This is a genomic window from Rhodococcus sp. WY5, assembly GCF_018588185.1.
Classification (GTDB): domain Bacteria; phylum Actinomycetota; class Actinomycetes; order Mycobacteriales; family Mycobacteriaceae; genus Rhodococcus_F; species Rhodococcus_F qingshengii.
In genome coordinates, this window is record NZ_JAAMPR010000001.1 from 2681040 (window position 1) to 3142412 (window position 461373).

Below are 461373 nucleotides of genomic sequence, written 5' to 3' on the forward strand. Positions count from 1 at the left end.
ATCGCGCCGAAGCGATACGGCCGCACATGGATCAGTTGCGCGACGGGCAGAATCCCGACTCCCTTTTCCTTACCTGCGCAGATTCGCGAGTGGTGCCGAACATCATCACGAGCAGTGGCCCCGGCGACCTGTTCACCGTGCGCAATGTCGGAAACCTGGTTCCTGCCGGCGGCCGCGATACGTCGGTGGAAGCGGCACTGGCCTTCGGGATCGACGAGTTGGGTGTCAGCTCGGTGGTCGTGTGCGGACATTCGGGCTGCGGCGCGATGCAAGCACTCCTGACGAACGGTTCGTCGGAATCGGGAGTCGTCGGGGAATGGCTGCGGCATGCGGAGACGAGCTTGCAGGCCTATACGAGTGGCCATCCGGTCGCGCGTGCTGCGGCCGAGGCAGGTTTCTCGGAGGTCGATCAGCTCGGAATGGTCAATGTCGCAGTCCAATTGCAGACTCTCGAACGCCATCCTCTCGTCGGTCAGGCCCGTGTGGATGGTCGCCTGCGTATCGCCGGACTGTTCTTCGACATCGGCTCGGCTCGGGTCATCGAAGTGACAGCGTCAGGGATCGGCCAGTTGATCGAGACCTGAAGGGGCTATTCGGGTCCGGGCTGATCCCTGAGTTCGACCAGCAGGCGAGCCCCGCCGAGTGGACTGTCGTGAAATGTCGTCCGTCCGCCGTGCAGGGCCGCCTGCTGCGCCACCAGCGCCAGGCCCAAACCGGAGCCTGTCTTGCCTGCCGTCGATCCGCGAGTGAAGCGCTCGAACAAGCTCGAGCGTTCCTCGGCCGGTATTCCGCAACCGTTGTCGTCGATCGTGATCGTGACGGTGTCCGGTGAATCTGCCGGGCGAGCGAGGGTGATGCGCACCGCGCTCGCGCCGCCGTGGCGGACTGCATTGGTGACCGCGTTGTCGAGGATCAACCGGATTCCGCCGGGAAGGGCCCGGATGCAATAGGGGAGTGGGGAATCCACCGTGACGACGCCGACGTCGAGCCCAGGATGATGTCGGCGTGCGTCGTCGGCAGCGATGTCGCAGACCTCGGTCAAATCGGTGTCCTTGAAATCCTCGGCCGTCGAGAGTTCACCCTTCGCCAGGCGCTCGAGGTCTCTCAGAGTTGACTCGACGCGGCCCTGCGCGCGGGCCAGATCTGTGAGGATCTCGCGTCTTTGTTCGTGATCGAGGTCGTGAATGGACAACACTTCGATGTCGGTTCGCATTGCTGTCAACGGAGTTCGGAGTTCGTGAGCCGAGGCGGACGCAAAATCTCGGGCGGCGGCAAGGGCGGAGTTGGTTGCGGCTTGCGCTCGAGCGACGTCGCTGAGCATCGATTCTGCTGCTGCGGCAAGCTCGTCCGCTTCACGGATTCCGGAAACCTCGGTGGCGAGATCGGGATCGCGCCTGGCGATCCGGCGGGTCAACTCCACGAGGGGGCGCACCGCCGGGCCACCGAACAACCATCCCAACGCAGCTGCGGCCGCTACGGCCCCGACGCCGAAGAACGCAACCTGTCGCTGTTGGTCGACTGTGATGTCTCGCGCTTCGGCATAGGGAACCGCCAGCGAGACAAGGGCATTGATCCCGTCGGCCTCGGCGGTATATGCCCGGTACTTCGTACCGTCCACGTCGACGGTCGCCGAGCCGACCGGTAGTTCGGGCAGTCGCGTCGGAGTACTGGATTTGACGGTTCCGTCGGTATCGGAGCGGATGGTCACGGAAAAGGCGCCGCCGTCTCCGAACGCGCCGAGAAAAGGTCCCGCTGTTGCAGCATTGGCCACGATGACCGTCGATGCCGTCTCGAGTCGGCGGTCCAATTGCGCTAGATTATTTCGTGCGATAGCCAGTGCAACGACCACACCGAGTGCGATGACGATGAACGTCGCCCCCAGTGCCGCGGCCGCGGCAACGCGAGTTCGTAGTGAGAAGCGGCGACGCTTCACGGGTTCTCCCGAAGCACGAACCCGACGCCGCGAACGGTATGCAGCAGACGAGGTGAACCACCGGATTCGAACTTTCGACGCAGATAGCCGATGAAGACGTCCACGACGTTCGTGTCGGCGACGAAGTCGTAGCCCCACACCAGTTCGAGGAGACGTTCGCGAGTGAGCACGATGCCGGAATTGTGTGCGAGCACTTCGAGTAGCTCGAATTCGCGTTTGGTGAGTGGTACTTCCTTGCCGTCGACACGAACCCGGCGACCGGAGAGATCGATGTCGAGGTTTCCGACCCGCAGGGTATTCGTACCCTCGGAGTGATCGCCGGCCGGAGTGTTGCTGCGACGGAGCATTGCGCGGATCCGGGCAACCAGTTCGGCAAGAACAAACGGTTTGACCATGTAGTCGTCTGCACCGGATTCGAGCCCGGCGATGCGATCGTCGACCGAGTTGCGCGCACTGAGCACGCAGATCGGGATTTCGTTGCCGGCGGCACGAAGCGCCGTCACCACACCGGTGCCGTCGAGCACCGGCATGTTGATGTCGAGGACTACCGCGTCCGGTCGCTTGTCGGAGATCACTCGGAGCGCGTCGGCGCCGTCCACCGCCGTCAGTACGGTGAATCCCGAGAGCCGCAATCCGCGTTCGAGTGAGGTCAGGACGTCTGCGTCGTCGTCGACTACGAGGATTTTCGGTATCTCGGTCACAGCCCCATTGTGCCTTGCCTGGTACGTCGGGTTTCGCCGATCAGACCGGCAAGTCGGTACCGTCCGGACGCAGGCCGGCCATGAACACCGCGACCAACCGCGGGACCAGGTTCGGCATGGCCTCGTCGGACAACTCGATTTGCGGGCGCGTCAGTTTGGCCAGAGCCATGACGAATTCGAGCGGTTGCAGATCGGCGCGAACCAGTCCGGCGCTCTGAGCGGCGCCGATCGTCGCGGTCATCTTCGTTTTCGTCACCTCACGCACCGCCAGAACTTCGGGCGCCAGCTCGGTGAAACTGCGTTCCACCAGTGCAGGAATGAGCGCACCCAGGCGCAGTTCCACGAGGCGGTCCACCAGCGTGTGCCACGCGTTTGTCGGATCGGTGGACATTGCCGTGAGTGCGATGTCGGCAGCCTCGCGGACATCGGTCAGTGTTGCGACGGCGACGGCGGTCACGAGGTCCTCGCGCGTCGGAAAGTTTCGATACAGCGTGGCGATGCCCACTTTCGCGAGTTCTGCGACTGCATCGAGCGGCGCGTCGTGCCCGCGTTCGGTGAACACCGCTCGTGCGGCGTCGACTATTGCGTTTCTGCGTTCACGTGCATCGGCTCGCACATCCACCTCCGGTATTGACAGTTCATCATAACCGGAGGAATATCTTCCACAAATAGTGGAGGAAAAACTTCCACTTAGGGAGGGTAGTTATGAACGCCGAAGTCGAAGCACGGGACCGCAAGAAGTTGGTGGCTGTGGTGTTGGGCTTGTCCGCCGTGATCGGGCTGATGCTGCTTGCCTTCGTGCTGCCCTCGGTCAACAGTGGCCCGCACGAACTGAAGTTGGGCATCACCGGTCCAGCTGCGGCAACCGAACAGATCAGCACCTCGCTCGAGGCGAGTAAGCAAGGCGCCTTCGATACTCGAGAATTCGCCGACGCCGACGCCCTGCGTGACGCGATTCGGAATCGCGACGTGGTCGGCGGAATCGCCGTTGATGCCAACGGTCCTCACGTGTTGATCGCGACTGCAGGCGGAACCCCGATCGCCCAGACCCTGACCGGGGTGGCCAACGGCCTCCCGGAGGCCTCGGGGGCAAAGGTGCCCGTCGAAGACGTTGTGCCGCTGACTGCGGACGACCCGACCGGTGCTGGGCTCACGGCATTGGCCTTGCCCTTGGTGTTCGGCGGAATCATGCCCGCTGTTGTTCTCGTGCAACTGTTTCCGCGTAGCATCGTCAAGCGAGTGTTGGGCGCTGCCGGCGTCGCGGTGGTCGCGGGTTTTGCACTGACTGCCATTCTGCAGTTCGGCACCAACAGTCTTGACGGAAACTACCTGCTCACCGCGCTCGCACTCACCATGGGCATGTCGGCCATCTCGCTTCCCATTTTGGGGCTCGAATCCCTGCTCGGGATGAAGGGGTTCGCGTTGGGCGCCGTCACGATGATGTTCATCGGAAACCCACTCTCGGGGATGGCGACAACTGCCGCGTGGTTGCCCGCAGGCTGGGGCGCATTGGGGCAGCTGCTCCCACCTGGCGCCGCAGGAGCATCCGTCCGTTCGATGGCGTTCTTCGACGGCCATGGCGCCACCACGCCACTTCTGGTGCTGGTGTGCTGGATTGCCGTCGGGATCGCGCTGTGCGTGGCTGCCGGCCGGAAGAAGGCGTCTGCGCCGGTTATCGAACCGGAGGCTGCGCTGGTCTAGCCGGCGCAGCTTGCGTACGGGGTCAGGTCGGGAATCGGCCAGACCCCGTCAACGCGTTCCACGGCCAGTTCGGCGACCACGGTGTCCTCGTCCATCGGTAGAGGTCGGAGGATTCGGGGCTTTTCCGCCTCCCATTCGACGTCGATGCCCGCGGAGGTCAGGGCGTCCTGATCGATGACGGCGACGACCAGCGGCAATGTGAGGTCGCCGAACACCAGATCGAGCACCGAAGCGAGTGCGTCCGGGGTCGTTGCGCGAATGAATCCTGCCTCGTCGTAACTGATTCCGCGCGTCGAGACCTCGTACTCACCGAAACGCTTGCATGCTTCCCAGTCGTCGGCGATGGCGACGTGGACGAGTCGTTGTCCGGTCATGCAGTGCTCCTGTAGTATTCGAATTAATGAAACGTCAACGTAGCATTAATTCACCGGCACGGTAACAGGGGACTTGATGGAGCAACCGCGCAGACGTGGGAGAACCAGTGACGCCGAGCGCGCCGAACGACGCAACGAGATTCTCGACGTCGCTGTCGACTCGTTTCGAGATGTCGGGTTCGCCCGAACTACCATCGAGGGCATTGCCACGGTGGCCGGCGTCGCCAAGCGCACCGTGTACAGCTACTTCGGCGACAAGTCTGCGGTCTTTGCAGCTGCGGTTGCGCGTCAGCACGCGTACGTCGACAATGCCGGCGAGGGTCAGTCCGACCTGCTCGCCGCTGCAGTGGACATCGTCATCGCCCTGCACAGCGACAACTCGATTGCGCTGCACCGCATGATGATCGGCGAGGCAGTGCAGTTCCCTGAATTGGCCGCAGCGTTCTACGAATCCGGCCCGGCCAAGTCGATTGCCTTTCTGGAGAAGATATTGATCGATCAGCACGGCCAGAAGGCTGCGCTGTGCGCGGATCAGTTGTACACCTTGCTGCTCGGGGAGGAGCACCGGCGGCGACTGCTCGGGCTCACCTCCGAACCGACAGCCGAAAGAGCGGCGCAACTGGCGGCCCGCGCGGTGGGATGCGTTCTGAGATCTGATCGGTAGGCTCGACTGGGTGAGTAACTCTGTGATCTGGTTTCGACGCGATCTGAGGGTCGGTGATCTTCCGACTCTGACTGCAGCGGCGGATGCCGGCGGACAGACGTTGGGTTTGTTCGTCCTCGACGAGAAGTTGCTCGGACCGGCAGGCTCACCCCGCCAGAATCAACTGTTCGCCAACTTGTCGGCACTCGACAACCAGCTCGACGGACGATTGATGGTTGTTCGAGGTGATCCGGCAGACGTGGTGCCCCGCGTGGCGGAATCCGTTGGCGCCGAAGAAGTTCACATCAGTGCCGACTACGGGCCCTACGGCCGACGGCGCGACGCGGCCGTGGCCGAGAAGGTGGAGTTGATCGCCACCGGGTCACCATATGCCGTGGCGCCCGGACGCGTCACCAAGGCGGACGGTGATCCGTACAAGGTGTTCACGCCGTACTTCCGTCAGTGGATGGAACATGGTTGGCGGGGCCCCGCGTCGACCGATGCGGGGACGGTCCGTTGGTTCGATCCGAGCGAGAAGGACGGTGGCCCGCGCCGGGTGAGTATCCCCGCGCCGTCCGGCACCGTCAGCGATGTCGTCGGTGAGGCCGGTGCGCTCGAACAGTGGAAAGAATACTGCGAGAACGATCTTGACCGGTACGACGACGAACGAGATCGACCCGACCTCGACACCACGAGTCGGATGTCGATCCCGCTCAAGTACGGCACGATTCATCCGAGAATCATGTTGGCAGATCTCTCCAAGCGACTCGGAGACGGCGCTCAGGCGTACCGTCGCCAGCTTGCTTGGCGAGACTTCTACGCAGACATCCTGTTTCAGCGCCCCGACAGCGCGCGGAAGAATTACGACGACAAGTTCGACCGTTTACGTCACGACGGGGGAGTCGACGCAGACGCCGCCTTCACGGCCTGGTGTGAAGGCAAGACCGGCTTCCCGATCGTGGATGCCGGCATGCGGCAACTCGCCGCAGAGAACTGGATGCACAATCGGGTCCGAATGATCGTCGCGTCATTCCTGGTGAAGGACCTGCACATTCCGTGGTGGCGCGGCGCACGCTACTTCATGTCGCAACTGGTGGACGGTGACTTGGCCTCCAATCAGCACGGGTGGCAGTGGACTGCCGGGTCGGGTACGGATGCTTCGCCTTTCTTCCGCGTCTTCAACCCGATCACGCAAGGGGAGAAGTTCGATCCCGACGGCACATACGTCCGTCGGTGGGTCCCCGAACTTCGCGATGTTCCCGGGAAGGCCGTCCACTCGTTGAAGGCGATGCGCCCGGTCGACTACCCGGACCCGATCGTCGATCACGCGCACGAGCGTGAGGAAGCCTTGCGCCGGTACGGCGAGATCAAAGGCTGAGTGCTCAGTGATCTGCGGGCGCTACGCGGACGCGGTTTCCGTCCAGATCTGAAATGACGAACGTCAGACCGAAGACATCTTCGTTGGGTTCTTCGACGACCTCGACTCCCTTGGCCACCCACTCGTCGTGGATCGCCCGAATTTCGTTGCTCCCACCGTCGACCAAGATGCCGACTTCGAAATTGCGCGGTGTCGCGGGATCGAGGTCGCGGGACTTGCCGCTCCACAGTGCAAGGACCACACCGCCGCCGAGGTCGAAGGTCATGTACCGAGGGCTGAGGACCTCAGGCTTCGCGTCGAACAATTCGCCGTAGAACGCTGCTGCGGAGGCGGCATCGCTGACGTAGATCAGAAACTGGTTGGGTAGTCGCACTGTGGTTTTCCCTCTCCCGTTGATTTTCGGGCCACCGGCAGCGGGGCGTGTGCCTGGTCGTGCGGGGCTGCGTTCAACAATCCCCGCGCGCCGGACGAATGTCCAAGAACAAGTGCGTCTGAGTGGCAGATGGATTACTTATGACGACTGCTGCAGTCACACCACACTGAGGTGGTACCCGACGCTCAGGTTCGGGTAGTAGCCGTCGATGTAGCTCGAGATGAAGTAGTGATCAGGGTCGGTGGTGCGAGTTCCGTCGGTGTCGAACTGCGGATAGTCGTTGGCCATGAAGACTGCTTGTCCGCCGTCGGGAGTGGAATAGACGACGTCGACCGTCAGGCCGCGCGGGTCCTGGTTGTATGCCGTGACGATCTCGGTCTCGTGAGGCGCGAGCGACTGGCGTGGGCTCTGCATCCACTGTCCGTAGGGGTTGTCGGCGCCTTCGAGATGAATTGTCTGTTCGGTGTCGTTGCTGATCGTCATCGTGATGCTGTTGCCGGTTGTGGGAAGGGTTCCGGCACTGGCGATTCCGCTCAATCCCAAAGTGAGGGCGCCGGCGGCCAGAGCTGTGATTGCGGCAACTACGTAGCGTGGGTTCGTCATCGTCGGTGTCCTTTGTCCGGGTGAGCGTTCGGTTGGCTCTCTCGAAGACAACTATGTCGGAGCAGATCGATGTCGTATGTCCACTCCCCGGACCCTGTGCAGGCGGAACGGTGTGTCCACCGATCGGGGGACACCTACTCCGACACCGAGACGGCTTCGACCTTTCGCTCGCCGGTGACCAGCAGTCCGATCAGTGCGGCCGCCGCGAGCACCATGACGAGTGCGCCGTAGCCACGCGTCGTATCCACCAATCCGACCTTGCCGACCAGGTAGCCGGCCAGCAAGGCGGGAAGACTGTTGGCCAGATATGCGATGACGTAGACGGTGGACAACAAACCCGCGCGTTCGTGGTTCTCGGCCAGCGGCATGACGGTGAGGATAGTTCCTTGGAATCCTGCTCCGAAGCCGATACCTGCAACAGCCGTACCGACCAGAATCAATACGGCAGAGGATGTTTCAGCACCGATGAGTGTGACGGCCACCCCGAGCACCAAGGCGGTGGTTCCGATCAGCATCACGGTCCGGCCGCCGAGTTTGCGGAAGGTGAGTACTGCTGCCGCTCCGAATCCTGTCAGTGTTGCGACCATGATGGCACCGATGAGGGAGCTGTGAACGTCAAGTGCGTTGCGCGCCAATGCAGGTCCGAGTGAGAGGTAGAAACCTCCCAGTGCCCAGACCGCGATCAGGCACGGTGCGGTCAGGGCAATCATCGTGCGCGCCTGACGAGGAACGGCCAGTGTGGGGCGCAGGGACTGCCAGGCTCCGGGGCGTCCGCCCGAAGTCTCGGGAGCGGCCCATACTCCGAAGATCTCGAGAATGACAAGCACGAGAAGGACCAGGTAGACAGTGCTGGTGGGCCGGGGCAGGTGCTCGCTGATGAGGCTCGAACCCACTGCTCCGACTGCAAGCCCCATCGTCGGAGCGACGCTGTTGATGATCGATCCTCGACCCGGAGTGCGTTCGAGGTCGATCAATGCCGAACCCAGAGCACTGATTGCAGCGCCGGTGGCAACACCCTGTACGACCCGGGCGATGAGCAGGATGGTCAACCCGTCGGCCGAGGCGAACAGCGCGAGCGAGACTGCCTCGAGCGCGAGTGCTCCGAGCAGGACCGGGCGCCTGCCGATGTGATCGGACAGGGATCCGGCGGTCAGGAGCGTGGCGAGCAATGCGAGAGCGTAGATGCCGAACACGAGCGTCGACGCGAGCGAGGAGAATCCCCACAACTGTTGATAGTGCTCGTACAACGGTGTCGGGGTCGCGGATGCGCCCAGGAACGTGGCGATGATGACGGCGATGAGTGTGAAAGCGACGCCTCGCCCAAGGCGTGGGCGTGAAGTGCTCTCGGTCTGTGGTGAAACGGTCGTTGTCATTGTCGTAGCGCTTCCCGTGCGGGTGGTGAAGACTTCAAACGCAAATACTTTGCGTTTGGGACGCTACGCCTGGCCGTAGCCTAATGCAACATCTTTGCGTTAGTATTGGATTTATGAGTCCGTCCGCAGGTCCGCGCCCCGGTGGCCGTAGTGCGCGCATCCAACAGGCCGTGCATGCGTCGGCGCGCAAGTTGTTGGAACAGCGTGATCGAGCCGAGATCACGGTGCCGATGATCGCGACCGATGCGGGAGTGACCCCGTCGACCATCTATCGGCGGTGGGGTGACATCAACGAAGTCTTTGCCGACGTCTCGATCGAGAGATTGCGCCCGGACGCCGACCCGCGTGAAACGGGCTCGCTCCGAGGGGATCTGACGATTTGGGCGCAGGAGTACCTCGAGGAGATGTCTGCACCTGTCGGTCGTGCTTCGTTGCGTGACGTGTTGATGAGCGACGATCAGACGCATGCACCGGACGGTACGAAGAAGTTCAAGTGTGCCTTCTTCTGTCGGACGCAGATCGACCTGATCCTCGCGCGTTGGCCGGAAGCTGCCGGCGTGGATGGTGATTCGGTGGTCGACCATGTAGTGGCGCCGATCATCTACCGAATTCTGTTCGACCTCGAACCGGTCGTGCCGCAGCGAGTTGCGGAATTGGTGGATCAGACGCTTGCCCTCGCGGCGCGAGTCGTTGCCGAAGGCTGATCGCTACGTAGTCGGGCGTGGACGTGCATGTCGTGCCAGCCGTCGGCGTGCCTGGCGGAGCTTCGTCGAACACCTTCTTCGCTGAACCCTGCTTTGGTGGCGACTCGGCACGATCGTGGGTTGTGGATCGAGTGCTCGAGTTCCAGTCGATGAAACCCCGCTTCGCGGAATGCCCACTCGGACAGTGCGGTTACAGCCTGGGTGCACAGTCCGCGGCCGCGCGCCGCTGGGGTCACCCAATACGCGAGCTCGGCAGTGCCGTCCCACAAATTCACCCCCTTTGCTGCGATTCGACCGAGGAGTTCATTTGTCTCGGGAGCGGCGATCGCCCAATGGCATTCGGATTCGCTTGCCCACCCGTCTCTCCACTGGGTGAGCCAACCCCGTGCTTCGTCGATCGAGTCGGCGCGGCGGATGTGCCAACGCTGAATCGACGGATCGCGAAAGGCTTCCATGACGGCCGGTGCGTCGTCGCGGGTCCAGGGTCGGAGAATCGCGAAAGTCCCGACGTGGATCGAGGGTTGGTCCATTCCCCGGAGATATCCAGCGGCGATAGCGGGCGTGGTCAACTTGGGCACGTGAAGCATCATCGCCTACCCGCCTGATGGCGGGCGATGGCGTGAGCTTTCCGGTCATTATCCCTGCCACTCTGCGTTCAGTCGGCGCGCAGATTCCAGAGTTGCGATGGCCTCTTCGGTGTCAACTCGTGCGAGTACCAATGCACTTACCGTGCAGGAGAGAAGGATTCGAGTGCGATCTGAGAGCGTGGCGTCTGTCTCGGTTGGAAACGCGGCGTGTAATCCACTGTTGATCGCGTCGGCGAGTTCTCGGCGGTACGCGCGGATCACTGCGGCCGCCGCATCGTCGTGCGCGCCGAGTCCGGCAGCCGTATTGAGAAGTAGGCAACCGCGCCGAGGCGAGTCGGCGGTCATGGTGCCGATTGCTTGCGCAAGCGAGGAAAGGTAGTCGTCGACTGCGTCTGCCCCGGGATTTGTCGTGAGGCTGCGCAGACGTGGCCGGATGACATGGTCGAGGTACATCTGCACGGCGGCGTCGAACAATCCGCGCTTGTTGGTAAACGAGTTGTAGAGACTTGACCGACTCAGCCCCGTCGCGGATTCGAGGTCGCCGAGTGAGGCACCTTCGTATCCGCGTGCCCAGAAAACGTCCAAAGCGGCAGCGACCACGGCTGTTGTGTCGAATTCTTGTGATCTGCCCATCAAAGCCTCGCTCTTTCTGTATCGTTCGGTCCAGTATATATTGGACCGAACGATACAGAATTCACACGAAGCAACAGGAGCTTACCGATGAACGTCGCCGGCTACATCTTCGCGGGACTGGCCGCAGCAGTGCACGTGTACATTTTTGTCCTCGAATCGATTCTCTGGACGGCCCCGAAGACCCGCGCCACGTTCGGCGTGAAGTCCGAGGAAGAGGCGATCGCCACGCAGCCGCTCGCCTTCAACCAGGGCTTTTACAACCTTTTCTTGGCGATCGTGTCGGCGGTCGGCATCGTGATTGCGGCGACCGGCTCCGCGTCGGTCGGAATTGCCCTCGTACTGGCAGGCACAGGATCGATGGTTGCCGCGGGATTGGTGCTGATTCTCTCGTCTCCCGACAAAGCCCGCGCAGCCGTCGTACAGATGCTTTTCCCAGCTATTGCCGTTGTTCTGCTGGTAATCCACCTGCTTTGAGTGGTCTCTATCCGCCGCCGAGCACCAGTGATTCGATCAACGCAAAAGCCCCGTTGAGTGCTCCGCAATCGAAGGCTTCGGCCAGGGCGTAACCGATGACAAGTTCGTCGTTGCTCGGCGTACTCGACCAGACTGCGTCGGTCTGTCTGGGATCGGATTCCTCGTTCTTGGAGAAGTGCCCGATCCGCAATCCGTCGCGGGTGAATGCACTGTTCGCGTCGTCGACTGGGGCGAAGTTCAAACTCACGCCGTCGACGAGTGCCGAGACAGAGTACGAGCGACGGGACAGAAACCCTTTGCCGACAGTGAGTTCGACTTCGTCGCCACCGACAGTGAAGAACAAGTCGGCGGCGGCGCGCGTTCCGATGGGTGTGCCTTCACGGCGCGGGGCATCGACTCGACGCGTCAACAGAGCGTGTGAGTTGCCGTTTCGGACGTCGACGACCCCCGTGTCGACATCGAACGAGATCTCGACTTTTCCGTGAATCGGGTCCATTACGGCGTATTTGACCGTCACTGTGCCTACCCCCTGTAAGTGTGAACTCGGGTCCATAATACGTGGTGGGAGCGTTGCCCAGTATGCCCGAATCCAAAAAAAATAGTGCCGAATGACGCGCGTTTGCGGCCAAATGCTTCTACGCTGGGTCTTGGGTTTGTTGCGCATCCCACAACGGTTTTTCCCACACCAGACGAGGAGCGCCTATGAGGTTGTCGACTACTTGTTCTGTTGCTACGAAGGCTTGATCAAGCCGGAATTGCCTCTGCCGGATGGTGCTCGAGACCCATCCGGCAGAGGCAATTCTGCATCAGTTCGGGCCTTCAGTCGCCGGCGAATTTTTCCGAGGTGCCGAGATCGATCGGCAACGCGATGCCGGTGATCCCGCGCCCGGCCGGCCCCACCAGATAGAACACCGCATCCGCAATCACTTCGGGGTCGACCCACGGGTGGGGCAGCAGATTCAGCTTCGACATGATCGGAGCGGTATCGGCGAGGACAGGATTCTCCAAGTCTGGACGGAACGCACGAACCATCGGTTCGTTGTCGATCATCGTCGTTCGCACATTGCCCGGGTGTACGGAGTTGACTCGGATGTCCGCCCAGCCGAGTTCGTTGGCCAGAGACTTCGCCAACCCCCGAACGGCGTGCTTGGACGCGGAGTAATGTGCAATCCCCGGCACGCCTCGAAGCCCGGCCATCGAGCTGATCAACACAATGGATCCACCTCGATTGCCGTTCATGATGTGCGGAATCGACACCTTGGTCGTCAACCAGACGCCGGTGACGTTGATGTCCATCAGCTCGCGGAACTCTTCGGCGCTCAGGTCCCAGGACAATTTCGCCGACGCCGCGATTCCCGCGTTGGCGATCACGATGTCCAGTCGGCCGAGTTTCTCGACTCCGGCGTCGACCGCTGATTTCAGGGCATCGAGGTCGCGAGTGTCCGCGACGGATGCGACGATACGCCGGCCCTGAGCTTCGACCAGGGCGACGGTCTGGGCGAGGTCGGCTTCGGTGGCCATGTCGTACCCCGCCGTTGCGACCGGCGCGCAGAGATCCACCGCGATGATGTCCGCGCCCTCGGACGCGAGCTTGACGGCATGCGCGCGCCCTTGACCACGCGCCGCTCCGGTGATGAATGCGACCTGACCGTCCAAATTGCCCATCGAACTTCCCCTGCCCGTGTGAATCGCCGAAACTGGAACGTGTTCATACTGCTACGTCCGGAGGCAGACAGACAGGGGAATTCGCTGAATCCTTATCCGCGAAGGAGTTTGGACAACTCGTCCAATACGCTCGCGTCCTCGATGGTCGACGGGACCGTGTACTCCTCGTTGTCGGCGATCTGCCGCATGGTCTTGCGGAGGATCTTGCCGGAACGAGTCTTCGGTAGTGCGGCGACGACGGTGACGTCCCGGAACGTGGCGACGGCACCGATCTGGTCTCGCACCCGCGCGACCAGTTCTTGTCGGAGTGTTTCGGGATCGATGTCGACGCCGGACTTGAGCACGACATAACCGCTCGGCCGTTGCCCCTTGAGTTCGTCGTGAATGCCGATGACCGCGCATTCGGCGACAGCCGGGTGGCCGGCGACGACGGCCTCCATGCTTCCGGTCGAAAGGCGATGTCCGGCAACGTTGATCACGTCGTCACTTCGTCCGAGCACGAAGACGTAGTTGTCCTCGTCGATGTACCCGGAGTCGCCGGTGAGGTAATAGCCTTCGAAAGTCGACAGGTAGGACTTCACGTACCGGTCCTCGTCACGCCACAGTCCGGCGAGTGTTCCGGGAGGAAGCGGCAGGCCGATCACGATGTTGCCCTCGGTGCCCGGACCCACGAGTTCGCCCTTGCCGTCGACGATTTCGACGCGGTATCCGGGGCAGGCGACGGTGGGTGAGCCCGCTTTGATCTCCATGGGTTCGAGGCCGCGCAGATTCGCGCAGATGGCCCAACCGGTTTCTGTCTGCCACCAGTGATCGACCACCGGGCGATCGAGAATCCGAGTAGCCCACTCGTAGGTGTCGGGATCCAAGCGCTCGCCGGCCGCGAACAGTGTGTCGAGCGACGAGATGTCGTACTTGGCAAGCTCTTTTGCGTCCGGGTCGGCCTTGCGGACCGCGCGGATCGCTGTCGGAGCGGTGAAGAGTGCCGACACGTTGTATTCGGAAATGATGCGCCAGAACGCACCGGCGTCGGGGGTGCCGACGGGCTTGCCTTCGTACATGACCGTCGTGGCTCCGGCGAGCAACGGTCCGTAGACGATGTAGGAGTGGCCGACCACCCAGCCGACGTCGGAGGCGGTCCACCACACCTGTCCTGGGCTGATGTCGTACAGATTCTTCATGGTCCACGTCAGCGCAACGGCATGGCCACCGTTGTCCCGGACGACGCCCTTGGGCTTACCGGTCGTTCCCGAGGTGTAGAGGATGTAGAGCGGATCCGTCGCGGCGACCGACACCGGGTCGGCCGGGGTGGCGTCGGCGATCAGCTCGTCCCAGTCGAACCAGGCTGCGGCACTTGACTTGTAGTCGGAAGCTGCACCGGGAATCTGCTCGCGATTCTTCACGATCACGGTGTGCGCGGGAGTGGCGGACAGTTGCAGAGCCTTCTCGACCATCGGCAGGTACTCGATTGTTCGTCCGGGTTCGAGGCCGCCGGACGCCGTCACGAGCACCACTGGACCGGCGTCGTCGATACGGGTTGCGAGCTCCTTGGCCGCAAAGCCGCCGAACACCACCGAATGCACCGCGCCGATTCGCGCACACGCGAGCATCGCGATCGCAGCCTCGGGGATCATCGGCATGTAGATGATCACGCGGTCGCCCGCCACCACACCCTGATCTTTCAAGACGCCGGCGAAGAGTGAGACCTGCTCGAGCAATTCGGCGTAGGTGTACGTGGCCTTGGTGGGGACCATCGCGGAGTCGAAGATCAACGCGGTCTGATCGCCGCGGCCGTCGCGGACGTGCCGATCGAGGGCATTGAAGCTGGTGTTGAGCGAAGCATCCGGGAACCAGCGATAGATCGGCGCGGCAGAGTCGTCGAGAGCCTTGGTGGGCGCGACATCCCAGTCGACGGCCCGCGCAGCGTCGAGCCAGAACTTCTCCGGCTGATCCATGCTCTCGCGATATGCGTCGGCATACGTGGTGTGGGACGCCTGCTCGGAAGAGCTCATCGACGTGTGTCCTCTCGTGAACTTCGTTTACCGGTGACCTGAAACACCTTAGGTCACCGTCAGTGCGGTGCGCCTCAGTAGCGGTGGGGGTACCGTCCCTTTGCGCCGGGCGGGCCTGTCCCGTCGGCCAGTGGCGCGCAGGGGTGGGATAGGGCAGGGACTGAAAGGGGGGGATCGATGTGACAGGTGCAGCGCAACGCGCAGGCTTCTGGGGAGTCCTCGCTCTGCGTGACTTCCGACTTCTGTGGACCGGCGACGCAGTCAGCGGTATCGGAAACGGTGTCACGACCGTCGTACTGCCGCTGATCGCGCTTCGCGAACTGGACGCGAGTAGCTTCCAGATCGGTGTGCTGGCATCAGCAGTGTGGTTGCCGTGGTTGATCGTCGGACTACCAGCCGGTGCCTGGATCGACCGGCTGCCTCGGCGCCCGATCATGATGATCGCGAACGCTGCGTGCGCGCTGTTCTTCGCGAGCCTCGCGATCGCCGGCTTCCTGGAGGCGATGACATACGGCCACCTGCTCCTGGTCGCGCTGCTCACCGGTACAGCCACCGTCTTCTTCCAGGCGGCCTATCACTCGTATCTCCCCACGGTGCTCGCCGAAGCGGATCTTGTCGAAGGGAACTCGAAGATTCAGGGCGCTGAGGCCGCAACTCGGGTGATCGGCCCAAGCGTCGGTGGGCTGGTGGTTGCAACTGTCGGGCTCGCGGCCGGTCTGGTTGTCGACGCGTTCACGTTCGCCTTCTGCTTTGTATGCATCTGGCTGATTCGTGTGCAGGAGACCGTCCATCGCGGACAGAATCAGCGAGAACCGTTGCGACGCCAGATTGCGCTCGGACTGCGATTCGTCGCCGGTGATCCGTATCTGCGGTCGATCGTCGTCTACGGCACTCTGCTCAATTTCGGTCTCACCGGGTACTCCACGATCCAGATCGTGTTCCTGGAAAAGACGCTTGGCGTGGGGGAGTTCGGACTCGGGCTTCTCTTGGCGATTGCCGGGGTGGGCGGAATTGTCGGATCGATGATCGCGCGCCCGCTCGGCCGCAGATTCGGCACTGCCCGAAGCGTTCTCATCTGTCAGTTGGTGACGGGACCGTTCATCCTGTTAGCACCTCTGACGACGTACGGTGCCGGCCTGTTCTGGTTCTGCATCGGCGGCATGGTGATGGTTGTGGGCGTCGTGTCGTGCAACGTGGTGCTCGGCAGTTTCCGTCAAAGTTACTGTCCGCCGGACCGCCTCGGACGAGTGGTGGCAACGAGTATGTTCCTGCTGCACAGCAGCATTCCGCTCGGTGCGCTGACGGCAGGCTACCTCGGCGACGCAGTGGGACCGCGCGGGACGATGTGGATCATGGCCTGCCTGATCGCGCCGTGCGGATTGGTCCTGCTCTTCAGCCCGCTCCGCGGGATCCGCGATCTACCGAGTCGGCCTGCGGTCCCACTGCGGTAGAGGATTACTGCGGTAGAGCTGCGGCGGACTCTTCGCTACGAATCGCGATGCGAAGAGTCGCGAGCATGAACAGCGACACTGCGAAACCGAAAAGCGCGCCGAACTGGTCCTGCGTGAACAGATAAACCTGCGTCACCAGGAGACTCACGATGAGGGATGCACGCAGGAGCCTTAATGCTCGCAGGTACGGACCGCGGAAGAGGAACCACACTCCCAGAACCACAAGAACTCCGGTTGCGACGGTGGAGATCTGGACCACCAGGTCGGAGACGTCGTCGGCCTCGACGACGTTCTCGGAAACCAACGCGTAGATCACCTGGACAATCGCCAGAAGAGCCTGCAGTACGAACAGGGTCAGTACCAGTCGGCGGACGACCCGGTGCCGGAGCAGTTCCTCGGCACGGTGGAAGAACGCGTTGCGGCCACGAGTGATCTTCGATTCGATACCGCCGGTCGGCGGAGTCTGTGAATGCAGGCCGGCTTTGATCGAATCGACGAGGTCGGTGAGGCTGCGGTCTTCGACGCCGTCGAGTACGCGGAGGGCGTGGTTGTACTGAATCTCGTCGAGCTGACCGAGAGCGAGGTCCGAGAGCGCTCGCGCCCCGATGGCGAGCCGATGACGATCATTCATTCCGCGCCGAATCACCACCTCGCGCGCGGCAAGATAGAAGAGAACGAAGACGACGTACATGATCGCGATGGCAGGCTGGTAGAAGTAATCGACGTCGGCGGTGACGAATTTTCCGACCTCGTCAATGAAGAGACCGAACCCGATTCCGCCGACGAGCGTGGCCAGGTCACGCGTGCGAGAGCCTTCGGTGATGGCGGTCGCCACGATGGCTACGGCCATCAGCAATCCGCCCCAGAGAACGTGTGCGATGTGGAGGGCGCCGCCCCCGATCTGGGGATAGCCCGTTGCCGCCAGATAAGCGCGGGTGATCAGCACGGTGGCGATGCCCGCGAACAGGAACAATTCGAAACGAGCGAGTGCCGCGCGGTCGTAACTGTGCGGCAGCGTCAGCGCATTCCGGTCCTTCGTCGTCATTGCGGAACTCCCAGGTTTCGATAGCGCGCGATACGGGAGGACTGGCGATCGGTGTCCGACTCTTCGGCAAGCACGAAGAGTTCGTGCGCTATCGCAGCCCCTACCCTCTTGGAGAATTCCACGGGTTCGTCGGCCGCGTCAGGCGTTTCGGGAATGATCGCGTCGATCACGCCGTCTCGAAGCAGATCCAACGAACGAATGCCCTGCGCTGCCGCCATCTCCGGTGCGTGACTGATGTCGCGATGGACGATCGCGCTTGCGCCTTCCGGCGGCAGGGGAGCGAGCCACCCGTTCTGTGCCGCGAGTACCCGATCGGCGGGCAGCAGCGCGAGCGCCCCGCCGCCTGTTCCCTGGCCGAGCAACACCGACACTGTCGGGGTCTTCAGCGTCACGAGGTCGGCGATGCAACGGGCGATCTCAGGGGCCAGTCCACGTTCTTCAGCTTCTTTGGACAGCGACGCGCCCAAAGTGTCGATCACGAGGACAAGCGGGAGTTGTAGTTCTTCGGCAAGTTTCATGCCCCGTCGCGCTTCCCTGAGCGCGGCCGGTCCCATCGTGGTGAGCGCGGATTGGCCACTGCGGTCTTGGCCGAGCAGGATGCACGGAAAGCCTCGGAAGCGGGCGAGCGAGAGCAAGATCGTCTTGTCGGTTTCACCCTGCCCGGTGCCGCTGAGCGGTACCTGTTCAGTTGCGGCATGGCGGAGCAACTGCCGGATGCCGGGTCGATCGGCCCGGCGCGAGAGCATCACCGACTGCCAGGCGGGAACATCGGGAATCTCGGGTGAGGGAATCGGGTCCGTGGCCGCCGGGGCCGGGGGATCGGTGAGCACGCACAACGCTCGGTTGACCAGCAGACGGAGGCGGTCGACGGGGACGACGCCGTCGATCACGCCGTTGCGATACAAGTTTTCGGACGTCTGGATACCGTCGGGAAACTTTTCGCCGTACAGCGATTCGTAGACACGGGGTCCGAGGAATCCCACCAGAGCACCGGGTTCCGCGACGGTGATGTGGCCGAGGGATCCCCACGAGGCAAAGACCCCGCCGGTGGTGGGATTGCGCAGGTAAACCAGGTAGGGCAGGTGTGCCGCTTTGTGAACAGCCACTGCCGCAGCGATCTTCACCATCTGAACGAAGGCGACGGTGCCCTCCTGCATCCGCGTTCCGCCGGAGGTGGGCGAGGCGAGCAGCGGGAGTTGTTCTGCCGTAGCACGTTCGACGGCGGTCACGATCCGCTCGGCCGCGGCGACTCCGATGGAACCGGCGAGAAAGCTGAATTCACAGGCAATTACCGCGACCCGACGGCCCCGAACCGTACCCACACCGGTGACGACGGACTCGTCAACTCCGCTCTTCTCGCGGGCCTTCGCCAGGTCTTCCGCGTATTTCGCGCCAGGTCCGACGTCGACGGGCGGGGAGTCCCAGGAGACGAAGCTCTCGGGATCGAGTACCGCAGTGAGTAGTTCTTCGGCCGAGATTCGCACAACGTCCTCCAAGTAAGCAGCACCCCGTCCAGGATGAACCTACCTGGACGGGGTGCTGCCGGGATCGTGTGGCGTCAGTTGTGTGCCGGATAAATCAGCGTCCGAACGCCTCTTTCCACGAAACGACCTTGCCGATGCGAAGGATGGAGCGCTGGTAGATCTTTGCCGCGATCATCGACAGCGCAGCGGTCACCACCAGCATCAGCAGAATCGTTCCCACGATCTGGAACGGAGAAGCAACACCGGCGGAAATGCGCAGGGGCATGAGGATTGCCGAGAACGGCGGAATCCAACTCAACACGTTGCTCAGGGTTCCTTCTGGATTGCTCACCGAAACGAAAGCCACGCTGACCATTGCCATGACGAGCAGCGCGAGAGGCATCGCGGTGGCGTTGACGTCCTCCTGTCGCGAGACCATGGACCCGGCGGCGGCGTACAGCACGGCGAAGAAGAGGAAGCCGAGAATGAACCACCCGAGAGTGCCGAACAGAACGCCGATTGCGGTGCCCGTCACGGTCAGGACGCCCGTCGCCAGTCCGGTGGCGACGCCCGCGACGGCATAGGCAGCCATCTGCATCAGGCCGACAGCACCGATTCCGAGAACCTTGCCCCACAACAACTGCAGTGGACGGAGAGTGGAGAGCAGCAACTCGACGACACGGCTGGACTTCTCCTCGACGACGCCCATCGCCACGTACGTTCCGAACAACAGGATCTGCATGTACAGGAGCACCACAGCAGCGATCGACATCGCTATACGTTGGCCCTGTTCGGGATCCGGGGGATCGATGGCATCGATGGTGACCACTGCGGTGGACGTGGCTTCGGCGAGCTGAGCCGGGTCGATCCCCGCAGCGGACAGCGCATTCGATTGTGCCTGCTGTGCAACGGAACTCTCGATGACGGCCCGCAGATTCGTGGCTACTTCCTTCTTGGTCACGACAGTGACGCCGCCGCCCGATCCAGCGATCACGGCCACGTCGAGGTCGCCGTCCTTGACTTGATCACGCGCGGTGCCGTCGTCGGAAACCTCCGTTACCGTCACGGGATTTCCGAGGGTGTCGCCGATGGACACCATCGTGGCACTGAGTGATTGGTTGCCGACCAAGCCGATCTTCGACTTGTCCTCGTCGCCGCCGGAGAAGAGCGAGAAGGCGATGATGCCGCCGATGATCGCGACCAGAATGATGACGTTGCTGATCACAAAACTCTTCTTCGAGATCTGCGTCATGAATTCGCGTCGGGCGACCAACCCGATGGCTCGACCTCCGCTCAACTGGTTGCTCATGCGGCTACTACCTCTCGGAACAGATCGGTCAGTGACGGACGTCGTAGCGTGAACTCGTGCACCGGTCCGGTTTTCAACGCTGCATGCAGGATCTGCTGATCGTCGGCGGTTCCGTCGACGCTCAGGAGCGTTCGGCCGTCGAGGTGGCTCAGTGTGGTGACACCGATCAGATGGTGTGCCCAACCGACCGGCGCGTCAGGGGCGAAGACTTCGATTCGGCCGTCGCCCTTGCCTCGTAGTTCGTCGACGGTTCCGATCTCCCGCATGCTGCCGCGGCTGATGATGCCCACGCGATCGCACAAGCGCTCCACCAGATCCAGCTGATGGCTGGAGAAGATTACGGGAACACCGGTGCGAGCCTTCTCGACCAACACGTCACTCATGACATCGACCGCTACGGGGTCAAGGCCCGAAAACGGTTCGTCCAGAACGAGTACCGATGGGTCGTGAACCAGCGCCGCCGCGAGCTGCACACGTTGCTGATTACCGAGGGACAGGGAATCGACGGTGTCCTTGACGCGTTCGGCGATGCCCAGACGTTCGGTCCACCGCTCGGTGGCCGCGTGCGCGTCGGCCTTCGAGAGTCCGTGTAGCTCGGCCAGATAGGAAAGTTGCGCTCCCACCTTCATCTTGGGGTAGAGGCCGCGTTCCTCCGGCATGTATCCGATAGTGCGACGCACGTCGAGGTCGACGGGTTTGCCGCCGAGGCGAACTTCTCCCGAATCTGCTCCGAGCACACCCAGCGCAATGCGCATCGTGGTCGTCTTGCCGGCGCCGTTGCTGCCGACGAATCCGAAGATCTCGCCTGGGCGCACTTCGAAACTCAGGTTGTCGAGTGCGACGACGTCGCCGTAGCGTTTCGAGATGCCGTCGATCGTGAGGGTGGCTGACATGGGTCCTTCCCATCGGTCGAGTGGTGCGCTTCGGTAATACGGGTCAGAGATCGAACTCTTCCGAATCAATCGGATCCGGGTCTGGATTGGTCCACGAGAGAATCATCGCGGGCGTGCACGCGCCGATCAGCATTGCAGTCAGTGCCAATAAACCTCCCGTGTAAGGCAGCCTCTCTACATTCCACTGCACCGACGAGGTGAAAATGAGGAAAATGGCGACAATGAAGACCAACGTTTGGGTCACGCTGAGCCCGACGGAGCGAGCGTCGTTGCGTTGCTGGATCTCCCATTCGTCCAACGCCTGCCGCGGAGCATCCCCTTGCCGGCCCGACACGATTTGAAGTGAGGACCACGTCGGCAGGAACAGCAGGGTGAGGACCGGCCATGCCACGGCGAAGAGCGGATTGAACAGGCATGCTGTGCTGACGGCAACCATCGTGGTGAACAGGACCGCCAGGGCGACGACGAGTACGCGCCGACGTCGACGGGTTCGCCAATTCGGGAGCCAATGTCGGAACGTCTCCTCGTTCTGCAGGAACCGCCGAGTGCGGTGGGCCTGGTAGCGGTCGATCAGATTTGATTCAGGCACTTGGCTTTTCACTCCCCTCGGTAGTGCGGTCAGATCGGTAGACCTCCGTCGACGGTGCATTCCGGTAGACCTCCGTCGACGGTGCATTCCGGTAGACCTCCGTCGACAGCGGCCCGAACTCCGTCCGGGAGAACACCGCCTCCACCGGGAGGTCGAACACCCAGCAGATTCGGAATGCAAGATCCAGGCTGGGGTAGTGGTCACCGCGTTCGAGTGCCCCCACCGTCTGCGGATTCACGTCGACGAGTTGCGCAAGCTGTGCCCGGCTCATCTTCCGCTCGGCGCGAAGCACTCCGATGCGATTGAAGATGGGGAGCGCGTCTCCCCGCCGGACTGGGCTCATGCATCAAAGTGTTGTAAAAACCCAACAGTTTGTCAACACGAACCGCGATTGTTCCGCTTCTGGGGCGTGCCGGCGGATAAGGTTCGGGCAACGGAAGGGGCTTGGCATGGTGGTCGAACAGTTGGTGCTCGAAGAGTCCGGCCTGGTCGTGCAGGTGCGCGAGGATGGTAGCTACTGCGTGGGACCGCAAGGGCGCGAAGCGGTCTGGCGCGATCCGATGGAGAAGGGTGCAGTCATCGGTATCGGGCAGCACACTCCGGGGGATGTGGAAGGCGAATCGTGGTGGGTCGTGTACGGCCAGTCGGACATCGGGGCGGACGTCACCGTTCGACTCGAGGACGGGTCGCACGTGCCGGTTTCGCGCCTCGGTGAGATCTTCGCCAGTGAATGGGTGAGTACCCCGCAGCAGGCGTTGCTGTACCGGTCCGATCGCCCGGTGGAGTCGCAGCCCACTAAACTGTCTGTGCTGTTCGCCAGGCCGAAGTTCATGCCCAAGGCGGCGTTTCCGGAGAATGATCGCTTGTAGTTGCAGCGAGCTGCCGTCGGGAGGCTGGCAGCCATCTTCTCGAAACATTACGGTACGTACTGTACTGTTTTGAAATGACAACTTGGCCGAACGACCTCGCAGTAGTGCAAGTGCGCGTAGCGCGACCCACCGACAGGCTCGACGACGTGATTGCGTTCTATCGCGACTGTCTGGGATTGCCAGAGCTCTACCGGTTCTCCGGTCATGCCGGGTACGACGGAATCATGCTGGGTCTGCCGGATTCGAACTATCACCTCGAATTCACGACCCACGAAGACGGAAGCCCGTGCCCGGCGCCGACGCAGGACAACCTGTTGGTGCTCTACTTCGCCGGCGAGTCGGCGATGTACGAGGTAGTTCAGAGGTTGGGGGAAGCAGGGCACGAACCCGTCGGCGCCGAGAATCCGTACTGGGAGGAGAATGCGGGGATGACTTTCGAAGATCCCGACGGCTGGCGTCTGGTGCTCATGCCGCGGCCGGTGCTGTAGATGGTGCGCGCCCGCGACGAGCGGATCGACGACGCCGTTCTGGCGGCAACCCTGGAGTTGTTGGGGGAGAATGGATATGCGGAGCTGTCGATCGGTTCGGTGGCGACGAGAGCGGGCGTGCATCGACCCGCCATCTACCGGAGATGGCCGTCGAAGCGGCATCTGGTGGTCGACGTTGTCGTGGCGCACATCGGTACTGATCCAACGCCGGACACCGGCGATCTCAGGGCAGACCTGATCGCCGGCATCACGACATTGGTTGTGGGACTGAGTGAAACGGTAGTCGGTCGGATCCTGCCCGCGTTGGTCGCGGATCTGGCGGCGGACCCGGAATTGGCGCGGGATTTCCAGTCGGCATTCTTTCAGCCTCGACGCGATTCCACTGCGGCAGTGCTGGAATCGGCGCGGCTACGCGGCGACATTCGGAGCGACTTCGACCTGGACTTCGTCCTGGACGCGCTGGCGTCGCCGATCTATTACCGAGCGTTGTTCCGTCACTTACCGCTGGACGCGCTCCTGGCCGAGCAGTCCGTCGATTCTGTGCTGCTGACGTTGACTCCCCACGAAAATTCTTGAAGCCGTTTCGATTCAGTTCAATTCGACTGGATCGGGTCCGACACGGCTGTCGGTGTTCAGCGCTGCGATGGCCGCTGACTCGTCGGTATCGAGTGCGAAGTCGAAGATTGCGGCGTTGTCGCGCATACGGGCAGGCGTGACCGACTTCGACAGAACGGTGTGGCCCTGTTCGAGATGCCAACGCAGAATGATCTGTGCAGGGCTCTTGCCGTGTGCTGCAGCAATTTTCCCGATGGCCGGGTCGTCGAGGATAGTTCCCTGTCCCAATGGGCTCCAAGCCTCGATTTCGATGCTGCGACTCTGGGCGTACTCCCGAGAAGTGTGCTGTTGCAGTCTGGGGTGCAATTCGATCTGGTTGACGGCCGGGGTGGTCGCGCTGTGCTGGGCCAGCAGTTCGAGGTGCTCGGGCAGGAAGTTGGACACGCCGATCGCACGGGTGCGGCCGGAGGCGAGAATTTGCTCGAATGCCGCCCAGGTCTCGACGAACAGGCCCTTTGCCGGCGCGGGCCAGTGAATCAGATAGAGGTCGACGTAGTCGAGTCCGAGCTTGTCGAGGCTGGTGTCGAAAGCGGCGAGTGTTCGGTCGTGGCCCTGATCGTCATTCCACAGCTTGGTGGTGACGAACAGCTCTGACCTAGGGATATCCGAACCTGCGATGGCGCGGCCGACTCCGGCTTCATTTCCGTAGATCGCGGCCGTGTCGATGTGGCGGTAGCCGATCTCCAGAGCGGTGGCAGTGACCTCTTCGGTCTGCGCGTCCGGTACCTGGAAAACGCCGTACCCGAGTTGCGGGATGGTGATCGGCTCGCCGGTGGTTCCGTGAGTCAGTGTGCGGTCGGGGATCGACAACATTGAAGAGTGCCTTTCGGGACTGGGATGTGGCAGCTCGACGGGGAATCATGTCATCCGCGGGCCACCTATGCCGCGCATGCAACTATTGCGTGCGCCTGATAAATAGTTGCACACGCGGGTTGTCTGCGCAAGCAGAGTCGATCGGCTACTCCTCGAAGAGCTGTCCGTTCTCCATTCGCCACCGGCGCGTGCTTCGGGTGGACTGCAGCATGCGTCGATCGTGAGTGACCAGAAGGAGGGTTCCCTCGAACGACTCCATTGCCTGCTCGAGCTGTTCGATCGCCGGAAGGTCGAGATGGTTCGTCGGCTCGTCCAGTACCAGTAGGTTCACGCCGCGAGCCTGGAGCAAAGCAAGTGCAGCCCTTGTTCTCTCGCCGGGGGACAGGGAAGCGGCAGATCTGAGTACGTGGTGTCCGCGCAGGCCGAACTTGGCGAGGAGAGTGCGGACATCGGCATCGGGCCAGTCCGGAACCTGCGCACCGAAGGCCTCCACGACTGGTTGATCACCTTCGAACAATCCACGCGCCTGATCGATCTCACCGATCGCGACACCGGAACCCAGCGACGCGATGCCCTCGTCCGGGACGAGTTTGCCGAGCAGGACGTTGAGGAGGGTGGTCTTGCCTGCCCCGTTCGCGCCCGTGACGAGAATTCGATCGCCCCAGTCGATCTGCGTCGTGACCGGACCGAACGTGAACTGACCGCGAGTTACCTTGGCGCCGTTCGTGGTTGCGACAACGGAACCGGACCGCGGCGCCGCCGCGATCTCCATGCGAAGTTCCCACTCCTTGCGCGGTTCCTCGACGACTTCGAGTCGCTCGATGCGGCGTTGAGTCTGGCGGGCCTTCGCGGCTTGCTTCTCCGTCGACTCGGTCCGCAATCCGCGTCCGATCTTGTCGTTGTCCTTGGCTTTACGACGCGCGTTGCGGACGCCGTGTTCCATCCAGTTGCGCTGCATCTGTGCGCGATCTTCGAGATCGGAGCGGGTGCCTGCGTATTCCTCGAACGCCTCGCGTGCGTGCTGGCGGGCGATCTCGCGTTCGGCGAGGTACGACTCGTAGCCGCCGTCGTACACGGCGATGTCCTGTTGTGCCAGATCGAGTTCCACGATTCCGGTGACGGTGCGCGAGAGGAACTCGCGATCGTGGCTCACGACAACCAGTGCTGCGCGCGTCTCGGCGACAAATCGCTCCAACTGCTCGAGACCGCGTAGGTCGAGATCGTTGGTGGGCTCGTCCAACAAGAGAATGTCGTAGCGCGAAAGCAACAGTGACGCGAGGCCGGCGCGCGCGGCCTGACCGCCGGACAATGCCGTCATATGTGCATCGAGTGGAACTCCGAGACCGAGTTCTTCGACCACCTTCTCGGCGCGCTCGAGCAGGTCGGCGCCGCCGAGAGCGAGCCAGCGTTCCAGTGCCGGGGAGTACAGATCCTCTTCGGCTTCGGCCAGGGTTTCGGCTGCGGCGTTCATGACTTCCTCGGCGTGGGCGACGCCGGTGCGGCGGCCGAGGAACTCGAGGACGGTCTCACCCTCGATGCGATCGGGTTCCTGCGCGAGGTAACCGACCGCAGCATCCGGCGGGCTGAGGATGATCGAACCCTCGACGTCGGCGGTTCCGATTCCGGCCAGTGCGGTGAGAAGCGTCGACTTGCCGGCGCCGTTCGCGCCGACGAGGCCGATGACGTCGCCGGGGGCAACGGTGAGGTCGAGGTCGGAGAACAGGGTGCGTTCTCCCCGGGAAGCAGAGAGGCCGCTGATGCGCAGTGTTGCAGTCACCTGAGAAGTATCCCCGGTGCTGTGCGCCTTTATTAACCGCGGGCGGTTAATAAAGGCGCACAGCAGTCAGCCACGGACCAGGTGATACCAGCACGGATGTGCCGCACGGACCGGAAGTGGCGATTCACTCACGTCCGCGGCCATGCTCGAGGCCATCGACCAACCGTCGAATGCTCGCATGACGTCCTCCTCCGAGATGCCGTGTGGCATCGGCCAACGGTGCCCCGGTCCGAATGCGAACATCACCATGGACGCCCCGGGTGCGGTGATCGCGTTTACGGATCTCCCGTAGTCCCGTCGTTGATGATCGGTGAGCCCGTGAAAACAGCCGATGTCGAGCACCAGCATGTGCCCGCCGTCGACAGCAATGTGCAGGTCTGCCGCGTCCTCGTGGAGGAACCGGACGTCGACGTGTGCTTCACGCGCGTGTATGCGCGCTTTGTCCAGCGGTTCCTGTTCGGCGTCGACGCCGGTGACGTGCCACCCGCGTTGCGCCAGCTCGATGGAATGGCGTCCGGTGCCGCAACCGATATCGAGTGCACGGCCACCTTCCGGGACGGAAATCGCATCCAGAAGGCCGGACAGTTGAGCGTCGAACCCGTGCCCGGTGTGCTCCCACGGAGTGACACCGACCTTGTAGGCGAGACGATATGAAAGATTCATCGCTCTCTCTTTTCTCGAGGCGATTCCAATACTTGTCTTCCAAGGTAGACCGGCATTTCGGGCGGTACAAGGGCACTGCCCGGAGGTTCGGCGGGGAATGCCTCCCGGCCCTCGCGCGTTGGATCCATATATGACCGAGACCAACGATGTGACCTCTGTACCGACCATTGTTCTGAACGACGGTAAGACGATCCCCGCACTCGGATTCGGTGTGTTCCAGGTTCCGGACGACGAGACGCAGGAGGCCGTCTCCACAGCCCTGAAGACCGGCTACCGCAGTATCGACACCGCCAAGATCTACGGCAACGAGGTGGGCGTCGGCCGCGCGATCGCCGAATCCGGCATCGCCCGCGAAGACCTCTACATCACGACAAAACTGTGGAACGACGACCAAGGCTACGACTCGACGCTTGCGGCATTCGACGCCAGCCTCGACAAGTTGGGTCTCGAGTACCTCGACCTGTACCTGATCCACTGGCCGGTTCCGTCCAAGGACCTGTACGTCGAGACGTTCAAGGCATTCCAGAAGCTCAAGGCCGACGGACGGGTTCGATCCATCGGTGTCTCCAACTTCACCATCGAGAACCTCGAGCGTGTCATCGGTGAAACCGGTGAGGTGCCGGTCCTCAACCAGATCGAGCTTCACCCCAAGTTCAACCAAGCCGAACTGCGCGCCTTCCACACCGGCAAGGGAATCGCGACGGAAGCGTGGAGCCCGCTCGGACAGGGAACCGTTCTCGGCGACCCCGTCATCACCGCTATCGCCGACGCTCATGGCGTCACCGCGGCTCAGGTGATTATTCGCTGGCACCTGCAGATCGGAAACGTGGTGATTCCGAAGTCGGTGACCCCCGAACGTATCGCCGCCAACTTCGATGTCTTCGGATTCGAACTGACACCGGAACAGATCAACGCGATCGGTGCTCTCGACGACCCGGCCGGCCGCATCGGCCCCGACCCGGTCACGCTCGGCAGCTAGTACTTCCGGCAGACCCACAAACGGCACTCCCACAATTGCGGGAGTGCCGTTTTGTCGTGCGAGGTCAGTTCAGGTGTGTGCGATGTTCTGCGGTGAATGCGATGTGCTCGTCCGCGCGTCCGGTGCGGAGCTTCTCGACCCACTCGGGATCGGCGAGCAGCGCGCGCCCGATGGCAACCATGTCGAATTCACCCCTCTCGTACTGAGCTTCGAGACGCTCCAGTCCGGTGACAGCAGATGCAGCTTCGCCGGTGAATGCCGTCGTGAACACGGAATCGAGTCCGACCGAACCGACGGTGATGGTCGGCAACCCGGTCAGCTTCTTCGTCCAACCGGCGAGGCCGAGTGTGCCGTCTTCACCGTCGAGTTCAGCGAATGCCGGTTCCCAATGACGCCTCGTGGACGGATGCAGAACGTCGACGCCGGCGTCGACCAGGGGAGTGAGGATGCGGCCGAGTTCTGCCGGGCTCTGGGCGATACGAGCGTCGTAATGGCCGGACTTCCACTGCGAGAATCGGTAGACGATCGCAAACTCGTCCCCGACGGCCTCTCGGATTGCGGCGACGACCTCGGCCGGGAAACGGGTGCGGGCCTCGAGTGATCCGCCGTATCCGTCGGTTCGGACATTGGTTCCCGCCCAGAGAAATTCGTCGAGCAGGTAGCCATGTGCTCCGTGCAACTCGAGACCGTCGAAGCCGGTGTTCTTCGCGTTGAGTGCGGCGTCGACCCACGACTGCTTCAAGTCGTCGAGGTCAGAGGTGGTGAATTCTCGTCCCAGGCGGGTGCCGTCCAGTGCCAGGCCGGAGGGGCTGACGGTTTCGACCTCGGGGTTCAGGCGCGAGTTCTCGCCGCGTTCGACTCCGAGGTGCCACAGCTGAGGAATGATCGATCCGCCTTCGGCGTGGACGGCGTCGACAACCGACTTCCAGCCACCCAGGCTCGAATCGCCGTAGATGCGCGGTACGCGGGTGTGCGGGCCGGCTGCCGGGTCCGGGATGTACGTGCCTTCGGTGATGATCAAGCCGACACCACCTGCTGCGCGACGACGGTAGTACTCGGCTACGTCGGCGCCGGGGATTCCGTCCGGCGAGAAGGCGCGCGTCATCGGGGCCATGGCGAAACGGTTACGCAACGAGAGTGATTTGACCTCGAAAGGCTCGAAGAGGCCGCGCAACGCGGAGGCCTCGGGTGCTGTCGATGTGTCGGGAAGAGTCACGGGTTTGTTCAACGCGGCGGACCCTCGACCTATTCCGCCGCCTGACTTTATCTCACCGAAATCTGCAAAAGGTTGCGTACGTTCGGTTTTCGATAGATGCTCACGTCGACCACACTTAGTTTGTGCATTAACTATTAACATGCGATATGGTCGTGCGGAAAGTTCTTGAGGCGGTATCGAGCACGAAAGAGGACGCGCGAGCATGACGACAACGGTGCCGGACGAGCGGACCGGAGAGTTGGAGCCGATTCCGGAGCGGCCGTACCCGAAGCGCCGTGATCCCAAGGGGTCGTGGATGTTCGACATGATCAAGACCACCGATCACAAGAAGATCGGGATCATGTACATGATCACGGCTTTCGTGTTCTTCCTGATCGGCGGCCTGATGGCCCTGTTCATGCGTGCGGAACTGGCTGTCCCCGGGATGCAGTTCCTCTCGAACGAGCAGTTCAACCAGTTGTTCACCATGCACGGCACGATCATGTTGCTGCTGTATGCGACGCCCGTCGTTTTCGGCTTCGCGAACTACATACTTCCGCTGCAGATCGGTGCCCCGGACGTGGCGTTCCCGCGTCTGAACGCATTCGGTTTCTGGCTCTTCACTTTTGGTGGTCTCATCGTTCTCGGCGGATTCCTCACGCCGGGCGGCGCTGCCGACTTCGGTTGGACCGCGTACACCCCGTTGTCGGGCGCGGTGCACAGTCCCGGCGTCGGCGCCGACCTGTGGGTCTTCGGTCTGACGGTCGGTGGCCTCGGCACCATTCTCGGTGCGGTCAACATGATCACCACCGTGATCTGCCTGCGCGCACCAGGTATGACGATGTTTCGGATGTCCATCTTCACGTGGAACATCTTCATCACCAGCATTCTGATCTTGATGGCGTTCCCGCTCTTGACCGCTGCGTTCATGGGTCTGTTCGTCGACCGTCATCTCGGTGGGCACATCTTCGACCCGGCGTCGGGTGGAGTTCTGTTGTGGCAGCACCTGTTCTGGTTCTTCGGTCACCCCGAGGTGTACATCATCGCGCTGCCGTTCTTCGGCATCGTCTCGGAGATCTTCCCGGTCTTCAGCCGTAAGCCGATCTTCGGGTACACCGGATTGGTCTATGCGACACTGGCGATTTCAGCTCTGTCGATCGCGGTGTGGGCTCACCACATGTACGCGACGGGTGCTGTTCTCCTGCCGTACTTCTCGTTCATGACGTTCCTGATCGCCGTGCCGACAGGTGTGAAGATCTTCAACTGGATCGGCACGATGTGGAAGGGGCAGTTGACCTTCGAGTCGCCGATGCTGTTCTCGGTCGGCTTCTTGATCACCTTCCTCTTCGGTGGTCTGTCGGGTGTCATTCTCGCGAGCCCGCCGATCGACTTCCATGTCACCGACACGTATTTTGTCGTCGCCCACTTCCATTACGTGGTCTTCGGTACGGTCGTGTTCGCCACGTACGCCGGTATCTACTTCTGGTTCCCGAAGATGACCGGTCGCATGATGGACGAGCGTCTCGGCAAGTGGCACTTCTGGACCACGTTCGTCGGTTTCCACGGCACGTTCCTCGTTCAGCACTGGCTCGGCGGCGAGGGGATGCCGCGTCGCTATGCCGACTACCTGCCCTCGGACGGGTTCACGGTGCTGAACTCGGTGTCCACGATCTTTGCCTTCGTGCTCGGTGCCTCGACGCTTCCGTTCATCTGGAACGTTTTCAAGAGCTACCGCTACGGCGAAGTTGTCACCGTCGACGATCCGTGGGGTTACGGAAACTCGCTGGAGTGGGCAACCACCTGCCCGCCGCCGCGTCACAACTTCACCGAGTTGCCGCGCATCCGCAGTGAGCGTCCGGCGTTCGAGCTGCACTACCCGCACATGGTGGAGCGAATGAGGGCGGAAGCGCACGTGGGTCTCACCGGGCAACCCACGTCGACGTTGGAGAAGAGTGACGATCATCGCCAGATTGATTAGTGCAATAATAGTTGCTGCACTAATTAATCTGATAACATCGGATTCATGACGACGAAGGCTCCGCAGACGCAGATGGATGATCCGCTGGCTCTCGACCGGCAGGTGTGCTTTGCACTTGCGGTCGCGAACCGGGCGGTGCTGTCCGTCTACCGGCCACTGCTCGAGCCGATGGGCCTCACGCATCCCCAGTACCTGGTGATGCTGGCACTGTGGGGAAAGTCGCCGATGGCGGTCAAGGAAATCGGGCAGGCACTGCAACTCGATTCGCCGACGCTGTCGCCGCTCCTCAAGCGACTCGAGGCGTCCGGGCTGATCACGCGAACCCGTAGCCGCGCCGACGAACGGCAACTGGACGTGGACCTCACCGAAGCCGGTGTGGCACTGCGCGCGGAGGCGGAGAAGATCCCGCCGGCGGTTGTCGCGAAGCTCGGCGTCAGCCTCGCCGAACTCGAAGAACTCCACAACGTTCTGACGCGGGTCAACGAGGCCGCGCTCCGCGCCGGAGCCTTGGACCAATGAGAGAAATGTGATGACTGCATCCGAAAGAAACGTGATGACTGCGTCAGTACCGTCGATGCGTACCGAACAGGTGACTTCCGTGACTTCCAAAAAGCAACGTACGAGCCCGAATCCTCTTCAGTGGTTGGGTTATTCAGTGGGGCGCAAGCTGCCCGATTCGATGCAGGACTGGGTACGAAACGACCTGATCGGTGACTGGGCCGTGCCGCGTCACCTGATCCGAAGCATGGTGCCGTTCATTCCAGTGTTCGCGGCTTTCATGCTCTTCCCCGGACCGTGGGCCCTGCGGGCATCGATGGTGCTGCTCGGAGTGCTTCTGGCACTGTTCTATTCGGTCTCCTACATGGCTCAGAACAGGTCGCGTCGCCTCGAGCGTCACGGTTTGCCTTCCGACCTCGAGAACCCGAAGAAGATCTCGCGCCACGACGCCGAGAAGGCCGCCTACGAGAAGTTGCACGGCGGCCCCGCGACGTAGACACCTCGGTCACAAGCCGTGGAGGGCGCTGCCGCCGTTCAACTCGCAGACGCGTTGCTCCACGGTCGCCGAGAAGCCCCCTTCCGGCTCGGTCGAACGAAGAGCCGATTCGACATCTTGCTCGACCAGATATCCGTTGATCGCGATTGCCGCGGTCGAACCTGCCGCCGCAGCATTGATTACCTGGGCGCGAGGGTCGACGACGTTGCCGGCGCCCCAGATACCAGGAACACTGGTGGCGCCGGAACGATCGACAGCCACGAATCCCGTGGGGCTGGTTTTGCAGCCGAGTCGCGTCAGATGTGCGTCGTTCGGAACGAAACGCGGCGCAACGAACAGTGCTGAGCGCGCAACAAGTTGGCCGTTGTCGAGTTCGACGGCTTTCAGTTTGCTTTTCTCGCAGACCAATCCAGATACCGATCCGTCGGCAACCGTCACTCCTCGGGCAGCCAGTCGCGCGCGTTCGTCGGGGGTGAGTGAGATCTTGTCGGGGAAGAACGTCACATCCGACGACCACTGTCGGAGTAGAAACGCCTGGTGAAGTGACATCTCGCGAGCGTCGCCGCCGAGAACGCCGATCGGTTGGTCGCTGATCTCGTACGCATGGCAGTACGGGCAATGGAGCACGCTTTGTCCCCAAAGCTCCTGGATGCCTGGTATTTCCGGGAGTGAATCCCGTAGACCGGTGGCAACCAGCACAGTACGAGTTTCGAGCGTCGTGCCTCCTGAAAGTTCGACGACAAAGCCGGGTTCGATACCGCGCCAGGAGATGTCGACTACGTCATCTTGTGTCAATTCCACTCCGTACGTCTGCAATTCGCTGCGTACGACGGCGAGCAACTCACGTGGCGCCATGCCGTCGCGCGAGAGGAAGCCGTGCATGTGTGCTGCCGGTGCGTTGCGCGGTTTGCCGGAATCGATGACGGCGACCGAGCGCCGAGCACGACCCAACACCAGGGCTGCGCTGAGTCCGGCGGCGCCACCGCCGACGATCACGGCGTCGAGGATCTCAGTTTCAGTGTGTGTTCGCATGAGCACAGATTGCTCGCGGAGGAGGTTCATCAGCAACTAATGTTGCCATTTCTGGGAATCGCCGTCAGACTCGGCACCATGAATGTCAACGGTCCGCACATCGATGCCGCCATCTCGCAGATCGGCGCGCGCCTCAAACGCATTCGTACACAGAGGAACGTCACACTCACAGCGCTGTCCGAGTCCACCGGTATTTCGAAGAGCACCCTGTCGAGGCTCGAAGCGGGGGAGCGTCGCCCGAGCTTGGAGTTGCTGCTTCCGATCGCGCTTGCCCACCAAGTGCCGTTGGACCAACTGGTGGCGGCACCGCAGGTCGCCGATCCACGCATCCAGAGTGCGCCTCGAAGCGTCAGTGGGCGAACGGTATTGCCGCTGACTCGGCAACCGGGTGGGTTGCAGGCATTCAAGATGACCATCCCGGCAAGCCAGACGGAACCGGATCCCCAAGTGCACGACGGCTACGAATGGCTGTACGTGCTGTCGGGGAGGTTGCGGTTGGTGTTGGCCGATCACGACATCGTGATGGGTACGGGTGAAGCTGCTGAATTCGACACCCGAAACCCGCATTGGTTCGGCAGTGACGGGCGCGGCCCGGTCGAGGTACTGAGTCTGTTCGGCCCCCAAGGAGAACGCATCCACGTTCGGGCCAGGCCTTCGGCGAAGTGAAGGACAGTCATACTTTCATTCGGTACTGCCGGAAGCGAAGAGGACAGTGAGGATCTGTGCGAATCGAAATTGACGACCTGAGTCGGGATGCGGTCCGTGCTCTACTCACCGAACATCTCGCCGACATGCACGCGACCTCGCCCGCGGACAGCGTTCACGCGCTGGACGTCACGGGGCTGATGGATAGCTCTGTGACCATGTGGACGCTGTGGAGCGAAGGTGACGAGTTACTCGGTTGCGTCGCACTCAAGGAACGGTCGTCGGCCGGCGGCGAGATCAAGTCGATGCGAACGTCATCGGCAGCAAGGGGGCGTGGCGTGGGAACGCGACTTCTTCAACACGTCGTGGACGAGTCGAGACAACGAGGTTACCGGCAACTCGAATTGGAGACCGGTACGCAAGAGTTCTTCGATCCAGCTCGCCGGTTGTACGCGAAATTCGGGTTCGTGCCTTGTCCACCGTTCGGGAACTACCGCGAAGACCCGAACAGCGCATTCTTCGTTCTCACCTTGTGAGCAGCTCGCACGCTACAGCATCTTTGCTGTGATGCGTCGTACTGCACTGTCGGAGTCCATGATTGCGGTGTCGAGCACCAGCCGTTCCGTAGTCCACGGCTCGTAGTCTCGATCCAGAATTTCCTGCCACGTCGGTAGTACGAGATCCGGGATGTCGACGACTCGCCGTTCAGCGCGTCTGCGATGCTCGTCGGGATCCGAACAGATGACCTCGACACCGAGCAGGCGCGCCGAATTATGTTGTGCGGTAGCGGACCAGGCGTCTCGTGTCGCCTCGACGGGGTTGACGCATTCGACCACGACCGAAAGTCCCAGTCGCAATTGTTCGGCGGCGAGCGCGTACCCGGTGATGTATCCGGCGGTCCCGGACGCGTCAGCGATACCGCTGCGTATCAGCGCCTGTTCGATGGTATCGATCCCGCACGAAGGGGATTTGGTGACGCTGCGCAAGCGCCCGCGCGATCGTCGACTTGCCGGTGGCCGGCAAACCACCGATCACGACGAGCGTTGCGCGGGTCGATGGCTGGGGGTTGTGTCCGGCATCCACCATCCCCGAAATGTACGGGGCGTTGTCGATTTACGTGAACTCGCCCCGTACTCTGCTCAGTTCGAGATCGCGAACTCTCGTGCTTCGAACGCCAGATCGTCGGCGGCGGATTCCATTCGTGCCGTCGCGCGGTTGGGTGCTGTCAGCACTGCGACAATCGGAACTGCCAACGCCAGCAGGCCGAGAACGAAGACAGGGAAGAGGAATGAGAACACTTCGAGTCCCTGTGGCGCCGGGGCTGCCGCGTCGTGAACAACCTCGACAGCGGCCATTCCGGTGTAGTGCATACCGACGACAGCGATGCCCATGATGATTCCGGCGACAAAACGCAGAATCGTGGACTCGAGCACCATGGTGAACCACAGTGCAGCGGTTCCGGCGACGACTGCGATGAGAACCGACAGTGCAACGAAGAGCAGGTCGTAGTGGATCTCGCCCTGAAAGCGCAAGGCGCGCATACCCGTGTAATGCATGATGTTCACGGCGAGACCGGTTACCACGCCCCCGATCAGAAGCCGCGTCCAGCGAAATTCGGTCCCGATGATCAGCAGGCCGACAAACACGGCCCCTACTGAGATGATCGCGGAGATCACGGTCCATCCGAGGTTGTATCGAATGGGACTGCCGGGGACCGCGAAGCCGAGCATGGCGATGAAATGCATGAGCCAGATGGCGACGCCACCGATCGACAAGGCAGCCATGGCGAGCCATCGCATGCGTGTGGCGGTTGTCGTCGCCGACGCTGAATGCCTGGTGCACGCCAGGCCGACTACCGACCCGACCACGGACACGACGTAGGCGAGTCCGAGCAGCCAGATTCCCATCGAGAAATGGTGCATTTCATCCGACATGCCAGTTCCTTTCGGCGACGATTCGCATCTGGTGATTCATCTAGACGACTGCTTCAGCTGCAAGTCGTTCGAGGGAGTATTCGGTGACGGCGATCAGCGCGCGTTTGGCTGATTCGCGGTTTCGGGCGTCGATCTCGATCATGGGAACCCGGTTGGGTAGAGCCAACGCCTGGCGGAGATCGCTCGCCGAATGGATTGGTGCGCCGTCGAAACGGTTGACCGCCACGATGAACGGGAGGCCTCGCGCCTCGAAGAAGTCGACTGCGGCGAAGCTGTCTTCCAGGCGACGCGTGTCGACCAGAATGACCGCACCGATCGCACCGGTGATCAGGTCGTCCCACATGAACCAGAAGCGGCGCTGTCCCGGGGTTCCGAACAGATAGAGGACCAGGTCGTCGGCGAGAGTGATGCGCCCGAAGTCCATCGCGACCGTCGTGGTGCTCTTGTCGGGAGTGGATCCGAGATTGTCGATACCGTCGCTGGCGTCGGTGACCATGGCCTCCGTGCGAAGGGGGACGATTTCGGAGACGGTCCCCACAAGTGTTGTCTTACCAACACCGAAACCCCCGGCGATCACGATTTTTGTCGATTTCACGCGAGACGATGAGTCAGAGTGCCCGAAGTCCACTGAGGGTCCTTTCGATCAGTTCGCGTCGCTCGACTCGAGATGCGTCGCTTCGCAGAGTGGCATGTATTTCCAGTGATCCGGCTACTACGAGGTCGGCGACCAGTACCCGCACGACTCCGATCGGAACACCCAGGTGGGCAGCGATCTCGGCAACCGAGATCCGCTGCTCGCAGAGTGCGACGATCGATGCACGAATATCCTGCGGTGCAAGATTGTTCGAGACCGCGTCTTCGATCGTCGCGATGATCGCTTCGAGTGGGAGGTCGATGGACGGCAGGGTCCGACCTTCGGTGAGCGCGTACGGCCGGACCAAGCTCGGTTCGGCGTCGTCGTACTCGGATTGATGGTGAGGCATCGAACTCAAATACCCTGCGATGTTCTCGGGGCAATGTCCATGGTGGTGCCGACGCGATCGACGAGAGTCGCCATTTCGTAACCGATCTGGCCGATGTCGCATCCGGCGACAGCGAGAGCGGCAAGGTAAGCGCCACTACCGACGCCCATGAGAAGCAGGTAGCCGTTCTCCATCTCGACGACGGACTGCATGACGGCTCCACCGTCGAAGAGGCGTGACGCCCCCGCGGACAGGCTGGCGAGTCCGGAAGTGACAGCGGCTAATTGATCGGCCCGATCGAGCGGAAGATGTGTGCTCGAGGCCGTCAACAACCCGTCGGCTGAGACGATGATCGCGTGACTCACACCCGGCACGTCTCGGGCAAAAGCCGATACCAGCCAGTCGAGTGCGCGGGGAGTCTCTTGGGCTCCGACAGTGTTCACTGTTCTCCTTCATCGTTGTGCAACATCGTGGACGATTCGAAAGACTGTCCGCCATCGGGCTGATGGTCGGCAGCGCGCCGACGCCCTCGTTGTACTCCGGATTGGTAACTGCTCCAACCACGTTGGACGTCCGCCGGATTGGATGCATGGCGCTGTGTCGTTCCACCTCTCCCGACTGCGCCGGGAACCAGGCGGGCTCCGCGGTCTCGAATGGGAAGTCCGGAATCGGCGATCTTGGTGACCGGCATCTCGAACGAGGTCCGAGCGGCCAGCCAGCCTTGATCCGCGTCGGTGGTCCACGCACTGCCGGTGGAAGCAGCTGACGTCTCCGCCGTCGGGTCCACGAGCCACTCGGACACCATCCGGGCGAAAATCGGCATCGTGGTCGGGGCAGCGAGTACGCCGTTCGAGTTGCCGTCTCCCGCGCCGTCAGCGCGCGCCGATGCGCGAGCAGAGAGCCCGTCACGGGTGCGCGAGGAGAAGAACGCCGCAGTGTTTGTCGGCGTCGGGGCTGAGAGCCGGTGCCGTGGCGGCGGGGTTGTCGACGGGTGTGGACCCACCGGGATCTCGGGACCCTGTGCCGGCGAGGTGAATTCCGGCGAAGGAGTACGCACGGGAAGGGACGTCGATGCGCTTGTGCCTTCGGGATCGGGCAGAGGAGCGAAGGACGACACGGAGGTGGCGGGTGCAGCAGTGGTCGGAGTCGAGGTACTGACCGCCGGTACTCCACTTGTGCCCGGAGTGCGACGTGGCAACCCCGAAGGCGCTGTTGTCGTGGGAATGGATTGCGGTGTGATCGGGGCGAACGTCTCAGTCCGGTCGGTGCTGTTGCTGGGCGTTCGACGCGGGAGATCTGCGAAACTTCTGGTCGCAGGCTGCGGGGGTGCCAATTCGGTCGGGACGGGCTGTGACCAGGACGGTTCAGACGGTGCGGGCGGCGGAGTCCGATCGAGCGTGGGCACGGGTCCGGTTCGCGGCGTGCGGATCTCGGGTCCCCGAGAAGAATCGAGTATCGACGTCGGTAGGAGCACCGTTGCGGTGATGCCGCTGTGCGTCGACGACGTTGCCGTCGGGCGCAGGCGCACAGAGATGTTGTAGCGACGACTGATTCGGCTCACGACGAACAAACCCATGCGACGCGCTGTATCCGCGCTCATCTCGCCGCCGGCGGCGAGGCGCTCGTTGGCATCGAGGATATCGGCAGGCGACATGCCGATACCGAGATCTGCGATCTCGACGATCATGGAGCCGTCGATGGTGCGGGCAGCGTTGATGGAGACGGTGGTCTCCGGCGGGGAGTACCGCAGAGAATTGTCGAGCAGTTCAGCGATGAGGTGAACGACGTCCGGGGCAGCATGACCGGTGACGACTCCGGGCGGTATCTGCCCGAGTTCGACGCGTCGATATTCCTCGACGCCTGATACCGCCGCACGAAGGATATCGCCGAGAGCGACGGGGGCGGTTCTGGCGCGGCGTACATCGGTTCCGGCGAGAACCAACAAGTTGTCGCCGTTTCTACGCATTCTCGCGGCGATGTGGTCGAGCCGGAACAGATTCTCGAGGCGACGAGGGTCGTCTTCGTCCTGCTCCAACTGTTCGATCAAACCGAGTTGCTGGTCGACGAGGGACTTGTTACGCCTCGACAGCGTTTCGAACATGTCGTTGACCTGGCGCCGCAGGGTGGCCTGCTCGCCGGCCAGCGTGATGGCCTGACCGTGCATGTCGTCCACCGCGCGTGCAAGCTCGCCGATTTCCTCGTGGGTGCGGATCGGTACACGGGCGAAGTCGACGTCGTCGATACTGGCACCTGCGCGAATTCGTTCGATCGCGTCGGGGAGTCCGCGTCGTGCTGCTTGCAATGCGGCAAATCGCAGCCGACGGATCGGATCGATGAGCGATCGGCTGATGACGAGGGCGATGGCCAGTGCCAGCAGGACCGCGCCGAGCACGATTGCAGTGTCACGAAGTGCTGCGGTTCGTGCTGCATTGGATTCAGCGGTGACGGTATCGCCGAACTCGGTGACGGTGGTGTCGGTCAGGCTGTTGTACTGGTCGTTTCCGGATTTCAGATCGGTACCGACGCGGCTCCCCAGAGGAGAGGTCGACGGGGTTGATCCGAGTGCGTTGATCCGGTTCTGAGCGGAGTTGCTGAGGGTCCGGACGGTGTCGTTGCTCCCGTCGATGGCGAGAATGTTGTTCAGAGCGACCAGTTCGGCACCGGCGGCACTGACCATCGAGGTACGAGCCTGCTGGTCCGGATCACCTGAGCCGAAGAGGATTCGTTGTTCGGCCAGTGCTCGTCGCGCATCCCAGAGTGCTGAGAGTCGGCCACCCTCTTCGCGCAGCGCCGGACGCTGAGAATGCTCGACGACGCTGGTGAAGGTGCTCGAGAGTGCGCGAGAGACTTCGCCGACCCGCGAAACCAAGCGTGCGGGAGCCACCGCGCCGGCGGCGACCTCCTCCATGATGGAACGGCTCTCTGCGAGCGCCGAAGTCACTTGGTCGTTGAGGTCGTCGTCGGACTGGAACGCGCGCGCGGCGTCGACCAGTTGATCCATTGCGTCCGAAACCGCTTGTGTGGCGGGGCCGGTGTCAGTGCGTGCCGATGCGGCTTCGGCGAGCTCGTACAGCGCGGATTCGAGATTGATCGCGGCGGGCACAGCGAGGGCGCGCTCGGACGAGGAACTCAGCTGTGCGGCTTCTTCGAGTTCCGTCTGAACGCGAAGGGCTCCGAGGACGACGGCGACGATCATCGGCAATGCGAGAACGGCGATGACCTTCCATCCCAGGCGCCATTCGCCGATCGACCACCAAGAGGTTGTCGTGTGTGAATCGTGTTTCATGCGGAACATGGCCCCTTCACGTCAACCCCCCGTGGGTCATTGCCCGAACCCCTTCGATCCGGTTTGACCAGAAGGGGTAGTTAGCTGAACGGTAACAGACTGTTCGCTGGCTCGCTACATCCCAGTTGGCTTCTTGGATCGCCGATGACTATATCCGGATTGTAAGGCCAGGTGAAAGGGTAAACGGACAAGTGCGGCGAATGGGATAGCCGGAAAGTCAAATTTGGTAGCTCGGCGAGCGGTGTTGCCCGGGAATTCGTGGAACTCACGGCAAGCATCTGGCTCGTGTCCCGACATCGAGGACACGTCCGAACGAGGCGCACACGCATGTCAGAATGTGGAAACCGCACCGATGACCGAATTGAACTTGGAGCCATAGTGAGTGGAACTGCTCGCGACGCGTTGCGCGCGATCGCCGAACTGCTCGCCCCTGACAGCGCTGTTGTCATCGATCGTGTGACTCTCGCGATCGACCAACCGGAACGGTATGTCGAAGTGCAGAACGAGTTGTACTCACAGACGCTCGAGAAGCCACACCCGGAAATGGCGTGGTTTGCTCTCGTCGACGCATTGCACGAACAAGAACGCCTGGTCTGGGTGGACTGGAACGAGGATGCTGCCGAGGTTCTGGGTCAGCTGCGAGTGCTCACGTCGGCGCCGGCGGGATCGTGGGAGTGGGCGGACAGTCTTGTCGTGGCCTTCGATCGAGCTGCTGGACTCGAATCGCTTCTCGCCCGTATCGGCGACAACATCACCGATACGGGCGTTTCACTTGCCTGGCTCGACAGTGACAGCGATACGTTTCTCCTCGCGCTCGTCCCGAGTGTTCACGGTGCAACGCTCGTCGAACTCGCGCTGGCAACCGGGCACTGCGTGCGCGTGTTCTAGAGTCTCAGCGTTTGCCGAGCAGGCGGCGCAATCCTTCGATTCGATCGCTCAGTCTGGGCGGCGTGCGCTCGGGATCCATCAGTGCATTTTCAGCGAGCACGTGGTCTTCGCCGTCGACTGTGTTCCGGTCGAATTCGCGCAGACTGCGAGCGTCGGAGGTCGCGAGAGCGCGAACCGTCGACAACAGTGACTGCTCGCCCAACGCGTCGTCGACTTCTTCCTCGGTGACGTCGAGGTGCTCGCTGAGTAGCCGGCGCCTCAATCCGATGATCGAGGCGCGCAACTCGACATCTGCGTCGTCGTCGGATTCGACGGCGATGTCGCACTCGGTGTCGAAGCCCATCGAACGGTTGTTGAGATTCGACGACCCGATTCGCAGGAGCCGATCGTCCATCACGAGAACCTTGGCGTGTACGTAAATAGGTGCGCCAGAAGAGGTCACGGGATAAAACGCACCGAAACGGTCGTGGGTATCGGCCGACCACAGCAAATGCAGCAGGTCGTGGCGTGCCCCGTCCATCGCCTTTTGTTCGAGCCATCCATCGGCATTGCGGGGAATGACCAGAACGATTTCCGGCCCGTCGGCCTCACGTAGACGCGCGGCAATCGCCTCGGCCAGCGTGCGTGATGCGAGGTACTGGCTTTCGATGTACAGCGTGTGTTCGGCGCCGGCGATGGCCGCGAGATACAGCGCCTCGATCTCACGAACCTCCGCGCGCTCGCCGAGTTCCGGCAATGTTCTGGCGACGGCTACGTCGACCACCCGCAAGGTGGGAGCCAAATTGACGGGCCACGGAGTCGCAGTGCTCTTGACCGGTGTCAGATCCTCGCCGGTTGCGGATTTCCAGCGTGCCCGCGCCAATTCGCCGATGGCCGCAGCCGCATTGCCGTCGACCGCCGTGGTTGCGTCATGCCAAGGGCCGTAACGCCTTCCGCTCGGCGTGATTCGATAATCGTTTCGGTCGACGTGATCCGAGGTGTCCCAGCGGTCCACAGTCATGTCGATGCCGCCGCAGAACGCCAGAGCGTCGTCGATGACGATGATTTTCTGATGGTGCGCCGCACCAACCGGGTGGGCGCCGTCGATCTCGAACCGTAGGCGCTCGTCGGTCAGCCAGTTGGACACGAAGACGGGAGTCATGCCGCGGCCGATTGCGGTGAACGCGCCGATGTTCCATTTGAGTACGAGGATTTCGAGGTCGGGTTTCTCGCGGACGAGCCAGCGGAGGAACATTCCCAACCGGTTGGGGCCGTCGAGAGTCTGCTCGCCTGGTTCGAGTTTGATGCGCGTGTCGAAGTCCCAGCCGATCAACATGATTCGCTTTTCAGCTTGCAGCATTGCGGACTTCGCATGATGAAAGTAGTCAGCGGCGTCGACGATGCAGGCAAGATTGTCCGCCGGTTCGATGCGCCAGCAGGTTTCGCCCGGAACAAGGATTCTGTTCATTCGCCGATTCCCAGGTACGCGGTCAGTTCGCGCGCTGCCGCTTGGCCGGCGCGGTTGGCTCCGATCGTCGACGACGACGGTCCGTATCCCACCAGGTGCACGCGAGGATCGGCTTCGACCTGCGTGGCGAGGCGCCCGGTCATCGGAATTCCGCCACCCGGTCCGCGCAGGTGCAACGGCGCCAGGTGATCGAGTGAGCTACGAAAACCGGTGCACCACAAGATGACATCGGCGTCGGCGACGGTACCGTCGGCCCACTTCACGCCGTTCGGAAGAATTTCGGAGAACATCGGCAGTCGATTCATCACACCACGCTCTCGCGCTGCCCGGATGGCAGACGTTACCGGGAGGCCGGTCACCGAGACAACGGATCCCGGTGGCAGGCCGCGTCGTACACGATCTTCGACCATGGCAACCGCAGCGCGGCCGATGTCCGGCGTGAACGGCTCGTCGCGGAACTCGGGTTCGCGCCGCGTCACCCAGGTAGTGGTCGTGACGCGTGAGATCTCGTCGAGCAGTTGGACAGCCGAGATCCCGCCGCCGACCACGACGACATGTTTGCCTTCGAACTCGGCAGCGGTTCGATAGTCCTTCGTGTGCAGTTGTCGGCCACGGAACGACTCGGCCCCGCGATAGTGGGGGATGAAGGGCCGCTCCCAGGTCCCCGTCGCGTTGATCAAGCCTCGCGCCGCGAATACTCCCCGGTCGGTCTCGATCCGCAGGCGCTCTTCCCTCGGACACACCACTCGCGTGTGTACCGGGCGGTGGACGGGAAGTTCGAATTGCTTTTCGTACAGTTCGAAGTAGTGGGGGACCGCCACCGATGCAGGCACCTGTTCGGCGTCTGTACCGGTGGTTTCCGCGAAGGACATTCCCGGGAGGTCATGGACGCCGTTGACGGTGCTCAGTGTCAGGCTCGGCCAACGGAACTGCCACGCCCCGCCCGGCCCCGACGCATGATCGAGCACCACGAACCCCGATTCGGGCTCGATTCCGAACTTGCGCAGGTAGTACGCGGCGGAGAGTCCGGCCTGTCCGGCGCCGATCACCACCACGTCAACCGGGTGTGGTTGCTGTGCGGCAAGGTCGTCTGTACTCATCGGTAATCTAACCTCCTGATGTACAGAACTTAGCTGCAGAGAAGTATGCGGACGGTATCGGCGCCTCGGAACATCCCTGTGTCGAGCCTTCCAGAAACGAAAGTGAGCGGACATGATCGGGTTCTCCCGTGACGGCAACGTCGTGACCATCGAGTTGCAGCGTCACGAGCGTCGTAATGCGCTCAGCGCGGAACTCTGCATCGCAATACGGGACGCGATGAACGCGGCGGTAGCCGAGCACGCGCACGTCGTCGTCATCACCGGTGAGGGATCGGCGTTCTGTGCAGGCGCGGACCTTTCCGGCGACGTCTACATGGAGGGCTTCACCGATCGCCTGTTCGAGATGCTTCGCTCTATCGACACGGCGCCCATCCCGGTCATCGCTGCCGTCAACGGTCCGGCCATCGGCGCGGGCACGCAACTGGCCATCGCGTCGGACCTTCGCGTCGTAGCGCCGAGCGCTCGCTTCGGAATCCCGGCCGCCACCCTCGGTGTCTCGGTGGACAAGTGGACGATGCGTCGGCTCGCGTCCCTGGTCGGCGGCGGTCCCGCGCGCACCATTTTGCTCGGCATCGAACAGATCGGCGCCGAAGAAGCCTTCACTCGCGGCCTCGCCAACAAAATCGGAACCCTCGACGACGCTCAGGAATGGGCACACCGCATCGCGAATCTCGCACCGCTGTCGTTGCGGCACATGAAGATGGTTCTCAACGACGACGGCACCATGGAGGAGCAGTCTCCCGAGCAGCTCGACGCGCTTCACGCCGCCTGGCTCAGCGAGGACGTCCAGGAAGCCCGCGCTGCCCGCATCGAGAACCGCCCTCCCGTATTCAAGGGTAAGTAAAGCTGGTTGCAGGGAAAACAGGCGCCGGGCACGCAGGGCAGATAGTGGCTACGCTCGTCTGAATGAAGAAGACGACGGTTCTCGGAGTTGCTGCTGTTGCCGCGGCGACGGGGTGGGTGGCGCGAGCCGCATGGGGCATCCCGACGCAGATCGGGGCCTCGCGAAGCACGGTGCAACCGTATGCGGCGATGTCCCCGCGATACCGGGACCGCCAGTTCCACAACTCGGAGCCCAGCAGCACACTGGTTCCGGGCACCGATGTCGGAATGTTCAAGTCGATGGCTACGAGAGGGTCGACGGGTCGGCCGCGTCAGCCGATTCCGTTGGCCACTCCGCTGGCACCGGCGGCAGCCGGCGACGCGGCGGTGACGTGGTACGGCCATTCGAGCGTTCTCGTCGAGGTCGACGGCTACCGCGTTCTCGCCGATCCGGTGTGGAGTGAACGCGTATCACCCTCGGCCACAGTAGGTCCCGCACGCATGCACCCCACTCCGGTGGCTTTGACCGAACTGCCTGCAGTGGATGCGATAGTCATCTCTCACGATCACTACGACCATCTCGACATGGCTACGGTCAAGACCCTGACTCGTACACAGACCGGCCCGTTCGTCGTGCCGATCGGTATCGGGGCTCACCTGCGGCACTGGAAGGTGCCCGAGAACCGGATCGTGGAACTGGACTGGGACGAGTCGACCAAGATCGGCGACCTGGTCCTCACGTGCACGGAGGCTCGTCACTTCTCCGGTCGTGGCCTTGTCCGGAACACGACCCAGTGGGCGTCGTGGGTATTCGCCGGGCCGAAGCACCGGGTCTTCTTCGGTGGTGACAGCGGATACACATCACGTTTCGAACAGCTGGGTGAAACCTATGGGCCTTTCGATCTGACGCTTCTCCCCGTCGGTGCGTACGACGTGCGCTGGCCGGACATCCACATGAATCCGGAAGAGGCAGTGCAGACGCACATCGACCTCAACAAGGGCGACGGGTCGCGCGGTGTCTTCGTCCCGATTCACTGGGCGACGTTCAACCTCGCGTTTCACTCGTGGTCGGAGCCGATCATTCGCCTCGACGAGTCGGCCGCAGAGGCGGGCACAACAGTGTCGGTCCCGATGCCGGGCGGCAGGATCGACGCGTTGTCACCGACACCGCCGTCGAAGTGGTGGATACCGCTGGGCTGAGCGGCGAAGTGTCGCGGACGTGGTTGCCTGTCGAGTCGCACCCTGATTAGTTGCTCCGGGTGCGTAATCTTTGACCATGGCTCACGAGCACACCAGTTCAGAAGAGACAGCAGTGGCGGTAGCGCCTGAGCGATTGCCGGACGACGTCGACGTCGCCCGCGGTCTGACCGCCGATCAGGTTGCAGCAAGGATCGCGTCGGGACAAACCAACGATGTACCGGATCGGGCGTCTCGCTCGGTCAAGGACATCATTCGCGGCAACGTCTTCACTCGCATCAACGCGATCCTGACCGTGTTGTTGGTGATCGTGCTCGCGACGGGTTCGATCATCGACGGCATGTTCGGACTGCTGATCATCGCGAACAGCGGTATCGGCATCATCCAGGAGATCCGCGCCAAGCGCACGCTCGACGCTCTGGCCATCGTGAGTCAGGCCAAGCCCATGGTCAGGCGTGACGGCGTCGCCGTGGCGATGGCGCCCAAAGATGTTGTGCTCGACGATATTATCGAACTCGGATCCGGTGACCAGATAGTCGTCGACGGTGAGGTGGTCAGTTCGGCTGCACTCGAGGTCGACGAATCGCTGCTCACCGGTGAGGCCGATCCGGTTCACAAGGCGAGCGGCCAGCAAGTGTTGTCGGGCAGTTTTGTTGCCGCGGGCAGTGGTGCATATCGCGCCACCAAGGTCGGCGGCGATGCATACGCGGCCAAGCTGGCCGAAGAGGCGAGCAAGTTCACCCTCGTGCATTCCGAACTGCGCAGCGGCATCGACAAGATCCTGAAGTTCATCACCTACCTGATGATTCCGGCGGGTGCGCTGATCATCTTCAATCAGCTCTTCACGATCGGCCTGCCGATCCGACCGGCACTCAACGGCATGGTGGCAGCTCTGGTTCCGATGGTTCCCGAAGGCCTTGTGCTCATGACGTCCATTGCATTTGCGGTCGGTGTGATCCGGTTGGGCAAGCGCCAGTGCCTCGTTCAGGAGTTGCCGGCGATCGAGGGTCTGGCTCGTGTCGACGTGGTGTGCGCGGACAAGACCGGAACGCTGACCGAGAACGGTATGCGGCTGTCCGAGGTCGACGTCGCACCGGGTGGATCGGGGGAGACTGCGGTCAAGTCCGCGTTGAGCGCGATGGCCGCGTCCGACCCTCGCCCCAACGCGAGTGTCCTGGCGATTCGCGAGTCTCTCTCCGACGACTCCGGGTGGGGCGAAGCGACAGCGGTGGCGCCGTTCTCCTCGGCGAAGAAGTGGAGCGGCCAGTCGTACGGCAGTCACGGCAACTGGGTACTCGGTGCCCCGGACGTGCTGCTCGATCCCGACTCGGAAATGGCCCGCAAGGCCGAGGAAGTGGGTTCGAGCGGACTTCGTGTCCTCATGCTCGGCAGCAGCGACCTCCCCGTCGACGACGCCGACGCCCCTGGCACCGTCACCCCCGAAGCTCTGGTCGTGCTCGAGCAGAAAGTGCGCCCGGACGCCCAGGAGACGTTGGAGTACTTCGCCAGCCAGAAGGTCGCGGTCAAGGTCATTTCCGGCGACAACGCGGTTTCCGTCGGCGCCGTTGCCGGATCCCTCGGACTCGAAGGCGGCGACCGCCCCATCGACGCGCGAGAGCTGCCCAGCGATCAGGAAAAGCTGGCGGACACTCTCGACGGAGCAACGACGTTCGGTCGAGTGCGACCGGATCAGAAGCGGGAAATGGTCGCGGCCTTGCAGTCTCGCGGACATACCGTCGCGATGACCGGTGACGGCGTCAACGACGTGCTCGCTCTCAAGGACGCCGACATCGGAGTCTCGATGGGGTCGGGCAGCCCGGCTACCCGAGCCGTGGCCCAGATCGTGCTGCTGGACAACAAGTTCGCGACGCTCCCGTACGTCGTCGCGGAAGGCCGCCGAGTGATCGGCAACATCGAGCGTGTGTCGAATCTGTTCCTGACCAAGACCGTCTACTCGGTGGTGCTTGCGTTCCTGATCGGCATCACCGGCGTCCTGTCCCAGGTCTTCGACTTCGAACCGCTGCCGTACCCGTTCCTGCCCCGCCACGTCACGATCGCAGCGTGGTTCACGATCGGTATCCCGGCCTTCATCTTGTCTCTGGCACCCAACAACGAGCGCGCGCGAACCGGTTTCGTCTCGCGCGTGATGCGTCTGGCGTTGCCGTCGGGCCTGATCATCGGCATCACCACGTTCATCTCCTACGTATTGGCTTACCAAGGCCCGGACCAGACGGAAACCCAGAAGATCCAGGCCGGAACCAGTGCGCTCATCACGTTGATCATGATCGCCGTGTGGGTTCTGGCCGTCGTGGCTCGGCCGTACGTCTGGTGGAAGCTCGTTCTGATCGGCGGGTCGGTGGCCGGATACCTCATCCTGTTCGCGCTGCCGTTCACCCGCGAGTTCTTCAAACTGGATCCGAGCAACGTCGCTGCGACGACGCTCGCGATCACCCTCGGCGCGATCGGCGTTGTACTCGTGGAACTCTCGTGGTGGATCAGCGCACGCCTGCACGGGGAGAAACGAAAGATGTTCGCGACACCCGACGACCTGCCCGGCGAGCATCACCATGCCCACAGTGAGTGAGTAGTTTCAGCGCCTGAACATCTGCACCCAGGCAATGCGATCGCCGCCGCGCTTCTTGGCTCGGTACATCGCATTGTCTGCGTGCTCGATCAGTTCGTTGACAGCTCGATCCGGTAAGTCCGTCTCGGGACTCAGATAGACGCTGACGCCGGTACTGGCGGACACAGGATAGGGATCGGAGTCGGACGAGACCGCCGAATGTATCTCGGTGGCGACCTGCTCGATATCTCCTCGATCGACTCCGCGCAGGACGACGAACTCGTCTCCACCGATTCGAGCCACCACCGCATCGGGTCCGGCGGCAGCGATGAGGCGGTCGGCGACAGCGGTCAACGCGTCGTCGCCCGCGACGTGGCCGTGTGTGTCGTTGAGGTTTTTGAACGAGTCGACGTCGATGAGTAGTGCGATCAGAGCCTGCGTTCGATCACTGCGCAGCAGATGCTGTGCCTCGTCCCGGAGTCCGCGGCGATTGAGTGTCGCGGTGAGGTAGTCCCGGTGGGCGTTGCGTGCGTCGTCGGTCAGGCGCAGCCAGACGATCTGCAGAATCCACGCGGTGGAGAAAACCACACCGGCAACCATCAGATAGAGATTCACGACCACCCAGTCGTCGTTGACCGGCTCGGACATCGCCATGGCAGCGAGCGTCGTGCAGACAGCAAGAGCCCAACCGATGTGGCTGATGGCAACGCGAGGGCTGTGAACTATCGCCGCATAGAAGCCGATCATGATGAACAGGATGCAGCCGATGGTTCCGACGAAAGCGGTGCGTACGGCGAAGAAGAGAGTGACGGCGAGCCACAGGTCGGCCCAGACGACAAAGGCCACGGATTGTCGCCAAGTTGGCCACGATTCATTACGCGCCCAGCGGTAGCCCGCATAGGCGCCACTGATAGTTCCGAGGGCGAAGATCGACCGCGCCAGGGCGGTGTCGGAACCGAAGCGGCTCAACTGCATGGTCGCCGCGATCAGGGCGAAGAGAAAACACCACACCGCGACTAATTTGCGTCCGGGAACGGTCAGCCCGCGAGTGTCGAGGAATCGGGGGAGCCAGGTGTAATCGGTGCGATCCGACCACCACCGGGACAGCAGTTCACGCGTGGGGTAGGGGTCGCTCCCCGTCCCGCGCAGTCCTGCATTCAAACCGGGCACCTGTCGATGTCGATGGGTGGTCAATCAGCTATTGGCGGGTTAACGCTACCTCGAGTTGCGCACGGCTCGAACGCACGGACCTGCTTTCTGGCGCAGAGGCCGTCGACCTGTGAGAATCGAAGGGCGCGGAGGAACGATTCCGCCGAAGGATGTGCGTCAGCACCGGGAGAGGACACGGACATGGGTTTCTTGGACAACGTCAAGGGATTGGTCGAAAAGGGCCAGGAGCTCGCAGCGGAGAACTCCGACAAGGTTCACGACGCTATCGACAAGGTCGCCGACATCGCCGACGACAAGACCGGCAACAAGTACGGCGATCAGATCGACAAGGCAGCTGAGGCCGCCAAGAAGGCTGTTCCCGAAAAGCAGTAATACCGGATTCGGCATACCGTTTTTCGGTAGCACCGTTGCTCAGGGGCCCGTCACCGAAAAGGTTGCGGGCTTCTGTGCGTCCGCTGGGTGAACTCCTAGGGTCGGCGGGCAGAATGAACGCGTGAACTTCACCTGGATTCTGCTGGTCGTCATTGCCGCCATCGCAGTCACCGGGCTGTCCAATCGACGAAACCTGCAGGCCCCGCTGGTTTTGGTGACGGTAGGTTCGGTCGCATCCTTCATACCCGGTATGCCGCGGCCGGAACTCGATCCCCACGTCATTCTCGGTGTGGTCCTGCCGCCGCTTCTCTACTCGGCCGCTCTGAAATTCTCGGTGGCGACCTTCAAACGCAACTTGGCCCCGATCTTGCGCCTCGGCGTCGGAATGGTGTTGGTGACGGCGTTCGTGGTTGCCTTCTTCGCCGAATGGATGGTGCCCGAGTTCACGATCGGCGCCGCCCTGGTGCTCGGGGCCGTGATCGCGCCGACCGACGCCGTCAGCGCGGTGGCGGTCGGTCAGAAGCTCGGGCTCCCGAAACGGGTGATCGCCATCCTGACGGGCGAGGGGCTCGTCAACGACGCCACCGCGCTCACGCTCTTCACCGTCGCCGTCGCAGCAGTGACCGGAACGCGAATTGCCACCGATTCGCCCCTGTTGTTCTTCGCGTACGAAGTGATCGGCGGCGTTGTCGTCGGCTTGGTGCTCGCGTTTGTCGTCAAGTTCGTTCGTGCCCGCATGTACGACTCTCCACTGGAAACCGGCTTGGGGTTGGTGCTTCCGTTCGCTGCCTACCTGGCCGCCGAAGAACTACACGCGTCCGGTGTTCTGGCCGTTGTGGTCGCTGGTCTGGTGATCGGGCACTATTCGACGGACGCGTCGATCATGACGCGATTGCAGGAGCGCTCGGTGTGGTCGAGCCTGGACACTCTTCTCGAGATGTTCGTCTTCGCGTACATGGGGCTCCAGCTGAGCTTCGTGATCGACGATGTTGTCGCCGACGGACTTCCGGTGCTTCACGTGTTCGCGTACGGTCTCGCAGTCCTGGCCGTTGTCATCGTGATTCGGCCGGTGTGGCTGTTCCTGAGCTACTCGCGTGTGCGATTCGGTGTAACCCTGCGCCGTGATCGCGAGAATCAACTGACGTGGAAACAGAATCTGGTGGTCTCGTGGGCGGGAATGCGCGGCGTCGTCACTCTTGCTGCGGCCGGCGGTATCCCGTTTGCACTCTCGTCCGGCGAGCCGTTCCCCGGACGCGGCGTCATCCAGGCGATCGCGTTCATCGTCGCGGTCGGGACATTGCTCATCCAGGGATCTACCTTGCCGTTCATGATCCGTCGCCTCGACGTCGCGGATCCTTACGAGCAGTTGCGCACGCAGGAACAGATGGAGTTGGCCCGCAACATTTCTCGCAAGGCGGGAGAGAAGGCGTTGGCAGACGCGGCCGCGCACCCTCCGCCGGGGATCGACGGGAAGGAACTGCAGGCGATCGTCGAACGCGTACGACGCTCGATGCAGGCGAGGCTTCAACTCCAGGAGGTCGACGAGGACGCCGATCGCGAGGCCGCCTTGTGGAATGCGGGAGCTCTGTTCGACAAGTTCCGGCATCAGTCACTGCGCTCGCAACGAGTTGCGCTGATCGCCGCACGTGACGACGGAGATCTCGACGACGAGGTATTGCGTACCGTATTGGAAGGACTCGACATCGAAGAGGCCGCAGCAGAGGAACGTGTCAGGCGTCGCCGAGCAGGTAGCGGTGCGGGCAAATAGAGGGGAACACTGCGTATGACTGTTCGGAGTTCGAGGGTTCGCGCAGTCTGGGGAGTCGTGGTGGCGAGCGCACTTCTCGTGAGCGTCGGCTGCGGATCGGATGCCTCGCCGGATGTCTCCGTCACCGACACCTCGACCACGACAACCCCGTCGGTCGAGAGCAGCGCGCGACGCGGCGTCGTGTTCGACAGTGAACCCTTCACCAGCACAGCCGAAGTGGCGGCGTCCGGAGCAAGCGCGGTGAAAATCCTGTACGGCTCCACCTCCGGTATCGACGGCCGAGAGACTCAGGTGTCGGGAACGGTGTTCACGCCGCCTGGAACTCCGCCGGAGGGCGGTTGGCCGATCGTCTCCATCGGCCATGGCACGACGGGTATTTCGGACGACTGCGCGCCGTCGGCCTCGCCGACCCTGTTCGGCACGATCGGCCTGGTCGCGCCGTTCCTCGACTCGGGATACGTGGTCGCTGTCTCCGACTTCGAGGGCCTCGGCACTCCGGACCCGCATCCTTACCTGCAACCGGACACCGCGGCGTTCAACGTCATCGACGCGGTTCGAGCGGCGCGCAACGTCGTTCCGGACACCTCGACTCGTTGGGCAACTCTGGGGCTGTCCCAAGGCGGGCAGGCATCCTGGGCGGCAGCCGAGGAAGCCGACACCTACGGCGACGGACTCGAATTCGTCGGTGCAGCAAACCTGTCCCCGGCAGCGGACATCTCGCCGATCATCTCGAGTGATTCCGAGGTGAATCTGTCACTGCCTCAGCAACTGCTGCTGCCCTATGTACTCGAAGGGCTGTCCCTCACCCATCCGGACCTCGAACGAACCGACTACGTGCGCGGCGCATTCGAGCAGAACTACGACCTGCTCACCTCGTGCCTGACCTCTCGGGCGACGGAGAAGTTGGGTCTGGTCGGAAAGGTGACGCCCGCCGACACGCGGCCGGCTACCGCCGAGGATGCGGACCGAATTCACGCGTGGCTCAGCGATGTTGCTCTTCCCCGTCAACGCGCGAGCGGTCCGATGTACGTAGTCGTCGGTACCAATGACAACCTGATCCGTCCGGAATGGACCGAGGCGGCAGTCGAACGCGCCTGCGCCGACGGTGACGTCATCGAATTCCAGGCGCGACCGGGCGAAGGTCATGCGGACGGCGCCGCTGTGCCGGGAGCTGTCGCGTGGGTGAAGGATCGATTTGCAGGTGTTCCGGCACCGAATACCTGCGGGTCGTGAATCGATGACGCCGTTGGAGCGAATCCGCGCTCTTGCACTGGCATTGCCGGAGGCGACCGAGCGGGTCAGCCACGGTGAAGCGTCGTGGTTCGTGCGCAAGGCGCCGCAGTTCGTCACCATGGCAGATCACCACCACGACGATCGCGTCGCGATCTGGGCCGCGGCCCCACCTGGGGCGCAGGCAGATTGGGTCAGTCGTGACCCGTCGAGGTTCTTCGTCCCTCCGTACGTGGGTGGCCGGGGATGGATCGGCGTGTACCTCGACGTTCCGAGTGCCAACGAGACCGAGGACGAGAAATTCTGGAACGACGTAGCCGACGTCGTCGAAGATGCGTACCGCACGGTGGCTCCGAAAACACTGATACGGAAACTGGACGAGGACTCGCCTTGAGTCCGGCCGTGGTCGCGCTTCTCAGCGTGCTGATTCTCGCAGTGGCCGGGGCGCTGACGGCTGTGTGGATGCGCACCAGACGTGAGGTGACCACCCCCACCGAACGTGCAGTCCATGCCGCTCTCCACACGGCTTCGCTTGCCGCGCGGCCACTTCGGCGTGGACTCGACGAGAATTCGGCCGCCGAGGCGGCGCCTCACCTACGCGAGCTGACCGGCGGCTCCGGTCTGGGCCTGGCAGACGCGTCGGGAAACCTGTTGGCGTGGGACGGCCGTCACGAAGCGTTGTCCGAACAATTCCATGACGCCGCCATTCGTGCGATCGAAGGCGAACGCCGGGTACTCGTCACGCACTCGGACCTGGTGCGCGGACCGAGCGATCACCATGTGCGAGCGCTGATCGCTCAGCCCCTGCTGATCGAGGACATCGGCGTGGTCGGCGTACTGGGAATCGTCACCAGCGAGGACCCGTGGCCGGGAATGCTCGGAGCGGTCACCGAGGTGGCACGATATGCCTGCAGTCAGATCGAACTCGCCGACCTCGACGCGTCCAGAGCCCTGTTGGATCGAGCCGAAGTGCGTGCCCTGCGCGCACAGATCAGTCCTCATTTCATCTACAACGCGCTCAACACGGTCGCATCGTTTGTTCGAACCGATCCGGCGCGGGCCAGAGAACTGATCCTCGAGTTCGCGGACTTCACGCGGTACTCGTTCCGATCTGCGGGTGAGTTCACCCTGCTTGCCGACGAGCTGCGCAACATCGATCGTTACCTGACCCTCGAACGCGCGCGATTCGGGGAGGCTCTGAACGTCCGCCTTCAGATAGCACCCGAAGTGCTCAACGTGGTTCTTCCTTTCCTTGCCCTCCAGCCGCTGGTCGAGAACGCGGTTCGTCACGGCATTTCGAGTAAGCCGGAGGGCGGGACCGTGAGCATCGTGGCTGCGGACGAGGGACCGGACTGCATCATCAGCGTCGAGGACGACGGTGTGGGGATGGACCCCGAACTACTGCGCTCCGGTTCGCTCGACGCCATCGAGTCGGGATCGGGGCGACCCAGCGCACGAGAAGCTGCTCACGTCGGTTTGGCCAACGTCGACGACAGACTTCGTGCCGCGTTCGGCAACGACTACGGACTCGTGGTGGAGACAGCGCCGGGTGCCGGTACGAAGGTCAGCATGCGTGTTCCCAAGTTCAAGCAGGGTATTCACGTCTGATTCTCGCCTTCGATGATCAGGCTGAAACCGTCGTGGGAACATGGACCTGTTGTGAACGAGACTGACACTGATGCCCAGCTGACCGTCCTTGCCGTCGACGACGAGAAACCAGCCCTCGACGAGCTGGCCTTCTTGCTGCGCGCCGAGGACTCGGTGGCGCACGTTCACACGGCATCGGATGCGACGACAGCGTTGCGGATACTGCGCGGTGGAAGCATCGACGCGGTGTTTCTCGACATCAACATGCCCGGACTCGACGGTCTCGAACTGGCAGGCATCCTCTCCAATTTCGCGACGCCACCGCCCGTGGTGTTCGTGACAGCGCACGACGATCGAGCGGTTGACGCATTCGATCTCGGCGCCGTCGACTACCTGCTCAAACCGCTCCGGGAGGAGCGTCTCGCTCAGGCCGTTCAGCGGATCGTGGGGCTCGCCGGGCGCACCAAGAGTGAGAGCAAACCCGAAGCTGCGCCCACGGACGAGGTGATCCCGGTGGAACTGGGCGGTGTCACGACGCTCGTTCAGCGTTCCTCGGTGGAGTGGGTGGAAGCCGACGGGGACTACGCGCGTTTGCACACCGCTGGAAAATCGCACCTGGTGCGCATCCCGATCTCGACGCTCGAATCACGCTGGGCCGACGCGGGCTTCTTGCGTGTGCACCGCTCCTACCTGGTATCTCTGGCGCTGGTCACCGGCATCCGAACAGTAGGCAGTGGATTGGTGGTCTGTCTGCGCCCGCACGGCGACAAGCCTCCCGTCGAGCTTCCGGTCAGTCGCAGACACACCCGTGAACTCAAGGATCGACTGGTTCGTGCGCCCAAGCAGAGTTGGTTGTCGCGGTGACGTCGCAGTCCGATCCTCCGCAGCGTGAGCGCGTTGTGTTGGCGCAACGTAGTGGCGCACGGATCGTGCGAACACGGGTGGAGGTGCAGGAACAGACCGAAGTCGGTGACGCCATGATCCGCGGTCTCGTTCGCGCGCAGTTGGGACTGGCGATTCGCCTTGCCGTCGTCGCAGCCGGGCTCCTGTGTGCGGTGCCGCTGCTGACGCATCTCTTCCCGACGCTGTCGGAGGTCGCGGTCCTTGGCATCCGGTTGCCGTGGCTCGTGATGGGCGGCGCCGTGTATCCCTTGCTGTTGACGACCGGTTGGGTGTTCGTGCGTCGTGCGGAGCGAAACGAGCAGGACTTCAACGACATCGTGGACGACTGAGCGCGGCACTGTGGGAGGACAACCTATCCCGGTGTTGACGGTGCTCGGCATCGTGGCAGCAGCTGTCGCGACGGTGGCTATCGGAATCTACGGCGTTCGGCTCGCTCGTACCACCTCGGACTTTCTCGTCGCGTCCAGAACCGTCAGTGCGCGGTGGAATGCGACGGCCATCTCCGGCGAGTACCTCTCTGCTGCTTCGTTTCTCGGTGTTGCGGGGCTGGTCGCCAAGTACGGCGCCGACGCACTCTGGTATCCCATCGGCTTCACCGCCGGATACCTCGCCCTGCTGCTGTTCGTCGCAGCGCCGCTTCGGCGTTCCGGTGCGTATACCGTCCCCGATTTCGCCGAGTTCCGTCTCGGCTCACCGCGATTGCGCAAGCTCGCGATGCTCGTGGTCGCGATGGTGTGCATCCTGTATTTGATTCCACAGTTCCAAGGCGCGGGACTGACGCTCAATATCTTGCTCGGGGTTCCCAGTTGGATCGGCGGCGTAGCGGTCGGGGTCATCGTCATCGCCAACGTCGTCGGCGGCGGGATGCGCTCGATCACCTTCGTTCAGGCCTTCCAGTACTGGCTGAAACTGACTGCCGTCGCGATTCCCGCTGTGGCACTGACCTTCTACTGCTTCGGCGATCACCACGACGTCGGCGCGTCGATGCCGCCGACGGTCACCACTGCGACGACCGTCGACATCACCACCGACGTCGTCGTCCAGGTGTCCGAGCCGGTGACGGTCAGCGGCGGCACAGTCGACGGGCGAGCGGTCGAAGGCACGATGACCCTGGGGCCGGGGGAGCACACTCTCGGTGAAGGCATGTCCATGGTCCTCGACGCGGGAGCCGCTGTCCCTGTCGTCGCCGGAGCGCCCGCGCAGAACTCTGACTGGATCACCCCGGGTTGGGGTTTCGGTGGGCCGCACCCGATGTACCAGGTGTACTCGCTGATGCTCGCGACCTTCCTCGGAACGCTCGGCCTTCCTCATGTTCTCGTCCGGTTCTACACCAACCCCGACGGCCGGGCAGCCCGTCTGACGTCGCTCGCCGTTGTCGGTCTGGTCAGCGTGTTCTACCTGTTTCCGACACTCCTCGGCGTCTTCGCTCGTCTGTACGTCCCGCAACTTCTGATCACCGGCACCTCTGACGCGGCGGTGCTGCTGTTGCCGGGCTCGGTGTTCTCGGGGTGGGGCGGACAACTGCTGGCAGCCCTCGTGGCGTCCGGTGCCATCGCCGCTTTCCTGTCGACGTCGTCCGGATTGCTCGTCAGCATCGCCGGCGTCGTCAGTACCGATGTCCTCCGTGGTCGAGTTCGAGACTTCCGTATTGCAGCGCTACTGGCCGGGGTCGTTCCTCTCGTGCTGTCGCTGGCGGTGGTGTCGGTCGACCTCTCGAGAACCGTCGGTTTGGTGTTCGCAGTCGCTGCGTCGACGCTCTGCCCACTGCTCGTATTGGGTATCTGGTGGCGCGGTCTGACCGCCGTCGGCGCGGGGGCGGGGATGGTTGTCGGTGGATGTGTTGCGGGCACTGCCGCTACTGTCGCCGTCCTGGGTGGTTTGTCGGAGGACGTCCTCGGTGGCTGGCCGGCAGCCATTTTCGCGTTCCCGGCCGCGGTGAGCGTGCCGCTGGCGTTCCTCACGATGATCGTCGTGAGCAAGGTGTCGTCGAAGCAGATACCGGCAGATATTGCGCGAATCTTCACGCGGATGCACGCCCCGGAACGTCTCGGAATGGGCTCCGATCGCGAAGACGATCTCCGCCAACCCTGACTTTCACCGCCCGAACCCTCTGCCGTTGGTCGCGCCTGCCTGACCGTTCGGCGCAGCGCGCGACTGCTCACCGTGTGACTGGCGCCACAGCGTCTTCATGTGACTCCGATCTCACTAACGTCTGTGCGTAGTTCACTTCACACGCGAGGCGAGGAGCCGGCAGTGTCCACAGCAGAAATCAGTGAGGGGTCGCCGCAAGAGCGACGCACCCCGGATGCCCAGGCATTCATAGACATGCAAGCGAGTCCCGAATTCCAGGAACTCCGAACGCGTCTGCGCAAGTTCGTTTTCCCCATCACTGCATTCTTCCTGCTCTGGTATGCGGTGTACGTCGTCCTGGCTACCTATGCCCACGACTTCATGGCCACCAAGGTCCTCGGCAACATCAATCTCGGCATCATCCTCGGCCTCGGGCAATTCGTCACGACCTTCGCCATCACCGCGTGGTACGTGAAGTTCGCCGGTCGTGAGCTCGATCCCCGCTCCGCCGCCATCCGTGAAGAACTGGAAGGTCCCGCACAGTGATCACCACACTCGCCGCGTCCGGAACGGACGTAGGAAACCCAGCCTTCAACATCGCGATCTTCCTCGCGTTCGTCGTCGTGACCATGACGCTGGTGATCCGCGCCAGCCGGACCACCAAGAAGGCGTCCGACTTCTACACCGGTGGTGGGCAGTTCACCGGCCCGCAGAACGGGTTCGCCATCGCCGGTGACTACCTCTCGGCGGCATCGTTCCTCGGTATCGCAGGTGCGATCGCCGTGTACGGCTACGACGGCTTCCTGTACTCCATCGGCTTCCTTGTCGCCTGGTTGGTTGCACTGCTCCTGGTCGCCGAATTGCTCAGGAACACGGGCAGATTCACGATGGCCGACGTGCTGAGCTTCCGACTCAAGCAGCGTCCGGTGCGCATGGCGGCGGCCCTGTCCACTCTGGCCGTTTCCCTCTTCTATCTTCTTGCCCAGATGGCCGGCGCCGGTGGACTTGTCGCGCTGCTGCTCAACATCGACGGCAAGGTGGGACAGTCGATCGTCGTCGCGATCGTGGGTGTGCTGATGATCGTGTACGTCTTGGTCGGCGGCATGAAGGGCACCACCTACGTACAGATGGTCAAGGCAGTTCTGCTGGTTGCCGGAGCCGGAATCATGTTCGTACTCGTTCTGTGGGCAGTGCGCGGCAACTTCTCTCAGTTGCTCGCCAATGCGCAGGACATGGTCAACAGTTCCACCACCAAGGGTGTGCAGGGACGCGACATCCTCGGGCCCGGTGCCAAGTACGGTCTTTCCGGAATGACGAAGCTCGACTTCATCTCTCTCGGAATCGCTTTGGTGCTCGGCACGGCGGGCCTGCCGCACGTGCTGATGCGCTTCTACACGGTGCCCACTGCCAAGGAAGCTCGCCGCTCGGTGACCTGGGCGATCGCGCTGATCGGTGCCTTCTACCTGTTCACACTGGTTCTCGGCTACGGCGCGGCCAGCATGGTCGGACCGGACAAGATCTTGGCAGCGCCTGGTAAGGAGAACGCGGCCGCTCCGCTTCTCGCCTTCGAGCTCGGTGGCACCATCTTCCTCGGCATCATCTCCGCGGTGGCGTTCGCGACCATCCTCGCCGTCGTTGCCGGTCTCGCGATCACTGCTTCGGCGTCGTTCGCTCACGACATCTACGCCAGTGTCATCAAGCGCGGCAACGCAACCGAGGAGCAGCAGGTTCGAGTTTCTCGAATCACCGTCGTGGTCATCGGACTCGTCTCCATCGTTCTCGGCATCATGGCGATGGGGCAGAACATCGCCTTCCTGGTGGCCCTCGCCTTCGCAGTGGCGGCCTCGGCGAACCTGCCCACCCTGCTCTACTCGTTGTTCTGGAAGAAGTTCAACACCACCGGTGCGCTCTTCAGCATCTACGGCGGTTTGATCAGCTGCTTGACGCTGATCGTGTTCTCCCCGGCGGTGTCGGGTAAGCCGTCGTCGATGTTCCCGAACTCCGACTTCGCCTGGTTCCCGCTCTCGAACCCCGGCATCGTCTCGATTCCGCTGGCATTCGTCCTCGGCATCGTCGGTACGTACATCGGACGTAACAAGATCGAAGATCCGGCAAAGCAGGCGGAGATGGAAGTTCGCTCCCTCACCGGTGTCGGCGTCGAAAAGGCTGTCAGCCACTAAGAGGGGCAAAGCCCCGTGCGTCTTTCTGGTACCTCTGGTTACGGAAAAGGCGCACGGGGCTTATTGTTCTGCCATGGCAAAGCTCACAGTGAAAATCGACGTTCCGCTTCCTCCTCAGGAAGTGTGGGACAAGGCGTCCGATCTCAGTGGATACGAAAACTGGCTCGTGGTTCACGACGGATGGCGCAGTGAACTTCCCGAACAACTGGGTGTCGGCACCGAGATCAGCTCGGTCGTGACTGTGAAGGGCCTGCGCAACCGCGTTCGGTGGACCATCAAGAAGTACGACGTCCCGAAGGCGATCTCGCTCAAGGGAGACGGCAAGGGCGGGGTCAAGCTCGGTCTCGAACTCGACGTCAAGGCAAAGGGCGACGGGTCGGAACTCGCGCTGACAGTCGAGTTGGGCGGCGCGCCGTTGTTCGGCCCGATCGGTTCGAGTGTGGCGCGGGCGCTCAAAGGCGATGTGGAGAAGTCGCTGGCCCAGTTTGTCCAGATCTACACCTAGTTGTGGAGATTTCCACATCGAGCTACTTCACCGCTAACATGAGATAGGATTCTTTTCAGCGGGATAAACCGGGCATCGGTTGGTTATTGATGCGGGTCCCGCCGGAAAGGATTCGATCAATGTCGTCTCGTCATGGGTACGGCGCACCACCTGCGTCCATGCCTCGATCCGTGCAGGTTCTGATCGGACTCTTGGCAGTAGTCGCAGTCGGTGGCACCGCAGCATTCGCCGTGACGTTCAAAAGCGTCAGCGACAAGGGAGAACTCGGTGCGAGTGCTGTCACAGCGGCGACGGCAACCAGCTGTGAGAACCCGGAGACCGTGACCGTGGCGGCCGATCCGTCGATCGCCTCGGGACTCGAAGCTGTCGCCGCTGCCATCCCCGCTACGGAACTCGGGTGCAGCTCGCTCAGCGTGACGCCGCAAGATCCCGTGCTCACCGTCGCGGCGATCGCCGACGGTTCGGCGCCCGCACTGTGGATCCCTGATTCGAGCGAATGGTTGGACAAGGTTTCGGCTAGCGGGCAGGAGATTCGCCGGATCAGCAACTCGGTCGCGTCCACCCCTGTTGTCACTGTCTCGGCGCCGGGTAGCGAGGCACCCGCCGCTTGGACGGATGTCCTCGGCGCTCCAGCACTGCACATCGGCGATCCCCTCACCAGTGCCGTCTCCAGCGCACCGATCGTGGCAGCCTTTGCCGAGGCCCAGTCGCGGGGCGGGGACCTCACGTCCATTTCGGCAGCCCTGGTCCCGGTGGCGCAAGCGCAGTACGGAAATCTGAAGGAAACCGGTTCGACCGGACGCATCCAAACCGTGGACGCGGACGGCGGGACCGCGGTGACGACCGAGCAGACCTTCGAGGCTTATCTCGCCGCACATGCGGACAGTCGACTCACCGCGTCGGTACCGTCGTCCGGTTCGGTCTTCATGGACTACCCGATGGCAAGTGTGGGTGCAGACTCGTCGGCGGCGGTCGACGCCGGCAAACTGCTGGCGGCAGCGCTGACATCGGACACCGGGCGCTCCGTACTTGCCGGCCTCGGGTTCCGCGGCGCGGATCAGGCCCCGCCGGTCGCCGGTGGAGTGGGAAAAGTTGGCTCGCTGGTGCCGTCCGATCCGACTGTGGTCGCCAAAGCGCTTGCGCGGTACGAGATTCTGTCCAGGCCTTCCCGTGCACTGGCAGTTGTCGACGTCTCGGGGTCCATGGACTACATGCAGGACGGGGTCACTCGAATGGCCGCGACTGCACAGGCCGGTGACATTGCGATCCGAATGTTTCCCGCCAACGCACAATTGGGTCTCTGGGCATTCTCCGTAGACCTCGGCGAGGGCACGGACTACCGCGAACTCGAACCTGTCGCCCGTATGGATGCAACTGAAGGCGACACGGATCATCGGAGCAAACTGCTGTCTCGGATCGACAGCCTCTCTTCGATCGTCGGCGGCGGAACAGGTTTGTACGACAGCGTTCTCGCCGCGTATCGGTCCATGCAACAGACCTACGATCCGGCCTCGATCAATTCGGTGATTCTACTGACCGACGGTGCGAACGATGATCCGTCGAGTATCTCGCTGCAGGAACTTCTCGACACCCTGACTCGCGAGCAGGACCCGACGCGGCCGGTACCGATCATCACCATCGGTGTCACCGATGACGCCGATACCGATGTGCTCGAGCAGATTTCGGCTCTCACCGGCGGCAACAGCCACTTCGCTCCGACACCGGCAGACATCCCGAAGGTCTTCGTCGGCGCGATCAGTGGGCGCGCCGGCTGAACTACTCGAGGACTGGCGCGTCGGCGCTGTCCGTGATCCATTCGGTTGCGAGTCTCTCGAGGGTGCCGTCGGCGTAGAGCGCATCCACGGCGGCAGAGACGCACGCCGTCAGAGGACTGTTCTTCTCGAGCACGAACCCGAAGAATTCGGTGACCGCGTTGGGCCGCGGAAACTGACCCACGATGACCGACCCGGGCAGTTCGTTCTCGGTGATGTGAAATCCGGTCGGGATGTCGACGACCAGTGCGTCGATCTCGCCTGCGGCCAGCGCAGCTTTCGCGTCGTCCGTGGTCGCGAACTCGCGTGGCGCAGTGGTCGGAACAATCGTGTCGGTGATCGCCGCGAGGCTGGTGGAACCGGTCTGAGCGCCCAAACGGTAGCCGGCCAGATCCGCAAGATTCTTTGCCTCAGCGGCTTTGCTCCCGCGCGAGGCGATCACCGACTGCGCCACTGCGTAATACGGCGAGCTGAAGTCGACGTTCTCGCGGCGATCCCCGGAAACCGTGAACTGATTGACGTCGAAGTCGAAATCCTTGGGGCCTGGTTTCAGTGCGTCGTTGAAGGCGACCGTGGTGAAGCGAACCTGATCGGCGTTGTACCCGAGTTTGTCGACGACGGCCCGGGTCACCGCCCCCTCGAAGCCCTTGCCGTTGGACGGAGTGTTGTCGACGAACCACGGCGCGTACGCCGGCGAATCGGTGGCGATGGTCAAGACACCGTCTTCGAGGGTGGTCCCGCTCTGGGGTCCGCACTTGTCCACGGCGGTGGTCGAGGGCAGTTTGGTGAATGCCTCGGGAACCGTGGTCGTGGTGTCCGCTGCCGCAGGTGCCTCCGGCTGCGACGAACACGAGCCCAACAAGATCGAGCAAGCGAAGATCGCGGTCACGGCAACAGCGCGTCGTGTCATAGGCACAAGGCCATCTTGCCTGTTTGTCCGGTACGGACGTGACGGGGGTCTCGTGTGAGCGGAGTTCACGCAGCTGAGCGTCGTAGTGCAAGGCGCTCCGACGGTGTCGTCCCACCCCATACTCCGTGTGGTTCAGCGGTGTCGAGTGCAAAGGTCAGGCAGTCCCGAATGACCGGGCAGCGGAAGCACACCTGCTTCGCGGAACTCTCCCGTGCAGCCCGATTGCGTCCGCGCTCTTCACCCGGCGAATAGAACACCGCCGGGTCCACTGTTTTACAGGTGGCGAACATCCGCCAGTTGTTGTCCACCAACGGCTCCACGGAACTGCGAACTGTCATCGTGGTCTCCTCTCCCATCGAGAATCCAGTCTTGCCCGTGGCCTGGCACAGCGGCAGGTTTCCGATCCATCAGATTTCTACTGCCAGACGCAGCGCTATCCAGACACAGTGCTATCCAGCACAATGAGGAGATGGCAACGACGGATCGGGGTCAGATCACGCTCGATGGCACAACGGTGTCCGTGACCAATCTGGGCAAGATTCTCTACCCCGAGAGCGGCACCACGAAGGCCGAAGTCATCGACTACTACACCCGTATCGCCGCAGTCATGCTTCCGCATGTCGTCGGTAGACCGGGTACTCGAAAGCGTTGGCCCAATGGCGTGGACGGTCAGTCCTTCTTCGAGAAGAACCTGGCGTCGTCTGCCCCGCAGTGGCTCACGCGTGCGTCGCTGCAACATTCTGATCGTGTCGTCACTTACCCGGTCTTCGATTCCGTTGCATCCCTGGCGTGGCTGGGGCAGCAGGCCGCACTCGAATTGCACGTTCCCCAATGGCGATTCGACGGTTCCGAGCGTGGTCCGGCGACACGACTGGTATTCGATCTCGACCCGGGCGAAGGCGTCGGGTTGACCGAGTGCGCCGAGGTGGCGAGGTCGATTCGAGATCTGGTCGCAACTCTGGGGTGGACTGCCTATCCGGTAACCAGTGGTAGCAAGGGAATTCACCTCTACGTTCCACTGGATCGAGCCTTGGACGGCAGCGGTGCGTCGACTGTCGCCAAGCAGATCGCCACCGGACTCGAGAAGCTTCACCCGGATCTCGTCACCGCGACGATGGCTCGAAATGTGCGGGCAGGCAAGATTTTCGTGGACTGGAGTCAGAACAACGCAGCCAAGACAACCATTGCGCCGTACTCGATGCGCGGTCGCGATCAGCCCTATGTTGCCGCGCCGCGCAGTTGGGACGAACTCGACGATCCGAAACTACGGCATCTGTTGTTCGACGAGGTTCTGGAGCGCGTCGAATCCGATGGTGATCTGTTGGGCGATCTGGATCCGCCGGTCTCGGCGGCTGTAGCCGACACGTTGACGCACTATCGCAACAAGCGGTCGGCCGACCGGACGCCGGAGCCGATCCCTGCTGCGGTGACCAAGGAGACAGCGGGCAATACCTTTGTGATTCAGGAACATCACGCCAGACGATTGCATTACGACGTTCGCCTGGAGCGGGATGGTGTGCTCGTGTCCTGGGCTGTTCCGAAGGGCGTGCCGACCAGTGCCGGAGAGAATCGGTTGGCCGTGCACACCGAGGATCACCCGCTCGAGTACGCCACGTTCTCGGGCACGATTCCGAAGGGGGAGTACGGCGGCGGTTCGATGACGATTTGGGATTCCGGGACGTACGAGACCGAGAAGTGGCGTGAAGACGAGGTGATCGTGCGCCTCAGTGGGAAACGGGTGCAGGGACGCTTCGCGCTGATCCGGACGAAGGGTGACCAGTGGTTGATGCATCTGATGAAGGATCAGAACGCGAGTTTCGGAACGGAGTTTCCCAAGAATCTCGAGCCGATGCTTGCCACCGCTGGAACGCTCGAAGGTCTCGACTCGCAGGAGTGGGCTTTCGAAGGTAAGTGGGACGGGATCCGAGTGATTCTCGAATATCATTCGGGCACAATGTCACTTCGCAGTCGCGCGGGTAACGACAAGACCGGGGACTATCCCGCCCTTGCCGGGTTGGCCGAGGTGCTGGACGGTCATGACGTGGTTCTCGACGGTGAAGTGGTGGCGTACAACGACGCGGGGGTCACCGATTTCGGTCTTCTCCAGCGAGGTGGGGAGCCGGTGTTCCTGGCCTTCGATCTTCTGTACCTCGACGGAGTGTCTTTGCTGCGGAAATCCTACTCGGACCGGCGCACCGTGTTGAATGCGTTGGCGGGCAAGGTCGGTGAGCTCGAGGTACCTCCACAGATCGAGGGCACGGCGGAGAACGCGTTGGAGGTGAGTACCGATGCCGGATGGGAAGGGATTGTCGCCAAACGTCGTGCATCGGTCTACCTTCCGGGGCGGCGTGGGTCGAGTTGGATCAAGGTGAAGAACTGGCGCACTCAAGAGGTGGTGATCGGAGGGTGGCGCACCGGGCAGGGCAATCGAGCACAGGGGATCGGGGCGCTGCTCATGGGAATTCCGGGTGAGGATGGATTGACCTACGTGGGGCGCGTCGGTACCGGCTTCAGTGATCGCGACTTGGAGTCTTTACTTGCGACACTGGAACCGCTGCGTCAGAAGGAAAGTCCGTTCGGGGAGGAACTTCCAGCAGATGACCGCAAGGGTGCGGTGTGGGTGAGGCCGGAACTCGTCGGTGAGGTGCGTTTCATGGATTGGACGAAGACCGAGCGTCTGCGTCATCCGAGTTGGCGAGGTCTGCGGGAGGACAAGAAACCGGGCGACGTGGTGCGGGAAACAGTGCAATGACGGCCAACGCACCGACGAACGCGACTGCGGCACAGATTTGGATTCCGGTACTCATCGCCGAGGTGTAAGCCTGGTTCGCTGCGTCGGTCAAGGCACTCGCGGGGGGAGCGCCGGCATGGATCTGCGCCGGATCGGCTGTGGAAGTGTCGACTCCGGGTTCGAAGCGGGACCGGAAATCGGTGGCTACGACCGTCCCGATGACGGCGACGCCCAGAACTCCACCCAACTCTCGCACGACGCTGTTGATCGAACTGGCCATCGAAGCCTGCTGGGGCGCAACCGAAGCCATCGACGTGGTTGTGGCCGGAGCCATGACCAACCCCATCCCCGCGCCGACCAGTGCCATGATCGCAGCCAGGATTCCGAACGGTGCGTACCTATCTGCTGCGATCGACAGGACCAACAGTCCCGCGGACATGACTGCGAGACCGCTCGCGATCGAACTGCGCACGCCGAATCGGCCGACCATACGATCGCTGCTGGAGGCGACAGCCGCCATCACTATCGCAAACGGAACTGCACCGACGCCGGCGACCAATGGACCGTAACCACGAACTAATTGGAGGTATTGCGTGTACGTGAAGAGAACTCCGAAAAGGGCGAAGAACGTTACGGCCAAGATGGCATTGGAGATGCTGAACACTCGACTGGTGAAGATGCGCACGTCGGTCATCGGCGCCGAGGCCCGCAGCTCCCACCAGACGAATCCGGCGAGAAGTGCTGTTGCGCTGACGATCTCCAGCACCGTGACGGGCGACGACCATCCGCGAAGGCTTGCCTGGGTGAGGGCATCCACGATCAAAGCCAGTCCGCCGGCGGACAGCAGGAGTCCGGGGACGTCGAACGAACCCTTCGTGATCCCTCTTGCCGGGGGCACAAGAAAAACCGTCGCGGCGATCACACCGGCGACCAGTGGGACGTTTATCCAGAAGACGCTTCCCCAACTGAAATGTTCGAGTAGTACGCCACCGGCTACGGGGCCGATCGCGATTCCCAGTCCGGCGGTTGCAGACCAGATTCCTATCGCCCGGCCTCTCTCGTGCGGGGCGAACATCGAGACGACAAGTGACAGCGTCGCCGGCATGACCAGTGCGGCGGCTGCCCCCATCACTGTTCTCCATCCGATCAGCTGCAACGACGTGTGAGAGAGGGCAGCGAAGGCTGACCCGAGGGCGAACAAGGTGAGGCCGGTCAGAAGTATCCGACGGTGACCGAATCTCGCGCCGAGTCCACCTGCCGTGATGAGCAAGGCGGCGAACGCCAATGTGTATGCGTTGGTGATCCATTGCAGGTCGACGGTGGTCGCCCGCAGTTCGCGGGCAAGGGTCGGGATAGCGGTGTTGAGGATGGTGTTGTCGATCGTGACTACGACGAGGGATGTGCAGAGGGCGCCCAGTGCTGCCCATCGTCGCCGGTCAGTGGGTTCGAGGGAATTCATCATGTCCTTACGAATGTAACCTTACGAATGTTTAGTGATGAGAACGTACCCCTTCGCCTTACATGTGTAAAGTTTGTCGGGTGAGCGATGTTTCCGAAGATGCCGATGAAACTGGGACGAGTGGTTCTCGGAGTACTCGCGCCCGAAATCCGAGAGGAAGCGGCGCACGGCTCCGCGGAGAGATCGTCGCCGCAGCGGCGACGCTCATCGCCCGCACCGGATCGGATCAGGCGGTGACGCTCCGATCGGTCGCTCGCGAAGTCGGGATATCCGCACCATCTATCTACGGACACTTTTCCGATCGCGATGCCATTGTCGAAGCGGTGGTCTCCGAATCGCTGGAGCAGTTGCATCTCGCCGTGGCCGACGCCGTTTCCGCACACCCCGACCCGGTCGAGGGTCTGTATGCCGGGTGCTCGGCATACGTCGAGTTCGGCATTTCCGAGCCCGCTCGGTATCGGGTCTTGTTCGGGTGGTCCAGGCCGAAAGGTCAGTCACCACAATCGGATACGCGAGGACTGGCCGCCTTCAACACGTTGGTGACCAACCTCGACGCGTGCGTCGCCGCTGGGAGGTCGGCCAGCACAGACACTTTTGTCGATGCGGTATCGATCTGGACTTCGCTGCACGGACAGGTGATGTTGCGGGCCGATCTTCCGGAATTCCCGTGGCCGTCGACCGACACCGTCGGTGAGATGGTGAGGAGCCTTGCGCGGCTTGTGAACTGACGCCTCAACCGTTTGCTGATCGGCAACCAGGCGAGGTCTGATCCAGCATCGTGAGATAGGCATCGAGCTGAGCCGCGCCGGCGAGAAGGTTGCGACTGCGTGTGGTCAGCCGGTCCTGCCAGGATTCGAGGAACGCTGACAATGCGTCTGCTCCGCCGGCCTCGCGCAGCGAATCGAGAAACTGGGCGACTTGCGACAGCCGATAGCCACCGCGCCGCAGCTGCCGTGCGATCTCGGCGTCGCGCACACACTCCGAACCGTATTCGCGATAACCCGTTGCCTGTTCGCGCTCGGGGCGCAGGATGCCATGCTCTTCCCACGTGCGCAGTGTCGCCGGGTGAACGCCGAGACGGCGCGCCAGCTCACCCACCGTCAGCGCTGGACCGTGCACCAGTGCCGGTGCCATGGTGGACAGAGTCCCCAGCGCTGTGGCTACCTCGGTGCGAGTTCCTCGCTCGGCGAGCAGCGTCACGTGCGCACTGTCGATCAGGCGGTAGGCGGACTCGGTGTCGCCCAGTTGGTCGCCCGCATGATTTCCGTGGCCCGCTGGTGCCCGTGACCGCCGCGCAATGCGAGGAAAGTGCGCAGGGCTTGCGCGTGCACTGGGGTGTATCGCCGGTAGCCGTAAGTGCTGCGCTCGGTCGGAGGGAGGATGCCGGCATCGTCGTAGTTGCGGATCGCCTGTGCGGACAACCCGTGTTCACGGGCAAGGTCTATGGGCCGCACTGATCACCTCCGATTGAGGCTTTTCACGTTATACCCCAGGTAATTGCCAGTAAAAGTTTAACCCGAATCTTCAACGATACTGTCGAAGGCAGTCCACCTTCGAAAGGGATGATCATGTCCACTGCCCCAGCGCTGAGTGAGTTCGGCCGCCAACTCGAAGACGCGGCAAGTCTTGGTCGTGCCGTCGACGAACTGCTCGCAGCGCGAACCGAGGTGCCGGCTCTGCTCGCTCTCGGCGAGCCGACTCATGGGATCAAGGCTTTTCCGTTGCTGCGCAACGAACTTCTCGGCCAACTGGTCGAACGAGGATATCGGTCGATCGTGCTCGAAACAGATGTCTTTGCGGCTTTGCTTGTCGACGACTACGTGAACGGGGGAGAGGCGGACATCGAGAAGGTGCTCGCCACAGGCTTCAGCCACGGATTCGGTGCGGTACCGGGTAACCGCGAACTCGTCGAATGGCTACGCGAGTACAACCACGGCCGCGCTCCGGCCGACCGAGTTCGCTTCTACGGCTTCGACGCTCCGGTGGAGTATTCCGGCGCACCGAGCCCACGTGGCGCGCTGTCTGCAGCAGGTGACTTCCTGCCCGCTGCGATGCGGCCGCACTCGTTCGACGACATCGACCTTCTGCTCGGGCAGGACACCGACTGGACCAACCCGGCGGCGATGTTCGAACCGGCTGCGTCCGTCGGCAACTCCGATCAGGCTCGTGCCCTGCGCATCATTGCGGACGACCTCGCCAGCGTCCTGCGGCGCGCCGCACCTGTGCTGCGGCCCGCCGACCCGGCCGGGTACGACCTGGCCCTTGCACATTCACGCACCGCTCTGGGGCTCTTGCGCTATCACTCCGCGATGGCGAGTTCCGCTCCTGATCGCATCGGCACTCTGCTCAGTCTGCGTGCCGAGATGATGGCCGAGAACCTGTTGGCGGTCGTCGCCCAGGAGCAGCGACGCGGGCCGATCCTGCTCTTCGCACACAATGCCCATCTCCTGCGAGTGCCGTCCGACATGCCCGTCAACGGCGACGTGGTCAGCTGGGGGAGCGCCGGCTCACTTGTCGGACTTGTCCTCGGGGAGCGCTACGTATTCGTGGCAACCGACGCCAACCCCGACAGTGATCCGGGCACTCTGCAGGGAGCGTTGGCCGATGCGACCGGTCGGCGTGCCCTGTTTCTGGCGCCCGCACTTCGCGCAGCACTTGACCCGTCCGTCACCGCGGGAGAGGCGATCCTGCCCGGCCACCTGCCGCTGAAACCTTCGGAGTTGGACGGCGCCGACGCGGTCATTTTCGTCGCGGACACTGATGGAAAACGTTATCAATACTGGTAACAGCGTCAGGGGCAGAGTGCGTGCGAGAGTATCGCGACGGTGTCCGGCTGGTCCTTCGGCGTCGACGTCAGCGTCACAGTGAACGCGCGGTCCGGCGTCGCGCCGGACAGTGTGTAGTACCCGTAGATCCCGCCACTGTGGCCGGTATAGGTGACGCCGCAGGGAAGTTCGGTGGCGCCGACGCCCATCCCGTACCCGAGTCCCTCGGCTTCGGTGGCGGCGACCTGAGGGGTGGTCATCTCGGCAAGCTGCTCGGCCGGCACCACCTGCCCGTCGAGTAGTGCACGCCAGAAGGTGTTCAGGTCTGTGCCCGTCGAGACCATCGCTCCGGCAGACCAGGGGATCGACGGTTCCGTGCGGGAAACGTCGGTCAGGCCACCGTCGAGATCCTGATAGCCCGTCAGGTGATCGCCCCTGATGTCGAGCTCACCGGCCGGCGGGAGGTACGTGTCTTCCAAGTCCAGCGGATCGAGTATCCGAGACCGGAGTTCATCGGCGTAGCTGCGGCCGCTCACGGATTCGACGAGCATTCCGAGAACGATGTAGTTGGTGTTGGTGTAGACGAACGACGTTCCGGGGACGAATTGCGCCGGTTTGCCGAGGGCGATGGCGACCGCGGCGGACGGCGTCAGCGTTCGGTTCTCGTTTGCTGCAATCCATTCGTCGGCGCCGGGTTCTCCGGCGAACTCGGGAAGGCCGCTGCGATGTTGCAGCAGTTGCCGCACGGTGATCGCGCTACCGTCGATGCCACTGCCGTCCATGTCACTGCTGTGCAGTAGGCCCGGGAGATACTGCTCGATCGGTGCGTCGAGGTCAACCTTGCCCTCGGCGACCAACTGCAGAACGAGCGAAGCTGTGAATGTCTTTGTCACACTTCCGATCCGGACGCGATCATTCTTGCCGATCGAATCGCCGTTGGTCCGGTTGGGCACGCCGCTGGTCATGACAGCCGTCGTGGTGCCGTCGTCGAGTGTTGCGATCGACCCGACGACACCCGACCTGGTGAGTCCGTCGAGATCTGATTGAATCTCCACTGCGCGCTGGAGCGTCGAGCAACCGACGAGTGCCGTGGTGGCTCCGATGATGACCGCGGCGACGAGCAGGTATGGGCGCATGAGTCGAATCTATGGACCTTGTCGTGCCGCGGGATCCAGGAAATCCCCCATCATTCCCTGATCTTCTGCCAGCCCGGGACGTAAGGCCCGTTTGTTCAAAACCGACAAATCGGATCAATCATTCCTGTCCGAACACAACGTCTACGCCGTTAACATCCGAACGAAGTGTTTGTTTTCACGTGTCTTACCAGTTCACGGCTATCGAGGTGCGCTGCCGCGCGCCGAAACGACTCCCACGAAGGACGGATGCATGAAGAAGTCGACACTCCGCACGGGAACGGTCGCTGCTCTGCTGACCGGAAGTGTCCTGTTGCTCTCCGCTGCCCCCGCCTCGGCCGATCCGGGAAGCCTCGGCAGCGGCGGCAGTAGCGGGAGCTCCGGCAGCCTGGGAAGCGCAGGAAGCATCAGCAGTGGATCAGCCGCCCTCCCCATCCCGAGTCCGGCAGGCCTGATCGCGCTGGCAGCGGCGAGCACTCAGACCGGAAAGCCCTACCAGTGGGGCGGCGTCGGGCCGAACTCGTGGGACTGCTCCGGGCTGGTGCAATGGGCGTTTCGGCAGGCCGGAGTGAATCTGCCACGGACCAGCCAACAGCAGGCCAACGTCGGACAGCCGGTTCCCCGGTGGGCCCTCGCTCCCGGCGACGTCATCACCTTCTACCCCGGTGCGACGCACGTCGGCATCTACGCTGGGTTCGGAATGGTGTTCAACGCCTACGGAGTTGGTGTTCCGACCGGACTGACGCCCCTGGCGGATCTGCCGATCAACAACATCCGCAGGTTCTAGAACCTGCACAGAACCTTCACAAGTCCTCCCAGGTTCATCCACGAGGGCCGAATACAGTCAGTTCCATGAGTCAGCGAAGAGTGCTCGTGGTCGACGACGAGGTCAGCATCTGCGAGTCCATCGCGGCGAGGCTGCGTGCCGAGGGCTACGACGTCGAGCTGGCGTTCGACGGTCCCAGCGCGGTGGCCCGCTGCGAGCAGATGGACGCAGACCTGGTGGTACTCGACGTGATGATGCCGGGATTCGACGGACTCGAAGTCTGCCGCCGCATCCAGGCCGTGCGCCCGGTGCCTGTGCTGATGCTGACCGCTCGCGCCGATGAAACGGACATGCTGATCGGTCTCGGCGTCGGGGCCGACGACTATCTGAGCAAGCCGTTCAGCATGCGTGTGCTCGTCGCCCGGGTGCAGGCTCTGCTTCGGCGTGCGGATCGCGCGGAGCACGCTGCTCGCCCGGTGGCCGACCTCCTCGAGTTCGGTGACGTCGTGATCGACCTGACCGAACGTCGAGTGCGCCGTGATGCGCAAGAAGTTCACCTGACTCGCACCGAATTCGATCTCATCGCCTATCTGGCGGAGCGGCCGCGAGCCGCGATCCCGCGGGAGTCGCTGCTCGAGGAGATCTGGGGCTGGGGTGAGGGAGCGGGCAGTCGGACCGTCGACAGCCACGTCAAGGCGCTGCGACGCAAGCTCGGACCTTCCGTGATCCGGACCGTTCACGGCGTCGGGTACGCCTGGGACGTGCCGCGATGAGCGTCGTCGACCGTCTTTTTGCACGGTGGCCGCGGCCGCTGGACCCGATGCGGTCCTTCAAGGTGAAGGTCGGCCTCCTGGTTGTCGCAGCACTGGTGTTCGCCGCCGGTGGTTTCTGGCTGACGTCGCAACAACCGTTTCGTTTTGCTCTACTGACGGCGTTGGTTGTCGCTCTCGGCGTTACGCAGGTGCTCGCACACGGGATGACGTCACCGCTTCGCGAGATGACGGCCGCGGCGAAGGCGATGGCGCGCGGCGACTATTCGCGGCGAGTACGAGCGACTTCCAGAGACGAAGTAGGCGAACTCGCCCATGCGTTCAATCGGATGGCCGAGGACCTCGGGGCCGACGACCGGTACCGCCGCGAGTTGATCGGCAACGTCTCCCATGAACTGCGCACGCCCATCACCGCTTTGCAAGCCATGCTCGAGAACGTCGTCGACGGTGTCGAAGAACCGGATCCGGCGATGATGAAATCGGCGCTGCGGCAGACGGAACGACTGGGCGCGCTGGTAGCCGACCTTCTCGATCTCTCGAAACTCGAGGGTGGCGCAATGCCGTTGAAACGCCGCCGTTTCGAGGTCGAGCCGTTCCTACGTGAGCTGTCGAGTGTGAGTGCGGGCGACATCGAGATAGACGTCAAGCCTCCGCAATTGTCCGTGGTCGCCGATCCGGATCGCCTCCATCAGGTGGTGACCAACCTGGTGGACAACGCGGTTCAGCACGGGAACGTCGACACCAAAGTTGTGATCCGAGTACGTACCGGCAGCGCGGGGGAGTTGGTGCTCGACGTCCACGACGACGGCCCCGGCATCGAACCACAGGCCCGTGAGCGAGTGTTCGACCGCTTCATCCGCGGCGGCTCGACCGACGGGGGCACCGGACTCGGCCTCGCGATCGCGAAGTGGGCGGTCGAATTACATGACGGCAGGATTGCCGTCGTCGATGCCCCGTCGGGTTGTTGCATTCGAGTAGTGCTGCCGCAGAACTGAATCAAAGTCCCTGACGAGATCGAGAGATCTCGCGATGGCGCATGTCTTCATCGGCATTCGTCTGTACTTCCGACCCTGAAAAATTGAACCAGACACATAGGAGATCACATGAGCGCTCCGATAGTAATTCCACCGAAACCGCCGATGCCGGCCGTAAAACCCAAGCGTTCCAGCCGGTTCTGGCGTCCCGATCGCACTTCGATGGCCACCCGCTCGATGCTCCTCGGCGCGGCCGCAGTAGGGGTGCTTGCGGCCCTGATCCTCGACCCAGGGTTCGCGAGTATCGCGTACGTGATCGTGGGTGCCGGTGTGGTGATCGTCTTCGGGATTCTGACGCCGCCGCGGATGACCGTGACGCAGTGGGTCGCCGCCATCGGGATGCTCGCACTGCTGGGTGTTGCCGCCGTTCGCGGTGCGGAGTGGTTGGTGTTCCTCTGCGTCGTAGCTGCGTGGGTTCTGTTCACGTGGACTCTGATCGGCGGGCGGACGTGGACCGGAATACTTCTGGGAACGGTCGCTCCCTGGCGGGCACCGCACCGGACGGTCAACTTCGTTCGTCGTCGAAAACTTGCTACCCGCTCTGCTCCGCGGGTGCCGGCGGCGCGAGTTGTCGTCGTAAGCGCAGTATCGATTCTTCTCCTGCTGATTTTCGGATCTTTGTTCGTGAGTGCGGATCCGGAGTTCGCGAAGATCTTCGACGGCTTCGCTCCGGCCATCTCGGTGTCGAACCCGGGAGCACGGATCTTTGCCGGCGTCGTGATGGCGTTCGGCACGCTGGTTGCGGTGTACCTGCGCCGCAGAACGCCGACGGTGGACGCGTTTGCACCTGCGCCGGCGACGCCGTTGCCGATGTGGGAGTGGGCGGTCCCGCTCGGAGTACTCAACGTGCTGTTCCTCGGTTTTGTTGCAGTACAGACGAAGACGCTGTTCGGGGGAGACGAGCACGTACAGGTGACCGATGGACTGACCTATGCGGACTACGCGCGTGAGGGTTTCTGGCAGCTCATGGCGGTTACCGTGCTGACGCTGCTCGTCATCGCCGTCGCAGTGCGGTACATCGACCGCCGCGACGCTGGATCGAGGCGTCTTGCCCGCGGACTGCTGGGTGCCCTGTGTGTTTTCAGCCTGGTGATCGTGGCGTCCGCTGTGCACCGGATGTGGTTGTACGAGAATCAGTACGGTTTCACGGTGCTCCGGGTCAGCGTCTTCGCGACCGAGCTGCTTCTTGGCTTCGTGTTCGTGTTGTTGCTCGTCGCAGGTATTCGGATGTCCGGGAAGTGGCTGCCCACAGCTGTTCTCGCCACTTCGGCCGTCGCGCTGCTGGCCTTCGCGGTGTTCAACCCCGACGCGTACATCGCGCAAAAGAACGTGGAACGGTTCGAGGGCGGCAAGAGCATCGACGTTTCCTACTTACGCGGGCTCTCCGTCGACGCGGTACCTGCCTTGGATCGTCTACCGGAACCGCAGCGTTCATGTGCCTTGAGCAGATATCGATTCGGAGTGCCGGGCACCACTGCGCCCTGGGAGTTCAACGCAGCACGTGAGAAGGCCCGCGACATCCTGGAAGCTCGCCCGGTGGGGCCGTGCCTGCAGATGTACACGGTCGGATAGACGCAGGGCGATTGTGCAGCCGCGCGGCAGATGGCCTGCGCGGCTGCATAATCGGCGAGCGCCGCCTGGTCGATCAGTGCACGGCGAGTGAGATTTTCTCCCGTTCCTCTGCGGACACCACGTCTCGGGTGGATCGTAAGTCGACGGTCACGCTGTGGAGTTTGCCGCCGTAGCGGAACGTGCCCTTCTCCGCGAACTCTTCCGCGACCGGGCTTCCCCGGTTGATGCCGACGTCGAGCTGTTCGTTCATGCTGAAGATCGCCCGAGTGGTCTTCTCGATCCGGCCTTCGGAGACCACCTCGTCGTCGACGCTCAGGGTTGCGGTTCCACCCTTGCCGATTCCGCCGCCGTCGTACTCGAAGTGGACGGACACCTCGCGTGCATTGGGTGCCAGCGGGTTGCGCCCACGCACGAAGGTCCGACCACCGCCGCTGAAGTTGTAGCAGTAGACGGGGACGGAATCGAGTATGTACAAAGCGAATCCGCCGAACCGGCCACCGAGGCTGACCAGCATGCCGTCGGCGACGCTACCCAGACTTGCGGTCAGCGTGTACGAGCGGTTGAAGAACGTCGGCGCGGCTTTCTCGACCAGACCGTTCATGTGTGGGTACAGAGTGAGGGTCTTGCGGCCCATCATCGGATGCGGGGGTCGTGATTCCGCGGTGGCGTGGCGACCGACCGTTCTGTCGTCCAGCGGCAGCACCTGATATTTGGCCGCCTCGACGAGGAACTTTTCCTTGAGCCGGGCCAGGATCTCGGGATGCTCGTCTGCGAGATCGCGGGCCTGCGACCAGTCGACCGAGGTGTCGTACAGCTCCCAACGGTCCTCGCTCATCGGTGTGAGCTCGAGGCCGTGAGTGGCCATCAGCCAGGGTGCGCGGTGGGCCGTGACTGCGGTCCAACCGTAATCGTAGATTCCGCGGTTGCCGAAGATCTCGAAATACTGTGTGGTGTGGCGCTCTTCGGCGTCGGGCTCGGCGAAGGTGTAGTTCATCGCCACGCCTTCCATCGGTTTCTGGGTCACCCCGTCGACGCTGGACGGTGCCGGAATACCGGCAGCTTCCAGGATCGTCGGCGTGATGTCGACGCAGTGATGCCATTGCTCCCTGATGCCTGGCTTGTCGATCCCCTTGGGCCAGTGGGCGATCAGGCCGTTCCGGGTACCGCCGTAATGGGACGCAACCTGCTTGGCCCACTGGTACGGGGTGTCGAGAGCCAGAGCCCAAGACGCCGGATAGTGCGGGTAGCTGGTTTCGGTCCCCAATTCGTCGTAGCGCGCCAGTACGTCGGATGTCGCACTCTTGTAACCGTTGAGGCCGGCGAGGTAGTTGAACGAGCCCTCCATTCCGCCTTCAGCGGAAGCGCCGTTGTCACCCATCATGTAGAGCACCAGAGTGTTGTCGAGTACACCCATGTCCTGCAACCGGTCGACGAGCCTGCCTACCTCGTCGTCGGTGTGCTCGAGAAATGCCGCGTACAACTCCATCAGACGGGCCGAGACCTTCTTCTGGTCGTCGTCGAGTTCGTCCCAGTGTGGGAGCCCCGGAGCCCACGGGGCCAATTCGGTGTCAGGAGCGACGACGCCCAGTTCCTTCTGCTTTTGGAGGGTGATCTGGCGTTGGCGATCCCACCCGTGATCGAATTCGCCGACGTACTTGTCCAGGTAGCGGTCCGGGACCTGGAGTGGAGCGTGGCACGCGCCGAAGGGGAGGTAGCAGAACCACGGCTTGTCGGGGTCCATCGTGTTGACGCCCTCGACCCATTCTATCGCGTGGTCGACGAGATCTTCGGACAGGTGGTAACCCTCCTGTGGTGTCTTGGGTAAGTCGACCATCGTGAAGTCCTCGTAGAGAACCGGGGTGAACTGGTCGGACTCGGCACCGAGGAAACCGTAGAACTTGTCGAAACCCTCACGGACCGGCCAACGATCGAACGGCCCGGCAGCGGTGGTCTCCCACGTCGGGGTCTGGTGCATCTTGCCGAAAGCACCTGTCGCATAGCCGTTTCCCTGTAGGACGCGTGCGACCGTGGCGGCAGAGGCGGGGCGGGTCCCGTTGTATCCCGGTGCCGCGTTGGCCATTTCGGAGATGACACCCATACCGACACTGTGGTGGTTGCGCCCGGTCAGTGTGGCGGCACGCGTCGGCGAGCACAGAGCCGTGGTGTGGAATCGGCTGTATTTCACGCCGGTTTCGGCCAAACGCTCGGCGGTGGGGGTGCGGCACGGGCCACCGAACGCGGAGGGTGCGCCGAATCCGACGTCGTCGATCATGATCAGCAGCACGTTCGGGGCCCCGGCCGGCGGGCGAAGCGGTTCCGGGCGGGTGTACGGGGGATTCTGATCGGGGTAGTACACGGCGGCCGCGACGTTCGGCGTCTCGGGAATTATCGGAATGGAATGGCGATTCACCAGCAGGCTCCTTGGCGTGTGCAAAACCGGGCGGATTAAGCAGTCGTCTTAATCTGGAGCGTATCGATCGGAATTCAGTTGGCGGCGTATGTCTCGTTGACTGGGACAACTACCCCCGTGAGTGGTTAAGGAGTCCCTGCACTCCCTAACCGCGCACAGGGGATGGGGCTTGCGGAATTAAGACAGTGACTTATATGGTCGGTGTATGCCCGCCTCGTTGGATGCCAAGAACGCCATGATCGCCGTCGCCGAGCGGATGTTCGCCGAGCAAGGTATTCACGAAGTGTCCATGCGGGACGTGGCGACTGCGGCCGGGCAGCGCAACAACTCTGCAGTTCAGTATCACTTCGGTGGGCGAGACGGTCTGGTGCTGGCCGTATTCCGGCATCGGATGGATCAGATCAACGCAGCGCGACTGACGTATCTCGACGACATCGACGCCAGTGGGCGGACCGACTTGGTCCGTGCTTTGGTCGAAGCCTTTCTGTACCCGCTGGCAGATTTTCTGGCGACGGTCGACGGTTCCAACTATGCGAGGTTCATTGCCCGAATCTCACCGTCGGTGGATACGCAGAGTGCTGAGTTCCGCGAGGTCAGCGAGGGGATCAACGAAGTTGTCGTCAGGTTGACGCGGGCGTTGCCGCATCTATCTCGCCGCGTCGCGGTCGAACGGATCGATCTGACGTTCAACATGAGCGTCTCCGCTCTGGCAATCTTCGAGCAGCGCCGCGAAGACGAAAACCCGGTTGTGCAGGCAGATTTCGATACGACAGTGGATCATCTGGTCGATCTCGCGGTAGGAGCACTGACCGCGCCCCAAAGCGCACACAAACGTACACGAGCAAAGCGGGTGCACGCGTCGACTGACGTGTGACCCCGCGACACGACACGACAGGACGGAGTCATTCGATGGCTACCCTTACATCCTCACGAACAGTCCAAATCGGCAATCACACAATCGAATTCGGACCACGCGGAATGAGGCGAAACCCGGAAGGCGTTGAATCGAGGCCGTACGAGCGGTTCACTCTGACACCCGTCACACCGTTCATCGGTGCCGAGATCAGCGACATCGACCTGCATGATCCGTCGGAGGAGCAGATCGAGGACGTGCGTCGGGCCCTCCTCGAATGGAAGGTCGTGTTCTTTCGGGACCAGCCGATTTCGAGCGTGAATCATCGTGACTTCGCGGCCCATTGGGGTGAACTCGAGGTTCATCCACTTCTCCCGCAGGGAGAGGTCCCGGCAGTCGTCAGATTCGAACGCGGAGAGGACAGTCCAGGAACGGAGAACATCTGGCACGTCGACGTCACCTGGACGAAGACGCCGCCGCTCGGTTCAGTACTTCGGGCGATCGACGTACCGCCTGCCGGTGGTGACACGCTCTGGGCTGATATGGGTAACGCCTTCGACTGCCTCCCCGACGAGATCAAGGACTTGATCGACGGCAAGGACGCCATCCACGATTTTGTGCCGTCCTTCGGACGCGGCATGAGCCCGGAGAAGTTGGAACAGATGAAGGAGCAGTACCCGCCGGTCCTGCACCCGATGGTGCGTAAGCATCCGGAGACCGGGCGTAAGACTCTGTTCGTCAACAGCCTTTTCACCACCCACATTCCGGACATGGATCCTGTCGAAGGCAACGATCTGCTCAACCTGCTGTTCGCGCAGGTCAAGGTCCCGGACTTTCAGTGCCGCTTCAAGTGGGCGCCGAATTCCATTGCCTTCTGGGACAACCGGGCTACCCAGCACTACGCAGCGAGTGATTACTTCCCTCATCGCCGCGTGATGGAGCGGGTGGCAATCCTCGGAGACGTGCCCTTCTGATTTACGTCTGCGGAATGCGGATGATGCACCGGAAGCCGACGTGGCAGGTCGAGGACTCCTCGGATTCGCCCTGCCGCGCGGCAGGGCGGTAGCGCAGGCAGTAGTTCGGTGCACACAGATGTGAGCCGCCCTTGATCACCCGTCGTGCGTAGGGTTCGCTCGCCAACGCCTCCGTGGCGAACTCCGCTCGGGGATTACGAGGAATGCAGCACGACGAGGCCGGCGCGACGTTCTTGGAACTGTGGGCGTGGTCGGACGTGTAGTGATCGGCCGTCCATTCCCACACGTTCCCGGCCATGTCGAACAGTCCGTAGCCGTTGGGCCGGAACTTTCCGACCGGAGCGGTGCGCTCGTAACCGTCCTCGAGCAGATTCTCCCAGGGGAACTGGCCCTGCCACACGTTGCCACCGGGCCGCCCGCCCGGAGAGTCGTGATCGCCCCACACGTACGCCTGGCGATCGAGTCCACCGCGGGCGGCAAACTCCCACTCGGCCTCGGTCGGGAGTTCCTTGCCGGCCCACGCGGCATAGGCCTGGGCGTCGAAGTACGACACGTGGGTGACGGGGTGCCGTTCACGTCCCCCGATGTTGCTGTCGGCGCCCTCGGGATGGCGCCAATCGGCGCCGGGAGTGAACGACCACCACTGGGTGTAGTCGTCAAGTGAAACCGGGCCGGGTGTCGAATTGAAGACCAACGATCCCGGGACGAGGAGGGCTGGATCGGCGTCGGGATAGTCGGCGGCATCCGGGGCGATTTCAGCAGTGGTGACGTGGCCGGTTGCCTTCACGAAGCGTCGGAACTCGGCGACCGTCACCGCCGTCGTGTCCATCCAGAATCCGTCGACTGTGACCTGGTGAACTGGGCGTTCTTCCGGATAGAAGTCTTCGGAGCCCATCCAGTACGTCCCACCCGGGATCAAAGACATGTTCTTCGGGGGAGTTGCCGTGGAGTGAGGCGTCGTCATGAATTCAAGAATGGCACGTTGGTCACGCCGATGTGGGGAGAGTCCCACCTGGTGCCCTCGGCAGGATTCGAACCTGCGACCCTTCCTTTAGGAGAGGAATGCTCTATCCCCTGAGCTACGAGGGCGGGGAGCGTACCGACAAGCGCTGAAAACCCTGTGCTGCCGGGGTTTTCGCTTCTCGATACTGCTGTTGCGTCCGCTCGACCTGTCGGCACGAAGCCTCGGGCGTCACAGCTGCGCTAGTCAGTGTAGCGGCCCGCCGACGAGGTCGCGAAGTCGACGGTATCGCCGGGTGCAAGCAGGAGCCGTACCGATCGCACTGATCGCAATGGTGTTCACCGCGGAGCAGGCACGGCATCGTGCGGGAATGACCCGCAGAATCCGCTTCAACGCCTTTGCCATGAACTGCGTCGCCCACCAATCGCCAGGTCTGTGGCGCCACCCGGAGGACCAGTCGTCCAGGTACACGGATCTGACGTACTGGACGGAGTTGGCGAAGCTCCTCGAGCGTGGACGATTCGACGGGCTGTTCCTGGCCGACGTGTTGGGAACGTACGACGTGTACGGCGGCAATCACGACGCAGCGCTGCGGCAGGGCGCGCAGGTGCCGGTCTCGGACCCGCTACTGCTGGCGTCGGCGATGGCTGCCGTGACCGAGCACTTGGGCTTCGGGATCACCGCGGGTACAGCTTTCGAGCATCCTTACCCGTTCGCTCGGCGATTGAGCACCCTCGACCACCTGACGAACGGGCGAATCGGGTGGAACGTGGTCACCGGATACCTCCCCTCGGCCGCACGGAACATGGGCGAGGACGACCAACTCCAGCACGACGATCGCTACGACCACGCGGACGAGTACCTCGAAGTTCTCTACAAGTTGTGGGAAACGTCGTGGGAAGACGACGCGGTGGTGCGTGACAGAACCACCGGGGTCTACACGGACCCCGCCAAGGTTCATCCGATCGAGCACGAAGGCAAGCACTTCACGGTTCCGGGCATCCACATCTCCGAACCTTCTCCGCAGCGGACGCCGGTCATCTTCCAGGCCGGCGCGTCGCCTCGTGGGGTGCGGTTCGCCGCCGAGAATGCCGAAGCAATTTTTGTCGGTGCACCGACAAAGGCGATTCTCAAAGACACCGTTGCCCGAATCCGAAACGAACTGACGAAGGTCGGGCGAGATCCGTACTCGGCCCGCATCTACACACTGTTGACGATCATCACCGACCGAACCCCTGAGTTGGCCCAGGCGAAGCTCGAGGACTACCGCAGCTACGCGAGTAGTGAAGGCGCGCTCGTTTTCACCTCGGGGTGGATGGGAATCGACCTCTCCGGATACCGAGCGGACGAATCGATCGGGAACGTCGAGAGCAATGCCATTCAATCCGCGGTCGCATCGTTTCGTCAGGCCGACGAGAAAGGTGGCGAATGGACGGTGGGGGACATCGCGGAGTGGGCGGGCATCGGCGGGCTCGGCCCGATCGTTGTCGGTTCCGGCGCGGAGGTCGCCGACGAATTGCAGGAGTGGGTGTCCGAGACCGACGTCGACGGTTTCAATCTCGCGTACGCGGTGACTCCCGGAACCTTCGAAGACATTGTGGAGCATGTGATTCCGGAGCTGGCCAAACGAGGTGCCTACCAGAGCGACTACGACGAGGGAACGCTGCGCAACAAACTGTTCGGGCGAGGGGACAGGCTGCCGCTCGAACACCGAGGCCGGAGCTTCGACCGGATCCGCACTGCCGGCTGAGCGGGGACCTCAGGACCAGCCGGACCCGGGTACGTGAACCGAGGTGGTGAGGTCGACGGCCTCGATGTCCGAAGACCTCGGTTCGTTTCCGAAGGTGCTGTGCCGTAGTGGTGGTAGCGGTGCGGTTTATTGGGCGCACACCGCTTCTCCCGCGATTACATGGTGATGAGGACGGGCCAGATTGACTGCCCTTTGCAAGTGACCGAGTACTCGTGTCTCGGTGGGTTCTGTTCATATTCACGAGGCTCGCGCATTTCCGTCGGCCGTCAGGATTGCCAACCGTGCGGACAACACGGAGTTGGAGATTTCCCCCGCGCCAGCCAGACGTTGTAGCGCCGCGACCCTAACTAGGCGAACGGGCGTGGACACCGTTGTGGCCGTGCCTTCATCCACTGATTCGGATCCTGCCGGCAAAGTGACCATGGAACTTCTTGCCGAGATGGCATGACGAATCCCCGGGGAACTTACTCTCAGGTAAGTTCGTCGGGGATATGTCGAATCGGAGGAGTTGCCGTGAGTGATCGTGTTCGTGTCGAGGTAGTGCAGTCGGTGGCGTACGTGACGCTGAACCGACCGGAGAAACTCAACGGTCTCGATCTGGACATGCTCGACGCGCTGGTGAATGCCGCTCGAACGATCGAAACCGATCGTTCGATCCGGGGCGTGATTCTTCAAGGCGCGGGTGACGCGTTCTCGGCCGGGTTGGACTTCGCCTCTGCGGGTAAGCAACCGAGGCGCATGGCGAAGGCCTTCGCGAAATTTCCCGGTCAGAAGACCAACCTCTTCCAACGCGCGTGCTGGGTGTGGCGCGAATTGCCCGTGCCGGTCATCGCGGTCGTTCACGGGCACTGCTTCGGCGGGGGACTGCAATTGGCGCTCGCCGCAGACTTTCGATTCACCACCCCCGATTGCACGTTCTCGGTGATGGAGGCGAAGTGGGGATTGATCCCCGACATGACCGGAACGGTCACGATGCGCGAACTCGCGGCAATGGACGTCGTGAAACGCCTCGCCATCACTGCTGAACTGTTCGACGGAAATCAGGCTCTCGAGTGGGGGTTCGTGAGCGGAGTCAGCGACAATCCGATCAAGCCGGCACAGGAACTGCTGTCGCAGATCGCGGTTCGCTCGCCGGACGCCGTCGCAGCGACGAAGACGTTGCTGCACAAGACCTGGAACCGCTCGCCTCGCGGCGCGTTCTGGATCGAATCGCGGATCCAACTGGCGCTGATGCGAGGCAAGAACCACAAGATCGTGCGTACAGCGAATGCTGCGAAGAAGTTGCCGGAGTTCGCCTTTCGAAAGTTCGGCTGACAAACTCCGGCATCGCGACGCCGTTGGGCGTCCACATTCAGGTCGATCACACCATCAGGTCTCGTCCTGATCGATCCTTGATGAGCATCGTGGCGACGAACGAGACCGCCGCCAGCAGGGCGAGGTAGATCGAGATGGCAAGGGTGCCACCGGTCTTGCCGAGGAGCCACTGTGCGACGGTGGGAGCAAAGGCGCCGCCGAAGATGGTGCCTACCGCGTAGGAGATCGACGCACCGCTGTAACGGATCGAAGCCGGGAACAGTTCGGCGAACAACGCGGGTTGAGGTCCGTACGACAGCCCGAGTCCGACCGAGAACAGGATCATCGCCACGTAGATCCAGCCGAGATTCCCGGTGTCGACGAGGAGGAAGAACGGCACCGCGAAGAGGACCATTGCGAGGTTGCCCACGTTCATCACCGTGGTGCGGCCGCGTCGATCCGACCAGTAGGCGCCGATCATGGTGAAAACGCCCCACGTGACGGCACTTGCGAGCGTGGCAATCAGTAGTTCGGTCTTACCCAGGCCATAGGTCTTGGTTGCGTACGCGACGATGAATCCGCCGATCACCATGTAGCCGTTGCCGTTTGTGCCGATGAAGGACAGCGCCGCGAGTACGACCTGCTTCGGGTGTTTCTTGAACAGAGTTCGGATAGGCGTGTTGCTCTCGGTGCGGCGTTCCTTGAGTTCGGCGAATACGGGTGACTCGCTGACCTTGCTTCGAATGTAGAAGCCGACGCCGATCAACACGACGCTGAGCAGGAACGGCACTCGCCATCCCCAGGTGGTGAACTGTTCGTCCGTGAGGGTGAATGTGCACAGTGCCAAAACGCCGGTGGCGAGCAACATTCCGAGCGGTACTCCCATCTGTACGAACGCTCCGAAGAACCCTCGACGCTTGGTGGGTGCGTGTTCGACGGCAAGAAGAGCGGCCCCGCCCCATTCGCCGCCCGTCGAGAATCCTTGGACGACGCGAAGCAGGATCAACAGGATCGGTGCCCAGATTCCGATCGAGGCATACGTCGGCAGCACGCCGATGAGAACCGTCGCGGCACCCATCATCGCCAACGTCGCGACCAGGACACGTTTGCGGCCGAGCCTGTCGCCGAGATAGCCGGCCACGATGGCACCGAGAGGACGGAAGACAAAGCTGATGCCGACCGTGACGTAGGAGACGATCTGGCCGGCCGAGCCCATCGGCTTGAAGAACAGGTCGGCAAAGATCAGGGCTGCAGCTTGGGCGTAGATGAAGAAGTCGTACCACTCGACGGTGGTGCCGACCATCGACGCCATCGCGGCGCGGTCGTATTCCTTCGCGGCGGGCTTGGTGCCAGTTCTGGTTGTGGTCATCGAGCTACTTTCTGCCAGTCACGTGGTTCACCGACACGGTGAAACTGCGAAGTCGGAACAGGGGAGAAACGCTGTTCGATCTGCGACGTTGCCGGTGTGCTCGGTGCATGCTTTTGGCTGACTCGGAGCGTTCCTGCGCGATCTCATCGTCGATATCGGCAACCGAATGATCGGTAGGTAATGAATTATGCAGAAGTGTGAGCGTCAACACAAGCGATGCCGGAAAAGTCTGATTGTTTGATGCGGAGCGTGCGAGAAGTCAGCGACTCACGTGTGGAGTGACGCCGCGATCCGCAGATCGATTTCCCTGGCGCTGAGCAGATGGTCGAGGACGAGAACCGCACAACCGAGGATGCCGGATTGTGCGCCGTGGCTGACCGAAGCGATCTGAAGCTTTCGGGTGGCAAGCGCCGTTGCGTTGCCGTAGACGGACTCCCGAAGCCCGGCGAGGAAGAGTTCGTCCGCCTCGGCCATGTCGCCGCCGATTATCAGGACCTCGGGATTGAGGAGATTGACCGCGCCGGAAATGACGTCGCCGATCAGTCGGCCGCTGCTTCTGATGAGCCGGCGGGCTTCGCTGTCGCCGTCCAGGGCGAGGCGGACGACATCACGCACGTGACCGACGCTTCGGCCCTGATCTCGGAGGGCGTGCACGAGAGCCCAACCGCTGGCGACAGTTTCGACGCAGCCGACGTCGCCGCAGCGACACTTCATGCCCCGCGCTGCAGCGGTTTTGGTATGCCCGATCTCGCCGGACGCTCCGAGTGAACCGCGTTGGAGGACTCCGCCCATGACGATTCCTGCGCCGAGGCCGGTTGACGCCTTGATCATCAGGAGGTTGGGCGCACTCTCGCGTCGCTCGCTCAATTCGGCCAGAGCCATCACGTTGGCATCGTTGTCCGCGAACAGCGGAGCCGTGGTCACCGATGCCAGATAGGGGGCAAGCGCGACTCCGTCCCACCCCGCCATCATCGGAGAGTCGAGGCTTGCTCCCGCGGCGACGTCGACCGTTCCGGGAATGCTCAGTCCGATTCCGATGACCTCGGTAGACGCGCGGTGGACCTGGGCCAGTAGTGACGAAAGATGCTCGGCAATTTCGGGCATCAGTTCGTCGGGGCCGACCCCGACCGACTTGTCGATGTCTTCTGCCGCGAGGATCGTGCCCGCCAGGTCGGTGACGGCAAGTTGTGCCCGCGATCGACCGATTGCCACGACGAGAACCACGCCGGACGAGTTCGCGAACGTGAGAGTGGACGGCGGCCGGCCGCCCGTCGACGGGCCCTCGTCGTCATCGGCGATCAAACCAAGCGATTGAAGTGCTGCAACCCTGGCCGATACCGCCGTCCTGGACAGGCCGGTGAGCTTCCCGATCTCGCTGCGCGTGGTCGCGGAACCGCTGCGTATCAGCGTGAATACCTCTCCCGCGGTGGCCGGAGTCGTGGACGGTCGGGTCATTGTCCTATTCAAGCATTCCTCGTCGGTAACTTCAGCGTGCGAAAGTTCGCATACTTTGTCCATAAAAAGACGTAAGTAGGTCTTGTGAAAAAGCAGAAGTAGGCATAGTCTGTGTCTTGACTCACTGCCACGGGCGTCCGAGGAGACGAGTCGCAGTTTCTGTGAAGCAGGGCGCACAAACAGGGGAGAACCTGATGAGCCGCACCGATACACAAGAGATCGTCGAGTTCGCACGTAAGTGGCAGCAGTTCGACGGTGGACCTGACGAAGAGATCTTTGTAACCTTCGGCCTCGCCCCGGACGAGTATTTCCGCAGGCTGCAGGCAATTCTCGACGACGGCGTCGTAGCGCTGACTCCGCCGGTCACCGGCGAACTCGCAACGGTCTGTGCACATCGACTCGGCCAATCGGCCAGGCGTCGATAACTCCGACCCGGCGTAAGCCCCGAGTCACCCGAATCCGTGTCACCCGAGTAAGGAATTGAGGTCGCCATCATGCACAAGCACCTTCCGATGCCGTACCCGACCGCCGAAGTGTGGGACTGGCAGCTGCAGGGAGCGTGCCGCGGGCACGATTCCGCGGTGTACTTCCATCCGGACGGCGAGCGTGGACACGCCCGCGAGAACCGTGAACGCAACGCCAAGAAGGTCTGCGCGACGTGCCCTGTACTCCAGCAGTGCCGCGAACACGCACTCTCCGTCCACGAGCCGTACGGCATCTGGGGTGGAATGACGGAGACCGAGCGCGCAGAATATGTGCGATCGCTGCGTAAGCGCAGCAACCGGATGCCCGCGGTCGCCAACGCGAGCTGACGGTCCTTCGGAAAGGACGCCAGTGTGGCCCTCGTAGCCGGTATCGATTCGTCTACCCAGTCGTGCAAAGTCATTGTCCGTGATGCCGATTCGGGAGAGCTGGTACGAGAAGGGCGGGCGGCGCATCCCGTCGGTACCGAGATAGATCCGGCATGCTGGCTCGAGGCGATGGACAGTGCAATCGCCGCAGCGGGTGGGCTCGGCGACGTCGCAGCCGTATCGGTCGGAGCTCAACAGCACGGCATGGTGTGTCTGGACAGTGGCGGCGAGGTCGTCAGACCGGCGTTGCTGTGGAACGACACTCGCTCGGCGAAGGCTGCGACCGATCTGGTCGAAGAGCTCGGCGGACCCAAGGCGTGGGCCGACGCAGTTGGTGTAGTTCCGGTCGCCGCGGTCACGGCAAGCAAGCTTCGATGGCTGGCAGATCACGAACCCGGCAATGCCGATCGCACTGCCGCGGTGTGTCTTCCGCATGACTGGTTGTCCTGGAAGTTGGGTGGGTCCGGCTCGATCGAGGAGCTTGTTACCGACGCGGGCGACGCCAGTGGAACCGGCTATTATGCTGCCTCGACGCGCGAATATCGTAAAGATTTGCTGGCGTTGGCATTTCGCGGTCGAACCCCGCATGTTCCCCGAGTTGCATCGCCGAACGAAAAGATCGGAAGTACACGTTCCGGAGGTATTGTCGGGCCTGGCACCGGTGACAATGCCGCAGCCGCACTGGGTTTGGGGGCAGTTCCCGGTGACGTGATCATCTCGATCGGAACATCCGGCGTCGTCTCGGCTGTATCGGCCACCCCCACGCATGATCCCGGCGGGAACGTGGCAGGATTCGCGGACGCAACCGGCCTGCACTTGCCGCTGGTGTGCACTCTCAACGGCGCGCGCATTCTTGATGCGACGGCGTCCATTCTCGGTGTCGATCACGCCGAACTGTCGCGGTTGGCGTCGACGGCGCCCCTCGGAAACGACGGGCTGGTCATGATTCCGTACTTCGAGGGTGAACGGACGCCCAACCGCCCTGACGCCACGGGGGCCATGCACGGATTCCGGCTGCAGAACTCGACGCCTGCGCACTTTGCACGAGCCGCAATCGAAGGGCTCCTGTGCGGCTTGGCCGACGGCGTCGACGACCTGGTTCGTCAAGGCGTCGAGGTGAAGCGAGTTCTCCTCGTGGGAGGCGGAGCGAAGTCGCGCGCTCTCTGTGAGATCGCGCCGGCAATTCTCGGAGTGCCGGTCGTGATCCCTGCTCCGGGTGAGTACGTCGCCGAAGGGGCATGCAGGCAAGCAGCATGGGCACTGTCCGGGGACACGCAGCCGCCGGTGTGGCCGAAACCGGAAGAGCGACGATTCGACGCCGAACCAGCTCCCCACGTGCGCGAGCGCTACGCGTCGTTGCGCGAACTCACCGAAGGTGTCTGAGCGCTCCCTACAGAAGCCCGAACTTCCGCACTGCGTCGAGTAGCGCGTGCGGGCGTTCGGTCGTCGGCAGGGGATCGACGAGTGCGAACTGGCAACCGACGTCACGAGCAGCGCCGTCGGCGATGTCGCTGTCACCGACCATCAGAGTCTGCGCCGCATCCACATCGAGTTGTGCGAGGGCGTACTCGAAGATCGCCGGTTCGGGCTTGACTGCACCCACCTCGAACGAGAGAACGAACTCGTCGACCCAGACGTCCCAGCCGCGGTCGGCGAACGCCGGACGGATGTCGAAGGCGATGTTGCTCAAGACGGCAGTGCGTATGCCCCTCTCCGACAGTGACTTCAGGACCTCGCCGGTATCCGGGTACGGCGACCACTGATCCGGATCGACCAGCAGGGCGTAGAAAGCTTCGGCCCGAACCGGATCGGGCACCCCGGACTTACTCAACACGTCGAGGTAAGCCTGACGATGCAACTTCGGATCCCGGTCGCGGTTCTCCCACGCGTAGATCCCCGCTTCGTCCATCTCCACGGTTCTGCCCACCGGCGCGGTCATCCGACGCATCAGCTCGGCTTGAGCGTGCACGTCGAGCGGATCGCCTTGGTGATCGACGAGGTGCTCGGTCCAATCGTCGCTCTCCTCCAAACGGAAGAGGGTTCCGGAGAAATCGAACAGCGTCGCGGCGATATGTCCGTCTTGATGGGCCGTGCTGTCAGTGTTCACCTCGACAGGTTATCGGCGTCCGCTTTCCGATGCGTGATGTGAGCCAGTGCACGCGTACTTTGAGAGAGCACATTTTCCGAGGTTCCCCCGACGGGCACGATTTCGATGCCCCGGATGAACCGTATGACGAGGGGGATCCTCCGTGTCCGACCACGCGAATACACCAGACCTGACGAAGCCGTCCGGCGAAGACCCCCACCTCTCACGTCAGCTGTCCAACCGGCATATCCAGCTGATCGCCATCGGTGGTGCCATCGGCACCGGACTGTTCATGGGATCGGGCAAGACGATCTCGCTCGCCGGGCCCTCCGTGATCTTCGTGTACATGATCATCGGATTCATGCTCTTCTTCGTCATGCGGGCGATGGGGGAGCTGCTGCTCTCGAACATGGCGTACAAGTCGTTCTCCGACTTCGCCGCGGATCTGCTGGGCCCCTGGGCGGGATTCTTCACCGGCTGGACCTACTGGTTCTGCTGGATCGTCACCGGCATCGCGGACGTCATCGCGATTTCCGGGTACTTCAAGTACTGGTGGCCAGGGCTCGCGGCGTGGATTCCTGCTTTGCTGACGATCGCGGCGCTGCTGCTCCTCAATCTCCCGACCGTTCGCGCCTTCGGTGAAACCGAGTTCTGGTTCGCGCTGATCAAGATCATCGCCATCGTCAGCCTGATCGTCGTCGGCATCGTCATGGTCGTCTCCGGGTTCACGGCGCCGAACGGTGCCACCTCCGGTATCGACAACCTCTGGAACGACGGCGGGATGTTCCCGACCGGATTCATGGGCTTCGTCGCCGGCTTCCAGATCGCCGTGTTCGCCTTCGTGGGTATCGAGCTCGTCGGTACGACGGCAGCCGAGGCGAAGGACCCGGAGAAGAACCTGCCGAAGGCCATCAACTCCATCCCCATTCGTGTCCTGCTGTTCTACGTCGTTGCACTGACCGTGATCATCGCGGTGACTCCGTGGCGTGAAATCAGCGCAGACAAGAGTCCGTTCGTCGCCATGTTCACACTCGCCGGCCTCGGCATCGCTGCTTCTGTCATCAACTTCGTCGTGCTGACCTCCGCTGCATCTTCGGCCAACTCGGGTATCTACTCCACCTCGCGCATGGTGTTCGGCCTTGCGCAGGAGGGCGACGCACCGAGGGCCCTCGGCAAGCTGAACTCACGCAAGGTCCCCGCGAACGCCCTGATGTTCTCGTGCATCTTCCTGCTGGCGTCGTTGATCCTGCTGTTCTCGGGCGATTCCGTGATCGAGGCCTTCACCGTCGTCACGACCATTTCGGCGCTGCTGTTCATGTTCGTGTGGACGATCATCCTGGCGAGCTACATGGTGTACCGGAAGCGTCGTCCGCACCTGCACGAGGCGTCGAAGTTCAAGATGCCCGGCGGCATCGTGATGTGCTGGGTCGTGCTCGCGTTCTTCGTCTTCATTCTCTGGGCACTGACAACCAAGGACGACACCCTGCAGGCACTTCTCGTCACGCCGATCTGGTTCGTGGTTCTGGGCATCGCGTGGGCGATCATCCGGCGTCGACCCGCTCACCGGGCACGATACGACGCATTCAAGTCAGAACTGGACGCCAGCCGACAGAACGGCGAGAAATAGTTTTGGTCAAGATCGGGTAACGGTGGCGGCCGCCTTGATCAAACTGTTACATTCTTCGGCAGACAGAGGAGCGGGCTTCATCAGAAGGACGCTGCACGCCGACGACTGACGGAGTACACACTGTGGGAAACCACCACCGCACGGGCAATGACGATGTTGTCTTCGAGATCGATCCCGAGGCAGCAAGCGGCCGCCACCGCACCCCGTCGGCTGGCCCTGGTGCCGGTGTCAAGGCAGGTGTCGTAGCTGCGGCTACCGGTGCACTCCTCGTCGGTGCAGGCCAGATGGGCGCAGGAACCGCTGCTGCGGCGCCGGCAACACAGACCATCGCCGGCATCGAAATCCCGCAGGGTCTGCTCCCCGAGGGCGTTGTCGTTCCGGCTGAATTGGCGGCACTTCCGGCTCTCGACATCCCCGAGCTTCCCGATTTTGCTGCCGACCTCAACACGCAGGCACAGCAGTTCCTCGCTGGGATCAACCCCGGCACCTCAGCTCGTACCGTGCAGCCGGTGTCCGGAACGCTTACCTCAACCTTCGGTTCGCGCTGGGGAGCACACCACGGTGGCCTCGACATCGCGGCTCCGATCGGTACGCCGATTCTGGCTGCAGCCGACGGCCAGGTCATCGACGCCGGCCCGGCGTCAGGTTTCGGCCTCTGGGTCCGCGTCCAGCACGACGACGGCACGGTCACCACGTACGGCCACGTCAACGACTACCAGGTCAACGTCGGCCAGCGCGTCAACGCCGGCCAGCAGATCGCCACCGTGGGTAACCGTGGCCAGTCCACCGGCCCGCACCTGCACTTCGAGGTTGCCGAGAACGGCGCAAAGGTCGATCCCGCAGCGTGGCTGCAGGCTCGCGGCGTAGCTGTCACCTGGGTCGACAACTCGTAGAAGAAACTTTCGGAGAACTGCGGTGGCGTCGGGAAATTCTTCCCGGTGCCACCGCAGTTCTCGTTTGTCGGTGACACCGGACGGATAGCCTTCAGTGACGTTGATCGTCGAAGGGGGAATGCGCAATGGGTGCAGAGGTCACGGCGCGAGAATTCACCAGAGCCGACCGTAGGCTCTTTCGTAAGAAGGTGCGCTCGTGCGTCGACGCCATGAAGCAGATGCTCGACGGTGGTGACTTCCGAGACGCCGTCGACAAGCCCGCTCCGCTGTTGGGCATGGAGATCGAGTTCAACCTCGTGACCGGCGACATGACGCCCGCGATGTCCAACCGTGAAGTACTCGAATCCATCGACGACTCTGCGGTTTTCCAAACCGAGCTCGGACAGTTCAACGTCGAGATGAACGTCGAGCCCGGCCCACTCACCGGTGATGCGACTTTCGAATTGGAGAAGAAACTGCGGGCGTCCCTCGACGTCGCAGACGCGCGAATCCACGCGCACGACGCCGAGATGGTGATGATCGGGATGCTGCCGACACTGCAGCTCGAGCATCTCGATCGTGAGTGGATCACCGCCAACCCGCGCTACGAATTGCTCAACGAGCAAATTTTTGCCGCGCGAGGAGAGGACATCGAACTCGACGTCGAAGGTGTCGCGCTACCCGGTGGCGACGTGGAAATCCTTCGGGCCGACACCAATTCGGTGGTGCCGGAGGCGGCTTGTACGTCCATGCAGTTGCACCTGCGCGTCGCGCCGGAAGAATTCGCAGCGCACTGGAATGCCGCGCAGTGTCTGGCCGGAGTACAGGTGGCGCTTGCGGCCAATTCTCCTTTCCTGGCAGGGAAGGCGCTTTGGCACGAATCACGCATTCCGATCTTCGAACAGGCAACGGACACCCGAACTTTCGAGCTCAAGAACCAAGGTGTGCGACCGCGAGTGTGGTTCGGTGAGCGGTGGATCCATTCGGTTCTCGACCTGTTCGAGGAGAATTCACGGTACTTCCCGGCGCTGCTCCCTGATGTCTCGGACACCGATCCGCTGGAAGTGCTCGCGGCGGGCGGGGTTCCGGAGTTGAGCGAGCTTCAGATGCACAACGGCACGGTCTATCGCTGGAATCGGCCTGTCTACGACTGCTCGGATGGCAAGCCGCACTTGCGTATCGAGAATCGGGTGCTGCCGGCCGGGCCGACCGTCGTCGACATCATGGCCAATGCGGCCTTCTACTACGGAACCGTTCGCGCATTGGTGAACGCGGAGCGGCCACTGTGGTCGCACATGTCGTTCCATGCGGCAGAAGAGAACCTGCACATCGGCGCCAAGTACGGACTCGACGCCACCCTGTACTGGCCGGAGATCGGTTGGGTCGGTGCCGACGAGTTGGTCCTGCGAAGGCTGCTGCCGTTGGCGGACGAGGGTTTGGCCGACTTCGGATTGTCCGCCGCGGCCCGCGATCGGTACCTCGGCGTGATCGAAGGGCGGTGCATGAATCGGCAGACCGGTGCCGCCTGGCAACGCGAGCAAGTGGCGCACGCGGAGGCCTCGGGCGCGGACCGCTCGACTGCGCTCACCGGAATGCTCCGCGGTTACGTGGAGAACATGCGGACGGGAGATCCTGTTCACACCTGGTCCTGATTGCTCTGCTAATTCTCCTATCCGTCAACAGTTTCGGGGACCTAAGTCCCCGAAATGAAGAGGGGGCGACCCCAAAAAAGCCGGACAAGTGGGATGGTTAGAGTGAAAGTGGCTCGGTTACTTCTTTAGGAAGGTGGGCACATGAGTTCACGCGAACATAACAGTGTTGTTGTCGGAGTCGAGGGTTCGGACACTGCGTCCACAGCGCTCCGCGAGGCCGCGAAAATCGCCGCCCAGCGCGAATTGCGACTCGACATCATCCACGCTCTCGACTTCGCGCCTTACGGTTTCGGCGGACCGTACGTCGACGCGGGTGGGGTGTACGAATGGGTCGAAGAGGCCGGAAAAGCGATCTTGGCGGAGGCGGAACAGTTCGCCCGTGAGATCGATCCGAAACTCGAAGTTCACACCGAAATCGCCATCGGCAGCGCAACTCAGTGGCTGATCGAGAGTTCGGCACAAGCCAGGCGGGTAGTCGTCGGAGCGTCGGCCTCAGGCAAGGCGGCGACAGCAGTCCTCGGCAATACCGCGGTCGGTGTGGCCAGTCACGGCAAGTGTCCGGTCATCGTCGTTCGGGACCGCGATGGTGCGGTGCCCTCGGAAGGACCCGTAGTGGTCGGCGTCGACGGCAGCGCGTTGAGCGCCCAGGCCGTCGGTGCGGCTTTCGAGGAAGCGTCGTTCCGCGGAGTCGAGTTGGTGGCGTTGCACGTGTGGAGTGACCTCGGCAGTGCGGCATTCGAAGACCCGAGGGCCGCTGCGCTTGCCCCGCAGTCTCTCGAAGAGGAAGAGCACGCGGTACTCAGCGAGAGCTTGGCCGGATGGTCCGAGCAATACCCGGACGTGAAGGTCCGGCGCGAGGTATACCTCGACAACCCACGCGGACGGCTGTTGGACTGGTCGGCAAAAGCGCAGCTCGTCGTAGTCGGAAGCCGTGGTCGCGGTGGATTCCGCGGCATGTTGCTCGGCTCGACCAGCAACACCCTGATCGCTTCGGCCAAGTGCCCCGTCATGGTGGTTCGCCCCGAAGAATCCTGACCTTCGACAGGCTCTCCCACTACCCCGTTCATTTCGGTCATCGAATATGAACGGGGTAGTCACATGAATGCGGACTCAGGTTCCGTAGTGTTCGATGTGAGTAAGTGTTCGATGGGAGTACCACTGCTCGTGTGCGCGTCGCACACGGCAGCAATCGTCAGGATTGGGGTTACAACGTGCGTATCGGTATGGGTTTGAACTACAGCGGCGGGTTCGCCGAAACCGTCGAAGAGGTCGGTGACCTGGAGAAGGCGGGCCTCGACATCGCCTTCGTCCCGGAGGCGTATTCCTTCGACGCCGTCAGCCAGCTCGGTTACCTGGCGGCCAAGACGTCGACCATCGAACTCGCTTCGGGAATCTTTCAGATCTACACCCGTACCCCTTCGTTGACCGCCATGACGGCGGCGGGCCTGGACTTCGTCTCCAACGGTCGCTTCGTGATGGGACTGGGCGCTTCCGGACCGCAGGTGATCGAGGGGTTCCACGGCGTCAAGTACGACGCTCCGCTGGGACGCACACGTGAGGTCGTCGAGATCTGCCGTCAGGTATGGCGCCGCGAGAAGGTCGAGTACCAGGGCAAGTACTACCAGGTTCCCCTCCCCGCCGAGAAGGGCACCGGACTCGGAAAGCCGCTCAAGCTGATCAATCATCCTGTGCGTGAGCGCATCCCGATCCTGATCGCTTCGCTCGGACCCAAGAACGTCGAGCTGACGGCGGAAATCGCCGAAGGCTGGGAACCTATTTTCTTCCATCCGGAGAAGGCAGCAAGCGTGTGGGGTGAGCCGATCGCCAAGGGCAAGGCCAAGCGCGATCCGAGCCTCGGTGAGCTTCAGGTGTACGCGTCGCCGGCACTGGCCATCGGTGACGACGTCGACCACATGCTCGACTGGGTACGCCCGAGCCTTGCGCTCTACATCGGTGGCATGGGCGCCAAGGGCAAGAACTTCTACAACGATCTCGCGGTGCGCTACGGCTACGAAGAGGCCGCCGAGAAGATCCAGGATCTCTACCTCGCGGGCAAGAAGGACGAAGCCGCCGCAGCAGTGCCGGACGAACTGGTTCGCGCCGTGTCGTTGATCGGTCCCGAGAGCTACGTCAAGGAACGCGTCGCAGCCTTCGCCGAAGCCGGTGTCACGACGCTCAACGTCACGCCGTTGGCGGCCGACCGCAACGGCCGAGTGCAGCTGATCGAGAAGTTCCGCAAGATTTGTGACTGACCCTGCTGTGCGCCTTTATTAACCGCCGGCGGTTAACAAAGGCGCACAGCAGAGCGGGTGGTTCAGGATCTCCTGCGTACGAAACCCGATTTTGGGCGCTTGTTGACAGGACTTTTTTCACTTCTGACCGGTCGGGTTCTTCACCTAACGTGGATCGAGTAGCCAGGGTTTGCGTGCGAATCCGGCACCGGTGGCCTCGTTGACGCCCGAAAGGGATGTTGGCGGGGCCGTTGCCGCAGTCCACCCGAACACCCAATGTCCGATTCGGGACTCGCGTCGGCTGATGAATCCTTTTTGCCGTCATTGGGCAATAGTGTGAGGGCGAAGAGATTCTGTGGTCGATTGTGGAGGGACGAACATGAGTGCAACCAAACCCGTCGTCGTAGCGGTAGACGGTTCGGAATCGGCGTCGTCGGCTGTCGTCTGGGCGGCGAGGACCGCGGTGGCGCTCGGTCGACCGCTCCACATCGCGACGGTGGTGCACATCCCAGCCTTCTACTACTCCGAGCCTTACCTCGCCGAGAGCTTCAAGGACGAACTGCGGCGCACTGCCACCGCTCGTCTGGACAGCGCACAGATTCTCGCGCGGCAAAGCATCGACGACGACCTCGAGATCGTCACCGAACTACTCGACGGCAGCGTCTCCGATCGCCTGATCGAATTGTCCAAGGGCGCGTACATCATTGCGCTCGGCCCTCGCGGGCACGGCGAATTCACCGGATTGGTCGTCGGTTCTGCGACGGTCTCGGTTGTCTCGCACGGCGAATCTCCGGTTGCAGTTGTCCGAGGACGGACGCTCGACGGTCGGCCGCCGACCGAGGGCCCCGTCGTCGTCGGTGTCGATGGATCCGAAAGCAGCATCGAGGCAGTCGAGCACGCTTTCGAGCAGGCCTCCGCGCGGGGCGCCACCTTGATTGCCGTCAACGTGTGGAGCGACGTGAGTGTGCAGCCCTCGTTGGGCGCCACCCCCGACGACCCACTGTGGAGCAGCATCCAGACGGGTGAGGAAGTTGTCCTCGCCGAGCAATTGGCCGGATTCACCGAGCGTTACCCGGACGTCGTCGTCGAAAGAGTCGTCGCGCGTGACCGGCCGGTCCGAGTCCTGAGCGAATACGCGGAGACGGCGCAGTTGATAGTCGTCGGCAGTCGCGGGCGCGGCGGATTCGCAGGAATGCTCCTCGGATCGACCAGTCGGGCGCTCCTGCACACCGCGGATTGCCCGGTTCTCATCGTCCGGCACGTCAACAAGTGAAGAGAATGCATTCCATGAGTTCTGAGTCCACCGTCTCCGGTACCGTTCGACGTGAGATGTCTTTTGGAGGGGTTCGATGACAACGCGGATATTCCTGGTCGACGATCACGAGATCGTCAGACGCGGATTGTTCGACCTACTCGGTGGGGTCGAGGACTTCGTGGTGGTGGGCGAGGCGGCGTCCGTGGGGGAAGCGCTGGCTGCGGTACCGCAGAGCAACGCCGACGTCGCTGTTCTGGACGTACGCCTGCCTGACGGCAACGGCGTCGAACTGTGCCGAGAACTCCGCTCGATGCTTCCCGACCTCCGCTGCCTGATGCTCACGTCGTACGCCGACGACGAGGCGTTGCTCGACGCGATCATGGCGGGCGCCTCGGGATTCGTCCTCAAGCAGATTCTCGGAACCGATCTGGTCGCTGCAGTCCGCACAGTCGGGCGCGGCGGTTCACTGCTCGACAGTCGTGCAACCGAGGCGCTGATGCAGCGGATCCGCAGCGACCGTACAGCTGATCCGTTGGCCGAACTTTCCGATCAGGAGCGAGCAGTCTTCGACCTCATCGGAGAGGGGCTCACCAACCGGGAGATCGGCGCGCGATTGTTCCTCGCGGAGAAGACGGTCAAGAACTACGTGACGCGTCTGCTCTCGAAGCTGGGCATGCAGCGTCGTACTCAGGCTGCGGTGCTGGCGACCGAAATCCGTAGCGGCAGTCGCTAGGATCTAACGACCGGATTTCGGTCGATTCGAGTTGGTGCGACCGAGCGGTACTCGCCAGAGCAGGCGTGCACCGCTCGGATCGTGATTGACGATCGTGCACGTACCGCCGCAATGTTCGGCGCGGCGCTCCAGATTGTGCAGTCCACTCTTGTGGAAGTCGGAGGGGAGTCCGACGCCGTCGTCCTCGATCGTGATCGCAAATTCGACGTCCGCGGTGACAGCGATGGTGATGTGGCGTGCGTGTGCATGCCGAAGGACGTTGCTCAACCCCTCACGCAGCACGGCTTCGGCGTGCTGGTGGATCCCGGGATTCACCAGAGTGTCGATGGCGCCGGAGAATTGGACGCTCGGGGTCACCGCGGACTGTGCGGTGGCGTCGCCGATGACATCGAGGAGGCGTCGGCGCAGGCTCGACGAATCGGTGGCCGTCGGAGTCTGCAGATCGAAGATGGTTGTCCGGATCTCGCGGACTGTCTTGTCGAGCTGTTCGAGAGATCGTTTGACAATCGCGCGCGCCGACTCCGGGAGGGTCTCGTCCGGAAGCGTGCTCTGCAGGCTCATTCCGCTCGCGAACAGTCGCTGGATGACGTTGTCGTGCAGGTCTCGTGCGATGCGGTCGCGGTCGGCGAGAACGGACAACAGGCGTTGCGCCTTTTGTTTCTCGTCGAACTCGATTGCAACGGAGCCGAGTTCGGCCATCGACTCGATCCGGGTCAGTTCGTCGTGATCCCAGTGTGTGTTGGTGGAATTCGACGCCACGATGACCGCGCCGACTACACCCGAGGCGACGCACATCGGTGCCACGACCGCACTCCCAGCCGACGGCACCAGTTCGGTGAGTGCGCCTAAAGTGGTGAGTACCTGTAGCTTTCGAGTGCTCCGCACCACGTCGAACGGATAAGTGGTCGCCGGGATTCTGACTCCACGTGACGTGGTCCGAGCGCTGGCCGCGGCGTGAACCTGTGCGTAGCCGTTCTCGCAGATCACCACGATCACGTCGTCGACGCCGGTCAGGTCCCGAACGCGACTGGCAAGAAGTTGCAGGCCGTCCTCGAGCGAGTCACCGGCCAGCAACCGCGAGCGGATGGCAGATGTTGCGGTGAGCCATCTTTCACGAGTTCGTGACTGCTCGAACAGTCGGGCGTTTTCCACAGCGATGCCGGCTGCGATGGCGAGGGCTTCGAGAATGACCTCGTCTTCCTGGGTGAACTCGGCCTGTCCCCGTTTCTCGGTCAGGTAGATGCTTCCGAACACCTTTCCCCGCATCATGATCGGCGCTCCGAGGAAGCTCTCCATCGGTGGATGATTTGCGGGGAATCCCACCGATTCGGGATGGTCGCCGAGATGGGCCACACGCAAAGTCTGCGGGTGATTCATCAGAACACCCAGCACGCCATGACCTTCGGGGAAATGTCCCATGGTCGCGCGTTGGGACCCGGAGATTCCCTCGTACACGAATTCCGAGAGCCCGCCCCCCGGCGCCGCGACCCCCAGGGCGCCGTAGCGGCAATCCAGAACCGTTGTCGCAGAGGTGATGATCCGTTGAAGCGTCAGGTCGAGGTCCAGGCCGGAGCCGACCACCAGGACCGCCTCGAGCAGGCGGTGGAGTGTCGGTATGTCGGCATTGGAATCGCCCAGGCGGTCGAGCAACTCGCCGAACGTACGTGCCGGACTGTGACCCGAAGCTTCGACCATGGTCGAAGCATATCGCCTCACCGAACGTCAGCTCTCCTGGCGGCGACCTTCCCACCACGACGACCAGTGATGCTTGATCTCGTCGAACTCGTCATCGCTCAGGTCGTAGGTGGTCAGCAGGATGGACATGCCTCCGTCGGGCCGCTGCGCCGTCACCGACTGGGTGGCGACAGACAGCAGGCCAGGGCCGAGATCCTCGACTGTCAGCCCGAATTGGTGGTCGGTGACGTAGTCGACGACGCCTTCGAAATAGTCGCCGGGAGCGATTGTCACCGCGTACCGACTTCCCGCTTCCAATTCGATTTCGGTGAGCCCGAGGACGCTTGCCACGTTCTCACCGGGGAGCAGAAGGCCGTCGAGATAAATGGTTTTACGCTCGGCCAGTCCGTGGTGCTCCACTGCGAATCTGAGCAGCTGGAGGAATGTCGTCCAGCCCTCGGTGATGTCGTCGTACCAGTCGTCGTCGGCAGATTTGGCCGGCCGATCGATGCGGACGACCGTCTTGCCGTCCTGTTCGCGAAGTGAGAAACGGTCACCGTTTCCGAGTTTCAGCGTCAACGCTTCGGGGTCGGCCTCAGCGGTGGAGTAGATCTGGTTGATTTCGTCGTCGAGTCCGTCGTACTCCCAGCCGAACCAACGTCGAATCAGCGACGGGTCGCGCAGCGCGGGCCAGAGTACGGACGGGGCTGCGACGACGGACACTTCGATCACGGTTTCGCTCACGCGGAAGACGCTACCGATTTCAGCCCTTCATGGCGACGGTCAGTAGAAATGCAACGTCTTCGAGCGCTTCGACGCTGTGCCGGTCGGCCGGGACGGTCAGGAAATCACCCGTGGATCCTTTCCACTGGTCGCTCCCACACACAAGATTCAGCTTCCCGCTCAGGACCAACAACGTGGCTTCGCCCGGACTGTCGTGTTCGGCGAGGCTCTTGCCGGCGCTCAGCGCGATCACCGTCTGTCGCAGGCTGCGCTGGTGGCCACCGTAGACGGTTTGTGAACTGCGACCGCTGGTCGCCGAGCCCGCCAGTTTCAACTGTTGGCGAGCGAGAGCGGTCAGTGACTTCTTGTCCATCGAAGACCTCTCGGAAGCGGTGAATGTCCTTCTTGGAGTATGACCGACTCACTCGCGAGGTGCCTCGTTATCGGCGGAAGTCGGTCAGCGCGTGTACTCCAACCAGCGGAAGCGCAGGCCGCTCTTCTCCGAGGTCTGCCAGGGCTCGTCGGATTTCAGGTTCCATTCGGGGCCGATCTCGGGAGCAAAAGCATCACCGGCGATGTCGAGGTCGATCTCGGTCACCAGTAGATGCGTTGCGAATGGCAGTGCAGCCGAATAAATTTGCCCGCCGCCGACGACGAAGACGTCACCGTCCGGCAACGCCAGGGCGTCGTCCAGCCTGTGGACTACCTCGGCGCCTTCGGCGTGCCATTGCGGATCGCGTGTGACGACGATGTTCCGACGCCCGCTGAACGGACGGAACTTCGATGGAATGGAGTCCCAGGTGCGCCGCCCCATGATTACCGGATGGCCCATGGTGACGCGCTTGAAGTAAGCCATGTCCTCGGACACGCGCCACGGGATCGAGTTGTCGGCGCCGATGACGCCGCCGTGGGCCTGCGCCCAGATGAGGGTGACTGTGCGATCGGTCATCGTCAGACCGCTACCGGGGCTTTGATCGCGGGGTGGTGCTGGTAGTCGACGATCTCCACGTCCTCGAAGGTGTAGTCGAAGATGGAGTCGCGCTTGTTCAGCTTCAGGGTCGGCAACGGCAGCGGTTCGCGGCCGAGCTGCTCGGTCACCTGGTCGACGTGATTGTCGTAGATGTGGCAGTCGCCGCCGGTCCAGACGAACTCGCCGACGTCGAGTCCGGCCTGCTGGGCCATCATGTGGGTGAGCAGCGCGTAGCTGGCGATGTTGAACGGAACGCCGAGGAACATGTCGGCGCTGCGCTGGTACAGCTGGCAGGAGAGCTTGCCGTCGGCGACGTAGAACTGGAAGAAAGCGTGGCACGGCGCCAGGGCCATCTGCGGAATGTCGGCGACGTTCCACGCCGAAACGATGATCCGCCGCGAATCGGGGTTGGAGCGCAGAGTCTCGACGGTCTGCGCGATCTGGTCGATGTGCTCGCCCGAAGGGGTGGGCCAGCTACGCCACTGGACGCCGTAGACGGGGCCGAGTTCACCGTTCTCGTCGGCCCACTCGTCCCAGATGGAGACGCCGTGCTCGTGCAGCCACGCCACGTTGGAGTCGCCGCGCAGGAACCACAGGAGTTCGTTGACTATCGACTTGAGGTGGACCTTCTTGGTGGTGACGAGCGGAAAGCCGTCGGCAAGATCGAAACGCATCTGGTGACCGAAGATGCTGCGGGTGCCGGTTCCGGTTCGATCGGATTTGGCGGTACCCGTCTCCATGACGAGCCGGAGGAGGTCTTCGTAAGCAGTGGAGACAGTCACGGGAATCAGTCTAGGGCCTGCCTTGCCGTGCGCCTTTATTAACCTCCGGCGGTTAATAAAGGCGCACGGCAATATAGCCTCGGCACATGCGCGAACTCTTGGTGATCGGTATCGGTGCTGGTGATCCCGACCAGGTGACGGTTCAGGCGATCAAGGCTATGAACAGGGCCGATACCTTCTTCATCATCGGAAAGGGTGACGAGAAGCAGGCCCTGGTCGACTTGCGCACCGGCATTCTCGACGAGCACGTTCACCTCGACTACAAGGTGGTCGAGATCACGGACCCGCCGCGGGACCGAACCCCGACCGACTACGAGGGCGTCGTCGAGGACTGGCACGAGCGTCGGGCCGCGAAATTCGAAGCGGAATTCGCGGCCGAACCTGGCGTCGGCGCGATTCTCGTCTGGGGTGACCCTTCCCTCTACGACAGCACTCTGCGGATCGTCGAGCGCGTGCTCGCTCGCGGGAGAGTTTCGTTCGACTACTCCGTCATCCCGGGAATCACCAGCGTGCAGTCGCTGGCTGCACAACACCGGATCGTCCTGAACCGAATCGGCGAACCCATCCACATCACGACCGGCCGCAAACTGGCCGAGGGATTGCCCGACGGCGTGGACAATGCCATCGTGATGCTCGACGCGCATTGCACCTTCACTCAGGTAAGCGAAAACGACGCCGAGATCTGGTGGGGCGCGTACCTCGGGACCCCGGACGAGGAGTTGATTTCCGGCAAACTGCGTGACGTCGAAGATCAGATCGTCGCTCGCCGGGCGGAGTTGCGTGAGAAGCACGGTTGGATCATGGATACGTACCTCGTTCGGCGCTGACAACCGACCCTGAATTTGCCGCCTCGATCCTGCACTCTTGATCCCGAACGACGGTCTGCGCACCTATGATCTGCGCATGACATCGTTCGGGCAGGACCGACTGCAGTCGATTCTGCCCGCGCCGCGTGGCCGTGAAAAATCAGCTGTGAAGTCGGCTTTCGACCTTCTGGTTCAGTGGTATCGGCGTCCTGATCAATTCGACAGTTTCAATCGATACCTCGCCACGAAGGGCCTGGAGCTAGCTGTCCGATTGCTGGTCATCGGCTCGCTGACGACGGTCATCATTGCGATGATTCTGCTGCGCTTCAGCGACGCGGGCGTGCACAACCACGTCACCAGCGTCGTCAACGCCGTTATCATCGCCGTCACGATTGCGGTGATCGTGCTCTTCTGCCTTCTGCCCGAAATCACGCGTCGGTGGTCGTACTTCTTTGTCGCCTACTGCGAGGTCGGCGTATTCGTCGGTGTGTTCTTGAACAACGACCCCTTCATCGGGTTGATCCAGTGTGTGCTCTTCGTACTGATCGGTGGTTACATCGCGTACTTTCACAACGCGAGACTCCAGGCGGTTCACATCGCGCTGTCCATCGTGGTTCTGGCAGTGGTCGGCCGAAAGGTCGCGGTCTACGCGGATCCTGCGTTGGCCACCGCACTGTGTCTGATCATCGCTACCGGGATCGTGGTCATCCCGTTCGCCTGCCAGTTCGTCCTCTCACTTCTCGGCTCCGACGCGGACAGTTCGGATGTGGATCCGTTGACAGGGCTTCTGAATCGGCGCGGGCTGCAGCGAGCTGTTGTCGAAATGGGGGCGACGGGGCATGCGTCGAGCAAGTCGTCGTATGTCGTCACGATTGTCGATGTCGATTCGTTCAAGAGCGTCAACGACTCACAGGGGCACGAAGAAGGCGATCTCGTACTTCGCCAGATTGCTGATCGACTGCGGTGGTGCGGCGGTGAGAAGGCGCTCTTCGCCAGATTCGGTGGGGACGAGTTCGTGTTGGTAGACACGATAGACGTCGGCGCAGCGCCTGCGTTCGAAGACAATCTGCGAAGGCACTTGCGAATCGACAATCGTGATCCGGTAGTGACCACCAGCGTCGGAGTCGCGATCACCTCTGCCGAATGGTCGTCGATTATTTCCGACGAGGAGTTGACGGAACTGTTTCGAGTAGCCGATGCCTCGATGTACCGCGCGAAGGCCGCCGGCGGCGATCAGGTTGTGATGTGGGACGGCAAACAGTGAAAATTGTCTGATTGCGGGGAGTTGACTGGATTACCCTGACCCTATGGAATCTGCCGAGAGTGTTGAGCGTTCGGACGCCGTGGCGTCTCGACGACCGCTCTCGGGTCCCGCGTTCCGGCTGATCTCTTCTCAACTTGTCGATTGGTATCGGCGTCCGGACCAATTCGACACCTTCAATCGCTATCTCGCGGACAAAGGGTTGACCGTCGCCTCGCGGTTTCTCGTCGTCTGCTCGTTGGTGCTGGTCACCGTGATCATGTTCCTCACTCGCTTCAGTCCACAGGGACCGACCACTTCGCACGCGCGCACCGCGAACGCAGTCATCATGGTCATAACCGTGATGATGGCCGTCGCCCTCTCGACGAGGCGCAATCTCTCCCGTTCCTGGTCTTACGCCTTTGTGCTCTACTCGGAATTGGGAATAGCGGCCGCAATGCTGCTGTACTCCAATCCACTTGCAGCACTGGCACACGCCGTGATGTTTTCGGTGATCGGCGGATACATCGCGTTCTTCCACAATGCTCGAATGCAGAGCCTTCACATGTTGTGGGTATTCGTCGTGGTCATCGGCATCGTGACACGTACGGCCGTGGTCGAAAACGATGTGGATGTTCCGGTTCTGGTCGCGTTGGTAGTACTGGTCGGCGCGGCAATCTACGTGATTCCCTTTGCCTGTCAGTTCATTTTCTCGATCCTCGGCACCGACGCGTTGAACTCGCAATTGGACCCACTGACGGGACTGCTCAACAGGAGGGGACTGGCCGACGAAGTACGACTGTTGCTGGAGCGGTCGTACACGCACTCGGCGCTCTTGGTAGTCGCCGCCGTCGACATCAATCGATTCAAGGCCATCAACGACGAGTACGGACATACCGTCGGTGACGCTGTGATCGAAAAAGTCGGATCGAGGCTGGTCGAATGCGCCGGCCCGGCGGCCTTGATCGCACGGATAGGCGGCGACGAGTTCGTCATCGTCGATTCGGTCGATCAACACTCGTTCCATCGACTCGAACATGAGCTACTCCGTTCGACGATCACCTCGCCCGATCATCCCGAGGTGGCGATGAGCGTCGGAATCGCGAAGATTGCAGGGCCTTTCGAATCAGCGGATGATGCGCTGGTCGCATACCCGACTCTGCTGCGGCGAGCGGATCGGGCGATGTACTCCGCGAAGGCACGCGGTGGGCATTCGGTGGTGCTGCAGACGGAAACGGACTGAGCGCGCTGTGAGTGTCCGTGGTCGGCGTTAGTCTGTTGCCATGCCTGAACTACCCGAGGTGGAAGCGCTGGCAGGGTTCCTTCGTCAGCACGCGGTCGGCGCAGTGGTGGGACGCGTCGACATCGCTGCATTGAGTGTGCTCAAGACCTTCGATCCGCCGATCACTGCTCTGCAGGGGCGTGACGTCACGGGCGCCGCCCGCTTCGGGAAGCATCTGGCTCTGGATTGCGACGGGTTGTGGTTGGTCACGCATCTCTCCCGTGCCGGCTGGATGCGCTGGCTGGACAATCCATCGGCGACGCCGCCGAAGCCGGGGAAGGGGCCGTTGGCGCTGCGCGTTCATTTCTTCACACCCGAAGGGTTGACGCCGGCATTCGATCTCACCGAAGCCGGCACCAAGAAACGCCTCGCCGTCTGGGTCGTGAACGATCCGCAGGAGGTTCCGGGCATCGCCCGGTTGGGGCCGGACGCGATGGCTGTGACCGAAGCCGAGTTCGCACAGATTCTGGGCGGAACGTCGGCGCGGATCAAGAACTCGATAGTCGAGCAGTCGTTGATCGCCGGTATCGGGAACGCCTACTCGGACGAGATCCTCCACACCGCGAAACTCTCGCCTTTCGCGACCTCGTCGCGGCTGACGCCGGATCAGATTTCGACGTTGTATGCCGTGATGCGATCTACGCTGGCCGACGCGATCGAGCGTTCGGAAGGTCAGGACGCGGCCCGGCTCAAAGGTGAGAAACGCTCGGGGATGCGAGTGCATGCCCGTACCGGACTTCCGTGCCCGGTGTGCGGTGACGTCGTACGCGAAGTGTCGTTCGCGGAGCGCTCTTTTCAATACTGCGCGACGTGCCAGACCGGCGGTAAACCGTTGGCGGACAGGCGAATGTCGAAACTGCTCAAGTAGCGAACTGCGCTGCGAGTAGTTCGACGAACTCGCGGGCGAGCGCCGACGAATGGGTGGGTTCGGTGATTGCGTGGACGATCCGATGCGGCGCATCGGTGATCGGAATACAGACCAATTCGGGGTGCAGGGCGCTCATGGACTGGGGGAGCAAACCTACGCCCAGGCCGTTGGCGGTCAGTGAACAGATCAGGTCTACCGAGTTGGCTTCAAGTGTTTTTCCCCGAGGGACCTGTGATTCGGCGAAGGCTTGGTCGGTTTGGACACGGGCCTCGCTGCCGGAGGCGAAGTCCACGAGAGTGTGATCGCGTAGGTCTTCGAGCCTGATCGACGAAGCCTGGGCAAAGGGATGGTCGGGAGCAACGAACGCTGCGGTGGGTTCACTCCACAGCGGTGCGGCGGCAAAGCTCTTGGGTAGGCGACCTGCGGCCAATCCGACAATGCCGACGTCGATTGCACCGGACCGGACTCCCTCGATAACTACTTCACTGCCGTACGGTCGCGCGGTGATGTTGATTGCAGGGTGGCGCCGTGTCAGATCTGCCAGCGCGCGTCCGACGTCGACGCGCCCCGCCGAGGTGATGGTGCCGACCGTCAACCGCACTTGCTCGTTGCTCCGTGCCGAGACATCACTGACGAGTCTCGACACGGCGCCGAGTACCTCGCGGGAGCGGGCGACAAAAACCTCGCCTGCAGCAGTCAGGCCGACGTTTCGGCTGTTCCGGTTGAACAATTCGACTCCCAGTTCCTTTTCGAGGTCTCTGATCTGGGCACTCAAGGCGGACTGGGAAACGTGCAACCGCGACGCTGCTCGGCTGAAGTGTCTGTCTTCCGCGACTGCCAGGGCGTAGCGGATGTGACGTAGTTCCATTGCACCAATCTATCGTTTCTGGAGATAGATCATGCATATCTATCTATTGGACGCGCGTCGGTGTAGGCGGTCATGCTTGACGACATGATTTCAAGCGACGCGCGTCCGAGGCTCGGACTACCGATAGTGCTGCTGATGGCTGCGGCGACGGGCCTGTGCGCGGGCGGTAACTATTTCAACCAGCCACTCCTCGATTCCATCGCAGATCACCTGAATGTGTCGGCCTCCGCAGCGGCCGCGACGGTGACCATCGCGCAGGTCGCGTATGCACTCGGATTGATACTTCTGGTTCCGGTGGGCGACATGGTGGACCGACGCAAGCTGACGGTAGGGCTCATGCTGCTGGCGGCGACCGGTCAAGCGGTCAGCGGATTTGCGCCCAACTTTGCCACGCTGGCAGTGGGAATCGCTGTCGCTGGAGTCTTTTCGGTCGCCGCCCAGGTGCTCATTCCGTTTGCCGCCTCGCTGGCCGAACCTGAGAGGTCCGGTCAGGTGGTCGGCACGATCATGAGCGGACTGCTGATCGGAATCCTGCTGGCGCGCAGCGTTGCCGGCGTCCTCTCCGGACTGGGAGGTTGGTCGACGGTATACAAGGTTGCGGCGGTGCTGATGGTGGTGATGGCCGTGGCATTGTGGCGATCTCTGCCTTCCGATTCCGCAGATCGCCCGAAGGCAAGCTACCGCGCAACGCTCGCTTCGGTAGGGAAGTTGGCTGCGACCTTGCCGCGCCTGAGAACCCGATCGGCCATGGGCGGACTGGCTTTTGCTGCTGTCAGCACCGTCTTCACGACGATGGCCTTTCTTCTGTCCGGCGAATTCGGCTACAGCGACACTCAAATCGGCTTGGTCGGACTACTCGGTGTGGCGGGAGCTTTGATGGCGACGGTGGCGGGCAGACTGGCCGATCGGGGATTGGGTCAGCTGGCGACCGGCGGCGCCATCGCGATTCTCTTGGTGTCGTGGCTTCCCTTTGTCGCCGGTGCCACCCACGTGGTGTGGTTTCTCGTTGCCATCGTCCTTGCCGACCTCGCGCTGCAGGGAGTGCACGTCAGCAACCAGAACGTGATCTACGCCCTTGTCCCCGAAGCACGTTCGCGTGTGAATTCCGTGTACATGACCACCTACTTCGTCGGTGCTGCCGTGGGCTCGGCGGTGGGGTCAGTGGTGTGGAAGTCGTACGGCTGGAACGGAGTATGCATCGCCGGGTTGGTCTTCTCCGTTGCAACGGCGATGGTGTGGGTGCATGATCGCCGACTGGAGACGGCTGAACTGCGAATCCCGGAATCCCCTGTTGCAGTGGGGTAGGCACCCACACCTTCTCGGCTCCAGCACCTTTCAGATTTCGGCACCGTCCACCAGGATCTTGCCGACGCGTTCGGGATAGAACGACACGTGGTCGTCGATCCCGGACGCTTCGGCGGTAGTGAACGGATAGAACCACGCCAGATCCTCGATCGGAGCGAGTTCGGTTGTGCCGGTGAACGACAGATACGACGCAGTGCCCTTGTAGGGGCAGGCCGTGGTGGTCGGGGACGGCGCAAAGTACTCGCTGCGAACGTCGATTCTCGGAATGTAGTACCGCGTGGGCAGTCCGGTTTCGAAGAGCAGTCTGGGTCGTCTCGTCTCGGCGACCAGTACGTCGCCGACAAAGACCTGGACGTGGCGGGACGAGGGGAGTGCGTCGATACGTACGTATGGATCGCGGGCGTGGACAAAGACCTGTTGATCCTCCTCGTACCAGGCGTCCATGCGATCCCAATAGAATGCGACGTACTCACTCAGATCCAGGGAACCGTCGAACTGTTCAGGGTAGGTCCAGACGGCGTCCTCGGCCCGGCGATCCCCGATCTCGATCGTCCAGTAGGTGGCGTCACCTTTCCATGGGCAATGGGTGGTCGTCGACGTCGGGACGAGGAATTCGGTACGAACGTCCGCGAGGGGGATGTAGTACATCGGCAGGCGGCCGCGTTCGAAAAGGTATACCGAACGAGTGGTGTCTGCGACGGCGTGACCAGCGAAGAAGGCTCGAATTCGGCGGGGGTTCGGCTCCAGTGCGATCCGCCCGTTGGAAGCTGTGATCTGTGTGTCTTCTGCGTGAGTCAGTGCTGTGGACATTCGCGAATGCTCCTGAGATCGGCAGGGTGGTCCTTCCCATCCTGCGCCCGGCAGCAGTTATTTGACAGGTTGGAGTCGAAATACGCGGATCTGGCGCCCGAATGCTCGATCGGCGTAGGTTTCGTACGGCGGCCACGTGGTGGTCGCGAGCTCCCACAGCTTCTTACGCGTGGCGCCCTCCGCCAGACTCGCACCGACCGGTATTTCGACGCCCTTCACTGTCACGATTGCGGTGGGGTTTGCCATCAAATTGAGTGTCCATGCTGGATGCGTATCCTGCCCCCAGTTCGAACCGACGACGACAAACGCATCGCCGTCAGGTGCGTACAGGAGTGGCGTGGTGCGAGAACGGCCGGTCTTACGGCCCGTCGTGGTGAGCAGTAGCTGAGTCACGGTGTTCTCTCCGACCAGCGAGAGCTTGCCTCCCGACACTCTCTGCACTGCTCGATCGAGCGGAACCAGATCCTTGCCGAGATCCGAGAACCATTGTGTATGGCCGACATTGCGCATCAATGACCGGTAGATATTGCGCATCGGACCCCTCGCATTCTCGGCACTGTTTCGAGGCTGGTGCACCTCGACTCGAAAGAGTCTGCCACGTCTGGTCACAGATACCTGAGTCCCAAGGTCCCGAAAGGAATGAAGCGGTCAGCCGAATTCGGTTTTGGTGGAGTAGAATTGGGGCATACCGCCGAAACCGTTCGTTTGTGCGCGTTGGACGGTCGTTGGAAGATCAACCCTCCGAGGTCAAGACATCAGGCTCTAGCCACTCGACGCCGAGCAGTTCGGACAGCGACCGCAGACCGGATCGATCACCACCTTTCAGACCTGTGACCGAATTGAGATTGCGCAACATGACCGTGGCGACGTCCTCTTCCTTGGTGCCCACGCCGAAGGGTATGACCCACGGGCACGTCTGGTAGTCGCGATGCGACCGACCGAACGTCTGTTCTGCCGCGATCCCTGAGTATCGCGGTTGATGAAAGATTCCCGTCCGTGGCAACGGGGACGCGTGAGTGCCGTCCGGGAGTGCTTCGTTGGCATGGAGCGAGATCGAGGTCGTGACATTGAAGACGATGACCGGTGCGTCCCCGCGTTGAAACCGCAGACGTTGACCCTCCTTGTCCGGCACCGCACCGAACAGTTTTGCCACCGAGATCCCGGCGCCTTCGATCATCTCGACCAGTGGATCACCTGCCGTGGAGACGAATTCGACGGCCACCAACACCTGCTTGCCTGCCTTGACCTGCGCCTGCGCCCACTGGGCCGTCGACTCGGCGCGGATCATGCCCGCTTTCTGTCGGTAGCGCAGAACCAGCGCACGGCCGCGCGCGATGTTGCGACTCTTGCGGGCCAATCCCATTTCGTAGGCGTACTCGGCCCACTCCGTCTCGTACTCGGCGCGCTGGGCATGGGTGAGGTCGATCGGCATACCGTCGAGCGGAACAGGTCCCCACGGAGTCGGTCGATGAATCATCAAGGGCGGTTTGCTGTTCGACATCCACCCACGCACGGTCTCGAGCGCTCGAGATTGCAGCGTAGGTGATTCCTTCGCCTCTGCGCTCCACGTCCACTTCCCGTAGGACTTGTCCAGCGGAAGGCCGGACTCGACCAGCCTGGCGCCCAGGTCGGACCAGTACTCCGAAGGTTCTGAATGCAGCTGCGCGAAAAGCGGTGCCAGGTAACGCTGGTCGGCCGGCGTGTGTCCCGGTGTTGCCGTCACGGACAGGACGAACGGCGCTTGCTCGTGAGCATTCGAAAAGCGCGCGACCTTCTCGAATGCCGCCGTGCGCTGTGTGTCGTTGCTGTACAGCTGGGCCTCGTCGGCAATCACCACACCGAACGTGTACTTGGGGCGGCCGTTTCGCGCGATCAGCTTCTTCAATTGGTCAGGCGACATGATCAACCAGCGGAATCCACCGTCGCCCACCGAGGCGATGGAATAGCGCCAATGCGGAATGGTGATCTGTGCGGGTCGATCGACGAGGACGAGGATGTTGGTTTCGCCGCGCTCCTCGGCAATCGTCTTGGCAGACATCACTGCGATCAGCGTCTTACCCAGGCCTGCATTGTCTGCCAACAGAAATCCGCGTTTGCCGGCGCGAGCGGCATCGACGACGGCTGCAGCCCCCGAAACCTGCTCGGGCCGAGGAATTTTGGGTGCAGCAACGGGACGTTCACCGGTGCTGTCATTGATGTCGTCCTCTACCCACTGCTGATAAGAGAAGGGGAGTGCCTTGAATGGAGCGAGTTCTACGGGCAACTCCGTACCGACCCACGCGTAGCTCTTCCATTTCTTGACGAACTGCGCACCAGGCGCCGGCGTCCGAAAGGGAACGTCGAGGAGCCAGACTCTCTCACCAGGGCCGGCAGTCGGCACATCCGGCATCGTCGCGCGTGAGCTCTTCTTTGCGACAGTCTTCTTCGGGGCGGTCTTTCTGGTCGTGTTCCTCTTGGGTGCAGCCTTCTTCGGTGCAGCCTTCTTTGCGGCAGCCTTGCGTGCCGTGGTTGCTTTGCGTGGTGGCATCAGGCGGTGTCTGCTGTGAGGAATTCACGCAGCGTGAGCGCAGGCCGGCCGACACGGTCCTCCACGGTGCCCGTGATCAGCGCCAATTCACCCTGCGCGATTGCGGTGTACGTCGACACCCATGCGTCGAGTTCCCAAGCGGGTGCGTTGTACGACGCCCGCGATTCGTAAGCTTCCTCGAGCGTTTCCTCGACGTACGTGGTTCGCTTGCCGGTGACTTCGGTGATGATGCTCGCGGCCTCGGAGAGCGTCAGTGCCTCCCGTCCGGTCAGGTTGTACGTCTGTCCGACATGAGAATCCAGATCCTGCAGAACCGACACAGCGACGGCAGCAATGTCGGAGCGCGCTACCGCGCCGACGAGACCGTCCCCTGCGGGTCCGCGGATCACACCGTCTTCACCGGCGAGAGCGGGTAGGAAATCGAGGTAGAAGCTGTCGCGCAGGAAGGTGAATGCGAGCCCGGAAGCGCGGATATGTTCTTCGGTGACCCAGTGATCGCGAGCGAGCGTGAACGTCGCGTCCGGAGCAGCGCCGAGGAAAGACGTGTACACGATGTGCCTGACCCCGGCCTCCGCTGCGGCGTCGATGAAGGTGCGGTGCTGATCCAGACGATCTGCGCTTTCGGCCGCCGAGACCATGAAGAGGGTGTCGATTCCGGCCAGAGCCGCGAGAGCGCGCTTCTGATCCCCGTACGTGGTCTCGGCCGAATCGGCACCGGGGAGCTGCGGTAATCGGTTGACCGACCGTGCGATCAGCCGCTGTGGGACACCGGCGTCGGCCAACGACCGGGCCACCAGTCCGCCGATATGACCGGTCGCGCCGGTGACGGCGATCCTCGCAGACCGTGAATCTACGGACATGGTGCCCCTCCTTCGGTCGGTGTGCATCCCATCTTGCCGGAACCCACTCCCACGTCAGGTCACGACGCGACGATTACACCGCGAGCCACCGACAGAGCGTCGGACAAAGCTGTCCTGGTGTTGTCGTCGAGGGACAGCAGGGGCCGGCGGGGAAGGCCGGCGTCGATGCCGAGAGATTCCAACCCGGCTTTGACCGTCGACGGCAGTCCGCGACTGACGAGGACCTTCAGTAGCGGCTCGATCTGTTCGAACACAGCGGCGGCACCCGACCGATCACCGGATTCGAGTAGACGCCAGAAGTGCACCACCTGTTCGGGGGCCAGACACGGGGCTGCCGTGCACCATCCGCTTGCACCGGCAGAGAAAGATTGCAGTGCAAGAGGATTGCTGCCGTTGAAGAAGGGGATCGTGCCACCGCTCAGTTCGTTGATGCGGTTCATCCGGGTGATGTCGCCGGTGGATTCCTTGATCATCGTGACGCCGTCGACGGTGGAGACGAGATCGACGAGAAATTCCGGCGACATGTCGATCCCGGTGGTGGCCGGATTGTTGTAGATCATCGTGGGAATGTCGACGGAATCGGCCACCGCGGTGACGTGTTCACGAATCTCCTGCTCACCCAGATGCCAGTACGACGTGGGGAGGATCATCATTGCGTCGGCTCCGGCGTCTGCCGCGATCGATGCTCGGCGGAGTGCTCCCGCCGTCGTCAGATCCGACACTCCGACGACGGTGGGGACTCGGCGGTCGACGTAGTCGACAGTCTCCCGAGCGACCGTCTCCCACTCTGCATCGTCGAGATAGGCGCTCTCGCCGGTACTGCCGAGTGGGGCTATCGCGTCGACACCACTGCTGATCATGCTGTCGAGGAGCGTGTGTAGCGGCTTGGGGTCGAATGCTCCGGTGTCCCGGTCGAACGGGGTGATGGGATAGGCGACGATTCCCTTGATGGTGCTGCTCATGAGGCTCTCAGTTCTGTTGGTGGGAAACAAAAGTCAGTTGGTCAGTGTGTCGGGATGATTGCGGAGAGCGCGACGGGCGTAGTAAGCGAAGTTCGCCTCGCTGCGCCGAGGAGTCAGTGTCCAATCGTGTGCCTCCTTCGCCAGGCGAGGCGGTAGCGGCTTGATGTCTCCGGCAGCCATCGCCAGCAACTGCAGTCTGGCCGCTCGCTCGATCAGATGCCCGAGAGAGCATGCCTCTTCGACCGTGTTGCCGACGACGAGTTGGCCGTGGTGGGCGAGCAGAATTGCCCGCTTGTCGCCGAGTGCAGCCGAAATGATCTCGCCCTCCTCGTTTCCCACGGGAACCCCGGGCCAGTCGGCGAGAAATGCGCAGTCGTCGTAGAGCGGCGCGATGTCCATTTGGGAGACGACGAGGGGAATCTCGAGCATCGACAGCGCCGTCGCATGTAGTGGGTGTGTGTGGACGATGCAGTTGACGTCGGGTCGTGCGCGGTAGATCCAACTGTGGAACCTGTTGGCGGGGTTCGGCATGCCCTCCCCGTCGAGGACTTCGAGATCCTCGTTGACGAGCAGGAGGTTGTCCTCGGTGATCTCGTCGAACCCGAGGCCGAGTCGCTGTGTGACAAACGTTCCTGGCTGCCCACCGCGGGCGGAGATCTGTCCGGCAAGGCCGGAGTCGTGGCCGGCGTCCGACAGTGCCCGGCAGGTCAGTGCGATCTTCTGTCGAAGAGTCCAACTACCTGTCGTTACTTCGGTGAGCATCTTCGTCTCGGCGGTGGCCATGAGTTCCTGCTTGCTCGCATGCATCGTGTCGGTCATGGGGTGTGCCTTTCTCGGGACCCGGAAATCAATGACATTCAGTCACCTATAAGACACAAAGTGTCATATAGGACGGAAATGCGCAACCCTCGATTCCTGCATCGCTGATCGCCGCAGGTCAATGTATTGGTAGGGTGATGACACAAAGTCTCGTGAGGGGAACCGAATGGCAGCGTTTTTGCGAACACATCGGCGTCGCGCCGGTCTGACGCTCGAGGGCCTGGCCGAGCAGACCGGTCTGACGAAGAGCTATCTCTCCAAGGTCGAGCGGGGTATCAGTACCCCGTCGATCGCGGTGGCACTCAAGATTGCGCGTGTGCTCGACGCCGATGTGGGGCAACTGTTCTCGGACAGTATGGAGGGAAATGCCATGACGATCGTGCGCGCGAAGGACCGCGTGATCGACCCGGCCAACTCCGTGCAGTCTTCCGTCTACGATCCGATCGCGCCCTCACTGGTCGGAAAGGCCATGCAGCCGTTCGTGGTTCATCCGGCCTCGGTGATGGGTCCCAAGTTCATGGACCACACGGGAGAGGAGTTCGTGTTCGTGCATTCCGGATCCGTAGAATTCGAAATCCCCGGGCAGACGATGCACCTCGACGCCGGCGACAGCTTGTACTTCGACGCGAATACGCCGCACCGGATGCGGTCGGTGTCGGCGGATCGTGCGGTGGTGCTGGTTGTCGTCTACGACAAGCCTTCGGCTGGATCACCCAGCGGTGACTCGCTGGAAACGCACTGCGGGGTGGGCAGATGACGCTGGGGATCGACACGACACTGACGCTTCTCGCGGCCGGTCTGATCTTCCTTCTCTCCCTGTGCCTGGGAATCTGGAAATACCGACAGATGGCCACTTCGGACAATCACCTCGCCCATCCGTATGTCGACATCGCACACCGCGCTGCCCTGATGTACTCGTTTGCGACGCTGCTGATCGCGGTGTTCGTCGAACTCAGTGCGTGGCCGACGTGGATCAACCTGACCAGTGCCGCAGTGGTCGTGTTCTTCTTTCTCGCAGCGATATTCAGCTACATCGCTCACGGTGCGATGAAGGACACCGGCAATCAGTTCGAGTCCGCCGGTCCGCCCCTGCACCTCGGGATGTTTCTGCTGATCCTCGGTGAGGTGGGCGGATTTGCCGTCCTACTCGCAGGTTTCGTGAAAGGTCAGTTCTTCTGATCGGGCTTCAGCGCCTGTGCTCGTAGCCGATCCAAGCCCGTCGACGCTCACCCATCGGGTCGTTCTCCACTCGGGACGTCTCGTCGAAGATCATTGTTTGCCGCTCCGGTACGGAGTAGGCGGGCCAATCCCGGTCCGGCACTCCGTGGCGGGCGAAATGGATCCAGTGGCGCTGCATGGTGGAGGTCACCGCAGTCAGTCCGCGGCGCCCACCGACCGCGGTCAAGGCCGCGGTGAGTGCATCCGAACGCCCGAAGACCGCAAGCAATTCGGTGGCGTGGGTAGCGCCCATGCCGACGAGTCTGAGCAGGCGAGGCGCAAAATCGTAGCGGTAACTGTAGGTAGGAGCTACCTGGCAATGACCCTGTGCGCAGAGTATCGCGGGCTCCCAGAACGTGATGTCGCCGCCGAGATCTGCGGCAGCAAACCGGTGCGGATACGTGGGATACGCCGCGAGCGCACGTGCTTTCACTTCAGGGGTGGTGTGGGAGAACATCTTCTCGATCCGAACCGGGTCGGTAGGCAAGATGTCGAGAACGCGCGGGAAGATTCTTCCCTCGTGGAGATTCGAACCGACGAGCAGCGGAACGGGGTGGGCGCGTCCGGCGGCGAACACGTCGAGCGGGTGTTCGGGAAGGACGTCGTCACCCACCACGGGGGCAAATGCCCGCGTTCCGGGTTCTTCGTCCGCGCCGCGGCGCGCAAGTTCTTCGCCGGCAGCGACCAGGTCCTTCACCGAAGCGGAGCGCAGCCACGATCCCGGATCGGTATCTGGAGCCTGTGCGATCTCGAGGAACTCGCGTGCCCAACGGTGCGCTCGCTCTTTTCCGTATGCCGAAGCAGCCGGCGGACTTTGAGCGATGGCCCGGGCGAACAGCCCTCGTGCCGCCGGCGTTGCCATCAGAGTGGTGACCGCGTTGGCGCCGGACGATTCACCGAAGACGGTGACGGCGTTCGGGTCGCCGCCGAAAGCGGCGATGTTGCGTTGGACCCACGTCATCGCGGCGATCTGATCGCGCAATCCGAGGTTCGTCTCGAATGATCTTTCCGCAGTGGAATATTCACTGAAATCGAGGTAGCCCAACGCGCCGAGACGATATTGGATCGAGACGTAGACGATGTCGCCACGTTCGACCAGGCTCGTTCCGCGGTACATGGGCGTCGACGGATTCCCGCCGTTGTACGCGCCGCCGTGAATGAAAACCATGACCGGTCGCAACGAATCCGACGGTACCTGCGGGGCCACGACATTGACGAAGAGTGAGTTCTCGTCGAAATTGCTCTTGCGCTGCGGAGACGGAGAGCCGAATGCTTCCGCCGGGCGGACACCATTCCAAGCCTCGACCGGCTGCGGTGCGCGAAATCTCCGAGGACCGGTCGGGGCCGTTGCGTAGGGGATTGCTCGCCAGGTGCGCAGTCCTCGATCGAGGCGCCCGCGTACGACCCCGGAATCGAGAGTGATCTCGAGGGGGCTCGTCACGGTAGGGAGATGTCGGTGCCGTGGCTACGGTAACCGCTGTATCCCGCCCAGGCCAAGCGTTGTTCACGTCTGGGATCGTTCTCGACGCGGACGATCTCGTCGAAGATCATGGTCCGACGCTCCTGCCCCTCGTAGCGCGGCCACGATCCGCGCGGCGAGCCGTGCTCGGCGAAGTGAAGCCAGTGTCCCTGAACAGATTCGGTGACTGCGCGCAGTCCGCGTCGACCGCCGGGAAGGGTGAGGCCGCGCCCGACAAGGGTGTCACGGATGCCGAAGACTGCAAACATCTCGAATCCGTGTGTGGCGTCGAGGCCGAGCCAGCGCATCATCGTCGGCGCGAAGTCGAATCGGTAGGCGTACGTCGGCGCCGATTGTGCGTGCGCTTGCATCAACTCCACGGACGGGTGCCAGAACGTGACGTCTCCGCCGACGTCGATCGCGGACTGCTCGTCCGGGTAGCCGGGATAGGTCGCGAGGATGCGTTTCCCGGCCTCGGGATCGGTGAGGGCAAACATGGTGTCGATGCGCGACGGGTTGGTCGGAAGTGCGTCGAGCACCTTCGGGAACAGCGTCCCCTCCCGTCTGTTGGTGCCGATGATCATCGGCACCTGGTGTGCCGATCCTTCTTTGAATGCGTCCAAGGGGGAGCGCGGCAGGAAGTCGCCGTCGACGACCGGTCCGAAGGGATGTAGTCCAGGTGTGTTCGCGAGTACCTCGGCGCCCAGTCTGCTTCCGGCTCTGCCCAATTCGACGGCTGTCGCCGAGGTCAGGGCCTTCGCGGGTGGTAGGCCGGAATTGAGGATCTCGACGAAACGCGCGCCCCAGGCATGCGATCGCTGCGTGCTCGAGACCAGATCCGGAGCCGAACTCTCGGCGATAGCGCCGGCAAAGAGTCCCTTGGCGGCCGGAGTCGCCATCAGGGTGGTGACGGCGGTGGCTCCGGCGGATTCACCGAAAATCGTGACTTTTTCAGGATCCCCACCGAAGGCGGCGATGTTGCGTTGCACCCACTGCAGGGCCGCGACCTGATCGCGCAGTCCGAGGTTGGAGTCGAATACGCGCTCGGATGTGGAGAACGGGGTGAAATCGAGGTAGCCCAGAGCGCCGAGCCGGTAGTTGATCGAGACGTAGACGACGTCGCCGCGTTCGACGAGGGACACGCCCGAGTACAAGCCGGTGGCCGAGGTCCCGATGGTGTTTGCCCCACCGTGGATGAAAACCATGACGGGACGCGGAGTATTGCCGGTGTTCGCGGGGGCGAGCACGTTGAGCGTCAGGCAGTCCTCGCTGCTCGGCTGGTACTTCCCGGGCGCGAGCAACAGCCCCTTCTTGTGTTGGACAGACGCGTCGCCGAACCTGGTCGCGTCGCGTTCTCCGGTCCACGGCGTGACCGGCTGGGGTCGCGTCAGACGCAGTGTTCCGACCGGCGGCCGGGCGTAGGGAATTCCGCGCCAGGCACGAAGTTTTCCCACCCGGCGGCCGCGCAGGGTGCCGTCGGCCGTGGTCACAAGTATGTCGGACGCCATGTCGCGACTATACGTACTTCGGGAGCGCGTCAGCGGCGAGCCTCCAGCAATCGAAGCCAGACTTCACTGACCGTCGGATACGAGGGCACCGCATGCCAGAGAGTTTCCAGTGGTACGGCGCCGACGACCGCGATTGTCGCCGCATGCACCAGCTCGGATACTTCGGGCCCGGCGAAGGTAGCGCCGAGGATCACGTCGGTGGCCTTGTCGATCACCAACTTCGCGCGCCCCGAGTAGTCGTCGCGCAGCAGCGAAGATCCCGCGACGGCGAGTTCGATCTCCACGACTTCGACGTCGTAGCCGTCGTCGCGAGCTTTCTTCTCGGTGCGTCCCACCCAGGCGATTTCGGGTGAGGTGAACACCACCTGGGGGACCTGTCCGTTGTCCGCCGACGCCGTGTACCGAGGTCCACTGAGCCCGCGACTCTCGGCCCGCGCGGCGATGACGTCTCCGCAGACTCTCGCCTGATACTTGCCCATGTGGGTGAGGGGAGAACGACCGTTGATGTCGCCGACTGCGTAGAGCCATTCACCTTGGGCGCAGAGGTGATCGTCGGTCGTGACGTACTTGCCGTCCTCGAGGCCGATGACGGACAAGCCGAGATCGGCTGATGTCGGGCCGCGGCCCGCCGCGACGATGACCTCGTCGACTTCGATCACGCCGGACGATGTCTCGATGCTGACGGGTCCACCGTGGATGTGACCTTCGCCGGTGTCCTTGGCATCGGGGCGTGACACCGAATTGACGGCAGAGCTCAGTCGAACGTCCACACCGCGGGCGCCGAGTGCTTCGGCCACCATCGTTCCGGCAAACGGTTCTGCTGATTTCAACAGAGCATCGCCCCTCACGAGCAACGTCACGTGAGCGCCGAACGACGACAACCACGTTGCGCACTCCGTTGCGACCACTCCGCCGCCGATGACCGCCACTCGCGACGGAACCTCGTGCATGTTGGTGGCGTCGCGCGAGGTCCACGGGAGTGCCTCGCGCAATCCCGGTGTCTTCGGGACGGTGGCGGTCGTTCCCGTGGCGAGTACGACGGCCTGGCGGGCACGGAGCTTACGGGTCCCGTCGACGGTCACTGCTCGCTCGCCGTCGATGACCCCGTGGCCTTTGATCACGGTGATGCCCGCGGAAGTTGCCCAGTCGACCTGGGACGAGTCGTCGTGGTTGTGGGTGAACGAGTCGCGCCGTTTCAGAACGGCATCGACGTCCAGCGGTCCGGCCGGGATCCCGGGCAAGGCGTCGGCCGCCTCGAGGACCTGCCCCGGGCGCAGTAGTGCCTTGCTGGGCATACAGGCCCAATACGAGCATTCACCGCCGACCAGTTCGTGTTCCACGATTGCGGCGGTGCGATTACTTCCGGCGATGGCGTATGCGGCGGCGTTCTCGCCGGCGGGTCCACCGCCGATCACGATGACATCGAATTCGTCGGTCATTGCTCCACGGTATGCCGGATCGGTCCGAGTTCGCTCGGTTACCGCCGGGTACGAGAACTCGATGATGGTTACAGTTGCACCCATGACGCGGCAGAAGATTTTGATCACCGGTGCCAGTTCGGGTCTGGGTGAGGAGATGGCCAGGAGATTCGCCGCGGCCGGTCGCGACCTCGCGTTGTGTGCCCGGCGGACGGATCGTCTCGACACGCTGCGTGGGGAGCTGGTGGCGCAGTACCCGTCGATCAGCGTCGCAGTGCGCGAACTCGATGTGACCGAACACGATTCCGTCGTCCGGGTTTTCGGTGAGCTACGCGACGAGCTGGGTGGTCTGGATCGGGTGATCGTCAACGCCGGGCTCGGCAAGGGCGCGAAGATCGGTACCGGAAAAGCGCACGCGAATCTCGCAACAGCGCAGACGAATTTTGTCGGTGCGCTGTCGCAGTGTGAAGCTGCGCTCGAGATCTTTCGCGCGCAGGACGCCGGACACCTGGTTCTCGTGTCTTCGATCAGCGCGGATCGGGGGCTACCCGGGCCAAAAGCGGCCTATTCGGCGAGCAAGGCGGGAGTAGCGGCGCTGGGTGAGGCGCTCAGTATCGAGTTGGCGCGCACACCTATTCGGGTCACCACCCTGCTGCCGGGCTTCATCAAGACCGACATGTCCGCCGGCGCCGGCGACGACGCAGCGCTCATGGCCAGTCTGGACGAAGGCGTCAGTGCCATGGTCGACGCCATCGAGAAGGAAACCACCCGAGCGGCGCTACCCGGCCTCAAGTGGCAAGGGATAGATGCGGCCCTACGATTCCTGCCCAACTCCGTGACAGCGAGGTTTGTCTGATGAGCATCCACATCTCGAACGGTAAGCCCCGGGTAGTGATCGTCGGTGGCGGCTTCGGTGGACTGTATGCAGCGAGACGACTCAAGAAGGCTGACGTCGAGGTAGTGCTGATCGACCGGGGAACGAGCCACGTCTTCCAGCCGCTGCTCTACCAGTGCGCCACGGGTCTGCTCTCCGAAGGGCAGATCGCAAGTCCGCTGCGACATCTGCTCGAGGACAACAAGAACACGAACGTCGTTCTGGGCGAGGCCAAGTCGGTGGACGCGGAGGCCGGGATACTGACTGCCAGTCGCTTCGACGGGTCGACCTTCGAACTGCCGTACGACTACCTGGTCGTGGCGGCCGGAATGCGGCAGTCGTACCACGGCCAGGACGAGTTCATCAAATGGGCGCCTGGCATGAAAACCCTCGACGACGCTTTGGCGATCAGGCGCAGTCTCATTGCTGCGTTCGAGATGGCCGAATCGCTCCCGACGGCGGAAGAACGTCGACCGTGGCTGACATTCGCCGTGGCGGGCGGTGGACCCACCGGCGTCGAATTAGCCGGGCAGATCCGCGAATTGGCGATGCACGCGCTGACCAACGAGTTCCGGTCCATAGACCCGGACGAGGCAAGGGTGCTGCTCTTCCACGGCGACGATCGGGTGCTCCCTTCGTTCAGTCGCAAGCTCTCGGCCGCCGCCAAACGTACTCTCGACGGGATCGGCGTCGAGACTCACCTCGGCGTGCACGTCACCGACGTGTGCGAGACCAGCATCGAGACGACGGACAAGAAGACAAAAGAGAAGCGGCAGTACGAGACCCGCACGATTCTGTGGACCGCGGGCGTCGAAGCAGTGCCGTTCGCCGAGGCACTGGCCACGGCGCTGGGTGTGAAGCAGGTCGGCGGTGGCCGCATCGAGGTGGAAGCCGATCTGACCGTTCCCGGCCACCCGAACGTCTACGTGGTGGGCGACCTCATGTCGCGGGACAAACTTGCCGGGGTGGCCGAGGTCGCGATGCAGGGTGGTCGGCACGCCGGTGCCCGGATCGCTGCAACCGTGGAAAACGGAGTGCCCAGCCGAAAACCGTTCAAGTACCGCGATCTTGGAACCGCGGCCTACATTTCGCGACGCCACGCGTTGCTTCAGGCAGGGCCGGTCCAGTTGTCCGGGTTCATCGGATGGGTGTCATGGGGAATCATCCACATCGCATTCCTCGCCGGTTTCCGCAATCGCGCCAGCACGGTGCTGAACTGGGGCGCAACCCTGGCGTCGAAAACGCGTCGGGAACGGGCAATCACGTACGGCGACCCCGAAACCGCTCGGCAGCCGTACAACTGAGGGTTACTCAGTCTTGAACACGGGGTTTCCGGCGGCGTCGATCATCCACCACAGGCTGCCGACGCTCTGTCCGAGCATGTCTCCGGGAACCTTGTCGTCGAGGTACCGATAGACGGGCTTGCCGTTGACGGTGATCTGGAAAGATCCTTCAGGCCCGTCGACAGTGTCGATGACGGCGTCGATTCCTTCGACGATCGGCGAATCCGTGACCGAGGTGACCGCCGGCCAGTAACGCAGGCACGCTTCGTCGCACGACCCGGCTTGTGAGTTCTCCTCGTCCGGGTTGTAGACGTAGACGGTCATGCCTTCGCCGTCGACGGCGATCGTCCCGAGTGGGGAGTCGGCGGTCTTCAGCAGGGGTGCATCAGCGGCGGCGGGTGGCGACAGCGACGTCGCAATGGCAGTGACGTTGTCTGCGCTGTCCCCGGAATCGAGGGCGTCGGGCGAGCAACCGGTGAGGATCAGGGCGGTACTCGCAACCGTCGCGAACAACCACTGTCTGCGCATGACGTCTCCGTTCTGGGCGGGAGTGCTCGGGACAAGCAATCGGGGATACCCGTTGCGGACGAGCTGAAAACGCCGGGCGTCCGGATTCCTCGACAATAGCTCTGTTACAGAGCTATTGTGAGGTTGTGGATGGAAGCGGAGCAGATCTTGCGGATGACGTCCTGGAGACGCTCGGACAATTGCGCCGGGGCACGAGGAAGGCATCGGGGCGGCCGTTTGCGGAACGACCGCTCGCCGGCGCCCAGATCGAACTCGTCAGGCTGCTACGACGCAACCCGGGTCTGTCGGTGGCCGAGGCCGCCGGGCGATTGGGTGTCGCGGCAAACACGGTGTCCACCTTGGTGCGGCAGCTCGTCGACGATGGAGTGATCGAACGCGTTGCCGACGAGGCCGACCGCCGCGTCGCGCGATTGGTACTCGCGGACGAGGCGCGCGCCCGCGTCGAGGTGTGGCGTGATCGCCGGAGTGTGATTGTCGGTCAGGCATTGTCGAGTCTGACCGGAGAAGACAGAGCGAGGATCGAGGCTGCGCTACCAGCCCTGTCGCGATTGGCGAGCGCTCTGGCAGCAGCCGGATCAGAAGGTGAGGGGTAGTGAGATGCTGACACAGTGGTGGAAGAGCCGAGCGGCAGGTTCACCCGACCCCGGCGCACACGCGGTCGAGATCGACTCGGTTACATACAAGTTCGGCGACCACCGCGCGGTGGACAACCTGAGTCTGGTCATCAATGCGGGGGAGTGTTTCGGCCTGCTCGGTCCCAACGGCGCAGGAAAGACTACGACGATCAGGTTGCTCAACACGTTACTTCCTCTGCAAGACGGTGACATTCGGATTCTCGGTCGCTCAGTTCGTACCGAGGCGATGACCATTCGGCGCTACCTCGGGTACGTGCCACAACAGCTCTCGATCGAAAGCGCATTGACCGCACGCGAGAACGTGACCTGGTTCGCGCGACTGTACGACGTTCCGCGGTCCGAACGACGCGAGCGCGTCGACCAGGCGCTCGAGATGGTGGACCTACTCGATTCAGGTGATCGTCTGGCGTCGGGTTTCTCCGGCGGTATGGTGCGACGTCTCGAACTTGCGCAGGCGCTGGTGAACTGACCGTCGTTGCTGGTGCTCGACGAACCGACGGTGGGGTTGGATCCCATTGCCCGCGAATCCGTCTGGAAGCGAGTGGCGGAGATGCAGAAGCGATACGGCATGACCGTCCTGCTCACGACGCACTACATGGAAGAAGCCGAGGAGTTGTGTGATCGTGTTGCGTTGATGCATCACGGTGAACTTCGTGCAGTGGGCGAGCCGAGCGCGTTGGCCGCCGAACTGGGGCCGGAGGCCACTCTCGAAGACGTGTTCCGTCACTACACCGGCGACGACCTCACCGGCGGCAAGTCAGGAGGTCTCCACGATGTCCGCAGTGCCCGTCGCACAGCGCGCCGCTTGGGCTGATCCCACTACCAACAGTCTTGCTCGATTGCTCTCGAGAATTTACACATTCTGCCTCGTGGAAGTTCAGAAGTTGCGGCACGACCGATCTGAATTGGTCACGCGCGCAATCCAGCCGATCCTCTGGTTGGTGATCTTCGGTCAGACGTTCAGTCATATCCGAGCGATCCCGACTGGCGACGTACCGTATCTCGACTTTCTCGCGCCGGGCATCATTGCGCAGTCCGCGCTTTTTGTTGCGATCTTCTACGGAATCCAGATCATCTGGGAGCGTGACGCGGGAGTCCTCACCAAACTCATGGTGACGCCGACGCCACGAGCCGCGCTGGTCACCGGAAAGGCATTTGCAGCCGGTATCCGTGCGGTCGCCCAGGCCGTGGTCGTAGTCGTTGTAGCGGCGCTGCTGGGCGTGAGCATGACGTGGAACCCGATCAAGCTGCTCGGCGTCGTGGCTGTCGTTGTCCTCGGCTCGGCGTTCTTCGCCTGTCTGTCGGTTGCGATCGCGGGGATCGTGCTCAAACGAGATCGATTGATGGGCATCGGCCAGGCGATCACCATGCCGTTGTTCTTCGCGTCCAACGCTCTGTACCCGGTCGAACTCATGCCGACGTGGGTTCAGTGGCTCAGTCGCATCAATCCGCTGAGTTACGAGGTGTCAGCGCTGCGCGGTCTGCTGATCGGAATGCCGACCGACTACCTCGTCGACTTCGGCGTGCTGATCGGGGCCGCGCTGCTCGGAATCATCACAGCTTCGGCACTATTGGGCCGCTTGACTCGCTGATCTGACTCGCTGATCTTCGCTGCGGACTAGTCGCGAGTGAACGGTGGGGTGTAGGTGCTGCAATCCGGAGGGACGGCCGGGAGTCCTTCGGACGAGCGAAGTTTCTCCGCAATCGATGAGAGCAAGTCCTGCGATTCAGGGGAGAGATCGACCGCTTTTATGGCCAGAGAACGTAATTCGCTGTCGTGGAACTCCTCGACAACCGAACGGTCTTCTTCCGGAATCAGTTCGGGATCTTGGCGAGGTGTCGGGCCGAAGAAGTACTCTGCTGCTACGCCGAAGTAATCGGCCAATGCCAAAACGACTTGCTCCGATGGATTCGTGCGCACACCGCTCCGGAGTTGCGAGAGGTACGGTGTCGAAATCTTGCATCCACGTTGCGAAAGGGCTTCCACAACTTGTGCGTTGGTGAGTCTCGGTGCTGTGGCCGGGTACAAGGCGTTCAAACGGTCCTTGAATGAATCGGTCACAATTCCTCCCTCGAGCGTGACCCGGCGTCACAGCTACTTCGCAGTTTTCACATAGTAGACGACACGGTTATTCTGGACTCTGGTCGAAAGTCCTTTCACCTGCGGATATTTGGCGCAGAAAAATTCCAAAGACTTTGTAAAGTATGTGATTTTCGCCGCGTACTGACCGTTCGTTTTGCCAAGGTGTACGGCGGTAGCGTATAAGCCGAACGGTGGTGGTTACGCCATTGTGCTGCAGGTTCTTTCAGCCGGTCCTATCCATTTTGTGTCGATGCATTCCTGCTCGGTCTGTAACGTGCGAAGCGCTGCCGCCGGGCACCGGGCGTCGTCGTGCCGGCGGTTGGCGCGCCGCGTGTTCGGGACTTCTTCTCGGTGCTCTGCTCGACGCTCGCGCTCAGTGGTGGGCCCGTATTTTGCTGCACTCGAGAGTGAGCGCTCAGGTGTGTCCACCTGCGAAAGTGACGCGCATTGAAAGCGGCCGATTGGTATGTCATCGACGTTGGAACACAGTGCTTCTCGTCGGTCCCCATTTTTCATGCGGTGACATAAGGTTCATGCGGTGACATCAGCGCCGCCCGGGCGTGTTGCTGCGGCGGACCGGGCTCGAAGCGCAGCCGGCCGGCCGGACATGTCGAGCGTCGACTCTGCGTCTTTCGGATCGGAATTGCCCGCTGCGCCAGTAGTAGTCGACGTCGTCGCAGTCAGGTGCATGTCAGAACCATGTGGAGGATTACACGTCTTGCACACGGAGGGCGACAGTCCGGGCGGCAATTCTGTCGCACAGATCTACCATCCAGTCCCGCCGTGCGCTGCTTCAACCTGCGGCATGTGTGCCTCGGCCTCGGAAGCGCTTTATGGCACGGGGGTTGCTGACCGGCGCATACTGGTTACAACACAGTGTGTTCGAAGGGCAGGACTGACATGGTCAGTGTCGAGAAGTGGGCGATGTGGGATTCCGCCGTGGAGGTGGACGTCACCGAGGGCGCTGCGCTGCCTACTGCGCACGCGTTGATCGCAGCTGCCATCGACGAAACCGAAGCGGTCTGCGACCTTCGCCGGGGAGACGCCGAGATTCACGCCGTCAACCTCGCTCAGGGAACTCCGGTCAAAGTGACACGACGTATGTCGGCTCTGCTGCGGTCGGCGCTGTGGGCTGCCCGTATGACCGGCGGTGCAGTCAATCCGCTTGCCGACAACTACTCCGAGGACGAATCCATCCCTCCGGTGCACCCGACCCCGACGTTCGAGGACGTACAGCTCGACGGAGACGTGGTGTATGCGCCCTGGGGTGCGTCGTTCGACATCACCGGAGTTGCCAAGGCCGACACCGTCGATCGCGCCGCGCAGATCGTCGCCGCCGAATTACAATGCGGCGTTGCTGTGCGGATCGGCGACGTGATCGCCACGGCCGGCCATGCACCGGCTGGTGGCTGGCAGATTCCGGTGCCGGACAGCGAAGAAGTCGAACTGATCAACGGAACCGCGATGGCGACGGCGCGGGCGCTGGAGCTGCCCTCCTGGGAGCCGAACCAGGAGCGGCCCTCCACGGAATGGGCACAGGTCTCGGTGATTGCTGACGACGCGGTGTGGGCGTACGCCGCGAGCGAAGCTGCGTTGATCCGGGGGATAAGCGCCATCAAATGGGTTGAACAGCAAGAGCTTCGGGCTCGGCTCGTCGACCGATCCGGACGCGTGTACACCACGGAAAGTTGGTTCGGCCCGGCGGCCGCGTGAGTCAGGCCCGTCCGCGCTCTCTGCGGTACCACTGCACCAGAGCATCTGTGGATGTGTCGCCGAGGTCGCCGGGTGCTGCTTCGGAAGAGAGCGCAGGCCCCAGTTCCATGGCTTGTGTCTTGCCGAGTTCGACGCCCCACTGATCGAACGGATTGACACCCCAGACAGCACCTTCGACAAATACCTGGTGCTCGTAAAGTGCGATCAGCTGACCGACGACCGAGGGCGTCAGCTCCTTCGCCAAGATAGTGCTCGACGGTCGGTTGCCTGGCATCACCTTGTGTGGCACCAGCTCCGGAGCAGTGCCCTCTGACGCGATTTCTTCGGCAGTCTTCCCGAACGCGAGAACCTTTGTCTGAGCGAAGAAGTTACTCATGAGCAGATCGTGCATTGATCCCGTGCCGTCCGCAGTAGGCAGATCGTCGGTGGATTCCGCGAACCCGATGAAATCGGCAGGCACCAGCCAGGTGCCCTGATGCAGGAGTTGGTAGAAGGCGTGTTGGCCGTTGGTTCCGGGCTCGCCCCAGAAGATCTCACCGGTGGACGTGGTCACCGGTGAGCCGTCGGCGCGAACCGATTTGCCGTTGGATTCCATGGTCAGCTGCTGCAGGTAGGCGGGAAAGCGCAGCAAGTCGTTGGAGTAGGGCAGCACTGCGCGGGACTGTGCGCCGAAGAAGTTGGAATACCAGAGCCCGATGAGGCCGAGGAGGACCGGCGCGTTCTGCTCGAGCGGTTGGTTTCGGAAGTGCGTGTCGATCTGGTGGAAACCGTCGAGGAACTCCGCAAAGCGAACGGGTCCGACGGCACACATGACCGACAAGCCGATCGCCGAGTCGACGGAGTAGCGCCCGCCGACCCAATCCCAGAACCCGAACATGTTCGCGGTGTCGATGCCGAACTCCGCCACACGGTCACCGTGGGTGGAGACTGCGACGAAATGCTTGGCTACGGCCGAGACGTCTTCGCTGCCCAGACCGGCGAACAGCCAACGCTTTGCCGCTGTCGCGTTGGTGAGGGTCTCGAGGGTGGAGAACGTCTTGGATGCGACGATGAAGAGCGTCGTCTCCGGATCGAGGTCGTCGAGCTGCCCGACCAGGTCGACAGGGTCGATGTTGGAGACGAACCGGACGCTGATTCCGGCGTCGGCGTAATGCCGTAGTGCGCGGTAGACCATCACCGGCCCGAGGTCGGAACCGCCGATGCCGATGTTGACGATGGTGCGGATGCGCTTGCCGGTAGCTCCGGTCCACTCGCCGCTGCGCACACGATCGGCAAAAGCGCCCATCGCGTCCAGAACTTCGTGAACGTCCGCGACGACGTCTTGACCGTCGACGGTCAGAGCAGAATCCTTGGGCAGACGCAGCGCTGTGTGCAGTACGGCGCGGTCTTCGGAAGTGTTGATGTGATCGCCCGCGAACATCGCGTCGCGTCGTGCCTCGACGCCGGCTTCGCGGGCCAGGTCGACGAGCAGCGCGAGAGTCTCGCGGCTGACGCGATGCTTGCTGTAGTCGATGTGAAGATCACCGGCGTCGATCGTCAGCTCTCGCCCGCGGGCTGGATCGTCCTGGAAGAGTTCTCGCAGGTGAACGCCTTCGATGTCGGCGTAATGAGCGCGCAGTTTCTGCCAGGCTGAGGTTCCGGTGATGTCAGTGCTCACGATCATCGACTTTAGTGGCACAAGCTGGAAACTTCCGCGTGAGTCTCGCTCGCGGGCAGACGGACGCGGCTCCGACGAGCATCATGGAACCCATGGACACATTCGAATTCATTCGATCAGTTCCCACCCAGTTGTTCGTCGGCGGTCGGTTCGTGCCCGCGGAGAACAACGCGACCTTCCCGGTGGCGGATCCGGCGACCGGGAAATCGTTGACCGATGTCGCCGATGCGAGCCCCGCGGACGCGCTGCGCGCTCTCGACGAAGCCGTGGCCGTCTCGTCGAAGTGGGCGAGCACACCTGCGCGCGAGCGTGGTGAAATCCTGCGAGCCGTCTTCGAGAAGATCACCGAGCGAGCGGAGGACGTGGCGCTGCTGATGACCCTCGAAATGGGCAAGGCACTCGCCGAAAGTCGCGCCGAGGTGAAGTACGGGGCTGAGTTCTTCCGGTGGTTCAGCGAGGAGGCCGTTCGCATCGGCGGGCGCTACACGCCGGCCCCGGCGGGCAACGGCCGGATCCTTGTCACCAAAGCGCCGGTCGGACCGTGTCTGGCCATCACTCCCTGGAATTTCCCGTTGGCGATGGGTACCCGCAAGATCGGCCCGGCGTTGGCCGCCGGCTGCACGATCATCGTCAAGCCCGCCTCGGAGACCCCGTTGACGATGTTGTTGCTTGCTCAGCTCATGGCCGAAGCCGGGTTGCCCGACGGAGTCCTCTCGGTGTTGCCGACGTCGAAATCCGGTGAAGTGACCGGCCCTCTCATCGACGACCCTCGACTGCGCAAGCTCACCTTCACCGGGTCCACCGGCGTCGGCAAGATGCTGGTGGAGAAGTCCGCGAAGCGATTGCTCCGCACGTCGATGGAATTGGGTGGCAACGCACCCTTCGTGGTGTTCGACGACGCGGACGTCGACAAGGCAGTCGAGGGCGCGGTACTGGCGAAGCTTCGCAACGGAGGCGAAGCATGCACCGCCGCCAACCGGTTCCACGTCGCCAACGCCGTGCGTGAAGAGTTCACGACCAAGCTGACCGAGAAGATGGCGACTTTCACGATGGGACCCGGTACCGACCCGGAGACGAAGCTCGGCCCGCTGATCAACCAGAACCAACTCGACACGGTCGCGGAGTTGGTTGCAGATGCGGTGGATGCCGGGGCGAAGGTGCGACTGGGCGGCGAAGCGCCGGGTGGTGAAGGGTACTTCTATCCAGCCACGGTGTTGGCAGACGTTCCGGCCAGCGCGCGGATTCTGAAAGAAGAGGTGTTCGGACCCGTCGCCGCGATCACCGGCTTCGACACCGAAGCCGAGGGAATCGCAGCCGCCAACGACACCGAGTTCGGACTGGCCGCGTACATCTTCACGAGGGATCTCGACCGTGCGCTTCGGGTTTCCGACGCACTGGAATCAGGAATGATCGGCGTCAACCGCGGAGTGATCTCGGACGCGGCAGCGCCGTTCGGTGGCGTGAAGGAATCCGGATTCGGCCGCGAGGGCGGGACCGAGGGGATCGAGGAATACCTGAACACGAAGTACATCGCGCTCGAGAGCTGATACACACGCGAACGGCCACATCGGGACTGCCAGAGGCATCCGATGTGGCCGTTCGCAAGTGAACAGGTCGTGCGCTAGTGGCCCAGGCGTCCGCGGCCCAGGCGCAGGAGCAGCATCGCGAGGGTGTGGCCTTCCTGGCCCAGCTCGTTGAATCGTTCGAGGACCTTCATCTCGCGGCTGTGCACCAGACGCGGACCACCCGATGCCATCCGGGTACGGCCGATGATCTGGGAGACCTCGGAGCGGCGTTTGATGGCCGCGAGGATCTCGGCGTCGAGACGGTCGATTTCTTTCCGTAGTTCGTCGATCTCCGCCTCACTCTGGGGGATCTCGACGTCTGTCGGAGCAGTTTTTACAGTATCGACAGTATTTCCATGGGGGGCTGCAGCCTGGGTGCTCATTGCTATTCGTCTCCTCTTCCTACTGCGTGGATCGTGGTCTCGGCTCGGGTCGTTACCGATCCAGGCACACTGACGAAAATGCCCCGGATCCGATTCGGACCAGGGGCGGGTGAGCTGTTCAGATCACGTGCACCGAGGTCCGGGGCACGTAAAGTAACGCCACAGCGGGCCGACGGGGTCGGCCGTGTTGTCGCGAACGGAAATGCTGAACATAGCGTCCAGTTTGCCATGCTCGACACAGGTAATCCAAGTGCCTCTACCAGCAGGTGGACGCACTGACGACCGTGTCGGTGGACGCCGGTAGCGTGGACAGGCGATGAACACGTACCCAGCACTCGGTGAGCACGACGGACATTCCCAGCACGACGGGGGCGGCGCGCGGGGACACGACGCGGGTTCGGACGCCCTCCTCGAGGGTCTCAACCCGCAACAGCGCGAGGCCGTGGTCCATGCCGGTTCGCCGTTGCTGATAGTCGCGGGAGCCGGCTCGGGCAAGACTGCAGTGCTGACGCGTCGCATCGCCTATCTGTTGGCCGAACGGGGTGTCACCCCCGGTCAGATCCTGGCCATCACGTTCACCAACAAGGCTGCGGCCGAGATGCGCGAGCGTGTGGCAGCTCTTGTCGGACCGCGTGCCAACGCCATGTGGGTATCGACGTTCCACTCCAGTTGCGTGCGGATCCTGCGAGCACAGGCGGCGCTCCTGCCCGGTTTGAACTCGAATTTCTCGATCTACGATTCCGACGATTCGCGTCGACTGCTGACGATGATCTCGAAGGACCTCGAGCTCGACACCAAACGATTCTCCGCGCGGCTTCTCGCCACTCACATCTCCAACCTGAAGAACGAACTCGTCGGACCGGAAGAGGCGGTTGTCGCAGCCGATCAGGATCCGGCCGAACTTCCGCGACTGATCGCCAAGGTCTACGGCCACTACCAACAGCGGCTGCGTGCGGCGAACGCACTCGACTTCGACGATCTCATCGGTGAGACCGTCGCGCTTCTTCAGGCGTTTCCACAGATCGCCGAGTACTACCGCCGCCGCTTCCGTCACGTGCTCGTCGACGAGTACCAGGACACCAACCACGCGCAATACATGCTTGTGCGTGAACTGGTCGGTGGAGCCGGCGAGTCCGACCACGCCGTTGCCCCGGCCGAACTGTGCGTCGTCGGTGACGCCGATCAGTCGATCTACGCGTTCCGCGGAGCCACTATCCGCAACATCGAAGAGTTCGAACGCGACTACCCGGATGCTCGGACCATCCTTCTCGAACAGAACTACCGTTCGACGCAGAACATTCTGTCTGCGGCCAACTCCGTGATTTCCAAGAACACCGGCCGACGAGAAAAGCGTCTGTGGACCGATTCGGGTGAAGGCGAACTGATCGTCGGCTACGTTGCAGACAACGAGCACGACGAAGCATCGTTTGTCGCCTCGGAGATCGATCGGCTGGTGGACCAGGGCGAGACCAAGTTCGCCGACATCGCGGTGTTCTACCGGACCAACAACTCCTCGCGCGCGCTCGAGGAGATCTTCATTCGACTCGGAGTGCCGTACAAGGTGGTCGGCGGCGTTCGCTTCTACGAGCGCAAGGAAGTTCGGGACATCGTCGCGTATCTGCGCGTCCTCGCCAACGAGGACGACACCGTGAGCCTGCGACGCATTCTCAACACGCCCCGACGCGGTATCGGTGATCGAGCCGAAGCCTGCGTCGCCGTGCACTCCGAGCATCGCAACATCAGCTTCGCCGCCGCTCTCCGTGACGGCGCGGAAGGCAAAGTGGCGCTGCTCAATACGCGGTCACAGAAGGCCATCGCGTCGTTCCTCGAGATGATGGACGGGCTGCGGGCCCTGCTACCGACAGCGGCCGCCGACGAGGACGAACCGTTCGAGCTCGGTGACATCGGTGAGGTTGCCGAGGCGGTGCTCGAGCGCACCGGCTACCGCGCCGAGCTTGCGGCGAGCAGCGATCCGCAGGATGGCGCGCGACTCGACAACTTGAACGAACTCGTCAGCGTGGCAAGGGAATTCAGTTCCGACGCGCGAAACGCGGCCGGGCTGATCGATCCGGACGACGAGGAAACCGCAGCAATGCGTGAAGGTGAACCCGATCCGGGTTCGCTTGCCGCCTTCCTCGAACGGGTATCGCTTGTCGCCGACGCCGATCAACTGCCGGACTCCGACGACGGCGTCGTGACCATGATGACGCTTCACACCGCCAAGGGCCTCGAGTTCCCGGTCGTCTTCGTCACCGGTTGGGAGGACGGGCAGTTCCCGCACATGCGCGCCCTCGGCGATCCGGCGGAGCTGTCAGAAGAGCGTCGACTTGCTTACGTCGGCATCACCCGTGCCAGGCAGCGCCTGTACCTGACGCGCGCGATCATGCGTTCGGCGTGGGGGCAACCGATCCAGAACCCGGCGTCGCGGTTCATCCAGGAGATCCCGGAGGACCTGATCAACTGGCGCCGTGAGGATCCGGGCACCGGTGGCGGATTCGGAAGCGGCAGGCCGGGTTACGGCAGCGGAAGCCGCTACGGCAGCCAGGGCGGCCAGGGATACGGCGGCGGGCAGAACTACGGGGGAGGGTCCGGCAAGGCCGCGTCGACTCCCAGTTTCGGTGCCGCGCGTGGCCGCAACAACGTTCTGGTCCTCGCCACGGGTGACCGCGTCAGTCACGACAAGTACGGTCTGGGCACCGTGTTGGAAACCAAGGGCACTGGCCCCACCGCGACGGTCACCATCGACTTCGGTAGCGCGGGCAAGGTGCGGTTGATGCTCATCGGCGGTGTGCCGATGGTCAAGCTGTAGAAGACAGGCAAAAACTTCCGGCCCGTACCTGGAAAGGTGCGGGCCGGAAGTTTTTCATCAGAAGCGTTGGGCTTGCGATCAGTCCTGCTCGACGCCGAGGCTGATGCCGCGTGAGGCGAGCCAGGGGAGGGGATCGATCTTGTTCTCGCCGGCGAGATGAACCTCGAAGTGAAGGTGAGGGCCGGTGGAGAAGCCGCGGTTGCCGACAGTGGCGATCTGGTCTCCGGCCATGACCTGCTGACCGACCGTGACGGTGGACGTGTCGATGTGGCCGTAGACGGTGATCGTTCCGTCTGCGTGCTGTAGGCGTACCCACATGCCGAACCCGGAAGCCGGACCTGAATCGATGACCTTGCCGTCGGCGACGGCGACGATGGGCGTCCCGATCGGGGCGGCGATGTCGACGCCGGCGTGCAGGGTGCCCCAGCGGGTGCCGAAGTTGGACGTGAACGTGCCCACTGCCGGCAGGACGAACAGCGGGCGACGGGCAGCGGCTTCGCGTGCTGCGCGCTCGTCACTGAAACGCTGGCCCTTGGCAAGCAGGTTGCTGAACTGGGAGAGGTCGGTCGGCGCTGCGACGTTGAGGACCTGCGGAGCGTCGGCCTCGGTGGTGGCTGCCGTGGAGGTGGCCGGAGCGAACTGAGCGGCCTGCGGTTCTGCGGTGGTACCGATCGCGGAGGACTCGTTGGCGAGTGCAACTTCCGAGTGGTCGGCGGCAGAAGAGGAACCGTCGTTGACAACTGCCTGGCCCGCGGCGACAACCGCGCCGGCTGCAACTGCCAGAACGGCGGCGCGGCCCTTGAGAGCGGAGGGAGGGGTGGGGAGTCGGTGAGCACCGCTGCGGCGAACCGGAGATTCGACATCGACTGTCGGTGCGGAGGTGGCGTAAGTGGGGGTGCTGATCACGTCGGACTCGACGAACTCGTGAGAGTCGGAATCTGACGACGTGGAGGATGAATTTCGAGTGAACATATCGGTAGAGATCTCAGAACTTTTGGTCTCGGTGTAACGCCTGGCCGAGTGCGTTGGATAAGTGGTCGTGACCTCGTCTGGAGCTGAGTTCGAGAACCTACTAGCGGTGAACTGGCTGCGGTGATGCATATGCCGGTTCTCTCCTCGAGTTCGTGATCAGCCCGTGACTTAGACCGACTGACGGTAACGAAATGATTGCGATGGGCGCAAGCCGTAGCGGAAACCTGTCCGATTATGTGACGTGCCTCACAGCTTGACCTGGGAATATGCCGATCCGGGCAAAACGGACGAATCATCTCGTTTCGTGATCACGCGTGTCACAACCGGATCACCGGTCCATTCAGGCACTACCGTCGATCGAGTGTCCACAACACCTGGAACTACGTCGCAGGCGCGTATCGACGACCCCGGAGTGAAGTCCGGGGCGCCACTCGCGGCGGTAATCGGACTGCTCGGTGCCGTCGGAGTGGCAGCCAGTCCCGTCGTCGGAGTCGGGAGTGGCCGCGGGGTCGACACGACGGGGGCTCTTGCTTCTGCCGCTCTCTTCGCTGCCGTCTGCACGATCGTCGTGCCGCTGGTTGCGGTGCTCACCTCGGGGCGCAGGCCCGCCTTCGCAGGTGGACTCCTGGCAGGTATCGGCGCGGTGTCCCTCGGCGCGGCGATCCTCGACGTTCAGTTGTTCGTCGACGCAATCGATGCAAACCGCTTGGACCTTTTCCGTCCGATTTCGGCGGGTTCGATCGATGCGGGTCCGGGCGCTTATCTCGCGCTCGCGGGCCACGGACTTCTTGTGGTGTCCGGTGTCCTCGGCTTCATGGTCGTCCATCGTGAATCGGAGCGGGACGGATACGGCAGCGCTCGCGCCGCGGAATTCGACGGGCGATCGGTTGGCGGGCGGATCGGCGGATGGCCGACTGCGCTGCTGATTCTGGCCGCGGTGGTGTTCGTGCTCTCCCTGTTCGGTCCTTCCTTCAGTTCGCAGGATCCGATCTTTCTGGTCAAACCGCTCGTCGACTCGGCGGCGGCCACCGCCGTCGGTACGGGATTGGTCGGCGTCGCGGTACTCGTTGCGGTCGCGGCGGCATTGACGTCCATCTCGCTACCGGTGGGCTGCGGCGCCCTGATCGGTGTCGGTCTCGGCGCACTCGCAGTCAGTGGAACCAGGGTGATGGCTGGGTTCGCGGCCGGCGATCGGATCGGCGTCGGTTCGGGATCGGTGGTCGGGGCACTGGCCGCTGTGGTCATCGCCGTGATCGGAGTTTCAGCTCCCTACCTCGCTTCCAGGCGTGAAACAGATGCGATTCCCGCTGAAAGTGTGGTTCGCGCACCCGCGAAGACGACAAAGGGTGCGCTGAAAGCGGCGATGGTGGCTCAGTCCCGGGCGGCGAAAGCGCGGGTGAACAGACTTCACCGCGTTGCCGGTATCGGCGCAGTTGTCACCGCAGCAGTGGCAGCCCTGGGGGTGGCACTTCCGGTCCTGTCGTTGCCGGAGAACATCCCCGAACCGTCCATGCTTTCGTCTCGAGTTGTCTTGCTCGCGGCTGCTGTACTGCTGGTCGCCGGTCTGGGCCTGTTCGCCCCGGGCCGCGCCGCGGTGGTGCGGCCGGCCGTCGGCGTGTTGTGGACCACGGTCGTGATGGGAGTCGCCGCTGTCATGCAGTCGGCTGTCATCGCCACGGACGTACCGGGCGTCGGGTTGGGGGCCGGTGCCTTCGTGCTCTGCGGCGCGGCTTTCCTCGCTGCGGCGACGGGACTGCTCGTCTGGCTGGCGGGAAGCGCCGAGCGTGAGGATGTCGACACGTCGGTAGGTGGCGGTTCGAGAGGGCTGGTGCTTCTCGTCGGTGGGATCGGCGCCGTCGCTGTCCTGATCGGAACCGCGCTTCCCCTCTATCAGGGCGACGCCTATACGGCGGCCTCAGTTCTGGAGTGGCCGTGGGGAATTGACGTCTGGGGTCAGCTGCTCGTCGGCGTCACCGTCGTGATCGCCGCTGTGATCGCAGCGTCCGCGCGGCCGTCGCGGGGCGCGGCATTGCTGATCGGATCTGCCGTGGCAGCTCTGGTGTATGTGGGTGAGTGGCCACTCACGTCATCGCGCATATCGGACGCAACCGTGGGGGTGGGTGCGATCACAGCGGCCACGGGCATAGTGTTGCTTCTCGTTGCAGCGTTCTCGAGCGCAAGAATCAGTGAGACTGATGCTTGACAAATTCGGTGTGGCCACCTTGCCGAATCGGTGAGGCGTGCCTCATCGGGCAATTGCGCGTGACTTGGGCCACATAGCATCAATGCGGGCGCAAACCGAACGCGGCAACTGGTTAAAGTCCAGAACAGACCCGCTCCTACCCCTCGAGCGGGTGACAACGCAGACGAGACGGTGAGCAGATGGATCTCTTCGAATACCAGGCGAAGGAACTCTTCGCCAAGCACGGAGTGCCGACTTCGGCTGGACGTGTTACAGACACAGTCGCCGGCGCACGCGAGATTGCCGAAGAAATCGGTAAGCCCGTGATGGTGAAGGCACAGGTCAAGGTAGGCGGCCGCGGCAAGGCCGGTGGCGTCAAGTACTCGCCCGACGTGGATGCCGCAGTGGCAAACGCCGAGGCAATCCTGGGCCTGGACATCAAGGGCCATGTCGTCAAGAAGCTGCTGGTCGCAGAGGCAAGTGACATTGCCGAGGAGTACTACATCTCCTTCCTGCTCGACCGCACCAACCGCACCTACCTGGCCATGTGCTCGGTAGAGGGTGGCGTCGAGATCGAGGTCACCGCCGAGGAGAACCCCGACGCTCTCGCCAAGATCCCCGTCGACGCAGTCAAGGGCGTCGACCTCGCGTTCGCGCGCAGCATCGCCGAGGCAGGAAAGCTGCCCGCAGAGGTGCTCGACGCAGCGGCCGTGACGATCCAGAAGCTGTGGGAGGTCTTCATCGGCGAAGACGCACTCCTCGTCGAGGTCAACCCCCTCGTTCGTACGCCTGACGATCAGATCCTCGCCCTCGACGGCAAGGTCACCCTCGACGAGAACGCAGCGTTCCGTCAGCCCGGCCACGAGGCATTCGAGGATCGCGACGCTACCGATCCCCTCGAGCTCAAGGCCAAGGAAAACGACCTCAACTACGTCAAGCTCGACGGTGAGGTCGGAATCATCGGCAACGGCGCAGGCCTGGTCATGTCCACCCTGGACGTCGTCGCATACGCCGGCGAGAACCACGGTGGCGTCAAGCCCGCCAACTTCCTCGACATCGGCGGCGGAGCTTCCGCTGCAGTCATGGCTGCCGGCCTGGATGTCATCCTCAACGATGCACAGGTCAAGAGCGTGTTCGTCAACGTCTTCGGCGGCATCACCGCGTGTGACGCAGTTGCCAACGGCATCGTCGGCGCACTGAAGACCCTGGGTGACGAGGCCAACAAGCCGCTCGTCGTTCGCCTGGACGGAAACAACGTCGAAGAGGGTCGTCGCATCCTCGCCGAGGCCAACCACCCGCTGGTCACGGTCGTCGCAACCATGGACGAGGCCGCCGACAAGGCCGCCGAACTCGCTCACGCAGCGAAGTAAGGGACTCACAGAACAATGGCAATCTTCCTCACCAAGGATTCAAAGGTCATCGTCCAGGGCATCACCGGCGGCGAGGGCACCAAGCACACCGCTCTGATGCTCAAGGCCGGCACCCAGGTCGTCGGCGGCGTCAACGCTCGCAAGGCCGGCACCACGGTCTCGCACGTTGCTGCTGACGGTTCCCCTGTCGAGCTCCCCGTCTTCGCGACGGTCGAAGAGGCAATCAAGGAGACCGGCGCAGACGTCTCCATCGCATTCGTTCCCCCGGCCTTCTCGAAGGACGCCATCGTCGAGGCCATCGACGCGGAGATCCCGCTCCTCGTGGTCATCACCGAGGGCATCCCGGTTCAGGACTCCGCTTACGCTTGGGCGTACAACGAGTCCAAGGGCAAGAAGACGCGCATCATCGGACCGAACTGCCCCGGCATCATCACCCCGGGTGAGGCCCTCGTCGGCATCACGCCCGCCAACATTGCAGGCACCGGCCCCATCGGCCTGGTCTCCAAGTCGGGCACCCTGACCTACCAGATGATGTACGAACTCCGTGACTTCGGCTTCTCCACCGCCATCGGCATCGGCGGCGACCCGGTCATCGGAACCACCCACATCGACGCCATCGAGGCGTTCGAGAAGGATCCCGAGACCAAGGTCATCGTGATGATCGGTGAAATCGGTGGCGACGCGGAAGAGCGTGCAGCCGATTACATCAAGGCCAACGTCACCAAGCCGGTCGTCGGCTACGTGGCAGGCTTCACCGCTCCCGAAGGCAAGACCATGGGCCACGCCGGCGCCATCGTCTCCGGTTCCTCGGGTACGGCTCAGGCCAAGCAGGAAGCTCTCGAAGCTGCAGGCGTGAAGGTCGGCAAGACGCCGTCCGCCACCGCTGCTCTCGCTCGCGAGATTCTTCAGTCCCTGTAAGGGGCTTCGCCCCCGTGCGTGGTTAGGGAGTCTCCGGACTCCTTAACCACGCACAGTGGTATCGACCCACATCGACCCGGCAGGTTCCAACTGCCCGGCACCGGATGTGATGGATGCGACGATCGAATCGAGATCGTCGGCGTCACCGGCGGCGAGCGTCATCACCGCCTTCGATCCATACGTAGTTCCGAGCACCGAGACGCCCCGCGCTCTCAGCTCCGCTTCCACCCGACCGGCCTCTGAGTGCCGGATCGCCAAAGTGCGCAGGACCTTTCTCTCCCTGGCCACAAGCTCGGCCGAATCGAGAGCCACCGAGACCGCTCCCGAATACGCGCGGACCAATCCACCGGCGCCGAGCTTGATTCCGCCGAAATAGCGCGTGACGACAACAATCACATCGACCAGATCTCGAGACTTGAGAACCTGAAGCATCGGTACCCCGGCAGTGCCGCCCGGTTCACCGTCGTCGTGTGCACGTTCGACGCGTGAGTTCGCCTCGTATCCGATCACGAAAGCCGAACAATGATGGCGCGCATCGGGATACAGCGATTTCTGCTCCGCGACGAACTCCGTGGCGGCTTCGGCGTCGTCTACTCGGTGAAGCGCGGCGATGAATCGTGAGTGCTTCACCTCGGTTTCGACGACGTGGTCGGCGCCGGGCGCGAGGGTGAAGGGCATCTGCCCATTGTCTCCTGTCGGTGTTAGCGTGCGAAGTCGAGACACATACGCTGGTAACCATCGAAGACCGTCTACGAGGAGAAGTCATGACGTTCACGCCGCAAGGGCCCAGCTTCGGGCCACCGAATCAGCCGGCAGCGGGCGGTGGAACCAAGAATCTCGGATTCATCCTGCTCATCGCCGTCGCGGCACTCGGCCTGATCAATTTCCTGCTCGGTTTTGCGCCCTTCACGTCGATCAGTGGAAGCAGCAGCGGCATCGGTAGCGGCCTGGATACCAGTTCGAGTTTCTTCGAATCGAGCATCTACGGCCTCGGATTCGTTTTCGCCGGCGGTGTGGTCGCAGGCGTCTCGTTGCTCCCGAAGCAGTCGTATGCAGGCATTGCCGCAGCGCTCACCCTCACGGGTTTCTTCGCTTTGGTGTTCGCCGCGTTCTCCGTCGGTACCAGCGACTACGTCGACATCAGCCTCGGTTGGGGCCTGATCATCGTGCTGATCCTCTCGTTCGTGCAGACCGTCGTCGCAGTCGCCGCGTTGTTGTTCGAGATCGGAATCCTGAAGGCGCCCGCGCCCCGACCGGTAGCTCAGCAGTACGGTCAGCAGCAGCCTTACGGCCAGGCGCCGGGGCAGGCGCCAGGTCAGCCACAGGGATACGGACAGGCTCAGTACGGCCAGCCTCAGCAGGCTCAGCAGCCGGGCCAGTACCAGCAGAATCCGCAGTACGGGCAGGCGCAGCAGCAGGGATACGGGGGAGCGCACGCCGCCCCCACAGACCCGACCGCTTCGCAGCCGCCTTACGGCCAGACTGCGTCTCCCTACGGGCAGAACCCGGTGCAAAATCCCGGACAGACCGACTCGTCGGCCGCGACGACGTCGTCTTACTATCCGCTGACCTCTCAGCCCGGTGGCCAGCCGAACCCGAGTTACTCGTCGGATCAGTTCACCGCTCCACGCGGTTACGGCCAGCCGTACAACCAGCAGCAGACTGGCTCGACCGAGCAGCCGACGGGCTTCGAGCCGCCCACTTTCGAAGCGCCGACGCCGTCTGCGGAACCTGACCAGGGCAGCAGCGATTCCGCGGCCGAGACCAAGGTCTTCGGCTCGCAGAACCCCGACGAGCGTCAGCAGTAGTACTTCTTCGTTTCACGAACATGAATGTGGCCTCCGACCCGCTGCGGGTGGAGGCCACATTCCGTGAGCCCGACGGCGCGCCTGAGTGCGCGGCGCACTGTCGAGTGAAACCCTCGAGGGGATGAGTTCTTTGATTGATGGCACCCGGTCCCGTCCCACGTCCTCACGACCCGGACGTGGTCGTACTGGCAGCGGCCGCGTCGGCGGCGGTCGCCCGGGACCGAACCCGGACCTGGCGCGCAAGCTGCTGACCGTCGCCTTCCGACCGTCGGGCCTGACGATGCTGCTGATCGCGGCTGTCGTCGTGGTCACTTTGGTATCGGCGAGCAGCGACCTGACCGGAACCTTCGGCGCCATTGCCACCACCTGGTTGGTCATCCACCAGGTGCCGGCGACTATCAGCGGCGTCCAACTCGGTGTACTGCCACTGCTTCCAACGGCGGTCATGATGTGGGTGGTCGCACGCCGATGCGCGTCGACTGCGGTGCACACCGACTCCCGTGACGACACCCTCCGCCTGGTGGGGGCGGCAGTAGCCGGGCCGTTGACTATCACGGCAATCGCTCTCGCCGTTGTCGCCGACGCCTCCGCGGCAATTCCGCTGTCGAGCCCCAACACGTTGGCCGCTTTCGGCTGGGTCGCCGGGATTCACCTGATCGCCGCGTCCGTCGGTGTTGCTGCTGCGCACTGGGATCGCGTCGTCGCCGAGATTCCGCCGTGGGCATCTGCCGCTGTTCGTCCGGCCGCGGCCGCGTCGGCAGCGCTGCTGGCTGCGGGCGCCGTGGCCGTCGTGGTGTCACTACTCGTGTCGTGGTCGACGGTCGGTGACCTACTCGCACGCGGCAACGGGTTTGTCGGCGTACTGGGATTGACGGTGTTGTCGCTGCTCTACCTGCCGAACCTCGTGGTCGGTGCAGCCGCGGTGATGACGGGATCGACGGCCGATTTCGGAAACGTCTCCATCAGCGTGTTCGGCAACATCGGTGGAGATCTGCCACCCTTGCCCCTTCTCGGAGCGGTTCCGGAAGGCGTCGCCGGCGGAATCTGGCCGGTGCTGTTGATCGTTCCGGCTGCGGTGGGTGTGATGCTCGGCCGCGATTGCGCTCGACGCATCGCCGGGCAGGACAGTGTGCTCGCAGTGCTGACGGCAGCTGCCGGTGCCGGCGTCGTCATGGCTCTGCTTGCCCTTGCTGCGGGGGGAGACCTCGGGCAGTTCGGCACCGTCGAGGTCCTGTGGTGGGGCTTCGGTCTTCTGACTTTTGCGTGGCTGGGATTGTTCGGAACCGTCTCGGCGCTGTTCGCGATGTGGTTCTCACACCGCGGACACATGAAGGACGAGGTTGCGCCGCCGACGGCTGAACCGGCTCGAGCATCCGAGCCCGAACTTGCGATCACGGCCGCGGCCACAACGGATGGCGAGGACGACGAAAACGCCGACGAAGTGCTCGCCCAGGAATCTGCGGTGGTAGTGACCAAGGTCGTCGAAGCCGAAATTGTCGAAGAATCAGGCGAACCCGTGCAGGTAGTGACAGAGGAAACCGTCGAGATCGAAGTAGTCGACGCGGAGGTTGTCGCGGCACCCGAGGCGGACCCCACAGCCGGGGCCGAGCCGGAGACCGACCTGCCCTCGAAGCCGCAGGAGTCCAGCGACTAGGCTGTCATGCGGCCGATACTCCGGCCGCATCATCTTCCAGTTCTCAGGAGTAGTGCGCTGACTGCCTCGGCCGACAATCCGCAGCCGACAATGCCCGACAGGGTCCAATTTCGCGACTCGGTCGCGCGGGTAGTCGTACTCGCTTCCGGCGCTGGAACCCTGCTGACTTCGCTGATCGACGCTTCGCATGCCGAGGGATACCCCGCCGAGATCGTTGCCGTGGGTGTAGATCGTGACTGCCTCGCCGCCGAGCACGCTGTGGATTCGAAGATCCCGTCCTTCAAGGTCTCGATCAAGACCTACGAAAATCGTGCCGCCTGGGACGAGGCGCTGACAGCAGCAGTGGCCGAGTACGAACCCGATCTCGTGGTCAGCGCAGGCTTCATGAAAATCCTCGGCCCCAGCTTTCTCGAGCGTTTCGGCGGCCGAATCATCAACACTCATCCCGCGTTGCTGCCTGCCTTTCCCGGCGCGCACGCGGTTCCCGACGCTCTGGCGTACGGCGTGAAGGTCACCGGTTCCACGGTGCATCTCGTCGACGGCGGAGTTGATACCGGGCCGATCTTGGCGCAGGAAGCTGTGCCGGTGCATGACGACGACACCGAGTCTTCGTTGCATGAACGCATCAAAATTGTGGAGCGACGGTTGTTGGCGGACGTCATCGCCGCTGTTGCTACGCGCGGAGTGGTTTCCGATGGACGAAAGGCCGTGATCCCCAGTGAGTGAACGCAAGGCTGTGCGCCGTGCACTTGTCAGCGTCTACGACAAGAGTGGTCTGATCGAGCTGGCCACGGGCCTGCACGAGGCCGGTGTCGAGTTGGTCTCGACCGGTTCGACCGCGTCGAAGATCGCCGACGCCGGAATCCCCGTGACGCCGGTCGAGGCTCTGACCGGATTCCCGGAATGCCTCGAAGGCCGTGTGAAGACGCTGCATCCGCGCGTCCACGCCGGCGTTCTCGCCGATACCCGCAAGCCGGATCACCTCGCTCAGCTCGAGGAACTCGGCATCGCGACCTTCGAATTGGTGGTCGTGAACCTGTACCCCTTCACCGAGACGGTTGCCTCGGGCGCTAGCCCGGACGAGTGTGTCGAGCAGATCGACATCGGCGGCCCGTCGATGGTGCGTGCTGCAGCCAAGAACCATCCGTCGGTTGCCGTCGTGGTCGATCCGGCTCGTTACGCCGACGTCCTGACTGCCGTTGCCGGTGGCGGATTCACCTTGCGTGAGCGCACTGTGCTTGCAGCGCAGGCTTTCCAGCACACTGCGTCGTACGACGTCGCTGTTGCGAGCTGGATGACGAGCACGATCGCCGCTGACGAGGACGGTTCGCTGTTCCCGGCCTGGGTCGGTGCGACCTGGAACCGCAGCGCTGTTCTTCGCTACGGCGAGAACCCGCACCAGGACGCTGCGCTGTACGAAAACCCGGCTGCGCCTGCAGGTTTGGCTCAGGCGGAGCAGTTGCACGGCAAGGAGATGTCGTACAACAACTACACGGACTCCGACGCAGCGTGGCGCGCAGCGTACGACTTCACTGATCCGGCCGTCGCAATCATCAAGCACGCCAACCCGTGTGGCATCGCCATCGGCACCGACATCGCCGACGCCCACCGCAAGGCGCATGCATGCGATCCGGTCAGTGCTTTCGGTGGTGTGATCGCTGCCAACCGCGAGGTCACCGTCGAACTGGCCGAGCAGATCGCCGACATCTTCACCGAGGTCGTCATCGCGCCCTCGTACGAAGACGGAGCTGTCGAGGTTCTGCAGCGTAAGAAGAACATTCGTGTTCTGAAGGCAGCCGCTCCGACCGCTACCGGAATCGAACTGCGTCCGATCTCCGGCGGTACCTTGCTCCAGCAGCGCGACGTCCTGGACGCCGACGGCGACAACCCGGCCAACTGGACCCTCGCCAACGGTGAGGCTGCCGATGCCGAGACTCTCGCTGACCTCGAATTTGCTTGGCGCGCCAGCCGTTCGGTGAAGTCCAACGCGATCCTGCTGGCCTCCGGCGGTGCCTCTGTCGGCGTCGGCATGGGCCAGGTCAACCGCGTCGACGCAGCGCATCTGGCTGTTCAGCGAGCCGGTGACCGCGTCGTAGGTTCGGTTGCAGCTTCGGACGCGTTCTTCCCGTTCCCTGACGGTCTGCAGGTGCTGCTCAACGCCGGCGTCAAGGCTGTTGTGCAGCCGGGTGGTTCGGTTCGCGACAACGAAGTGATTGCCGCAGCCAAGGAAGCCGGTGTCACTCTCTATCTGACCGGTGCGCGCCACTTCGCGCACTGACTCCTACGTCGGTAGCGGGCCTCGACTCCTCAACGGGAGTTCGGGGCCCGTTCTGCATTCAGGCCGCCCGGGTCTTTCAGGCGGCGCTGCTGTGGGTGCCCTGGAGTTCGCGCGGTGAGCCGGTGATGACGACGCGTGAGGCTCCGCGACTGCGGATCTCGCTGATCAATGCGCCGAGGGTAGCTTCGTGGGCCGCATCGGAGTGTGAAAGATCCAGGGTGACGGCGTATCCGGTGAGGTCACCGGGCAGATCGACATACGGCGGCGCGATGGACAGTTGGTTGACTCGAAGTTTCATGTGGTGCTCCTGCGTGTGAAAGGTAAAAGAAAAGGCACCCGAGGCGTTTGCCCTGGGTGCCCGAGAACGAATCCGGTGAAACTGGGGATCATTCTCGGGGTACACCGCGCTTGTTGCCCATGTGCTTGGCCGACATTGCGGCCGAAAAAATGTGCTTGTCTGCGGTGCAGCTGCGCCACGAAGGTACGGATACGACGTGCGGGTGTAGCGACATGATGTCCGTTCCCTTCTGTGTGGCGTTGCTGGTTAATGGATGACCGTACAGCACGGATCGAGGGTTCGCACCAATAAAGAGCGCCGCGAACGTAAACTCCGGGTGACTTCTGTCCCCGGGCTCGCTGGATTGAAAGAGTCTGCGTTGCAGGTCAGGCGTAGAAAGCAGAATTCCCTCCGCGATGGTTCGCGGAGGGAACTTTCTACCTGAAAAAGAGGACGTTCGGTCTGTACGTGATCAGGAGAACGAACGGACCCACGCTGTGAAGGGCTCCGAGAACTCTGCCGAGTACGGAAGCGGCGCGACGTAGTCGGCACCGGTGGACTGTTCGTCGCCGATGTCCTTGAGTACGAAGTTGGCGTTGCGCATCCGCACGGAAGTCAGCGCTGTATGTGAGAGCGCGGCGTCGAGTGCCGCGACATCGGCGGGAATGACTTGGATGTCCTTGTCCGAGCAGCTCGTGAGAACGGGCATGCCCGCCGGTAGCGCCGCCACGAGCGCAACCGGGTCCAATGCGTCTTCCTCGGCGAGTGCCTTGGCATTGGCGTGTACGAGTCCCGCATTCTGCAGCGGCTCGGGCAGGTCATCCGGAACAGTGCCCTCGGATCGCAGCGACTCGACGGCATCGGCGAGCGCGACGCGCAGTTCGTCAGCCAGTTCGACCGGCAACTGACCGGCGCCGACGACGGCGTCGAGCTGGCGGTGAATCTGCGTCGTGAGTAGATCGAGAAGTCTGACGCTCAGTGGCTCGAGCAGTGCGAGGGCGCTGACTCTCGTGCCCTCTTTCGCGGTGGCGAGAGCCAGTGCGACTACGGCGCCGTCGCTGTGTCCCACCACGAACAAGCGCTCGGGATCGACGCCGGGTTGCCCGGCGAGGTAGTCCAGTCCGTCGGAGGCGGCGTCGACAAAAGTGTTGAAGCCGAGATCGGCGATGTCCTCGATGTCGTAGTCACCGAGGGCGGTTTCGCCACTGCCGAGCTTGTCGTAACGCAGGCTTGAAATCCCTTGTTTTTCAAGAAGATCCGCGATGAACCGCAGAGTTCCGATGTCGCCTTCGAGGAGGGCGCTGTCGCCGTTGCGATCGGTGGGGCCGCTGCCGGCCAGAATCAGCGCGGCCGGGGCAGGGGCGTCGGGTGAGGCGGCCAGGCGAAGACTCCCGTACAGGGTGACGTCGCCGGATTGGAACGAGATCTCGGTGTCGGACATGACGACTTGTCTACCAGGTCGGTGCGGTCAGGCGGTGCGCAGACTCCGGACACGACGCCAGCCACGCCAGCTGAACCACAAGAGCGCGGCGAGCAGGGGAATGATCAGGAGCGGCAAGATCATCGCGATCAAGGAAGTGAAGAAAGTCAGCACATCCTCGATGACGGAAACGACGGGATTTGCCAGCCCACCGGTAGTGGCCGTACTGACCGCGCGAGTGCCGGTCTGCGCGGCGCTGAACGTCAACGCCGTCGGCGCTCCGACGATGATGCCCGCCAACGCGGCCATCGCAGGGTCGAGATGACTGAATGCCGCCCAGGCGGCGATCACTCCGGCAATCGGTCCGGTGACGTTCCCGATCACCGAGAGTGCGTTGTCCACGAACGGAATGAGGTCGGCACCCAGTTCGACCACCGCGGCGATTGCCAATGCGACCAGCGCGCCGGTCGATCCGATCCACCGCATCGACTCGCCGACGGTGATCCCGAACAGTTCGAAGTGGACGGCAGCGCTGAGCATCAGCAGCGGCAGGAAGGTTCGCATTCCGGACGCTGCGGCGAGTCCGAGGCCGAGCATGGCCGGCAACACCCAGGTATCCATGGGTGGAGTTTAGGTCTACTGTGCGCCTTTATTAACCGCCGGCGGTTAATAAAGGCGCACAGCAAAGTCTCGGAAAGGACCTTTCATGGCGACAAACCCGCAGCCGATGTTCTTCCTCAACCTGCCCGTCAAGGACCTCGGCAAGGCCACCACCTTCTACGAGGGCCTCGGATACTCCAAGAACACGCAGTTCTCCGACGAGAATGCGTCGTCGATGGTCATCAGTGACACCATCGTCGTGATGCTGTTGGCCGAGCCCTTCTTCAAGACCTTCACCACCAAGGGCATCGCCGACACCTCGACGTCGACGGAAGCGCTGCTCGGTCTCTCGGCCGAGACCCGTGAGGCCGTCGACGCCCTCGTCGACAAGGCGCTCGCGACCGGCGGTTCCGAAGGAAACGCGACGCAGGATCACGGCTTCATGTACAGCCGCAGCTTCCAGGATCCCGACGGCCACATCTGGGAAATCATCTGGATGAATCCCGAGAACATCGAGGGCTGAGCGACCGAACTTCCTCGGCGAGAGGCGAAACCCCGAAAACACTCGTAGCGTGGAGTGGTGACTGTCGCAAAAACCCTCGGAGAGCTACGCGCCTCCGGACACGTACAGCGAAGTGTCAAGGAAGAACTACGAGAGAATCTTCTCGCCGCGTTGCGGGACGGCCGTGACCCCTGGCCCGGGATAGTCGGGTTCGAGGACACGGTCGCCCCGCAACTCGAGCGGGCGCTGATCGCCGGCCACGACGTGGTTCTGCTCGGCGAACGAGGTCAGGGAAAGACGAGGTTGCTTCGCACTCTCGGGCTCCTGCTCGACGAGTGGACGCCCGTCATCGAAGGCTCGGAACTGGGGGAGCACCCGTACGAGCCGATCACACCGGCTTCGATACGTCGAGCCAAGGAACTGGGTAACGACCTCCCGATCGCCTGGCGACACCGCAGCGAGCGGTACTCCGAGAAACTGGCAACGCCGGACACCTCGGTCGCCGACCTGATCGGAGATGTCGACCCGGTCAAGGTGGCCGAAGGTAGAAGCCTCGGTGATCCGGAGACCATTCACTTCGGTCTCGTGCCCCGCGCGCATCGCGGAATCGTGGCCATCAACGAGCTTCCCGACCTCGCCGAGCGCATCCAGGTCTCCTTGCTCAACGTGATGGAAGAGCGGGACATCCAGGTCCGCGGGTACACGCTTCGGCTTCCGTTGGACGTTCTTCTGGTCGCGAGCGCCAACCCCGAGGACTACACCAACCGCGGGCGCATCATCACACCGCTCAAGGACCGCTTCGGCGCAGAAATCCGCACTCACTACCCCGTCGAGTTGGCGGGCGAGATCGCGGTGATCGAGCAGGAGGCGCACCTGGCCGCGGAGGTGCCTGACTACCTTCTCGAAATTCTTGCCAGGTTCACGCGCTTGCTACGCGAATCCACCTCGGTGGACCAGCGATCGGGTGTGTCGGCACGCTTTGCCGTCGCCGGCGCGGAAACCGTCAGTGCCGCCGCGGTACGACGGGCAGCGGTGCTCGGCGAAGCCGATCCTGTTGCACGGCCCGTCGATCTCGAGTCCGTGGTCGAGGTTCTTCGCGGCAAGGTCGAGTTCGAATCCGGTGAAGAGGGACGAGAACTGGAGGTGCTCGAGCACCTGCTGCGTCGCGCGACGGCCGATACGGTTCGGGTACGTCTCGGCGGGATCGACCTGGGGATGCTGGTTGCTGCGGTGGAGATGGGCAACACGATCGTCACCGGTGAATCTGTCACGGCCAAGGCATTTCTCGACGAGCTTCCGGACCTCGAGGTCCTGGACGAAGTAGCCGAACGCCTCGGCGCGCAATCCGACGGCGAGCGTGCCGCCGGTGCCGAACTTGCCCTCGAAGGGCTTTACCTCGCGCGCCGGATCTCCAAAGATCAAGGCCCGGGCGGCCGCTCGGTGTATTCGTAAGGGGCAGTGATGATCCACAATCCGCGGTACGGGCCTTACGACGGTGGTCCCGATCCGCTGGCGCCTCCCGTGGATCTGCGCGAGGCCCTGGCAGCAATCGGCGACGACGTGTTGTCGGGCACGTCGCCGCGCCATGCCCTCCGAGAGCTCCTGCGCCGAGGCAACCGGGACATGCGCGGGCTCGACGACCTTGCCGCCCAGGCGAACCGGCGTCGACGCGAGTTGCTGCGCCGCAACAATCTCGACGGAACTCTCGACGAGGTTCGTAAGCTTCTCGACAAGGCGGTGCTCGAAGAGCGCAAAGAATTGGCACGTGCTCTCGACGACGACGCACGATTCAACGAAATGCGGATCGAGGAGTTACCGCCGTCGACAGCTCAGGCCGTGCAAGATCTGGCCGACTACAACTGGCGCAGCGAACAGGCGCGCGCGGATTACGAGAAGATTCGTGATCTGCTCGGACGTGAGGTCCTCGATCAACGCTTCTCGGGAATGAAGCAGGCACTCGAGGGCGCTACCGACGAGGATCGTGAGCAGATTCGCCAGATGCTGGCAGATCTGAATCAACTGCTCGATGCGCACTCTCGGGGTGTCGACACTCCGGAGCAGTTTGCGGAATTCATGGACAAGCACGGGCAGTATTTCCCGGACAACCCGCGCAACGTCGACGAACTTCTGGATTCGTTGGCGCAGCGCGCGGCGGCCGCACAACGATTGCGTAACTCGCTCTCGCAGGAGCAGCGTGACGAGTTGGATGCGTTGGCGCAGCAGGCGTTCGGCGATCCGAGCCTGATGAGTGAGCTGAGTCAACTCGACCAGTTTCTTCAGGCGGCTCGGCCAGGTGAGGACTGGGAAGGTTCGCAACAGTTCCGCGGCGACAACGGAATGGGGTTGGGTGAGGGAACCGGTGCCCTGCAGGACATCGCCGAGCTGGAATCGCTGGCAGATCAACTGTCGCAGCAGTATGCAGGCGCAGCGCTCGACGACATCGACCCCGAGCTACTCGCGCGGCAACTCGGCGACGAAGCCGCCGCTGATGCTCGCACCCTGGCCGATCTCGAAAAGGCTTTACAGGAACAGGGTTTCTTCGATCGCGCACCAGACGGTCAATGGCGCTTGTCGCCCAAAGCCATGCGACAGCTCGGGCAGACTGCTCTGCGCGATGTCGCCGGGCAACTGTCGTCGCGAACCGGCCAACGCGATACGCGTCGGGCCGGTGCGATGGGTGAACCGACCGGAGCGTCCCGCGAATGGGAATTCGGGGACACGGAACCGTGGGACGTCACGAGAACCATCACCAACGCCGTCCTGCGTGACCCGGGCCGAATGCCGGTGCGGCTGAGCGTCGTCGACGTCGAGGTGGCCGAAACCGAACAGCGCAGTCAGGCTGCGGTTGCTCTCCTGGTGGACACGTCGTTCTCGATGGTGATGGAAGATCGCTGGGTGCCGATGAAGCGCACCGCTCTGGCACTCAATCATCTGGTGAGTACGCGATTTCGCAGCGACGAACTCCAGTTGATCGCCTTCGGACGCCACGCGCACGTGCTGAGCCCGTCGGAGCTCGCTGGTTTGGACGGCGCGTGGGACCAGGGAACCAACCTGCACCACGCACTGTTGTTGGCGGCCAGGCATCTTCGACGCCACTCCAACGCACAGCCGGTGGTACTGATCGTCACCGACGGTGAGCCGACGGCTCATCTCGAAGCGGACGGAGAAGCCAGGTTCGACTACCCGCCGAGTGCGCGAACCCTCGGTTTGACGGTTCGAGCACTCGACGCAGTGGCCAGGCTGGGCGCCAAGGTCACGTTCTTCCGCCTCGGTGAGGATCCAGGTCTGGCCAGGGTGGTCGACCGGATGGCGCACCGGGTGGGTGGACGCGTCATCGCACCGGACCTGGACGGCCTCGGCGCAGCCGTCGTGAGTGACTACATGCGAGGTCGCCGTTAATTCTGCCGCCGTCAGTCTTGTTCAGCGGGCTGGTGCTGGGTGATGCAGTGGATGCCGCCGCCACGTTCGAACAACGGTCTGGCGTCGACGGTGACGACAGTGCGTCCGGGGTAAGCGGCTGACAGGATCCGGGCCGCTTCGGCGTCGGCCGGATCGTCGAAGCTGCAGGCGATCACTCCACGATTGACCACGAGGTGGTTGATGTAGCTGTAGTCGACGAATCCCGCGTCGTCGCGCAGGATTTCGGGAGCGGGTACCCGAATGACCTTCCACGGCCGGCCGCCGACGTCCGTCGAGCTTTCGAACAACTCGATGATCGTCTTGCTGACGGCGTAGTCGGGGTGCACCGGATTGCGTTGGTCATGGACGAGTACCACTCCGGGGGAAGAGATGGCAGCGACGATGTCGACGTGTCCGCGCGTTCCGTAGGTCTCCTGATCGCGGGTCAACCCGCGGGGAAGCCAGATCACGTGCTTGGCGCCGATGGTGCGGGCGAGTTCGGCCTCGATGTCGGCCTTCGTCAGGTCGGGGTTTCGTCCCGGATCGAGTTGGACGGTTTCGGTGACCAAGACGGTGCCGAGACCGTCGACTTGAATACCGCCGCCCTCGTTGACGATTGGTGAGTCGATCAACTGGGCACCGGATTGTTCGACGACAAATGCGCCGATCTTCGAGTCCTTGTCCCACTGCGCCCAATCCTGTGCACCCCAGCCGTTGAACACCCAGTTGACTCCGCCGAGACGGCCTTCGTCGGACAGGACGAACGTCGGCCCGATGTCGCGCATCCACGCGTCGTCGAGAGGTGCCTCGACGATGTCGACCTTCTCGGACAGGTACTTTCGTGCTTCTTCGACTTCGGCGGGATCGACGACGACGGTGACCGGCTCGAATTCGGCGACAGCGTGGGCGACGGCCGCCCACGTCGAGCGCGCTTCGTGCTGCTCTTCCGCAGTGTCCCCGAGAGAGTATCCGGCGCTCGGGTACGCCATCCAGGTACGTTCGTGCGGCTCACTTTCCGCGGGCATGCGCCAGGTCATCGGTTGGCTCCTGCAGTGTTCACCGGTGCGGTCAGGGCCGAGTAGGTGTCGGGTCGGCGAGTGGCCAGGAACGGGAACAGGGCAAGCCAGTCTTCACGGTGCTGCAGGTCGAGATCTGCGACCAGGACGGCTGATTCGTCGCGCGGAGCCTGAACGAGGATGCGTCCGTACGGGTCCGAGATGAACGACGAACCGTAGAAGGTGATGAGACCTTCACTGCCGTGGCGATTGGGGACAACCATGAAAGTGCCGTTGGCGATACCGTTTCCGACGATCACTTGCTGCCACAGCGGTTGGGTGTCGAAGTTCGGGTGATCGGGTTCCGAGCCGATCGCCGTCGGGTACACCAGGACCTGGGCACCGGCGAGGGAGTATGCACGTGCGACCTCGGGGAACCACTCGTCCCAGCATGTCGGGAGACCGAACTTGGCGCCGAGTGCCTCGTGAACGGGGTATGCGGCCTCGGACGGACCGCCGCGAAAGTACGTGTCCTCGTAGTACCCGGCCGTCACCGGAATGTGGAGCTTGCGGGTACGACCGAGAAGTTCACCCCCGGGCGAGACCAGGATCGCGGTGTTGAAGCCCAGGCCGTCCTCGGCGTCGCTGCGCTCGTACAACGACGCGTGAACGAGAACCTGGTTCTCCGCGGCGGCCTTGGTGGCGAAGGCGAAAGTGGGTCCGGTGAGCAGGTCTTCCGCCGCGCGTCCGGGATTGTCGCCGGCCGGGGTGGAGGCGGGGTAGCGGCTGAGCGTCAGCTCCGGAAGAAAGACCACGGAAGCGCCCAGCTTCGCTGCGGACGCAATGCCTTCGCTCAATTCAGCGTGGAGGTCGTCTTGGTCCTCGTGCCAGCGATGTTGGACGAGACCTACACGCAGAGGGGTGGACGTGGACGGCGAAGTCGCGGCCGGTGACTCGGGTGGGGTGAGGGCGGTGATCGTCAGCATGGGGTTTCCTCGGTGCTCGGGTATTCGACGTTCAACGTAAAACGAATGTGATTCGTTAAGTATGGTGGGTGAGCGCTGATTGATCAAGGACTTTCGAGGAATTGTTTTTTGCAGCGCCCCGGACGGTGTGGATCACTACAGGAGGACATATGCCGCGGCCATCGCAACGACTGCTCTCACCGGCGATCATCACCGAGGCAGCGATCGAGTCGGTGGACGAATCCGGCGACTTCACCATGCCGGGACTCGCCGCAAGACTGAAGGTTCGACCGTCCTCGCTCTACAACCACGTTTCCGGACGAGCCGAGATCGTCGAACTGATGAGGGCTCAGCTGATGGCAGGAATCGACGTCGAGTCGGCCTCGGGGACCTGGAGTGAGACCGTCGCGGCGCTGGCAGCCGAGTACCGGCGAAGCTACGCCGCGCATCCTCGTCTGATTCCGCTCTTCACTGCCCAGACGGTGCAGGCCGGTGTGGCGTTCACCCTCTACAACGCATTGGCGCAGGCATTTGCCGATGGTGGCTTCGACCCGACCGAAACACTGCACGCGATCACGACCGTCGACAGTTTTGTTCTCGGTTCGGCCTTGGACCTGGCGGCGCCGGACGTCCAGTGGGCGTCTGGACCCGAAGCCAACGACGCGATGAAGGCGGCGTTGGCAACATCCGGGAAAAATCCCGAACGTGCCGACGCCGCCTTCGAATTCGGCTTGCGCGTGTTGATGGCGGGCCTGATCGCGCAGGCCCCCGAAGCTAGTGACTCCTAGGACACGCTGAGGTCGTTCTCGTCGCGCAGAGCCTCCGTGTCGCGATTGAGGGTCTTGCCCTCGAAGAACTCGGGATTGCGCACTCGCATGACCATCATCAGGACCGCGCCGAGGATGAGGATTCCGAACCCGAGGAAGAAGACCAGGCCGATCCCGCCGATGGATGCTCCGCTGGCGTTGTCCGGATTCATACTCTCCTGGACCGAAATGACGAATACCGCAAGCAGCATGAGACCACCGATGAGTGGGAACGCGAACCGGAAGACGAAGTTTCGTACGCTCTCGAAAAGCGTCTTGCGGAAGTACCACACGCACGCGAATGCGGTGATGCCGTAGTACCAGCAGATCATGATGCCGAGTGCGGCGATCGTGTCGAGCAGTGCACTTTCGGACAGGAACGTGACAACGCTGTAGAACACTGCGGTCACCGCGCCGGCCACGACCGTGGCGTAGGACGGCACCAGGAAGCGAGGGGAGACCTCGGCGAGCTTCTTGGGGAAGGCTCCGTACGCGCCCATGGCGAGCATGGTTCGTGCGGCGGGCAGAAACGTGGTCTGCAGGCTGGCGACGGAGGAGACGAAGACCGCGAGGAACAGAAGCATTCCGCCCCAGTTGCCCAGGACCGGGTCGGCCAGAGCGCCGAAGACGTTCTCGGAGTTGTCGGGGTTGCCGAGGCCGAGGCCTTCCTCGCCGACGCCGGCGTACATCATCGCGGCAACAGCGACCAGCAGGTAGGTCAGGAGAATGGTTGCGACACAGAGCAAACCGGCGCGGCCCGGGGTCTTCTTGGGGTTCTTCGACTCCTCGCCCAGCGTGAGACAGGTATCCCAGCCCCAGAACGCGAAGATCGATCCGGTGAGTCCGATGACAAACGCACCGATGGCGAGTCCGCTGAACGGGTTGAACCAACTCAGGTCGAAGGACAATCCGGCCGGGGCATCGCCGGCGCCGACGTGAACCAGTGCAACGACGGCGAAGACGACCAGCAGCACCATCTGGAAGCCTACGAGCGCGAACTGTACGCGCTCGCTGGTCGTGATTCCCCGACTGGCAATCCAGGTGGCCAACGCGATGAACACCAGTGTGGTGCCGACGTTGACGAATTTATTGCCCGGCAGATCGGCGATGGAGGGATTGTCGGCCACCCGCGCGATGAACAGATAGAAGAAGTCGACGGCAATCGCAGCGAGATTCGAGAGCACGATGATGGTGGCGATCACCATGCCCCAGCCGCACATCCAGCCGACGTACGGTCCGAATGCCTTGGTGGACCACGTGAATGACGCTCCGCAGTCAGGAGTGTCGGAGTTCAGTTCGCGGTACGCGTACGCGGTGAGGAACATCGGGATGAAGCCGGCGATGAAGATGGCGGGCATCTTGAGACCGACCGCAGCGACGATCAATCCGATGCTGGCCGTCAGGGTGTAACCCGGTGCCACGGAGGAGATTCCGAGCACCGCGCCGGAGATCATGCCGATCTTGCCGGTGGCGAGGCCTTTGGAACTCAGTTCGGTGCTGGTCATGACAGTGCCTCCGGCTGGGTGAATTCGTGCTTGGGCACTACGACCATGGGTACGGGCAGTACGCGCAGCATCTTGGCGGCGGTCGAGCCCAGGAACAGTTTGCGGGGCTGTGCGAGTCGACTTGAACCGACCATCACGAGGTCGCCGTCCTGCCAGTCCAGTTGACGCACTGCCGATTCCACGGTAGATCCGTCGGCAATGATGACCTCGATGGGGAACTCCGCGGGGAGCGCGGCTCTTGCGACGTCGAGTGTGTCCTGAGCGTGATTTCGTGCACGCTCCCTGGCCGACTCGGCGGTGTCGCGATGATCGCGCAGATCGTTCTGGGGGTCGAGCGCTACCAGTGAGACCAGTCGCAACGGAACCTGCATCAGTTCGCTGGCGCGCACGGCGGTGTTCAAGACGATGTCGGCGCCGACACGGGTGCCGAGTGCACAGGTGACCTCTCGTATCGTAGTGGCCGCCGAGTGCCGCGTTCCGCGAGGCGCCAGTGCTACCGGGACGTGGGCGGAGTGAAGCAGTTCGGTCGAGACCGAACCTATCGCGTGACGGCCGAGCAGACCGTCGCCGGAAGCTCCCACCACGATCGCGAGCGCATTCAGTCGGTCCACTTCGTCGAGCAGGCCCTGAGCAAACGACTCGTGGAAGCTCAGGTGTACTGCCACCTGGATGCTCTCGGGCACCGACGCTTTCGCCTCGGCGAGCCAGTCGTGTGCACGCGCGGCGAGGATGTCGTCGTAGCCGGCTTCCGAGGGAACCTTGGCGGGCAGTGTCCGATCCGGTGGGAGGACCATGCAGATGTCGAGTTGCGCGCCGAGACTGCGCGCGAGCTGGGCCCCGAGGACCAGCCCGTCTTTACCGCTGGGTGTGGCGAGGTATCCGACGATAAGGCGCATGGTGGCTCTTTTCCGGATTGGAGGAATCTGCTGTGCGCCTTTATTAACCGCGGGGGGTTGATAAAGGCGCACAGCAGGAGGGGCGGCGACTCAGTCGTGCGAACTCATGACGTGCTTGAGACGGGTGTAGTCCTCGACTCCGTAGGCCGAGAGATCCTTGCCGTAACCGGAATACTTGAAGCCGCCGTGCGGCATTTCGGCGACGAGCGGGATGTGGCAGTTGATCCACACCGCACCGAAGTCGAGAGCAGCGGAGACGCGTTGCGTGACACCGTGATCCTTGGTCCAGATGCTCGAGGCCAGGCCGAACCGAACGTCGTTGGCAAGCGTGATCGCCTCCTTCTCGTCGGAGAAGCTCTGGACTGTGAGGATAGGACCGAAAGTCTCTTCCTGCACGATGTCGTCCGATTGCGCGACGCCGGTGATGACGGTCGGCTCGAAGAAGAATCCGGTTTCGCCCGAACGCTTTCCGCCGGTAACGATCTTGGCCGACGCCGGCAGGTTCGCGATCTTGTCGCTCACGGCGTTGAAGTGATTGATGTTGTTGAGCGGGCCGTAGAAGGCATCAGGATCGGAAGGCGCTCCGGGGCGCAGCTTCTCGGCGTTCCGGACGAGGGCTTCGACGAGCTGATCGTGGATGGACTCGTGAACGATCACGCGAGTGGCCGCGGTGCAATCCTGGCCGCCGTTGAAGAACGCTGCCTCGGCGATGCCGGTGGCGGTCTTCTCGATGTCGACGTCGCCGAAGACGATCGCCGGCGCTTTGCCGCCCAGTTCGAGGTGCGCGCGCTTGAGTTGCTGTGCTGCGGACACGGCGACAGCGATGCCCGCCCGCACCGAACCGGTGATCGAGACGAGACCGAGGGCCGGGTTCTCCACCAACGTCGCTCCGGTTCCGCCGTTGCCGAGCACGACGTTGAACACACCGTCCGGCAGGATGCCCTTCGAGAGCTTCGCCAGGACCAGCGTGCTGCCCGGTGTGGTGTCGCTGGGCTTGAGGACGATCGTGTTGCCGGCCGCGAGGGCGGGCCCGATCTTCCACAGCGCCATCATGAACGGGTAGTTCCAGGGCGTGACCTGACCGACGACGCCGATCGGCTCACGACGGACGTAGGAGGTGAAACCCTCCATGTACTCTCCGGCCGCCTTGCCCTCGAGAAGTCGTGCGGCTCCGGCGAAGAACCGCATCTGATCGGCTCCGACCTTGACCTCTTCGTCGGCGATCATCTGGTGAGCCTGGCCGGTGTTGGCGCTTTCGGCTGCGACGATTTCGTCGCTGTGCGCTTCGATGGCGTCGGCGAGCTTGAGGAGTGCAGCCTGCCGCACGCTTGGTGTCGTCTTACCCCAGGTCTCGAATGCGCGCCGTGCTGCTTCGACGGCGGCGTCGACGTCTTCCTTCGTGGAGACCGGCGTACGCCCGACCACACTCTCGTCCACGGGGTTGATCAGGTCGAGTGTTTCCGTCGCGGCTGAGGCGACGAATTCACCGTTGATGTAGTTCTCGAGTACGACGATCGACATCGGTACCGGTTCCTCTCGAGGTCGAACGAGTTCCGGCCGAGGTGATCAGCACGGAACTCGCACTTTGTGGGGCGTGTGTGAGCAAGTGTGCGCTGACTCACAAGTAAAGGCAGCTGCCAAAAAGGTGAAATCTTTGATCGCCGACGCGCCGAGTTGTACAGTCCAGCCCATGACGATCGCTGTGCGGTGGATGTTGGCGCAGCCGGACCTCGCGCTGGAACTCAAAGGTGGGGCGCGGGGTGTCGGTCGCGAAATCACATTTGCGCACGCCACGGAGTTGCTCGACCCTTTCCGGTGGTTGACCGGCGGCGAATTCATCCTCACCACCGGCATCCGATTGCCGTCCACTCAGCAAAAGCGCGGCCGCTATCTCCGAATGCTCGACGCGGCAGGTGTGGCGGCGGTGGGATTCGGAACCGGGCTCTCGTACCCCGAGGTCCCGGCCGATCTGGTGGCCGTCGCCGACGAGATCGGACTCCCGCTGATCGAGGTGCCGCTGCCGACGCCTTTTGCTGCCGTCGTCAAGCGCGTAATGAGCCGGTTGGCAGAGCAGGAATATGAAGCTGTCCTCCGGGCGTCGCGGGCGCAACCGCGGATGACGCGTGCCGTCATTTCCGGCGGAACTGCCGCAACCGTGCGTGAACTGGCGATCGCAACCTCGGCGACGGTGCTTCTTCTCGACGTCGCCGGAAGAGTTCTCGAGAGCTCACCTCAACTGCCGACGGACGACGTGATCGACGAACTGCGAGCAACTCTCGGGGGCGGTGCCTCCAGTAGCGTGACGCTCGCAAGGTCTGGAGCGTCGATCGCGGTGCAGCAGATCAGCGTCGGGCGAACGCCGTACGGATACCTGGCGGTGATCAGTGCTTCGGCGCTCAGCTACGTCGATCAGATACTGCTCGGTCACGCGAACTCGTTGTTGGCGTTGGACTTCGAGAAACCTGCGCGTCTGCGTGCTACTCAGGATCAGTTGAATTCGCACGCCCTCGGGCTGCTGCTCACCGAGGATCGCGACCCGGCGCCGGCGTGGCAACAGATCAGGCAGGCCGCCGACGGCGAGGGAATGATCCGAGGATTGACAGTTCTTGCCGACACGTCCGACGTAGCGGGACGCGTCGGAGCCGAGATTGCCGAGTTCATGAACAAGGCAGGGCGCCAGTTGTTCTCGCGGATCAACGACACTCGCGTCACGGTGCTGCTGCGTGGAACCGACGACGTCGAGTTCGCCCGAGAGTTGCTCGGCGGGGTATCGCGGTCGGATCTTCGCGCGCTTCGTGTCGGCTTGAGCGCGCGACGGGTGGTCGCTGCGCTGGCGGTCGCCGTCGAACAGTCCCAGTTGTGTGCGTCGGCGGCGGAAATCGGTGGCGAGCCTTTGGAATTCGCAGCTCTGACCGGAAGTGTGCTGCTGTCTTTCGATTCGACGCGTGAAGTGCTCAACACGCTGGCGGAAACGATGATCACACCGATCGAGGACTACGACCGTGACAACGGCACCGAACTGCTGGCGTCGCTGCGGGCATTTCTCGAGGCCAACGGACACTGGGAAGCGGCCGCCATCACGATGGGCGTTCACCGGCACACACTGCGGAGCCGAATGGCGAAGGTGGAGAGCCTGATCGACTGTCGGCTGGAAGTGGCCAGGGTTCGGGCCGAACTACTGCTCTCGATCATTGCCCGGCAATCGTGACTGCCGGGCAATGATCGAGACTTGGCAAAGCGGCCGTCAGGCCTTGCTGCGAGCGATGATGTCGGCTGCGGTTCGCTGACCCATCCGAACGGCACCGTCGACGTGCTGGTACCCCTCGGCCGCAATGTCGGAGCACGAGAAGTGAATCGGGCCGACGGGCGTGCGGGAATCCGCGCCGTAGCGGTGCAGGCCTCCGAGGTCGAAGCTCGCTGCGTACGCACCGCGGGTCCATTCCTCCGAGCCCCAGTCGGATTCGTAGTACACAACCGGCTCTTCGGCCTTCGGGCCGAGATAGCGGGCAAGTGAGGCCAGAATCGTGGCCTTACGCTCCTCGACGGAAAGCTCGAACATCGCGTCGGCCTTCTCGTCGGAGACGAAAGCGACCAGGGTGCCGCGATCGTCCTCGTGGTTGGTGTTGTCGTACACCTCCTGCACTACCTCGGACGCGCCGAAGCCGGTGCCGGAGAGGCCGTCTTCGCGCCAGAAAGGCGTCTCGTACACCGCGTGAACCTTGATGACGAGGCCGAGGGACTGGTGCTGGTGCATCTGGTGCTGACGACGCGGCAGCGGGGGATCGTACGAGATCCGGGAGTAGAGGTTGGGCGGTACGGCCAGGATCACTCGGCTTGCCTCGACGCGAACATCGCCGTCCGCCAACACCGTTGCACCGGATTCGTTCCACTGCACCGTACGCACGGGTGCGTTGAGGAAGACGTCGTCGCCGAGGGCCTCTGCCATGCGGATCGATACCTGCTGCATTCCGCCGATCACTCGCTTGTCGAGGATGAAGTCCTCGTCGACGAGATGGGAGAACGAGCCTGCGGAAGCGGCCATGAGTACGGCCTGCAGGGCAGAGAACGAGTGGGCGGGCTTGGTGAGCATGCCACCGGCGATGAAGAGACCGATGTTGTCACGTGCCTCGGCGTCGTCGGACTGATTGATCAGCCACTGCTTGAAGGAGACTGTGTCGAGATCGCGGGCGAGGGGATGTGCCCACGGTTCCTCGGCGCCGATCTGCGCTGCGAGATCGTCCATCTCGTCGATGAGACGGTCCATCTCCTTCTTCGTGGTGTCGTTCGTGGGGAAGGAATCACCCGTGTATCGCGTCCGCTCGCCCGCTGACGAGATGTAGACGGACTCGCCCTCGCGGTAGCGCTCGAAAGTTTTCAGGCCGAGTTCGTCGAGCAAGGCGATCAGGGCGGTCTGGTCGGGGGAGACCCACTGGCCGCCGATTTCCAGAACTGCTCCGTCGATGGTGTCGGTCCACGTGCGGCCGCCGACGCGGTCGCGCGCTTCGATTACAGCGACGGTCAAACCGGCCTTGCGCAGCGCGGTTGCAGCTGCCAGGCCAGAGGGGCCGGCGCCGACGATTGCAACGTCTCTCTGGAGAGTAGGCACTTGCGAGCTCCTTCATGTTGAGCACCGCTCGAGTCGAAAGCTGCCGACGAGCGAGTGAACGGGTGTCGGTTTTCAGTCTGTCCCGAGGAGACGCACACCACACCTGACGAAACGGCGTGTTCGATCGTCGAACTTGTGCCGTTTAGGCGCGCAGCTAGCCGTTGATGACGTGACGATCGCCGAGCGGTCGGCTCAGCGGGACATCCAAGCTGCCGAACACGGCAACCAGAATGCACATCTTGTCCGCGGCCTCGGGCAGTGCCCCGGTTCGGAGCGTGACGATCACCGTCGTATCGGTCTCTTCGACGGTTGCGTACGCGCCGTAGCACTCCGGAGTGCCGGTCACGAAGTGGACGGCCACCGTGTGATCGTCGACCTCGGACCACGATTCGAACATCGTGGCCGTCGCACCCACGATGTCGGTGCGGCTGTCGAACTCCGTGCCCATCTCGCTGTCGTCGACCTCGTCGGGAACGGGGGTTCCGAGCGACCAGTCGGCGGGACTTGCTTCGTTGGCCGCCATCGGATTCGGTGCGGCAACCGGCCCCGTGGTCTGGGCCCCGACGGAGCATCCGGCCACAGCAAGGCAGGCCAGAACGGCGAGGGTTAGTACACGCATGAATCCACCGTAACCCTGCTCAAGCGAGTAGCGCTGTGACCAGCGCAATTGCCGGAATTGACGCCAAAGTGGTGACAAAGGCACTGTCTCGGGCGAGGACCATTCCGCGCCGATAGCGGCTTGCGTAGATGAAGACGTTCTGCGCCGTCGGCAACGTCGAGACGACCACGATGGCGAACAACTGATGACCGTCGATGCCGAGGAGGAAATGCGCCATCAGATAGGCCAGCACAGGTTGGACCACGATCTTGAGCGTCGACGCCAGCGCGACGTCGCGGCGTGGACTCGAGCCCTTCTCCAGCACCCGCACGCCGTAGAGCGAGAGCCCGAATGCCAACAGCGCACCGGGTACCGACGTCGCGCCGATCAATTCGAAAGGCTGCATCAGCGGCCGGGGCGGTACCCAACCGATCAATGCGACGATCAACCCCGCAGCGCCCGCGAGCACGATCGGATTCTTGAACGGGGCGGTGACGGTGTCGATCAACGAGAGCTTCTCGGCATCCGCGCCGCGAAGGGCCGTCAGATCGAGGATCGTCAAGGCGATCGGGGAGTACACGACGATCTGGAAGAGCAGGAGCGGCGCGACGAACGTGGCATCGCCGAGCACGAACACCGCGATCGGGATTCCGAGGTTGGCTGAATTCACGTACGAAGCCGACAGCGCGCCGATGGTCAGTTCGGGTAGCGGCCGGTTGAGCCAGATCTTTGCGACGACGACGTACAGAGCGCCGACGGCAAAGGCAGTAGCCGACGCAACGGCGAGCGTCGGCGAGAAGATCACCGAAAGATCGGACGACGCGAGGGTGGTGAACAGCAGGGCAGGCGTCGCGACGAAGAAGACGAGTCGACCGAGAACGAACTGTCCTTGGCTACCGAGGGTGCCGAGACGGCCGAGGAGATACCCAACCGCGATGACAACAAAAATTACGGTGAAACCCGCAACAACTCCCGACACGCTGCGGGCACCTCTCGACTGGAATGAACGACTTCGGGAAATCTTAGTCCGGGCAACAAAAAGGCCGCGCAGTCGAGTGACTGCGCGACCTCTTCGGTACTTCTACGTGTGACTACCGAGCACGTATGACTACCGGGCGGCGGTGAAGGGGAGCAACGCCATTTCGCGTGCGTTCTTCACTGCAACGGCGACCTGACGCTGCTGCTGCGGGGTCAGGCCCGTGACGCGACGGCTGCGGATCTTGCCGCGGTCCGAGATGAACGTGCGAAGCAAGTTGATGTCCTTGTAATCGACATGCGTGATCTTCGCTGCGAACAACGGGTTCTTCTTGGGCTTACGACCCTCTACGGGGCGTGGCTTCTTCGACGGTGAACGCTTGACTGCCATCCGACTTCCTTACCAGCTCGACTTGTGTACGCCAGGCAGTTCCCCACGGTGCGCCATTTCTCGCACGCGAATCCGGGAGAGCCCGAACTTCCGCAGGTGGCCGCGCGGACGTCCATCCGCAGCGTCTCGATTGCGCAATCGTACCGGACTGGCGTCGCGTGGTAGACGTTGCAGGGTCGCTTGGGCCTTCGCGCGCTCCTCTGCCGAGCTTTTCGGGGAGCGGATCGTCTCCTTGAGAGCGGACCGCTGCTCCGCGTACCGCTCGACGACGACCCGTCGCTGGTTGTTCTTCGCGATCTTCGACTTCTTGGCCATGCCTACTTCTCTTCTCGGAAATCGACGTGCTTTCGCAGCACCGGGTCGTACTTCTTCAGTACGAGTCGATCGGGGTCGTTACGACGGTTCTTGCGGGTCACGTACGTGTACCCGGTGCCCGCGGGGGACTTGAGTTTCACGATCGGGCGGATCTCGTTGCGTGCCATCTGCTCAGACCTACTCGCCGCGCGCGCGGATCCGGGCGACGACGGATTCGATGCCGTCGCGGTCGATCGTCTTGATGCCCTTGGTCGAGAGCGTGAGTGTGATGCGACGCCCCTCGCTGGGCAGGAGGTAGGTCTTGCGCTGGATGTTCGGGTTCCAGCGACGGTTCGAACGCTTGTGAGAGTGCGAGACGGATTTTCCGAACCCCGGCACACGTCCGGTCACTTGGCAGTGAGCCGACATGGGTGTTCCTTTCAACTTGCAGATGACAATCATTTTCGACAATGCGGTGAGATCAATGTACCGTTCAACCTCGGTAATGACAATCATTCCCAGAAAGGCCCGCTGTGAACACGATCTTGGACGGCAGGACTCCGCTGGTCCTGGTCGCCGGCATGAGCGAATCCACCCCACACACCGCACGAGCGTTGCTGCGAACCGGAACTGTTCTGGTCCACCACGACCTGAGCCACGTCCGTGAAGGGGTGGTCCGGCGGACGGTCACCTCGATGACCGGGAGTGCCGGGTCTGCCGGCACTGTGTCCGAGCGCGAGACGATCCTCGAGCTCGCGCACGGCTGCGTCTCCTGCACCCTGCGCGAAGACTTGCTGCCGCTCCTGCGCCGGCTTCACTCGCACAGTTCGGTGCAGCGGATCGTGTTGCTGTTGGACCGGCAACTCGAGCCCGAGGCGCTGTGCTGGGCGATCGAGCACGTCGTCGTGACCGGCGTCGTCGGCCAACTGGACGGACCGGCGCAGCGGGACGTCCGCGTCGATGCCGTCGTGACGTGCATCGACGCGGCGACCTGGCTGGCAGACGCCACCGGCGACGAAGCTCTCGACGACGACCGCACCCTGGCTCAGGTCGTCGTCGGGCAGGTCGACTTCGCCGACGCGCTCGTCCTACGCGGGTCCGATGCGCTCGACGGCTGGCAGCGGTCCCGCTTGAACGCGGTTCTCGCGCGCATCGCTCCACGGGTACCCGTCTTCGATGAGGGAGACGACATCGAGGCACTGCTCCTCGAGATGCCTGCGGATGCGCGACGCGGTGAACTGGCCGACGCTCACTCACCGCTGTTGCGTCGCCAGCCGCCGCTCGACGACGACGGCGGAGTGATGCTCGTCGAGTTCACCGCGAACCGGCCGTTCCACCCCGGACGTCTGCACGAGGCGATCGACGTCCTGCTCGAAGGCGTCGTGTACTCCCGAGGGCGAGTCTGGGTGGCAACCCAACCGGGTGAAGCGCTCTGGCTCGAATCGGCGGGCGGTGGCCTGCGAGTTGCCAGCGCTGACACCTGGCTTGCCGCGATGACGCCGGAGGAACGAGACCGCGTTCCAGCTGAACGCCGTGCACTCGCGGCCCTGAAATGGGACGAGCGTTTCGGTGATCGCGACACCTCGATGGTCGTTCTGACGTGCGGTGCGAACCCGCTCGAGATCGACCGAACACTGCAGCACGCCTTGGTCACCGACGACGAATTGGCGGACGAAGCGTCGTGGGCAACGTGGGAAGACCCGTTCGGCGAGTTTCACGAAGACCCGTGTGACGAATCCGAATCACCTTATGCCGAAACCGAATCAACGCGAGAGGGAAACGAATGAAGAAGCAGATGCACCCCGACTACCACCCGGTGGTCTTCCAGGACGCCAGCACCGGCAAGAGCTTCCTGACCCGATCGACCGTGACGAGTGAGCGCACCGTCGAATGGGAAGATGGTGGCACGTACCCGCTGCTGGTCGTCGACGTCACGAGCGACTCTCACCCGTTCTGGACCGGAGCGCAACGTGTGATGGACACCGCCGGACGCGTCGAGAAGTTCGAGCGGCGCTACGGAAAGCGCAAGGCACTCTGATGGCCGTTCCCAAGCGGAAGATGTCCCGTTCCAACACGCGCAGCCGTCGTGCCCAGTGGAAGGCGACGGCGCCCGATCTGGTCGAGGTCACAGCCTTCGGCCAGACCCACCGAGTCCCTCGGCGACTGGTCAAAGCAGTTCGACTCGGGGTGATCGACCCGAGCCGCATCTGACCGTGCGATCCTTGGCCGGTGCTGCTGAGGATCCTCGAACTGGTGGGCATCGTGGCGTTCGCGGCCTCGGGTGCCCTGGTGGGCGTCACCAAGCGACTCGACATCTTCGGGGTGTGCTCGGTGGGTGTGTTCACCGGCATCGGCGGCGGTATCGTCCGCGACGTTCTCCTCGGCGTCCATCCGCCCAGCTCTCTGAGCAGTTGGCCGTACTTCGGAACGGCCGCCGCCACCTCACTCGCCGTGTTCTACCTCCACGAGCCGCTCAATCGACTGCGTCGTGAAATCCTGGCGCTCGACGCACTGGGGATGGGCTTGTTCGCGAGCACCGGCGCCGTCATCGCGCTGGACAACAACGCCAGTTCGCTGGCGGCGACGTTGATCGGTGCGACCGCGGCGATCGGCGGCGGCGTGATCCGCGACGTTCTCGTCAACGAGGTGCCACTGCTCCTGCACAAGGACCTGTACGCGGTTCCCGCACTGCTCGGCGCTGCGTTGGTGGTCACAGTCTCGCAAGCCGGACTGTCCACCAACGCCGCGCTGGTGTGCGGCACAGCGTTCGCCGCGGTGTTCAGACTGCTTGCGTTATGGCGTCATTGGAGCCTGCCCGGGCCGAGGCGAACCCGGGACTGACCGCGACACGCCGGAGGCCGGAATCGGACCCTCTCAGCCGCATCTCAGCACTTCAGTCCAAACTGTCGGTATGCGTATTTTGGTGGTCGACGACGACCGGGCGGTTCGCGAGTCGCTTCGGCGGTCGCTCAGCTTCAACGGCTACACGGTCGAGCTCGCGGTCGACGGACTCGACGCACTCGAGAAGATCCTCGCCAACCGGCCCGACGCCGTCGTGCTCGACGTCATGATGCCGCGACTCGACGGACTCGAAGTGTGCCGTCGTCTTCGCAGTGCCGGCGACGACCTGCCCATCCTCGTGCTCACCGCCCGCGATTCGGTCAGCGAGCGAGTGGCCGGTCTCGATGCCGGAGCGGACGACTACCTGCCCAAGCCCTTCGCTTTGGAAGAGTTGCTTGCCAGGTTGCGTGCACTACTTCGCCGCACCGCGCCCGATCTGGACGCCGATTCCGAAATGATGGCGTTCGAGGACCTCACCCTCGACCCGGTCACCCGTGAGGTCAAGCGCGGAGAGCGATCGATCAGCCTGACGCGCACCGAGTTCTCCCTCCTCGAAATGCTCATGGCCAACCCACGCCGCGTGCTGACCCGTGGACGCATTCTCGAAGAAGTGTGGGGATACGACTTCCCGACGTCCGGCAATGCCCTCGAGGTGTATGTCGGCTACCTGCGTCGCAAGACGGAAGCCGACGGCGAACCGAGGTTGATCCACACCGTCCGCGGAGTCGGATACGTCCTGCGGGAGACGCCTCCGTGATCACCGCTCCGTTCGGCAAGAACGCCGAACCGAAGAAATCCTCCACCACCCAAGCGTCCGTCGAAATGCGCCCGCCGATGCCACTGACCCGTTCGGTGTCATTGCGTTGGCGTGTGACGCTGCTCGCCGCGTCGGTGGTGGCCATTGCCGTCGCAGTCATGGCGATCGCTGCCTACGCGGTGGTTTCGCGTGCGCTCTACGCGGACGTCGATCACCAGTTGCGTACCAGGGCAGCGGTGCTGATCGACAGCAATGTCGTGCGATTCGATCCTCGCTACATCTCCGGTGCGACGCTGTACACCACCGACATCAGTGTGGCCCTGATCTTCTCGGACCTGAGCACGTACCAGCCGCCCGGTTCCGACGTGCCGATCGGTGAAGCCGAAGACGCCGTAGCGCGTGGCGAATCGGATTCCTCGCTGCGAACGGTCGACGGTCAGCGAGTGCTGGCTCAACGAACCCATGACGGAAGCACTTTGGTGATCGGTCAGCGGCTCGCGCCGACCGTTGCGGTACTGGACCGTCTGGCCTGGGTGCTCTTCGTGGTCGGCGGGTGTGGCGTCATACTTGCGGCGGTGGCGGGTACTACCGTGGGCCGCACCGGTTTACGACCTATTGCCAGGCTGACTGCTGCCACCGAACGAGTCGCTCGGACCGACGATCTGACGCAGATCCCCGTTACCGGCAGCGACGAATTGGCGCGCCTGACAGAGAGTTTCAACACGATGCTGCGGGCGCTCGCCGAGTCCCGTGAGCGTCAGTCGCGCCTCGTCGCGGACGCCGGACACGAGTTGCGGACGCCGTTGACTTCGTTGCGCACCAACATGGAATTGCTGATCGCGTCCAGTCGCCCCGGTGCGCCGCAGATTCCCGACGAGGACATGGCAGAACTTCGTGCCGATGTCGTTGCGCAGATCGAGGAACTGTCGACTCTGGTCGGTGACCTCGTCGATCTGGCCCGCGAAGACGCACCCGAAACCGTGTACGAGCGCGTCGACGTCAGCGACGTCGTCGAGCGTGCGCTCGAACGAGCGCGGCGCAGGCGCAACGAAATCGAGTTCGAGGCGGTCACCACTCCGTGGTACGTCTACGGAGATCAAGCGGGCCTGTCGCGTGCCGTGCTGAACGTCCTCGACAACGCTGCGAAGTGGAGTCCTAAGGGCGAACAGGTACGCGTCGAAATGCGTCCGGTGGGTCAAGGATTGTTGGAATTGACCGTAAGTGATGCGGGACCTGGAATTCCGGAGGAGGATCGGGAGTTGGTGTTCGATCGTTTCTACCGGTCGACCGCGGCACGTTCGATGCCGGGATCGGGTCTGGGACTTGCGATTGTGCGTCAGGTCGTCGTCAAGCACGGCGGCACCATCGCGATCGACGAATCCGATCGTGGGGGAGCGCTTGTTCGTATCGTGCTTCCCGGTGAACCGGGGCCGAGTGCCGAGTAGCGTGTTCTGTAGACCGTTGGTCCCGCGCTTCGGTGACTGACGTCACGGCTTAATGCGTTCGGCCCGAAAGTCTTTCGGGCCGAACCGACAACACCGGTTTTTCACGTCGAACTCTGGGTAAAGTGACAGGCACGTCTCAGCGCCTTCTCAGCAGCGCAAGGCAGCATTGTCGGCAGAACAGTTGTGACTGCCCGTCCGGTGGTCACCGTAGACGAAAGCGAGCCGATGACCGAGGACCGTAACGTCGGGCCGACCCGGCCCGAGCAGCCCAACAGCGAACCCACCACCCAGGCGCAGCCGACGGCACCTCAGGCACAGCCTCCCGTGCCGCCGCAGCAGCCTCAGGGGCAGGCGCCTCAGCAGCCGTACCAGCCGACCGAATCCTTTGCCCGACCCGCCGAAGCCCGACCCACTGAAGGCCGGCCCACCGAAGCCTTCGGGCAGGCGCAGCAGCAGCCCACGCAGGCCTTCGGCCACCCGCACGGTGCCCATGAGGCCGCGTACCCGCAGAGCGCCCCGTACGGCGCACCCAACCCTGGTGGCCCCGGCGGTCCGAACGGCCCGGGCGGCGGCCACAACCAGATCCCCGCACCGCTGCAGGGGCCGAACTCCGGTTCGACCACCACCAAGCCGAAGTCGGGACGCATGGCGCTGGTTGCCGGCGCTCTCGCCCTGGTCCTGGTCAGTGGTGGTGTCGGTGGCGTGGTCGGCGCCGTCGTCGCGGACCGCAACGGTGGAACCGCGACGGTCACCAACTCTCTGAACGCTCCGAAGCCCATTGCGACCAACACGTCCAACGCTCCCGCCGGCTCGGTTCAGGCCGTTGCCTCGAAGGTCGTGCCGAGCGTCGTGCAGATCGAGGTAGCCACCGCGCAGGGACAGGGCGGTGAGGGCTCCGGTGTCATCCTGTCCTCCGACGGTCTGATCCTGACCAACAACCACGTTGCCGGCGCACAGGGAGCGCAACTTCGCGTTGCGTTCTCCGACGGAACCAAGGCCTCGGCCACCCTTGTCGGTGCCGATCCCGTCTCCGACATCGCCGTCATCAAGGTCGACGGTCGCAACGACCTCACCCCCATCGATCTCGGCAACTCCGGCGACGTCCAGGTCGGACAGCAGGTGGTTGCCGTCGGGTCCCCACTCGGCCTGGCCGGCACGGTCACCGAAGGCATCATCTCCGCACTCGATCGCCCGGTGTCCACGAGCGGCGAGTCCGGCAACCAGAACACCGTCATCGACGCTCTGCAGACCGACGCAGCGATCAACCCCGGCAACTCCGGTGGCGCCCTCGTCAACATGGACGGCCAGCTGATCGGCATCAACACGGCGATCGCCTCGCTCGGAGCGTCGTCGGGTACCCAAGGCGGTTCGATCGGCCTCGGTTTCGCCATCCCGATCGATCAGGCACGCCGCGTCGCCGACGAACTGATCAAGACCGGCAAGGCGACTCAGGCCATGATCGGCGTGACCGTGCCGTCGCAGGACAACGCCGACGGCGCAACCGTCATGGATGTCACTGCTGACGGGCCGGCCGCCAAGGCCGGTATTCCGAAGGGTGCAGTCATCACCAAGGTCGACGATCGTGTTGTCGCAGATGGTGATTCGCTGATCGCGGCAGTGCGTTCACATGCTCCCGGCGACAAGGTCTCGATCACGTACAGCGACGGCGGGCAGACCAAGACCGTCGACGTCACGTTGGGAACCGCGGCAGCGCAGGGCGGCCGATGATGTTCGGCGATCAGCAGACGATCGACCCGATCTTCGGCCAGATCGCAACGGCGTCGGGATCGGACACTACGGTAGGAGTCATGGAACTCGAAGCCACATCGGCCGGCCGCGCTCTGGTCGTCATCGTCGACGATCGCACAGCCCACGGCGACAACACCGACTCCATCGGTCCACTGGTCACGGAACTGCTGAACGAAGCGGGTTTTCTCGTCGATGCGACGGTCGCCGTCGCCGCCGACGAAGTGGAGATCCGCAACGCTCTCAACACCGCAGTCATCGGTGGCGTCGACCTCGTCATCTCGGTCGGCGGTACCGGGGTATCCCCGCGTGACGTCACTCCTGACGTGACCGCTGAGGTTCTCGATCGCGAGATCCCGGGAATTGCCGAAGCACTTCGTGCTTCCGGTCTTTCGGCCGGATCGCTCGAAGCAGGCTTGTCCCGCGGCCTCGTCGGAGTTTCGGGAAGCACCGTGGTCGCCAATCTGGCGTCGACCAGGCCGGCAATTCGCGACGGCATGGCAACCCTGACGGCTTTGGCGAGTCACGTGATCGCCGAGCTCTCCAGCCTCGAGGGCTGAGACAGCTTGTCGGAGCAACGAGATACCCCGAAGAAGCCGTCAGTCGACAAGAAGCGCCTGGCGCGCATCTTCGGGGACGTCTTTCCCGAGACGACGTCGGACGAGCGGGGTCCCGAGGGATCCTCGCGGTCCTCGGACGACGACTGGCTGCGCAGTCAGCGGCCCCCGCACCACGGGGGTTGAGAAGTAAATCAGGCCCCCGGACAATTGTCCGAGGGCCTGATTTGATCTGTGGGCACTGCCTATTCGAGAGTCTTGGCGTGCGCTCCCGTGTCGGCGCCACCGGCATTGGCCGAGAGGATGTCGCGGATCTGGATGAGCAGATCGGTTTCGCTGGCTTCCTTGTCCTCGGGCTCGGAGACGAACTTCTTCTTCGCCGCATTCGCAGGGACGATCAGCACGAAGTAGACGACCGCTGCGATGATGATGAAGTTGATGATCGCGGTGACGACCGCACCGAAGTTCAGGAACGTCTCAGCGGAGTCACCCGTCAGCTGAATGCCCCACCCGTATTCGTTGGCTCCGCCAATCGAAGCGACAAGTGGGTTGATGATATTGCTGGTGAAGGCAGTCACGATGGCGGTGAAGGCCGCGCCGATGACCACTGCGACGGCCAGGTCGAGCACGTTTCCGCGAAGCAGGAAGTCCTTGAATCCCTTGAGCATGTCGGTGTCCCCTCGAGTCTCCGATGGCAAGTGCCAGATGGTCCGTTGATACCGAACCGACTGGAAAAATCCTAGAGGAGCTTCGGACGCTTTGTGCGGTCAGCGGAATGTCACGGTGATCGCATTGGACAGAGATGCCGCGGCTACGACGTTGGCTGCTGGTGTCGGCAGGGCCAGCAAAATCACCTGTTCCTGCTGGTTACGTGTACTTTCCGACGTGGTGACCAACGCGACTACCGCTCCTGCCGCAAGAATTTGTGGGGCCTTGTCTGCAACTGATTCGTTGGGTGTGTCGGGGTGGGGTGTGTCTGGGCGGGATGTGTCAGGGCCGACGGTCAGGACGTCGACGACGTCCCCGCTGCGCAACATGTCCGCGACGGCCGCATCGGCCAATCGGACGGGGACGATGCGGGCGTCGTCGGTTCCTACCGACAACCCGGCCAGCCGTGGGCTGAGAACGCGCACGTCGGTGACGGTTTCTCCGGAGCGAATCGGGCCGGCAACGGTTCTCCCGACTACCAGGTCGGTGTCGGAGACAACTCCTTCGGGAAGTTGTTTCGAGTCGATCTCGCGGACCTCGACGTCCGAATCCGCAATCACCTGCCCCGGAGTGAGATCGCGGCTCGAGACAACTACGGCGACGGTGTCAGTCGCGGGATCGCCTCGAAAGAAGAGAACAACGCCGAGTGTGGCCAGGACGACCGCTGCGATCTTGCGGACGGTCGCTGAGCGAAACCGTGTGCCGCGTGTCAGTTCGACGACGCGATAGAAGGTGTTCGGCGTGAGATCGAGCTGGGCGCGCAATGGATGGGAGCGCCTCGGCGAACGAGAACGTACTGACGGCATTCATGCACGTTAGGGCCGGAAGCGGTGCTTCCGGCCCTAACAATGTGAACCTGTGGACAACCCGGAGGTTGTGGAAATCAGCTTGCGGCAGCCTTTGCGGGCGCCGGCGTGCTGGTCGACGAACTCGATGTCGAAGAGGAGTCCGACTTGGACTCGGACTTCGCAGCGGGTGCCGAATCGCTCTTGGCCGGCTCGCTCGCAGTCCCGGAGCCGCCGCGGCTGTCGGTGCGGTAGAAGCCGCTGCCCTTGAACACGATGCCAACAGAGTTGAACAGCTTGCGGAGCTTGCCTGAGCAAGCTGGGCAGACCGTCAGCGAATCTTCGCTGAAGGACTGGACGATGTCGAAACGGTTGTCACATTCCGTACATGCGTATGAGTAGGTGGGCACCGGGCTTCCTCCGCACTGTGATGTTCGAGCAGCCGCGTATTTACACCGCAGCCTTTAGCACTCTACAAGTGACAGTGCCAACAGCGCTAATCAGGGATCTATTCCCGCAGATCAATCGCCTTTGAGTTGCGTGAGGCCGCCGCGCGGCGTCAATGCCCAGCCCATGGGAATGTCGTGGTCGTCGGCAGGCAAGGCCTCGACGAGTTCGGAGTCTCTGACAATTGCCACGAGCCGAGTCTGTGGTCCGACCGACCCGAGCGTCCGGTCGTAGAAGCCTGCGCCACGGCCGAGGCGTGTTCCGCGAAGATCCACCGCGAGAGCAGGGACAAGCATGCATTCCACGTCGGACAGGGCTTCCGGTGGCAAGACGGGTCCGACAGGCTCCCGAATGCCGTACTTCGCGGGGCGCAAACCGTCCGCGCCGCTGTACTCGACCCAGGACAACGGTCCCGGCTCCCCGGTGATCGGAAGTAGTACACGCTGAGCGATCTCGGCAACGGCGTCGAGCAAATCGGTGGATCCTGGTTCGGTGCGGGTGGGGACGTACGCACAGACGACCGAGCCGTCGACAATCACTGAACGTATGTGCGTGATCAACGCCGCAGTTTCCGTGTTTCGAGTGTGCTCGGAGACTGCATCACGTGCTGCGAGTGTGATTTGTCGCCATTGTGCTTTTGTCTGAGGTGTCACCCCGCAACGATATTCGTCGTGCTGACCGAGCGGTAACAAGCGGCGGCTAAGGTGTTGGCATGACAGACGTTGTCGCTAGCAGCACGAGGGCCTTCCGTACGGCCGTGGTTCCCGCAGCCGGACTTGGTACGCGTTTCCTGCCTGCCACCAAGACGGTTCCGAAAGAATTGCTGCCGGTCGTGGACACACCGGGTATCGAACTGGTGGCAGGTGAAGCTGCGGACTCGGGAGCCGAGCGGCTCGTCATCGTGACGTCCCCGGGCAAAGACGGCGTGGTTGCCCACTTCGTCGAGGATCTCGTGCTCGAAAGCAAGCTGGAAGCAAGCGGAAAACTCGCTGCCCTGGCGAAGGTGCGCAAAGCGCCGGGTTTGCTCGAAGTCGACTCCGTGATTCAGGAGCAGCCCCTCGGCCTCGGGCATGCAGTCGGTTGCGTCGAGTCGGTTCTCGACGACGACGAAGACGCCATCGCGGTCCTTCTGCCCGATGATCTCGTACTACCGCGTGGCGTCCTGGAGATCATGGCGCGAGTTCGGGCCAAGCGCGGCGGGTCCGTTCTCTGTGCAATCGACGTCCCGAAAGACGCAGTCAGCGCTTACGGCGTCTTCGACGTCGAGATCGTTCCCGACGCGGTCAATCCCGACGTCCTCAAGGTCGTCGGCATGGTCGAGAAGCCGGCTGTGGAAGACGCGCCGTCGACCTTTGCCGCTGCAGGTCGCTATCTGCTCGATCGTGCGATCTTCGACGCACTTCGTCGCATCGAGCCGGGAGCCGGCGGTGAGTTGCAACTCACCGACGCCATCGCTCTCCTGATTTCCGAGGGCCATCCGGTTCACGTGGTGGTGCACCGCGGAACGCGTCATGACCTGGGCAACCCCGGCGGGTACCTCCGCGCTTCGGTGGACCTGGCGCTCGACAGTGACGATTACGGCCCGTCCTTGCGTAAGTGGCTCGCGGATCGGCTCGACCGCTGAGCGTGTCGCCACGGTGGTTGATCGCCCGATAACGCAGTATCAATGTGCTTGTCCCTTTTCGGCGGCAAGGCATCATGAGCTGACGGATATCACCGAATTTCCAGACACAGGAGGACGCGGACCAGATGCGGTCGGTTGAGGAGCAGCAGACCAGGGTTACCGCTGCTGCAGTGGCACCCCGTCCGGTTCGGGTCGCCATCTCGGAGGCGCAGGGACTGCTGTGTGCCGAGGAAGTGGTGACCGAACGCCCATTGCCGGGATTCGATCAAGCTGCCATCGACGGTTACGCGGTTCGCAGTGTCGATGTCGCCGGCGCCGGAGCCGACCTCCGAGGCGAGGACGGCGAGCCTACCGACCTCAGCTTGCCGGTGGTCGGTGAGGTGACGGCGGGCTCACGCCAACCGATCCGCTTGCAACCTCGCCAGGCCGTCCGAGTCGACACCGGCGCGCCTTTGCCCACGCTGGCCGACGCAGTTCTTCCGCTCGAGAACACCGACGGTGGTCGCGCTCGCGTTCGGATCTTCGAGCCGGTGCGTTCGGGCGATTACGTTCGCCGTGCAGGCGACGACGTCCAGCCGGGCGACGTGGCCGTTCGGGCAGGCACCATCATCGGAGCCGCACAGGTCGGGTTGCTTGCCGCGGTCGGCCGCGACAAAGTACTCGTCCATCCGCGTCCGCGCCTCTCCGTCATCAGCGTCGGTGGAGAACTCGTCGACGTGGATCGCACGCCGGGGCCTGGTCAGGTTTACGACGTCAATTCGTATGCCCTCGCCGCCGCAGCGCGCGATGCCGGCGCCGACGTCAATCGTGTGGGAATCGCAGGCAACGACTCTCGTCGTCTTCGCGAAGTAGTCGAGGGACAGCTGATTCGCTCGGAAATCGTTGTCATCGCCGGTGCCGTGGGCGGCGGAGCGTCCGACGAGGTTCGTGAGGCGCTTGCCGACCTGGGGACACTCGAGGTGGAGCGCGTTGCCATGCATCCGGGATCGGTGCAAGGCTTCGGAAAGCTGGGAAGGGACGAGGTTCCGACCTTTCTCCTACCGTCCAACCCGGTCAGCGCACTGGTGGTATTCGAAGTCATGGTTCGCCCGCTGATCAGAATCGCGCTCGGACGCCGCCAGCCGATGCGGCGAGTAGTGAAGGCGCGGACAGTGGGAACGATCACGTCGATTGCCGATCGCAAGGGTTTTCTGCGTGGTCAGCTGATGCGTGACGAAGCGACAGGGGAGTACCTGGTGCAGGCCCTCGGGGGTGCGCCCGGTGCGTCCTCACATCTCCTCGCGACCTTGGCGGAAGCCAATTGCTTGGTTCTGGTCGATCGAGACGTCACCGAAGTGCACATCGGTGAAGAAGTCGACGTAGCTTTTCTCGCCCAACGTGGGTAACGCCGACCCGAGTGGGGTGTGATGTCAGTCCATCCAGGATGGCCGGAAGATCTCGGCCCGCTGCGAGTGCCCGCGGGAGTGGTGACCGTCCGCCCCGTGAAGCTCCGTGACGCTGCTGTGTGGAGTCGTCTCCGCATTCGCGATCGCGAGCACCTCGAGCCGTGGGAGCCCACCGGAGAATCGCCCTGGGATGCTCGCCACCACATCACCGTCTGGCCGTCCATGTGCGGGAACCTTCGCTCCGAAGCGCGCAAGGGCAGGATCCTTCCCCTGGTGATCGAACTCGACGGGAAGTACTGCGGGCAGGTCACCATCGGAAATGTGGTGCGCGGCGCTCTGCGGTCCGCCTGGGTGGGCTATTGGGTCGCCTCGCACGTGACCGGTGGGGGCGTAGCCACAGCTGCCGTTGCGCTCACACTCGATCACGCATTCTCGAAGGTCGGTCTGCATCGAGTGGAGGCCACTGTTCGGCCGGAGAACGCGTCGAGTCGCGCAGTCCTACGAAACGTTGGGTTCCGGGAGGAAGGTCTTCTCAAGCGCTACCTCGATGTCGACGGCCAATGGCGTGATCATCTTCTGGTCGGAATGACCATTGAGGAAGTACCCACCACCGTCGTCGACAGATTGGTGCGGTCCGGACGTGCTTCGTGGGTGTGACGAAGACGGCGCCAGAAGCGTGAGAAACGCGAGCTAAACAGCAGTTACCGCTGAGTAGTCCTACTTTCGGGCGGGAAAATGTGGTTTTTGATTCAACCAGAACTTGAGACTTTTGGGACTGAACCGGAAGTTCAGTTCGGTACGCGTGTGACACATGAGTATGGTGGGGTTCGGCGCGTCGGCAACGATGCGAGGGCGTCGGCCGTTAACCTTGACTCGTCAACGGCTGGCATAGGTGCTGGTAGGTGATCGGGAGGAGGCCGCGGCATGCCTAGCTCATTCGTGTGGATCGGGCTGGTGGCCGTGTGGCTGTTCGTCCTGGTGCCGATGCTTGTCAACAAGCGCCCCAGGATCCGGCAGACGAGTGACGCGGCACTCGCGACTCGAGTACTCCACCGCGGCGACAGCAACCCTGTTCAGCGCGGGCCGGCAGCAGGACATCGAAGCGATCCGAACTGGCAACCAGAACCAGTGCGCAGCAGCTACGACGCGGAGGACCAGATGGACACTCACGCAGAAGACGACTACGCCGGCGGTCGTGCACCGGTCGGAGAATTTGTTCCGGTTCGGCGCGGCCGAGGCGGATTCGACCCCGAAGCGGATGCCATCGCCCGGGAGGCGCGGTATGCATTCCGTCAGCGGACATTGCTGGGACTTGCGTTCGTCGCGATTCTCTCGGGCGCTCTCGCATTGATCATCTCGCCGATGGTGTGGTGGTTGTTTGCGCTGACCGTGTGCGGCCTCGGCGGGTACATGGCGTACTTGCGTCGGCAGGTTCGGATCGAGCAAGAGATTCGCCGCCGTCGTACCGAACGCCTCAACCGATCGCGACTCGGAGTCGAATCGCACACCGACGAAGAGCTTCGCCTGATTCCGGCGCGACTGCGTCGGCCAGGAGCGGTTGTCCTCGAGGTCGACGACGAAGATCCGGTGTTCGATCACCTAGATCACTACGAAGAAGAGATCAGGCACACCGAGATGCGTCGCGCGTCCGGTCAGTGATCTTCTGGGCCGATCTCGTCGGGCCGAAAGTTCGTGTCGGGTGATTCCAACGGGAGTATTCGTTCCTGTTAGAGTTGCCGAGCACCGCTGAGGCGGTGGCACGGGGCTGTGGCGCAGTTGGTAGCGCGCTTCGTTCGCATCGAAGAGGTCAGGGGTTCGATTCCCCTCAGCTCCACCAAGAAGTACCAGCGAAAAGGGTCTTTCAACGAAAGTTGAACGACCCTTTCCTGCATTTTCAGGGCCTGCCCGAATTGCGAAGATTCGATCTGAGTGTGCGCCGTTTCATACGATTGCGACCGCTGATCCGGACCGTTGAGCTTCCAAGTGAGGGATGATCCTTGGGCGGATACATGTTTGCCGGAAATGTAACGAGGGTGTGTCCGGTGCGATAGGCACGGTGAGTCTGCCGCAGTTTTCCGCAGGTCGGACGTATGTGTCGGGGAGGAATGTCGATGAGCCAGCCACGACGGCTAGCGATGATGCTTGTTGCTGTGATGTGCCTGATGGGTATCGGCGTCCTTGCCGTATCGGTCTTCCCCGCCATCGTCGCCGCCCAACCTGGCGGCAACAGCGGTGGTGGCAACAACGGCAATGGAAACGGCAATTACGGCAACAACGGTGGCGGTCACAACGGCAACGGTGGCGGCAACAACGGCAACTATGGCTGGCATTGTCACCGTCACAACTGCGGCACGACCGTAATTCCGACACCGACCACGACGACTGAGCCGACCACGACGACTGAGCCGACGACCACGACTGAGCCGACGACGACTGAGCCGACGACCACGACTGAGCCGACGACCACGACGACTGAGCCGACCACGACGACTGAGCCGACCACGACGACTGAGCCGACCACGACGACTGAGCCGACGACGACTGAGCCGACGACCACAACTGAGCCGACGACCACGACTGAGCCGACGACCACGACTGAGCCGACGACCACAACTGAGCCGACGACCACGACTGAGCCCACGACGACTGAGCCCACGACGACTGAGCCCACGACGACTGAGCCCACGACGACTGAGCCCACGACCACGACTGAGCCCACGACCAACCCTTCGGCGTCGCAACGTCCGAGCAGCAGCGCTTCCCCCGCGACCAACGCAACTTCTGCGACCAACGCAACTTCGCAGACCGAGAGTCCTTCGAGCCAAGCACCCTCCGAGACACAGTCTCCTTCCGAATCGCAGCCGAGTTCCGAGCAGTCGTCCGCGGTAGCGGCTCCGCCGGCTGGACCGTCTGATCCGCAGGGACCGTCAGCGGGCGGCGGAGCGCCTGCACCCTCTGCCGGTGGACCGGCAAACGCTGCGCCGGGCGCAGTCGCAGCACCATCTGCACCCGAGGTTCTGGCCGCACCCGCACCCGTAGCTCCGCAGGTACCGTCGAACGTTCCGAACGTCGCGGCTCCGACTGACAACCCGCAGGCGTTTCCGACGGCGTTCACTCAAGGGCTTCCGCCGATTCTCAACGCCGCCGCCGTCGCCGGCGGTGTAGGCGGAATGGCAGTGGTAGCGGCCGGTGCGGGAGCACTGACTTTCCGCGGAGCATCGCTGCAGAAGGCACGATTGGCTGCCGCGCGTGCCGAATTCCTGGCACCCGGATCACAGGGAGGTGCGTGAGTCGTGCCGGACAGACGTTCACATCGCCGCGTTCTGGCCGCGGTGGATGCCGTATGCGACGCAGCAGCGTCGTCGGAGGCAGTGTCACTGCTGACGGTGGTGCAGACAGTCGCCCGCGAGCGTGGGCGCCCGATCGAGATCGATCTGGAAACCCCTCTCGCCACCGGAGTGTGCGGTCAGCGCCGGGCCTACGACGACCACGACGTCATCGTTTTGGCTCCCGGACTACCCAATGTCGAGCGGACTCTGGCACATGAGTTGGGGCACATAGTGTTTCGCCACGAGGGTGCCGAGATCGCCGAGGCGACGCTCGAGGTCAGTGACGATTTGATCGCCTACATGTTGAGTCAACGTTCTCTGCGGCGCAACGAACCCGTGCCGATGGACGACATCGCGGAGTGGGAAGCCGAGACGTTCGCGTCGATGTTGATCATGCGTCTGCGAACGATGAGTGGCCGTGGGACACCGCTGTCGGTGTTGCGGTACGACGAGGCGATCGGATGATCTTTTGGGCTGTGGCCCTTCTCGTCTGGGTTGCAGCCGGCGCGAGACTGGGTCGAGTTGTCGCGCGCACCGCGACGCCGTTGCGAATGTCGATGGTCTTTGCAGGCTTCTCGGTCGCATTGTCGTCGACGGTCATGGTGCCGGCGGTATGGGACATCGTCGATCGCATTGCGCCGGAGCAGCATGCCGCCGCGATGATCGTCATCGTCTTTTGGACAGCGTTGTCTGCGGCCAGTGCAGTCGGCGCCGTGTCTGCGTGGCCGGTGATGTCACGTCCGGCTATGCGCGGCCTCGCCACCGTGCTGTACTCGGTGGGGCTCCTGGTGGCGATCGCGGTTCTCTTCGGCTACCCGGCGCCGGCTCTGATCTTTATCATCGTCGCTCTGTCCCTTGTCATTTCGACGGGGCTACGGCACGTTGCGTGGGCGCCGTTGGGGCGCGGAATCGCGTTGATCGTGACCGGTTCGTCGATCCTGCTCGTCGTAGTCGTCGTGATGCTTGTCGAATCGATCGGTGGCACCGGCGCACTCGAATCGGATATCTGGACGGGCGCAGGGGTGTGGTTCATCGCTGCCTCGAGTGTTCTGATTGCGCTGGGCATCACGTGGGTGCTTCTCGAGACCTGGTTACGTGCGCGACGAGATCTGTACCGGCTGCGGCGGATGCACGCGCTTCTCGTCAAGCGATTCCCCGAGGTAGTCGACGCGGACAGCGCCGGGAGTACGTCTGTGCTGCGGGCATCGGACATGATCGCGCAGATCATGGATGCGATGTACATCCAGTCCGGCGCCGGGATGTTCGACGTCGGTGGTCAGGAACCGCCGCGGGCCGTCACTGCACACGCGGGGATTTTGGCGGGGTGGATCGCCGATCCCTTGGCCTCGGATGTGTTGGACACCAGGTGGATTGCGCCTCCTGAGAAGATGTCGGCGCGCCGATGGGTGTTGTTGTTGGCGAAAGAACTCGATGAAACGACAAAAGTAGGTCGACGTTCGTAGTCGACCTACTCCATGTCATTGCAGTGCTCGAGATCGAGTCAGTGCTTCAGCACGGTCACATCAGCGTGACGCGTCAGGCGGAACCTCTGGCAAACCTTCACTCGCGCGGAGCTTTTCAGCCATCGTGGTGAGTAGATTCTGCGATTCTTCCGAGAGGTCGAATGCACGGCTCGAGAGGCGGCGAAGCCCGTAGCCTTGGAGCTGTGAGAGCAGTTCGAGATCGTGATCGATCTTGGCTGCGTAGATGTCGTTGAAGAAGTAGTCGGGCTTCACCTTGAAGAACCGGGCGAAGGCTGCGACTGTCTCGTCTGAGGGGTTGGTGCGCTGTCCCGAGCGGAGCTGCGAGATGTACGGCTTGGAGATCTGATGGCCGTCTTCGATGAGCGCTGCCGCAACCTCGGCGTTGGTATGGGGTTTGCGCCCCGGAGGATGAACACTGTCGAACAGTTTGTTCAATCGTTCTGCAAAGTCAGCCATTGTGAACCGCCCCGTAATCCTCTCTAGCTAGCAATTGTCCGTTCAGTGAATCCTACGGTATCACGCGGATAACCGATCGGTAGCTCACCGTAGTCTGTTTAGTGGACTAGTTGTCAAATGTGTCCGAGATTCGATTCGTCCGGCCAATGAGTGCTCAGCTATGTCTCAGCGCACATTGAGTTTCCGCCACACGGAAATGTGCAGCTACGACTGCGCTATTCGAACCTTCCAGTACTTGGCCAATCTGCCCAATATCAAACCTTTTACCCGTTTTGGCGATATTAGCTATGCGTTAGCCTGGTTTTTCACAACTATTTCGATTGAAAAACTGCAGTTCAAGCGATGTTTGAAGGTTTGGGGTCGCGATCAGGGTGGCTGGTTGCGATGTCATGCGGATCACCTCGGGGTTGAACCTTGAACGGTTTGCCGGATTGCGATCTGTGCTAGCTAAACCCTCCGAGTGGGTGCAGAATTGTGACATGAAACACACGATGAGCGATGATGAATTGCGCCGCGCAATCCGTGAAATTCAGGATCGAGCCCACGACGCACGCAAGCGTGGGGACGATGTAGCGGCGGAAGAACTCGACCGTACGGTCAAGGGCTATCAAGAGCAGATGATGCAGCGTCTCTAGTGCTCGCTGCGGTCGTCTCTGTGCGGTGTTGCGCGGAGTACGGCCGTGCCCCGCAGGTCGTCTTGCGTGTTTCAGGGCGGCCGCACCGTGCGTGCGTAGACTTTCCCGCATGTCCACAGTACGAGTGCGGGGGAGTGTTCATCCATGTCTGTAAGGTCGCTCGACGGCAAGAAATGCCTGATCACCGGCGCCGGTAGTGGAATTGGACGTGCAACTGCGCTGCGTGCATCAGAGGTCGGCGCCGAATTGTTTCTCACCGATATCAACAGCGTCGGATTGGAAGAGACGGTCGCGATGGTCGGCGCCGGCGGCGGCACGGTCAGCATGGCGAAGGCACTCGATATCTCGGACTACGACGAGGTCGTGAAATTCGGTACCGAGATTCACACTCAATTTTCTTCGATGGATGTCGTCATGAATATCGCCGGCATTTCAGCGTGGGGAACTATCGAGAACCTCGAACATCGGCATTGGAAGTCCATGGTGGACGTCAACCTGATGGGGCCGATCCATGTCATGGAGACGTTTGTTCCACCCATGATTCGTGCCGGCAAGGGTGGACACCTGGTCAACGTGTCTTCGGCTGCCGGACTTTTGGCCCTGCCGTGGCACGCCGCCTACAGTGCGAGCAAGTTCGGCCTTCGCGGGGTGTCCGAGGTGCTGCGATTCGATCTGAAGCGGCACGGAATCGGGGTCAGTCTGGTTGTGCCGGGTGGGGTGAAGACGCCATTGGTGGGAACCGTGGAAATAGCGGGTATCGACAGGAACGACCCGCGGGTCGAAAAACTCACGCACCGGTTCGAGGCGCGTGCTGTCTCCCCGGAGAAGGTGGCGTCGTGCATTCTGCGGGGAATCGAGAAGAATACGTACCTCGTATATACGTCCAATGACATCCGATTCGGATACTGGTGGGCGCGCAAATTCGCCCTGCCTTACGAGTTCGTGATGCAAAAAGCGAACGACCAGTTCAGTAAATTGCTCAAGCGATGAGCGTCAACTCCGCCGGGACTTTTATCTAGTCGAATAGGGACCAAAGTCATGCCGAAGAGTTTTCACTTCGATATCGAATTCAAATATCCGATCGACGACGTGCATCGAACTTTGACCGACCCGAATTATTGGAAAGGCAGACTCGGAGACCTTTATGCCACCTCGGACATCGAAGTTCGAGACGGATCGATCGAAGTATCCGTGTCCGAGGAAATCGACTCCGCCTCCCTCCCGAGCCTGGTCGCCAAGGTTGCGCCGAGTCGGCTCGGTCTGAAACGGGTCGATCGGTGGGGACCTCTGTCGGACGGGCGTGCAGCAGGGTCGGTCACCGGAATCGCGCGGGGACTGCCGATCCGAATCGAGACGACGCTCGATCTCACCGCCGCCGAGTCCTGCACGCGGTTGGTCGTCGACGGAACGGCTGAGGTGAAGATGCCGATCATCGGCGGCCAGATCGAGAAGTTGCTGAAGAAGACCGTCGAGGACTTGCTGGGGCGCGATCGGGACGCCGTCGAGTCATTTCTCGCCTGAGCCTGCACCGAAATCTACTTCCAGAACGCGCGCACCCGGGCCAGCGGATGCGAGTTGATCGTGCGGGTTGGCGAGGGCGCACCCCTCCAACGAGAGGCACCCGCAACCGATGCAACCGGTGAGGTTGTCCCGTAGACGTTCCAGTTGCTCGATGCGTAGATCGAGGTGGCGCCGCCACCCGGTCGACAATCTTTCCCAATCTGCGCGGTTCGGGGTACGGCCTTCAGGAAGTGTGCCGAGGGCCTCTCTGATTTCCGACAGCGGAATGCCGACGCGTTGCGAGATTCTGATGAAGGCGACGCGTCGAAGCGTGTCTCGTTGGTATCGGCGCTGGTTTCCGCTGGTCCGGCGACTGACGATGAGGCCTTCTCGTTCGTAGAAATGCAGGGCCGAGACGGCGACACCGCTGCGCTCGGAGAGCTGGCCGGGCGTGAGTTCCTTTGCCTTCCACGACGGCATCTCCATGGCGACTACCGGTCCGTCGCGCGGTGGAGGGTGGCGTGGAGATGATGCGTCAGCGGGGTGTCGCCGTGCGCCATCCACAGGTCGTATGTCAGCGTGTCGCCCTGAACGCGCATGACTCGCCGAACGTCGTGAACCGGTTTTGCGTCGGGTGATGCTGCGAGCGTGAGACGGGTCAAGGCGAGAGTGCCTTCGGAGTCGAGGGTGCCGCGATGGATCTCGACGAATCCGGTGGGCTGGCTGACCAGCAATTCGAGCTCACCACCCGGTGTTGGGCGCAGGTATCCCGATTCCATGTGAAGCGGTCGTCCGTCGGGGAGCCCACGAGTGCGCGACGAGTAGGTGAGAAACGGTTTCGGGGTGGGCGCGAACTCGATCTCCTCGGAGTACTCGAAGTCGTCGATGGTGGGGAAATGTCCGGCTCCAGCGCCGACCCAGCGCCCGGTGAACCTCTCGATTCCGGCGCCGTTCAGCGCCGCCTGATCCGTACTACTCATTGCCTGGTCCTCTCGCCTGCGTCGGATCAGACGTTACGCGGGCCGGTACGACAGCTGCTTATCCCTGCTGGGTGGGGCCTACGGGATTAGTGTTCACTCATGAACGCTTCTGGCTCCGTCCCCCTCGGTGTCGATTCCGAGGTGGGCCGATTGCGATCGGTCATTCTTCATCGTCCTGGCGACGAGTTGAAACGATTGACTCCGCGCAACAACGACGAGCTGCTGTTCGACGCGTTGCCGTGGGTGGACCGCGCGCAGGAGGAACACGATCAGTTTGCGACCGTCCTTCGTGAGCGCGGCGTCGAGGTACTGCTTTTGTCCGATCTCCTCACCGAGGCGCTCGAGGTCAGTGGCGCAGCGAGGATCCAGGGAATTGCGGCCGCCGTGGACGCACGCAAGATCGGCCACGCGCTCGGGCAACACCTGGCCGCCTACCTGAGAAAGGTGGAGCCGAAGGAGCTTTCGTCGATCCTTACTGCAGGAATGACGTTCGACGAATTGCCGATCGATGCCGACTCGACCTCGTTGGTGCGCAGGATGCATCACGGCGGTGACTTCGTGATCGACCCGTTGCCCAACTTGCTCTTCACCCGTGATTCGTCGTTCTGGGTCGGGCCACGGGTCATCATCACGTCCTTGGCGTTGTCAGCGCGAGCTCGCGAATCCTCGATAACGGATCTCGTCTACGCGCATCACCCTCGATTCAAAGGCGTGCGCCGCGCGTACGAGTCGCACACGGCTCCTGTCGAGGGAGGTGACGTGCTGCTTCTCGCGCCGGGGGTGATCGCAATCGGTGTCGGTGAACGTACGTCACCCGCCGGAGCAGAAGCATTGGCGCGTAGCGTGTTCGACGACGGCCTCGCCCACACGGTGTTGGTTGTTCCGATCGAGCAACGCCGAGCGTCGATGCATCTCGACACGGTCTGCACCATGGTCGAGGCCGACGCGGTCGTCATGTATCCGGCCATTCAGGACACCCTGGCGGCGTTCACTCTGCGCAAGGAAGACGACGGGGTGAGTATTCGCGGTGCGACGCCGTTCCTCGAAGCGGCGGCCGACGCCATGGGAATCGGAAAACTGCGTGTGATCGACACCGGACTCGACACGGTGACTGCCGAGCGTGAGCAGTGGGACGACGGAAACAACACCCTCGCCGTCGAGCCTGGCGTCGTCGTCGCTTACGAGCGCAACGTCGAAACGAACGCCAGGCTGGAGGCCTCGGGTATCGAGGTTTTGCGAATCGCGGGTTCGGAACTGGGGTCCGGCCGAGGTGGTCCTCGGTGCATGTCCTGCCCGATCGCCCGCGATCCGCTGTAAGCCGTCGACGCTGTCAGAGAATTTCTTCCACCTTGGCTGCAGGCCGCGCGAGGACGGTGCCTTTGTCGGTGACCACGAACGGGCGTTCGATCAGAATTGGGTGCTCGATCATCGCGTCGAGGATCTCGGATTCGGATGCATCGGCGAGCCCGAGTTCCTTGTACTGCGTTTCGCGCTTGCGAACGGCTTGGCTGGGCTCGAGGCCGGCGTCGGCGAGGAGTTTTTCCAGCTCGGATCGGGTAGGCGGAGTATCGAGGTACTTCACAATGGTCGGTTCGATGCCGGCGTCGCGGATAAGTCCGAGAACAGTCCGCGACGTGTTGCACCGTTGATTGTGGAAGATGGTTGCAGATGCCATGTCCGTCATTCTGCCTCTGTGTCCGAACTCGTGGGACAAACAGGGGAACAACGGACACCTCCGGCGCGCTGCACTTGAAGTACCGACTTGTGAGGAGAAAACGATGACGGAACATCGAAGTGTGGACGAACGGCGCGTGGTCATTGCCGGTGGGCACGGCAAGATCGCGCAGCACCTGACGTACCTGCTGGCAGGACATGGTGATCGGCCGGTAGCGCTGATCCGCAACTCCGCGCACGAGGGTGCGGTCCGCACACTCGGCGCGTTCCCCGTGGTGATCGATCTGGAATCCTCCACGGTCGAGGAAGTTGCGAAGGTACTCGACGGTGCCGACGTCGCGGTCTTCGCCGCGGGCGCCGGACCTGGTAGCTCGATCGAGCGGAAGGACTCCGTAGACCGAGCTGCGGCGGTGCTGTTGGCCGATGCCGCCGAGAAAGCGGGAGTGCGTCGGTTCATACAGATCAGCGCCATGGGTGCTGGTGACGAAATACCGGAGAACACCGACGAGGTTTTTGCCGCCTACCTGCGGGCGAAGACTGCAGCAGAGGAAGACCTGAAGACAAGGACTTCGCTGGATTGGACGATTCTTCGGCCAGGCCTTCTGACAGACGACGACCCCACCGGTGAAGTCCTTCTTGCAGAGCCGCCCGTCGATCGAGGCTCTGTGCCTCGTGCAGATGTCGCCGCAGTGATCGAAGCGCTCATCGACGCGCCGTCCAGTGTCGGCAAGATATTGGTTCTGACCTCCGGCCCGCATACGATCCGCGAAGCGATCGAGGGTTTGTGAGAGAGAAGATGCTGTGACCGAGAAGATACGACGAGGGTGACGATGAAGATCGCTATCGAACACGATTCCTCCACAGCTCCGTACGACCAACTGCGGCAACAGATTATCGAGCAGGTTCACGGCGGCGGATTGATTGCGGGAACCAAGATCCCGACGGTGCGTGCATTGGCCTCGGAGCTGGGATTGGCGGCCAACACCGTCGCGAAGGCTTATCGCGCGCTCAGCGATCAGGGCGTGATCGAGACGAGGGGAAAGCAAGGGACGTTCATCGCTTCGGGGACCGATCCGGTGCAGGCGCAGGCGGAGCAGGCGGCGACCGCGTTTGCGCATAAGGTCCGCTCGCTCGGGTACTCCGACACTGAGATCGTCGCCATGGTGGAGTCGGCATTGAGAGGTGCGTGACACATTGATTAAGTTGACGCTTCAACTTGAAGCTGTCAGTCTTGGCTCATGAATTCGTCGATTGCTCGTGACCTCGGACTCCTCATCGCCCGTGTCGGCCTCGGGATCATCTTCATCGCCCACGGTTGGCAGAAGTTCTTCACCTACAAGATCGCCGGAACGCAGGCCGCATTCGAAGGGATGGGCGCCCCGCTCCCCAAGATTTCTGCAGTTCTGGCAGCATCCATCGAACTCGGTGGCGGCATCCTGCTCATCGCGGGTCTGCTGACCCCGCTCGTCGGCGCACTGCTGTTCCTCGACATGGTCGGCGCGTTCTTCATCGTGCACGCCGACAAGGGCGTCTTCATAGACAACGGCGGCTATGAACTCGTCGTCGCACTCGGTGTCGGTTCGCTCTTGATCGCTGTTATCGGCGCAGGACGCATCAGCATCGACGGATTGATCGGCAAGGGCAACGGTTGGGTTAAAACCCCAGCTTGATCGGGGTGAGAAGGCGGGTTCAACGGCTGTTGAGCCCGCCTTCCAGCTTGCTTTTGGCCCACAAAGTGACGAACGTAGTCATCTATGGTGACGAAATCTGATCGATCCGAACAAGATTCCGGGGCCAACGAAGAGCGCCCGGAGACGGGCTTTACTCGGGTAGGCGTTCGGACCGACTACGTGGTGTTTTCCGTGGCGGCCGCAGCGGTGCTGGCTATTGTCGTGTGGGGTCTCGTAGCTCCCGACAACCTGAACTCGGTAACCGGAAGTGTTCTCGGCTGGTTGGTGACGAACATCGGCTGGCTCTTCGTACTCGCAGCTTCGGCTTTCGTGCTGTTTTCCATCTACCTCGCTGTCAGTCGATTCGGCGACATTCCGCTGGGCAAAGACGGTGAGAAGCCCGAGTTCCGAACCGTCAGCTGGATCGCCATGATGTTCAGCGCCGGCATGGGCATCGGCCTGATGTTCTTCGGTGTCGCGGAACCGCTTGCGCACTACGTGACTCCGCCTCCCGGTACCGACGGTGGCGTCGGAACTGCCATGGCTACCACCATGTTTCACTGGGGTCTTCATCCTTGGGCGATGTATGCCGTTGTGGGCCTTGCCATTGCGTACGGGTCGTATCGCCGAGGACGCAAGCAACTGTTCAGTTCGGCCTTCATCCCGTTGCTCGGTCGCAAAGCCGAAGGGCCGATCGGCAAGGTCATCGACATCCTGGCAATCTTTGCGACACTTTTCGGCACCGCAGCATCTTTGGGGCTCGGCGCACTTCAGATCGGCTCCGGTTTCGAGGTAGTCGGCTGGATGGAAGAGGCCGGCGTATTCCTGCTCGTGGCCATCGTTGCGGTGCTGACCCTGGCGTTCGTCGCTTCGGCAGTTTCCGGTGTGGCCAAGGGAATTCAGTGGCTCTCCAACATCAACATGGTGCTAGCGCTGATCTTGGCCCTGTTCGTGTTCGTTCTCGGGCCGACCGTGCTGATTCTCAATCTGCTCCCGACGACCATTGGTGCATACGTTTCCGACCTCGCCCAGATGTCGGCCCGCACGGGTGCATCGTCGAATCCTGAAACCGGCGCGTGGCTTTCGTCGTGGACGATCTTCTACTGGGCATGGTGGGTGTCCTGGACGCCGTTCGTCGGCATGTTCCTGGCCCGCATCAGCCGCGGCCGCACGATCCGCCAGTTCATCGTCGGCGTCATCGCCGTTCCCACGACTGTCAGCTTGCTCTGGTTCGCGATCTTCGGCGGCGCAGGCATCGGCGAGGAACGCGACGGAATCGGCTTGTCCGGCCGAGGCTCGGAAGAGGCTCAACTGTTCGGCATGCTCGACAATCTGCCGTTGGCCGGAGTGACGACTGTCCTGGTCATGCTGCTCGTCGCAGTGTTCTTCGTCTCCGGCGCCGACGCTGCGTCGATGGTGATGGGGACGCTCTCGCAGCGCGGAACGCTCGAACCGAGTCGCTGGGTCGTGGTGTTCTGGGGCATGTTGACCGGTGGCGTCGCGGCGCTTCTGCTGTGGACCGGTGGTTCCGAAGCGCTCGACGGCTTGCAGACCATGACGATCATCGCTGCGGCGCCGTTCGTGCTGGTCATGATCGGATTGTGCTTCTCGCTGTACAAGGATCTTTCGCACGACCCGATCATCATTGCGGCGAAGGAGCAGAAACGTGCTCTCCTACGCCCGCGCCGAGGACGCCGTGTGGGTAAGTCAGTGGAGTAGGACTTGAGCGGAGTAGGACTTGAACTGTGAAGGGGCACCGAACTGCGGTTCGGTGCCCCTTTTGTCGTCCGGTTATTTCCAGCTGGGCAACCACAGATGGTTCTGCCACGATTCCGGCGTGATCGGCATGGCGGTGAGTATCGGCCAGAGGTAGACGAAGTTGGCCACGACCAGACCGATGTACAGACTGACTGCCAGAAGTCCGGTGGTACGACGCTCGACGGACGCGCTCGCCTTGCCCAGTACATCGCCGAGGACCAGCGCAAATCCCATGACCATGAACGGGGCGAGTGCAACTGCGTAGAAGTAGTACATCTGGCGGTCGAGCGTCGCGAACCACGGGAGGTAAGCGGCACCGTAGCCGGTCAGGACCACGGCGTATCGCCAGTCCCTACGCACGAACGTCTGCCAGATCGCCCACGCCAACATCGGTAGGGCCAGCCACCACATCGCCGGTGTGCCGATCAGCATCACGGCCTTGACGCAGCTGGCGGCGCCGCAACCGGTGACCTGCTCGCCGTCGGCGTAGTAGTAGAGCATCGGTCGTAGCCCCATCGGCCACGTCCACGGTTTCGACTCCCACGGGTGGTGGTTTCCGGCGGAGTTGGTCAGACCGGCGTGGAACTGGAGAACGTTTCCGCTGTAGTACCAGAGTGAGCGCAGCGCGGAGGGAATGAAGCTCCATGTGCCGCCCTCACCGATCTCGTTACCGACGGCGTGACGGTCGACGCCGGTCTCGCTGGTGAACCAGGCCCAGTAGCTCGCGAGGTACACACCGAGCGGAATGATCACCAACGCATACAGAGCCGGCCCGATGTCGCGAACTGCAGTGCCGACCCATGGGCGCTGCACGCGGTAGGCGCGGCGCGCTGACAGGTCGAAGGCAACACTGAGCAATCCGAAGAACAGAATGAAGTACATGCCGGACCACTTGGTGCCGCAGGCCAGGCCGAGCAGGATGCCGGCGCCGAACCTCCACCACCGGAAACCCAGCCGCGGACCCCAGGCAGAGTCGCCGATTCGGCCCTCTTCGTATACCTTCGCCATCCGTTCGCGGACTTGGTCGCGATCGACCACCAGGCATCCGAGAGCAGCGAGGACGAAGAAAGCCAGGAAGATGTCGAGCATCCCCAGGCGTGAGGAGACGAAGGTGACGCCGTCCACGATGAGCAGGATTCCGGCAATCGCGCCGATCAGCGTGGAGCGCGTCATGCGGCGCACGATCCGGATGATCAGCAGGACCATCAGGGTTCCGACCAGGGCCGACGAGAATCGCCACCCCCAACCGTTGTAACCGAAGAGTGCTTCGCCGATCGCGATCATCTGCTTACCGATCGGCGGGTGTACCACCAATCCGTAACCGGGATTGTCCTCGATGCCGCCACCGGTCAGAACTTGCCAGCCCTGCGGAACGTAGTGCTTCTCGTCGAAGACAGGTGTGCCGGCGTCGGTCGGGTAGGCGAGCATCGTGAAGCGTGTGATCGCCGCGATAGCGGTGACGAAAGCGGTGACGATCCAGCCGCGCAATCTGTCGGTCGGGCCGAAATCAGGATCCGGTACCAGCGGGCCGGGACTACGCATTACCCGATCGCTCGTGGCGGGCGTTGGCCGCTCGTCCGTCTGCACAGTCACCTGGCAATCGTAGGCTGTCAGGTATGACTGGTCGCTTGGTACTCGCCGCAACACCCATGGGAGATGTCGGTGACGCGTCTCCGCGTCTTCGGTCTGCTCTCGCAACCGCCGACGTCGTTGCTGCGGAGGACACACGACGCACCAAGTCTCTGGCTTCCGCGCTCGAGGTAACCATCACCGGGAAGATCGTCAGTTTCTACGATCAGGTCGAGATTTCCCGGCTGCCCGCGCTGGTCGCCGACGTCGCCGAAGGCAAGACCGTCCTGCTGGTCACGGACGCGGGCATGCCGTCGGTCAGCGATCCCGGATATCGCCTTGTCGCCGCCTGCGTAGCCGAGAACCTCGCCGTCACGTGCTTGCCCGGTCCGTCGGCGGTGACGACGGCGCTGGCACTCTCCGGATTGCCGGTGGAGCGGTTCTGCTTCGACGGGTTCCCGCCCCGTAAGCAGGGGCAGCGCAAGACGTGGCTCTCTGCCTTGGCAACCGAGCAGCGAGCGTGTGTGTTCTTCGAAGCGCCTCATCGCCTTGCCGACTGCCTCGCAGATGCGGTGGAAGTGCTCGGGCCGAATCGCCGCGCGGCCGTGTGCCGGGAATTGACCAAGACCTACGAGGAAGTGAAGCGCGGCACTCTCGGGGAGTTAGCTGCTTGGGCCGCCGAGGGCGTTCGCGGTGAGATCACGGTGGTGCTCGAAGGCGCAGTGCTGGTGGCATCTGATCCTGCCGATCTGGTCGACGAGGTGGAAAGGCTGGTCGAGGGGGGAGCACGATTGAAGGACGCGTGTGCTCTGGTCGCAACGGCCGGAGTCTCCAAGCGTGAGTTGTACGAGACGGTCCTGGCCGCTCGAAAGGACTAGCGGGAGCGGTTCACGGCGGGTGCGCCGGGACGCAGGTTGGCGTCGTCGGCTGCAGCCTGGCCGGCGTGCCAGCCTTCGGCGTCCACGGACCGTCCGCGAGTCTTGCGGGTTGTCGGGAACAATCGATCGAATTCGGCGTCGACGGCCTCGGATGTGGTGGCGAGGATCGGCAGAAGATCCGCGACGTCCATCGATGCCGCGTCGGCCGCTTCGGCGGTGGCTTTGGTGCCGGCGTCACGCAGGCGGTGTCCGATGCGGCTGGCGAACCCGGCCAGGAACCCCTTGCGGAACGAGGTGGTGCGGGAGCCGCCGCGATTGCTCGAATCGGCGAATTGCATTGCACGGGTTGCCTGTACAAGTAGTGAAGTGAACAGCATGTCGACTTGCTGAAGGTCGACCGGAGTGCCGACGACGGTCGCGAGTGCAATGTCGCTGAACCAGACAGTCCTGACTCGATTCGATTCGCCGATCTCGGTCAGGAGGTGAACCTTTTCCTTCACGTACGGGTTCTCGATGTGAATGCGTCGGGCATTGACGGATGTGTCGGTGACCCCGGCGCGACTGTGGAGCAGTGCTGAGTCGATGGCGTACCGGGTCATCAACTCCTGGGCCTTCGCGGTGAAAATCTCGGCTTCTTCCGCGAAGTTGGTTGCTTCCGCTTTGGCGAGTAGTCCACGAATTCGCTTGAGTACCTTGGCGTCGACCTCGGTGTCACCGACGCCGGCATAGCTGGTGTGGGTGCGTTGCGACGGCCAGGTGGATGGTGGCGCGAGCAACACCGTCCACTGAGGTAGGCGCATCCACGATCGTGCGACGTCGACGATCTGCGAAACAAGGAAGTAGGGGTCCTGGAACAGTAGGCCGGCCGCGAGGGACCGGAAAGCGTCGTCGTCCACGGTGATTCGAGAGGCGACGCGCCGAGACTTCGGGTACTGCTCGCCGATCGTCTGCAACTGCCCCACCCACTCGAGTGGTGCGCGATCCGACGCGCGGGATGCGTTCGCGTCGAACAGGATGGTGGTGGCGGCGAGATCGGCGTCGGACGCTTCTTTGCTTCGACGCGCCAGATGAATCAGATCCGCCGGCTGCCATCCGCGGTCGTACGCCGCGGACAGTTCGGAAACGAGATCTCGCACCGCGGAAACGGATTGAGGGCTGACCTCCTGAGTGGACACCCGCGCTCCGTTCCATGGCAGTGTCTGCGCCGAAGCGCTGGTTCGAATGTATGTTCTATTCGTCGTCATGGCTGGAGTGTGCACGTGGGGTCCGACACATCCGCCTGTAACCGGATATCTCGGACCCCACGTGCGGCACTCTCGCTTAGCTCATTCCTCGACGAAGCGGGGGAAAACTGGCGCCGGAGCAGGCAGTTTCCGGTTCGCGTCGATGCGAACCGCAATGTCGGCGAACTGCCGGTTCTCTTCGCTCTGGCCAAGCAGATCGAGGATGCGTGACGCCGCGTCGGGCATCACCGGCTGAACGAGAAGCCCGACGATACGGACCACTTCGAGCGTCACGTACAGAACCGTCGCCATGCGTGCCGGATCCGTCTTGCGCAGAACCCACGGTTCCTGCTTGGAGAAGTACCGGTTGGTCTCGCCGAGAACGCCCCAGATGGCTTCCAGTGCGAGATGCAGCGCCTGCACGTCGAACTCGCTGCGGCACTTGGCAAGCAGGGCATCCGCCGACGCCAGCATCGCCAGGTCGTCCTCGGTGAACTCGCCGGGGGTCGGTACCTGGGCATCGCAGTTCTTCGCGACCATCGTCAGTGAACGCTGCGCGAGGTTGCCCAGTTCATTGGACAGGTCTGCATTCATACGCGTCACGATTGCTTCGTGGCTGTAGCTGCCGTCCTGGCCGTACGAGATCTCGCGGAGCAGGAAGAAACGGACCGCGTCGAGGCCGTACTGATCGACCATCGCGATGGGGTCGACGACGTTGCCGACCGACTTCGACATCTTCTCGCCCTTGTTGTACAAGAACCCGTGGACGAAGACCCGCTCCGGCAGTTCGATGCCGGCAGACATGAGGAACGCCGGCCAGTACACGGTATGGAAACGAGTGATGTCCTTGCCGATGATGTGCAGGCTCGCGGGCCAGAACTTCTCGAACTCCGCCGAGTCGACGTTCGGGTAACCCACGCCGGTCAGGTAGTTGGTGAGGGCGTCGACCCAGACGTACATGACGTGGTCGGGGTCTCCGGGAACCTCGACGCCCCAGTCGAACGTGGTGCGCGAGATCGACAGGTCCTTGAGGCCGCCCTTGACGAAGCTGACGATCTCGTTGCGACGAGTCGCGGGGGCAATGAACTCGGGATGCTCTTCGTACAGAGCAAGCAAACGGTCCTCGTAGGCCGAGAGACGGAAGGTGTAGTTGGACTCCTCGGTCCACTCCACCGGAGTGCCGGTCTCCGTCGACTGACGGGTGCCGTCGTCCAGAAGCGTGGTCTCGGCTTCGGTGTAGAAGGCCTCGTCACGAACCGAATACCACCCCGAGTACGTGTCGAGGTAGATGTCGCCCGATGCGGCCATCTTCTCCCAGATCGCCTTGCTGGCGACCTGATGATCGGCGTCGGTGGTGCGGATGAACCGGTCGTACGAGATGTTCAGGACCTTGTCGAGGTTCTGGAACACGTCGGAGTTCCGAGCCGCGAGTTCGCGGACGTCGATGCCCTCTTTGATCGCTGTCTGCTGCATCTTCAGACCGTGCTCGTCGGTGCCGGTCATGAAGAACACTTCATGACCGTCCAAACGCTTGAAGCGGGCGAGCGCGTCCGAGGAGATGTACTCGTACGCGTGGCCGATGTGCGGAGCGCCGTTGGGATACGCGATCGCTGTCGTGATGTAGAACGGCGATCGTTCCGCGCCTTCCGGGGCAGCGGAGTCCGGGCGCGGGGTCTGGGAGGGTGAGGCAGGCACAGTCATGGTGGGCTTACTCTATCGGGCGTGAGCAAAGACCGTCCCGCCCCCGATGCCCCTGAGCCCTTGTCGCCTCTGATCGACGCACATACGCACCTCGACGCCTGTGGTGCGCACGACGCTGCGACCGTGGCCGAAATTGTCGATCGAGCCGAGGCCGTCGGCGTCGGACGGGTCGTCACGGTGGCCGACGACCTTGATGCCGCACGCTTTGCCGTCGACGCTGCGAACTGGGATTCGAGGGTTTACGCAGCCGTCGCAATCCATCCCACCAGGGCGAACGTCCTCGATGTCGACACCAGAGCCGAGATAGAACGGTTGGCGTCCGATCCGCGGGTCGTCGCGGTGGGGGAGACCGGGCTGGATCTCTACTGGCCAGGCAAGCTCGAAGGGTGCGCCACCATCGAGGAGCAGGTCGACGGTTTCCGGTGGCACATCGACCTCGCGAAGCGTCTCGGCAAGACGCTGATGATTCACAATCGCGAAGCCGATGAGGACCTGCTGCGGGTGCTGCACGAGGAAGGCGCGCCGGAGACCGTGGTGTTCCATTGCTTCTCCTCGGATTCGGAGATGGCCCGTGCGTGCATCGACGCGGGCTACGTGTTGAGTTTCTCGGGAACCGTGAGTTTCAAGAATGCGAAGGCGCTGCGTGAGGCCGCGCTGTTGGTGCCGTCGGATCAACTGATCGTCGAGACGGATGCGCCGTTCTTGACGCCGCACCCGTTCCGCGGTGCGCCCAACGAGTCGTACTGCCTGCCGTACACGGTGCGCGCACTCGCAGACATCCGCGGCGAGGATCCGCAGGCGCTGGCAGCAGCGTCCACGGCGACAGCGGAGCGCGTCTACAAGCTCTGACGCTATGGTGGTCTGACAGGTAACTCCGCGCCCGGGACCGTCGTGTCCCGGTTCGTCTACTGCGCGGAGTATTCAGATGAATGACCGCATCGATCCCTCCGACGTCGATCCCGACGACGTCGAACACATAGACGAACAGTCCTCTCGATCCGGCGCGAGCGCTGCGAATTTCTCGCATCCCGGGAGGGAATGAAGGCGCACAGCTTCACTGAGCCGACGCCGGTCGACTCTTCGGTCCAGATCGTCAGCGTTCATGTCGACGCGGTCGAAGTCGAGTGCTGCGGACCGTTTCCTGTAGTCGGTGAACAATGCTCGTGGACATTGACACCGCGATCGCAGGACGACGCGTTCGACGGTTGGGTTCACGGCGGGATGCCGGCGTCGGGAGTCGTGACCACGGGTGTGGTGCTCGGGATTCTCGTGGTCACGACGACGTACGAGGAAGTCGGAAGTCCACGCATGTGGTTGCCCGTCGAAGGTAGCGAGACCTATCGAAGCGTCGAGGCCAGTCCTCGGTGGTTCCGAAGGTTCGGCGACTTCGACTTCGAGCCGCAGAATCGGATCGAGACCGGGCTGGTCGTCGAATTGGCCACCACCCGTGCGCCTTTCCGGTAGTCCCCGCTACCAAAAAGGCGCACAGGGGGCTTGCCCCTAGAGAACCTTCGCCAGGAAGTCCTGGGTGCGCTGCTGCTGGGGGTTGCCGAACAGACTCTCCGGCTTACCTTCTTCGACGATGTATCCGTCGGCCATGAAGATGACTCGGTCGGAAACCTCACGGGCGAAGCCCATCTCGTGGGTCACGACGACCATGGTCATGCCCTGCTTGGCGAGGTCGCGCAGCACCTGCAGAACCTCACCCACCATTTCGGGGTCGAGGGCGCTGGTGGCCTCGTCGAAGAGCATGATGTCCGGACTCATCGCGAGTGCGCGGGCGATGGCAACGCGCTGCTTCTGCCCACCGGACAGGCTGGCGGGCTTGGCATCTGCCTTCTCCGCGAGGCCGACCTGGCCGAGCAGTTTGACGGCGATCTCGCGAGCCTGCTCCTTGGTCGATCGCCCGGTCTGCACCGGAGCGAGCATCACGTTTTCGACGACGCTCATGTGGGGGAACAGGTTGAAGTGCTGGAACACCATCCCGATGTGCTGGCGCACCTTGTCGATGTCGACATCCTTGTTCGTGAGGTCGAACTGGTCGACGCGCACGGATCCGGCGGTGATGTCTTCGAGGCGGTTGAGGCAACGCAGGAAGGTCGACTTGCCGGAACCTGAAGGCCCGATGACGCAGACCACTTCACCGCTCTTGATGTCGACGTCCAGGCCCTTGAGGACCTCGTTGTCGCCGAACGACTTCTTCAGTCCCTTGACCGAAATCTTGACCTCGGTGGCGGACTTGCCCATGTTGACGGCTGTTTCGGTCACTTGTTGATCCTCTTCTCGAGGCGGTTCGACAGCTTGGTGAGCGCCATGATGATGATGAAGTACATGACGCCGATGATCAGCCACATGTTGAACGACTGGAAGTTGCGCGCGATGATGATGCGCCCTGTCTGAGTGAGCTCGGCGAGTCCGATGACCGACAGGATCGACGTGTCCTTGAGGGTGATCACGAACTGGTTGATGTACGACGGGATCATCGTGCGAATTGCCTGCGGCATGATGACTTTTCGCATCGACTTCATGTAGCTGATGCCCAGGCTTCGTGACGCCTCCATCTGTCCCTTGTCGACGGACAGGATGCCGCCGCGGACGATTTCAGCCATGTACGCGCCGGCGTTGAGCGAGAGCGTGATGATGCCTGCGGTGAAGGCGGACATCTGGAAATGCAGGGCTGCCGGGATGCCGAAGTAGATGAAGAATGCCTGCACCAACAGCGGTGTGCCGCGGAAGATGTCGACGTAGGTTGTGCCTATACCTCGGACGAACATGTTGGTGGACACGCGGCAGAGACCGAAGATCGCGCCTAGGACCAGAGCGATCGCAATCGAGACGACGGAGAGAACGATCGTCAACCACAGGCCCTTGAGAAGCTGCGGGTAGGTGCTCTTGATCAAGCCGATGATGGAGTTGTCCGACGTCGACGCGCCCTGACCGAGGTAGGTCGAGACGATTTCGTCGTACTGGCCGTCGTCGCGCAGGTTCTGCAGTCCGGCGTTGAACATCTGGAGCAGTTCGGCGTTCTGGCCCTTGTTGACTGCGAAGCCGTAGCTCGCGCCCACCTCTTTTTCGGTGACCGTCTTGAGGCCGTTGCCCTGTGTGATGCCGTAGGCGAGGACGGGGTAGTCGTCGAAGACTGCGACGGAGTTCCCGGTGCGGACCTCGTCGTACATGCTGGCGGAGTCGGCGAAATAGACTGTGGTGAAGCCGTATTGGTCCTTGATGGACTCGGCGAAGCTGGCGCCCTCGGTGCCGTTCTTGACGGCGACGCGCTTGCCCCTCAGATCCTCGTACGACTTCACATCGTTGTCGGTCTCGAGGACCGCCATCTGCACGCCCGACTCGAAGTACGGGTCGGAGAAGTCGAACACCTGCTTGCGGGCGTCGGTGATGGACATGCCCGCGATGACGCCGTCCGCCTGCCCGGCCTGCACGGCCTGAAGGGCCGCGTCGAAGCCGAGCTGCTTGATGTCGACCTTGAAGCCTTGGTCCTCGGCGATCGCATTGAGCAGGTCGATGTCGATGCCGACGAGTTTGCCGTCTTCGTTCTCGAATTCGAACGGGGCGAATGTCAGATCGGTGGCGATCGTGTAGGTGCGGCCGGGTTGCGCGCTCGCGATTCCGGGGGCGAACAGCGCTGCGATCAGCGCCAGCAGGATGGCCAGGATCGGCCACCTGGCATTACGTGGTCTGTCGAATCTTCTTCGCACTATCGCCCAGCTTTCTTCTGTCGCGCCCGGGATCGCCGGACTGCTTTGAACCAGACGAGAACATACTGCGCCCAGAGCTGAATCGATACACGGGTATCGGAGCCGGAAAGTGCAGAACACACGACACGCCGTTGCCGTTCCGTGACAAAAGTCGCATTTCGTTGTGATTTGGTTGCCGATACAACGCTCGGTCGTTACCGTATTGTGATCGAACGTCGTCTGCCTTGGGATTTCCTGTGTCGCCTTTTGCCAAGATCAACTCCACGAAGTCACCACTTCTCTATTCAGTGGTGGGTGCGTTGCTTCTGACGCTCATCGTCGGGGGTGCGCTCGCCGTGGTTCGGCACAAGACGATCACCCTCGATGTCGACGGCGACATGATTTCGCTGTCCACGATGTCGAGCAGCGTCGGTACCGCTCTCGAGGACGCCGGATACCCGGTCGATCCCAAGGACGCGCTCGCACCCAGTGCCGATTCCTCCCTGTCCGATGGCGATACCGTCGTACTGCGCCGTGCCCGTGAGTTGGCTCTGACCGTCGACGGTCAGCCGACCACCATCTGGACCACCGCATTGACGGTCGACGAGGCATTGAAGCAGGTAGATGTTTCCGACGACTTCGCAGTCTCGGCTTCGCGCTCGCATCGTCTGCCGCTCGAACGGACCGAGCTCGACGTCGTCAGCCCGAAGACCGTCAGCGTCAGCGACGGTGGCGCTCCCGCGGCGGAGGTCAAGCTCGCCGCCGTGACCGTCGGCGATCTTCTCGCGGCCAAGAATGCGCCGCTCGAGCAGGCCGACTCGGTGGTTCCCACCGCCGACACACCCGTTACCAACGGCCTGACCATCCAGGTCACTCGCGACCGCACGGACACTCGCGTCGAGACGCAGCCGATCGCGCCGCCGGAGAACAAGGTCGAGGATCCCGAGCTGGAGAAGGACAAGACCGTCGTCGAGAACCCGGGTGTTCCGGGTGAGCGCACGGCCACTGTCGAGGTCAAGACCGTCAACGGCGTCGAGGCCGGACGAACCGAACTGTCCGCGACCGTGATCAAGGAACCGGTCGCAGCAGTGGTGAAGGTCGGTACCAAGCAGGCTTCCGCTCCCGCTGTGTCCAACGCGTCGACGTGGGATGCCATTGCTCAGTGCGAGGCGACCGGAAACTGGGCCATCAACACCGGCAACGGTTTCTACGGAGGACTTCAGTTCACCCAGAGCACCTGGGAAGCATTCGGCGGCGGTCAGTACGCAGCTCGCGCCGACCTCGCATCACGTGAACAGCAGATCGCGATCGGCGAGAAAGTCCGCGCCGGTCAGGGCTGGGGTGCTTGGCCGTCCTGCACCAGCAAATTGGGCCTGCGCTGACGCGCTCACACCTCACAGAACACAGGAACCGATGTCACCGTTCGCCAAGATCAACTCGACCAGGTCGCCGTTGTTGTACTCGGCGATCGCCGCTCTTCTCCTGACGGTTCTCGTGGGTGGTGTTCTGGCCGTCGTCCGGCACAAGACCATCACTCTCGATGTCGACGGTGAGCAGATTCGCCTGAGCACCATGTCGACCAACGTCGACGGCGCTCTCGAGGACGCGGGTTACCCGATCGGTGACAAGGATGCAGTTGCGCCCGCGGCCGACGCTACGCTGTCCGACGGCGACACCGTGGTGCTCCGTCGTGCCCGTGAGATCACGCTGACGGTCGACGGTCAGCCGCAGAAGCTCTGGACCACAGCCTTGACCGTCGACGACGCGTTGAAGCAGTTGGACGTCGCGGCGGATGTGCACGTGTCGGCTTCGCGCTCGCAGCGTCTTCCGCTGGACGGCGCCGCGCTCGACGTGCTGACACCGGTCGTCGCAAAACTGGTCGACGGCGCAAACGCGGCAGCAGACGTGCGTATCGCGGCGCCGACGGTCGGGGAGTTCCTTACCGCCAACGGCACTCCGCTCGAGCAGTCGGACACGGTGGTTCCCGCCGCCGACGCTCCACTGACCGAGGGCCTGGAGGTCACGGTGACGCGCAACCGCACCGAGAACAAGGTCGAGACCTTGCCGCTCGATCCGCCGGATCAGCGCATCGAGGATCCGACGATGAACCAGAGTCGCACGATCGTCGAGAACCCGGGCGTGCCCGGCGTGCGTGACGTGACGTTCGCCGTGAATCTCGTCAACGGTGTCGAAGCCGGACGTACCCAGGTCTCGGAGACGATCACCACACCGGCGCAGCCGAAGGTCGTGCGTGTCGGAACGAAGCCGGGCACCGAGGTGCCGCCCGTGGAGAACGGTTCGACGTGGGATGCGCTCGCACAGTGCGAGGCCACCGGTAACTGGGCCATCAACACCGGCAACGGTTTCTACGGCGGCGTGCAGTTCGATCAGAACACCTGGGAACGACAGGGCGGGTTGAAGTATGCGCCCCGCGCCGACCTCGCCACCCGTGAAGAACAGATCGCGATTGCGACACAGACCCAGCGCACTCAGGGCTGGGGCGCATGGCCGTCGTGCTCGGGTCGCCTCGGACTGGGATAAGTTCTACTGGTGTCAGACGCCGAACAATCGAACGAACCCATCGCTACTCCGCGCGGGCAGGCAGCCCTGCTCGGTCCGGTCGAGGTGCGCGCTCTTGCCGAGGAATTCGGTGTCCGACCCACGAAACAGTTGGGGCAGAACTTCGTTCACGACGCCAATACCGTGAGGCGCATCGTCACCACGGCAGGCGTCACACGTGACGACGTCGTTCTCGAGGTAGGGCCTGGTCTCGGTTCGCTGACGATGGCGCTGATGGACGTGGTCGATCGGGTCATCGCGGTCGAAATCGATCCCAACCTCGCGGCTCGCCTGCCGAAGACGGTGGCCGAGCGAGCGCCGGAACTGGCCGATCGCCTGACCGTCGTCGAAGCCGACGCGATGCGTGTGCTGCCTTCGCAGATTCCCGGCGAGCCGACCGCGCTGGTCGCGAACCTGCCGTACAACGTCGCGGTGCCGGTGCTGTTGCACCTGTTCGCGTCGCTTCCGAGTCTGCGGACCGCACTCGTGATGGTGCAAGCCGAAGTTGCCGATCGCCTGGCGGCTGATCCGGGAAGCAAGATCTACGGCGTTCCCAGCGTCAAGGCCAACTTCTTCGGCGAGGTTCGCCGCGCTGGTGCAGTCGGACGCAACGTGTTCTGGCCGGTGCCGAAGGTCGAATCAGGACTGGTTCGTATCGATCGGTACGCGGAGCCGCCGTGGCCGATGGACGAGAAGCACCGCAAGCAGGTTTTTGCGGCGATCGACGCCGCGTTCGCACAGCGCCGCAAGACTTTGCGTGCCGCTCTCAGCGGTTGGGCAGGTTCGCCTGCCGAGGCCGAACGACGGCTCCTCGCTGCCGGCATCGAGCCACAGACGCGTGGCGAGATGCTCGACGCAGCAGCCTTCGTTCGGCTTGCTGGAGGCGAATAGCCCCGTGCGCGGTTAAGGAGTGCAGGGACTCCCTAACCGCGCACAGGGGCTTGCCCCCTTATTTGAACCGCCGCAACCTCAGGCTGTTGCTCACCACGAACACACTGCTGAATGCCATTGCGGCACCGGCGAGCATCGGGTTGAGCAGGCCGGCCGCAGCCAGCGGGATCGCAGCCGTGTTGTAGGCGAATGCCCAGAACAGGTTGCCCTTGATGGTCTTGAGCGTCTTGCGGGACAGTCGAATTGCATCGGCCGCCGACCGCAGGTCACCTCGCACCAGAGTGATGTCGCTGGCCTCGATCGCAACGTCGGTACCCGTGCCCATCGCCAGGCCGAGATCGGCCTGAGCCAGGGCTGCCGCGTCGTTCACGCCGTCGCCGACCATGGCCACGACGCGTCCTTCCGCTTGCAGTTTCTTGACGGCGTCGACCTTGTCCGCAGGCATGACCTCGGCGAAGACGGTGCTGATCCCGACCTGATCCGCGACAGTGCGAGCAACGGTGGCGTTGTCACCGGTCAGCAGAACCGGTTCGAGGCCGAGTGCTTTCAACTGCGCGATTGCTTCGGCGCTCGTGTCCTTGACCGCGTCGGCGATCACGAGGATGCCGTGCGCCTTGCCGTCCCAGCCCACCGCGATTGCGGTGCGCCCGGCCTTCTCTGCTGCAGCCTTCGCCTCGCGGAGATTTTCCGGCAACGGCATCGACCAGTCGGCGAGCAGCGCGTCTCGGCCCGCGACGACGGCGTGACCGTCGACCATTCCCTGCACGCCGCGCCCGGCGACGTTCACGAAATCCTCGACCGTAGGCAATTCGCCCACAGCTTCGGTCGCACCCTTCGCAATCGCTGCGGCGATGGGGTGCTCGGAGCGATGTTCGAGTGCGCCGGCCAGCCGAAGGACCTCGTCGACGGTTGTTCCTTCGCCCACCACGGTGTCCAGCAATGTCATCTGACCGGTGGTGACGGTTCCCGTCTTGTCGAGCACGACGGTGTCGACTGCGCGCGTCGATTCGAGCACCTCGGGTCCCTTGATGAGGATTCCCATCTGGGCTCCGCGGCCCGTGCCCACCAACAGAGCTGTGGGCGTTGCCAATCCGAGAGCACAGGGGCACGCGATGATCAGCACGGCGACCGCAGCGGTGAACGCCATCTCGATGGGGTTGCCGGTACCGAGCCAGTAGCCCAGTGTCGCAACGGCAATCGCGATGACGACCGGCACGAAGATACCGGCGATCCGATCGGCGAGGCGCTGAACTTCGGCCTTGCCGTTCTGTGCGTCTTCGACCAGTGCCGCCATCTGGGCGAGTTGGGTGTCGCTCCCGACCCGGGTGGCCTCGACGGTCAAGGTTCCACCGACGTTAACGGTGGCGCCGACGACAGTGTCCCCGACACCGACTTCCTCCGGCACGGATTCGCCGGTCAACATGCTCATGTCGACGGCTGAGCGGCCCTCGGTGATGATGCCGTCGGTGGCGATCTTCTCGCCGGGCCGGACGATGAAGGAGTCGCCCGCTGCCAGTTCTTCGGCGGGGATTCGTACTTCGACGCCGTTGCGCAATACCGCGACGTCTTTCGCACCGAGTTCCATGAGTGCGCGCAGTGCGGCGCCGGACGTGCGCTTGGACTTGTGCTCGAAGTAGCGTCCGGCCAGCACGAACGTGATGACGCCCGCGGCAACTTCGAGGTAGATGTTGGCGCTGCCGTCCATCCGGTCGACCGTCAGCCGGAAGGCGTGCTTCATACCGGCTTCGCCCGCAGTGCCGAAGAACAGTGCGTAGAGCGACCAGACGAAGGCCGAGATGGTGCCCAGCGAAATGAGCGTGTCCATCGTGGCCGCGCCGTGACGCAGGTTCACCCAGGCAGCCCGGTGGAAGGGGAGGGCCGCCCACACGATGACCGGTGCGGCCAGTGTGAGGGAGAGCCATTGCCAGTTGTCGAACTGCAGCGCAGGAATCATCGCCATAGCGATGACCGGCACGGAGAGGAGAGTCGAGATGATCAGGCGAGTACGGAGCTCGCGCAGATCACGATCCTGCGGGGTTTCCGCATCCGGGTCGACGGTGTCCGGCGCGCTGGGCGGCTTGGGGAGCGCGGCGGAATAACCGGCGTTCTCGACGGCAGTGACCAGATCTTCGACGGGTACCCCGTCCGGGAAGGTGACCTTGGCCTTCTCCGTCGCGTAGTTGACGGTGGCTGTGACGCCGTCGATCTTGTTGAGCTTCTTCTCGATTCGTGACGCACAGGAGGCGCAGGTCATCCCGGTGATCGCGAGTTCGACGCTGCTCGAGTTGGCAGCATTGTCGACCGCAGTCGGTGACGTCATCAGTGCCCTCCCTCGTGATTGTCTGGAACTGAAGCTGTGGAAGTGCCTGCATCAACAGTGAATTCGGCGGTCCGAACCACGCCCTCGTGCTGGAAGTCGAGGAACAGTCGGTATGTGCCTTCGCTCGGTGCCTGTGCGTGGAAGGAAATGTCCGGACCAGGAGCTGTGACGCCGTCGCCTGGCTCGCCTTCGGGGTGCACGTGCAGGTAGGCGAGGTCGCCGGTGCGCAGGGCAACGAGGTGACCGAAGGCACCGACGTACGGATCGAGATCGGTGACCGGGGCTCCGTCGCGAGCAACGCTCAGCGTGATCGGGCCGCCGGCAGTGGTCAGATCACCGTCGAGAGTCACGGTGTATCCGTCGACGGTTGCGGTCGCGCTCTTCGCAGGTAGCGGCGCGGGAGTGAATTCGCCTGCCACGTCGAAGTTTCGGCCGAGTGTCAGTTGGGTGCCATCGGTGGGATCGAAGTCCGCGAAGACTCGGTAGGTGCCGGCGGCGGGCCAGGCCCAGTCGATCGACCAGGTGCCGTCTGCAGCGAGGGACGGATGTACGTGGCGGAATTCGCTGGTGTCGTTTCGGACGACAATGAGGTGGAGTTTCTTCTCGTGCAGGAGGTCGAAATCGACGACGGGCGTGTTGGTGTCGTCGAGAATCCGGAAGGTCAAGGTTCCCGGCTCCCCAGCTCGACCGGGTGCGGTCACATCGGTGAGTGTGTATCCGCCGGAAGAGACTTCGAGTCCTGCAGGTGTTGCCGAATCCATGCCTGGCATCGATTCGGTGGTTGATTCGTGGGTGCTGTGCTGGGTGGTGGACATGTCTATCGGGCTTCCGATTGCGGCCCCCACGCCGAGGGCGGCGCCGAAGACGGCGACCAGCCCTACGGCGTAGGCGGCAAGTGTTGTCGAGGTGCGCACGGCTGACTCAGCTTGGTACGACTGCGTAGCCGGCTTCGTCGACTGCTGCGACGACGTCGGCTGCGGAGACGGGAGCATCGCTGGTGACGACGACGCGTCCGCTCGCCAGTTCGACATCCACCGCGGTTACTCCCGCGATGTTGCCGATCTCTTCCTTGACGGATCCGACGCAGTGTCCGCAGGTCATTCCGGAAACGGTGTATTCGGCGGTGGTCATCGCTGGTCCCTTCGGTTGTGGAAAGCTTATTTTACGGATACCCGGTGTAGGTATCGCTCTGCAATCGAAGGTACCCCCAGGGGGTATGCATGTCAACGGGCTGGGCAGTGATGAAGGCCTCAGGGGAGACAACACGGCGGATGTGTGGTCTACTTGTGGTGGTCGTAAGTGTTTGTGTTTGTGTTTCCACGCTCGCAAATGGTTAGGTTGCGAGCGTTTGGACATCCTCCACGGATTTGTCTCAGAACGGTCGTAGTAAGTGACCCGGGCGGTCGAAGCGACTGCCTGTTGACACTGTGTTAGAGGAGATTTACATGGCAGAGGGCATCGTGAAGTGGTTCAACTCCGAGAAGGGGTTCGGCTTCATCGCTCCCGAAGACGGCAGTGCTGACGTCTTCGTTCACTACTCCGAGATCCAGAGTGGCGGCTTCCGCACTCTCGAGGAGAACCAGCGCGTGGCGTTCGAGATCGGTCAGGGCAACAAGGGCCCGCAGGCCACCGGCGTTACCATCGTCTAAGACGTCCATGTGAGTCGGGCAACCGACGCATGACGTACTGACAAGACCCCAACTCTTCGGAGTTGGGGTCTTGTTGTATTTGGGTGAAAAACGCCGTCATGCATCGAGATACCGCTGAGTGGCGACTGCCGTTTCCGCCGCGATCGTGCGGCATTCCTCGCGGAGTTCAGGTGGATTCACAACGGTGAAATCGACGTCGAAAGCTCTGAGCCAGTGTGCGATCGATCGCAGAGAAGTGCCCGAAAGCACTATGACGCAACGCCCTTCGTCGGTGGACTCCGCCGATCCCCACTGTTCGTTGACCATCGGTGCTATCTGCTCGATGGGTGCATGCAGTAGAACTGTTGCGCGCGTGGAGGAATAGGCCCGAGCGACACCGCGGGAAACGAAGTCTGCTGCACCACCGGCGGGTAGTTCCCGCGGCACGAATCGTGGGCCGGTGGGGATCTTGGGTTCCATTCTGTCTACGCGAAATGATCGCCAGTCTTCGCGAGCGAGATCCCAGGCCACCAGATACCACCGGACACCCGACCGTACGAGCCGGTACGGTTCCACCTCGCGCCGGCTCTGGGTGCCGTCGTGAGTGCTGTAGTCGAATCGCAGGCGTTCGTGGTTGTGGCACACCGACGCGATGGCGGACAAGACCGACGCATCGACTGCGCTCGCGGCGGGCTCGCGTGGCACGACGTCGATCGACAGCGACTCCAGACGGTGTCGCAGCCTCGACGGCATGATCTGCCGCAGCTTCGCCAGCGCGCGCATCGAGGCCTCGCCGATGCCGACCACCGAGCCGGTCGCTCCGGACTGCAGTGAAAGTGCCACCGCGAGCACTTCTTCGTCATCGAGCTGTAGCGGGGGCATCTCCGCGCCCGCTCCCAGGCGATATCCGCCACCGACTCCGACTGTCGCGTCGACCGGGTAGCCGAGATCGCGGAGGCGGTCCACGTCACGTCTGACTGTGCGCGGGGTGATCGCGAGTTTGTCCGCGAGTTCGGCACCGGACCAGTCTCGACGCGTCTGGAGCAGTGACAGCAACCGCAGTAGGCGAGCCGATGTCTCCTTCATGGCCAGAAGTCTGCCAAACATTTAGGACCCAATGCGTCCTCAATTGAATTTAGGTTGGTCCGCATCCGACCAATCGAGAAGAAATTGGGGCCACATCATGAGTCGCATCAACGACGGCGGACCGATGATCGAGACGAAGGCGCTCACCAAGCACTTCGCTCAGGGCAAGAAACTCGTGGAAGCAGTCAAGGGAGTCACGCTCGACGTAGCGGAGGGTGAGTTGGTTGCCTTGCTGGGGCCGAACGGCGCCGGGAAATCGACGACGTTGCGCATGCTGACCACCTTGCTCGAGCCCACGTCCGGCAGCGCGCGAATCGCAGGATTTGACATCGCTGCGGCACGAAACGAGGTGCGATCGAGCCTCGGATACGTCGGGCAGGGGAACGGCGCCGGCCACAACCAGCGAGTTCGCGACGAGTTGGTGACGCAGGGGTTGTGCTACGGAATGCCCAAGGGTGACTCGCAGGTCCGGGCCGACGAGCTGCTGCGTGATCTCGAACTCACCGAGTTGGGCACTCGAAAGGTCAGTACGTTGTCCGGCGGGCAGCGACGGCGGCTCGATATCGCTCTGGGCCTGGTCCATCGCCCACCGCTCCTGTTCCTCGACGAGCCGACCACGGGCATGGACCCGCAGAGTCGGGCCAACCTCTGGGACCACATCCTCCGGCTGCGGCGCGAGATGGGCACCACGATCGTGCTGACCACGCACTACCTCGAAGAAGCGGATTCGATGGCAGAGCGGGTCATCGTCATCGACGAAGGCACTGTCATCGCGGACAACACCGCTGCCGCACTCAAGGCTGATCTTGCCGGAGATCATTTGTTGCTCACCTTCGACAGCGTCGAGGCGGCCGCCGTCGCAGCGTCGGTGGCCGAGCGACTTGTCACTGTGCGTGACGTCACCGTCCAGGCGAGTTCGGTGAGTATCCGTGCCGGCGAGGGTGATTCGACGCTACCGGTGTTGCTGCGTGAAGCCGATGCCCGTGGTGCCCGCGCACTCACTGCCGACATCACCAGGCCGACTCTCGACGACGTCTTCCTCACTCTCACCGGCCGCAGCCTGCGCGAGAGCGCCGCCGCGGTCGCTTCCTGAAACACGACAAAGAACTTCGACGAACAGGAATCCGCCATGACAATCACACTCGATACCCCACGTACCGTGCACGGCAACATCGTTCGAGACAGCGCAATCGTGATGGGCCGTGAGCTGCGACCGATGTTGCGCGACCCGGTCAGCGTCATCTTCAGCCTCATCCAGCCGCTGATCCTGTTGGCGTTGTTCGGGCCTCTGCTCAAAGGGGTTCCGGGTACCGGTGACGGCGTATGGAATTGGTTCATTCCCGGTGTGTTGGTGATGATCGCGATCTTCGGAACGACGATGACCGGGTCCAACCTCCTGATGGAGATGCAGCAGGGATCGCACGAGCGAATGTTGGTGACTCCGCTCCGACGCTCGTCCTTGTTGATCGGGCGAGCGTGCAAGGAGATGGTTCCGCTTGCCGCGCAGGCGATTCTGATCATTCTGGTCGCACTTCCGCTCGGATTGGACGTCAATGCAGCGGGAGCCGCGCTCGGGATAGTCCTGCTGGGAGTGTTCGGCGTCGGACTCGGTGCGCTCTCGTACGCTCTCGCTCTGGCTGTGCGGGAGCAGGATTGGATGTTCTGGGTCGTTCAGCAGACGCTGATGTTCCCGCTCCTGATCCTGTCGGGAACCATGCTTCCACTCGAGGACGCACCAGGTTGGATGAAGGTCCTCGTGAACATCAATCCGCTCGGCTACGTCGTAGACGCCGAGCGGGCACTCTTTGCCGGAGACTTCGCGTCGAGCAGCGTTCTGGCAGGAATCGTCGCCGCCTTGGGCGTGGCGGTGGTCGGTCTGGGCGTAGGTGTGCGCGCGGTGAAATAGCGTGGGTGTGCTGGCTGTCGGACGGGCTGCTGCGGTCGCAGGTTTTCGCCCAGGTGTTCGCAGCGCCTATTGTTGTTCCTTGTGCTCTCCGTCGTTCCACGCCCCGTAGTCGTCCGGGCCCCGTCCAAGGTGAATCTCCACCTTGCCGTCGGGGACCTGCGAGACGACGGCTATCACGAGCTGACGACGGTTTTTCAGGCATTGTCGCTGGCAGACACCCTCACGGTGGCGCCTGCGGACACCTTGACCGTGCGGGTGATCGGCGACGACGCCGCGGCCGTGCCGACCGATCGCACCAACCTCGTGTGGCGTGCCGCCGAGATGCTCGCCGTCGAGGGTGGCGTGGCCCCGAACGTCGAGATAGTCATCGAGAAAGGCATCCCCGTCGCAGGTGGAATGGCCGGCGGGAGTGCCGACGCAGCCGCCGCTTTGGTTGCGCTCAACGCTTTGTGGAAGCTCGACTTCCCGCGGCCTGATCTCGACGCTTTTGCGGCACGCCTCGGGAGTGACGTTCCGTTCTCGCTGCACGGTGGCACTGCCCTCGGAACCGGCCGCGGCGAACAACTTGTCCCCGTGTTGACCCGCCACACTTTTCACTGGGTGTTGGCGCTGGCGAAGGGTGGCTTGAGCACACCGGTCGTGTTCCGCGAGCTGGACAAGCTGCGGGCAGAGGGCTCCCCGAAACGGGTGGGGAGCGCCGATGCGTTGATCCAGGCACTGACCACGGGTGACGCTCATCTGCTTGCGTCGCTGCTCGGCAACGATCTGCAGGCGGCGGCACTCTCACTCAACCCGGATCTACGACGGACGCTTCGAGCGGGCGTCGAAGCCGGAGCTTTGGCCGGCATCGTCTCCGGCTCCGGACCGACATGCGCCTTTCTCTGCGCCGACGCACAGTCCGCGGTGGAAGTGAGCGCAGAACTTGCGGGAGCGGGGGTGTGCCGCACCGTTCGCGTGGCGAGCGGACCCGTTCCCGGAGCACGAATACTCGACAATGCGGCAAAGGGACAGCACTGATGGCGAATCTGATCAATCTGGAAAACGTGTCGAAGTCTTTCGGCGTCAAGCCGTTGCTCGACGGGGTCTCCCTGGGCGTCGAGGAGGGCGAGCGCATCGGCGTCGTCGGTCTCAACGGTGGCGGTAAGACGACCATGCTCGAAGTCCTCGCGGGTGTGGAGCAGCCGGATTCGGGACGCGTCAGCCGCGTCGGCGGATTGCGTATGGCCGTCGTGACGCAGCGCGGTGTGCTGCCTCCCGGCTCCACTGTCGGTGAAGTGGTCCTGGGGCCGCTCGGAGTGGCGCAACACGAATGGGCCGGCGACGCGCGCATCCGTTCGGTGCTCTCGGGTATCGGCATCGACAACTTGGGCGCCGGTGGCGAGCGGTCCGCATTGGACGCCAAGGTCGACGGCCTGTCCGGCGGTGAGCGTCGCCGCGTGGCTCTCGCTGCGGCTCTGGTTCAGGACCTCGACCTGCTGGTGCTCGACGAGCCCACCAACCACCTCGACGTCGAAGGTGTTCAGTGGTTGGCCGAGCACCTCGTCTCGCGTCGCAGCGCGCTTGTCGTCGTGACCCACGATCGCTGGTTCCTCGACACCGTCGCCACCCGCACCTGGGAGGTTGTCGGCGGCGGCGTCGAAAGCTACGAGGGTGGCTACAACGACTGGGTGTTCGCTCGCGCCGAGCGCTCGCGTCAGGCTGACGCTTCCGAAGAGCGTCGACGCAACCTTGCACGCAAGGAACTCGCATGGCTGCGCCGCGGTGCGCCGGCCCGTACGTCCAAGCCGAAGTACCGCATCGAGGCCGCAGAGGCCCTGATCGCCGACGTTCCGGCACCTCGTGACGCGGTCGCTCTTGCGTCGTTCGCGCAGCGTCGGCTCGGCAAGGTTGTCATCGAACTCGAAGACGCGCGTCTGGAGACTCCGGACGGTCGTGTACTCGTCGAGGATCTGACCTGGCGTCTCGCTCCAGGTGAGCGTGTAGGCCTGGTCGGTGTCAACGGCTCGGGCAAGACGACTCTGCTGCGGACTCTGGCCGGCGAACTCGAGCCTGCCGCCGGAAAGCGCATTCAGGGGCAGACCGTCCACATCGGTTGGCTCAAGCAGGAACTCGACGATCTACCGACCGACATGCGCGTACTCGACGCGGTCAAGGATGTAGCCGAGCGAATCACGCTGGGAGACAAGGAAGTATCGGCGGGTCAGCTGGCTGAGCGGTTGGGCTTCACGCCGGCGCGTCAGCGCACCCCAGTCGGTGATCTCTCCGGTGGTGAGCGCCGACGTCTGCAGTTGACGCGTGTCCTCATGGCCGAGCCCAACGTCCTGCTTCTCGACGAGCCGACCAACGATCTCGACATCGACACGCTTCAGCAACTCGAAGATCTGCTCGACGGCTGGGCGGGCACCATGGTGGTCATCTCGCACGACCGGTACCTGATCGAGCGCATCTGTGACACCACCTGGGCGCTCTTCGGTGACCGCAAGCTCACCAACCTGCCCGGTGGTATCGAGGACTACCTGCGTCGGCGCGCAGCAATGGGGGATGGCGACAACCCGTCGGTGGCTTCGACGGCGAGTGGTGCGTCGAAGAGCAAGCAGGTCCGCGACGGCGCCGCGGATCGCGCTGCACGCAAGGAACTTTCGAAGCTCGAGCGGTCCATTGCGAAGTTCGACGACCGAGAGAAGAAGCTGCACGCTTCCCTCGCCGACGCGGCCACCGACCCGGACAAGTTGCAGAAACTCGGCGCAGAACTCAAGCAGGTCATCGCCGACAAGGAAGCCGCCGAAGAGCAGTGGATGGAGCTCTTCGCCGAGCTGGACGGCTAGGGGAACTTCGCCCCGAACCTCTTGAAGATTCGCTCGGGATCCAGGGTTTCCGGAGCATGCCTGCGCAGCAGTGCGTCCAGAACGAGCCCGTCCAGTGCTGCGACCAACTCCGTTGCATCGGACGAGGTCATGCCGCGTTCGACCAGGATGTCGACAAACCGATCCCGACCAAGCACCAGTTCCACTGCGAGGTCGGGATCGTGGAATGACGCGATGATCAGTTCGTAACGCGCCCGAGTGCGGCCGGATTCAGGCCCCAGCCACCGGGCCACCTGTTGCTTCGGCGTCTCGCCCGGGCGAGGAAGATCACCGTCCAGAAGGTGTCGCACCACCTCGACTATCAGTCCACGCTGGTTTGCGAAGTAGTGCCGTGCGCTGCCGTGTGGCACGCCCGCCTCGTCTTCGACGCCTCTCATCGACCAGGCTCGAAACCCAACCCGGCCCAGCAGGTCGAGCCCGGCGTCCAGAAGTGCTTCTCGAGTCGATTTCTCCACGCAGAGAAGATACCGTGATATCCTCTTCTCCGCTTGGAGAATTTCTCCGCACGGAGAAGTGGCCGGTGGGTCGAACTGATTGGGGTGAAGCGTGGTCATCTTTTTCGACATCCTGCTTGTGCTGTGCGTTGTTGCGATTGTGTGTTTCGCGGGATATGTCCTCTATCGCGTCGTCTTTGACGGCTAGCTGAATGGTGATGTACTTCAACAGGTCTCAAGTCTTCATGTTCCCGAAGTTGTCCGGTTTGTCTCTGGTTATCGAAAGTATGTTCGATTAAACTTTGAGCATGGACAGTCGGGAAGCGTGGCAGCTGGATGGCGAGGACCTTAAGAGTGAGGTTCTGGATCTGGTGCGCGCCCGACACGAATTGCAGTCGCGGATGGTGTTGCTGATCGTGGAGATGTTTTCCCGTGAGGTTCTCGGCGGGAAGGGTTTTCGGGCGATCGCGCAGTGGTTGCATGGTTCGACGAATCTGGAGATCGGTGAGTGCAGTCTGCTGGTCGGGTTGGCGCGGTTGTTGATGCTCGAACCTGTTGTCGCGGATGCGTTTCATCGCGGTGACGTGGATGCGTTGAAGGCGCGGCAGGTGGCGTCGTTTTGTCAGCATCCGCCGAAGAACATGACCCTGGCGGATGTGGACACGGCTCGCGGGATTCTGTTGGGGTTGGCGTCGAAGAACATTGCGGATTGTGATGCGGTGCGGGCAGCGATCCGGCGGATCGAGAAGCAGTACGGCAGGCGTGAGGACGGCGTTCCGGTGGGTGAGGATTCGGAGCGTAACGAGTTCTACGCCTCGAAAGGCTTGTACGGGCGGGTCACTGTGAAGGGTGATCTGGATGCTGTGAACGGGGCACGTCTGATCACGTTGTTGTCGAGTCTGTCGGCGCCGACGCCGGAGAAGGACGGCGTGAAGGACACGCGTACTCCGGCATTACGGCGTGCGGACGGGTTTTGCGAGTTGTTGCGGCGGTACGAGCGGGCGGGGTTGGGCCCGATCGAAGGCGGAGTGAAACCGCACATCACGGTCACCGCGTCCGCGAAAGACATGACCGACCTTAAAGTTCTGAAAGACCTGTTGCCGTCCACCGAGGAACTGGGATTTGCGTGGACGGATTGGGTGGGCCCCATCAGCATCGACACCGCCCGGATGTTGGCGTGCGACTGCACAGTCACCCGGATCCTCCTGGATGAGAGTGGTGTTCCGCTCGACTGCGGTAAGGAAGCGAGAACGGCGACCGTTCCGCAGCGGCGGGCGTTGGCGGTTCGTGATGGTGGGTGTGCGTTTCCGGGGTGCGGGACACCGTCGGGGTGGTGCGATGCCCATCATATTGTTCACTGGAACGATGGCGGCCCAACAGATCTCGACAACCTGATCTTGTTGTGCGGTCATCACCACCGGACACTGCACCACACGGAATGGCGGGTGGAGATCGGACCGGATCGAAAGACGGTGTTCTATCCACCGATGTCGATCGATCCGTATCAGCAGCCGATCGGCGGGAACAGCCCACCCACCGCGGCGTGAATCGCGACAACTGAAGACGTGAGCACCGGGGCACAACCATGCCCCGGTGCTGACGGCTGTCTACTGTCAGAACGCTACTGTCAGAACGTGAGCGTGAGTCGCCCGTTCTCGTCGCTGATGTGAACAGTTCGCCCGATCGACGGAGGGTTGTCACCGCGAAGCTGGGTCAGTTCGGCGGCATTCTCGGGACCGGTGTGACCGGCGACGCGGCCGCCGTCCGGCGTTGCCGCGATCACGAACCCGATCTCAGGCTCCCCGGTGCGGCCGTATTCGACAGAGGCCGTAACTATTTCCGCCGTGCCCGTGTAATCAGTGATCAGTTCCGGAACCTCCGCAGTTAGCGCGCGTGCGTCGGGATCACCGACGTACCCGCCAGCGTGAGCGGCGGACGACAGCAGAACGCAGTGCTGGTAGGTGAGGAATCCACCGTTGCCGTGGACGAGGGCAAGGTTCGCGCCGTCGCGAATTCGCCTGGTGACTTCAGCGACGGAATGCAGGGTGTAGCTGTTGAGCGGTCCGCCGAAGAACGAGTGTCCTCCGGTGACGCTTGGGATCGCGGTATCGGGAAGTCCGAGTTCGCGGATCAACAGCTTGGGCACGATCGGGAAGCAGCTGTAGGCATCGACGATGTCGAGTGCATCGGCGCCGACTCCGGCACCGTCGAGTGTGCGATGTACGGCGTCATGCATCGCGGCCGAGCTGTCGAAGCTGTTGCGGCTGAGTATGTCCAACGGATCACTCGCACCTGCGCCGCCCCAGAGGTACACCAGCTTGTTTTCATCGATCCCGAACTCGCGGGCCGTCGACAACGAGCAGACGACAACGGCCGCAGCCTGATTGACGAAAGGCATGGCGTTGAGCATCAGCGGGTACGGCTCGGAGACCATCCGATTGCCGGGGCCGACGGTGCCGATCTCGTCTGCCGATCGGATCTCCGACGTCCAGGAGGCGGGATTCTTCGAAGCCAGTTCCGAGAACGCGGCGTACATCCGCGCGGACCAGTCGAGCGATTCACGGGCGTCGTGGCCCTCGGCAGCACTGAAACAGTTCTCGAAGAGCGGGTAGACACGAGTCGGCACGATGAAACCGGCGCGCTGCATTTCGGCGCTTCCCAGGTCGGTCGGATCGAATCCGGGAGGCCCACCCGGCGCGGCTGTCCACCCGATCGAGTCGGGGGCGACTCCGGACTTTCGCAGGGCGGTACTGCTGGCGTGCGATTCGCCGCCCACGAGCAGAGCAGCCGAGGATTCACCGCGAGCGATGGCCGCGCCGATCCGATCGAGGAGCGCCGCGGGCCAGTGGCCACCGATCGGCGAGGTAGAGGTGACCGTGGGGGTCGCGCCTAATCGTGAGGCGAGTAGCCCGGGGAGATCGTCGTACGACCAGCTGACTGTCTTGATCGCGATCACGGAATCGATCTGTGTTCCCAGTTCAGCGTGTCCACTGTCGTTCAACGCGGCGACGGTGGCGTCGTGAATCAGATCGAGGGGTTCGCGGTGCCCGTCGGCAGGATTCCAGCGCAGATCGCCGACGCCGACGATGACCGGGATTCGTGATGCGTCAACCATCATGTACCTCTCGTTGCCGACCCGTAGCCGGGAGTTGCAGTCACGATATCGGGGACCCTGGTATGTGTAACTCTGGGGTCACAGTCAACGATTTTCGGGTTCCTATTTAGGTATGCCTAACGAAAGTCCTATACTCGTCTTCATGACAGCTGTGGCAGAGAGAATTTCGGTGCCCGTGGGGCCGCGTTCCATCGATCACCCCTACTCGATGACAACGGTGACTCTGAAGCTCTCTCATCAGCGGCAGTGGGCCCCGCATCGTCATCCTGAACATGAGCTGATCTGGGGAAACTCCGGTGGAATGCTCACGGTTGTCGCTGACGGCATCACTTGGGAGGTGCCGCCTTCGGCCGGACTGTGGCTGCCTGCCGGGGTGTTGCATGCCGTGAAGGCCGGTCCGGGTACGGAGTTCTTCTGCACCTACTTCCGGCCCGAGGCTCACGAGGCGCCGTCGGGTGTTCCGGGCTTGTTCGGTGTCAGCGCTCTCCTGCGTGAGGTACTCCTGCACATGCATCGGCGGAACATGCCCGACGAGGCGCGCAGTCGCGCCGAGCGGGTGGCCTTCGACATGTTGCAGCCGCTCGAAGTCGCTGCGGTGGAGGTTCCGATGCCGACCGATCCACGAGCGTTGTTCGTTGCCGAAGCGTTGGTCGCCAATCCGGCAGACCAGCGGTCGCTGTCCGAATGGGCGCTGACGGCTGGCGGTAGCGTCCGTACGCTGACGCGTGTGTTCGCGCAGGGCACGGGAATGACTTTTGCGCAGTGGCGAATTCAGGTACGTGTCCGCGCAGCATTGACGTATTTAGCTGCTGGAGTGCCGGTTTCGGTTGTCAGTAGGCGGGTCGGATACGAAACTCCGAGTGCCTTTGTCGCAGTGTTCCGCCGGGTCACCGGCCGCACACCCGGCAGCATGATGAACAAGGGGAGCGTGGCGCCCGAATCGGTGCCGTACCTTCTGCACGCTTGAGTTGGGTTGCACCGGGCGGAAGTGCTCGGTGCAACCGTCGCGGTCAACTCCGCGGCGCGGACCACGCTTCCCACAGCTCCGCGTACCGACCCCCGAGGTTGACCAACTCGTCGTGAGAGCCGTGCTCGACGACGCGGCCGTCGTCCATCACCAGGATCTGATCGGCGTCGACGGCCTGTGAGAGTCGGTGTGCCACTGTGACAGCAGTGCGACCTCGGGTCAGAGCGAGAGCGGCATCGTCGAGGACCCTGGCTCCGGCGCTGCCCGCTTCGGCGGTCGCCTCGTCGAGAATCAGCAGCGGCGGATCCAGTAATTCGATTCTTGCCAACGCAAGTTGTTGTGCCTGTGTTGCGGTCAGCCGGTGTCCACCGTCTCCGACCACGGTTTCGAGTCCGTCCGGGAGAGCCCGCAGCCAATCCGACGCGCCGACGGTATCGAGCGCCGCGGTGATATCGTTGTCGGTTGCCGACGGGTCGGCCAGCCGCAGATCCTCGGCCAACGTGCCGGCGAAGACGTGGACCTCCTGAGTCACGAGGGCCACCGCGCTCCGAGATGTCGACGGTGGCAGTTCGTTCCGGGGCACCGTCCCGATCTTCACGACGCCTTCGGTCGGTTCGTAGGTTCCCGCGATCAGCTTTGCGACTGTAGATTTTCCGGCTCCGGTAGCGCCCACCAGTGCGGTGACGGTTCCTGCCGGAATGGTGATGTCGATGTCTCGCAGAACAGGAGCGTCGCCGCTTCGGTACGAGAATGTGACGCGTTCCAAAGAAGCTGAGCTGTCGACAGGTTCCTGCGGATCGGTCGGTGCAGATGGCACGGGCGCAAGCGTGACTCCGACCAGGCGAGCCAACGCGATTGTGCCTTCCTGCAATTCGTCGAACACGCTGAGAACCGCGCCCACCGGATCGAAGAGGCGGTGGAAGAACAGGGCTGCGGCGGTGGCGGCACCGATGCTGATCTGACCGTCCTTCACCAGCCAGAAGCCGGTGATCAGCACAGCGGACAGGCCGATGAACTCCGCGATGTTGAGCCGGCCGAAGAACCTGGTGCGTAGACGCGTGGTCAACAAGCTCAGCCGGACGGCCGTCATCGATCGAGATTCGATCTGTTCGAGATGCGGCTGGGCCAGGCGAAGCGATCCGACGGTGTCGGAGTTGCTCAGCGAGTCCAGGAGCTGTTGCGCACGTGCACCTTCTGCCTCCCGCTCCTCGCGGTAGACCGGTGCCGACCTCGAGAGGTACCAGCGCAGCGCCTGGATCTGGATGGGTGCCGCGATCACCGCGGCGACGGCGAATCTCCAATCGAGGCTACCCAATCCGATCAGGGTCAACACGATGGTCAGTGCCGCGGTGGCAAAAACCGGAAGTGCTTCGGATACGGCCCGGGTCACCAACCGCACGTCGCCGGTGATGCGGGAGACGAGATCTCCGCGCCCGGCCCGTTCGACGTCGCTCTGCGGAACGTCGAGAACCCGGACGACGACTTCTTCGCGAAGGTCGGCGACAACGCGCTCGCCGACGCCGGCGAGCAGGTAGTTGCTCACTCCGACGAGAAGGGATGAGGCAACCGCGATACCGACCAACGCGAGAGTCAGTGTGCCGATGCGAGAGACAGCGTCGCCGTCTGCGTCGGTCACGGCGTCGACCATGGCGCCGAGGACCAGCGGTGTGAGCAGACCGATCGCGGTCGCGGCGGTCAGGGTGACGACTGCTGCGATCGCGGAAATCCGGTGGGGTCCCATCAACCGAAGTGCCGCGCGCCGCGCTTGTTTCGGTGTTGCGGTGGGGAGTAGTTCGTTCACAGCTCGATCACCCGATCGCAGATATCGAGCAGCACGGGGCTGCTGGTCAGAAGTATTGTGGCGTGCGCCCCGCGTACCTCGGCGATCCCGCGAGCAATGCGCGCTTCGGTGACGGAGTCGACGGCAGTGGTGGGATCGTGCAGGACCAGGACGGGAGCTTCGCTCGCCAGTGCCCTCGCCAACGCGATGCGCTGACGCTGACCGCCGGACAAAGAATTCCCTTGCTCGGTGACTCGGGTTGCGAGGCCGAGCGGCAGTGCCGAGATCACTTGATCTGCCGCAGCAGCGGCGATGGCCTCGTCGTTGCGGCTGCCGATCGGTGCGAGGGCGTCGATGTTGTCGCCGACTGTGCCGATGAACAGTGCCGCGTCGTGCGGTGCTGCCAGAACGTGAGTGCGAAGTTCGTCGATGTGCAGCTCGTGAATGGCGTTGTCGCCGAGATGAATTGTTCCGCTCGAAGGCTCGATTCGACGCGCCAGTGCGTCGACCAACGCATCCGCCCATGCGGCATTCTCGGTGACGATGCCGATGATCTCGCCGCGTTTGACGTCGAGATCGACTGGTGACGCTCCGGCCAACACGACGTCGCGCAGCGTCAGGAACTCGGAGTGATTCAGGGACACAGGTTCACCCGCGGGAGTCACAGCCTCGGTGGTCCCGAGAAGTGCTGCGACGCGGTTGGCGGAAGCACGCGCCCGTGCCAGACCGGCGCCGAAGTAGATGATGTCGATCAACGGACCCCGAAGGAACTGTGCCAGACCAACCACGGCAACGAATTCACCGACCGAGATGCTCCCGGACGCTGCCATCCGTCCGCCCACGTACGCGATGACGGCGAGGAAAGCGCCGGCGATCGCAACGTTGGCGGCGGAGTACATCGCTTGGTATCTCTGTGCGCGAAGGGTTGCTTCCAACGAAGTCCGGCTGGCTCCCCGATACCGCTGCGCTGCAGCATCTCCGGCGCCGATTCCGGAAAGGATTCGGAGTCCGGAGAGTAGATCTGCGGCTAGCGCGCCGGCCTTGGCGCCCTGCCATTGATCTGTTTCGGCTCGGCGTTCGAGCGGCCGACTGACCACCTGCATGAGAGCCAGCACCGGGGGAGTGCCGAGGATGACGAGCAGGCCGAGTGGCACCGAGATCACCAGTAGCGAAATCGCGGCGGTCAGCACTCCGCAGGCGGCCGCAAGTTTGGTGCTCAGCGTGTGCGTGAATCCGGCCACCGAACCCGCGTCGGATGTTGCAATCGAGTAGACCTCGCCCGGCATACGCCGCGGCGACATGCCGTGCGGATCGAGGCCTCGGCGCGCGATGTCCATCCGCAAGCGATGTGCTCCGTGCTCGGTGACGGAATCGGAGATGCGCGCCGCGAAGCGCCAACTGAGCAACAAGCCGGTGAAGAGAATTCCGAGAACGAGGATCCACTTTCCGAGCGCTGCGGCATCGCTGGTCGCCACAGCACGGTCGATCACCGCACCGATCACCACCGGCACCAACGCTTCCGCGACCTGGTGGCCGGTGAAGCCGACGGACGCGGCCGCCAGCTTGGCTCCGCGACCTTCGGAAGCGATCGCGCGTGTGATTACCTGACGCGGCGTGATCGCCGGGCTGGTTGGGGGACCGTTTGTCTCGGCCGAAAGAAGTGGTGTCGAAGGCACTGGGTCCACGCTAGGGATCGTGGGCGGTAGTCAGAAGTCACACCGGTGCCAATACTTGTCGTGAACAGGCCATACGTATTGCGTTGGCCGAATTGCGATAGTAGTTGGCCCCGTTGCAGCGGAGAAGGCATCGACTCATCGACGACACTGCAATAAATTAAGGTCTACCTTACTTAGCACGGGTTAACTATGTCCGGAAGTCGGATGGATCCTCGTGTTCGGGTCCGGTTCATGTTCCATCGATGTTGGAGATTGTTGTGAGTCTTGTGTTCGGCGAGGTACTTCACAAGGAGTACGTGACCCCGGGAATGGTTCGTATCGTGTTCGGTGGGGAGGAGCTGACCGCCTTCGAAACCACCGGTACCGGTGACGAATATCTGCGCCTCCACTTCCCGGTCCCGGCTACAGGCAAGTTCGTTCTTCCGGCGGAAGATCCGGATGCACCGCGCGGTTGGCGATACCCGGAGGGAGAGGAACCGTCCCCGTGCCAGCCGTACACCGTGCGACGGTTCGATTCCGAAACCAGCCGCATGACGATCGACTTCGTCGTTCACGAGGGTGGTATCGCCAGCGACTGGGCGCAGAAGGCCGAGATCGGTGACAAGTTGGCGATCGGCGAGTCTCGTGGCCTCTACGAGCCCCCGGCCGACGCACGTTGGCAGGTGTTCGTCGCCGACGCGACTGGACTCCCCGCACTCGGACGCTTGATCGAACAGTTGCCCGCCGGGATGTCGGCCAAGGCGATCGTCGAGGTGGTGGACGAGTCTCACAAGCAGCAGATCACCTCGTCGGCCGACGTCGAGTTCATCTGGCTGGTCGGCAGTGGCAACGGTGTTGCACCGTCGAAGTTGCCGGACGCGGTTCGCGCGATGAACCTGCCCACCGAACTCGGATACGTGTGGGTTGCAGGCGAGAGCACGATGCTCCGTGACATCCGCAAGTACCTTCGCCACGAACTGAAGTTGCCGGGTGAGCAGTACAAGGTCATCGGCTACTGGACGTACAAAGCCGAGGTGTGGAACGCGAAGTACGAGGCCCTCGACGAAAGTGTCCGCGCGGCACTCGATGCGGCCTGGGAATCGGACCGCGACGAGGAAGAGATCCGCGACGAGGTCGAGAAGACTCTAGAGAGCGCCGGCTTGTGACCGTTGGATTCGACAAGAGTGCTGTCGACAGCGGTGCGGCGGACAAGAGCGCAGTCGACAAACACACCGAAGAACTGATCGACGAGTCGCTGCACGAGAAGCAGAAGCAACCGGACGGGCTGGTATCGACCAACTCTCGTCGTATGGCGGGTCTTCTGGTGTGCCTGGTGGTGCTCGCCGCCGTGCTCCTGCTGAGTATCGCGGTGGGATCGAAGACCATTCCGTTCGGCACCGTGATCGACGCGCTGGTGAACTACGACGATTCCAATGATCACGTGATCATCCGTGATCTGCGGCTACCTCGTACTCTGCTCGGTCTGATAGTCGGTATGGCACTGGGTGTGGCCGGTGGCCTCATCCAGGCGATGACACGAAATCCCTTGGCTGATCCAGGAATTCTCGGTGTCAATGCCGGCGCGGGCTTCGCGATGGTCGTTGCCGTCGCGGTCTTCGGCTTGACCAGCATCTGGTCGTACATCTGGTTCGCTTTCCTCGGAGCGGTGATAGCCACGGCGATCGTCTACACGCTGGGCTCGATCGGTCGAGGTGGTGCGACGCCCATTCGGCTGACGCTTGCCGGTGTTGCCATCGGCTCCGTGCTCGGCGGCATCTCGTCCGGGATCACCTTGCTCAACCCGACCGCCTTCGACCAGATGCGCCAGTGGAATGCCGGCTCACTCAGCGGGCGTTCGTTGGAAATCGTTCTGGCCGTTGCCCCATTCATTCTCATCGGGCTCTTCCTGGCGCTCGCGTTGGCGCGCCAACTCAACGCGGTGGCCCTGGGTGACGATCTGGCACGTTCGCTCGGTGCCAACATCACTCGTACTCGCATCCTCGGTGTCATCGCGGTGACATTGCTGTGCGGCGCGGCGACAGCTGCGGCCGGGCCGATCGGATTCGTCGGTTTGATGGTTCCGCACGTCGCGAGATGGTTCGTCGGACCGGATCAGCGATGGATTCTCCCGTATACGTTGGTGTGCTCGCCGATTCTTCTTCTCTTCTCCGACGTCGTCGGCCGAATCGTGCTGCGCCCGGGTGAACTTCAGGTCGGCATCGTCACGGCCTTCATCGGCGCTCCGGTGCTGATCATGCTGGTGCGTCGAAGCAAGGTGAGCGGTCTGTGAGCATCGATTTCGGGCGCGCCACCACGGTGGTGCGCTCACCCAAAGAAGGCTGGTCCGCGCGGATCGACGTCCGCACGGTCACAGTCTGCCTCGTCCTCGTTGCGCTTGCATTGGCCATCGGTGTCATCGCGCTCGGTAGTGGTGACTACCAAGTGCCGATCGGGGACGTCCTCGGTGCACTGTTCGGCGAAGCCCCCGCGCGTATCCACATGGTCGTCGTGGAATGGCGTCTGCCCCGAGTTCTGTTGGCGCTGATGCTCGGTGCGGCGCTCGGTATGAGCGGTGCGATCTTCCAATCGCTGACCAGGAACCCGTTGGGTAGCCCGGACATCATCGGCTTCAACTCCGGTGCGTACACGGGCGCTCTGGTGGTCATCCTCCTCATCGGTGGTACTTACTACGAGATCGCAGTCGGTGCTCTGGTGGGCGGAATCGCCACCGCAGCAGTTGTTTATCTCCTTGCGTACAAGCGAGGTGTGCAGGGATTCCGGTTGATCATCGTCGGTATCGCCATCAGCGCGATGTTGGGCTCGGTCAACACCTGGATGATCCTCAAGGCGAAACTTGACGACGCCATGGCTGCCGCAGTGTGGGGTGCCGGTTCGTTGAACGGCCTCGGCTGGACTCAGGTGTGGCCGGTGGTCGTCGTGCTGGCCATCCTCGTTCCGCTGATCCTGGTGTTGGGCAGGCGGATGCAGATGCTCGAGATGGGCGACGACGCCGCCAAGGCGCTCGGCGTCCGGGCCGAACCCACGCGGCTTTCCCTGGTTGTTCTCGGCGTCGCCCTGACGGCCATGGTGACAGCAGCGGCCGGTCCCATCGGGTTCGTCTCGCTGGCGGCTCCGCAGTTGGTGAGGCGATTGACCGGTAGTGCCGGAGTGACCCTGCTGCCGTCGGCAGCAATGGGTGGCGCGTTGCTGATGGTCAGCGACTGGGTGGCGCAGCGAGCTTTCGCGCCGACACAGTTGCCGGTCGGCGTCGTCACCGTCTCCATCGGTGGCATCTATTTCGTATGGCTTCTCGCGCGAGAGGCACGTAAGCAGTGATCGGTGAAGGAACGAGGAACAGCGTGAACGAGACAAGTACGGCCGCCGTCGTGGTCGAAAGGACGAATCGGCTTCGCGCCGAGGACGTCACGATCGGTTACGACAAGCGCGTCATCTCGGAACACCTCGACGTCGAAATCCCCGACGGTGGCTTCACCGTCATCGTCGGTCCCAATGCCTGCGGCAAGTCGACGCTTCTGCGTGCGCTGTCCCGGTTGCTCAAGCCGACCACCGGCAAGGTCCTTCTCGACGGTAAGACGATCACGTCGTACCCGGCAAAGGAAGTTGCGAGGCGACTCGGGCTTCTGCCGCAGACGTCGATCGCGCCGGACGGAATCAAAGTCGCCGATCTGGTTGCGCGAGGGCGTTATCCGCACCAGAAGCTGATCCGCCAGTGGTCCCGAGAGGACGAGGCCGCCGTCATCAAGGCGATGGAAGCAACCAAGGTCACGGATCTGTCGGCCAGGCCGGTCGACGAACTGTCCGGTGGTCAGCGCCAACGTGTCTGGGTAGCTATGGTTCTCGCGCAGCAGACTCCGTTGGTGCTACTGGACGAGCCGACGACGTTCCTCGACATCGCGCACCAGATCGAGCTGCTGGAACTCTGCCGCGATCTGAACGAGAACGACGGACACACGCTGGTGGCGGTGCTTCACGATCTCAATCACGCGTGCCGCTACGGAACTCACATCATCGCGATGAAGGACGGCGCGGTGGTCGCCGAGGGCCCGCCCGCGGAGATCATCACCGAAGAACTGGTGCAGGAGGTGTTCGGCATGGCGTGCCGCATCATCGACGATCCGGTTTCCCACACACCGCTGGTCATTCCGCTGGGACGCGAGCGTCAGCGAAACATCGAAGGAGCAAAGGTATGACACTCGTCCTGGATGCGCAGGTTACCGACACGGAGTGGGCTCAGATCGTCGACCGCATTTCGCGACGCCGATTCTTCGGTGGCGCAGCTGGTGTGGCTGCAGCATTGGCGCTGAGCGCCTGCGGAAGCTCCGATGGCGAATCCGACTCTGCCAGTGACACTCTCCCGTACACGTGGGCCGAGTTCAGCGGCGACGTTCCGCGCGACCCGAAGCGTGTGGTGGTGCTCGACGGCCGCGTCGACCTCGAATTCGCGATGATGATGGACTACCCGATCGTCGGATCGGGCAACTTCTGGTTCCCCGACGCCAAGGCAGGATTCCAGTTTCCCGGCCGCACCATCGAGGACGCGAGCTTCGTCAACGTCGCCGGCGACTTCTCCACCAACTTCGAGGCTCTGCTCGCTCTCGAGCCCGATCTGATCGTCATCACTGCGATCGGATACACCAGTGACTGGTACGGCACCGAGCGCTTGTCTTCCATCGCGCCGCTGTTGGTCGTCGGCGACGACGTCGAACCGATTGCCGGGCACCCGGTCGACTGGCGAGGTGCTCTGATGGCGCAGGCGAGCCAGCTCGACCGGGTGACGATCGCCGAGGCTTCCATTGCGGAGTACGACGACAAGCTCGCGAGACTGCGACCGATGTTGCAGGAGAAGCTGGGCGGAAAGAAGATCGTGTTCGGCGTTCAGACGCCGACGGGCTTCCTTGTGCATCAGCGGAATCTGCGAATCAGTGTTGCACTCGATGCCGGCCTGGACGTGCTTTTCCGTGACGACGACAATGCAGAGAACTCGTTCGAGTTGTCGTTCGAGCAACTCGACACCTTGGCTCCGGCGGATGTGATCATCGCCCAAGCACGCGATCAGGAAGCGCTCGACGCGATCAAGTCGCAGCCGACGTGGCAGCGGTTGCCTGCAGTTCAAGCGGGCAACGTGTTGACCAGCGACGCGCGATACAACCAAGGATTTGCGCTCACCGCGGCCATCTTCCTCGACGTTCTCGAGGAAGCGGCCGGGCGAATCACTGCTGGGCAGTAAATTCAGGCGACGTTGCGGGCCTGGTCGAGTAGTTGTGCAACCTGCTCGAACCAGGCGCCGTAATTGGCGTAGGTGTTGGGACGCTTGTCGTCGAAGTCGATCACCTGGTTCGCGGTCACCGCGGGCAGCTTGACGAACACGGGTGATGCCGCGAATGCCTCTGCCGACTTCGCGAACTGGAACACGATGTCCGCCGGATAGTCCGGTACCTGTTCCCAGCTGAGATCTGCCCATCCCTTGTCGCCTCCCGGACCGGTGAACTTCACGCCCAGTTCCTTCAGGTAACCGAACTGAGCGAGCGCCGTTGTGCCTGCGTACAACTCGGAGCTGTCACCGTTCAGGGCGAGGACTTCGATGTCGTCGACCTTGGCCGCAGCAGTTCGGATGCGCTCTGCACCGGATTCGAATGCTTCCTTGTCTTCGCGTGCTGCCACTGTGTCGGTGTCCCCGCCGAGAGCTTCGGCGAGTGAGGCGTACTCGTTCAACACGTCCGGTGTCGAGGCTCCGGAGAACTTGACGCCGACAAACGGTGCAACATTGTTGACGGTCTTGCCCATCGGCTCGTCCCACCAAGTCCATCGCGTCGGGTCGTCGCTGTTGCCGTACCCGATGACCAGGTCTGGGTCCAGCGCCGCAAGAGCTTCCGCGCTGAGTTCACCTTCACGGCCGACGACGGTCATCGTCGACTCGTCAGCGCGATCGGTGACGTCTGGATTGCCGACGCCGTAACCGAAGATGCCGACCGGCCGAATGCCGTAGTCCCACAGAGCCGCAGCGGAGTACGCGTCGACGACGATCCGCTCCGGGGCGTGGTCGAGGGTGATCGTGTTTCCGTATCCCGTTGTGTAACTCCAGGACTGGTCGGCAGACCTGGTCTCGGTAGAGGGCGCTGCGTCGCTACTTCCGCAACCGGCGAGTAGGAGCGTGGCGACGGCGGGTAGAGCGGCGAAGCCGGCGAGCCGGCGATTGATTTTCATGAGAACCTTCCGAACATGGCGAACTAAGCTAGGTAAGCCTAACCTGACAGGTCATTCGGGTGTTCTCGGGGTCAGTTGCCCTGCCACATCTGAAGCCATTCGCTCCAGGACGGGGGAGTGATCGTTGGTCGGGGTGTTCCACCACGAAGTCCGTCGAGCATGAAGTCGAGATAGCGCGTGTGTATTTCGGTGGCTCGATCACCCTCGATCGGCAGAGTCGGCCGCAGATGCACTGTCATGAGCATGACGTCAGCAGCAGTGAAGTCGGGCGGGACTTCGCGAGCGTCGATGCAGACGTCGACCATCGATTGCAGTGCGGCCTCCAATTCTTCGGCGGCACGAGTGACTTCGGCGTGTTCAGGTAACTTGCCGCCGAGGACCGGAATGAGCGGTCCCACTGATTCGGTGAGATATCGCGAGAAGAACGTCTTCAATACGGCTTCATCGGTTTTCGCGGTGCTCATGCACTCTCGGGCGAGGGTGGCGAGGTGGTCGATCGCCCAGACGCGCAGGGATTGCGCCAGTTCCTCCTTGCCTCGGTATCGGCGATAGATGCTGCCTACTCCCACTCCGGCCCGGGTGGCAATTGCCGATACCGGTGCATTCCAACCCTGTTCGGCAAAAATCTCGCGCGCTGCTCGCAGTACGGTGACGTCGTTGTCTGCGGCTTCTCGGGCGCGTCCGGGGAGGCTCGCATTCTCTTTCGCCATTCCCACAGGCTAGCAATGCATGGTTTACTCAATCGGAACGGAGTGTTCCGTTCCGATTCGATTCATGATTGGAGGAAGGTGTCGATGACAACCTTGGCGGAGGCGCCCACGCGATCCGGGAGCCGGGTGATCGCCGCGCTTGCGGGGGCGGTACTCGTCTACTCGCTCATGCAGACCATGCTGGTACCGGCGTTGCCGGTGTTGGGTGAGCATTTCGACACGTCCGTGGCGGTGACCGGCTGGATCCTGACGGCGTACCTGTTGGCGGCCGCGGTGATGGCTCCGATAGTCGGCGCGATGGGTGACCGATTCGGCGACAAGCGAGTCCTGGTGATCGTCCTGATCATCTTCGCTCTCGCGACATTTGCCGCGGCAGCCGCCCCGAATATCGGGGTGCTGCTTGTCGTTCGAGCTGTCCAGGGAGTGAGCATGGCGAGCTTCCCGCTTGCGATGGCAGTACTGCGGAGAACGGTAGTAGGTCCCGAGTTGTCTTCAGGGATAGGTTGGCTCGCTGGGACTTTGGGAATCGGTGCCGGAAGTGCACTGGTGATCGGCGGTGTCATCCTCGAGTATCTCAGTTGGCAGTGGTTGTTCGTGATCACCGGGATCTTGATCGTGCTCGCATTGGTCGCAGTGGTGGCCGCGGTTCCGGGCTCGCATCGCCGCCCGGGTATGCCGACGGACTGGGCCGGTGCCGGCGCTCTGGCGTTCGGATTGGTGAGCCTGCTATTGGCGATCACGAAAGCCTCCGACTGGGGAGTTTTGTCGCTCGGATTCTGGGGTCTGGTGGTAGTCGCGTTCGTTTCGTTCGCGACACTGATTGCCGTCGATTCCCGCCACGACGCGCCGATCGTCGACATGCGAGTTTTTCGGGACAAGCCGATGATGATCACCAGCGCACTCACCCTGGTGTTCGGGTTCGTGCCGTACATTTTCTATCTCTGTCTGCCGCGGATCCTCCAGGCGCCGGAAACGTCTACGTATGGAAGCGGATTCACCGTTGTGCAGACCGGCTTGGCGCTCTTGCCCGCCGCTGTCCTCGTCTTTCTCGGTGGCCGCTTGACGCCGGCTCTCGCGCGGCGATTCGGGCCGCGGGTGCCCGCTGTCATAGCGCTGGCCCTCATGGCGGCGGGCGCAGTCGGACTCGCGATCTGGCCGAGTTCGGTGGTTGCGATCGTGGCGTTCTTTTCCCTCGTCGGATTGGGGAACGGCGTGGGGTTCGCGGTCTGTGCTCTGTTGGTTGCCTCGATCGTCCCGCCATCGGAAATGGCAGCAGCCAGTGGAGTCAACAGTGTGATCAGAACCGTCGGTTCGGCGGTGGGCGCCCCGGTGACCACAGCGGTCCTGGCGATCGGCATTTCCGGCGACTCGTTCGCGCTGGCGTTCGTGATGGGTGCCGTCATCAGTGTTGTCGCCTGTCTGCCGGCGATTGCACTTCCAGCGACGAGGACTGCACAAAAGGCGTGACTTATTGTAGGCTCCCCTAATCGAGACAGCGTGTAACTAAAGCGGGGAGAGAAGGATGCGGCAGCAGTGGGGCCTGCGAGCAACGGCACTCGCAGCGACAGCAACGGCGCTTGTCGGTTGCTCCGTGGGCGGCGATGACGCAGACGCATCGGAAACAGGCGAGTCGTCGGCCGTACCTGCACCTCAGAAACTGCTCGCACTGGACGAGTTCGCAGCGCTCAACGCACTCACGCTCGGGGTCAAGCCCGATACGGTCTTCGCCACGCTGCAGTCGCAGGCGGCGAAGGAGATATTGCAGAGTGAGGGGATCGAGGTCGTCGACAAACCGACGTTCTTCCAATCACCAGATGTGGAGCAGATCGCGGCCGTTCATCCTGACCGAATCCTGCTCAGTGATGTCGGCTCGTTGACGTCGATCACCGCGCAGGCCAACGAGATTGCCCCGACGACGGTGCTCACCTATGCGGCGCCGTGGCGCGAAGTTCTGAATACCGCGGCGACGGCACTGGGTCGAGAGTCCGAAGCTCGCGAAATCGTGTCGAGGCTCGAGACCAAATTTGCCGAAGTATCCGGAACGGTCGAGGCGCAACCGCAGACGCTGTCAGTGCTGGTGGGATTCTCCGGCGGCATTTACACCGTCATCCCACAGTCGCCGATGTCCTCGATCATCGAGGAAGCCGGTTTCGGGCGCCCGCAAGCCGAACTCGACGCGAAGATCGGCCCCAACACAGGTGTTGCCACGTCTTCGGTGTCAGGCGAGGAGGTCGGACAGCACGCGGCGGACGCGATGGTCGTGACCTCGGGCAACATCTACGACGGCGCTCTAGTTCACGCAAATCCACTGTTCAACGAGATCTCCGCAGTGAAGGCCGGACGCACAGTGGACGTGAGCGGTGAACTTTGGTTCGGCAGTTATCCTTTCGCGGTCTACTGGATCCTCGAAGACCTCGAGGCTCTTGCCGATCGCACTCTCACCGGCGCGGAACTCCAAGGCCGCATCGCATCCGACGCCGACGCAGTAACCCGATGGAAGGCGTTCTCGAAATGACGACGACACAGGCCACGAAAGCAGACATTTCATCTGAAGAGGCCGACGCATCACAAGGAGCGACGGCCGAAGCCTCGCAAGCCAAAGCTGAAGCGGCGGCGCACAAGAGCGCGCTTCGCGAACTCCTTGCGCCAGTTCGTACACGGACCACCATCGCGATGGTGATGCAGGTGATCGCCGCGGTCGCGGCCATCGTGCCGTACGTGGCCATCGCCGAGTTGGGTAAGACGCTGATCGTGGGCGGCGACATCGACTCGTCTCGCGTCTGGACTATCGTGTGGGTGGTCGTCTTCGGTCTGGGTATGCGTGCGTTCTTCGGAGGCGGTGCATTGATCGTGACGCACTTCGCCGATGTCAATCTTCAAGCTGTGCTTCGGCGTCGAATCGCAGCGACACTCGGTCGACTTCCACTGGGCTGGTTCACCTCCCACTCGTCCGGAACCGTACGCAAAGCCGCGCAGAACGACATCTCCGATCTCCACTACCTGGTTGCGCACAGCGCCGTCGAGACCACCGGCGCCATCGCGGTGCCGCTCGTCGGGCTCGGCTACGTGATCTCGATCGACTGGCGTCTGGGACTGGTCGCGATTGCCACCCTCCCGATCTACATGATCGCCTACGCGATGATGACCAAGGACATGGCCGTCAAGATGAGCCGGATGAATGAGGGCATCGCGGCCATCAGCAACACCATCGTCGAGTTCGTCACCGGCATCGCAGTGGTCAAGACCTTCGGTCAGGACAAGCAGTCACATTCTCGATACCGCGACGCTGCCAAGGCGTTTGCCGTCTCGTACGAGGGCTGGGTTCGCCCGATGCTCCGGACCGAGGCACTGGCCTCGATTGCGTTGAGCGCACCGGTTGTGCTGGTGGTCAACCTTGGCCTCGGCTCGTGGTTCGTTCACTCCGGATGGGTGTCACCCGTCGATGTGCTGACCAGTTCTCTTGTCGCGATGGTGATTCCGGTGTCGGTGACGACCATCGGTTTCGGTATGCAGGCACGCCGTGAGGCAGCCGCCGCTGCGGCGCGACTGATCGCGCTGTTCGCAACCGACGCTCTGCCGGAAACCGATCATCCGAAAAAGCCTGTGGGGAACGAAGTTCGATTCTCCGGAGTTTCCTTTGCATACGACGACGGCGCCGACGTTCTGACCGACATTGATCTGACGCTGCCGGAGGGCACGGTGACGGCGCTGGTCGGACCGTCGGGTTCGGGTAAGTCGACGCTGGCGACGTTGGTTCCGAGGTTCCACGACGTGCGTGCCGGATCCGTGGCCATCGGTGGTGTCGACGTCAGGGAAGTCGCTACCGACGAGCTGTACCGCCACGTCGGATTCGTTCTGCAGGACGTGCAGCTGGTCGAAGCGACCGTGCTCGACAACATTCGGCTTGCCCGACCGCAGGCGACTTCGGCCGAGGTGAAGGCCGCTGCCGCAGCCGCGCAGATCGACACCCGAATCGAAGCGCTCCCGAGGGGGTACGACTCGGTGGTCGGGGTCGACGCCAGATTCTCGGGTGGTGAAGCCCAAAGAGTCTCCATCGCGCGTGCGATTCTCGCGGACACTCCTGTTCTCGTGCTCGACGAGGCAACCGCGTTCGCCGACCCGGAGTCCGAAGCCGATATCCAAGAAGCGCTGTCGCGCTTGACGGTCGGCCGCACGGTGCTGGTGATCGCGCACCGGTTGGCTTCGATTGTGAGTGCCGATCAGATCGTGGTCCTCGACGCCGGACGGATCGTGGAGAAGGGCACGCACGATCAGCTCGTGGCGAGTGGTTCAACCTATGCCCGGATGTGGGCGAGTCACAGTCGGGCCGACTCGATTGAGCACAGTCGGGCCGACTCGATTGAACGCAACATCGCAGGTAAGTCTGACGCAGCAGGAAAGGCCAACTCATGATTCGCGACCTCTTCCGGATACTCGGCCCGCAGAATCAGGGCCGTTATCGCGAGTTCCTGGTGTGGGCAGTGTTGTACGGCGTGATGCAGGGTTTGGCAGTGGCGCTTCTGGTCCCTGCGGTGCAGGCACTGTTCGATCAGAGCTGGGGCAGTTTCGTTCGGTGGCTCGCCGCCATGGCCGTATGCGCTGTGATCAGTTCAATTGCGCACTACCTGCAGGCGATGAAGGGTTTCGAGTCGGCCCTCACTCTGCTGCGGACGATGCATCTGCGCCTGGGAGATCATCTCGTCACTCTGCCGCTCGGCTGGTTCGGCGCCGGCCGACTCGGGCAGGTATCGCAGGTTGCCAGCAAGGGCACCATCTCGGTGATGGGGGCCGCTGCGCACCTGATGACACCGATCATCTCCGGAATTGCCAGCCCGGCAACCATTGTCGTGTGCGTGTTGTTCTTCGACTGGCGGCTCGGGCTCGCGCTGGTAATCAGCGTTCCGATTCTCTTCGCGGCAGCACGATTTGCCTCGACGATGACTGCCAAGGCCGACGATCGGGCTCATGCAGCGGCCGTCGAATCGAACAATCGAGTGCTCGAATACGCGCGTTGCCAACCGGTCCTGCGTGCTTTCGGACGCACCCACGGGGTGTACGAACCGCTCGACGACGCGATCGAAGCGCAACACACTGCGGGTCGTTCACAACTGTGGTTCGTGGTGATCGGGTCCGTGGTCAACGGGATCGCCCTGCAATTCGTGTTCTCTGCCGTGATCATCTTGGGCGCGTTCCTCGCGCTCGGCGGCGACATCGATCCGGTCACGTTGATCGCGCTACTCGGACTGACCGCACGGTTCATCCAGCCGCTGGGTGAGATCGGCGAGTTCGGCGGTGCAATCAGAATGGCACGCAATGAAATCCGGCGAATGTCCGAGATCCTCGAAGTTGAACCAATGGTCGAACCCGATACCAGCGGGACGGCGACGGGGGAGACGGCAGTGCAGTTCGACGCCGTCGACTTCGGATACGCGGACGGTGGGCAGGTTCTGCGAAACATCTCCTTCGACGTGCCACGAAAGTCGTTGACGGCGTTGGTCGGTCCGTCAGGGTCCGGCAAAACCACCGTCACCCGGTTGATCTCGCGCTTCTACGACGTCGACTCCGGTGTGGTGCGTGTCGGCGGCGTCGACGTGCGGGACCTCACGAGTGCCGACCTGATGTCGCAGCTGTCTCTGGTCTTCCAGGACGTGTACCTCTTCGACGACACGTTGATCGCGAACATCCGCCTCGGCCGCCCCGAAGCCACGGACGAAGAAGTCTTCGACGTGGCTCGGATCGCGGGCGTCGCGGAAATCGTCGAGCGGCTTCCGCGGGGTTGGGACACCCGTGTCGGTGAGGGCGGGACGGCACTGTCCGGTGGAGAGCGGCAGCGGGTCTCCATTGCGCGCGCACTCCTCAAACGCGCACCTGTCGTTCTGCTCGACGAGGCGACGGCCGCGCTCGATCCCGAGAACGAGGCACACGTGCAGCGTGCGATGCAAGAACTCGCCAGGGAAAGCACACTGCTCGTGATCGCTCACAAACTGTCGACCGTCGTGGCCGCAGATCAGATCATCGTGCTCGGTGACGACGGATCGATCGTCGAAGTGGGAACCCACGAAGTTCTGCTCGCAGCCGGTGGGAACTACGCCGCGTTCTGGAACCAGCGCCACCGTGCGTCGGGATGGCGGTTGGTGGCAAGCTGAGCAGAATGCAGACCGGAAAGAAGACGGGGCGGCCGCCGACGTTGTCGACAACGGACATCGTCGAGGCCGCCCTGGCCGGTGATCTGAGTGAACTGACGATGCCGAGCGTGGCAAAGCGGCTGGGCGTCAGTCATTCTGCACTTTATCGCTACTTCGCAGACCGCGAAGCGCTGCTGCGTGCCTGCTCGGATCATGTTGTGCGTCAGACTGTATGGCCCGATACGAATCGTCCGTGGCGCGAATTCTTGAAGGATTTCTGCGACGTTCTGTGGTCCTCGTTCGAGCGCTATCCAGGTCTGGCCCAGGTCGGTCTCGCAGTTCCGGGCACGCCGCCGGCGATAATCGAGATCGTGGAGAAACTGGTCGGTTCGTTGACTGCGCAAGGCTTCACACCCCACGATGCGATATTGGCGGTGGACTTCATCTCCGAGGTGACCATGACGCAGTTCGCAATGATGGCGGCGATGGACAAGACCGTCAGCTCCGCCGATTCACGTTCCGCGCGACAGGCGTATCAGGAAAGTTGGAATGCATCGGAGTCGTTGATCGAGGGTATCGGCGACGAATCGACGTGGCACGGGCGAGGTTGGTTGGACGAGAAGATCACGATCATGCTCGACGGCCTGGAAAAGCGTGTTATCGGCTGACATTTCTACTAGCTTTGAGAGTAATGCCCGTTTCGGCGTGATACAGGCTAATGTGCACACATAGGACGGGTGGTTGCTGCACCGGGAGGCGGGGATCATGGATCTCGAAGCGATTGTTCTCATCCAAAGACTCAAGTACCGATACGCACGCGCCTTGGACACCAAATCGTGGGTCGAATTCGCCGACACTCTGACCGTCGACGCCACCGCGATCTACGGAGAACAACTCAGTTTCGATTCCCGAGATTCGTTCGTCTCCTTCCTCGAGAACACTCTCGGATCACACATCATCACCGAACATCAGTGCGGGCAACCCGAGATCGACGTCGACGGAGACACCGCAACCGGGATCTGGTGCCTCGCGGACACAGTGGTCATCCCCGAAGACGGCATGCTGCTTCGCGGATCGGCCTTCTATCACGACAGATACACCCGCTGCAGCGACGGTGAATGGCGAATCTCCCACACGAGCTACGAGCGGACCTGGGAATCGGTGGTGGCGCTCGCCGACATGCCGAGTTTCCGATTGACGTCCAACAAGTGGGCGCTGCTGCAGCAACCGTCGTTCGGCGACTCGGTCGTTCGCAACGTCTCCTGAGGTCGCCCGCAATTAGAGTCGGCTCATGGTTGATGCAGATTTTTCGCTGCCTGACGTACGGACGTGGATTCGCGGTATCCCCGCGCTGACCGGAACTCCGCCGCCCGCGCCCGAGTGTTTTCCGGAAAAGCCGGGGGAGTTGTTCCTCGACTGGCTCCGTGCGGCCGTGGCCTTCGGCGTCGTCGAGCCACACGTGTGTGCGCTCTCGACCGTGGACGGCGACGGTATGCCTGATTCTCGCTTCCTCATCCTCAAGGACGTGACCGAGGGTGGGTTCTGGTTCTCTGGTTCAGCTGCTTCGCCGAAAGGTGTTGAGCTGAAAGAAAATCCGCGAGCATCGCTTGCCTTCTACTGGCGCGAAACAGGCCAACAGGTCCGGATTCGCGGAACGGTTCGCGAGGGCGACGACGCACTTCGACGCCGAGACTTCGTCGAACGCTCCGTCACCGCGCGAGCGGTGGCGACGGCAAGTAAGCAGAGCGAGGTGCTCGAAGACTTAGGGGCGTACGACACGTCGGTGGCCGCTGCGGAAGCAAGAATCAGCGACGACCCAGGGTTCGTGTCGAAGGACTGGCGTGCGTGGTGCCTCCAGCCGGAGTCTGTCGAGTTCTGGCAGGCAGACTCCGGGCGTCGGCATCAGCGGTGGTTGTACCGGCGCGGCTCGGACCGAGCATGGACACGAGCAGTGCTGTGGCCCTAAGGGGCAGCTGGGCCCAGATCAGCTCGCGCTGATCTCCGGCGATACGAGGTTGACGACGATCGACTGTCCGCCCAGTTTGGCGTGGATTTCGGGATGTTCGAACCCCGAGGACAACAGGTAGCTGCCGAGCATCGTGAGCAACTCGTCCAGATCCGTCGTGGGATCGGAGGAATGTGCGCTCGAGGGTGAGGCCTGATTTGCGATGAGTTCGGTGTGGGTGAGTCGACCGGCCACTCGAACGGCGGCTACGCCCATCGCGTCGCGACGTACGACGGTACGACTCCGAGTTTCGAGCGTCCTCGATGATTCGCGTGTTGAAGCTGGCACTGAAAGGTCCTCTCCGCTGCTGTGTGCGGCCGTGGTTCGGGCAGGAAGCGGAAACGTGAATGCATCGGATTGCTTGGGTGCGGTCGACAGAAAATCCGCTGTGGCGGTGGCACTGCTGGAACCGTTACCCGTGGAAAGGTTGCTCCCAGAACCATTGCTTGCAGAACCATTACTTGCGGAACTATTGGCTCTCGATCCGTTGCCGGAACCGTTGGGGCCCGCTATTCCGTGAGAATTCTTGTCTTCCATTGTTTCGCTCCTGATGCCCGTAAACAGACCGCCGGTTTGCTTAATCGACGCAAACATACCAGGAGTTGGTTTACGGTCACACCCCTTGTGGAGTTCGGCGTTGAATGCGCAGCCACATTGCGAAGCCCCACAGGACGAAGAATGCATAGACCAGATAGAGGATCGCCGAAGGGTAATAGCCGGCTCGGAAAAGAAGGGGAACACCAACGGCGTCGACGCCGATCCAGATGAGCCAGAATTCGGTCCAGCCGCGCGCCATGCCGTATGTCGCGAGGATGGAGCCGGTGAAGATCCAGGCCTCTGCCCACGCTCCGTACGAGCCGAGGAGGTCGAAGATCCAGGCGAAAGCGATTGTGCCGCTGGTCATGACGGCGATCATGGCGACGCGCTCGCGAGTTGTCGCCCAATGGGGCAGGACTGCGCGACCGGAGTCGCGTGCCCCGCGTCGCCACTGAGTCCACCCGTAGACGCTAACGGTGATGAACAACAACTGACGGCCGGCCTGGCCGTAGAGATTGAGCTCTTGCGGCGTGTGGAAAAGTGCGCCCATGAACACCGTGAACAACAAGGCATTTCCGGCTATACCGACGGGCCACGCCCATACCGAGCGTCGCGCGCCCGCGATCGCGGAGCCGATTCCGAACGCGTTTCCGATGATCTCTCGCCAGAGAATCGTGGCGCTGCCGATGTGCAGTTCGGCGTCGAACAGCGCCTCGATCAGGCTCATCAGTCCGCAGCAGCGACGAGGGGTTCGAGCGTCAGATCCGGGAGTTCCTTCTGGATGTACTGCAGGCGCCACTTGTCACTGACCAGGGCGAGCAGAACACCGTCGGAACGGGTGAAGACCTCCACACCTCGTTGACGGTTCAGTTCGACCTCGGACGCGGCGTCGGTACGGCGAGCCAATGCGTAGCCGAGCGGTTCCATCTTGGCCTCGACGTTGAACTCGGCCTTCATGCGTGCTGCGACGACCTCGAACTGCATCGGGCCGACGGCCGCCATGACGGGGGAGGCGTCGCCGCGGATGTCGTTGCGGAGAATCTGGACGACGCCCTCGGAATCGAGTTGGTCGACAGCACGGCGGAACTGCTTGTACTTGCCGGCGCTTTCGGCGCGCAGGATCGAGAAGTGTTCCGGCGCGAACGACGGGATCGGCGGGAACTCCACCTTCTTCTCGGTGTACAGCGTGTGGCCGGGTGCGAGTGCGGTGGCGTTGACGAGGCCGACGACGTCGCCGGGGAACGCGGATTCGACGGTGGAACGTTCACGTCCGAATACCGTCTGGGCGTACTTGGTCGTGAAGGGCTTGCCGGTTTGGGCGTGTGTGACAACCATGCCGCGCTCGAACACGCCGGAGACGATGCGCATGAACGCCAGACGGTCGCGGTGCGCGGTGTCCATACCGGCCTGCACCTTGAAGACGACCGCACTGAACGGATCGGTGACCTCGCGCGGCTTGCCGCTGAGGTCTTCGCGCCCACGCGGCGGCGGCGCCAATTCGACGAGGGTGTCGAGAATCTGGCGGACGCCGAAGTTGAGCATCGCGGACGCGAAGATCACCGGGGAAGTCTGACCGGCGAGGAACATCTCCTGATCGTGGTCCTGGCCGGTAGCGGAGAGCAGTTCACTCTCCTCGGCCGCGGTCTCCCACTCGGAGCCTTCCTTGGCGAGCGCCGCGTCGGCGTCCATGACCTCTTCGGGGGCGATCTTCGCGCCGCCTGCGGTACGGGTGAAGCGGACGTACTCGCGAGCCTCACCGTCTTCACCGCGCCGCAGCAGTCCGCGGAAGTCGCCGGCGATGCCGACCGGCCAGTACAGGGGGGTCGGTGTGAGGCCGATCCGTTCGCTGATCTCGTCGAGCAGTTCGAGAGGAGTCTGACCGGGACGGTCCCACTTGTTGATGACGGTGATGACCGGAATGCCGCGGTGACGACACACCTGAAACAGCTTGAGCGTCTGCGGTTCGAGGCCCTTGGCAGCGTCGATGAGCATGACCGCCGCGTCGACGGCGGTCAGGACGCGGTACGTGTCCTCGGAGAAGTCGGAGTGACCGGGGGTGTCGACGAGGTTGATGACGTTGATCTGCTCGTCCGGGGTCTCGGACGAGTGGTAGTTGAACTGCAGTGCGGTGGAACTGACGGAAATGCCGCGGGCCTTCTCCATCTCCATCCAGTCCGAGACCGTCGACTTGCGGCCTGCCTTGCCGTGGACGGCTCCTGCCTCCGAGATCTTCTTCGCGTGCAGTGCCAGCGCTTCGGTCAGCGTCGACTTTCCGGCGTCGGGATGCGAGATGACGGCGAAGGTGCGGCGACGCTCTGCCTCGGCGGACAGGCCCTTGGTCGTCGTCGTGACCGCGACCGACCCGCTCTCGGTTGAATCGGGGCCTTCGGTGTCGGACTGGACAGTCGAGTCGGAAGGGACGGTCGAGTCGGACGGGGTAGTCAACGAAGAACCTCTCGAAGTGGGCGTCGGTGCCGGCGACGTGCCGGTGCGCGGACAGGTGGAGAGTGCGGCAGCACAACAGAGAAAGGATACTCGCAGACCACGATGCAATAGCCACTGCGGCGTAACACTCGGCGAACGATCGCTGATTATCCATGTATGTGTGTGTTCGAACACACAGCCATTTGTGTCCTGCGAAGAGTTGCACTGATCGAAGAGTGGCACTGACCAAGGAGTTGCGTTGAGCAAGTTCACCGAAGAGATGTATGCGACCGCCGCAGTCACCGACCGCGGCCTGGTGACGGGAGAGCCGGACAACGCTTTCCGTCAGACCTGGGGCGACATCCACCAGGAGGCTCGGCGCATGGCCGGCGGCCTGGCCGAGGTCGGTATCGATCGCGGCGTCGCGATCGGCATTCTCGCCGGACAGCCCGTCGACATCGCACCTGCCTGCCAGGCGACGTGGATGCGCGGTGCGTCGGTGACGATGCTGCATCAGCCGACCCCCCGAACGGATCTGGGCGTCTGGGCTCAGGACACCGAGACTGTGATCGACATGATCTCCGCGAAAGCCGTCATTCTGGGTGCGCCCTTCGACGCGGCCAAGCCGCTCCTCGAAGAGCGTGGCATCACCGTCGTGACGGTGGACGAGCTTCGCAGCGGAACGTCGATCGATCCCGTGGAGACGGCCGAATCGGATATCGCACTCCAGCAGTTGACGTCCGGTTCCACCGGTTCGCCCAAGGCCGTGCAGATCACGCACGAGAACTTCTACACAAATGCCTACGCCATGATCAACCGCATCAAGTTCTCCATCGAAGACGACGTGATGGTGAGCTGGCTTCCGCTCTTCCACGACATGGGCATGGTCGGTTTTCTCACGGTTCCGATGCAGGTGGGCGCAGAGGTCATCAGCATCACGCCGATGGATTTCCTGCGTACCCCGGTGCTGTGGGCCGAACTGATGGGCAAGTACGGCGGAACCGTCACCGCCGCACCGAACTTCGCGTACTCGCTCTTGGCTCGTCGACTCGCACAGGCGGAAGACGGGGCAGTCGACCTGTCCAGCGTCCGATACATGTGGAACGGCGCCGAGCCGGTGGATCCCGACACGATGGATGCACTCGCCGAGGCAGGTGCGCGTTTCGGTTTGAACCCGACTGCGCTGGCGCCCGTGTACGGAATGGCGGAAACCACGCTCGCCGTGTCGATTCCGGATCCCGATCAAGGTCAGGTCCTCGACTACGTCGATCCAGACTTTCTCGAATCGATGTCTCGAGCGGTGCCGTCCAATCGCCCCAACGCTCGTGCCCTCGCCACACTCGGCAAGATGGTGCCTGACCTCGAGGGACGCATCGTCGACCGTGACGGTCAGGTGCTTCCGGCCCGCGGTGTCGGAATCATCGAGGTTCGCGGCAAGGCAGTCACCCCCGGGTACGTCACGGTCGATGGACACAAGCCGGCCCAGGACGCCGACGGTTGGCTCGACACCGGTGACGTCGGGTACTTCACCGAGGAAGGACTGGTCGTGGTGTGCGGGCGTGTCAAGGACGTCATCATCATGGGCGGCCGGAACGTGTACCCCACAGACATCGAACGGGCGGCCGGAACCGTTGCCGGTGTGCGTCCCGGAAATGCCGTCGCGATTCGTCTCGACGCCGGCCAGAAGCGTGAGAGCTTTGCAGTCGCCGTCGAGACCAACGCTTTCGAAGATCCGGAAGAGGTCAAGCGTATCGAACGCGAAGTGGTCCACGCCGTGGTTGCCGACGTCGGTGTCCGACCTCGCGCCGTTGCGGTCCTGGGTCCCGGCAGTATCCCGAAGACGTCGTCGGGGAAGCTCCGCCGCGCGAATTCGGCTGCACTGCTGGGTAACTGACCGTCAGTGCAGGCGGTTCTGTGCGGCTTCCAACCCGAGTTCGAGCAGTAGCTCCACTGCATCCGCAGCCTCTTCGCATACGAGATCGAGTTCTTTTCGCTCCGTGGACGAGAACGGCTTGAGAACGTAGTCCGCCGGGTCCATGCGGCCCGGCGGACGACCGATCCCGACGCGCGTGCGCAGGTAGTCCTTGGTGGTCAACGAACTCGAAATGGACCGCAGGCCGTTGTGGCCGCCTTCGCCGCCGCCGAGTTTGAGTCTGATCGTCCCGAAATCGAGATCCAGTTCGTCGTGGACGACGATGATGTTCGCGGCGTCGACCGAAAAGAACCGCGCGAGACTGGCGACAGCGCCACCCGAGAGATTCATGTACGAGCGTGGTTTTCCGAGAATCACGCGCCGGCCGGCGAGGCGACCTTCGACGATTTCGGCACCACTCTTCTTGTGTACGTTGAACTTTCCGCCCATGCGCCCGGCAAGGGTGCCGGCGACCATGAAGCCGACGTTGTGCCGGGTCTTCTCGTACTGGGGGCCGGGATTACCCAGGCCGATGACGAGGGCGGTATCTGTGCTCACCGGACGCTACTTTCTGGCTTGATTTTTCCTGCTACGCACGAACGGCGCGTCACTCCGAATCGGAATGACGCGCCGCGCGCAGTGAGTTCTGTTGGAACCGAGAGGATCAGGCCTCTTCTGCAGCCTCGTCGGCGGCGGGAGCTTCTGCGCCCTCTTCGAGGTCTGCCTCGGTGGGTGCAGCAACGACGTTGACGATCAGGGTGTCGGCGTCAGCCTGCAGGGTCGAGCCCTTGGGCAGTTCGAGCTGGCTGGCCAGGATCTGGGTGCCGATCTCGAGACCCTCGACCGAAACCTCGATCTGCTCGGGGATGTGAAGCGCGTCGGCCTCGATGGAGATCGTGGATGCGTCTTGCGCGACCATCGTGCCTGCAGCAGCATCGCCGACGACGATGACGTTCACGTCGATCGTGACCTTCTCGCCCTTCTTGATGACGAGGAGGTCGGCGTGCTCGATGTAGTTGCGGATGGGGTGCACGACGACCGACTTGGTCAGTGCAACCTGCTCCGTGCCCTCGATGTCGAGGGTGAGGATGGCGTTGGTGCCGTGTGCACGGAGGATGGCGGCGAAGTCGCGAGCCGGCACATTGAGGTGGCGGGGATCTTCACCGTGGCCGTACAGAACCGTGGGGACCTGGCCGTCACGACGTGCGCGGCGAGCTGCGCCCTTGCCGAATTCGGTGCGGACGACGGCGACGAGGTTGTTTTCTTCAGACATGATGAAACGGCTCCTACAACTCACGGGGTTCGTGCTCGGTTTACTGACGTGTGGTTTTGCCTGCGGCAAGGCGGACAGGCGCGCACACGGCCAGGAGCGAAACGCTCGAGCTGAGCCGTAGCCGCGTCGATCACGGTAAACCTGCAACGTGTGGAACTGCTGCGATTCACCCTCGCCGAGACAACTTTGGATACGTTACCGGAGTTTGCTCCCGGCCGCTAATCGCAGGTGGTGGGGACCTGGCCGTGTGGACGTGGTTCGCGTCACATCGAAAGCGGTAGCCTGACGGAGTGACCATCGTGGGGAACGCTCCCGAAGGCAGTCGGCTCGGTGCCGTCGTGCCGGGTACCGACCTGTCGCAGCATGCTCGCCTACTCAGTCGGGTGCACGACGCAGTTCTCTCCGGCCAGGAACCACCGGCGCAGCCGCGGACCGTCGTGGCGCGGTCGTGGTCGAGGGTGGCCGCCGGCGGGCTCACGCCGGATCACTGCGGTGCGTCTACTGTTGCCGATTTCTCCGAGTTGGAGGCGAGGCGTTCGCGTACCGCGCTGCGAAGCGTTCTGCCCGAACTGCGAACCACGCTCACCGAGGTCGCCGAGGACGCGGGCTTCATCGTGGTCGTTGCCGACGCCGACGGTGTCCTGCTCTGGCGCGAAGGGGCGAAGACCGTCAAACGTGCGGCGGACGCTCTCGGGTTCGCGGAAGGCGCACGCTGGTCGGAGCAGTCGGTGGGGACCAACGCGATAGGTACCGCGCTGATCGAAGACTCTGCGGTGCAACTCTTCTCGGCCGAGCACTATGCGCCCACGCATCACAATTGGTCGTGTACCGGCTCGCCCGTGCACGACCCACGGACGGGCGAGATACTGGGCGTGGTGGACATCAGTGGATCCGCAGCTTCGGTGCATCCCACCACCGTCGCGCTGGTGCGCACCGCGGTTCGCCTCGCGGAGGCGACGCTGTGGCGCGAGCACGCGGCTTCGCTCGAGCGCCTGCGCTCGCGGGCGGCACCGCTGTTCGCGGCAGGAACAGGTCCGGCATTGGTGGTCGACGAGTACGGCTGGGTGGCCGGCGCCAGCGGGATTGCCGCGCCTGACCGCGTGGCAGCACCCAGTGCGGGAAAGCCCGTCATCGTGCCAGGTCTGGGGATGTGTCTGCCTGAGCCGCTCGGAGACGGCTGGCTGTTGCGCACCGGCGTCGGCGGGCCGTTGATCGAGCTGGAGCTGGCCCTCGGCGCATCGCCGCAGGTGACGGTGCGTGGTGACGCCAACTGGACGCGCGCGCTTTCGCCGCGTCACGCTCAGATCTTGCGGGCACTGGCAGCCGTCGGTTCGGCAGGTGTGGATGCCGCAGGCCTGAGCGAAGTGCTCTTCGGTGATCGCGAGCATGTCGTGGCAGTGCGCGCCGAGGTGTCCAGACTGAGGAAACACCTCGGCGCGGTCCTGCAGACTCAGCCGTACCGCTTTGCCGAGGGCGTGCGAGTTGTGGTGACCTAGCGCGCCGCGCTGATTCCGGCACGACGTCCGAAGAAGCTGCCGTCGCCGAGACTTGTCCCGCTGGCGTAACCGCCCGCACAGACACCGGACGTGCAGCGACCCGCTGCGAACAGTCCGGGGATCGGCGCACCCGAGACGTGCAGAACCTCGGAATCGACGGTGGTCTTCAATCCTCCCAGCGTGAATCCGCCTGTGCGGCCACGGAGATCGATTGCCGCGAACGGGCCGACGATCGGCTTCACCCACTCGGACTTCTTGCCGAGCACCGGATCCGAACCTTCAGCCGCGTGCCGGTTGTAGAGGTCGACGGTGGATTGCAGCGATCCGGCGGGCAATCCCATCTCGCCTTCGAGTTCCTCGACGGTCTCCGCCACCCAGCTCGGCTGCGCCCGCAACTGTGCACTGGACGATTCGGCATTCATGCCTTCCTCGTACGCAGCTTCGTCGATCACGAGGAATGCCTGGTTGTCCTGCTGGAACAGCGTTGCCTGGCCGATGCGGCCGGGGTAGGTGTCCTCGGGGATGTATCGCTGACCGCGGCCGTTGACAAGAATGCCGCGCACCATCAACTGCGGGTCGCAGAAGAACGCGACCTCGGTGGCGTCCATGTGTGCGGTGTCGGCGCCGAGTGCCTGACCGATCTGGATTGCGCGGCCGTCGTGCGCCTCGATGGAGGCCGCCGGGTGGCCGAAGATACGCGGTGCGTTCGAGCGCACCATCTCGTTGTTGTACGCGAAGCTGCCCATCGCCAGCACTACGCCTTTGCGGGCACGAATCGCGACATCCTTGCCGTAGCGCTTGGCGACGACGCCGACAACCCGATCGCCGTCTACCACCACAGTTTGGACGCGCAGATCGTATTCTGCTCGGACGCCGAGCTTTTCGGCCGTCTCGACGAGTGGCTTCATCAGCATGTAGCCGCCGCCCTTCTCGCCGGTGTTCTTCTCGGACATCTGCGGAACGTGTCCGCGGGGCGCGGGGTCGACGAGGGTGTTGAACGGCGCGGCGTTCTCGCCTCCCGAGTACATCAGGCCGTCGTCGTACGGCGGTTCCCAGCCGGGCTGACCCCAGAACGATTCCTTGAACGGGACCCCGGCGTCGACGAGCCAGTTGTAGTGATCGACGCTGCCCTCGCAGTACGCGTCGATCTTCGTATCGTCGGTTCCGGGGCCGAGCGCTGCCTTCATGAACGTCTTCATGTTCTCGACCGAGTCCTCGAACCCGCACGCCTTCTGCAACGGCGTTCCACCGCCCAGGTAGATGAATCCACCAGCCAGTGACGCGGCTCCGCCCCAACCGCCCGTCCGCTCCAGGACGAGCACCTCGGCGCCGGCACGAGCTGCTTCGATCGCAGCGGTGACGCCGGCGATGCCGTATCCCGCGATGACGACGTCGGCCTCGTAGTCCCAGGTGGTGATGTCGGCAGCGGAGATCGGTCTGACGGTGGGGTCGGCCATGCGAATAGTCCTCTCGGAAGGCGAAACTGCTGATCACCCCACAGTTGCAGTTTCGACTTCCGCAGATCAGGCATGGTCCCGGTCAACGGGAGGTTTGCAAACTCCTCACCGCGCCCAGAAATGTGTCCAGGTCGGCTTCGTCGACGAAGTAGTGCGGCGATGCGCGAACCACGGCGTCGAGTCCGCGGGCATCCATGTCGAGGAGGGTGGACCCGCGACCGCTGACGGTGACGGTGATGTTCTGTGCTGCAAGCTGATCCCGAACCAGGTGCTCGGAAATACCGTCGACGGTGAAGGAAACGATGCCGCTCAGATGGGTTCCTCGATCGCGGACTTCGACTCCGGAAATCGCTGCCAGACCTTCCCTCAGCGTGACTGCTCGGGATTCGATCTGCTCCCACGCCGTGTCGGTGCCGATCGAGAGCAGATAGTCGGCGGCGACGCCGAGACCCAGGCGCGCCGCGACACTCGTTTCCCAGAGTTCGAATCGTGTTGCATCCGGCGCAGGGACGAAGCTGTTCTCGCCGGTCCATTCCGCTCCGTGCAGGTCCATCGCAGCGGGTTCGAGTGCGTCGACGAGTCCGGGGCGGACGTACAGGAATCCGGTTCCGCGTGGCCCGCGGAGCCACTTGCGGCCGGTTGCGCTGAGGGCGTCGACGCCGAGTTCGGTGACGTCGATGGGCAATTGGCCGACGGACTGGCATGCGTCGAGCAGAACGAGCGAGCCGTGGGCCCTCGCGAGTTCGACGACCTCGCGAACGGGGTTGATCAGGCCGCCGTTGGTGGGGACATGGACGACGGAGACGACGCGAACCCGATCGTCGAGCATGTTCTCGAGTGCGTCGAGGTCGATGCGTCCGTACTGATCGCTCGGGATGATCTCGACGTGGGCACCGGTCGAACGCGCCCGCCCCAGTGCAGCGATGGCGTTGCTCGCGTATTCGACTCCGCTGATGAGAATTCGATCACCGGGTCCGAGCGGAACGGCAGCGAGGAAGTCGTTCCACGCGCGGGTCGCGCTGTCCGTCAAAGCGATATCGGTTGCCTGAGCACCGATGACCCGGGCCAGCGAATGGGGAACAGCAGCGAGGGCGCCGCTCTGACGAGCAGCTGCGACGTATCCGCCGACGTCGGCTTCACGTCGCAGGTGCTCGATCATCGTGGCCGGCACCGGCTCGGGCGGGAGCGAGGATCCCGCGCTGTCGAGGAACACCTTGTCAAGGCATCCGGGAGTGTCGCGGCGGATCGTGTCGAGATCGAACATGGCACCTTCCGTTCATGTCGGTGTGGTTCAAACTACCTGTGAACGAAGCTGTCCCGATGGAGCGAAGACTGGGCACGGCCGATGCCGTGGTGATCGGCCTCGGCGCGATGATCGGCGCCGGAGTCTTCGTGGTGTTCGCGCCCGCTGCCGCAGTAGCCGGTACCGGGTTGCTTGTGGGCCTGGCGATTGCAGCGTTCATCGCCTACTGCAACGCGACGTCGTCGGCGCAGCTTGCGGCCAGATACCCCACTTCAGGTGGGACCTACGTCTACGGACGTGAGCAGCTCGGACCCTGGTGGGGGTTTGCCGCCGGCTGGTCGTTCGTGATCGGGAAGACCGCGAGCTGCGCGGCAATGGCTCTGACTTTCGCGACGTATGTTGCGCCTACGGCCTGGCGTGTCCCCGTCGCGGTATTGGTGGTGGCAGCGCTGGTTGCAGTCAACTACCGCGGAGTCACGCGGACGGCGCACATGGCCAGGGTGATCGTCGCCGTGTCGACGACGGCGCTGTGTGTAGCGCTGGTGGTTGCCGTCGTCGGTCCTGGTGCGGTGCGCGAGTTCCCGGATCTCGCATTCGGGTCGTGGTACGGAATTCTGCAATCGGCGGGACTGCTGTTCTTTGCCTTCGCCGGGTACGCCAGGATCGCGACGCTGGGGGAGGAAGTGCGTGATCCGCGTCGAACGATTCCGCGGGCGATCCTGATCGCACTCACCGTCGCCGTCATCCTCTATGCGCTGGTAGCGGTGGTGCTGTTGGTGACGCTGGGACCTGATCGGCTGGCGAATTCGGCGCGACCACTGGCAGATGCGGTGGGCGCAGTCGGTTGGAGTTGGGCCGTTCCCGTAGTGGTGATCGGTGCCACGGCGGCGTCGGCGGGGGCGCTGCTGGCTCTGATCGCCGGCGTGAGTCGTACGGCGATGGCGATGGCCCGCGAGCGCGATCTGCCAGTGGCCCTCGCTGCAGTCCATCCACGGTTCGGGGTCCCTCACCATGCGGAACTTGTGGTCGGTGCCGTTGTGATCGCCTTGGTCTGGACAACCGATCTTCGTGGGGTGATCGGCTTTTCGTCGTTCGGAGTGCTGCTCTACTACTTCGTCGCGAACGTGAGTGCGTACAGCCAACGCGGTGTGGACCGGACGTATCCGAAGTGGCTGCAAGCGGTCGGCGCGGCTGGTTGTGTCGTTCTGGTGGTCACACTTCCGTGGATCGCGGTTGTTTCCGGCGCAGGTGTGGTTCTGGCCGGTTGTGGGTACCGGTGGATACGACTGAAGAAATTCAACGACACGTAACACCACAAAGGGTGCATCTCGGACGTTGGCGTTCTATCGTCGGTAGCGACCGCGAAGACCGCCCGAAGGGGAAGTCGAATGGTGACAGCAGCGTTGACAGCAGCACAGACCACGCAGGTGGATTCACGTCCTGCGGCCGAGGCCTACGTCGGTGGTGTGTGCTTCAAACAGGGGCCACCCCGTTTGGTCGGAGCTGAGCTCGAGTGGCTGACCGGCCAGGTTCCCGGTGGGGAGCGGCCGTCAGCAGCGACTCTGGCAAAGGCACTCGGGCGACACGCACCCACCAGTATCGACCCGGATTCACCAGCGGTTCCGCTTCCTCGTGGCAGCCTCGTCACCGTAGAACCTGGCGGACAGATCGAACTCTCGTCAGCGCCGCGGACGTCCGCCCGAGAACTGTGTGACTGTCTCGACGAAGACCGTCGTACTCTCGAAACACTCCTCGCGTCGTACTCCATCGAAATCAGTTCTGCCGCGGCCGACGTCGCCCGCCCACCTTCCCGGATTCTCCGGTTGCCACGTTATTGCGCAATGGAATCCCGCTTCGCCGGGATAGGACCGTACGGCACCTTGATGATGTGCAATACAGCTGCAGTGCAGGTCAGTGTCGATGCCGGCGGCAGCCCGGAGTCCATCGCCCAGCGTTGGCGGCTCCTCGGGGACATGGGGCCGGCGCTCATCGCTGCGTTTGCGTGTTCTCCACGCTTGCAAGGGGTTCCGAGAGGGGATTGGGCGTCCCAACGCATGCGGACGTGGCTCGAACTCGATTCCTGGCGAACGGTCGCAGTCCCGGAAGTGCAGGACTACGCCGGCTGGGCGCTCGATGTTCCGCTGATGTGTGTGCGAAACGAGGGCGACGATTGGACGGCTCCGCGGGGTGCCACTTTCGGGGACTGGATAGACGGCGCTGTGGATGCCGAGATCGGACGCCGACCCGTCTGGGCGGACTTGGACTATCACCTGTCCACGCTGTTCCCGCCGGTTCGCGCTGTCGGCCATCTGGAGGTTCGCTACATCGATGCGCAGCCGGGAGATCTGTGGCGAGTACCGGTAGCAGCGATCGACGCGTTGCTGTCCGGGCCTGCCGTGATGCGTGAGGCGAGTGATGCCGCAGCGTCGACGGCCGGGAGATGGCGGGATGCGGCCGAGTACGGTTTGGACGACGTCGAACTGCGTTCGGCGGCAACCTCTCTGATGTCGCTTGCCGCGTCGTACGCGCCGGAGCCGCAGTTTGTCCGTCTTCTCGATGCCGCAGCCGAACGGTGTTGTCGCGCAATTGTGCCCGGTGAGAGCGACACATGACGGGGGAGATCACCAAGGAAGCGGTCGAGGCCGTACTTCTGCGAGCGCGTGAGCGGTCGACGCTGCTCACCGACTGCGTCGACGATACCGAATTGGTCGCTCAGCATTCCCCGTTGATGAGTCCGCTCGTGTGGGACCTGGCGCATATCGGCAATCAAGAGGAACTCTGGCTGGTGCGAGATGTCGGTGGCCGCGATCCGGTGCGTAGCGACATAGACGAGCTGTACGACGCGTTCAAGCATTCGAGATCGTCGAGACCCACACTTCCCCTGCTCAACCCGGCCGAGGCGCGCGAATACGTACGTACGGTTCGCGGGAAGGTCTGGGATGTGCTCGAAGCCAGCACCTTCGGGCGCACAGAACTCGACATGGACGGTTTTGCCTTCGGGATGATCGCGCAGCACGAGCAGCAACACGCCGAGACCATGCTCGCGACCCACCAATTGCGTTCGGGGCCCACGGCACTCGTTGCGACTCCCGCTCCGCAAGCGGCCCGCATGCCGGAACTCGACGAGGTCACCATCGCGGCCGGCCCCTTCGTCATGGGGACCGACGACGAACCGTGGGCACTCGACAACGAGCGCACGGCGCATCAGGTCTATCTCACCGACTTCGCGATCGACAGATTCCCGGTCACCAATGGGCAGTTCGTCGAATTCATCGAGGACGGCGGCTATTCCCGACCGGAACTGTGGTCCCGTAACGGTTGGCGGCATCGCGTCGACGCGAAACTCCGTGCACCGCTGTTCTGGGAACGCGACAGTTCGGGTTGGTGGCACGAGACTTTCGGCGTCGAGGCTCCGGTCCCACCGGACAAGCCCGTCGTGCATGTGAGCTTCTACGAAGCCGAGGCCTACGCGTGCTGGGCAGGCAAACGGCTTCCCACCGAGGCGGAATGGGAAAAGGCCGCGCGGTGGGATCCGGAATCCGGAAGATCGCGACGATTCCCGTGGGGGGACGTGTCCGCAGACGAGAAACTTGCCAATCTCGGTCAGCGCCATCTCGGTCCCGCCGGCGTCGGCTCGTACCCGGCGGGTGCATCGGCAGCAGGTGTCGAGCAGTTGATCGGTGACGTGTGGGAGTGGACGTCTTCGGGTTTCCATCCGTATCCGGGTTTCCGGGCCTTCCCCTACCGGGAGTACTCGGAGGTGTTCTTCGGCGGCGACTACAAAGTGTTGCGAGGGGGATCGTTCGGGACCGACAGCGTTGCCTGCCGGGGGACGTTCCGCAACTGGGACCACCCGATCAGGCGCCAGATCTTCTCGGGTTTTCGCTGCGCCAGAACGATTTCGGGTAGATCCTGACATGTGTCGGCACCTCGGGTATCTCGGGCCGCCGCGTTCGGTTCGTGAACTCCTCCACGACGGCGAGAACTCACTGATGCGACAGTCGTGGGCACCTCGCGAGATGCGTGGCGGCGGGACCATCAATGCCGACGGATTCGGCGCGGTGTGGTGGAACGGTGGAAGGCAGGGACGGTACCGCAGTATCTCGCCGATCTGGTCGGACCCGACAGTCGACGAGACGTTGTCCCACATCATTTCCGGATCCGTTCTCGCCGCCGTACGTTCCGCGACGGAGGGGATGGCCGTCGAGATCGGTGCCTGCGCACCGTTCGTCGACGGAACCTACGCTTTCAGCCACAACGGAGCGGTATCCGGTTGGCCTGGCTCACTCGCCGACTTGGCAGCAGAAGTTCCGGCCGTCGAATTGCTGAAGATGCCCGCGCCGACGGATGCTGCCTTGTTGTGGACAGTGCTTCGGCATCGGTTGAAGTCGAAGCCCGCGGAAGCCGCCGTGACGAGCCTGGTTCACGATGTGGCTGCGGCGGCACCGGATTCACGATTGAACCTCCTGTTCGGCGACGGGCAGGAACTGTGGGCCACGGCGTGGGGCCACACGTTGTACACGCGGGTCGACGAGTCGCGGGCACTGATCGTTTCCGAACCGTCCGATGGTTCGCCGGACTGGGAGCAGGTGCCGGACCGGCACATCGTCTGCGCGCGTCCCGGCCATTTGATCGTCACCCCGATACCGATGGGAGAACAATGAAAACCCCTACGCTCGAGGTTTATCTGACACCGGCCGAATCGGTCGACGCATTGCGAGCCGAGGCCAGGGAGGGCTTGACCGCTACGCCGAAGTGGCTCTCGCCCAAATGGTTCTACGACGCGCGTGGAAGTGAACTGTTCGAGGAGATCACGGCCTTACCCGAGTATTACCCCACCCGTACCGAACGCGGCCTGCTCGCTCGGTACGCCGACGAGATCGCGGCGTTGACCGAACCCGAGATCCTGATCGAACTGGGTTCAGGTTCCTCTGAGAAGACGCGGTTGCTCCTCGACGCGATGACGGCTCGCGGGACTCTGCGAACGTATGTACCACAGGATGTTTCGGTGACGGCCCTCGAAGGTGCGGCGCAGCAAGTCGGTGCCGAATTCCCCGGCATCGATGTGGTCGGGGTGGTCAGTGACTTCACCGGTTCGCTGCATCATCTGCCCGGTGGTGGACGGCGCGCGGTCGCTTTTCTCGGGGGGACTCTCGGTAATCTCGTTCCCGCAGAACGAGCCGAGTTCCTCTCGGGGATCGCAGCGGTGCTCGCTCCGGGGGAGAACCTGATCCTGGGTGTGGGATTGGTGATCGATCCCGCAGTTCTCGTGCCCGCCTACGACGACGCTGCCGGTGTGACTGCGCAGTTCAATCTCAATGTTCTCTCGGTCCTGAACAAGCAACTGGGAGCGAACTTTCCCTTGGAGGACTTCCGTCACGTCGCGCTCTGGGATGCCGAGAACGAGTGGATCGAGATGCGCCTGGAAGCACTTCGTGAAGTCTCGGTGCATATCGACGACCTGGATCTGGAGATCACCTTCGCAGCGGGCGAGCAGCTGCGCACCGAGATCTCGGCGAAGTTCACCGAGGAGGGGATTGCCGCGGAACTCGCGTCCGCGGGCTTCGGGGTGCGGAAGGTGTGGACGGATCGGGATCAGCGCTTTGCGCTGTTGTGTGCGCAGCGGGCGTGAAGTGGGCGCTTGTCAGAGGATGCTGTCTCCCCCTAGAAGTGTCTCAAAAGTTCTGTAGGCGGCAATATTTGAGAAGTGTCGAGAGTAGAGATCTGCGGTGCCGGTATGGACAGCGTCCGACACCGGCGCAAGATCCACGAGATGCGCAAGTTTTACATAGGACTGGTCATCGCTCGCGCCGAGCGGATACTCCTGCTCGCCGGCCTTGCGCTCGAATTTTGACTGCGCCTCAGCGGGGTCGCCAGCCCAGATGAGATAACAGTCCTCTCGGTGGAAGCACCCGACCCCGTCATTCTTCCCCAACTCGAATATCGCTATGCCGAAGTACGGTTGATCTCGTGTCGGATGCTGAGTCATGCGATTGAACGTAGTGACATCGGAGCGCAAAAGGTATCGGTGAATACCCCGGGATTTCGCAAAAACTTGTCGGTGGGCGCCCGAAGAATCGCTCATATGTTCGAATCGAAGACTTCCGCGGACGCGCTGTTTCGGCAGCATGCGGAAATCGCGCGCGCCCACTTCCTCGAGATCTACGCGGTCACTGCGCTGTACTTGGACCGTTGTGAGGAGGATGCCGCGGTTGGAGTCAATGAGGCTTTTCGGGGTCAATTCGCGCACGTGGAGATCGCGTCGATACTGAGCATTACGGAGTACGCCGCGCAGAAAATGATTGCACTGGGATGTGACCTGCGCTGGCGACTTCCGCGGGTGGCGGCCGCTTTTGCTTGCGGTGACATCGATCTGGCCAAAGCGATGGCACTGTCCGAAGCTCTCGCCAACGTCTCCGAGCACGCGCTCGATGACATCGAGCGACTCCTCGTGGACGGTGCCTGCCGTGTAACCGGTAACAAGTTGAAGGCGCGCGCACGAGGTCTCATTGCTCGGCACGACCCTGATGGGGTGCGTGCCAGGCGAGTTCGTGCGGAGGCGGATCGGGACGTTCGGACGTGCGCGTCGCACGACGGTATGTCGACTCTGGACGGAATGCTTCCAGCGGTCGGCGCTCAGACTTTGGCCACGAGGCTCCGTGCGATGTCGATGCAGGTCTGTGGTTCCGATCCGAGAACTTTCGGGCAACGGCGTGCCGATGCACTGATCGCATTGGCGGAAGGAAAGACGTCGTTGGATTGTCAGTGCGACGGCGATTGCACCCGTAGGGATGATACGAAGACCTCCGCGCTCCCGATTGCGACAATTCTTGTGGGTGTCAACGCTTCCACCCTGCTCGGATTCGACGACCTGCCAGGCTATTTGCAGGGGTACGGCCACATCGATGCCGACCTTGCGCGCGCGATCGCCGCGGACGCCACGTGGCAGAGAGTCCTCACCCTTGCACCGTCCGAGGTGCAACATTGTTCGACTGCGGGGCAGCCGGACCGGTGCTCGGCGTGGGTCAGTCGATGCGCTCACCGGAGATATTGCCCGCTGCGGCAAGGGATAATCGCTCGAGAAGGAACAGTGGTTCGCGGCGCGGTGAATCCACGTACCAGCCGTCCGCGGCGTTGGTGACGATTGTAAGGACGCGAGACGGTACGTGCCGCTTTCCGAATTGTGTTGTGCGTTCTGATAGTTGCGATATCGATCACACGGTGCCGTTCGATCACGGCAACCCCGCTCAGGGAGGGCCTACTGCAGAACGGAACTTGGCCTGTCTGTGTCGAAAACATCACCGACTGAAGACGTTTGGCAGGTGGACAGTGAAGCAAATCGGAGGTGGTCTTCTGGAGTGGAAAGATCCGTCAGGACGACGAACGGTTACCGCGCCCGTAGGCCCATTCTGTGACCCCGAACTGAGAGTGCCCGACGCGGCGAGACTGCATTTGACGGACGACGATGCGCTGGAACGACGTTTCGGACTTCGGGACAGGGGAGTGGAAGCGGATCTCGAATACCTCCTGGACTGGAGTGTGCCCGGCTGGCGGAAGGCACGATCTGCATCAAGACGTAACGCATCCCCACTGGCGAACGCTTTGCCGGAGTTTGCCGACTTCTGAAGGGGTTTCGTTTCTCCTGTGGCCTGCGGGTATAGCGAGAGGGCCCGAAAAATGGTGTTTGTCTGTTTATAGTGAGGCGCAGAACGGTTTCCGACCCGAGGAGAACGCGTGCGTCATCCGAAGCTCGCCGCATTGACCGTGGCCCTGACTGCAGTACTGGTGATGCCGGTAACGCAGAGCGTGGCTCAACCATTCCCCTTCGACCCCGGCAGTTTCGGCAACGGAAGCACCGGATCGTTGGGGAGCGACGACCCGGACATACCCATCGAGGACACCCTCCCGCAGTTGTCGGTCACCACACTGGTCGACGGACTCGACCACCCCTGGGACGTGGTGGCGGCCCCGGACGGTGCAATCCTGACCGGACAACGATCCGGCGGATTCTTCGTTCGCCGAGGCGACAACACGACAGGTCCAGTCGCTGCTGACCTTTCGGATCTCTACGCGCAGTCCGAAACCGGGCTCATGGGCATCGCGCTTGCTCGCGACTTCGCTCAGTCGCGCACCCTGTACACCTGCCAAGGATTCAGTGCTGGGGGAGTCACGGACGTTCGAGTGATCGCGTGGACCGTCGACGCCGGATGGACCGCACTCACGCGAACCGGAACTGTATTGCCAGGAATCCCGGTCTCGTCCGGGCGTCACGGGGGTTGCCGAATTCTTGCGGCGCAGGACGGAACGCTGTTCGTCGGGACGGGTGACACCGCGACGCCGAGCGTCCCCCAGGATCCGAATTCGCTGGGCGGCAAGGTCTTGCACATCAACGCCGACGGAACTCCGGCGGCGGGGAATCCGAATGCTTCCAGCCCGGTCTACACGCTCGGGCACCGCAACGTCCAAGGCTTGGCCGTGCAACCCGGAACCGGCCGGGTGTACTCGGTTGAACAGGGCACAAGCGTCGACGACGAAGTCAACCTGCTTACCCCCGGCGGAAATTACGGCTACCGCCCGGATCGGCTTCCCGGAACGTACGACGAATCCGTGCCGATGACCGACCCGGTGCGAGTGCCGGGAGCAATTGCGGCGGTGTGGCGTTCGGGTAGCTCGACGTTGGCTACCGCCAGCGCTGCCTTCACCGGTGGAGCTGCATGGGGTGCCTGGGACGGTGCGCTCGTAATGGGTGGCCTCAAGAGCAAGGAACTGATCTTCCTCCGCCTGAATGCCGACGGACGCTCGGTCGACGCGCAGACCTTCGGGTTGGAGAACCAGTTCGGTCGCTTGCGGTCGGTGACCCCGACGCCCGACGGCTCGCTCCTGGTGACCACCGACAACGGCGCCGGCGACAAGGTGCTGCGGGTGACGCCCACGCCCTGATCTTCAGTACCAGGCGATGACCCGGCACGGACCACCCGAACCACCCGCATGCGTCGGCGCTCCCACCATCACCGTGGCGCCGACGGCCGGAAGTGCGGACAGATTTGCGAGGGCTTCGACTGCGTACTTTCCTGAGCCCAAAGCGCTTCGGTGAGCCCCGTGGGTGGTGCTTCGGCCCGCGTCGATGCTGAGGGTGTCCGAGCCCACGGCGACGATGTTGCGCTCGCGGACGAGAAAGTCGATCGCCTCGGGGTTGAATCCCGGTGTGTGTTGCACGCCGAGTGCATCTCGATTCGTGAAGGCGCCACCGGCACCGGCCCGGGTATCCCAACCCGAGTTCATCGCAACCAGGCTGCGGGGAGCGATGGTCCCGTGGAGGGACTCCCAATCGAGGATGTCCTGGCGGGTGAGCAGTGTGTCGGGGTCGACGGAGGCTCGGGCACTGATGTCGACGACCGCAATCGGCACGACGAGGTCGGCGACGGGAATCTTCTCGACGGTGATTCCGTCCGCACTGGCGTGTGCGGGAGCGTCGATGTGAGTACCAGTGTGTTCTTCGAGGCGGAGTTCGTTGAGGTAGAAGTTTCCACCTGACTCGGCGGAGCCGAGCGAGCCCAGAGACCCGCCGGCGTCGGCGATCTTCGCCAGGTTCCTCATCTCGAACGAGCGCGCGCCCGGCCACACCGGGAACTCCGGCGTCAGTACGTGGGTCAGATCGACGATGGTCTGACCTGTTGGCGTTGCCGACGCAGTGGGCTGTACAGCGCCGGCCATGACGGTCGCGCCGAGGGCACCGGTGCCCAGCGCCGCGAACATCGATCGACGGCTGATCTTCCTGCCTTCGCGTCCGATCGATTCGTAGACCTCCGACAAGACCTTCGGTGAGCACATCAGAAACTCCAGATCACTGGGATCAACACCGTTGCAACTATCAGGAACCACAACAACATCGGGAGTCCGAGCTTCCAGTAGTCGCCGAACTTGTATCCGCCAGGTCCCATCACCATCATGTTCGCGGGAGTGGCTACAGGCGTCAGGAAGGAGGCTGCGGCAGCGACAGTCACCGTCATCAGAAGGGGCAGCACCGAGATATCGAGTTCGATGGCGACCGAGATCGCGATCGGCGTGATGATCAACGCGGTTGCAGTGTTGCTGATCAGCTGGCCCAGAGTCGCCGTCACGACGAAGAGTCCGGCGACGACGACATACGGGCTTGCCCCACCGACGACGTCGACAAACGCATGAGCGAGCTTTTCGGCCGCGCCGGTCTGCTGGATTGCGGTCGACAGCGGGATCATTCCGCCGACGAGAATCAACGTGGTCCACGAGATGGACCGATGCGCCTGCTCGACGCTGATGACTCGTAGCAGCACCATCGCACATGCCGCGAGGAGTCCGGCTATCGCCGACGGCACCAATCCGAACGTCAGCATCACTACCATCGCCGCAACGACGACGAGAGCGATGACTGCGCGGGTTCCCAACGGGGCTGCCTGCTTACGGATCTGGGCAGGTGCGTCGACCACGAGGACGTTCGGATCGACGGCGGTGTGGGTGTCGAGATCGTCCCAGCTTCCTTGCAGGAGAAGCGTGTCACCGGCCGCCAACTTGACGCCCTTGGGGCCGCAGTCCTCACCGGCGCGCTGGACTGCGAGTATCACCAGATCTCCACTGTCGGTCACCATGCCCGGAAAAGCCCTGTCGCCGATCATTTCCGAGCGCGGCGGGATGATCACTTCGACCACGCCGTCGTGCTTGGTGATCAAGGGCTCTGCGGACGGCGCATCCTTTCCCATGAGCTGATACTGCTTCGCGAGGGTCTTGGCATGCCGGCTCAGGTCAGGCGACATCGACGTCCCCGCACGGTGGGGGAGGACGTGAGGACCGAGAAGTACGGCGATCGCAATCGTTCCCAATACGAGCGGCGCACCGACCAAGGTGAAACTGAAGAACCCGAAAGCACCGGCCCCGGATTCCTCGGCGGCTTCGGAAACGATGATGTTGACCGGTGTTCCGGTCAAGGTGAGCATCGATCCGGCATGGGCGGCAAATGCCAACGGCAGAAGCAGTTGTGACGTCGATTTACCGAGACGTACCGCCAAGACGACCACCATCGGTACCAACGCGGCTACGGCCCCGTTGACGCTGATCAATGCGGTCAACGCGGCAACCAGCAACATGATCGCACTCACGAGACGGACTCGGGATTCGCCGACTTTCGCCAGCAGTTTCTCGCCCGCCCACGTGGTGACACCGGTGGCGTCGAGGGCTTCGCTGACGACAAAAAGCGCGGCGATGAACACCACCGTGGGATCGCCGAATCCGGCGAGCGCCTGCTCCATCGTGATCACACCGGTGGCATACAGCGCCAGGGCAGTGCCGATCGCGATGATGCCGACCGGAATTCGGCCGATCACGAACAGCGCCACGACCAGTGCAAGCACGACCAAAGTGATGGTGATGTCATTCACGATTCGTAAAGGTACCTGCTCATACAGAACGGCCCCGTCTCGCAAGTGAGACGGGGCCGTGGGACGGACGCGAGGAGAATTAGTTGGAGGCGGCGATGCGGGCCTTCTCGAGAGCGGCCAGCGTGCGAAGAACCGTGGCCTTCTGCTTGTTCAGATCGCTCAGTCGTGCGCGAGCCGGCAACCCTTGTGCGAGTTCGGCGACCTTGATCTGCTCGTCGATCGAACCGAGCTGATCGAGAAGCCCTAGGACGCGCGTCTGGAGCGTGTCGATGTCCACGGTGTCGGTCTTGACCGGAGCGGCAACGCGCGTCGCTGTGCCCGTGCTGGCGGGGCGGGAAGCGCGTGCGGGTGACGTGTCGGCGACAACCGTTGCGGCGCGGGGCCGAATTGCCTTGCGAACAGCGGCCGCATCGGGAAGGACGTCCATACGGATCTCGTTCAGGACTCGGCGTGCCTCGCGTGCGTTGACGCGGTACTCGCGCTCTTCGTCGTCGTCGGACTGCAGCGTGCCGCCGAGCGGGCGCAGACCGTACATGCCGAGGAAGCGCTTGGCGTCGTCGATGATGCCTTCATTTTCACGGCATTTTCCGCAGCGGGGTTCGTTGCGGAACATGTCCACGGAGTTGTCGTCTCCGCACCAGACACAAGATCCTGGGCGCCACCGCCGGATCGTCGGAACTGATGAATTCAGGGAATGAGATTCGGGCCGGGATTCCAGGGTTTGCGCGTCGATCACGACGAGCCACACTAGGCGAAGATTGCGGCGCGGTGAACACCGCCCCAACATCGACCTGGGTTTCTCGACGGTAGCGTGATCAAGATCATGCCAATCGTCGCATTCGGCGGTATTCGTGTGTCCCACAGGTGGTTTCATGATGACCGGGTGGTCTGTTTCTGAGAGGTTCACGAAGACGACGACGGGCGCGTACCGGTGACCGTGAAGTCACAGGTACGCGCCCGTAGTGCGGCGCGAGACTAGGCGCTGCCGTTGAACAGCGAAGTCACAGAACCGTTCTCGAAAACTTCCTTGATGGTGCGAGCGAGCAGCGGTGCGATGGACAGCACCGTCAGCGTCGGGAACTTCTTCGACTCGTCGATCGGAAGTGTGTTGGTGACAACAACTTCCTTCGCGCCACACGTCGACAGACGCTCGGCCGCAGGGTCGGAGAGGACGCCGTGGGTTGCAGCGATGACGACGTCACCTGCACCGGCCTCCTTGAGCACCTTGACCGCGCCGGCGATGGTTCCGCCGGTGTCGATCATGTCGTCGATCAGGATGCAGGTGCGACCTTCGACCTCACCGACGACGCGGTTGGACTTGACCTGGTTGGGTACCAACGGGTCGCGCGTCTTGTGAATGAATGCCAGCGGTGCTCCGCCGAGCGAGTCGGCCCACTTCTCGGCGACACGAACGCGGCCCGAGTCGGGGGACACCACCGTGATGTTCTCGAGGTTGTAGCCCGCGCGAATGTGGTTGGCCAACTGGCTGTGTGCGTGCATGTGATCGACGGGGCCGTCGAAAAAGCCCTGGATCTGATCGGTATGCAGGTCGACCGTGATGATGCGATCGGCGCCGGCGGTCTTGAGCAGGTCGGCAATCAGGCGAGCGGAGATCGGCTCGCGTCCGCGATGCTTCTTGTCCTGGCGGGCGTACGGGTAGAACGGAAGAACGGCGGTGATGCGCTTTGCCGATCCACGCTTGAGAGCGTCGATCATGATGAGCTGCTCCATCACCCACGTGTTCAGCGGTGCCGGATGACTCTGCAGGACGAACGCATCGGAGCCGCGAACCGACTCTTCGAATCGAACGAAGATCTCACCGTTCGCGAAGTCGCGCGCGGTCTGCGGGGTGACGCGGATGTCGAGTTCCTTCGCCACCTGCTCCGCCAACTCGGGATGTGCGCGACCCGAGAACAACATCAGGTTCTTCTGGTTGTCGATCCAATTCGCAGTCACTGGTTCATGCCGTCCTTTGTACTTGCCGGTCGATCTGGTGGTGATCTGTGCTGTCTGTTGTGCAGGGCTGTCAGGTTGTTGCAGGGCCGTCAGGTTGTGCAGCTGCTGCAGCGGCATCGGCCGCGGGTGTGCCGGGACGATTCTTCTGGACCCAGCCCTCGATGTTGCGCTGCACCCCACCCGAGACGGCGAGCGCCCCAGGCGGTACGTCGTTCTTCAAGACCGTGCCCGCACCCGTGTATGCGCCGTCTCCCACGACGAGAGGGGCGACGAACATGGTGTCGGAGCCTGTTCGGACATGCGACCCCACCACAGTACGGCTCTTGTTCACCCCGTCGTAATTGACGAAGACGCTCGAAGCTCCGATATTGCTGTGATGGCCGATGGTGGCGTCGCCGACGTAGGTAAGATGCGGAATCTTCGAATGCTCGCCGATATCCGCGTTCTTGGTTTCCACGTAGGCGCCGATCTTGCCGTGTGCCCCGAGGCGGGTACCAGGCCGGAGATAGGCGAAGGGGCCCACAGCCGCGTCCGCGCCGACAACGGAGTCGGTCCCGTGCGAGCGGACGACTACTGCGCGCTCGCCGACTCTCACGTTGTCCAAGGTGGTATCCGGGCCGATCACGGCGTCTTCGCCCACCGAGGTTGTGCCGGTCAACTGAACTCCGGGCAGGAGCGTCACGTCCTGTGCGATGTGCACGTCGCAATCTATCCATGTGCTCGCAGGATCGACGACGGTGACGCCGGCACGCATCCACTTCTCGAGGATCCGACGGTTCATCTCGCGGGCGAGCGTCGAGAGCTGCACGCGATCGTTGGCGCCCGCGACGAGAACCGAATCCGCGATGTGCTGAGCACGAACACGCTTGCCCGCGCGACGGGCGATCATGATCACATCGGTGAGATAGAACTCGTGTTGTGCGTTGTTGGAGTCGAGGGACGCCAGCGCGTCGCGCAGAGTTTCGAAGTCGAAGGCGTAGACCCCTGAATTGACCTCGGTGATCGAGCGCTGCGAATCGGTGGCTTCCTTCTCCTCGACTATGGCGTTCACCTCGCCGTCCGTCGTACGAAGGATTCGCCCGTAGCCGGTGGGGTCGACGGCCGTCGACGTCAACACCGTCACCGCGGCCGCGGGAGCAGCCGTGTGCTGGGCGAGGAGGTCTGCGATGGTCTTTCCGTCGAGCAGAGGCACGTCGGCGGCTGTGACGAGTACGGTCCCGGAGAAGTCGGCCGGCAACCCCTCGAGCCCACAACTGACAGCGTGCCCGGTGCCCTTCTGCTCGTCCTGAACAGCGACGGTGACGGAACGGTCCAGTTCCCCGGCGACTGCGTTCACGGCTTCGGTGACACGCTCACGATCGTGACCGACGACGGTCACCAGGTGCGTGGGATTCAGTGAGGTTGCCGCGTGAAGCGAATGTGCCAGCATGCTGCGTCCGGCGAGAGTGTGGAGGACCTTGGGAGTCTTCGACTTCATTCGTGTACCGGCACCCGCTGCGAGAACGATCACGGCGGTCTGCACTGGTTTGAGCTCCCTCTGTCGATCAAACTGTCGATCAAGACATACATTCCGCTCGGGAAAGCATGTTGTTCACCAGCTCCGCCGCCAGGACTCGAACCTGAACTATCTGAACCAAAATCAGAGGTGCTGCCATTACACCACGGCGGATTGCCACGCATTGCCGAGCCTTGCGGCCGAACGCGCGAAAGAATAATCGCATGCCGACCCGCCGTAGGTCGAACCGCTCCTCCGATCGGGCCCCCGAAGTCCCGATAGGCTGAGCGTCCACAGCAGTGATTTGTGTGTCGGCGAGAGGAAGACAATGGCGACGGTGTCCGGTTCGGGTGGCGGGGATCCAGTTCCCGAACGAGTGACACGGATCCGGATGACCGGTACCCAACGTCGGCAACAGCTGATCGAGATCGGGCGGGCATTGTTCGCCGAACGGGGATACGAAGCGACCTCGATCGAGGAGATCGCCCAGCGCGCGAACGTGTCCAAGCCTGTCGTGTACGAGCACTTCGGCGGCAAGGAGGGGCTGTACGCCGTCGTAGTGGACCGGGAGATGTCGCGACTCCTCGAGATGATCACGTCTTCGCTCTCACAAAATCGCTCGAGAGTTCGAGTCGAGCGGGTTGCGTTGGCTTTGCTCACCTACGTGGAAGAGCACACCGACGGATTTCGGATACTCGTGCGCGATTCGTCCGTTGTCGCGCCCAGTGGGACATATTCGAGCCTCCTCAACGACGCGATCAGTCAGGTGGGCTACCTGTTGGCGGGGGACTTCTCCAGACGCGGTTTCGACCCCGGACTAGCAACGATGTACGCACAGGCGCTTGTCGGCATGGTGTCCACTACGGCTACTTGGTGGCTCGACGAACGGACTCCGTCGAAGGAAGTTGTCGCCGCTCACCTCGTGAATTTGTGTTGGAATGGGCTGACGAATCTGGAAGCCGATCCACAATTGGAGGGTTAACCAGGCGCGCCTGCCGCGCAGAGATGGATCGCGGTCTAAGCTGTGTTCGCTGTATCACGATCGTTTGATGGGCAAATGTCTCATTTGTTTGCAGGGTGGGTTGAATGCCGAACCGTGCCATCCATTTTGACGCTGTGAACGGGTAAGACCAAGAATTCGTTCGATGTGTGGTGATTGGAGGCCGGATCGATGGTGAGGCAAGAGCGGGCAGAAGCCACCCGTGATTCGGTGCTGCGCGGAGCAGCGGGTGTGTTCTTGCGCCTGGGCTATGCCAATGCCAGCTTGAGCGAGATCATCGCCGAGTCGCAGGTGACCAAAGGCGCCCTGTACTTTCATTTCGGGTCCAAGGAAGAACTCGCGCGGGCAGTGATCGACGAGGGTTCGGCACGTTTCGACGCAAAATGTGAGCTCTGGTTGGACCGTCGAACTCCCGCGCTCGAGTCACTGATCGGTATTTCGTCGGTCATCGTCGACATCGGTGCGCATGACGCCATGGTTAGAGCTACGTTCCGCTTGTTGGTCGAGATCGGGGACTATCGGGGCTCCGGGCCGGCGACTCTGGACGTGTGGCTCGACATTTACCGTGAACTTGCCAGCCGTGCGGCCGACGAAGGTGATCTGCGTTCGGACGCGGATTCTGCTGACATTGCTCGTTTCCTGTTGGAAGTTGCGTCGGGAGTTCGGCTGATGGCAGCCGCGACCGGGACCGTTCGTGAGCTTTCGGACTCCATGAAGGCATCGTGGAACCTGATACTTCCGATCGTGGTCCCGGAATCGAAAGTGGAGTACTTCAGGCAATTCGCGGCCCGTCGCCTTGCCAGTGATCACTGAAATCACTGGCTCTCCGCACTGCTCCTTTGGTCAATTTGCTGCAAATGTCCTGGTAGGGACATTGTTCTCTTTGTTCTGCATTCGAAACAAACTAAGAGTATGTTTATAGTGTTGATGGGAATCTGGAAGTCCGATCTTGCCGTCAATCTTCGGATTGCGGTATGTTCTATCGGTAGCTGAAGAATTGCTGAGAATGAAGGTTTGTCAGGGCAGGGTGACGGCGTCGGCGCACCGGGCAGCATAGGGGGCTGCCCGGCGTGTACGACCCCAGATGGGGAGTCAACAGATGGGTGACACTGCGCCGACGCCGATGCTCGACATCGGCCCGCGGATCGGCTGTGACGTAGTGAACGTCGTGGATGTCACTCGAAGTATCGAACTCTTCGGGCGGAGGTATCTCGATCGGACCTTCACCCCGCACGAATTGCAGACCTGCGCCGGGCCGGCGCGGGATCAACGATTGGCTGCACGTTTCGCCGCCAAAGAGGCTGTGGTGAAGGTACTGCGGCCTGGTGACGTTCCCGTTCCGTGGAGTTCCATCGAAATCACTCGGGCCGAGTGGGGTGGCTGTGGGGTGACGCTGTCCGGTAATGCCGCGGAACTCGCGCGGACCCAGGATCTGCACGATTTTCAAGTATCTATCTCGCACGAAGCGGACGTGGCCATCGCAATGGTGATCGCAACACGCTCGGGCGCTCGCATCGAAAAGAAGGACGACATCGCTGATGATTGATCAGGCAATTCGGAAAGTGCTCGTCGAGCACGGTCGGCTGGCAGTCGACGTGAGCACGATCGACGGAGAGGCCGATCTTTACGAGTTGGGTTTGACGTCGCACGCGAGCGTGAATGTCATGTTGGCGCTGGAGGATTCGTTCGACATCGAGTTCCCTGACGAGTTGTTGCGGAAGAGTACTTTCGCAAGCGTCAAGGCGATCGAGGGTGCGTTGACGGAGTTGGGTGCTGCATGAACGCTCCGCAATCGCAGTGCTCCACCGGAACGGCCCTCGAGCGGGCCGCACGGTTGGCCGACGAAGTTGCAGCGGTGTGGGCCGACGAAGTCGATGCAGAAGCAAGGTTTCCGCGTGAAGCTGTCGACGCCATGCGAAGCGAACGGCTGCTGTCCGTAGCTGTGCCGAGGGAACTAGGCGGCGAAGGGCTCTCGCTGCAGGAAGTGTCGCAGATCGCCCGTGTGATCGGAACACGCTGTGCAGCAAGCGGAATGATTTTCGCGATGCATCAGACGCAGATATACTCGTTGGTCAAGCACGGCAACACCGAAGCACTACGCGAGTTTGTCGAAGAAACGGTCGACAAGCAATTGCTGTTGGCATCGGCAACCACTGAGCTGGGAATCGGTGGTGACGTCAGCCGGAGTTACTGCGCGGTGGAAGACTTGGGCGGTCACCTGCTGTTGATCAAGAACGCGCCTGTCATTTCGTACGGTGAACACTCCGACGCGATAGTCGTGACGGCTCGGCGAACACCGGAGAGTCAGCCGAACGATCAGGTTCTCGTGGTGTGTCGTACCCCAGACCTGACGCTCGAACGCACCACCGAGTGGAACACGCTGGGGCTGAGGGGAACTTGCAGTCTCGGTTACATCCTTCGGGCCACCTCGACGCCGGAGATGGTCGCCGGCGTACCGTATTCCGATATCTCCACCCACACGATGCTTCCGGTCTCGCACGTCGTCTGGAGTTCGGTGTGGTTGGGAATTGCCGACGCTGCAGTCGAGAAGGCGCGCAAGTACGTGCGTGCCGCCGCCCGCAAGCAGCCCGGGGTCACTTCCCCCGGAGCGCTGCGGCTCGCCGAAGTTGCCGCTTCGGCACAACAATTCGCCGATCTCGTCGGTGCCTCTGCGCGCAGGTACGACCGCGCAGTCCACGCGGAGGAAGGCGTTGCCGATTTCGAGGCGACGGGAGCGGTGGGATTTTCGCTCGCGATGAACAACCTGAAAGTCACAGCGTCGACAGCGGTGGTGGAAATCGTGGGGCAGACAATGTTGATCTGTGGAATCTCGGGATATCGCGAGGACACCGAATTTTCGCTCGGTCGGCACCTTCGTGACGCGCACGGCGCAGCGGTGATGGTGAACAACGATCGAATCATGGCAGGTTCAGCGCACATGGCTATCGGATACCGGGGAACGCTATGACGAACGAGACTGTGACGACCGAGACTGTGACAGGCGAGACCGATCTGGATCGGGCCCGGGCTGCATTTCAACGTGAACTGCTCGTCGAAGGACTTCTCGTCGAGACGGAGGTGCCGGGACTCTACGGGCGTTCCGGCGTGTTCGAGGACATCGTCGACGGTATCGACCGAGTGGTGATTGCAGCGGGGCCAGGCGACGCCGCGACTCGGCTGCGGTTCCCGCCGGTGTTCCCGCGGAGCAGTTTCGAGCGCACCGACTACATCGCTTCGTTTCCCAACCTCACCGGCGCCATCAACACCTTCGCCGGTTCCAATCGCGATCACGCGCGACTGCTGGCCGATCGCGCCGAGGGACAATCGTGGGACCGCCACCTCGAGCCGACCGAGACCATGCTCGTGTCCGCAGCGTGCCATCCTGCCTATGCGCGGTATACCGGAGTTCTCCCCGAAGGCGGAGTGCTGCTGGACATCTACGGTTTTTGCTTCCGGCACGAACCGGCGATCGATCCGGCTCGCATGCAAGCGTTTCGGATGCACGAGTTCGTGACGATCGGTGACGCCGCGGCAGCGCGAGCGCATCGCGAGCATTGGATCGAGCGGGGGCTCGAGGTGCTCGGCCGGCTCGAACTCGACGCTACCCCGGTGATCGCCAATGATCCTTTCTTCGGGCGCGCCGGAAAGATGCTTGCAGCCAACCAGCGTGAAGAGAATCTCAAGACGGAACTGACGGTTCGGCTCTACGGAGATCTCGACGAGGGCACGGCGATCGTGTCCTCGAACAACCATCTCGACCATTTCGGTGTCAACTTCGACATCCGAACGGCGGAGGGGGAGGTGGCACACAGCTCGTGCGTCGGATTCGGGATGGAGCGAATCGCGTTGTCCTTGTTGCGGACTCATGGTCTTGACGTGGCTGCATGGCCAACCTCCGTTCGTGAACGAATGGGCATCTGATGTCACGGCTGATCGACATTTCACCTGATCGCTACCGGCCCCATTCGTTGCACCAGGACGACCGCGTGTGGGCGCAGACCAACTGCTACACGGATCTGTGGATCGAAGTGTTGCATTCGCTGGGGTTGGACCCCGTCCCGGCATTGGCATGTGCCTTCTCATCGCGGTTCGACGGGACTCAGTGGACGTTCCTCAAGCTCAAGGCCGAGGACATCTACGCGCTGTACGGAATCGAAGTCGCCGAGATGAACGTCTGGCGGGCACCGCTGATCCATGTCGAGGACAACCTCGCGGTTGGGATGCTGTCGACGGTTGAAGTGGACGGATACTGGCTTCCCGACACTCTTGGAACGAGTTATCACGAGGGGCACACCAAGACCACGATCGTGCCCAATCGGATCGATCGCGTTGCCGGCGAGCTCGAGTACTTTCACAACAGCGGGTACTACTTGCTGCGAGGCGACGATTTCTCCGGCGTCTTCGATCTCGATCGTTCCTCACTTCCTTCGTTCGTGCCCTATGTCGAACAGATCAGGTTGAATCCGGTTCACGCGACCAACGCCGGAAACATCGCCGAAGTGGCTCGGCGGAATGTAGCGGTTCGAGCGGTGGGTAATCCCGTGCGAGAGCTGGGACGCAAGGTGATCGAAGACCTCGAATGGGTGCAGGGGGCGGGTATGGATGCGTTTCACCTCTGGTCCTTCGGGCTACTTCGTCAGTGCGGGGCCAGCGCGGAGCTGGCTGCCGACGCCAGCGAGTTCTTGGACACTGCAGGTTTCTCCGGGACAGGCGAAGCTGCGCCAGATTTCCGCAAAGTGGCATCCGGTGCCAAGAGCGTGCAGTTTCAGATGGCGCGTGCATCCAGGGGCCGCGCGGTGGACCCGCGTGAGCAACTCGACGAGATGGCCGTGTCGTGGAAGAGGGCGATGGAAATCGTTGCCGACACAGTCGGCGTCGACTCGCATCGACACTTGAGGTTGGTCTGACAGTGCCTCGTTCGTCAGCAGACCTGCTGGCCGGCGCGATATGGCGATGCGCTGCAACCGAACCCGGATCCATATCCGACCCGGATGCCCTCGAAGGTGTGACCGAGTGGGTCGCAGCGTCCGTGCCTGGAACAGTCGTCGGTGCGTTACGTGCGGAGCAGACGGACGCCGGACGCACGAAGTCCGTTTCGTCGTCGTCTGTTTCAGAATCGTCCGTTTCATCGTCGGACTGGTGGTTCGTGACTACCGTGGCCACGACCGGTGAGGGGTCGTGGCTGCTCCAGTTCGACGGTATGACGGCGTTTGCGGATGTCTGGATCGGCGGTGTCCGTGTCGCGTCCACTGAATCCATGTTCACACCTGGGGAAGTGATCATTCCGGCCGGAGTCGGAGCTGGTAAACGTGTCCAGGTGGCTGTTCATTTTCATTCTCTCTCCGCGATTTTGAGATCGAGGCGTCCCCGAGGGCGTTGGCGCTCGTCGATGGTCCGTGAACAGGGTCTTCGGTGGATCCGAACCACGATGCTCGGTATGGCTCCCGTGTTCAGTGGTGTACCGGTACCGGTGGGTCCGTGGCGGGGTATCCGCTTGTTGGACAAGGGGATTGCCGCCGCAGTCTCTGCTGTCAAGCATGCGAGTATTGACGTCACAACCGGTCGCGTTGCCGTCAGTGCTCGGCTCACCGGATTGCCGGCCTCGCTGGAGTACGTGACCGTGCGCGTCGGCGAACACTCGCGGCAATTGGCTGTATCCGCCGGACCGGATGGATTTCTCGAGGTGTCCGGCGTCGTCGAAGTGCCGGACGCGCAGTTGTGGTGGCCGCACACTCATGGCACCCCGCGCACTTATCGGGTGACGATGGAAGCGCTCGGAGTCTCCGAGCATCTCGGTTCAGTTGGCTTCCGGACGGTGGAGGTCGACAGATCCGATGGTGGATTCCGTTTGTATGTCAACGGCATCCGGGTGTACTGCCGTGGTTCGGTGTGGGTGCCGACCGACCCGATCTCGCTTCAAGGCGACGCCGGCACCACTCGTGTCTTGGAACGCCTGGCAGAGGCGGGCCTGAACATGATTCGAATCCCGGGGACGATGGTCTACGAGAGCGACCACTTCTGGGAGGAATGCGCGCGTCTGGGCATTCTCGTGTGGCAGGACATGATGTTGGCGACGCTCGATCCGCCCGACACCGACGAATTCTTCGAACTCGTTGCCTCCGAGGTCACCGAGTTCTTGCACAGAGTGCGCGGAAATCCCGCTTTGGCAGTCTTCTGCGGCGGCAGCGAGACCGAACAGCAGCCGACCATGCTGGGCTTGGTCGATCAACACATCCCGCTCATTCATTCGAGACTGCCGGAGTTGATCTCGACGGTGGCACCCGAACTCGAGTACGTGACTTCGTCCCCCTCGGCGCCTCGCGGGGGCGAGCAATTGGCAACGCATGTCGGAAGCGGGGTCGCTCACTACTTCGGGGTGGGTGCCTATCGTCGTCCACTGGCCGACGTGCTCAGCGCGCGAGTACGTTTTGCGACCGAATCATTGGCATTTTCGATTCCACCGTCGAATGCGGTGATCGAGAACGAATTCGGTTCACTCGCCGTCGCGGGGCACCACCCGGCATGGAAAGCCGCGGTGCCTCGGGACAACGGATCGTCGTGGGATTTCGAGGATGTTCGGGACCACTACGTCCACGCGCTTTTCGGCGAAGACGCTCGTGAAGTCCGGTGGTCCGACCCGGAACGCTATCTCGACCTGGGGCGAGCAGCTGTATGTGAGGCGTTCGCATCGACGCTCGGATACTGGCGTCGCCCGGACTCTCGGTGCGACGGCGCCTTGACACTCGCACTGCGAGACCTGGAGCCCGGACCGGGATGGGGGGTCCTCGATTGGAGCGGCAGCCCCAAAGCTCCGTGGTTCGTGCTCCGTAGGAGCGCCAAACCGATCGCGCTCCTCGTCACGGACGACGGTATGGACGGATTGAGGCTCGACGCGATCAACGAGACCGCCGAACCTGTCGTCGGCGAGATCAGGTTTCGAGCGCACAGTCGGTCAGGTGTCGTCCCGGTCGACGTCGCGCTACCGGTCAAGGTGGAAGCGCATTCAAGTCTGACCTGGTCCGTGAACAGCCTTGTCGGCCGTTTCACCGACCTCACTCACGTCTTTCGGTTCGGGGCGCGGACATACGACGCCGTCACCGTCACACTCGAAGACGAAGACGGCGAGATGGTGGACGAAGTGGTCCACCTCCTGGGTGGCTCGGCGCGGCCTCGCGAGCGATCGGTCGGACTTGTTGCCACAGCGCGCAACGTCGGTGACGAAGAGTGGGTAGTCGACGTCTCGACGGATGCTTCCGCCCAATACGTTGCCCTCGAACTGCAGGGCTTCGAGCCCGAAGACTCCTGGTTCCACCTCGCGCCGAACGGTCGCAGGACTGTACGCCTACGGAGAACCGGTCAGGCGACGAAGGTGATCGGTCGCGTTCGGGCGCTCAACTCATACGTGAGTGCGGCCGTGGCGCCGCCGATCACTCCGGTCACACAATCCTCGCCGTCCAAGCGGACGTCGAAGAAGACGAGTGCTACGGGAAACTGAACGGATCGGACTGCGCTGCGAGATCGCACACCGATAGAATCGAACCGGCGCACAACTCTGCCTCGGTGGGGATATTGCGCTCGGGCTGTGCGTCCGCAACCCGTCATCACTGTTCAGGAGCGCGTTCGTTGACTTCCTTGTCCTCTGCCCAGACTGCGCTCGCTGGACTCGCCGAGGTCGCCCTCGCAGATGCCGCGTTCACTCCGGTGATCGAATCCATCGGCTCGGCCGCCTTGGACATCGTGGCTCCGAAGCCGGCTCGACCGTTCATCGCCGCTGCACTCGCCGCTCGCACGCCGGTGCTGCTGGTGACGGCCACCGGTCGTGAAGCCGACGATCTCACTTCGGAACTCACCGAGATGCTCGGTGGAGGCGTGGCGCAGTTCCCGTCGTGGGAAACATTGCCGCACGAGCGACTGTCGCCGAGCGCGGATACCGTTGGGCGACGGGTGGAGGTACTGCGCAGACTCGCCAGACCAGACGACGCCTCGTACGGATCGCCACTTCGGGTGATCGTCACCACGGTGCGCTCTCTCGTTCAGCCGATGGCGCCAGGCCTGGGCGAGATAGAACCGATCACGTTGCGCGTCGGCACCGAGATCGATTTCGATTCCGTTCTGGTTCGTCTGGTGGAGATGGCGTACAGCCGCGTCGACATGGTGGGAAAGCGTGGTGAGTTCGCGGTCCGTGGTGGCATTCTCGACCTGTTCTCGCCGACGGCGGATCATCCGGTCCGTATCGAATTCTGGGGTGACGAGGTATCGGAGCTTCGCTACTTCTCAGTTGCCGATCAGCGTTCGCTAGCGGACGTCGACGTCGATTCCGTGATCGCGCCGCCGTGTCGTGAACTGATTTTGACAGCTGATGTTCGTGATCGAGCTGCCGCACTCGCTGCTGAGAACCAGGCTGACGCGTCGTTGGTCGAGATGCTGGACAAGATCTCGGCAGGTATCCCCGTCGAGGGGATGGAAGCTCTGCTCCCGGTTCTCAAACCCGGTGAACTGCAGCTACTTTCCGATGTACTTCCTGAAGGGGCGCACATTCTTCTGTGTGATCCGGAAAAGGTGCGCACCCGCGCCACCGACCTGGTGCGCACCGGCCAGGAATTCTTGGAAGCATCGTGGACGGCGGCGTCGATCGGCGGCGCTGCACCGCTCGACACGTCGATCCTCAACGGCGGAGGAGTCGATCTCGGTGCCTCCGCGTACCGGTCGCTTCGTCATGTTCGCGAATCTGCCGAAGCTGCCGGCCGACCCTGGTGGACAGTCAGCCCGCTGGCGTCGGGAAACGGTGAAGAACTCGAACTCCCGGTGCATGCGGCACCGCAGGTGCGCGGTTCCGACGACCTGTTGGCCGAGCTGTTCGTCAGCCTTCGGGCGCACGTGAGCACGGGCGGTCGCGCGGCGATCGTGGTGGCAGGTGCCGGAACCGCAAGCCGCGTCGTGGAGCGACTCGGTGAAGCCGAAGTGCCCGCCAAGATGCTCGATGCCGGCGCCACCCCCGCCCGTGGACAGGTCGCGGTGCTCCGCGGATCACTGCATGACGGACTGGTACTCGCCGGCGACGACTCGACGCCTGGGATGGTGATCGTCACCGAGTCCGATCTGACCGGCAACCGCGTTGCTGCGGTCGGCGACGGAAAGCGCTTGCCGGCCAAGCGCCGCAATCAGGTTGATCCCCTCGCGCTGTCGGCAGGGGACATGGTCGTGCATGATCAGCACGGTATCGGCCGGTTCGTCGAAATGGTCGAACGCACTATCGGTGGGGCGCGTCGTGAATACCTGGTCATCGAATACGCGCCGAGCAAGCGCGGTCACCCGGGCGATCGTCTGTTCGTCCCGATGGAATCGCTCGATCAACTCTCCCGATACGTCGGTGGGGAGTTGCCGGCGCTGAGCAAGCTCGGTGGATCCGACTGGGCAAACACCAAGCGTAAGGCCCGCAAGGCAGTTCGTGAGATCGCGGGCGAGCTGGTTCAGCTCTACGCAGCGCGTCAGGCTGCTCCCGGGCATGCGTTCGGCCCGGACACACCGTGGCAGAAGGAACTCGAAGACGCATTCGCTTTCACCGAGACGATCGACCAGTTGACCGTCATCAGTGAGGTCAAGGCCGACATGGAGAAGCCGGTTCCGATGGACCGGGTGGTGATCGGTGACGTCGGGTACGGCAAGACGGAGATCGCCGTTCGCGCCGCGTTCAAGGCAGTGCAGGACGGCAAGCAGGTGGCGGTGCTGGTGCCGACGACTCTGCTTGCACAGCAACATCTTCAGACCTTCACTGAACGAATGGCGTCGTTCCCGGTAAAGGTGCGAGGGCTGTCCCGGTTCACCGACGCCAAGGACTCGAAGGAAATCATCGCAGGCATGGCGGAAGGTGAGATCGACATCGTCGTCGGTACTCACAGGTTGCTGCAGACCGGTATTCGCTGGAAGGACCTCGGGCTTGTGATCGTCGACGAGGAACAGCGATTCGGAGTCGAGCACAAGGAACACATCAAGGCGCTACGCACCCACGTCGACGTCCTGACGATGTCGGCTACCCCGATTCCTCGTACTCTCGAGATGAGCATGGCCGGGATCCGCGAAATGTCCACGATCCTCACACCGCCGGAAGAACGTCATCCGATCCTCACGTACGTCGGCGCGTATGCGGACAAGCAGGTTGCCGCGGCCATCCGGCGTGAACTTCTGCGCGACGGCCAGGTCTTCTACGTACACAACCGTGTCAGCTCGATCGACAAGGCAGCCAAGAAGATCCGTGAACTCGTCCCGGAGGCTCGCGTCGTCGTCGCGCACGGTCAGATGAACGAGGACACTCTCGAAAAGACCGTGCAAGGATTCTGGGAACGCGACTTCGACGTGTTGGTCTGTACCACGATCATCGAAACCGGTCTGGACATCTCGAACGCGAACACACTGATCGTCGAACGTGCGGATTCGCTGGGCCTCTCGCAGTTGCATCAGCTTCGCGGACGCGTCGGGCGTAGTCGTGAACGTGGATACGCCTATTTCCTGTACCCGGCCGAAAAGCCTTTGACGGAAACGGCATACGACCGACTGGCAACGATTTCGCAGAATTCGGACCTCGGCGCGGGTATGGCCGTCGCGATGAAGGACCTCGAAATCCGTGGAGCCGGAAACGTTCTGGGCGCAGAGCAGTCCGGCCACGTCGCGGGGGTCGGGTTCGATCTGTACGTCAGGCTGGTCGGTGAGGCGGTCGAAGCCTTCCGGGCTGCAGCCGACGGCAAACCGATCACAATGGACGAGGGCACGAAGGAAGTCCGGATCGACCTACCGGTGGACGCGCACATCCCGCCCGACTACGTCACCAGTGACAGGCTCAGGTTGGAGGGGTACCGCAAGCTCGCTGCGGCAACTGATTCCGACGGCATCGCTGCCGTAGTCGAAGAACTGGTCGATCGCTACGGCCCACTGCCCGAAGAGGTTCGACGGCTGATCTCGGTGGCCAAGCTTCGACTGCTCTGCCGCGAGTATCAACTGGAGGAAGTCGCCGTCACCGGAACTCAGCTCAAGATCTCGCCTATGTCACTGCCCGATTCCAAACAGATCAGGCTCAAGAGGATCTATCCGAGCGCGCAGTACCGGGCAACGACCGGGCTCGTGCAACTCCCGCTGCCTCGCACCGGCGGAGTCGGCTCGGGTCGCCTGCGGGACGTCGAGTTGCTCCAGTACATCGCGGACTTCATCCTGGCGATAGACGGGCGCGCCGCCGGTGCCGTCCTGGTCGAGGCGTGAGCACACGGTGAACGAATCGCCCGTCGTCGTACTGCTCGATCCTTTGCGGCCGCATGTCTTTCCGCTGGAGGCGCTCCCGTTCTTGTCCGGCGCGATCGATATCGACCCGGACGTTCCCGACTCGGTACGCGGCGCACTGCCGGCCACGACACCCGGCGCCGCGGTGACTGTGATGATGGACACCGCCGAGCCGAAGACCGAGGCGTTGTCTGCCGCTGGTGTAAAGATGATTCGCGCCGAACCCATTCACGGCGATCGGCTTGTGGAAGCGGCGTCGATCATGAACCGGTTGTGGAATCGCGGCGGTTGGGAGTCGACCCAGACGCACGAGAGCCTCTCCGTTTACCTCGTCGAGGAGACCTACGAGGTACTCGACGCGATTCGAAGCGACGACGAGAGCGATCTTCGGGAGGAACTCGGAGACCTGTTGCTTCAGGTGTTGTTCCACTCGCGGATCGCTCAAGCACACGGTGTTTTCGAATTGGACGACGTGGCCGGTGCATTGATCGCGAAACTCGTGCACCGCAGCCCGCACCTGGTCAGTTCCGGGGCGGTCGACATCGCTGAGCAAGAGCGGGCGTGGGACGCTTTGAAGGCTGCCGAGAAGGCTCGCGCGTCATCCATGGACGGCATCGCTCGGTCGCAGCCGCCGTTGCTCCTCGCCGAAAAAGTATTGAGCAGGGCCGCCAAAGCTGGTGTGATCGAAAGCGCCGATGAAGCTGATCTGGAAGCTCTGATCGAGCAGTGCCGACGCGCCGACACTGCACTCCTGGGCGCCCTGGACATGCTGATCGCCGACATTCGGATTCGTGAGGGAAGACGTCTCGAAGACGTGGAGGATTAGCCCACTTTGACGTAATTGCCCGGTAATCACCTGGCAATCGGAAAATAGCTTGGGCTTGGTGAGTGCAGTTGAAACAAACCTAAGGTATGTTTACGTACGAAATGAGCAACACTGGGTCGTTTTCTTGCATGAATTGGCCTTTGATCGGCGGTTATGTAGGGGGGTCCGATGACGGTTCATTTCTGCACTGCGAGCAGCGAGGTACGGCAACCGGCGGGGTGTTGCCGTACCTGGACGCTCGCGGTGGCTACCGATCAGCGATCCCCCAAGCCGTTCGATCCGCTGACGCCGTTCGTATGACAAGAAAGACTGATGGCAAATGAGCGTTCATGCTGAGGTGGAGAGCCGGTCGGCGGTATCGCAGGATTCCGCTCATGTCGGAACAGACTGGCGCCGGGCATACCGGAAGCGGATCGCAGTGAGCGATTCGATCACGGTCCTGTTCGTGATCGCACTCGCTCAGATCGGCAGTATGTGGCCGCATCCCATCGAGTGGCTGACACCACTTAAAGTGATCGCGTCTGCAGCGTTGGGCGGACTGTGGATGATCGCCCTCGCACGGGGGCGTAGCCGTCATCAGGCGATGCTGGGCGAGGGCAGTGACGAGTACGAGAAGGTACTGCTCGCTACCGGCCAGGTCTTCGGAGTAGGCGCATTGGCCGGGATCATTCTGGGCGTGGAAATTGCGCGAAGCTACCTCATGATCGCACTGCCCGTCGGACTCGCTGCGCTGCTTCTCGGACGCTACCTCTGGCGACGCGACATTCGAAAGAAGCGTGCGATCGGGGATTGCCGTAACTCGGTGCTGTTGGTCGGTGGACACGCGTCCGTCGTTGCCACTACGCGAGCCTTCGTGCGGGACTCCTCGGCAGGCTACGACGTTGTGGGAGCGTGCATTCCGCGTCGGGCGACCGCGTTGGACGATCACATCGTTGTCGACGGAGCAGCAGTCCCGGTAATGGGCAACGAGTTCGAGGTAGTCGAGGCGATGCGCGCAAGCGGCGCAGACACCGTCATCGTAACCGGGACCGAAGACCTCGGACAGGTGGGCATTCGCAAACTGATGTGGGACCTCGAAGCCGAGGGCGTCGACATGGTGGTTTCACCGGTCGTGGCCGATGTGTCGAAGGCTCGCTTGATGTTTCGCCCTGCGGCGGGACTCCCGTTGATTCACGTTGCGCGGCCGCGCTACCAGGGCGCGAACCGGCTTGCGCCCGCTGTTTTCGACGCGGTGTTCTCGATGCTGATGATCCTCCTCGTGGCGCCGGTCATGCTCGCCGCTGCCGCTGCAGTCAAGTTCACGTCGAAAGGCCCGGTGTTCTACAAGGCGGAACGCATCGGCCTCAACGGGAAACCGTTCCCCATGTTCAAGTTTCGTACCATGGTGGAAGGCGCCGATCAGCAGGTTGTCGATCTGATGGGGGACAACGAAGGCGCCGGAGGTGTGTTGTTCAAGATGCGTGAGGATCCACGAATCACGTCCGTCGGCAAGATCCTTCGTCGATTGAGTATCGACGAGCTACCGCAGTTCTTCAACGTCATTCGCGGAGAGATGAGCGTTGTCGGCCCGCGGCCGCCATTGCGTCGCGAGGTCGAGATGTACGACGACGAGGTTGCCCGGCGCCTGCTGGTCAAGCCTGGCATCACCGGTCTCTGGCAGGTAAGTGGTCGCAGTGATCTCTCCTGGGAAGAATCTGTTCGTCTCGACTCTTCCTACGTGGAGAATTGGTCTATCCTGCAAAATCTTTCGATCATTACTCGTACCGTCTCAGCGGTCGCGAAAAGCGACGGAGCGTACTGACTACGCGGTTGGTGCCGGCGCGGATATCCGCGCCGGGCACCCTCCTGTCAGCTGTCGAGCTCAACAATGCGAGAACAGATTCTTGACGTAGCCGGCAGTTTGGTAAACGTAGTTGAATGCCCACGTCCCGATCGAGAGTTCCGGACGGCTTGCGACCATGACCAGTTCTCCTTGATAACACTGCGAAATGATGTGCCGCGCCCGCGAGATATGAGGAACGAACGTCACGACGATGACAGTCTTCCATCCGTTGGCATTAGCCATTCTCTCGATTTCGAACCCCTCGCCCTCGGTGGTGGACGGTGACGGGACGAAACAGTCGACAGGGAAGTCGAACGTACCCTCGCAGATCGACCGCATCTTCTTGTCGTTGTCGCCGTAAGGATTCGAGAAGATCAGGCGTGGTGCGTAACCGTCTTTCATCAGTTGGATTCCGACCTCCTCGCGTCCGTCGTGTGCTCCGCCGAGGACAACGATAGCGTCAGCACTTCGTGGTGCATCGATCTTGGGTGAGACGAAGACGGGCCAACCCGTTGCCGCACCAAGGGCGAGGAGTGATAGAGGTATGCCCGCAATCTTCAAGGCCGATTTGATCTGTTTGATGGCCCCACAATACCTGGACTCAGGAGACGACGATGACCGGATGGCAACCACTTCGGACGGTGGCGGGGTTGACCGCCTTACGGGATGCCTATGGGCAGAACATGTCTGGACTCGTACCTGAGACCGGTGTGTATCTCGCCGACGACGGTTGGTGGATCGCTCTCACGGGTGCACCCGATCCCAGCTACAACCTTGCATTGGTCCATGGGGGTGATGTGCGGAAAAACACGGTCGCCGTTGTGGAACGAGTGCTCGCAGAGCGACTGCGCACCGTTGTCATGCTCGCCGGGGCGGGTCTGGATGCCGCGACCGCCCTCGCGGATGCAGGGTGGGTGTGCGTAGGTTCGAGTTCGCTGCGCGCGCTACCGAATTCTCCGTCAGCGCCGGATGCCGCGGTGCGGATCCTGGAAGATGGCGACCTGCGTTCAGCACGACAACTTGCGGAGGATGTTTTCGGTATCGATCGCGAATCTGCGACTCTGGTGTATCAGGAGGCGGCCCCCGACCGACCAAGTGAGCGTTCAGTCGTCGGCCTGTTCGAACTCGACACGCTGCAGACCGCAGCGATGCTGTCGTTCGGTAAGCCCATCAGCACTGTGTGGGCGGCCGGAACCAGGGCGCAAGGACAGCGGCGCGGACATGGGTTACGGGTCCTTCGGCAAGTGTCGGCAGCCGCATTCGAGGCTGTCGGCGACGGCGCCGTGTGTGGTCTCGCCAGCGCTGCCGGCAATGCTCTGTACGACGCGAGCGGAGCCGAAATCGTCGAGTACTGGCAGATGTGGTCGCGACCGCGATGGCTACTTGGTAGCTGACATCAGCCGTCAGGTATGTTTGTGTGCGTTCGGCAAACTTTTGGTTTCTCTCAGCTACGCTTCAACGCGCGATCCAATCGGGGGTACTCAAGATGGCAGATTCGAGTACCAGGGATGCGGTGATACGTCGCGAACTCGGCGTTCCGCCCACTTTCGACCTGGTGAGGCATGCACGAAACCTTGCAAGAGTGTTCTTCCCCGCTCTTGTCATCGCATTGCTCGTCGGTGGGATTGTCTACGCTGTGCGGGGAAGCGCGACACCGGTGTATCAATCCGACATCGTCGCGGAGGTTCAGTCTGCCTCTCAGATCGTCGTGACGGACGCGAACCTCGGCCAGTTGGTTGCCCCCTATGTCGCACTGGCCACCGATAGCGATGTGGTTGCCGCCATCCACGACCAGTTGAATAACGGGTGGACGACAGCGGATGTCTCGAGCCACATCTCGGTGACGCCGGGTACTTCTCCGGCATTGGTATTCGTCAAGGCGACTGCCTTCAGTCAGGCTGACGCGGACGCGCTGGCACGAATAGTCGTCGCCACCTTGAGCGACGCGCAGGCGCGACGCAATGCAGACACGCTGGATCGTCGTACCCGAGTTCTCACCGACGACATCGCTCGATTGAACGGGGACTTGGACGCAGCGCGGCGAGAAAGCTTGGACGAATACGAGACGCCCGCCGACGATCCGACTATCAAGGCGGATCTCGACGCGAGGCTGGAGCAGTTGCGCCAGTTGAGATCGACCGTATCCGGTTCCGACCGACTGCAGTTGCTTTCCGCCCCCGCGGGAACGGGTCTGCCGGTTGCGCCGAAGCCACTCGTCGAGTCGGCGGTTGCGTTCTTGGTGGTCCTCATTCTCGCTGCCGAAATCCTCTCTGCCTGCCGGGGTCGATTCAGTTCGCGAGTGACCGACGCGTGGGCACGTCGAACGGCCCGGAAATACGGAGCCTCACTACTCCTGCAGCACTCCGAAGCCGCTGAGTTTCCGCCGAACCTCGCGCTGACGATATGCCAGCGTGCAAGTCTCGGTGATCATGTCCTGGTGCTTTCGGGTGACGGCGTCCCCTCCACATCATGGGATGTTCCTGCGCACGTGCGATCCGGGGTCTCCCGATATTCGCTGAAGTCGGACTGGTGGCGCCGATTTGACTCCAATGGAACCGGGTTTGCCCTGGTTGTTGTCTCCGCACAGCACGCCAACCAACGGGAGATCGTCGAATGCCTCAGGGCTTTGGCCGAAGTCGATGTTGCGCGAACACTGGTACTCGTGGGTCCGTCTGCTCCCGAGCCTCTCCTCGACGTACTTACCCTCGCGGTGCTGCGTCGCAGACGCAGGCCCGCAAGTTCAGTGAAACTGGCGGCCGAGCCGACCAACTCGGCCACGAACTCACAGGCCCCGTCCGACAGCGCCTGGGTGAAGTCCGGTGCGCCGCGGCTGAACGAGCCTTCCGTTGCCGTGCCGTACGGAATGGATACTTCCGCCCTGGATTCGAGGAGGGATCGCGCCAGCCTGGTGGATGCGAAAACGGTCAGTATTGCGAAGAAGAACCTGCCGAAGGCTACGCCCAAGCCGAGCGCAGGGGTCGAGATCGAAGAGCCGCAGATCGTGCAGGCTGTTGATGTCGAGGGCGCCGGAGTCGAGGCGTCCGCAGTGGAGATTTCCGGAGCGGAGTCGACCAGCAATGATGCAACTGGTGTCAAGGCGTCCGGGGAAGCCGACGGCATCGACTCCGAAGCCTCGACCGAACGAATTATGTTGACCTCCAAAGATATAGCGGAAATTCGAAAGAGGAGGCAAAGAACTCGCGTGAGCCTTATACGTTCGGATTCAGCAGACGGACAGTCGGAATCCTGAAGGACCGGGCTTTCACTAGATCTTGGGTGTGCTGCACCCTCCAACTGCCTGTTTCACCGCTGCGAGTGCGGGTTTCGGAGTGTAATTGATCGTGACCAGACCGAAGTTCTGTTCGATATCCGAAGTGTTGGTTCCGCGATCACGCATGCTGTAGATGAAAATGCGCTCGATGTAACCGAGCACCTTTGCTTGCGCGAATCCATCCGAGATGATGTTGGCCTGTAATTGCGGGCTGACGGCGGTCGGGCCTGTACCTGTCGGAGCTCCGAATTCGGTTGCCCAGACTTTCTTTCCGCTGTCCCCGTTCTGCACCATCGATTCTCGCATCAGTCGGATCCTGTAGAAAGTGTTCCAATTCTGGGTGGACGAATCCGAAGGTAGCGCAGGCCAACTGTACGGATGGATCGAAAAGACATCGAATGAAGACTTTGCTCCTGCCGCGTACATACCCTTGAGATATGTGACCGGTGAGATGTCGGATCCGTTGTCGACGGCCGGTGCCAAACCGCCGTTGAGAATCTTTGCACCCGGTTGTACCGCACGGATACTTTCAGATGCGGCTTTCAGGAGTGCAGTGTATGTGTTCACATTCGGCTTGGGGCGGAAGAATTGTGTCAGGTTCGGTTCGTTCCAAATCTCCCAAGTGCTGATTCTGTTCGAGTACCGTTGTGCTGCTTGTTGTGCAAACTTGGCAAACGCGGCCGGATCGGATGGATACCCGTGGGTATCGTTGACCCCGGCGACGCGAGCCCAAGCCGGCGTGTACGTAACGATTCCCAAGACGCTCAATCCTTGGAGACGTGCTCGATCGACGACGCGGTCCGTTGCGCTCCAATTCTGTTGGCCCTTGGTTGATTCGACGGCGGACCAATCGACGTCGAACCTGAGCCAGGTCGCGCCGGCATTCTTCATTGCGGTCAGTTCTGCATCGAGATCATTCTGAGAGAGACCGTTGAGTGGGGCGCCCGCGGCGATCCCTAAACCAACGGAACTGCACGTCGAGTTCGGGGTTGGGGTTGTTGTTGGAACTGGACTCGGTGCACACGCGCTCAATGACCCGACAGTCAACAGGGCGCAGGCGAGGGACAATCGAAGTCGACTCACGCCGACCACCTTCTTTCCACAGTGACTCGAAACCGGTGCGGGACAGACAAGTTGGAAGCCGAACTAGATGACCAATCCGACAAATCAAAGAATTGCATGAATTGGGTCACTTGGCACCAGTCTCGAAGTCGGTTCTGCAGTACTTCCGTCCGGTTGGGTGCTACTGCGAAATGCGCCGGTTGGTATTGTCCGATTTTCTCGGTGACTGTGGTCGAAAATGATCAATAGTTCAGAGGCATCCTCCAGTTTCGTTTGCATCTTGCAACACGGCCATTGCGGGCTTCGGTTCGAAGTCGAGATCCAGAAGGCCAAAGTTTTGTTCGCGATCACCGGGATCGGAGCCGCGGTCCTGGAGACTGTAAACGAAGACCTTCTGAACGAACCCGAGGCTACGCGCTTCGTTGAATCCGTCACGCAGTATCTCGGCTTGCATCGACGGGGTCACAGCGTCGAGACCAGTTCCTGTTGGTGCCCCGAATTCGGTCGCCCAAATAGATTTGGTCGAGTCGCCGTTTGCAACCATTGTGTCGTGCATCAGCCGCATTCGATAGAAAGAGTTCCAGTTTCGAGTCAACGGGTCCGAGGGCAGTGCCGGGTAGGTGTACGGATGCATTCCGACAACGTCGAAGTGTTGTCCAGCTCCATATTCGTAGATGTTCGCGAGGAACGTCGTGGGGCTTATGTCAGCGCCGTTGTCAGTTGCGGGGGACAAGCCACCGGAGACAATTGTTGCGCCCGGTTGCACTGCCTCGATTGCTACGCTCGATGCGGCGAGCAGCTTCGAGTAATACTCAGGATCCGGCGTCGGATTGAAGAATGTTTGGAGATTGGGCTCGTTCCAGATCTCCCATGACGAAATGGAATTCGAGTAGCGGGCAGCGGCAAGCGCCGCGAACCTACCGAACGCGTCCGGGTCGGCCGGACGGGTATGCGTGTCAGGACTCGTCGCTGCCGGATCTCTTGCCCAGGCAGGCGTGTAGGTGATGAGACCGAGAATCTCGAGCCCGGAAGATTTCGCGATGTCCACGAGGCGATCGGTTCCGGACCAATCGAAGGTGCCCTCGGTACTTTCGATGGCGGACCAGTCGATGTCGAATCTGACCCAGTGCGAACCCGATGATCGAATAGCTTCCACCGTTCGATCCATTTCGGCGTCACTCATTGCGGTATAGCCGGAACCAAGTGCGATGCCAGTATTGTCTGACGAAGGTTGAACTGCGCAAGGTTCGCCGGTTGCGGTAATCGAAGAATGGACTACCAATCCGACAATCAACAAGACCACTGCGACTGCGGCGACTCGACGTGCCTTAGCCATCGATGAGCTCCTTCAGCAGAGCCGGAAGATTCTTCTGGATGTCATATCGGTCCTCTACCTTCCGCCGGCCGATGCGTGACAATTCGGATCGTGCACTCCCGTCCTCCAACAGTCTCGTTATCTCGGCTGCGAGTTCTACTGAATCAGATGGCTCGACGAGCGATCCGGCGCCGTCCCCCAGCAGCTCGCTGGTGCCGCCGAGATCGGTTCCGACGACTGGCACTCCGATGCTCATTGCTTCGAGTGCCACGAGTGGGCCGGCTTCGGGAGAGGTGCTCGCAGAAATCGCGATGTCCCATCCTTTGATAGTTGCCAGTGAATCGACATATCCGAGAAATGTGACGCGACCCGCCAGATCCGGCTGCTGTGCGCGTTCACGAAGTACTTGTGCGTACATTTCATCGCCCGGGAACGGAAGTCCGGCGATTTCGAGTTGGACGTCTACTGTGCGGGCGATGGCATCCATCAACACCAAGTGGCCTTTCCACGGCGTCAGTGACCCGATGATTCCGACAACTCGGCGTGCCGGTGATCGAACTTCCGTTACCTCAGGGGGAACTACAACACCAAGTCGTGACACCGAGGTGGGAATTCCCAGCGAAAGAACAGGAAGCGATGTCGGTCCGGAGACGGCGACTGCTCGTCGGATCCCGGGTTTTGCAATCCGTACGACGATTCGTTGTTTTGTGCTCGAGAGAGTGTCGTGGACAAGCCACGTTGCACGTTGCGGTACGCGGCCGAGCCTGATCACCGGCAATGCGAACAGTGAGTTGACTATCACGGTCGAGCTGGCCGACTGAGCCCGAGACGCAATGATGCGCCCGGCAATTCGCCAATTCTTTGCAACTTCGAGAATCGCCAGGACGCGTGCCAGACCCCCTTCGCCTCTGAGCGACAGGGTTGGTAGCGTGACCGTTTCGAAGTCGACTGACGCGCGTGCGCGATCCCTCAGCGGCCCTTCCGGACAAGCCAACATTACCGTGAAACCCTGCTCGTGTGCCAAACGCATCAGTTGGAGCATGACCAGTTCGGCGCCGGAGATCTCTCCAGTGTGGCTGACGAAAATGATCGTTCGTGTCATTTTACTTCCCTGTCGGGTTTTACCATTGCGAGTGGCGACTTCCCGCCCGCGAGCGATACAAGTGCATAGATTCCGACTGTCCCAAGTGGAGCGAGAACCGAAACGACTGGCCATGGCACGCCCAACCTTTCGACGCAGATCGTTCCTGCCACTGTGACCACCGCGCAGAGGGCGACGGCCGCTCCGAGCGGGAGCATCGGAAACATTCTGTGAACCGGCAGACTTTGCCGCACTACAACCCAAATTGCAACGAAAAGAAGCAGTTCGGTCGATACGGTCGCAACTGCCGCTCCGTTGAATGACATTCGAGGAATCAACACGATGTTGACCACGATATTGAAGAGTAAGCCGCCCAATGCAATCCACGGATATATTCGATGACGGCCGCTCGCAACCAGGATCATCAACCCCAACTGGGTGAGCATCGAGAAGCATGCGCCAAGCACCAACAGTCGCGTCGAGGTCCCTGCAATTGCGAACCGCTCTCCGTACAGAAAGGTGAGCACTCCGGTGGCAGCAGGCCAGAACGCGGCGATCGATGCGCTCCCGAGAACTGTCAGGACGATGAATGTTTCGCGGCTTCGTTCGCGGAACACTGCCACGCTGTCGGGCCAATAGGACACGAGAAGTGTTGTTACCGGGGTGACTACGGTGATTGCGACGATTTGCAGAAGGTCCGCGAATTTGTACCCGATGGTGTACAAGCCGACCGAATCGAAAGTATCGAGCTTGCCCAAGAGCAGCACATCCACTTTGGACAGAAGCGTGACCAAAGCGAAGCCGATGCTCAAAGGGATTGCTTCGATCAGCATTTCCCGCCACCTACGAAACTGCGCTCGTGACGACGGCCTAGGCCCGGCGACGCCCTTTCGGACACCGCGCACTTTCACGACGGCCGCGACCACTTCGTTGATAACCGCAGGGATGACGAGAACGAGGAGGATCGGCTGCCACAAAACCGCGACGATGGTCGCGACAAGCTGGGCGAGTTGCCCGACGCCCTCGGCGATCGCGACATACGTCATGCGCAGGCGGCTCTGGTACATGACGGAAAGTGCATGGCTGGGAGTTGCAACGACAACGACCAAACCAGCGACCGCCGTTGCTTCGACCACTTCTGCGGGGTAGCGGAGAATCCAGACATAACCCACCGCGACGATGTATCCGAAAAGACCAAGGGCGACCCGTAGGGATATGAACGCGGTGGTGACCAGCGAAACTTCCCACGGATTGCACTCGACCAACTTCGCGAGCACCACTCGGCCGACGCCGAGATCGGTGACGACGGACAACAATCCGAGCAATCCGAAGATGAGGGAGAACTTACCGAATTCGTCAGGGCTGATCGAACGCGCGATCAGAACCGAGCCGGTCCACCCCATCGCTGCCACTGCGATCCGGCTTCCGAGCATGATCGCAGTGCTTCGGCGTGCATCGTTCGCAGTCAAATCCGGAGCGGCCGGCCCGTGGATTTTCGTCTCTCGCTCGCGACGTTCCTTCTCGAACTTGTCGATAGCGGCCTGGCGCAATTCGGCGAACTCTCGCGGCGATACGGGCTCGGTGCCCGTCGAATTGCGATTTGTCATGAGCAACTCACACGCTCAGCCCTGCAGTGCGGTACGCGTCAACCGTGTATTCGGCTGTTCGGGTCCACGTCGATCGGGCCGCGACACGTGGCGCAGATTTACGGAGTGCGGTGTTGACATCGTCGTCCAGGACGACTGAGCGAAGAGCGGCCAACCAGGAAGCCTTGTCGTGCTTGCGGACAAGCACGGCGGCGTTGTCGGCGAATTCGGTCAGTGCTCCGACCGCACTCGCAACCACTGCCGCGCCGCACGCCATGGCTTCGAGTGGCGGCAGACCGAACCCCTCGTAGTGGGAGGAGTAAGCGACAGCAGTTGCGGCGGAATAGAGTGCCGGAAGGTCTTCTGTCGCGACGTAACCCAATCCTCGGGCGGAACGGGGCGCGTCGGGGCCCGTCGAGCCGGAGCCCGCCAGCAGAAAAGGAATCGACAACTCCGTGCACGCTTCGGCGACCAGAGCGACATCTTTTCGAGGTTCGATCGTTCCGACCTGCAGCACGAATCGCTCCGGTAGTTTCAATCGCCGCCGAACTTCGGTCACTGCAGCTTCGGTGGGGATCGTGGCCCAGGATGCGGGTGCCAGCGGCGTGACAACGGCATGCCGACCGCTCCGTGCGAGTATTCGTTCGGCGGTGAAGTCCGATACTGCAATGACGACGTCGGCCTTGCGTAGCGCCGCGGACAGGAGTCGGCGTTCGCCAGCTGCTCGATATCGACTGAAGGCCCACGGAACGTCGAATACCGACATGTCGTGAAACGTCGAGATCTTCAGGCCGCCTTGCCCGATCGGGAGGTCGACGTCGAGGCTGTGGAACAAGTCGCTGCCCGCGACCGGCACCATCGCCCACGCGGCTCTGTGTGCTCCGGAGGCAACAGGGCGCGTCACGGCGCGCACGCCGGTTGGAATCTCATCGACAGCGTCGATTTGCACTGTTGCGCTGAGGTTCGTCGATTCGCTGATCAGTGGGGAGAGTTCTCGGAGTAGTTCGCGTGCATAGGTTTGGACGCCGCCCCCACCAGGTCGGAGTGCCATGGCTCCGAGGGTGATTCGTGATCGGATATCGCTTCTTTCTCCGAGTGGTGTTGAGTCAGTGCGCATCCCACGGTTCCAATCAGTAGCCAAAAATAGAGGTCGAGGGGAAATATCTCGAAATATGTCGAGACGACAGAAGCGACCGCGGCCGCGACGATCGAGGCGCTGACACCGAGAGCCAAAGCGCCGTCCGAGCCGGGAAGCACACGCGATGCCCTCAGCGCGGACGCTCCGGAAGATATGAGGACCAGGACAAAAATCCACAAGCCGATCGGTCCGAGCTCGACTGCGACTTTCATGTAGTAGTTGTCGGGCTGATAGGGGATCAGCCCAAGTGTTGTCGCGGCCTTGATCGTCATCGTGTTGAGCATCGGTTGCGCTGCTTCCGCCGCCTTTGCTGCCGCGGATCCTGTTGCGCCCAGACCTTGCCCGAGTGGATGCACGAACAGCGAGCTGATTGTCGACGACCATCCGCTACCGCGTTCTTCGAGACTGTACGACGAGAACAGTGGTTTGACGATTGATGGTGGTGCCAACAGAAGTACAAAGGGAACGGCAGCGGCAGCCGCGCCGAACAACATCAAGATAGACCGATACTTGTATACGGCAATCCAGAGAAGCCCGACAGCCAACCCGATGTAGCTGGCCCGCACAATCGAGACTCCCATGCCTACGACCATGATCGGAGTTGCGGCCAGAAAGATAATGTTGCGCAGCCGTTTCGGATCCGCGAGAGCGACCGAAATACCGACGATCAAACTCAGCATCACGAAGAGACCGAACGCAAACGGGCCGGTGAAAGTGCTGAAGCTTCGCAAGATCGAGCCGGTGATTCGAATCTGTTCGGTGTAGCTGTAGCCGAGATCCACCAGGTATGCAGGCCCTACTGCTTGCTGAAGGAGTCCGATGACTGCTGTCAGTATCCCCATACCCATCAGGACGGACACGAGATGATCTCGGTCGTCCCGCGAGAACGGTGCGCGCCAGAGAATGACGGGTATCAAGATGTAGAAGTAGGTGATCTTTATCGATGTCACCCCGGCGATACCGGACAGAAGCAGTGCTGACGCGGAACCGAAAGCTACCCAGGCCGCGGCAGCCGGCCACCAAGGCATCGAGGGGCGCACTACCCGAAGGCGATTGGGGCTGACGAAGGTGCATCCCAACGTGAGCAGGAGCAACCCCTCCTTCCAACCGGCCATCGATGTCCCGCCGGGAATGATCGCCAACAGACCGTGGAGCGGAGCGAACAGTGCAACAAGCAGCAAGCCGCGTTGTGGTCGCTGGTAGATCGCAACGACGATGGGTACTGCGAAGATTGCAGCAACAAACATGAATGATGTGTTCACGCGATGAACCGGTTCGCATTCGCCGTGTCGGCCCGAGGGACCGTCGTAATTCCGAATGCTTTCGCTATCGAAGAAATCGCCTTTGTTTGCACGATATTTCGGAGGTCACGATGGTAGGACGGGTGATCGCCGACCGGTGGCATGATCGCGTCGAACGTTTGTCCTCGGTGAGTCATCCGGGCAACGCCTTCGGGTCCGCGTTGCTGATTGAACCATGCGGCGTCCGCGGGGGAGAGGATGACGGTGGTATCCACCCCACGCTTGCAGAGTGCCTCCAGCATTACCTCAGGAACCTGCGTGATTCCCCTGATTCCCAGAAGCTTCCACGCTGGATAGGGGAGACGGGACTGCAGTACGCCTTTCACCCGTCCGCGGAGGGGAAGTTTCGTGGTTTCGGCACCTGGATCGATTCGAGGAGCCTCCGGCAAGACAGCATCCATCAGGGACTTCTTGCGCCTCACCGACCACAAGATCATGTTTACGAGTATTGTCGATCTCGCACCCATCTGGAGCGCCATGGACGCTGAGGTCCATGCCCCCGAACACAATCCGGTCATCACGAGGTTTCTCGGATCTGCGCCGAGTGCGGCAACGGCAGTGCGTGCGTCCTCGTCTGCCGCGTGTGAATAGACCGACGTCGGATTGTCGGCGTCGATCGGACCCGAGTCGCCGACCCCTCGTCGGTCGAATCGGAGACTCGTGACCGAGAGAGCCGCGGCCTCACGAGCGATGGTCACCCACGAGCGGCCAGGCCCGACTCGATGCTCGATTGCAGTAGTGAAGAACAGTAGTCCGCGCTCGGGAGGCGCATCGGTGGTCGATATGTTGCCTGCCTCGGATTCGGGAGAAGTTGCGGGATGCGTGCGGATCGCGAAGAGCTCCTGAGCGCCGAATCGTTCCAACGTCTCGAACACCTCCTCGCCGACTTCGGTGACCGCGACGCGAGCTGTGGTGGTGATCGCGGGAGTGAACGCGGAGGAACTCGTGGGCGCGTGGCGATCCAACCACTGTGCGATTTCGCTGATGTGTGTGTAGGGGATGTCGACGTAGAAACTGGGAGGCGACGTGAACGCGTCGTGGTTCTCCAAGATCATCATCTCGGGATCAAGAGTTGCTGCGAGCCCGGCGACAGCTCTGCTGTCCAGTACCGAAGACTTCACGGCCAGAAGGGTGCGTGGACGTCCGAGAAATGGTCCGGTGATGCGGAGACGTGACAGTTGGTCGGCGCATTCGGGAGCCAGCACGCCACCCATGATCGACACACGTGAGTCGGCGGGATCGTCCTCTCCGACGCTGATCGCGTAGAACGCACGTTGTTCCCTGAGGTAGTTGCGGCCGGTCAGAATTGGGTCCCACAGGACTATCGAGTTGACGTGTCCGCACTCCTGCAATGCCGACGCTGCCAGGAGGGCCCCAACTCTCAGTCCGACGATGCTGACGGATTCCGCGCCCGCTCGTCGGACATAGTCCACAGCGCTGACGATGCTCTTCAGCCAGAGGGTGAGAGCGTCAGGATCGTCTTCGGCACCGGCCGAGTCGCCGACTCCCGCGTACTCGAAACGAAAAGCGGCCATACCCTGTGCCGCGAGTTTTTCGCCGAGAAGTCGCATGCCGCGATAGGTGTCGATGTGCTCCTTGCCCAGCGGGGGACACATGACCACGGCTTCTCGGACAGTTCCTGAAGAGGGCACGTGAACGAATCCGAGCAACGGCCTGTCTGCCGACCCGAACCACGTGGCCAGTTGAGTCTCGATGGTGATCACTCCGGTCAAGATCGGTTGCCTGTATGTTGCTAGTAAACATACCAGTAGTCTGTTTGATGCCGATCCGGCAATCTCTAGGTTTGTGAAGCGCCAAAAAAGCGCATAGGAGTCCGAAAATGTCAGGTGTACTCGTCCATGAATGGATAGAGCGTTCGGGCGGCGCAGAGAAGGTGCTGGACGAGTTCGTCAACTGTTATCCGGACGCTGACCTCTATTGTCTGTGGAACGATGCTCCCGGGCGTTACTCGACAACCGATGTCAACGAAAGTGTGCTCGCTGCAACGCCATTGCGTCGTAGCAAAGCGCTCTCGTTGCCTGTCATGCCGTTCACCTGGCGAGGGTTGGAGAACCGCGGCTATGACTTCGCGCTGATCAGCTCCCACGTGTTTGCCCATCACGCAACATTCAGGGAGCAGTCTGCGCGATTCCGGAAATTCGTCTACGTGCACACCCCCGCCAGGTACGTGTGGAATCCCGAACTGGACGAGCGTGGAAACTCGCCACTCGCGAGGCTGGGATCACCCATTCTGCGCAAGATCGACCGCAAAAGAGCGTCGGAGGGAGCCTCGTTCGCAGCGAACAGTGTGTTCGTCAGTCGACGGGTTGAGCGAGCCTGGGGCGTGCAATCACGGGTCATCCACCCTCCGGTGGACGTCGACCGGATCTCCGCCGTCGAGGATTGGCGGTCCCGATTGAGCGAAAACGAAATTCAGCTACTATCCAGTTTGCCCTCGCCATTCGTTCTCGGTGCCTCGAGGTTCATTCCGTACAAGCGTTTGGACTGGGTGATCCGGGCAGCCGAGCGGGCCGGAACGGCTGCTGTCATCGCAGGGTCGGGCCCGGAAGAGGATCGGCTCCGCGCGATGGCTGACTCTGCGTCGGTTCCCGTTCGAATTGTTCGGCGCCCCTCGGATGCGTTGCTTTTTGCGCTGTATCAGCAGGCACTCGCATACGTCTTTCCGGCGATCGAAGACTTCGGAATCATGCCGGTGGAGGCAATGGCTGCGGGTGCGCGCGTGATTACGAACAGCATCGGGGGAGCTTCGGAAACCGTGACACATGGTGTCGACGGACTCCATTTCCACGACGACAGTTGGGAATCGGTGGCCGAGTGCATCCGAGATGTCGCCGCAGTGGACGTGAATGGTGCACGCTCGTACGAGAAGTACTCCGTGCGCAGATTTCGTTCCGAGATCGCAACCTGGACCGGTGTCCCGGTGTTCGGCTACGCGAACAGCGCGGAGCCCCAGTAGCTCCCGTCGGCGAGACCGCCGGGGCAAGCGAAGACCGCAGAACCGACGTGCTGGATGTATTCGTTCAGCGCATCGTGTCGTGAAAGGTTTTGCTGCATCGGAACAAACTGCTCGACCGGATTCCGGCAGTACGCAACGAAAAACAGTCCCGCGTCCAGGTGGCCGAAGCCATCGGAGCCGTCCGTGAAGTTGTATCCGCGGCGCAAGATCTGAATCCCACCGAGTTCCTCGGCAGAGGCCAGGCGCACGTGTGAATCCTCCGGGATGACGAAGTCGTGTCCCATTTTGGAATCGAGATCGAGCTCGTCGAACTCGTCCTTGCCGCCGAGCGGCGCTCCGCTGCGTTTGGAGCGGCCGATGACAGCTTCCTGTTCCTTGAGTACTGCGCGATCCCACTGCTCGATCAGCATGCGGATTCGTCTTGCGACGAGGAATGAGCCGCCCGCCATCCAGGCCTGATCGTCAGTGGGATCAACCCAGACGTGCTGGGCGAGTGCGTTTGGATCTTCCGCCTTGATGTTGGCTGTTCCGTCCTTGAACCCGAACAGATTTCGTGGTGTCGCCTGCGTCGTCGAGGTCGAGGATGTTCGTCCGAACCCGAGTTGCGACCATTTGACCGACGCGGTCCCGAACGCGACTCGCGCGAGGTTGCGGATCGCATGGACGGCAACCTGGGGGTCGTTGGCGCACGCTTGGATGGCGATGTCGCCCCCGCTGCGATTCGGATCGAGGTTGTCCGCACGGAAGTGGGGGAGATCGAGCAGGGCAGCAGGTTTCTTGTCTGCGAGACCGAACCGGTCGTCGAAAAGTGACGGTCCGAATCCGATGGTCAGGGTGAGTTGCGACGGCGCGAGATCGAGTGCCTCACCCGTATCGCTCGGTGGTGCATACGGACCGTCGCCGGTCGCTCCGTCCTCGGTTGCTTCCTGACCCGCCGTCATTCGTTCGGCCATCGCCGTCCACGTCTGCAGCAGCGTGATCAGTTCGTCGCGCGACTTCGTCGTCACATCGAAAGCGACGAAGTGCATACGATCCTGGGCCGGCGTCGTGATGCCTGCCTGATGCTCGCCGCGAAAGGCCACCACGTCTGCGTGATCGGTGCCGGAACTCTCGTCGGCGGTCACCCGCCCGATGACGGCACCGGCACCGGCCAGGACGGCGCCCGCCCCCACGGCGCCGAACAGTCGGCGCCGTGAGACTGCCTGCGGTGCTGCGCTTTCCGCAGCGGGTGTGCCTTTCGGTGAATCAGTCATCTACTGTCCCGCGACTACTTCCTGGACCTGGCTGACCTCGGCGGACAGAGCATCGATTTTACGCGAGAGTTCCTGACGCTGCGCCTCGGTCACGGTGTCGTAGTACACGAATCCGTCGCCGACCCGGAACTGCGCCAGCGCAGCGTCGAGGTCGGCGAATCGGTCAGCGATGCGCTGGGCGAGCTCGGGATTACGTTCCTGCAGAATCGGGTTCAGTGCCGCGATCGCCGCTTGTGAGCCATCGACGTTGGCCTGGAAATCCCAGAGGTCGGTATGCGAGAAGATGTCTTCTTCTCCGCTGATCTTCGACTTCGAGATCTCGTCGAGCAACCCTTGAGCGTCGCCGGCGATCTTGGTGGGATCGATCGTGTAATCGTCCGCGTTCACCTGGTCGGCAAGGTACTGGATGTCTTCGAGCAGCTGATCTGCGACCGCGTTGGTGTCCGGCTGAAGCCCGGTCACCCACAGATCCTTCTCGAGGCGGTGGAACCCGGTCCAGACCTGACCGGGCTCGAGATCCGCTTCGCGAAGGTCCAGCTTGGGATCGAGCTCGCCGAAGCTCTCGGCTTCGGGTTCGATGCGCTCGTAGTAGGTACGTGCGATCGGGAACAGTGCCTTCGCCTGGTCGACGTTGCCGGACTGGACTGCGGCGACGAACTGAGCTGCGGTGTCCTGCAGCGCGACGATCTGGCTGCGGATGTAGCGACGGTAACCGTCGGCGGCTTCGGCGAGCTGGCCGCTCTCGTCGGTGGCCGCCTGCGAATCGCCTGTGACGACGAAGTCCTGACGGATGCCGGTTCCGACCATGCCCGGCTTGCAGGCGAGCTGGTAGGTCGCTGCTTCAGGGAGAGAGACGATCAGCTGACGGGTCAGTCCTGGGCCGATGTTCTCGACCTCGCCCATCGCTCGATCACCCTCGGCGAAGACGTAGAACTCGGTGACCTTGGAGCCGTTGTTCGTCACCTGGAAGGTCGACGTGCCGGTCGTCCCCGTCGTGGCGCTGACCTCACATGAGTCGTCGGTGGCGGTGACCGTGATGTCGCCGTCGTTCGCCGTCGTCTTCTCGGTGCACGCGGCGAGGGAGAAGGGAAGTACCGCAGCCGTGGCCAGTACGAGGGTGGATTTACGCATGTCGGCAATGCCTCTCAGGATTTTTCGGGAACGTGTGTGTCGTGCGCGGGCGGGGCCGTCGGCTCGGTTGGCTTCGACGGAAGGGGACGCAGGAAGAGTGCTAGGACGACTACGAGGTAGACGAGCCATGCGACGGCTTGCAGGACGGTCGGGTCCGGGCGGAAGTTGAAGATTCCGGCGAGGACGGTGCCGTACCAGGTCGACGGGTCGTAGCCGGGTGTCAGGTTGAACGCGAGATTCGAACCGCCCGGCAGGACGTTTCCGGTCTGCAGAGCGCGAACACCGTACGAGAGGATTCCGGCGGCTACGACGATGAGGAAGATCGCCGTGTACCGGAAGAACGTCGTGAGGTTGAGACGGAGGGCGCCGAAGTACATGGCGACGGTCAAGACGGCGGCCAAGAGAATTCCGAGGAGCAGTCCGACCAGCGGCCAGGAGCTGCCGGCGGTGTTCTCTGCGTACCCCACCATGAGCAACGCTGTCTCGACGCCTTCACGACCGACCGCGAAGAATGCCAGCGACAAAATGGCGACGGGTCCGGCAATGAGCGCCTTTTCCATCCCCGCCTTGAGATCTCCGGAAATGTTCTTCGCTGCCGTACGCATCCACAGGACCATGATCGTGACGATGACGACGGCGATCAGGGAGGCAACGCCCGCGATGATCTCTGCGGTCAGGCCGTCGACCGTCGACGTTCCGTAGTGGATCGCGAAGAAGATGATCGCCACCATCGCGACGGCGATCGCGACGCCGAGCCACACCCATTTCAGTGCGTCCTTGCGCTGCGCCTTCACGAGGTAGGCGGCGAGAATCATCACCACGATGCCCGCTTCGAGGCCTTCGCGCAGACCGATCAGGCCACTGCCGAATAACTGGGTGGCAACTGATGGTGTGCTCGCGGCAGCGAGTACCGACACGGGCACGGGCGACTCCTGACAGGAAGGGTGTAACAGCTTCGGACAAGTTCGTGAGGCTAGGCCAGCCTTAACTCAGAAGAAGATACTCCATCATCGACGGCGAACCATGCCCTCACCTGTACTTTTGCTGTTCTTTACCAATGGATTCGGGAGTAGTTCACTCGCATGTGGATGATGGAGGGGTGTACCGAACTCCCGTAGCCCGCAGAAGTCCCCGGCGTCTCTCGCGAGCCGTAGCAGCAGTAGCTGCCGGAACAGCTTTGCTGGGCGCAGGCGTCGTGGCTTGCGGATCGAACGAACCGAAGGTTGCTATTCCCGAGGGCATACCCCCAGGTACCGGCTCTCCGACGCCGCCGATCGACATCAATGCTCCCGGCCGCAGTGCTGATCAACTCGCCGACTGGGCAGCGGGATTGTCGGACGACATCGGGATCGGGACGACGGCACTCGAGGCCTACGGGTACGCCGCCGCGGTGATGGCCGAGACGCTTCCCGGCTGCGGAATCGGGTGGACAACTTTGGCCGGTATCGGCAGCGTCGAGAGCCGCCACGGGACCTACGACGGCTCGTCGGTCGACGCGTTCGGCCAGGTTGCTCCGATCATTCGGGGAATCCCTCTCGACGGTGGCCCGGGAGTTGCCGAGATCCCCGACACCGACGGCGGGGCGATGGACGGCGATCCAGTGCACGACCGTGCGATGGGGCCCATGCAGTTCATCCCCGAAACGTGGCTCAAATGGGGAGTCGACGCCAACGGCGACGGCCGGGTGGACCCCGACAACATCGACGACGCTGCCCTCACGGCCGCCCGCTACCTGTGTGCACGCGGGGGAGACCTCACTTCCGCTGCCGGATGGCAGCAGGCACTGATGGCGTACAACCTCTCGGGCGACTATCTCGCGCTCGTTCGTGATCGTGCGTCGGCGTATTCAGTCGGGGTACGGCCGGACTGACGGTGATCGATCCGCAGGTCGGACCCGTGACCGCGCGTCGATAAAGAAGCCTTCGGCCCGTGCGGTTAGGCTGTGTGCTGGCACTACAGAGGTGCTGGCACTGCAGAGGCCCAGCCGCGATCGTGGTCCTCTTTCGACCGGAGGGGTCGGAGCCCAAGTGTCAAGCACGCAGAGCGTGCCCCAATGCGAAGCCCATTCGAAGGAGAACCACACAGTGGCCAGTATTGAGCAGGTCGGAGCTCGCGAGATCCTTGATTCCCGTGGTAACCCCACGGTTGAGGTCGAGGTTCTGCTCGAAGACGGAAGTTTCGCCAGGGCTGCGGTGCCGTCCGGCGCTTCGACGGGTGAGCACGAAGCCGTCGAACTGCGCGACGGTGGCGCACGCTACGGCGGAAAGGGCGTCGAGAAGGCCGTGGAGGCTGTGCTCGGCGAGATCGCTCCTGCCATCATCGGCATCGACGCAACCGAGCAGCGCACGGTCGACCAGGCGCTGCTCGACGCGGACGGCACCCCGGACAAGTCGCGTCTCGGCGCAAACGCTCTGCTCGGTGCCTCGCTTGCCGTGGCTCGCGCCGCCGCCGAGTCCTCGGGCCTCGAGCTGTTCCGCTACGTCGGTGGCCCCAACGCTCACGTTCTCCCTGTCCCGATGATGAACATCCTCAACGGTGGCGCACACGCAGACACCGGTGTCGACGTCCAGGAGTTCATGGTTGCTCCCATCGGCGCACCGAGCTTCAAGGAATCGCTGCGCTGGGGCGCCGAGGTCTACCACTCCCTGAAGTCGGTTCTCAAGGAGAAGGGCCTCTCCACCGGTCTCGGCGACGAAGGCGGATTCGCGCCCGACGTCGCAGGCACCAAGGAAGCACTCGACCTCATCACGATCGCCGTGAACAAGACCGGCCTCAAGCTGGGTACCGACGTCGCGCTCGCTCTCGACGTCGCTGCCACCGAGTTCTACACCGACGGCACCGGCTACAAGTTCGAGGGCAAGAACCGCACCGCGGCCGAGATGGCGGCGTTCTACGCCGAGCTCATCGACGCCTACCCGCTCGTTTCCATCGAGGATCCGCTCGACGAAGACGACTGGGACGGCTGGGTCGCACTCACCGATCAGATCGGCAACAAAATCCAGCTCGTCGGCGACGACCTCTTCGTCACCAACCCCGAGCGCCTCGAAGAAGGCATCGTCAAGGGTGCGGCCAACGCACTCCTGGTGAAGGTCAACCAGATCGGCACCCTGACCGAGACCCTCGACGCCGTCGATCTCGCTCACCGCAACGGCTACAAGACGATGATGAGCCACCGTTCCGGCGAGACCGAGGACACCACCATCGCCGACCTCGCGGTTGCCGTCGGCAGCGGCCAGATCAAGACCGGTGCTCCGGCACGCAGCGAGCGCGTTGCCAAGTACAACCAGCTGCTGCGCATCGAGGAAAACCTCGGCGACGCAGCACGTTACGCCGGCGAGGTTGCGTTCCCGCGCTTCGCTTTCGAGGCCTGACGGAAATCTAAGATTCAGTAGTGTCTGCACAGCGCGGTAAGCCACGATCCCCCGGCGGAAGTCCGGGGGGTCGTGGTTCCCGTCGTGGGGACACACCGTCGCGTGCGCGTCGGGACAGCGCCCGACGCCCGCGCGTGTCGGAACCTTCGGTAGATCCGGCAGCAGTTGATTCTGCTGTGACAGACCCCGCGCAACCGGGGGTCTCCGCCGAGAAAGCATCGGCGCGAGGGTCGAAGTCGGCCCGGGGGAAGAGCGGAACCAACAAGTTCTGGTCTCGGCTTCCGAAGTCGGACAACACCATTTTCGGCTTGTCCACCAGTCGGGCAGTTGTGCTCGCGATGGTTGTGCTCATGCTGGCGCTGACACTGGCAGTGCCGCTCCGTACTTACATCAGCCAGCGTTCGGATGCCGCGCAGGTGGCGGCGGAACGTCAGGTACTCGAGGAAGAACTGCGAAAGCTGCAAGGGCAGAACGCGCGCTTCGACGACCCTGCGTACATCGAAGCTCTTGCACGAGAACGCCTTCGGTACGTCAAACCAGGCGAGACCCCGTTCCAGGTTCAGCTTCCCGGTGACTACAAGGAACCCGAGAAGAAGCAGGAAAAGGAAACACCGCTCACAGGTCCGTGGTATCGCGATCTGTGGCAAACGATTTCGGAACCGCCAGTGGTTCCCGAGACGACGACACCGGCCCCGATGCCGTTGGCGCCGATAGAGCCAGAAGAACAAGGAGTACCCACCGGGTGAGCAACACGTCCGAAAATTCCCCACAGGTTTCACAAGCGGATCTCGACGCCGTTGCCGCTCAATTGGGCCGTGAGCCACGCGGAGTGATCGAGATCGCGTACCGCAGCCCGGACGGTCAGCCGGGCGTGGTCAAGACCGCCCCCAAACTTCCGGACGGAACACCGTTCCCGACGTTGTACTACCTCACGGACCCGCGACTGACTGCCGAAGCGAGCCGTCAGGAATCCGCCGGCGTCATGCGTGAAATGACCGAACGCCTGACCCAGGATCCGGAACTTGCCGCGGCCTACCGACGGGCATACGAGTCGTACCTTGCCGAGCGGGACGCGATCGAATCTCTGGGAACCGACTTTGCCGGCGGTGGGATGCCGGATCGTGTCAAGTGCCTGCACGTGCTGATGGCGCATTCGCTCGCCAAGGGGCCCGGCGTCAATCCGCTCGGTGACGAGTCCGTCGCGTTGGCCGGTCACGGAAAGCTGCGCGGCACTGCAATTCCCGCGGACTGGCCTGGCATCGACGATGCCGACAACACCGACCGGTGACTCGCCGTGTCGCCGCAGTCGATTGCGGTACCAACTCCATTCGACTGCTGATCGCGGACGTCGGCGCCGACGGTCGTCTGGTGGATGTCCGGCGCGAGATGCGCGTCGTGCGACTGGGTCAAGGTGTTGATGCGACAGGGACATTCGCGCCCGAGGCCATCGAACGCACCCGGGTCGCGCTGGTCGAGTACGCGTCGATGATCGCCGATGCCGGAGCAACCGCCGTTCGCATGGTCGCCACCTCGGCTACTCGCGACGCTGCGAATCGGGAAGACTTCTTCACGATGACGCGGGACGTGCTCGGCGCGGTGATTCCCGGATCCGGAGCAGAGGTCATCTCCGGCGACGAAGAGGCGTGCCTCTCGTTCAGCGGTGCTGTGGGAGAACTCGATCCGTCCGAGGGCCCCTTCGTGGTGGTCGATCTCGGCGGCGGATCCACCGAAGTTGTCCTCGGCGACACGTCGGGCGTCCAGGCTGCGTACTCCACCGACATCGGCTGTGTGCGCGTCACGGAGCGTTGCTTACCGTCGGATCCGCCTACAGCAGAGCAGGTTTCCGAGGCGACGGCTTTCGCGACCGCGAAACTTACCGAGGCGTTCGAGGCCGTACCTGTCGAGAAGGCGCACACGTGGGTGGGTGTCGCTGGAACCATGACGACGCTGGCCGCGATCGCGCAGGATCTTCCGGAGTACGACGCCGAGAAGGTGCACCTGTCGAGGATTTCGTTCAATCAACTGTTCGACGTGTGCGAGCGTCTCATTGCTATGCCTCGGGTTGATCGTGCTGCCTTCGGCCCGATGCATCCGGGGCGGGTGGACGTCATCGGCGGCGGAGCGATCATCACCACGGTGCTGGCTCAAGCGTTCGAAGCCAAAGCCGGGATCGCCGAACTGGTTGTCAGCGAACACGACATACTCGACGGCATCGCGATGTCGGTAGCTCAGACCGACCCGATAGTCTGATCCCTGCCGCACCCGACCCGTCGGGTGCGGCAAGGCCCCCATAGCCCAATTGGCAGAGGCAACGGACTTAAAATCCGTCAAGTGTCGGTTCGAGTCCGACTGGGGGCACCACGTAGATCCTCCTGCACATTGAATCGAAAAACCCCGCTCGTCCTCTTCGGGCGGGCGGGGCTTTCCGTGGAGCAGCGACTGACCACCAAGTGGCTACTGAGCCCAGACGGTCGTCCCGGCAGGAGCATTCAGCGTGTTGACGAGATCGATGCCGGCTACGACAGCCGCGCCGCCGCCGCCGAGGATCGTTCCGGCGACACCGCCGATTCCGGCGCCTGTTGCGAGGCCACCCAGGCACAGTGCCGCGGCGACGGGGAGTCCGACGATGGTCAAGCCCAGCGGAGCGCCGACAGCGCAACCGATTCCGGCGCCGACGATGGTGCCGAGCAGGCTGCCGACCTGAGTGCCGAGGCCGAGTTGGCTCTGGAAGTGCGCAATCGCCCGATCATTCTCCTCGGGCGAGGCGACGGGCGTCCATTCCTTTGCCGCAGGCGCACTCTCGGGTCGAGGTGTTGCCTTCGCCGAATCGGTGATCGGTGTCAGCGTGAGGGTCTTACCGTCTTCACTGATCGTGCGATCGAAGGGGAACTGTAGATCCCCGAGGTTGTATGCGAGAGGCAGGGAAACAAGGTCGGCTCCCTTGCTGTCCTGCAAGACGACGGACTTGCCGTCGCCGGACACCTTGAACAGCCCGGCGTCGATGGTGGTGACGATCGACTTGTCGACGACCTTCGCTTCGTAATTCACGTCGGTCGACGGATCAGCTGATGCGATCCCTGTTGATGCTCCGACTGCAGCGACCGCTAGAGCAGTCACAGCCGCCTTCTTGAAGAAACCCATAGTTCAACCCCGTGTTCGCCTGCGTGTGCTCGCAGAAACTCGACAACTTCGGACATTGGTAAACCCCCGACAAAGCCTTCGTATTAAAGCAGACCGAAGTGACGGAAGGGATAGTTGCGCTCGGGCCGACCGGAAGCGGCCGGTGTAATCGAATGTGCAGCGTGCAGTATCAAGTTGTCGAACATGTGTGCGAAAATGTGGAGATGCGGTTGACCGAGCAATCCCCGGACTGCTGCCCCAACGGACACCGGCTCACGGCGAACACATGCCTTGTCGGTTGGGAGGTCTGCGGGTGTGCCTCGGCGGAGAATGGCGGACACAGGACCCATTACTGCAGGCGATGTGGTGAAACTGTCCGGACGCCGGAGTGTGTCGGCGTGAATCCGCAGAAAAGTCGGTGGAGTTGAAGTGCTGTTACGTTGTGTTTCAAAGAGATTCGCGAGAGCCTCACCCGGCGGATCGGTGCCGGGTGAGGCTTGTGGATCAGGTAGGCGGCGCGACGGGTGCGTCGCTGCTTCCTCCCGAGCTCCCGCTCGACGAGCCGGTGCCGAACAGTAGGCCGAAGAAGCCGGAGATTGCGCCGAAGAAATCGAACATGGGCGAGCCTTTCGCGAGGACGAATGCGGTCACGACAAGTGGCCGACTTGTGGTGGTGTTCAGAGAAGTTCCGTCGACATTGACGGCAAAGGCGTCGGACGAAGGCCGACTGCCGGATGAAATGTACGATTCGTCCCGGTTTGATACAAGTCTTTCCCGAGTAACAGTTACTTGAGGCTTAAATTATCGGGGGTGCCTGCCTGATCTGGGGTGCCTGCCTGATCTGGGGTGCCCTGCCTGCTTGGGTGGGGCAACCAGGCAGGGCAGTGGTTGGCCGTCCCTCTCAATACCGACCTACGGCGAACCATCGGCGTTGAAACTACCCACAGTTCGTGACGTGGGCCACTTACGTACCGCTACCTTCGTTAGCCGAGGTCGGACGTTGCGGCGAAGGCGGTCGTCGACGTCCCCGCGGGGACGTGGTTCATCGAGAGATCGCGGTCCCGATCAGGGTTGACGACGCTTGCAAACAGGAGCATGGCGGCGACAAAGAGAACTCCTGCGGCGAGGTAGGCGATTCTCACGGGCAGGCGCGGGCGTCGATCTGAATTCGTGGACATTCACGTTCTCCATCGGTGCATGTTGGACGAACGCCTAGTTTAACGATCAACTAATGAAAGGGTGCGAACAGTGACGCAAGATACGAAAAGGCCCTCGATCTCGGGGGAAATCGAGGGCCTTTCCGGTCGAACGTCGGCGCCGCCAAGCACATAGCGTCACCGACCCACTATCGGTGTCGAGCGTGACCCCTCATGTCCGACCCCACTTCTCGACACTATCCAGTAACTTGCGACATTGTGGATGATTCGGACATTGTCATTCGGATGGGGGAGATCCCGTCCGCAGCCCCTACTTTCGTCCGGCAGCCCATTTCATTCCCCAGTTGTAGGCCCGATCGAGATCTGACTGACTGCCGTTGATGTACTGAACTTCACGGGTCACCGTCACGCCCTGACCTGAACTCTGGATGAGAGCGATTGCGCACAGTCGCTCCTGGTTGCTGGCGGAGTCGAGTCGCACTTCCACCTCCGGCCCGTTGGTGGGATACAAGGTGACGACGCCGTCCACCGCCGCCCAGTTGGGAGCGCCGTCGTAGATCATCGCGAAGATCAGGATTCGCCGGAAAGCGCTTGGGTCACCAAGATTGACGTGCATGTTCTCGCCGCCGGTGTTCGCACCACTGCGGTCGTCGCCGTCGAGGGAGATGTAGGGCGGAGAAGTCAGTGAACCGAAACTGTTACCCAAGGCCTGAACTACTCCCTTGGACCCGTCGGCAAGTTCGTAGAGGCATCCGAGGTCCAGGTCGACCGCACCAGAGCCTGCGCCGGCGAGCTTGGCGAGAAAACCGGTCTTCTTCGGTGGTGCCCCCTGTGACCAGTTGAGGTTCACGCGCATATTGCCTTGTCGTTCACCCGCCTTCGCGAGGTTGACCGTCGGTGCCGATTTGGTGAGCGTGATCTTGCTCAGGCTGACCGGTGCTTGCGACGGAGTGGACTCGCCGGAACGTCGGGTGTAGTCGATTGCCATCGTGATAGTCCTTGTCTGAACTCAAATGAGTCCGATCGTGTTACCCGTCGAGGAATCTCCACCGACGTGATCGGCGATCTCCGGCCATTGTCCCTCATGTCTGATTTCAACCCATGGGCATCAAACTTGCGGCGCCAACTTGCGGCAGACCAGCAGTTTGCTGATTACTGTGTCTGTGGGCAGACGCGACTCCGAAATAGGGTGGACGCACTGGTTGGCACGGCAACGTCCAATTACGGAAGAATTGCTGAGTCGAACGTCCGATTCAATTTCGTCGTGGGAGCGGGAGGTAAGTGATGCCAGTCCTGTCGCTTCTGCAACCCCGCCAGAGAGAAAGACTGACGCCCGCCCAACGTGATGACGTAACTCGTGAGCAGATAGCCGTTACCTTCGGCGTGCTGCCATGGGCCGCTGCCGTCCACCTCGTCGTCACACTCGGGCTGACGTTGTATGTAATTCCCCCGGACGGCGGACCGCTGCCGCGTGTGTGGCCATTGCTGTCCGGCGTGATCGGGTTGGTGGGGATGTGCGTGGGTCTCGCCATTCATTTCAACCTGATCACACCCACGTACCGGATGTCCTACGCGTTTCTCATCGTCGAATTTGCTGTAGTCGGGATCCTGTATTCCTCGCTCGCCCTGGTCCTGTACCCGATCCTGGACGATTCCGGCGATCTGATCCTGATAGCGGTCACCACATCGATCACCGGTGCCGGAGCCGTGGCCACCGCGATGTTGCGAGTGGTGGGGGTCACCTGGGTCCTGTCCAATCTGATAATCCTCGGGGTGGCATTCTGGCTTCAGCCGGGACCCGAGTTCGAACGAATTCTCATTGGAATGATCGCCTATGGCGCGGCTCTGATCGGCGGCACGATAGTGGTCTCGGGCAACCTGGAATCTCGCTATCGAGCTGAATCGAGCGCCGCGTCGGAACGATCGGTCGTGCAGATGCTTCTCGAAGACTTCGAAGGCAACGCCGGGGACTTCGTGTGGGAGACGGACCAGAAAGGCAAGTTCAACCGAATCCCGACGCGGCTCGCGGTCGAAGCGGGGCTGGACTCCACCGAGTTGCAGGGAACGGCGTGGCAGGACCTGTTCATGGAGTTGGGCACCCTACGGATCCCCGGCGGGATCGATGCGCTCATGGAGTTGCAGCAGGCCCGCCACACGAAGACCGCATTCGTCGACGTGCTCGTTCCGGTCCGAGTTCACGGTGAAATTCGGTGGTGGCAGATCTCCGGACGCCCGCGCCCCGGCCGTACACCCGACGAGTTCGTCTGGCGAGGAGTCGGTTCCGACGTCACGGAAGTAAAACTGCAGAGTGACGAGATCGTGCGGATGGGTCGTGTGGACGCACTCACCGGTATGCCGAACCGGCACAGCTTCTGGACCGAGCTCGAGCGACTGCTGCGCGAGCCGTACACAAGCGAAAGTGGTCTCGCGTTGGCCATGCTCGACCTCGACAACTTCAAGTCGGTCAACGACACACTGGGACACACCGTTGGCGACGCGGTTCTGCGAGAGGTCGCGGATCGCCTGTCCGAAGCCGGCGGGGTGTCACAGTTGTTCGCACGTCTGGGGGGAGACGAGTTCGCGGTTCTTTTCACCGATGTGGGTGACAGCTCACAAGTTCGTACTCTGCTCGGCCGCTACATCGAAACTCTGCACGAGCCGATCACAGTGGCCGGTACGCGGTTGGAGATCGGATGCAGCATCGGGTACTACCTCCCCGACGAGCTGCCGTCCTCCGCCGACGAGATGATGGGCGCTGCGGACCTGGCCTTGTTCGCGGCAAAGGAATCCGGGCGCGGGGCCGTACGTGAATATCGAGACTCGATGAAGTCCGTGGCCGATCGGCGGGCCCGCCTGCTCGAAGATCTGGGAAACACTGTCGCGGAGAAGGACCTCGAACTCGAGCTGTTGCCCAGGATCGACGTGGTTTCCCGCGAGATCGTGGCCGTGGAAGTCCGCGTGATCTGGCACAACGCCCGCCTCGGTGCCGTTACGTCCGCCGAATTCATGAGCGTCGCAGACGACACCGGTTTGGCGTACTCACTGGGGACTACCGTCTTCGAGTTGGCCTGCGAGGCGGCGTCCCGCCTTCCTGATCACCTGCGGGTAGCCGTCGCGGTATCGACGCGTCAGCTCGAATCGGATTCCTTTGTCGTCGCGATAGGGGATTCGCTTCGACGATCAGGTGTCAGTGCACATCAGCTCGAGCTCCAACTCAACGAATCATCGGCGATCACCGACGAGTCCAAGTTTGCGTTGCACGCCATCGCGGACATGGGAATCGCGCTGACCGTGGACGAGTTCGGCGCCGGATTCTCCTCGCTCGCATCACTGTCCGGCCTTCCGTTCACCCGAGTCCGGATAGAGCGCTCCATTTCGGGTGCAGTGCCTGGTGGACGGTCGATCCTCGAAGCTGTCGTGGATCTGGTCGACGCGTTGGGAATGGAGGTCGTCGTCTCGGGAGTCGACGGTGAGGAGGACTTGAAGTCCGTGGCCGCTGCAAGGGTGAGGACTGTTCAGGGATACATCGCCGGCGGAGCCATGTCGGTCGACGCGGTCGCAGCGGCGGTAGCAGGCCGACGTGGGTGACCCGGCAGTACTCCGTAGGCGTCGCGTCGGGACGTCGGTGCGCAAACTCGGTCGCAGCGGCACGGAACAACACCTCTCGGATTACGATCGCCGTCGCCTACTCGATCGACGACTGCGGTTCACCGCGCGCGTACTGCCGTGGTCGTTTCTGACCGCGGCGGTTGCCTTGTCAGCGATCGTGGTGCTTCTGCCGGTGGATGCCGGATGGTTCACCTTCGCCTGGTCGAGCGTCATGCTGTTGTCGAGCGCTGGATTCAGTGTGTATTGGCTCCGGCGCTCGCGTCTCGGCGTCTCCGAGTCCCAGACCACCGAACTGGTGGTACTCACAGTCGAAATCATTGTCTGGGGAGTGCTCCTGGCGTGCTTGGCTCTCGTTCTCTTCCCGATGCTCGATCCTCGTGACGAGTTGGTACTGAGCTCGACCTTGATCGGTGGGATCGCGGTCGGCGTGTTTCCCACCATGATGTTTCGCGGAATCACTGTGGTCTGGATCAGCCTGGTGGGAGTCGGGTTGGCCGGGGCGTTCTGGACGGAACCGGGCACATCGCGTTTCGTGCTGATCGGGGTGCTGGTCGTCTTTGTAGGTTCGCTCTACAGCGGAACTTTGCTGTTGGCCAAACTTTTCGAGAGACGGCTACGCGCCGAACTCATAGCCGAGGACGAACGAGATCTCGTCGAGTTGTTGCTCAACGATCTCGAAGACGGAGCACAGGATTGGCTCTGGGAGACCGATTCGCGCGGTATCGCCAGTACCGTGTCGTATCGATTCGCCGAGCAGGTCGGTTTGCCGGCAGCACAGATTCGGGGCCGCACAATGCACGAGATCCTGATCGGGATCGGCGCGTCCCGAACAGATGTGGGCAGGAAGTCCCTTGATCTCCTCGCCGCGAATTTTCAAGCCGGGACGGCGTTTCGGGACCTCACCATGCAGGTCGTCGTTCGGGGCGATACTCGCTGGTGGTCGATGTCAGGTCACCCGGGCAGTGGCGATGGGGCGACCTACGGGTGGCGCGGTGTCGGATCCGATATCACGCACTCGTATCACCAGCGCCAGAACATCTTGCGATTGGCAGAGATCGATTCGTTGACCGGTCTCAGAAATCGGTACAGCTTCAACGCTCAACTGTCTTCGCGGATTCGGGACGGACACAGGGTGTGGCTGGCAATTCTGGATCTGGACAACTTCAAGTCGATCAACGACCGGTTGGGACACCACATCGGAGACGACGTGCTTCGCGATGTTGCCGGCAGACTGCACAGCGTTCTGCGATCGAACGAGATCTGTGGCCGACTGGGGGGTGACGAGTTCGCCATCGCCTTCGACGACGTAGCCTTCGACGACATCGGGAGTGCAGATGAGGTGGAGAAGAGATTCCAAACGATTCTCGACTCATTCGAACGACCATTTTCACTGGTCGGCAACCAGATTCGCATTCGTGCCAGTCTGGGGTACGGCTCGATGCCCGACGACGCCGACAGCCTCGAAGACCTGGTGATTGTCGCGGACCTCGCGCTTTACCACGCAAAGGAGAGCGGTCGGAACCAGATTCGCGCCTTCGATGCGACTTTGCGGGATCGTGCGACGGGTAGGGCCAGGGCATTGTTGGATCTTCGTCGTGCGTTGATCGACGAAGAGTTCGAGTTGGTTTATCAGCCACAGGTCTCGGCCGCGACGGGAGTTGTTGTCGGGTTCGAGGCTCTGCTGCGGTGGAACCATCCGACTTCAGGTCTCGTCTCGCCGGGAGACTTCATTTCGGTCGCCGAGGAAACCGGCTTGATCGTGCCGATCGGTGCAGGTGTTCTGAGGGCTGCCTGCACGGCGGCGACAACGTGGCCGGAGGACATTCGGGTTGCCGTCAATGTTTCTCAGGTGCAACTGCGTTCGAGTCGATACGTCGACTCGGTACGCCGGACACTGATCGAGGTGAACCTCCACCCCAGCCGACTCGAGATCGAGGTGACCGAATCGTTGGTCATCGACGACGCCGACCGAGATGTGTTGGTACAGCTCTCGGCGCTCGGCATCGCCATTGCGATGGACGACTTCGGCACAGGGTTCTCCTCGGTTGCCAGCTTGGCCCGGCTGCCGCTCGATCGGTTGAAGATCGATCGGGCGTTCGTCGCACCGCTGGACGCGGATCCCTCGAATTCGAGGTTCGCTGTCTTGCGAGCCGTCATCGCGATTGCCAAGTCTCTGGGGCTGGACACCGTCGCCGAGGGCGTGGAGACGGAGAGGCAGCGCGCGATAGTGACCGAGTGCGGATGTGACGTGATCCAGGGGTACCTCGAGGGAATGCCGATACGGGCAGCCGAGATTCCGCACTATTTGAATGGGCGACTCGGCGGTTCGAGCAGGTGGGGCGTCGCGGCTACCACTGAGTGAGAACTTTGCGCCCGTTTTGCCGTTCGATGTGTGACGGTACGCCGAAGTGATTCACATCGAACTGCAGAAGGGTGTCTTCGTGGTGGTCGGATCGGCGTACTCCCCAGGGCCGATGTTGGTGGGTAAGAAGGCAGTGGTCACAGGCGGTTCCCAGGGAATCGGCGCAGCGATTGTTCGAGCATTTGCATCGCATGGCGCGTCAGTTCTGGTTGTCGACGTGGCTCCTCTTGGCGACGTCGAATTCGACTCGGCTGCAGGTGGTTCGATCAACTATCTCGAGTACGACGTGCGGACGCGGGAAGTCCCCGTCGCGTTGACCAAGTTCGCGCCGGACGTCCTGGTGAACAACGTGGGTCATTTCCTGAACCCGCCGACAGAGTTCACCGGTACGGATCCAGGTTTCTGGTCCGAGGCCGGCAGCATCAATTTCGATCACGTCGTGCGTCTGACCCATGCCCTGCTTCCCGGCATGATCGATCGCGGTTTGGGTGGATCGATCGTGAACCTGACGACGGTGGAGGCGCATCGAGCGATCCCGGGCCACACGATGTACTCGGCATACAAGGCCGCGCTGACGCAGTTCACCAGAAGCCTTGGTGTGGAGATCGGTCGAACCGGAGTGCGCGTCAACGCCATTGCCCCGGATCTGATCGAGTCGGTACAGGTGCCGTATCGCAAGATCGTTCCTGCCGACGACTGGGACAAGTGGCCGGGGTGGGCACCGTTGGGCGGACCGGGCCAGCCGGTCGACATTGCCGGCCCCGCACTGTTCCTGGCTTCCGACCTGGCGAGATACATCACCGGAACCGTGATCCACGTCGACGGCGGCTCGCACGCTGCCGGAGGCTGGTTCCCCACAGAAGAGGGTGGCTGGACCAACCGGCCCCGAAAGGCTTGACACATGACAACTTTCAGTCTGAACGTTCCCAACTTCGGCACCACTCTCGCGGAGGACTCCTACGCGAAACTCGTGCAGGTCTGTCAGAACGCGGAAGCTGCCGGCTTCGACCGGGTCCTCGTCACCGATCACGTGGTGATGGGCTCGGACAACTCGGCGTACACGTGGTCGGCGTTCCCCACCGAGCCCGACGCCAACTGGCTCGAGCCGCTGACCGTCCTGGCTTTTGTTGCCGGACAGACGAAGACAATTCGCTTGGGGACCGGAATCGTCATCGCGGCGCTGCGCGGGGGAGCGGTACTGGCCAAGACGGCCGCGACACTCGATCTGCTCTCCGGGGGCCGACTCGACCTTGGCGTCGGAACAGGTTGGCAGGAACGTGAATACGAGGCGGCAGGTATGGACTTCGGTAAAAGGGGACCACTGCTCGACGACGCTCTCGCAGTGTGCCGGGCCCTGTGGAGTTCGGCGCCGGCGAGCATCGACACCCCTCGTCTGAAGTTCGACGACGTGTACTGCGCGCCCCGTCCGGCCGCTGGAATCCCGATCTGGGTGTCCGGTTCGCTCTCCAAGGCCGTTGTACGACGCGTCGCAACCTGGGGTGACGGGTGGATTCCGATCATGGGTGCCGCGGACGACGACCTACGTGAAGGGATCGACGTCATCGGCAAAGCGATGGCGGATCTCGGACGCGATCCAGCGGAATTGCAGGTCCGTGGGCGACTGACCGTCGTACGCGGGTCCGACGGTTCGATCGACCTCCCGGCGACGATGATCGGCGCCGAGCAGCTGCTCGAATCCGGTGCCACCGATGTGCTGGTTGCGCTGGCAGCAGTAGATCCGGATCCGGATGCGGCGATGGCAGAGTTCGGCGAGCTGGTGGCGGCCTTCGCAAAGGTGACCCGCTGACTATTGCGTCGAGGCGGTAGTTCTATCGTGCGAAGTGTTGTAGTGCAGCCTGATCGAGGAGAGAACACATGACCGAGAGCATCGTCGTGGATACGAGCCTGGAAGCGTTGCTCGACGCCCGGATCAGCTGCCGCGCCTACGAGGACCGTCAGGTGCCACGTGAGGTGATCGAGGAGATCCTTCGGCTGGCGCAGAAGACGCCGTCGTGGTGCAACACGCAACCGTGGCAGGTCGCGATCACCGAAGGGGAGGGCACCGAGCGATTCCGCGCCGGCCTCGGTGAGTACGTGATGGCCAACGCCCAGGAGTCGGACTTCGAGTTCCCGCGCGCGTACCAGGGCATCTACAAGTCGCGTCGGTTCGACTGCGCGATGGCGCTGTATTCGAGCGTCGGAATCGAGCACGGTGACCGCGCCGGATCCGCGGCACAGACGATGAAGAATTTCGAGCTCTTCGGCGCTCCCCACGTCGCGATCATCACCACCGACGAGGCATTGGGCACCTACGGCGCAGTCGACTGCGGGTTGTACGTGAACAGCTTCCTGCTCGCGGCCCAGAGTCTGGGGGTCGCCACCATTCCGCAGGCGGCGCTCGCGGGCAGCTCCAAGTTCATTCACGAGCATTTCGGTATCGACGACACTCGCAAGGTTGTCTGCGCGATCTCGTTCGGATACCCCGACGCCGACCACCCGGTGAACGGATTCCGCACCGAACGCGAAACCGTCGACAACGTCGTGCAGTGGATGTCGAACTGACAGGGATGTCGAACTGATCACCTGCTGGTCGGGGGATTGAGTGTTGCGTAGTTCCACCTGAAAGACTGGTGGCATGTCCGACACACCCGAACTGTTCGATCGTCTGCGCCGATTCCCCGATGTCGAGGCACCCAATCTCTTTGCCGTCGATGCGGCTGATCGTCTGATCCTCGACGAGGCCGCCGACGCTCTCGCCGCGGCACCGGCGGGCACCGTCGTCGTGATCGGCGATCACTACGGTGCGCTGACTGCCGGTGTTGCGCTCGTGCACGGAATCGCTGCCGTGCGCGTTCACCAGGATCCGCTCACCGGAGAGCTGGCCCTCGCGAACAATGCGCGCGAACTCGGATTCAGTGACGCCTTCACCTCGCACGGACTGGACGAGGAGTTGCTCAGCGGCGCCCGCGTCGTGCTCATGCAATTGCCGCGTAGCCTCGCCGAACTTGCCGAGATCGCCCAGTTGATCGCGCTCCACGCCGACCCGGCGGTTCGTGTCTTCGCCGGTGGGCGTGACAAGCACATCACCCCGGCGATGAACAAGGTTCTCGGCGAATCGTTTTCCGACGTCAGCGCCTCGCGTGGACGGCAGAAGTCCCGCGTACTCAAGGCTTCGGAACCGAAGGCCGATGTTGCTATCACGTTCCCGATGACCGAACGCCTCGACGAATTCGACCTCGACGTCGTTGCTCACGGCGCAGTGTTTGCCGGTGCGAGCCTGGACATCGGCACCCGGTTGCTCCTGGAGAACCTCGGAAAGATTGCGGTCGATCCGCTGAGCGACGTGATCGATCTGGGTTGTGGCAGCGGCATTCTCGCGGCGGTGATCGCGCGGAAGTTCCCGGACGTGCACGTGATCGCAACGGATCAGTCCTCGGCAGCCGTCGCTTCGGCTCTGGCGACTGCGTCCGCAAATGGCGTCGGCGATCGAGTGAGCGGCCTGCGCGACGACGCCGTGGGTTCGTTGCCCAGTGCGAGCGCGGATCTGGTTCTGTTGAACCCGCCGTTCCACGTCGGCGCGGCGGTCCACACCGGCGGAGCACTCAAGATGTTCGAAGCTGCCGGCCGTGTCCTGCGTCCCGGTGGCGAGTTGTGGACTGTTCACAACGCGCATCTGGGGTATCGCGAACCGTTGAAAGCCGCGGTGGGTCCGAGCGAGGCGATGGCGAAGAACGCGAAGTTCATCGTGATGAAGTCGGTCAAACCGTCCTAGTATCGAAAAGGGACGAGTGTCGAAGAGTGTTGATCTTCCGGAAATGCGCCGGGAACTACAACCGAAGCTTCGACGTTGTAAATTACGAGTGCTTTACTTTTAGTCAGGTACACGGACCGTGTCGGAAACTCGGATCCGTCCGGCGAACCCGCGACGCACCCGTCGTAGGCCACCACGATGAAGGGATGATCACGGTGCGCACCACCAGCAACCCGGTGTTCCGCAATCTGCCCAAGCAAGAGGGCAACGGATACGCCTCGTTCGGATCTGCGACGGCGGGCGCCTCGCAGGCAACCCAGCAGTTCGGTCAGCCGCAGTACGCTCCGGCCGAGCCGTACCAGACCGGTCCCACCTCGCGGGCCATGACGATCGACGACGTCGTCACCAAGACGGGCATCACGCTCGGTGTGCTGACGATCTCGGCACTGGTGTCGTACTTCCTGGTCAACAACAACGCCGACCTCGCAGCCCCGCTGGTCATCGGCGGCGGTCTCGTCGGCCTCGTTCTGGTTCTGGTCGCGACGTTCGGTCGCAAAATGGACAACCCGGCAATCGTGTTGGCGTACGCCGCGGCCGAGGGTCTGTTCCTCGGTGCGCTGTCGTTCATGTTCACCTTCCAACTCCAAGGCGCTGACGCGTCGATGCTGATTGCGCAGGCGGTCCTCGGAACCTTCGGCGTGTTCTTCGGCATGCTGGTCGTCTACAAGACCGGTGCGATTCGGGTGACACCTCGTCTGACGCGAATGATCATCGGTGCGTTGATCGGTGTTGTCGTTCTGGCGCTCGGTAACCTCGTCGCGAGCTTCTTCACCGAGGGCGGACTGGGCCTGCGTGACGGTGGAACCGTCGCCATCATCTTCAGCCTCGTCTGCATCGGCATCGCAGCCTTCAGCTTCCTGCTCGACTTCGACGCCGCTGATCAGCTGATCCGCGCACAGGCGCCCGAGAAGGCAGCCTGGGGCGTCGCATTCGGGCTCACCGTCACCTTGGTCTGGCTGTACGTCGAGATCCTGCGTCTGCTGAGCTACTTCAACAACGACTAGTTCTCGAGTCGATCCGTAACACGAAGAAGGGCCCCGCGAGGGGCCCTTCTTTTGTCGTCTGTGGACGGTTACGGTGCTTGGATACCTAGCAACTGCTTGGTTTGGAACGAAGGGGAGCGAATGTCGACAAACACCTCTGAACCCATCCTGGTCGCGGATGCCGGAGCAGTGCGAACGCTGACCTTCAATAATCCGAGTCGCCTGAACGCATTTGATGCAGCCGGTTTTCGAGCGTTCACCAAGGCGCTCGACGACGCGGCGTCGGACGAAGCCGTGGCCGTGGTGATCGTCGAGGGCGCAGGCAAGGCATTTTCCAGTGGCGTCGACCTACGCGCACTCGCCGAACCAGGCGCAGACAACGCCGACTTCGGCCACGCATTCGCGCCGCTGATCGTCGCGCTGGTGGAGTTCCCGAAGCCATTGATCGCCGCGGTACACGGCGCTGCCGTCGGCATCGGCCTGACCATGCTGCTTTACTGCGACGTCGTCTACGTTGCCGAGGACGCACGTCTGCGGGCACCGTTCACTTCGCTGGGTACAGCTCCCGAAGCTGCCAGTAGTTGGTTGCTGCCCAAGGTGATCGGAACGCAGCGAGCCGCCGAGCTGATCCTGTCGGCGCGGTGGCTCAGCGGCGTCGAAGCGGCCGACTACGGACTGGCGAACGTGGCCGTACCGGCCGAAGAGGTTCACAGCCGTGCTCGGGAGAGCGCCGAGCAGATTGCCGCCAACGTCGGACCGGCAGTCCTTGCCGCCAAACGACTGCTCCGTCACGGATGGGCGGACGAAGCTCGCGCTGCCGTGCAGCGTGAGGACGACGCTGCGCGAGAGTTGATTCGCGAGTTGGGGAGTTTTGCTCGGAAGTTCACGACTACCTGAAACCCGACCACACGAAAGCGGCCGCCCGGCAGAAGCCGGGCGGCCGCTTTCGACGTGCTCAGGGGATCAGCTGAGGCGCTCGATCACCATTGCCATGCCCTGTCCGCCGCCGACACACATGGTCTCGACGCCGAAGGTCTTGTCCTGCTCCTGCAGGTTGTTGATCAGGGTGTTGGTGATACGGGCACCGGTCATACCGAAGGGGTGACCCAGCGCGATCGCGCCACCGGAGATGTTGAGCTTGTCCTCTTCGATGCCCAGTTCGCGAGCGGATCCGAGGACCTGCACTGCGAATGCCTCGTTGATCTCGAACAGGTCGATGTCGGAGATCGACTTGCCGGCGATCTTCAGGGCGTTCTTGACGGCCTGGATCGGGCCGAGGCCCATGATCTCGGGGGACAGGCCCGAGACGCCGGTGGAGACGATGCGAGCGAGCGGGGTCAGGCCGAGTGCCTTTGCCTTGGTGTCGGACATGATCACCAGTGCGGCTGCGCCGTCGTTGAGCGGGCAGGCATTGCCGGCGGTGACGGTGCCGTCGGGGCGGAAGACGGGCTTGAGGCCGCTGATGCCCTCGTAGGTGGTGCCGGCGCGGGGGCCGTCGTCCTTGGAGACGACGGTGCCGTCGGCGAGCGTGACGGGCGTGATCTCACGCTCGAAGAAGCCGCGCGCGATGGCTTCCTCGGCGCGGTTCTGGCTGCGAACTGCCCAGCGGTCCTGGTCTTCGCGGGTGATGCCGGTGGCCGAAGCGACGTTCTCGGCGGTCTGGCCCATGCCCAGGTACACGTCGGGGATCAGGCCCTCTTCGCGAGGATCGGTCCAGGCGACTCCACCTTCGGCGAGCTTGGCGCTACGGGCCTGCGCTGCGTCGAAGAGCGGGTTCTTGGTGTTGGGGAGGCCGTCGGCGTTGCCGGTGATGAAGCTGGAGACGGACTCGACGCCGGCGGAGATGAAGACGTCGCCCTCGCCTGCGCGGATGGCGTGCAGAGCCATGCGGGTGGTCTGCAGCGAGGAGGAACAGTAACGGTTGACCGTGACACCGGGGAGGAAGTCGTAGCCGAGCTGGACGGCGACGACGCGGGCGATGTTGAAGCCCGACTGACCGGCGGGCTGGCCGCAACCGAGCATGAGGTCGTCGATCTCGGTGGGGTCGAGCTCGGGGATCTTTGCCAACGCGGCGGCAACCATCTGAGTTGCGAGGTCATCCGGGCGGATGTCCTTGAGCGAACCCTTCATTGCGCGGCCGATGGGCGACCGTACTGCTGAGACGATTACTGCCTCGGGCATGAAAACTCCTTTTGTGTACTGCTCGAGGGCGGCTTGAAACGCCGTCGAGCAGGGCAAGTTGAATGCAGCTTCGACTTACAATTTACGTTGCCGCTCCCAGATGGTGGTCACGCAGTCTCACTCAGTTGACGTCGGGGCGCTGAACTGCAGGTTTGGTGCGTCTCGCGAAGGCTTTCCACTGGGTTGCCGCCGCCGTCAGTCGGGCCGCGACGGTGCGGGCTTGCGCCGCCTCTGAAACGTGGGGGAGCTCGGGTAGCGGGCCACCCTGCCATTCACCCAGAGCCGACGCGAGAACCGGGACGATCTGCTTCGCCGCGAGTTCGTATCCGGCCGCGGACGGATGGAAACGGTCGGCCGAGAACATCGTGTCGGGCGAGGCCAGGAATTCCTTGGCCAGCAGGTCGGCCAGTGGAACGGGATGACCCCCGGCGTTTCTGGTCGCGGCCGCCTGGGCGAGTGCGAGGCGATGGCCCCATTCGCGCACCACGGAGCGCAGAGGTTGCGGGATCGCCGTGACCACCCCCAGATCCGGGCAGGTGCCGACAACAACGACGGCGCCGCTCTCGCGTAAGCGTCGAACCGCGTCGCCGAGGCGTTTAGCCGACGCGTGAATCGCGTTCTTGGCGGTGACGTCGTTGGCGCCGATCAGGATCACCGCAGCGTCCGGGGGAGGACCGGCGACGAACATGGCGTCGACCTGCCCACTCAACCCGCGGGAGGTGGCGCCCCCGATGGCCTTGGTGCTCAAACGGATTCGCTTCCCGGTTTCACTCGCAAGCAGCTTCGCGACCTGAACACCCGGTACTTCCGAGGCCGTCAGCGCGCCGACGCCGGCCGCAGAGGAATCGCCGAAGATCATCAAGTGGAGATCGAAGGGCACGGCCCGCCACCAGAGTTCCGGGTTGTCGGCGCCGGGTGCGTACACCCCGTCCGCCTCGGGTGGCTTGGCGATATTGCGACCGATCACCCCGCGGGCCGCCCCCGCCTGCGACATCAGATAGTTGTAGCCCAACCAGGAGAGCGTGCCTGCACTCGATCCGGCCACCACCGTGGCCACCGACGCTTTCAGTCCGGTTCGACTCACACTTGCCAATCTAGCCGGATTGCACCACCTTCGCCCGACGTCCGCGCGCACCGTTTTCTTTCATCTGGGAACATGGACGAATGCGCATCGCGGAACACGTCGTCGACCTCATCGGCAACACCCCACTCGTCAAGCTCACGTCCGTCACGGGCGAAAACTTCGGCACGGTGGCAGCCAAGGTCGAATACCTCAACCCTGGCGGTAGCTCCAAGGACCGCATCGCCGTCAAGATGATCGACGCAGCCGAGGCTTCGGGTGAACTGAAGCCGGGCGGCACCATCGTCGAGCCGACTTCGGGCAACACCGGAATCGGCTTGGCGCTCGTGGCGCAAAAGCGTGGATACAAGTGCGTTTTCGTCTGCCCAGACAAGGTCAGCGAAGACAAGCGCAACGTCCTGCGCGCCTACGGCGCCGAGGTGGTCGTGTGCCCCACGGCCGTCGCGCCGGACAACCCGAACAGCTACTACAGCGTCTCCGACCGCCTCACCCGTGAGATCCCCGGCGCCTGGAAGCCCAACCAGTACTCCAACCCGGGCGGACCGGAGAGCCACTACGAGACCACCGGCCCCGAGATCTGGGCCGACACCGACGGCAAGATCACGCACTTCGTCGCGGGCGTCGGCACCGGCGGCACCATCACCGGCACCGGCCGCTACCTCAAGGAAGTTTCGGGCGGCAAGGTCAAGGTCATCGGCGCAGACCCCGAGGGCTCCGTCTACTCCGGCGGCACCGGTCGTCCGTATCTGGTCGAAGGCGTCGGCGAAGACTTCTGGCCGTCGGCATACGACCCGTCCATCCCGGACGAGATCATCGCCGTCTCGGATGCCGATTCCTTCGAGATGACGCGTCGCCTCGCCCGCGAGGAGGGACTGCTGGTCGGCGGTTCCTGCGGTATGGCCGTCGTCGCTGCCCTCGAAGTAGCCAAGCGTGAGGGTCCTGACGCCCTGATCGTCGTCCTCCTCCCGGACGGTGGCCGCGGCTACCTGTCCAAGATCTTCAACGATCAGTGGATGGCGTCGTACGGATTCCTGCGCACCCCACTCGACGGCAAGACCAACGTCCCCACCGTCGGCGACGTTCTGCGTGGCAAGTCGGGCGAGCTGCCGGACCTCGTTCACACCCACCCGTCGGAGACCCTGCGCGATGCGATCGAGATCCTGCGCGAGTACGGCGTGTCCCAGATGCCCGTCGTGGGTGCGGAACCGCCGGTCATGGCGGGCGAGGTCGCCGGAAGTGTGTCCGAGCGAGATCTGCTGAGCGCGGTCTTCGAAGGCCGTGCGCACCTTGCGGATTCCGTCGAGAAGCACATGAGCAAGCCGTTCCCGCTCATCGGTTCCGGCGAGCCGGTCTCGGCTGCCACGAAGGCGCTCGGGGACACCGACGCACTCATGGTCGTCGACGACGGCAAGCCGGTCGGTGTCATCACGCGCCACGATCTCCTGGGTTTCCTGAGTTCGGATTCCTGAGTTCGGATTCCTGCGCCGGCACCGGCGCCATTAGGCTGGGGACCATGAGTGAGCAACGCAGCAAGGCCGACAACATCAGCTGGCAGGGTTTCTCCACGAAAGCGGTGCATGCGGGTTACGAACCCGATCCGCTGACCGGTGCGGTCAACGTGCCGATCTACGCGAGTTCCACCTTCGCCCAGGACGGCGTCGGTGGAATGCGCAGTGGCTTCGAGTACGCGCGAACGGGTAACCCCACCCGTCGCCCACTCGAGGCGAACCTCGCAGCGCTCGAATCCGGAACCTACGGCCGAGCGTTCAGTTCGGGAATGGCGGCCACCGACTGCCTGCTCCGTTCGGTACTTCGACCGGGCGATCACCTGGTCATCCCCGACGACGCGTACGGCGGAACCTTCCGCCTCATCGACAAGGTCTTCACGCAGTGGGGGATCGAGTACACCCCGGCTCCGGTGTCCGACGTCGATGCGGTGCGCGCGGCGATGAAGTCCAACACCAAGCTGGTCTGGGTCGAGACGCCCACGAACCCGCTGCTCAATATCGGTGACATCGAGCTCCTTGCCGAGGTCGCCCACGAGGGCAACGCAAAGATCGTGGTGGACAACACCTTCGCCTCGCCGTACCTGCAGCAGCCGCTGCAGCTCGGTGCCGACATCGCGCTGCACTCCACGACCAAGTACATCGGCGGACACTCCGACGTGGTCGGTGGCGCTCTCGTCTGCAACGACGAAGAACTGGACACCGCGTTTGCCTTCCTGCAGAACGGATCCGGCGGCGTTCCCGGCCCGTTCGACGCGTTCCTGACGTTGCGCGGAATCAAGACACTGGCGCTGCGCATGGAGCGTCACAGCGACAACGCGGAGAAGGTCGTCGAATTGCTCGACGGTCACCCCGCGGTTGCCAGCGTCATCTATCCGGGACTGGCTTCGCATCCGTCGCACAAGGTCGCGGCCAAGCAGATGCGACGCTTCGGCGGCATGATCTCCGTCCGCCTCAAGGGCGGCAAGGCGGCGGCTCTCGACCTGTGCTCGCGCACCGAGATCTTCACGCTGGCAGAATCTCTCGGCGGAGTCGAATCCCTCATCGAATTCCCCGGTGCGATGACCCACGCCTCGACGGCCGGTTCCGCTCTCGAGGTTCCCGACGATCTGGTTCGCCTGTCGGTCGGCATCGAAGACGCCTCCGATCTGGTCGGCGACATCGAGCAAGCGCTGTCCTGATCTTCGCTCTACAGTAATTCGACTTCGAATCTGCAGTGCGCCTTCACACCTCACGAGGGTGTGGAGGCGCACTTTCTGGAGGCATGCGTGAATCTCGAACAGATAAAGGCTGCACAGCAACTGCTCGCCCCGGTCATGCGACGCACCCCGGTCGTAGCCTCGCGAGTGTTGTCCGAAACCACCGGCTTCGCCGTGAGCTTGAAATGTGAAAATCTGCAGCGCACCGGCTCTTTCAAACCGCGCGGTGCGTACAACCGCATTGCCAATCTTTCCGCAGAGGAACGGGCAGCGGGCGTGGTGGCGGCCAGTGCCGGTAACCATGCGCAGGGAGTTGCCTGGTCTGCAACAGAATTGGGAATCAAGTCGACCGTCTTCATGCCGACGGGTGCGCCGCTGCCGAAGTTGGTGGCCACCAAGGCATATGGAGCTCAGGTCCACCTGCACGGTTCGACTGTCGACGAAGCGCTCGTGGCCGCTCGCGAATTCGCGGACCGAACCGGAGCAGTTCTGGTCCACCCCTTCGACCACGAGGACGTCGTGGCGGGGCAGGGGACTGTGGGGCTCGAAATCCTCGAGCAACTGCCTGAGGTCGGCACGATCCTCGTCCCCACCGGCGGCGGCGGGTTGATCGCCGGAGTGGCCGCAGCCGTCAAAGCTGTGCGCCCGCAGGTCCGCATCGTCGGAGTGCAAGCCGAGACCGCGGCTGCCTGGCCGGCGTCGTTGGCAGCCGGGAAGCCGACCGCCTTGGCGTCGATGTCCACGATGGCAGACGGTATCGCCGTTGGCTGCCCGGGCGAGGTTCCGTTCGCCGAAGTTGCCGCCCATGTCGACGCCGTGGTGACGGTCAGCGAGGAAGCGCTGTCCAAAGCGCTCCTGCTGTGCCTCGAACGCGCCAAGCTCATCGTCGAACCGGCCGGCGTCGCGGCCGTCGCGGCCTTGATGACCTGTACTCCGGAGGAGCTGGGACTGACAGGGCCGGTGTGCGCCGTGCTTTCCGGCGGCAACATCGATCCGCTACTTCTCACGCACGTCATCTCGCACGGTCTGCGAGCGGCCGGACGGTTCCTCGGCGTTCACATCACCATCGACGATCGGCCGGGCGCACTGGTCTCGTTGCTCGAAGTGGTTCGAGCGAACGGCGCCAGCGTGGTCGATGTCATCCATTCCCGTACCGGTGGCGAACTTGCACTCGACGAAGTGGAAGTCTTCCTCACCGTCGAGACGCGTGGTCCGGACAACAAGGCGGAACTTCTGACGGCCTTCGACCGCGCCGGTTACGCAGTACGACTGCAGAACTGAGGCGAGTTACTCGTCAGGCCAGCCGCCCAGAACCGTCACGCGGTACTCCTGGTCGACCAGCCTGGCGGGTACGTCGAGTTGATGTAGCCAGTCGATGGCCGAACCGCCCATGCCGACCGCAACCCGACTGAATGCGGCGGCCTGGGCGCAGGAGGATGCAATCACCGACACCGTGCGCCACATCGGCGTCGCCGTCGATTCGCGGTGCAGTGGCTTGACGGTGCTGGCCGTGGCGATCCCGCAGTCGGACGGAAGTGCTACCTGGCAGGTCGGGTCGCCGGGCAGGTCTTGCACCTGAATCTGCCAGCCGTCTTCCGGCGTCGGGCCGGCAACCGCGATGTCCCCGCCGAGGCCGACCAGCACGCCACACCCGAGAAGAGTCGCAGTGGACGCGGCACAGTGGTCCGCTGAACTGGCGCGGGCCGTCGCGGACAGATCGAGAACGACGTCGTCCGGGCTGTACACGCGGTTGTTCTCGACGCGAATCTTCCACCAGGAGTGAGGGTCTGCCGACCCGGCCGTCGGCGTGAGTTTGCCGTCGGTCAGTCGTGCGACAGCCAACGCGTCTTCGAGGAAGTGCGCGAACATCGGGGTCACGGCGACGCCGTCGACGTTGCTCGCGGCGCTGACATAGGTACGAATCTCGGAGTCGGCACGATCTCGATTGGTGGCGGCGTCGGCAGCGGTGAGGTACCCGCGAACCAGGCTGGCCGCGGAGGGAAGGACTTCAGGGTCGGTGACGACGACCCGGGCCTGAACCCCCCACGTAAGCCACTCGGAGGCCGAGCGCGGAGTACTCACGAACCGTTGGAGACGGCGTCCGGGGTTCCGAATCCGGCGACCACGACGGGCCGCTTCGCTACGGGATTCTTGGTGTGAGAAGCCGACGTGTCCGGTGCGAGTGCCGTGGCAGTGGGAGAAGAAACGAGTGAAAGTCCGCCGCTTGCGAGTGCTCCCGCCACAGCCGTGGCTGCGAGGGCGAGGCGAACGGGTCGATACACCGTAGTGCGTCCCCGGGCGGGTCGTGGCCGATCGTCGCTCATGGACTCAGCTTGCACGCCGAACCTGAGAAAAGCCTTGGCGTCTGTAGTCATTTGCGTAACGCCCGCCGAGATAAATGAGACATTGGTTACAGGAGTCGCGAGACTGAGCCGTGTCGAATGCATGTTCGAAAGAGTAGATGTTCGCACCGACAAGTTTCGGGTACGACCACGTACGTGGATTTTCAGAGGTTTATCGGAGGTTCGGATGGCAGTCGGTGTCCTGGCGATCGCTGTGTCGATCGGCACCGCACTGGGCGTGATGAGTGGAACTCTCGGAGCGCCCGCACAAGTCGAGAAGAACGAGTCTTCGAATGCTGCAGTCTCACTTGCAGCCTGGAACGGACCGGCACGAACTCAGGACACACCTGAGGGAATCGTGCCTTCCGTACCCTCCAACTTTCCGGGAGCGACATTGGCGCCCGTGGGAGCGGTGGCAGTGTTCGCGCCGTGGATCAAAAAGGCCGGTGCTCTGTGCTCGGAGATCACGCCCGCGGTGATCGCCTCGCTGTACTCGGTCGAGAACGGATTCAAGTACGGACCCGATACCGACATCTCACCGGAAGGTGGGCGCGGGCCTGGCCGCTTCACCACCGCAGCGTGGACGGCATACGGCAAGGACGGTGACGGCGACGGAAAGATGGACATCCTGGGCGTTGCCGATCCGGTGATGACAACCGGATACCGGTTGTGCGATCTCGTGAAGCAAGCGCAGTCCTGGCAGAAGTCCGGTGAGGTCGAGGGCGATACCGTCGACCTCGCGCTCGCTGCCTACGACGTCGGGCCGGACGCAGTTCGCGAAGCGGGCGGCGTTCCGGCAGACAAGTCGGGCGAGGTTCCTGCGGAGCAGGCGGTCGCCGCTCCGTTCGTCGCCCAGATCAAATCGTTGCAGGACTCGTTCGCCCTGATGCTTGCGCCCTTCGACTACAACAACCTCGCCGCAGCGGTGGGCGGCGTCGTCGAGGCCGGTCTGAAGTTTCTCGGATTGCCGTACGTGTGGGGTGGCGGAAACATCAACGGGCCGTCGATGGGCGGGTTCGACTGCTCGGGGCTGACGTCGTACGCGATCCACGCGGCCACCGGGGTGACTCTGCCCCGGACCTCGGAGACGCAGTGGGGTGTCGGCGTCGAGATCCCGCTGGATCAGGCGCAGCCCGGTGACCTGTTGTTCGGCAACTGGCAGGCAGGCGGCCCCGGCCACGTGGCGATCTACGTCGGCAACGGTCAGATGCTTCACGCACCCACGTTCGGCGACGTGGTGAAGGTCGGCCCGATCTTCGCCGGCATGAAGGCTCGCCGCGTGGTGTGAGTGGGCAGGAAACAGCGAGCGCCGACAGAGCAAGAAGCGCCACCCGACCGAGTCGGGTGGCGCTTCTTTTCAGAGCTGGTACAGCCGATCAGCTGTGGTAAGGCTCCGCGCTCAGCAGCGTGACCTTCATGGTGCTGCCGTTGGGCAGGTTGTACTCACGCGTGTCGCCGACCTTGGCTTCGAGCAGCGCGCCGCCCAGCGGTGAGTTCGGCGAGTAGACCTCGAGCTTGGCGTCACGTGCGCCTTCTTCGCGGGTAGCGATCAGGAACGTCTCGGTGTCACTCTCGTCGCCGTCGTAGTAGACCTTGACTACGGATCCGGGCAGTGCGACACCGGACTGAGTGGGGGCCTCGCCGACCTTTGCGCTGTTCAGCAGCTCCTGGAGCTGGCGAATGCGGGCTTCCTGCTGACCCTGCTCTTCGCGGGCAGCGTGGTAGCCGCCGTTCTCTTTCAGGTCACCCTCTTCGCGACGCTCGTTGATCTCGGCGGCGATGACCGGGCGATTGGCGATGAGCTGGTCGAGTTCGTTCTTGAGCCTGTCATGTGATTCCTGGGTAAGCCAGGTCACCTGGGTCTCGGTCATCTCGATCACTCCCTAGTAGTCGGAGCCGGGGGCTCCCTCGACGATCGCTGCAACAGCAGCGAACAACGACACAGAAGCACCACCAGGGATGCAACCTTGCCGTCAAACCTTGCGTCAATGCAGCAATACACGGTTCCACCCGGAACCGTGTATCGGGCAATTCTATCACGCATGACTACCCGCCCTGTCCGGCGTCAAACGTCCGGCAGGGTGGGTGCGTCCCGAGGTCAGCTCTTGGTCAGGTACTCCGGAACGTCGAAGCTGCAGCCGTAGACGTCGGCCATGCCTGGCGGCTGGGACGTCTTGACCTCGGTGTTGAACTCGAGGGTCTGATGTTCCGACGACGGGACGTAGACCTCACGTCGACCGGTTTCGGAGCCGTCCTTCGAGCGTGCGCGCACGATGCACATCGCTTCACGCGACGAGTCGTCGCGTGTGACGGTGAAACGGATCTTCACCGTGGAGTCGTTGGCGATGTCGAACGAGATGGTCTCGGTCTCGATTTCCTTGACCGCAAATTTTCCGTACGCGTAGTACGCGATTCCGCCGCCTACGACGATGACGAGAGCGGTCAGAGCCCACACCATCCACTTGCGGGGACTGCCCGTGCGAGTTGTGCTCGGGTACCGATCTTGGGGAAGCGGTTTGCTCATCACTCTGCTCTCGAAGACTCGAGTTCGCGTGTCGTGCAGCAACTGACTGTGTCCCGCCGGATTACCGAAGGGGTCACGGCTGCGCCAGGAACTCTCGGGTGGAACTATAGAGGACGTATCCCGTCGCGCCGTCGGTAGGTTTGTCGGCAGTCGGTACGTTTGACGGCAACGGCCCGGAGTAATCCGAGCGGTGCACAGCGTGTGATTCGAAGACTGCCGGTGACGGCTACAGGTGAACTGCCGGTGACGGCTACAGGTGAACTGCCGGCAACGGCTACAGGTGAAGTTGAGGTGAACGAACACGTGAGCGGATTCCGGCTCATGGCCGTCCATGCCCATCCCGACGACGAGTCGAGCAAGGGTGCGGCCACCACCGCCCGTTATGCAGCCGAAGGCCACGAAGTGATGGTCCTGACGCTCACCGGGGGTGAGCGTGGCGACATTCTCAACCCGGCCATGGACGTTCCCGGTGTCCGCGATCGAATCAGCGAAGTTCGCCAGGAGGAGATGGCCGAGGCCGCTCGCATCCTGGGCGTGAAGCAGCGCTGGCTCGGTTTCGTCGATTCCGGGCTTCCCGAGGGCGACCCTCTTCCGCCGCTGCCCGAAGGGTGCTTCGCCCTCGTTCCGCTCGAAGAGTCGACGCGCGCTCTGGTCAAGGTGATTCGCGAGTTCCGTCCCCACGTCGTCACGACGTACGACGAGAACGGCGGATACCCGCACCCGGATCACATCCGGTGCCACGAGGTGACGATGGCAGCCTACGAAGCCGCCGCCGATCCCGAGTACTTCCCCGAGGACGGTCAGCCGTGGGAAATCAAGAAGGTCTACTACTCGCACGGATTCATCCGTAAGCGCCTCGAACTCTTCCAGGAGGAGTACGAGCGTCGCGGTGAGCCGTTCCCGATGGCGGACTGGCTCAAGAAGTGGAAGACCGAACGCGGCGACATGATGGTCCGGGTGACCACTCAGGTCACGTGCGGCGACTACTTTCCCCAGCGTGACGATGCTCTGCGCGCACACGCGACGCAGATCGATCCCAACGGTTCGTTCTTCGCTGTGCCGCTCGACATTCAGCAGAAGATCTGGCCCACCGAGGAATTCGAGCTCGCCAAGACGCGGGTCACCACGTCCATTCCGGAAACCGACCTGTTCGCAGGTCTCGAAGAGGACGCTCAGAAGTGAATGCTCTGTCCGCCGAGGTAGTTCTCGGCACCACACAATTTCTTGCTCAGACCCCGAGTAATCCATCCGGCCCGGAGTTCGGAAAGTCCTCTCCGGTCGGCCTGCTGGTGATTCTTGCGCTGCTCATCGGTGTGATCCTCCTGGTTCGGTCGATGAACCGCCAGCTCAAGAAGCTGCCGGAGACGTTCGAACCGGATCATCCCGAACTCGATCAGCAGGCAGACGAAGGCACCGACCGGGGAGCTATCACTGCTCCGAGCCCGGCGGAACCCAACGTCTCTACCGAGAAGAAGCCCAAGCAAGAATCCTGAGACGAACGAGGTAGCGGCGATGGACCCACGGATGCGGAACAACCTGGGTGGGTCCTCGAGCCCTTACCTGCGTCAGCACGCCGACAATCCGGTCCACTGGCAACAGTGGGGCGAAGAAGCGATGGAGTGGGCGCGCGAGCGCAACGTGCCGATTCTCCTCTCGATCGGATACTCGGCGTGCCACTGGTGCCACGTCATGGCGCACGAGTCGTTCGAGAACGACGAGATCGCGGCCGTCATGAACGCGAACTTCGTCTGTGTGAAGGTGGACCGAGAAGAACGTCCCGACATCGACGCCGTCTACATGAATGCGACGGTTGCGATGACCGGCCAGGGCGGCTGGCCCATGACCTGTTTCCTGACTCCCGACGGTTCACCGTTCTACTGCGGCACGTACTACCCGCCGACGCCTCGCGGCGGAATGCCTTCGTTCACACAGCTTCTCGAAGCGATAGTCGACACCTTCACGAATCGGCGCGACGAGGTCGACAACGCGGCGCAGTCGATCGTCACGGAACTTCAGCGCGCGTCGGGCGGGATTCCGTACGGCGGAGCACCCATCGACGCCGAGCTGCTGAACGCGGCGGGCCGGTCGATCCTCGGCGACGAGGACGTCCCGCGCGGGGGATTCGGCGGGGCACCGAAGTTTCCACCGTCGGCACTACTGGAGGGGCTGCTCCGACAGTACGAGCGAACGGGTTCGGGCGAGATCCTCGGCGGCATCGAGCGCACCGCCGAAGCAATGGCACGTGGCGGGATCTACGACCAGTTGGGTGGCGGTTTCTCGCGGTACTCGGTCGATGCCGAGTGGGTGGTTCCGCACTTCGAGAAGATGCTCTACGACAATGCGCTGCTCCTGCGGTTCTACGCGCACTGGGCGCGGCGCACCGGATCGGACCTCGCCACTCGCGTCACCGAGGAGACCGCAAGGTTCCTGCTCTCCGATCTGCTGACCGAGAACGGTTGCTTCGCTTCGGCTCTCGATGCCGACACCGACGGCGTCGAAGGCCTCACGTACGTATGGACGCCGACGCAGCTGGTCGAGATTCTCGGCGCGGAGGACGGGCAGTGGGCGTCGGAGTTGTTCCGGGTCACCGATACCGGAACCTTCGAAGAGGGTGCGTCGGTACTGCAGTTGCTCCGTGACCCCGACGACTGGTCGCGCTGGCAGACGGTCTCCGACGCTCTACGCGCCGTCCGGGCTCAGCGTCCACAGCCCGGCCGCGACGACAAGGTGGTGACGGCCTGGAATGGGCTGACCGTCACAGCCTTGACGGAAGCCGGACTTGCCCTGGACCGACCCGACTGGATCACCGCGGCGGCCGAGTGCGCAGGCGCTCTTCTCGACCTTCACCTGGTGGACGGTCACTTGCGTCGCGCTTCCCTCGGCGGGGCTGTCGGCGCCCCGACGGGCGTGCTCGAGGATTACGCAATGTTGGCCACCGGCCTCCTGGCTCTATACCAGGCAACGGGATTGGCGCGGTGGCTCGATGCGGCGCAGCAGTTGCTCGACGTCACTGTCGACCACTTCGCTGATCCGGCCGAGCCGGGAAGCTGGTTCGACACGGCCGATTTCGCGGAGTCGCTCGTGACTCGGCCCCGAGACCCGTTGGACGGCGCGACGCCGTCCGGTGCGTCGAGCGTCGCGGAGGCTCTGTTGACCGCAGCGGCGTCGACCGATGCCGAGCGCTCTTCTCGTTACGCCCAGGCCGCGGCGGACGCGCTGGCGAGGGCCACGCTGCCGCTCGAGCGTGCGCCTCGCTCGGCGGGGCACTGGCTCGCGGTGGCGGAAGCGTCGTTGCGTGGTCCGATACAGGTGGCCGTCGTCGGGGAAGGTTCGCTGTTGGCCTATGCCCGGCTGCTTGCCCCGGGTGGTGCAGTGGTTGTCGGCGGAGCGCCGGATTCTTCACCGCTGCTTGCAGATCGACCCCTCGTCGACGGAGGTGAAGCCGCGTACATCTGTCGGGGATTCGTGTGTGATCGGCCGGTGACGACGGTGGTGGAACTGGCGAGTCAGTTGAACACGACGAGCCATACCGCGATGTAGTGGCAGATCGCTGCGACGACCGTCGCGGCGTGGAAGAACTCGTGATGCCCGAACGTCGTGGGCCACGGGTTTGGCCATTTCGTCGCGTACAGAATTGCGCCGACGCTGTAGAAGATTCCGCCGACGAGCAGCAGCACCATCGGCGCCACACCGACCTGGTGCGTCAGTTCACCGACCACGGGAACGATCGCCCAACCGAGGAGCAGGTAGAGCGGGACTCCCACCCATTTCGGGGCGGTGGGCCAGAGCATCTTGAGTGCGACGCCGGCGAGCGCGCCTGCCCACACGATCGCGAGGATGATCTTGCCGGTGTGAGTCGGGAGGCCGAGCATGGCGAACGGTGTGTAGCTGCCGGCGATGAAGAGAAAGATCATCGAATGGTCCGCACGCTTCATCCACGTACGGCCCTTGACCGTCTGCCACTGGATGCGGTGATACGTCGCACTGATGCCGAAGAGGCCGCAGATCGTGACGCTGTAGATCGCGGTTGCCCAAGCCGCTTTGGCGCCGACCTGAGCGCCGGCTACGGAGACGAGAACGATGCCCGCGACGACGGAGACACCGAGCGCCCACAGATGGATCCAACCGCGCATGCGTGGTTTGACCGGAAGCTCGTCGAGCCCGAATGCCGTCATGTGCAACCCCTCTCGTTCCGTACTGTTGCGAACCGCGTAACCTACGGTACCGTAGGTTACGCATCAGTAGCATAACCTACCTGCGGGTTTTCGACGCGTACAAAAAGCGTGACGGCGCTCGCATGTGGCTGTCACTGCCGGGCGTAGTCTTTGACACCATGGTGATGTCACGGTGAATCTGCGCGGACTGCTGTACAGCATCTACGAGCGACGACTCCTCAGTCATCTCGACGGTCTCGCGCACCCACGGCACGTAGCCGTGATGTGTGACGGAAATCGGCGATGGGCTCGCGAGAACGGCTTCACCGATGTCAGTCACGGGCACCGCATGGGCGCGCTCAAAATTGCCGAATTGCTCGAGTGGTGCGACGCCGCCGGAATCGAGATGGCAACCATCTACCTGCTCTCGACCGAGAACCTGCGCCGCGAGCCGGAAGAGCTCGACACCCTCCTCGAAATCATCACCGACGTCGTCGAAGAGATCTCCGGGCCCGGCAAGAACTGGAGTGTGCAGATCGTCGGTGCTCTCGATCTTCTGCCTCCCGAGCAGTCCAGGCGCTTGCGGGAAGCGGCGGCGGGGACGAGCGGCCGAACCGGGACACATGTCAACGTCGCGATCGGATACGGCGGGCGTCAGGAGATCGCCGACGCCGTCCAATCGCTCCTGCGCGACAAGATCGGTGCGGGTCTGAGCGGCGACGAACTGATCCAGGCCGTCACGGTCGACGGCATCGACGGGCATCTGTACACGTCGGGACAGCCCGATCCGGATCTGGTGATCCGCACCTCCGGCGAGCAGCGGCTCTCCGGATTCCTGTTGTGGCAGAGCGCCTATTCGGAGATCTGGTTCACCGAGGCGTACTGGCCCGAGTTCCGTCGAGTCGACTTTCTTCGAGCCTTGCGTGATTACGCGGCGCGCCACCGCCGGTTCGGCGCCTGAGCCGTCTCAGAGCTTGCGCAGTCGCAGCCGGTTGATCGTGTGATCGGCGTCCTTGCGCAGCACCAGGGTTGCGCGGGGGCGGGTGGGGAGAATGTTCTCCACCAGGTTCGGGTGGTTGATCGAGTTCCAGATCTCCTTCGCCGCGATGGTCGCGTCACGGTCGGAGAGGCCGGAGTAGTGGTGAAAGTGAGCGTTCGGATCGGCGAACGACGTGTTGCGTAGCGCGAGGAACCGCTGGATGTACCAGGCTTCGATGTCCTCGATGCGGGCGTCGACGTAGATCGAGAAGTCGAACAGATCGGAGACCATCAGACGCGGGCCGGTCTGCAGGACGTTGAGGCCCTCGATGATGAGGATGTCGGGCTGGCGGATCAGGTGGTACTGGCCCGGGATGATGTCGTACGACGTGTGCGAATAGACCGGCGCCGCTACCTCTTCCGCCCCGGACTTGACTTCGGTGACGAAGCGCAACAGCTTGCGGCGATCGTAGCTTTCGGGAAAACCCTTGCGGTGCATGATGCCCCGACGCTGGAGTTCCCTGGTCGGATAGAGGAATCCGTCCGTGGTGACGAGGTCGACGCGCGGATGGTGATCCCAGCGGGCCAGGAGAGCTTGCAGCACACGAGCAGTCGTGGATTTTCCGACCGCGACCGAACCGGCGACACCGATGACGAAGGGCACCTGACGATCGGGATGCTTCTCGCCGAGGAAGGTCGCGGTGGCCGCGAACAGTCGTTGGCGTGCCGCCACCTGCAGGTGGATCAGACGTGCGAGGGGGAGATAAACCTCGGCAACTTCTTCGAGATCGATCTGCTCGCCGAGACCACGCAGGCCGTACAACTCGTCCTCGGTCAACACCAGTGGCGTCGACTTACGCAGTGTTCGCCACTGCTTGCGGTCGAACTCGACGTAGGGACTCGATTCGTTGGTGCGCGCCATCAGCCCAGCTCACCGGCATGTAGTGAACCCGGGGCCCGGCGGACGAAACAGCTATGCGAGCAAGCCAGGCGCGTGTGCGCACGATCCGAGTGCATAGTCGGATTGTGCTCGGTGCCACGTCCGGGACTTTCGCCGGGTGGCATTCCGGAGCGAGCGACTAGGCTCGGTGGTTATGGATCCAGACACACTTGTTCGCCAATACCTGCTGCTCGGACTGGGTTTCGACCGTCTCGAAGACGGGTTCGTCGATGCGTTCACCGGTGACCCGGTGCTGCGTAAGCAGATCGAGAGCGCCCCGAAGCCCGATCCGCGTGAACTTGCCCGCACGGCACGTGAATTGCGGGGCGAGTTGGCCGGAAGTGGTCTGAATGCCGAACGCTCCCACTTCGTCGACGTGCACCTTCGCGCCCTGGAATGCTCCGGGCGCAAGTTCGCGGGTGAGGACATCGGCTTCGTGGACGAGGTCGAGGCGTACTTCGACGTCCGAATCGAAAAGGGAAACGAGGACGCCTACAGCGACGCTCACCGGTTGATGGGTGAAGTTCTGCCCGGTCCGGGACCGTTGGCCGAGCGGGTGCAGGCCCATCGCAAGGCCGACGAGATCCCCGCGGCGAAACTGAACGAATGCGTCGAGGCAATGTCGAGTGCGCTGCGCGATCTGGTCCGCGGCACGTTCGGGCTTCCCGCGTCGGAAACCGTCGAATACGAAGTGGTGGGGGACAAGCCGTGGTCCGGCTTCAACTACTACCTCGGTGACTACCGCTCCAAGGTTGCGATCAATTCGGATCTGCCGCAGTTCATGGCCAACCTGCCGCGGCTGATCGCGCACGAGTCCTACCCCGGCCATCACACCGAGCATTGCCGTAAGGAAGCCGGTCTGGTCGGTTCGGGCCAGCTCGAGCAGACACTGTTCCTGGTCAACACGCCGCAGTGCATCATGGCCGAAGGCCTCGCGGATTTGGCGCTGGAAGCGATTGTCGGCCCGGACTGGGGTTTGTGGGCGCAGGACATCTACGCCGATCTCGGCTTGTCTTTCGACGGGGAAAAGGCGCAACGGCTCTCCGCCGCGTCGGGGCAACTGCTGAGTGTCCGGCAGGATGCGGCGCTGATGTTGCACGACGAGGGGCGCAGCCTCGACGACGTGGCGCTGTTCCTCGAACGGTGGTCGCTGTCGACGCCGGAACGCGCTCGCCAATCGCTCAAGTTCCTGTCTTCGCCGCTGTGGCGGGCATACACCAGCACGTATGTCGAGGGATACCGGCTGCTCGGGGGCTGGCTGGACGAGGTGCCGGTGGGCGCGGAGCGCACCGAACGCTTCCGCAGGCTGCTCGACGAGCCGCTGGTCCCCAGCTCTCTGCGTGCTGCCTAGTGCCGGGTGGAGACGGCGGGAGCGAACTTCGTAGACTGGACGCATTCGTTTCCGCATCCAGCTTGGAGATTCCTCGATGACCGCTGTGCCCGGCTCCGACGTCAACTCTGCATCACTCGCCGAACTCGACCCCGAAGTCGCCGAGGCGATGGCTGGTGAATTGGCTCGTCAGCGCGACACGCTCGAGATGATCGCGTCGGAGAACTTCGTTCCCCGCTCGGTTCTGCAGGCTCAGGGCAGCGTCCTGACCAACAAGTACGCCGAGGGCTACCCGGGACGTCGTTACTACGGCGGTTGCGAGCACGTCGACGTCATCGAGGATCTGGCGCGCAACCGTGCGAAGGAACTCTTCGGTGCAGAGTTCGCGAACGTTCAGCCGCACTCGGGCGCACAGGCCAACGCTGCTGTTCTGATGGCACTGATGAACCCGGGTGAGAAGCTGCTCGGCCTCGACCTTGCACACGGCGGTCACCTCACGCACGGCATGAAGCTCAACTTCTCCGGCAAGTTGTACGACGTCGCGTCCTACGGCGTCAGCAAGGAAGATCACCGCATCGACATGGACGAGGTGCGCTCGATCGCCCTCGCCGAGAAGCCGAAGGTCATCGTTGCCGGCTGGTCCGCGTACCCGCGTCAGCAGGACTTCGCGGCGTTCCGTGCGATCGCCGACGAGGTCGGGGCGTACCTGTGGGTGGACATGGCTCACTTCGCCGGACTGGTTGCGGCAGGCTTGCACCCGTCGCCCGTCCCGTACGCAGACGTCGTCTCCTCGACCGTCCACAAGACCCTCGGTGGTCCGCGTTCGGGCCTGATCCTGGCGAAGAAAGAGTGGGCCAAGAAGCTCAACTCCGCTGTCTTCCCCGGTCAGCAGGGTGGACCGCTCATGCACGCCATCGCGGCCAAGGCAGTCACCTTCAAGATCGCTGCCGGTGAAGAGTTCAAGGATCGTCAGGCACGCACCCTTTCCGGTGCGCGCATCCTTGCCGAGCGTCTGGGCAACAAGGACGTCGCAGACCAGGGCATCAGCGTCCTGACCGGCGGCACAGACGTCCACCTCGTGCTCGTGGACCTGCGTAACTCGCAGCTCGACGGCCAGCAGGGTGAGGACCTTCTGCACGAAATCGGCATCACGGTCAACCGCAACGCTGTTCCGTTCGATCCCCGCCCGCCAATGACCACCTCCGGTCTGCGTATCGGTACCGCAGCGTTGGCCACTCGCGGATTCGGCGATGCCGAGTTCACCGAGGTCGCCGACATCATCGGTACCGCTCTGGCCGGCAACGCGGATCTGCCGGCGCTGCGTGCGCGCGTCGCCAAGCTCGCCCTCGACCTTCCGCTGTACGACGGTCTCGAGAACTGGGGCCTGCTCAGCAAGAACGTCTAGGAATTCCTTCACCGACGGCCCGGTCCCTTTTTAGGGGCCGGGCCGCTGGTTTTTTGCCAGTCGCGGATTGTGGCATCGGTCACATGACCGATGGTGGCCGAGTTCGGTGCTTCCTAGCCTGAGAGCATCACCCCTCCGGCGAAGGAAACCCCATGACCGAACAGAATCTGCATTGGCTCTCCGCTACCGAGATGGCGGCGTCGGTCGCGTCGAACAGTCTCTCGCCCAACGAGATTGCCGAAGCGATGATCCAGCGCGTCGACGCCGTCAATCCGTCGATCAACGCGATAGTGCAGTTCGATCGCGAGCAGGTGACGCGCGATGCGGCCGAACTCTCACGGCAACAGGAAGCGGGCGAGAAGCTCGGCCCGCTGCACGGCGTTCCGTTCACGATCAAAGATCTGACGGCAGTCGACGGGCTGCCGACCACGTTCGGGATGAAGCCGATGGCCGACAACATCGCGACGGGAAATGCCGTCGTCGTGGACAGGCTGCGAGGCGCCGGCGGACTGTTCCTGGGAAAGACGAACACTCCCGAAAGTGGTTACTACGGTGGCACGGACAACCACCTGTACGGGCCGACGCACAACCCGTGGAAGCTCGGCAACAGCGCGGGCGGGTCCAGCGGCGGTGCGTCGGCTGCCGTGGCTGCAGGCCTCGGGCCACTTGCCGAGGGCAGTGACGGCGCCGGATCGGTGCGTATCCCGTCGGCACTCTGCGGGGTCGTCGGGCTCAAACCGACCACCGGCGTCATTCCGCAGACCATTCTGGCCGGGCGGTTCTACAACTGGGCGTACCACGGTCCGATCACCAGGACCGTCGCCGACAACGCGCTCATGCTCGACATCATGGCCGGGCCGGACAATGCGGATCCGCTCTCGATCGAGCGTGCGGAGACCTCGTACGTCGAAGCGGCGAAGGGTGACGTGAAGGGGCTTCGCGTCGCGTGGTCGACGAATCTCGGTCTCGGCCATGTTGATCCGGAGGTGCTGGCGGTGTGTCTCGACGCGTTGTCGGCATTCGAGGAATTGGGTGCCCGGATCACCGAGGCGACCCCGCAGTGGGGAAATCCGTCGGAGTCGATGTGGAACGGCATCTGGGTTCCCGGTTTCGCTTCCGAATACGACTTGCTCGACTGGGAGAACCAGCGCGGCGAGGTCGACGACAACCTGATCGAGATCATGCACGAGGCCGAGCGGCTCACCGGTGTCGACGTCGGGCGGGCCGACGCATTCCGCGGCGTCATGTGGGACACGTGGACCGCGTTCATGAACGACTACGACGTGTTGGTCTCGCCGACCTTGGCTTCGGCCACGTTCCCGCTCGGTCAGTTCGCGCCGTCGTGGCTCGAGGGTGCGTCGCTGCGTGAGCAGTTGCTCGATTGGCTCTTCACCTACCCGTACAACATGCTCAACAATCCGGCGATCACCGTGCCCGCCGGATTCACCGCCGACGGTCGACCGGTGGGGCTGCAGATCGCCGCACGTCACCGCCGGGACGCACTGGTCCTGCGGACTGCCGCGAACTTCGAAGCGGCACGTCCGTGGGCGGACAAGAAGCCGGCCGATTCACTGGTCGTGGCCTAGCTCACACGATTGGTTAGATTGGTGTGATGACGTCTGTACTGCCTGATCGCGGCGCTGGACCTGACATGTTCGCGCCGCGATCGCCGGCGGCCGGGGCGTACGGCATTCTCGGCCTGTGCGCCGAAGAACTCCGCGCACGTGGACTCGCGTACTCGGCTGCGGCTGTCACGTACCGAGACCCGTCGAGCGGAAGGCATCGGGCTCTGGCGAGTTCCGGATACGACGACAGGGTGCTCGAGTTCCTGCTCGACGACTTCGTCGCCGATCGCAATCTCTTCGGCATCATTCGCGAGGCTTCGGGCGTGCCCGTGTTCTGGCAGGACGTGCCACGATTCGAGCAGGTCGAGATGGTCACCGATGTTCTGCGGCCGTCCGGGTACGCCGAGGGTGCCTCGGTCGCATTGGGGTTCTCCGGCCGTGAGGTGACCGGATTGCTGCACATGAGCTTCGCGGATTCCGGCGTCGTCGATCGCGTACGGGAGGTGGTGGCGGCGTCCAGCGCAGCCTGCTCGCGCGTCGTGGGGGACCAGGTGGCGCTCGATCGTGTCCATCTGAGCCCACGGGAGATTCAAGTACTGCAATTGGTGGCCAGGGGCGCGGGCAATGTCGAGATCGCCGAGGAGTTGTTCGTCAGCCGTCGCACCGTCGCCACCCATCTCGAGAACATCTTCGTCAAGACCGGAACCAATTCGCGGGTTCAGGCAGCGGTGCGCGCCGCCAAGTGGGGTCTGATCGAGTCCTGAGTGACGCTGAATCACACGAGTGGCATTTTGTTACCTGGCGTTCACCAGATGTGCGGCTCGTTCCGTGGCGCGAGTGTCCGATCCGCAGTACCGTCGGCAGTAACGAGTAACCAGAAGTTACTTGTGCGGGAGGTTCTGATCGTGACTGAAACACTCAGTACGAGAGGGCCGGCGCCCGGCCCTTGTTTCAGCTGACACAGCGTCACCTGACACCAGAGCCGTCCGGCCCAGCGAGCTGAGTTTGCGCGGGTGCCGCGCAGACCTAGGAGCCCAACGTGACTGCATCACGCTCCGTCTCTGCCCACTCGGCCCGGGCTGATCAATCAGCCGGGAATCATTCGGGAGATGCACTTCGCACGTACGTCTTGGATACCTCGGTACTACTGTCCGATCCATGGGCTGTCACTCGATTCGCCGAACACCACGTGGTACTGCCACTCGTCGTGATCAGCGAACTCGAAGGCAAACGGCACCACCACGAACTGGGATGGTTCGCCCGAGAATCGCTCCGCATGCTCGACGATCTCCGGATCGAATACAGCCGCCTCGACCGTCCGGTACCGATCGGCACCGAGAACGGGACACTGCAGGTCGAACTCAATCACACCGACCCTGCGGTCTTACCCGTCGGATTCCGCACGGACAGTAACGATTCGAGGATTCTGGCGTGCGCGCTGAACCTTGCGGCGGAGGGCAAGGACGTAGTCCTCGTCAGTAAGGACATTCCGCTTCGTGTGAAGGCAGGCGCGGTGGGACTACCTGCCGACGAGTACCACGCTCACGACGTCGTGCCATCCGGATGGACGGGCATGACCGAGCTGGACGTCGCCTCGACGGACATCGACGAGCTGTTCAACGAGGGTTACCTGGACCTCGACGAAGCGCGAGATCTGCCGTGTCACACGGGTCTTCGCCTGCTCGGTGGTTCGTCGAGCGCCCTCGGTCGGGTGACTCCCGACAAGCGCATCCAGTTGGTGCGCGGTGAGCGCGAGGCGTTCGGGTTGCACGGCCGCTCCGCCGAGCAGCGCATTGCGCTCGATCTCCTCATGGACGAGAGCATCGGCATCATCTCTCTCGGTGGTAAGGCGGGCACCGGTAAGTCGGCCTTGGCTCTGACAGCAGGTTTGGAAGCCGTTCTCGAGCGCCGCACTCAGCGCAAGGTTGTCGTCTTCCGTCCGTTGTATGCCGTTGGCGGACAAGAACTCGGCTACCTTCCCGGTAGTGAGAGCGAGAAGATGGGCCCGTGGGCTCAGGCCGTTTTCGACACTCTCGACGGGTTGGCCTCGCCAGAGGTTCTCGAAGAGGTTCTCGCCCGCGGAATGCTGGAAGTGTTGCCGCTGACGCACATTCGCGGTCGGTCGCTGCACGATTCGTTCGTGATCGTCGACGAAGCGCAGTCGCTCGAACGAAATGTTCTGCTGACAGTGCTTTCTCGTCTGGGAACCGGCTCGCGAGTGGTCCTCACGCACGACGTCGCGCAGCGTGACAACCTGCGAGTGGGCAGGCACGACGGAGTTGCGGCCGTCATCGAAAAGCTCAAGGGGCACCCGCTTTTTGCGCACATCACACTCACGCGCAGTGAGCGTTCGCCGATCGCCGAGTTGGTGACCGACATGCTCGAGGAGTTCGGCCCCACTTCCTGAGAAGTGATCTCCCCGTGCGGACTTCGGTCTGCACGGGGAGATGCCTGGGTTTGAAGTTGTTCAGTTTTGCAGCGGTCCCAGTTCGTTGTCGAGAACTTCCTGCACGACACGCATCGCCGCCAGCCCCGCCGGCGCGCCGCAATACGCGCTCGCGTGGATCACGGTTTCGACGATCTCGGTGCGCGTCAATCCGTTTCGCAATGCCCCACGTACGTGGCCTTTGAGTTCGTTCTCGGCGCGCAGCGCGATCAGCATCCCCAGATTGATCAGACTGCGACTGCGGCGATCGAGTCCGGGACGCGTCCATACAGAACCCCAGACGTTGGCCGTCACGAAGTTCTGCAGTTCTTCGCTGTCCGTTCCCCGGGTGCGCTCGAAGGCGGCGTCGACGAAATCGGCCCCCATGACTTCGGTGCGCACAGCCAATCCGGCGTCGAAGGAGTCAGGCGTGGTGTTTTCGGACATGGCAGGTTCGCTCGCTTTCGGCAGGTGATTTCAGGCCGGAGCAAGCCTACTTCGTGTCCCGGTCCCGACGACTGCGCGGCCGACCGCGGTTACCACGCCCCACGCGACGTCTCGCAGACTGAAGTAGTCCCGCCAGACGCAGACCTTGCCGTCGCGCAGTTCGAAAGTTCCGCATACCCAGAACTCGATGCGCAACGGTCCGACAGTGAGGATGTCGGTGCGTTCGGTGAGCACCGTGGACTCGTCGCCGACGATGTGGTGCATCTCCGCCTCGAATTTCAGTGAAGGCTTGGTGACCAGACGAAGCGCTCGCACGACGGTCTTCTTGCCTCGCAGGGTGGGGAGCGAGACGTTCTGCCAGACGATGTCGTCTGTCATCAATTCGGCTGCGGCGTCCACGTCGAAATCGGTGAGGGCCGCGAACATTGCGTTCACCGTGGCTGTCGAACTACTCATGGGGTGTCCTTGGCTGATTATTCGGCCGGTGTTGCCCGGATGAAGGTACCGAGATGATCGTGATCGAAGTACTCCAAGGTTAGCGAGTTTCCGTCGAAGGTGGCCTTCGAGACCGTCCCGGCCGGTGCGTTCTCGCCGCTGAGCGGGAACGTGAAGGTGTTTCCGTCCCAGTGGGTCAGAGGGTACGTCGCGGCCGCGGGACCCATGGTCAAGGTCAGCGCACCGTTCTGCTGCGTCACGAGCGCGGGACCCCAGTACGGATTGCCGTAGTCGCCGGTCAATTGGTCTGTCGGTGGCGCGGGAGCGGGGGAGGCCGGCGGCGTCTTCCCGGCAAGTTCGCCCTCAGGGTCGGCTTGTGAGGCAAAGGACGCTTCGTACAGCGGGCGCCACTCGCGGGTGATCTTCCCGAACTGCACCAGATCGGCGAATTCGGCGGTCAAGGTCTCTGCGACGCCGGTAGGCGTGCCGTTGGTCAGAACGACTATGCCGACGTCAGCGGAGGGAATCGTCACGAAATTGGTCCCGGCACCGAGCAGGAAGGCGCCGGAGTGGCTGGCGGTCACACGGCCTGCCGCGCTGTCGGAAACGTTGAACCCGTAGCCGTAGAAGCCGGAGCGTTCCCCGATTTCCTGCGCATGGCGCGAGACGATTTCCGGGTTGACTGCGGGCACGAGCGCCTCCGTCTGAACGACCTGCTGCCCCTGATACCGACCGCCCGACAGCACCATGTCCAACCACTTGGCCATGTCGTTCACCGAGGAGCTGACTCCACCGGCGGGGGATTGGGCGTCGGCGTCCCGAACCGGCCCTACCTTGTACTTTCCGTCCTCGAGGATGTGGCCCACTGTTCGATTTTCTCGGGCTTGGTAATCGGCGAACCGCGAAGACGTCGACGTCATACCGAGCGGACCGTAGATCGTGTTCTGCGACAGCGTTTCCCAATCGGTGCCCGCCGCGGCTGCAACGGCCTCCGCACCGGCAGTGACGCCGAAGTTCGTGTACTCGTATGTGATTCGGAAGGGATTGAGCGGTAGTTGGCGAAGTTTTTCGAGCACCTGTGCCCGGTTGTAGCCCAGGTCCTCCAGCCCGTCGCCGGCGTGGTCCGGTAACCCCGACCGATGCGTGTAGAGATCGGAGATCGTGAGGTGGTCGGTCACCCACGGATCGGCAAGCGCAAACTCCGGCAGTTTCGAGATCACCGGAGTGTCCCAGTCGACGGTCCCGATTCCGACTTCGTGGGCGACCACCGTGGCCCCGACCGATTTCGACACCGATGCCAGTTGGAACACGGTGTCGGCATCGACGGTGGCGCTCTTACCCGACTCGCGAACCCCGAATCCCTTTGCGTACACAGTCTTACCTCCGTGCACCACGGCCACCGCCATGCCGGGAACACCGGAACTTGCCATGAGGTCGTTCGCGAGGTCGTCGAGCTTCCCGACCGCGTCGTCGATTTGCCCGTCCGGGATCGGCACCCCGGCGTCGAGACCCGGGCTGGCGTCGCTGACGACCGGCCCGGGCGCCGAGGTGGTGTCTGAATCGGACGAGCATCCGGCGAGCAGGGCGACCGTCAGTACTACCGGAACCGCCGCTGCCGACAGTCGCGAGCTGTTTCTACTGGTGATGGACACGAGATTCTCCCTAGCAGGGTTGTCGTCGGTACCACTCGGTCAACCCAGTATCGGGGAACGGCGGGCTGATATTGGGACAAATCGGGAAACCTTGTAGCTACTTCGGGGTCTTGGTTGTCAGGCTGCCGAGAATGGAGCCTTCCGTGACCGGCTTCCAAGGGAGCAACAACGCGACCAGCAGAGCGGTGATCAATGCTGCTCCGACCGTGAAGTACGACGCGATGGCGAAACCTTCCAGGCATGCGGTCTTCATCGTGTAGATCAGACTGTCCTTCTGCTGCTCGAAGAGCGGACTGATGTCGCGGGAGCGGATCTCGATGACGCTGAGCACGGACTCACGAGCGAAGCCTTTCTCCTGCGCCGACATCACGGCGTCGGGAATGGCGTCGACGATCGGAGCCACCTTGGACGTGTAGTACGAGGCGACGATCGAACCGATGACGGCGACGCCCAGGGTCCCGCCGAGCTCACGCGTCGTGTCGTTGACTGCCGAACCTGCGCCCGCTTCGTCGAGGGGCACCGAGGACATGATGGAGTCGGTCGCCGGTCCCTGGACAATTGCGAGGCCCAGACCCATGAGGACCATCGAGATCACGACGGGTCCGAGGTAGGGCGTCTCGACGGTCGTCCGACCCGCCAGGAACATCCCGCCGCTGAGTACCAGGAGGCCGAACACCATCACTGCAGTCGTGCCGAGTTTCTGTGCCGCCAAGGTGGCGACTGGGGCGCCCACGGCGACAGCTGCAGCGAAAGGCAAAGAGTGGATGCCGAATTCGAGCGGCGAGTACTCCCGAACGCCCTGGAAGTACTGCGTGATCAGGAACAAGAATCCGAACATGCTGAAGTAGCTGACAGCAATAGCCAAGGCGGGGAAAGAAAACCGCCGGATTCGGAAGAGATTCATGTTCAGGATCGGCGCGTCGGTGCGCAGTTCCCACGCTACGAATGCGGCCAACAACACTGTCGCAGAGAGGTATCCCGTGATGCTGAATGTCGAGACCCATCCGCGATGTGGTGCGTCGATGATGGTCCACACCAGAATGACGATGCCCAGTAGCGACAAGATTGTTCCGACGAAATCGAATCGGCCGACGTGGAGCGCCTTCGATTCCGGAACAACCAGCAGCACACCCACGATGACCAACAATGCTGCCGGAACGTTCATCCAGAACACCGAGTGCCAGGAGAAGTGCTCGAGAAGCCAGCCGCCTGCAGTCGGGCCGATGGCAATCGCGAAGCCGGCCATTGCGGTCCAGGCCGCGATGGCGATGGCTCGTTCTCTGGCGTCGGTGAAGATGTTGGTGATCATGGCCAACGTAGCCGGAAAGACCGCTGCGGCAAAGACACCCATGGCGGCTCGCGCCATGATCACCTGTTCGAGGTTGGAAGCCAAAGCGCCGACGAGCGACATCGCACCGACGCCGATCAAGCCGATGATCATCACTCGGCGGCGTCCGAAGCGGTCACCCAGGTGGCCGAAAGTGAGTAGGAACCCGGCGAAGGTCAACGTGTACGCGTCGACGATCCACTGCAGGTCGCTGACGCTGGCGAACAAGTCGACGCTCATCGTCGGCAGTGCGACGTTGACCACTGTGTTGTCCAGCACGACAAGGAGTTCGGCGAGGCAGATGAAGATCAGCGCAGTGAATCGACGGGACTTGGTCATCATGGGCGCCGAGGGCGCCGGTGCAAGTGTGTGAGACATGTTTGTACGCCATCTCTGCTCCTGCGCGGACGGCAGCAGCGGTTGGAAGAAAGAGGGTTGGTCAGCTCGGGGCCGAGACCAGAGCCTTGAGGTGAGCGCCGATGCGATCGAGAGGCGCCGTGGTGTGCTGAGCTTTTGCCATCAGCGTCGCGCCTTCGATTGACGCGATCACGACGGTTGCCCATTGTGCTGCAGTCTCGGACGGCTGTCCCTGCTGCCAGAAGAACGATGTGAGAAGCGATTCCCACGAGGTGAAGGATTCGCCCGCAGCAGTTAATGCCGCTGGCGTCGACGCGCCCTCCACTGCCGCGGCTGCGACCGGACAGGAGGAGGTGAAATCGCTCTCTACCAAGCTGTTTCGAAATATCGTGACAACCGCGTCGATGATCTCCGGTGGGGAAGACTGAGCGATCATCGAACTGATGGCGGCACTGACGCCCCGGCCGAAGTAGGCAACTGCTTCGCCGGCCAGCTGTCCTTTGCCCTCGGGAAAGTAGTGGTACACCGACCCGCGGGGAGCTCCCGAGCGTTCGACGATCTCGGTGAGCGAGGTCGTCGCGATCCCGTGTTCCCGGAAGGCATTGATGGCGCCGACCAGCATCAGAGTGCGGGAATCGGAGTCGGCCATCCCGCCATCGTATGCAATCGCAGTGCTGTTCGAATCATCTGGTGCCGCTGATTCTTTTGGTGCTCCCCACTTGCGACGCGCTGCGGCGATCGGACAACGCGCCTGCGGGCCGGTCATGGCAACGAGGCGTCTCGAGGTGTGTTCATCACTGCCTCCCAGTATGTCGATCGGTATAGGAACGAATCTGAGACTAGATGTAACCGACAGACACAGTCAAGTGTTGTGTGCAGGTGGTGGGTATTGATGGAGATTCTTAGTGGCAAAACTGCCCGAACAGTGGTTATATCGTGCGGTATAGAGCTGTTGCTTCGAGCACCAGCTTCGGAGGAGAGGAAACGGCATGCCGGTACCGACGTCAGTTGCACGAAAACGAAGAATCGAAGTCGCAGTCGGGAAGTATTTCGCCAATCCGCTGGTCACCGGATTGAATCGGATCGGTTTGATGCCGTCGTTGATGACCGAGATCGAGACGGTTGGACGCCGAACCGGTCTGACCCGCCGAGTGCCCGTTGCGATCACCTACGACGGTGACGAGGCGTGGGTCATTGCGCAGCATGGCACCGGCGCGGGGTGGGGTGCCAATATCTCTGCGACGCCGAAGGTTCGGATCCGTCGCCGCGGCGAGTGGGTGGACGGACAGGCCCAGATCATGCCGGACGACGACGTGCCGGCGCGGGTGAAGACATTTGCGTCGGGGAAGATCAGATCGGCGCTGACGGCCTCTGCCTTTCGCGGATTGCAGACCGACCCGGTCAGTGTTCGCATCAAACTCGCACTCGATTCGTCAACCGATTGAATCAACGGGAGTTGAAGTGGTCGGTGCGGAATGACCCGGTGCGTTCTCGTCGTTGACGAATGCAGCGGTGGCGCGATCGCCACTGCACACGACGAAGGAGCAGGGTCATGCGCATCGGAATCATCGGAGCCGGTCAGATCGGTGGCACGCTCACACGTAGGCTCGCTGCGCTCGGTCACGACGTGCGCGTCTCGAACTCGCGGACACCGGACACGCTTGCAGAACTGGAAGCCGAGACGGGTGCGAAGGCAGTCCGCAGCACCGAGGCCGCCGAGGGTGCTGAGCTGGTCATCGTGAGCATTCCGCAGAAGAACGTGGTTGATCTACCGGCGGGGATCCTCAGCGGTGCGGTCGCCGGTGCCCCGGTCATCGAGACCAACAACTACTACCCGCAACAGCGTGACGGTCTGATCTCGGCCATCGAGGACGGGCAGACCGAAAGCGGATGGGTGCAGGAGCACCTGGGTGTTCCGGTATTCAAGGCGTTCAACGGAATCTGGTGGAAGCATCTCCTCGAGAAGGGCCTTCCCGAAGGTGCAGAGGGGCGCATTGCGCTACCCATCGCCGGCGACGACGACGCGAACAAGCAGGTCGTCTTCGATCTGATCAATCAGTTGGGCTTCGATCCCGTCGATGCGGGAACGATCGACGATTCCTGGCGTCAGCAGCCGGGAACTCCCGTGTACGGCAAGGACTTCGATCGCGAAGCGACGCTGAAGGCATTGGCTGAGGCGAGCCCCGATCGCACCGACGAGTGGCGGGCAACCGCTGCGGTGTGAGTGCAAGGGTGGCGGTTTCCGAAGTGGAAACCGCCACTCTTTTGTTTGTTCAGTCCTTGACCTTCGCCATCGCCAGAACGTCGAGACGCTTGTCGAGTTCTTCCTCGCTCAGCTTGTCCGGGACGAGTCCGCGCTCGATGACGACCTGACGGATCGTCTTCTTCTCCTTGAGTGCCTGCTTCGCGACGGCTGCGGCTTCCTCGTAACCGATTGCCGAGTTGAGGGGCGTCACGATCGACGGCGACGATTCGGCGAGCGTCTTGAGGTGCTCCTCGTGCGCGACCAGTCCGCTCACGCACTTGTCGGCGAACAGTCGAGAGACGTTGGCCAGCAAGGTGAACGACTCCAGCAGGTTGCGAGCCATGACCGGGATGTAGACGTTGAGTTCGAAAGCTCCGGCTGCGCCGCCCCACGCGATGGCGGCGTCGTTTCCGATCACCTGAGCCGCAACCTGAGTGGTTGCCTCGGGCAGGACCGGGTTCACCTTTCCGGGCATGATCGAGCTTCCCGGCTGCAGATCGGGGAGTGCGATCTCGCCGAGCCCGGTCAGCGGACCCGATCCCATCCACCGAATGTCGTTGGCAATCTTCGTCAGTGAGACGGCGATGGTCCGCAGCGCGCCCGATGCCTCGACCAGTCCGTCACGCGCGGCCTGCGCTTCGAAGCTGTTCTTCGCCGGAGTCAGCGCGTCGACGCCGGTCGACTTGACCAGTTCGGCAACAACTTTGGGGCCGAATCCATCCGGAGCATTGAGACCGGTGCCGACTGCTGTTCCGCCGATCGGCAGCTCGCCGAGGCGGGGGAGTGTTGCGTTGACGCGCTCGATGCCGGCCTCGATCTGACGTGCGTAGCCGCCGAACTCCTGACCGAGCGTGACCGGCACAGCGTCCATCAGATGGGTGCGCCCGGATTTGACGACGGTCTTCCACTCGGTCGCCTTCGTGGCAAGCGCAGCATGCAGATGTTCCAGTGCCGGAACAAGATCGGTGACCGCTGCTTCGGTAGCTGCGACATGCGTGGCGGTGGGGAAGGTGTCGTTGGAGGACTGCGACATGTTGACGTGATCATTGGGATGTACGTCCACACCGGCGGCCTTCGCGATGGATGCGATGACCTCGTTGGCGTTCATGTTCGAACTGGTTCCCGAGCCGGTCTGGAAGACGTCGATGGGGAACTGATCGTCGTGCTTGCCTTCGGCGATCTCGTTCGCGGCGGCGATGATTGCGTCGGCCTTGTCCGCGTCGAGGAGTCCGAGGTCCTTGTTGACCTGCGCACACGCTGCTTTCAGCAGGCCCATTGCGCGGATCTGGGTGCGCTCGAGCGGGCGCCCGCTGATCGGGAAGTTCTCGACTGCACGCTGGGTCTGTGCTCGCCACAGTGCGTCGATGGGCACCCGAACTTCGCCCATGGTGTCGTGTTCGATTCGGAACTGTTGATCGTTGCTCTCCGTCATGGCTCCACATTGCCACTTTTCGAGAGCGGGTAGGGGACTACGTCCCCCGTGAGCGGTTGAGGAGTGCAGGGACTCCCTAACCACTCACGGGGCGGAGCCCATCAGAACGTCGGGGGAACCGCGCCCTCTTCGCCGTCGAAGTCGACGGAGCTGTACTCGCGCAGCTTCTCGAGACGGTGGTACGCGTCGATCATGCGAACGGTGCCGGACTTGCTACGCATCACGATGGACTGCGTGCTGGCGCCGCCGCCGTAGTAGCGGACGCCGCGCAGGAGGTCACCGTCGGTGACGCCGGTGGCGCAGAAGAAGACGTTCTCGCCCGAGACGAGATCTTCGGTGGACAGGATCCGATCGAGATCGTGACCGGCGTCGATGGCCTTCTGACGCTCTTCGTCGTCGGTGGGGGCCAGCTTGCCCTGCAACGATCCACCCATGCAGCGCATGGCTGCTGCGGCGATGATGCCCTCTGGCGTTCCGCCGATGCCCACGAGCATGTCGGTGCCGGACTCCGGACGCGCTGCGGCGATCGCGCCGGCAACGTCACCGTCGGAGATCAGACGGATACGAGCGCCGGTGTCGCGAACGTCCTGGATCAGCTGGTTGTGACGCGGGCGGTCCAGGATGCAGATCGTGATGTCGGAGACCGACGCCTTCTTGACCTTGGCTACGCGCTTGATGTTCTCGGCGATCGGTGCGCTGATGTCGATGACATCTGCGGCATCCGGCCCGACAGCGATCTTCTCCATGTAGAACACGGCCGACGGATCGAACATCGCGCCGCGCTCGGCAACAGCCAGAACAGAGATTGCGTTGTGCATGCCCTTGGACATCAAGGTGGTGCCGTCGACCGGGTCGACGGCGAAGTCACAGTCGGGGCCGTCGCCGTTTCCGACCTCTTCGCCGTTGAACAGCATCGGCGCTTCGTCCTTCTCGCCTTCACCGATGACGACGATGCCGCGCATCGAGACTGACGAGACGAGCTGACGCATGGCGTCGACGGCTGCTCCGTCGCCGCCTTCCTTGTCACCGCGGCCTACCCAGCGGCCGGCAGCCATAGCACCGGCTTCGGTGACTCGGACCAATTCGAGTGCGAGGTTACGGTCCGGGGTCTCACGATGAGTGCTGCTGGCCGTCATGTGCGGTGCCTCCTGGCGCGGTCGCGGTCGACGGGGTGTGTCGACGCAGTGGTTTCTTCAGGCGTCATTGTCCCAGATGGGAGCGGCTACGTGCGCTGTCGGGTCGCCGCAGAGACGTTTTGTCTCGCTCGAGGGGGACCGGGAATCGTATCTACTGCGGAGTACCTGGATACTGGGGGTGTGGCATCGAAGAAACCCCGCATTCTCGAAGACAACAAAGACATGGTCTGGTCTCTCGTACCGTTGGTGCTGTTCTGCATCATCATTGCGGGCATCGCCAGCCAGTGCACGTTCAGTCCTGGCGGCCCGACGCAGGGGCCTATCCCGAGCGTCGACGTGGACGCAGCTCTGAACTACGACGCGAAGGAACTCGGATTTCCCATCCGTAATCCCGGTGTTCCGGACGGGTGGACTCCGAACTCCGGCAGTCGCAAGATCATCTCCGGCGACGGCGGCGGAGATTCGAGCACTGTGGGATTCATCACGACCAGTGGTCGCTACATCCAGCTGACACAGAGCAACGCCGAGGAATTCCCGTTGGTGTCACATGTTGCCGGTGGACAGCGATTCGCGACCGGAGTCGAGACCGTCGGTGCCGATACGTGGAACGTCTTCGGCGGCGAAGGTGTCGAGGCGATCTGGGTCACGGACGTCGGGGATGTTCGCCTGTTGCTCACGGGCGCGGCGACGCCGGAAGAGTTCCGGATTCTTGCCGAGAAGGTCGGCGCAGCGCAGCCGATCACGCCATAGGATTTGCGGTCGGAGCGGACGTTACTCGTCCGCTTCGGCCAGAGCCTTTTCGACGCGGGCCCTCGCGCCGGCCAAGTGCTCTTCACAGCGCTTGGCCAACGCTTCGCCTCGCTCCCACAGTGAGAGTGACGCGTCGAGGTCCAGACCGCCCTGTTCGAGAATCTTCACGACGCTCACCAATTCGTCGCGGGCTGCTTCGTAGCCGAGTTCGTTGATGTCGGTGTCGGTGGCGTTGCTCATTTTTCTCTTCCCATCACTGCGGCGCGAACGGCGCCGTCTGCAAGTCGAACTCGAATCTGGGTACCGGGTGGCGCGTCCTCGACCGAGCGCAGAACCTCCGGATCGCCGTCGGCGACAACACGTTGCACGACTGCGTACCCGCGGGCCAGCGTCGCGGCGGGGCCCAGCGTGGTGAGCCGGGCGCGCAGATGCTCGATCGTTCGGGACTCGGTGTCGATCAACCGAGTCACATCGCGTCGTCCGGCGGCTTGGAGCCTTTCGACCTCCTCGGCGCGACGGTCCACCGCGAGCAGCGGCGATGCCATGACCGGTCGAGTGCGCAACTGTTCGATCAGATGAGACTCACGCTTGACCCAGCTGCGCAGTGCCGCAGCGCTGCGGTCACGCAGATCCGCAACCAGGGCAGCTTCCGCAACCGCGTCGGGTACGACGCGCTTGGCCGCGTCCGTGGGTGTGGCTGCGCGCAGGTCGGCGACGTGGTCACTGAGCGGGCTGTCCGGCTCGTGTCCGATGGCACTGACGATGGGCGTCGTGCAGGCCACGATGGCGCGGCACAGCGCTTCGTCGGAGAACGGCAGGAGATCCTCGACGCTACCGCCGCCGCGAGCGAGGATGATGACGTCGACTACCGGGTTGGCGTCGAGTTCCTTCAGCGCTTCGATGATCTGGGGAACAGCAGTCGGGCCCTGAACCGCGGTGTTACGCACTGCGATGGCAACTGCTGGCCAACGACGATGGGCGACTGAGACGACATCCTTCTCGGCCGCACTGGCTCGGCCCGTGATCAGGCCGATCGTGCCGGGCAGAAACGGAAGCGGCCGTTTGAGCCGCGGATCGAACAAGCCCTCGGCGGCGAGCAAGGCGCGCAGTCTCTCGATGCGGGCAAGCAGCTCACCGATACCCACGGCGCGAATCTCGGTGACACGCAACGACACCGTTCCGCGTCCGGTGTAGAACGAGAGCTTGCCAAACATCACGACTCGCGAGCCCTCGGTCAACGGCACCGGGGAGTTGTGCAACAACTGCGGTGAGCACGTGATCGACAGCGACATGTCTGCCGACGGATCACGCAGGACGAGAAAGGCCGTTCGGGTGCCGGGGCGTGCATTGATCTGGGTGATCTGACCTTCGACCCAGATACTGCCGAGCCGATCGATCCAGCCGGCGACCTTGGCGGAAACCGTGCGGACCGGCCACGGCTGCTCAGCGCTACTGGCGCCGGACGATCGCTGCGATGAAGCGGGGGGCGTTGCGGAAGTCACTTTGCCTTGGCTGTGGTGATGCGGTTAGTGAGCATGGTCTGGAACGGTGCGCGAGCGAGCGTCGCATTCTCGTAGTCCAGGACTGCGGTCAGCTCGTCGATGCTGAGCGTCCGGATGCGCGCACGGAGCTGTGCGAGTGTGAGGTTGGGGTAGTCGAGTTCGGTGACGATCTCGGGCTCTTCGGCAGGTCCGTCCGTCGTAGCTGCCGTGGATTCGGACTCGGCGACGGGTGCGGGTTCCTCGATGGGGGCAGTCGGCTCGAGCGAGTAGAGCGCGAAGCGACCGGCGTTGGTCGGGGTGTCAGCGGTGGTCGATCCGGTGGAAGGCGTCGGGTCAGCAGGCGCATCGACGTCTTCGTCGAAGACCGCCCACTCGGGCTGTTCGTCCTCGGAAGACCAGTTGATCAGTGCAAATGCCTGATCGCCCTTGATCGCCAGCGAGGTGATCGACTGCTGCACGCGCATGCTTGTCTGCAGCATCTGGCTCACGGCGGTCATCGGCAGGGCGACGGCGGTGGTGGGCAACTTCTTTGCCTCTTCCATCGCGGTGACGGCGAGTCCCGCGGCAACGCGCGCCACGAACGGTGGTCGGATCATTCCCACAGCTTGCCGCAAAGCTCCGACAATCGGTAGCCGACTTGCCTGTGACGGCCGTACTCGTTTACTTCGGAACCTTCGATCGGAGCCCGAAACCGAGGTGTTCACGTTTGCCGGAGTGTCTCACGTTCGAGGTGCCAGTAGGCTGGTCACATGTCTTCGGCTGTTCCTCTCAATCTCGGTATCGCGCACTCGGCTGATTCGCCGTCCACCCGCAAGGGCAGCGCCAAGCGCGTGCTCCTCGCCGAGCCTCGCGGCTACTGCGCCGGCGTCGACCGCGCGGTCGAGACCGTCGAGAAGGCCCTCGAGAAGCACGGCGCACCCATCTACGTGCGTAAGGAGATCGTCCACAATCGCCACGTCGTCGAGACGCTCGAAGATCAGGGCGTGATCTTCGTCGACGAAACCGACGAGGTTCCCGAGGGATCGTTGCTCGTGTTCTCGGCGCACGGTGTGTCGCCGGCCGTCCACGACTCGGCTGCCGGGCGGAACCTGCGAACGATCGACGCGACGTGCCCCCTGGTCACGAAGGTGCACCAGGAAGCGAAGCGATTCGCCCGCGACGATTACGACATTCTGCTCATCGGCCACGAAGGCCACGAGGAGGTCGAGGGCACCGCAGGTGAGGCTCCCGATCACGTCACCATCGTCGACGGCCCGGATTCGGTCGACGCGGTCACGGTTCGTGACGAGTCGAAGGTCATCTGGCTTTCCCAGACCACACTGAGCGTCGACGAGACGATGCAGACCGTCGCGCGCCTGCGTGAGCGCTTCCCCAATCTGCAGGACCCGCCGTCCGACGACATCTGCTACGCCACGCAGAACCGTCAGGTCGCGGTCAAGGCGATGGCTCCCGAGTGCGATCTCGTGATCGTGGTGGGTTCGCGGAACTCGTCCAACTCGGTTCGCCTGGTCGAGGTCGCGCTCGGGGCGGGCGCTGCCGCGTCGTACCTGGTCGACTACGCCCGTGAGGTCGATCTCGCGTGGCTCGAGGGTGTCCAGACAGTCGGCATCACGTCAGGCGCATCGGTACCCGAGGTGCTCGTGCGCGGCGTGATCGAACTTCTTGCCGAGCACGGATACAACGACGTTCAACCCGTCACCACTGCCAACGAGACTCTGGTGTTCGCCCTTCCCCGTGAATTGCGAGCAGCGCGCACGTCCTGAATCAAGAAAATGCGGGGCACCTTCCATCTGGAAGGTGCCCCGCATTTTTTGTGCTACCGGGCGCGTCTGTTCAGGGCTCTTCGCGATCGCGGTACCGAACTCGCGGCGGCGGATACGCGGGAAGATCGACTCCGGGTGGGCGGCGGCGAGGGGGCAGCGGCGGCGATACGTCGTCACCCGAAGCGAAGAAGGGCTCCATCCGCTCCTCACGTCTGGGCGACGGAGTGGGCTCGGGCGCCCGGCGGCGACCGTACGACGGGTAGTCGTCGTCTGCCACGGGCCGACTGTCGGGCTGGGGGCGACGCGTAGGCGGTTGGTGCGTGCGATCGACCCTGGGTGGCTGAGGGCTTCTCCGAGGCGGCAGCGGACGCTCGTCCTGGATCGGCTCGCGCCTGGGGGTGCTTCGGTAGGCGGGCTGCTCGTCCACCTCGGGGGCGCGGCGACGCGGGGGCCCGGGGACGGGCGCGTCCGAGACTCTGCGTCGACGCCCGGTCTCGGGTGCGGGTTGTTCTCGCGTGGCAGCCGCAGAGGAGTCACGAGTGGTGGCCGCCGAGCGGCGGGAGCGGGTCGAGCGCGCGGGCCCGGTGGGGCGCTGATTGAGCAGGAAGTACCGGAAGCCACCGATGATCAGCACGACCACGGTTGCGGCCAACATGATCGGAAAGCGGTTGACCAACGGGTACGCGATGTTGATCGCGATATCGCGCAGCGCGGTGCTGTTGTCCTTGCCGATGAGCGTGTGCCCGATCGGCACCGCAGCGAAGAGCAGCAACGGCGGTTGGGCCATCGCGGTGAAGAGGGCCTTGTTCGAAGCGGCAACCACAGCGAAGAGACAGCCCAGGAAGTAGAACGTCGAGAACACCGCGGTGAGCTCTCCGCCGCCTCCGGTGGCATCGATCAGTACGCCGACGGCGGTCACACCGGCAGCAAGCAGGATCACTCCCCACCAGGGCAGGCCGGGGACGGTCACGATGAGCGATCGCTTGTCCAGCGGTACCCCGGAGCGAGCACGTTGGGTTGCAGACACATAACGACATTAGCGGTTCTTGCGTTGTCGGCCGTGTTTGTGCGGGTCGTGGCTGGCGCATTTATCGACGCGATGGCGCGATGGTTTCGGGTTCTTCGCCAAACGAACCGGACGGATTGTGTGCAGGGTCACCGGACGCTCGTGGGTTGGGGCACACCGACGAAGCCGTCAGCGTGGGAGATCGGCGGTGTCGGTGGGCTGCTCTACCGTCGGATTCATGAAGATTCTGCACACCTCCGATTGGCATATAGGTCGCACCTTTCACGGCGTCGATCTGCTGGCCGATCAGGCGAGTGTGCTCGGTTCCATCGCAGATTCCGTCCGCGAATACGGAATCGACGTCGTGGTCGTGCCGGGGGACATCTACGACCGCTCGATTCCCAGTTCCGACGCGGTCACCGTGTGCAATCGAGGCTTCGAGGCAATCCGGGCGGCGGGGGCGGTCATCGTCGCGACGTCCGGCAATCACGATTCCGCGGTGCGGCTCGGAGCCGGGGCATCCTTTGCCGCTGCCGGCGGCTTGCACTTGATCACCCGAGTCGGCCAGATCGGTACTCCGGTGATGCTGAGCGATCAGTTCGGGCCCGTCGCCTTTTACGGGATTCCGTATCTCGAACCGGAGATCACGCGCGTCGAGTTGGACGTGCCCCGGGCTCGTACTCATTCCGACATCCTCGGAGCGGCCATGTCGCGTGTTCGGCGAGACCTCGCCGAACGAACAGCTACCGATCCGTTGACTCGGTCGGTACTGCTCGCCCATGCCTTCGTCGTGGGCGGTGAGGCGTCTGAATCGGAACGCTCCATTTCGGTCGGCGGAGTGGAGACCGTCGCAGTGGGCGAATTCGACGGCGTCGACTATGTCGCCCTCGGACACCTGCATTCTCCGCAGATGCTCTCGGAGAGTGTGCGGTACTCAGGTTCACCGTTGCCGTATTCGTTCGGTGAGCGCAGCCACCGCAAGGCTGCGCTTTTGATCGAACTCGACGCAGCCGGTCTGTCGTCGGTGCAGCGCCTCGATCTTCCGGTGATTCGGGGGCTGAGCCAGGTGACGGGAACTCTCGAGGAACTTCTCACCGAGTCGAAGTATACCGATTCCGAGCAGTGCTACGTCTCCGCTTTGCTCACCGACCCGGTTCGTCCCGTCGATGCCATGAGGCAGCTCCAGGCACGTTTCCCGTTTGCCGTTCACCTCGAATGGCAAAGGCCGGAAGGACAATCGGATCTCAAGTATCGCGACGCGGTACGGGGTCGAACCGACATGGAGATCGCCCGCGGCTTTGTCTCGGCCGTGCGTAGTGACCCGACCGAGCGGGAGGTCACGTTGATGGCCGAAGCGCTCAGCGCTGCCGCGCGCGCCGAGGAGTCCACGGTAGAACTGAGTGAAACCGCGTGAGGCTGCACAAACTCGAAGTCAGCTCTTTCGGGCCCTTTGCCGACACTGTCGAGGTCGACTTCGACCGATTGGGTGCAGACGGGCTGTTCCTTCTGCACGGCGACACCGGTGCAGGCAAGACCACGATCCTCGACGCGGTTGCGTTTGCCCTGTACGGGCGGGTGCCGGGTGCGCGCAACGAGGGCAAGCGATTGTTGTCCGATCACGCGCCCGCCGGTTCGGTGCCGCGCGTGGAACTCGAAGCGACCATCAGTGGTCGCAGAATCAAACTTGTTCGTAGTCCAGAGTATTCGCGTCCGAAGAAGCGCGGGACCGGTTCGATCACAGAGAATGCAAAGGCCACACTGACGTGGTTGGACGGCCGCGGCGAGAATCTTTCGCGCATCCCTGACATCGGTGACGAGATCAACCGCCTCATGGGCATGAGCGCTGATCAGTTCTTCCAGGTGGTGCTCTTGCCGCAGGGTGAGTTCGCCAAATTCCTGCGTGCCGAGAGTGACGAGCGAGGCAAACTGCTCGAGCGTCTGTTCGACACCAAGCGTTTTGTCTCCGTCGAGGCATGGTTCGACGCCAAGCGAAAGGCAAGTGCGACCGCGCTCGCGGCAAGGGAGCAATCCGTGCGGCTGCTGCTCGCGAAGGTCGAGACAGCTGCGGGACTCGAGGTAGGCGCCGAGGCACACCCACTGGAATGGTCGCGCAAACTCCTCGCCGAGGCTCAGGACACCCGCGATACAAGTCTTGCGGAGCTGGTGACCGCGAAAGATGCAGCAGCCGAGGCTAATCGGGTGCTCACCGTTGCGCAGCGAACCGCAGATCTGGTCGCTCGCCGTAATCGTGCGACCGCTGAACTCGCAGCATTCAATACGGGCGCCGCCCAAAGAGCTGTGATCGGCGCTGAACTCGAGACCGCCAAGCGCGCACTGCCGGTGGCCGCTGTCGCCGGCGATGTGGACGCTGCCGGCTTGCACCTCGCTGCCGCACTCGAATCGATGACCGCAGCGATGTCGACCTACTCCGCAACGGGCGGTCCGGAGATTTTCGTGCCGGAGGTGTGGCCACCCACCGACGACGAGCGTCAACGCGTCGTAGCTCGGATCCGGACCTGGCGTGACGAGATCGTTCGCCTGGACGCAATGGCGGAGGATGCCCGCAGAGCCGATGCGGCAGAAGCCGAGATCGAGAAACTCGGAGTTCGGCGAGACGCTCTGTCCGAGCGCATCGATGCCATCGCGGTTGAACGCACTCAACTGCCAGAAATGGTGCGCTCGGCCGGCCAACGACTGGAGGATGCGCAACGCGCGCACGCGGCTCTGCCCGGCCTCGAAGCTGCACTGGCCAAAGCATCGGATGCTGCGGCAGCGGCTCATGAATTCGTCTCTCTGCGTGCGCAAGCCGAGAAGATTCGTGTGCAGGTGTTGGATGCGCGCGACGCCCATCAGAGTGCTCGCGGGCGCTGGCTCGACCTCGTGCAGAAGCGTATCGAGGGCATGGCTGCGGAGTTGGCGAGTTCACTCGCGCCCGGTGACCCATGCCAGGTGTGTGGTTCGCGTGAACACCCTGCGCCGGCGCAGTCTGATGTCGTGACGGTCACCGAGCCCGATCTGGAAGTCGCGTCCGCAGCCGAGCGTGCGGCTGAGAAAGCCCTGAGCAAGGTAGTCGACCGCCAGGTAACCGTCGACCGTGACATCGACCGGGTGATCGCCCGCGGCGGGGACGGCGACGTCGCAGAACTCGACAGGCTCCGCGCCGCGGCTCGGAACGCCGTTGACGAGGCGACCCACTCTGCCGGTCAGGTTGGAGAGTTGGCCGACAAGCTCGGGCATCTCAACGAGCGTGACGGCGAGCTGCAACAGGAATCCGCTTCTATGACGGCCGAATTGGCGGCACTGACCGAGCGTACGACGACTCTGTCGGCCACGGTCGAGCAGATTCGAGCGGCGATCGTCGCCGCGGTGGGAGAAGATTCGACCATCGCTGCTCAGCGCTCGCGGTTCGAAAGGCTTGCCTCCGCTGCCTCGGCGGCGTCTGAGATGCGTGACGACGCCGTTCGTGCGCAGGCGCGATCGGCGGAACTGTCGACCAAACTGGCCGCTGCGGCGGCCGCTGCTGGATTCGATTCGGTCGAGGCTGCGATCGAAGGGGTGAGATCGCCGGCCCGAATCGCAGCGATCGAAACGGAACTCGCCAAAGCACGCGACCTCGAGGTGGCCGCTCGGACGGTCCTCGACGACCCCGAGGTCGTTGCGGTGAGCGAAGTCGAGACAGTCGACGTCGACGGTCCTCGCGAGCGTGCTCTTCAGTGCGCCGAGGTGGTGAACTCGGCTGTTGCAGCTGCTTCCCTGGCCGAGAACCGTGTGTCGGATCTCGAACGGTTCAGCGGACAACTCGAGAAAGCATACGAAGCGGTTGCACCTGAGCGGGAACTGCACGACGAACTCGCTGCTCTCGCCGACGTGATCGCCGGTAAAGGGCAGAACAGTCGCAAGATGTCGCTGAGGGCTTATGTACTCGCGTCGCGGTTGGAAGAGATCGCGGTGTCGGCATCGGTTCGGCTGCAGCGGATGTCCGGGGGCAGATACGAGTTCGTGCACAGTGACGAGGCAGGTTCTCGGGGTCGCCGCGGCGGTCTGGGGCTCGACATCCGGGACGACTTCACGGGTGTCGTTCGCTCGGCGAAGACGCTCTCGGGCGGTGAATCATTCTTGGCGTCATTGTCTTTGGCTCTCGGACTTGCCGATGTGGTTGCGGCGGAGTCCGGCGGAATCGTTCTCGACACGATGTTCATCGACGAAGGATTCGGCACTCTCGACGCCGACACCCTCGACTCGGTGATGGCTGTGTTGGATGAGCTTCGCGACGGTGGACGAGTGGTGGGCATCGTCAGTCACGTGGACGAGATGAGGCAGCGAATCCCGAGTCGCCTGCACGTCATTCGCGGACGTGCAGGCTCCTCGGTGAAGGTGATCGCGGGCTGATCAGGCCTTTTTGTTCTCTACCTCTGACTCGGCGTCGTCGTCTTGATCCTCGAGGATGTCCGACGCATCGCCGGCGGGCATCGGCTCGTTGTCGCTTGCGCGTTCGTCGATCTGCTCGCCGATGTACCGGATGACAACTGCTGCCACAGCGGCGACGGGCACTGCGAGGAAGGCGCCGACGATGCCGTACAGCGAGCTACCGGCGGCCACGGCAAGCAGCACGATGACGGCGTGGAGTTTCATCGACTTGCTCTGCAGCACAGGCTGAAGGACGTTTCCTTCGATCTGCTGAACGGCCAGGATGATGATCAACACGATGATGGCGGTGGTGAGACCGTTGGCCACCAGCGCAACCAACACGGCCAGGGCGCCGGCGACAAAGGCACCGACGATCGGGATGAAGCCACCGATGAACGTGAGAATTGCCAGCACCGGTGCCAGCGGGACCCCGAGTATCAGCAGTCCGGCGCCGATGAAGACCGCGTCGATCAGACTCACCAGTGCTTGTGTCCTGATGAATCCGCCGAGCGTGTCCCACATGCGGGTGAGGACCTCTTCGAGATGCCGACCGGCGCGGCCGCCGCCGACAGCGTGGAGCCAGGGGATGAACCTCGGTCCGTCCTTGATGAAGAAGAAAGCGAGAATCAGGACCAAACCGAGCGTGACCAACAACGAGCTCGCTGTGCTCACGCCGCTGAAAACGCCTGAAGCGATGGCGGTTCCACTTTCCTGCACCTTGGTGATGACGGCATGGACGGCGTTGTCGATCTGGTCGTCCTTCAGGTTCAGCGGCGGACCCTGGAGCCAGTCCTGAACCTGGTTGATGCCCTCGGTGGTCTTGTTCGCGAGCTCGGGGGCCTGGCTGACCACTGACGGAACGATGCCTGCGATCACACCGGCCAGGATTCCGATCGAGAGCACCAGGGTGATGCCGGCTGCCGCGGCCGGTGGCATACCGCGCTTGATCATGCCGCGGGTCGGCGGCCACATGACTGTCGCAACAACGATAGCCAGAGCCACCGGCAGGATGATGACCCAGAGCTTTTCGATCAGCCAGCCGAAAATCCAGGCGCCCAGCGAAATCGACGCCAACACCAACGACCATTTTGCGAGCCACATACCCCCTTGCCCGATGATCTCGCCGCGGTCGCGCTTGCGCACCCCTGCGGACGTCCCCTTGTCTTGCTCGCTCACTGATCGTCCTTTCCGTCGGCGCAGGGATCTCCTCGCCGATGTGCGAATCCGGTGATCTAGCTGAGCTGATCGTAACGACTGCATGCGATAACTCGTGTGTTGCGCTGCAATACTGTGTTTTGAAGCATGCTGATCGGACTAACATTTCCGTCATGAGAATCGCAGCAGCAGTCGGGGCAGCAGCAATCGTCGTTCTCGGGCTCACCGCGTGTAGCACCGAGGATCAGGACAACGCGCAGAACAAGATCAGCGAGGCAGTCACGAGCGGGCAACAGGCGCTCGAGACGGCGAAACAGTCAGCGGGCAACGCCATCGATCAGGGCAAGACGGCGCTGTTCGTCGCCACGTTCCGTGGGGCTTACGCACCGTTGGCGGAGAACCGCGACGACGCAGACATCGAGGAGATCTTGACGACCACGTGTACCGAGGTCGCCAACGGCACGGACGAGGCGGAGGTCAAGACCAAGATCACCGACCTGGCCGAGAACAACGGCAACAAGCCCACCGACGAGCAGGCCGGCCACATTTACGAACTCGCGAAGGCCACCTGCCCCTGACCGGATTCAGCAGCAGCGGGCGCCTGGGTTGGCGTCGGCTGCTGCGTGTCGGCGGCGCCAGAACTCTCGTTCGCTGATCACCGGTGAGTTGGCGTGGTGGCGTCGGGTGTGCTCGACGTAGCGCTGATAGTCGAGATCACCCATCACCGAGCGAACCCACCACAGCGTTCCGCGGAACGCTGTGGTGAGTTTTGCCGTCATGGTCGCCGTCGTCATGGTCAGTGCCCACCTCCGTGTGCGGCGCCGGGCGCCCGGACTTTCCCGGCTTTGATCAGCTCGTCCCATTCTTTCTGGATTTCCTTCTCCGCGGGCGTCGGAATGAAGCTGGCGGGTCCGAAGATTTTCGACGGTTCTTCCGGGGACTCGGTGGTCGGCAGCCCGCCCGCTCGGATTGCCTTGGCACATACGATGATCCCGGCGATGACCACGACGATCACCAGTGACGCGAAGATGATCGACAACGTGCCCTGGATGAAGGTGTTGCGAATGACGGCATCGATGGCCTCCGGAGTCTTCGCGGAACCGTGCGCCGTCTCGCCGGCAGCCTTCGCGTCCTTGAACACGTTGTGCTGAGCCCAGTACCCGATCGCGGGGTTGTCGGAGAAGATCTTCTGGTACGACGCGGTCATGGTTACGACCAGGTCCCACACCAGCGGCACGCCGGGAATCCAGGCCCATTTGAACAGGCCCTTCTTCATGACGATCGTCATGACCACCGTCAGTGCGATTGCGGCGAGCAGCTGGTTGGCGATGCCGAAGAGCGGGAAGAGCGTGTTGATTCCGCCGAGCGGATCGGTGACACCCATGAGCAGAATCGCGCCCCAGGCAGCGACGACGATCAGCGAGCACAGCCACGCGCCGATGCGCCACGACGGGTCCTTGAACTTCTTTGCCGGACCGCCGAAGTTGCCGAGCGAGTCGGAGAGCATGAATCGAGCGACGCGGGTGCCGGCATCGATCGTGGTGAGGATGAAGAGCGCCTCGAACATGATCGCGAAGTGGTACCAGAACGATTTCAGCGAGTCGCCGCCGAAGACGTCGCTGAGCACTTCGGACATTCCGAACGCGAGCGTCGGGGCGCCGCCGGTTCGCGAGATGATCGATTCTTCGCCGACGGCCTCGGCTGCCTGAGTCAGCACGTCCGGTGTGATGGGGGCAGTGCCGAGGGGCAGATTGTTGACGTATTCGGCTGCGGTTTCCGGTGTTCCACCGGTCAGTGCCGCGGGAGCGTTGAGTGCGAAGTACAGGTGCTGATCGAGGATGCAGGCGGTGACCAGAGCCATGATCGCGACAAACGATTCGGTCAGCATGCCGCCGTACCCGATCATCTTGGTCTGGCTTTCCTTCTCGAGCAGCTTTGGCGTCGTACCGGACGCGATCAGTGCGTGGAAGCCCGAGAGCGCGCCACAGGCAATGGTGATGAACAGGAACGGGAACAGTGAACCGGCAAAGGCCGGGCCTTCGCCGTTGGAGGCGAACGGCGTCACTGCCGGCATGTTCAGCGCGGGTCGTGCGACCAGAATTCCGATGGCCAGCAGCGCGATGGTGCCGACCTTCATGAACGTCGACAAGTAGTCGCGCGGTGCCAGGAGCAGCCAGACCGGCAGCACCGATGCGGCGAATCCGTACGCGATCATCAGCCACGCGATGGTGACCTTCGAGAGTGTGAACCAGTCTGCGCCCCAACCGGTATCGGCAACCCATCCGCCGGAGACGATGGCAAGGAGAAGCAGGACGACGCCGATCAGGGAGACCTCGGAAACCTTGCCCGGCCGCAGATACCGCAGGTACACGCCCATGAACAGCGCGATGGGGATGGTCATCGCGATCGAGAACACTCCCCACGGGGACTCGGCGAGCGCATTGACGACCACAAGTCCGAGCACCGCGATGAGGATGATCATGATGACGAACACGCCGATCAGTGCGGCGACGCCGCCGACAAGGCCGAGTTCTTCGCGGGCCATCTGACCGAGGCTGCGCCCGCGGCGCTTCGACGAGATCCACAGGACCATGAAGTCCTGCACCGCCCCGGCGAACACGACGCCGACGATGATCCAGATCGTTCCCGGAAGATATCCCATCTGCGCGGCCAACACGGGTCCGACCAGGGGGCCGGCACCGGCGATTGCCGCGAAGTGGTGACCGAACAGCACCCGACGGTCGGTCGGCATGTAGTCGGCGCCGTTCTCCATGATCTCGGCGGGAGTGGCGACGTCGTCGCGAGGCTTGACGATCTTGCGTTCGATCAACCGCGCATAGAAGCGGTAGGCGATCAGATAGGTACAGATTGCGGCCAACACGAACCACACGGCGCTGATGTGTTCACCGCGGACGATCGCAATCATGTACCAGGCGCCCGCGCCGACCAGTCCGAGAACAAGGAAGACGACGCGCGCAGTCGTGGAGATGGGTGTTTTGTCGATGACGCCGACAGGTGGCAGGTCAGGATCGGTTTTCAGGTACTCGACATTTGGTTCCGGCGCAGTCGTCAAGCTCATCGTCGAACTCCGTCCACTAGTGCACGTGTGGCCGCCGTCACCGCGGGCCATCTGTCACTGTAGGACCAGAAGGGTGAATCCGCGCGATCTGAAACGCGGGAGTCGACCGACGTCAGAATCGGTGAGCGTCGGCGTCGATCCAATCGGTGAGCCAGCTCTGCGGCGGGGAGTCGAGCAGTTCGCCCGGCATCAGCCAGTCGAACAGGTCGGCATAGGTGCGAGTGGTGAGACCGTCGACGCGGCGGTTGAGCATTCCCGGTTGCAGTTGGTCGAAGGAATCGATGCCCATCGACGCGATCATCTGTTGCGCGCTGGCGACGGTTGCCTTCTGGAATCGGTAGACGCGCTCGCTCTTGTCGGGGATGTCGAGTGCGCGGGTGCGTGCCGGATCCTGAGTGGCAACGCCGACCGGGCAGCGGTTGGTGTGGCACATCTGGGCCTGAATACAGCCCACTGCGAACATCATTGCGCGGGCCGCCATCGTGAAGTCTGCGCCCTGGATGATGCGTTTGACGATGTCGGAACCGCTCGCCACCTTTCCGGAAGCGCCGACTTTCACGAGAGGGCGCAAACCAGTTCCCACCAGAGCGTTGTGCACCAGCATCAGGCCCTCGGTCAACGGCATGCCCATGTGGTCCTCGAACTCCACCGGACCTGCGCCGGTGCCGCCTTCGGAACCGTCCACGATGATGAAGTCGGGCGTGATACCGCGTTCGATCATCGCCTTGCAGATTCCGAGGAATTCACGACGCGAGCCGACACACAGTTTCATCCCGACCGGCTTGCCTCCCGACAGTTTTCGCAGGGTCGCGATGAAATCGACCAGTTCGACCGGGGTGCTGAACGCGGTGTGCGCGGGTGGCGAAATCACGGTCTGGCCGACGGGTACCCCGCGGGTTTCGGCGATTTCGGGGGAGACCTTGACTCCGGGAAGCACGCCACCCAACCCGGGTTTCGCACCTTGCGAGAGCTTGATCGAAATGGCCTTCACCTGATCGAGTCCGGCACGCTCGGCAAAACGGTCAGGATCGAATCGGCCGTCCTCGGTTCGGCATCCGAAGTATCCCGAGGCGATTTCCCAGATCAGATCGCCGCCGTGTTTGCGGTGATACGGACTGATCGCGCCTTCGCCGGTGTCGTGGGCGAAGCCGCCTTTGGCGGCGCCGGCGTTGAGGGCTTCGATTGCGTTGGCGGACAACGACCCGAAGCTCATCGCGGAGACGTTCAGGAGAGCGATGTCGTACGGCTTCGTGCAATCGCGTCCGCCGAGGCGAACTCGGGGAACGGTGTCGGGGGCGGTCCGTGCGCGAATCGAATGCGTCATGAACTCGTAGCCGATCGCATTGACGTCGCGCTCGGTCCCGAAGGGCTCTTCCGCCAGTGTTCCCTTTGCCCGCTCGTAAACCAGATCTCGCGTTTCGCGATCGAATGGCATTCCATCGGTGGATGATTCGACGAAGTACTGCTGGATCTCCGGTCGAATCTTCTCGAGGAGGAATCGCGCGTGCCCCAGGACCGGATAGTTACGGAGGATGCTGTGGGACTTCTGAGTGAGGTCGTAGGTGCCCATCGCCGCCAGCGCGAGAGTGACGACAGCGATCACCCACCATCCGGGCGAGGCGACAATTGCGAGCGCGGCGGTGCCGAGACCCACTATCCATATCAAGAGCACGATCAGCATCCGAGTCACCTCGAGAGCGTAGGCGCTCACTGTGACACGGCAGCGGTAAGTCTCCACTAGGTTCTGCGATAGAGAACCGAATCCGACTCTTTGGGGGAATGATGACCGAACCGCAATATCCGACCGACCCGCAGGATCCGAAGGAGCAACAGTATCCGAAGGAGCAGCAGTATCCGGCAGGCCAGCAGTATTCAGCCGGTCAGCAATATTCAGCAGGCCAGGAATATCCGACGGGCCAGCAGTACCCAACCGACCCGCAGTACTCAGCCGGACAGCAGTATCCGACCGGTCAGCAGTACAGCGCAGCCCAGCAGTACAGCGCTGCTCCCACGTACGCGGCGCCTCAGTACGGTCCGCCGAAGTCCAACGCGGGATGGGCCGTCGCGTCGATCATCTTCTTCTGGCCTATCGCGTTCGCCGCGTTCAACCATCTCCACGACATCTACCCGAAGTGGGCGATGGGCGATCACCAGGGCGCGCAGTACGCGTCCGAGCGGGTGAAGAAGCTCGGGCAGATTTCGCTCCTGATAGCCGTCATCTGCTGGGTGCTGTTCATCGCGTTCTACGTGATCTTCCTGGTTGCGATCGTGTCGTCCGTCGATTCGTATACCTACAACTGATCACCTGCCGCGACGTGACGGTGGGGCGAGTACCCGTCACGTCGCCGCGAGGCCGTAGAATCCACAGACCGTGAGCCTTACCCTCGGAATCGTCGGACTGCCCAACGTCGGCAAGTCCACCCTTTTCAATGCACTGACCAGCAACGACGTGTTGGCAGCGAACTACCCGTTCGCGACCATCGAACCCAACGTCGGTCTGGTCGAGCTGCCCGATCCGCGGCTGCAGAAGCTCGCCGAGATCTTCGGCTCCGAGCGCATCCTCCCTGCGACCGTGTCGTTCGTCGACATTGCCGGCATCGTCAAGGGCGCGTCCGAGGGCGCAGGCCTGGGTAATAAGTTCCTGGCCAACATCCGTGAAGCGGACGCCATCTGCCAGGTAGTTCGCGTCTTCGCCGACGACGACGTCATCCACGTCGACGGCAAGGTCGACCCGGCCTCCGATATCGAGGTCATCGAGACCGAGCTCGTGATCGCCGACATGCAGACCTTGGAGAAGGCTCTCCCGCGTCTGGACAAGGAAGCTCGCAAGAACAAGGAGCTCAAGCCAGCCCACGACGAGGCGCTCAAGGCTCAGGCCTTCCTCAACGAGGGCACGACGCTCTTCAGCGTCAAGGACAAGCTCGATTTCTCGTTGCTGCGTGAGCTGAGCCTGCTCACCACCAAGCCCTTCCTGTACGTCTTCAACGCCGACGAGTCGGTGCTCACCGACGAGGCGAAGATCGCGGAACTGCGCGCTTCCGTCGCCCCTGCCGATGCCGTGTTCCTCGACGCGAAGGTCGAGCAGGAACTGCTCGAGCTGGACGAGGAAGATCGCCAGGAAATGCTCGACTCGATCGGTCAGACCGAGCCCGGCCTGCACGCTCTCGCGCGCACCGGCTTCCACACCCTCGGACTGCAGACTTACCTGACGGCTGGTCCGAAGGAAGCTCGCGCCTGGACGATCCACAAGGGTGACACCGCGCCCCAGGCTGCCGGCGTCATTCACACCGACTTCGAGCGCGGCTTCATCAAGGCTGAAATCGTGTCCTTCGACGACCTCGTCGAGGCGGGTTCCATGGCCGCGGCCAAGGCTGCCGGCAAGGTCCGCATGGAGGGCAAGGAATACGTCATGGCCGACGGCGATGTGGTGGAGTTCCGCTTCAACGTGTAGCCGCTTTCGGTCTAACCCTTACATCCGCACAGGAAGACGGGCCATATCTACCAGAGTGCCCGTCAACCTCGTCTCGTTGGCTGAGTCGGGTCGAATCATCTGGTGACAGCGCTAGAAACTACCGGGGTTCCGTACCCACGTGCAGAGTGCTGCCCATACTCGTGTCGAGTCGCGGTCATGCCCCGAGATCCGGGGACGTGACGTCGTCAAGTCTGCCGCGTCAGACCCAGAGGGTAGCTTCTTTACATGAGCTTCCCGAAGCCAAACCAACACGCTGGACCTATGGTCGGCCATGTAAGAAAGGGTCGCGTCTACAAGTCCCCGCTCGCTGCGACGGGTGTGCTGGGCATCGAGAATTGGATCAAGGACGATTTCCCGGACCTTCTCTGGCCCGCACTCGTCCTGGCTGAGCACGGGAACGACAGCATTCGACGATTCGTGAAGTGGCAGAAGGCAGTCCAGGAATCGCTCGCGCACCATGGGGAAGTTGCCTTTGTCGCGGAATCGTTGGATGGACGCCTTACACACTTGGCTGGCCTTGCCGAGAAGTTCCCCAACTCAGTCGGAATAGTTGTATCGGAGGCCGACCGTCAAGGCCTGCTTTCGGCGGGAGTTGTTCGCGCGCTGGTCTCATATCCGTTCCGCCCTGCACCGTGGCTTGTCGGCGACATCGAGGTCAAACCCCCAGCGCAACCTGATCTGGACCTTATTCGCGATGCGTTGCTCTCGGTCCTACGCGGCGGCCACCGCGAAGCGCTCATTAAATGCCTGCGCACCTGGAGTGCGGTCCAGGCGGGAACCTTCAGTTCTGATGCCCAGATGATCGAACTCCTGAAAGACTACCCGGGTAATCTGGACAATCGCGCGGCAGCAGATTCCATGGTTCGTGCTTCCTGGGGCGCGCACAAAGCGATGGTGAAGTTCAACGATCCGGGTTACTTCGATGAAGCGATTAAGTGGGCACGTGTTTTCTGGGGAGTGAACTCTATGACATCTCGTTGCGTCCGGAAGCGGGCTGTCGAAAATTCCCATGACGGCCGCACTGAACCGGATGACGGCGAACCGGCCGGGAACATTGCATCAGCCGCGCACTCCGATCAAGCCGAGCCGACATCCATGTCCGTGGATGGTGAGAATCTGCGCAGGTTCACGATGGACGTGATGAGCAGCTTCGTCGAGGCGCTGGAGACCGCCCCGGCCCATCTCTACTCGAACGAACGGCAGGAGGTGATTTCCGGGCTTGTGGCCCGAGCCGGGCGTGATCTCATCGCGGTGCTGGGCGCCCCCGATCTGTGGTGTCTAGAGCATGGCGCGCATATAGCTCGCATGTTGGTTGAGACGAAAATAAATCTCCACTGGATGGCGCTGCAGGATCCAGCCATCTACAGACAGTTCCAGGAATACGGGGCAGGTAAGGCAAAGCTCTACGCCCGCATCTCAGATGAGTTGCCCGACGATGCGCGAACCGCTGGCTTTCGCGAAAGCATCGACGAACTTCAGCGCCTCAGCCACAATCACGACGTTGTTGATCACCGGACAGTTGACACACGAGACACCTTCGCTGGCGGCAAGTCGATCCGGGCGATGGCGGAGGAAGCCGGTCTGCTGGACTTCTACCGGCAGGCGTACTCCCTCTCAAGCGGGGTAGCGCACTCCGAATGGTGGTCAGTCGAAACGCATGCGATGGAGCCGTGCTTGAATGTTCTCCACGGAATGCACCTAATACCCAGTCTGTCGCTGAACCCCGGAGGGAACGTCGAGCTAGCTGGGTCTTGGGTGGAACAGTTCTACTCCCTCGCGCGCGAGGGACTGGGCATCCTCGGGACTGACGAGGACGCAGTAACTGCCGCCTTTGCCTGGATGAACGCCGACGACGATTTGTCGGAGGCACCTGACAATGAGGGGTTGGTGTCATGAGGTTGCTACGTGGCGATGTGTAGCCGAGTTCCGGTCTAGCGGCAGGCCAATGAATGGCTCGCCGACGGGCTGAGAAGTGAGCAGTTTCCCGGCTGAGAGGCGACATGGCATGGCTGACTCGACTCGGCGAGCTTCCAGAGAATCAGCCATCGCGCAGACAGTCACCGCAGCGCCGCAACGTCGATGGATTTCGTTCGGATTGAGGCCATGAGCAGGCGTATGTCGAGATGGGCGGCACCGGTACGGGTCACTCGTGGCAGGCGCCTGCCGGCTGGCCCGCATGGCGGGGGCGAGAGCGGTACAGCGGTAACCCGTACTTTTCGCATTTTAGGCACCGCCTCGTCCGTTTGTGTGGACTCCAACAGGTCGTTGGGCACCGGTTCCAACGGTGGCGGGGGAATACGCCGCACTGCGCGGCCGCTGGTCTCCAAGCATCTCGCTTGTCACATGCGGCCCGAAGCAGGTTCGCGCCCTGGAACCAGTTCGCAAGCAAGCTGAGATACGGAATCAGCAGTTTGACTCTCTAATTGCCGGTGGGCACAGCAGTCAAACGCGGGCATCTCGCTGAGCGTCCGACGTGTCACAAACCGCCGCGCTCTCCCAGTCAACGGGTCGGTGAATTCGAGTTCCCTCGCGAGCAATTGGAGTGGGAGGGAATGATCGTCCGGCGCGTCGGGCAGCAGGTCGGGGTATCGCCGGTCGCCCAGGATCCCGGCGCCGAGAGCTGCCAGGTGCACTCGCAACTGGTGCATCCGTCCGGACTGCGGACGTAGAACCGTGTGCAGCACAGCACGTCCGGAGGCACTCACGCCCGTCCCTCGCGCCTCGATCATGGTCTCGGAGTTGGGTTCACGGCTGTCGTCGACGACGACTCGCAACTCGCCGCGTCGAGCTTCGATGTGGTTGCGGTAAACGAGAGGGACGTCGAGCGCTGGTGCATCCCGGCCCCGCCGGGTCGGTCGCGCCGACACCGCCTCGTAGACCTTCGTGACCTGACGCTTCTCGAACAGTGACTGGTACGCGCCGCGCGTCGCGGGGCGGGCCGAGAACATCACCACTCCTGCGGTGCCGCGGTCGAGTCGATGGATCGGGGTCAGATCTGGGTTGTCGAGACGAACCCGCAGGCGGATGAGCGCCGACTCACGCAGGTATCGCCCGCTCGGAGTGGTCGGGAGAAAATGTGGCTTGTCGATGACGACGAGATCGTCGTCGGTGTGCAGGATCTCCTCGTGGAACGGCACCGGGTCCTCCGCCGGCAACTCACGGTAGTACCAGACGAACCGGTGCGCGCTGAGTTCTGTGTTCAGGCAGATCGAGTGGCCGTCGGTATCCACGAACTCGCCGTCGTCGAACCGCCGATACAGGTTCTCGGCGTCCAGATGGTCGAACTTGGCTACGACGTACTCGGCGATCGTCGCCCACGGCCCCGAGAGCGGGATGCGTAGGCGCGTCGGGCCAACCCCGTTCTTGACGGGCAGCGGTGGGGACATGGACACGCAGGTCATCATCCCATCGACTACTGGTCAGCGGTGATTCGGTGTGGCCTCGACGGGGACGTCCCCGCGGGGACGCGGAAACCGAACTCACAGCGGTGGTCGGTGTAGATCGTCTACTCGAAAATCAGTAGCGCGGAAGAGATGCGGGCCCGTATGGTTCGGCAGAGAAAGATCGCAGTCGAAAAGCACTGCGGGCCATACCTTCTGTAGCTCAATTGGTGAGAGCACCCGACTGTGACTCGGGCGACGGCGGATCGTAACCGCCCAGAGGGACCAGCTCAGATACGGTTGAGGTCGGGCCTCTAGGCGCAGAGGCCGGCGGCCCTTTGCCTGCACAGTTGTCGAACGAGCCTGAGCCGGTATTCCCTGAATCGCCGGACAGCATTCCAGTCGCCGGCCATTTCCGCGTCGGCAAGTAGGTATTCGCAGTTGTCCAACTGATCCTTCAAAGACATCATCAGAATTCACCTCCGATCACCCGAGCAAGTACCTGTCCAGGATGCGGCCGACGGGACCCCGGGGACATCGGCCGTAGTACCTGTTCAGGTACCTGCTTCGGTGCGCGGTGGAGGCTACTTCTTGACCGCAGGTGCAGGTAGTGGCATGCCTCGCTCGGCCAGAACGGCTCGGAGACGATCGGGGTAGTCGGTGATGATCCCGTCGACACCGAGGTCGATCAGGGCGTGCATGGTGGCGGGATCATCGACGGTCCACGGGATGACCTTCATGCCACGCGCATGTGCGCTCGCGATCATGTCGGCTGTCGGATAGAGGGTGAAACCGGGATCCCCGACCTTTCCGCCCTGCGGAGTTCCTTGGACGGGGGAGTAGGCGGAGGCACCAAAGGTTGCTACCGCCGCGATGCCGTCGCCACCGAAATCATCGATGTCCAGACCGCCGAGCCACGGTGACGCTCCGTCCTTGCCTACCTGGAGAAAGTCGCCGTTTGTGAGCGCAACGACGGGGACACTCGGCGCGAGTTGACGGGTGAGCATGAGCGAGCCCCAGTCGAAGCTCTGAATGGTGACGCTGTCCAACAATCCGGCTGCCCGGATCGTATCGAGGACTACAGAGACGAACTGCTCACGCGGGGCGGTCTCGTGAGGCGCTCCCGCTTCCACCTTGGTCTCGATGTTGAGCTTGATTCCGGGTGCGTTGTACGACTTCACCAGGGCAAGCACTTCTTCGAGCGTCTGCATTTTCGCTCCCGGAACATTCTGCTGTTCAGGGTATCCGGCAAGGGGGAGAGTGCCGCAGTCCATGGTCTTGATCTGCTGCAGGCTCAGCGTGTTGACGAATTTGCCGACGTACGGGAACTCCGGGTCACCCGCAGTTGCGGGCTCGGTGTCGAGGCATTTCTTGTTCGAGATCTTACGATCGTGCGTGACGACAGCGATCCCGTCCTCGGTGATCTGGGTATCGAGTTCCAGTGTGCTGACGCCCATTTCGAGGGCATTCGCGAACGCGGCCAGGCTGCTTTCCGTGTACAGGCCGAGCCCGCCGCGGTGGGCTTGGACGTCGAACGTCGAAACCGGCTGGGGTGCTGAACTACCGAACGAACCGGACCAGTCGAGACTGCCGGTTGGCGATGCGCCGGCCGGGGCCGCCAGGGCGGTGAGGGGGAGTGCGACGGTCACGGCGGCACACGACAATATTCTGCTCAGTTGCATGAAAGGAACGTAGAGGCGTCGAATGGCTCCCCGGGGTTCGTTAGGTAAACTAACGGTAAAGGTCAGGCCGCGTGAATGCGCTGCCCGACGCCGCTCGCGTGGACCTTCATCCACGACGCCAGAAGCTCACACCCGGTCAGTCCGCTCTCGTCGAGAGGTTCGATCGCGTAGCTGATGTGTCTACCGCCGCGAGGGTTCTTGAGCTGAAATCGGTTCAGGTTCAACTTCGTCGGCAGGTAACCAAGTACTTCGAGGAACGCGGTGCGAATACGTCGTAGATCGGTACGCCACTGTTTCGGACTGAAACGAGTCTTCTGCGCATTCTGGAAAGCATTGCTACGAAGTAGTTCCCAAACCTTTCCTGCCCACACGCGTGCCTGCGAGAAGGACATCCAGCGCGTCAAGTCTGCGATGTCGCGAATGTAGCTGTCGTCGCTGGCATTACAGATCATGTCCTGCGGGTGCCCGATCCACTTGACCGGAATCCACGGCTGGATCTCGGGTCCGTCGCCGGCAACTCCGTGTCCCTCACAACCTTCGATCACGCCTGCCGGTTGTTGAGGATCGGAGATCAGTCCGACTCCGATGATGTTGGCGCGGTTCAGCGTCGGAAGAGCCGAGCGGATCACGGTGCATCCCTGTGAGTATCCGATCAGCATGACCGGGCCGTCTGTCTGTGCGATTTCGGCGGTGAGGGCCTTCACACCCATCGCGGTGCTGTGCCGAAAGCTCAGGCCACCGTCGGCGACCGGACCGTACGATGCGGGATAAGCGACCCAGCGAGAATCGAATCGACTGTCGAGTTCGTCGGTGACGGCACTGAGGAGTCCGCGCACACGGGCGCCGTGGTCGCCGACGTGGGATTCGCCGGTGCCGCCAACTGCAAGAACGGTTACCTCAGCCATGTCAGCGATCATCCACGTCGATTCTGAGAGGTCTGCATCCAAACCCTGAGAAGAGACTGGCAATCCGTTGTACTGCGAAATCGTTATCGAGCGAGCACCATTTACCCATGACGACGCCGAATCGTTCATCCAGACGAAAAGTGTCCGTTGTCGGTGCGGGAAGCGTCGGCACCGCAATTGCGTATGCGTGCCTGATACGCGGATCGGCCGACGCGCTCGCCCTCTACGACACCAACAGCGCAAAGGTCCGGGCCGAAGTTCTCGATCTCAACCACGGCACCCAGTTCACACCGCCGTGCACTGTCGACGGAGGCGATGACATCTCGGTCACCGCGGGATCCGACTTGGTCGTCGTCACCGCGGGCGCCAAACAGCATCCCGGTCAGTCGCGGCTCGAACTTGCCGCGGTGAACGTCAAGATCGCGCAGACACTGACCGAACAACTGTTGGCGGTGTCACCGGACGCGGTCCTTCTCCTCGTCACCAACCCGGTCGACGTGGCGACCTACGCAGCGATCCAGGCTGCGGGACCGTCGTACCGCGGGCGAATTTTCGGATCTGGGACCGTGCTGGACACGGCCCGATTGCGATTCCTGCTGGCTACCGAACTCGGAGTCGCGGTGGAGAACGTTCATGCCTTCATCGTGGGCGAGCATGGGGATTCCGAGATTCCGCTCTGGTCGAGCGCAACCATCGGCGGAGTGCCGGCAACCTCGTTCGTGGGACCGTCGGGTGGCGTCCTCGGCCCCGACCTACGCGCGAAAGTAGCGAAGTCTGTAGTCGAGAGTGCTTACGAGATCATCGAGGGTAAGGGTGCGACCAACCTCGCCATCGGATTGTCGAGCGCATTCATCGCGGAAGTCGTGTTGCGGGACGAACAACGGGTTCTGCCGGTGTCGACTTTGCAGAGCGGCGTCCACGGACTCGAGCACGTTTGCCTGTCCCTTCCCACGATGGTTGGTCGTGCTGGTGCCGGCCGAGTCCTCGAAGTGCCGCTATCGAAAATGGAGGCTTCGGGGCTCCGATCTTCTGCCCGGACATTGCGAGAGGTGCAGGAATCTCTGGGATTGTGAATATCTGTTCTCCTTGATATCCGACATATAGGATCAACAAATGATCAGCTTCCTGATTCGCGCCGCGATCTTCCTGGGTTCTGCCGCTGTCGGGCTTCTAGTTGCGTCGTTGATTCTTTCGGGCTTCTCGGCGCCCACATCCGGATTCATCGTTGCGGTCGTGATCTTTGCGATTGCGCAGTCGGTCCTGGCGCCGTTCATCGCCACGGTGGCAAAGCGCCATGCACCGGCATTTCTCGGCGGAATCGGATTGGTGTCGACATTTGTCGCGCTGTTGGTGGCGTCGCTCTTCTCCAATCTGTCGATCTCCGGTGTCTCGACGTGGATTCTGGGAACCGTCGTCGTGTGGCTGGTAACCGCCGTTGCGACGTTGGTTCTTCCGTTGTTGTTCGTGCGTAAGAAAGTTCAGGAGAAGAAGGCACAGTGACGCGCCCGAACATCGGTATGGACTACACAGTCCTGGACTGCCCGGATCCGGCCGCATTGGCCAGCTTCTACGTCCAGGTCCTCGAGTGGAAAAGTGTTCGCGACGAGGATGATTGGCACGTGATCGAAGGACCCGGCGGGGAGCGGCTCGCGTTTCAGCTCGCTCCGGATTTCGTTCCGGTGGACTGGCCGACCTCCGGTGTCGGGATCCATCTGGATCTGTTCGTGGATTCTCTCGACCCCGCCGAGGCTTGGGTGACGAACCTTGGAGCGCAGCGGGTGACCGACATTCCGGAGCATCAGACTTTCCGCGTGTACCGCGACCCGGTCGGTCACTATTTCTGCCTGTGCCTGCGGGACTGAATGTCGACTCGCTCCGATCTCGTCGACCGTGGATAATTCCGAACACTTGTCACGCCCGAGAATTGGAGATCGACGATGGCTTCGCAGAATTCCAACGAATTCCTGGTAGAACGTACGAAGATCGTCAAGGCAGAAGCACCGGTCGTCTTCGCGTTGATCAACGATTTCCATCAGTGGACTCAGTGGTCGCCGTGGGAAGGTCTCGACCCGGCGATGCAGCGGACGTACGCGGGGCCTGACGCGGGCGTCGGGGCTTCGTACGCCTGGGCGGGAAACAAGAAGGCGGGCTCCGGTTCGATGGTGATCACCGAATCCGTCCCGAATGAACGAGTAGTTTTGGACCTGGCCTTCCTCAAGCCGTTCAAGGCGCAGAACGTCACCACGTTTCTCATCTCGCCGAATTCCGGTGAAGTTCAGGTGACGTGGAAGATGACCGGAAAGAAGAATCTGTTCTTCAAGATCTTTGGTTTCATCTTCAGCATGGACAAGCTTGTCGGAAAGGATTTCGAGAAGGGCCTGTCCCAGCTGAAAGCTGCTGCAGAAAAGAGCTGACAAGCCGGTGGTACCGTCTCCCGGTGTTACGGATGACGCCCACCGATGCCCAAACCTTCTGGATTTCGGAGAAGATCCCGAACGATCAGCTGCTGCTCTACTGTTTCGACGGGCAGAGCCAGCACATGGACGAGCTACGACGCTCGGTGGTGGAAAGAGCGTCGCTCATTCCGGATCTCAATGTTCGGATTCGTGAATCGCCGTGGCACCTCGACTATCCGGTGTGGGAGCCCATGCCGGTCGACGCCTCCTTGGTGAGAGTGCATGAGCTGCCCGAAAACTCGTGGCTCTCGTGCATTCACGGAATCGAGAAACTACTCGAGAACCACATCGACCCGCGCGAGTCCCCGTGGACGCTGCACCTGTTTCACGGCGTCACCGGCGTGCCGCGCTGCAGTGGCCCGGCGCTGATCGCAGTTCTGCAGGTCGCTCATTCTCTGGCGGACGGCAAACGCGCGTCGGCGATTGCTCGCCAACTGTTCTCGCCGCAACCGCCCGCGAAGCAGAAGACGGACGTGCGGCGTAGCGGATCAGCCGAGATTCTGGGCCGCGCCGCCCTGCGCCTTCCGGGCCAACTCGTTTCGCTGTTCCGCGACGGCCGGGCGGGGCACCGCGCGCAGTTACAGCTGCAGGCGGACACCGAATCGGGAGTTGTTGCGCCGCAGGCGGCGAGCCGTCCGAAGGTGCGCTCGAACATCCCTCCCGGACCGCACCGACTGGTGCGCATGGTCGTGCGGGACAGCGCAGATTTCCGTGGCGACGGCGTATCCGTCACAGTCGGAGCGATGACAGCCATCTCGGTAGCGATGGCGAACTACCTCACCGAGCGAGACGGCTCGGTACCGCCGGAATTGGGAGCTGAGGTGACCATCGCCAAAGCAGGTACACCCACGGCGCGCAATCACTTCCGCAATGCAGGTGTCGGACTGTTCCCGGAAGTCGATGATCTTCGTGAGCGAGCCCAATTGATCAAGGAGTCGATGGACGAGCGTCGCGCACGTGCGTCCCATCCATCCAGCGCAGCGTCGGATCTCGCGCTGAACGCGGTTCCCGGCCCGCTGGTCCGTTGGGGCGTGCAGCAATACGATTTCACGGCAGTACCCGACGAGGTCACTGGAAACACCGTGGTGTCGAGTGTCGCGCGCGGTGACGCGGATCTGGTGCTCGGAGGCGGCGTCGTTCGGTTCACAGCGGGCTTCCCGAGTTTGTCGCCGGTCATGTCGTTGACCCACGGCGTACACGGGATCGGGGACACTGTGACGATCAGCATCACCAGCAGTCCGGCCTCGATTCCGGACATCGATGTGTACGAGCAGATGATGCACGACGCGATCGACGAGGTGCGCGAAGCGCTGTCGTGACGGCCTGATGTACTGGCTGCATGGGATTCACGCGCGCCGAACTGGAATCGTTCCGAGACGCCGAGATCGAGGATCTGATCGGGCCGGATTGCCGGCTGTTATTCGTCGGTATCAATCCGGGACTGTGGACGGCGGCGACCGGCGCGCATTTCGCCAGACCGGGTAATCGGTTCTATCCGGCACTGTTGCGGGCAGGCATAATCGAGCATGCGATCGATCCTTCCGCGGGTATGTCGGACGCTGACACACAGCATCTGATCGATCGGGGAGTGGGCATCACCAATTTGGCGGTGCGGGCAACTGCGCGCGCCGATGAATTGACGTCGGAGGAACTCGCAACTGGCGGAGTTCGGGTCCGAAACATCGTGCGCGCAACCAATCCAGTAGTCGTTGCCTTCGCCGGGATCACCGCCTATCGAACAGCTTTCGGTGACAAGAAGGCGAAGGCCGGGCGTCAGGACCGTGATTTCGAGGGGGCAAAACTGTGGATCGTGCCCAATCCCAGTGGTCTCAACGCACACGAGACGGTGGACACCTTGGCAGCGAAATATCGTTCCGCCGCATCCGAAGCCGGAATTCTCTGAGAGAAGTCGCAGTTCCGTTCGGCCAGAACAAGGTACAAGTTAAAGTGCTTGTATGTCTGTTCTATACAACGTCTTTGTAGTGATTCACCTACTCGGCATGGCTGCCCTGGTCGGTAGCTACTTCACCGTCCTCAAGGCTCCTTCGATCACCGAGGTCATGGTGTGGGGTGCCAGGATGCAGTTCGTGTCCGGCCTGATCATCGTCGGGTTGGGCGAAGGCGCCCTGGACAAGAACTACATTCACGCGAAGATCGCTGTGAAGCTGGTGCTTTCGCTGGTCATCGTGGCGCTTGCCGAGATCACCCGGGCGAAGCAGAAGAAGGGCCAGCCCAATCCGAATCTGGTACACGTCGTCGGCGGTTTGTCGATCGTGACCGTATTCGTGGCCGCGCTCTGGACCTGACAAAGACACAAAAGAGCCCCGGCGATCGAAACTCGCCGGGGCTCTTTGCTGTTGACGTGTCTACAGACCCGGACGCTTGCCGATCGTCAGGGTCACTTCACCGGTGTGCGCAAAGAAGTCGTTGCCCTTGTCGTCGACGACGATGAAGGCGGGGAAGTCCTCGACGTCGATCTTCCAGACGGCTTCCATTCCCAGTTCGGCGTACTCGAGGATGTCGACCTTCTTGATGCAGTCGAGCGCCAGGCGAGCGGCCGGTCCACCGATCGACCCGAGGTAGAAACCGCCGTGCGAGTTGCAGGCGTCGGTGACCTGCTTGGAGCGGTTTCCCTTGGCCAGCATGATCATCGAGCCACCGGCGGCCTGGAACTGCTCGACGTACGAGTCCATACGGCCGGCCGTGGTCGGGCCGAACGAACCGGACGCCATGCCGTCGGGCGTCTTGGCGGGGCCGGCGTAGTACACCGGGTGATCCTTGAGATACTGCGGCATCTCTTCGCCTGCGTCGAGGCGTTCCTTGATCTTGGCGTGCGCGATGTCGCGTGCCACGACGAGCGGACCGGTCAAGGAGAGACGAGTCTTCACCGGGTGCTTGGAGAGCTCGGCCAGGATCTCCGACATCGGCTTGGTCAGATCGATCTTGACCGCAGCGCCCTTGCCGGTACCCGAAATGCCATCCGTCTCTTCGTCGAGCTGAGCGTCCGTGACCTCGGGCAGGAAACGGCCCGGGTTGAATTCGAGCTGTTCCAGGAACACGCCCTCCGGGGTGATCTTGGCCTTCGCCTGTCGATCTGCCGAGCAGGACACCGCAATGGCGACGGGCAACGAAGCGCCGTGGCGGGGGAGTCGAACGACGCGGACGTCGTGGCAGAAGTACTTACCGCCGAACTGTGCGCCGATGCCGATCTTCTGCGTGAGCTCGAAGACCTTCTTCTCGAGTTCGTGATCGCGGAAGCCGCGGCCCGTGATGGCGCCTTCGGTGGGCAATTCGTCGAGGTAGTGCGCGGACGCGTACTTGGCCGTCTTCATCGCGAACTCGGCCGAGGTACCGCCGACGACGATCGCGAGGTGGTACGGCGGGCAGGCCGCGGTGCCGAGTGAGCGGATCTTCGCCTCGAGGAACTGCATCATCGAGTCGGGGTTCAGGATCGCTTTGGTTTCCTGGTACAGGTAGGACTTGTTGGCGCTGCCGCCGCCCTTGGCCATGAAGAGGAACTTGTACGAGTTCTCATGTCCGGCAGCAGTATCGGCGTACAGCTCGATCTGCGCGGGCAAGTTGTTGCCAGTGTTCTTCTCGTCCCACATCGTGATGGGGGCGTTCTGCGAGTAGCGCAGGTTCAGACGCGTGTAGGCGTCGTAGACACCGCGGGCAATGGACTTCTCGTCGTCGCCGGGGGTGAGCACATGCTGTCCACGCTTGCCCATGACGATGGCGGTTCCGGTGTCCTGGCACATCGGCAGAACGCCGGCAGCGGCGATATTGGCGTTCTTGAGCAGATCGAGCGCGACGAACTTGTCGTTGTTCGACGCTTCGGGATCGTCGAGGATGCTCGCGAGTTGCGTCAGGTGATCCGTGCGCAGGTAATGAGAGATGTCGTGCAGCGCCGTTTCAGTCAGCAAGCGCATCGCTTCCGGCTCGACCTGCAGGAAGGTGCGGCCGTCCGGTCCCTCGACTGTCGACACCCCTTCGGTGGTGAGCAATCGGTACTCGGTGGTGTCATCACCGATCGGCAACAGGTCCTCATAGAGGAAGTCGGCCATCATCTCTCCTGAACAAGGGTGCGTGCGAAGGTCGCATTCAGGTTATCGTTGGGGGTTTCCTTCTCCGAATCGGGGCGGGTGTGAGCTGGAATTATCCGGATGCCACTGGCTCGATCAAGATACTTCGACCAGTTCGGAGAGCTCGACGCCGCGAAATTCGGCAAGTATTTCGGCCTGCTCGGCCACTGCTGCGCGGGCCGATCGTGACCACGTTCCCCACGGGGTGATCGCGACCTTCAGCTTCTTTCCGGATGCTCGTGGTCGCCACAATCCGGTGATCGTGCCACCGACCACCACCGTGCCCGGTCGCCCGAGGGTCGGCCACACCGTCTTCTGGGCGGTCGGATCGGGAACCAGGGTCTCCCGATCCTTGAGCTGTACATACGGATCGAAAGGCCCGAGCAAGCGCGTACTCGAATCGGTGGGGGAGCCGAACAAGTCTTCGCGGTCCTGTTCGAGAATCCACCGCTTCTCGCCGTTCACCTCGATCTCCTCGGCATCGACTGGCCAGTGGGCTTTGACGTCCCTGACCGGAGCATCGAGAAACGACGCGACGTGAGCAGGAGACGCGGGGCCGTAGAACCGCAGATAACCCCGGATCAAGTCGAAGCGGGAATCTGCGTCTGCGCCCGTGGCGCTGAATGGGCGTCGGCGCCAACCCGGAATGCGTTCGAGCACTGGGGGAGATGTGTCCGGCTGTAGCTCGAGGCCTGCCTGGAGTGCCGCGAGCCGGAACGGCATCTCGTACAGATGAGTGGCATTGCACGGGCGGCAGAATCTCAGATAGGGCTCGGTGACCCGCGTGGTCAATTGCGCGGACATCTCGCCCTTGACGGTTGGTTTCGAGACGATGTCCCGCATCGCAGCAGCAACTGTTTGCAGGGCAGTCAGCGTCGGGATGCCGGCGGCCTTCAGGGGCCGATTCGCGTCGTAAATGCGCTTGGCTGCATCGGCTTCGCTGAACGGCGACGTGGCGGCGGCGACGGCAGGCAGGTCGCCCCGACGGTAATAGTGGGGGGCTCCGCGCAACGTCCAGGCAAGAGCGAGCTCAGTGGCGTCGACGCGGACGCCGCGGATCCGCAGGGCCCAGGCGGCTCCGTCAGGTCCGGTGTTCTGAATCCCGAGATCGAGAATGCTGCAATCGCTGTGATCGGCGTCACCGACAACCGCTCGGTCGAGTTGATGGCGGTGCCACCGGAAATTAGCTACCTGCGTGAGTGAGGTTGCGCTAGACATGATTTCAGTTTACTGGTGGGTAACCGCACGATTTGGGGCGGTTGATCAATGCGGCGACAGAATTGGTCAAATTCGACCGATTGGCCGGAATTTTTTCAGTAGCAGACCTTATTAGTCGAAATAATGACCCCATTGTCGGAATCCTTTGCCAACTGGTCGTTCGTATGATTACTGTTACCCACGTCACGGATACATTACAGATGTGACGCAGCTGTCACAGCACTGTCGGGTGCTTTTGGCAGCTGACCTCTGACCTCTCAAGGAGATTCGCATGGGTTCAATGGAAGGAATTCTCGGCGCTGTTGTTCAGGGCCTGGGATCACTGTTCAGCGCTGACGGTCTGCTCAAGACCTTCATGGGATCGGTAGAGACCATCTCCAAGGACCCCACCCCCTAATTCAGCGCGACATTGCCACGCCCGCTCCGGGTGTAGTTACTTCAATTTCGACAAACTGCAGGAGGAAACTCATGGGATCTCTCGGTGAAGCCATCGGAAGCGTCAACAACCTCGGTCAGCGTCTCGTCGACGCACTGACCACGCTCAGCGGCGGCACGGTTACGCCCAAGTAAGCGTCGTCTGACGAGAAAGGCTCACGCACTCGGTGCGTGAGCCTTTCCGTGTCGACCGGATCGAGTATTTCCGATCACGTCGGGTTTGCCTGTTTCAGGCGGTACCGTTCGAAAGGTTCCGCTGCGGAAGAGAGTGACCCGGATGATCGAGACTCGTGCGTTACGAACGGTTTTCCGTGTCTTCGTGGCGTTGGCCACGGCAGTGTGTGGGCTCCAGCTCCTCACCGCACCGGGTCACGCTCAGTCGGCGGACAGCAGGCTGGTCGACATCTCGGTGTACTCACAGTCGATGGGGCGCGACATTCCGTTGCAGGTCTTGCGGCCGGCTGATACTTCGACGCCTGCTCCGACGCTCTACCTACTCAACGGAGTAGACGGAGGAAAAGACGACGCGACGTGGTCGGTGCGGACCGACGCACCGAAGTTCTTCGCGGACAAGCACGTCAACGTGGTCACGCCTCTCGGTGGAGCATTCAGCTATTACACCGATTGGGAGCGGCCGGACCCCGGCCTCGCGAAATCCGGCAACAACAACGGGGTCAACATGTGGACCACGTTCCTGACGGAAGAACTACCGCCAGTCATTGATTCAATGTTCGCGACGACCGGCGAGAACGCACTGGCAGGCCTGTCGATGGCAGGCACGTCGGTACTGGATCTGGCTATGGCGGCGCCCGCGCTGTACAACAGTGTCGGGTCCTTCAGCGGGTGCGCGATGACGAGTCCGGGCATCGGGCAGAACTTCGTGAAACTCGTGGTCGCCGTGGGTGGGGGTGACGCGGAAAACATGTGGGGTCCGTACCATGGTCCGGGTTGGCCGGCTCACGATCCGGTTGTCAACGCGGACAAGCTACCTCGAGTCCCTATGTACATCACAACAGCAACCGGAATTCCGGGTCCGTACGACACACTTGCCGATCCGCGGATCGACAACGACGTCACAGATTTGGCGTTGCAACTTGTTCTCGGTGGCGGAATCGAGGCGGCAACTCACTACTGCACCACCCAGCTTGCGGACAGGACGAACGCATTGGGTATGAACAACATTCGCTACAACTTCAAGCCGGCAGGAACGCATTCATGGGGATACTGGGAAGACGACTTACACGACTCGTGGCCGATGATCGCCGCGTCGCTCGGCGTGTGAGGCCCCATCGAGCAAGCCTTCGAAGCGTCGTTCTCGTCGGCGCGCTCGCCTTGATTTCACTACTTGCGTTGCCCTCGACCGCGCTCGCCGACGAGACCCCGAAGATAACGAGTGTCACCGAACTGTCTTCGCGCTTGGTTCTTCTCGACGTCGCGAGTCCCGCCATGGGGCGCACCATGCAGGTGAAAGTGCTGCTTCCTGCCGACCGCTCGGAACCGCGCGGGACGCTGTATCTCCTGGACGGCAATTCCGGGCAGATCGAAGAGAACAACTGGCTGGCTCCGGCTAACGGCGATATCGTCCCGTTCTTTGCCGACAAAAACGTGAAAGTCGTACTCCCCATCGGTGGAACCGGCACCATGTACACCGATTGGCAGGAAGACCACCCGAAATTCGGTCGTCTGAAGTGGGAGACGTTCCTGACGAAAGAGCTTCCCCCACTGATCGACACGAGGTTCGCCACCAACGGGCACAACGCAATCGGCGGGATTTCGATGGGCGCAGAAGCCGCGCTGATTCTGGCCCAGCGCTCAGCCGGGTTGTACGACGCGGTCGCCGGCTACAGCGGCTGCTACACAACTGTCGGGGGATTCGGCAAGGCGTTGACCGATCTTGTGGTGATCAACGGAAATGCCCGTTCGGAGCAGATGTGGGGTCCGGCCGGCAGTGAGGCTTGGCAAGAGCACGACATCTTCGCCAATGCCGACAAGCTGCGCGGCACCAAGGTGTATCTCGCCTCGGGATCGGGACTACCAGGTCCGCACGAAACTCTCGATACTCCTGCCCTGGGCCGGGTATTGGTCGTTGGCGGGGTCATGGAACTGGGATCGAACCTGTGCACCGACCAGATCACTCAGGTGTTGCGTGATCGCGGAGTCGATGTCACCCGCAGCGCTCAGCCGGTGGGGACGCACGGTTGGCCGTACTGGCGCGACGAACTCGTTCGTTCCTGGCCGATGCTCGAATCTGCGTTGTCCGCTTGAGCAGTTCCTGGCGATGAGTTTTCGTTTCGGGTCGGGTCTATAACCCTGTACACCTGTTTCGTAACCTCTCCGACAAGGACAGAACATGCCTTCCATCACTCCCTGTTTGTGGTTCGACAACCAAGCAGAAGAAGCAGCCAACTTCTACATCTCGGTGTTCGGTTCCGGGCAGATACTCGGAATCGAAAGGTACGTCGAGGGATCGCCCTCCGGAATGCCGGCAGGCTCGGTGATGACCGTCAGCTTCGAACTCGGCGGTCAGCGATTCACCGGATTGAACGGCGGGCCGATGTTCACGTTCTCGGAAGCAGTGTCTTTCGAAATTCCGTGCGTCGATCAGGCTGAGGTCGATCACTACTGGTCCAGGCTGACCGAGGATGGGGAAGAGGGCCCGTGCGGATGGGCCAAGGACAAGTTCGGATTGTCCTGGCAGGTAGTCCCGAATCGCCTTCTCGAACTGATGAAGGATCCGGATCGGGCCAAGGCGCAACGCGCCACGGACGCGATGATGAAGATGAAGAAGATCGACATCGCGGAGCTCGAACGGGCCGCAGACGCGTCCTGAACACGATCTGGCCGATGGGCGACAGCCTTCGTTAGCTGATGCTAGCCTTCCCTAATTCTCGCTGAGCGTTGGAGGAGTGCTGGTAACCATGCGAATCAAAGTCTCTCGAATGAAGATTGCAGTCACCGCCTTGGCGGACTCGCTCGCCGTCGCCGGACTTGCCGGCTGCAGCAGCGACAGCGCTGACGCACCCGCGGAGGCGGGAGCAACCGTCTCGACCATGTTCGGTGACGTCGAGGTCCCGGCCAACCCGGAGCGCGTCGTCGCGCTCGGTTGGTCGGACGCCGAGACGGCACTCGCTCTGGGCACTCAACCAGTGGGCGTCGCGGACTGGATGGCGTTCGGTGGCAAGGGCGTCGGACCCTGGATTGCGGACGAGTTCACCACGGACCCGAAGATCCTCGGAACCATGGACCTGAGCATCGAGGACGTCATTGCTCTCGACCCGGACCTGATTTTGTGGACGAGAAGCGACAACACGCGGGCCACCTACGACAAGCTCAGCGCCATCGCGCCGACGGTCGGGCCGCCGCCGGGTCTGTCCACTGCGTACGGGACGACGGTCGAGCAGCAGACCGAACTCGTCGCGAAGGCTCTCGGCAAGGAAGCAGAAGGAAAGGCGCTACTGTCCGGCCTCGACGCCAAGTTCGACGCTGCAATTGCCGCCAATCCGAGTTTTGCGGGTAAGACAGCGGCCGTCGGCGCCTACAGTACCGACGGTTACGGCGCGTACGTACCCGGCGACGCACGCGCAGACTTCATGACCCGTCTCGGCTTCACGATCCCGACGGCGATCACCGAAAAAGCCACCGGAAACTTCTACATCCCGGTTGCCAACGAGAACCTGAATCTGTTCGACGCCGACCTGACCGTGCTGTTGCCGATCTTCCTCGACAGCAGTGCGTTTGCGAACGATCCGCTACTGCGCGCAATCCCGTCGGCCCAGGAGGGACATCTGTTGATCCTCGATGACCCGGCACTCGTCAATGCGTTCTCGAGTGGCTCGGTACCGGGGTTGACCTACGCAATCGACAACGCCGTTCCGAAGTTTGCGAGCACGCTCGTCGCCTGATCAGAGCTGTTTCGGGACCTGCCCGTCACTGTGAGCGTGTTCGCAAACAGTGGCGGGCAGTTCTCGTGCGTCAGTACACTGGAAAAAGTGAACTTTCAGCTAACGAGCGGCGGCCCAGTGGAGATCGAAGCGACCGCTCCTCGTTTTCCGCGGATGCATGCATACGTGGATATCGCTGTTGTGATCGTGGTGCTGGTGGGAACCAATCTGATCGCGCATTTCACCACCGCCTGGGCAAGCATCGCGACGGTACCCATCTCTGCTCTCGTCCTGTTGGCGCTCACCAAGCGCCGGGGAATGGGGTGGGCGGAATTGGGGCTGTCCCCTCGTGACCTGCGGCGAGGTTCGAAGTACGCGCTTGCTGCCGTCGGCCTGGTCCTGACCGTTGTCGCCGTCGGCGCTCTGCTTCCGCTCACACGTCCTTTCTTCATGGCGGATCGCTACGCCACTATTTCCGGCGCGATCATCGCGTCGATGATCGTGATCCCGCTGCAGACCGTCATTCCCGAAGAGTTGGCTTTCCGTGGCGTCCTGCACGGCACGTTGAACCGGGTCAGTGGATTCCGCGGCGTCGCCGCTGCCGGTTCTCTGATGTTCGGACTGTGGCACATCGCGTCGTCGATGGGTTTGACCAGCGGTAACGAAGGGCTGTCCGGCTTTCTCGGTACCGGAGTCGTCGGCCAGGTCGCCGGCATCCTCGGAGCTGTTCTCGCCACCGCTGCGGCCGGTCTCGTGTTCACCTGGCTTCGTCATCGCAGCGGCAGCCTGATTGCGCCGATTGCTCTGCATTGGTCGTTGAATGGTGCAGGTGCACTGGCTGCGGCTCTTGTTTGGCATGCAACTCTTGCTTGATCCCAATATCTGACAAAAAGGACAGCATTCGCCGCGCGGCGCCGGGTAGTTTTGTGCTTTGCTCAGTAAGTGACGCACCTTCATCGAGGCCATGTCTTCCACATCTCCGGTCGTCCGACGGTAGAGGATGCGGCGCAGTCGCTCGTCTCGATCCCCGACGGCGTCTTGGCGATCGACGATGCCGGAACGATCGTCTACTGCGGAGAATTCGGATCACTCCCGAGCGGTCTCGAAGGCGCTGAAACCCACGACCACCGACCGGGTTTCCTGCTGCCCGGATTCGTCGATGCACACATTCATTTCCCGCAGACCTACGCCGGCGACGCCTACGGCGGCGGCCAACTCCTCGAGTGGCTCGACCTGTGCGTCTTTCCCTCCGAATCGAGATTCGCTGATCCGGAATTCGCCCAGCACGCTGCCGAGGCCTTCTGCGCTCGCCGAATCGCCACGGGAACCACGGCCGCGATGGTGTTCGGATCGGCCTTCCCGCACGCGCAGGACGCCCTGTTCTCGGAAACTCTGGAACGCGGCCTTCGAGTGGTCAGCGGACGCGGGATTCAGACCACCGGCCCGGCCTCCGCCGCTGCACTGATCACCTCGGAAGAGGACGCGATCAGACTCACCCGCGAGGAGATCGACAAGTGGCACGCGGCCGACACCGGCGACGTGAACACTGCGCTCGTTCACGTCGCAGTGGTTCCCCGCTTCTCTCTCGCGGTGACAACACGGACGCTGAAGGACTTGGGGGAGTTGTACGACTCCGTCCGTGACCGGGGCGTCTACTTCCACAGTCATCTCAACGAGAACAATCGGCCCGGAACCGGCGAGGTGGCAACCACACTCGCCGAGTACGAGGTCGAGACCTATCTCGACACGTACGACGGCAAGTTCCTCCCCGGCTCACAGGTCGGCGGAAAGAGCTTCCTGGGTCCACGCGCGATACTCGCGCACTCGGTGCACTGCCAGGACTCCGAACTCGCACGAATGGCCGAGACCGGAACCTCGATCGCACACTGCCCTACTTCCCAGCAGTTTCTCGGCTCCGGCACCATGCCGTGGAAACGAACCGTTGCGTCAGGGGTCAACATCGCGATCGGATCGGACTTCGGTGGCGGCGACGAGTGCCTGCTCACCCGAGTCCTCGGCGACGCCTTCAAGGTTCACATCTCCGAAGCCGGCGACGACGGAGTGTCGATGCACCCTGCCGAACTGCTGTTCACCGGAACACTCGCCGGTGCTCGCGCGCTGGACATGGAGAACCGGATCGGCAACTTCGACGAGGGCAAAGAGGCCGACTTCCTGGTGATCGATCCGTCCGGGTGGCCGCCGCTCGCCGGGCTCGTCAGCTACGGAACGCGTTCGGATGATCCGATACTCGCCCGCGACCAGACGCTCTTCGGGCTCCTGATGGCGATGCGCGAGCCCGCGATTGCGCACGTGTACGTGCAAGGGCGCCGGATATCGGGCTGACGTGTCCGCAACTGCCATCACCGGGTACCACCGAACGAGTTCGGGATTCCGGGCGTGGGTCGAGCGTGCGGCCGAGACCGCCGGTCGATTCGACGGCTACCTGAGCTGTGGCATCAGTGATCAACCGGAACCGGTGTCGCACGGCGTGTCCGTCACGTTCGACAGTGCCGACGATCTTCATCGTTGGCTGGAGTCGACTGATCGCCGCGATCTCGAAAGATCAGCTGCTGCAACGGGAATTCTGGCGCAGACGAGTGATCTCGTTCTGATCGACGGCGTGCTGCCGCCGCCCGGTATCGGTGTGTACGACCACGCCGTCGTCGTGGGTAAGGAGAACGAGTTTCTGCGAACGCAACGACACCTCATCGATCTCAGTTCGCGATTCTCCGGCTACGAGTCGGTGATGTTGATGCGGTCGGTCACCGACTCCACCCAGTGGAAGTCCGTCCTTCGGTTTCGGACAGAGCAGCAGTTGGCGGTGTGGATGGCGTCGCCCGAGAGGGCCGCAGCACTACCGAAACTGCGGGCCGAGTTGGCCGAGGACTTCACCGAGACCACGCGGTCGACACCGTTCGGCACCATTCTGCGTACGGAGAACGGGCAGACTCGCGCGACGCCGAATTGGAAGACGGCGATGATCATCCTGCTCGTCCTCTATCCGACGGTGATGACGCTGTCGAGGTTTCTCGGGCCGTTGCTCGACGGGATCGGAGCGCCGCCGTGGCTGTCGATGTGGTTGAGCCAGATAGTCAGCGTCGGCGCCATGACGTGGTTCCTGATGCCGACGGTCACGAGATGGTTCCGTCATTGGCTGGACCCGGTCGACGGCGCCGTTCCCCGCACCAACTGGCGCGGCGTCGCGGCGGTAATTGCGGTGTACGCAGTGACTCTGACGCTCTTCGCGTCGGTGAAGTGGCTGCAGTTCTGGGACTACTTCGACTGAATCCGGCCTCGGCGGAAGTAGGTGAGTGGCCCGAAGAAGTTGACGAAGATGATCGCCGCCCACTTCTTCTTGCTGCCGTTGACCGTATCGGCAGGGCGTCGCGCCAGGTCTGTCCACGCGGCGATCGCCAACAGGGACTGAATCGTTGCGAGCACGGCGACGACGCGGCGTTGCGCGGGTGACAGCTCACTCCAGGACTTCTTCTTTGTGAGGTTCATGAACTCCACTGTGCCCTCGAACGTCCAATCGGTGTCGAGATCCGGTTGTTATCGGTGCCGGGAGTTCCTCAAATCAGTGTGAATAGCGTCACCATGATGACCGATAGGTATGGTCCCGCGGGCCGTCGGGCCGGTCGTTTTCGGCGTAAAGATCTCGCTAACTCGAACTGTGGCTGAATGTTTGCGCCCGCACTAAGCTCGCGTGGCTACATTGCCGCGGGGGATTTGGCCAATCTGCTGGTACGCCCTCTATCGGGAGCAACACCCATCCTGTTAAGTAAGGCTTGCCAATCTTGTGGTCGGCCTACAGGTTTGATGCTGCTCGGTAGCTGCTATCGGGAATGATGTTCGGAATACGTCAATAAATCGTCCTTAGGTGACAGTTTGATCACTGCCGGTGGGTGTTACCTGTGTGTATGTCCGCGCCCCGAAGGGGTCGAAATGTAACGTCCCGGACACATTTGGTGTCGCGGAAGTAACGGAAGGCCTCTACTCTTATCGCCAGCAGCCACTCACGTGGCGGCAATCCTCTGGACCGTATCTTCGACAGGAGCACATCGCATGAGCAGCGCAGAATTCTCGGATGCCTTCACCTTCCTCAACGACTTCTTCAGCAACGCGTCTGATCTCTTCAGCGCTCTGAGCTTCTTCACCTCGCTCAGCTGATAGCTTCCGGCCGCTAGGCCGACTCAGTGGCCCCCGAAGGCGATGCCTTCGGGGGCCACTGTTGTCTGTCAGGCGTCCAATTTGGTGACAATGTGAGCATTGTTGACCAAGTGCATGGCGGGGTTGATGTGACTGTGGTGGAATGCGAGCGAAAGAAGATAGCTTGCCTGCCCGCCACTTCGAGCGGGACACGCCGATGATCGGAGCTTTGTGCACGTCTCGCGAAGAAACCTCTTCAAGTACGCAGCGGCTGGATCGGCGGCTGCCGGACTCGCTGCATTGAGCGGTACGACGTCGGTGGCCAATGCCGGTTCGCTCGGGACCCTGCTCGATTACGCCGCCGGTGTGCCGTCCGCTCAGGCAATCAAGGCCGCCGGGTATGCGGGCGCCATTCGATACGTCTCGGACAGGCGCCCGGGCGCCGATTGGATGGTCGGCAAGCCCGTACTGGCGCGGGAAACCGACGCGTTGACCGCGGCCGGACTTCAAGTCGTTTCTTGCTATCAATTCGGCAAGGGCGGAACGGCGGACTGGCGCGGGGCCCGCGAAGCGGGCAAGCGTCATGCTGCCCGTGGCCTCGAACTACATGCGGCGGCTGGTGGGCCGTCCGGTCGCCCGATCTACGCGTCGATCGACGACAACCCGACCAGTACTGAAATCACTACGCTGATCGCGCCGTACCTCGAGGGGTGGGCCTCGGTTGTCGGCAACGGAGCGCTCGGCGTCTACGGAAACACTCGCGTGATCGACGCAATGATCAGTGCCGGCGTCGGAACCTGGTTCTGGCAGCACAACTGGGGCTCGCCCGCAGGGTATGTGCACCCGCGGGCAAACCTGCATCAGTTCGAGATCGACAAGCGCAAGGTCGACGGCGTCGGCGTGGATCTGAACTCGATCCTCACTCGGGACTACGGGCAGTGGTCGTTGGCCGGTGCGGTCGGTCCGGCCCAGCCGGTCGGATCCTCGTTGCCGACAGGATCTATCGCACCATAGCGCCGAATTTGGCGAGCCAGGCCTTGGCGTCGTCGGGGAGGGTGCCCGCCGCTTCCGCGGCGAGGCACCATGCTTTTGCCATCGACAGGAAGTTCATCGGGTTGTAGGCGTCTTCTTCGCGAGACCACAGTCCGTTGCCGGCGTAGTGCAGGATCGTGATGTTGGCGGCTCCGTGCTTGGATCCGTCACCCGGATCCTCCATCGGGTTGTCGATCTCGCACACGATCCATCCGCGCTGCTCGTCGACCACGAACCAGTTGGCCGGGAATTCGGTCATGCGGTGCCCCGGGAACTCCGTCATCGTGCGAGTAACCCACTTGCGTACGGCCTCTCGGCCATTGAGGGTGCCGAAAGCGTGTTCCACGTAGACGACGTCCTCGGTGAACATGTCCGCGAAGGCGTTCCAATCGCCGGAACGAGTGCACTCGACAACGGTGTTCTGGTAACCCGCGAAGGCGTCTTCGAGTTCGGTGCGTGTCCAGGTCATGAAAGGCTCCTCGGGTAGTCGTCGCCTCAAATTAGAACACGTTGCAGAATTGATTGTCGGCGATTCGATGGAGAAGAGTTCTGCGGTACCGTCGTTGTCGGGTCGGGGACCCGTTATGTGAGAGGGCACCACGTGGATATCATCATCAATTTCATCTACACACTTCTGTCGAAGTTGCAGACGGGCAGCATCGAAGGCTCTTCGGAGAAGTGAGTCCTCCGCCGGGTTGATTCCCTTACGAGACTTTCTGTTTGGGAATCAACCCGGCGAACACCATCGTCACGACGGCGGCGGCGATGGAGATCAGGAACGTGGCACGAAACGCCTCGAACGAGGGGATCACTGCGGTGCCGACGGTGATGGTCATTCCGGCCAGGACGACGCTCACGATCGCGGCAGACGTCGACGTGCCGATCGATCGCATCAGTGAGTTCAGTCCGTTCGCGGCTGCAGATTCCGTGATGGGGACTGCGCCCATGATCAAGGCCGGCATGGCCGAGTACGAGAGCCCGACGCCCGCTCCGATGAACATTCCGGCCACGGCGACCTGCCAGACGCTCGACACCGTGAAATATGCGAAGGCGTAACCCAATCCGATGACGAGGGCGCCGAGCATCAACGTGATTCGCGGGCCGCGCCAAGCCGAAATTCGAGCGGAGACGGGCGAGAGCGCCATCATGACGAGTCCGCCGGGGGCCAGTGCGAGCCCCGCTGCAACCATGGACAGTCCGAGTCCGTAACCGGTGGACGTCGGTGCCATGAGCAGTTGGGGGAGCGTCAGGGAATTGCCGTACATGGCAAAACCGACGGCGATCGACGCGAAGTTGGTGAAGAGAACTTGCGGCCGGGCCGATACGCGGAGGTCCACCAGCGGTGCGTTGCGTCGAAGTTCCCACCATCCCCACACCAGGAAGCTGAGCGCGGAAACCGCAAGGAGCCCCAGGGTTTTCGCGTCGCCCCATCCCCAGGTTCCGCCCTTGGTGATGGGGAGTAACAGGGTGATCAGACCAACGGTGAGGCCGAGCGCACCGACGAAGTCGAAACGTCCCGGGCGTCGTACGGTCGATTCGGGAATGACGAACGCAACCAGTGCGATGCAGATCAGCCCGAACGCTGCCGATGTGACGAAGAGGAAGTGCCAGTTGGCATTCTGGGCGATCACCGCGGCGATCGGCAGTCCGATCGCACCGCCGACGCCGAGGGTGGCGCTCATGACCGCCATCGCGCCGGCCACTTTCTTCGGTGGAAGAACGTCACGAATGATGGCTATGCCCAATGGAATTGCCCCGACCGATGCTCCTTGAAGTGCACGGCCGACAACGAGCACGATCAGTGAAGGTGCGATCGCGCAGATGGCCGAGCCCAGAACGACCATCGCGAGACTGACCAGCAGCATTCGTTTCTTGCCGAACATGTCGCCGAGGCGCCCGCTGATCGGCGTGATCACCGCGGCGGCGAGGAGTGTTGCGGTGACCGCCCACGAGGTGTCGGCGGGAGTGGAGTTCAACAGGTGCGGCAATTGCGGAATGATGGGGACTACCAGCGTCTGCATCAAGGCGACGACGATTCCGCACAGTCCTAGAACGGTGAGCACTGGACCCGAGGATGCGTAGTTCGTGTCGGGGATTTTCTCGTCGACATTGGACGACCCTGCGTGAACGGACATGCGGCTCCCGCCATGGCGTGTTCTGATTGGTGCGTTCGCCCCAGTGTGCACGCTACACATCGTGTGTAGTCTGCACAATATGAGGATGGACCGGGACCCTGATCTGGTGAATATCGAGTACGAGTTGACTCTGCTCTCGCGTTACCACGCGCTCGCACAACGGGCCGAACTTCATCTGGACCGGTCGGCGTATCTACTGCTCGGTCGACTGGAATTGCAACATCCCATGAGCCTCAAGGAACTCTCCTGCGCTTTCTCGCTCGACATCTCCACCATCAACCGGCAGATCGGCGCGCTGAGGCGTCAGGGCTTGGTGGAGCGAGTGGAGGATCCGGACGGAGGGCTCGCGCGAAAGGTCCGGCCGACGGCGCAGGGGCTGTCGAAACTTCGTGCTGATCGCGAACATTCGACAGCCGGTGTCGAAAAGGTCCTCCGCGAGTGGACGCCGGAGCAGCGTCTCGCGCTCGGTGACCTACTGCGGCAATTCAATACCTCGGTCGAAGCGCTGGAAGGCCGCGAATGGCCGCGACCGAATCAGGTCTGAGAGTGCGAGACGGATCGTAGTGAGCGGTCCGGATCGCTCGAATCCGATTCCGGCGCAATGACAACAAGTTTCGGGTGCTCTTCGGGGGCTGCATGATTTCCACGCCAGGAGAGCAGTGACCAACGTGAGAGACCGGACAGCGCGGACCCGAGACTGGCGAACGAGCCCGAACTCAGGACCGACGCCGTAGACCCGATGCTTCCGATCGAAAGAAAAGAGCCGACGCTACCGATCGACAGGATCGAGTACGCCGATCCGATCGAGAGAATGGACCCCTCGGATCGGATGGACAGTATCGATCGCGTCGACTTGTGTGACCGTATCGACTGGTCTGGGCCGGATTTCTTCTCTGGACGACCGTGCGTGATGTCCACTCGTAGATGTCCCATCTATCGGGTCTATCACGGTGATCGGAGATGCAAAAGGGACCCACCGAAATTCGGTGGGTCCCTTTCACAAGACTTCGATCAAGCTACCGCGAACATGCCCACGGTCGGAAGGAAGCTGCAGGTGATGCGATCTGCGCCTTCCGGCTGGGTGGTCAGCGAACCGCTGATCACCGAGAGAACGCGTCCGGGGCCGGTATCGGCGATAGCCGACAGAGTGGCTGGGCCGTCCGGGTTGATGCGTGCGGCGTTGGTCAAGTTCTGGGTGGCGCTGCGCTGGTTGTCGATGTTGACCCAGGTGACGGTCATCGGCACCGGCTGGTCGTCGACGGCGGGAGCCGTACCGAGAGCGGTGAAGACGAATCCGGCCTGACCGGCAGCGGGACCGGGAGGAGGCAGGTGAGCCGGGCCGGGAACGGCAAGTGCGGTTCCGACCGAATCGGCGGTGGCCGAGATGCAGCCCTTGCCAAGCGTCGGGTAGAGGAACTGCGCGATGACGGGGGCGTTCTCGTCCGGGATCGCCGGTCCGCCGCCGCCGCTGCCGTCGAGGAAGGTGATGACCTTCTCGAGGGTGGCCTTGATCTCGGGCGGAATGCCGGGGGAGTTCAGGATCGCGCGAGCCTGGTCGAGCAACGCTTGCTGCGGTCCGCCTGCAACATCGGCCGGACCTGCGGCGGCGCCGATGATGGCGGGCGCAAACGATGCGAGGAACTCGATCGGCACACTTTCGGGTGCGGGCGGTGCTGCCGGATCGGCCATTGCCTGTGCCGGCAATGCCAGTCCTGCTACTGCGGCAATAGCGACGGCGGTGAACGCCTTTCGCATACCTCGGGTTCGAAGCACTGTTTCCCCATCCTTAGTCATACCGCGCGGGCGCCTAGGCGAGCTCCGCGTTTGACGGCTCGAGGGGTCACTCTATGTACAGAGCCCCCGGGTTGTACAGCTGTTCAGTTGCTGAGCAGCTACGCACCGGGGGGAGTCTATGGCATGACCGGCCTCGATCGTGATTTACGGCGACCATACCTGTGACTGAAGTGATCTATGTGAAAGTTGATGCAACTGTTACGTCAGATTGCGAGGTTTGTTCACTCGAAGATCAGTCGAAACGGACCGAATCGTCGACGAGTACGTCAATTCGACGGGCAAGGTCGAAGTCCAGTTCCGTGAGACCGCCCGCCGAGTGTGTCGAAAGCGTGTACGTGACCTTTCGCCAGCGAACGTCGATGTCGGGATGATGATCCGCGGCCTCGGCGACTGCCGCGATGCGTTGAAGAAGCGCGATGGCGTCCGGGAATGTCGTGGAGTCGACCGTGCGAGTGATCGACCCTGGCGACAGTTGCCAGGCGGGCAGTTCGTCGAGAGCGTTTTGGATCGCGGAGTCGGACAACAAAGTGGCCATACTCCATCATGGTGCGATGAGTGATGCACCTGCAAGGGATCGGGAAGTTGTCGCCGGTGCGATCTTCCGCGAGGGAAGGCTGCTCCTCGCGCAGCGGACGAGTCCGCCGGCTTTGGCCGGTCGTTGGGAGCTGCCGGGCGGGAAGGTCGAAGAATTCGAATCGCCACAGAACGCGTTGGCGCGGGAGCTGCTCGAGGAACTGGCGGTCGAGGTGAGATGCGGCGCCAGAATCGGTGTCGACGTGCCACTGTCGCCTGGGTTGGTCCTGCGGGCCTACCGGGCGGAGTTGGTGTCGGGAGAACCGGTCGCGCTCGACCATGCTCAATTGACATGGGTCGACGCCGAAGAACTGTTGTCGATGGATCTGGTGGACAACGATCGAGCCTGGATTCCCGAGTTACTCGCGGAATTGAGCGCGCTTACGCCGCACGAGCCTTCTTGAGACCCGCTTTCAGTTCCTTCTTGGATGCGCCCTCGTTCTCGAGCTTCTTCATCCGCATGATGACGACGGGACACTTGATGCACCGCGTCTTCTTGCGGCAGCACTTCTTCTTCGGCTTGAGCTGCGAGACCTTGCTTGCCTTGACTTTTCCCATGTGACGCTGCGGCTTTCCTGTTTCACTACGGCGGAGAGCCCGCTCTTGGAACGAGGTTAGCGTACCCTTAAATGACCTGTTTCTTCAGGTCGTAATCCTACGCGCATCGGCGTGGTGCAGATCACTATTCGCTGGTGGGGGCGGTGATAGAGGCCGCACAATGCAGGAGTATCAGCCCGGAGCGAGTAGTATTTACTAGGCCGCGGTGCCTTCTCAGGCGATTCGTGCCCTGATTCGGATCACACACTCGTGCAGCGGCCACCAGAAGAGCCGTGCGACTTGACTTTCGCGTGGCCGAATCAACTCAGCCAGGAGAGCCATCGCGTGACCATCACCAGCTTCCGTAACGTTGCCATCGTCGCACACGTCGACCACGGCAAGACCACCCTCGTCGACGCCATGCTTCGTCAGTCCGGCGCGTTCGAGGAGCGCGCCGAGCTGGTCGATCGCGTTATGGACTCCGGCGACCTCGAACGCGAGAAGGGCATCACCATTCTCGCGAAGAACACCGCAGTACATAAGGTCAACGAAGACGGTTCCATCACCGTCATCAACGTCATCGACACCCCCGGCCACGCCGACTTCGGTGGCGAGGTCGAGCGCGGCCTGTCCATGGTCGACGGCGTCGTCCTGCTCGTCGATGCTTCCGAGGGACCCCTGCCGCAGACGCGTTTCGTGCTGCGCAAGGCACTCGCCGCTTCGCTGCCCGTCATCCTGGTCGTCAACAAGACGGACCGCCCCGACGCCCGCATCGAAGAGGTTGTCACCGAGGCTCAGGACCTGCTCCTCGACCTCGCATCGGACCTGTCCGACGAGGCCGCCGAAGCCGCTGAGCTCGCACTCGAACTTCCCGTCCTCTACGCGTCCGGTCGCGAAGGCAAGGCATCGACCGTGCAGCCCGAGAACGGCAAGGCTCCCGACGCCGAGGACCTCACCGCACTCTTCCAGGTGCTGATGGAGTACGTCCCCGCGCCGAAGGGCTCGGTCGACGCACCGCTGCAGGCTCACGTCACCAACCTCGACGCATCCGCATTCCTCGGTCGCCTCGCACTCGTTCGCATCCACAACGGCGAGCTGCGCAAGGGCCAGACCGTGTCCTGGTGCCGCGAGGTCGACGGCGAGCCCGTCGTCACGAAGACCAAGATCACCGAACTCCTCACGACCATCGGTGTCGAGCGCGTTCCCGGTGAGGTCGCCGTCGCCGGTGACATCTGCGCCGTCGCAGGATTCCCGGACATCATGATCGGCGACACCCTCGCTGATCTGGAGAACCCGGTCGCACTGCCCCGCATCACCGTCGACCAGCCGGCAATCTCGGTCACGATCGGCACCAACACGTCACCGCTCGTCGGTCGCGTCAAGGGTCACAAGCTGACTGCACGCATGGTCAAGTCCCGCCTGGACCAGGAGCTCGTCGGTAACGTCTCGCTCAAGGTCCTCGACATCGGTCGCCCCGATGCGTGGGAGGTCCAGGGTCGTGGAGAGCTCGCACTCGCCATCCTCGTCGAACAGATGCGTCGTGAAGGCTTCGAACTCACCGTCGGTAAGCCGCAGGTTGTCACGCAGCTCGTCGACGGCAAGGTTCACGAGCCTTTCGAAGAGCTGACCATCGACAGCCCCGAGGAGTACCTCGGCGCCATCACGCAGCTCCTGGCCAACCGCAAGGGCAAGATGGTCCAGATGTCGAACCACGGCGCAGGCTGGGTTCGCATGGAGTTCATCGTTCCTTCGCGTGGCCTCATCGGCTTCCGCACGGACTTCCTCACGGAAACCCGCGGAACCGGTATCGCCAACGCCGTGTTCGACGGATACGGCCCGTGGGCCGGCGAGATCCGTGCGCGCCACACCGGCTCGCTCGTCTCGGACCGCTCCGGCACGGTGACGCCGTTCGCCATGATCCAGTTGGCCGACCGCGGAACCTTCTTCGTCGAGCCCGGCGCAGACACCTACGAGGGACACGTCGTCGGTATCAACCCGCGTCAGGAAGACCTCGACATCAACGTCACCCGCGAGAAGAAGCTGACCAACATGCGTCAGTCGTCCGCAGACGTGATGGAGACCCTCGCAAAGCCGATCAAGCTCGAACTCGAAGCAGCGATGGAGTTCTGCTCCAGCGACGAGTGCGTCGAGGTCACCCCGGAGGACGTTCGCGTCCGCAAGGTGCACCTCAACGCAACCGAGCGCGCTCGCGAGCGTTCACGTAGTAAGGCACGCGACAAGGCTGCTCTGTAGTCTTTCGTCGGTTACAACCTGACAGGCGGATGTGCCTTTCAGCCGAGTTTTCGGCGGAAAGGTACATTCGCCTTCATGGTTTCCAGGCAAAGTTCTGCCTGGAAATCGAGTGCGAAGGGGCGACGCGGCCCCGTACGGAAGGAATTGTCTGTGGCCTCAGGACGTCGCTACCTGGCGTTGGCAGTGGCAGTGACGGCGTTGTCACTGACTGCATGTACAGCCGATCCGCCGCCTCCGGTCGAGAGCACCGAAACCGTCAAGCCCACACCGACTCCGGTCGTTCCGGCGATGAAGCAGGTCACTGTGGCAATCGACGAGGTGGGAGGCGGATTCAACCCGCACCTGCTCGCGGATCAGTCGCCGGTCAACTCCGCAGTCGGCAACCTCGTACTGCCCAGTGCGTTTCGCCCGATCAATTCGCCCACACAACCTGGCGCGACGGAGTGGGCGATCGACGATTCTTTCCTCGTTTCCGCTGAAGTGACGTCGGAGGCCCCGTTCACGATTCGCTACCAACTGCGCAACGAAGCCCAATGGTCGGACGGCGCTCCCATTGCGGCAGAAGACTTTCGCTACCTGTGGCAGCAGATGATCTCGGTTCCCGGTGTGGTCAATCCCGCGGGCTATCAGATGATCGACGACGTGAACTCGTCCGGCGGCGGCAAAACGGTCAACGTCGTGATGCGTGCGCCGTATCCGGCATGGCGAGAGTTGTTCACCGATATTCTTCCGTCCCACCTGATCAAGGACACTCCCGGCGGTTTCAGCACCGGCCTGAGTGAGGGGATTCCGGTGTCGGGAGCCCACTTTCACGTGCGCTCGGTCGACCGCGGCCGGGACGAAATCGTGCTCGAACGCAACGACCGATTCTGGGGCAAGCCTTCAGACCCGGATCAGATAGTTCTGCGACGCGGAGGAACGGCTGCGCAGTTGGCGGATGCGCTGCGTACCGACGATGCCCAAGTGGCGCAGGTTCATTCGGGTAGTGCCACGGATATTCAGCTGTCTGCAATCCCGGGTGTCAGGACGGCATTCTCCTACGTTCCGCGCACTCTCGACATCAACGTGAACGGGCGAAGCAAGAACTTCGCGGATGTTCGGGTGCGTAAAGGTGTTCTGGGACTGCTCGATCCGGACCTGCTCGCCGTGGTGGCGGCAGGGAGTGAATCGGCGTCGGCCCCGGTGAAAGCTCAGATCCTCGCTCCGTCGGATCCGGGATATGCGCCCACCGCGCCGCCGAAACCGACCAGGGAGCAGGCGCTGGGCGAGCTGACTGCAGCCGGCTACCTGACGGCACCGCCCACCGGAATCGTCACGGGCACTGGAACGGTCGGATCGATCGTCCGTGACGGCGCCCAGTTGACACTGCTGATCGGCGCTCCCGAAAACGACGACATCGCGATCGCCGTGGCAAACACCGCTGCCGACGAATTGCGTGACGTGGGAATCCTGGCGACCGTCGAATCGGTGGCGCCGGAGGAACTCTACGGCGAGGACCTGACGACAGGACGCGTCGACATGATCGTCGGTTGGAGCCGGGCAGGCGCCGACACGGCCACTTCGCTGGCCTCGCGGTTCAGTTGCCCGAGCGCACCTTCCACTCCGGCAACAAGTTCGGCAGTGCCCGCACCGACGCCGTCGCAGACACCGGAGCCCATCCGAACGACAAGCGTCGAGGCTCCGAGCAACCTGTCCGGGCTGTGTGATCCGGCGTTGCAAGGTCGGATCGACGAAGCGCTCAGTGGCATCGGGGATCTGGGGTCGTTGATCGCCGATGCGGAACCCAGGCTGTGGGATCTTGCGGCGGTTTTGCCGATCGTGCAGAGCCGAGCGCTGGTCGCGGTCGGGACCGGAGTCGAGGGCGTGGTCCTCGACGGGCCGGTGCAGGTGGGGATATTCGGAAACGCTACGGACTGGGTGAGGGTGGAAAAGTGACCGCGTCGGCGAAGCGACTTCTGTTGGTGCACGCACATCCGGACGACGAAACGATCACCACCGGTGGCACCATCGCGCGATACGCGTCCGAAGGCGTCGAGGTCACAGTCCTCACCTGCACGTTGGGGGAGGAAGGCGAAGTGATCGGTGATGCGTGGGCCGGGCTCGTGGCTTCCGAGGCCGATCAACTCGGTGGCTACCGGATCGCGGAACTGAGCGCTGCTTTGTCGGCTTTGGGCAGTGCCGCTCCTCGCTTCCTCGCCGGTGCCGGTCGGTATCGCGACTCCGGAATGATCGGCACACCTTCGGCCGCCAATCCCCGTGCTTTTGTCAATGCTCGACTCGACGAAGCAGTCGGCGCGGTGGTCGCCGTCATTCGTGAGATTCGGCCGCACGTCGTGATCACGTACGACCCCAACGGCGGCTACGGGCACCCGGATCACATCCAGGCGCACGCGATCACGACAGCGGCCGTCGAAGCTGCAGGAACGACCGCGTATCCCGAGACCGGCGAGCCGTGGTCGACTCCGAAGTTCTACTGGACCGTGACCGAGCGCAGCGGACTCGAACGCGGCATCGCGGCGATTTCCGAGTTCCCGGAGAACTGGCGTCTGCCCGAGCCCGGGGAATTGCCGAGCGTCGAGGACACAGACGTGACGACGGCAATCGACGTTCGAGGCGTCATCGATGCGAAGGCGAGGGCATTGAGCGCCCACGCCACTCAGGTGACGGTAGCCCCGAGCCGAGCCGAGTTCGCATTGTCGAACAACGTGGTCCAACCGATCCTGACGGTCGAGCATTTCGTATTGGCCGCCGGCGCGCTCGGTCCGGTGGGTGAGGACGGCCGCGAGCGCGATCTGTTCGGCGGGCTGCACAGCTGACCTGGGCGTCGGCTCTCAGGCATTGCGATCGACGCCGTAGTGGTGTGTGATGCGTGTCACCGGATGGGTGGTCCTTTCGGTAACAGCAAAGCCTGGGGGCTGAAGAAATGTACAACTGGGACCTGCAGAACCAGATCGTCGCCTTCGTCGATTCGTTGCGTCCGATGGCTGGTTATTACCACGACTTGTATTACGGGTCGCTCTACGCATTCGCAGATCAGCAGAGTCATTTGCTGACTCTGCTCGGGTTCCCGCCGGTTCCCTGATCAGCTTCGTGCTTTTCGGGCGCGAGCCGGGGTGCTTGTCGGGAGGGACCCCGCGCTCGCGCGATGACGACCGATAGACCACTATCAAAACCATGACGACGGTCGAGAACAACACGGACGCCTCGACAGGAACGTCGCTGTCGTGGCTCGACCCTGTCATCCTCGGCGTCCTGATTTTCGACGGGTTCTTGTGCGCGGTGTTGTCCGTCCTGTTCTTGCCGACTCATCTCGGTACGACGGCATTTCCCATCAGCATTCTCGTAGCCGCGACCGCGAACCTCGTATTGGTGATCGCCGCCCGCACGGTTACGACGCCGGGTAGGGCCGCATTGCCGCTCGCCGGTTGGATCGTCGGGTTCTTGGTGTGCATGGTGGGCGGCCCCGGCGGCGACGTACTCGTGCTTTCGTCCCCTCTGACCTTCCTGCTGCTGGTCGGTGCGATCGCTCCGGCCGCCGTTTTCCTCTTCAAAGTGGCGATCAACAGACTTGCCACCCTCAGCTCGCAATAGTTCTCGGCGCGCGCGTAGGAAACTGACCCGTGCATAAGGGACACTCAGCCTGTGGCTGAACATGATTTGGCGGGTGCGACTATCGCCTTGACCGCAGAACGGCGTGTCGAAGAATTTGCGACGCTCCTCGAACGTCGAGGCGCGGAGATCGTGCGGACACCGGTGATCCATGTGCTGCCCTTGGTGGACGATCGAGACCTGAGGACTCAGACGTCCGCTTTGATTGCCGATCCTCCGGAATTGGTCGTGATCAGTACCGGGATCGGCTTCAGGGGTTGGCTCGAGGCCGTCGCCTCGTGGGGTTTGACCGAGGAGTTCCTCGGGGCGCTCGCCCACACGCGCATCATCGCCCGCGGCCCCAAGGCGACGGGCGCCATCCGAGGCGCCGGACTGCGCGAGGAATGGTCGCCTTCGGGTGAGTCGTCCGAGGAAGTTCTGGCACATCTCGGAAGCGAGGGAGTGGCAGGCTTGCGCATCGCAGTCCAGTTGCACGGCACCATCACCGAATGGGAGCCGTTGACGGACCTGAGCGCCTCCCTCGCCGACATCGGCGCGGTTGTCACTCCGGTATCGGTCTATCGGTGGATCCGGCCGCCGGATCAGTCGCCGGTCCGCGCGTTGGTCGCTGCAGTTCGTTCCGGTGCGATCGACGCGCTGACCTTCACCAGTGCCCCCGCGGTCTCCTCGATGCTCAGCACGGCAAAAGAAATGGGCGAGCTGGAGCGGTTCGTCGCAGCGATGCGCGGACCGGTACCGACCTACTGCGTCGGACCGGTCACGGCCGCTCCGCTGGAACTCCTCGGTGTTCCGACCATCCAGCCCGAGCGATCGCGTCTCGGTTCGCTGGCGAGGCTCATCATCGACGACCTGCCCACACGTCGCCACCGCCCGGAGTGACGGCTTCGATCAATTCCCACGCGTTCTCGGCGGGGAGATCGATCACCTCGTAGCTTCCGGTGCCGGCGGGCGTCGCGGCGACGACGGTTGCCACTCCCGCGCGTCGTTGGAAGAACGTCTCGCGCACCGTCCATCCGATGACACCTTCGGATTCGAGACTGTGACGCTGGCGATCGAGCGAGCCGTTTCGGGTGATCAACCATCCGGGTAGTACTGCGTGGCCGAGGCCCTTGTATCGGTCGTAGGCGAGGGCGGTGCCACCGATGGCGAGTACGGCGACCCCGAACCACGCGTAGATCGGTACATCGAGTCCAGAAGCCGCGCACGCCACACAGACCAGGAACGCCACCGCGGCGAGGAACAGTGCTCGGGTGTACCGGCGACGCCGCGCGGCCGGGCCGTGCGGGATCAGCGGGGCGGACGCCTGGCGTGAGTCACCGATCACGGTGGCCATCACTCGCTCGGCTTCCCTGCGCGGTCCCTGCGGGAGCAGTAGCGAAGATTCCTTCTTCTCGGCGCTGACCCCGGTCATGATGGCGTCGAGCCGCGCGCCGCGGGCCAATCGCAGCAGGAGCGGTTCCTTGAGCGTCGTGCCACGGAGGCGGGCGCGGTCGAGTGTGGTTTGCCGAGTCTTCAACAGGCCGTGACTGACATGCAGGATGCGGCCGTTGTCGGTGAGTTTCATGTTGCCGAACGCGATCAGGTACTGGACGCAGGCGAGTGCACTCGACAGCACCAGCAGCACGACGAGTGCGATGACGACCATCAGTGCGATGCCGAGGCTCTCGAGTGAGTCGAAGCTGTCGCTCACTGCCGAGGATTTCGCGACGGCAGTGCCGATGCCGTATTGGAACGAGATGCCGATGATGGCTGCGATGATGGCGATTCCGGTGAACGAAAAGGGGGCGTAGCGAACCCAACTCGGTTCCCAGTGACCGATTTCGGTGTCGACCGGTTCGGTGATGCTTTCGACCGGCGTGCCCGGGGTTTCCAGTCGCCGTGCTTGCTGGGCGCCGGCCAACAGTGCGGCGCGTAGGTCCGGAACCAGGGCGGTCGACAGGGCGTTGAGCTCGAACTTGTTCGAATCGTGGCCGCTCCCGGCGCGCTGGCCGGTACCGATGCGCACGATCGACAGTCCGAGCAACCGGTGCATGACCCCGGCCTCGACGTCGACGGATCGGATGCGGCTACGCGGGACGGAGAGCAGCTTTTTCTGGAAGACCCCGGTGCGCAGTTGAACGTGGACGGGTCCGATTCGGTACGTGGTGGTGAAATACCGCAACAAACCGAAGATGACGAGCAGAGTGACGACGCCGAGTCCCCACCAGTGGTTTCCGGATTGGCTGCCGAGAACTACGGAGACGAGTAGGACCGGGAGCAGTTTGACGACTTCGTTGACGGGGTGGACCAGAAGCATGCGTCGGTCGAGGCGGAGCCAGGGCTGTTCCTCTTCCGCGGCCTCGGCAGCTGCCGTTTCCGCCTCTACCGGGATCTCGATCGCGGTCGGGTCGCCCAACTGTTTCTCGTTCACGTCGCGTCTCCCACGTTGGTACCCGCGATCTCCGTCAGTTGAGCCACCGTGCGGTCGGCGACTTCCTGGTCGAGTGCGGAGATCTTCACGGCCCCGGCCGACGACGCTGTCGTGACCGTGACGGTTGCCAGACCCAACATGCGGTCGATCGGTCCGCGCTCGGTGTCCACGGTCTGCACGCGCGAGATCGGTGCGATGCGTCGCTCCTGGGTGAACCAGCCGGTGCGGGTGTATACCGCGGTGTCACTGATCTCCCATCGGTGGACCCGATACCGCCACGCCGGGACCATCAGAATGTAGGTGGCAGCGAAGAGCACGGTGACTGCGAATACGGTGCCGACCACCCAGGACGGGATTCCGGGTATCAAGACGGCACAGACGATTTCGGCGACGATGACGGGTACCCAGAACAGTGAGGCAGTGATTGCCCACAGCCTCGGGGCTTTGGTGCTGGGTCGCCATAACGGGTCGGCCATGGTCAGCGGTTGCGGCGCAGTCATGGGCACTACTTTGGTCGAGTGAGGGGCGATCTGTCGACATCGGCCCTATCGTGGAGTGTGGCGACCGCGAAGGGAGCACGTGATGACCGAACAAGATGCGACATTCGACCCGGAGGCTCCGGAATCAGATGCGCTCGAACAATCGACACCCGTAGATCCGAACGCCCCTGAAGAACCCGATCTGACCGACATTCCGCTCGACGCGCCAGTGGCTGACGTGGTGGATCAACGAGTCGAGGTTGCGGTCGACGACGACTACCGGCCGTCGTGATCGAGGCGGTGTCGGGGCGGGGAGGCCGCCTACTTCTGGCACCGGGTGGCACTAGTCGTCCCACATGGCGCATGATCGCTAGGTGAACCGAACTGGTGATGACTCCGGCAAACCCACCATGCTTCCGATGCCAGGTATTTCCGCGTCCGCCTCGTCCAGTCCGTCGCCCGGCCCGTCAGCGTCGGCGATGCGGCGAGTTCTCCGTCGTGCACGCGACGGAGCGACCCTGAACGTCGACGAGGCGGCAACGCTGCTGCAGGCACGGGGAACCGATCTGACCGATCTGTGTTCTTCGGCGGCCAAGGTTCGCGATGCCGGTCTGCTGGCAGCGGGTCGGCCGAACACCGTGACGTATTCGCGGAAAGTCTTCATTCCGCTGACCCGTCTGTGCCAGGACAAGTGCCACTACTGCACATTCGTCACGGTGCCAGGGAAGCTGCGTGCCGCTGGGCACGGCATGTTCCTGGAACCGGACGAGGTTTTGGACATTGCCCGGGCAGGCGCCGAATTGGGCTGCAAGGAAGCGTTGTTCACGCTGGGGGATCGCCCCGAGGCTCGCTGGCCGGAAGCCAAGCAATGGCTGGACGAACGCGGCTACGACTCCACCCTCGACTACGTGCGAGCGATGTCGATCCGGGTACTCGAGGAGACAGGCCTGCTCCCACACCTCAATCCCGGTGTGATGAGCTGGCAGGAACTCTCGCGGCTCAAGCCCGTTGCGCCGTCGATGGGCATGATGCTCGAGACGACCGCAACCCGCCTGTTCACCGACAAGGGTGAATGCCACTACGGCAGCCCGGACAAGGACCCGGCGGTTCGGCTGCGCACCCTGACCGACGCAGGCCGACTGAACATCCCGTTCACCACGGGAATTCTTGTGGGCATCGGGGAGAACTTCCTCGAGCGTGCCGAGTCGATCATGGCGATACGCAAGTCGCAGAAGGCGTTCGGCCACATCCAGGAAGTGATCATTCAGAACTTCCTGGCCAAGCCTGATACCGCGATGCGCAATACGCCTGATGCGGGACTCGACGAGTTTCTCGCGGCCATCGCCGTCGCACGCCTGTTGCTCGGGCCGACGATGCGGATTCAGAGTCCGCCGAATCTCGTCTCGAACAGCGAGTGCCTCGCGCTGCTCGGCGCAGGCGTCGACGACTGGGGCGGGGTATCACCGTTGACCCCCGATCACGTCAACCCCGAGCGTCCGTGGCCGAACCTCGAGACCTTGGCCGAGATCAGCGCCGAGGGCGGCTTCATCCTGACCGAACGCACCGCAGCTCAGCCGGCGTATGTCTTGGCGGGGGCTCCGTGGATCGATCCGCGCATCGCAGGCCACGTGCAGGCGCTGGCGGATCCCAAGACCGGCCTCGCCCTGCCCGACACCAAGCCGGTGGGCCGGCCGTGGCAGGAACCGGACGAGTCGTGGGAATCGAGCGGACGCGTCGATCTCAATACCGAGATCGACACGGACGGGCGCAACACCGAGACCCGCAGTGACCTGGGCAGTGCGTTCGGCGACTGGGAGACCGTGCGCGAACAGGTCCTCGAACTCAGTGCTCCGATTCGCGTCGACACCGATCTGCTGGCTGCGCTCCGCAGTGCCGAACGCGACCCGGCCGGATGTTCCGACGACGAGTACCTGGCCCTTGCCACGGCGGAGGGCCCGGGCCTGGAAGCCGTTGTGGCACTGGCGGATGCGCTGCGCAAGGATGCCGTCGGCGAGGACGTCACCTACGTGGTGAACCGGAACATCAACTTCACCAACATCTGCTACACGGGCTGCCGATTCTGTGCGTTCGCGCAGCGCAAGGGTGACGCCGACGCGTTCACGCTGTCGGCAGAGCAGGTCGCCGACCGTGCGTGGGAAGCGCACGTCGCCGGCGCAACCGAGGTGTGCATGCAGGGCGGTATCGATCCGGAACTTCCCGTCACCGGTTACGCCGACCTGGTCCGGGCCGTCAAGAAGCGCGTGCCGTCGATGCACGTCCACGCGTTCTCTCCGATGGAGATCGTGAACGGTGCATCGCGCAGTGGTGAGAGCATCAGGGATTGGCTGACGGCCCTTCGTGAGGCGGGCCTGGACACCATTCCCGGTACGGCAGCGGAGATCCTCGACGACGAGGTGCGCTGGATCCTCACCAAGGGCAAACTGCCGACGGCGGAATGGATCGAAGTGGTCACCACGGCGCACGAGGTGGGGCTGCGGTCGAGTTCGACGATGATGTACGGGCATGTCGATCAGCCGCACCATTGGGTCGGGCACCTGAACGTTCTTCGCGGAATCCAGGACCGTACAGGCGGATTCACGGAGTTCGTGCTGCTGCCGTTCGTTCACCAGAGCGCGCCCCTGTACCTGGCGGGCGCTTCCCGGCCAGGGCCGACCAATCGGGACAACCGCGCTGCGCACGCGTTGGCACGCATCATGCTGCACGGCCGCATACCCAATATCCAGACCAGCTGGGTCAAACTTGGCATCACCGGAACGCAGATGATGCTCAACGGCGGCGCCAACGACCTCGGCGGAACGCTGATGGAAGAGACGATCTCGCGGATGGCCGGCTCCGAACACGGTTCCGAGAAGACCGTCGCAGAACTGCGCGCCATCGCCGAGGGAATCGGACGCCCGGCACGCGAACGAACCACCACACATGCACGACGCGAAGGAGCGATTGCCTGATGGCTGACGTACTGGGGGACCGCAAGGTCGTCGAGGTTCTCGATCGAGCGGTGTGGGGGATCAACCCGGTTCTCGACCTCGCCTACAGCGATCCGCTCGGTATCAAACGTCGGACGTTCGAGCCGACCGATCCCGAGCGAAACGCTGCTGCGATGGTGTTGGACGCGGCCGCTTGGGTCCTCGACGTCGTCAAGTTCCCCGGGACGGCGGCGTGGTCGGTGATGACCGACGAGCAGCGCTCGAAGTGGTGGACGACCCGGTTGGGTGCACTCAACACCGTCGCCGTCGCGTTTCCCGGCATCTTCGGCGTCCTCCTCAATCGGTTGCCGATCCAGGACCTGCTGGCCTTCGCGAATCAGGCCGTTGTGCTCGTTGCGGTTGCCCGTGAACACGGAGTGACCGAACGGGATCAGCAGGTGGACCTCCTGGCGTCGGTGCTGTGCCGGCGTGAGACGAAGTCTCGAGAGCTTCTCACCGGAGAAGACTTCGCCGAGAAATCAGCCGGCGGCGCCGACGAGACCTGGCGCCCGTTCGCGCTCATCGGAACGTTGTGGCGCACGTCCAAGACTTTTCGTGCCATCACGGACGAGTTGCACAAGCGGCCGTCGCGGACAAAACCGTACGAGATCATCGGCAAGATTCCGGTGGTCGGCGTCGTGGCGGATTACCTCGGTGAGCGGGGCGCACTGGTACGCGCGGCCGCTCTGGGGGAGAAGTGGATCGCGATTCGGTCGAGGAACATCACCGCAGTAGGCTGAAATGTGTTACCCCCGCCTGCTCAGAGTCGGTCGGCAGGGGGATAATAGGCTGTTCCCGCGGTACGTGAGAGTCGTATCGGATTTTCGGCCCCTTGCAACTGCGTGTTGCGGCGGCGATGCACGACAGGAAGGCAGGGAGATCGGCAGTGACCTACACGATTGCTGAACCGTGTGTAGATGTGATGGACAAGGCGTGCATCGAAGAATGCCCTGTCGACTGCATCTACGAGGGTGGACGCATGCTTTACATCCACCCCGACGAGTGTGTCGACTGCGGCGCGTGTGAGCCTGTCTGTCCCGTCGAAGCCATCTTCTACGAAGACGACGTCCCGGACCAGTGGAACGCGTACATCAGCACCAACGTCGATTTCTTCGACGATCTCGGCTCGCCGGGTGGAGCGGCCAAGCTCGGCAAGGTCGACTACGACACGCCGTTCATCAAGGCGCTGCCTCCCATGGGTGAGGAATAGAGATCTTGTCTCGTACTCCGGTGGCCGCTGGGCTTCCTGATTTTCCGTGGGATTCGCTCGCCGACGTCACGGCGAAGGCGCACTCTCATCCCGACGGCATCGTGAACCTGTCCGTGGGGACGCCGGTGGATCCGGTGGACCCGGTGATTCAGGAGGCTCTGTCCTCTGTTGCCGAGGTGCCCGGATACCCGACGACTCATGGCACGCTCGCGCTTCGCGAGGCCGTGGCGGAGTCACTGGATCGCCGCTACAACATTCCCGACGTCGATCCGGCAGCGGTGCTGCCGGCCATCGGTACCAAGGAAATGATCGCGTGGCTGCCGACATTGCTCGGTCTCGGAGCCGGCGATCTGGTGGTCATTCCGGAGTTGGCGTACCCGACGTACGAGGTCGCAGCGAAACTGGCAGGTGCTCGTGTCCTGCGCGCCGACGGCTTGAACAAGCTCGGTCCCGAGTCGGCGGCGATGATCTTCGTGAACTCGCCCTCGAATCCCACCGGCAAGGTGCTCGGCCTCGAGCACTTGCAGAAGGTCGTGGCCTGGGCGCGCGAGCGCGGCGCCATCGTCGTCTCCGACGAGTGCTACCTCGGATTGACGTGGGAAGCCGATGCGCTCTCCATTCTCGATCCTCGTGTCAACGACGGTGATCTGACCGGTTTGCTTGCGGTCCACTCACTTTCGAAGACGTCCAATCTCGCGAGCTATCGCGCCGGGTTCGTCACCGGTGATCCGGCTCTGGTGTCGGAACTGCTCGAGGTGCGCAAGCATTCGGGCATGATCCTGCCGCTACCGATCCAGGCGGCGATGACCGCAGCCTTGGGCGACGACCAACACGAGAACATCCAGCGCGAGCGGTACCGCGAGCGTCGTAGTGTGTTGATCGAAGCTGTTCGAGGCGCCGGATTCACCGTCGACAATTCCGAGGCAGGTCTGTACCTCTGGGCGACGCGCGGCGAGGAATGTCGAGCGACGGTCAGTTGGTTCGCCGATCGTGGGATCCTCGTTGCCCCCGGTGAGTTCTACGGACCGAGCGGGAGCAAGCACGTGCGGATCGCGCTCACTGCAACAGACGAACGAATCGCCGCGGCAGCAAAGCGCCTCTCCGCCTGAATCGTGTGCTTTCCCAGGTGTCAGGTTCCCTGATGTCGGTATCGGTCCGATGTAAGGTCGCGCTGTGACCACCTCAGGGACCGGCGGCTTGGACGCGGTACTGATTTTTGCTGTCGTTGCTGCCTCGGTTGCACTGATGCTCGTGTGGTTGAAAAGTCGTCGAGTTTTCGGAGAATTCCCACTCTCGGCAGCTCTCCTCTGGCTGATGGTTGCAGTGCCTTCCATCTTGCAGGCGGCGATGCCGGGACTGCTCGAGATGTTTCGTCGTGATCCCGCGTTGATTCGTGACGGGCAATGGTGGCGCATTCTGACCTCCGTGCTCGTTCAGGACGAAGGGGCCGCAGGAACTGTCACCAATCTCGCGACGCTGGCCGTGGTTGCACCGCTTGCGTTTCGGCTCTGGGGCGCCGCACGTGGCTGGGCTCTCTTCCTGCTCGGTCAACTGTTGTTCGGTTTGCTCACCACCGCAGTCTTCCCGTCGACCGGCGCAGGCAACTCCGGTGCCACGCTTGCTCTGGCAGCGGCGGCCGCGGGGATCGGCGTTCTGGTGCGCCCGCGAATGCCTGAGATTGTTCTGACGGTCGTGATTGTCGTCGGCGGCGCAACATTGGTGACGGTCGACGACGCACACGGATTCGCGGTGCTTTCCGGGGCGCTCTTGGGGGCTGCGCTGGTGACGCTGTTCCCTCCGCACTCGATGGACGCGCGTCGGGCAGGAGAAAGTTTGCGACCATCCGCGCTGTGAGATGCTGTCGTGGTGCTGCTGAGATCCTTGAACCCCCTTGCTGTTGCCCGCGGTGACGACCTCGACGACGCCGTGACGATCGGTGACACGGTTCTCTCGCGGAGTGCCATTCTCGGTGCCGCGACCTCGGTCGCGGAGCGAGTGGCGCAGGCCGATCGGGTTGCCGTATTGGCAACTCCCACAGCAAAAACGATTCTCGCCGTCGTCGGGGCGTTGATTGCCGGCGTCACCGTTGTGCCGGTCCCGCCGGACTCGGGGAAGGCTGAGCGAGAGCACATTCTGCGTGACTCCGGTGCCCAGGCATGGCTCGGGGAAACGGACGACCACTGCGAAGGCCTGCCCGTGGTTCCCGTCCGATTGCACGCTCGCTCGTGGCACAGCTATCCCGAACCGGCATCGCAGTCCACAGCATTCGTCCTGTACACGTCCGGAACTACCGGCCCACCGAAGGGCGTTCTGCTCAGTCGCTCGGCTATCGCAGCCGGGCTCGACGCGCTCGCCGAGGCCTGGGACTGGACGTGGCGAGACACCCTCGTACACGGGCTTCCGCTCTTCCACGTGCACGGACTGATTCTCGGAATCCTCGGCCCCCTCCGGATCGGCAGCCGGGTGATCCACACCGTCAAGCCGACGCCGGAAAACTACGCAAGGGCCAAAGGCTCCCTCTACTTCGGTGTCCCCACCGTCTGGTCGCGTATCGCCGAAGACGAAGAAGCTGCCCGCGCGTTGTCCGGTGCCCGACTTCTGGTCTCCGGTAGTGCGCCGCTTCCCGTGCCTGTCTTCGAAAAGCTGCGGGAGCGAACAGGATTGACGCCCATCGAGCGTTACGGCATGAGTGAGACGATGCTGACCCTGAGCACGCGTTTCGACGGCGAGCGACGCCCGGGGTGGGTCGGCGTGCCGCTGCGCGGAGTCGAGACTCGTCTTCGTGACGAGAAGGGCAACGATGTGCCGCACGACGGCGAGAGTATCGGCGGCCTACAGGTACGTGGGCCGATGCTTTTCGACGGCTACTTGAACCGTCCGGACGCAACCGCCGAGTCCTGGACGGAGGACGGCTACTTCAAGACCGGTGACGTCGCCGTCATCGACGAGGGTGGGTTCCACCGAATCGTCGGCCGCGAATCCATCGACTTGATCAAATCCGGTGGATTCAGAGTCGGCGCCGGCGAGATCGAGACCGCCATCCTCGGGCACCCTTCGGTGTCCGAAGTTGCGGTGATCGGTGTCCCCGACGCCGATCTGGGGCAGCGGATCATCGCCGTCGTAGTCCGTAAGCCCGGGACTCCCGAGGTCACCGAAGCCGAATTGGTCGAGTTGGTCGGGGCGGAGTTGTCGGCGCACAAGCGTCCCCGTGAGGTTCGATTTGCCGAGACTCTGCCACGTAACGCGATGGGCAAGGTTCAGAAGCGTGAGCTGCTCTAGGCAGGCCAGTTTGCTGAAAAGTCGCTGCGACGCTTGAAGGTTCGTGAATTCGGCCGGCCTGTCCCGGAATGCGGGCTCGCCCGTTCTCCGACGATTCAGCACTAGTTGGAATTTCTGTGTTCTTGGCTACACTACCGCCCGGTAGGGACAGTTCCAGTCGCGCGCATACCGTCGGTATGCCTGAGCGCGAGTGGCCTCGGAAGGGCAGATTTCATGGCGGGCGGACGGCATTCGAGTCCTGACAGCGGGCGGTCGATCGGGTTCTACGCAGTGGGTGGGTTGGTTGCCGTCGCGGTAGTCGCCACCGGGGTGGTGGTCTTCAAGGCAACACAGTCCGATTCCTGCGAGAGCGTCGACGAGTACTCGCTGGCAGCGGATCCTGCGATCGCGCCGGCAGTCACGGAGATCCTCGCAGAATCGTCGCCGGAGCAGACAGGCTGTTCACGGATCACGGTCACCTCTGCGCTGCCCGGGGACGTTGCGGGAACTTTGGGTAAGGGCGTGGACGCTCCGGACATGTGGATACCGGATTCGACAGCGTGGGTCGGCAAAGCTGCATTGACGGCCAAGGGGCCGGTTGCTGCCGCGGGAGGTTCGATCGCCACCTCGCCTGTCGTTCTCGCCTCCGGCGGTGGCGAACAGTTTGCCAGTTGGCTCACGGCGCTTCAGGTTCCCGACCTGGCGTTGGGCAATCCGTTGTTCACAGGGGTTGCGTCGGCGCCCATTCTCGGAGCTCTCGCGGAGACCGGGGCCACCTCCGAATCCGTTCGAGCGGCACTCGTACCCCATGCGCAAGCGGAGAGTGTTCGTACCGAAGATCAGCCGGTAGGACAGAAGATGCTCACCGAATTGGTCAGCTCCGGAAAGGTCGGTGTTTCGACCGAGCAACAGGTCGTCGAGTTCACGAAGGCTGAGTCGAAGATTTCCGCGACAGTACCGGCGACGGGAACCATGATCATGGATTACCCCCTGGTGGTCAGTGCTTCGGCACCGGACCGGCACTACGCCGCAGCCAAGAAGAGTGACGCCATCGCCGAGCTGTTGCACAGTGAATCTGCTCAGGAAGTGCTGACGCGCAGCGGGTTCCGTACTTCCGGCGGTGGAGCCGTCGAAGGTGGAGTCGGTGACGTCACGGCACTGACCGTGTCCGAACAGTCGGTGGCCGATCAGACACTGGGCGCTTGGGCTCTGATGGCCAAGCCGATCCGGACACTCGTTGCGATCGACGTGTCTGCGTCGATGGACTACCCGGCGGCAGGCGGCAAGACGCGCATGCAGTTGACCACTGCTGCTGCTCTGGCCGGCAATCAGGTCTTCCCAGACAGCGTCGCTGCCGGTCTCTGGGCGTTTTCCCAAGGTATGAACGGAACCCAGGACTTCCAGGAATTGGTGCCGATCAGGCGCTACGACACGATCGTCGACGGTGTGACTCAACGAAAGTTGATGGCAGATCAGGCGAACCGGCTCACCGAACTCAAACGTGGCGCCACAGGTTTGTACGACACGACGCTGGCCGCATTCCGTAAGGTTCAGGAATCGTACGATCCGCGAGCAGTCAACAGTGTCATCATCTTGACCGACGGCGCAAACGAAGATCCTGACAGCATCAGCCGTGAACAGTTGCTCGATGTACTTGCACGCGAGCAGGATCCGGCGCGTCCGGTCATCATCGTCACCATCGGCATCACCGATGACGCAGATGCGGCGGCGCTCGCCGATATCTCCCGCGTGACGGGCGGTTCGACGTACATCGCTCGTGACCCCTCGGAGATTTCCGAGGTGTTCGTGAACGCATTGGCTCACCGAGGAACTTAGGCCGCATCCGGACTGGTCCAGGGTGCCGGAAGTGGCGGAGCCTCAGACGAATACCGGTGCCCGGTAGGTGTCGTTGTGGTGAAGGTGTGCCGGTTACCTGGTACAGGTTCGGCAGTCCAGTCCGAGCCCTGTTTCGCGTAATTGCATGCCGCACACAACCCGGCACCGTTGGCTGCGCTGGTGAGGCCACCCCTCGAGTGATCGCGAATGTGGTCGCGGTGGCGAACCGGCGCGTCGCACCACGGAGTACGGCAGCTTCGATCACGGAGTTCGATCAATCGCGCCAACCCCTTCGGGAAGGTTCTCGCCGTGGATTCCATTGCGGTCAGCGCGCCCGTATCGGGGCGTGCGTAGAGCTTTCGGAGCGTTGCCACCGTTTCGGAGTCTTCGCTGGCATTGGTGATCCATTCGCGTGCAATAGCGGCTGGTACAGGTCCGTACCCGTGGACGTACGCCGGGTTGGAATTGTCGCCCAACAATGACTGGTCGGAGACAACCAGATTCACGGTGACGGGTGTCGGTGTGGCGCGGCCGATTCCGGTAACTCGCTCGACGAGGAGATCAGCCATGATTTGCGCTCGGGTGCGCTTGTCCCCGCCGGCAAGTACGGAATCTGCGTCGCGCCTGAGCGTGGCGTGCACGGCGATACCTTCGGCCACGGGAAGGAACACATTGAGCCAGCACATCGTGTCGGGCGCAGGCCGTGACGTCACTCGTCTGTCTCCCACGGCTTTGCGTGCTCGTCTGGCAATACTATCGGAGTCTATTTCGGCAGTGCGTGCGCGGATTCTTTGTGTCAGTTGATGGTTGCCGCATCCGTCCAAGATTGCAGCGTCGCAGCAGAACTCGCGATCCAATGTAGCGCGATCCTGGGCGGTGAGACATGAAGTCTCGCGCATGAGGATCGTCGCTTGATGCTCACTGATGGAGCCGTCGACGAGTAGTCGAAGTGTGTGAGGCATCTCGTCGTTCAGTGTGCGGGCCAGGTTCAGATGCTGAGTTCCGAACCAAGCCGACTCTCGCCGTGCGAGGGCAATCTGCGCGTTGATTCCACGGCCTTGGTATGCGCGCGGCACTCCCCGTTCGCCGCGGTCGTTGCGGGTGAACGCGTCGAGATCGGCAGCCAGCAATGCCTGGGCACCAGCGCAACTGGCCTTCAACTCTTCCAATGCGCGCAGAAGATCCACGCGTGCTGCGTTGTCGATGGATCGATCCATGCTGGCGAGTGATGCCCGGAATTGTCCGATGGTCTCTGCGGATATCGCCTGTTTGGATATCGCCTGTTCAGATACTTGCGTCGTCACTTTTACCCCCCGGTAGTGTCGAACATACATTCGATACTAGCCTCGACAGCGAACGGACGCAACGCCTTTCTCCGTTGGCGTCTGAAAGTTCCGACAGTTCGGTTTTCATGGTTGACTGGTCCTCATGATCGAGCTGAGGGGATTGACCAAGGTTTACGGACCGACGAAAGCGGTGGACGATTTGTCGTTCACGGTCAAGCCGGGCATCGTGACGGGCTTCCTGGGCCCGAACGGTGCAGGCAAGTCGACGACGATGCGGATGATCCTGGGTTTGGATCAGCCGACGTCGGGTGCGGCGTTGATCGAGGGCAAGCCATACCGGGAGCTCAAGACGCCATTGCGGACGGTGGGTGCGTTGTTGGATGCGAAGTGGGTGCACCCCAATCGCAGTGCGCGGGCGCATCTGCAGTGGATGGCTGCTTCGAACGGGATCCCGAAGTCCCGCGTCGACGAGGTGCTCGGGTTGGTCGGGTTGTCCGAGGTGGCGGGCAAGAAGGCCGGCGGGTTCTCGTTGGGTATGTCGCAGCGTCTGGGGTTGGCGGGTGCGTTGTTGGGGGATCCGAAGGTGTTGTTGTTCGACGAGCCGGTCAACGGTCTCGATCCGGAGGGCATCGTCTGGATTCGTAAGTTCATGCAGCGGTTGGCGGCCGAGGGCCGCACGGTGCTGGTGTCGAGTCACCTCCTGTCGGAGATGGCGCTCACGGCGGAGCAGTTGGTGGTGATCGGTCGGGGTCGGTTGATTTCGGATTCGACGGTCGCGGAGTTCGTGGATCGTTCGTCGGAGTCGACGGTGCGGGTGCGTAGTCCTCAGCTCGATGCGTTGCGCAGTGTGTTGCTCTCGCAGGGGTTGACGGTGCGTGAGGACGGTTCCGGTGTTGCCCCGGCATTGGTGGTGGTGGATTCGACCACCGATGTGATCGGTGGGTTGGCTGGTTCGCAGGGAATCATGTTGTACGAGTTGGCTTCTCAGGAGGGGTCGCTCGAGGATGCGTTCATGAAGTTGACCGGGGACGATGTCCAGTACCACGCATCCGGTATCGATCCGGGTGTCGGTGCACACCACGCAAATACACAGCAGGCAAACACGCAGCAGGCTATGGGAGGTGCACTGTAATGGCTGTTCTCAGTGCTGAACGTATCAAGATCACCACGACCAAGTCGCCGCTGTGGTGCACGATCATCATCATCGTGCTCGGGTTGGGACTCGCTACCGTTTTCGGACTGAGCGCCAAGTCGTCGCTCAGCAACCCCAACGGTGCAATGATGCCGACAGTTTCGGGGGCACTCAGTGGAGTGACCGGCTTCGGTGTGTTGGTTCTGATGATCATGGCGGCTCTCGCGATCACCAGCGAATATCGTTTCGGGACAATCCGAACCACATTCCAGGCAGTTCCGAACCGCGCCTCGGTGCTCATCGCCAAAGCGGGCCTCATCGGTGGGTTCGGAGCGGTGCTGACTCTCGTGTTGTCGTTCGGCGCCTTCGCCCTCACGAAGGCCACATCAGGTGACGCCGGAAGATTCTTGACTCTGTCCGGCGACGAGAACTGGCGGGTCGTCTACGGAACACCGATCTACGCGTTCTTCTGCGTAGTTCTAGCAGTCGGAGTCGGCGCGTTGCTCCGGCAGTCTGCAGGTGCGATCGCGCTTCTGCTGTTGTGGCCCTTGCTGATCGAGAATCTTTTCAACCTGTTCGGAAGTATCGGCGCGAAGATCATGCCGTTCCTGCCGTTCATGAACGCCAACAATTTTCTCGGTTCCGGCGGTAGCGTCGATTTCCACTGGGGACCCTGGGGCAGCCTGATCTACTTCGCCCTCTTCGTGCTCGTCGTATTCGGTCTCAGCATCGTCGTCGTGAACAGGCGAGATGCATAGGCACACGGATCAGGCGGGCTGATTCTGCTTACGCCAGCGGGCGTTGAGGAAACCCAATGCCGCGATCACCAGGAACAACACGGTGGTCGAGATCAACTGTGCACGGGCATCGGCGTCGAAGAGCATGAGGACGACGAAGACGCCAAGCATCGCGAGTGTCGCGTAGCTCAGATACGGGAACAGCCACATCCGAACCGTCAGCTTGCCCGACGCTTCGAGTTGTTTTCGCAGTCGCAGATGCGAGACGACGATGAAGATCCAGATGACCAGCAGCGCAGCGCCGACTGCGTTGAGCAGGATGCCGAGCAGGTCGTCGGGGAGCAGCCAGTTGAGCAGGACGCTGACGAAGCCGAAGAACACCGACAGCAGAACGGCATTGGTCGGAACTCCGGTGCTCGACAATTTCGCCATGAAGGCGGGTCCGTCGCCGCGGCGCGAAAGTGAGAACGCCATGCGAGAGGTGCCGTAGATGTTGGCGTTGAAGGCGGAAAGCAACGCCACCACTACGACGAGTTCCATGAACCCGGCAACGCCTGGAATGTTCGCCTTGTTCAGGACGGCCACAAACGGGCCGCTCTCGAGTTCGGGGTCGTTCCAGGGCAGCACCAGAACCATGATCGAGATGGCGCCGATGTAGAAGACGCTGATGCGCCACACGACGCTCCGGACAGCGACGGCGATGGAGCGTTCCGGATTCTCGGATTCGGCTGCGGCGATGGTGACGATCTCGATCCCACCGAAGGCGAATGCCACGACGAGAAGTCCTGCGGCAATGCCGGACAGCCCGTTGGGCATGAAGCCGCCCTGGCCGAACAGATTGCTCGTACCGACCGGGTCGGTATCGGGCAGGAGGCCGAACACCAGCAGGACACCGATGATCAGGAAGCCGATGATGACGGTGACTTTGATTGCGGCGAACCAGAACTCGAACTCACCGAAGTTGCTGACTTTCGCCAGGTTCACCACGGCGAAGAACACCACGAAAACCAGGGCGACAACCCATTGCGGGATCGACGGCACCCAGTCGTTCACGATCGCCGAAGCCCCGGTGATCTCGGCGCCCAGCACCATGATCAGCATGAACCAGTAGAGCCAGCCCATCACGAAGCCGGCCCACTCGCCGATCCCCAGGCGCGCGTAGTGAGAGAAGGAACCGCTGGCCGGGATCGCGGCGCCCATCTCGCCGAGCATGCGCATCACGAACACCACGACGGCGCCCGCAAGGATGTAGGAGATCAGGACGGCCGGCCCGGCCTTGGCGATACCGACGCCGGTTCCGAGGAACAGGCCGGCGCCGATGGCCGAGCCCAGGCCCATCATCGTCAGATGGCGGACCTTGAGACCGTGGCCGAGAGCAGTGGTTGTTCCGTCGGAGACGTCGGTGCTACTCATCAGTCGTTAGCGTGCAAAGCAGCGTTCAGTTCGACGCCGGTGCCCTTCCACGGCACGACCTCGACGGCACCCGAGACCGAGTTACGACGGAAGAGAAGGTTCGACTTGCCGCTCAGTTCCTTGGCCTTGACGACGGTTCCGTCCGGGCCGGTGACCTTGGTGCCGGCGGTGACGTAGAGGCCCGCTTCGAGGACGCAGTCGTCGCCGAGCGAAATGCCGAGGCCGGCGTTTGCGCCGAGGAGGCAGCGCTTGCCGAGGGAGATCGTTTCCTTGCCTCCACCGGAGAGGGTGCCCATGATCGAGGCGCCGCCGCCCACATCGGATCCGTCGTCGACGACGACGCCCGCCGAGATGCGACCTTCGACCATCGAGTTGCCGAGGGTGCCGGCGTTGAAGTTGACGAAGCCCTCGTGCATGACGGTCGTTCCGCTGGCGAGGTGTGCACCGAGTCGGACACGGTCCGCGTCACCGATGCGAACTCCGGACGGCACGACGTAGTCGACCATGCGGGGGAACTTGTCGACGCTGAACACGGTCACGACGCCGCGGATGCGCAGACGCGAGCGAACCTGCTCGAAACCTTCGACGGCGCACGGGCCGAAGTTGGTCCACACGACGTTGCTGAGCAGGCCGAACTGGCCGTCGAGGTTGACACCGTGGGGTGCGACTAGACGGTGCGAGAGGAGATGGAGGCGCAGGTAGACGTCATGTGCGTCGACCGGCGCCTTGGAGAGATCGGCGATGGTGGTGCGCACGACGACCTGCGATACCTCGCGAGCGTCGTCAGTGCCTGCCAGCAGTGCAAGATCGGAAGGAATATCTGTTCCCTCGACGTTCTCGGTACCGGTCTTGTCGAATGTTCCCAGCTCCGGTGCCGGGAACCAGGTGTCGAGGACGGTTCCGTCCGCGGTCACGTTGGCGATACCTACTGCTGTTGCTCCCTGTGCGCTCACGAGACTAGAGATTACTGGGTGGTGGGTGCACCGGCCTAGGCTGGTGCGCGTGAGCATCCTCGATCTTGCTTCGGACCCCATCGACTTGACGGCCGCCCTGGTCGACATCCCCAGCGTCTCGCACGACGAATCCGTCATTGCGCAGGCTGTCGAGGATGCGCTGCGTGAGCAGACTTCGGGCTTCGAGATCATCCGCAACGGCAATGCCGTGTTGGCGCGTACGTCGCGTGGTTTGCCCAGTCGGGTCATGCTCGCCGGACATCTGGATACGGTGCCGATCGCGGACAACGTTCCTTCGCGGCGTGACGGCGACATCCTGCACGGCTGCGGGACCGTGGACATGAAGTCGGGCGACGCGGTCTTCCTACACCTTGCGGCCACCATCGAGAACCTGGCCCACGATCTGACCCTCGTCTTCTACGACTGCGAAGAGATCGCCGCAACGTACAACGGCCTGGGACGGATCGAACGCGAGATCCCGCAATGGCTCGCGGCGGACGTCGCAATTCTCGGTGAGCCGACGGCCGGTTTCATCGAGGCCGGGTGTCAGGGCACGATGCGGGTGCGGTTGACGGCTTCGGGAACTCGCGCCCATTCGGCCAGGTCCTGGCTGGGGGACAATGCCATTCACAAGTTCGGCGGAGCGTTGGAGCGGTTGTCGGCGTACCAGCCGCGCTCGGTCGACATCGACGGTTGCGGCTACCGCGAGGGCTTGTCGGCGGTGCGGATCTCCGGCGGTGTCGCCGGAAACGTCGTCCCGGACGAAGCCGAGATGGACGTCAACTTCCGATTCGCACCCGATCGCAGCGAGGTACAAGCCGAGGCGCACGTGCGCGAAGTGTTCGACGGTCTGGGCCTCGGATTCGAGGTCACCGACTCCTCGCCCGGCGCGCTGCCTGGCTTGGCGAACCCGTCCGCTGCCGCCCTGATCGAGGCGGCCGGTGGTCAGTTCCGTGCGAAGTACGGGTGGACCGACGTGTCCAGGTTCTCGGCGCTCGGCATTCCTGCCGTGAACTACGGACCGGGTGATCCGAACCTCGCGCACAAGCGCGACGAGCACGTTCCGGTGCAGCAGATCACCGACGTCGCGGCCGTGCTGAGGAAGTATCTGTCGGCCTGACCGTTAGCCTTGCCGCATGGCACCAGAGAAGAATTCGGCTTCGAAGAAGCAGAGCTCGTCGATCAAGCACCGCGGGCCGGTTCAGCTTCGACGCAAGCGCAAGGACGAGAAGACCACGACGGATCAGCGCTTGCTCGACAAGCGCGGACCCACGGATTGGGTACACACCGATCCGTGGCGTGTGCTGCGTATCCAGAGCGAATTCATCGAAGGTTTCGGCGCACTCGCCGAGGTCCCGCGTGCGGTGACGGTGTTCGGTTCGGCCCGCACCACGGTCGATCATCCCGAGTACCAATCCGGGCGCGAGCTGGGAACGGCGTTGGCCGAGGCCGGGTACGCCGTCATCACCGGTGGTGGGCCAGGAGTGATGGAAGCTGCCAACCGCGGTTGCAGTGAGGCCGGCGGGTACTCGATCGGCCTCGGCATCGAGTTGCCGTTCGAGCAGGGACTCAACGAGTGGGTGGATCTCGGAATCAACTTCCGGTACTTCTTCGCACGCAAGACGATGTTCGTGAAGTACTCCCAGGCATTCATCTGCCTGCCCGGCGGCTTCGGAACACTCGACGAGCTGTTCGAGGCACTCACCCTGGTGCAGACCCACAAGGTCACGCGCTTCCCGATCGTCCTGTTCGGTACCGAGTACTGGTCCGGACTCGTCGACTGGATTCGCGGCACCCTCGAGCGGGACGGCAAGATTTCCGAAGGTGACGTGAACTTGCTGCACGTCACCGACAGCGTGGAAGAAGCAGTACGAATCGTCCTCAACGCCGACAAGGGCGTCGACGAGGCCGCAGATCTGGGGAAAGAAGAAGAATGGTGACCGATTCCGACAAGAAGTACTCGATCTGCGTCTACTGCGCGTCGGGTCCGGTGGACGAATCGTTCCTGGCGTTGGCTGCCGAGGTGGGAACCGCGATCGGTCGACGCGGATGGCAGTTGGTCTCGGGTGGCGGCAACGTGTCGATGATGGGCGCTGTCGCCGAGTCCGCTCGCGCGGCGGGTGCCTGGACCGTCGGCGTCATCCCGAAGGCCTTGGTGCACAAGGAAGTTGCCGACGTCGATGCCGACGAGCTGATCGTCACGGACACCATGCGCGAACGCAAGAAGCTGATGGAAGACCACGCCGACGCGTTCATCACGCTGCCCGGCGGAATCGGGACGCTGGAAGAGTTGTTCGAGACGTGGACGGCCGGCTACCTGGGAATGCACGAGAAACCTGTCGTGATGCTCGATCCCGTCGGCCACTTCACCGGCCTGCTCGAGTGGTTGAACAAGCTCGACGGGACCGGCTTCGTCGGGCGTCAGGCGCTGGACACTCTGCTGGTGAGGACGGACGTCGAGGCCGCGCTCGACGCGTGCGTCAAATCCTGATCAGACGCGTGCGTGAAACCCTGACCTGGGGCATGGCGGGCTTTATTACCGTGCAGTAAGGTGGCCGCAGACTGGGCGGCCGAATGGGCGCCGGATACGTGTTAGGGGAGCCATGAGTTCGGAAGCCCGTTCGACCGTCGGCCTGCTCGATCTGGCGGCAAAACTGCCGTCGATGATCACCGAGGTGCCGATCCTGGCGCGGGGGGCCGCCGGGCTCACCCGTAAGCCTTCGGCCAAGGAATCGATCGGGTTGATCTTCCAGAAGGCCGCGCACGCGCACCCGTCGCGCCCGTTCATCCGGTTCGAGGGCCACGCGACCAGTTACGCGGAAGCCAACGAACTGGTGAACCGCTACGCGGACGTTCTCCGTGGTCGAGGAGTCGACCGCGGAGACGTCGTCGGAGTGCTGGCAAAGAACACTCCCGAAGCGCTGCTGATCGCCTTGGCCGCGGTAAAACTCGGCGCGGCAGCGGGCATGCTGAACTACAACCAGCGCGACGACGTTCTGGCACACAGCCTTACGCTCCTCGACGCGCGGGTCCTGGTGGTCGCCGACGAGTGCGAAGAAGCCCTCGAATCGTTGCCCGCCGGATTTAGCGGACCGAACCAACTTCTCGTCAGCGAACTCGCGGATCTGGCGAAGACGGCTGATCCGTCCAACCCCGCGGTCACCGCCGAGGTGCTGGCAAAGGAGAAGGCGTTCTACATCTTCACCTCGGGCACCACCGGAATGCCCAAGGCCAGCTTGATGACTCACTTCCGTTGGCTGAAGTCGATGTCGGGCCTCGGGTTGATGGGCGTGCGCTTGCGCGGCTCGGACACCCTGTACTGCTGCCTGCCGCTCTACCACAACAACGCGTTGACGGTCTCGCTGTCCTCGGTGCTCGCGTCCGGTGCGACAATCGCGATCGGACGTCAGTTCTCGGCCTCGCGGTTCTGGGACGACATCGCACTGAACAAGGCGACCGCGTTCACCTACATCGGCGAACTGTGCCGCTATCTGCTCAACCAGCCGGTCAAGCCGACCGACAGCGACAATGTTGTTCGGCTGATGGTGGGTAACGGTCTGCGCCCTGAGATCTGGGCCGAATTCACCCAGCGGTTCGGCATACCCCGCGTCGCCGAGTTCTACGGTGCGAGCGAATGCAACATCGCGTTCGTCAACGCACTCAACGTCGACAAGACAGCAGGCATCTGCCCGTTGCCGCACGCCGTCGTGGAGTTCGACGAGGACACCGGAAAAGCGTTGCGTGGAGCCGACGGTCGACTCCGCAAGGTTTCCACGGGTCAGGTCGGACTCCTGCTGTCGAAGGTCACCGACCGGGCGCCTTTCGACGGTTACACCGACGAAGCGGCGAGCAACAGCAAACTGGTACGCGGCGGATTCAAGGACGACGACACCTGGTTCGACACCGGAGACCTGGTGCGCAAGCAGGGATGGGGCCACGTCGCCTTCGTCGACCGTCTCGGCGACACCTTCCGTTGGAAGGGAGAGAACGTCGCCACCACGGAGGTCGAGGGCGCGCTGAGTTCGCACCCGGCCGTCGAGGAAGCAGTTGTCTACGGCGTCGAGATTCCGGGCACCGACGGTCGCGCGGGCATGGCGGCGGTCAAGCTGCGGGACGGTCAAAGCTTGGAGGGAAGTGAAGTCGCGGCACACCTCTACGGCAAGCTCCCCAACTACGCGGTCCCGCTGTTCATCCGCATCGTCGACTCACTCGAACACACCAGCACTTTCAAGTCGCGCAAGGTGGAATTGCGCAACGAGGGTTACGACGTCGGCGCCGACACTCTGCACGTTCTCGAAGGCCGCGAGGGTGGTTACGTGGACTCGTACGACGAATACGTCGGAAAGGTCGCGGCGGGCTCGGTACCCAAGGGCTAGACCGAGTTCCGTCATGCCAGTATGAGTGGCATGTCTTCACTCCCCGGTTCTACCGCGCAGCCAGGTCCGGCGCCCACCCTGTGTGGGCGTCCGGTCGCGGTCGACCGTGCACTGGTGATGGCCATCGTCAACCGCACTCCCGATTCCTTCTACGACCAAGGCGCGACGTTCTCGGATTCGGCAGCGATGGCTGCCGTCGACAGGGCCGTCGACGAGGGCGCCGATCTGGTGGACATCGGGGGAGTGAAAGCTGGGCCCGGTGACCTCGTCGACGCCGACGAAGAGGTCAGGCGAGTCGTTCCGTTCGTCGCGGCGATCAGAGCCAAGTACCCCGAGCTGATCATCAGCGTCGACACCTGGCGGAGCGGCGTCGCGCGGTTGGCACGCGGCGAAGGCGCCGACCTGATCAACGACACGTGGGCGGGTGCGGATCCCGACCTCGTCCTGGTTGCTGCCGAGACTGGTGCCGGGATCGTCTGCTCGCACACGGGTGGCGCGGTTCCGCGCACCCGCCCGCATCGTGTCCGCTACGACGACGTCGTCGCAGATGTGGTCACCGAGGTCGTGTCGGCGGCAGAGCGCGCCCTGGCACTCGGGGTTCCGCGTGACGCGATCCTGATCGATCCCACCCACGATTTCGGTAAGAACACCTTCCACGGGCTCGAGTTGTTGCGGAAAGTGGACGTTCTTGTAAACACCGGGTGGCCAGTGCTGATGGCGCTGAGTAATAAGGACTTCATCGGGGAGACTCTTGGTGTGGAGCTTTCCGAGAGGTTGGAGGGAACATTGGCAGCGACAGCAATGGCCGCGGCGGGCGGCGCCCGGGTGTTCCGTGTTCACGAGGTGGCGTCCACCCGTCGAGTCGTCGACATGGTGGCCGCGATCCAGGGACGCCGTGCCCCGGTACGTACGGTTCGAGGTCTGGCATGAGCATCACCGGTGCGGGCCCGACCCGCGTATGGGCAGACGCCAACAGTTGGGACCATCCGAGTTGGACGGTCGCCGAGCTCGAACGGGCGAAGGGTGGCCGAACCGTCTCGGTGGTGTTGCCCGCGCTCAACGAAGAGGACACCGTTGCTGCGGTGGTCGACACCATTCATCCGTTGCTCGGTGGTTTGGTCGACGAGTTGATCGTTCTCGATTCCGGTTCGACCGACCGTACCGCCGAGCGTGCTCGCGCGGCGGGGGCGACGGTGATCAGTCGTGAGAGCGCAGTCCCGTCCATCCCGCCGACCGCGGGCAAGGGTGAGGTGCTGTGGCGTTCGGTCGCCGCAACGACCGGCGATCTGATCGCATTCGTCGACTCCGATCTCATCAATCCCGATCCGGCGTTCGTGCCCAAACTGCTGGGGCCGCTGCTCACGGTTGACGGCATCCATCTGGTGAAGGGCTACTACCGCCGTCCGCTGCGCGTGAGCGGCACGGAGGATGCCAACGGCGGCGGGCGAGTCACGGAATTGGTTGCGCGGCCCATGTTGGCCGCGCTGCGGCCGGAACTCACGTCGGTACTGCAACCGCTTGGCGGTGAATACGCGGGCACCCGTGAGCTGCTGTCCGCTGTCCCGTTCGCGCCCGGCTACGGCGTCGAGATCGGTTTGCTGCTCGACACGTACGACACGTTGGGGCTGGCGGCGATCGGTCAGGTCAATCTCGGCGTGCGCAAGCATCGCAACCGGCCGCTCGCCGACCTCGGCGTGATGAGCCGGCAGATCATCGGAACGATGCTCAGGCGGTGCGGGATCGAGGATTCGGGTGCCGGGTTGACCCAATTCCTGGTCGACGGCGATTCTTTCGTGCCCGAGACCACCGAGGTTTCGCTACTCGATCGCCCCCCGATGAATTCGATAGTGCGCACCGCGGGGGTCTGACCGCTCACACTCGGGTATGGGAGTATCGGTCCATGATGACGATCCTCCTGTACCTGATTGTCATGGCTCTGGTCGGCGCGATGATCTTCCTCGCCGCCAGCGCTGTGTTCGGGCGCTCGGAAGAGCTGCCGCCGCTGCCTCCTGGCACGACGGCGACCGTACTCCCGGCAGAGGACGTCACCGGGGCGGATGTCGACGCGCTGCGTTTTCAGCAGGTGCTGCGTGGCTACAAGGCGAGTGAAGTGGATTGGGCCCTGCATCGCCTCGGGTTGGAAATCGATTCTCTGCGTGCACAACTGGGCCGTGACGAGCGGTCTGAGATCCTGGTGAAAGCGGATGCTCCGGCCAAGGCAGAAGCATCGCAGGAGGAGCCTGAGACCGTATCGGAATCGAAGGATTCCCAGGGCTGATGGCCGACGGACTGGTTCGGTGCGGCTGGGTGGTCGAGACGCCCGGCGACACGCTCTACCGCGACTATCACGACGAGGAGTGGGGGCGTCCGCTGCACGGGCGCGACGAACTGTTCGAACGACTCGCCCTCGAAGCATTCCAATCGGGACTTTCGTGGATCACGATTCTGCGCAAACGCGAGGCGTTCCGCGAAGCCTTCGACGGGTTCGATCCGGACAAGGTCGCAGCGTACGGAGTTGCGGATGTCGAGAGATTGCTCTCCGATGCCGCGATCGTCCGCAATCGCGCGAAGATCGAGGCGACGATTTCCAACGCCCGAGTGCTCGTGAATTCGCCCGATCTGGACCTCGATTCGTTACTCTGGTCGTTCTCGCCGCCTCGACGCACCAGAAGACTGACATCAATTGCAGAGGTTCCCGCGGTCACTCCCGAGTCGACTGCCATGGCTAAGGAACTCAAGCGGCGCGGGTTCAAGTTTGTGGGTCCTACCACGGCGTATGCGCTCATGCAGGCCACCGGAATGGTCGATGATCACGTGGCTGATTGCTGGGTTCCGGTGCAGGTGTGACGGTCGACTGAACACCCCTAAATGTGACTCAGATTCCCGGTTCCCGCATCCATAGGGAACAATGGAGGGTACGAGCCTCGCTGATTGTTGGCGGGGCGCACCGTTAGTCGAGGCGCAGAGCAATGCAGCGCAGATCTGGAGGGAGCAGAGGATGGCGGCCATGAAGCCCCGGACCGGGGACGGTCCCCTCGAAGCAACCAAAGAGGGACGAGGAATCGTCATGCGGGTTCCACTCGAGGGTGGCGGACGCCTCGTCGTCGAGCTGACCCCGGATGAAGCTGCAGCGCTCGGTGTGGAACTCACGAACGTCACCAGCTAGTCGGGTCCAGGTTGTAGCAGTACGAACAACAGCACGTGATTGCACGCAGGCTCCGTATCCGTTTCGGTACGGGGCCTGAAGTGTGTGCGCACCGCCGGTAGCCGAAAGGACGGATCAATGCTTGCCGCCGTGATCGATCTTCTGTCCTGCCCGCAGTGTGCTGCTGATCTGGAATTGGTGGACGGCGCCGCAGAGTGCGACCGCGGACATCGATTCGACGTCGCTCGCCAGGGTTACGTGAGCCTGATCTCAGGCGGTGCCACGAAGTTCACCGGCGACAGTGCCGAGATGATTGCCGCGCGTGCACGATTGCTCGGCGCCGGCCACTTCGGCCCGCTGATGGATGCCGTCACCCGGGCCTGCGCGACGACGGCGAGGTCGGATCCCGCGCGGATCGTCGAAATCGGCGCAGGCACAGGACAATACCTCGCACACGTCGTGGATTCGCTGCCTGATTCTCGGGCGATAGCGTTGGACGTGTCCAAGTTCGCGGCCCGGCGTGCCGCGAAGGTCCACGAAAGAATCGGTTCGATCGTCGCAGACGTCTGGCAACCACTACCCATTCGCGACGGAGCGCTCTCTCACGTGCTCTGTGTGTTCGCTCCTCGTAACGGTCCGCAGTCCCATCGAGTTCTCGCCGAAGGCGGCGCTCTGGTGGTCCTGACGCCCACCGACAGGCATCTGCGCGAGCTGATCGACATTCTCGCGATGGTCCGGGTCGACGACCGCAAAGTGGAACGTCTCGAATCGTCGATGGCCGGATACTTCGAGCGTGTGAGTAGCGACGAGGTCGAGTTCACGATGTCACTCTCACACCAGGACGTCCTCGACTTGGTGGGGATGGGACCGTCGGCGAGACACCTGACGCCCGCCGATCTGGCTGCCGCCGTGGCGAAGCTGCCGCAGCCGAGCACCGTCACCGCGTCGGCGACGGTCTCGACCTATCGCAAGATCTGACGCGGATCAGCGTCTCGTGACGGCGTCCGCGTAGACCTCGAGCGTCTGCTTGGCGATTTCGGCCCAGGAGAACTCGTCGATCGCACGGATCCTGCCCGCACGACCCATCGCGTCGGCGCCTTCTCGGTCGGCGACAACGGCATTGACGGTGGCCGCGAGCGATTCCTCGAATGCGTTCGGCTCGTAGGCGTTGTAGTGCACGAGTCGACCGGTGACGCCGTCGGCGACCACCTCGGGGATGCCGCCGACGTCGGAAGCGACCACGGCGGTCTCACACGCCATGGCTTCGAGATTGACGATCCCGAGGGGTTCGTACACCGAAGGGCAGACGAATACCGTTGCTGCCGAAAGTATTTCCCTGATCTGCTCGGTCGGGAGCATCTCGCGCACCCAGTAGACATTGCCCCGGTGCCGGGCGAGTTCGGCCACCGCCTTCTCCGTCTCGGCGGCGATCTCCGGCGTATCGGGAGCGCCGGCGCACAGCACGAGCTGAATCTCCGGGTCGAAGTGGTGGGCTGCCGCGACGAGGTGCCCGACGCCCTTCTGCCTCGTGATGCGTCCGACAAAGGCCACGATGGGTTTCGCCGGGTCGACGCCGATCGACGCGAGTGCGGACTGTGCTCCCGGCGCAGATCCCCCGGGATGCCATACCTCGGTGTCGATTCCGTTGCGCACTACGTGAACGCGACTCGGATCGACAGCGGGATACGCGTCGAGGACGTCGAGTCGCATACCGGAACTGACGGCGATGATCGCGTCTGCGTGCTCGACGGCGTTGCGTTCGGACCACGACGAGATCCGATAGCCGCCGCCTAGCTGTTCGGCCTTCCACGGGCGTCTGGGCTCGAGTGAGTGCGCGGTGAGGATGTGCGGCACGTCGTAGAGAGCCGACGCGAGATGCCCGGCCAGTCCGGTGTACCAGGTGTGGGAGTGGACGATGTCGACACCGGCCGCGGCGTCCGCCATGCGCAGTTCGGTGGAGAGCGTCGTCAGGGCCGGGTTGGATCCGGCGAGAGCGGGGTCGGGAGAGTGGACGATCGCGCCTTCGCGCGGGGCGCCCATGCAGTGCACGTCGACCTCGCACAGCCGTTTCATCTGAGCGACGAGCTCGGTTACGTGTACTCCTGCGCCGCCGTAGATCTCCGGCGGGTATTCCTTGGTCATCATCGCGACTCGCACGCGCTAAACCTAACCGCCCGTGGTCGATCCGGCTACCGATCACGTTATCCCCGGCCGTTCGGAGGGGGACACGATCGGACCTCTCGGACTGCTTCGCTAGCGGGAGTTCACCAGTGCGGATAGGTTAGCGGTGTGAGAAGCCAGCCGCATGTGCTTGGAATCGTGCTCGCCGGGGGCGAGGGCAAACGCTTGTATCCGCTGACCGCGGACAGAGCGAAGCCCGCAGTGCCCTTCGGAGGTGCATATCGACTTATCGACTTCGTGTTGAGCAACCTTGTCAACGCGGGATATCTGCGTATTTGTGTGTTGACGCAATACAAGTCACATTCACTCGACCGCCACATTTCGCAGACGTGGCGATTGTCCGGGTTCGCGGGTGAGTACATCACCCCGGTCCCGGCCCAGCAGCGGCTCGGGCCGCGCTGGTACACCGGCAGTGCCGACGCAATCCTGCAGTCGCTCAATCTCGTTTACGACGAGGACCCCGAGTACATCGTGGTTTTCGGTGCCGACCACGTGTACCGGATGGATCCGGAACAGATGGTTCAGCACCACATCGAATCCGGGGCAGGCGTGACGGTCGCGGGTATTCGTGTACCGCGAAGTGAGGCTTTTGCTTTCGGCTGCATCGACAGTGACGAGTCCGGACGCATCACCCAGTTCCTGGAAAAGCCCGCCCATCCTCCCGGGACACCGGACGACCCCAATTCGACGTTCGCGTCCATGGGTAACTATGTGTTCACCACCAAGGTACTCGTGGACGCCATCCGCGCTGATTCAGAGAATTCCGATTCCGATCACGACATGGGCGGAGACATCATTCCCGCCTTGGTCGCCGCGGGTGAGGCGTCGGTCTACGACTTCAAGGACAACGTCGTTCCCGGCGCCACCGATCGAGACCGCGGCTACTGGCGTGACGTCGGTACCCTCGACGCCTTCTACGACGCTCACATGGACCTGGTGTCGGTGCACCCGATCTTCAATCTCTACAACCGTCGCTGGCCCATCCGCGGCGCCACCGAGAATCTCGCGCCCGCAAAGTTCGTGAAGGGCGGACTCGCGCAGGAATCGGTCGTCGGTGCGGGGTCGATCCTGTCCGCTGCGACCGTGCGCAATTCGGTACTCAGTTCCAACGTGATGATCGAGGACGGTGCGACCGTCGAGGGCAGCGTGCTGATGCCGGGTGTGCGCATCGGCAAGGGTGCCGTCGTACGGCGAGCGATCCTCGACAAGAACGTCGTCGTCGGTGACGGCGAAATCATCGGCGTCGATCTCGAACGTGACCGCGAACGATTTGCCGTCAGTCAGGGTGGCGTCGTCGCCATCGGTAAGGGCGTCTGGATCTAGAGCTTGCTCGCGCAGAGGAGGCCGTCACCGAGGGGGAGGAGGACTCGAATGAGTCGCTCGTCCTCGGTCACGGCCTTTGCCGCTTCTCGGACCGCAACCGTTGTCGCGTCGCGTGCGGAGCTGTCGGCAACGCGGCCGTCGGCCAGGGCGTTGTGCAGAACGATGACACCGCCGGAGCGCAGCAGGCGGACACCTTCGCGGACGTAGTGCGGGTGGTCGATCGCGGCGCAGTCGACGAACACCAGGTCGTAGCCGCCGTCCGCGAGCCGGGGAAGCACGTCGAGAGCCCGTCCGTTGATGAGGCGAGTGCGTGCCGGAGCGATTCCGCTTTCGCGGAAGGTCAGCTTGGCTGCTCGTTGATGTTCGGGTTCGCTGTCGATCGTGGTCAGGACGCCGTCGTCGCGCATGCCGTGCAGAAGCCACAGGCTGCTCACGCCGGCTCCGGTACCTACCTCGACGGCCGTCTTCGCGTCGAGCATCCTCGCGAACATCGCGAGGGTCGCGCCGACGGCGGGCGTCACCGGATGGGCTCCGAGATCCAGCGCTCGATCTCGCGCCGCGGTCAAAATCTCGTCCTCGGAAACTACGTCCTCGACGTGGCGGAGTATCTGTTCGGCGTGGGTCACGCTCATGAGGTTATCGGGCGGTTCGGATTGTCGCTGCAAGGCGCGCAGTCACCAGGATTCTCAGGAATCCCTCAGGCTCCTCATATGGCGTGCACACCGCGATGAGAAAAGGTGTATACATCGCCGGATCGAAGATCGCACGGCGGTATCGATTTCTACCAAGTTGGTCTTTCGCAGCTCGGTGATCGGGAACAAATCACAGCAACGGCTGGTTCTCCCGAATATCGCGCATCACGTGATTCGGACAACGCGGTGATCGAACTACGCGATCCCGAGCAGGAGGATCAACTTATTTACCAGGTCAACGACGAGCCTCGCCCTCGAGAGTCGGAAGTTTTGACGACGGAATCGGCTGTGGATTCCGAATTGATCGGCACTGCTGTGTTCGATGCAACTGGTGAGAAGTCCTCCATGCCGTCTTGGGACGAACTCGTGCGTCAGCACGGTGACCGGGTGTACCGCCTGGCCTACCGGTTGTCAGGCGATGCCCAGGACGCCGAGGACTTGACGCAGGACACCTTCATCCGGGTGTTCCGCTCGCTCTCCGATTATCAGCCCGGAACTTTCGAGGGCTGGTTGCACCGCATCACCACAAACCTGTTCCTCGACATGGTTCGCCGACGCAATCGCATCCGTATGGAAGCGCTGCCCGAGGACTACGACCGCGTTCCCTCGCCCGGTCCGGACCCCGAGCAGATCTACCACGACGCGCGCCTCGACGCAGGTCTGCAGGCCGCACTGGACTCACTCGCACCTGAATTTCGTGCCGCTGTCGTGCTCTGTGACATCGAAGGTCTGTCGTACGAGGAAATCGGTGCCACACTGGGAGTGAAGCTCGGAACGGTTCGTAGCCGTATCCATCGTGGGCGACAGGCGATTCGTGATCATCTGGCAGCGCAGCGCGCAGCCGAATCCGAACTCGTCGGTTTCTGACGGTCGGGTTCGAGCTACAGAGCGGGACGTGGTCAATCACCTGGAGGGACGAATGACGGAGGCGCGGGCACATCGCCAGTTCGGTTCGACCGAACATCTGGCCAGCGAGGCAATCGCTGCCTACGTCGACGGAGAACTCCGAATGCAGGCCTACTTGCGGGCCTCGCATCACATCTCGATCTGTGCCGAGTGCGCTGCGGCCGTCGATGCTCAGCAGCAGGCACGTGGTGCGCTGCGTCGAAGCGGCGAGATGACGATGCCGTTGTCCCTGGTGGGACTTCTCAGCCAGATTCCTTCGTGCAACAGTCCGACTACCGGGCCGAATTCGGAAAACGCCGACAGTTCCGTCGGTAATCAACCCGCCGGCTTCTCCACCATCAGCAAGAGGTTGTCCCGTCGCTGGCGCAAATGACGCCGCGCGCCAGCTTCCCGGCGCGGATCAGTGATACTGGACCATGTGACTGACGGAAAAAGGGGGCACTCCGGAGTGAGTTCGGATTCTTCGGCAAACGGTTCGGTGGACAGACCGGCAGATGCGCCGGTTCTCGACCCCCGTCCGGTCTATCGACCCCAGATCGATCCGGCCTCGCGCCAGGTGTTCGGTCGGCCGAGTGGAGTCGAGGGCTCGTTCACTCCGGTGGCCGCGCGATCGACTCCGTCCTCCGATGTCGTGATCGGGACTCCGGACCCGGTTCTGGCCGAAGCGTTCGGTCGACCCGCAGACGCCACCGAGTCCATCGGTCGCGATCCCGATGCGACGGCGAACAACACGCCCGACGAAGAACCGCCGCGTGATCCGTGGCGTGATCCTGAATCCGCCGTCTCGCTCGGCAAGCCCGCAGAGTCCGAGGCGCCGGTGCAGTTGCCTCCCGCCCAGAAACTCGACGTGCGTGAGCTGTTGTTCGGTCGGAAGGTCGCCCCCTCGGCACTGGCCGCGCTTGCGGGCATGGCGCTTGTCATCGCTCTCGTCGGTGGGTTGCTTGCCACTGTCATCACTGCCGATCGCAGTTCACTCACCAGCTCACGTGTCACGCTCGTTCAATCCGGCGGTGGGGAACAGCCGGAGTCTCAGGTGGCGAAGGTCGCCGACGCGGTACTGCCATCAGTGGTGTCGATTCAGGTCGCCGTCGGCGACCAGGGCAGCACGGGTTCCGGTGTGGTCATCGACGGCGCCGGATACATCGTCACCAACAACCACGTGATCTCCTCGGCCGTTCCGCCCGCTCAGGACGCGAAGATCCAGGTGATCTTCTCCGACGGAACCAAGACCGACGCCCAGATCGTCGGACGTGACGTCAAGACAGACCTCGCAGTGCTCAAGGTGTCGGCGAACAATCTGACGGTCGCTCAGCTCGGAAAATCCGAGGATGTTCAGGTGGGCGACGACGTCGTCGCCGTCGGCTCACCGCTCGGATTGAGCAAGACCGTCACCCGCGGAATCGTCAGTGCACTGAACCGGCCTCTGCGGTTGTCGGGTGAAGGCACCGACACCAACGCCGTCATCGACGCCGTCCAGACCGACGCGGCGATCAACCACGGCAACTCCGGTGGTGCGCTCGTCGACGACGAAGCCCGCGTCATCGGCATCAACACCGCAATGCTCAGTGAGTCCGGCGGTTCGGTCGGGCTCGGCTTCGCGATTCCGATCGACACGGTGACCGAGGTGGCGCAGACCATCATCCGCGACGGCAAGGTTCATCACCCCGACATCGGCGTGAATGCCCGCACCGCGGTCAACGACGCGACCAGTGGTGCGGCAGTGGCCAATGTCCGCGACGGCAGCCCCGCTCAACGTGCGGGGATCGTCGAGGGGGACGTCATCGTCAAGGTCGGTGACCGACCGGTGACAAGCGCCGACGAATTGGTGGTTGCGGTCAACGCGACGACCGTCGACCAACCCGTCAACGTTCAGTTGATCCGCGACGGACGGCAGGTCGACATTTCGGTCACGCCGGTGTCGGACTGATCGGCCCCTGCGATCTTCCTGTGAGGTTGATCCGGACATGCGCGCACCGAGCGAGCACACAGTAGGCTGACCCTGTGTTTGGCAACATCGGTTGGGGCGAGTTCATGATCCTCCTCGTAGCGGCTCTGGTCATCTTGGGACCTGAGCGGCTTCCTGGTGCGGTCTCCTGGGTCACGAAATCCCTGAGGCAGGTGCGCGAATATGCTTCGGGCGCTTCCAATCAGCTCAAGGAAGAACTGGGCACCGATTTCGAGGATCTGCGTAAACCGCTCGCAGATCTGAACAAGCTGCGCGGAATGACGCCGCGCGCTGTGATCACCCAGCACCTCCTCGACGGCGACGACTCCATCTTCACGGGCAACTTCGACAAGAAGCCGCAGAGCGGAGTGCAGGAGCCGAAGACGCTGTCGAAGGACAAGCCACTCACCGCCGGCGAACGTCCTCCTGTGGACTTCGACGCCACCTAGATTCGACATACGCAAGGGCGCCTGTCACCGATCGGTGACAGGCGCCCTTCCGTATGAGGGGGTTCTACAGGTTGCGAACCGTGTTGATACCGAGCGACATTCCGGCCAGCCCGCGCTGACGGACGGCCAACTTGTCGGCGATGTCCTTGAGTGCGATGGCTGCGGGTGAATCGGGAGCGCTGAGGACGATCGGCGTCCCGGCGTCGCCTGCCTCGCGGACGGACGGATCCAGCGGGATCTGTCCGAGAAGCGGAACCTTGGCGCCGACGGCCTTCGTGAGGCGATCGGAGACGGTCTGCCCGCCGCCTTCGCCGAAGACGTCCATACGGGTGCCGTCGGGAAGTTCGAGCCAGGACATGTTCTCGACGACGCCGGCGACGCGCTGGCGGGTCTGCAGGGCGATCGCGCCCGCGCGCTCTGCGACCTCGGCAGCAGCCTGCTGCGGTGTGGTGACGACCAGGATCTCGGCGCTCGGGATGAGCTGAGCCACAGAGATGGCGATGTCACCGGTGCCGGGCGGCAGATCGAGCAGCAGCACGTCCAGATCGCCCCAGAACACGTCGGCGAGGAACTGCTGGAGCGCGCGGTGCAGCATCGGTCCGCGCCAGACGACAGGTGTGTTGCCCTGGGTGAACTGCGCGATGGAGATCATCTTCACGTCGTGGGCGACGGGCGGCATGATCATGCGCTCGACCTGAGTGGGCTTGGCGTCGGTGCCGAGCATGCGGGGGATCGAGTGGCCGTAGATATCCGCGTCGAGTACACCCACGGACAGTCCGCGCGCGGCCATTGCTGCCGCGAGATTGACTGTCACACTGGACTTTCCGACTCCGCCCTTGCCGGAGGCCACGGCGTAGACGCGGGTGAGTGAACCTGGCTGGGCGAACGGGATGACGGGCTCGGCGGAATCGCCGCGAAGCGACTTGCGGAGCTCGGTTCGCTGAGCGTCGTCCATGACGTCGAGTTCGACGCGAATCGCACCGACCCCGGCGACGTCGGCGACGGCCTTGGTGACGCGTTCGGTGATCTCGGTGCGCATCGGGCAGCCGGCGGTCGTGAGATAGATGCCGATGTCGACGCTGTTGTCACTGGAGAGGGAGATCCCCTTGACCATCCCCAGTTCGGTGATGGGTTTGCGGATCTCTGGGTCCAGAACTCGCGCGAGCGCGGAGCGAACGTCGGACTCGGTCAGTACAGACATGACTCCATGGTAAGTCCAGGTAGGTCAGTGGATGCGCGGCAGGTCCGATGCGGCGGGCACGATGCCGGTGGAGTACCCGAGCGACCAGGCCAGAACGTTGGCGACGTAGGCGGCCGAGTTGTTGTAGCGGTGGATCGCGGAGGCAACCTGCGTGACGTCCTGCATGTTGAGTCCGCCGTCGCACAGGTACTTGCCGGTGGTCAGTGCGGAGTCGAAAAGGTTCTGCGGGTCGGCGATTCCGTCACCGTTGCCGTCACCGGCGTATTGGTTCCACGTGGACGGGATGAACTGCATCGGGCCGACTGCGCGGTCGTAGACGGTGTCGCCGTCGAGGGCGCCGCCGTCGGTGTCCATGATGACGGCCTGGCCGGGGAGGCTGCCGTTGAGTGGCAGGCCGATCACGGGCTTGTAGAGGTTGCCGTTCGCGTCGGCGTCCTTGCCGTCGTTGGCGTGGCCGGATTCGACGCGGCCGATACCGGCGAGGAGCGTCCAGTGCATGTTGCAGTTGGGCTTCTCGACAGCGAGGATTCGCTCGGCGTTCTGGTAGGCGGCGACGCTCACGCTCGGGATTCCGAGTGCGCCCTCGGCCATCGAGGCGGGGAGCGGGGGAGTTGCCTGCACGGGAGCCAGCGGCGCGGGTTCCGGCGCGGGGGCGGGAGCCGGCTCGGCGATTGCTTCGACGGCGGGCAGAATCTGCGCCTGCGGTTCCTGCGTGGCTTGTGCGGCGGTGTCCACCGTTTCGGCGGAGCTGGTGTTGAAGAACGGGACCTTGGGAGCGGCGCCGGCCGTGTTGGCTGCGGTGACGAGTCCGATAGGGATGAGTCCGGTGAGCGCGATGACCGAATTTCGACGGATGTGCGAATCTGTCTTCTTGCTGTGCCGACCCACTGTTTATGCCTCCTGAACCTCCGCGAGGAGGTTTTCCGTTCAACTGACGGAGTCGAGGCTACCTGATTTGTTGCGTTTCCGTTATTCAACCGTGATCTAGAAGGGCAGTTTGGGGCATATGCACTGTTCTTTCGTGATTTTTCGGTTACAGAGCGGGCATGCCGGGCAGGCCCGGGAAGAACGGCACGAATGCCGGAGCCGGGGCCGGAGCGGGCTCCGGTGCGGGTGCGGGTGCCGGTGCCGGTGCGGGCTCCGGAGAGGGGGCGGCGGGTGGAGAGGATTCCGCGGGAGCCGCGTCGGTGGTGGCGGGTGCCGTGGCGGCCACTGCCATGCCCGGGATCGTGCACGGCAGAAGGATGCCGTCCTGCAAGGCGTCGAGGGCTGCGGGGTCCGGAAGGATCACACACATATCGTCGGGCCAGCGCCATCCCTCGGCCGTCAGAATCGGCCACACGAGACCCCGTGAGGTGAGGACGGGGAGCGGGATGATCGGACCGGGAGCTGCGTTCCGGGCGGCGTTGGGTCCCGGAGCGGGGCTGGTCGGCATGACGCCCGGCGGGATCAGTGCCTGGATCTCGGGTGAGAGTGCAGGCATGTCCGGCAGACCCGGGAAGAGGGGAGTGGTGGTCGGGGTCGGCGTCGTCGACGCTGATTCCTTGTCGCCGGCCGCCGGATCGGTAGCCGCAGCCGCTGCGAGTACGGCCGAAGCGGCGGAGTCTGCCGAGGCGGCGGCGTTGATCGCGGAGCTGCCGGTGTTGATGCCCGAGGTGTACGGCAGCTGACCGGAAGGAATGACACCGTTCTTGTATGCCGTCGACCACATGATCACGTTTGCTGCGTAAGCGGCCGAGTTGTTGTATCGCAGAACAGCTTTGGTCTCCTGGGCGACATCGCGCAGGTTGAGTCCGCCGCTGCAGAGGTACTTCGCTGCCGAGAGCGCCGCATCGAAGACGTTGTTGGGGTCCTTGATTCCGTCCCCGTTGCCGTCGCTGGCATATCCGGCCCAGGTGGCCGGAATGAACTGCATCGGCCCGACGGCGCGGTCGTGAGTGGGGTCGCCGTCGATTGCGCCCTTGTCGGTGTCCCGAATGACTTCGTTGCCTGCCAGCCGTCCATCGAGGACGGGGCCGAGGATCGGGGTGACCGTCGTACCCACCGAGGTCGTCTTGCCGCCGTTGGCGTGACCGGATTCGATGCGTCCGATGCCGGCCAGAAGATGCCAGGGGATTCCGCATCCCGGTGCCTCGGTCATCATCACCAGCTCCGCGGAGCGGTACGCGTTCAGGACGATCTCGGGGATGCCCAGAGAGGTGAGGACGACGGCCGCAGCGTTGGGCGCTGCCGGGGCGCCGGCGACCGTATCGCTGGGCGGGGCCGATCTTTGCGTTCGGACCGTGCGGGGCGTCGGGAGGAAGTCGACAGAGTCCGGCTGCGCAATCGAGGCGGAGCCCGCCAGTGCGATCGGAACCTGTGACCCTCCGGTCGGTGCGCTTCCGGCAGTGAGGGCCGCTGGACCTGTGACGACGAGCAGTCCCCCCACCAGTGTGGATGCTGCAATCATTCCGCGTACTCGCACGATTCCCCTTTGCTGGCGCTCCCGCTCCGGAGTACCCACCGTGATATCCATATTGCTGTGACTTACGTTACATATCGGTCACGGTGCGTGCAGCAAAACTCAGCGAACGCTCAGCTAGTTGTGACTTTGTTTCGCAGTATTCGAGTCACGGTGCTTCTTCTTCGGGGTCGGTTCGCCGTCGGCAGCAAGGATCGACTTGATCTCCTCGAGCTCCCGTCGCAGGTAGTCGCGGGTGGCAACCTCGCCGACGGCGATACGCAGAGCTGCGAGTTCTCGGGCGAGGAATTCGGTATCCGCCTTGGTTTGCTCGGCGCGTGAGCGGTCCTCCTCGAGCGAGACCCGGTCGCGGTTCTCCTGACGGTTCTGGGCCAGCAGGATCAGCGGCGCCGCGTAGGCGGCCTGGGTGGAGAAGGCCAGGTTGAGCAGGATGAACGGGTACGGGTCCCACTGCAGGGCCACCGCGAACACGTTGATCAGGATCCAGACGATCACGATGATCGTCTGGATTGCGAGATAACGCCCGGTGCCGAGGAAGCGGGCGATGCGTTCACTGACGCGCCCGACAGCTTCGACGTCGAAATCGAGATTGAACCGGCGGCTTCCGCGGGGCGTTTCCAGTCGTTGCCGTGCGGTCGTGCTCGACGCCCGTTCGCTCATCGGAGTAGTTCCTCGTCGTCGGAGTAATCCTCACGCCAGTCTTCCGGCAGGAGGTGATCGAGCACGTCGTCGACCGTCACGGCCCCGATCAGGTGGTTCTCGTCGTCCACGACCGGCCCGCATACCAAGTTGTACGTCGCGAAATATCGGGTGACCGACGCCAACGAGTCGTCCGGGGCCAACCGGGGCATGTCGGTGTCGAGTAGTCCGCCTACCAGGCTGGCGGGAGGCTCGCGGAGAAGCTTCTGCAAGTGGACGCAGCCGAGATACCGCCCGGTCGGAGTCGCCGTCGGCGGACGTACGACGAAGACCATGCTCGACAGCGCCGGGGTCACGTCGTAGTTGCGGGCGCGGGCAAGGGCCTCCGCGACCGTCGTCGAGGCCGTCAGTACCACCGGTTCGGGCGTCATCAGACCACCGGCAGTGTCCGGGGAATGCTCGAGCAGGCGTCGAACAGGTTCGGAATCCTGCGGGTCCATCAACTGAAGCAGTGACTCGGCCTCGGTTTCGGGCAGCTCGCCCAACAGGTCGGCGGCGTCGTCGGGATCCATCGCTTCGAGTAGATCGGCGGCGCGTTCGACTTCCAGGTGCATCAGCAGATCGGTCTGGTCGTCCGCCGGCAGTTCCTGCACGACGTCGGCGAGGCGTTCGTCGTCGAGCGCCACGGCCAGTTCGTGGCGGCGCTTCTCCGGCAGTTCGCGCATGGCGTTGGCCACATCGGCGGGTCGCATGCCTTCGTACTGGAGAAGCAGGTGAGCTACGCCCTGGCCGGGGAGTGAGAGATCGCTCTGGGTGAGGCCGGCGACGTGCTGCCAGTCGACGATGTGAATCGCCGCGCGTCGACCGAGGCGTCCGCGATGGCCGCGAACCGCGACCTTGGAGACCACCCAGTCTCGCGTCCGCGTCGATTCGATTCCGAGATCGACGACTATCGTGTCGACGCCGTGAAGCTCCTCGAGTTCCGGGTCGTCCACGCGCACATGCGAATCGAGTACCTGCGCCAGAGCGAGCACTTCGCCCGGGCGCTGGTTGAAGCGCCGCAGACTGACGTTACCGGTGGTGAGGGTGACTGCACTCGGTTCGATTGCTGTCACACGCAACATCGGAACGAAAATGCGTTTGCGCGTGAACATTTCGATCACCAGACCGAGAACGCGGGGTTGCTGGCGTCCGATGCGGACCGTGATGACGACGTCGCGCACACGACCGATCGATTCGCCGTCTGGGCCGAGTACAACCAGGCCGGCAAGCCTGGCTGCAAATACCTTGCCTGCTGCTGCCATGATTGCAAGGCTAATTCGTCCAGCGTCAAAATCTGCAACGGCGCCACCGAAAATCGAGAAGGGCAGTCCGCAATGACTTCACGCAACCGTTCCCGTCGATCGGTATTGGCAGTTCCCGGCAGCAGTCGGAAGATGATCGACAAGGCGAAGGGATTGCCCGCCGACGAGATCTTTCTCGACCTCGAAGATGCGGTGGCGCCGCTGGCGAAGCAGGCGGCCAGGGAGTCGATCGGCGACGCGTTGGCCGAGGACGGGTGGGGCAAACAGGTCAAGGTCGTCCGGGTCAACGACTGGACCACCGAATGGACGTATGCCGACGTCGTGGAGGTGGTGGGCCGCGCCGGAGCGCATCTGGACGCCATTCTGCTGCCCAAGGTTCCCGATGCGAGTCACGTCCAGGCGCTCGATTTGTTGTTGACGCAGGTCGAGAAGGCCAACGGTCTCGAGGTCGGCAGGATCGGGATCGAACCGCAGATCGAGAACGCGATCGGCTTGACCAACATCGACGCGATCGCCACCGCGAGTCCCCGCGTCGAGGCGCTCGTGTTCGGCCCGGCCGACTTCATGGCGAGCTTGAACATGCGAACTCTGGTCGTCGGTGAGCAACCGGACGGCTACGACCGCGGTGACGCGTATCACCACATCCTGATGACCATCTTGATGGCCGCGCGGGCGCACGGCGTCCAGGCCATCGACGGGCCGTACCTGCAGATCCGCGACGTCGAGGCTTTCACTCGGTCGGCTGCGCGAACGGCAGCGCTCGGTTTCGACGGCAAGTGGGTTCTGCACCCCACGCAGATCGAGGCGGCCAACGAGGTGTTCAGTCCGCGCCAATCCGATTACGACCGTGCGGAACTCATCTTGGACGCGTACGCGTTCCACACCTCGGCTGCCGGGGGAGGGCGGGGCGCGGTCATGCTCGGCGACGAGATGATCGACGAGGCGAGTCGCAAGATGGCACTGGTGATTTCGGCCAAGGGTCGCGCCGCGGGGATGGCGCGCACGTCGGAATTCACGCCGCCCGAACACGCCTGACGCTCGCATAGCCGAACGAATCAGGTCTGTAAAGGGCACAATAGGGGGTAGATGTACTTGCGTCATCCGCGTGGATGACGTGCCCGAAAAGAGGAGCGCAGCCAGCCATGTCCAATCCGCTCGGTCAATCGTCGAATGGGTCGCGCCGTGGAGCGTTGCCGACACCGCCTTCGGGATGGCCCATCGGGTCGTACCCCACCTACGCCGAGGCGCAGCGCGCAGTCGATTACCTCTCCGATCAGGAATTCCCGGTTCAGGACGTCACGATCGTCGGCGTGAACCTGATGCAGGTCGAGCGAGTTCTCGGTCGGTTGACGTGGGCCAAGGTGATCGGTGGCGGCATCGTCTCCGGTGCTTGGCTCGGTGTCTTCTTCGGCCTGGTGCTCGGAATCGTCACCGGTGGTTTCCTCGCTCCGCTGATCGCGGGCATCGTGGGCGGCATCATCTTCGGTGTCATCTCCACGACGATTCCGTACGCCGCGACGCGTGGGCAGCGGGACTTCGCCTCGACGATGCAGTTGGTCGCCGGACGTTACGACGTACTGTGTGAGCCCAAGACGGCGGAGTCGGCGCGCGACCTGCTCGCCAAGCTCGCCATCTGACATTCTCGCTCGGGCTGCCAACTTGTGTGATCTCGGTTACGTTATGTACACGCGGGCGAGGTAGTACTCGCTTCCCGTGACCGTTTGCCGGACAAGGAAATAGGTCCCTTCTCCGGCAAAAGTGCCGATGTGTGGTGCGTCGGCCAGCCGTAACGACTGCGCCGTCTCGCCGCCCGAGGAGGACGGCTGTGCAGAACAAGAGATCGCGGGCGGGGCAGAACGAGAGATCGCGGGCGGGACAGAAGAAGAAATTGCGGGCGGGGCTGCTGGGCGCGGCAACATTGTTGTTGGCGCCCTTGCTCAGTGCGTGCGGATCGGACAATGACGACGGCGTGGTGCTGTCCTTCTACACCGCTGCCGACGGCGCCGAGCAGTATGCGGAGGCCGCCGCCAATTGTTCGGCGGCGTCGAACGGCGCGTACCGGGTCGAGCAGAAAACTCTGCCCAAGGGTGCCGACGACCAGCGACTTCAGTTGGCCCGGCGTCTGACCGGCAATGACAAGTCACTCGATCTGATGACGCTCGACGTGGTGTGGACTGCCGAATTCGCCGAAGCGGGATGGGCATTGCCGCTTCCTGACGACGTGGCGGCCGAGGTCAGCAACGGGACGCTCGAGGGTCCGCTGGAGTCGGCGAAGTGGCAGGACCAGCTCTATGCGGCACCATTGAACACCAACACCCAATTGCTCTGGTATCGAAAGGATTTGATGCCGGACGGGCAACCACCCCAAACCTGGGATCAGATGATCGACATCTCCGAAGGCCTGGCCGCGGAGGGGCGCCCCAGCTGGATCGGTGTGCAGGGCAAGCAGTACGAAGGATTGATGGTCTGGTTCAACACCCTTCTCGCCAGTGCCGGCGGATCGGTGGTGGGGCCGGACGGAACAACCGTGACGGTGGCCGACGGTGATGCTGCCCAGCAGGCGCTGACCGTCATGGAGCGCGTCGCTACCGCCAAGGGTGCGGATCCCTCGATCTCGCAGGGGGATGAAGCGTCGTCGCGACTGGGTATGGAGAGCGGCAAATCTGCCTTCCAGGTCAACTGGCCGTTCGTGCTGCCCGGCATCATGGAGAACGCCGAGAAGGGCGATCTGCCGTACATCGACGACAAGGGCAACGTCACCAGTGAGAACACCGGAAACACGGTGCTCACGGTGAACGGAGAACGGAATTTCCTTGCCGCTCCGTATCCCTCGGTGATCGAGGGTAAGCCGGCCGAGGTCACGATCGGCGGCTTCAACGTGGCGGTGGCCAAGACCAGCCAGCATCCGGACCTCGCGTTCGAGGCGCTCACCTGTCTGCGTAACGAGGAGAATCAGCGCAACAACGCGGTAGCCGGTGGCGTTCCGCCGACTCTCGAGAGCCTGTACGACGACCCGGCGTTCCAGGAGGCGTACCCGGCGTGGCGTGAGGTTCGCGACAGCCTGGACACCGCTTCGGTTCGTCCGGTTTCTCCTGCCTATCAGAGTATTTCGACGCTCATCACTGCCACGCTGAACCCTGTGGGAAACATCGACCCGGAATCGACCGTGAACGATCTTGCCGAGCAGGTACGCAAGGCAGTCAATTCCGAGGGGCTGATTCCGTGACGACCGACAGCGAAAATTCGGGAGCTGCACCAACAGTCGCGACGGCATCGCCGGAGCCGAAGCACTCCGCGAAAACGAAGATGTCCGACGGAAAGGCGGCCGAGCGTCGCCTCGGTCTCTGGCTGGTGGCCCCGGCCGCGATTCTCATGATCGCGGTGACCGCATATCCGGTGTTCTACGCCGTTTGGCTGAGTTTGCAGCGCTACGACCTGCGCTTCCCGGATCAACGAAAGTTCGTGTGGTTCGACAACTACGTGTCGGTGCTGACCGACGGTTACTGGTGGCAAGCGTTCGCGGTGACGACGTCGATCACGGTTGTCTCGGTCGTCATCGAGTTCGTTCTCGGACTGACCATCGCACTGGTGATGCACCGAACGATCGTGGGTAAAGGGCTCGTCCGCACCGTTGTGCTCATCCCGTACGGCATCGTCACCGTCGCGGCGGCATACAGCTGGTACTACGCGTGGACGCCGGGGACCGGCTACCTCGCCAATCTCCTGCCCGACGGCAGTGCGCCGCTCACCGACCAGATCCCGTCGCTCGCGATCATCGTCCTTGCCGAGGTCTGGAAGACGACGCCGTTCATGGCGCTGCTCCTGCTCGCCGGCTTGGCGCTCGTGCCCGATGACCTTCTCAAGGCGGCTCAGGTGGACGGCGCCGGCGCGTGGACCCGGTTGGTACGCATCATCCTTCCGCTGATGAAGCCCGCCATCCTCGTCGCTCTGCTGTTCCGCACACTCGACGCATTCCGCATCTTCGACAACATCTACGTGCTCACGAAGGGAGCGAACGACACCGGGTCGGTGTCGATTCTGGGTTACGACAATCTGTTCAAGGCATTCAACTTGGGTATCGGATCCGCGATCAGCGTGCTGATCTTCGTGTGTGTGGCAGTGATCGCGTTCATCTTCATCAAACTTTTCGGTGCTTCGGCTCCCGGATCCGATACGGAAGGACGCTGACATGACCGTGACTCCCAGACTCAAGATCAGCTGGTCCGTCGTCAACCTTCTGGTCTTGCTGTACGCGTTGGTTCCCGTCCTGTGGATTGCGAGCCTGTCCTTCAAGCCCGCCGGAACCATCAAGGACGGCAAGTTCATTCCGGAGAAGTGGACCCTGGACAACTACCGAGGAATCTTCGACACCAGCGCCTTCACCAGTGCTCTGATCAACTCCATCGGCATCGGACTCATCTCGACGGTCATCGCCGTGGTGATCGGAACCATGGCTGCTTACGCGATTGCGCGCCTGGATTTTCCGGGCAAGAAGCTGCTGGTGGCTGTTGCCCTGCTGATCGCGATGTTCCCGCAGATTTCATTGGTGAGCCCGCTGTTCGACATCGAACGACGGCTCGGGCTCTTCGACACCTGGGCCGGACTCATCCTGCCGTACATCACCTTTGCGTTGCCGTTGGCGATCTACACGCTCTCGGCGTTCTTCAAAGAGATTCCTTGGGAACTCGAAAAGGCGGCGCAGATGGACGGCGCGACGCCGGGGCAGGCGTTCCGGAAGGTGGTGGCTCCACTGGCCGCGCCCGGCATCGTCACTGCGGGAATCCTGGTGTTCATCTTCTGCTGGAACGACCTGTTGTTCGCGATTTCGCTGACGTCGACCGAACGCTCCATCACCGCCCCTGCGGCCATCGCAAACTTCACCGGCGCTTCACAATTCGAGGAGCCCACCGGGTCGATCGCCGCGGCCGCCATGGTCATCACCATTCCGATCATCATCTTTGTTCTGTTCTTCCAACGTCGTATCGTGGCCGGGCTTACTTCCGGCGCAGTGAAGGGATAAGCCTGTGGCCGAGATCGTGCTGGACAAGGTGACCAAGCTGTACCCGGACGGAGCCAAGGCGGTCAGTGATGTCGACATCACCATCGCCGACGGAGAATTCATCATTCTCGTGGGCCCGTCCGGTTGTGGAAAATCCACGACTCTCAACATGATTGCCGGGCTGGAAGACATTTCGACCGGTGAGTTGCGGATCGCGGGTGAACGCGTCAACGAACGCGCCCCCAAGGACCGCGACATCGCGATGGTCTTCCAGTCGTATGCGCTGTATCCGCACATGACGGTGCGCCAGAACATCGCGTTCCCGTTGACCTTGGCGAAGATGTCCAAGGACGAGATCAACGCCAAGGTCGACGACGCGGCGCGGGTCCTCGACCTCACCCAGCATCTCGATCGCAAACCGGCGAACCTGTCGGGCGGTCAGCGTCAGCGTGTCGCGATGGGACGCGCAATCGTGCGCAGCCCGAAGGCGTTTCTCATGGACGAGCCGCTATCGAACCTGGACGCCAAACTGCGCGTGCAGATGAGGACGGAGATCGCCCGTCTGCAGCAGCGACTCGGTACGACAACGATTTACGTGACCCACGACCAGACCGAGGCGATGACGCTCGGCGATCGGGTAGTCGTGCTGCGCGGCGGAATCGTGCAACAGATCGGTGCGCCGCAGGAACTCTACGATCGACCGAACAATCTGTTCGTGGCGGGGTTCATCGGGTCCCCGTCCATGAACTTCTTCCCCGGACAGTTGACGGCCGACGGTGTGAGCACGCCGATCGGCGATGTTCGCCTGCCCGCGGCGGCGCAGTCGAAGACCTCGGGCAGCGGCTCGGGCAAGGACGTCGTGGTCGGTATCAGGCCGGAACATTTCGAGGACGTGGCGCTGGTCGATGCAGCGCAGAAGCCGCACGGCGGGACGTTCACCGTCGACGTCGACGTGCTGGAATCGATGGGTTCGGACAAGTACGCGTATTTCCTCGCTGGTGGCCCCGCCGTCAATTCTCGTGAACTCGAGGAACTCGCCGCCGATTCGGGAACGGCCGTCGCTGGTGGCGGTCAACTGGTTGCCAGGCTCTCGTCCGAGTCCACGGTGGCCCAGGGCAGGTCTGTCGATCTGTGGTTCGATCCCGCCAAGATCGCAGTGTTCGACGGCGGTACGGGAGCCAATCTGCTGCTGTGACCTTTACCCGGGCAAGGTGACCGAATACGTCGCGCCCCAGGTGAGCGGTACCTGTTCGGGGCCGGGCGCTGCGTCGGCCGGCTCGGGTAGGGGGACCAGGCGGCCGAATTGTTCGTGATGGGTGGAGGCCGGGGCGGCTTGCGCTGTCCCGGCGACCACGGCGATCGGCGCCGCTGCCAGGGCGCCGGCGACGGCAAATCGAGTGGCGATGCGGCGCTTGCTTGCTCGGGTCGAGATCATGAGCACTCCTGCGTGGTTTCGAGGTTCGGTGAATGCTGTGCCATTCACGGTATTGCGGGTTGATTGTGAAATCTCGTGTGCGAAGCTCATTCACAGGGAACTGGGATGGGCGGCACAGGAGGACAGATGAACGAATCCTCGGTACGAACCGAGCACCTGCCCGGTGGCCCGGACCTCGAGCGGATCATGCGCGAACACGCCTACCGCGGTGCGTACCTCCAACTGACGGTGCGCGGCGCTCTGGTGCTGTTCATCGCCCTGACACTGATTTTCGTCCCGCCGATGAACGACGCGGGATGGTGTTTCGCGATTCTGGGCACCTATGCCCTCTGGTCGGCAGCCGTGGCGCTGTGGATCCGCAAGGGCGGCACCGGCCCGGTGACGATGATCTGGCTCGGCTTGTTCGTCGACCTCGCCGTGCTCGCAACTCTGACATTGCTGACCGGTCTCGCAGCCGAGCAGAGTTGGACCGCCGACATCTTGAGCAACGGGCTCTTCGTCATTCCGGTTCTTGCGTGTACGCAACTGCGGACGGACGTGTGTGTCGGCGTCGTTGCCTGCACGATCGGGGTGTTCTTCGTTTCCAGCTGGGCAACGATGACTTCGAACTCCGAGCCGTGGCCGTCGATCCTGCTGAGCACCATGGCCTTGGCCGGAGTGGGCGCAGGCGCAATCGGACTGACTCGGATTCAAAGATCGCGCGTGTTGACCATCGGGCACCTCGTCGGGCATCGAACCAGCCTTCTGGCCGAACTCATGGGGCTGGAGCAGCGTGAGCGCACGGAACTATCCGAGCAATTGCACGACGGGGCGCTCCAGTACGTCCTCGCGGCGCGGATGGATCTCGACGAATTGGCAGACAGCGCGGAGCCTGTCGCCCTGGCGCGAGCCGCGAAAGCGCTCGGTGAAGCGACAACGCTGTTGAGATCCTCCGTCTCGGAGTTGCATCCCACTGTCCTTGTTCACGTGGGTCTTGCCCGCGCAATCGGGGACCTCGCGCGATCGGCGCAGGGACGCGGCGGAGTAGTGGTCGACGTCGACACTTCGGGCTGGAACGACGATCTGCGCACGTCCGCGGACGAAGTCTTGTTCGGTGCCGCCCGAGAGCTCCTTGGCAACGTCGTCAAACATGCCGGCGCGGACAATGTTCGGATCGAGCTCGCACGGCTGGACCACCGTGCGGTGCTGGTGGTCTCGGACGACGGCCGGGGGATCAGCGCCGATCGGATTGCCGAACGACGTGCCGCCGGCCACATAGGGCTGCTCTCGCACGAGTTGCGGGTGGTTGCTGCGGGTGGCTCGTTCTCGGTCGGGCCGGGTGAATCGTCCGGAACCCTCGCGCGAGTCGAGATACCGTTCCAGATCGTCACCGAATCCGACCACGAGCGCTGAGGAGTTGTCGATGACACTGATCACCGATCGCGAGCTCAACCTGGCGACACTGGCGAGGCAGTTCCTGCTGCGGAGGGCCGAGGTCAGCGCGTTGGATGCGATCGAGCACCTGGCGGGTCTGCAAGCCCAGGCGCCGACGCCTCCCTATCTGGCACTGTGGGCGCGGCTGAAGAACTTTGCAGCAGAAGACCTCTCCACCCTTGTGGAGAAGCGCCAGGTGGTGCGGCTGGTTGCCATGCGGGGCACGGTTTTTGCTCTCTCGGCCGCGGATGCGGGCCCCTTCCGGGCCACGGTTCAGACGATCATGGAACGCGATCTCCACACCAACAGCACACAGCGTGCGGCGCTCACCGGGTTGGATCTCGACGCTCTGGCGCGGGCGGGACGGGACCTCGTAGCGGACGGGCCGCTCACCCAGATGCAGATGAGACCGATACTGGCAGAGCGCTTTCCCGGTCACGCGGCCGAGGGACTGGCGCACGGAGTTCGAGGACTTCTGCCGATGGTGCAGGTCCCACCGCGAGGCCTGTGGGGACGATCCGGAGTACCGGCACTGACGACCTTGGAGAATTGGCTTGGCACGGAAGTGAGTTCATCGCCGGATCCGGATGCGATGGTGCTTCGTTATCTGGCGGCCTTCGGGCCCGCCAGTGTGAAAGATGCGCAAGCATGGTCAGGGCTCACGAGACTCGCCGAAGTCTTCGAGAGGCTACGTCCCGGCTTGATCACCTTTGTCAACGCGAAAGGGGCCGAGGTGTTCGACCTGCCGGACGCGCCACGACCGACCTCCGGAACACCGCCGGTCAGAATCCTTGCTCCGTTCGACAACATCCTGCTCTCGCACGCCGACCGCTCGCGAATCATGGACGAGCAGTACCGAACTCGCGTCTTCACCGTCAACGGCATCGTCAAGCCCGCCATCCTGGTGCGCGGAAAGGTGGTGGGATTCGCGACGGTGACGCCGGACAAGGAGACGGTCGAATTGGGCGCGACTCTGTTTGCGCAGCAACCGAAGACGGCGCTCGCATCCATCGAGAAGGAAGCGCGTGCGTTGCTGAAATTCATGCACCCGAAGATCCCGAACCGAGAGGTGCGGTTCGCTGTCGCTACGTAGCGGGCTTGTGCTTTCGCGGTGCTCGATCGCGTAGTTCGGCCACGATCTCGTCGTTCCACATGTGACGCCGCACCAGTCGGTACCGCTCCCGGGCGATCCACAAGTAGGCCTCGGCGTCGGTGTGCTCGGGCAACATGTCAGCACCCCGCAGCATTCGCACGACGGGCAGAAACTCCTCGCCGAACCAGCGGCGGGCGACGGTGTCTCGGCCGAGGAACTCACCCTTCTCCTGCATGAGCCGAAAACCCCACGCCTCCACACACTCACTGAGTTCGGCGTACTCCCACGGGTCGGTGACCTGGACGGCTTCGCGTTGTGAACCCTGCAGCGGAACGCGGGTGAGGAAGAGTCGACGATGATCCTTGATGAGCAGATCAGCGCGCTGAGTGATGCCTTCCGGCGAGATACGCGTGATGATCTCGGTGACGTACGCGTCGATTGTCTTCTGGTGCATCGCACACGCAATGGACACTCGGTGGTGCCCGTCGATCACGAAATGCATGGAGCCGACGCGATACAACTGAACAGGTGGTACCGATTCGCCGCGTCGTTGCGCCACCGCAAGTCGCTCCCAACGAGCGCGCGAGTGAGTGGACGTCGGACGGAAGTACCTGTCGAAATCACCTGTGCGGTCGACACTTCCGACTATTGATTCGATGGTGACGACCTGCAGCCCCAGAGACTTCTCGCCGACCTTGCCCAGAGCTGCGACAACCTCGTCGAACGGCAGGATCGCGTTGACGTCGTCGGGTTCGCGTCGTAGCCAACTGACCAGACGGGCAACGTCGGCACGTCGACGCTGACGAGCGAAGTCGTTTTCCGCGTCGGCTGTGGGAAATCCGGTGTCACGAGCCATGTCGGCGCCTCACGATCGTCGGCGGAGTACCTGGGGAAATCTCCATCAGCGTGAAGCCGACGGTATTGAGCACGATAGTCCGGCCTACCTCCAGATCGAGAGGGGTTCGCCCGTGCGGGTGGATGTGTCCGTGGACCATCACCGTCGGATCGAGGTTGTGAATCAAAGGCGTGAAGCATTCGAACCCTCGATGTGGCCGATCCTCGGCGTCGCCGACACCGCGGGCGGGACTGTGGGTGAGCAGCACATCCACGCCCGCCCGGCCGCCGGGAAGCCGCGATTGCCAGGCGTTTCGCCAGGCGAGCGAGCGAGCGCGTCGGCTCTGCTGGCGCTCGGACCATTGATTGGGACCCGTGTTGTATCGGATGGAACCACCGAGGCCCGCGATCCGCAGACCGGCGACGGTCACGATGCGTCCGTCGGCGTTGACTGCGCCGGTAGGCCCCGGCCACTGCGCCGGCATCCCGGCCCGCGTCCAACCCGATCTCTTGTTCGAATATCCGGACAGATCGGCGTCGTGGTTTCCGGGAACGAACACGCAAGGCGCATTCAGTTGGTCAGACAGGTACTCCAGATACGCAAACGGCAGATCGCCCGCGCCCAGGATCACGTCGACTCCGAGTGAACGAACTTGACTGCTCCACAGGAATTCGACGGTCTCGTCGCTGACAGCGAGAACGGAGACCATTTCGACGACGCTACCGCCACCGCGAGGTATCTGCGCTGCGAACCTCGCGGGCACGGTGTTTAGATGGACGAGTGTCAGACAGCGTCGTATCTTCCGTCCGGGCCCATCTCGTCAGCAGCATCGAGGGGCCGGACCCCACCGCGGCCTCGGTGACGTTCCTCGGTGTCGAACCGCTGGACGTGCTGCGTTTCGAATCACCCGACGGCCTGGTCCGCTACGTCACACTGGGGTGCTCGCGTCATCCGATGGGCGACCCCAACGAACTGGTCGCAGACCCCACACGCGGACCCCGCGCCGAGTTGGTACTCACGCTGCGCGGTGGCACCGGTGTGGCGTCAGGTGTGGCCAGGACGCTCGCGGTGCTGGCCGCGGCGCCGTCCGTCGAAGGCGTCGTGCTGCTCGAGGACGCACTGTTGGACCTGGGCGAGCCGCTGTGGAAGGACACTGCGTTCACGGCGGTGCTTCTCGGTGACAGCGGGATCGAAGACCTGACGCTGCCGGAGCCGTTCGACCCGGTGCGCTTCCTTGGTGTGGTCCCCCTGACCGGTACCGAAGCCGCCTGGGTGCGTCTGCGCGGCGCGGAGGCACTGAGGGAAGCGTGGACCGAGGCGGGGATCGACATCCGCGATCCGCACCGTTCCGCTGCCTCGCTCTAGCTGCGCTGGCGCTTTGTCCGTCAGATCATTCGGCGTGCACGAGGATGTCCGCCAAGTTCTCGAGACTTACCCGAACCGTCCGTGAAAATGCTTTCGTGACGATCGGGTCGGCCATCTTGCCGAATACTCCTCCCAGGCCGCTTTCGCTGTCGAGTCGGTAGGTGACCCGAGTGCCGTCACCGACTTCTTCGCAGGTCGTGGTCTGCGAGAAGCTGACCGGACTTTCGACGGACGTCGATTTCGACGATCTCGGTGGGTCGTACTCGGTGAATTCGGATGTCCACTCGAGACGCTTGCCCAGGATTCGCGAGACACCGTGCCAGCGGCTTCCCACGCCCATCGGGCCGTCGGTGATCTGTTTGCACTCGACCATCGAATTCTCCCAGTTGGGCCAGTTCTCGGCGACGGCGATGTACTCCCAGACGTCCTTGGGTGGCAACGCGATCTCCACGGATTGCTCGACTGTAGGCATGGTTGCTCCTCCACTTCTCTTTGGATCTGAATTTGCTTGTCGCAAAATGGATTTCGGGAACGGAATGAAAATGCGTACCCATATCCATTGTCCGCCTGCGACGGTGGCAAGTACAGGGAGTCAGCGTGCGAGGTTCACAGCCAGTTGTTGCGACGGAAGAGAAAGAACAAGCCGACACACACCGACGCGATGAGGAACAGGATGGACTGATAGCCGTACTTGTAACCGAGTTCCGGCATGTTCTCGAAGTTCATCCCGTAGATACCGGCAACGCCGGTCGGCACGGCGGCGATAGCGACCCACGCGGAGATCTTGCGCATGTCGGTGTTTTGCTGCACCGCGATCTTCGCGAGTGCGGCGTCGACCAGCGAACTCAACACCTCGTCGTATTCCGAGATACGTTCGGCCACGATCGTGTGGTGATCTCGTACGTCACGGAAGTATCGCCGGATCTCCTTCGGGACGAGGCCGCCCGCGGGCTGGGTCAGCTGGAGCAGTGGCAATCCGAGTGGAGTGACCGAGCGTCGTAGTTCGACGATTTCACGTTTGAGCAGGTAGATGTGCTCGACGGCAACGGTGTTCCGCGGGTTGAACACCAACTCTTCCATGCTGTCGACGTCCTGTTCGACGAGTTGGATGACGGAGAGATAGCTGTCGACGACGTGGTCGGTGATCGCGTGCAACACCGCGAACGGGCCCATGGTGAGGCGCTCGGGGTTCTGCTCGAGTGACTTGCGCACGCTTGCCAGTTCGGAGTGATCCCCGTGCCGGACGGTCACTACGAAGTCGGGGCCGACGAACACCATGATCTCGCCGGTTTCGACGATCTCGCTCGCCGTCGCGACGGACTCGTGCGGTACGTAGACGACCGTGCGCAGCACCAGGAACATGACGTCGTCGTAGCGTTCGAGTTTCGGGCGCTCGTGTGCATGGACGGCATCCTCGACCATCAGCTCGTGGAGTCCGAAAGTTGCTGCGACATCTTGCATCTGACCTTCGTCGGGAGCGTGCATGCCCACCCAGACGAACGCGTTGTCGCGACTACGAACCTCGGCCAACGCAGCGCGGTGCGTGTACTTGCCCGGCAACCGCACGCCGTCCACGTAGACCGCGCAGTCGACGATCGCGCGGGCTGCCGGAACGGGGATCTTGGGCGCATCGGCTTGCGTCGATTTGCCGTTCGACCAATTCGGCAGTGACGGCATGGTTGGCACGCTCGCTCCTTCTCGGTCTGTAATGCAGTGGAACGGCAGGGGAACGGCACTACAGCGACACCTGATCGAATTGCGCTGCCGCTGCGGCGTAATCGTACGTCAGCTTCCGGCTCGCCCACCGGAGCGCGATGAAGTTGCCGATTGCTGACACACTGGAACAGTGCGAATAGATCTTCACACCCACTCCAACGCATCGGACGGCACCGACACCCCGGCTGCCCTCATGCGCGCCGCAGCCGACGCCGGACTCGACGTCGTCGCCATCACCGATCACGACACGACTTCGGGCTGGGCCGAGGCGGCGCAGGCCTTGCCGGCCGGCGTCAGCCTGGTTCGTGGGATGGAGATGTCGTGCGAAGGTCGAGGTGAGCGTGGTTGGCCGGTCGCTGTACATCTGCTTGCGTACCTGTTCGATCCGACGCACCCCGAATTCGCAAAAGAACGTGAGCGACTGCGCGCCGAACGCGTCGAACGTATCCGGGTGATGACGACCATGATGGCGCGTGACGGTCTGCCCGTCGATCCCGATCAGATCCTCGCCGACGCCGGTCCGTCCGTCGGACGCCCGCACGTCGCAGCGGCCCTGATGCGGGCCGGTGTGGTGTCGAGCATCAGCGAGGCCTTCTCCGACCTGTTGTCCAGTCGAGGACGATACGACGTTCCCAAGTACGACACTCCGCTCGAGTACGCCGTCGAACTGGTGGCAGCCGCCGGGGGAGTGACCGTCCTGGCGCATGGACGGGCCCGTTCGCGCGGCGGATTGCTTGCGCTCGACCACATCCGCGATCTGGCCGATCTGGGTCTCGGGGGTCTCGAAGTCGATCACCCGGACCATCGCAGCGACGATCGTGACGTCCTGCGCCGCCTGGCTGTCGACCTCGGTTTGGCAGTCACCGGATCCTCTGACTACCACGGCGAGAACAAGACGATCGGACTCGGCGACGAGCTCACGGACGAAGCCGAGTTCGACAAACTCGTCTCGGCCGCCACCGGCGTGGAGGTACTGGGGCGCTGATGCTCGACACCACGCTCTACCTCACCGTGTTCATCACGCTGTTCGTGATCATGGACCCGCCCGGAGTCATCCCGGTGTTTTTGTCACTCGTCGGACGTAAAAGCCGTGAAGATCGCAATCGAGCGGCATGGCAGGCCCCCGCCGTCTCCCTGGCGGTCATCTCGGTCTTTGCCATCGGCGGTCAGGCGATCCTCAACTACCTCCACATCGGCATTCCGGCGTTGCAGGGCGCCGGCGGATTGCTGCTGCTTCTCATCGCACTCGAACTGCTGACCGGCAAGGCCTCCAACCGTCCGCAGGGAGCCGACGACGTCAACGTCGCACTCGTTCCTCTGGGAACGCCGATGATGGCCGGTCCCGGTGCGATAGCGGCCGTCATCGTCTTTGTCGCCCAGGCCGACGGTGAAGCGGCGTCGTATCTGGCGATCGCGTTGGCGATTCTGTCCATCCACCTCGTGCTGTTCGTGGTCCTGCGCTTCTCGACCGCACTGATCCGGATACTGGGCGAGGGTGGCATCAGTCTGCTGGCACGCATCGCCGGTCTTCTGCTCGCCGCCATCGCGGTTCAACTCATTGCGGAATCAGTCCGCGGATTCGTCGCGGGAGCGTAAGAGATGACATACGACGACAGGTACGACCGGAACGACAGGTACGAGGACGACTACCAGTACCAGGAATATCAGGACTATCAGTACGAAGACGATTACGACTATCCCGCCGACAAACGACAATGGCTGCTGGTCCGCGCTCTACGCGCCCTGAGTGGCACCGTGGCGGCCGGAATCGTGGTCTTGACACTCGTGATCATCGGTTCGGCATATCTGGGCGGCAACCGCGGATTCCCGGGTCCGGGAACAACGTCGATCACCGCGCACATTGCGGCCTCGGTGGTTGCTCTCGCCGCGCAGATCTGGTGCGACCGCAGGCGGGGTATCGCGGCGGTTGCCGGATCGGTGGTCGTGCTCGTGGTGGCGGGGCTGTTGTTGGTGACGCAGTGGTGGGGATGACTGGGTGGGGATGACACGGTGGGGATGACTGGGTGGGGATGACACGGTGGGGATGACTGGGTGGGGATGACACGGTGGGGATGACGGTTCGGGTTCGAGTGTGATGAGGAATCCGACCGCTTGGAGGATTTGATTGTGATCCGACTCTGGTGGCAAACTGGAGTTACTTCGAGGCGGCGCCACAGCCCGGCCCCGAAGTGCAGGTTTCGTCAGAATTTCTCCCGAAACCTAGATTGCATGGATACGCCAGGGCTCACCCGCCCCACACCATGACGCTTCGGATGTATTGCGGCCCACTTTCTCGCGCACGCCGAATGCTCTTCTTCTCAGTAGTCGTTCGCGGAAGAAATGATCTCTGACCGTTGTGAACGTGGTTTCGCAGCGGTCCGAAGGATTACTTCCCAGTAACCCAGCCCCGCTTGAGGCTGGACTAATCAGGAGTGTCATCGTGTCCCTCGTGACTGAAGCCATCAACGTACCCAAGGTCGAGTTGACCGACGAAGAAATCTTTGCCGCTCACGTCGGTGGCAAGCTCTCGGTCGAGACCACAGCACCGCTCGATACGCAGCGGGCCCTCTCGATCGCCTACACGCCGGGTGTTGCTCAGGTGAGCCGCGCCATCGCTGCAGACGAAACCCTTGCCGATCGATACACGTGGACCAACCGACTCGTCGTCGTGGTCAGCGACGGCACCGCGGTTCTCGGACTCGGCGACATCGGCCCCCGCGCGTCGCTGCCCGTCATGGAGGGCAAGTCGGCACTGTTCAAGAACTTTGCCGGACTGAACTCCATTCCGCTGGTTCTCGACACCAAGGATCCCGACGAGATCGTCGAGACGCTCATCCGACTGCGTCCGAGCTTCGGCGCGGTCAACCTCGAGGACATCTCGGCGCCGCGTTGCTTCGAGATCGAGAAGCGCGTCATCGAAGCTCTCGACTGCCCCGTCATGCACGACGATCAGCACGGAACCGCCATCGTGGTCCTCGCGGCACTCAAGGGCGCCGTGAAGGTCCAGAGCCGCGACATCACCACACTCAAGGTCGTCATCTCCGGCGCCGGCGCTGCGGGTGTTGCCTGCGCGAACATCCTGCTTGCCGCCGGAATCAGCGACGTCATCGTGCTGGACTCGAAGGGCATCATCTCGGGTGAGCGCAGCGACCTCAACGACGTGAAGGCAGAACTCGCGGCCCGCACCAATCCCCGTGACCTGCATGGTGGTGCCATCGAGGCTCTCGAAGGTGCTGACGTGTTCCTCGGTGTCTCGGCGGGCAAGATCCCCGAGGAGCTCATCGCTTCGATGGCTCCCGAGTCGATCGTGTTCGCACTCTCCAACCCGGACCCGGAGATTCACCCCGAAACCGCGTCGAAGTACGCGGCGATCGTGGCGACGGGCCGTAGTGATTTCCCGAACCAGATCAACAACGTTCTTGCCTTCCCCGGTGTCTTCAAGGGCGCGCTCGACGCCGGCGCCCGTCGCATCACCGAAGGTATGAAGCTCGCTGCCGCCGAGGCAATCCTGTCGGTGGTCGGCGACGAGTTGGCGGCGGACAAAATCGTCCCCAGCCCACTCGACCCTCGCGTGGCACCCGCAGTAGCGGAAGCCGTCGCGGCCGCAGCGCATGCTGAGGGCGTGACCAGCTAAGAGGGACTACGAAAGCCCCGATCGGAACCCGCACACAAGGTTCCGATCGGGGCTTTTTCGTGTGTACCGAGAGCTACAGACGAGTGAGGTCGGGTGTTCGGCGCAGCCTGCCGGTCCCGGGAACCGATGCCCAGACCACCAGCGCCAGTAAGCCGTCCACGACGAGAGCCACAACCGCGACCAGGATTGCGCCGACGACGACTCGGTCGTACTTGTAGAGTGCGAGACCGTCGAAGATGTACCGGCCGAGGCCGCCGAGGTTGACGTAGGCGGCGACCGTTGCCGTGGCAATCACCTGCAGTGTTGCGTTACGCAGTCCGCCGAGAATCAATGGCAGCGCATTGGGTATCTCGACGCGGAAGAGCACTTGGAGTTCGGTCATACCCATCGCCCGTGCGGCCTCGACGACGCCGCGGTCGACGCTGGCGATTCCGGCGTACGTGCCGGCGAGTAGTGGGGGAATACCAAGAATGACGAGGGCGAGAATCGGCGGCATCACTCCCAGACCCATGAGAAGAACGAGGAAGGTCAGCAGGCCGAGAGTGGGCAGTGACCGCAGTGCGTTGACCAGACTGACGACCACGATCTCACCGCGACGCAGATGGCCGATGAGTAATCCGATGGGCACCGCGATCACAGCCGAAAGTGCCACGGCCAGAACGCTGTACCAGAGGTGCTGGAGGATGCGGGTGCCGATTCCGGTGTCGCCGCTCCAATTTCCGGGATCGACGATGAAGTCCCAGGCCCCGGTGAAGATGCTCATACGGGTTCCCCCTCGGCTGACAGGACGGCGGGAACCTTCGACGAGGTCGACGTTCTGGTCCACGGGGTCAGGAATCGGCCGATCAGATACAGGATCAGATCGAGCGCCAGTGCCAGCACGACGATCGCGATGATGCCCGCAACGATCTGGTCGGGATAGTCGCGGTCGTAGCCTTGTTTGAACAGGACTCCAAGCCCGCCGATTCCGATCAGAGATCCGACTGACACCAGCGAAATATTGGTAACGGCAATAACTCTGATGTTCGCGATCATCACCGGCAGCGCCAATGGCAACTCGACCGTCAGAGCGCGTCGTAGTGGTGTGAAACCGACGGCGGTGGAGGCGTCGATGACGTTGTCCGGCACCGAGTCGAGTGCTTCGGGTACTGCCCGGATGAGCAGTGCCGTCGCATACACGCTGAGTGCGATCACGACGTTGAGAGGATCAAGGGTCTTGAGTCCGAACAACTGGGGGATGGTGACGAACAGCGCGAGCGACGGAATCGTGAACGCAATGCTCGCCAGGGTCAACGTGATTCGGCGCAGCCATCTGACGTTGCGGATCGCTGTTCCGACCGGAACGGCAATCAGGAGACCGATCAGCAAAGGAAGCAGTGCCAGATACAGATGGGTCTTCGAGTAATCCACGACCGTCGAGAAATTGTCGATGAGCCAGCGCATGCCGCTACGACCCGAATCCCTCGGTGAAGGCGACGCGGTTGCGTTCCTCGTCCTCGCGTCGACGCTGATCTGCCAATTTCGCCACGACTTCGGAACCGAGGATCCCGCCGATGACCGCGCCCTCGCCGTCGACGGCAACGCCGATACCGGAAGGCGACGAGATTGCCGCATCGAGTGCTTGGCGGAGATCGCCGCCGGGGGAGAACAGCGAACCACCGGCCGACGTCGACTGAGCAAGGGTTCGTCCCGAGCGCAGGCCTTCGACGCCGGTCACGTCGATCCATCCCTGCGGAGTTCCGTTGTCCGTGACCACGAGAACCCATTCGCCCAATTCGAGACGTAGAGCCTTCAATTCGTTCTCGACGGCCGTGCGTATGGGGTGCAACGGAACCTCGTCGGCAGCGCGGAACGACAATCCCCGATAGCCGCGATCGCGTCCGACGAATCCGGCGACAAAATCCGTTGCCGGAGCGGCCAACACGTCGCGAGGTGCCGCCACCTGCTGAAGCCGCCCGCCGGGACCGAAGACGGCAATGTGATCACCGAGTTTGACTGCCTCGTCGATGTCGTGGGTGACAAAGACGATCGTCTTCTTCAGTTCGCTTTGAAGACGGAGCATTTCGGTCTGCAGATCCTCACGCACCACCGGGTCGACGGCGCTGAAGGGCTCGTCCATCAACAGGATCGGCGGATCGGCAGCCAATGCTCGCGCAACTCCCACACGTTGTTGCTGCCCACCCGAGAGTTGCCCGGGATAGCGGGTGGCAAGGGAGATGTCCAGACCGACTCGTTCGAGTACCCCCAACGCGGCTTTGCGCGCTGCGCGGCGGGACTCACCGCGCAGTACCGGAACTGTTGCGACGTTGTCGATCACGGTGCGATGCGGAAGCAAGCCGGCGTTCTGGATGACGTACCCGATGCTGAGACGGAGCTTCACCGCGTCGGTCTGGGCGATGTCACGACCGTCGACGAAGATCTTGCCCGACGTCGGTGTGATCATCCGGTTGATCATGCGCATCGACGTCGTCTTGCCGCACCCGGACGGCCCCACGAACACCGTGAACGACTCGGCCTCGATGGTGAGATCGAGACGGTCGACGGCGGTGGTGCCGTCCGGATACTGCTTGGTGACGCCCTCGAAGGTGATCACGTGACTACGAGACCGGCTTGTCGAGGCCCTGCGCCGTCACCCACGCCTTGGCCGCCGCTGCCGGCTCCGTCTTGGTGTCGCCGGACACCTGGACGTTGAGTGCCAACAACTCTTCGGTGGTGAGCTTGGCGGACACCGCGTCGAGGACTGTCTTCAACTTGTCGGAAGACTTCGACGCGCGCAGCACCGGCACCACGTTCTGAGCCGGGAAATTGTTCTTCGGGTCTTCGAGAACCACGAAGTTGTTCTCCGGGATGGAGGCCGACGTCGTGAAGATGTTTGCCGCGGTGATGTCACCGGAGGAGAGAGCCTTCACGGTTGCCGGTCCACCGCCGTCGGCGATCGGAACGAAGTTGGCTGCCGAGATGTCGAGGCCGTAATTGGACTTCAAACCGGGCAATCCGGCTGGACGTTCCTGGAACTCGGCCGGAGCACCGAACTTGACCTCGGCGGAATGCGGAGCCAGATCGGCGATCGTCTTCAGGTTCCACTTGTCAGCGGTTTCCTTCGTGACAACGACGGCGTCCTTGTCCTCGGCGGATGCAGGCGTCGCAATTGCCAATTCCGACCCGAGAGCTGCGGGAAGAGCAGCGAGGACGTCAGCGGAGCTGGTGGCCGTGCTGTCGGGATCCAAGTACTGCAGGAGATTTCCCGTGTAATCCGGAATGACACTGATGGACCCGTCCTTGAGTGCCGGAATGTACGCCTCGCGGCTGCCGACGTTGAACGACGTGGACACATCGAACCCGTTGACACGCAGTGCTTCGGCGTAGATGTTGGCGATCGTCTCGGATTCGGTGAAGTTGGCGGAGCCGACGACGATCGCGTTGGGATCGCTGTTGGAGTCACCGTCGCTGCTACCGCACGCTGTCAGTGCAGTCAGAGAGACAACGGTTGCCGCGGCTACGAGCCAACGGTTGGAACGAAATCGTGAGGTGCGCATGAGCGTCCTTCCGGTTTTTCGGGCGTCCCGTGTTTCGGGCGTCGGAAACCATTCCCTTGTGGCGAAGCCACCCGAGTGACTTCGACGGCGCCGCCACCGAGTGGCTGCGTCAGGACTGGTTACCGCGCATCGCCCGACAAGTGTAACGATAGGTACCGACATGGCACGGTTTTCGATCCATGGGATTGGATGTGAGGATTTCAGTGAAGAGCACACGCACGAAGTATTCGACTGTTGTTGCAGCACTGATGGTCCTGCCGATTCTCAGCGGATGCGCAAACGGTGATTCGGTGGTAGAGGGTGTCGAAGCGGAGTCTCGTGACCAGATCGTGGTGGCTGCTGACGCATCGGTGGAGAGTTCGGTGTTGGCCGAGGTGTATTCGACGGTGCTCTCCTCCTCCGGCCTGTCGGCTCGCGTCGAATCGGTGGGTGGTGGCCGAAACCAATCACTCGAGGCTCTGGACGCAGCGCGAGTCACTTTGGTGCCCGAGTTCATCGGCGCGCTGCTCGATCACTACGACCCGTCATCCCCGGCCCGCAAGGCCGACGACGTCTTCGAAGCCTTGAGTCGCTCTCTGCCGGAGGGTCTTTCGGTCTCCGACTATGCGATGGCCGAAGATCGTGCGGTCCTCGCACTCGACACCGGATACGCACAGTCGTTGGGAGCGAAGACGATAGAAGCCTTTGCTCCTTCGTGTGCCGCGGCGACGCCGCTCGTCTCCGCGAGATTCGTCGAGGACGGGGCAGTGGAACAGTTGGCCGAGGGCGCCGAGTGTGTCTTCGCCGGTGTCGATCAGGCAACGCCGGCAGACGTACCCGGTGCACAAGTATTCGGAACCACGACGCTGTCGGCGTTGGCACAATCCGATGCCGTCACAGTGCTCGCTGATTCGAATCACGTTCTGGCTGCGCAGAATGTCGTTCCGCTCTTTCGAGCGGGCGCACTGGGAGATTCGGCTGTCAAGGCGCTCAGCGTCGTTGCCGGTGAACTGTCCACCACCGATCTCGCCGCAATGATCGAGCAGGTGCGGACCGGCAAGGCGTCAGCCTCGGAAGTCGCCCGCACCTGGTGGGACACCCGTCAGTGACATGGACGGGTGTCCCAGCCGTCAGTGACTGTTCGAGCCCACTGCTGAACTCGAATCATCCTTGGCACGAATCAGTTTCGATGCGATGAACTGGCCGAGGTCGGAAACGGCGTCTGCTGCTTCCTTCACCAGTGACGCCTGTGCGTGAGCCACGTGCCAGAGTCTTGCGTACTCGACCAGGGACACATCGACGCCGGCAGCGGCGAGCTTGTCGGTGAACGTCATGATCTGCGGGTAGAGGACTTCCTCGGAACCGACGTGAATCCTGGTGGGTGGCAACCCGTCGAGCTTGCCGTGCATCGGTGCGTAGCCGGGATCAGTACGGTCGCCTCCGGCAAGGTAGGCGTCGGCGGCGTCGAAGGACCACGCTGTGTTGACCACCAGGTCGGCCTTTTTGGTAGCACCCCGATCGCCGGGATCGACCCACGGTGAGATCAGGGCAAGCGCGCCGGGGGTCACGCCGTGACGCTCGATCAGACGGATAGCGGTCGCCGCGGCCAGGCCGCCACCGGCTGAATCGCCGGCGATGGCAACGCGGTCTTCCGAATAGTCGAACTCGGTGACCAACTGCATGAAGGCTGAGACCGCGTCGTCGAGAGCGGCGGGATACGGATTCTCCGGCGCGAGACGGTAGTCCAAGGTGAAGACCGCACTGGACGACTCACGGGCGAGATGAGCTGCGAGAGAACGGTGTGTGGACAGCGAACCCAGCGTGTACGCCCCGCCATGCAGGTAGAGAACTGCGGTGGGGCGCTCGGTTGCGCCGACGGTGATCTTCTCTGCCGGTCGGCAAGCCAGCTCCAGCGGGCGCACGACGGCGCCCGCTGGAACCTGCTGTAGCGGTGCCCCGGCCTCGAGCAACAGACGTTGAATCCGATACGGCAGCCGCGAGTTGAAAGCCAGACGGAAGTACGGCTTCAACAAGAATGCGACCACGGGCAGCGGAAGGGTGAACGTGCTCACCGGCAGGGCTCCTGACTCTTTGTGCGAACTGCGCTGTGAAACGAACTGCGCTGTGAAACGAACTCAGCTGGACTTGGGCATCATTCGGCCGGCGACGATCGCGACGATGCGCTGGTAGCCCGATCCTACGAGGCGAACCCAGGCGTCGAGTGCGATTGCGTCCATCCCGATGAGAACTCGCGGCTTGCTCTTGCGAACGCCGTTGACGATCGTCTTGGCGGCATCTTCCGGAGTGGTGCGCGCGAGCTTGCGGTCGAAGAACTCGGAGAAGACCGCAAGATCTTCACCCGGGCCTGCGGTGGCGTTGCGTGCGATGGCGGTCTTGATTCCGCCCGGGTGCACACAGGTCACCTTCACCGGGTGCTTGGCGATCAGCATTTCCTGGCGAAGCGACTCGGTGAAACCGCGAACGGCGAACTTGGCCGAGTTGTATGCGCTCTGACCCGGCATCGACAGCAGACCGAAGAGGCTCGACACGTTCACGATGTGCCCGTCGCCGGAGGCGATGACGTGGGGGAGGAATGCCTTGGTGCCGTTGACAACTCCCCAGAAGTCGACGTCCATGACACGTTCGAAGTCCTTGAATTCGGACTTCTCGAAAGTGCCGTGGTAGGCGATTCCGGCGTTGTTGTAGATCTGGTTGACCTTGCCGAAATGGGCGACAACCGCGTCGGCGTACTCGAGAACCGCTTCGCGCTGGGTGACGTCGAGATGGTCCGACTTCACCTCGGCGCCGATGGCTTCCACCAGACGCGTTGTCTCGGCGAGCCCGATGGTGTCCACGTCGGAGATTGCCAACTTGGCGCCCTGGCCGGCCAGGTTCAGCGCTAGTGCGCGACCGATGCCCGATCCCGCTCCGGTGATGACTACGACCTTGCCTGCAAAATCACTCATTGTGCTACTGCCTTCTCGTCGTCGAGGTCGATCTGTGAAGTGGTCGCGGTGCCGACGGCGCCGAGATCCGAGGTGGCGACGCTGCGGTATGCCGCGAGGTCGAAATGCTTGGTGGCGTTGCGGAACTGGAAGGTGAAGCCAGGCCACAGGGTGGTGTTGTTTCCGTGCTTGTCCATGTACCAGCTGGCGCAACCGCCGTTGTTCCACACGCTCTTGGACATAGCTGCCTGCAGGTCCTTGTTGTACTTGTCCTGCTTGTCCTTGCGCACCTCGATGGTGCCGATGTCGTACTTGTCGATGGTGGCGATCGCGTCGACCAGGTAGTTGATCTGCGACTCGATCATGAAGACCATCGACGAATGTCCGAGGCCGGTGTTGGGTCCGACGAGGAAGAACATGTTGGGGAAGTTGGCAACTGCCGCGCCCTTGTATCCCTGCATGCCGGTCTCTTCGAAGACCTCGGCGAGCGAGCGTCCGTCCTTGCCGAAGATTCCCGCGAAGGTGGGGGAGTCGGTGACGTGGAATCCGGTCGCCACGACGATGGCATCGATCTCACGGGTGGTGCCGGTCTTCGAGACGATCCCGTTGGCGGTGACCTCCTCGATGCCTTCGGTCACCAGGTCGACATTGTCCTGGGCGAGGGTGGGGAAGTAGTTGTTCGAGATCAGCATGCGCTTGCAGCCGATCTGGAAGTTGGGCATGACCTTCTTGCGAAGATCCTTGTCCTTGATCTGGGCCTTCAGGTGACGCTCGGCGGCGAACTGCAACGGCTTCATGAAGACCGGCGCCTTGGCCAGGCCGACGACCTGCGTCTCTCGCATCCAGTAGATACCGGTGCGGCACAACTTCTGGAAGCCGGGGAGGTACTTGAACGCGAGGTGCTCGATCTTGGTGTACTCGCGGTCTGCGCGGGGCAGGATCCACGGCGCCGTGCGCTGGTACACGTCGAGATGCGAGACCTTCTTGCCGATGGCCGGCACGATCTGGATGGCCGAGGCGCCGGTTCCGATGACGGCCACACGCTTGCCGGTCAGATCGGCGTCGTGGTTCCAACGCGAGGAGTGGAAGATCTCGCCCTTGAAGCCGTCGATGCCCTTGATGTCCGGAAGTGAAGGCTCACACAATGCGCCGACGGCCGAGACGACGATCTTTGCGACGAATTCGCCCTTGTTGGTGCTGACGTGCCACCGAGCAGACGCCTCGTCCCAGCGTGCGGAGAGAACGTCGCAGTCGAAGATGTGCTTGTCGAGCACCTTGTGGCGGTTGGCCACCGACTGGATGTACTTGTAGATCTCGGGCTGAGTGGAGAAGGAGCGCGTCCACTCCGGATTGAGTGCAAAAGAGTACGAGTACAAATGCGACGGCACGTCACACGCGGCGCCCGGGTAGCTGTTGTCACGCCAGGTCCCGCCGACGTCGTTGCCGCGCTCGAGAACGACGTAGTCGGTGATGCCGGCCTGTGCCAGTTTGATCGCCGCACCGAGACCGGCGAAGCCACTGCCGATGATCAGTGTGCCGACGTGGCGAGTATCCGCGGCAGGTGCTGAGGTATCTGTAACTGGAAGACTCATGTAGGGAACGATATGCCTTTATTGAGTCACGGTCAATAGCTTATTGACGAATATTCAGTAGTCTATTGGGCATGGACGCAGTAAAGCGAACACGGCTCGACCCTGCGCAACGCCGAGCGCAACTCATCGACCTCGGGGCGCGGATGCTGGCCGAACGGCCGCTCGAACAGATTTCCGTCGAGGACATCGCCGATCAGGCTGGTGTCTCGCGGGGGCTTCTGTTCCACTACTTCGCGTCGAAAAGCGAGTTCCATCTGGCGATCGTCCGACACAGCAGTGAACAGATGCTCCAGCGCACCGAGCCGAGCGAGTCGGACGATCCGATGCTCACCCTCCGCTCGGTGCTGGCGTCGTACGTCGACTACGTGACCGAGAACCGCAATACCTACGTCTCGCTGCTCCGGGGGACCGCCAGCGGGGATCCGCAGATGCGTGAGGTGTTCGAGCAGACTCGCGACATCATGGCCAAGAGAACCCTCGATCAGCTCCCGAAGATCGGCCTTACTCGAACACCTCAGGTGGAGTTGGCCGTTCGCGGTTGGATCGCGTTTGTCGAGGAAGCCACCATCAGTTGGCTCCGAGCGCCCGCCATCACCCGCGAGGAACTGATCGACCTGACGGTTCAGTCGTTACCTGCGTTGGCACTGGCCGCCGTCGGCTTCGATGCCGGGCCGGATCTGGGTCTGCTGCAATCGAATTGACGTGAACGCAGAAAGGCCGGGCCCCACACTCCTTGCGGAATGTGGGGCCCGGCCCTTGTCAAATTACTGAGATCAGTTGGTCGGCAGGAACGCCTCGTCCAAGATCTCCTGCTGCTCCACCGCGTGGACCTTGCTCGATCCCGAAGAGGGAGCGGACATCGGACGACGCGAGATGCGCTTGATACCGGTCAAGGTCTCCGGCAGAAGGTCCGGCAGAGCCAGCCCGAGGAACGGCCACGCACCCTGGTTTGCGGGCTCTTCCTGGACCCAACGGAACTGATCCGCATTCGGGTAACGGTCCAGGGTCTCCTTGAGGCGACGCTTCGGCACGGGGTAGAGCTGCTCCATGCGCACGATGGCGATGTCGTCACGCTCGTCCTTGTGCTTCTTCGCCAGGAGTTCCCAGTACAGCTTGCCGCTGACCAGCAGAACCCGCTTGACCGATTCGCGTGCGCTTTCGCCGCTCTCGTATGCCGGCTCCTCGAAGACCGAACGGAACTTGCCCGTCGTGAAGTCCTCGACGTTGCTGACGGCAGCCTTGTTACGCAGCATCGACTTGGGCGTGAAAACCACCAGCGGACGGCGGATGCCGTCGAGGTGATGGCGACGCAGCAGGTGGAAGTAGCTGGCCGGAGTCGACGGAACCGCAACGGTCATCGAGCCTTCTGCACACAGCTGAAGGAAACGCTCGATGCGACCGGAGGTGTGGTCCGGACCCTGACCCTCGTGACCGTGCGGCAGGAGCAGCACGACGTCGGAGAGCTGACCCCACTTGGCCTCACCCGAAGAGATGAACTCGTCGATGATGGTCTGCGCGCCGTTGACGAAGTCACCGAACTGCGCTTCCCACAGGACCAGAGCGTCGGGGTTACCGACCGAGTAGCCGTACTCGAAGCCCAGACCTGCGTACTCGGTGAGTGCGGAGTCGTAGACCATGAACTTGCCGCCGTTTTCGGCGTCGGCAGCGATCTTGGCGATCGGGCTGTACTCGTTGCCGGTCTTGCGGTCGATGAGGACCGAGTGACGCTGCGTGAACGTTCCTCGCTTGGAGTCCTGACCCGCGAGGCGGATCAAGGCACCCTGCTCGGCCAACGAGCCGAACGCGAGCAATTCTGCGAACGCCCAGTCGACATGTCCCTCACGGGCCATCTCGCGGCGCTTCTCGGCAACCGGCTTGACGCGCGGGTGAACGGTGAAGCCGTCGGGGACGTTGACGAACGCATCACCGATGCGCTCGAGGACCTCGGGAGCGACAGCCGTGGTCAGGCGAGCCGGGGGAGTCTGGTCGAGTTCGACGGACTCGGACGGTTCGGGCTGGAACTTCTCGAGTTCACGGACCTCGTTGAAGACCCGTTCGAGCTGGCCCTGGTAGTCGCGAAGTGCGTCTTCGGCTTCCTTGAGCGAGATGTCACCGCGGCCGATGAGGGACTCGGTGTAGCTCTTACGAACGCTGCGCTTGGTGTCGATGACGTCGTACATGGCCGGCTGGGTCATCGACGGGTCGTCGCCCTCGTTGTGACCGCGACGGCGGTAGCAGATGAGGTCGATGACAACGTCCTTGCCGAACTTCTCACGGAAGTCGACGGCCAGCTGAGCAACCCAGACGCAAGCCTCGGGGTCGTCGCCGTTGACGTGGAAGACCGGTGCGGCGATCATCTTCGCGACGTCGGTGCAGTACTCGGACGAGCGTGAATGTTCCGGAGCGGTGGTGAAGCCGACCTGGTTGTTCACGACGATGTGCACGGTGCCACCGGTGCGGTAACCGCGAAGCAGCGAGAGGTTGAGCGTCTCGGCGACAACGCCCTGACCGGCGAATGCAGCGTCACCGTGCAGCATGAGCGGCAGGACGGTGAAGCCTTCTTCACCCTTGTCGAGGATGTCCTGCTTGGCGCGGACCAGGCCTTCGAGAACCGGGTCGACGGCCTCGAGGTGCGACGGGTTTGCGGTCAGTGAGACAGCGATGTCGTTGTCACCGAACATCTGGATGTACGTTCCGCTGGCACCCAAGTGGTACTTCACGTCGCCGGAGCCGTGAGCGGCTGCCGGGTTCATGTTGCCCTCGAACTCCGTGAAGATCTTGGAGTACGGCTTGCCGACGATGTTGGCAAGCACGTTGAGACGGCCGCGGTGCGGCATGCCGATGACGACCTCGTCGAGCTGGTGCTCGGCGGCCTGGTCGATCACGGCGTCCATCATCGGGATGACGGCTTCGGCGCCTTCGAGCGAGAAGCGCTTCTGGCCGACGTACTTGGTCTGCAGGAACGTCTCGAAGGCCTCGGCGGCGTTGAGCTTGCTCAGGATGTACTTCTGCTGAGCGACCGAAGGCTTGGCGTGATGGCCCTCGACGCGGTCCTGGATCCACTGACGCTGATCCGTCTCGAGGATGTGCGTGTACTCGACGCCGACGTGGCGGCAGTACGCGTCGCGCAGCACGCTCAACACGTCGCGCAGCTTCATCTTCTCTTGACCGTGGAAGCCGCCGACCTTGAACTCACGGTCCAGATCCCACAGCGTCAGGCCGTGGCTGATGACGTCGAGGTCGGGGTGGCTGTGGAACTTGTCCTTGACGAACTGCAACGGGTCCGTGTCGGCCATGAGGTGGCCGCGGTCACGGTATGCAGCGATCAGTTCGAGAACGCGGGTGTTCTTGTCGACAGCGCCTTCCGGCACGTCCTTGCGCCACCGCACCGGCTCGTACGGGTTGCCGAGCGCGTGGAAGATCTCGTCGTAGAACTCGTCGCTGATCAGCAGGTTGTGGATCGTGCGCAGGAAATCGCCCGACTCGGCACCCTGGATGATGCGGTGATCGTAGGTCGAGGTGAGAGTCATCAACTTGCCGACGCCCATCTCGGCCAGCTTCTCGTCGCTGGCGCCCTGGAACTCGGCGGGGTATTCCATCGCGCCGGCACCGATGATGGCGCCCTGGCCCTTCATCAGGCGAGGAACGGAGTGAACCGTGCCGATACCGCCCGGGTTGGTCAGCGAAATGGTGACGCCGGTGAAGTCTTCGCCGGTGAGCTTGCCTTCACGGGCGCGTCGGACGATGTCCTCGTATGCCGCGTGGAACTGGACGAAGTTCATCGACTCGGTGTTCCGGATGGCGGCAACTACCAGTGAGCGGTTGCCGTCCTTTCCGGGAAGGTCGATCGCGAGTCCGAGATTGGTGTGCTCGGGTGTGACCGCGTTCGGCTTGCCGTCGATTTCGGCGAAGTGCCGGTTCATGTTGGGGAACGCGTTGACTGCCTGGACGATCGCGTAACCCAAGAGGTGGGTGAACGAGATCTTGCCGCCGCGGGTACGCGCGAGGTGGTTGTTGATGACGATGCGGTTGTCGAACATCAGCTTCGCGGGGATGGCACGCACGCTGGTTGCAGTCGGGATCTCGAGCGAGAGCGACATGTTCTTGACGACTGCGGCTGCGGCGCCGCGGAGAACCTTGGTTTCCTCGGCTCCGCCGGCAGGGGCGGGCTTGGCAGTAGCGGCCGCGGGCTTGGCTGCTGCGGGCTGGGCCGGGGCGGCCTTGGCGGCGGGCGCTGCCGTCTTCGCGGGGGCCGGAGCGGCAGCCTTGGCAGCCGGCGCAGGAGGTGCGGTCTTGGGGGCGGGAGGCGTGGCCTTGGGAGCAGCAGGCGGAGCTACAACAGCGGCGGGTGCAGCCGCGTTGCCGTTCGAGGCAGTCCCGTTTCCACCTCCCGTGTTCGCCGAGTCCGGCGAGTAATCGGTCAAGAATTCGTGCCAACTGGGATCCACGGACGACGGATCGTCCTGGAAGCGTTGGTACATCTCGTCAACCAGCCACTGGTTCTGTCCGAATTGGGATGTAGAACTGCTGCTCACGGCAGGTGTTCGCCTCGTTTCTATTTCGGTACCCGATCAGAGCGCCTATATACATGAGATTAGCCCGAGCGTGTGACGAGCAATTGTGCGGCACACAATTTGTGAGCTGTCTCACGGAAGTCCGTGATCTTGCGATCGCGCACTACCTCTCGGCGGTACAAATCCGTGCCGACTGTCACGCGACGGGGTTGCCTTCGATGACAGTTCTCGACGTCAGATTATTCCCCTCACGCGCCTGCGATGCATCCCAGAGTCCCGAGTAGTGACCACCGGCATACCGCAGAACATCGTGCGGGCCGTATTCAACGATACGTCCCCGGTCAACTACGACAACGAGGTCCGCTCGGGCAGCTGTCGCGAGGCGGTGAGCTACGACGACGGAAGTCCGTCTCCGGGTGACCGACCGACTTGCTTCGAGCACCATTCGTTCGGTCGCGGGATCGAGCGTCGCGGTCGCCTCGTCGAGGAGCAGAAGGTCCGGGTCGACGAGTTCGGCACGGGCCAATGCGATCAGTTGGCGTTGGCCCGCCGAGAGCCCCTGGCCGCGCTCGCCGACGGGATGATTCATGCCTCCACGCATGTCGGCTATCGAATTCAGTGCGCCGACGGAACGTGCCGCTTCCTCGATCTCCGCGTGCGACGCCGACGGCCTGCCGTACGCGATGTTGTCGGCGACCGTGCCGGTGAAGAGATGGGCTTCTTGTGGGACCACGCCGAGGCGACGTCGGTACTGCGAGAGGTGGAAGTTCCGGATGTCGGTTCCGTCCACGTCGACCGATCCGGACGTCGGGTCGTAGAAGCGGGCGAGCAACTTCACGACCGTCGACTTCCCGGCACCGGTTCGGCCGACCAGAGCGACGGTCGTGCCCGGCGGGATTTGCAGATCGAAATCGGAGAGGGCGTCGACGTCCGCACCCGAGTACCGGAACCCGACCCCGTCGAGATGGACGGCGCCGTCGAGTCGTCCGGAGATCGCGATCAAATCCTCGCTGTCGGCAGTCTCGATCGAACTGCGAGTGCGTAGTAGGTCGCCGATTCGTTGCAATCCGACGTTTGCCTGTTGGTAACCATCGAACACTTGTGAGAGTTGCTGAATCGGTCCGAACAGCAGACCGAGGTAGAGCACGAAAGCGATCAGTACGCCGGGCGAAGTCGATCCGTTGGCGATCTGGTGCGCACCGACGAACACGACCGCGGCCAACGCGAGGTCGGACAGGAACGAAATGAAAGGGAAGTAGATCGAAATGGCTCGCTGCGACCGCATCCGCGATCGGCGGTAGCTCTCGGAGCGTTCTGCGAACCTACGCGCAGCACCTTCTTCGCGGCGGTAGGCCTGAGCCGCTCGCAGACCGGCGATGTTCTCCTGGAAGTCGGCATTGACGAGCGAGATCCGTTCGCGGGACTGGCTGTAGGCAACCGAGGAGATCTTGCGGAAGACCACGGTCGCGACCACGAGCGGTGGGATGACGGCCAGCGCCACCAGGCCGAGCGTCACGTCGGTCGCCAGGAGGGCGATCGAAATTCCGCCGACGGTCAGGACGCTCACGATCGCCGTTGACATACCGGTTTGGATGAACGACGAGAGCGCGTCGACGTCGGTGGTCATACGCGTCATGATGCGGCCGGACAATTCCCGTTCGTAGTAGTCCAGACCCAGGCGCTGCAAGTGTGCATAGCTGCGGACGCGGAGCCCGAACAGCACGCGTTCACCGGCTCGGGCCGTGAGCACCGTCATGACCGCCACGATGACCCAGTCTGCGGCGACCAGGAGCGCGCCGAACGCCGTCGCGATCCAGAGTGTGGTGCTGTCTGCGGTCACGACTCCGTGGTCGATCGCATATCTGACGAGGGAGGGAAATGCGATCGCCGCGGCGGAGTCCAGGGCAAGGCACACGACAACCGCCAGTAGAACCCAGCGGACCGGCCTCAAGATCTGTCGGAGTGAGAACTGTGGATTCGATTCGCGCAGGCTCTCAGGAGCGATTCCGGGGTCTTCGCGTGCGGGTGGGAGAGCGTCGACTGCTGCCCGCAGGGACGGC

The 461373-nt window shown here is 62.8% G+C and carries 443 protein-coding genes, 5 tRNA genes and 2 pseudogenes (2 of these 450 running past the window's edge); 254 read left to right on the forward strand and 196 right to left on the reverse strand.

Translation table 11 applies throughout. From position 1 onward, the window contains the following. On the forward strand, positions 1–584 hold the end of the coding sequence (locus G4D79_RS12550) for a bifunctional SulP family inorganic anion transporter/carbonic anhydrase (protein WP_042451182.1). It extends 1693 nt beyond the left edge of the window; the window shows 584 of its 2277 coding nt (coding positions 1694–2277); the start codon falls outside the window, past its left edge; its stop codon occupies positions 582–584. 5 nt (positions 585–589) lie between these two features. Here the strand turns inward: G4D79_RS12550 and G4D79_RS12555 are convergent, their stop codons facing one another. From G4D79_RS12555 to G4D79_RS12565, 3 genes are read right to left on the reverse strand one after another with little or no spacing between them, the layout of a single operon-like run. Beyond that, a complete protein-coding gene (locus G4D79_RS12555; protein ID WP_099698659.1) occupies positions 590–1933 on the reverse strand; it encodes a sensor histidine kinase KdpD in 1344 nt (447 codons plus the stop codon). Next, positions 1930–2634, reverse strand: coding sequence for a response regulator transcription factor (locus G4D79_RS12560; RefSeq protein WP_003939853.1), 705 nt, complete (start codon positions 2632–2634; stop codon positions 1930–1932). Before G4D79_RS12560 ends, G4D79_RS12555 begins: the two co-directional genes overlap by 4 nt. 40 nt (positions 2635–2674) lie before the next feature. Continuing rightward, positions 2675–3250 carry a TetR/AcrR family transcriptional regulator gene (locus G4D79_RS12565; protein ID WP_029256004.1) on the reverse strand — a complete coding sequence of 192 codons (576 nt, stop codon included), beginning with the start codon at positions 3248–3250 and terminating at the stop codon, positions 2675–2677. Between the two features lie 89 nt (positions 3251–3339). Between G4D79_RS12565 and G4D79_RS12570 the strand changes: the two genes are divergently transcribed. Further along, complete coding sequence (locus tag G4D79_RS12570) at positions 3340–4335, forward strand: hypothetical protein (RefSeq protein WP_099698660.1); 996 nt, start codon at positions 3340–3342, stop codon at positions 4333–4335. On the opposite strand, the gene G4D79_RS12575 is transcribed toward G4D79_RS12570, so the two are convergent. Continuing rightward, a complete protein-coding gene (locus tag G4D79_RS12575; protein ID WP_003939721.1) occupies positions 4332–4709 on the reverse strand; it encodes a DUF952 domain-containing protein in 378 nt (125 codons plus the stop codon). The genes G4D79_RS12570 and G4D79_RS12575 overlap by 4 nt on opposite strands. A gap of 76 nt (positions 4710–4785) precedes the next feature. Between G4D79_RS12575 and G4D79_RS12580 the strand changes: the two genes are divergently transcribed. Both G4D79_RS12580 and G4D79_RS12585 read left to right on the forward strand, forming a co-directional pair. Beyond that, entirely contained in the window at positions 4786–5373 is a 588-nt protein-coding gene (locus G4D79_RS12580) for a TetR/AcrR family transcriptional regulator (protein WP_047270920.1), read from the forward strand. Between the two features lie 10 nt (positions 5374–5383). Then, a complete protein-coding gene (locus tag G4D79_RS12585; RefSeq protein WP_099698661.1) occupies positions 5384–6730 on the forward strand; it encodes a deoxyribodipyrimidine photo-lyase in 1347 nt (448 codons plus the stop codon). A 4-nt stretch (positions 6731–6734) separates the two neighbouring features. Here G4D79_RS12585 and G4D79_RS12590 read toward each other — a convergent pair whose 3' ends face one another. From G4D79_RS12590 to G4D79_RS12600, 3 genes are all read right to left on the reverse strand, one after another. Continuing rightward, positions 6735–7103, reverse strand: coding sequence for a VOC family protein (locus G4D79_RS12590; RefSeq protein WP_003939994.1), 369 nt, complete (start codon positions 7101–7103; stop codon positions 6735–6737). A gap of 156 nt (positions 7104–7259) precedes the next feature. Beyond that, the gene (locus G4D79_RS12595) at positions 7260–7706 is read right to left on the reverse strand and encodes a hypothetical protein (RefSeq protein WP_047270917.1); all 447 of its coding nucleotides are present in this window, start codon (positions 7704–7706) and stop codon (positions 7260–7262) included. 134 nt (positions 7707–7840) lie between these two features. Then, positions 7841–9079 (reverse strand): MFS transporter, encoded by a 1239-nt coding sequence (locus tag G4D79_RS12600; RefSeq protein ID WP_003940229.1) that lies wholly within the window; start codon positions 9077–9079, stop codon positions 7841–7843. 113 nt (positions 9080–9192) lie between these two features. On the opposite strand from G4D79_RS12600, the gene G4D79_RS12605 reads away from it, so the two are divergent. After that, positions 9193–9783 carry a TetR/AcrR family transcriptional regulator gene (locus G4D79_RS12605; protein WP_099698662.1) on the forward strand — a complete coding sequence of 197 codons (591 nt, stop codon included), beginning with the start codon at positions 9193–9195 and terminating at the stop codon, positions 9781–9783. Here G4D79_RS12605 and G4D79_RS12610 read toward each other — a convergent pair. Together G4D79_RS12610 and G4D79_RS12615 are read right to left on the reverse strand one after the other, a co-directional pair. Then, a complete protein-coding gene (locus G4D79_RS12610; protein WP_042451481.1) occupies positions 9741–10361 on the reverse strand; it encodes a GNAT family N-acetyltransferase in 621 nt (206 codons plus the stop codon). The genes G4D79_RS12605 and G4D79_RS12610 overlap by 43 nt on opposite strands. A 57-nt stretch (positions 10362–10418) precedes the next feature. After that, a complete protein-coding gene (locus G4D79_RS12615; RefSeq protein ID WP_030535389.1) occupies positions 10419–11003 on the reverse strand; it encodes a TetR/AcrR family transcriptional regulator in 585 nt (194 codons plus the stop codon). Between the two features lie 87 nt (positions 11004–11090). Here G4D79_RS12615 and G4D79_RS12620 point away from each other — a divergent pair, with 87 nt between their 5' ends. Then, positions 11091–11477: a DUF1304 domain-containing protein gene (locus G4D79_RS12620; protein ID WP_099698663.1), complete on the forward strand. Its 387-nt coding sequence runs from the start codon at positions 11091–11093 to the stop codon at positions 11475–11477. A 7-nt stretch (positions 11478–11484) separates the two neighbouring features. Here the strand turns inward: G4D79_RS12620 and G4D79_RS12625 are convergent, their stop codons facing one another. From G4D79_RS12625 to G4D79_RS12635, 3 genes are all read right to left on the reverse strand, one after another. After that, a complete protein-coding gene (locus G4D79_RS12625) occupies positions 11485–11994 on the reverse strand; it encodes a hypothetical protein (RefSeq protein WP_235808376.1) in 510 nt (169 codons plus the stop codon). Positions 11995–12296: 302 nt separating this feature from the next. Next, the gene (locus G4D79_RS12630; protein ID WP_214514240.1) at positions 12297–13142 is read right to left on the reverse strand and encodes a mycofactocin-coupled SDR family oxidoreductase; all 846 of its coding nucleotides are present in this window, start codon (positions 13140–13142) and stop codon (positions 12297–12299) included. Between the two features lie 92 nt (positions 13143–13234). Continuing rightward, positions 13235–15151 carry a propionyl-CoA synthetase gene (locus G4D79_RS12635; RefSeq protein WP_003940009.1) on the reverse strand — a complete coding sequence of 639 codons (1917 nt, stop codon included), beginning with the start codon at positions 15149–15151 and terminating at the stop codon, positions 13235–13237. 179 nt (positions 15152–15330) lie between these two features. Here G4D79_RS12635 and G4D79_RS12640 point away from each other — a divergent pair, with 179 nt between their 5' ends. After that, on the forward strand, positions 15331–16602 hold the full coding sequence (locus G4D79_RS12640) for an MFS transporter (protein ID WP_099698664.1): 1272 nt from the start codon (positions 15331–15333) through the stop codon (positions 16600–16602). Between the two features lie 4 nt (positions 16603–16606). Here G4D79_RS12640 and G4D79_RS12645 read toward each other — a convergent pair whose 3' ends face one another. The 6 genes from G4D79_RS12645 to G4D79_RS12670 form a co-directional block, all read right to left on the reverse strand. Next, positions 16607–17647, reverse strand: coding sequence for a hypothetical protein (locus G4D79_RS12645; RefSeq protein ID WP_007733419.1), 1041 nt, complete (start codon positions 17645–17647; stop codon positions 16607–16609). Further along, the gene (locus G4D79_RS12650; RefSeq protein ID WP_003940141.1) at positions 17644–19131 is read right to left on the reverse strand and encodes a carboxyl transferase domain-containing protein; all 1488 of its coding nucleotides are present in this window, start codon (positions 19129–19131) and stop codon (positions 17644–17646) included. Before G4D79_RS12650 ends, G4D79_RS12645 begins: the two co-directional genes overlap by 4 nt. A gap of 94 nt (positions 19132–19225) precedes the next feature. Continuing rightward, positions 19226–20419 (reverse strand): ABC transporter permease, encoded by a 1194-nt coding sequence (locus G4D79_RS12655; protein WP_007733417.1) that lies wholly within the window; start codon positions 20417–20419, stop codon positions 19226–19228. Next, entirely contained in the window at positions 20416–21312 is an 897-nt protein-coding gene (locus tag G4D79_RS12660) for an ABC transporter ATP-binding protein (protein ID WP_003939757.1), read from the reverse strand. The genes G4D79_RS12655 and G4D79_RS12660 overlap by 4 nt, the downstream gene beginning before the upstream one ends. Positions 21313–21355: 43 nt before the next feature. Then, a complete protein-coding gene (locus tag G4D79_RS12665; protein ID WP_003939943.1) occupies positions 21356–21901 on the reverse strand; it encodes a hypothetical protein in 546 nt (181 codons plus the stop codon). Beyond that, positions 21894–22244 (reverse strand): helix-turn-helix transcriptional regulator, encoded by a 351-nt coding sequence (locus G4D79_RS12670; protein WP_042952669.1) that lies wholly within the window; start codon positions 22242–22244, stop codon positions 21894–21896. The genes G4D79_RS12665 and G4D79_RS12670 overlap by 8 nt, the downstream gene beginning before the upstream one ends. Positions 22245–22350: 106 nt before the next feature. Between G4D79_RS12670 and G4D79_RS12675 the strand changes: the two genes are divergently transcribed. From G4D79_RS12675 to G4D79_RS12685, 3 genes are all read left to right on the forward strand, one after another. Next, positions 22351–22770 (forward strand): hypothetical protein, encoded by a 420-nt coding sequence (locus G4D79_RS12675; protein ID WP_007733415.1) that lies wholly within the window; start codon positions 22351–22353, stop codon positions 22768–22770. 74 nt (positions 22771–22844) lie between these two features. Continuing rightward, positions 22845–23258, forward strand: a complete 414-nt coding sequence (locus G4D79_RS12680; protein WP_021332241.1) for a VOC family protein — start codon at positions 22845–22847, stop codon at positions 23256–23258. Then, positions 23259–23834 (forward strand): TetR/AcrR family transcriptional regulator, encoded by a 576-nt coding sequence (locus G4D79_RS12685; RefSeq protein ID WP_054827331.1) that lies wholly within the window; start codon positions 23259–23261, stop codon positions 23832–23834. Positions 23835–23846: 12 nt separating this feature from the next. On the opposite strand, the gene G4D79_RS12690 is transcribed toward G4D79_RS12685, so the two are convergent. From G4D79_RS12690 to G4D79_RS12700, 3 genes are all read right to left on the reverse strand, one after another. Then, the gene (locus G4D79_RS12690; RefSeq protein ID WP_099698665.1) at positions 23847–24686 is read right to left on the reverse strand and encodes an aldo/keto reductase; all 840 of its coding nucleotides are present in this window, start codon (positions 24684–24686) and stop codon (positions 23847–23849) included. 145 nt (positions 24687–24831) lie between these two features. After that, positions 24832–26463, reverse strand: coding sequence for an ABC-F family ATP-binding cassette domain-containing protein (locus tag G4D79_RS12695; protein ID WP_030535395.1), 1632 nt, complete (start codon positions 26461–26463; stop codon positions 24832–24834). 66 nt (positions 26464–26529) lie between these two features. Next, positions 26530–27126 (reverse strand): class I SAM-dependent methyltransferase, encoded by a 597-nt coding sequence (locus G4D79_RS12700; RefSeq protein ID WP_099698666.1) that lies wholly within the window; start codon positions 27124–27126, stop codon positions 26530–26532. A gap of 130 nt (positions 27127–27256) precedes the next feature. Here G4D79_RS12700 and G4D79_RS12705 point away from each other — a divergent pair, with 130 nt between their 5' ends. Further along, a complete protein-coding gene (locus G4D79_RS12705; protein WP_037128502.1) occupies positions 27257–28105 on the forward strand; it encodes an aldo/keto reductase in 849 nt (282 codons plus the stop codon). Positions 28106–28169: 64 nt separating this feature from the next. Here the strand turns inward: G4D79_RS12705 and G4D79_RS12710 are convergent, their stop codons facing one another. Continuing rightward, positions 28170–29321: an NADH:flavin oxidoreductase gene (locus G4D79_RS12710; protein WP_007733403.1), complete on the reverse strand. Its 1152-nt coding sequence runs from the start codon at positions 29319–29321 to the stop codon at positions 28170–28172. 202 nt (positions 29322–29523) lie between these two features. On the opposite strand from G4D79_RS12710, the gene ctaD reads away from it, so the two are divergent. The 3 genes from ctaD to G4D79_RS12725 are packed head-to-tail and all read left to right on the forward strand — an operon-like array spanning position 29524 to position 32272. Beyond that, complete coding sequence (gene ctaD, locus G4D79_RS12715; protein WP_020970441.1) at positions 29524–31278, forward strand: cytochrome c oxidase subunit I; 1755 nt, start codon at positions 29524–29526, stop codon at positions 31276–31278. A gap of 45 nt (positions 31279–31323) precedes the next feature. Continuing rightward, positions 31324–31797 (forward strand): MarR family winged helix-turn-helix transcriptional regulator, encoded by a 474-nt coding sequence (locus G4D79_RS12720; protein ID WP_003939892.1) that lies wholly within the window; start codon positions 31324–31326, stop codon positions 31795–31797. A 34-nt stretch (positions 31798–31831) separates the two neighbouring features. Further along, positions 31832–32272: a DUF5313 family protein gene (locus G4D79_RS12725; RefSeq protein ID WP_223304421.1), complete on the forward strand. Its 441-nt coding sequence runs from the start codon at positions 31832–31834 to the stop codon at positions 32270–32272. 9 nt (positions 32273–32281) lie between these two features. Here the strand turns inward: G4D79_RS12725 and G4D79_RS12730 are convergent, their stop codons facing one another. Then, on the reverse strand, positions 32282–33310 hold the full coding sequence (locus tag G4D79_RS12730; protein WP_099698294.1) for an NAD(P)/FAD-dependent oxidoreductase: 1029 nt from the start codon (positions 33308–33310) through the stop codon (positions 32282–32284). A 33-nt stretch (positions 33311–33343) separates the two neighbouring features. On the opposite strand from G4D79_RS12730, the gene G4D79_RS12735 reads away from it, so the two are divergent. After that, entirely contained in the window at positions 33344–33970 is a 627-nt protein-coding gene (locus G4D79_RS12735; protein ID WP_081377535.1) for a helix-turn-helix domain-containing protein, read from the forward strand. Positions 33971–34026: 56 nt separating this feature from the next. Continuing rightward, entirely contained in the window at positions 34027–34485 is a 459-nt protein-coding gene (locus G4D79_RS12740; RefSeq protein WP_042451126.1) for a GNAT family N-acetyltransferase, read from the forward strand. 12 nt (positions 34486–34497) lie between these two features. On the opposite strand, the gene G4D79_RS12745 is transcribed toward G4D79_RS12740, so the two are convergent. From G4D79_RS12745 to G4D79_RS12770, 6 genes are all read right to left on the reverse strand, one after another. Then, on the reverse strand, positions 34498–34935 hold the full coding sequence (locus G4D79_RS12745; protein WP_235867904.1) for an adenylyl-sulfate kinase: 438 nt from the start codon (positions 34933–34935) through the stop codon (positions 34498–34500). Positions 34936–35088: 153 nt separating this feature from the next. After that, positions 35089–35883, reverse strand: a complete 795-nt coding sequence (locus G4D79_RS12750; protein ID WP_003939865.1) for an MHYT domain-containing protein — start codon at positions 35881–35883, stop codon at positions 35089–35091. A gap of 40 nt (positions 35884–35923) precedes the next feature. Then, complete coding sequence (locus G4D79_RS12755; protein WP_003940118.1) at positions 35924–36511, reverse strand: ATP/GTP-binding protein; 588 nt, start codon at positions 36509–36511, stop codon at positions 35924–35926. Continuing rightward, positions 36492–36866, reverse strand: a complete 375-nt coding sequence (locus tag G4D79_RS12760; RefSeq protein WP_007727785.1) for a DUF742 domain-containing protein — start codon at positions 36864–36866, stop codon at positions 36492–36494. Before G4D79_RS12760 ends, G4D79_RS12755 begins: the two co-directional genes overlap by 20 nt. 5 nt (positions 36867–36871) lie before the next feature. Then, positions 36872–37288, reverse strand: a complete 417-nt coding sequence (locus G4D79_RS12765; protein ID WP_003940329.1) for a roadblock/LC7 domain-containing protein — start codon at positions 37286–37288, stop codon at positions 36872–36874. Then, the gene (locus G4D79_RS12770; RefSeq protein ID WP_235867902.1) at positions 37285–40131 is read right to left on the reverse strand and encodes an ATP-binding protein; all 2847 of its coding nucleotides are present in this window, start codon (positions 40129–40131) and stop codon (positions 37285–37287) included. The genes G4D79_RS12765 and G4D79_RS12770 overlap by 4 nt, the downstream gene beginning before the upstream one ends. A 378-nt stretch (positions 40132–40509) precedes the next feature. Between G4D79_RS12770 and G4D79_RS12775 the strand changes: the two genes are divergently transcribed. After that, complete coding sequence (locus G4D79_RS12775) at positions 40510–41019, forward strand: hypothetical protein (protein ID WP_030534948.1); 510 nt, start codon at positions 40510–40512, stop codon at positions 41017–41019. Between the two features lie 4 nt (positions 41020–41023). On the opposite strand, the gene G4D79_RS12780 is transcribed toward G4D79_RS12775, so the two are convergent. Both G4D79_RS12780 and G4D79_RS12785 read right to left on the reverse strand, forming a co-directional pair. Continuing rightward, complete coding sequence (locus G4D79_RS12780; RefSeq protein WP_099698291.1) at positions 41024–42466, reverse strand: phospholipase D-like domain-containing protein; 1443 nt, start codon at positions 42464–42466, stop codon at positions 41024–41026. Beyond that, the gene (locus G4D79_RS12785; protein ID WP_099698290.1) at positions 42463–43566 is read right to left on the reverse strand and encodes an NAD(P)-binding domain-containing protein; all 1104 of its coding nucleotides are present in this window, start codon (positions 43564–43566) and stop codon (positions 42463–42465) included. The genes G4D79_RS12780 and G4D79_RS12785 overlap by 4 nt, the downstream gene beginning before the upstream one ends. Positions 43567–43678: 112 nt before the next feature. On the opposite strand from G4D79_RS12785, the gene G4D79_RS12790 reads away from it, so the two are divergent. From G4D79_RS12790 to G4D79_RS12800, 3 genes are all read left to right on the forward strand, one after another. Next, a complete protein-coding gene (locus G4D79_RS12790; RefSeq protein WP_003940192.1) occupies positions 43679–44410 on the forward strand; it encodes an enoyl-CoA hydratase in 732 nt (243 codons plus the stop codon). A 62-nt stretch (positions 44411–44472) separates the two neighbouring features. After that, a complete protein-coding gene (locus G4D79_RS12795; RefSeq protein WP_099698289.1) occupies positions 44473–45588 on the forward strand; it encodes an MBL fold metallo-hydrolase in 1116 nt (371 codons plus the stop codon). Between the two features lie 76 nt (positions 45589–45664). Continuing rightward, positions 45665–48169, forward strand: coding sequence for a cation-translocating P-type ATPase (locus G4D79_RS12800; RefSeq protein WP_003940410.1), 2505 nt, complete (start codon positions 45665–45667; stop codon positions 48167–48169). A gap of 6 nt (positions 48170–48175) precedes the next feature. Here G4D79_RS12800 and G4D79_RS12805 read toward each other — a convergent pair whose 3' ends face one another. Beyond that, a complete protein-coding gene (locus G4D79_RS12805; protein ID WP_099698288.1) occupies positions 48176–49318 on the reverse strand; it encodes a diguanylate cyclase in 1143 nt (380 codons plus the stop codon). Positions 49319–49498: 180 nt separating this feature from the next. Here G4D79_RS12805 and G4D79_RS12810 point away from each other — a divergent pair, with 180 nt between their 5' ends. The 12 genes from G4D79_RS12810 to G4D79_RS12865 all read left to right on the forward strand — a co-directional run bounded on the left by G4D79_RS12810 (position 49499) and on the right by G4D79_RS12865 (position 61708). Then, complete coding sequence (locus G4D79_RS12810; RefSeq protein ID WP_003940164.1) at positions 49499–49690, forward strand: antitoxin; 192 nt, start codon at positions 49499–49501, stop codon at positions 49688–49690. A 121-nt stretch (positions 49691–49811) separates the two neighbouring features. Beyond that, positions 49812–51458 (forward strand): Na+/H+ antiporter, encoded by a 1647-nt coding sequence (locus G4D79_RS12815; protein ID WP_003939739.1) that lies wholly within the window; start codon positions 49812–49814, stop codon positions 51456–51458. Positions 51459–51473: 15 nt separating this feature from the next. After that, complete coding sequence (locus G4D79_RS12820) at positions 51474–52691, forward strand: lipase family protein (protein WP_099698287.1); 1218 nt, start codon at positions 51474–51476, stop codon at positions 52689–52691. 4 nt (positions 52692–52695) lie between these two features. After that, a complete protein-coding gene (locus tag G4D79_RS12825) occupies positions 52696–53082 on the forward strand; it encodes an MmcQ/YjbR family DNA-binding protein (RefSeq protein ID WP_064687569.1) in 387 nt (128 codons plus the stop codon). Beyond that, positions 53079–54296, forward strand: coding sequence for a sensor histidine kinase (locus G4D79_RS12830; RefSeq protein ID WP_030534943.1), 1218 nt, complete (start codon positions 53079–53081; stop codon positions 54294–54296). Before G4D79_RS12825 ends, G4D79_RS12830 begins: the two co-directional genes overlap by 4 nt. Before the next feature lie 51 nt (positions 54297–54347). Continuing rightward, complete coding sequence (locus G4D79_RS12835) at positions 54348–55139, forward strand: LytTR family DNA-binding domain-containing protein (protein ID WP_003939723.1); 792 nt, start codon at positions 54348–54350, stop codon at positions 55137–55139. Beyond that, complete coding sequence (locus G4D79_RS12840) at positions 55136–55507, forward strand: membrane protein (protein ID WP_003939880.1); 372 nt, start codon at positions 55136–55138, stop codon at positions 55505–55507. The genes G4D79_RS12835 and G4D79_RS12840 overlap by 4 nt, the downstream gene beginning before the upstream one ends. Before the next feature lie 10 nt (positions 55508–55517). Then, on the forward strand, positions 55518–57269 hold the full coding sequence (locus tag G4D79_RS12845) for a cation acetate symporter (protein WP_214514241.1): 1752 nt from the start codon (positions 55518–55520) through the stop codon (positions 57267–57269). 162 nt (positions 57270–57431) lie between these two features. Further along, positions 57432–57794: a DUF485 domain-containing protein gene (locus G4D79_RS12850; protein ID WP_003939976.1), complete on the forward strand. Its 363-nt coding sequence runs from the start codon at positions 57432–57434 to the stop codon at positions 57792–57794. Beyond that, positions 57791–59428: a cation acetate symporter gene (locus tag G4D79_RS12855; RefSeq protein WP_007727752.1), complete on the forward strand. Its 1638-nt coding sequence runs from the start codon at positions 57791–57793 to the stop codon at positions 59426–59428. The genes G4D79_RS12850 and G4D79_RS12855 overlap by 4 nt, the downstream gene beginning before the upstream one ends. 73 nt (positions 59429–59501) lie before the next feature. Next, on the forward strand, positions 59502–59933 hold the full coding sequence (locus G4D79_RS12860) for an SRPBCC family protein (RefSeq protein ID WP_003939735.1): 432 nt from the start codon (positions 59502–59504) through the stop codon (positions 59931–59933). Positions 59934–60052: 119 nt separating this feature from the next. Further along, the gene (locus tag G4D79_RS12865) at positions 60053–61708 is read left to right on the forward strand and encodes a substrate-binding domain-containing protein (protein WP_099698286.1); all 1656 of its coding nucleotides are present in this window, start codon (positions 60053–60055) and stop codon (positions 61706–61708) included. 1 nt (position 61709) lies between these two features. On the opposite strand, the gene G4D79_RS12870 is transcribed toward G4D79_RS12865, so the two are convergent. Then, a complete protein-coding gene (locus G4D79_RS12870; protein WP_099698285.1) occupies positions 61710–62615 on the reverse strand; it encodes a transporter substrate-binding domain-containing protein in 906 nt (301 codons plus the stop codon). A gap of 65 nt (positions 62616–62680) precedes the next feature. Beyond that, positions 62681–62953, reverse strand: coding sequence for a WhiB family transcriptional regulator (locus G4D79_RS12875; RefSeq protein ID WP_050654722.1), 273 nt, complete (start codon positions 62951–62953; stop codon positions 62681–62683). Positions 62954–63084: 131 nt separating this feature from the next. On the opposite strand from G4D79_RS12875, the gene G4D79_RS12880 reads away from it, so the two are divergent. Further along, positions 63085–65367 (forward strand): ATP-dependent DNA ligase, encoded by a 2283-nt coding sequence (locus G4D79_RS12880; RefSeq protein ID WP_099698284.1) that lies wholly within the window; start codon positions 63085–63087, stop codon positions 65365–65367. Here G4D79_RS12880 and G4D79_RS12885 read toward each other — a convergent pair. Further along, entirely contained in the window at positions 65267–66808 is a 1542-nt protein-coding gene (locus G4D79_RS12885) for an MFS transporter (protein ID WP_099698283.1), read from the reverse strand. The two genes, G4D79_RS12880 and G4D79_RS12885, sit on opposite strands and share 101 nt — an antisense overlap. A 77-nt stretch (positions 66809–66885) precedes the next feature. Between G4D79_RS12885 and G4D79_RS12890 the strand changes: the two genes are divergently transcribed. After that, a complete protein-coding gene (locus tag G4D79_RS12890; protein ID WP_003940096.1) occupies positions 66886–67533 on the forward strand; it encodes a TetR/AcrR family transcriptional regulator in 648 nt (215 codons plus the stop codon). Positions 67534–67537: 4 nt separating this feature from the next. On the opposite strand, the pseudogene G4D79_RS12895 reads toward G4D79_RS12890, so the two are convergent. Continuing rightward, a pseudogene (locus tag G4D79_RS12895) lies at positions 67538–68259 on the reverse strand (MerR family transcriptional regulator). Positions 68260–68367: 108 nt separating this feature from the next. On the opposite strand from G4D79_RS12895, the gene G4D79_RS12900 reads away from it, so the two are divergent. Then, positions 68368–69591 (forward strand): erythromycin esterase family protein, encoded by a 1224-nt coding sequence (locus G4D79_RS12900; RefSeq protein WP_099698282.1) that lies wholly within the window; start codon positions 68368–68370, stop codon positions 69589–69591. 5 nt (positions 69592–69596) lie between these two features. Here G4D79_RS12900 and G4D79_RS12905 read toward each other — a convergent pair whose 3' ends face one another. Further along, complete coding sequence (locus G4D79_RS12905; RefSeq protein ID WP_050654681.1) at positions 69597–70706, reverse strand: serine hydrolase; 1110 nt, start codon at positions 70704–70706, stop codon at positions 69597–69599. Positions 70707–70956: 250 nt separating this feature from the next. Between G4D79_RS12905 and G4D79_RS12910 the strand changes: the two genes are divergently transcribed. The 4 genes from G4D79_RS12910 to G4D79_RS12925 all read left to right on the forward strand — a co-directional run bounded on the left by G4D79_RS12910 (position 70957) and on the right by G4D79_RS12925 (position 74845). Continuing rightward, on the forward strand, positions 70957–71490 hold the full coding sequence (locus G4D79_RS12910; protein ID WP_029255974.1) for an NlpC/P60 family protein: 534 nt from the start codon (positions 70957–70959) through the stop codon (positions 71488–71490). A 65-nt stretch (positions 71491–71555) separates the two neighbouring features. Beyond that, on the forward strand, positions 71556–72242 hold the full coding sequence (locus G4D79_RS12915) for a response regulator transcription factor (RefSeq protein WP_003940586.1): 687 nt from the start codon (positions 71556–71558) through the stop codon (positions 72240–72242). Further along, on the forward strand, positions 72239–73234 hold the full coding sequence (locus G4D79_RS12920) for a HAMP domain-containing sensor histidine kinase (RefSeq protein WP_007727705.1): 996 nt from the start codon (positions 72239–72241) through the stop codon (positions 73232–73234). The genes G4D79_RS12915 and G4D79_RS12920 overlap by 4 nt, the downstream gene beginning before the upstream one ends. A gap of 108 nt (positions 73235–73342) precedes the next feature. Beyond that, a complete protein-coding gene (locus G4D79_RS12925) occupies positions 73343–74845 on the forward strand; it encodes a DUF4173 domain-containing protein (protein WP_308252587.1) in 1503 nt (500 codons plus the stop codon). 73 nt (positions 74846–74918) lie between these two features. Here the strand turns inward: G4D79_RS12925 and G4D79_RS12930 are convergent, their stop codons facing one another. Then, on the reverse strand, positions 74919–77255 hold the full coding sequence (locus G4D79_RS12930; RefSeq protein ID WP_099698280.1) for an arylsulfatase: 2337 nt from the start codon (positions 77253–77255) through the stop codon (positions 74919–74921). A 205-nt stretch (positions 77256–77460) separates the two neighbouring features. Here G4D79_RS12930 and G4D79_RS12935 point away from each other — a divergent pair, with 205 nt between their 5' ends. Together G4D79_RS12935 and G4D79_RS12940 are read left to right on the forward strand one after the other, a co-directional pair. After that, positions 77461–78129: a TetR family transcriptional regulator gene (locus G4D79_RS12935; protein ID WP_030534932.1), complete on the forward strand. Its 669-nt coding sequence runs from the start codon at positions 77461–77463 to the stop codon at positions 78127–78129. A gap of 35 nt (positions 78130–78164) precedes the next feature. Next, complete coding sequence (locus tag G4D79_RS12940) at positions 78165–79082, forward strand: TauD/TfdA family dioxygenase (RefSeq protein WP_030534931.1); 918 nt, start codon at positions 78165–78167, stop codon at positions 79080–79082. A 1-nt stretch (position 79083) separates the two neighbouring features. On the opposite strand, the gene G4D79_RS12945 is transcribed toward G4D79_RS12940, so the two are convergent. Further along, positions 79084–80046 carry a formylglycine-generating enzyme family protein gene (locus G4D79_RS12945; RefSeq protein WP_099698293.1) on the reverse strand — a complete coding sequence of 321 codons (963 nt, stop codon included), beginning with the start codon at positions 80044–80046 and terminating at the stop codon, positions 79084–79086. A 49-nt stretch (positions 80047–80095) separates the two neighbouring features. Next, a tRNA-Arg gene (locus G4D79_RS12950) sits at positions 80096–80171 on the reverse strand. A 242-nt stretch (positions 80172–80413) separates the two neighbouring features. Between G4D79_RS12950 and G4D79_RS12955 the strand changes: the two genes are divergently transcribed. Continuing rightward, positions 80414–81793 carry an LLM class flavin-dependent oxidoreductase gene (locus G4D79_RS12955; RefSeq protein WP_180279637.1) on the forward strand — a complete coding sequence of 460 codons (1380 nt, stop codon included), beginning with the start codon at positions 80414–80416 and terminating at the stop codon, positions 81791–81793. A gap of 155 nt (positions 81794–81948) precedes the next feature. On the opposite strand, the gene G4D79_RS34510 is transcribed toward G4D79_RS12955, so the two are convergent. Further along, on the reverse strand, positions 81949–82047 hold the full coding sequence (locus G4D79_RS34510) for a winged helix-turn-helix transcriptional regulator (protein WP_228401232.1): 99 nt from the start codon (positions 82045–82047) through the stop codon (positions 81949–81951). A 259-nt stretch (positions 82048–82306) separates the two neighbouring features. On the opposite strand from G4D79_RS34510, the gene G4D79_RS12965 reads away from it, so the two are divergent. Continuing rightward, positions 82307–83107 (forward strand): crotonase/enoyl-CoA hydratase family protein, encoded by an 801-nt coding sequence (locus tag G4D79_RS12965; RefSeq protein ID WP_099698278.1) that lies wholly within the window; start codon positions 82307–82309, stop codon positions 83105–83107. 46 nt (positions 83108–83153) lie between these two features. Here G4D79_RS12965 and G4D79_RS12970 read toward each other — a convergent pair whose 3' ends face one another. Beyond that, the gene (locus G4D79_RS12970; RefSeq protein ID WP_099698277.1) at positions 83154–84455 is read right to left on the reverse strand and encodes an MFS transporter; all 1302 of its coding nucleotides are present in this window, start codon (positions 84453–84455) and stop codon (positions 83154–83156) included. Positions 84456–84722: 267 nt separating this feature from the next. Further along, positions 84723–85910: an ROK family transcriptional regulator gene (locus G4D79_RS12975; RefSeq protein WP_003946405.1), complete on the reverse strand. Its 1188-nt coding sequence runs from the start codon at positions 85908–85910 to the stop codon at positions 84723–84725. Between the two features lie 194 nt (positions 85911–86104). Here G4D79_RS12975 and G4D79_RS12980 point away from each other — a divergent pair, with 194 nt between their 5' ends. The 3 genes from G4D79_RS12980 to xylB all read left to right on the forward strand — a co-directional run bounded on the left by G4D79_RS12980 (position 86105) and on the right by xylB (position 88144). Continuing rightward, positions 86105–86335, forward strand: a complete 231-nt coding sequence (locus G4D79_RS12980; protein ID WP_020970382.1) for a DUF3263 domain-containing protein — start codon at positions 86105–86107, stop codon at positions 86333–86335. A gap of 69 nt (positions 86336–86404) precedes the next feature. Further along, the gene (locus tag G4D79_RS12985; RefSeq protein WP_003946343.1) at positions 86405–86722 is read left to right on the forward strand and encodes a WhiB family transcriptional regulator; all 318 of its coding nucleotides are present in this window, start codon (positions 86405–86407) and stop codon (positions 86720–86722) included. A 24-nt stretch (positions 86723–86746) separates the two neighbouring features. Continuing rightward, positions 86747–88144, forward strand: coding sequence for a xylulokinase (xylB, locus tag G4D79_RS12990; protein WP_007727678.1), 1398 nt, complete (start codon positions 86747–86749; stop codon positions 88142–88144). Between the two features lie 7 nt (positions 88145–88151). Here the strand turns inward: xylB and G4D79_RS12995 are convergent, their stop codons facing one another. Beyond that, the gene (locus tag G4D79_RS12995; RefSeq protein WP_065455332.1) at positions 88152–88868 is read right to left on the reverse strand and encodes an HAD family hydrolase; all 717 of its coding nucleotides are present in this window, start codon (positions 88866–88868) and stop codon (positions 88152–88154) included. Between the two features lie 142 nt (positions 88869–89010). Here G4D79_RS12995 and cycA point away from each other — a divergent pair, with 142 nt between their 5' ends. From cycA to G4D79_RS13030, 7 genes are all read left to right on the forward strand, one after another. After that, complete coding sequence (cycA, locus tag G4D79_RS13000; protein WP_030534902.1) at positions 89011–90474, forward strand: D-serine/D-alanine/glycine transporter; 1464 nt, start codon at positions 89011–89013, stop codon at positions 90472–90474. A gap of 122 nt (positions 90475–90596) precedes the next feature. Next, the gene (locus tag G4D79_RS13005; RefSeq protein ID WP_003946431.1) at positions 90597–91367 is read left to right on the forward strand and encodes a M23 family metallopeptidase; all 771 of its coding nucleotides are present in this window, start codon (positions 90597–90599) and stop codon (positions 91365–91367) included. A gap of 125 nt (positions 91368–91492) precedes the next feature. Then, positions 91493–92998 (forward strand): glutamate-cysteine ligase family protein, encoded by a 1506-nt coding sequence (locus G4D79_RS13010; RefSeq protein ID WP_050654664.1) that lies wholly within the window; start codon positions 91493–91495, stop codon positions 92996–92998. Positions 92999–93139: 141 nt separating this feature from the next. Continuing rightward, on the forward strand, positions 93140–94033 hold the full coding sequence (locus G4D79_RS13015; RefSeq protein WP_007727672.1) for a universal stress protein: 894 nt from the start codon (positions 93140–93142) through the stop codon (positions 94031–94033). 176 nt (positions 94034–94209) lie between these two features. Then, the gene (locus G4D79_RS13020; RefSeq protein ID WP_007727670.1) at positions 94210–95250 is read left to right on the forward strand and encodes an LLM class F420-dependent oxidoreductase; all 1041 of its coding nucleotides are present in this window, start codon (positions 94210–94212) and stop codon (positions 95248–95250) included. Positions 95251–95608: 358 nt separating this feature from the next. Further along, entirely contained in the window at positions 95609–96502 is an 894-nt protein-coding gene (locus G4D79_RS13025; RefSeq protein WP_003946389.1) for a universal stress protein, read from the forward strand. Between the two features lie 76 nt (positions 96503–96578). Continuing rightward, positions 96579–97217 carry a response regulator transcription factor gene (locus tag G4D79_RS13030; protein WP_003946380.1) on the forward strand — a complete coding sequence of 213 codons (639 nt, stop codon included), beginning with the start codon at positions 96579–96581 and terminating at the stop codon, positions 97215–97217. A gap of 3 nt (positions 97218–97220) precedes the next feature. On the opposite strand, the gene G4D79_RS13035 is transcribed toward G4D79_RS13030, so the two are convergent. The 5 genes from G4D79_RS13035 to G4D79_RS13055 all read right to left on the reverse strand — a co-directional run bounded on the left by G4D79_RS13035 (position 97221) and on the right by G4D79_RS13055 (position 101366). After that, a complete protein-coding gene (locus tag G4D79_RS13035; protein ID WP_042921348.1) occupies positions 97221–98912 on the reverse strand; it encodes a GAF domain-containing protein in 1692 nt (563 codons plus the stop codon). 27 nt (positions 98913–98939) lie between these two features. Next, the gene (locus tag G4D79_RS13040) at positions 98940–99635 is read right to left on the reverse strand and encodes a hypothetical protein (RefSeq protein WP_030534897.1); all 696 of its coding nucleotides are present in this window, start codon (positions 99633–99635) and stop codon (positions 98940–98942) included. Positions 99636–99654: 19 nt separating this feature from the next. Beyond that, positions 99655–99987, reverse strand: coding sequence for a cupin domain-containing protein (locus G4D79_RS13045; protein ID WP_003946336.1), 333 nt, complete (start codon positions 99985–99987; stop codon positions 99655–99657). Positions 99988–100071: 84 nt separating this feature from the next. Next, the gene (locus G4D79_RS13050) at positions 100072–100563 is read right to left on the reverse strand and encodes a dihydrofolate reductase (RefSeq protein ID WP_047272583.1); all 492 of its coding nucleotides are present in this window, start codon (positions 100561–100563) and stop codon (positions 100072–100074) included. A 2-nt stretch (positions 100564–100565) separates the two neighbouring features. After that, complete coding sequence (locus G4D79_RS13055) at positions 100566–101366, reverse strand: thymidylate synthase (protein WP_007727661.1); 801 nt, start codon at positions 101364–101366, stop codon at positions 100566–100568. An 86-nt stretch (positions 101367–101452) separates the two neighbouring features. Between G4D79_RS13055 and cobF the strand changes: the two genes are divergently transcribed. The 4 genes from cobF to G4D79_RS13075 all read left to right on the forward strand — a co-directional run bounded on the left by cobF (position 101453) and on the right by G4D79_RS13075 (position 105562). Then, the gene (gene cobF, locus G4D79_RS13060) at positions 101453–102193 is read left to right on the forward strand and encodes a precorrin-6A synthase (deacetylating) (RefSeq protein WP_054781263.1); all 741 of its coding nucleotides are present in this window, start codon (positions 101453–101455) and stop codon (positions 102191–102193) included. Between the two features lie 76 nt (positions 102194–102269). Beyond that, positions 102270–103436, forward strand: a complete 1167-nt coding sequence (locus G4D79_RS13065) for a GGDEF domain-containing protein (RefSeq protein ID WP_235867894.1) — start codon at positions 102270–102272, stop codon at positions 103434–103436. A 43-nt stretch (positions 103437–103479) separates the two neighbouring features. Beyond that, entirely contained in the window at positions 103480–104655 is a 1176-nt protein-coding gene (locus G4D79_RS13070) for a diguanylate cyclase (protein ID WP_099698256.1), read from the forward strand. Between the two features lie 40 nt (positions 104656–104695). Then, on the forward strand, positions 104696–105562 hold the full coding sequence (locus G4D79_RS13075) for an Fpg/Nei family DNA glycosylase (RefSeq protein WP_007727653.1): 867 nt from the start codon (positions 104696–104698) through the stop codon (positions 105560–105562). Here the strand turns inward: G4D79_RS13075 and G4D79_RS13080 are convergent. Then, a complete protein-coding gene (locus G4D79_RS13080) occupies positions 105555–106430 on the reverse strand; it encodes a LysR family transcriptional regulator (RefSeq protein WP_007727651.1) in 876 nt (291 codons plus the stop codon). The two genes, G4D79_RS13075 and G4D79_RS13080, sit on opposite strands and share 8 nt — an antisense overlap. A 72-nt stretch (positions 106431–106502) precedes the next feature. Here G4D79_RS13080 and G4D79_RS13085 point away from each other — a divergent pair, with 72 nt between their 5' ends. Then, the gene (locus G4D79_RS13085) at positions 106503–107735 is read left to right on the forward strand and encodes an MFS transporter (RefSeq protein WP_042921334.1); all 1233 of its coding nucleotides are present in this window, start codon (positions 106503–106505) and stop codon (positions 107733–107735) included. A 30-nt stretch (positions 107736–107765) separates the two neighbouring features. On the opposite strand, the gene G4D79_RS13090 is transcribed toward G4D79_RS13085, so the two are convergent. The 6 genes from G4D79_RS13090 to G4D79_RS13115 all read right to left on the reverse strand — a co-directional run bounded on the left by G4D79_RS13090 (position 107766) and on the right by G4D79_RS13115 (position 113713). Next, positions 107766–108545, reverse strand: coding sequence for a DUF427 domain-containing protein (locus G4D79_RS13090; protein WP_047272578.1), 780 nt, complete (start codon positions 108543–108545; stop codon positions 107766–107768). A gap of 57 nt (positions 108546–108602) precedes the next feature. Continuing rightward, on the reverse strand, positions 108603–109079 hold the full coding sequence (locus G4D79_RS13095; protein ID WP_003946395.1) for a nitroreductase/quinone reductase family protein: 477 nt from the start codon (positions 109077–109079) through the stop codon (positions 108603–108605). 199 nt (positions 109080–109278) lie between these two features. Beyond that, complete coding sequence (locus G4D79_RS13100) at positions 109279–111072, reverse strand: DEAD/DEAH box helicase family protein (RefSeq protein ID WP_099698255.1); 1794 nt, start codon at positions 111070–111072, stop codon at positions 109279–109281. Then, positions 111072–111932, reverse strand: coding sequence for an SDR family oxidoreductase (locus G4D79_RS13105; protein ID WP_099698254.1), 861 nt, complete (start codon positions 111930–111932; stop codon positions 111072–111074). The genes G4D79_RS13100 and G4D79_RS13105 overlap by 1 nt, the downstream gene beginning before the upstream one ends. 59 nt (positions 111933–111991) lie before the next feature. Next, the gene (locus tag G4D79_RS13110; RefSeq protein ID WP_007727643.1) at positions 111992–112894 is read right to left on the reverse strand and encodes a dihydrodipicolinate synthase family protein; all 903 of its coding nucleotides are present in this window, start codon (positions 112892–112894) and stop codon (positions 111992–111994) included. A 33-nt stretch (positions 112895–112927) separates the two neighbouring features. Next, on the reverse strand, positions 112928–113713 hold the full coding sequence (locus tag G4D79_RS13115; protein ID WP_030534888.1) for an aldolase: 786 nt from the start codon (positions 113711–113713) through the stop codon (positions 112928–112930). A gap of 166 nt (positions 113714–113879) precedes the next feature. Between G4D79_RS13115 and G4D79_RS13120 the strand changes: the two genes are divergently transcribed. After that, positions 113880–114470 carry a helix-turn-helix domain-containing protein gene (locus tag G4D79_RS13120; protein ID WP_003946400.1) on the forward strand — a complete coding sequence of 197 codons (591 nt, stop codon included), beginning with the start codon at positions 113880–113882 and terminating at the stop codon, positions 114468–114470. Continuing rightward, positions 114467–114892, forward strand: coding sequence for a hypothetical protein (locus G4D79_RS13125; protein ID WP_099698253.1), 426 nt, complete (start codon positions 114467–114469; stop codon positions 114890–114892). Before G4D79_RS13120 ends, G4D79_RS13125 begins: the two co-directional genes overlap by 4 nt. A 7-nt stretch (positions 114893–114899) precedes the next feature. Here the strand turns inward: G4D79_RS13125 and G4D79_RS13130 are convergent, their stop codons facing one another. The 3 genes from G4D79_RS13130 to G4D79_RS13140 are packed head-to-tail and all read right to left on the reverse strand — an operon-like array spanning position 114900 to position 119337. Further along, positions 114900–116372 carry a carboxylesterase/lipase family protein gene (locus G4D79_RS13130; protein ID WP_099698252.1) on the reverse strand — a complete coding sequence of 491 codons (1473 nt, stop codon included), beginning with the start codon at positions 116370–116372 and terminating at the stop codon, positions 114900–114902. Next, a complete protein-coding gene (locus tag G4D79_RS13135) occupies positions 116369–117898 on the reverse strand; it encodes a carboxylesterase/lipase family protein (protein ID WP_099698251.1) in 1530 nt (509 codons plus the stop codon). Before G4D79_RS13135 ends, G4D79_RS13130 begins: the two co-directional genes overlap by 4 nt. A gap of 29 nt (positions 117899–117927) precedes the next feature. Further along, positions 117928–119337, reverse strand: a complete 1410-nt coding sequence (locus G4D79_RS13140; RefSeq protein ID WP_099698260.1) for an NAD(P)/FAD-dependent oxidoreductase — start codon at positions 119335–119337, stop codon at positions 117928–117930. A gap of 82 nt (positions 119338–119419) precedes the next feature. On the opposite strand from G4D79_RS13140, the gene G4D79_RS13145 reads away from it, so the two are divergent. Further along, positions 119420–120172 carry an SDR family oxidoreductase gene (locus tag G4D79_RS13145; RefSeq protein ID WP_019744767.1) on the forward strand — a complete coding sequence of 251 codons (753 nt, stop codon included), beginning with the start codon at positions 119420–119422 and terminating at the stop codon, positions 120170–120172. Further along, positions 120172–121494, forward strand: coding sequence for an NAD(P)/FAD-dependent oxidoreductase (locus G4D79_RS13150; RefSeq protein WP_099698250.1), 1323 nt, complete (start codon positions 120172–120174; stop codon positions 121492–121494). The genes G4D79_RS13145 and G4D79_RS13150 overlap by 1 nt, the downstream gene beginning before the upstream one ends. A 3-nt stretch (positions 121495–121497) precedes the next feature. On the opposite strand, the gene G4D79_RS13155 is transcribed toward G4D79_RS13150, so the two are convergent. Next, complete coding sequence (locus tag G4D79_RS13155) at positions 121498–122001, reverse strand: hypothetical protein (protein WP_003946334.1); 504 nt, start codon at positions 121999–122001, stop codon at positions 121498–121500. Between the two features lie 125 nt (positions 122002–122126). Between G4D79_RS13155 and G4D79_RS13160 the strand changes: the two genes are divergently transcribed. The 3 genes and pseudogenes from G4D79_RS13160 (at position 122127) to G4D79_RS13170 (ending at position 124228) form a co-directional block, all read left to right on the forward strand. Continuing rightward, on the forward strand, positions 122127–122594 hold the full coding sequence (locus G4D79_RS13160; RefSeq protein WP_003946332.1) for a MarR family winged helix-turn-helix transcriptional regulator: 468 nt from the start codon (positions 122127–122129) through the stop codon (positions 122592–122594). 4 nt (positions 122595–122598) lie between these two features. Then, positions 122599–123450 (forward strand): annotated as a pseudogene (locus tag G4D79_RS13165) (ABC transporter ATP-binding protein). Next, entirely contained in the window at positions 123410–124228 is an 819-nt protein-coding gene (locus tag G4D79_RS13170; protein ID WP_007727621.1) for an ABC transporter permease, read from the forward strand. Before G4D79_RS13165 ends, G4D79_RS13170 begins: the two are co-directional and overlap by 41 nt. A 26-nt stretch (positions 124229–124254) precedes the next feature. Here G4D79_RS13170 and G4D79_RS13175 read toward each other — a convergent pair whose 3' ends face one another. Both G4D79_RS13175 and G4D79_RS13180 read right to left on the reverse strand, forming a co-directional pair. Continuing rightward, entirely contained in the window at positions 124255–124698 is a 444-nt protein-coding gene (locus G4D79_RS13175) for a helix-turn-helix domain-containing protein (RefSeq protein ID WP_003946341.1), read from the reverse strand. 552 nt (positions 124699–125250) lie between these two features. Next, on the reverse strand, positions 125251–125409 hold the full coding sequence (locus G4D79_RS13180; protein ID WP_155277906.1) for a hypothetical protein: 159 nt from the start codon (positions 125407–125409) through the stop codon (positions 125251–125253). A 210-nt stretch (positions 125410–125619) separates the two neighbouring features. On the opposite strand from G4D79_RS13180, the gene G4D79_RS13185 reads away from it, so the two are divergent. Then, the gene (locus G4D79_RS13185) at positions 125620–126432 is read left to right on the forward strand and encodes an FAD:protein FMN transferase (RefSeq protein WP_007727618.1); all 813 of its coding nucleotides are present in this window, start codon (positions 125620–125622) and stop codon (positions 126430–126432) included. Position 126433: 1 nt separating this feature from the next. On the opposite strand, the gene pgi is transcribed toward G4D79_RS13185, so the two are convergent. Beyond that, entirely contained in the window at positions 126434–128089 is a 1656-nt protein-coding gene (gene pgi, locus G4D79_RS13190; protein ID WP_007727615.1) for a glucose-6-phosphate isomerase, read from the reverse strand. 92 nt (positions 128090–128181) lie between these two features. On the opposite strand from pgi, the gene G4D79_RS13195 reads away from it, so the two are divergent. Then, a complete protein-coding gene (locus G4D79_RS13195) occupies positions 128182–129636 on the forward strand; it encodes an NAD-dependent succinate-semialdehyde dehydrogenase (RefSeq protein ID WP_007727613.1) in 1455 nt (484 codons plus the stop codon). 74 nt (positions 129637–129710) lie between these two features. On the opposite strand, the gene G4D79_RS13200 is transcribed toward G4D79_RS13195, so the two are convergent. Next, complete coding sequence (locus G4D79_RS13200; RefSeq protein WP_003946362.1) at positions 129711–130037, reverse strand: chorismate mutase; 327 nt, start codon at positions 130035–130037, stop codon at positions 129711–129713. Positions 130038–130353: 316 nt separating this feature from the next. Between G4D79_RS13200 and pcrA the strand changes: the two genes are divergently transcribed. Continuing rightward, positions 130354–132846: a DNA helicase PcrA gene (pcrA, locus tag G4D79_RS13205; protein ID WP_003946394.1), complete on the forward strand. Its 2493-nt coding sequence runs from the start codon at positions 130354–130356 to the stop codon at positions 132844–132846. 78 nt (positions 132847–132924) lie between these two features. Here the strand turns inward: pcrA and G4D79_RS13210 are convergent, their stop codons facing one another. Further along, complete coding sequence (locus tag G4D79_RS13210; RefSeq protein ID WP_054828357.1) at positions 132925–133947, reverse strand: M23 family metallopeptidase; 1023 nt, start codon at positions 133945–133947, stop codon at positions 132925–132927. A gap of 232 nt (positions 133948–134179) precedes the next feature. On the opposite strand from G4D79_RS13210, the gene G4D79_RS13215 reads away from it, so the two are divergent. The 3 genes from G4D79_RS13215 (at position 134180) to sucD (ending at position 138288) form a co-directional block, all read left to right on the forward strand. Continuing rightward, on the forward strand, positions 134180–136021 hold the full coding sequence (locus G4D79_RS13215; RefSeq protein WP_235867893.1) for a hypothetical protein: 1842 nt from the start codon (positions 134180–134182) through the stop codon (positions 136019–136021). Between the two features lie 179 nt (positions 136022–136200). Next, the gene (gene sucC / locus G4D79_RS13220; protein ID WP_003946426.1) at positions 136201–137370 is read left to right on the forward strand and encodes an ADP-forming succinate--CoA ligase subunit beta; all 1170 of its coding nucleotides are present in this window, start codon (positions 136201–136203) and stop codon (positions 137368–137370) included. A 15-nt stretch (positions 137371–137385) separates the two neighbouring features. Continuing rightward, positions 137386–138288, forward strand: coding sequence for a succinate--CoA ligase subunit alpha (gene sucD / locus G4D79_RS13225; protein ID WP_003946432.1), 903 nt, complete (start codon positions 137386–137388; stop codon positions 138286–138288). A 42-nt stretch (positions 138289–138330) separates the two neighbouring features. Here sucD and G4D79_RS13230 read toward each other — a convergent pair whose 3' ends face one another. After that, a complete protein-coding gene (locus G4D79_RS13230; protein WP_003946418.1) occupies positions 138331–138966 on the reverse strand; it encodes a YigZ family protein in 636 nt (211 codons plus the stop codon). An 86-nt stretch (positions 138967–139052) separates the two neighbouring features. Here G4D79_RS13230 and G4D79_RS13235 point away from each other — a divergent pair, with 86 nt between their 5' ends. The 4 genes from G4D79_RS13235 (at position 139053) to purH (ending at position 144028) form a co-directional block, all read left to right on the forward strand. Continuing rightward, positions 139053–140096 (forward strand): DUF5336 domain-containing protein, encoded by a 1044-nt coding sequence (locus G4D79_RS13235; protein WP_081558240.1) that lies wholly within the window; start codon positions 139053–139055, stop codon positions 140094–140096. Between the two features lie 121 nt (positions 140097–140217). Next, positions 140218–141750: a DUF6350 family protein gene (locus G4D79_RS13240; protein ID WP_007727603.1), complete on the forward strand. Its 1533-nt coding sequence runs from the start codon at positions 140218–140220 to the stop codon at positions 141748–141750. Between the two features lie 6 nt (positions 141751–141756). Then, positions 141757–142476: a phosphoribosylglycinamide formyltransferase gene (gene purN, locus G4D79_RS13245; RefSeq protein ID WP_081558239.1), complete on the forward strand. Its 720-nt coding sequence runs from the start codon at positions 141757–141759 to the stop codon at positions 142474–142476. Then, positions 142469–144028 carry a bifunctional phosphoribosylaminoimidazolecarboxamide formyltransferase/IMP cyclohydrolase gene (gene purH / locus G4D79_RS13250; RefSeq protein ID WP_003946407.1) on the forward strand — a complete coding sequence of 520 codons (1560 nt, stop codon included), beginning with the start codon at positions 142469–142471 and terminating at the stop codon, positions 144026–144028. Before purN ends, purH begins: the two co-directional genes overlap by 8 nt. Before the next feature lie 76 nt (positions 144029–144104). On the opposite strand, the gene G4D79_RS13255 is transcribed toward purH, so the two are convergent. The 3 genes from G4D79_RS13255 to G4D79_RS13265 form a co-directional block, all read right to left on the reverse strand. Continuing rightward, a complete protein-coding gene (locus G4D79_RS13255; protein WP_003946391.1) occupies positions 144105–144326 on the reverse strand; it encodes a hypothetical protein in 222 nt (73 codons plus the stop codon). A 451-nt stretch (positions 144327–144777) separates the two neighbouring features. Next, positions 144778–145746 (reverse strand): S9 family peptidase, encoded by a 969-nt coding sequence (locus G4D79_RS13260; RefSeq protein ID WP_054828129.1) that lies wholly within the window; start codon positions 145744–145746, stop codon positions 144778–144780. Between the two features lie 27 nt (positions 145747–145773). Then, a complete protein-coding gene (locus G4D79_RS13265; protein WP_007727593.1) occupies positions 145774–146346 on the reverse strand; it encodes a DUF4126 domain-containing protein in 573 nt (190 codons plus the stop codon). Between the two features lie 85 nt (positions 146347–146431). On the opposite strand from G4D79_RS13265, the gene G4D79_RS13270 reads away from it, so the two are divergent. The 3 genes from G4D79_RS13270 to G4D79_RS13280 are packed head-to-tail and all read left to right on the forward strand — an operon-like array spanning position 146432 to position 150226. Next, positions 146432–146848, forward strand: a complete 417-nt coding sequence (locus tag G4D79_RS13270) for a VOC family protein (RefSeq protein ID WP_007727590.1) — start codon at positions 146432–146434, stop codon at positions 146846–146848. Between the two features lie 54 nt (positions 146849–146902). Beyond that, positions 146903–148279 (forward strand): ATP-binding protein, encoded by a 1377-nt coding sequence (locus tag G4D79_RS13275; RefSeq protein ID WP_085998896.1) that lies wholly within the window; start codon positions 146903–146905, stop codon positions 148277–148279. Between the two features lie 9 nt (positions 148280–148288). After that, positions 148289–150226, forward strand: a complete 1938-nt coding sequence (locus G4D79_RS13280; RefSeq protein WP_041815135.1) for a VWA domain-containing protein — start codon at positions 148289–148291, stop codon at positions 150224–150226. 11 nt (positions 150227–150237) lie between these two features. Here G4D79_RS13280 and G4D79_RS13285 read toward each other — a convergent pair whose 3' ends face one another. Next, positions 150238–151263 (reverse strand): agmatine/peptidylarginine deiminase, encoded by a 1026-nt coding sequence (locus G4D79_RS13285; protein ID WP_099698248.1) that lies wholly within the window; start codon positions 151261–151263, stop codon positions 150238–150240. Further along, entirely contained in the window at positions 151260–152207 is a 948-nt protein-coding gene (locus G4D79_RS13290) for a nitrilase-related carbon-nitrogen hydrolase (protein ID WP_099698247.1), read from the reverse strand. Before G4D79_RS13290 ends, G4D79_RS13285 begins: the two co-directional genes overlap by 4 nt. A gap of 149 nt (positions 152208–152356) precedes the next feature. On the opposite strand from G4D79_RS13290, the gene G4D79_RS13295 reads away from it, so the two are divergent. After that, on the forward strand, positions 152357–152974 hold the full coding sequence (locus G4D79_RS13295; RefSeq protein ID WP_047272565.1) for a TetR/AcrR family transcriptional regulator C-terminal domain-containing protein: 618 nt from the start codon (positions 152357–152359) through the stop codon (positions 152972–152974). On the opposite strand, the gene G4D79_RS13300 is transcribed toward G4D79_RS13295, so the two are convergent. The 3 genes from G4D79_RS13300 to G4D79_RS13310 all read right to left on the reverse strand — a co-directional run bounded on the left by G4D79_RS13300 (position 152971) and on the right by G4D79_RS13310 (position 156914). Beyond that, positions 152971–154497, reverse strand: a complete 1527-nt coding sequence (locus G4D79_RS13300) for an APC family permease (protein WP_099698246.1) — start codon at positions 154495–154497, stop codon at positions 152971–152973. The genes G4D79_RS13295 and G4D79_RS13300 overlap by 4 nt on opposite strands. Then, a complete protein-coding gene (locus G4D79_RS13305; protein WP_099698245.1) occupies positions 154494–155393 on the reverse strand; it encodes a universal stress protein in 900 nt (299 codons plus the stop codon). Before G4D79_RS13305 ends, G4D79_RS13300 begins: the two co-directional genes overlap by 4 nt. 90 nt (positions 155394–155483) lie before the next feature. Next, positions 155484–156914 carry a gamma-aminobutyraldehyde dehydrogenase gene (locus G4D79_RS13310; protein ID WP_099698244.1) on the reverse strand — a complete coding sequence of 477 codons (1431 nt, stop codon included), beginning with the start codon at positions 156912–156914 and terminating at the stop codon, positions 155484–155486. 169 nt (positions 156915–157083) lie between these two features. Between G4D79_RS13310 and G4D79_RS13315 the strand changes: the two genes are divergently transcribed. Continuing rightward, positions 157084–158601, forward strand: a complete 1518-nt coding sequence (locus G4D79_RS13315; RefSeq protein ID WP_063315956.1) for a PucR family transcriptional regulator — start codon at positions 157084–157086, stop codon at positions 158599–158601. A 36-nt stretch (positions 158602–158637) separates the two neighbouring features. On the opposite strand, the gene G4D79_RS13320 is transcribed toward G4D79_RS13315, so the two are convergent. The 7 genes from G4D79_RS13320 to rpmB form a co-directional block, all read right to left on the reverse strand. Beyond that, positions 158638–159999, reverse strand: coding sequence for an NAD(P)/FAD-dependent oxidoreductase (locus tag G4D79_RS13320; protein WP_099698243.1), 1362 nt, complete (start codon positions 159997–159999; stop codon positions 158638–158640). A 154-nt stretch (positions 160000–160153) separates the two neighbouring features. Beyond that, positions 160154–160618, reverse strand: coding sequence for a hypothetical protein (locus tag G4D79_RS13325; RefSeq protein WP_007727550.1), 465 nt, complete (start codon positions 160616–160618; stop codon positions 160154–160156). 19 nt (positions 160619–160637) lie between these two features. After that, a complete protein-coding gene (locus G4D79_RS13330) occupies positions 160638–161576 on the reverse strand; it encodes an AEC family transporter (protein WP_003946401.1) in 939 nt (312 codons plus the stop codon). A gap of 129 nt (positions 161577–161705) precedes the next feature. Next, positions 161706–161963, reverse strand: a complete 258-nt coding sequence (rpsR, locus tag G4D79_RS13335; protein WP_003946414.1) for a 30S ribosomal protein S18 — start codon at positions 161961–161963, stop codon at positions 161706–161708. A 9-nt stretch (positions 161964–161972) separates the two neighbouring features. Next, positions 161973–162278 (reverse strand): 30S ribosomal protein S14, encoded by a 306-nt coding sequence (gene rpsN, locus G4D79_RS13340; RefSeq protein ID WP_003946379.1) that lies wholly within the window; start codon positions 162276–162278, stop codon positions 161973–161975. A gap of 2 nt (positions 162279–162280) precedes the next feature. Beyond that, a complete protein-coding gene (gene rpmG, locus G4D79_RS13345; protein WP_099698242.1) occupies positions 162281–162445 on the reverse strand; it encodes a 50S ribosomal protein L33 in 165 nt (54 codons plus the stop codon). Positions 162446–162455: 10 nt separating this feature from the next. Further along, on the reverse strand, positions 162456–162686 hold the full coding sequence (rpmB, locus tag G4D79_RS13350; RefSeq protein ID WP_099698259.1) for a 50S ribosomal protein L28: 231 nt from the start codon (positions 162684–162686) through the stop codon (positions 162456–162458). Positions 162687–162790: 104 nt separating this feature from the next. On the opposite strand from rpmB, the gene mrf reads away from it, so the two are divergent. The 9 genes from mrf (at position 162791) to G4D79_RS13395 (ending at position 169789) form a co-directional block, all read left to right on the forward strand. Then, complete coding sequence (gene mrf / locus G4D79_RS13355; protein WP_099698241.1) at positions 162791–164044, forward strand: ribosome hibernation factor-recruiting GTPase MRF; 1254 nt, start codon at positions 162791–162793, stop codon at positions 164042–164044. Further along, positions 164041–164295 carry a type B 50S ribosomal protein L31 gene (locus G4D79_RS13360; protein WP_003946367.1) on the forward strand — a complete coding sequence of 85 codons (255 nt, stop codon included), beginning with the start codon at positions 164041–164043 and terminating at the stop codon, positions 164293–164295. The genes mrf and G4D79_RS13360 overlap by 4 nt, the downstream gene beginning before the upstream one ends. Continuing rightward, positions 164295–164468, forward strand: a complete 174-nt coding sequence (rpmF, locus tag G4D79_RS13365; RefSeq protein ID WP_007727540.1) for a 50S ribosomal protein L32 — start codon at positions 164295–164297, stop codon at positions 164466–164468. The genes G4D79_RS13360 and rpmF overlap by 1 nt, the downstream gene beginning before the upstream one ends. A gap of 18 nt (positions 164469–164486) precedes the next feature. After that, the gene (locus tag G4D79_RS13370) at positions 164487–165098 is read left to right on the forward strand and encodes a trimeric intracellular cation channel family protein (RefSeq protein ID WP_003946409.1); all 612 of its coding nucleotides are present in this window, start codon (positions 164487–164489) and stop codon (positions 165096–165098) included. Positions 165099–165168: 70 nt separating this feature from the next. After that, positions 165169–165855 (forward strand): response regulator transcription factor, encoded by a 687-nt coding sequence (locus G4D79_RS13375; protein ID WP_003946387.1) that lies wholly within the window; start codon positions 165169–165171, stop codon positions 165853–165855. A gap of 65 nt (positions 165856–165920) precedes the next feature. After that, a complete protein-coding gene (locus G4D79_RS13380; protein WP_020908630.1) occupies positions 165921–167300 on the forward strand; it encodes a HAMP domain-containing sensor histidine kinase in 1380 nt (459 codons plus the stop codon). 225 nt (positions 167301–167525) lie between these two features. Then, complete coding sequence (locus G4D79_RS13385) at positions 167526–169028, forward strand: S1C family serine protease (protein WP_235867891.1); 1503 nt, start codon at positions 167526–167528, stop codon at positions 169026–169028. An 80-nt stretch (positions 169029–169108) separates the two neighbouring features. Beyond that, the gene (locus tag G4D79_RS13390) at positions 169109–169606 is read left to right on the forward strand and encodes a molybdenum cofactor biosynthesis protein B (protein WP_176720912.1); all 498 of its coding nucleotides are present in this window, start codon (positions 169109–169111) and stop codon (positions 169604–169606) included. A gap of 6 nt (positions 169607–169612) precedes the next feature. After that, positions 169613–169789 carry a hypothetical protein gene (locus tag G4D79_RS13395; RefSeq protein ID WP_165639126.1) on the forward strand — a complete coding sequence of 59 codons (177 nt, stop codon included), beginning with the start codon at positions 169613–169615 and terminating at the stop codon, positions 169787–169789. Positions 169790–169848: 59 nt separating this feature from the next. On the opposite strand, the gene mscL is transcribed toward G4D79_RS13395, so the two are convergent. The 4 genes from mscL to G4D79_RS13415 form a co-directional block, all read right to left on the reverse strand. Beyond that, entirely contained in the window at positions 169849–170271 is a 423-nt protein-coding gene (gene mscL, locus G4D79_RS13400) for a large conductance mechanosensitive channel protein MscL (protein ID WP_030536328.1), read from the reverse strand. A gap of 99 nt (positions 170272–170370) precedes the next feature. After that, positions 170371–171117, reverse strand: a complete 747-nt coding sequence (locus G4D79_RS13405) for an SAF domain-containing protein (protein WP_250887523.1) — start codon at positions 171115–171117, stop codon at positions 170371–170373. 77 nt (positions 171118–171194) lie between these two features. Continuing rightward, entirely contained in the window at positions 171195–171506 is a 312-nt protein-coding gene (locus G4D79_RS13410) for an FmdB family zinc ribbon protein (RefSeq protein WP_003946378.1), read from the reverse strand. A gap of 111 nt (positions 171507–171617) precedes the next feature. Beyond that, complete coding sequence (locus tag G4D79_RS13415; protein WP_030536326.1) at positions 171618–172196, reverse strand: 5-formyltetrahydrofolate cyclo-ligase; 579 nt, start codon at positions 172194–172196, stop codon at positions 171618–171620. 59 nt (positions 172197–172255) lie between these two features. Here G4D79_RS13415 and G4D79_RS13420 point away from each other — a divergent pair, with 59 nt between their 5' ends. The 5 genes from G4D79_RS13420 to G4D79_RS13440 all read left to right on the forward strand — a co-directional run bounded on the left by G4D79_RS13420 (position 172256) and on the right by G4D79_RS13440 (position 176389). Beyond that, entirely contained in the window at positions 172256–173167 is a 912-nt protein-coding gene (locus G4D79_RS13420; protein ID WP_003946415.1) for a UTP--glucose-1-phosphate uridylyltransferase, read from the forward strand. 125 nt (positions 173168–173292) lie between these two features. Then, the gene (gene glp / locus G4D79_RS13425; protein WP_003946353.1) at positions 173293–174552 is read left to right on the forward strand and encodes a gephyrin-like molybdotransferase Glp; all 1260 of its coding nucleotides are present in this window, start codon (positions 173293–173295) and stop codon (positions 174550–174552) included. A 21-nt stretch (positions 174553–174573) separates the two neighbouring features. Then, positions 174574–175209, forward strand: coding sequence for a GNAT family N-acetyltransferase (locus tag G4D79_RS13430; protein WP_099698239.1), 636 nt, complete (start codon positions 174574–174576; stop codon positions 175207–175209). 267 nt (positions 175210–175476) lie between these two features. Beyond that, positions 175477–176211 (forward strand): gephyrin-like molybdotransferase receptor GlpR, encoded by a 735-nt coding sequence (gene glpR, locus G4D79_RS13435; protein WP_007727521.1) that lies wholly within the window; start codon positions 175477–175479, stop codon positions 176209–176211. A 102-nt stretch (positions 176212–176313) separates the two neighbouring features. Continuing rightward, positions 176314–176389 (forward strand) — tRNA-Ala (locus G4D79_RS13440). A 292-nt stretch (positions 176390–176681) separates the two neighbouring features. Here G4D79_RS13440 and G4D79_RS13445 read toward each other — a convergent pair. Next, positions 176682–176888, reverse strand: coding sequence for a hypothetical protein (locus tag G4D79_RS13445; RefSeq protein WP_180279636.1), 207 nt, complete (start codon positions 176886–176888; stop codon positions 176682–176684). Positions 176889–176890: 2 nt separating this feature from the next. Beyond that, the gene (locus G4D79_RS13450) at positions 176891–177667 is read right to left on the reverse strand and encodes a hypothetical protein (protein ID WP_180279635.1); all 777 of its coding nucleotides are present in this window, start codon (positions 177665–177667) and stop codon (positions 176891–176893) included. A 178-nt stretch (positions 177668–177845) separates the two neighbouring features. On the opposite strand from G4D79_RS13450, the gene G4D79_RS13455 reads away from it, so the two are divergent. Together G4D79_RS13455 and G4D79_RS13460 are read left to right on the forward strand one after the other, a co-directional pair. Beyond that, positions 177846–178346: an ImmA/IrrE family metallo-endopeptidase gene (locus tag G4D79_RS13455; protein WP_003946241.1), complete on the forward strand. Its 501-nt coding sequence runs from the start codon at positions 177846–177848 to the stop codon at positions 178344–178346. Beyond that, a complete protein-coding gene (locus G4D79_RS13460; RefSeq protein ID WP_099698238.1) occupies positions 178343–179344 on the forward strand; it encodes a hypothetical protein in 1002 nt (333 codons plus the stop codon). The genes G4D79_RS13455 and G4D79_RS13460 overlap by 4 nt, the downstream gene beginning before the upstream one ends. Before the next feature lie 60 nt (positions 179345–179404). On the opposite strand, the gene G4D79_RS13465 is transcribed toward G4D79_RS13460, so the two are convergent. Continuing rightward, on the reverse strand, positions 179405–179821 hold the full coding sequence (locus tag G4D79_RS13465; RefSeq protein ID WP_003946231.1) for a helix-turn-helix domain-containing protein: 417 nt from the start codon (positions 179819–179821) through the stop codon (positions 179405–179407). Between the two features lie 479 nt (positions 179822–180300). Between G4D79_RS13465 and G4D79_RS13470 the strand changes: the two genes are divergently transcribed. From G4D79_RS13470 to G4D79_RS13480, 3 genes are all read left to right on the forward strand, one after another. Then, entirely contained in the window at positions 180301–180456 is a 156-nt protein-coding gene (locus G4D79_RS13470) for a hypothetical protein (protein WP_003946253.1), read from the forward strand. A 144-nt stretch (positions 180457–180600) separates the two neighbouring features. Further along, entirely contained in the window at positions 180601–181446 is an 846-nt protein-coding gene (locus G4D79_RS13475) for an SDR family oxidoreductase (RefSeq protein WP_007729029.1), read from the forward strand. A gap of 48 nt (positions 181447–181494) precedes the next feature. Beyond that, positions 181495–181977 (forward strand): DUF2505 domain-containing protein, encoded by a 483-nt coding sequence (locus tag G4D79_RS13480; RefSeq protein WP_030536322.1) that lies wholly within the window; start codon positions 181495–181497, stop codon positions 181975–181977. Here the strand turns inward: G4D79_RS13480 and soxR are convergent. Beyond that, entirely contained in the window at positions 181963–182442 is a 480-nt protein-coding gene (gene soxR, locus G4D79_RS13485) for a redox-sensitive transcriptional activator SoxR (RefSeq protein ID WP_003946250.1), read from the reverse strand. The two genes, G4D79_RS13480 and soxR, sit on opposite strands and share 15 nt — an antisense overlap. Positions 182443–182447: 5 nt before the next feature. Then, entirely contained in the window at positions 182448–182936 is a 489-nt protein-coding gene (locus G4D79_RS13490) for an FABP family protein (protein WP_003946270.1), read from the reverse strand. A 99-nt stretch (positions 182937–183035) separates the two neighbouring features. Between G4D79_RS13490 and arcA the strand changes: the two genes are divergently transcribed. After that, a complete protein-coding gene (gene arcA / locus G4D79_RS13495; RefSeq protein ID WP_003946210.1) occupies positions 183036–184253 on the forward strand; it encodes an arginine deiminase in 1218 nt (405 codons plus the stop codon). Positions 184254–184266: 13 nt separating this feature from the next. On the opposite strand, the gene arsC is transcribed toward arcA, so the two are convergent. Then, a complete protein-coding gene (gene arsC / locus G4D79_RS13500) occupies positions 184267–184620 on the reverse strand; it encodes an arsenate reductase (glutaredoxin) (RefSeq protein WP_003946209.1) in 354 nt (117 codons plus the stop codon). Between the two features lie 94 nt (positions 184621–184714). On the opposite strand from arsC, the gene G4D79_RS13505 reads away from it, so the two are divergent. From G4D79_RS13505 to G4D79_RS13520, 4 genes are all read left to right on the forward strand, one after another. Then, a complete protein-coding gene (locus G4D79_RS13505) occupies positions 184715–185398 on the forward strand; it encodes an SDR family oxidoreductase (RefSeq protein ID WP_003946268.1) in 684 nt (227 codons plus the stop codon). Between the two features lie 42 nt (positions 185399–185440). Continuing rightward, positions 185441–185800, forward strand: a complete 360-nt coding sequence (locus G4D79_RS13510; protein ID WP_003946225.1) for a GntR family transcriptional regulator — start codon at positions 185441–185443, stop codon at positions 185798–185800. Between the two features lie 48 nt (positions 185801–185848). Then, on the forward strand, positions 185849–186280 hold the full coding sequence (locus G4D79_RS13515; RefSeq protein WP_003946228.1) for a DoxX family protein: 432 nt from the start codon (positions 185849–185851) through the stop codon (positions 186278–186280). 84 nt (positions 186281–186364) lie between these two features. Beyond that, positions 186365–187999: a BCCT family transporter gene (locus G4D79_RS13520; RefSeq protein ID WP_003946258.1), complete on the forward strand. Its 1635-nt coding sequence runs from the start codon at positions 186365–186367 to the stop codon at positions 187997–187999. Positions 188000–188071: 72 nt separating this feature from the next. On the opposite strand, the gene G4D79_RS13525 is transcribed toward G4D79_RS13520, so the two are convergent. After that, positions 188072–189580, reverse strand: a complete 1509-nt coding sequence (locus G4D79_RS13525; RefSeq protein ID WP_003946230.1) for a dolichyl-phosphate-mannose--protein mannosyltransferase — start codon at positions 189578–189580, stop codon at positions 188072–188074. A 74-nt stretch (positions 189581–189654) separates the two neighbouring features. Here G4D79_RS13525 and rsmI point away from each other — a divergent pair, with 74 nt between their 5' ends. Continuing rightward, positions 189655–190485 (forward strand): 16S rRNA (cytidine(1402)-2'-O)-methyltransferase, encoded by an 831-nt coding sequence (gene rsmI / locus G4D79_RS13530; RefSeq protein ID WP_003946264.1) that lies wholly within the window; start codon positions 189655–189657, stop codon positions 190483–190485. On the opposite strand, the gene G4D79_RS13535 is transcribed toward rsmI, so the two are convergent. After that, positions 190482–191729: a DUF2786 domain-containing protein gene (locus tag G4D79_RS13535; protein ID WP_075834034.1), complete on the reverse strand. Its 1248-nt coding sequence runs from the start codon at positions 191727–191729 to the stop codon at positions 190482–190484. The two genes, rsmI and G4D79_RS13535, sit on opposite strands and share 4 nt — an antisense overlap. Positions 191730–191810: 81 nt before the next feature. Further along, a complete protein-coding gene (gene metG / locus G4D79_RS13540) occupies positions 191811–193409 on the reverse strand; it encodes a methionine--tRNA ligase (protein ID WP_003946248.1) in 1599 nt (532 codons plus the stop codon). A 21-nt stretch (positions 193410–193430) separates the two neighbouring features. Between metG and G4D79_RS13545 the strand changes: the two genes are divergently transcribed. Together G4D79_RS13545 and G4D79_RS13550 are read left to right on the forward strand one after the other, a co-directional pair. Continuing rightward, positions 193431–194258, forward strand: a complete 828-nt coding sequence (locus G4D79_RS13545; protein ID WP_030536315.1) for a TatD family hydrolase — start codon at positions 193431–193433, stop codon at positions 194256–194258. Positions 194259–194447: 189 nt separating this feature from the next. Then, positions 194448–194873 carry a DUF6578 domain-containing protein gene (locus G4D79_RS13550; protein ID WP_099697978.1) on the forward strand — a complete coding sequence of 142 codons (426 nt, stop codon included), beginning with the start codon at positions 194448–194450 and terminating at the stop codon, positions 194871–194873. A gap of 36 nt (positions 194874–194909) precedes the next feature. On the opposite strand, the gene G4D79_RS13555 is transcribed toward G4D79_RS13550, so the two are convergent. After that, positions 194910–195677 carry an amino acid ABC transporter ATP-binding protein gene (locus tag G4D79_RS13555; RefSeq protein WP_003946239.1) on the reverse strand — a complete coding sequence of 256 codons (768 nt, stop codon included), beginning with the start codon at positions 195675–195677 and terminating at the stop codon, positions 194910–194912. Continuing rightward, the gene (locus G4D79_RS13560) at positions 195674–197122 is read right to left on the reverse strand and encodes an amino acid ABC transporter substrate-binding protein/permease (protein WP_003946214.1); all 1449 of its coding nucleotides are present in this window, start codon (positions 197120–197122) and stop codon (positions 195674–195676) included. The genes G4D79_RS13555 and G4D79_RS13560 overlap by 4 nt, the downstream gene beginning before the upstream one ends. Before the next feature lie 236 nt (positions 197123–197358). Between G4D79_RS13560 and G4D79_RS13565 the strand changes: the two genes are divergently transcribed. Genes G4D79_RS13565 through rsmA form a run of 3 tightly spaced genes read left to right on the forward strand, consistent with a single transcriptional unit; the run spans position 197359 to position 200551 of the window. Then, entirely contained in the window at positions 197359–198483 is a 1125-nt protein-coding gene (locus tag G4D79_RS13565; RefSeq protein ID WP_042921286.1) for a resuscitation-promoting factor, read from the forward strand. Between the two features lie 31 nt (positions 198484–198514). Continuing rightward, positions 198515–199642, forward strand: coding sequence for a resuscitation-promoting factor (locus G4D79_RS13570; RefSeq protein WP_099697979.1), 1128 nt, complete (start codon positions 198515–198517; stop codon positions 199640–199642). Positions 199643–199651: 9 nt separating this feature from the next. Beyond that, complete coding sequence (gene rsmA / locus G4D79_RS13575) at positions 199652–200551, forward strand: 16S rRNA (adenine(1518)-N(6)/adenine(1519)-N(6))-dimethyltransferase RsmA (protein WP_003946263.1); 900 nt, start codon at positions 199652–199654, stop codon at positions 200549–200551. 58 nt (positions 200552–200609) lie between these two features. Here rsmA and G4D79_RS13580 read toward each other — a convergent pair whose 3' ends face one another. From G4D79_RS13580 to G4D79_RS13590, 3 genes are read right to left on the reverse strand one after another with little or no spacing between them, the layout of a single operon-like run. After that, positions 200610–202871 (reverse strand): cation-translocating P-type ATPase, encoded by a 2262-nt coding sequence (locus G4D79_RS13580; protein ID WP_003946240.1) that lies wholly within the window; start codon positions 202869–202871, stop codon positions 200610–200612. Continuing rightward, positions 202871–203785, reverse strand: coding sequence for a hypothetical protein (locus G4D79_RS13585; RefSeq protein WP_099697980.1), 915 nt, complete (start codon positions 203783–203785; stop codon positions 202871–202873). Before G4D79_RS13585 ends, G4D79_RS13580 begins: the two co-directional genes overlap by 1 nt. Positions 203786–203792: 7 nt before the next feature. Further along, on the reverse strand, positions 203793–204002 hold the full coding sequence (locus G4D79_RS13590) for a heavy-metal-associated domain-containing protein (RefSeq protein WP_003946267.1): 210 nt from the start codon (positions 204000–204002) through the stop codon (positions 203793–203795). A gap of 314 nt (positions 204003–204316) precedes the next feature. On the opposite strand from G4D79_RS13590, the gene G4D79_RS13595 reads away from it, so the two are divergent. Further along, positions 204317–204520 carry a cold-shock protein gene (locus tag G4D79_RS13595; RefSeq protein WP_003946232.1) on the forward strand — a complete coding sequence of 68 codons (204 nt, stop codon included), beginning with the start codon at positions 204317–204319 and terminating at the stop codon, positions 204518–204520. Positions 204521–204616: 96 nt separating this feature from the next. On the opposite strand, the gene G4D79_RS13600 is transcribed toward G4D79_RS13595, so the two are convergent. Then, positions 204617–205585, reverse strand: a complete 969-nt coding sequence (locus tag G4D79_RS13600; RefSeq protein ID WP_099698012.1) for a YafY family protein — start codon at positions 205583–205585, stop codon at positions 204617–204619. A gap of 97 nt (positions 205586–205682) precedes the next feature. On the opposite strand from G4D79_RS13600, the gene G4D79_RS13605 reads away from it, so the two are divergent. The 4 genes from G4D79_RS13605 to G4D79_RS13620 all read left to right on the forward strand — a co-directional run bounded on the left by G4D79_RS13605 (position 205683) and on the right by G4D79_RS13620 (position 210316). Beyond that, a complete protein-coding gene (locus G4D79_RS13605; RefSeq protein ID WP_082654798.1) occupies positions 205683–206678 on the forward strand; it encodes an ABC transporter ATP-binding protein in 996 nt (331 codons plus the stop codon). Between the two features lie 36 nt (positions 206679–206714). After that, on the forward strand, positions 206715–207491 hold the full coding sequence (locus G4D79_RS13610) for an ABC transporter permease (protein WP_042448972.1): 777 nt from the start codon (positions 206715–206717) through the stop codon (positions 207489–207491). Between the two features lie 81 nt (positions 207492–207572). Then, a complete protein-coding gene (locus G4D79_RS13615) occupies positions 207573–208508 on the forward strand; it encodes a 4-(cytidine 5'-diphospho)-2-C-methyl-D-erythritol kinase (RefSeq protein WP_099697981.1) in 936 nt (311 codons plus the stop codon). Next, the gene (locus tag G4D79_RS13620) at positions 208508–210316 is read left to right on the forward strand and encodes an ABC-F family ATP-binding cassette domain-containing protein (protein ID WP_003946255.1); all 1809 of its coding nucleotides are present in this window, start codon (positions 208508–208510) and stop codon (positions 210314–210316) included. Before G4D79_RS13615 ends, G4D79_RS13620 begins: the two co-directional genes overlap by 1 nt. Here the strand turns inward: G4D79_RS13620 and G4D79_RS13625 are convergent. Next, on the reverse strand, positions 210313–210810 hold the full coding sequence (locus tag G4D79_RS13625; protein WP_099697982.1) for a TetR/AcrR family transcriptional regulator: 498 nt from the start codon (positions 210808–210810) through the stop codon (positions 210313–210315). The genes G4D79_RS13620 and G4D79_RS13625 overlap by 4 nt on opposite strands. Before the next feature lie 287 nt (positions 210811–211097). Between G4D79_RS13625 and G4D79_RS13630 the strand changes: the two genes are divergently transcribed. Next, a complete protein-coding gene (locus G4D79_RS13630) occupies positions 211098–212336 on the forward strand; it encodes an HNH endonuclease signature motif containing protein (protein ID WP_099697983.1) in 1239 nt (412 codons plus the stop codon). 80 nt (positions 212337–212416) lie between these two features. Here the strand turns inward: G4D79_RS13630 and G4D79_RS13635 are convergent, their stop codons facing one another. Next, complete coding sequence (locus tag G4D79_RS13635) at positions 212417–213907, reverse strand: acetyl-CoA acetyltransferase (protein ID WP_099697984.1); 1491 nt, start codon at positions 213905–213907, stop codon at positions 212417–212419. A gap of 139 nt (positions 213908–214046) precedes the next feature. On the opposite strand from G4D79_RS13635, the gene G4D79_RS13640 reads away from it, so the two are divergent. Next, positions 214047–214871 (forward strand): helix-turn-helix transcriptional regulator, encoded by an 825-nt coding sequence (locus tag G4D79_RS13640; protein WP_180279613.1) that lies wholly within the window; start codon positions 214047–214049, stop codon positions 214869–214871. A 43-nt stretch (positions 214872–214914) separates the two neighbouring features. On the opposite strand, the gene G4D79_RS13645 is transcribed toward G4D79_RS13640, so the two are convergent. Together G4D79_RS13645 and G4D79_RS13650 are read right to left on the reverse strand one after the other, a co-directional pair. Next, entirely contained in the window at positions 214915–216672 is a 1758-nt protein-coding gene (locus G4D79_RS13645) for an ABC transporter ATP-binding protein (RefSeq protein ID WP_099697986.1), read from the reverse strand. Then, the gene (locus tag G4D79_RS13650; protein ID WP_235867842.1) at positions 216669–218327 is read right to left on the reverse strand and encodes an ABC transporter ATP-binding protein; all 1659 of its coding nucleotides are present in this window, start codon (positions 218325–218327) and stop codon (positions 216669–216671) included. The genes G4D79_RS13645 and G4D79_RS13650 overlap by 4 nt, the downstream gene beginning before the upstream one ends. Positions 218328–218584: 257 nt before the next feature. On the opposite strand from G4D79_RS13650, the gene G4D79_RS13655 reads away from it, so the two are divergent. Genes G4D79_RS13655 through G4D79_RS13675 form a run of 5 tightly spaced genes read left to right on the forward strand, consistent with a single transcriptional unit; the run spans position 218585 to position 223554 of the window. Then, complete coding sequence (locus G4D79_RS13655) at positions 218585–219472, forward strand: siderophore-interacting protein (protein WP_003946220.1); 888 nt, start codon at positions 218585–218587, stop codon at positions 219470–219472. Then, positions 219469–220596 carry a Fe(3+)-siderophore ABC transporter permease gene (locus G4D79_RS13660; protein ID WP_003946222.1) on the forward strand — a complete coding sequence of 376 codons (1128 nt, stop codon included), beginning with the start codon at positions 219469–219471 and terminating at the stop codon, positions 220594–220596. The genes G4D79_RS13655 and G4D79_RS13660 overlap by 4 nt, the downstream gene beginning before the upstream one ends. Further along, positions 220593–221642, forward strand: coding sequence for an iron-enterobactin ABC transporter permease (fepG, locus tag G4D79_RS13665; RefSeq protein ID WP_003946259.1), 1050 nt, complete (start codon positions 220593–220595; stop codon positions 221640–221642). The genes G4D79_RS13660 and fepG overlap by 4 nt, the downstream gene beginning before the upstream one ends. Before the next feature lie 23 nt (positions 221643–221665). After that, entirely contained in the window at positions 221666–222517 is an 852-nt protein-coding gene (locus G4D79_RS13670; protein WP_042449225.1) for an ABC transporter ATP-binding protein, read from the forward strand. After that, entirely contained in the window at positions 222514–223554 is a 1041-nt protein-coding gene (locus G4D79_RS13675; RefSeq protein WP_054827505.1) for an ABC transporter substrate-binding protein, read from the forward strand. Before G4D79_RS13670 ends, G4D79_RS13675 begins: the two co-directional genes overlap by 4 nt. 2 nt (positions 223555–223556) lie before the next feature. Here the strand turns inward: G4D79_RS13675 and G4D79_RS13680 are convergent, their stop codons facing one another. Together G4D79_RS13680 and G4D79_RS13685 are read right to left on the reverse strand one after the other, a co-directional pair. Beyond that, on the reverse strand, positions 223557–224531 hold the full coding sequence (locus tag G4D79_RS13680; protein ID WP_099697987.1) for an ABC transporter substrate-binding protein: 975 nt from the start codon (positions 224529–224531) through the stop codon (positions 223557–223559). A gap of 71 nt (positions 224532–224602) precedes the next feature. Continuing rightward, on the reverse strand, positions 224603–225241 hold the full coding sequence (locus G4D79_RS13685; protein ID WP_030536301.1) for a TetR/AcrR family transcriptional regulator: 639 nt from the start codon (positions 225239–225241) through the stop codon (positions 224603–224605). Positions 225242–225325: 84 nt separating this feature from the next. On the opposite strand from G4D79_RS13685, the gene G4D79_RS13690 reads away from it, so the two are divergent. The 7 genes from G4D79_RS13690 to G4D79_RS13720 all read left to right on the forward strand — a co-directional run bounded on the left by G4D79_RS13690 (position 225326) and on the right by G4D79_RS13720 (position 233332). Beyond that, positions 225326–226708 carry an MFS transporter gene (locus G4D79_RS13690; RefSeq protein ID WP_099697988.1) on the forward strand — a complete coding sequence of 461 codons (1383 nt, stop codon included), beginning with the start codon at positions 225326–225328 and terminating at the stop codon, positions 226706–226708. A gap of 55 nt (positions 226709–226763) precedes the next feature. Continuing rightward, entirely contained in the window at positions 226764–227756 is a 993-nt protein-coding gene (locus G4D79_RS13695; RefSeq protein ID WP_099697989.1) for an ABC transporter substrate-binding protein, read from the forward strand. Next, positions 227753–229654, forward strand: a complete 1902-nt coding sequence (locus G4D79_RS13700) for an ABC transporter ATP-binding protein (protein ID WP_223304405.1) — start codon at positions 227753–227755, stop codon at positions 229652–229654. Before G4D79_RS13695 ends, G4D79_RS13700 begins: the two co-directional genes overlap by 4 nt. Further along, the gene (locus tag G4D79_RS13705; RefSeq protein ID WP_099697990.1) at positions 229651–231387 is read left to right on the forward strand and encodes an ABC transporter ATP-binding protein; all 1737 of its coding nucleotides are present in this window, start codon (positions 229651–229653) and stop codon (positions 231385–231387) included. Before G4D79_RS13700 ends, G4D79_RS13705 begins: the two co-directional genes overlap by 4 nt. A 5-nt stretch (positions 231388–231392) precedes the next feature. After that, positions 231393–232034, forward strand: a complete 642-nt coding sequence (locus G4D79_RS13710; protein WP_235867843.1) for a TetR/AcrR family transcriptional regulator — start codon at positions 231393–231395, stop codon at positions 232032–232034. A gap of 97 nt (positions 232035–232131) precedes the next feature. Continuing rightward, positions 232132–232632 carry a nuclear transport factor 2 family protein gene (locus G4D79_RS13715; RefSeq protein WP_003946235.1) on the forward strand — a complete coding sequence of 167 codons (501 nt, stop codon included), beginning with the start codon at positions 232132–232134 and terminating at the stop codon, positions 232630–232632. 25 nt (positions 232633–232657) lie between these two features. Further along, on the forward strand, positions 232658–233332 hold the full coding sequence (locus G4D79_RS13720; protein WP_099697992.1) for a pyridoxal 5'-phosphate synthase: 675 nt from the start codon (positions 232658–232660) through the stop codon (positions 233330–233332). Between the two features lie 18 nt (positions 233333–233350). Here the strand turns inward: G4D79_RS13720 and G4D79_RS35230 are convergent, their stop codons facing one another. From G4D79_RS35230 to G4D79_RS13735, 3 genes are all read right to left on the reverse strand, one after another. Further along, positions 233351–233659 (reverse strand): hypothetical protein, encoded by a 309-nt coding sequence (locus G4D79_RS35230; RefSeq protein WP_306669658.1) that lies wholly within the window; start codon positions 233657–233659, stop codon positions 233351–233353. A 325-nt stretch (positions 233660–233984) separates the two neighbouring features. Then, positions 233985–234635: a nicotinamide riboside transporter PnuC gene (gene pnuC, locus G4D79_RS13730; protein WP_050654516.1), complete on the reverse strand. Its 651-nt coding sequence runs from the start codon at positions 234633–234635 to the stop codon at positions 233985–233987. Continuing rightward, positions 234635–236239, reverse strand: coding sequence for a peptide chain release factor 3 (locus G4D79_RS13735; protein ID WP_135000451.1), 1605 nt, complete (start codon positions 236237–236239; stop codon positions 234635–234637). The genes pnuC and G4D79_RS13735 overlap by 1 nt, the downstream gene beginning before the upstream one ends. Positions 236240–236591: 352 nt before the next feature. On the opposite strand from G4D79_RS13735, the gene G4D79_RS13740 reads away from it, so the two are divergent. After that, on the forward strand, positions 236592–238226 hold the full coding sequence (locus G4D79_RS13740; RefSeq protein ID WP_007728923.1) for a fatty acyl-AMP ligase: 1635 nt from the start codon (positions 236592–236594) through the stop codon (positions 238224–238226). Positions 238227–238229: 3 nt separating this feature from the next. On the opposite strand, the gene pth is transcribed toward G4D79_RS13740, so the two are convergent. Together pth and G4D79_RS13750 are read right to left on the reverse strand one after the other, a co-directional pair. Continuing rightward, the gene (gene pth, locus G4D79_RS13745) at positions 238230–238802 is read right to left on the reverse strand and encodes an aminoacyl-tRNA hydrolase (protein WP_099697993.1); all 573 of its coding nucleotides are present in this window, start codon (positions 238800–238802) and stop codon (positions 238230–238232) included. A 106-nt stretch (positions 238803–238908) separates the two neighbouring features. Then, positions 238909–239517 (reverse strand): 50S ribosomal protein L25/general stress protein Ctc, encoded by a 609-nt coding sequence (locus G4D79_RS13750; RefSeq protein WP_003946242.1) that lies wholly within the window; start codon positions 239515–239517, stop codon positions 238909–238911. A 290-nt stretch (positions 239518–239807) separates the two neighbouring features. On the opposite strand from G4D79_RS13750, the gene G4D79_RS13755 reads away from it, so the two are divergent. After that, complete coding sequence (locus G4D79_RS13755; RefSeq protein ID WP_235867845.1) at positions 239808–241013, forward strand: GAF domain-containing protein; 1206 nt, start codon at positions 239808–239810, stop codon at positions 241011–241013. On the opposite strand, the gene G4D79_RS13760 is transcribed toward G4D79_RS13755, so the two are convergent. Then, complete coding sequence (locus G4D79_RS13760) at positions 241010–242470, reverse strand: FAD-dependent oxidoreductase (protein ID WP_099697994.1); 1461 nt, start codon at positions 242468–242470, stop codon at positions 241010–241012. The two genes, G4D79_RS13755 and G4D79_RS13760, sit on opposite strands and share 4 nt — an antisense overlap. An 82-nt stretch (positions 242471–242552) precedes the next feature. Next, a complete protein-coding gene (locus tag G4D79_RS13765) occupies positions 242553–243734 on the reverse strand; it encodes an aminotransferase class V-fold PLP-dependent enzyme (protein ID WP_050654520.1) in 1182 nt (393 codons plus the stop codon). Positions 243735–243748: 14 nt separating this feature from the next. On the opposite strand from G4D79_RS13765, the gene G4D79_RS13770 reads away from it, so the two are divergent. From G4D79_RS13770 to egtD, 5 genes are all read left to right on the forward strand, one after another. Further along, positions 243749–245023, forward strand: a complete 1275-nt coding sequence (locus G4D79_RS13770) for an APC family permease (protein ID WP_099697995.1) — start codon at positions 243749–243751, stop codon at positions 245021–245023. A gap of 78 nt (positions 245024–245101) precedes the next feature. Continuing rightward, complete coding sequence (gene egtA / locus G4D79_RS13775) at positions 245102–246325, forward strand: ergothioneine biosynthesis glutamate--cysteine ligase EgtA (RefSeq protein WP_099697996.1); 1224 nt, start codon at positions 245102–245104, stop codon at positions 246323–246325. Continuing rightward, positions 246322–247629 carry an ergothioneine biosynthesis protein EgtB gene (gene egtB, locus G4D79_RS13780; protein WP_099697997.1) on the forward strand — a complete coding sequence of 436 codons (1308 nt, stop codon included), beginning with the start codon at positions 246322–246324 and terminating at the stop codon, positions 247627–247629. The genes egtA and egtB overlap by 4 nt, the downstream gene beginning before the upstream one ends. A gap of 1 nt (position 247630) precedes the next feature. Further along, the gene (egtC, locus tag G4D79_RS13785) at positions 247631–248377 is read left to right on the forward strand and encodes an ergothioneine biosynthesis protein EgtC (protein WP_054782049.1); all 747 of its coding nucleotides are present in this window, start codon (positions 247631–247633) and stop codon (positions 248375–248377) included. Further along, positions 248374–249345 carry an L-histidine N(alpha)-methyltransferase gene (gene egtD, locus G4D79_RS13790; protein ID WP_099697998.1) on the forward strand — a complete coding sequence of 324 codons (972 nt, stop codon included), beginning with the start codon at positions 248374–248376 and terminating at the stop codon, positions 249343–249345. The genes egtC and egtD overlap by 4 nt, the downstream gene beginning before the upstream one ends. A 12-nt stretch (positions 249346–249357) precedes the next feature. On the opposite strand, the gene G4D79_RS13795 is transcribed toward egtD, so the two are convergent. Further along, positions 249358–249702: a hypothetical protein gene (locus tag G4D79_RS13795; protein WP_042921056.1), complete on the reverse strand. Its 345-nt coding sequence runs from the start codon at positions 249700–249702 to the stop codon at positions 249358–249360. Positions 249703–249798: 96 nt separating this feature from the next. On the opposite strand from G4D79_RS13795, the gene G4D79_RS13800 reads away from it, so the two are divergent. Together G4D79_RS13800 and G4D79_RS13810 are read left to right on the forward strand one after the other, a co-directional pair. Beyond that, complete coding sequence (locus G4D79_RS13800; protein WP_075833989.1) at positions 249799–250854, forward strand: DUF222 domain-containing protein; 1056 nt, start codon at positions 249799–249801, stop codon at positions 250852–250854. Positions 250855–251447: 593 nt separating this feature from the next. Continuing rightward, the gene (locus G4D79_RS13810; protein ID WP_054188780.1) at positions 251448–252653 is read left to right on the forward strand and encodes a sorbosone dehydrogenase family protein; all 1206 of its coding nucleotides are present in this window, start codon (positions 251448–251450) and stop codon (positions 252651–252653) included. A gap of 3 nt (positions 252654–252656) precedes the next feature. Here G4D79_RS13810 and G4D79_RS13815 read toward each other — a convergent pair whose 3' ends face one another. From G4D79_RS13815 to G4D79_RS13840, 6 genes are all read right to left on the reverse strand, one after another. After that, positions 252657–253544, reverse strand: coding sequence for a cyclase family protein (locus G4D79_RS13815; RefSeq protein WP_070162460.1), 888 nt, complete (start codon positions 253542–253544; stop codon positions 252657–252659). Then, positions 253544–255124: an SLC13 family permease gene (locus G4D79_RS13820; protein ID WP_099697999.1), complete on the reverse strand. Its 1581-nt coding sequence runs from the start codon at positions 255122–255124 to the stop codon at positions 253544–253546. Before G4D79_RS13820 ends, G4D79_RS13815 begins: the two co-directional genes overlap by 1 nt. A 79-nt stretch (positions 255125–255203) precedes the next feature. Continuing rightward, positions 255204–255860 carry a hypothetical protein gene (locus G4D79_RS13825; RefSeq protein ID WP_030536285.1) on the reverse strand — a complete coding sequence of 219 codons (657 nt, stop codon included), beginning with the start codon at positions 255858–255860 and terminating at the stop codon, positions 255204–255206. Positions 255861–256099: 239 nt separating this feature from the next. Further along, positions 256100–257080 (reverse strand): ribose-phosphate diphosphokinase, encoded by a 981-nt coding sequence (locus G4D79_RS13830; protein WP_003946284.1) that lies wholly within the window; start codon positions 257078–257080, stop codon positions 256100–256102. 70 nt (positions 257081–257150) lie between these two features. Then, positions 257151–258602 carry a bifunctional UDP-N-acetylglucosamine diphosphorylase/glucosamine-1-phosphate N-acetyltransferase GlmU gene (gene glmU, locus G4D79_RS13835; RefSeq protein WP_099698000.1) on the reverse strand — a complete coding sequence of 484 codons (1452 nt, stop codon included), beginning with the start codon at positions 258600–258602 and terminating at the stop codon, positions 257151–257153. 76 nt (positions 258603–258678) lie between these two features. Further along, positions 258679–258749: transfer RNA gene (locus tag G4D79_RS13840), tRNA-Gln, on the reverse strand. A gap of 154 nt (positions 258750–258903) precedes the next feature. On the opposite strand from G4D79_RS13840, the gene G4D79_RS13845 reads away from it, so the two are divergent. The 11 genes from G4D79_RS13845 to G4D79_RS13895 all read left to right on the forward strand — a co-directional run bounded on the left by G4D79_RS13845 (position 258904) and on the right by G4D79_RS13895 (position 273470). Beyond that, the gene (locus tag G4D79_RS13845; protein ID WP_003946303.1) at positions 258904–259557 is read left to right on the forward strand and encodes a TetR/AcrR family transcriptional regulator; all 654 of its coding nucleotides are present in this window, start codon (positions 258904–258906) and stop codon (positions 259555–259557) included. A gap of 189 nt (positions 259558–259746) precedes the next feature. After that, positions 259747–260388, forward strand: coding sequence for a ScbR family autoregulator-binding transcription factor (locus tag G4D79_RS13850; RefSeq protein WP_003946317.1), 642 nt, complete (start codon positions 259747–259749; stop codon positions 260386–260388). 286 nt (positions 260389–260674) lie between these two features. Continuing rightward, complete coding sequence (locus G4D79_RS13855) at positions 260675–261121, forward strand: holo-ACP synthase (RefSeq protein ID WP_047270297.1); 447 nt, start codon at positions 260675–260677, stop codon at positions 261119–261121. Continuing rightward, on the forward strand, positions 261114–261356 hold the full coding sequence (locus G4D79_RS13860; RefSeq protein WP_003946296.1) for an acyl carrier protein: 243 nt from the start codon (positions 261114–261116) through the stop codon (positions 261354–261356). The genes G4D79_RS13855 and G4D79_RS13860 overlap by 8 nt, the downstream gene beginning before the upstream one ends. Further along, entirely contained in the window at positions 261353–262543 is a 1191-nt protein-coding gene (locus tag G4D79_RS13865) for an acyl-CoA dehydrogenase family protein (RefSeq protein WP_003946288.1), read from the forward strand. Before G4D79_RS13860 ends, G4D79_RS13865 begins: the two co-directional genes overlap by 4 nt. Further along, positions 262540–263496: an amino acid--[acyl-carrier-protein] ligase gene (locus G4D79_RS13870; protein ID WP_007728880.1), complete on the forward strand. Its 957-nt coding sequence runs from the start codon at positions 262540–262542 to the stop codon at positions 263494–263496. The genes G4D79_RS13865 and G4D79_RS13870 overlap by 4 nt, the downstream gene beginning before the upstream one ends. Beyond that, the gene (locus G4D79_RS13875) at positions 263496–264482 is read left to right on the forward strand and encodes a DUF1839 family protein (protein ID WP_081558197.1); all 987 of its coding nucleotides are present in this window, start codon (positions 263496–263498) and stop codon (positions 264480–264482) included. Before G4D79_RS13870 ends, G4D79_RS13875 begins: the two co-directional genes overlap by 1 nt. A gap of 2 nt (positions 264483–264484) precedes the next feature. After that, positions 264485–267070, forward strand: coding sequence for a glycosyl hydrolase (locus G4D79_RS13880; RefSeq protein WP_099698001.1), 2586 nt, complete (start codon positions 264485–264487; stop codon positions 267068–267070). A gap of 128 nt (positions 267071–267198) precedes the next feature. Beyond that, positions 267199–270825, forward strand: coding sequence for a transcription-repair coupling factor (gene mfd / locus G4D79_RS13885; protein WP_099698014.1), 3627 nt, complete (start codon positions 267199–267201; stop codon positions 270823–270825). 7 nt (positions 270826–270832) lie between these two features. Continuing rightward, positions 270833–271669 (forward strand): MazG family protein, encoded by an 837-nt coding sequence (locus G4D79_RS13890; protein WP_047270346.1) that lies wholly within the window; start codon positions 270833–270835, stop codon positions 271667–271669. 319 nt (positions 271670–271988) lie between these two features. Continuing rightward, complete coding sequence (locus G4D79_RS13895; protein ID WP_099698002.1) at positions 271989–273470, forward strand: sugar transferase; 1482 nt, start codon at positions 271989–271991, stop codon at positions 273468–273470. Between the two features lie 60 nt (positions 273471–273530). Here G4D79_RS13895 and G4D79_RS13900 read toward each other — a convergent pair whose 3' ends face one another. Beyond that, positions 273531–274052: a YdcF family protein gene (locus G4D79_RS13900; RefSeq protein WP_233272324.1), complete on the reverse strand. Its 522-nt coding sequence runs from the start codon at positions 274050–274052 to the stop codon at positions 273531–273533. A gap of 53 nt (positions 274053–274105) precedes the next feature. Here G4D79_RS13900 and G4D79_RS13905 point away from each other — a divergent pair, with 53 nt between their 5' ends. Continuing rightward, positions 274106–274885, forward strand: a complete 780-nt coding sequence (locus G4D79_RS13905; protein ID WP_143542675.1) for an N-acetyltransferase — start codon at positions 274106–274108, stop codon at positions 274883–274885. Between the two features lie 92 nt (positions 274886–274977). After that, positions 274978–276741, forward strand: a complete 1764-nt coding sequence (locus G4D79_RS13910) for a hypothetical protein (protein WP_143542676.1) — start codon at positions 274978–274980, stop codon at positions 276739–276741. Between the two features lie 15 nt (positions 276742–276756). Here G4D79_RS13910 and G4D79_RS13915 read toward each other — a convergent pair whose 3' ends face one another. From G4D79_RS13915 to G4D79_RS13945, 7 genes are all read right to left on the reverse strand, one after another. Further along, a complete protein-coding gene (locus G4D79_RS13915; protein ID WP_180279614.1) occupies positions 276757–277854 on the reverse strand; it encodes a cellulase family glycosylhydrolase in 1098 nt (365 codons plus the stop codon). A gap of 220 nt (positions 277855–278074) precedes the next feature. Then, positions 278075–279160, reverse strand: coding sequence for a beta-xylosidase (locus tag G4D79_RS13920; protein ID WP_054826095.1), 1086 nt, complete (start codon positions 279158–279160; stop codon positions 278075–278077). Then, complete coding sequence (locus G4D79_RS13925) at positions 279153–280241, reverse strand: glycosyltransferase family 4 protein (RefSeq protein ID WP_235867847.1); 1089 nt, start codon at positions 280239–280241, stop codon at positions 279153–279155. The genes G4D79_RS13920 and G4D79_RS13925 overlap by 8 nt, the downstream gene beginning before the upstream one ends. Further along, a complete protein-coding gene (locus G4D79_RS13930; RefSeq protein ID WP_099698006.1) occupies positions 280238–281827 on the reverse strand; it encodes a flippase in 1590 nt (529 codons plus the stop codon). Before G4D79_RS13930 ends, G4D79_RS13925 begins: the two co-directional genes overlap by 4 nt. A gap of 7 nt (positions 281828–281834) precedes the next feature. Then, on the reverse strand, positions 281835–282857 hold the full coding sequence (locus tag G4D79_RS13935; RefSeq protein WP_054831908.1) for a glycosyltransferase family 1 protein: 1023 nt from the start codon (positions 282855–282857) through the stop codon (positions 281835–281837). Then, positions 282785–284191: an O-antigen ligase gene (locus G4D79_RS13940; protein WP_223304407.1), complete on the reverse strand. Its 1407-nt coding sequence runs from the start codon at positions 284189–284191 to the stop codon at positions 282785–282787. The genes G4D79_RS13935 and G4D79_RS13940 overlap by 73 nt, the downstream gene beginning before the upstream one ends. Positions 284192–284202: 11 nt before the next feature. Beyond that, the gene (locus tag G4D79_RS13945; protein ID WP_063316801.1) at positions 284203–285969 is read right to left on the reverse strand and encodes an alpha/beta fold hydrolase; all 1767 of its coding nucleotides are present in this window, start codon (positions 285967–285969) and stop codon (positions 284203–284205) included. A 116-nt stretch (positions 285970–286085) separates the two neighbouring features. On the opposite strand from G4D79_RS13945, the gene G4D79_RS13950 reads away from it, so the two are divergent. Further along, complete coding sequence (locus G4D79_RS13950; RefSeq protein WP_075833973.1) at positions 286086–287222, forward strand: glycosyltransferase; 1137 nt, start codon at positions 286086–286088, stop codon at positions 287220–287222. On the opposite strand, the gene efeB is transcribed toward G4D79_RS13950, so the two are convergent. Genes efeB through efeU form a run of 3 tightly spaced genes read right to left on the reverse strand, consistent with a single transcriptional unit; the run spans position 287195 to position 290523 of the window. Next, the gene (efeB, locus tag G4D79_RS13955; protein ID WP_081558190.1) at positions 287195–288475 is read right to left on the reverse strand and encodes an iron uptake transporter deferrochelatase/peroxidase subunit; all 1281 of its coding nucleotides are present in this window, start codon (positions 288473–288475) and stop codon (positions 287195–287197) included. The genes G4D79_RS13950 and efeB overlap by 28 nt on opposite strands. Next, positions 288476–289606 (reverse strand): iron uptake system protein EfeO, encoded by a 1131-nt coding sequence (gene efeO, locus G4D79_RS13960; protein WP_058037256.1) that lies wholly within the window; start codon positions 289604–289606, stop codon positions 288476–288478. 14 nt (positions 289607–289620) lie between these two features. Next, positions 289621–290523 (reverse strand): iron uptake transporter permease EfeU, encoded by a 903-nt coding sequence (efeU, locus tag G4D79_RS13965; protein WP_058037265.1) that lies wholly within the window; start codon positions 290521–290523, stop codon positions 289621–289623. Positions 290524–290663: 140 nt separating this feature from the next. Between efeU and G4D79_RS13970 the strand changes: the two genes are divergently transcribed. From G4D79_RS13970 to G4D79_RS13995, 6 genes are all read left to right on the forward strand, one after another. After that, entirely contained in the window at positions 290664–291476 is an 813-nt protein-coding gene (locus G4D79_RS13970; protein ID WP_087503791.1) for a lytic transglycosylase domain-containing protein, read from the forward strand. A 214-nt stretch (positions 291477–291690) separates the two neighbouring features. Then, positions 291691–292977 carry a phosphopyruvate hydratase gene (eno, locus tag G4D79_RS13975; protein WP_003946309.1) on the forward strand — a complete coding sequence of 429 codons (1287 nt, stop codon included), beginning with the start codon at positions 291691–291693 and terminating at the stop codon, positions 292975–292977. A gap of 176 nt (positions 292978–293153) precedes the next feature. Beyond that, the gene (locus G4D79_RS13980) at positions 293154–293723 is read left to right on the forward strand and encodes a septum formation initiator family protein (RefSeq protein WP_019744627.1); all 570 of its coding nucleotides are present in this window, start codon (positions 293154–293156) and stop codon (positions 293721–293723) included. Then, on the forward strand, positions 293720–294265 hold the full coding sequence (locus G4D79_RS13985; RefSeq protein ID WP_003946286.1) for a DUF501 domain-containing protein: 546 nt from the start codon (positions 293720–293722) through the stop codon (positions 294263–294265). The genes G4D79_RS13980 and G4D79_RS13985 overlap by 4 nt, the downstream gene beginning before the upstream one ends. Then, a complete protein-coding gene (locus G4D79_RS13990; protein ID WP_099698008.1) occupies positions 294262–295227 on the forward strand; it encodes a Ppx/GppA phosphatase family protein in 966 nt (321 codons plus the stop codon). Before G4D79_RS13985 ends, G4D79_RS13990 begins: the two co-directional genes overlap by 4 nt. A 34-nt stretch (positions 295228–295261) precedes the next feature. Further along, positions 295262–295338 (forward strand) — tRNA-Leu (locus G4D79_RS13995). A 93-nt stretch (positions 295339–295431) separates the two neighbouring features. Here the strand turns inward: G4D79_RS13995 and G4D79_RS14000 are convergent. The 4 genes from G4D79_RS14000 to G4D79_RS14015 form a co-directional block, all read right to left on the reverse strand. After that, positions 295432–296118 (reverse strand): hypothetical protein, encoded by a 687-nt coding sequence (locus G4D79_RS14000; RefSeq protein WP_007728826.1) that lies wholly within the window; start codon positions 296116–296118, stop codon positions 295432–295434. Positions 296119–296601: 483 nt separating this feature from the next. Beyond that, complete coding sequence (locus G4D79_RS14005; protein ID WP_166502511.1) at positions 296602–296748, reverse strand: hypothetical protein; 147 nt, start codon at positions 296746–296748, stop codon at positions 296602–296604. Positions 296749–297080: 332 nt separating this feature from the next. Continuing rightward, positions 297081–297275 carry a hypothetical protein gene (locus G4D79_RS14010; RefSeq protein ID WP_099698009.1) on the reverse strand — a complete coding sequence of 65 codons (195 nt, stop codon included), beginning with the start codon at positions 297273–297275 and terminating at the stop codon, positions 297081–297083. A 289-nt stretch (positions 297276–297564) separates the two neighbouring features. Further along, entirely contained in the window at positions 297565–298242 is a 678-nt protein-coding gene (locus G4D79_RS14015; protein WP_007728823.1) for a tellurium resistance protein TerA, read from the reverse strand. A 296-nt stretch (positions 298243–298538) separates the two neighbouring features. Between G4D79_RS14015 and G4D79_RS14020 the strand changes: the two genes are divergently transcribed. The 8 genes from G4D79_RS14020 to G4D79_RS14055 all read left to right on the forward strand — a co-directional run bounded on the left by G4D79_RS14020 (position 298539) and on the right by G4D79_RS14055 (position 308916). Continuing rightward, positions 298539–300842: a bifunctional diguanylate cyclase/phosphodiesterase gene (locus G4D79_RS14020; RefSeq protein WP_235867849.1), complete on the forward strand. Its 2304-nt coding sequence runs from the start codon at positions 298539–298541 to the stop codon at positions 300840–300842. Beyond that, entirely contained in the window at positions 300835–303225 is a 2391-nt protein-coding gene (locus G4D79_RS35235) for a bifunctional diguanylate cyclase/phosphodiesterase (protein WP_050654543.1), read from the forward strand. Before G4D79_RS14020 ends, G4D79_RS35235 begins: the two co-directional genes overlap by 8 nt. A gap of 46 nt (positions 303226–303271) precedes the next feature. Continuing rightward, entirely contained in the window at positions 303272–304123 is an 852-nt protein-coding gene (locus tag G4D79_RS14030; RefSeq protein ID WP_099698011.1) for an SDR family NAD(P)-dependent oxidoreductase, read from the forward strand. Positions 304124–304126: 3 nt separating this feature from the next. Then, positions 304127–305032 carry a TIGR03619 family F420-dependent LLM class oxidoreductase gene (locus tag G4D79_RS14035; RefSeq protein WP_003943284.1) on the forward strand — a complete coding sequence of 302 codons (906 nt, stop codon included), beginning with the start codon at positions 304127–304129 and terminating at the stop codon, positions 305030–305032. 68 nt (positions 305033–305100) lie between these two features. Next, positions 305101–305787: a nitroreductase gene (locus G4D79_RS14040; protein ID WP_003943290.1), complete on the forward strand. Its 687-nt coding sequence runs from the start codon at positions 305101–305103 to the stop codon at positions 305785–305787. Positions 305788–305860: 73 nt separating this feature from the next. After that, the gene (locus G4D79_RS14045) at positions 305861–306997 is read left to right on the forward strand and encodes a class I SAM-dependent methyltransferase (RefSeq protein ID WP_058037252.1); all 1137 of its coding nucleotides are present in this window, start codon (positions 305861–305863) and stop codon (positions 306995–306997) included. Between the two features lie 194 nt (positions 306998–307191). Beyond that, positions 307192–308040: a Bax inhibitor-1/YccA family protein gene (locus G4D79_RS14050; RefSeq protein ID WP_020970268.1), complete on the forward strand. Its 849-nt coding sequence runs from the start codon at positions 307192–307194 to the stop codon at positions 308038–308040. A gap of 120 nt (positions 308041–308160) precedes the next feature. Then, positions 308161–308916, forward strand: a complete 756-nt coding sequence (locus G4D79_RS14055) for an enoyl-CoA hydratase/isomerase family protein (RefSeq protein ID WP_058037251.1) — start codon at positions 308161–308163, stop codon at positions 308914–308916. Between the two features lie 66 nt (positions 308917–308982). Here the strand turns inward: G4D79_RS14055 and G4D79_RS14060 are convergent, their stop codons facing one another. Together G4D79_RS14060 and G4D79_RS14065 are read right to left on the reverse strand one after the other, a co-directional pair. Next, positions 308983–310200: an acetyl-CoA C-acetyltransferase gene (locus G4D79_RS14060; protein ID WP_019744600.1), complete on the reverse strand. Its 1218-nt coding sequence runs from the start codon at positions 310198–310200 to the stop codon at positions 308983–308985. A gap of 121 nt (positions 310201–310321) precedes the next feature. After that, positions 310322–311293, reverse strand: coding sequence for an SGNH/GDSL hydrolase family protein (locus tag G4D79_RS14065; protein ID WP_073512646.1), 972 nt, complete (start codon positions 311291–311293; stop codon positions 310322–310324). A gap of 71 nt (positions 311294–311364) precedes the next feature. On the opposite strand from G4D79_RS14065, the gene G4D79_RS14070 reads away from it, so the two are divergent. The 3 genes from G4D79_RS14070 to ilvA all read left to right on the forward strand — a co-directional run bounded on the left by G4D79_RS14070 (position 311365) and on the right by ilvA (position 315266). Then, positions 311365–312750: a cystathionine beta-synthase gene (locus tag G4D79_RS14070; RefSeq protein WP_003943292.1), complete on the forward strand. Its 1386-nt coding sequence runs from the start codon at positions 311365–311367 to the stop codon at positions 312748–312750. A gap of 44 nt (positions 312751–312794) precedes the next feature. After that, entirely contained in the window at positions 312795–313967 is a 1173-nt protein-coding gene (locus G4D79_RS14075) for a cystathionine gamma-synthase (protein ID WP_007728802.1), read from the forward strand. A gap of 135 nt (positions 313968–314102) precedes the next feature. Beyond that, on the forward strand, positions 314103–315266 hold the full coding sequence (ilvA, locus tag G4D79_RS14080) for a threonine ammonia-lyase (protein WP_223304414.1): 1164 nt from the start codon (positions 314103–314105) through the stop codon (positions 315264–315266). 6 nt (positions 315267–315272) lie between these two features. Here ilvA and G4D79_RS14085 read toward each other — a convergent pair whose 3' ends face one another. Continuing rightward, positions 315273–316067, reverse strand: a complete 795-nt coding sequence (locus G4D79_RS14085) for an FAD:protein FMN transferase (RefSeq protein WP_099698619.1) — start codon at positions 316065–316067, stop codon at positions 315273–315275. Then, the gene (locus G4D79_RS14090) at positions 316064–316309 is read right to left on the reverse strand and encodes a hypothetical protein (protein WP_153211881.1); all 246 of its coding nucleotides are present in this window, start codon (positions 316307–316309) and stop codon (positions 316064–316066) included. Before G4D79_RS14090 ends, G4D79_RS14085 begins: the two co-directional genes overlap by 4 nt. 205 nt (positions 316310–316514) lie before the next feature. Here G4D79_RS14090 and G4D79_RS14095 point away from each other — a divergent pair, with 205 nt between their 5' ends. Next, positions 316515–317615, forward strand: coding sequence for a bifunctional lysozyme/C40 family peptidase (locus G4D79_RS14095; protein ID WP_003943296.1), 1101 nt, complete (start codon positions 316515–316517; stop codon positions 317613–317615). An 88-nt stretch (positions 317616–317703) separates the two neighbouring features. Here the strand turns inward: G4D79_RS14095 and greA are convergent, their stop codons facing one another. After that, positions 317704–318198, reverse strand: coding sequence for a transcription elongation factor GreA (gene greA, locus G4D79_RS14100; RefSeq protein ID WP_007726385.1), 495 nt, complete (start codon positions 318196–318198; stop codon positions 317704–317706). Between the two features lie 227 nt (positions 318199–318425). Then, on the reverse strand, positions 318426–318851 hold the full coding sequence (locus G4D79_RS14105; protein WP_007726384.1) for a DUF4307 domain-containing protein: 426 nt from the start codon (positions 318849–318851) through the stop codon (positions 318426–318428). Positions 318852–319154: 303 nt separating this feature from the next. On the opposite strand from G4D79_RS14105, the gene mca reads away from it, so the two are divergent. Genes mca through G4D79_RS14120 form a run of 3 tightly spaced genes read left to right on the forward strand, consistent with a single transcriptional unit; the run spans position 319155 to position 322391 of the window. Beyond that, positions 319155–320033: a mycothiol conjugate amidase Mca gene (gene mca / locus G4D79_RS14110; protein WP_007726383.1), complete on the forward strand. Its 879-nt coding sequence runs from the start codon at positions 319155–319157 to the stop codon at positions 320031–320033. Next, positions 320030–320344 carry a hypothetical protein gene (locus G4D79_RS14115; RefSeq protein WP_007726381.1) on the forward strand — a complete coding sequence of 105 codons (315 nt, stop codon included), beginning with the start codon at positions 320030–320032 and terminating at the stop codon, positions 320342–320344. The genes mca and G4D79_RS14115 overlap by 4 nt, the downstream gene beginning before the upstream one ends. Before the next feature lie 19 nt (positions 320345–320363). Further along, the gene (locus G4D79_RS14120) at positions 320364–322391 is read left to right on the forward strand and encodes a thioredoxin domain-containing protein (protein WP_099698618.1); all 2028 of its coding nucleotides are present in this window, start codon (positions 320364–320366) and stop codon (positions 322389–322391) included. Here the strand turns inward: G4D79_RS14120 and G4D79_RS14125 are convergent. Continuing rightward, entirely contained in the window at positions 322358–323026 is a 669-nt protein-coding gene (locus G4D79_RS14125; RefSeq protein WP_003945269.1) for a hemolysin III family protein, read from the reverse strand. The two genes, G4D79_RS14120 and G4D79_RS14125, sit on opposite strands and share 34 nt — an antisense overlap. A 172-nt stretch (positions 323027–323198) precedes the next feature. Between G4D79_RS14125 and G4D79_RS14130 the strand changes: the two genes are divergently transcribed. Then, positions 323199–323966: an isoprenyl transferase gene (locus G4D79_RS14130; protein WP_003945211.1), complete on the forward strand. Its 768-nt coding sequence runs from the start codon at positions 323199–323201 to the stop codon at positions 323964–323966. Between the two features lie 6 nt (positions 323967–323972). Here G4D79_RS14130 and coaA read toward each other — a convergent pair whose 3' ends face one another. Beyond that, entirely contained in the window at positions 323973–324905 is a 933-nt protein-coding gene (coaA, locus tag G4D79_RS14135; protein ID WP_003945270.1) for a type I pantothenate kinase, read from the reverse strand. A 172-nt stretch (positions 324906–325077) separates the two neighbouring features. Between coaA and G4D79_RS14140 the strand changes: the two genes are divergently transcribed. The 5 genes from G4D79_RS14140 to G4D79_RS14160 all read left to right on the forward strand — a co-directional run bounded on the left by G4D79_RS14140 (position 325078) and on the right by G4D79_RS14160 (position 331630). Beyond that, positions 325078–326274, forward strand: a complete 1197-nt coding sequence (locus G4D79_RS14140; protein WP_099698616.1) for a DUF885 domain-containing protein — start codon at positions 325078–325080, stop codon at positions 326272–326274. A gap of 76 nt (positions 326275–326350) precedes the next feature. Beyond that, positions 326351–327658 (forward strand): serine hydroxymethyltransferase, encoded by a 1308-nt coding sequence (gene glyA / locus G4D79_RS14145; protein WP_003945195.1) that lies wholly within the window; start codon positions 326351–326353, stop codon positions 327656–327658. 152 nt (positions 327659–327810) lie between these two features. Next, a complete protein-coding gene (locus tag G4D79_RS14150) occupies positions 327811–329244 on the forward strand; it encodes an amidase (RefSeq protein WP_099698615.1) in 1434 nt (477 codons plus the stop codon). Positions 329245–329270: 26 nt separating this feature from the next. Continuing rightward, positions 329271–329987: a helix-turn-helix transcriptional regulator gene (locus tag G4D79_RS14155; RefSeq protein ID WP_081558179.1), complete on the forward strand. Its 717-nt coding sequence runs from the start codon at positions 329271–329273 to the stop codon at positions 329985–329987. Positions 329988–330262: 275 nt separating this feature from the next. After that, positions 330263–331630 (forward strand): PhoH family protein, encoded by a 1368-nt coding sequence (locus tag G4D79_RS14160; RefSeq protein ID WP_099698614.1) that lies wholly within the window; start codon positions 330263–330265, stop codon positions 331628–331630. Positions 331631–331690: 60 nt separating this feature from the next. On the opposite strand, the gene G4D79_RS14165 is transcribed toward G4D79_RS14160, so the two are convergent. The 5 genes from G4D79_RS14165 to G4D79_RS14185 form a co-directional block, all read right to left on the reverse strand. After that, entirely contained in the window at positions 331691–332095 is a 405-nt protein-coding gene (locus G4D79_RS14165; RefSeq protein ID WP_003945227.1) for a carboxymuconolactone decarboxylase family protein, read from the reverse strand. A 30-nt stretch (positions 332096–332125) separates the two neighbouring features. Continuing rightward, the gene (locus G4D79_RS14170; protein ID WP_007726363.1) at positions 332126–332551 is read right to left on the reverse strand and encodes a limonene-1,2-epoxide hydrolase family protein; all 426 of its coding nucleotides are present in this window, start codon (positions 332549–332551) and stop codon (positions 332126–332128) included. A 17-nt stretch (positions 332552–332568) separates the two neighbouring features. Continuing rightward, positions 332569–334182: a serine hydrolase gene (locus tag G4D79_RS14175; protein ID WP_099698613.1), complete on the reverse strand. Its 1614-nt coding sequence runs from the start codon at positions 334180–334182 to the stop codon at positions 332569–332571. A gap of 97 nt (positions 334183–334279) precedes the next feature. Then, the gene (locus G4D79_RS14180) at positions 334280–335851 is read right to left on the reverse strand and encodes an MFS transporter (RefSeq protein WP_047270321.1); all 1572 of its coding nucleotides are present in this window, start codon (positions 335849–335851) and stop codon (positions 334280–334282) included. A gap of 97 nt (positions 335852–335948) precedes the next feature. Further along, on the reverse strand, positions 335949–336515 hold the full coding sequence (locus G4D79_RS14185) for a TetR/AcrR family transcriptional regulator (protein ID WP_003945239.1): 567 nt from the start codon (positions 336513–336515) through the stop codon (positions 335949–335951). 340 nt (positions 336516–336855) lie between these two features. Here G4D79_RS14185 and G4D79_RS14190 point away from each other — a divergent pair, with 340 nt between their 5' ends. After that, complete coding sequence (locus tag G4D79_RS14190) at positions 336856–337311, forward strand: nitroreductase family deazaflavin-dependent oxidoreductase (protein ID WP_099698612.1); 456 nt, start codon at positions 336856–336858, stop codon at positions 337309–337311. Positions 337312–337370: 59 nt separating this feature from the next. After that, positions 337371–338090: an NADPH-dependent F420 reductase gene (locus G4D79_RS14195; RefSeq protein WP_082900865.1), complete on the forward strand. Its 720-nt coding sequence runs from the start codon at positions 337371–337373 to the stop codon at positions 338088–338090. Between the two features lie 49 nt (positions 338091–338139). Here G4D79_RS14195 and G4D79_RS14200 read toward each other — a convergent pair whose 3' ends face one another. Both G4D79_RS14200 and glpX read right to left on the reverse strand, forming a co-directional pair. After that, positions 338140–339543 carry a class II fumarate hydratase gene (locus G4D79_RS14200; protein WP_003945220.1) on the reverse strand — a complete coding sequence of 468 codons (1404 nt, stop codon included), beginning with the start codon at positions 339541–339543 and terminating at the stop codon, positions 338140–338142. 101 nt (positions 339544–339644) lie between these two features. Further along, positions 339645–340679: a class II fructose-bisphosphatase gene (gene glpX, locus G4D79_RS14205; RefSeq protein ID WP_099698611.1), complete on the reverse strand. Its 1035-nt coding sequence runs from the start codon at positions 340677–340679 to the stop codon at positions 339645–339647. Between the two features lie 180 nt (positions 340680–340859). On the opposite strand from glpX, the gene G4D79_RS14210 reads away from it, so the two are divergent. Continuing rightward, on the forward strand, positions 340860–341429 hold the full coding sequence (locus G4D79_RS14210) for a DUF4245 domain-containing protein (RefSeq protein WP_099698610.1): 570 nt from the start codon (positions 340860–340862) through the stop codon (positions 341427–341429). A 21-nt stretch (positions 341430–341450) separates the two neighbouring features. On the opposite strand, the gene G4D79_RS14215 is transcribed toward G4D79_RS14210, so the two are convergent. The 3 genes from G4D79_RS14215 to G4D79_RS14225 are packed head-to-tail and all read right to left on the reverse strand — an operon-like array spanning position 341451 to position 343527. Beyond that, positions 341451–341669, reverse strand: a complete 219-nt coding sequence (locus G4D79_RS14215; protein ID WP_003945276.1) for an exodeoxyribonuclease VII small subunit — start codon at positions 341667–341669, stop codon at positions 341451–341453. Further along, complete coding sequence (gene xseA, locus G4D79_RS14220) at positions 341666–342931, reverse strand: exodeoxyribonuclease VII large subunit (RefSeq protein WP_007726351.1); 1266 nt, start codon at positions 342929–342931, stop codon at positions 341666–341668. The genes G4D79_RS14215 and xseA overlap by 4 nt, the downstream gene beginning before the upstream one ends. Then, positions 342928–343527 (reverse strand): lipid droplet-associated protein, encoded by a 600-nt coding sequence (locus G4D79_RS14225; protein ID WP_030536251.1) that lies wholly within the window; start codon positions 343525–343527, stop codon positions 342928–342930. Before G4D79_RS14225 ends, xseA begins: the two co-directional genes overlap by 4 nt. Positions 343528–343680: 153 nt before the next feature. On the opposite strand from G4D79_RS14225, the gene G4D79_RS14230 reads away from it, so the two are divergent. Next, complete coding sequence (locus G4D79_RS14230) at positions 343681–344694, forward strand: 4-hydroxy-3-methylbut-2-enyl diphosphate reductase (RefSeq protein ID WP_099698609.1); 1014 nt, start codon at positions 343681–343683, stop codon at positions 344692–344694. Positions 344695–344764: 70 nt separating this feature from the next. On the opposite strand, the gene G4D79_RS14235 is transcribed toward G4D79_RS14230, so the two are convergent. Beyond that, positions 344765–345721 (reverse strand): DUF6542 domain-containing protein, encoded by a 957-nt coding sequence (locus G4D79_RS14235; protein ID WP_042448843.1) that lies wholly within the window; start codon positions 345719–345721, stop codon positions 344765–344767. A 217-nt stretch (positions 345722–345938) separates the two neighbouring features. Between G4D79_RS14235 and G4D79_RS14240 the strand changes: the two genes are divergently transcribed. Next, positions 345939–347114, forward strand: coding sequence for an exonuclease SbcCD subunit D (locus G4D79_RS14240; RefSeq protein WP_099698608.1), 1176 nt, complete (start codon positions 345939–345941; stop codon positions 347112–347114). Then, positions 347111–350089, forward strand: coding sequence for an AAA family ATPase (locus G4D79_RS14245; protein ID WP_099698607.1), 2979 nt, complete (start codon positions 347111–347113; stop codon positions 350087–350089). The genes G4D79_RS14240 and G4D79_RS14245 overlap by 4 nt, the downstream gene beginning before the upstream one ends. Here G4D79_RS14245 and G4D79_RS14250 read toward each other — a convergent pair whose 3' ends face one another. Beyond that, positions 350090–351283, reverse strand: coding sequence for an AI-2E family transporter (locus G4D79_RS14250; RefSeq protein ID WP_003945249.1), 1194 nt, complete (start codon positions 351281–351283; stop codon positions 350090–350092). Between the two features lie 152 nt (positions 351284–351435). Between G4D79_RS14250 and G4D79_RS14255 the strand changes: the two genes are divergently transcribed. Then, complete coding sequence (locus G4D79_RS14255) at positions 351436–351840, forward strand: hypothetical protein (RefSeq protein WP_003945253.1); 405 nt, start codon at positions 351436–351438, stop codon at positions 351838–351840. 6 nt (positions 351841–351846) lie between these two features. On the opposite strand, the gene G4D79_RS14260 is transcribed toward G4D79_RS14255, so the two are convergent. The 3 genes from G4D79_RS14260 to G4D79_RS14270 form a co-directional block, all read right to left on the reverse strand. Beyond that, positions 351847–352056, reverse strand: a complete 210-nt coding sequence (locus tag G4D79_RS14260; protein WP_099698606.1) for a YbdD/YjiX family protein — start codon at positions 352054–352056, stop codon at positions 351847–351849. Between the two features lie 2 nt (positions 352057–352058). Further along, positions 352059–354341, reverse strand: coding sequence for a carbon starvation CstA family protein (locus G4D79_RS14265; RefSeq protein WP_007726338.1), 2283 nt, complete (start codon positions 354339–354341; stop codon positions 352059–352061). A gap of 112 nt (positions 354342–354453) precedes the next feature. Then, positions 354454–356031, reverse strand: coding sequence for an FMN-binding glutamate synthase family protein (locus G4D79_RS14270; protein WP_042449196.1), 1578 nt, complete (start codon positions 356029–356031; stop codon positions 354454–354456). A 92-nt stretch (positions 356032–356123) separates the two neighbouring features. Between G4D79_RS14270 and G4D79_RS14275 the strand changes: the two genes are divergently transcribed. The 3 genes from G4D79_RS14275 to G4D79_RS14285 all read left to right on the forward strand — a co-directional run bounded on the left by G4D79_RS14275 (position 356124) and on the right by G4D79_RS14285 (position 359709). Further along, positions 356124–356642, forward strand: coding sequence for a CD225/dispanin family protein (locus tag G4D79_RS14275; RefSeq protein WP_371683539.1), 519 nt, complete (start codon positions 356124–356126; stop codon positions 356640–356642). 70 nt (positions 356643–356712) lie between these two features. Continuing rightward, the gene (gene ychF, locus G4D79_RS14280; RefSeq protein ID WP_214514242.1) at positions 356713–357792 is read left to right on the forward strand and encodes a redox-regulated ATPase YchF; all 1080 of its coding nucleotides are present in this window, start codon (positions 356713–356715) and stop codon (positions 357790–357792) included. Between the two features lie 246 nt (positions 357793–358038). Then, a complete protein-coding gene (locus tag G4D79_RS14285; protein WP_134929850.1) occupies positions 358039–359709 on the forward strand; it encodes a DUF5677 domain-containing protein in 1671 nt (556 codons plus the stop codon). Between the two features lie 443 nt (positions 359710–360152). Here G4D79_RS14285 and G4D79_RS14290 read toward each other — a convergent pair whose 3' ends face one another. Continuing rightward, positions 360153–361217 (reverse strand): pseudouridine synthase, encoded by a 1065-nt coding sequence (locus G4D79_RS14290; RefSeq protein WP_235868029.1) that lies wholly within the window; start codon positions 361215–361217, stop codon positions 360153–360155. A 188-nt stretch (positions 361218–361405) separates the two neighbouring features. Here G4D79_RS14290 and G4D79_RS14295 point away from each other — a divergent pair. After that, positions 361406–361481: transfer RNA gene (locus tag G4D79_RS14295), tRNA-His, on the forward strand. A 296-nt stretch (positions 361482–361777) separates the two neighbouring features. On the opposite strand, the gene G4D79_RS14300 is transcribed toward G4D79_RS14295, so the two are convergent. Together G4D79_RS14300 and G4D79_RS14305 are read right to left on the reverse strand one after the other, a co-directional pair. Then, entirely contained in the window at positions 361778–362875 is a 1098-nt protein-coding gene (locus G4D79_RS14300) for a glycerophosphodiester phosphodiesterase family protein (RefSeq protein WP_172827019.1), read from the reverse strand. Positions 362876–362937: 62 nt separating this feature from the next. Then, positions 362938–363780 (reverse strand): PE-PPE domain-containing protein, encoded by an 843-nt coding sequence (locus G4D79_RS14305; RefSeq protein ID WP_037126338.1) that lies wholly within the window; start codon positions 363778–363780, stop codon positions 362938–362940. A gap of 107 nt (positions 363781–363887) precedes the next feature. Here G4D79_RS14305 and G4D79_RS14310 point away from each other — a divergent pair, with 107 nt between their 5' ends. The 7 genes from G4D79_RS14310 to G4D79_RS14340 all read left to right on the forward strand — a co-directional run bounded on the left by G4D79_RS14310 (position 363888) and on the right by G4D79_RS14340 (position 368542). Beyond that, a complete protein-coding gene (locus tag G4D79_RS14310; RefSeq protein ID WP_099698907.1) occupies positions 363888–364853 on the forward strand; it encodes an L-lactate dehydrogenase in 966 nt (321 codons plus the stop codon). A 40-nt stretch (positions 364854–364893) separates the two neighbouring features. Further along, positions 364894–365280 (forward strand): phage holin family protein, encoded by a 387-nt coding sequence (locus G4D79_RS14315; RefSeq protein WP_003945275.1) that lies wholly within the window; start codon positions 364894–364896, stop codon positions 365278–365280. After that, the gene (locus G4D79_RS14320; protein ID WP_042448820.1) at positions 365277–365642 is read left to right on the forward strand and encodes a VOC family protein; all 366 of its coding nucleotides are present in this window, start codon (positions 365277–365279) and stop codon (positions 365640–365642) included. The genes G4D79_RS14315 and G4D79_RS14320 overlap by 4 nt, the downstream gene beginning before the upstream one ends. Positions 365643–365717: 75 nt before the next feature. Beyond that, entirely contained in the window at positions 365718–366194 is a 477-nt protein-coding gene (locus G4D79_RS14325) for an SRPBCC family protein (protein ID WP_030536240.1), read from the forward strand. A gap of 32 nt (positions 366195–366226) precedes the next feature. Further along, complete coding sequence (locus G4D79_RS14330; RefSeq protein WP_099698906.1) at positions 366227–367555, forward strand: WS/DGAT domain-containing protein; 1329 nt, start codon at positions 366227–366229, stop codon at positions 367553–367555. Between the two features lie 20 nt (positions 367556–367575). Beyond that, the gene (locus tag G4D79_RS14335) at positions 367576–368139 is read left to right on the forward strand and encodes a mismatch-specific DNA-glycosylase (RefSeq protein WP_003945221.1); all 564 of its coding nucleotides are present in this window, start codon (positions 367576–367578) and stop codon (positions 368137–368139) included. Between the two features lie 52 nt (positions 368140–368191). Next, positions 368192–368542, forward strand: coding sequence for a hypothetical protein (locus G4D79_RS14340; protein WP_003945214.1), 351 nt, complete (start codon positions 368192–368194; stop codon positions 368540–368542). Positions 368543–368602: 60 nt separating this feature from the next. On the opposite strand, the gene G4D79_RS14345 is transcribed toward G4D79_RS14340, so the two are convergent. Further along, positions 368603–370300, reverse strand: coding sequence for a fumarate hydratase (locus G4D79_RS14345; protein WP_007726313.1), 1698 nt, complete (start codon positions 370298–370300; stop codon positions 368603–368605). Between the two features lie 114 nt (positions 370301–370414). Beyond that, complete coding sequence (locus G4D79_RS14350) at positions 370415–371536, reverse strand: winged helix DNA-binding domain-containing protein (protein WP_099698905.1); 1122 nt, start codon at positions 371534–371536, stop codon at positions 370415–370417. A 271-nt stretch (positions 371537–371807) separates the two neighbouring features. Here G4D79_RS14350 and G4D79_RS34975 point away from each other — a divergent pair, with 271 nt between their 5' ends. The 8 genes from G4D79_RS34975 to G4D79_RS14385 all read left to right on the forward strand — a co-directional run bounded on the left by G4D79_RS34975 (position 371808) and on the right by G4D79_RS14385 (position 379138). Next, positions 371808–371933, forward strand: a complete 126-nt coding sequence (locus G4D79_RS34975) for a hypothetical protein (protein ID WP_019744544.1) — start codon at positions 371808–371810, stop codon at positions 371931–371933. Between the two features lie 315 nt (positions 371934–372248). Then, a complete protein-coding gene (locus tag G4D79_RS14355; protein ID WP_050656017.1) occupies positions 372249–373253 on the forward strand; it encodes an alpha/beta hydrolase family protein in 1005 nt (334 codons plus the stop codon). After that, positions 373250–374236 (forward strand): alpha/beta hydrolase family protein, encoded by a 987-nt coding sequence (locus G4D79_RS14360; RefSeq protein ID WP_235868027.1) that lies wholly within the window; start codon positions 373250–373252, stop codon positions 374234–374236. Before G4D79_RS14355 ends, G4D79_RS14360 begins: the two co-directional genes overlap by 4 nt. 85 nt (positions 374237–374321) lie before the next feature. Beyond that, positions 374322–374801 carry a VOC family protein gene (locus tag G4D79_RS14365; RefSeq protein ID WP_050656019.1) on the forward strand — a complete coding sequence of 160 codons (480 nt, stop codon included), beginning with the start codon at positions 374322–374324 and terminating at the stop codon, positions 374799–374801. A 109-nt stretch (positions 374802–374910) separates the two neighbouring features. Next, positions 374911–375873, forward strand: coding sequence for an iron-siderophore ABC transporter substrate-binding protein (locus tag G4D79_RS14370; protein ID WP_250887526.1), 963 nt, complete (start codon positions 374911–374913; stop codon positions 375871–375873). A 153-nt stretch (positions 375874–376026) separates the two neighbouring features. Continuing rightward, positions 376027–376725, forward strand: a complete 699-nt coding sequence (locus G4D79_RS14375) for a CPBP family intramembrane glutamic endopeptidase (RefSeq protein WP_020908494.1) — start codon at positions 376027–376029, stop codon at positions 376723–376725. A 69-nt stretch (positions 376726–376794) separates the two neighbouring features. Continuing rightward, positions 376795–378195 carry an amidohydrolase family protein gene (locus G4D79_RS14380; protein WP_047270336.1) on the forward strand — a complete coding sequence of 467 codons (1401 nt, stop codon included), beginning with the start codon at positions 376795–376797 and terminating at the stop codon, positions 378193–378195. A 1-nt stretch (position 378196) separates the two neighbouring features. After that, on the forward strand, positions 378197–379138 hold the full coding sequence (locus G4D79_RS14385) for an antibiotic biosynthesis monooxygenase (RefSeq protein WP_083059870.1): 942 nt from the start codon (positions 378197–378199) through the stop codon (positions 379136–379138). Here G4D79_RS14385 and G4D79_RS14390 read toward each other — a convergent pair. Next, entirely contained in the window at positions 379126–379356 is a 231-nt protein-coding gene (locus G4D79_RS14390; protein WP_054801329.1) for a hypothetical protein, read from the reverse strand. The two genes, G4D79_RS14385 and G4D79_RS14390, sit on opposite strands and share 13 nt — an antisense overlap. Before the next feature lie 876 nt (positions 379357–380232). On the opposite strand from G4D79_RS14390, the gene G4D79_RS14395 reads away from it, so the two are divergent. Further along, positions 380233–381015 (forward strand): DUF1906 domain-containing protein, encoded by a 783-nt coding sequence (locus G4D79_RS14395; RefSeq protein WP_042920828.1) that lies wholly within the window; start codon positions 380233–380235, stop codon positions 381013–381015. Here G4D79_RS14395 and G4D79_RS14400 read toward each other — a convergent pair. Together G4D79_RS14400 and G4D79_RS14405 are read right to left on the reverse strand one after the other, a co-directional pair. Next, on the reverse strand, positions 381002–381502 hold the full coding sequence (locus G4D79_RS14400; RefSeq protein WP_007726289.1) for a nuclear transport factor 2 family protein: 501 nt from the start codon (positions 381500–381502) through the stop codon (positions 381002–381004). The two genes, G4D79_RS14395 and G4D79_RS14400, sit on opposite strands and share 14 nt — an antisense overlap. A 235-nt stretch (positions 381503–381737) precedes the next feature. After that, on the reverse strand, positions 381738–383168 hold the full coding sequence (locus tag G4D79_RS14405; protein WP_054188751.1) for an MFS transporter: 1431 nt from the start codon (positions 383166–383168) through the stop codon (positions 381738–381740). An 85-nt stretch (positions 383169–383253) separates the two neighbouring features. On the opposite strand from G4D79_RS14405, the gene G4D79_RS14410 reads away from it, so the two are divergent. Beyond that, positions 383254–383712: a MarR family winged helix-turn-helix transcriptional regulator gene (locus tag G4D79_RS14410; RefSeq protein WP_003945257.1), complete on the forward strand. Its 459-nt coding sequence runs from the start codon at positions 383254–383256 to the stop codon at positions 383710–383712. Here G4D79_RS14410 and G4D79_RS14415 read toward each other — a convergent pair. From G4D79_RS14415 to G4D79_RS14425, 3 genes are all read right to left on the reverse strand, one after another. Continuing rightward, on the reverse strand, positions 383703–384101 hold the full coding sequence (locus G4D79_RS14415) for a hypothetical protein (protein WP_042448789.1): 399 nt from the start codon (positions 384099–384101) through the stop codon (positions 383703–383705). The two genes, G4D79_RS14410 and G4D79_RS14415, sit on opposite strands and share 10 nt — an antisense overlap. A 78-nt stretch (positions 384102–384179) precedes the next feature. Beyond that, positions 384180–384923, reverse strand: a complete 744-nt coding sequence (locus G4D79_RS14420) for a hypothetical protein (RefSeq protein WP_003945233.1) — start codon at positions 384921–384923, stop codon at positions 384180–384182. Between the two features lie 271 nt (positions 384924–385194). Then, positions 385195–385497 carry a 4a-hydroxytetrahydrobiopterin dehydratase gene (locus tag G4D79_RS14425; protein ID WP_099697847.1) on the reverse strand — a complete coding sequence of 101 codons (303 nt, stop codon included), beginning with the start codon at positions 385495–385497 and terminating at the stop codon, positions 385195–385197. 16 nt (positions 385498–385513) lie between these two features. Between G4D79_RS14425 and G4D79_RS14430 the strand changes: the two genes are divergently transcribed. Further along, positions 385514–385939 (forward strand): (deoxy)nucleoside triphosphate pyrophosphohydrolase, encoded by a 426-nt coding sequence (locus G4D79_RS14430; RefSeq protein WP_007726279.1) that lies wholly within the window; start codon positions 385514–385516, stop codon positions 385937–385939. Here G4D79_RS14430 and G4D79_RS14435 read toward each other — a convergent pair. Further along, entirely contained in the window at positions 385917–386093 is a 177-nt protein-coding gene (locus G4D79_RS14435; protein WP_003945207.1) for a hypothetical protein, read from the reverse strand. The two genes, G4D79_RS14430 and G4D79_RS14435, sit on opposite strands and share 23 nt — an antisense overlap. 324 nt (positions 386094–386417) lie before the next feature. Here G4D79_RS14435 and typA point away from each other — a divergent pair, with 324 nt between their 5' ends. The 6 genes from typA to G4D79_RS14465 all read left to right on the forward strand — a co-directional run bounded on the left by typA (position 386418) and on the right by G4D79_RS14465 (position 392813). Beyond that, on the forward strand, positions 386418–388325 hold the full coding sequence (gene typA / locus G4D79_RS14440; RefSeq protein ID WP_007726276.1) for a translational GTPase TypA: 1908 nt from the start codon (positions 386418–386420) through the stop codon (positions 388323–388325). A 150-nt stretch (positions 388326–388475) separates the two neighbouring features. Beyond that, on the forward strand, positions 388476–390260 hold the full coding sequence (locus tag G4D79_RS14445) for an ABC transporter family substrate-binding protein (RefSeq protein WP_007726274.1): 1785 nt from the start codon (positions 388476–388478) through the stop codon (positions 390258–390260). Continuing rightward, positions 390257–391141, forward strand: a complete 885-nt coding sequence (gene mshB, locus G4D79_RS14450) for an N-acetyl-1-D-myo-inositol-2-amino-2-deoxy-alpha-D-glucopyranoside deacetylase (protein ID WP_007726273.1) — start codon at positions 390257–390259, stop codon at positions 391139–391141. The genes G4D79_RS14445 and mshB overlap by 4 nt, the downstream gene beginning before the upstream one ends. A 107-nt stretch (positions 391142–391248) precedes the next feature. Further along, on the forward strand, positions 391249–391407 hold the full coding sequence (locus G4D79_RS14455) for a hypothetical protein (RefSeq protein WP_003945210.1): 159 nt from the start codon (positions 391249–391251) through the stop codon (positions 391405–391407). A gap of 92 nt (positions 391408–391499) precedes the next feature. Continuing rightward, the gene (locus tag G4D79_RS14460; protein ID WP_030536224.1) at positions 391500–391916 is read left to right on the forward strand and encodes a hypothetical protein; all 417 of its coding nucleotides are present in this window, start codon (positions 391500–391502) and stop codon (positions 391914–391916) included. Positions 391917–391967: 51 nt separating this feature from the next. Continuing rightward, positions 391968–392813 carry a uroporphyrinogen-III synthase gene (locus tag G4D79_RS14465; protein WP_007726271.1) on the forward strand — a complete coding sequence of 282 codons (846 nt, stop codon included), beginning with the start codon at positions 391968–391970 and terminating at the stop codon, positions 392811–392813. Here the strand turns inward: G4D79_RS14465 and G4D79_RS14470 are convergent. Next, positions 392773–394344, reverse strand: a complete 1572-nt coding sequence (locus G4D79_RS14470; protein ID WP_081377527.1) for a PH domain-containing protein — start codon at positions 394342–394344, stop codon at positions 392773–392775. The genes G4D79_RS14465 and G4D79_RS14470 overlap by 41 nt on opposite strands. Then, positions 394341–394844, reverse strand: coding sequence for a PH domain-containing protein (locus tag G4D79_RS14475; RefSeq protein WP_007726268.1), 504 nt, complete (start codon positions 394842–394844; stop codon positions 394341–394343). Before G4D79_RS14475 ends, G4D79_RS14470 begins: the two co-directional genes overlap by 4 nt. A gap of 82 nt (positions 394845–394926) precedes the next feature. Between G4D79_RS14475 and G4D79_RS14480 the strand changes: the two genes are divergently transcribed. From G4D79_RS14480 to G4D79_RS14515, 8 genes are all read left to right on the forward strand, one after another. Beyond that, a complete protein-coding gene (locus tag G4D79_RS14480; protein WP_003945217.1) occupies positions 394927–395115 on the forward strand; it encodes a hypothetical protein in 189 nt (62 codons plus the stop codon). A 118-nt stretch (positions 395116–395233) separates the two neighbouring features. Further along, positions 395234–397792, forward strand: a complete 2559-nt coding sequence (locus tag G4D79_RS14485) for a bifunctional FO biosynthesis protein CofGH (protein ID WP_063316832.1) — start codon at positions 395234–395236, stop codon at positions 397790–397792. Continuing rightward, complete coding sequence (locus G4D79_RS14490) at positions 397792–398550, forward strand: hypothetical protein (protein WP_003945247.1); 759 nt, start codon at positions 397792–397794, stop codon at positions 398548–398550. Before G4D79_RS14485 ends, G4D79_RS14490 begins: the two co-directional genes overlap by 1 nt. Positions 398551–398696: 146 nt before the next feature. Beyond that, positions 398697–399020, forward strand: coding sequence for a ferredoxin (gene fdxA / locus G4D79_RS14495; protein WP_003945248.1), 324 nt, complete (start codon positions 398697–398699; stop codon positions 399018–399020). A gap of 5 nt (positions 399021–399025) precedes the next feature. Beyond that, complete coding sequence (gene dapC / locus G4D79_RS14500) at positions 399026–400129, forward strand: succinyldiaminopimelate transaminase (protein ID WP_099697848.1); 1104 nt, start codon at positions 399026–399028, stop codon at positions 400127–400129. 64 nt (positions 400130–400193) lie between these two features. Further along, positions 400194–400874, forward strand: coding sequence for a rhomboid family intramembrane serine protease (locus G4D79_RS14505; protein WP_099697849.1), 681 nt, complete (start codon positions 400194–400196; stop codon positions 400872–400874). A gap of 12 nt (positions 400875–400886) precedes the next feature. Beyond that, positions 400887–402299, forward strand: coding sequence for an acyl-CoA synthetase (locus G4D79_RS14510; RefSeq protein WP_099697874.1), 1413 nt, complete (start codon positions 400887–400889; stop codon positions 402297–402299). Positions 402300–402512: 213 nt separating this feature from the next. After that, positions 402513–404114, forward strand: coding sequence for a substrate-binding and VWA domain-containing protein (locus tag G4D79_RS14515; RefSeq protein WP_007726253.1), 1602 nt, complete (start codon positions 402513–402515; stop codon positions 404112–404114). Here the strand turns inward: G4D79_RS14515 and G4D79_RS14520 are convergent. Beyond that, positions 404111–405331: an HNH endonuclease signature motif containing protein gene (locus G4D79_RS14520; RefSeq protein WP_235867829.1), complete on the reverse strand. Its 1221-nt coding sequence runs from the start codon at positions 405329–405331 to the stop codon at positions 404111–404113. The two genes, G4D79_RS14515 and G4D79_RS14520, sit on opposite strands and share 4 nt — an antisense overlap. Before the next feature lie 211 nt (positions 405332–405542). Between G4D79_RS14520 and G4D79_RS14525 the strand changes: the two genes are divergently transcribed. After that, a complete protein-coding gene (locus G4D79_RS14525) occupies positions 405543–406532 on the forward strand; it encodes an ABC transporter ATP-binding protein (protein ID WP_099697851.1) in 990 nt (329 codons plus the stop codon). Beyond that, positions 406532–407290 carry an ABC transporter permease gene (locus G4D79_RS14530; RefSeq protein ID WP_099697852.1) on the forward strand — a complete coding sequence of 253 codons (759 nt, stop codon included), beginning with the start codon at positions 406532–406534 and terminating at the stop codon, positions 407288–407290. The genes G4D79_RS14525 and G4D79_RS14530 overlap by 1 nt, the downstream gene beginning before the upstream one ends. Before the next feature lie 9 nt (positions 407291–407299). On the opposite strand, the gene G4D79_RS14535 is transcribed toward G4D79_RS14530, so the two are convergent. Together G4D79_RS14535 and dapD are read right to left on the reverse strand one after the other, a co-directional pair. Beyond that, a complete protein-coding gene (locus G4D79_RS14535; protein WP_042450390.1) occupies positions 407300–408682 on the reverse strand; it encodes an amino acid permease in 1383 nt (460 codons plus the stop codon). Continuing rightward, positions 408682–409635, reverse strand: coding sequence for a 2,3,4,5-tetrahydropyridine-2,6-dicarboxylate N-succinyltransferase (gene dapD, locus G4D79_RS14540; protein WP_019749368.1), 954 nt, complete (start codon positions 409633–409635; stop codon positions 408682–408684). Before dapD ends, G4D79_RS14535 begins: the two co-directional genes overlap by 1 nt. 49 nt (positions 409636–409684) lie before the next feature. On the opposite strand from dapD, the gene dapE reads away from it, so the two are divergent. From dapE to G4D79_RS14590, 10 genes are all read left to right on the forward strand, one after another. Beyond that, positions 409685–410755 carry a succinyl-diaminopimelate desuccinylase gene (gene dapE, locus G4D79_RS14545; RefSeq protein WP_174519520.1) on the forward strand — a complete coding sequence of 357 codons (1071 nt, stop codon included), beginning with the start codon at positions 409685–409687 and terminating at the stop codon, positions 410753–410755. A gap of 16 nt (positions 410756–410771) precedes the next feature. Further along, positions 410772–411575, forward strand: coding sequence for a TIGR00730 family Rossman fold protein (locus G4D79_RS14550; RefSeq protein WP_003945176.1), 804 nt, complete (start codon positions 410772–410774; stop codon positions 411573–411575). Then, positions 411569–412126, forward strand: a complete 558-nt coding sequence (locus G4D79_RS14555; RefSeq protein WP_003945191.1) for a TIGR00730 family Rossman fold protein — start codon at positions 411569–411571, stop codon at positions 412124–412126. The genes G4D79_RS14550 and G4D79_RS14555 overlap by 7 nt, the downstream gene beginning before the upstream one ends. A gap of 112 nt (positions 412127–412238) precedes the next feature. Continuing rightward, the gene (locus tag G4D79_RS14560) at positions 412239–414011 is read left to right on the forward strand and encodes a long-chain-acyl-CoA synthetase (RefSeq protein ID WP_099697853.1); all 1773 of its coding nucleotides are present in this window, start codon (positions 412239–412241) and stop codon (positions 414009–414011) included. 30 nt (positions 414012–414041) lie between these two features. Continuing rightward, positions 414042–414941: a dihydropteroate synthase gene (gene folP / locus G4D79_RS14565; RefSeq protein WP_099697854.1), complete on the forward strand. Its 900-nt coding sequence runs from the start codon at positions 414042–414044 to the stop codon at positions 414939–414941. Continuing rightward, on the forward strand, positions 414938–415879 hold the full coding sequence (locus G4D79_RS14570) for a glucosyl-3-phosphoglycerate synthase (protein WP_003945188.1): 942 nt from the start codon (positions 414938–414940) through the stop codon (positions 415877–415879). The genes folP and G4D79_RS14570 overlap by 4 nt, the downstream gene beginning before the upstream one ends. A gap of 32 nt (positions 415880–415911) precedes the next feature. Beyond that, entirely contained in the window at positions 415912–416289 is a 378-nt protein-coding gene (locus G4D79_RS14575; RefSeq protein WP_099697855.1) for a DivIVA domain-containing protein, read from the forward strand. Further along, positions 416289–416858 (forward strand): DNA-3-methyladenine glycosylase I, encoded by a 570-nt coding sequence (locus tag G4D79_RS14580; protein WP_030536943.1) that lies wholly within the window; start codon positions 416289–416291, stop codon positions 416856–416858. Before G4D79_RS14575 ends, G4D79_RS14580 begins: the two co-directional genes overlap by 1 nt. Before the next feature lie 151 nt (positions 416859–417009). Continuing rightward, positions 417010–417177, forward strand: coding sequence for a DUF3117 domain-containing protein (locus tag G4D79_RS14585; protein WP_003945169.1), 168 nt, complete (start codon positions 417010–417012; stop codon positions 417175–417177). A gap of 117 nt (positions 417178–417294) precedes the next feature. Further along, positions 417295–418134, forward strand: a complete 840-nt coding sequence (locus G4D79_RS14590) for a putative RNA methyltransferase (protein ID WP_099697875.1) — start codon at positions 417295–417297, stop codon at positions 418132–418134. A 6-nt stretch (positions 418135–418140) separates the two neighbouring features. Here the strand turns inward: G4D79_RS14590 and glgA are convergent, their stop codons facing one another. Beyond that, the gene (glgA, locus tag G4D79_RS14595) at positions 418141–419313 is read right to left on the reverse strand and encodes a glycogen synthase (protein ID WP_003945186.1); all 1173 of its coding nucleotides are present in this window, start codon (positions 419311–419313) and stop codon (positions 418141–418143) included. Between the two features lie 132 nt (positions 419314–419445). Between glgA and glgC the strand changes: the two genes are divergently transcribed. Continuing rightward, positions 419446–420660: a glucose-1-phosphate adenylyltransferase gene (glgC, locus tag G4D79_RS14600; RefSeq protein ID WP_003945185.1), complete on the forward strand. Its 1215-nt coding sequence runs from the start codon at positions 419446–419448 to the stop codon at positions 420658–420660. Here the strand turns inward: glgC and G4D79_RS14605 are convergent. Continuing rightward, positions 420657–421292 carry an O-methyltransferase gene (locus G4D79_RS14605; protein WP_007736091.1) on the reverse strand — a complete coding sequence of 212 codons (636 nt, stop codon included), beginning with the start codon at positions 421290–421292 and terminating at the stop codon, positions 420657–420659. The genes glgC and G4D79_RS14605 overlap by 4 nt on opposite strands. Positions 421293–421622: 330 nt before the next feature. On the opposite strand from G4D79_RS14605, the gene sigE reads away from it, so the two are divergent. The 4 genes from sigE (at position 421623) to tatB (ending at position 424652) form a co-directional block, all read left to right on the forward strand. After that, positions 421623–422219, forward strand: a complete 597-nt coding sequence (sigE, locus tag G4D79_RS14610; RefSeq protein ID WP_029255812.1) for an RNA polymerase sigma factor SigE — start codon at positions 421623–421625, stop codon at positions 422217–422219. Positions 422220–422271: 52 nt separating this feature from the next. After that, the gene (locus G4D79_RS14615; RefSeq protein WP_003945180.1) at positions 422272–422631 is read left to right on the forward strand and encodes a hypothetical protein; all 360 of its coding nucleotides are present in this window, start codon (positions 422272–422274) and stop codon (positions 422629–422631) included. Positions 422632–422661: 30 nt separating this feature from the next. Continuing rightward, positions 422662–424185 carry a trypsin-like peptidase domain-containing protein gene (locus G4D79_RS14620; RefSeq protein ID WP_370852746.1) on the forward strand — a complete coding sequence of 508 codons (1524 nt, stop codon included), beginning with the start codon at positions 422662–422664 and terminating at the stop codon, positions 424183–424185. A gap of 74 nt (positions 424186–424259) precedes the next feature. Then, positions 424260–424652, forward strand: coding sequence for a Sec-independent protein translocase protein TatB (tatB, locus tag G4D79_RS14625; protein ID WP_003945177.1), 393 nt, complete (start codon positions 424260–424262; stop codon positions 424650–424652). Between the two features lie 64 nt (positions 424653–424716). Here the strand turns inward: tatB and G4D79_RS14630 are convergent, their stop codons facing one another. From G4D79_RS14630 to G4D79_RS14650, 5 genes are all read right to left on the reverse strand, one after another. Beyond that, positions 424717–425853: an Mrp/NBP35 family ATP-binding protein gene (locus G4D79_RS14630; protein WP_003945178.1), complete on the reverse strand. Its 1137-nt coding sequence runs from the start codon at positions 425851–425853 to the stop codon at positions 424717–424719. Between the two features lie 24 nt (positions 425854–425877). Continuing rightward, positions 425878–426741 (reverse strand): lytic transglycosylase domain-containing protein, encoded by an 864-nt coding sequence (locus G4D79_RS14635; RefSeq protein ID WP_003945171.1) that lies wholly within the window; start codon positions 426739–426741, stop codon positions 425878–425880. A gap of 145 nt (positions 426742–426886) precedes the next feature. Beyond that, complete coding sequence (locus tag G4D79_RS14640; protein ID WP_223304678.1) at positions 426887–428356, reverse strand: lytic transglycosylase domain-containing protein; 1470 nt, start codon at positions 428354–428356, stop codon at positions 426887–426889. Positions 428357–428431: 75 nt separating this feature from the next. After that, entirely contained in the window at positions 428432–428974 is a 543-nt protein-coding gene (locus tag G4D79_RS14645) for a DUF1003 domain-containing protein (RefSeq protein WP_003945067.1), read from the reverse strand. Then, a complete protein-coding gene (locus G4D79_RS14650; protein ID WP_003945077.1) occupies positions 428971–430257 on the reverse strand; it encodes a magnesium transporter MgtE N-terminal domain-containing protein in 1287 nt (428 codons plus the stop codon). Before G4D79_RS14650 ends, G4D79_RS14645 begins: the two co-directional genes overlap by 4 nt. A 72-nt stretch (positions 430258–430329) precedes the next feature. On the opposite strand from G4D79_RS14650, the gene G4D79_RS14655 reads away from it, so the two are divergent. From G4D79_RS14655 to G4D79_RS14680, 6 genes are all read left to right on the forward strand, one after another. After that, positions 430330–431292 (forward strand): CoA ester lyase, encoded by a 963-nt coding sequence (locus G4D79_RS14655; protein WP_054187358.1) that lies wholly within the window; start codon positions 430330–430332, stop codon positions 431290–431292. A gap of 107 nt (positions 431293–431399) precedes the next feature. Then, positions 431400–431894 (forward strand): general stress protein, encoded by a 495-nt coding sequence (locus G4D79_RS14660; protein WP_003945065.1) that lies wholly within the window; start codon positions 431400–431402, stop codon positions 431892–431894. Positions 431895–432145: 251 nt separating this feature from the next. Next, on the forward strand, positions 432146–433483 hold the full coding sequence (locus tag G4D79_RS14665) for an ABC transporter substrate-binding protein (RefSeq protein ID WP_099697876.1): 1338 nt from the start codon (positions 432146–432148) through the stop codon (positions 433481–433483). A gap of 80 nt (positions 433484–433563) precedes the next feature. Next, positions 433564–434445, forward strand: a complete 882-nt coding sequence (locus G4D79_RS14670; protein ID WP_180279607.1) for a carbohydrate ABC transporter permease — start codon at positions 433564–433566, stop codon at positions 434443–434445. Between the two features lies 1 nt (position 434446). Beyond that, positions 434447–435277: a carbohydrate ABC transporter permease gene (locus tag G4D79_RS14675; RefSeq protein ID WP_003945075.1), complete on the forward strand. Its 831-nt coding sequence runs from the start codon at positions 434447–434449 to the stop codon at positions 435275–435277. Between the two features lie 4 nt (positions 435278–435281). Next, complete coding sequence (locus tag G4D79_RS14680) at positions 435282–436451, forward strand: ABC transporter ATP-binding protein (RefSeq protein ID WP_099697857.1); 1170 nt, start codon at positions 435282–435284, stop codon at positions 436449–436451. A gap of 3 nt (positions 436452–436454) precedes the next feature. On the opposite strand, the gene G4D79_RS14685 is transcribed toward G4D79_RS14680, so the two are convergent. Then, positions 436455–436691 (reverse strand): hypothetical protein, encoded by a 237-nt coding sequence (locus G4D79_RS14685; protein WP_230691567.1) that lies wholly within the window; start codon positions 436689–436691, stop codon positions 436455–436457. 126 nt (positions 436692–436817) lie between these two features. Here G4D79_RS14685 and G4D79_RS14690 point away from each other — a divergent pair, with 126 nt between their 5' ends. Both G4D79_RS14690 and G4D79_RS14695 read left to right on the forward strand, forming a co-directional pair. After that, a complete protein-coding gene (locus G4D79_RS14690) occupies positions 436818–438083 on the forward strand; it encodes a sensor histidine kinase (protein ID WP_099697877.1) in 1266 nt (421 codons plus the stop codon). A 10-nt stretch (positions 438084–438093) separates the two neighbouring features. Then, positions 438094–439197 carry a winged helix DNA-binding domain-containing protein gene (locus G4D79_RS14695; RefSeq protein WP_030536935.1) on the forward strand — a complete coding sequence of 368 codons (1104 nt, stop codon included), beginning with the start codon at positions 438094–438096 and terminating at the stop codon, positions 439195–439197. On the opposite strand, the gene G4D79_RS14700 is transcribed toward G4D79_RS14695, so the two are convergent. Both G4D79_RS14700 and G4D79_RS14705 read right to left on the reverse strand, forming a co-directional pair. Then, on the reverse strand, positions 439190–440053 hold the full coding sequence (locus G4D79_RS14700) for a hypothetical protein (protein WP_003945080.1): 864 nt from the start codon (positions 440051–440053) through the stop codon (positions 439190–439192). The two genes, G4D79_RS14695 and G4D79_RS14700, sit on opposite strands and share 8 nt — an antisense overlap. Beyond that, on the reverse strand, positions 440043–440741 hold the full coding sequence (locus G4D79_RS14705; RefSeq protein WP_042450375.1) for a metallophosphoesterase: 699 nt from the start codon (positions 440739–440741) through the stop codon (positions 440043–440045). The genes G4D79_RS14700 and G4D79_RS14705 overlap by 11 nt, the downstream gene beginning before the upstream one ends. A 71-nt stretch (positions 440742–440812) precedes the next feature. Here G4D79_RS14705 and G4D79_RS14710 point away from each other — a divergent pair, with 71 nt between their 5' ends. Continuing rightward, positions 440813–441397 (forward strand): suppressor of fused domain protein, encoded by a 585-nt coding sequence (locus tag G4D79_RS14710; protein ID WP_007736116.1) that lies wholly within the window; start codon positions 440813–440815, stop codon positions 441395–441397. 25 nt (positions 441398–441422) lie between these two features. On the opposite strand, the gene G4D79_RS14715 is transcribed toward G4D79_RS14710, so the two are convergent. Then, entirely contained in the window at positions 441423–441869 is a 447-nt protein-coding gene (locus G4D79_RS14715; protein ID WP_007736117.1) for an SRPBCC family protein, read from the reverse strand. Positions 441870–442003: 134 nt separating this feature from the next. Then, positions 442004–443074: a magnesium and cobalt transport protein CorA gene (locus tag G4D79_RS14720; protein WP_007736118.1), complete on the reverse strand. Its 1071-nt coding sequence runs from the start codon at positions 443072–443074 to the stop codon at positions 442004–442006. A gap of 169 nt (positions 443075–443243) precedes the next feature. On the opposite strand from G4D79_RS14720, the gene G4D79_RS14725 reads away from it, so the two are divergent. The 4 genes from G4D79_RS14725 to G4D79_RS14740 all read left to right on the forward strand — a co-directional run bounded on the left by G4D79_RS14725 (position 443244) and on the right by G4D79_RS14740 (position 446747). After that, the gene (locus tag G4D79_RS14725) at positions 443244–444098 is read left to right on the forward strand and encodes a PHP domain-containing protein (protein WP_042923377.1); all 855 of its coding nucleotides are present in this window, start codon (positions 443244–443246) and stop codon (positions 444096–444098) included. Continuing rightward, positions 444095–444709 carry a MarC family protein gene (locus tag G4D79_RS14730; protein WP_164490628.1) on the forward strand — a complete coding sequence of 205 codons (615 nt, stop codon included), beginning with the start codon at positions 444095–444097 and terminating at the stop codon, positions 444707–444709. The genes G4D79_RS14725 and G4D79_RS14730 overlap by 4 nt, the downstream gene beginning before the upstream one ends. A gap of 3 nt (positions 444710–444712) precedes the next feature. After that, positions 444713–445105, forward strand: coding sequence for a hypothetical protein (locus G4D79_RS14735; RefSeq protein ID WP_007736120.1), 393 nt, complete (start codon positions 444713–444715; stop codon positions 445103–445105). Positions 445106–445553: 448 nt separating this feature from the next. Next, entirely contained in the window at positions 445554–446747 is a 1194-nt protein-coding gene (locus G4D79_RS14740; protein WP_003945072.1) for an NADP-dependent malic enzyme, read from the forward strand. Positions 446748–446820: 73 nt separating this feature from the next. On the opposite strand, the gene G4D79_RS14745 is transcribed toward G4D79_RS14740, so the two are convergent. The 4 genes from G4D79_RS14745 to G4D79_RS14760 are packed head-to-tail and all read right to left on the reverse strand — an operon-like array spanning position 446821 to position 450283. After that, the gene (locus G4D79_RS14745) at positions 446821–447510 is read right to left on the reverse strand and encodes an ABC transporter permease (RefSeq protein WP_003945081.1); all 690 of its coding nucleotides are present in this window, start codon (positions 447508–447510) and stop codon (positions 446821–446823) included. Then, entirely contained in the window at positions 447507–448190 is a 684-nt protein-coding gene (locus tag G4D79_RS14750) for an ABC transporter permease (RefSeq protein WP_007736121.1), read from the reverse strand. Before G4D79_RS14750 ends, G4D79_RS14745 begins: the two co-directional genes overlap by 4 nt. A 4-nt stretch (positions 448191–448194) precedes the next feature. After that, positions 448195–449340, reverse strand: a complete 1146-nt coding sequence (locus tag G4D79_RS14755; RefSeq protein ID WP_099697858.1) for an ABC transporter ATP-binding protein — start codon at positions 449338–449340, stop codon at positions 448195–448197. 4 nt (positions 449341–449344) lie between these two features. Beyond that, on the reverse strand, positions 449345–450283 hold the full coding sequence (locus tag G4D79_RS14760; protein WP_003945094.1) for an ABC transporter substrate-binding protein: 939 nt from the start codon (positions 450281–450283) through the stop codon (positions 449345–449347). 203 nt (positions 450284–450486) lie between these two features. On the opposite strand from G4D79_RS14760, the gene G4D79_RS14765 reads away from it, so the two are divergent. Beyond that, positions 450487–451371: an ABC transporter substrate-binding protein gene (locus G4D79_RS14765; RefSeq protein WP_099697878.1), complete on the forward strand. Its 885-nt coding sequence runs from the start codon at positions 450487–450489 to the stop codon at positions 451369–451371. A gap of 21 nt (positions 451372–451392) precedes the next feature. On the opposite strand, the gene G4D79_RS14770 is transcribed toward G4D79_RS14765, so the two are convergent. The 3 genes from G4D79_RS14770 to G4D79_RS14780 form a co-directional block, all read right to left on the reverse strand. Further along, on the reverse strand, positions 451393–452334 hold the full coding sequence (locus tag G4D79_RS14770; RefSeq protein WP_070161761.1) for an alpha/beta hydrolase fold domain-containing protein: 942 nt from the start codon (positions 452332–452334) through the stop codon (positions 451393–451395). A 63-nt stretch (positions 452335–452397) separates the two neighbouring features. Then, positions 452398–453228, reverse strand: a complete 831-nt coding sequence (locus G4D79_RS14775; RefSeq protein ID WP_007736128.1) for an SDR family oxidoreductase — start codon at positions 453226–453228, stop codon at positions 452398–452400. Beyond that, positions 453225–454799, reverse strand: coding sequence for an NAD(P)/FAD-dependent oxidoreductase (locus tag G4D79_RS14780; RefSeq protein WP_003945071.1), 1575 nt, complete (start codon positions 454797–454799; stop codon positions 453225–453227). Before G4D79_RS14780 ends, G4D79_RS14775 begins: the two co-directional genes overlap by 4 nt. A 71-nt stretch (positions 454800–454870) precedes the next feature. Here G4D79_RS14780 and G4D79_RS14785 point away from each other — a divergent pair, with 71 nt between their 5' ends. Then, complete coding sequence (locus G4D79_RS14785; RefSeq protein WP_007736130.1) at positions 454871–455500, forward strand: TetR/AcrR family transcriptional regulator; 630 nt, start codon at positions 454871–454873, stop codon at positions 455498–455500. Positions 455501–455572: 72 nt separating this feature from the next. On the opposite strand, the gene G4D79_RS14790 is transcribed toward G4D79_RS14785, so the two are convergent. Both G4D79_RS14790 and G4D79_RS14795 read right to left on the reverse strand, forming a co-directional pair. Continuing rightward, a complete protein-coding gene (locus G4D79_RS14790) occupies positions 455573–459334 on the reverse strand; it encodes a multifunctional oxoglutarate decarboxylase/oxoglutarate dehydrogenase thiamine pyrophosphate-binding subunit/dihydrolipoyllysine-residue succinyltransferase subunit (protein WP_047268983.1) in 3762 nt (1253 codons plus the stop codon). A gap of 175 nt (positions 459335–459509) precedes the next feature. Then, a protein-coding gene (locus tag G4D79_RS14795) for an ABC transporter ATP-binding protein (RefSeq protein ID WP_099697859.1) crosses the window boundary here: on the reverse strand, positions 459510–461373 show its end. It continues 1946 nt past the right edge of the window; 1864 of the gene's 3810 nt are visible here — the last part of the coding sequence; the start codon falls outside the window, past its right edge — the gene reads right to left on this strand; the stop codon is at positions 459510–459512.

What these genes read in the sequence shown, in the direction of transcription:
- G4D79_RS12570 (WP_099698660.1), top strand. Translation starts at nt 3,340, where the DNA reads ATGAACGCCGAAGTCGAAGCACGGGACCGCAAGAAGTTGGTGGCTGTG.
- G4D79_RS12575 (WP_003939721.1), bottom strand. Translation starts at nt 4,709, where the DNA reads ATGACCGGACAACGACTCGTCCACGTCGCCATCGCCGACGACTGGGAA.
- G4D79_RS12580 (WP_047270920.1), top strand. Translation starts at nt 4,786, where the DNA reads ATGGAGCAACCGCGCAGACGTGGGAGAACCAGTGACGCCGAGCGCGCC.
- G4D79_RS12595 (WP_047270917.1), bottom strand. Translation starts at nt 7,706, where the DNA reads ATGACGAACCCACGCTACGTAGTTGCCGCAATCACAGCTCTGGCCGCC.
- G4D79_RS12600 (WP_003940229.1), bottom strand. Translation starts at nt 9,079, where the DNA reads ATGACAACGACCGTTTCACCACAGACCGAGAGCACTTCACGCCCACGC.
- G4D79_RS12605 (WP_099698662.1), top strand. Translation starts at nt 9,193, where the DNA reads ATGAGTCCGTCCGCAGGTCCGCGCCCCGGTGGCCGTAGTGCGCGCATC.
- G4D79_RS12615 (WP_030535389.1), bottom strand. Translation starts at nt 11,003, where the DNA reads ATGGGCAGATCACAAGAATTCGACACAACAGCCGTGGTCGCTGCCGCT.
- G4D79_RS12620 (WP_099698663.1), top strand. Translation starts at nt 11,091, where the DNA reads ATGAACGTCGCCGGCTACATCTTCGCGGGACTGGCCGCAGCAGTGCAC.
- G4D79_RS12630 (WP_214514240.1), bottom strand. Translation starts at nt 13,142, where the DNA reads ATGGGCAATTTGGACGGTCAGGTCGCATTCATCACCGGAGCGGCGCGT.
- G4D79_RS12635 (WP_003940009.1), bottom strand. Translation starts at nt 15,151, where the DNA reads ATGAGCTCTTCCGAGCAGGCGTCCCACACCACGTATGCCGACGCATAT.
- G4D79_RS12645 (WP_007733419.1), bottom strand. Translation starts at nt 17,647, where the DNA reads ATGACGACGAAGGACCGGAATGCGCTGACGCTGCCGCACAGTTACGAC.
- G4D79_RS12655 (WP_007733417.1), bottom strand. Translation starts at nt 20,419, where the DNA reads ATGAGCAACCAGTTGAGCGGAGGTCGAGCCATCGGGTTGGTCGCCCGA.
- G4D79_RS12660 (WP_003939757.1), bottom strand. Translation starts at nt 21,312, where the DNA reads ATGTCAGCCACCCTCACGATCGACGGCATCTCGAAACGCTACGGCGAC.
- G4D79_RS12670 (WP_042952669.1), bottom strand. Translation starts at nt 22,244, where the DNA reads ATGAGCCCAGTCCGGCGGGGAGACGCGCTCCCCATCTTCAATCGCATC.
- G4D79_RS12675 (WP_007733415.1), top strand. Translation starts at nt 22,351, where the DNA reads ATGGTGGTCGAACAGTTGGTGCTCGAAGAGTCCGGCCTGGTCGTGCAG.
- G4D79_RS12680 (WP_021332241.1), top strand. Translation starts at nt 22,845, where the DNA reads ATGACAACTTGGCCGAACGACCTCGCAGTAGTGCAAGTGCGCGTAGCG.
- G4D79_RS12685 (WP_054827331.1), top strand. Translation starts at nt 23,259, where the DNA reads ATGGTGCGCGCCCGCGACGAGCGGATCGACGACGCCGTTCTGGCGGCA.
- G4D79_RS12690 (WP_099698665.1), bottom strand. Translation starts at nt 24,686, where the DNA reads ATGTTGTCGATCCCCGACCGCACACTGACTCACGGAACCACCGGCGAG.
- G4D79_RS12700 (WP_099698666.1), bottom strand. Translation starts at nt 27,126, where the DNA reads ATGAATCTTTCATATCGTCTCGCCTACAAGGTCGGTGTCACTCCGTGG.
- G4D79_RS12705 (WP_037128502.1), top strand. Translation starts at nt 27,257, where the DNA reads ATGACCGAGACCAACGATGTGACCTCTGTACCGACCATTGTTCTGAAC.
- ctaD (WP_020970441.1), top strand. Translation starts at nt 29,524, where the DNA reads ATGACGACAACGGTGCCGGACGAGCGGACCGGAGAGTTGGAGCCGATT.
- G4D79_RS12720 (WP_003939892.1), top strand. Translation starts at nt 31,324, where the DNA reads ATGACGACGAAGGCTCCGCAGACGCAGATGGATGATCCGCTGGCTCTC.
- G4D79_RS12725 (WP_223304421.1), top strand. Translation starts at nt 31,832, where the DNA reads ATGACTGCGTCAGTACCGTCGATGCGTACCGAACAGGTGACTTCCGTG.
- G4D79_RS12735 (WP_081377535.1), top strand. Translation starts at nt 33,344, where the DNA reads ATGTTGCCATTTCTGGGAATCGCCGTCAGACTCGGCACCATGAATGTC.
- G4D79_RS12750 (WP_003939865.1), bottom strand. Translation starts at nt 35,883, where the DNA reads ATGTCGGATGAAATGCACCATTTCTCGATGGGAATCTGGCTGCTCGGA.
- G4D79_RS12760 (WP_007727785.1), bottom strand. Translation starts at nt 36,866, where the DNA reads ATGCCTCACCATCAATCCGAGTACGACGACGCCGAACCGAGCTTGGTC.
- G4D79_RS12770 (WP_235867902.1), bottom strand. Translation starts at nt 40,131, where the DNA reads ATGAAACACGATTCACACACGACAACCTCTTGGTGGTCGATCGGCGAA.
- G4D79_RS12780 (WP_099698291.1), bottom strand. Translation starts at nt 42,466, where the DNA reads ATGAACAGAATCCTTGTTCCGGGCGAAACCTGCTGGCGCATCGAACCG.
- G4D79_RS12785 (WP_099698290.1), bottom strand. Translation starts at nt 43,566, where the DNA reads ATGAGTACAGACGACCTTGCCGCACAGCAACCACACCCGGTTGACGTG.
- G4D79_RS12790 (WP_003940192.1), top strand. Translation starts at nt 43,679, where the DNA reads ATGATCGGGTTCTCCCGTGACGGCAACGTCGTGACCATCGAGTTGCAG.
- G4D79_RS12795 (WP_099698289.1), top strand. Translation starts at nt 44,473, where the DNA reads ATGAAGAAGACGACGGTTCTCGGAGTTGCTGCTGTTGCCGCGGCGACG.
- G4D79_RS12800 (WP_003940410.1), top strand. Translation starts at nt 45,665, where the DNA reads ATGGCTCACGAGCACACCAGTTCAGAAGAGACAGCAGTGGCGGTAGCG.
- G4D79_RS12810 (WP_003940164.1), top strand. Translation starts at nt 49,499, where the DNA reads ATGGGTTTCTTGGACAACGTCAAGGGATTGGTCGAAAAGGGCCAGGAG.
- G4D79_RS12820 (WP_099698287.1), top strand. Translation starts at nt 51,474, where the DNA reads ATGACTGTTCGGAGTTCGAGGGTTCGCGCAGTCTGGGGAGTCGTGGTG.
- G4D79_RS12825 (WP_064687569.1), top strand. Translation starts at nt 52,696, where the DNA reads ATGACGCCGTTGGAGCGAATCCGCGCTCTTGCACTGGCATTGCCGGAG.
- G4D79_RS12860 (WP_003939735.1), top strand. Translation starts at nt 59,502, where the DNA reads ATGGCAAAGCTCACAGTGAAAATCGACGTTCCGCTTCCTCCTCAGGAA.
- G4D79_RS12865 (WP_099698286.1), top strand. Translation starts at nt 60,053, where the DNA reads ATGTCGTCTCGTCATGGGTACGGCGCACCACCTGCGTCCATGCCTCGA.
- G4D79_RS12870 (WP_099698285.1), bottom strand. Translation starts at nt 62,615, where the DNA reads ATGACACGACGCGCTGTTGCCGTGACCGCGATCTTCGCTTGCTCGATC.
- G4D79_RS12875 (WP_050654722.1), bottom strand. Translation starts at nt 62,953, where the DNA reads ATGACAGTTCGCAGTTCCGTGGAGCCGTTGGTGGACAACAACTGGCGG.
- G4D79_RS12880 (WP_099698284.1), top strand. Translation starts at nt 63,085, where the DNA reads ATGGCAACGACGGATCGGGGTCAGATCACGCTCGATGGCACAACGGTG.
- G4D79_RS12885 (WP_099698283.1), bottom strand. Translation starts at nt 66,808, where the DNA reads ATGATGAATTCCCTCGAACCCACTGACCGGCGACGATGGGCAGCACTG.
- G4D79_RS12900 (WP_099698282.1), top strand. Translation starts at nt 68,368, where the DNA reads ATGATCATGTCCACTGCCCCAGCGCTGAGTGAGTTCGGCCGCCAACTC.
- G4D79_RS12905 (WP_050654681.1), bottom strand. Translation starts at nt 70,706, where the DNA reads ATGCGCCCATACCTGCTCGTCGCCGCGGTCATCATCGGAGCCACCACG.
- G4D79_RS12910 (WP_029255974.1), top strand. Translation starts at nt 70,957, where the DNA reads ATGAAGAAGTCGACACTCCGCACGGGAACGGTCGCTGCTCTGCTGACC.
- G4D79_RS12915 (WP_003940586.1), top strand. Translation starts at nt 71,556, where the DNA reads ATGAGTCAGCGAAGAGTGCTCGTGGTCGACGACGAGGTCAGCATCTGC.
- G4D79_RS12920 (WP_007727705.1), top strand. Translation starts at nt 72,239, where the DNA reads ATGAGCGTCGTCGACCGTCTTTTTGCACGGTGGCCGCGGCCGCTGGAC.
- G4D79_RS12925 (WP_308252587.1), top strand. Translation starts at nt 73,343, where the DNA reads ATGAGCGCTCCGATAGTAATTCCACCGAAACCGCCGATGCCGGCCGTA.
- G4D79_RS12935 (WP_030534932.1), top strand. Translation starts at nt 77,461, where the DNA reads ATGCCCGCCTCGTTGGATGCCAAGAACGCCATGATCGCCGTCGCCGAG.
- G4D79_RS12940 (WP_030534931.1), top strand. Translation starts at nt 78,165, where the DNA reads ATGGCTACCCTTACATCCTCACGAACAGTCCAAATCGGCAATCACACA.
- G4D79_RS12945 (WP_099698293.1), bottom strand. Translation starts at nt 80,046, where the DNA reads ATGACGACGCCTCACTCCACGGCAACTCCCCCGAAGAACATGTCTTTG.
- G4D79_RS12955 (WP_180279637.1), top strand. Translation starts at nt 80,414, where the DNA reads ATGACCCGCAGAATCCGCTTCAACGCCTTTGCCATGAACTGCGTCGCC.
- G4D79_RS34510 (WP_228401232.1), bottom strand. Translation starts at nt 82,047, where the DNA reads ATGCGCGAGCCTCGTGAATATGAACAGAACCCACCGAGACACGAGTAC.
- G4D79_RS12970 (WP_099698277.1), bottom strand. Translation starts at nt 84,455, where the DNA reads ATGACCACAACCAGAACTGGCACCAAGCCCGCCGCGAAGGAATACGAC.
- G4D79_RS12975 (WP_003946405.1), bottom strand. Translation starts at nt 85,910, where the DNA reads ATGACCCGACCGTCCACGACTCCGGCCACCGCGGGAGAGGTATTCACG.
- G4D79_RS12980 (WP_020970382.1), top strand. Translation starts at nt 86,105, where the DNA reads ATGAGCCGCACCGATACACAAGAGATCGTCGAGTTCGCACGTAAGTGG.
- G4D79_RS12985 (WP_003946343.1), top strand. Translation starts at nt 86,405, where the DNA reads ATGCACAAGCACCTTCCGATGCCGTACCCGACCGCCGAAGTGTGGGAC.
- G4D79_RS13010 (WP_050654664.1), top strand. Translation starts at nt 91,493, where the DNA reads ATGGGTGCAGAGGTCACGGCGCGAGAATTCACCAGAGCCGACCGTAGG.
- G4D79_RS13015 (WP_007727672.1), top strand. Translation starts at nt 93,140, where the DNA reads ATGAGTTCACGCGAACATAACAGTGTTGTTGTCGGAGTCGAGGGTTCG.
- G4D79_RS13025 (WP_003946389.1), top strand. Translation starts at nt 95,609, where the DNA reads ATGAGTGCAACCAAACCCGTCGTCGTAGCGGTAGACGGTTCGGAATCG.
- G4D79_RS13030 (WP_003946380.1), top strand. Translation starts at nt 96,579, where the DNA reads ATGACAACGCGGATATTCCTGGTCGACGATCACGAGATCGTCAGACGC.
- G4D79_RS13035 (WP_042921348.1), bottom strand. Translation starts at nt 98,912, where the DNA reads ATGGTCGAAGCTTCGGGTCACAGTCCGGCACGTACGTTCGGCGAGTTG.
- G4D79_RS13045 (WP_003946336.1), bottom strand. Translation starts at nt 99,987, where the DNA reads ATGGACAAGAAGTCACTGACCGCTCTCGCTCGCCAACAGTTGAAACTG.
- G4D79_RS13050 (WP_047272583.1), bottom strand. Translation starts at nt 100,563, where the DNA reads ATGACCGATCGCACAGTCACCCTCATCTGGGCGCAGGCCCACGGCGGC.
- cobF (WP_054781263.1), top strand. Translation starts at nt 101,453, where the DNA reads ATGCGCGAACTCTTGGTGATCGGTATCGGTGCTGGTGATCCCGACCAG.
- G4D79_RS13065 (WP_235867894.1), top strand. Translation starts at nt 102,270, where the DNA reads ATGACATCGTTCGGGCAGGACCGACTGCAGTCGATTCTGCCCGCGCCG.
- G4D79_RS13070 (WP_099698256.1), top strand. Translation starts at nt 103,480, where the DNA reads ATGGAATCTGCCGAGAGTGTTGAGCGTTCGGACGCCGTGGCGTCTCGA.
- G4D79_RS13075 (WP_007727653.1), top strand. Translation starts at nt 104,696, where the DNA reads ATGCCTGAACTACCCGAGGTGGAAGCGCTGGCAGGGTTCCTTCGTCAG.
- G4D79_RS13080 (WP_007727651.1), bottom strand. Translation starts at nt 106,430, where the DNA reads ATGGAACTACGTCACATCCGCTACGCCCTGGCAGTCGCGGAAGACAGA.
- G4D79_RS13085 (WP_042921334.1), top strand. Translation starts at nt 106,503, where the DNA reads ATGCTTGACGACATGATTTCAAGCGACGCGCGTCCGAGGCTCGGACTA.
- G4D79_RS13090 (WP_047272578.1), bottom strand. Translation starts at nt 108,545, where the DNA reads ATGTCCACAGCACTGACTCACGCAGAAGACACACAGATCACAGCTTCC.
- G4D79_RS13095 (WP_003946395.1), bottom strand. Translation starts at nt 109,079, where the DNA reads ATGCGCAATATCTACCGGTCATTGATGCGCAATGTCGGCCATACACAA.
- G4D79_RS13100 (WP_099698255.1), bottom strand. Translation starts at nt 111,072, where the DNA reads ATGCCACCACGCAAAGCAACCACGGCACGCAAGGCTGCCGCAAAGAAG.
- G4D79_RS13105 (WP_099698254.1), bottom strand. Translation starts at nt 111,932, where the DNA reads ATGTCCGTAGATTCACGGTCTGCGAGGATCGCCGTCACCGGCGCGACC.
- G4D79_RS13110 (WP_007727643.1), bottom strand. Translation starts at nt 112,894, where the DNA reads ATGAGCAGCACCATCAAGGGAATCGTCGCCTATCCCATCACCCCGTTC.
- G4D79_RS13115 (WP_030534888.1), bottom strand. Translation starts at nt 113,713, where the DNA reads ATGACCGACACGATGCATGCGAGCAAGCAGGAACTCATGGCCACCGCC.
- G4D79_RS13120 (WP_003946400.1), top strand. Translation starts at nt 113,880, where the DNA reads ATGGCAGCGTTTTTGCGAACACATCGGCGTCGCGCCGGTCTGACGCTC.
- G4D79_RS13125 (WP_099698253.1), top strand. Translation starts at nt 114,467, where the DNA reads ATGACGCTGGGGATCGACACGACACTGACGCTTCTCGCGGCCGGTCTG.
- G4D79_RS13135 (WP_099698251.1), bottom strand. Translation starts at nt 117,898, where the DNA reads ATGGCGTCCGACATACTTGTGACCACGGCCGACGGCACCCTGCGCGGC.
- G4D79_RS13140 (WP_099698260.1), bottom strand. Translation starts at nt 119,337, where the DNA reads ATGACCGACGAATTCGATGTCATCGTGATCGGCGGTGGACCCGCCGGC.
- G4D79_RS13145 (WP_019744767.1), top strand. Translation starts at nt 119,420, where the DNA reads ATGACGCGGCAGAAGATTTTGATCACCGGTGCCAGTTCGGGTCTGGGT.
- G4D79_RS13150 (WP_099698250.1), top strand. Translation starts at nt 120,172, where the DNA reads ATGAGCATCCACATCTCGAACGGTAAGCCCCGGGTAGTGATCGTCGGT.
- G4D79_RS13155 (WP_003946334.1), bottom strand. Translation starts at nt 122,001, where the DNA reads ATGCGCAGACAGTGGTTGTTCGCGACGGTTGCGAGTACCGCCCTGATC.
- G4D79_RS13170 (WP_007727621.1), top strand. Translation starts at nt 123,410, where the DNA reads ATGTCCGCAGTGCCCGTCGCACAGCGCGCCGCTTGGGCTGATCCCACT.
- G4D79_RS13180 (WP_155277906.1), bottom strand. Translation starts at nt 125,409, where the DNA reads ATGCACCTGACTGCGACGACGTCGACTACTACTGGCGCAGCGGGCAAT.
- G4D79_RS13185 (WP_007727618.1), top strand. Translation starts at nt 125,620, where the DNA reads ATGGTCAGTGTCGAGAAGTGGGCGATGTGGGATTCCGCCGTGGAGGTG.
- G4D79_RS13195 (WP_007727613.1), top strand. Translation starts at nt 128,182, where the DNA reads ATGGACACATTCGAATTCATTCGATCAGTTCCCACCCAGTTGTTCGTC.
- G4D79_RS13200 (WP_003946362.1), bottom strand. Translation starts at nt 130,037, where the DNA reads ATGAGCACCCAGGCTGCAGCCCCCCATGGAAATACTGTCGATACTGTA.
- pcrA (WP_003946394.1), top strand. Translation starts at nt 130,354, where the DNA reads ATGAACACGTACCCAGCACTCGGTGAGCACGACGGACATTCCCAGCAC.
- G4D79_RS13210 (WP_054828357.1), bottom strand. Translation starts at nt 133,947, where the DNA reads ATGCATCACCGCAGCCAGTTCACCGCTAGTAGGTTCTCGAACTCAGCT.
- sucC (WP_003946426.1), top strand. Translation starts at nt 136,201, where the DNA reads ATGGATCTCTTCGAATACCAGGCGAAGGAACTCTTCGCCAAGCACGGA.
- sucD (WP_003946432.1), top strand. Translation starts at nt 137,386, where the DNA reads ATGGCAATCTTCCTCACCAAGGATTCAAAGGTCATCGTCCAGGGCATC.
- G4D79_RS13230 (WP_003946418.1), bottom strand. Translation starts at nt 138,966, where the DNA reads ATGCCCTTCACCCTCGCGCCCGGCGCCGACCACGTCGTCGAAACCGAG.
- G4D79_RS13235 (WP_081558240.1), top strand. Translation starts at nt 139,053, where the DNA reads ATGACGTTCACGCCGCAAGGGCCCAGCTTCGGGCCACCGAATCAGCCG.
- G4D79_RS13240 (WP_007727603.1), top strand. Translation starts at nt 140,218, where the DNA reads ATGAGTTCTTTGATTGATGGCACCCGGTCCCGTCCCACGTCCTCACGA.
- purN (WP_081558239.1), top strand. Translation starts at nt 141,757, where the DNA reads ATGCGGCCGATACTCCGGCCGCATCATCTTCCAGTTCTCAGGAGTAGT.
- G4D79_RS13255 (WP_003946391.1), bottom strand. Translation starts at nt 144,326, where the DNA reads ATGAAACTTCGAGTCAACCAACTGTCCATCGCGCCGCCGTATGTCGAT.
- G4D79_RS13260 (WP_054828129.1), bottom strand. Translation starts at nt 145,746, where the DNA reads ATGTCCGACACCGAGATCTCGTTCCAATCCGGCGACGTCACCCTGTAC.
- G4D79_RS13265 (WP_007727593.1), bottom strand. Translation starts at nt 146,346, where the DNA reads ATGGATACCTGGGTGTTGCCGGCCATGCTCGGCCTCGGACTCGCCGCA.
- G4D79_RS13270 (WP_007727590.1), top strand. Translation starts at nt 146,432, where the DNA reads ATGGCGACAAACCCGCAGCCGATGTTCTTCCTCAACCTGCCCGTCAAG.
- G4D79_RS13280 (WP_041815135.1), top strand. Translation starts at nt 148,289, where the DNA reads ATGATCCACAATCCGCGGTACGGGCCTTACGACGGTGGTCCCGATCCG.
- G4D79_RS13285 (WP_099698248.1), bottom strand. Translation starts at nt 151,263, where the DNA reads ATGACCTGGCGCATGCCCGCGGAAAGTGAGCCGCACGAACGTACCTGG.
- G4D79_RS13290 (WP_099698247.1), bottom strand. Translation starts at nt 152,207, where the DNA reads ATGCTGACGATCACCGCCCTCACCCCACCCGAGTCACCGGCCGCGACT.
- G4D79_RS13295 (WP_047272565.1), top strand. Translation starts at nt 152,357, where the DNA reads ATGCCGCGGCCATCGCAACGACTGCTCTCACCGGCGATCATCACCGAG.
- G4D79_RS13300 (WP_099698246.1), bottom strand. Translation starts at nt 154,497, where the DNA reads ATGACCAGCACCGAACTGAGTTCCAAAGGCCTCGCCACCGGCAAGATC.
- G4D79_RS13305 (WP_099698245.1), bottom strand. Translation starts at nt 155,393, where the DNA reads ATGCGCCTTATCGTCGGATACCTCGCCACACCCAGCGGTAAAGACGGG.
- G4D79_RS13310 (WP_099698244.1), bottom strand. Translation starts at nt 156,914, where the DNA reads ATGTCGATCGTCGTACTCGAGAACTACATCAACGGTGAATTCGTCGCC.
- G4D79_RS13315 (WP_063315956.1), top strand. Translation starts at nt 157,084, where the DNA reads ATGACGATCGCTGTGCGGTGGATGTTGGCGCAGCCGGACCTCGCGCTG.
- G4D79_RS13325 (WP_007727550.1), bottom strand. Translation starts at nt 160,618, where the DNA reads ATGCGTGTACTAACCCTCGCCGTTCTGGCCTGCCTTGCTGTGGCCGGA.
- rpsR (WP_003946414.1), bottom strand. Translation starts at nt 161,963, where the DNA reads ATGGCAGTCAAGCGTTCACCGTCGAAGAAGCCACGCCCCGTAGAGGGT.
- rpsN (WP_003946379.1), bottom strand. Translation starts at nt 162,278, where the DNA reads ATGGCCAAGAAGTCGAAGATCGCGAAGAACAACCAGCGACGGGTCGTC.
- rpmG (WP_099698242.1), bottom strand. Translation starts at nt 162,445, where the DNA reads ATGGCACGCAACGAGATCCGCCCGATCGTGAAACTCAAGTCCCCCGCG.
- rpmB (WP_099698259.1), bottom strand. Translation starts at nt 162,686, where the DNA reads ATGTCGGCTCACTGCCAAGTGACCGGACGTGTGCCGGGGTTCGGAAAA.
- G4D79_RS13360 (WP_003946367.1), top strand. Translation starts at nt 164,041, where the DNA reads ATGAAGAAGCAGATGCACCCCGACTACCACCCGGTGGTCTTCCAGGAC.
- rpmF (WP_007727540.1), top strand. Translation starts at nt 164,295, where the DNA reads ATGGCCGTTCCCAAGCGGAAGATGTCCCGTTCCAACACGCGCAGCCGT.
- G4D79_RS13375 (WP_003946387.1), top strand. Translation starts at nt 165,169, where the DNA reads ATGCGTATTTTGGTGGTCGACGACGACCGGGCGGTTCGCGAGTCGCTT.
- G4D79_RS13380 (WP_020908630.1), top strand. Translation starts at nt 165,921, where the DNA reads ATGCGCCCGCCGATGCCACTGACCCGTTCGGTGTCATTGCGTTGGCGT.
- G4D79_RS13385 (WP_235867891.1), top strand. Translation starts at nt 167,526, where the DNA reads ATGACCGAGGACCGTAACGTCGGGCCGACCCGGCCCGAGCAGCCCAAC.
- G4D79_RS13390 (WP_176720912.1), top strand. Translation starts at nt 169,109, where the DNA reads ATGGAACTCGAAGCCACATCGGCCGGCCGCGCTCTGGTCGTCATCGTC.
- mscL (WP_030536328.1), bottom strand. Translation starts at nt 170,271, where the DNA reads ATGCTCAAGGGATTCAAGGACTTCCTGCTTCGCGGAAACGTGCTCGAC.
- G4D79_RS13405 (WP_250887523.1), bottom strand. Translation starts at nt 171,117, where the DNA reads ATGCCGTCAGTACGTTCTCGTTCGCCGAGGCGCTCCCATCCATTGCGC.
- G4D79_RS13420 (WP_003946415.1), top strand. Translation starts at nt 172,256, where the DNA reads ATGACAGACGTTGTCGCTAGCAGCACGAGGGCCTTCCGTACGGCCGTG.
- glp (WP_003946353.1), top strand. Translation starts at nt 173,293, where the DNA reads ATGCGGTCGGTTGAGGAGCAGCAGACCAGGGTTACCGCTGCTGCAGTG.
- G4D79_RS13430 (WP_099698239.1), top strand. Translation starts at nt 174,574, where the DNA reads ATGTCAGTCCATCCAGGATGGCCGGAAGATCTCGGCCCGCTGCGAGTG.
- glpR (WP_007727521.1), top strand. Translation starts at nt 175,477, where the DNA reads ATGCCTAGCTCATTCGTGTGGATCGGGCTGGTGGCCGTGTGGCTGTTC.
- G4D79_RS13460 (WP_099698238.1), top strand. Translation starts at nt 178,343, where the DNA reads ATGATCTTTTGGGCTGTGGCCCTTCTCGTCTGGGTTGCAGCCGGCGCG.
- G4D79_RS13465 (WP_003946231.1), bottom strand. Translation starts at nt 179,821, where the DNA reads ATGGCTGACTTTGCAGAACGATTGAACAAACTGTTCGACAGTGTTCAT.
- G4D79_RS13470 (WP_003946253.1), top strand. Translation starts at nt 180,301, where the DNA reads ATGAAACACACGATGAGCGATGATGAATTGCGCCGCGCAATCCGTGAA.
- G4D79_RS13475 (WP_007729029.1), top strand. Translation starts at nt 180,601, where the DNA reads ATGTCTGTAAGGTCGCTCGACGGCAAGAAATGCCTGATCACCGGCGCC.
- G4D79_RS13480 (WP_030536322.1), top strand. Translation starts at nt 181,495, where the DNA reads ATGCCGAAGAGTTTTCACTTCGATATCGAATTCAAATATCCGATCGAC.
- soxR (WP_003946250.1), bottom strand. Translation starts at nt 182,442, where the DNA reads ATGGAGATGCCGTCGTGGAAGGCAAAGGAACTCACGCCCGGCCAGCTC.
- G4D79_RS13490 (WP_003946270.1), bottom strand. Translation starts at nt 182,936, where the DNA reads ATGAGTAGTACGGATCAGGCGGCGCTGAACGGCGCCGGAATCGAGAGG.
- arcA (WP_003946210.1), top strand. Translation starts at nt 183,036, where the DNA reads ATGAACGCTTCTGGCTCCGTCCCCCTCGGTGTCGATTCCGAGGTGGGC.
- arsC (WP_003946209.1), bottom strand. Translation starts at nt 184,620, where the DNA reads ATGACGGACATGGCATCTGCAACCATCTTCCACAATCAACGGTGCAAC.
- G4D79_RS13505 (WP_003946268.1), top strand. Translation starts at nt 184,715, where the DNA reads ATGACGGAACATCGAAGTGTGGACGAACGGCGCGTGGTCATTGCCGGT.
- G4D79_RS13510 (WP_003946225.1), top strand. Translation starts at nt 185,441, where the DNA reads ATGAAGATCGCTATCGAACACGATTCCTCCACAGCTCCGTACGACCAA.
- G4D79_RS13515 (WP_003946228.1), top strand. Translation starts at nt 185,849, where the DNA reads ATGAATTCGTCGATTGCTCGTGACCTCGGACTCCTCATCGCCCGTGTC.
- G4D79_RS13520 (WP_003946258.1), top strand. Translation starts at nt 186,365, where the DNA reads ATGGTGACGAAATCTGATCGATCCGAACAAGATTCCGGGGCCAACGAA.
- G4D79_RS13525 (WP_003946230.1), bottom strand. Translation starts at nt 189,580, where the DNA reads ATGCGTAGTCCCGGCCCGCTGGTACCGGATCCTGATTTCGGCCCGACC.
- rsmI (WP_003946264.1), top strand. Translation starts at nt 189,655, where the DNA reads ATGACTGGTCGCTTGGTACTCGCCGCAACACCCATGGGAGATGTCGGT.
- G4D79_RS13535 (WP_075834034.1), bottom strand. Translation starts at nt 191,729, where the DNA reads ATGACGACGAATAGAACATACATTCGAACCAGCGCTTCGGCGCAGACA.
- metG (WP_003946248.1), bottom strand. Translation starts at nt 193,409, where the DNA reads ATGACTGTGCCTGCCTCACCCTCCCAGACCCCGCGCCCGGACTCCGCT.
- G4D79_RS13550 (WP_099697978.1), top strand. Translation starts at nt 194,448, where the DNA reads ATGAAGGCGCACAGCTTCACTGAGCCGACGCCGGTCGACTCTTCGGTC.
- G4D79_RS13570 (WP_099697979.1), top strand. Translation starts at nt 198,515, where the DNA reads ATGTCACCGTTCGCCAAGATCAACTCGACCAGGTCGCCGTTGTTGTAC.
- G4D79_RS13580 (WP_003946240.1), bottom strand. Translation starts at nt 202,871, where the DNA reads ATGACGTCACCGACTGCGGTCGACAATGCTGCCAACTCGAGCAGCGTC.
- G4D79_RS13590 (WP_003946267.1), bottom strand. Translation starts at nt 204,002, where the DNA reads ATGACCACCGCCGAATACACCGTTTCCGGAATGACCTGCGGACACTGC.
- G4D79_RS13595 (WP_003946232.1), top strand. Translation starts at nt 204,317, where the DNA reads ATGGCAGAGGGCATCGTGAAGTGGTTCAACTCCGAGAAGGGGTTCGGC.
- G4D79_RS13600 (WP_099698012.1), bottom strand. Translation starts at nt 205,585, where the DNA reads ATGAAGGAGACATCGGCTCGCCTACTGCGGTTGCTGTCACTGCTCCAG.
- G4D79_RS13605 (WP_082654798.1), top strand. Translation starts at nt 205,683, where the DNA reads ATGAGTCGCATCAACGACGGCGGACCGATGATCGAGACGAAGGCGCTC.
- G4D79_RS13610 (WP_042448972.1), top strand. Translation starts at nt 206,715, where the DNA reads ATGACAATCACACTCGATACCCCACGTACCGTGCACGGCAACATCGTT.
- G4D79_RS13620 (WP_003946255.1), top strand. Translation starts at nt 208,508, where the DNA reads ATGGCGAATCTGATCAATCTGGAAAACGTGTCGAAGTCTTTCGGCGTC.
- G4D79_RS13630 (WP_099697983.1), top strand. Translation starts at nt 211,098, where the DNA reads ATGGACAGTCGGGAAGCGTGGCAGCTGGATGGCGAGGACCTTAAGAGT.
- G4D79_RS13635 (WP_099697984.1), bottom strand. Translation starts at nt 213,907, where the DNA reads ATGATGGTTGACGCATCACGAATCCCGGTCATCGTCGGCGTCGGCGAT.
- G4D79_RS13640 (WP_180279613.1), top strand. Translation starts at nt 214,047, where the DNA reads ATGACAGCTGTGGCAGAGAGAATTTCGGTGCCCGTGGGGCCGCGTTCC.
- G4D79_RS13675 (WP_054827505.1), top strand. Translation starts at nt 222,514, where the DNA reads ATGACACTCGTCCTGGATGCGCAGGTTACCGACACGGAGTGGGCTCAG.
- G4D79_RS13680 (WP_099697987.1), bottom strand. Translation starts at nt 224,531, where the DNA reads ATGAAAATCAATCGCCGGCTCGCCGGCTTCGCCGCTCTACCCGCCGTC.
- G4D79_RS13685 (WP_030536301.1), bottom strand. Translation starts at nt 225,241, where the DNA reads ATGGCGAAAGAGAATGCGAGCCTCCCCGGACGCGCCCGAGAAGCCGCA.
- G4D79_RS13690 (WP_099697988.1), top strand. Translation starts at nt 225,326, where the DNA reads ATGACAACCTTGGCGGAGGCGCCCACGCGATCCGGGAGCCGGGTGATC.
- G4D79_RS13695 (WP_099697989.1), top strand. Translation starts at nt 226,764, where the DNA reads ATGCGGCAGCAGTGGGGCCTGCGAGCAACGGCACTCGCAGCGACAGCA.
- G4D79_RS13700 (WP_223304405.1), top strand. Translation starts at nt 227,753, where the DNA reads ATGACGACGACACAGGCCACGAAAGCAGACATTTCATCTGAAGAGGCC.
- G4D79_RS13705 (WP_099697990.1), top strand. Translation starts at nt 229,651, where the DNA reads ATGATTCGCGACCTCTTCCGGATACTCGGCCCGCAGAATCAGGGCCGT.
- G4D79_RS13710 (WP_235867843.1), top strand. Translation starts at nt 231,393, where the DNA reads ATGCAGACCGGAAAGAAGACGGGGCGGCCGCCGACGTTGTCGACAACG.
- G4D79_RS13715 (WP_003946235.1), top strand. Translation starts at nt 232,132, where the DNA reads ATGGATCTCGAAGCGATTGTTCTCATCCAAAGACTCAAGTACCGATAC.
- G4D79_RS13720 (WP_099697992.1), top strand. Translation starts at nt 232,658, where the DNA reads ATGGTTGATGCAGATTTTTCGCTGCCTGACGTACGGACGTGGATTCGC.
- pnuC (WP_050654516.1), bottom strand. Translation starts at nt 234,635, where the DNA reads ATGAGCCTGATCGAGGCGCTGTTCGACGCCGAACTGCACATCGGCAGC.
- G4D79_RS13750 (WP_003946242.1), bottom strand. Translation starts at nt 239,517, where the DNA reads ATGTCTGAAGAAAACAACCTCGTCGCCGTCGTCCGCACCGAATTCGGC.
- G4D79_RS13760 (WP_099697994.1), bottom strand. Translation starts at nt 242,470, where the DNA reads ATGGCCGACCCCACCGTCAGACCGATCTCCGCTGCCGACATCACCACC.
- G4D79_RS13765 (WP_050654520.1), bottom strand. Translation starts at nt 243,734, where the DNA reads ATGTTCGATCTCGACACGATCCGCCGCGACACTCCCGGATGCCTTGAC.
- G4D79_RS13770 (WP_099697995.1), top strand. Translation starts at nt 243,749, where the DNA reads ATGTCGGTGTGGTTCAAACTACCTGTGAACGAAGCTGTCCCGATGGAG.
- egtA (WP_099697996.1), top strand. Translation starts at nt 245,102, where the DNA reads ATGGTGACAGCAGCGTTGACAGCAGCACAGACCACGCAGGTGGATTCA.
- egtB (WP_099697997.1), top strand. Translation starts at nt 246,322, where the DNA reads ATGACGGGGGAGATCACCAAGGAAGCGGTCGAGGCCGTACTTCTGCGA.
- egtC (WP_054782049.1), top strand. Translation starts at nt 247,631, where the DNA reads ATGTGTCGGCACCTCGGGTATCTCGGGCCGCCGCGTTCGGTTCGTGAA.
- egtD (WP_099697998.1), top strand. Translation starts at nt 248,374, where the DNA reads ATGAAAACCCCTACGCTCGAGGTTTATCTGACACCGGCCGAATCGGTC.
- G4D79_RS13795 (WP_042921056.1), bottom strand. Translation starts at nt 249,702, where the DNA reads ATGACTCAGCATCCGACACGAGATCAACCGTACTTCGGCATAGCGATA.
- G4D79_RS13800 (WP_075833989.1), top strand. Translation starts at nt 249,799, where the DNA reads ATGTTCGAATCGAAGACTTCCGCGGACGCGCTGTTTCGGCAGCATGCG.
- G4D79_RS13815 (WP_070162460.1), bottom strand. Translation starts at nt 253,544, where the DNA reads ATGTGCTCACCGAAGGTCTTGTCGGAGGTCTACGAATCGATCGGACGC.
- G4D79_RS13845 (WP_003946303.1), top strand. Translation starts at nt 258,904, where the DNA reads ATGGCGACGGTGTCCGGTTCGGGTGGCGGGGATCCAGTTCCCGAACGA.
- G4D79_RS13850 (WP_003946317.1), top strand. Translation starts at nt 259,747, where the DNA reads ATGGTGAGGCAAGAGCGGGCAGAAGCCACCCGTGATTCGGTGCTGCGC.
- G4D79_RS13855 (WP_047270297.1), top strand. Translation starts at nt 260,675, where the DNA reads ATGGGTGACACTGCGCCGACGCCGATGCTCGACATCGGCCCGCGGATC.
- G4D79_RS13860 (WP_003946296.1), top strand. Translation starts at nt 261,114, where the DNA reads ATGATTGATCAGGCAATTCGGAAAGTGCTCGTCGAGCACGGTCGGCTG.
- G4D79_RS13865 (WP_003946288.1), top strand. Translation starts at nt 261,353, where the DNA reads ATGAACGCTCCGCAATCGCAGTGCTCCACCGGAACGGCCCTCGAGCGG.
- G4D79_RS13870 (WP_007728880.1), top strand. Translation starts at nt 262,540, where the DNA reads ATGACGAACGAGACTGTGACGACCGAGACTGTGACAGGCGAGACCGAT.
- G4D79_RS13875 (WP_081558197.1), top strand. Translation starts at nt 263,496, where the DNA reads ATGTCACGGCTGATCGACATTTCACCTGATCGCTACCGGCCCCATTCG.
- G4D79_RS13895 (WP_099698002.1), top strand. Translation starts at nt 271,989, where the DNA reads ATGAGCGTTCATGCTGAGGTGGAGAGCCGGTCGGCGGTATCGCAGGAT.
- G4D79_RS13905 (WP_143542675.1), top strand. Translation starts at nt 274,106, where the DNA reads ATGACCGGATGGCAACCACTTCGGACGGTGGCGGGGTTGACCGCCTTA.
- G4D79_RS13910 (WP_143542676.1), top strand. Translation starts at nt 274,978, where the DNA reads ATGGCAGATTCGAGTACCAGGGATGCGGTGATACGTCGCGAACTCGGC.
- G4D79_RS13920 (WP_054826095.1), bottom strand. Translation starts at nt 279,160, where the DNA reads ATGGCTAAGGCACGTCGAGTCGCCGCAGTCGCAGTGGTCTTGTTGATT.
- G4D79_RS13925 (WP_235867847.1), bottom strand. Translation starts at nt 280,241, where the DNA reads ATGACACGAACGATCATTTTCGTCAGCCACACTGGAGAGATCTCCGGC.
- G4D79_RS13930 (WP_099698006.1), bottom strand. Translation starts at nt 281,827, where the DNA reads ATGACAAATCGCAATTCGACGGGCACCGAGCCCGTATCGCCGCGAGAG.
- G4D79_RS13935 (WP_054831908.1), bottom strand. Translation starts at nt 282,857, where the DNA reads ATGGCACTCCGACCTGGTGGGGGCGGCGTCCAAACCTATGCACGCGAA.
- G4D79_RS13940 (WP_223304407.1), bottom strand. Translation starts at nt 284,191, where the DNA reads ATGTTTGTTGCTGCAATCTTCGCAGTACCCATCGTCGTTGCGATCTAC.
- G4D79_RS13950 (WP_075833973.1), top strand. Translation starts at nt 286,086, where the DNA reads ATGTCAGGTGTACTCGTCCATGAATGGATAGAGCGTTCGGGCGGCGCA.
- efeB (WP_081558190.1), bottom strand. Translation starts at nt 288,475, where the DNA reads ATGACTGATTCACCGAAAGGCACACCCGCTGCGGAAAGCGCAGCACCG.
- efeO (WP_058037256.1), bottom strand. Translation starts at nt 289,606, where the DNA reads ATGCGTAAATCCACCCTCGTACTGGCCACGGCTGCGGTACTTCCCTTC.
- G4D79_RS13970 (WP_087503791.1), top strand. Translation starts at nt 290,664, where the DNA reads ATGGATTCGGGAGTAGTTCACTCGCATGTGGATGATGGAGGGGTGTAC.
- G4D79_RS14000 (WP_007728826.1), bottom strand. Translation starts at nt 296,118, where the DNA reads ATGGGTTTCTTCAAGAAGGCGGCTGTGACTGCTCTAGCGGTCGCTGCA.
- G4D79_RS14010 (WP_099698009.1), bottom strand. Translation starts at nt 297,275, where the DNA reads ATGTCCACGAATTCAGATCGACGCCCGCGCCTGCCCGTGAGAATCGCC.
- G4D79_RS14015 (WP_007728823.1), bottom strand. Translation starts at nt 298,242, where the DNA reads ATGGCAATCGACTACACCCGACGTTCCGGCGAGTCCACTCCGTCGCAA.
- G4D79_RS14020 (WP_235867849.1), top strand. Translation starts at nt 298,539, where the DNA reads ATGCCAGTCCTGTCGCTTCTGCAACCCCGCCAGAGAGAAAGACTGACG.
- G4D79_RS14035 (WP_003943284.1), top strand. Translation starts at nt 304,127, where the DNA reads ATGACAACTTTCAGTCTGAACGTTCCCAACTTCGGCACCACTCTCGCG.
- G4D79_RS14040 (WP_003943290.1), top strand. Translation starts at nt 305,101, where the DNA reads ATGACCGAGAGCATCGTCGTGGATACGAGCCTGGAAGCGTTGCTCGAC.
- G4D79_RS14045 (WP_058037252.1), top strand. Translation starts at nt 305,861, where the DNA reads ATGTCCGACACACCCGAACTGTTCGATCGTCTGCGCCGATTCCCCGAT.
- G4D79_RS14055 (WP_058037251.1), top strand. Translation starts at nt 308,161, where the DNA reads ATGTCGACAAACACCTCTGAACCCATCCTGGTCGCGGATGCCGGAGCA.
- G4D79_RS14060 (WP_019744600.1), bottom strand. Translation starts at nt 310,200, where the DNA reads ATGCCCGAGGCAGTAATCGTCTCAGCAGTACGGTCGCCCATCGGCCGC.
- G4D79_RS14070 (WP_003943292.1), top strand. Translation starts at nt 311,365, where the DNA reads ATGCGCATCGCGGAACACGTCGTCGACCTCATCGGCAACACCCCACTC.
- G4D79_RS14075 (WP_007728802.1), top strand. Translation starts at nt 312,795, where the DNA reads ATGAGTGAGCAACGCAGCAAGGCCGACAACATCAGCTGGCAGGGTTTC.
- ilvA (WP_223304414.1), top strand. Translation starts at nt 314,103, where the DNA reads ATGCGACGCACCCCGGTCGTAGCCTCGCGAGTGTTGTCCGAAACCACC.
- G4D79_RS14090 (WP_153211881.1), bottom strand. Translation starts at nt 316,309, where the DNA reads ATGAGCGACGATCGGCCACGACCCGCCCGGGGACGCACTACGGTGTAT.
- G4D79_RS14095 (WP_003943296.1), top strand. Translation starts at nt 316,515, where the DNA reads ATGGCAGTCGGTGTCCTGGCGATCGCTGTGTCGATCGGCACCGCACTG.
- greA (WP_007726385.1), bottom strand. Translation starts at nt 318,198, where the DNA reads ATGACCGAGACCCAGGTGACCTGGCTTACCCAGGAATCACATGACAGG.
- G4D79_RS14105 (WP_007726384.1), bottom strand. Translation starts at nt 318,851, where the DNA reads ATGAGCAAACCGCTTCCCCAAGATCGGTACCCGAGCACAACTCGCACG.
- G4D79_RS14120 (WP_099698618.1), top strand. Translation starts at nt 320,364, where the DNA reads ATGGACCCACGGATGCGGAACAACCTGGGTGGGTCCTCGAGCCCTTAC.
- G4D79_RS14125 (WP_003945269.1), bottom strand. Translation starts at nt 323,026, where the DNA reads ATGACGGCATTCGGGCTCGACGAGCTTCCGGTCAAACCACGCATGCGC.
- coaA (WP_003945270.1), bottom strand. Translation starts at nt 324,905, where the DNA reads ATGGCGCGCACCAACGAATCGAGTCCCTACGTCGAGTTCGACCGCAAG.
- G4D79_RS14140 (WP_099698616.1), top strand. Translation starts at nt 325,078, where the DNA reads ATGGATCCAGACACACTTGTTCGCCAATACCTGCTGCTCGGACTGGGT.
- glyA (WP_003945195.1), top strand. Translation starts at nt 326,351, where the DNA reads ATGACCGCTGTGCCCGGCTCCGACGTCAACTCTGCATCACTCGCCGAA.
- G4D79_RS14150 (WP_099698615.1), top strand. Translation starts at nt 327,811, where the DNA reads ATGACCGAACAGAATCTGCATTGGCTCTCCGCTACCGAGATGGCGGCG.
- G4D79_RS14155 (WP_081558179.1), top strand. Translation starts at nt 329,271, where the DNA reads ATGACGTCTGTACTGCCTGATCGCGGCGCTGGACCTGACATGTTCGCG.
- G4D79_RS14165 (WP_003945227.1), bottom strand. Translation starts at nt 332,095, where the DNA reads ATGTCCGAAAACACCACGCCTGACTCCTTCGACGCCGGATTGGCTGTG.
- G4D79_RS14170 (WP_007726363.1), bottom strand. Translation starts at nt 332,551, where the DNA reads ATGAGTAGTTCGACAGCCACGGTGAACGCAATGTTCGCGGCCCTCACC.
- G4D79_RS14180 (WP_047270321.1), bottom strand. Translation starts at nt 335,851, where the DNA reads ATGATGACCAAGTCCCGTCGATTCACTGCGCTGATCTTCATCTGCCTC.
- G4D79_RS14185 (WP_003945239.1), bottom strand. Translation starts at nt 336,515, where the DNA reads ATGGCCGACTCCGATTCCCGCACTCTGATGCTGGTCGGCGCCATCAAT.
- G4D79_RS14190 (WP_099698612.1), top strand. Translation starts at nt 336,856, where the DNA reads ATGCCGGTACCGACGTCAGTTGCACGAAAACGAAGAATCGAAGTCGCA.
- G4D79_RS14195 (WP_082900865.1), top strand. Translation starts at nt 337,371, where the DNA reads ATGCAGCGGTGGCGCGATCGCCACTGCACACGACGAAGGAGCAGGGTC.
- G4D79_RS14200 (WP_003945220.1), bottom strand. Translation starts at nt 339,543, where the DNA reads ATGACGGAGAGCAACGATCAACAGTTCCGAATCGAACACGACACCATG.
- glpX (WP_099698611.1), bottom strand. Translation starts at nt 340,679, where the DNA reads ATGACGGCCAGCAGCACTCATCGTGAGACCCCGGACCGTAACCTCGCA.
- G4D79_RS14215 (WP_003945276.1), bottom strand. Translation starts at nt 341,669, where the DNA reads ATGAGCAACGCCACCGACACCGACATCAACGAACTCGGCTACGAAGCA.
- G4D79_RS14225 (WP_030536251.1), bottom strand. Translation starts at nt 343,527, where the DNA reads ATGATCCGACCACCGTTCGTGGCGCGCGTTGCCGCGGGACTCGCCGTC.
- G4D79_RS14230 (WP_099698609.1), top strand. Translation starts at nt 343,681, where the DNA reads ATGTCTTCGGCTGTTCCTCTCAATCTCGGTATCGCGCACTCGGCTGAT.
- G4D79_RS14240 (WP_099698608.1), top strand. Translation starts at nt 345,939, where the DNA reads ATGAAGATTCTGCACACCTCCGATTGGCATATAGGTCGCACCTTTCAC.
- G4D79_RS14255 (WP_003945253.1), top strand. Translation starts at nt 351,436, where the DNA reads ATGAGAATCGCAGCAGCAGTCGGGGCAGCAGCAATCGTCGTTCTCGGG.
- G4D79_RS14260 (WP_099698606.1), bottom strand. Translation starts at nt 352,056, where the DNA reads ATGACGACGGCGACCATGACGGCAAAACTCACCACAGCGTTCCGCGGA.
- G4D79_RS14265 (WP_007726338.1), bottom strand. Translation starts at nt 354,341, where the DNA reads ATGAGCTTGACGACTGCGCCGGAACCAAATGTCGAGTACCTGAAAACC.
- G4D79_RS14275 (WP_371683539.1), top strand. Translation starts at nt 356,124, where the DNA reads ATGACCGAACCGCAATATCCGACCGACCCGCAGGATCCGAAGGAGCAA.
- G4D79_RS14285 (WP_134929850.1), top strand. Translation starts at nt 358,039, where the DNA reads ATGAGCTTCCCGAAGCCAAACCAACACGCTGGACCTATGGTCGGCCAT.
- G4D79_RS14290 (WP_235868029.1), bottom strand. Translation starts at nt 361,217, where the DNA reads ATGATGACCTGCGTGTCCATGTCCCCACCGCTGCCCGTCAAGAACGGG.
- G4D79_RS14300 (WP_172827019.1), bottom strand. Translation starts at nt 362,875, where the DNA reads ATGCAACTGAGCAGAATATTGTCGTGTGCCGCCGTGACCGTCGCACTC.
- G4D79_RS14305 (WP_037126338.1), bottom strand. Translation starts at nt 363,780, where the DNA reads ATGGCTGAGGTAACCGTTCTTGCAGTTGGCGGCACCGGCGAATCCCAC.
- G4D79_RS14310 (WP_099698907.1), top strand. Translation starts at nt 363,888, where the DNA reads ATGACGACGCCGAATCGTTCATCCAGACGAAAAGTGTCCGTTGTCGGT.
- G4D79_RS14315 (WP_003945275.1), top strand. Translation starts at nt 364,894, where the DNA reads ATGATCAGCTTCCTGATTCGCGCCGCGATCTTCCTGGGTTCTGCCGCT.
- G4D79_RS14325 (WP_030536240.1), top strand. Translation starts at nt 365,718, where the DNA reads ATGGCTTCGCAGAATTCCAACGAATTCCTGGTAGAACGTACGAAGATC.
- G4D79_RS14330 (WP_099698906.1), top strand. Translation starts at nt 366,227, where the DNA reads ATGACGCCCACCGATGCCCAAACCTTCTGGATTTCGGAGAAGATCCCG.
- G4D79_RS14335 (WP_003945221.1), top strand. Translation starts at nt 367,576, where the DNA reads ATGGGATTCACGCGCGCCGAACTGGAATCGTTCCGAGACGCCGAGATC.
- G4D79_RS14340 (WP_003945214.1), top strand. Translation starts at nt 368,192, where the DNA reads ATGTCTGTTCTATACAACGTCTTTGTAGTGATTCACCTACTCGGCATG.
- G4D79_RS14345 (WP_007726313.1), bottom strand. Translation starts at nt 370,300, where the DNA reads ATGGCCGACTTCCTCTATGAGGACCTGTTGCCGATCGGTGATGACACC.
- G4D79_RS14350 (WP_099698905.1), bottom strand. Translation starts at nt 371,536, where the DNA reads ATGTCTAGCGCAACCTCACTCACGCAGGTAGCTAATTTCCGGTGGCAC.
- G4D79_RS34975 (WP_019744544.1), top strand. Translation starts at nt 371,808, where the DNA reads ATGGGTTCAATGGAAGGAATTCTCGGCGCTGTTGTTCAGGGCCTGGGA.
- G4D79_RS14355 (WP_050656017.1), top strand. Translation starts at nt 372,249, where the DNA reads ATGATCGAGACTCGTGCGTTACGAACGGTTTTCCGTGTCTTCGTGGCG.
- G4D79_RS14365 (WP_050656019.1), top strand. Translation starts at nt 374,322, where the DNA reads ATGCCTTCCATCACTCCCTGTTTGTGGTTCGACAACCAAGCAGAAGAA.
- G4D79_RS14370 (WP_250887526.1), top strand. Translation starts at nt 374,911, where the DNA reads ATGAAGATTGCAGTCACCGCCTTGGCGGACTCGCTCGCCGTCGCCGGA.
- G4D79_RS14375 (WP_020908494.1), top strand. Translation starts at nt 376,027, where the DNA reads ATGCATGCATACGTGGATATCGCTGTTGTGATCGTGGTGCTGGTGGGA.
- G4D79_RS14390 (WP_054801329.1), bottom strand. Translation starts at nt 379,356, where the DNA reads ATGAACCTCACAAAGAAGAAGTCCTGGAGTGAGCTGTCACCCGCGCAA.
- G4D79_RS14400 (WP_007726289.1), bottom strand. Translation starts at nt 381,502, where the DNA reads ATGACCTGGACACGCACCGAACTCGAAGACGCCTTCGCGGGTTACCAG.
- G4D79_RS14405 (WP_054188751.1), bottom strand. Translation starts at nt 383,168, where the DNA reads ATGTCCGTTCACGCAGGGTCGTCCAATGTCGACGAGAAAATCCCCGAC.
- G4D79_RS14410 (WP_003945257.1), top strand. Translation starts at nt 383,254, where the DNA reads ATGGACCGGGACCCTGATCTGGTGAATATCGAGTACGAGTTGACTCTG.
- G4D79_RS14415 (WP_042448789.1), bottom strand. Translation starts at nt 384,101, where the DNA reads ATGGGACATCTACGAGTGGACATCACGCACGGTCGTCCAGAGAAGAAA.
- G4D79_RS14420 (WP_003945233.1), bottom strand. Translation starts at nt 384,923, where the DNA reads ATGCGAAAGGCGTTCACCGCCGTCGCTATTGCCGCAGTAGCAGGACTG.
- G4D79_RS14425 (WP_099697847.1), bottom strand. Translation starts at nt 385,497, where the DNA reads ATGGCCACTTTGTTGTCCGACTCCGCGATCCAAAACGCTCTCGACGAA.
- G4D79_RS14430 (WP_007726279.1), top strand. Translation starts at nt 385,514, where the DNA reads ATGAGTGATGCACCTGCAAGGGATCGGGAAGTTGTCGCCGGTGCGATC.
- G4D79_RS14435 (WP_003945207.1), bottom strand. Translation starts at nt 386,093, where the DNA reads ATGGGAAAAGTCAAGGCAAGCAAGGTCTCGCAGCTCAAGCCGAAGAAG.
- G4D79_RS14455 (WP_003945210.1), top strand. Translation starts at nt 391,249, where the DNA reads ATGTACAACTGGGACCTGCAGAACCAGATCGTCGCCTTCGTCGATTCG.
- G4D79_RS14460 (WP_030536224.1), top strand. Translation starts at nt 391,500, where the DNA reads ATGACGACGGTCGAGAACAACACGGACGCCTCGACAGGAACGTCGCTG.
- G4D79_RS14475 (WP_007726268.1), bottom strand. Translation starts at nt 394,844, where the DNA reads ATGACTGCGCCGCAACCGCTGACCATGGCCGACCCGTTATGGCGACCC.
- G4D79_RS14480 (WP_003945217.1), top strand. Translation starts at nt 394,927, where the DNA reads ATGACCGAACAAGATGCGACATTCGACCCGGAGGCTCCGGAATCAGAT.
- G4D79_RS14485 (WP_063316832.1), top strand. Translation starts at nt 395,234, where the DNA reads ATGCTTCCGATGCCAGGTATTTCCGCGTCCGCCTCGTCCAGTCCGTCG.
- G4D79_RS14490 (WP_003945247.1), top strand. Translation starts at nt 397,792, where the DNA reads ATGGCTGACGTACTGGGGGACCGCAAGGTCGTCGAGGTTCTCGATCGA.
- G4D79_RS14515 (WP_007726253.1), top strand. Translation starts at nt 402,513, where the DNA reads ATGGCGGGCGGACGGCATTCGAGTCCTGACAGCGGGCGGTCGATCGGG.
- G4D79_RS14520 (WP_235867829.1), bottom strand. Translation starts at nt 405,331, where the DNA reads ATGGATCGATCCATCGACAACGCAGCACGCGTGGATCTTCTGCGCGCA.
- G4D79_RS14525 (WP_099697851.1), top strand. Translation starts at nt 405,543, where the DNA reads ATGATCGAGCTGAGGGGATTGACCAAGGTTTACGGACCGACGAAAGCG.
- G4D79_RS14530 (WP_099697852.1), top strand. Translation starts at nt 406,532, where the DNA reads ATGGCTGTTCTCAGTGCTGAACGTATCAAGATCACCACGACCAAGTCG.
- G4D79_RS14535 (WP_042450390.1), bottom strand. Translation starts at nt 408,682, where the DNA reads ATGAGTAGCACCGACGTCTCCGACGGAACAACCACTGCTCTCGGCCAC.
- G4D79_RS14550 (WP_003945176.1), top strand. Translation starts at nt 410,772, where the DNA reads ATGGCACCAGAGAAGAATTCGGCTTCGAAGAAGCAGAGCTCGTCGATC.
- G4D79_RS14555 (WP_003945191.1), top strand. Translation starts at nt 411,569, where the DNA reads ATGGTGACCGATTCCGACAAGAAGTACTCGATCTGCGTCTACTGCGCG.
- G4D79_RS14560 (WP_099697853.1), top strand. Translation starts at nt 412,239, where the DNA reads ATGAGTTCGGAAGCCCGTTCGACCGTCGGCCTGCTCGATCTGGCGGCA.
- folP (WP_099697854.1), top strand. Translation starts at nt 414,042, where the DNA reads ATGTCTTCACTCCCCGGTTCTACCGCGCAGCCAGGTCCGGCGCCCACC.
- G4D79_RS14570 (WP_003945188.1), top strand. Translation starts at nt 414,938, where the DNA reads ATGAGCATCACCGGTGCGGGCCCGACCCGCGTATGGGCAGACGCCAAC.
- G4D79_RS14575 (WP_099697855.1), top strand. Translation starts at nt 415,912, where the DNA reads ATGATGACGATCCTCCTGTACCTGATTGTCATGGCTCTGGTCGGCGCG.
- G4D79_RS14580 (WP_030536943.1), top strand. Translation starts at nt 416,289, where the DNA reads ATGGCCGACGGACTGGTTCGGTGCGGCTGGGTGGTCGAGACGCCCGGC.
- G4D79_RS14585 (WP_003945169.1), top strand. Translation starts at nt 417,010, where the DNA reads ATGGCGGCCATGAAGCCCCGGACCGGGGACGGTCCCCTCGAAGCAACC.
- G4D79_RS14590 (WP_099697875.1), top strand. Translation starts at nt 417,295, where the DNA reads ATGCTTGCCGCCGTGATCGATCTTCTGTCCTGCCCGCAGTGTGCTGCT.
- G4D79_RS14605 (WP_007736091.1), bottom strand. Translation starts at nt 421,292, where the DNA reads ATGAGCGTGACCCACGCCGAACAGATACTCCGCCACGTCGAGGACGTA.
- G4D79_RS14615 (WP_003945180.1), top strand. Translation starts at nt 422,272, where the DNA reads ATGACGGAGGCGCGGGCACATCGCCAGTTCGGTTCGACCGAACATCTG.
- G4D79_RS14630 (WP_003945178.1), bottom strand. Translation starts at nt 425,853, where the DNA reads ATGTCTGTACTGACCGAGTCCGACGTTCGCTCCGCGCTCGCGCGAGTT.
- G4D79_RS14645 (WP_003945067.1), bottom strand. Translation starts at nt 428,974, where the DNA reads ATGAGCGAACGGGCGTCGAGCACGACCGCACGGCAACGACTGGAAACG.
- G4D79_RS14650 (WP_003945077.1), bottom strand. Translation starts at nt 430,257, where the DNA reads ATGGCAGCAGCAGGCAAGGTATTTGCAGCCAGGCTTGCCGGCCTGGTT.
- G4D79_RS14655 (WP_054187358.1), top strand. Translation starts at nt 430,330, where the DNA reads ATGACTTCACGCAACCGTTCCCGTCGATCGGTATTGGCAGTTCCCGGC.
- G4D79_RS14660 (WP_003945065.1), top strand. Translation starts at nt 431,400, where the DNA reads ATGTCCAATCCGCTCGGTCAATCGTCGAATGGGTCGCGCCGTGGAGCG.
- G4D79_RS14670 (WP_180279607.1), top strand. Translation starts at nt 433,564, where the DNA reads ATGTCCGACGGAAAGGCGGCCGAGCGTCGCCTCGGTCTCTGGCTGGTG.
- G4D79_RS14675 (WP_003945075.1), top strand. Translation starts at nt 434,447, where the DNA reads ATGACCGTGACTCCCAGACTCAAGATCAGCTGGTCCGTCGTCAACCTT.
- G4D79_RS14685 (WP_230691567.1), bottom strand. Translation starts at nt 436,691, where the DNA reads ATGATCTCGACCCGAGCAAGCAAGCGCCGCATCGCCACTCGATTTGCC.
- G4D79_RS14690 (WP_099697877.1), top strand. Translation starts at nt 436,818, where the DNA reads ATGAACGAATCCTCGGTACGAACCGAGCACCTGCCCGGTGGCCCGGAC.
- G4D79_RS14695 (WP_030536935.1), top strand. Translation starts at nt 438,094, where the DNA reads ATGACACTGATCACCGATCGCGAGCTCAACCTGGCGACACTGGCGAGG.
- G4D79_RS14700 (WP_003945080.1), bottom strand. Translation starts at nt 440,053, where the DNA reads ATGGCTCGTGACACCGGATTTCCCACAGCCGACGCGGAAAACGACTTC.
- G4D79_RS14705 (WP_042450375.1), bottom strand. Translation starts at nt 440,741, where the DNA reads ATGGTCTCCGTTCTCGCTGTCAGCGACGAGACCGTCGAATTCCTGTGG.
- G4D79_RS14715 (WP_007736117.1), bottom strand. Translation starts at nt 441,869, where the DNA reads ATGCCTACAGTCGAGCAATCCGTGGAGATCGCGTTGCCACCCAAGGAC.
- G4D79_RS14720 (WP_007736118.1), bottom strand. Translation starts at nt 443,074, where the DNA reads ATGCCGTCACTGCCGAATTGGTCGAACGGCAAATCGACGCAAGCCGAT.
- G4D79_RS14735 (WP_007736120.1), top strand. Translation starts at nt 444,713, where the DNA reads ATGACATACGACGACAGGTACGACCGGAACGACAGGTACGAGGACGAC.
- G4D79_RS14745 (WP_003945081.1), bottom strand. Translation starts at nt 447,510, where the DNA reads ATGAGCATCTTCACCGGGGCCTGGGACTTCATCGTCGATCCCGGAAAT.
- G4D79_RS14750 (WP_007736121.1), bottom strand. Translation starts at nt 448,190, where the DNA reads ATGCGCTGGCTCATCGACAATTTCTCGACGGTCGTGGATTACTCGAAG.
- G4D79_RS14760 (WP_003945094.1), bottom strand. Translation starts at nt 450,283, where the DNA reads ATGCGCACCTCACGATTTCGTTCCAACCGTTGGCTCGTAGCCGCGGCA.
- G4D79_RS14775 (WP_007736128.1), bottom strand. Translation starts at nt 453,228, where the DNA reads ATGAGTGATTTTGCAGGCAAGGTCGTAGTCATCACCGGAGCGGGATCG.
- G4D79_RS14780 (WP_003945071.1), bottom strand. Translation starts at nt 454,799, where the DNA reads ATGAGTCTTCCAGTTACAGATACCTCAGCACCTGCCGCGGATACTCGC.
- G4D79_RS14785 (WP_007736130.1), top strand. Translation starts at nt 454,871, where the DNA reads ATGGACGCAGTAAAGCGAACACGGCTCGACCCTGCGCAACGCCGAGCG.